This is a genomic window from Noviluteimonas gilva, from assembly GCF_009740395.1.
GTDB classification, from domain to species: Bacteria; Pseudomonadota; Gammaproteobacteria; order Xanthomonadales; family Xanthomonadaceae; genus Noviluteimonas; species Noviluteimonas gilva.
Map to the genome: position 1 here is coordinate 570820 of NZ_WOXT01000001.1, position 461373 is coordinate 1032192.

Sequence of the window (461373 nt, forward strand, 5' to 3'; positions counted from 1 at the left end):
CCGCTGCTCGCGAAGAAGGATGCCGAAGGCCGCCTGCTCAAGCGCGAATACGGCGCATGGATGTACACCGCATTCCAGCTGACCGCGAAGCTGCGCTTCCTGCGCGGCACGGCGCTCGACGTGTTCGGTTACACGGCCGAACGCAAGATGGAGCGTCGTTTGATCGCCGATTATTTCTCGACGGTCGCGATGCTGCTCGATGGCCTGAACGACGGAAACGTGGCGCTGGCCACCGAGATCGCCTCGGTGCCGGAACACATCCGCGGCTACGGGCACGTCAAGGATGCGCACCTGCATGAGGCGAAGGCGCGCGAGGCGGGGTTGTTGGCGAAGTGGAAAAACCCGTCCGCCTGATTCGCGTCACGAAACCGAGGCACAAAAAAAGCCGCCCTTCGCAGGGCGGCTTTTTTGTTTCCGCGGGATTACTTCTTCGGCGCGTAGATCGCCGACAGCAGATCCGCCTTGCCTTCGATGCGCTCCAGGTGCGGATAGCGCAGGCCGTCGTAATACGGCAGCTGGATCGTGCGATACAGGTCGAACTCCTTCACCAACAGTTCGATCGGCTTCTTGTCGGTCTTCGCCGCCTTGACCGCGTCTTCCAGCACTTCGCTGCTGTACTGCTTGCCGTTGACCGCCATCGCCGTCATGCCGGGGCCGATGCCGGCGTTGAACGCAGGGCTGTCCCAACGGACGTTGGAAATCACGCCGTCGCCGCCGACCGAGAGGCCGAGCGAGTACACGAAATCGGCGCCGCCACGGCCGTATTCGGCAGCCGCCGCCTTCGCGTAGGCATTGGGCTTGTCCTTGAAGACCAGGCGCCAGCCCGAGGCTTCGATGCCGCCGGTGAGCGGCACCTTGCCGTCGAGGCGATCGTGGAGGAACTTGCCCCAATCGTCCGCCACCAGGCTGTTGAGCGTGGCCGCGACGTCTTCGAACGTGTACGGATTGACCTTGAAGTCGCCGTCGTTCATGCCGAAGAACTTCTTCGCGAAGTCGTCCAGCGAGACCTTGTTGTTCGACTTCGCGCGCAGGCGCGCGTCCACTTCGAGCCAGATCATCTGGCCGCCGGAGTAGTAGTCCTCGCTCAGCTGCCAGCTGCCGTAGGCCTTCGACGTGCGCTTGGCGATGATCGGGTCGTTGGTCGTGTCCTGCAGCGCGCGCCACGACAGGCCGGCGCGGTTTTCGGCATACGTGGCGGCGACGAGCGCGAGCGCATCCTTGGCCGTGTCGAAGTTGCGCAGCCCCGCGCGCGCGGTGATCACGTTGCCCCAGTACTGCGTCTGGCCTTCGTACACCCACAGCAGGCTGCCCTGCATCGGCGTGTTGAAGCTCGGCGTGGTGAGGTCGGCGCCGCGGCGGTACTTGCCGTCCCACGAGTGGTTGTATTCGTGCGCGAGCAGGTCGGTGCTGCCGGACTTCGGATCCCACGACGTGAAGTACTTCACGCCGACGCCGTTCTCGCTGGAACGATGGTGTTCCAGGCCGATGCCCGACATCTGCCCGCTGAGCGCGAACAGGAAGTCGTAGTGATCGTAATGCTCGGCGCCGTACAGCTTGCGCATCTGCTGCACGAGGCGGCGGTGCGCGTCGATGTGATCGGGCTTGGCGTCCAGGTATTTCGCATCGTCGGCGACGACGTTCAGACGCACCGGCTTGCCGACGCCGTTGGAGAGGTCGATCGTCTTGAAGTAACGGCCGGCGAACATCGGCGAGTCGACGAGCGTGTCGAAGTCGACCGGCTTGTAGGTGACGACGTCGCCCGCGCGACCCTGCAATTCCAGCGCGGTGGCGGCCTGCCAGCCCGCGGGCAGCTTCACGCTCGGCGCGAAGGTGATCGCGCTCGCTGCGTAACCGGCCGGATACAGCGCGACGGTGTTCCACTGCAGGTTGAGCATGTTCGGCGTCATGACGACGCGGCCCTGTTCGCGATCGGTCGGCGAGATGAACTGGAACGCGACGTCCAGGTTGGTCGCGCCCTGCGGCACGTCCACCTTGAACGCGTAGACATCGAGCGGATCGCGCTTCCACGCGATCTTCTGCCCGTTCGCGGAGATCTGCAGGCCCGCGACCTTGTCGACGCGGCCGTAGTCGGCATGGTTGCCCGGCAACCACTTCGGGAACAGCAGCGTCACTTCACCGGCTTGCACCGGGATGCGCTGCTTCACGGTGAACACGCGCTGCGACAGGTTGGTCGCGTCGACTTCGAGCGTGATCGTGCCCGGGTACGGCGTGGTGCTGGTGGCGTAGACCGGTGCCTGCGGCGAGGTCTGCGCGACGGAAGCGGAAGAAACGGCGAGCGCGGGCAGCGCAAGCGTCAAGGCGAGGGCGAGCAACGTGTGACGGGGCATGCGGTGTCCTGGAAGCGCAACGGATGGAGGGGTCGCAAACATCCCATCGTGCAAATTCGGCGCGCCTGCGCCCCCTGCCATTCGGCATGGTCGAACGGGAACATTCCGCAGTCCCTTGCCTTGCCGCTCACGCGGGGCGGGCGTAGGGTGCGGCGCGACCCCCCATTGGACAGGAGTCCGACCATGCAACTCCGCCTTACGCTCGCCACCTGCGCGATCCTCGCCCTCGCCGCGTGCTCCTCATCGCCGGCCACCGAATCGGCCTCCTCCGACGCTGCGATGCCGCCCGCCTCGGCCGCGACCACCACCCCGCCGATGATGGCGCAGACCTGCAAGGCCGATGCCGCGAAGCAATTCGTCGGCCAGGCCCAGACACCCGAAGTCCTCGAACAGGCGCGCGCCGCCGCCGGCGCGAAGACGGTGCGCCTGCTCGCGCCGGACACGATGGCCACGATGGATTTCCGCGAAGACCGTTTGAACGTGCGCACCAACGCCGACAACATGATCGCCAGCGTCGACTGCGGCTAACCGGGTGATCCGTCGAGGATGATCCGCGCGAGCGCGGGTTCGCCCGACTGCAGGAGTTCGACCGGCGTCTTGAGGAAGCCGGTCAACACCATCGCCTCGTTGACGCACCACTCGCGTTCTTCGTGCGTCAGCGTGCGCGTTCCCTCGACCACCGCCTGCAGGATCTCGCGCGACGGCGCGACGAGCACTTCGACATCGAGCAGCTTGCGCACGCGCTCGGTCAATTGCGCATGCAACTCCGGATGCGAGAACCGCAAGTCGCGCGCCGCGGCCTGCCATGCATAGGCCACCTGCTGCGCGGCGTGCGTGGCGGGAATGGGCACTTCGGGCGTGGCGTCGTCCCGCGGCTTCATGCGGATGAGCTTAGCGGCCCCTCCGCCCCACGCTGTGACGCGCTCAGCGCTCCGGAGGTGCGGCCTCGTCGAACTCGGCGGCGGCCAGGGTCGGCGGCACGTAATCCTCGAGTTCGAGGTCTTTCGGCGTGCCCAGTTCTTCGTGATCGTCCAGGCGCGGCTGGTTCTGCCAGTAGCGGTTGTCGGCGATCTTCTCGATGTGGCGGTGCGGTTGCTTGTGCACGGCAACCTCCGGCGGCGGAACAGGCACCGAGCCTGTCACCGCCGGTGTTGCCACCCTGTCAACGCTGCGGCTGCAGCGTCCTGTCGAACAGTTCCAGGATGCGTCGGTATTCGTCGTACCAGCTGTCGGGATGCGTGAAGCCGTGGCGCTCCAGCGGATACGGCGCGAGTTCCCACTTGTCCTTGCGAAGTTCGATCAACTTCTGCGTGAGCACGATCGAATCGCGGAAGAAGACGTTGTCGTCGATCATGCCGTGCGCGATCAGCAGGTTGTCCTGCAAACCGGCGGCGTATTCGATCGGCGAGGACACCTTGTAGGCCTCGGGGTCGAGTTCGGGCGTGTTGAGGATGTTCGAGGTGTACTCGTGGTTGTACTGCGACCAGTCGGTCACCGGGCGCAACGCGGCGCCGGCCTTGAACACGCCCGGCTTCTTGAACAACGCCATGAACGCCATGAAGCCGCCATAGCTGCCGCCGTAGATGCCCACGCGCTCGCGATCGCCCTGCTTGTTGGCGACCATCCAGTCCAGGCCGTCCAGGTAATCCTCGAGTTCCGGCGTGCCCATGCGGCGATAGATGTCGGTGCGCCACTTGCGGCCGTAGCCTTCGGAGGCGCGGTAGTCGAGTTCCATCACGATGTAGCCGCGATCGACGAGCAGGTTATGGAACATCTGCTCGCGGAAATAATTCGGATAACGCTCGCTGACGTTCTGCAGGTAACCGGCACCGTGCACGAACATCACGATCGGATAGTGCTTACCCGGTTCGAGTTGCTTCGGGCCGTAATACTTGCCCCAGATCGTGCCCGCGCCGTGCTTCGACGGCACCTGCACGTATTCCGGCGCGACCCACGTGCGCGCCTTGAAGGCCGGCGTGCGCGTATCGGTGAGTTCGGTCGCACCGTCGCCGTTGCGATTGACCACCGCGAGTTGCGGCGGCACGTAGCTTTCCGAATGACGCACCAGCAACTTCGATTCGTCGGGCGAAACGACGAAATCCTCGACGCCATCCAGCGCCGTCACTTCACGCACCGCGCCACCCTTGCGGTCGACTTCGCAGACTTCGTAATCGCCCGGCCACTTGCGATTGCACAGGAACAGGAAGCGATTGCCGTCGTTCGACAATTGCGGCTGCGAGGTTTCCCAGTTGCCCGAGGTGATCGCGCGCGGCGCGCCGCCGTTCTCGCTCACGTACAGGTGCGAGTAGCCGCTCTCTTCGGAGAGGAACCACAACGCGCCGTCGGGCGCGAAACCGAAGTCGTTGAAGCCCCAGTTGATCCACGCCGGATCGGTGAGGCGATGGCGCGGCTGCAGCTTCGCATTCGCAAGATCGATCGACGCGAGCCAGCGATCCTTGTTGTCGATCGCACGCACCATCACCGCGACTTGGCGGCCGTCGTTGGCCCAGTGGATCGCGGAGGCGCCGCTGTTGTCGCCGGAGGTCAGCACCTGCACGTCGCGATTGCCCTTCAGCGCGTCCTTGCCGGCGGCCTTGCGCATCGCGGCGAGCGGATCGACCGTGATGCCGGGCAGCGCATCGAACTTCACTTCGCGCACCGAACCGTCGCCGACCTTCACCAGCCACAGTCGCTGCGGCACCGGCGCGTTGCGGCCCACGCGCGTGCGCACTTCCTCGAATTCCTCGTAACCCGATTCGGTCACGTACTTGGGCATCTTGCCTTCCTGCCCGACGTCCGCGCCTTTCGCCGTGGTGACGACGAGCAGCCAGTTGCCGTCGGGCGAGAGCGCGCTGTCGGCGATCTCGACATCCGCGCCGAGGTAGGCCGGGACCGGCGCGCGCGTCGGATCGGCGAGACGCCAGGCCTTGTCCTGCGCACGCGCGGCGTCGCGCTGCGCGCGATCGTTGCGGAGCGTGTCGATCAGACGCAGCTGGCGATCACGCAGGTCGTCGGCTTCGGGCTTGGTGTCGGGCGACTTCTCGGCGAGCGGCGTCGCGGCCTGGCGCACGCCGCCGGCGGTCGTCCAGCGATACCAATCGTTGCCCACGCGCCACGACAAACCGCCGTCGCTGCCCCACTGCGGTTGCGCTTCGTCGTCGTTGGTGCGCGTGAGTTGCTGCAATGCGCCGCTGCGCAGGTCGCGCACGAAGACGTCGCCGTTGCGCACGTAGGCCATGCGCGTGCGTTGCATGTCGTACACCGGTTCTTCGGCATCGGCCTCGGCGCGCGCGGCGCCATCGAGCATCGCGGCCGCGCCGCCCGAGATCGGCTGCACCCACGTGTCGCGGATCGTCGCGCCCGTGCGCTTGCGTTGCGTGTACGCGCGGTGGCCATCCCACGACCACCAGGCCGACTCGATCGGCGCGCCGATCCAATCCGGATCCGCCATCGTCTGCGCGAGGGTGATCGGTGCGTTCGGATCGGTCGCGGGCGCGGCCGCGTCCTGTGCGAAAGCGGCGGGCGCGAGGAACAGCAGCAGCGCGAGGGACGCGGGCGTGGGGCGCATGAGGGTCTGTGTGGGCGAAACGGAAGCGCGCAGGTTAACAGTCCCGGATTGACCGGCCGGGGGTCATAGGTCATGCGGAAAGGGCTGCCCCTGCCGCGGGTGAAGACCTCACATCCGGATCGCGGGGCGCGAGGTGGGCACGGCGCTCGGCGCCGGGGCTTCGAGGGGCGCCAGGCCATGCGCCGCCGGACCGTTGAGGCAACTGCCGTCGCGCGCATCGAAGCGCGAGCCATGGCACGGGCAATCCCAACTGCGTTCGGCGTCGTTCCAGTGCACCACGCACCCCAGGTGCGGGCATTTGGCCGAGTGCAGGTGCAACGCGTTGTCCTCGTCGCGGAAGGCGGCGATCTTGTGCAGCCCGCGTCGCAACACCGCGCCCTCGCCCGCCGGCAATTGATCGAGCCCTTCGATCTCGCCCGCGCTGACCCAATCGCTGTAATACGGCATGAAGTTGAGCGTCTCGCGCACGAATGCATCGGCCGCGCGCAAGGTGCGGCGATTCGGCGCATACAGCGCGCGCCACGGCGAATCGCCATCGACGATCAGGTCGGCGACGATCAGGCCCGCGAGCGTGCCGTGCGTCAGGCCATTGCCTGAATCGCCCGTCGCGACGTACACGTTGTCCGCAAGCCCCGGGTTGTGGCCGAGGAAACCGAGTCCGTCGATCGGTTCGATCACCTGCCCCGACCAGCGATAGCCGACATCGAGTGCCATCGGAAAGTGGCTGCGCGCCCAGGATTCGAGCACTTCGTAGTGCACGAGCGTGGAGTCGTCCTGCCCGGTCTTGCGATCCTCGCCGCCGACGAGCAACCACGTGCCGTTACGCGCCGGCGCGATGCGCACGTAGTGATAGGGATCGAGCGTGTCCCACAACAACGCATCGGGCAGGCTGCCGGGATCCAGCCGCAACGCAACCACGTAGGTGCGATACGCGGCCTGTTTGGTGTGGATCGTGACGCGATCGTTGAACGGCACGTTCGCGGCGACGACCACGTTCTCGCATTGCACGCGCGCGCCCGAATCGGTAGTCGCGCCGGCGTTGCCACCGCCGTCGACGTGCACGACGTGCGAATGCGTGTGGATGCGGCCGCCCATGCGCACGATCGCGCGCGCCAGGCCCGTGGTGTAGGCGAGTGCGTCGAAGCGCGCCTGTCGCGGGAATCGCAAGGCCGGGCCGAAACGTTCGAGCCCGCCCGGCGCCGAATCGAGCAGTTCGACATTCAGTCCCGCGCGGCGTGCAGCCTCGTACTCACGCTGCAACACGTCGGCATGCGGATCCCCTTCGCCACGCACCAGATATCCATCCACGCGTGCGAAGGCGCAATCGATGCCTTCTTCCTCGCAGATGTGTTCGATCGTGTCGATCGCGATGCCATGACTGTGCGCGGCCAGGTGCGCGCCGCGTTCGCCGTGCAGGTGTTCGAGTTCGAAGTAGCGATCATCGAGCGCATCGCACAGGTGGCCGGTCGTGCGCGCGGTCTGTCCGCCGTGCAGGTCGTGTTCTTCGAGGACGATGACGTCGTGGCCCGTGCGCGCCAGGCGCCATGCGGTGGTCAGGCCGGCGATGCCGGCCCCGATGACGCAGGTCCGTGCGTGCGCGTCGGCGGTCAAAGGTGCGAAAACGGGTGTGTCGTTCATCGCCATCCACAGCGAACGACTGGGACCGCACGCCTGGGAAGCTCCATTTCGCATTGCGCACCTGCCTTGCGCGTCGTTGCGAGTCTGGAACCACCGTGGTGAGCGGCCGGTGATGCAAACGCCGCTCGGCAGGCGCAGACTATGCAGCGCGGCGCCGCCCCCGCGTGCCGCGGAGCCACTGCGTGGATGCTCTGCTGCTCTCGCGGATCCAGTTCGGGTTCGTCATTTCGTTCCACATCCTTTTCCCTGCTTTCACCATTGGCCTCGCCAGTTGGCTCGCCTTCCTCGAATGGCGCTGGCTGCGCACGCGCGATGGGATGTGGCTGGAGCTGTACAAGTTCTGGTTGAAGATCTTCGCCGTCAGCTTCGGCATGGGCGTGGTGAGCGGCATCGTGATGAGTTTCCAGTTCGGCACGAACTGGGCGATCCTGAGCGAACGCGCCGGCAACATCCTCGGTCCGCTGCTCTCCTACGAGGTGCTCACCGCCTTCTTCCTGGAGGCGACGTTCCTCGGCGTGATGCTGTTCGGCATCAAGCGCGTCAAACCGTCGATGCATTTCTTCGCGACCTGCATGGTCGCGCTGGGCACGCTGATCTCGACGTTCTGGATCATCGCGGCCAACAGCTGGATGCAGACGCCGCAGGGGCATGTGATCGACGCGCAGGGCGTGTTCCAGCCCGCCAACTGGTGGGCGATCATTTTCAATCCGTCCTTCCCGTATCGCCTGCCGCACATGGTGCTCGCGGCGTTCATCACGACGTGTTTCGTGATCGGCGGCGTGTCGGCGTGGTACTTGCGGCGCGGTGTGCACGTGGAAGAAGCCAAACGGATGCTCAAGCTGGCGGTGGCCTTCGCGGCGATCGCGGTGCCGCTGCAGATCCTCGCCGGCGACCTGCACGGCCTGAACGTGCTCAAGCATCAGCCGGTGAAACTCGCGGCGATGGAAGCGCACTGGGAATCGCATCCGGGCGGGATGCCGCTGGTGCTGTTCGCGGTGCCGAACGAACGTGAAGAACGCAACGACTACGAGATCGCGGTGCCGAAGCTCGGCAGCGTGGTGCTCACCCACACCCTGACCGGTGAAGTCCAACCGCTGAAGGCCGTGCCGCGCGAAGACCGCCCGCCGGTGAAGCCGGTGTTCTACGCCTTCCGCGTGATGGTCGGCATCGGCACCTTGATGCTGCTGCTGGCGATGGCCTCCTTGTGGCAATGGCGGCGCGGGCGCCTGTTCGATTCGCCGCTGTTGCTGCGCGGATGGAATTACATGGTGCCTTCCGGCTTCATCGCGCTGCTCGCGGGTTGGTATGTCGTGGAGATCGGGCGGCAGCCGTGGGTGGTGCATGGCGCGTTGCGCACGGCGGATGCGGTTTCGCCGACGCTCGCGGCGGCCAGCGTTTGGACCTCGCTGATCACCTTCGCCGTCGTGTACGCGATCGTGTTCGGCGCGGGCATCTGGTACCTCTTCCGCCTGGTGCAGGCCGGCCCGTCGAAACACGAGCCCGCCCCCGACACAGAGGAAGGCGACAAGACGCCCGCGCGCCCGCTGTCGGTCGGCAACAAGGAGCCCGTGTGATGGAGTACTGGCTGCCCGTCGCCTGGTTCGGCGTGATCGGTTTCGGCGTGCTGATGTACGTGCTGCTCGATGGCTTCGTGCTCGGCCTGGGCATCCTGGCGCCCTTCGCCGAAGACGAGCACCAGCTCGACCACATGATGAACACGGCCGCGCCCATCTGGGACGGCAACGAAACCTGGCTGGTGCTCGGCGGCGCGGGCCTGCTCGCGGCCTTTCCGAAGGCCTACGCGACGGTGCTCTCCGCGCTCTACCTGCCGGTGCTGCTGATGCTGATCGCGCTGGTGTTCCGCGGCGTCGCCTTCGAATTCCGCTTCAAGGCCGTGCGTGGCAAGCCGTGGTGGGGCGCGGCGTTCGCGCTCGGGTCGATGTTCGCGGCCTTCGCGCAGGGCCTGATCCTCGGGGCGATCGTCGAAGGCATGCCGCTGCAGGAAGGCAAGTACGTCGGCGGTGCGTTCGGGTGGTTCAGCCCGTTCTCGATGCTGACGGGCGTGGCGGTGGTGTTCGGTTACGCGCTGCTCGGTTCGACCTGGCTCATCCTCAAGACCGAGGGGCGCCTGCAGCAAATCGCGCGCACGCTCACGCGGCCGCTGGTGCTGGTGGTGATCGCGTTCATGGGGCTGGTGAGTGCGTGGCTGCCCTTCCTCGACTCGCGGATCATGGATCGCTGGTTCGAGGGCGGGAATTTCTGGTGGCTCTCGCCGGTGCCGCTGCTCGCGCTGCTCAATGCGTGGTGGTTGTGGCGCGCGGTGATGCGTGAAGGGCGGGATGCCGCGCCATTCATCCTGGCGCTGTGCTTCTTCGGGCTCGGGTTCGCAGGACTGGTGCTGGGCCTGTGGCCGAACATCGTGCCGCCGTCAATGACGATCTGGGAGGCCGCTTCTTCGCCTTCGTCGCAAATGTTCGTGGGCGTGGGCCTCGTGATCCTGCTGCCGGCGATCCTCGGATACACGTACTGGTCGTACTCGGTGTTCCGCGGCAAGGTGGCGGCCGACTCGGGCTATCACTGAAATCCGCGTCTTCACAACGCGAATTGCGGGTTCCGTCACAACGCCGTTTCCGACACAATCATCGCGTCCCCCGCCCAAGGCCGCGATGCACGCTTTCGTCTACAAGAGCCTCCGGCAGGCCGACACCTACGTCTACCTGGCCAAGCGCGATGATTTCGCGAGCCTGCCGCCGCCGCTCGCGACCCAGCTGGGTTCGCTGCAATTCGTCCTCGAAGTCGCGTTGACGCCCGAGCGCAAACTCGCGCGCGCCGATGCGCAGGTCGTGCGCGCCAATCTCGAAGCGCGCGGCTTCCACGTGCAATTCCCGCCGACGATGCTCGATCCGATGACGGAGGACTGGGGCACCGATGCCTGAGTCGACGCGTTCCATCGGGTGGATCGCCGGCGCCGCACTCGCGGGCGTTGTGCTCACGCTGATGCTGGCGATCAACGCCTGGCCGCTTGCGGTGGCCGGCGCGCTCGCGCAACCGGCGTACGCGCTCGCGGTGTCCTGGTGGCGCGGCACGCGCACGTCGTCGAAGTGGCAGCGCGATGCGTTGGCGCTCGCGGGCACGTGGGTCGCGGGCATCGCAGCCGTGGCCGCGCTGGTCGTCTGGCCGTTGGCGGTCCTGCGCGAAAGCGGAAGTCTTTCTGCCGCGATCGGCCTGAGCGTCTGCGCGGGCGTGGCCTTGCTGCTGCTGTGGCGCACCTGGCCGATGTGGCATGCGCTCGAACGTGAAGGCGGCTCGGTCGCATCGATGTGGCGCAGCCTGTCGGAAGTCGAAATCGGCGCATGGCGCGGATTGGGCGTCGCGGCGATCGTCGCGGGGATCGCCGGCGCGGTGATTGCGCTTGCGTGGCCGGGCCTGGTCGCCGATTCGGCGCGTTGGCTGATGGCCGGTGCGCTCGCGCTGCTCGCGCCTGCGCTGCACTTCGTCCTCCAGACACTCCCGGCGCCCTCGCCGCTGCCGATCGAAACGCAGCTCGCCGCGATGGAAATGGACACCGACACCGGTGCCGTCGAATCGCTGGCGATGGAAGACAACCTCGAGAGCGCGCTCTACGCCGCCGCGCGCAGTGGCCGCGTCGATCGCGCGCTCACGCTGCTGGAATCGGGCGCCAATCCGCACGCATTGCCATTGGCCGACGAACGCGACCAGCGCACTTTGCCGATGCTCGCGGCCATCCTTCCCGATCTGCGCCTACTGCGCACGCTGATCCAGCACGGCGTCGACGTGAACGCCGAACACGGCGGAATGGCGCCGCTGCTCGCCGCCACGCGCGACAGCTGGCACGGTCGCCCCGAAGCGGTGATGACGCTGCTCGCCAACGGCGCCGACCCGCGCGTGGCCGACGCGGACGGCAACACGCCGCTGCATCACGCCGCGCGCAGTTCCGATCCGGGCGTCGCCGCGCTGCTGCGCGATGCGGCCGCCGACATCGACGCGATCAACCGCGACGGCATCACGCCGCTCGGCATCGCCTGCGCATCGGGCAACTGGCGCCTTGCGCGCTTCCTGCTCGAACGCGGCGCGAAGCCCGAACCGAAGGGCGCCTCGCCCGTGTTGCTCGCCGCCGCGGGCACCGAAGAAGACGATGTCGCCGGTGTGCAATTGCTCCTGCGCCACAAGGCGAAGGCCGACGCGCGCGACGCACGCGGCCGCAGCGCGTTGAACGAAGCCGCGCGTTGCGGACACGTGGAAATCGTCGAAGCCCTGCTCGCCACGGGCGCCGATCCGCATGCGCGCGACATCGATGGCCGCACGCCGTGGCTCGACGCCGCGCGCGGCGGTCATCTCGAAGTCCTCGAACGCCTGCTCCCGCATCACCCCGATGTCGCGATCGCCAACGCCGACGGCCGCGACGCGCTGATGCTCGCCGCCACCGCCGACAACGCATCGGCCGCGCTCGTGCGCCGACTGCTCGACCTCGGCCTGGATCCCGCGCGCCGCGACAACGACGGCCGCCGCGCCGCCGAACACGCCGCAGCCGCCGGGCGCTGGACGATCGTCGCCGTGCTCGATCCCGCGTATCCCTTGCCCGCGGCGGTCGCCGATGCGGGCGCGTCATCGGCGCAGATCGATCGCGCACCGGTAACCTTGCTGCGCGATGCGATTCGCGATGGCCGCCTGGACGACATGCACAGCGTCGTCGGCCTGCTCTCATCTCGCGAACTCGGTGCGCAACTGCGCGACATGCCGATCACCGGCCCCGGTGCGCCGGCGAATGTGGCATCGCGCATCGACTGGTTGCTCTCGCAGGGCGCCGATGCCGACCAGCGCGAAGGCCTCGAAGACAACACGATGTTCGCGCTGCTCGCGCAGGGTCCCGTCGCCGCTTCGGCCGTGCAGGCGCTGTTGCGTCGCGCGGTGTCGCCGGCGGGCAGCGGCGGCCTCGCGCGCTTCCTCGCTGCTTGCGTGCAAAGCGATCACGCCGGTCGCGGGCTCGAACAACTCGCGGTGGAGTTGCTCGAACGCGGCGCCGATGCGTGGGCGCCCTCGCCCGCCGGCGATCCGCCACTCGCGCTGTCGGTGCGCCTGGGTTGGTTGCGCGTCGTCGAACGTTTGGTCGCGCAGGGCGTCGATCTGAACGCGCGCGATTCGCACGGCATGACCGCGTTGCACCTGGCCGCGGCGCTCGGTCGCGAAGCCGCGCTGAAGGCGTTGATCGCGCAGGGCGCCGATCCGGACATGCGTGCGGCCGACGGGCAGACGCCGTTGGGCGTCGCGCTCTCGTCGGGCCGTCGCGATCTCGCCGATTGGCTCGACTGGCGCGGCTGGCCGTTGCCGGGTCGTCCGTTGCAGGCGTCGGACTTGCCGTCCGCGGCGATCGTCGGTGAAGCCGATGCGGTGCGTCGCCTGCTCGACCTCGGCCTGTCGGTCGACGCCACGGATTCGCAAGGTTGCACCGCGCTGTTGCGTGCGGCCGGTGGTGGACATCGCGCGGTCGTCGACCTGCTGCTTGCACGCGGCGCCGATCCACGCCTCGCCGCACGCTCCGGCGCGACGCCGTTGTCGGCGGCGGTGAGCATGCGCCAGGTCGACATCGTCGAACGCCTCCTCACCGCAGGCGCGCCGCTCGAACAACGCCTGCCGGGCGACGTCACCGTGTTGATGCTCGCGGCCGCGCTGGGTTTGCCTGACCTCGTCGCACGCCTGCTCACCGCGGGCGCCGATGTGCACGCCGGCGACGCGCAAGGCCTCGCGCCGCTGCATTGCGCCGCGCTTTACGGATTCACCGCGCGCGAACGCCCGCGGTTGGTCGCGTTGCTCGACACCTTGTTGCTCGCAGGCGCCGAAGCCGACCAACCGGCGGCCGGCGGGGTCACGCCCCTGCTGTTGCTGCTCGGCGCGCGTGCGGAACCGGGCACCGCATGCGACGAAGACGTCGTCCTCGCGGGTCTCGAACGCCTGCTCGACGAAACCGTTTCACTCGACGCCCGCGACCCGCGCGGCTTCGGCCCGCTGCACCTGGCCGCACTGCACGGCCTGCTGCAAGTGGTGCATCGCCTGCTGCGCGCCGGCGCCGACCCGGACCTGCGCGACGGCCTCAACCGCAGCGCGCGCGAGATCGCGGTGATGCGCGGCTTCGTCGACGTCGCGGCGGAATTCGCACCGGCGACGCCGGGTGGGGTTTCGATGGCGCGGTTCCTGCGCGAGCCGCGCTGACTGAAAGCGGGAAATGCCGCTGTTGACGGCGCCGGCGACAGGGAGGAGCATCCGCGCCGTCGCCACGAGCGACCAAGGACCCGACGAACCGGTTGAAGTTTGGTCTACCGCCCTGCAAGGGGTTCCACCCAGAGTGGAATAGCCAAGAGTCCCCGGCCCGCTGGACGAAAACCCGCCTCTTCGGCGGGTTTTCCATTTCCGGCGAAGGTCACGCTGGCGGAGGATGCGTCGCACGTCCATTCGCGGCGTTGATGAGCAATGTCGCCAGGCTCACCTTTTTCGCGCCTGACTTCGCCTGGGCAGCATCGTTGCGTGGATACGCGCTTTCGATCTCCATCTCGATGAAGGCCGTGCGGCGCACGAGCGTGAAGTAGACGAAGTATTCGCCCAGCGCGATGTCACTCGGATTGCGCCACACGAAGTAGTTGTGGTGTCGGGTGAAGTAGCAGTGCTTGATGCCCTTCACGATCGCGGGCAGTGAAAGGCTTTCGGTCCAGCGCACCTTGCAGAAGATGCGGCGGTCGGCGGGTCGACGCGTGCAGCCGTACGCGTGCTCCAGGTCGGCGCCCGGCACTTTCTCCGCCGCTTGTGTGAAGCAGTGGTGCGAATAGACCACTCGGAGCTTGAAGATCTTTGCGGCGCGGCCCGGCTTGCGCTGTGTCGCGACGACAGCCGGAATGGCGTAATCGACGAACACCGGATGGAGGTGTGCGACGGAATAGGTCAGGCCGTCCTGATGGTGGTCGCTCCAGTGCGGGCCTGTCGCAAGCGTCGCCAAGTCGCCTCCAACGCCTTGGCGCGCGTCGGAAGCGCTCGGGCTGGTTTCGTGGGATCAGCTCACGAAACTAGTTCCGGGCGCTTGGCGAATCGATCAGCGTCCGACGTTGTGTCGACAAGAAAACGCTACGCATCCCCCGGGCGCACCGACGCCTGGTCCGACGCGGTCATCTCCCCTTCCGCGCGCGGTTGTCCCAAGCCGCCCAGCGCACCTTCGCCGCGGTCGGCGCCGAAGAGTTGTTCGAGTTCGACGCGTGCCTGTTGCACGGTCTGCATGATCGCCTGTTCGTCGTCCTGCACGAGGTACTGCGTGCGCAGCAGGGCTTCATCGTGTTCGCGGAAGCGGCGTGCGCGATCGGCGGCGACGTCCGGGGGCAGGCCCATCTCGACGAGCACGCGTTCGCCCATCACCAAACTCGAATGGAAGGTTTCGCGCACGACCTGCGCGCCGAGGTCCATCAACTGCCACGCGTGGCGTCGGTTGCGGGCACGCGCGAAGACGGTGGCTTCCGGATACTGGCGGCGGATCGTGTTGACCGTGCGCAGGTTCGCTTCGACGTCGTCGATCGCGATGACGAACACCCTGACCTGCGCCGCGCCGGCCGAACGCAACAACTCGGAGTTCGCCGGATCGCCGTAGTAGATCGTGCTGCCGAAGCGGCGCATGAATTCCACCTGCTCCTGGCTGTGCTCGATCGCGATGAACGGGATGCGCTGCGCCGCGAGCAAGCGCGCAACGACCTGCCCGAATCGGCCGAAGCCCGCGATGAGCACCTGCGGTTCTTCTTCCTGCACGCCGATCTTGTCGAACTTCCTGGGCTTCGGCTTCGGCGCGACCAGCCAGCGCGACAGGAAGATGTACAGCGGCGGCGTCAACGCCATCGAAATACCGACGACGGCCACGAGGTGTCCCTGCAGGTCTTGCCCGATCAAGCCGGCGCGCGCGGCATCGCCGAACACCACGAACGCGAATTCACCACCGAGTGCGAGCACGCTGGCGAGCAGGAGCGAATCGCGATTGGGCAATCCGCCCGCGGTGCGCGAGACGGCGTACAGCAGCGCGAACTTCGTCGCCATCAGCAACACCACGCCGATGCCGATGAAATACGGATCGGCGATCACCGCAGGCACGTTGATCGTCATGCCCACCGCGATGAAGAACAGGCCGAGCAGCAAGCCTTCGAACGGTTTGATCTGCGCTTCGAGCTCGTGGCGGAATTCCGAATCGGCAAGCAGCACGCCGGCGAGGAACGCACCCAGGCCCATCGTCAGCCCGGCCAACTGCATGATCCACGCCGCACCGAGCACGGTCAGCAACGCGCTGGCGGTGAAGACTTCCGGCATGTCGATCCGCGCGACGATCCGGAACAATTGCCGCAACAACACGCGACCGCCGACCACCACGATTCCGATCGCACCGAACGCCTTGCCGACCGCGAGCCACGACACGCCTTCGCCCTGCGCGCCGCCGAGCAACGGAATCGCGGCGAGCAACGGGATCGCCGCGAGATCCTGGAACAGCAGGATCGCGAACGCGAGCCGCCCGTGCGCGGTCGTCAACGCCTTGCGTTCGGCCAGCAACTGCAGGCCGACGGCGGTCGAGGAAAACGCGAGGCCCAGGCCCACCACGATCGCCGCGGGGAACGTCACGCCGCGCAACTGCGTGAGCAACGCGAGCGCGATGCCGCAGGCGAGCATCTGCAAACCGCCCGCGCCGAACACCGGCTTGCGCATGACCGACAGGCGTGAAGGCGAGAGCTCCAGGCCGATGACGAACAGCAGCATCACCACGCCGATCTCGCTGGCGCCGAGCACGGGCTCGACATCGCGGATCACGCGGAAGCCGTAGGGCCCGAGCAGCACGCCCGCGACCAGGTAGCCCAGCACCGCCCCGAGCCCGAACTTGCGGAACACCGGGACCGCGATCACCGCGGCCAACAGGAAGACCAGGGCCAGTTCGAGTCCGCCGCCGTGCATGCGCCACCTCCGTTCACCCGATTATGCAGGGTGGCGGCGACGGGTCGGTTGCACCGGCCGTGGCGGCTGCCTAGCATCGGCGCGTGCGCGGGTCCCGCCGCGATCAGGGGAATCAGGGATGGCTCGTTCGAGACTCGCCGGCGCGATGCTGGCGGCGTGGATGTTCGTGTGCGCGCCTGCAATCGCGGGCGAGGCGCAACCTGCGCCGAAAGTGGAAGTCGATGTCGCCGGTCAGTTGTCGATCGACGAGCACGGTGCGGTCAGCGGCGTCGAGCTGACCTCGCAAGTGCCCGATGCGATCGCTGCGATCGTCAAGCACGCCGTGCAGGGGTGGAAGTTCGAGCCCATCGTGCACGACGGCAAGCCGGTGCCGACGAAGAGCAACATGCAGTTGTTCCTCGTGGGCGTGCCGCAGGACGGGGGATTCCGGCTGCGGGTGGAACGCGCGCAGTTCGGGTTTCCGCGGAACTACGACCAGAGCCGCCGCTTGCACAGCAACTTTTTCCCCAAGGAAGCGTTGCGTGGCGGCGTGCTGGGCGAGGTCGTCCTTGCGGTTCACGTCGATGCGGCAGGCAACGTGACCGATGTGTCGCCGCTGCGCTCACGCCTGGTCAAGCGGGGGATGTTGCCGCCCAATCTCATCAAGAAGTGGCGCTCGGACTTCGAGAAGTCCGCGGTGGCGGTGATGCGCGCATTGAAGTTCGAGGCGGCCGATCCCACGCTCCCGGGCGACGGCACCACGGCATTCGTCACCAACGTGAGCTTCGCCAACGACAGCGTCAATCCGGCGGCCTCGATCTGGACGCAGGAAGACACCGCGGTGACCTCCACCGGCATCCCGAACTGGCTCGGTGGCGGCAAGCTCGCCGATGGCGCGATCGATCGCGTGGCCGAAGGCCAGGTCATCGCCTTCGGCGCGGGCCCGGTCCTGCGCTCGGAAGTCGTCGGCACGTTGCTGTGAGGTCCACCATGCGCCGTCGAACACTCGCAGCGGCCGTCGTCCTCGTTGCTTGCTCGTTCGCATCGAACGCCGGCCAGCCCACGGCGCTGAAGCCGCTGTCATTCCGCGCCGAAGCACGCGTGGATGTCGCTGCCGACGGCAAGTTCGTGAAGGCGCAGGCGTCGAGCGACCTGCCCGAACCGGTGCGGCGTTACGTCGAGCAACAACTGGCGAAGTGGACGTACAAGCGTAACGATTCGGGCGGCGGCATCGCCTCGACTTGGGTCGATCTGCGCGCCTGCGCGATGCCGACGACCACCGGCGCGTACTCGATGGGGCTGGCCTACAACGGCAGCGGCCCGATGCTGATGGAGGCGGGACCGCCCCAGAGGCTCGCGTACGTGACCGGCCGAATGCAGCTCTCGGGCACGATCAACCTGCACATCGTGGTCGGCGAAAGCGCCGACGGGGCGACGCTCGAGTCGATCGAAGGCGGGTTCAAGGACCTCACCGCGAAGCAACGCTTCGCGGAGGCGGCGCGGACGTGGGTCGCGACGCTCCGCATGCAACCGGAGCTGATCGACGGCAAGCCGGTTCGCGCGCGCGGCACCATCCCGATCGAGTTGAAGCAGGGGAGTCGAAGCAAGAAACCGACGAAGGAAGAATTGCTCGCGCAGGCGCTCGAATCGCCGCAGTGCAAGCAGGCCGGACAAGCGGCGAACGCGCCGGCGATGACGGCGATGCAATCGAGCGAGGTGGAACGGGTGGTCTCGATCGAACCGGTGATCTGATTCGCATCGCGTCCAGCCGCCAATCCCCGGAAAACAAAAGGCCCCGGTGAGCGCACCGAGGCCGATCGCCGACCGGGATATCCCCAATCCGGAAGCGATTGTCCGGCGGGAAGCGAAGCCATGCAAGGGTTCATCGAAACGAAAACGCCCCGCATCGCGGGGCGTTTCGTCTTTCCTGCGGATGCCGCGCCTCAGCGCTTCATCGACCCGAAGAACTCGTCGTTGGACTTGGTGTTCTTCATCTTGTCGAGCAGGAATTCCATCGCGGCGATCTCGTCCATCGGATGGAGGAGCTTGCGCAGGATCCAGATCTTCTGGAGCATTTCCGGATCGATGAGCAGGTCTTCGCGGCGCGTGCCCGAGCGGTTGATGTCGATCGCCGGGTAAACGCGCTTTTCGGTGATGCGGCGGCTCAGGAGCACTTCGGAGTTGCCGGTGCCCTTGAACTCTTCGTAGATCACCTCGTCCATCTTGCTGCCCGTTTCGACCAGCGCGGTGGCGATGATCGTCAGCGAACCGCCTTCTTCCACGTTACGCGCGGCGCCGAAGAAACGCTTCGGGCGATGCAGCGCGTTGGCGTCGACGCCGCCGGTGAGCACCTTGCCGGAGCTCGGGACGACGTTGTTGTAGGCGCGGGCCAGGCGGGTGATCGAGTCGAGCAGGATGACGACATCCTTCTTGTGCTCGACCAGGCGCTTGGCGCGCTCGATCACCATTTCGGCGACCTGCACGTGGCGGGCGGCGGGCTCGTCGAAGGTCGACGAAATCACCTCGCCGCGCACGGTGCGCTGCATTTCGGTCACTTCTTCCGGGCGCTCGTCGATGAGCAGCACGATCAGGTGCACGTCCGGATGGTTGGTCGTGATGGCCGTGGCGACCTGCTGCAGCATCATCGTCTTGCCGGCCTTCGGCGGCGAAACGATCAGGGCGCGCTGGCCCTTCCCTTGCGGGGCCATCAGGTCGAGGATGCGGCCCGAGATGTCCTCGGTGCTGCCGTTGCCGCGCTCCAGCGTGAAGCGGCGACGCGGGAACAGCGGGGTGAGGTTCTCGAACAGGACCTTGTTCTTCGACGCTTCGAGCGGCTCGCCGTTGATCGTGTCGACCACCGACAGCGCGAAGTAGCGCTCGCCGTCCTTCGGGAAGCGGATGCGGCCGGAGAGATGGTCGCCGGTGCGCAGGTTGAAGCGGCGGATCTGGCTCGGAGAGATGTAGGTGTCGTCCGGGCCGGCGAGGTAGCTCGCCTCGGCCGCGCGGAGGAAACCGAAACCGTCGGGCAGGATTTCGAGCACGCCGTCGGCGGCGACGCCTTCACCGTGGCGGGTCAGCACCTTGAGCAGGGCGAAGATCACGTCCTGCTTGCGGGCGCGGGCCACGCCTTCGGAGATGTTCAGCTGCTCGGCGATCTCCAGCAGCTTCGGCGCCGGCATGCGCTTGAGGTCGCTGAGGGAGTACTGCGGGAAGCCTTCGGGCACGCTCGGCGGCGGCATGCGCTGCTGCTGCGGGAAGGACTGCTCGCCACCGTTGTCCTGGGGGATGCCTTCTTCGCGATAGCGGTCGCGCTGGCGGTCGCGGCGGTTGCGGAAGCGATCGCGGCGATTGTTGTTGTTGAAGCGTTGCTGGTCGCCCTGGCCTTCCTGGCCACCGCCCTGGTCGCCTGCATCGCCCTGCGATTGCTGGCCCTGCGACGGCTGGCCCTGCGATTGCTGCGGGGCCTGCGCTTGCGGCGCCTGCGGTTGCGGAGCCTGCGGCTGCGGCGTGGGGGCCGCGGGCGGCGGGGGCGCGGCTTGTGTGGCCGGCGCGGGCGGAGTGGCTACGGCGGTGTCGCCCGCTGCAGTGGCGCGCGGTTTGCGCACGCGCTTCGCGGCGACGTCGCCGGAGTCGGTGGTGTTGTCTGACAAGCTGGAATTCCTCGCTAAGCGGCGAGCGCTCGCGGTGCGCGAGCGGGGTTCTGGAAAGAGGGTTTCAGTAGGGTGCGGCGCGCGCATCGCGGCGCCGGGTAGCTGAAAACTAGCACTGCCCCGGCGCGGCGGCAAGCGTGCCGACGTCACCAGGGAGTGTGGGTCGCTGGAAGTCGCGGCCGCGCGAAGACCGGCCGCGAGGTCGAATGGCGCCTCAGAGCGCCTTGTCGAGCATCTGCGCGAGCTGCGCCTTGCCCACGGCGCCGATCTGGGTGGCCTGGACCTGGCCGTCCTTGAACAGGAGCAGCGTGGGGATCGAGCGCACGTGGTACTTCATGGCCGTGCTGCGATTGGCGTCGATATCGACCTTCACGATCTTGGCGCGGCCGGCGTAACCGGCGGCCAGCTCGTCGAGGGCCGGGGCGATCATCTTGCACGGGCCGCACCAGGTCGCCCAGAAATCCACGAGCACCGGCCCGGATGCGTTGAGCACCTGATTGTCGAAATCGGCGTCGCTGGCGTGGATGACGGTGTCGTTCATTGCGTCCTCGGGGTGGTTCTGCGGCGGCCTTGGCCGCGCGTGAAGTAAAGGAACCCGCGGGCATCCGCGGGCTGCTGCTAGACTTGGGCGCTCGACGCGGCGGCTTCAAGCCCCGCCCGCACCCGGATTCAGCGTCCCGGCAGTCTGCTTCGCAGCCGCCCCCCGACGCAAGGGCGACCCGGCGCCACCCACAGTATTGAGCGCATGAGCGACAAGCCCCTAACCGATATCGCCTTCTCCGAATTCGACCTCCATCCCGCGCTGCTGGCCGGGCTCGAGGCCGCCGGGTTCAACCGTTGCACGCCGATCCAGGCGCTGACGCTGCCGATCGCCCTTGCAGGGCGCGACGTCGCCGGCCAGGCCCAGACCGGCACGGGCAAGACCCTGGCCTTCCTGATCACGACGCTGAACCGCCTCCTGACGCGCCCGGCCCTGGCCGACCGCAAGCCGGAAGACCCGCGCGCGCTGATCCTCGCGCCCACCCGCGAACTCGCCATCCAGATCCACAAGGACGCGGTGAAGTTCGGCAGCGACCTGGGGCTCAAGTTCGCCCTCGTCTATGGCGGCGTGGACTACGACAAGCAACGCCAGCTGCTCCAGGCCGGCGCCGACGTGATCATCGCGACCCCGGGCCGCCTGATCGACTACGTCAAGCAACACAAGGTGGTCTCGCTGCACGCCTGCGAAATGTGCGTGCTCGACGAAGCCGACCGCATGTTCGACCTGGGCTTCATCAAGGACATCCGCTTCCTGCTGCGCCGCATGCCCGAGCGCACCACGCGGCAGACGATGTTGTTCTCCGCCACCCTCTCGCACCGCGTGCTGGAGCTGGCGTACGAACACATGAACGAGCCGGAGAAGATCGTCGTCGAGAGCGAGTTCGTGACCGCCGCTCGCGTGCGCCAGAAGATCTACTACCCGGCCGACGAAGAGAAGATCCCGCTCCTGCTCGGCCTGCTCTCGCGCAGCGAAGGCGCGCGCACGATGGTGTTCGTGAACACCAAGGCCTTCGTCGAACGCGTCGCCCGCTCGCTGGAGAAGGCCGGCTACCGCGTCGGCGTGCTCTCCGGCGACGTGCCGCAGAAGAAGCGCGAGTCGCTGCTCAAGAAATTCCAGGCCGGCCAGCTCGAGATCCTCGTGGCGACCGATGTCGCCGCGCGCGGCCTGCACATCGACGGCGTTTCGCACGTCTACAACTACGACCTGCCCTTCGATGCCGAGGACTACGTCCACCGCATCGGCCGCACCGCGCGCCTGGGCGCCGAGGGCGACGCGATCAGCTTCGCCTGCGAGCGCTACGGCATGTCGCTGCCCGACATCGAGGCCTACATCGACCAGAAGATCCCGGGCGAGCACGTGACGCCGGACATGCTGGTCGCGGTGCCGCGTGCGCCGCGCCCGGTGGTCGAAGGCGAAGTGGGTGGCGAAGACGACAGCATCCACACGATCTTCCGCGAAGCGCGCGAGCAGAAGGCGGCCGACGAGCAGCGTCGCGGCGGTGGCCGCGGCAAGCCGGGCGGTCCGCGTTCGGGCAGCGGTTCGCGTGCGGGCGGCCGTTCCGAGGGTGGCCGTTCTGAGGGCGGAAGCGGCGAGCGCCGCACCCCGCGTCCGCCGCGCAAGCGCGAAGGCGATGTCGTCGCGGCCGACGCCGCGCCGAAGGTCGAGGCCACGTCCAAGCCCGTCGCCGCGCCGGCGCCGAAGCCGCATGGCAACGGCGAAGCGGCGCATGCCGAAGGCGACCGCGCACCGCGCAAGCGCCGTCGCCGTCGTGGCGGCCGCCGCATCGAAGGCGCCGACACGTTGCAGGCCACGCCGGCCCCGGTCGCCGCGGCCAACAACGAGGGGCCGTCCGACACGCGTCCGTCGCTGCTGGCGCGCATCGGCAAGGGCTTGAAGTCGCTGGTCACGCGCGCGCCGCGTTCGCAGCACTGACGCCGCAAGGCGGGGATCGCGCAACTGTGAACCCCGCCTTCGCTGGAATGGCGAATCGCGCCATACTCCGCCCATGTCGGTCCTGCGCTTCGACAACGTCAGCAAGCAATACCCCGGCGGCCACGTTGCACTGACGGATGTCAGTTTCGCGGTGGCGCCGGGCGAAATGCTGTTCGTCACCGGTCACTCCGGTGCGGGCAAGAGCACGCTGCTCAAGTTGATCCAACTGGCCGAGCGTCCCTCGCGCGGCACGGTGCTCTTCGATGAGAAGAACCTGGCGAAGGTGCGCGGCGGCAAGGTTGCGTTGCATCGTCGTTCGGTCGGCGTCGTCTACCAGAACCATCAATTGCTCATGGATCGCACGGTCGGCGAGAACGTCTCGCTGCCGCTGATCCTGCGCGGCATGAAGCGCGGCGAGATCGGCAAGCGCGTGCGCTCGATGCTCGATCGCCTCGGCCTCGGCCCGCGCGAGAAGGCCCTGCCCTCGCAACTGTCGGCCGGCGAGCAGCAACGCGTCGGCATCGCGCGCGCGCTCGTCGCCGAACCGATGCTGCTGGTCGCGGACGAACCGACGGGCAACCTCGATCCCACGCTGTCGGCCGAAATCCTGGCCTTGTTCGCGGCCCTGCCCGAACAAGGCACCAGCGTGCTCGTCGCCAGCCACGACCTCGGCCTGATCAAGCGCATGCGCAAGCGCGTCCTCGTGCTCGACCAGGGCAAGCTCGCCGACGACATCGCGCCGGAGGAGCTTGCCGATGTCTGAGCAAGTGAGTGCGGGCAACGGACACATCGCAAGGAACGGTCGGGACCGCCGCGTGCATTCCAGCGGCCTGGGCGCATGGTTCGACCATCATCTCTACAGCTTCATGGCCAGCCTCGGCCGCGTGTTCCGCAAGCCGTGGGCCACGTTGCTGACGATCGGCGTGATGGCGGTGGCGCTCGCGCTGCCGCTCGGGTTGTGGATCGTGCTCGCGAACGTCGAACGCTTCGCCGGGCAAGTGCAGACCTCGCGCCAGATCGCCGTGTACCTGAAAGACGGCACGGATGCCGCGCGCGCGAATGCGATCGCCACCGATCTGCGCAAGCGCGCGGAAGTCGCATCCGTCGACGTGCGTTCGCCCGACCAGGGCCTGCAGACGCTGCGCGAACGCGATGGTCTTGGCGAAGCGATCGACGCCCTCGCCGCCACCGGCGATGCGAATCCGCTGCCGTGGCTGCTCGTGGTCGCGCCGCGCGGCGATGACCTGAATCTCGCCGAATCGCTGCGCCAATTGCCCGACGCCGATCTCGTGCAACACGACGCGCTGTGGCGTAAACGCCTCGACAACTGGCTGCGATTCGGCGGGCGCGTCGCGCTCGTGCTCGCGGGCCTGCTCGGTCTCGGCGCGTTGCTCGTCGTCGGCAACACGGTGCGCCTGGACATCCAATCGCGTCGCGAAGAGATCGGCGTGCTGCAGTTGCTCGGCGCCACCGACGGTTTCATTCGCCGCCCGTTCCTCTATTTGGGCGTGTGGTACGGCCTCGCCGCCGGTGCGCTTGCGCTCGCGTTGCTCACGGCCGCGTGGATCGCGTTGCGCGCGCCGCTCGCGGAACTCGCGGGCAGTTACGGCAGCGGATTCACGTTGCAGGGGGTCGATGCGGTGCAAGCCGCGATCGTCATCGGTGGTGCGACGCTGCTCGGTTGGATCGGCGCCGGCGTCGTGACCGGCCACTTCCTCCGCCAGACGCGGCCGACGCGATGAGCAAGGCCCCCGCCGATCTGCGCCATTTGATCAGCGACGCACCGCGCGTCATGGTCGTCGATGGATCGAAGCTCGTGCGCAAGTTGATCGGCGACGTGCTGATCAAGGAATTGCCGAACGTCGAAGTGATCGGCTGCGCCGGGCTGGAAGAAGCGAAGGCCGCGCTCGAAACCGGGCCGTTCCACCTCGTCACCACCGCATTGATCCTCCACGACGGCGACGGCCTCACGCTCGCCAAGGCCGTGCGCACCGCATCGGGCCAGGCGTACGTGCCGGTGATCGTCGTGTCGGGCGAAGCGCAGGCGCGCCTGGAAGATCGCAGCCTGAGCGAAGACGTCACCGATTATTTCGACAAGGGCCTGGGCCACACGGCGCTCGCGGCATTCATCCGCGGCTACGTGCAGCCCGAACCGGTCGCCGGCGCGCGCGTGCTGTATGTCGAAGACAGCCGCGTGGTCGCGCTCGCCACCAAGCGCATGCTCGAACGCCAGGGCCTGAGCGTCGTGCACACCATCAGCGCCGAAGACGCGTTGAAGTACCTGGAAGCCAATCGCGAAGGCGCGGATGCGCCGGGCGCGGATCTCGTGCTCAGCGACGTGTATCTGAAGGGCGAACTCAGCGGCCGCGATCTCCTGGCGCGCATCCGCAACGACTTCGGCTACAACAAGCGCCAGTTGCCCGTGTTGGTGATGACCGGCGACGAGAACAAGGACAACCAGTCCGGCCTGTTGCGCGAAGGCGCGAACGACCTGGTGCTCAAGCCGATCGAGGAGCGCCTGCTGGTGACCAAGACGCTCTTCCAGCTGCGCGTGGCGAAGCTGCCGGAGCAGCGCAGCATCGACGCATGAGCGAAGTGGCGGCCACGGGCGACGGCGACCGCATTCGCCTGGATCCCAGTTGGAAGCAGCGCATCGGCGAATACCTCACGCACGAAGACATGCAGTCGCTGCGCGCCTTCCTGCGCGAACGCATGCAGAAAGGTGCGCGCGTGTTTCCGCCGGCGCCGCAGATGTTCGCCGCACTCGACGCCACGCCCTTCGACAAGGTCAAAGTGGTCATCCTCGGCCAGGATCCGTACCACGGCTTCGGCCAGGCGCATGGCCTGTGCTTCTCCGTGCAACACGGGACCGCGGTACCGCCGTCGCTGGTGAACATCTTCAAGGAACTGCAGCGCGACCTCGGCATCCCGACGCCGACGCACGGCTGCCTCGATCACTGGGCCGAGCAAGGCGTGCTGCTGTTGAACGCCGTGCTGACGGTGGAGGAAGGCCGCGCCGGCGCACACCAGGGCAAGGGGTGGGAAGGTTTCACCGACCACATCGTCGAAACGCTCAACCGCGAACGCGAACACCTCGTCTTCCTGCTGTGGGGCGCGTACGCGCAGGCGAAAGGCAAGATGATCGATACGGCGAAGCATCGCGTGTTGAAGGCGCCGCATCCTTCCCCGCTGAGCGCGCATCGCGGGTTCATCGGATGCGGGCATTTTTCGAAGGCGAATGAGTATCTCGTTCGCCACGGAATGACGCCGATCGATTGGAGCTTGCCTTGATCGGCGGACGTCTGGGGTAATCACGCGCGGCAAAGCCTCCATCGGGAAAGATTTCCGTTTCGGAGGTCACCCCATGTCGCATACCGATGAGTTGCCGCCGGGTCCCGATTTCGCGCTGGGCGTTCCGCTCGCGAGCGTGCCGGCGGAAGGCGTGCTCGGTGGGCGCGTCGGCAAGGAGGCGGTGTTGATCGCGCGCCTGGATGATGGGCTGCACGCGGTCGGCGCGACCTGCACGCACTACAGCGGCCCACTCGCCGAGGGCCTGCGCGTCGGCGACGAGATTCGGTGCCCCTGGCATCACGCGTTTTTCAGCATTCGCGATGGGTTCGCGCGCAAGTCGCCGGCGTTCGGTCGCCTGCCGACGTGGCGCGTGGACATCGAAGGCGACACGGTGTTCGTGCGCGAGCAGACACATGCGAAGCCGCCGACGCCGCAGCCGCGCACACGACGCGAACGCATCGTCATCATCGGCGGTGGCGCTGCGGGATTCGCGGCGGCCGAACGCTTGCGCGACCTTGGGCACACGGGCGCGTTGACGATGCTGAGCGCCGATGCCGATGGGCCCTACGACCGTCCGAACCTGTCGAAGGATTACCTGGTCGGCAACATGCCGGAGGACTGGATTCCGCTGTCGTCGCAAGCGCATTACGACAGGCGCAAGATCGATCTGCGCGTCGGTACGAAGGTGGTTTCGATCGATCCGACCGCGCGCGAAGTCGTGTTGCGCGAAGGCGATCGCATCGGCTACGACGCGCTGTTGATCGCGACCGGCGCGGCGCCGAGGCCACTCCGCCTGCCCGGCTTCGATCTTCCGAACGTGTTCTCGCTGCGCTCGCTCACCGATGCGCGCGCGATCATCGCGGCGTGCGCGAACGCCAGGTCGGTCGCGTTCGTTGGCGCAGGCTTCATCGGCATGGAAGCCGCAGGTGCGTTGCGAGAGCGCGGGCTCGAAGTGCACGTGGTCGCACCCGATGCAGTGCCGATGGAACGCGCGCTCGGCGCCGACATCGGCGCGTGGATCCAATCGCTGCATGCCGCGAAAGGCGTGCAATTCCACCTGCGCGAGAAGCCGGCCAGTTTCGACGGCAAGGCGCTCGTCGTCGAAAGCGGCACGCGCATTCCGTGCGACGCGTTGGTGGTCGGCGTCGGCGTTGCGCCGCGCACATCGCTCGCCGAAGAGGCAGGACTGAAGGTGGACGACGGCATCGTCGTCGATGCGCAGCTGCAAACATCCCTGCCCGATCACTTCGCCGCGGGCGACGTCGCGCGTTTCCCGATCGGCGATCAGCTCGCGCGTGTCGAACACTGGGTACACGCCGAACGCATGGGCCAGGCTGCCGCCGCGAACATCCTCGGCGCGGCCGCCGCGTTCGACGACGTGCCGTTCTTCTGGACCTATCACCAGGGAATCGACGTGCGCTACTGCGGTTACGCGGGCAAGTGGGACCGCGTGGAGATCGACGGGGCGCTGGAGGCGCAGGACTTCACCGCGCGGTACTTCCGAGAGGGGGTGCTGGTCGCCGCGGCGTCCGTGGGCCGCGACCTCGAAAATCTCGCCATCGAGGCGTCGCTGCATCGTTGAGCCGCAGGGGCTTCCGCACTACATTGGTGCAATGGTGACCGCCCCTCCCGACCTCGATCTGCTCGCAACGCCCGTCGCCTGGACCGATGCCGACGGGCGGATCGCGGGCGCCAACGCGGCTTGCGCGCGGTGGCTCGGGGTCAGCGCCAAGCGATTGGCGGGGTTGCCGTTGGCCGCGCTGGAGTTCGAGGGCGATGCCTTCGTGCGCGCCATTTCGGGGCAGGGCGATGGCGCGCGGTTGCGCCGGATTCCCTTGGCCTTCCCGGGCACGGAGTTGCCGCGCTTCGCCGACGTGACCCTGACCGCACGCGAGGGCGGCGGCTGGTGGCTCGAAGCGCATCCGGTCGACGAGTTCCCCGGCGACGATCCGGCGCAACTGTTGCCGAGCGCGCTCTCCGCCGCATTGAAAGGACTCGCGCACGAGCTGCGCAATCCGCTCGCAGGGTTGAAGGGCGCCGCGCAGTTGTTGTCGCGCCGGGTCGCGAACGACGACACGGGGCGCGAACTCGTTTCGCTCATCGAATCGGAAGTCGATCGCCTCACCGGCCTGCTCGATCGCCTGCTTTCGCCCGCGCCGCCGCGTCCCTTCGAACCGGTGAACATCCACGCGGTGCTCGAACGCGTGCTGCGCCTGGCCGAAAGCGACGCAGGCTGGGCAGTGCGCCTGGTGCGCGATTACGATCCCTCGCTTCCCGACGTACTCGGCGATGGCGATCGGCTCACGCAAGCCGTCTGGAATCTCGTACGCAACGCGATCGATGCCGGCGCAGCCAACATCACCCTGCGCACGCGCGCCGAACACGGCGTGCGCATCGGCGACGTGCCGCATCCGCTCGCGTTGCGCCTGGAGATCGTCGACGACGGCCGCGGCGTGCCGGAAGAATTGGCCGAACGCATTTTTCTCCCGCTGGTGAGCGGACACGCGGCGGGTAGCGGATTGGGGCTCGCACTCGCGCAGCAGGTTGCGCGCGAACATCGTGGCTCGCTCGCGTATCGCTCGCGCCCGGGGCATACGGTGTTCACCTTGTTGTTGCCGTTGTGGCTGGAAGACGAAGCAGGGGAGGGCAGTGATGCCGGCTGATCCGCGCGCATCAGAGCCGCGCAATGCCGCGCGCGTGTGGATCGTCGATGACGATCGCGCGGTGCGTTTCGTCCTCGCCACCGCGTTGCGTGAAGCGGGCTATGCGGTCGATGGTTTCGAGAATGCACGCGATGCGCTCGAAGCCTTGCGTTCGCGTGGCGCGCCGGATCTGTTGTTCACCGACGTGCGCATGCCGGGCGAAGACGGCCTGGCCTTGCTTGAGAAGTTGAAGGTCGCCGCGCCGCAATTGCCGGTGATCGTGATGAGCGCCTACACCGACATCGCGAGCACCGCAGGCGCGTTCCGCGGCGGCGCCTATGAATTCCTGTCGAAGCCTTTCGACCTGGATGCCGCGGTGGAAATCGCGGGGCGTGCGTTGCCCGCGACCAATGGTCTCGCGGCCACGTCGGCGCCCACCAGCGCACCGAACCAGGAACTCATCGGCGACACGCCCGCGATGCGCGCGTTGTTCCGCAGCATCGGTCGTCTCGCACAAGCGCCGTTGTCGGTGCTCATCACCGGCGAAACGGGCACGGGCAAGGAGCTCGTCGCGCGCGCGTTGCATCGCGAATCGCCGCGCGCGCATCGGCCGTTCGTGGCCTTGAACACCGCGGCGATTCCTTCCGAGTTGCTCGAAAGCGAGCTGTTCGGCCACGAAGCCGGCGCCTTCACCGGCGCGCAGAAGCGCCACGTCGGCCGTTTCGAACAGGCCGATGGCGGCACGTTGTTCCTCGATGAAATCGGCGACATGCCCTTGCCGTTGCAGACGCGCCTGCTGCGCGTGCTCGCGGAAGGGGAGTTCTTCCGCGTGGGTGGGCGCGAGTTGATCCGCGTCGACGTGCGCGTGATCGCCGCCACGCACCAGCAGCTGGAACGACTAGTCGCCGAAGGCAAGTTCCGCGCGGACCTGTTGCATCGCCTCGACGTCGTGCGCCTGCATCTGCCGCCCTTGCGCGATCGCCGCGAGGATGTGCCCGCGCTCGCCGAGCGTTTCCTCGCAGCCGCCGCGCGCAAGCTGGGCGCACCGGCGAAGCGTTTCGCGAAGCCCGCGCTCGACCGCCTGCGCAAGTACGACTGGCCCGGCAACGTGCGCGAACTCGAGAACGTCTGCTGGCGCCTGGCCGCGCTCGCGCCGGGCGACACGATCGGCACGGCTGAGCTCGACATGGCCTTCGCGCATGCCACGCCGGCGATGGCGGGCGACGAGGATTGGGAAGCCGCGCTCGCACGCTGGGCGCGCGAACAACTGGCGGCCGGTGCGGCCGAGATTCACACCGATGCGCGCGAACGCTTCGATCGCATCCTGCTCGACGCGGCACTCGAACACACGCAAGGCCATCGCGGCGAAGCCGCGCAACGGCTTGGACTCGGTCGTAACACGCTCACCCGCAAGCTCGGACCTGGCCGCAAGCGCCACTGAACAAGGAGGATCTTCGAATGCGCCACGCAATCGCCATCGCCGCCACGCTCACGCTCGCCGCCTGCGCGACCGCGCCGAAGCCCGCACCACCGCCACCTTCGATGAGCACGGCGAAGGAAGGGCGCGCGAACCTTGCGTCGGCCTCGGGCAGCCTCGTCAGTGGCCGCGTCACCCTTCGACCGATGGGCGACGGCGTGCATCTCACCGGCACGGTCGGTGGCTTCCTGCCGAACAGCGTGCATGCGATCCACGTGCACGAGAAGGGTGATTGCACCGCGGCCGATGCGAGTTCGGCCGGTGGGCACTTCAATCCGATGGGACAACCGCACGGCCGCGCGAGTGCGCCTGCGCATCACGCCGGCGACATGGACAACATCACGGCGAACGCGCAGGGCCAGGTGAATCTCGATGTGCATCTCGCGGGCGTGACGCTCGGCGGTGGCGCACCGAACGACATCGCCGATCGCGCGCTCGTCGTGCACGCGGCGGCGGACGATTACATCTCGCAGCCTGCAGGCAATGCCGGCGCGCGCGTGGCATGCGCGGTCATCAAGATCATCCAATGACGCACGCTTTCCGCATTCGTCCCGCGCATGCCGCGGACGCCGGATTCATCGCCGACTGGAATGCGGCGATGGCGCTGGAGACCGAAGGCAAGACGCTCGATGCCGCGACGGTGCATGCGGGTGTCGCGGCCGGGATCGCCGATCCGCGCAAGTCGCGGTACTTCGTCGCGATGGAGGATGCGTCGTTCGCGGGGGCCGAAACCATCGGCGTGCCGGTCGGCACCCTGATGCTCACCACCGAATGGAGCGATTGGCGCAACGGCGACTGGTGGTGGATCCAGAGTGTGTACGTGCCGAAGGAACATCGTCGGAAAGGCGTGTTTTCAGCCTTGTATCGGCATGTCGAGGCCTTGGCGAAGCAGACCGATGGCGTCGTGGGGCTGCGCTTGTTCGTCGAACGCGAAAACACGAATGCGCAGGCGACCTACGAAGCGCTGGGCATGAAGGACGAGGGCTATCGATTGTTCTTCGCGCGCACGGACGGGCACGAGTGACGCGTTAAAGCTCGGCGTGCGCGTCCTGGTTCGCGTCGCAATACACGAACGTCACCGGGATGCCGTGCGCTTCCAGCACCGCGGCGAACTGTCGCTGCCGCGCCTGGAAGAATTCGAACGCGCGCTCGAGCTTCTCGCACTGGCCTTCCGTCGTATGCGCGGCCTGCGGTGCGTACCGTTCGCGCCAGGCTTGCGGCGTGAACATCGCGATGCGCGCTTCGCGATCGATGTAATGCACGACCGGTTCGGGGTCGGCGTCGAGCCATTCCTCGGCGTCGGGCGCGAGCAGGGCGGCTTCGAGGATGGGCCACAGCGGCGCCAGGCCCGCGTGTTCGTATTGCATCGCCATCATCGCGGCGAGGTCGTGCAGCGTCATGTAACGCGCGTGCTCGACCTTCAGGCCGAAGGCATCCTGCGCGAGCAGCGCGGTCGCCGCGCCCGCCATGCCGCGTTCCATCAGGTCGTGTTCGAACAGATCGCCGACGCGCGCGGCGATGTCCGCATCGCCCCCGAGGACGAAGGGGACGAGCCGCAAGGGCCCGCCTGCGTACTCGTCCTGCGGCGTGAGTGCGCCGGGGAGTTTGTCCTCGTGCCCGCCGAACGCGATGACGCGGCCACCGGCATCGCCGGGTGCGCGCGCGGCGAGCTGGTCGAGTTCGCGATGCAGGGGCCAACCCGGCCGCAGCAGCTCGACCACGTCGTAATGCGCACCCACGGTCACCAATTGCAGGGCATTCGCCTCGTCGGCGAAGCCCGACAGATCCTGCGCCATGCGCTGCGCGAGCGTCCCCGCGTCGGCCTGGGCCAGCGACGTGCGCTCGGCACCCGAGCCCGGCGCGAGTTCCAGCGCGAGGGCGCCGAGCAATTGCAGGTCCGGCGTAGGCTTGTTCATCTTGCGTCCGGGAACGTGGATTGGCCCCGCTGGTGGCGGGGTTTACACTTGATCGCATTATGCCCGCGCGCTTCGTGCGCTGGCTGCAATCGACGAGGTATCCGATGCTGCACGGCCGTCCCGTCGCCATCCTCGGCGGCGTCCGCATCCCCTTCTGCAAGCAGAACACGGCGTATGCCGACGTCGGCAACCTGGGCATGTCCGTTCGCACGCTCGGTGCCCTGGTCGAAAAGTTCGGCCTTCACGGGCAGCAACTGGGTGAAGTCGCGCTGGGCGCGGTCATCAAGCATTCGGGCGACTGGAACCTCGGCCGCGAAGCCGCGCTGTCCTCCGGCCTCTCGCCGCTGACGCCCGGCATCACGCTGCAGCGCGCGTGCGGCACGTCGCTCGACACGATCGTGCACATCGCCAACAAGATTTCGACCGGCCAGATCGAAGTGGGCATCGGTGGTGGTTCGGACACGACCTCCGACGTGCCGATCGTCTATGGCCAACGGTTGCGTCGCCGCATTCTCGCCGCCGCGATGGCGAAAACGACGAAGGACAAGCTCGCGGCGTTCAAGGGCTTCCACTTCCGCGAGCTCAAGCCCGACTTCCCCGGCGTTGCCGAGCCGCGCACCGGCAAGTCGATGGGCGAGCACACCGAGGACATGGCGAAGCAGTGGAACATCTCGCGCGACTCGCAGGACGAGCTCGCGGTCGCTTCGCACCACAAGCTCGCGGCGGCGTACGAGCGCGGGTTCTTCGACGATCTCGTCGTGAGCTTCCGCGGCGTGTCGCGCGACAACATCCTGCGCCCCGATACGTCGATCGAGAAGTTGGCGACGCTGAAGCCGGCGTTCGACAAGACCTCCGGTCGCGGCACGTTGACGGCCGGCAACTCCACGCCGCTCACCGATGGTGCCGCGGCGTGCCTGGTGGCCAGCGACGAATGGGCCGCCGCGCACAACCTCGAAGTGCTGTGCCATCTGCGCGACGCGCACGTGGCGGCGGTCGACTTCGTGCATGGCGAAGGCCTGCTGATGGCGCCGACGATCGCGGTGCCGGAGATGCTCAAGCGTAACGGCCTGACGTTGCAGGACTTCGACTTCTACGAGATCCACGAAGCCTTCGCCGCGCAGGTGTTGTGCACGCTGCGTGCGTGGGAGAGCGAGGAGTACTGCCGCACGCGGCTCGGGCTCGACGCACCGTTGGGCCGCATCGATCCGGCGAAGATCAATCCGAATGGATCGTCGCTGGCGGCGGGGCATCCGTTCGCGGCGACCGGCGCGCGCATCGTCGCGACCGCCGCGAAGGAATTGAAGGAACGCGGCGGTGGCCGGTGCCTGATTTCGATCTGCACCGCGGGCGGGATGGGCGTCGTCGCGATTTTGGAGCGCTGATCCTCGGGCGTCAGTCGCCCGTCGGCGCAGCTTCGGGCGCCGCGTCGGCGCGTGACGACGCATCGGTCGCATGCGTGCGCGTGTAACGCCACGCCACCATGCCCGCGCACGCAAGCAGCACACCGGCCAACAGGAACGGCGCGCCCGGCAATTTGCCCGGCGACTGCGGGCCGATGAACAACCCGAACACCGCGGTGTAGATCACCGGCGCGACGATGCCGGCCAAACTCGCCAGGCTCGTGAGCGCACCCTGCACGCGGCCCTGCACTTCGGGCCCCACTTCGCGCGTCACCATCGCTTGCGTCGACGGCATCGCCAGCGCCCACAGCGACATGATCGGCATGCCCATCAGGAAGATCGCACCGGTCGGCGCGAAGCCGTAGATCGTGAAGCCCACCACGCCGCACGCCAGACCGAGCATCAACGCGCGGCGTTCGCCGATCGCGCCGACGATCTTCTTCACCAGCACCGCGTTGACGATCACGCTCATCACGCCGACGGCGCCGAGCACCCAGCCCACGTCGCCCGAGCCCCAGCCGTACGCGTAATCCGCGAACAACACGAACACGCTCGGATACACGTAGTGCGCGAAGTTCACGAGGAACACCACGACGGCGAGCCCCCAGATCGCGCGGTACTCCCGGAGCAACTTGAGCGAACCGATCGGATTGGCGTGCGCCCAGTCGATGCGCTTGGTGCGGCGTTCGATCGGCAGCGATTCGGGCAGCACGAACAGTCCGTACACGAAGTTCACCAGCGCCAAACACGCGGCGAACCAGAAGGGCAGGCGCACGTTCACTTCGCCCAGGTGCCCGCCGATCGCCGGACCGATGATGAAGCCCAGGCCGAACGCAGCGCCGATCATGCCGTAGGCCTGCGCGCGCTTGGACGGTTCGGTGACGTCGGCGATGTACGCATTCGCGGTGGTGAAGCTCGCGGAGAACATCGCGGACACCACGCGACCGACCAGCAACCACGGCAACGTCTGCGCGACGGCCATGAAGATGAAATCCACGCCGAGCCCGAGGCACGAGAGCAGGATCACCGGACGGCGGCCGAAGCGATCGGACATCGCGCCCTGCACGGGTGCCGAGATGAACTGGATCGCCGAAAACAGGAAGGCGAACACGCCGACCCAATGCGCCGCGCGCACGGTGTCGCCGGCGACGAAATCCTTCAACAGGTGCGGCAGCACCGGAATGATGAGGCCGAAGGCGAGGATGTCGATCAGGACGGTGACGAAGATGAAGGCAAGCGCGGCCTTGCGCGCGCCGGGAGCGACGGTTTCGGTCACTGGGGTTCGCTGGGGGAACGATGGCGTGCAGTCTAGCCCGAGACCGTCCGTCGGCATCGTGTCCGAAAGTCACGGGTCCGGGCGTTCCCACAACGTCCCCTCATGCGCCCCGACTTCGGGGCAATCGCTCACGTGCGCTATCGCGCGTTCCTCAGCTACAGCCACAACGACGCCCATTGGGCGCGCTGGTTGCTGCGCCGGCTCGAGTCCTATCGCGTGCCAGGGCGACTGGTCGGCACGCATGGACGCGCCGGCGCAATCCCCGCGAAATTGGGGGCCGTGTTCCGCGATCGGGATGAATTGCCGACCGCGGGCGATCTCAGCAGTACGATCCGCGAAGCCTTGTCGGAGTCCGACGCGCTCATCGTGATCTGCTCGCCGGCGGCGGCGCGTTCGCAATGGGTGGACGCGGAAGTGCGCGCATTCATGGCGCAGGAACGAACAGACCGCATCTTCTGTTTCATCGTCGAAGGCGATCCCGCCGTCGACAACTGCTTTCCCCCCGCGACGATCGAAGACGGGCGCATTCCGCTCGCGGCCGATGCGCGGCCCGAAGGCGACGGCAAGGATCGCGCGTTCCTCAAGTTGGTCGCGGGCATCCTGGGCGTGGGCTACGACGCGCTCGTGCAACGCGAAGCGCAACGTCGCCATCGCCGGCTCGCGATCGTCACCGCCGCAGCGCTGGCGGGCATGACGGTCACGTCAGGCCTTGCGATCACCGCGCACGTCGCGCGCAACGATGCGCAGCGGAGACAGGGGCAGGCCGAAGATCTGCTCGGCTTCATGCTCGGCGACCTGCGCAAGAAGCTCACGACGGTGGGTCGTCTCGACCTGATGCGTACGGTCGACGACAAGGCGACGACGTACTTCGCCGAACTCGATCCGCGCGACCTCAACGACCGCGCGCTCGAAGAACAGGCGCGCTCGCTGACCGGCATCGGCCAGGTGCGCATGGAGGAAAACCGCTACGCCGAAGCGATGCGCGCGTTCCAGCAAGCCTATGCGCGCACGACCGCGCTCGCAGCGCGCGATCCTTCCAATGGCCAGCGTTTGTTCGATCGCGCGCAGGCCGAATATTGGATCGGCAACGTCGCGTGGCAACAGAACAAGTTCGACGAGGCCGAACGTTGGCTGGAGCGTTATCGCGCCAGCGCCGAGCAACTCGCATCGATGGATCGCAACAACTTCGACTGGCAGAAGGAAGTCGCGTACGCGCACCAGAACCTCGCGATCCTCGCCGACGCCCGCGGCGATCACGAAGGCGCCGAGCGCGCGATGAAGCGCGGACTCGAACTGTTCCGCGGCTGGGTGAAGCAACGTCCGAACGACACGCAGTTGCGCGCGGAGGAATCGACGATCGTTTCCTGGCTCGGCACCAACGCCGAAACCCAGAAGCGCTACGACGACTCCGAAACCTGGTTCACCACCTTGCTCGGCAACCTCGACACGCTGCGCAAGCAGGAGCCGGACAACGCGAACTGGCGCAAGGAGTGGATCGACGCGCAGTTACTGCTCGCGCAAACACGCTTCAAGCGTGGCGATCTCGCCGGTGCAAGCGTGGCATCGGAAGCCGCGAACCACGAAGCCGATGCCCTGGTGAAACACGATCCGACCAACCGCGTCTGGCTGAGCCAACAGGGCATCGCGCGCTTTTGGCGCGCGCAGCTGACCGGACTCGGTCAACCGCGCCAGGCGATGCCGATCGCACAGGAGGCAGAACGCATGCTCGCCTCCATCGTGGCGGCCGAGCCGACGAACAAGCGCGTCGTCAAATGGCTCAACGACACGCGCGTCCTGCAAACACAACTGTCGAAACCTTCGGTGGCCACGCGATGAAGATCATCCTCGATCAGGAATCCCGCCTCGCCGTGCGACGCGGCGATCCGCCCGATGGCGACTGGCATGCCACCCGGGGCGACAAGGACCAGATTTATTCCTACCGCTTCCTTGGTGGAAAGAAAGGGCGGGGGCACCTGAACACAATGGAGTGCTCCGGCGAGAAGTTCTACGTGGTGCGACTCAAGAGCAAGGAGTACGTCATCGACAGCGTGTCCTTCACCAGTCACTTCGAACAGTTGACCCACCTGGAGAAGGACTCTTGCGGGCACGAAGCGACCATCCACAACAAGAACACCCGCGCGATGCAGGCCTATTACCACGTCGTCGTTCGCAGCGCCGACGGCGAATTGATCGATTGCGACCCGATGATTTCCAACGACCCGAAACGCGGCTGAGGCGACATCCCCACGACGGAGCATCGACATGGCAACGAACGAAACGGTGCAATTGAAGTTGGCGCCGGGCACGAAGAAAGGCAACGGCTGGACCACGGTCGTCGCGCCCAATACACAGCAGACCTACAGCTTCAAATACACCGGTGGGTACAAGGATCGCGGGGGCCTGAAGACGCACGTCGGCGACGGGTCGGCCACTATCAACGTCAACCTGGATACGGACAATCGTTACAGCGTGAGCGACGTGACGTTCCGCGACGACGACACACCGCCGCAACTGAGCCGCTCGTTCACGCCAACGACCGCGGCGATCACCGACCTCAACACGATGCAGTTGGATGCCGACTACTGCGTCATGGTCCTCGACAGCACGAACGGATCGATGATTCCCTGCGACCCGATGATCGCGAACGATCCGAAGCATCCGGTGCCGCACCGCATCCACCAGCACTGAGTACGCCTTTTCAGGGGTCCACGCCTCACTCCAAACGACGGAGCCTCGAGATGTCCAACGAAAACGTGAACCTCAAAGTGCAGCCTGGCAGCAACAACGGCAATGGCTGGGTCAACGTCACCGCGCCGAACACCCAACAGCAGTACAGCTTCAAGTACACGGGGGGCGACCAGGACAACGGCGGCCTGAAGACGAAGATCGGCGATGGCACCGCGACGATCAACGTCAGCCTCAACGGCAACAATCGATACAGCGTCACGGGCGTGAACTTCGCCTCCGACACCACGCCGCCGCAGCTGAGCAGCACGCATTCGACGGACACCGCGGTCGTCACCGACCTCAACACCGCGCAGCTGAACTCCGACTATTGCGTCATGGTGCTCGACAGCACCAACGGTTCGCTGATTCCCTGCGACCCGATGATCCACAACGATCCCAAGAACCCGGTGATGCCGCGCATCAACCACAACTGACGATCAGGGCGACGGCAGGTCTGCTGCCGTCGCCGGCTGTGCTTCCGGATCCTCGCGGAAATTGCGCGGCAAGCGGTTGTGGATCGCCGTGGCCGCGATCGCGGCGTGGCCGACCGCAACGCTGATCTGGTTCAAGCCCGTGACGATGTCGCCGATGGCGTACAGACCGTCGATGTTGGTCTGCTGTTTCTCGTCGGCGAGGAGTTCTTGGTTCTCGTCGACTGCCGCGCCGAGCATCATCGCCACGTCCGATTGCGCATTGCAGCCGAGCACCGGATAGACGGTGTCGAAACGATGCACGCTGTCGTCTTCGAGCTTGAAGACGCAGCAGCGGCCATCGTGTTCGAGCGACGTGGCGACGGGCAGCACCGAAACACGCGCCTGTTTCGCAAGCGCCGCGTTCGCTTCGGTCGGTTCGCCGGGCTCCGAACGCACCGCGACCACGTTGCGCGAAAACGTGCGCAGGAACACGGCGTGCGAGATCGCGACGTCCACCGGTGCATAGACGGCGATGCGGTCGTCGCTGGCTTCGTACGCATCGCACACCGCGCACATGCGGATGACGTTGCGCGCGATCGCGTCTTCCAAGCCGGGCATCGACGGCATCGCATCGACGATGCCGGTCGCGATCAGCACGAACGTGGCGCGCCACCGCATGCCGTCCTGCGCGGTCGCGACGAAGACATCGCCGTCGCGTTCCAGCCTCGCGACGCAGCCGTCGACGATCTCCGCGCCGTAACCGGTCGCCTGTGCGCGCAGCTTGTCGAGCAGCTCCGTTCCCGACACGCCGAACGGAAAGCCCGGGCAGTTGTGGCTCTTCGGAATCCAGCGTGCGCGACTCTTGCCCGCATCGACCACCACCGCGCGCCGATGGAAGCGCGCGAGGTAGGTCGCTGCCGTCAGGCCGGCGGGGCCGGCACCGACGATCAGGCAATCGAGCGGCGGCTCAGCGGTGGGCGCTGCCGACGGAGATGAACTGGAGGAATTCGCCGCGGGTGCGTGCGTCTTCACGGAAGGTCCCGAGCATGGTCGATGTCACCATGCTGACACCGCGCTTGTGGACGCCGCGCGTGGTCATGCATTCATGCGCGGCCTCGACCACCACGCCCACGCCCAGCGGATGCAATGCGCGCTGGATGCAGCCGGCGATCTGCGCCGTCATCTTTTCCTGCACCTGGAAGCGACGCGCATAGGCTTCGACCACGCGCGCGAGCTTGCTGATGCCGACCACCTTGCCGGCGGGCAGGTAGCCCACGTGCGCGCGCCCGATGATCGGCGCCATGTGGTGTTCGCAATGGCTTTCGAACTGGATGTCGCGCAGCACGATGAGTTCGTCGTAACCCTCGACTTCCTCGAAGGTGCGGGCGAGATATTGCTCGGGATCCAGCGCATAACCGCTGAACCAATCCTCGTAGGCCTTGACCACGCGCTTGGGCGTATCGATCAGACCTTCGCGTTTGGGGTCCTCACCGGACCACTGCAGCAGCGTGCGCACGGCCTCTTCGGCCTGGGCGCGGGAAACATCGTTGCGGGTGTCGCTCATCGGGGGCGGCCCTGCGTGCCTGCGGGGGACGCCATGGTACCGGCTGTCTCAGCGCGGCGGCGGCATGTGCTCGGACTTGCCGAGGGCTTCGTCGAGCGAACGCCATGCATGCTCGACCGCGGGCCGGGCTTCGAGCCAGGCCATGCGCGATCCGAAGTGCGCGTTGGATTCCCAGGCGCCCTGCAGGATCGATTCGGCGCCCTGGAAGGTCTGTTCGCCGTATTGCTCGTAGGTTTCCAGGCCGTAGCGGTAGGCCGGCGCGTAGTCGTGCCACGTGTAGCCGGCGCGGTAGTAGGGCATCGACTGGTAGATCTGTTCGAAGTGGCCGAGGTTCTCACGACGGTCGCGCGCCTCGGCGATGCGGTCGCCCGCGGTCGCGCCCAGGGCCACGCCGACGATGCCGCCGACCGCCATGCCGGGCGGTCCCGCGACCGCGGCGCCCAACGCCGCGCCGGCCGCACCGCCCGCGAGGGCTGCGCCCGAGGTTCCGACGACGTGGTCCTTCTTCAAGATACTCATGGGCGCGGGCTCCCGGTCTCGAATTTCGAAGCTAGGGCGCGGCGCGTTTAATACTGGTGAAGTCAGGCTGGTGAAGTCGTGGAAAAAGCAAAGGCCGCGCGAGGCGGCCTTTGCGTCCGGGTTGCCCCGGCTCGTCTTGCGGCGCGTTCGCACCGCGAGTCCTTGCGATGCGATCAGCGACCGTCGCGGTCGGCGTCGCCCGGCATGGCGCGTTCGACGTAATGCCAACCGTCGCGCACCGCACCCTTGGCTTCCGTCCAGGCCAGGCGCGAGCTTGCCTTGCCCGATTCCCAGCCACGCTCGAGGTCGGATTCGACGTCGTCGAACTTCTGACCGCGATACTGGCCGTAGGTGTCGTAGCCGTACTTGTACGCCGGCTCGTAGTCCGACCAGTCGCGGCTGTTGTTGTAGTAAGCCGTGTCGCGGTAGGAGGTCTTCCAATGATCGTTGTATTCGGTCGGGTTGACGGCTTCGGCGATCGAACCGCCGGCCTTCGCACCGAGCACGCCACCGGCGATCGCGCCGACCACGGTTCCGACCGGGCCAGCCGCCGAACCAACCGCCGCACCAGTGACCGCACCCGTCACCGCACCCGTGCCTTCACCAATGCTGTGGTCCTTCTTGATATCGCTCATTCTGTCTTGCTCCTGTGTGGGGGACGTCGCGCCGTTCGACGCGAGGTGCGCAACTTAGGAACTGGCTGGTGTTGTAACAGTGAAGGCACGGCTTGTTTTGTTGAACGCACGGCAACGCGTGCGCACAGGCGTGTTCAGAAATTCGCGCGCAACGAAATCGTCACGCGTCGCGCAATCGTCGCGACAATCCGGAAACGCGTTGTGCACGCACGGAGAGCGCCTCGCGCAACACCGATTCGGATGCGCACAGGTGCAACGCATCGCGTGCGCGCGTGATCGCGGTGTAAACGAGTTCGCGCGAGAGCGTGCGCGCGAACTGCCGCGGCAACTGCAGCCACACCGTTTCGAACTCCGAGCCTTGCGCCTTGTGCACCGTCATCGCGAACGCGCCGGCGTGTGCCGGCAACGCAGCGGGATGGAACGGACGCAGGCCTGCTGCGGTGCGGAACCACACGACGCTGCCGTCCTCACCTCGCAAACACAGGCCGAGGTCGCCGTTGAACAGCCCGTGCCGGTAGCTGTTTTCCATGATCGCCACGAGCCGTCCGTGGAAGTACGGGTCACGCTGCGCACCGGCGAGCGCTTCCTCGATGCGCGCATTCAGTGCGATCGCACCCTGTGCGCCGTGGCGCAAGGCAGTGAGCAGGCGCGCGCGCTGGGCGAGGGCGAGCGCGTCTTCGATGGCGGCGGGCGCATCGGCATCGACGGTGCCGAGCGCGCGCCAGGGCGCGAGCAGTTCGTCGCGCAACTGCGACGCGAGCGGATCGACGGCATCTTCGTGGAAGTGCACGTTGCGCAAGGTGCCGCCGCGCAACAACGCGAGCGCGGTGTCCGCATCGCCTTCGCGCACGGCCGTGGCGAGCGGCGCGAGGTCGAAGACATCGGCTTGACGGTAGGTGCGTTGCAGCGCGACGCGCAGGCCTTTGAAACGCTGCGGCGTTGCGAGTGGCGCGGCGAGTGTTTCGAGCGCGGTGTCGGATGCGGGCTCGACGGTCACCGCGGCATCTGCGATTGCGGCGAGCACGTCGCCGGCTTCGACGGACGGCAACTGATCGCGATCGCCGAGCAACACGAGGCGCGCGCCGGCAGCCACGGCTTCGACGAGTTTGCACATCAGCGGCAGGTCGACCATCGATGCTTCGTCGACGACGATCAGGTCGTGCGGCAACGGAAGATCGATGCCGTGACGGAAGCGCGGGCGATCGGGAATTGCACCGAGCAGGCGATGCAAGGTCGACGCATCGGTGGGCAGGGCATCGCACAGGGCGGCATCGAGGCCAGCGCTGCGCAAATGGTCGACAGCGATGCGAAGGCTTTGCGCCATGCGATCCGCGGCGCGACCCGTGGGCGCGGCGAGCGCGATGCGCAAGGTGCGTCCCTCGGCGTGCGCCTGCGCGACGGCGAACAACAGCAGGCGCGTGATGGTCGTCGTCTTGCCGGTGCCCGGGCCGCCGGTGACGAGCAGCAAGGGATGGCGCAATGCGAGTGCGGCCGCGCGCGCCTGGTGTGCGTCGCGTGCATCGGAGGGAAACAGGCGTTCGAAGAGCGGTGCGAGCGGCGTGATGTCGTCGACGTCGATCGTCGCCGCGGCGATGCGACGCAAGCCGTCGGCGAGCCGGCGTTCGTATTCGCGATAACGGCGCAGGTAGAGCAGGTCGCCTTCGAGCACGAGCGGCATCGCGGGATCGGCCACCGCGTCGGCATCGGGTCGCGCGACCCAGCGCGATGTCGCGAGCATGTTGCGCAGCGCGTCATCGCCTTCGAGATCCAACGCCGCGTGCCCTTGCGCGATCGCGAACGACGCGCGCGCGGCGGCATCGATCACGCGCGGATCGGCATCGGGCTCGCGACGCGCGAGCGTTTGCGCGAACGCGAGGTCGAAGACACGCGGCAGGTCGTCGCGTTGCGCGCTCATGCGGTGCCTCCGAGCAGGTCGTCGACGGCGTGGATCAATGCGGGCGGCAAGTCGGGGACGGCGACGCCGCGTTGCGGATCGCTGGCGTCGAGACCGCGGCAGAAGAGATAGCGCACGCCGCCGAAGGCTGCAGTCGCCGCTTCGCGACTGCCCAGGCGCATGCACAACCAACGATGCACCGCGACCGAATACAGCAACGCCTGCAGATCGTATTCGCTTGCCGCCATCGCCTGCGCCACGGTCGCGGCATCCCAGGCGGGCAGGCGATTGGATTTGTAGTCGATGACGTACACGCGGCCGTCGACGCGATAGGTCAGGTCGATCTTGCCGGTCATCAGGCCGCTGAGTTTCGGCCATGCGCCGAAATCGCGACGACCCGCTGCGATGCCATGTCGCTGCAACAACGCCAGTAGCGCGGGCACTTCGGCATCGGCGAGCGTGAAGTGGAATTCCAGTTCTGCGATGCGTGATGCAACCGGCACGTCGCACAGGCGCACGCCTTCGGGCAGCGGCGCGATGAGGGTGTGCGCGACCAGCGGCGCGAGCTCGCGCACGCCGGCGTCGAAGTCGCTTTCCGGATAATCCTGCGAACGCAGGGCGTCGCGCAGGATCGTCAGTTGATCGGCGGGCACGTCGTCGGGATCGCGCCACGCGGCGAAATCGACGTTCTCCAAAGCGTGATGCAACGCGTTGCCGAAGCGCGTGCCGGAGAATCGCAGCAACGCCGGATCGATCGTTTCGAAAACGGCGAGCGGTCGTTCGTCGTCGGCCGGCGCTTCCTCGGCAAGCGCCTGCGCGCCGTGCGCGTGCTGGCGATGCAATTGCGAGAAGCTGTGGATCCACCAGTCGCGGCGCAGGCGGCGATGCGGCGTGCGGGGCGCGGGAATCGCGTCCGGCACGGCGGGCGGCAAGCGCGTGTCGTCGTTCGCGTTCTCGGGCGCGCGCAGTTGGATGTTGCCGCCGATGAGGTCCGCGCGCGGCAGCATGCCGCCGAACAAGCGATGCAAGGACGACTGCGCGTTGGATGCGAGCGGCCCGGTCGCGAGCCACATCGCATCGCGGGCGCGCGTCAGGCCGACGTACAGCAGGCGCATGTCTTCGGCGGCGTCTTCGCGCTTCGACGCCTGGGTCGCTTCGTCCCACGACGGCGCGCCCGCATGGCGCTCGCGCGTCTTCCATTGGCGCACGCGCTGGCCGTTCGCATCGTGGTATTGCACGACGCGCGTCTTGCCGCCATTCGTGCGGCCGATGCCGGCGAAGGGCAGGAAGACCAGCGGGAATTCCAGGCCCTTGCTCTTGTGCAGCGTGAGGATCTGCACGCGGCTCGCATCGGATTCCAGGTTCGGCCACTGCGTTTCGTCTTCGTGGTCGGCGTGCGCGATGGCGGCGCGCAACCAATCGACCTGGCCTTGCGGCCCGAGACGATGTGCGCGCGCTTCCTGCAATTGTTCCCCGAGTTGCAACAGGTGCGTGATGCGCCGCTCGCCATCGGCGAAGGCGAGCATGCGCGCTGCCTCTCGCGCAACGACATCGGCGAGCATCGGCTGCGGACCGTGCGATTCCCAACGCAGGCGCCAGTCGGCGAGATCCTGCTGCCAGCGGCGTCGTGCATCGCCATCGGCTTCCAGCGCCTGCAGCATCGCCGCGCCGTAACCGAACAACGGAGTTGCGAGCACGGCGCGCAGGCGACGTTCATCGCCGGGCGTCGACAACGCGAGCAACAATGCGAGCAGCTGCTGCGCTTCTTCGGTTTCGTAAAGGCTGCCGCGGCCGGCGCTGACGGCGGGGACGCCCAGATGCGTGAGCGCGTCGCGGATCGCGATGCCTTCGCGATGGCTGCGCACGAGGACGGCGCAATCGCGGGGTTCGATCGGACGTTGCGCGTCACCATCGCGACGCGTGGCGCGGCCCGCACGTGCGAGGACGAGCAAGTCGCGGATGGCGCGCGCACAACTGCTCGCGGCGAGGGCGATGGATTCCGGCGCGGTCCACGTGCCCTTGGCCTTCGCGGGCAATTCCTGCAACGCGATGGCGGGCGCGGGCGTTCCCTCGATCGACAGATCCGGATCGCACGCACGACCGCCGGGTTGCGTGGCCACGAAGGCGATGCCGTCGCCGAGCAAATCGACAGGCGCGGCATCGAACACGGCGTTCACCGCTTCGAGCACGCACGGTCGCGAGCGGAAGTTGCGATCGAGCGGCGCAGCGAGCGTCGCGGTCGAACGCGCGTCCAGGTAGGTCTGCACGTCACCACCGCGGAAGCGGTAGATCGCCTGCTTCGGATCGCCGACGAGCAACAGGCCGCCTTCGCCGAACAGGCGCGAGAAGATCGCCCACTGGCGCGCGTCGGTGTCCTGGAATTCGTCCACGAGGACGAGCGGGAACTGGGCGCGCAAGGCGTCGATCAACGCGGAGGCGACCGCGGGATCCTCGAGTGCGGCGAACACGGCGTCGACCAGATCGTCGAAATCGCGCACGTGGGCGTCGCGCTTGATGGCTTGGTCTTCGCGGCGGGCGTCGGCGCGCAACGTGTGCAGCAGATGCAGGTCGACGCCTTCACTCGCGCAGACGAAGGCCTGGACGGCGTCGCCAATCGCGAGTTGCGGGACAAGCGCCTGTTTGGTCGGCGGGCAACATTTCACCAGGCCGGTGGGCGTGAGCAGCGCCAGATCGTCGCGCGGTTGCGGCGCGGCATCGGATTGGGCGGCGAACCATTGCCAGATCGCTTCGTACTGCAGCGCCTTCGCGCCTTGAATCAGAATGCGTTTGCTCGATGCGACGCGCAGCGTTTCGAGGTCGTCTTCGCCGTGCGTGCGGAGCTGCTCGCGCAACGTACGCCATGCGGCATCGCGTCGCGCGATCGCATCGCCCGACGGCGGTGGCGGCAGCAGCGGTTCCAGCGGCAGCAAGTCGCGCAAGGCATTGGCCAAACTGTCGACATCGCCGAACGTGCGATGCAGGAAGTCCGCGCCTTCGACCGTGCGCGCATGCCTGCGCCACAGCACGACCGCCAGCCGATCGCGTTGCGCGGCGTTGCCCGGTTCGATGTCGGTGCGCAGCAAGGGTTGACCGGCGAGCAGCGCGTGTTCGGAGAGCAGGCGCTGGCAGAAGCCGTGGATGGTGGTGATCGCCGCGAGGTCGAGGTCGCGCACGGCGCGTTGCAGGCGCAGGCGGAGCGCGGGCAGCGGTTCGTCGCGCAGGGCCTCGCGCAGCAAGCGGCGCAGGAGCGTCGCCTCTGCATCGTCGTCGTCAACTACCGCGTCGTCGCGCCATTCGATTGCCAGCTGCGCGGCGCGTTGCAGTCGCAGGCGCACGCGTTCGTGCAGTTCCTGCGTCGCCGCCACCGTGTAGGTCACCGCGAGGATTTGCGGCACCTGCAGGCGTTGCGCAATCACCGCGCGTGCGAACAGCCCGGCGAGCGCATACGTCTTGCCCGTGCCCGCGCTGGCTTCGACCAGGCTGCGCGCATCGAGCGGCGTGTCGAAGACGGTCGCGCTCACGCGTACACCTCGGGATCGAGCGGCGAGGCCTCGCCGAGCGCACCGAAGAGCGCGACGGACAACAGCTGGAAGCGCGTCAGCGACTGTTCGTTCTCGTCGAAGAACGGGTCGCGGCCGCGCAAGGCGACACGCGTCGCGGGCGAGGCTTCCTCGCGTCCGGCGCCGTCGAACTGCGTGCCGGTCCAGGTCTCGCGCGCGGTCTTGGTCGCCGCGTTGATCGCGGCCTCGTCGAACTTGCCATCGAGCTTGCGCACGAAGGCGTACGCACTCTTGGGCAGGAAGACCTGCGGGGTGCGCAGCGCGGCGTCGTGCCAGCCGAAGAACGAATCGAGCGCCGCCGCGGCGCGCTTGGGCGTCGGCGGTTTGCGTTCGACCCAAGCGGGCGGCGCATTCTTCTCTTCGCGCGCGAGTTCGAAGAACTTGATCCCGGCCACGGCCGCGTAGAGTCGTTCAAGCCCGTGCCGCACCGCGTGGCCGCCGTGGATGCCGTCGGGACGCAAGACGACGCGCAAGACGCCTGGGCGATGCACGCCGTCGAGCGTGCCGCGCAACGCACCGGCCGCTGATTCATGCGCGAACGGCACGCGTTTGGCCGCATCGCCGAAGCCCTTGTCGAGCGCCATGTGCGCGAAGGGCGCGATCTCCTCGAGCAGATCGGCGACCTGCGCACGGCCATCCGCGCCCGGCGCGATCAGTGCGCGCGCCAGCAGTCGCGCGTGCAGGGCGTGCGCGTCGGGCCGACCGCTCGCACGCATCCATGCATCGAACACCGCATGCCGCAGCGTGTATTGACCCAGTGCATTGGGCGCGCCGAGCGGCTCGTGCTCGGCAAGCGGCGCTTCGTCTTCCGGCAAGCGCAAGCCAAGCCCTTCCTGCAGATACACCGCATGCGGGCGCATCATCGAGCGACGCAGGCGATCGAGCGACAACGCGCCACGCTCGGTGTCGGACGACGGCAACCATAACGTGGGCGGTGCGAACACAGGTGTGTCGTCGACGCCCGCGGTTTCTTCGGACGCTGCACGCCAGCGCGCGTCGTAGCTGAAGCGACGCGGTTCGATGTCGCCGCCGGCGTGCGCGGCACCGAACGCCGCGGGCGCGAAGGGTTGCAGCGCGTGGCGGACGATCAGCGATTCGCGCACTTGCTCCGCATCGCCAGCGTGGTACGCCGCCGCGGCGTCGAGCAATTCGGCGACCAGGGTCGAAGGCTCGCGCCGACTGTTGTCGCGCGGATCCATGCCGCACCAGCTCAGCGTCAGCACGCGCCCTGCGGACGCGAACAACTGCAGGAACAGATAGCGATCCGCGTCGCGGCGCGAGGGATCGCCCTTGCGGCGATCGGGCGTGCCGAGTGCGTTGGCGATGCGATTGATCGGATCGCGGCCTTCGCGCGCGGGGAACGCTTCGGCATCCATGCCGAGCAAACACGTCACGCGGAACGGGATCAGGCGCATCGGCACCATGCGGCCGAAGCAGATGCCACCGGAGAGGAACGGTGCGCGCGCATCGGCCTGGCCGAGCTCGTCGCGCAGTTGTTCGAGCACGATCGCGTGTTCGACCGGCGTGTCGTATTGCGCACGCGCCGCACCTTCGGCGAAGCGGCCGACGGCATCGCGCAGGCGGCGCAGGATCGCCGCGTCGCTGCTGTCGCGCGCGGGGGCGAAGGCTTCGTCGAGCAGGCGATGCAGCGCCGTCGCCCAGGCGGCAGGCGGATGCGGACCGGCGAGACGCGAGCGCATGTCGCGCAGCATCGCGACGCAACGCAACAACGCGTCGAGCGCTTCGGCGGCCTGGCCTTCGAGTTCGGGCCACGGCGCGACACCGGCGATGTCTTCGTCCTCGCCGCTCGCATAACCCAGCAGCAATCGATCGATCGCGAACTCGATGGTGAACGCGTCGCCGTCCGCGCCGTGGCGCGTGCGATCGGCGGCGTCCAGGCCCCACCGCGCGCCGGCGTTCTCGAGCCAGTCCTGCACGCGCATGCGATCGGCGTCTTCCAGGCCGAAGCGCGCGGCGATGGCGGGGACGGCGAGCAGGTCGAGCAAATCGGCGAGCGAAGGCGCATGCAGCGGAAGTTCGAGCAGGCGCAGGAAGGCTTCGGCGACCGGCGCGCTGGCGAGCGGGCTCGTGTCGGCGATCGTGTAGGGCAACTCGCGTTGCGTGCCGAGCGCGCCGCCGAAGACCGCTTCGATATGCGGCGCATACGCATCGATGTCGGGCGCGAGCACGGCGATGTCGCGCGGTTGCAGGTCCGGTTGCGATTCGAGCAGGGCGCGCAGTTGGTCGTGCAGCACCTGCACTTCGCGCAGGCGCGTGTGGCAGGCGTGGAATTGCAGGCTCGCGTCGCGCACATCGACTTGCGCGCGCGGCCATTCGGATTCGTTGCTGTCGTGCAGCGGCGCGCGGTTGTCGAGCAAGTCGGCCTGCATGCGGCCGAGCAGCGTGTCGCGCGCGGGCTCGACGAAGGGCGCGACATCGAACGACGGCGACGCGATTTCTCCGCCGACGAGCATCGCGACGAAATCGCGGCCCGCCTGGCCCCAGGCGGCGAGCAACGGATTGGGTGGCGTATCGCCGGCAGCGAGGTAGGCCTCGTCGGTGGTCGGCGTATACGCGGACCAGCGTTCGAGATCGCCCCAGAAGCCGCGCGCGGGCGCATGGAGGAAGAAGTGCTGCGTGCCCGCGCGCGCCTGGCTGGCGATCACCTGCAACACGTCGGGCGAGACGTTCTGGCACGCGAAGACGAACAGGCGCGGCGGAAGACCCTGCGGTGCTTCCGCGCCTTCGGGGCCGAAGCGTTCAAGGAAATCGCCGATGCGCCGCGCGCGATGCGCCTTGTCACGGGCGATGGCGCGCCACAGCGTCGCTTCCCAATCGTCCTTCGGCGCGCGGCGTTCCCAGGCGAGCAGCCAGTCGCGGCGCCAGGCCTGGTACTTCTCATAAGTGTCGGCGAGCGCATTGGCGAGCGACCAGGCCTTGCGCGGATCGGCTTCGGCGAGGAAGCGTTGCAGCGCGGGCGGTGGGTTGCGTTGCAGTTCGCGCAGGGCGTGCCAGCGCAGGGTGTCGGGTTCGAGGCGATCGGCCGCGGGCGCGGGACCGAGGTTGGCGTCGAGCGCGAGGTCGACGTATTCGCCGGGCGTGAGGAAGCGCAGGTTCGCGCAGATGCCGGTCTGTTCGGCCAGCGCCTGCTGCAACCAGCGGCGCATCGAGAACTGCGGGACCAGGACGATGTCGGGCCGCAGCCAGTCGCCGTCGGCGGGCATGCGCGCGACTTCGACAGCCAGCACCCCGGCGAGCACGTCGAGTGCGTTGCCGTGGTAGAGGCGGAAGTCGGGGCGTCCTTGCATGAGACGCCATGATGCCGGAGGGCGTCGCAATCTCCGAGATTGTTCCGATCGGCACTGCCGCTGGCCGCAAGCTTTGCGACAATGCGCGGCCGTGCCCCAGGCGCACGCGCAAGCCCGCTGGGCCGCCATTCAGCGCCCGATGGCGAAGCTGCGCCGCCTTTCGCCCATTTAGGCTGCAATCCGACCGCGTGAACACGACCCCCGACCAGCCCGCCGTACGCATGTCCGGCCTCCGCCTCGAACGCGGCGGGCGGGTGGTGCTGCGCGAGATCGACCTTTCGGTACCGCGCGGCAGCGTGACCGCCGTGCTCGGACCCTCGGGGAGCGGCAAATCCACGCTGCTGGCCGCGCTCACGGGCGAACTCGTGCCGGCCGCCGGTCGCGTCGAAGTCTTCGGCGAAGAAGTCCCGCGTTCGCAGAAAGCCCTGCTGACGATGCGCAAGCGCCTCGGCGTTCTGCTGCAGGGCAACGGCCTGCTGACCGATCTCACGGTGGCCGAGAACGTCGCGCTCCCGCTGCGCACGCATACCGATCTGCCGGACGCGGTGATCCGCCGCCTGGTCGAGATGAAGTTGCACGCCGTCGGCCTGCGCGTGGCGGGCGATCTGTTCCCGCGCGAACTCTCCGGCGGCATGGCGCGCCGCGTGGCATTGGCCCGCGCGCTCGCGCTCGATCCGCCGCTGATGATCTACGACGAACCGCTGACGGGCCTGGATCCCATCGCGAGCGGCGTGGTCATGAGCCTGGTGCGTCGCCTCAACGAAACGCTCGGCCTCACCAGCATCGTCGTCACGCACCACGTGCACGAAACGATGCCGATCGCCGACCACGCGATCGTGATCGCCAACGGCGCCATCGTGTTTTCCGGCACGCCGGCGGAACTGGATGCTTCGCGCGATTCGCTCGTGCGCCAGTTCCTCGAAGGCCAGCCCGACGGCCCGATTCCCTTCGACACCACGGCGCGCGCGCCGGAGGCTGCCTGATGCCCTTCGTCGCCGCCACGCGCTCGCTGGGCGCCGCGGGCCTGTTCGCACTGTCGGTGTTGCGCGCTTCCAAGCCGACACGCGATTTTTTCGCCGAGCTCACGCGCGAGATCTACAAGATCGGTGCGCGCTCGTTGCCGATCGTGGCGGCGGGCGGTGCCTTCGTGGGCCTGTCGGTGACGCTGCTCGGTTATCGCGCGCTGGAAACCTACGGCGCGACCGGCCAGGTGAGCGCGCTGTTGGGGCTCGGTCTGTATCGTGAGCTCGGGCCGGTGCTGACGGCGCTGTTGTTCGTCGGCCGCGCCGGTTCGTCGATCGCCGCCGAACTGGGTTTGATGCGCGCGACCGACCAGATCACCGCGCTCGGCCTGATGGCGATCGATCCGGTGGCCAAGACCGTCGCCCCGCGTTTCTGGGCCGCGGTGCTGACGGTGCCGCTGCTCACGGGCTTCTTCATCACCCTGGCGATCGCGGCCGGTTACTTCGAAGCCGTGCACGTGATCGGCATCGACGGCGGCACGTTCTGGCAGACGATGAAGGACAGCGTCGATTTCCACGACGACTTCCTCGTCGCCTTCATCAAGGCTGCGATCTTCGGCGGCGTGTCCGCGCTGGTGGCCTCGTACGTGGGCTTCCACGCCGAGCCGACCATCGAAGGCACCTCGGTCGCCACCACGCGCGCGGTGGTCAACGCCTCGCTGCTGGTGCTGATGTTCAATTTCGTCCTTTCCGCTTTGCTGTTCAGGAGTTGATGACCATGCGTGGTCCCCGTCTCGAATTCGCGGTCGGCGCGTTCCTGCTGCTTGCCCTGGCAAGCCTGCTGGTGCTCGCGATCGCCTCCACCAACAACAAGTGGGGCTTCGGCGGCGATTCCTATCCGCTCAAGGCGCGCTTCTCCACGATCGGCCAGCTGCGCGTCGCCGCGCCGGTGAAGATCGGCGGCGTGGTCGTCGGCTCGGTGTCGGACATCTCGCTGGATCCGCAGCGGTTCGATTCGATCGTCACGCTGTCGATCAACGGCCGCTACAAGGACCTGCCGGCCGATACGTCCGCGGGCATCTTCACCAGCGGCCTGCTGGGCGAGAGCTACGTCGGGCTGGCGCCGGGCGGAGATGTCGAGATCCTGAAGCCGGGCGACGAGATCACCTTGACGCAGTCGGCCGTCGACCTCATGCAGTTGGTCGGCAAGTACATGTTCTCCGGCGGCGCGCCTGCCGCCGGTACGGCGCCCGCCGCCGCCTCCACTTCCGCCACCCCCACGGAAACCACCCCATGAAGCGAAACCAGACCGCCGTCCGCGTGTCGCAGGCCGGCCTGCTCCGCCAGGCGCTCGCCGCCTCCGCCCTCGCCGTCGCGCTCGCCGCGGCCGCGCCGTCGATCGTTCACGCGCAGGCTGCCGCCAAGCCGGCCGCTGCCGCGCCGGCGACGCAGGGCCAGCCGAGCCAGCTCGTGCTCACCAACGCCACGCGCATCGTCTCCACGCTGGAGAAGCGCCGCGACGAGTTCACCAAGAATCGCGGCGCGCTCGACAAGTTCGTCGCGACCGAGTTCAACCAGATGTTCGACCGCGAATACGCCGGTCGCCTGGTGCTCGGCCGCCACGGTCGTGGCGCGTCGGATGCCGACGTCAAGCTGTTCTCCGATGCGCTGGCCGACAGTCTGATGTCGCGTTACGGCTCGGCGCTGCTGTCGTTCGACAAGGGCCTGAAGATCCGCGTCAAGAGCGAAGAGCCGCTGCGCAACGGTGCGATCGTGCGCGTGAAGAGCGACTTCGTGCGCGCGAACGGCCAGGCCACGCCGGTCGACTACCTGATGCGCAAGACCGGTGCGAACTGGCAGGTGTTCGACGTGCTGGTCGAAGGCGTGTCCTTCGTGCAGACCTTCCGCCAGCAGTTCGACGGTCCGCTGCAGGCCAAGGGCATCAAGCAGGTCGCCGCCGACCTGCGCGCCGGCAAGATGACGGCGCAGGCTTCGCAGTAATCCGATGAACGACGCCCGCGCTTCCGCGTCCCCGCTCACCGTCGCCCGCGACGGCGATGCCCTGGTGCTCACCGGCGCGCTGGTCCGCGCGTCGGTCGCCGGGGCGTGGGCGCAGGTGGGCAAGTCGCTCGCGGGCGTGCGCCGCATCGACCTGCGGGGCGTGACCCTCGTCGACAGCGCCGGCGTGGCGCTGCTCGCCGAACTCGCGGCCCGTGCCGGCAACGGCGTGACCCTCGACGGCAGCCCGGCGGGCCTGAACGAGCTGCGGGCCGCCTACCGTCTCGACGCGTCGCTCGCCTTCGCGAACGCCTGACGCGCATTCAGGACACTCCGTCCCGAACGGCCCCCGCCCTCGCCCTTTACACTTTCCGGCATGGATCGCCCCCTCGCTTCGAAATTCGCGCTGCTCGCCGGCGCCCTGATCGCGCTCAGCGCGCCGGTCGCGTTCGCCCAGAATGCGGCGGATTCCGCGCTGCCTGCATCGGAAACCACGGTCGTCGCACCGGTCGATGTCGCCGTGCCGTCGACGATCGCTGCGCCGGTCGCGGTCGAACCGTCGCCCGCCACGTCCGTCGCAGCACCCGCTGATGCGCCGGTCGCGGTCGACGCCGCCGTGCCGTCCGCATCGACGAGCGCGCAACCGCAGACCACCGAAGTCCCCACGGCCGCCGAAGAAGACTTCGTGTCGATCTACGGCGACGGCGCGCTCCCCACGCCCGCCGAACTCCCGCAGGCCTACGACCCGTGGGAGCCCTTCAACCGCCGGATGCACACGTTCAACAACGCGATCGACCGCATGATCGCGCGGCCGTTGGCGAAGGCCTACGTGAAAGTCGTGCCGCGCCCTGTGCGCCTGGGCGTCAGCAACTTCTTCTCGAATCTCTACCAGCCGCTCAGCGCGCTCAACAGCCTGCTGCAGGGCAAGCCGAAGCAGGCGGGCCAGGCGATGGGCCGCTTCGCACTGAACGTCACGCTGGGCCTGGGCGGCATCTTCGATCCGGCGTCCGACGCCAAGCTACCGCGCATCAGCGAAGACTTCGGCCAGACGCTCGGCGTGTGGGGCTGGAAGCAATCGCGCTTCATCGAGCTGCCGTTGTTCGGGCCGCGCACCGTGCGCGACGTGTTCGGCATGGCGGGCGATGCGCCGTTCGGGCTGCTGCGCAACGTGGAAGAGGACAAGGTCCGCATCTTCCTGCAGGGCCTGCAGTTGGTCGACGTGCGCACGCAGTTGCTGTCGGTCGATGCGATGCGCGAAGGCGCCGCGGACGACTACGCGCTCGTGCGCGATGCGTGGCTGCAGCGCCGCAACTACCAGATCTTCGGCGACCGCAACCTCGACGACGACGACACGCTGCCCGAATACCTGCGCGACGAAAACAACCCGACCGTGCCGCTCGACGCGATCCCGGTCACGCCGATGGATGGCGGCTGAGGGCCTGGTTCTAGAGGGCCCCGCAATCGAGGTCTTCCGGCTCCAGGTCGGCGGGTAGTTTCTTCTTTCCCTTGACGCCCAATTCCGCGAGCCGGCGCGCGCGCGGAATCACGGCCTGCGGCGATTCCTCCAGGCGGTTGCGCGCGGCGCGATAAGCCTTCTGCGCGTTCTCCAGCTCGGCGCCCACCGACGTGAAGTCGGCCAGGAACGCGATCACCGAGTCGAGCAGGTGCCCGCCGGTCTCGCTGATCTTCATCGCCTGCTTCTGCAACTTGTCGCGCGTCCACAAGCGATCGGCGACGCGGAGCATCGCCATCAGCGTGTTGGGCGAGGCGAACACGACGCCCTTTTCGAACGCGTCGGTCTGCAGGCGATCATCGAAGCCCAGCGCCGCCGAGAGCGCGCCTTCGATCGGCACGAACGCGATGGTGACGCCGAGGGCCGAGTCGCCCACCGCCGCCGGATAGTTGCGGTCGGCCAGGTCGCGCACGTGCCGGCGCAGCGCGGTGGCGTGGCGACGCATCGCTTCGGCCTGCGCCTCGGGCGCATCGGCGTTGACCGCTTCCTGCCACGCGATCAGGTTGACCTTGCTGTCGACGACGATGCGGCGATCGTCCGGCAACTTCACGATGACGTCGGGGCGCAGGCGGCGGCCCTGGTCGTCGGTGCTCGATTGCTGGCGGTCGAAGTGCACGCCTTCTTCCAGGCCGGAGGAGCGCAGCACGCTTTCGAGCATCAGCTCGCCCCAGTCGCCGCGGATCTTCGCATTGCCCTTCAGCGCGCGCGTGAGCGAGTCGGCCTTGGCGGCCATGTCCTGGTTGAGCGTCTTGAGTTCCTGCACGGCACCGAGCAGCGAGGCGCGTTCCTTCGCCTCGTCTCCGTAGACGGTGTCCACGCGCTTGCGGAATTCGCCGAGCTGGTCGGCGAAGGGCTTGAGCAGCAACTCGATGTCCGACTTCGATTGGCCGGTGGCCTGGCGCACGTTGTGTTCGAACTGCAGGCCGCGTTCCTGGAACGCCTTGCCGGCGAGTTCGGTGAAGCGCGCGGAGAGTTGTTCCTGCGCGGCGCGGACGAAGGCTTCGGTTTCAACGCGTGCGCGGCGGGCCTCGTCGGCTTCGGCGCGGGCGCGTTCGACGGCGATCGCGTCGTCGCGGCTGCGCTCGCGGAGACGATCGATCTCCGCGCGGCGAAGCAGGAATCCCGCCACGAGCCCCACTGCCAGCGCCAGGACGCAGCTCAGGATCAGGGTCGCGGTCATGGGCGTTCTCCGGTCGGGCGTGTGCAGTGTATGCGCTGCATCGTTCTCAGCGCCTGCGACAAGCTCAATCCAGCACGCGGCAGAAGGCGGCCTTCAGATAGCGCGACTCCTGCACCTGCGCCAGGAACGGATGATCGGGACCCGCGCCCGACACCTTCAGCACCTGCACCGTGCGATTGGCGTAGAACGCCGCGCGACGAATCATGTCGAGGAATTGTTCCTCGCTCACCAGGCCCGTGCAGGAGAAGGTCGCGAACAAGCCGCCCGGCTTCACCACGCTCAGCGCGAGCTTGTTCATGTCGAGGTACTTCTTGAGCGCCGGGATCACCTGCTCGCGGTCGCGCGTCATCTTCGCCGGATCGAGGATCACGACGTCGAATTGTTCGCCGTTGTTCGACGCATCGCGCAGCCACGGGAAGATGTCGGCCTGCACGAAGCGCGGGCGCACGTTGTTCAGTTTCGCGTTGCCCTTGGCGATCTCGATGACGTCGTTGTCGATGTCGATGCCGACGACTTCCGCCGCGCCGCGCGCGGCCGCATACACCGCAAAACCGCCGGTGTTGCAGCACAGATCGAGCACGCGCTGGCCTTCGCACAGGTGCGAGAGCCATTCGCGGTTGTCGCGCTGGTCGGCGAAGAAGCCGGTCTTGTGCGCGCCCGCGGGGTCGGCGCGGAACTTGATGCCGTGTTCGCTGATGATCGCCGGCTTCGCCGGTTCCGAGCCGCGGAAGTCGAAGGACTCCTGCTTCTGCACGTGTTCGTCGGCGGAGGCGTGGAAACGACAGCCGGGGAAGTGTTCGCGCAACGCGTCGTAGATCCACTCGCGATGGCGAAACATGCCGGCGCTGAAGAATTCGACGACGAGCAGGTCGGCGTAACGATCGACCACCAGGCCGCTCAGGCCATCGCCTTCCGAATGCACGACGCGCCAGGCGTCGCTCACTTTGTCGAGCTGCAGCACCTCGCGACGCAGACGCACCGCCTCGCCGATCTTGCGCGCGAACCAGCCGGCGTCGATTTCGACGTCGGGATTCGTTTCGAGGATGCGCACGGCGATGCGCGAGTGGCCGTTGTAGAAGCCGCGGCCGATCCAGTCGCCTTCCACGCCGACGACATCGACGATGCTCCCGGGCTTGGGGCGCACGGCGGGCTTTTCGACGAGTTTCTGGAAAATCCAGGGATGCGAGGACCGCCAGGCATTGCGCAGGCGGACGGTAGTGGGGGCGATGGCGTCCATCGGCGGCATTTTACGCGCCCGCGCCCTTGTACCGGGCGAATCAGGCGCCATCCCTCCTTCCATGCACCTGCCCACCGACGCGTATCCCGACGACCCCAAGGCCCAACGGCTCCACGACAAGCGCCGCGTGCAGCGCGCGGTGCTGTGGACCGTGGCCGCCGCGTTCGTGTTGTGCGTCATCTATGCCTGCCAGGGGTTCTTGCCGGTGGATGCGCTCACGGTGACGCCGGGCACCGCGGCCGGGTGGCTCGGCGTGCTCACCGCGCCCTTGCTGCACGGATCGCCCGATCACCTGCTGTCGAACGTGGCGGCGCTGCTGTTGCTCGGCACGCTCGCCGGCAGCGTGTATCCGCGCGCAACGGTGCGCACGGTGCCGATCGCGTGGATCGGCTCGGGGGTCATGGCCTGGTTTCTCGGCGATGCGGGGTCGCATCATCTCGGCGCGAGCGGCGTGTTGCAGGGGCTCGCGTATCTGGTCGCAACGCTCGGCCTGCTGCGGCGCGATCGTGCGTCGATCGCCGCGGCGATGATCGCGTTCGTCTTCTCCGGCGGCATGCTGGTGACGGTGTTGCCGTACGATCCGACGATCTCGTGGCAATCGCACCTGGGCGGCGCGCTCGGCGGCATCGCTTCGGCGATCGCGTTCCGCCACGCCGATCCGCCCGCGCCGCGTCAGCGCTACAGCTGGGAAGACGAACCCGAAGAGGTCGATTCCCCGAGTTCGATGTAACCCGACGGTACCAGCGCCGTGGCGAGCATCACCGCGTTGATGTCCTCGTGCGCGCGCCACTGCGGATCGTTGCTGCGTTCGACGTCGCACCACGTATCGGTGATCGCGCGCGCTAACGGCACCTGCGCGACGAGTTGATCCAGTGCGCGCCGCAAGGTTGGCTGCGCATCCAGCGACGCGGCGTCGCGTTCGAGCACGGTCCACAGTCGCGTGACAGCCTGCAGGCCGATCGCCAGCCCGAGCTCGCGAAATGCGAGTCGATTTTCCAGCGGCCGCGCGAAGGGTTGCGTTGCGAGGTAACGCGTCAATCCGTTCGCCGCCGCGCCGGTCACCAGGCCGAGCAGGGGGTTGTCGCCGGGCCGCACGCGCAGCAATTGCGCGAGGCGATACGCATCGACGAGCAAGCCGCCGATGCCGAGCGGATCATCGCTCAGCAGGTTCGTGCCGGCGACGATCGCGGCCATCTCGCGCAATTCGACATCCAGGTCCGGCCCGTGGCCCACGCGCGCGGCGGGGCGATGTGCGCGCAGTTGCAGCGTGGTGATCAAACCATCGAGTGGATCGTGCTGGCCCATCGCGGTGACCAGCGGCGCGGACAGATCGATGCGCATTTTCCAGTACATGCGCAGCGGTGCGCCGGGCGCGGGCGCGTAGGTGAAGGCGCGGTGCGCGGTCTGCGCGAGTTCGCGCGCCCAGCGCCCTGCATCGGCATGCCCGGTGTTGCGCGAGAACTGATCGAGCGCGTGCATCCAGCGCGTCAGGTAATGGAAATACTGGCCATCGCGTTCCCATTCCAGTTCCGCATCGAGCAGCGCGTCGGGCGCGCGCTCTTCCAGCGGCTTGCCGATGCGCAGGCCGCCGCGCGTGGGATGTTCGATCGCGGTCAACGCGTCCATGCCACCGATCCAACCGCTGCGCGTGTCGTCGGCGCGATGGCGGCCGAGGATGGCGTGGACTTGTTCGACCAGGCGCTCGGCGCACTCGGTCTCACCGAGCGCGAGGAAATTGCAGACGGCGAACGCATCGGTCCACAGATAACGCTGCGGTGGCGCGTGGCCGATCACGCCGGTGCGTTCGGCGAACTCGCGCATCAGCGCAGCGGCCGTGCGGTGCGCTTCTTCGGATCCGGGAAGTGCGGGTTTGCGTGCAGAAAGCGAGGCCATGGGGCGATGATCGCGTCGCGTTCGCTGCCGTTTCGTGAAAAGCGTCGTTCAGTTTCCGGAACGAGTCAGCGTCGGCTACAGTTGCTTGCCGGCTGGGGAGCCGGTGCAATCCGTTTCGGGGAATCTCGTGGAATCCAATCTCTATGCACCGCCCGTCGCGGTCGTGGCCGACGTGCCCGATGTCGTGGAAGGCAAGCCGTTTTTCGTGGTCGGCAAGGCGAAGTTTTTCCTGCTGTTCTTCCTGACCGCGGGCTTCTATCAGTTCGTGATGTATTACATCCACTGGGCGCGCTTCAAGCGTGCGACGAAGACGCCGATGTGGCCGATCGCGCGTGCGTTCTTCGCCATCTTCTTCATCCATTCGCTCGCCGAAGAAGTGGACCACCGGCTGCATCGGGAAAACATCCGGTACGACTGGTCGCCGAAACTCTCGGCGACGGTCGTGGTGGTGGCGTTGATCGCCGACCGCATCCTCGGGCGAATCGATGAGTCCATCGTGTCGGCAGAGACGTCGATCATCGCGATGTTCGCCCTCCTGCTCCCGACGGCCTGGTTCCTGTGGCAGATCCAGGCTGCGGCCAATCTCGCGGCGGGCGACCCCGATGGACAGGCCAATCGCCGCCTGACCTTGGCCAACTGGCTTTGGATCGTGCCCTTCGCGTTGCTCTGGCTGCTCGTGGCTGCCGGCCTGGCCATGCCGGACGCCTGAGAGCGCCGTCCACCCCGGTTTTCACCGGATTTTCGCGCCGGGATCATCCTCCCGGCCCGACGATCGGCCCAACATTGCAACCGCCTTGCGCCCTGCAGGGCTAGCATGGGGCCCATGAATACGACTGCCACACCCGCCAGCCCGAACCGCATCGAACACCAGCTCACCGACAAGGGCTACGTGCCGGTGTACACGACGGCGGTGGTCGAGCAGCCGTGGTCGAGCTACACCCCGAGCGACCACGAGGTGTGGGCGACGTTGTTCGCGCGCCAGCAGCAGGTGCTGGTGGGACGCGCGAGCGATGAGTTCCTGCGCAACCAGCGCGCAATGGGCATGACGCCCGATCGCATCCCGAAGTTCGACGACCTCAACGCGGTGCTGCGCAAGACGACCGGTTGGGAACTGATCGGCGTCGAAGGACTTCTGCCGGAACTCACCTTCTTCGAGCATCTGGCAAATCGCCGCTTCCCGGTGACGTGGTGGATCCGCAAGCCCGAGCAGCTGGACTACCTCAGCGAGCCCGACCTGTTCCATGACCTGTTCGGCCACGTGCCGCTGCTCATGAACCCGGTGTTCGCCGACTACATGGAAGCCTACGGCCGCGGCGGCGTGAAGGCGCACGGCATCGGCCCCGAGGCGCTGGTCAACCTCACGCGCCTGTACTGGTACACGGTGGAGTTCGGGCTGATCAAACAGGACGACGGCCTGCGCATCTACGGCAGCGGCATCGTCAGTTCCAAGGGCGAGTCGATCCATTGCCTGGAAAGCGCGGCGCCCAACCGCATCGGCTTCGATCTCGAGCGCATCATGCGCACGCGCTATCGCATCGATACGTACCAGAAGACGTACTTCGTCATCGACAGCTACGAGCAGTTGATGGAAGCCACGCGTCCGGACTTCACGCCGATCTACGAGCGCCTGTCGAAGGAAGACTCGTATGCGGCCGGCGATGTGCAGGACAGCGACGTCGTCTTCAACAAAGGCACCGGCGAAGGCTGGCTCAACGACGGCGACGTCTAAGCGCCGCCCACGCGGCGCAAATACGCTTCGAGCCCGCGCGCGGCATCGTCCGCGAAGATCTCCCCCGTTTCGGTGATTGCATCGATGCGGTCGGGACGGAAGCTGCGGAAATCCGCGCGCAACCGGCACCACGCACCGATCGTCCAACTGCCGCCCCAGAACGCAAGGCAGAGCGGTTCGATTTCGCGCGCACTCGTCTGCCCATCCTGGTCGCGATAGTCCACGCGCAGCACGTTGCGCGCTTCGATCGCCGCGTGCAGGCGATCGATCAAACCACTGGATTCCAGGCGCGCCACTTCCGGCGCGAAGATGCGGCTACGTTCGCTGCGCGCGTGCAATTCGGGCGGCAGCACCGCTTCGATCTTCAGCAACGCGGCTTTCGCAGACGCCCCGAGCCGCGCGCCACCGAACGCACGCACGAAACGCGTGCCCACCACCAATGCCTCGAGTTCGTCGGCGTTGAACATCAGCGGCGGAATGTCCGCGCCCTTGCGCAACACGTAACCGACGCCGGCCTCGCCTTCGATCGGCACGCCGGACAATTGCAGATCGGCGACATCGCGATACACGGTGCGCAGCGAAACGCCGAGCGACTCGGCGAGCACGTGCGCCGGCACCGCGGCGCGACGGCCGCGGAGGGCGTTGACCAGGAGGAAGAGGCGATCGGCGCGGCGCATGCGCGCATGATCGCCTCAGCGGAGGCGGGAACGCGAGGTCGGCGCCAGGCGCAGCACCTGCGGCGGGCCCAACAGGCGCCGCGCGAGCGACACCGCGATCGCGCGCCAGCCCGGCGCGGCGACGAGCGCCTCGCGATAGCGCGCGTAGGCCGCCGCATCGTCGAAGCGCGCGAACCAGGTGAACACGTGCTCGCCTTCGCGCACGGGCAAGCGCGGAAAGGTGTTGGGCGCCGACTCGGTGGCGAAGCTCGCGATGACACGCGCACCGGCGGCGGACACGGCCGGATGCAGGTCGGCGGCGAAGAATTCAAGGAAATCCATGTCGACCGGCGCGTCGAACGCGTAGGTCGTGGCGACGAGCAATCCACCGTGATCGGCCGCGTGCTGCACGTGCGGCATCGAGACATCGAGTGCGAATCCCGACGCGGGCGCCACGGGCTTGAGCAGCAGCACGTCGTCCGAATCGATCATCGTCGCGTTGGCCGCATCACGATGCGCGCGCCAGGCAGGGCCGGTGTAGAACGCTTCGAGTGAAGCGCGGCGCTGCAGCATGTCGGGGAAGCCGCGCAACCAGACGAAACGATCGGGCGCATCGAGATCGCGGAACTGGCCGAGCACGCGGATGCCCGTGGCTTCCTGCGTGTCGAGGAACTCGCGTTCGAACAACGCGATCAGCACGTCGCGCTGCCGGGGATGCAGCGTGTACTGCCGCAGCTCGACGATGGGCGAGCAGGTGGTTTCGATGCGCGGCGGCGCGGGACGGACGACAACAGGCAGATCGACGATCACGGCAGCGCTCCATGCGGGGAAGGCCGCCAGCGTGCGCTTGGGCTACTGACAGCCTGCTGTCAGCAGCGTTGCTGGTTCCTCACTCCGCCGGGGGCGGTTGGGGCCAATCGCCGGCTTCTTCGAGCGCGCGCAGATCGGCGGGATCGACACCGCTCGTGGTTTCACCGGCGCGCACGGTCACGACTTTCAGTTCGTGCGAACACACGGCATCGTCGTCGCGCGCGGCCTTGTTGCGCCCGGCATCGCCGCTTTCGCCGACGAACGGCGCATCGCATTCGGTGTAGCCCACGCGCGTGTCGTGCTGGTCGGCCGGGATCGCGAGCACGAGATAATCGCCGCGCTGCACGTCGATCTTGAAGGCGCGTTGGCCCGGCGCCGTCTGGATGCACATCGGCATGCCTTGCGCGAGTTCGAACGCGCAGACGCGCATCGCACTGTCCTTGTCGCCGCCGCGCAGCACGGTGCCGCTGATCGCGCCCTTGTCGAGCGCGCCGTCGCGCATCGCGCACTCGACGGTCGTGTCGCCGGCGTCGGTTCCCGGGGACAGCGCGCCGCTGCCGGCGGGCATCGCGTTGCGCAGCGCTTCGGGCGGTGCGGGCAGGACGATGGGCGTGAGGTCTTCGGTCGGCGATCCGATGACGAACCATGCGATGTCGGCGCCGCCGACCTTCAGCGACGGCAGGATCGCGCAGCGATTGGGTGCGCCCGGCGAGGCGGTGTCGCACGCGACGCCTTCGATCGAGACCAGCGCCGCGCGCTGTTCTTCACGCGAGCGGGCGAGGAACGCGCGGTCGCGGCAGGTGAGGATGTTCGCGAGGGCGGCGCGGCGCGGATCCACGTCCATCGCGGCCGACGCGCTGCGCGTGGCTTGCGGCGCGTTCGCGACCGGCGCCGACGGCGATCCGCCGCTGCAACCTGCCACCAATAGCGCGAGACCGGTGATCGCGAACGTCTTGCGCATGTTCCTGCCTGCTCCTGAGCCGCCCAACATTAACGGCAGCTTCGTGAACGGCGCCACCGCTCAGCGGGGACGGCGCCGCACGGGAATGGCGGAGACCGGCACCGTGGTGACTTCGAAGCCGCCCTCACGAATCGGCGCGCCGGGCGGGGGCGCCCAGGCCATCGACGTGATGACTTCCCACGTGGCCGGCAGGAGGCCGTCGGCCTGGCGGAAGGCGTCGTAGGCCTGCGCGGCGGCGGCGAATCGCGCGCGCCCGGTCAGCGTATGGCGGCGGGTTTGCAGGGCATTCGTCGCGCCGATCGCGCGCTGCTCGCGCATGAGCGAGGCCAGGTCGGCGTAGCGCGTGGTGTAGACATCGCGATCCAGCACGGGGTTCTTGAAGCCCGCATGCACGAGCGCATCGCCGAACTGCGCGATGGTCGCGAAGGGCGAGACATGCGGCGTGGCATCGGCGTGCGAGAAGGCATCGCGCAATTCGCCCAGGGTCTCCGGACCGAAGGTGGACACGAGCAGCAGGCCGCCCGGCTTCAACACGCGGCGGAATCCGGCGAAGGCCGCCGGCAGGTCCTCGACCCACTGCAGGCAGAGATTCGAGAACAACACATCCACGCTGCCTTCGGCGAAGGGCAGGGCGCGCACGTCGGCGTTCACGCGATCGAACGGCCGCCACCAACCGCTGCGTTTGCCCGCTTCGCGCAACATCGGCAACGCCAGATCGACCGCGACGATGCGCGCCTTCGGCCAGCGCTTGCGCATCGCGGCGCTCGCGCGGCCGGGGCCGGCGCCGAGATCGAGCACGACCTCGGGCTTGGGCAGGTCGAGCTTGGGGTCGTCGAGATAGTCGAGCGATTCGAGCAGGCGCGATTCCACTTCGTGCTGCAGGCCGGCGGCGGCGTCGTAGCTCGCGGCCGAACGCGAGAACGCGCGGCGGACGTGGCGGCTGTCAAACAGCGTGCGGTCGAACAGATTGCTCATGACCCGGCGAACTCGATCAGGTGCCCGGCGACGACGTCCGCATGCGTAAGGAACGGCGCGTGTCCGGCATGTTCGACGACGTGCACCTGCGTCGGCCCGCTGGCGAGCGCGGCGCTGTCGCGCATCGCGCGTGCATCGACGAGACGATCACGACGGCCGGCGAGCCAGAGGCTTTTCGACGTCAACCGCGGCATCGCGGCGCGCAGGTCGGCGGTCTTCAGCAGATCCAACCCATCGGCGAGCACGTACGCCGACGGCTCGCCGCGCGTGAACAGGTCGTTGCGCAACGCGCGCATTTCGTCCTTCGCGTGGTCCGAACCGAAGGCTTCGAGCGCGACGAAACGATCGAGCGTGCCGCGGTAATCGCTTCGCAGGCCGGTCGCGAAGTCGCGGAAGATTTCGGGCGACACGCCGTAACGCCAGTCGTCGTTGCGCACGAAGCGCGCGCTGGCGCAGATCAATGCGACGGCGGTGACATCGTTCGGCCGTTCGATCGCGGCATGCAGCGCAAACAATCCACCGAGCGACCAACCGCACCAAGGCGCGGCCGGGACGTGCGCGGCGATCGCGTCGACGCAGGCCTCCAGCGTCAGCGGAACTTCGCAATCGCGCGACAGGCCATGGCCCGGCAAGTCGACGACATGCAGCGTGAAGCGATCCCGCAGGCGCGCGACCAGCGGCGCGAACACCCCGCCGTGCATCGCCCATCCGTGCAGCAGCACGAGCGGCGGACCGTTGCCGACGACGTCGACATGCAAGCTCATGTGTGCGGCCCTTCGGGCAACACGATCGGCGGCGCCTTCGGCCGCGACACGAGCCACGCGAACAAGCCGATGCCCGCTATGACGAGGCACGCACCCCACAACGCGATGCCGCGCGGCCACGTTTCGCCGAGGAACAGCGCGCCGAGCGCAATGGCGAAAATCAGTTCCGCCGCTTGCATCGCTTCCGCGGCGCCGAGTGCCGCTGGCAGGTCGCGCACCATGCCGGTGGCCTTGAAGAACAGGATCGTCGCGATGATGCCCGCGCCCAGCGCAACGCCGGCGGCGAACGACACCTGGGACAGCGTCGGCGCGCCCACGTGCTGGTACGCGAGGATCGCCACGAGGATCCAGGCCGGCTGGCTGGCGAGCGTCATTCCGAACACGCGCTGCGTGGCGCTGAGATGTTCGCCGGTGCGCTCCAGGTGCAGCAGCAGCAGGCGATTGCCGATCGGATACAAGGTCGCGGACACGAGCACGCACACGAGCGCGATCCACGCCGCGCGATCGAGCCGGCCTTCCGCATAGCCGAACTGCAGCAACACCACGCCCGCGAGGATCACGCCGCCGACGCCGAGCGCGGCCATCGGCACCTTGCGCCGCGCATCGCGATACAACAGCGGCGCGCACAACATCCCGGCGACCACGGTGAACTGGAAACTGCCCGCGATCAGCCACGACGGCCCGCTCGATGCGGCGTACGACAAGCACAGATAGAACGCGACGAAACCGATCGTGCTGCACGTCAGCCACGCCACCGGATGCGCGCGCATCGCGCGCCACACCGGTGCGATGCCGCCCTGCCAGAACACGAGCGGCAGCAGCAGCGGCAAGGTGATCAGGTAACGCAACGCCGCGATCCACGCCCAATGCCCGCCGTCGTTCGCGGCCGCGCGGTTCAACACGTAGGTGAGGGTGAAGAACAGCGCCGACAGCAACGCGACGCCGATGGCCGCAAGTGCGCGGCGCCCGTCGTGCGCGCCGTGCGTCATGCGTGCGCGGCGATGGGTTCGGCGTGGGTTCCGAAGCCGTGGCCGACCGCTTCGCGCGACCAGGCGAGCGCATCGACCAGCGCGTCGACTTCCTGCAGCGAATGCAACGCGGAGAGCGTGACGCGCAGGCGCGACTTGCCGTCGGGCACGGTGGGCGGACGGATCGCGGAGACCCAGAAGCCCTGCGCTTCCAACGCCTGCGCGAAGGCGAGCGCGTGCGCTTCGTCGCCGCACAGCAAGGGTTGGATCGGCGAATGCGAGGGCAGCAGTTCGAACCCGTGCTTCGCCGCGCCTGCGCGGAAACGCGCGATCGAGGTGACGAGTTTTTCGCGGCGCCATTGTTCGCGGCGCGCGATCTTCACCGCGGCGAGCGACGCGGCGGCCTGTGCCGGCGGCAACGCGGTGGTGTAGATGTACGGGCGCGCGGTTTCTTCCAGGTGCGCGATCAAATCAGCATCGCCGACCACCGCCGCGCCGTAACTGCCGAGCGCCTTGCCGAGCGTGACCAGCTGCAGCGGCACTGCTTCAACACCCAGGCGTGCGGCAGCGACGGTGCCGCGGCCTTCTGGGCCGAGCACGCCGACGCCGTGCGCATCGTCGACATAGAAGAGCGCGTTCTGCACGCGCGCGATCACGGCGAGTTCGCGGATCGGTGCGACGTCGCCATCCATGCTGAAGACGCCGTCGGTGGCGAGCATCGCGGCGCCGTCGGGCATGCTGCGCAACTGGCGCAGCGCGCCTTCTGGATCCAGGTGCGGATAGCGGCGGAGCTTGCAGCCGGAGACGCGCGCGGCGTCGATCAGGCTCGCGTGGTTGAGGCGATCCTGCACGCAGACGTCGTCGTCGCCGAGGAAGGCCTGCACCACGGCGAGGTTCGCGAGATACCCGCTGCCGAACAGCAGCGCGCGCGGCATGCCCAACCATTGCGCGAGTTCACGTTCGAGCGCGTCGTGCGTGGCGTGGTGGCCGCAGACCAGGTGCGAGGCGACACCGCCCGCGCCATCGCGCGCCGCTGCGTCCTGCATCGCGTTGACGACGGCGAACTGTTGCGCGAGGCCGAGATAGTCGTTGCTGCAGAAGCCGGTGAGCCAATGGCCGTCGACCTCGAAGCGGACGCCGTCGCGCCGCGTGACGCTGCGACGCACGCGCGTGCGCGCATTCGCCTCGCGCTGGGCGCGAGCGGCGGCGACGCGATCGTGCAGGCGCGGGCGCATGGGTCAGGCGGCCTCGCCGGTAATGGCGGCGTGGACGGTGGTGCTGCAGTCTGACGCCACTTCGGCCGCCGCAACGTGCATGGGTCGCAGTCCGAGGCGTTCGAACAGCCGCTGGTCGTGTTCGGTATCCGGGTTGCCGGTGGTCAGCAGCTTCTCGCCGTGGAAGATCGAATTGGCGCCGGCCGCGAAGCACAGGGCCTGCAACTCGTCGCTCATCGTCTCGCGGCCGGCCGAGAGGCGGACCATCGAGCGCGGCATGAGCAGGCGAGCGACCGCGATCGTGCGGACGAATTCGAACGGATCCAGCAGCGCGGTGCCCGACAGCGGCGTGCCTTCGACCTGCACGAGGCGGTTGATCGGCACCGAATCCGGGTGCGCCGGGAGCGTGGCCAGCGTGTGCAGCAGGCCGGCGCGCTGTTCGCGCGATTCGCCCATGCCCACGATGCCGCCGCAGCAGGTCTTCATGCCCGCGTCGCGCACGTGCGACAGCGTGTCCAGGCGATCCTGGAGTTCGCGCGTGTGGATGATCTCGCCGTAGAAATCCGGCGCGGTGTCGATGTTGTGGTTGTAGTAGTCCAGGCCCGCGTCGCGCAGGGCGTTGGCCTGGTCGCCGGTGAGCATGCCGAGGGTGGCGCAGGTTTCCAGGCCGAGTGCCTTCACCTCGCGGATCATCGCGGCGACCTTCGGGATGTCGCGATCCTTCGGCGAGCGCCAGGCGGCGCCCATGCAGAAGCGGGAAGCGCCGGCGTCGCGTGCCTGGCGTGCCTTCGCCACGACGTCCTCGGTGCTCATCAGCTTCGTGGCCTGCACGCCCGTGTGGTAACGCGCGGCCTGCGGGCAGTAGCCGCAGTCTTCGGGGCAGCCGCCGGTCTTCACGGACAACAGGGTGGAGACCTGGACTTCGGTCGGGTCGAAGTGTTCGCGGTGAACGGTGGCGGCGCGATGCAGCAATTCGGTGAAGGGCAGCGCGAACAGCGCCAGCACTTCGTCGCGGGACCAGTCGTTGCGCACTTGGCTGACAGCAGGCATGGGAGTTTCCCGACAGCAATGGCGATACAGGCCGGGCAGTCTGGAAACCATGTCAGTCGCTGTCAACCAACGCTCGCTCCCGCAGGTTGACGGGCTCCGCGCCCGCCTCGGGTTCTGGCTGCGCAACGATGCCAGCCGCCTGCTCTGGCCCGGCCGGTGCCTGGCGTGCCGCGCGCCGGGGATCGCGGGGATGGACCTGTGCGCCGCCTGCGAACAAGCCTTGCCGCGAATGCCCAACGCTTGCCTGCGGTGCGCACTGCCGCTTCCGCAGTCCGGGACGTGCGGGATGTGCCGCCGCCGGCCGCCGCCGCTGCAGGAGGTCCACGCGGCCTGCCTGTATTCGGCACCGGTCGATCGGCTGCTGCCGCGCTTCAAGTTCCATGACGACCTCGCCGCGGGCCGGTTGCTGTCGCAATTGATGGCGGAATCCTTCGCGAGCCTGCCTTCACCCGATGCGCTGATCGCCGTGCCGCTGCACACCGGGCGATTGCGATCGCGTGGCTACGACCAGGCGTTGGAACTCGCGCGACCCCTGGCGCGCGCGTTGCGGGTGCCGCTGCTCACCGGCGTGCTGGAGCGCACGCGTGCGACCGCGCCGCAATCCGAACGCGCGGCGGCGGCGCGGCGGCGCAACGTGCGGCGCGCCTTCGCCGTGCGGCGCGATGCGGCGGTGCCCGCGCATGTGGTGCTCGTCGACGACGTCATGACCACCGGCGCGACCTTGCACTCGGCGGCGGAGGCGTTGCTGCGCGCAGGTGCGTCTCGCGTCGATGCGTGGGTGTGCGCACGCGTGCCATGACAGCGCGCGCCGAACCCTCAGGGCATCACGGGCGGCACGTAGGCCAGCGTGCTGCCGAGCAGCCACAACAATCCGAGCACGAGCGGCACGTGCACGAGGAACTGCACGAACGTGAAGCCCACGATGTCGCGCGCCTTCAATCCCAACACCCCGAGCAGCGGCAGCATCCAGAACGGGTTGATCAGGTTCGGCAGGGCTTCGGCGGCGTTGTAGATCTGCACCGACCAACCCAGGTGATAGCGCATCTCGTTGGCGGCCTGCATGACGTAGGGCGCTTCGATCAGCCACTTGCCGCCACCGGACGGCACGAAGAACCCGAGTACCGCCGAATACGTGCCCATGACCAGCGCGAAGGTGTCGTGGCTCGCCACCTGCACGAACACGTGCGACAAGCGATGCGCGAGCGTGGCGCCATCGCCGCCGGGCGCGGCGGTGAGCAACATCGCGATGCCGCCGTACAGCGGAAACTGGATCAGCACGCCCGCGGTGGACGGCACGGCCTTCGCGACGGCGTCGAGGAAACTCCTCGGCCGCCAGTGCAACAACAATCCCAGGGAGAGAAACACCAGGTTGTAGGTGTTGAGGTCGGCGATGGCGACGCTCGCCGGGCGCGAAGCGAATTCGCTCGCGAGCCAACCGAAGGCGAGCAGCGACAGTGCGATCGTGATCAGCGGGCTGAATTCCAGCCATTCGCCGGGGCGCGTGCGGCGCGTCGTGGTCTCCGATGTCGCAAGTTGCTGCACTTCCGGCGGCGCGCCACGCGCGGCCTCGCCCACGGGCGCGGTCCACCAGGCAATCGCGATCGACACCGCGATCAACACGGCCGTCAGCACGATCGATTGCCACAACAAGATCGTTTGCGAGAACGGGAGGATGCCGGTGATCGCGAGCAGGGCCGGCGGCATGCTCGCCGGATTCGCCTGCAACTGCGCGGCCGACGAACTCAAGCCCATCGCCCACACCGCACCGAGTCCGAGATACGCGGCGGCGCCGGCGGCGCGGTAATCCATGCCCAACTCGGTGCGCCTGGCGAGCGCACGCACGAGCAAGCCACCGAACACCAGCGAGAACCCCCAGCTCAACAAGGAGGTGAGCATCGAGACGGTCGCGACGAAGGCGACGGCGCCGCGTCCCGTGCGCGGCACGCGCGCCATGCGGTCGATCGCGCGCGAAACGATCGGCGCACTGGCGAGCACGTATCCGCCGATCACGACGAACACCATCTGCATCGTGAAGGGGATCAGGCTCCAGTAGCCCTTGCCGAAAGCTTCCGCGGTCGCGCGCGGCGTGGCGCCGAATCCGAGCGCGGCAAGCGCGACGATGGCGACGCCGAGCGCGGCGAACACGTACGCATCCGGGAACCATCGCTCCGCCCAATCGGCGCAGCGCAACGCGAGGCGCGAAGGCCAGGCCGCGCGTGTCGCGGGGTGCGTCGCCATCTAGTGCGACGCCTGCCAGTACGCAACCGCGATGCCGGCGAACACACTCATGCCGACCCACTGGTTGTGCAGGAACGCGCGGAAGCATGCGTCGCGTTCGCGATGGCGTGCGATCACGAATTCGTAAGCGACCAAAGCACCCGCAACGCCGAGCCCGATCCAGTACGCCATGCCCAAGCCCGCCTGCCGGCCGACCAGCCACAGCGCGAAGAACGTCGCCGCGTACAACACGCCCTGTGCGATCAGGTCCATGTCGCCGAACAGGATCGCGGTCGATTTCGCGCCTGCGCGCAGGTCGTCGTCGCGGTCGACCATCGCGTACCAGGTGTCGTATGCCGTGGCCCAAAGGATGTTGGCGCCGTAGAGCACCCAGGCGATCGGCGGCACTTCGCCGCGAATCGCCGCGAAGGCCATCGGGATGCCCCAGCCGAACGCGAGGCCCAGATACACCTGCGGCAGATATGTGTAGCGCTTGAGATACGGGTAGCTCGCGGCGAGCAGCACGCCGACGGCGCTCATCCACACGGTGAGGCGATTCATCGTCAGCACCAGGGCGAAGGCGGCCAGCATCAGCACCGCAAACACCATCAGCGCTTCGCGTCCACCGACCTTGCCCGACGCGATCGGGCGGTTCCGCGTGCGCTCGACCTGCGGATCCAGCCAGCGGTCGGCGTAGTCGTTGATGACGCACCCACCCGAGCGCGTGAGCCACACGCCCAGGGTGAAGACGATCAGCGTCCAAAGCGGCGGTATGCCTTCGGCGGCGACCCACAGGCCCCACCACGTCGGCCACAGCAGCAACAGCCAGCCGATCGGCCGGTCGCCGCGCACGAGCTGCCAGTACTGGCCGAGGCGTTCGCGCCAGAACGGCACCGGCGGAGGGATCGGCACGTAGTCGCGTTCGTAGCTCATGGTCCTCCCCCTCTGTGCGAGAATGCGCGCCCCGCGGCCTCCGTGGGGTGTGCCAACGCGATGCGCCCGTAGCTCAGCCGGATAGAGTAGTGGCTTCCGAAGCCATTGGTCGGGGGTTCGAATCCCTCCGGGCGCGCCATCGTCCCCGTCCCGTGGGGGCCTTCGCACCTGCGGCTCGCGCCAGACGTGCCCTTCTGGAATAATCCCCGGCTCTTTGTTGGCTCTGCGCGGCAACGCGCCCCTGGACGGATCGTGCGCAACTACGACCTCGACTTCCTCAAGAAATTCTCGATGGTGATCGGCATCCTGGCCGCGCTCACCCTCGCCCTGATCCTGTTCGCGCATCACCTGCAGGGCACGCTGGTGCCTGAGCAGGATCCGGCCGTCGCCAAGCGCACGCTGGATCGCATCGCCCCGGCCGGCGCGGTGTATGCCGGCCAGACCGGTGCCGCTGCCCAGGCTGCCGCGGTTGCGGCCGCTGCCACCAAGGCCGCCTCGCAGGTCGCCTACGGCGGCACGATGGATGGCGGCGCGATCTTCGGCAACCTCTGCACCGGCTGCCACACCTCCGGTGCGGGTGGCGCCCCGACGATGACGGTCGCCAGCTTCGGCGCGCGCGCATCCAAGGGCAAGGACACGCTGTACAAGCACGCCATCGAAGGTTTCACCGGTGAAGGCGGCCACATGCCCCCGAAGGGCGGCAACCCGGCGCTGACCGACGACCAGGTCAAGGCCACGGTCGACTGGATGCTCGCGAACGTGAAGTAAGCCGTGGCCCGCGCAGGCGGGAAACCACAGCAGCGAAGAACGCCGCCCCGAGCGGCGTTTTTCTTTTCCGGACTTCCCACGGCGCAAACCCGCCCTGCGGCATCATTCGCCCCATGACCGCCTCCACGCCCCCCGGCGTCGCACCCGCCGACCATGCCTTCACCATCGACGGCCCCGCAGGTCCGATCGAAGCCGCCTGCGATGACCCCGAAGGCGACGCGCTCCAGTTGCCGATCGTCGCCGTGCTCTGCCATCCGCTGCCCACCGAGGGCGGCACGATGCACAACAAGGTCGTGACGATGGCTGCGCGCGCGTTCCGAGAATGCGGTGCGAAGACGATCCGCTTCAACTTCCGCGGCACCGGCCAGTCGGCGGGCACCTTCGACGAAGGCCAGGGCGAGGCCGACGACCTGCGCACGGTCGTTGCGTATGCGCGCGAAAAATTCCCGGGACATGCGCTGTGGCTCGGCGGCTTCAGCTTCGGTGCGTACATCTCGTACAAGTGCGCGCACGAATTGAAACCGGGCCTGTTGTTGTCGATCGCGCCGCCTGTTGGCCGCACCTGGAACTTCGACGACATCCCGCATCCCAATTGCCCATGGATCGTGATCCAGGGCGAAGACGACGAGATCGTCGACGCGCAGGCGGTGAAGGCGTGGGTCGCGACGCTGCAACCGCAGCCCGAATTCATTTCGATGCCCGACACGAGCCACTTCTTCCACCGCAAGCTCATGGACCTGCGCGGCGCGATCAAGTCCGCCGTGCGCCCGTGGCTGCCGGATCCGGCGAACGGATGAGCACGCATTCGAATCCGTCGGCGGCCTACGCCGCCGGCGTCGCGCGCGGCGAATGGCAGGACGACGCGGCACAGCATCCGGCGCTGCGCGAACTCGACCGCCTGCACGATGCGCTCAGCGCACCGGCCGCCAACGTCGGTCTCTTCTCGCGCTGGTTCGGGAACGACGCACCGGACGCACCGCGCGGCCTCTACCTCTGGGGCGGCGTCGGTCGCGGCAAGACGTTCCTGATCGATCTGTTCTACGACGGGCTGCCGATCGCCGAAAAACGCCGCACGCATTTTCATCGCTTCATGCGCGAAGTCCACGAGGGCCTGCGCGCGCACACGGGCGAACGCGATCCGCTGTCCGCCATCGCGAAGCAATGGCGCGAAACCCTGCGCGTGATCGTGCTCGATGAATTCTTCGTCAGCGACATCGGCGATGCGATGCTGCTCGCGCGCCTGCTCGAGCGCCTGTTCGCCGAAGGCGTGGTCCTCGTGACCAGTTCGAACGCCGCGCCCGCCGACCTGTACAAGGACGGCCTGCAGCGCGCGCGTTTCCTGCCGGCGATCAAGCTGATCGAAACCCACTGCGCCGTCGTGTTCCTCGACAGCCCGCACGATTACCGGCTCCGCGCACTCACGCGTTCACCGGTGTATCGCGCGCCGCTGGATGCGGAGTCTGACGCGTGGCTGCACGAACGCTGGGACACGCTGAGCCACGCATGTCCGCGCGAAGAGGATCCCTTCGTCGTCGACGGCCGCACGATTGCGGCGCGTGGGCGGGCCGAAGGCATGGGGTGGTTCGATTTCGCCGCGCTGTGCGAAGGCCCGCGCGGCACGTCGGACTACATCGAACTCGCACGTGAATGCCACACGGTGCTGCTCGGCGGCATTCCGAAATTCTCGGTGCTCAACGACGACGCCGCGCGCCGCTTCGTCAATCTCATCGACGAGTTGTACGACCGGCACGTCAACCTGGTGTGCACCGCCGATGCGCTTCCGATGGGGCTGTATTCCGGCGATCGCCTGGTCGCCGCGTTCGAACGGACTGCATCACGTTTGGTCGAAATGCAGTCGTCCGACTACCTGGCGCTCGAACACCGCCCTTAAGGCGCGCGCTTGCGGTTGAGGTGCAGGCCGGCGTAGATCGCCACCAGCGCGGCGAGCGCGACGCCGATCGCGGTGAGCTCCTTCGACGTCAGCGTGAACACCACCAGCACCATCGAGGCGACGGCGATCAGCGGAATCACCGGGCCGCCGGGCAGCACGAACGGCGCGTCGCCGCGTTCGCGCAGATCCTTGCGCTGCGCCCACCACGCCGCAAAGCTGACCAGCCCGTACACCAGGCAGATCGCGCCGCCGGAAATCAGCGCGAGCGTGTCGAAGCTGCCGGCGATCGCGAGGATCCAGGCCGGCGTCGCGTGCGCGATCAGCGCGTTCATCGGCACGCGGTGCGTTTCGGTGACGCGACCGAAGACGCGCGGCAAATAACCATCGCGGCCGAGCGCATAGACCAGGCGCGAGGTGCCGAGCAGGTTGCCCATCATGAAGCCGGTCATCGAGATGCACGCGGTGATGAGCAGCAGGATGCGTCCCGGACCCCACAACGCGCCGGCGGTGTCGGCGACCGGCACCTTGCTCGTGCCCAGGCCCGCGCCGAGCACGCCCTGGCCGACGATCTGCAGGCCGAGATACAGCAGCACGACGAGCAGGATCGCGGCGACCGTCGCGCGCGGCACGTTGCGCGAGGGATCGCGCAATTCGCCGGACGGTACGAGCGCGGTTTCCATGCCCGAGTACGCGAACATCACCAGCGCCATCGACGCGCCGAGCGCGGTCCACGACGGCACGTCGCCGACCGAGAAGCTCACCAGGTTCCAGTCGACGAACCAGATGCCGATCGCGGCGAGCAGGAACAACGGCGTGAGCTTCAGCGTCGCCAGCGCGACGATCGCGCGCGCGCCGATTTTCACGCCGAAGGCATTGAGCGCGAACAACACCGCGTACACGCCCGTGATCAGCAACGCGCGCGGCACCGGGCCGGCGAGCGCCGGCACGAGGTTGGCGACCTGTTCCGACAACGCGGCGGCGACGCCTGCTGATGATGTGATGTTGCTGATCCACATCAACGCGCCCGCGATGAATCCGGCGAACTGCCCGAAGGCCGCGGTGAGATAGGTATACGGGCCGCCCGTGGCGGCCACGCGGCTGCCGACGGCGGCGAAGCACAGCGCGATGGGAATGATGGCGAGCGCGCCGGCGATCAGCGCGATGGGCGCTGCGATGCCGACCTGCGTCGACAACGCGGCCGGCATGCGGAAGATGCCGCCGCCGATGATCACGTTGATGACCGCCGCGGTCAGGGCGAAGGTGCCGACGGCGCGGATCAGTGCGGCTTCGCCATGGACGGCGCCGAGCGCGGGTTGCTGCGAACGCTGGTCCATCGTGTCCTCCCCGGTTGACGGCCGAGCGTCGCACAGGTGACGCACCGCGCGCGAGCCCCCTCGTAGAATGCGCGGATGACGTCCCATGAATTGCCGCTCGGCCGCCCGGTCGATTACCCGCGCCACTACGACCCCGGCCTGCTGTTCCCCATCGCGCGCGCCCTGGGCCGCACGGCGCTGTCCCTGCCGAGCGAAGGCGCGCTGCCCTTCGCCGGGCACGACCGCTGGCATGCCTATGAACTCTCGTGGCTCGATGCGCGGGGCAAGCCGGTCGCGCGCACCGCAACGTTCACCGTGCCGGCCGAATCGCCGAACCTGGTCGAATCCAAGTCGCTGAAGCTCTATCTGAATTCCTTCAACGCCACGCGCTTCGACAGCGATGCGCAGGTGCGCGCGCGGATCGCCGACGACCTCGCGCAAGCCGCGGGCGCGGCCGTCGACGTGCGCTTCGGTCTGCCGCCGATGGTCGGCGACGAGGACGATGTACTCGACCTCGACGCGCTCGAAGTCGACATCGACGACTACGGCCCGCCGAATGCCGCGTACCTGGCGTGCGTGGGCGAGATCGTCGAATCGCGCGTGCGCTCGGCCTTGCTGAAATCCAACTGCCCCGTCACCGGCCAGCCCGACTGGGCCGAAGTGCGCATCGACTACCGCGGCCCGCGCATCGAGGCCGAAGGTCTGCTGCGCTACCTCGTCAGCTTCCGCGACCACGCCGAATTCCACGAGCAGTGCGTCGAGCGGATCTTCACCGACCTCAGCACGCGTTGCCGCCCCGAGCGGCTCTCGGTCGAAGCGCTCTACACGCGTCGCGGCGGCCTGGACATCAATCCCTGGCGCGCCACGCCGGGCCTGTCGCCGCCTGCCCAGGTGCGTGCACTGCGCCAGTGAGGCCGGGAGGCCCCGATGTCATGAAGTGCGCTTAACGAGGGCCGTGCTTCCCTGCCACCGTCCCCGGCCGCCCCCGTCGCCGGGGGGAGCACTGTCCATGAGCAACGACAAGAAGCCCGACTTCAGCGGCGTGCAAGGCACCGTCCGCAGTACCGAAGGCGTGGTGCCGGAAAAGCCCGACTTCAGCGGCGTGAAAGGCACCGTGCGCGGCGAAGGCCTGGCGCCGGAGGGCACGAGTTACACCGTGCAGAAGGGCGATACGCTTTCGCACATCGCCAAGGCGCATTACGGGCGCGCGAGCAAATGGAAGGCGATCTTCGATGCCAATCGCGACCAGCTCGACGACCCCGACCGCATCCAGCCCGGCCAGGTCCTCCAGATTCCCGCGATCGACCTCGACGGCGACGGCCAGGCCGACGCGCCGCGTTGACACCTCATCCCGCAAGGAGCTCCCAATGAACCGCAATCGAATCCTGCTTCCGCTCGCCGCCGCCCTGCTCGCCACGCTCGCCGTGGCCGGCTGCAAGAAGAAGGAACCGGTCGAAACGCCGACCACCTCGCTGCCGCCGGCCGCCGCCACGTTGTCGACACCGGCGCCCGCACCCGCGCCGATGCCGACCGCCGCCTCGGCGACGGTCATGGCCGTCGACCTCGGCAATGCCGCCGGCGCCGACATGAAGATCACCTCGCCGACGAACAGCTTCGGCACGAAGGACAAGATCATCGCCGCGGTCGCCACGCACGTCAGCGATCCGGCCGCCACCGTGCCGGCGAAGATCGCCGCGAAGTGGTCGCACGTGGACAGCAGCCAGACCGTCAGGGAAGACGCCCGCGACGTCCAGCTCAAGGGCGATCAGGTCTGGGACTTCGAGATCACCAACAGCGACCCGTGGCCGACCGGCAAGTACCGCGTCGAAGTCATGCTCGACGGTGCCGTCGTGCAGTCGCGCGACTTCGAAGTGAAGTAAGCGGCCGCAGGCGAACTCATCGAGGGCGCGGCCTGTCGGTCGCGCCCTTTTTCATTGTGCAGTAGCCCCCGCCCGCCGGAACCGCGAAAATGGCGGACCCCGGCGCCGTCCGTCCGCGCCGCCTCCCCTTTTCCCGAGCGCGCGCATGTCGACTCCGCCGAAGATCCTCTACACCCTCACCGACGAAGCGCCGTTCCTGGCGACGCAATCGTTCCTGCCCATCGTCGCTGCTTACACCAAGCCCGCGGGTATCGCGGTGGAAACGCGCGACATCTCGCTGGCCGCGCGCATCGCGTCGCAGTTCAACGACATGCTCGATGCGGCGCACCAGATGCCCGACGATCTGTCCGAACTCGGCCAGCTCGCCACCACGCCCGAAGCCAACATCATCAAGCTGCCGAACGTCAGCGCCTCGGTGCCGCAGCTGAAGGCCGCGATCAAGGAACTGCAGCAGCAGGGCTACAAGCTGCCGAACTATCCCGACGAACCGAAGGACGAGCGCGAAGCCGACATCAAGTCGCGCTACGACCGCGCCAAGGGCAGCGCCGTGAATCCCGTGCTGCGCGAAGGCAATTCCGATCGCCGCGCGCCGCTGTCGGTGAAGCAGTACGCGCGCAAGCATCCGCATCGCATGGGCGCGTGGGCGAAGGATTCGAAGACGCACGTCGCGCACATGGACGGCGGCGATTTCTACGGCAGCGAGCGCTCGGCGACGATCGCCGAGGCCACGACGCTGAAGATCGAATTCATCGGCAAGGACGACACGACGCAAGTCCTCAAGCCCTCGGTGAAGGTGCAGGCCGGCGAAATCGTCGATGCCGCGGTGATGAACGTGAAGTCGCTGTCGCGCTTCGTCGACGCGCAGATCGAAGACGCGAAGGCGCAGGGCGTGCTGTTCTCGCTGCACCTGAAAGCCACGATGATGAAGGTCTCCGACCCCATCCTGTTCGGCGTGGTGGTCGAGCGTTTCTATCGCGACGTGCTCGCGCGCCATGAAGACGCGCTGCTGCAGGCCGGCTTCGAAGCGAACAACGGCATCGGCGATCTGTATGCGCGCCTGCCGTCCTTGCCCGAAGACCTGCGCGCGACGATCGAAGCCGACATCGCGGCCGAATACGCATCGCGCCCGGGCGTGGCGATGGTGAACTCCGACAAGGGCATCACCAACCTGCACGTGCCGAGCGACGTCATCGTCGACGCTTCGATGCCCGCGATGATCCGCGACTCCGGCCGAATGTGGAACGCCAAGGGCGAATTGCAGGACACCAAGGCGCTCATTCCCGACCGCTGCTACGCAGGCATCTACCAGGCGGTCATCGACGACTGCAAGGCCAACGGCGCGTTCGATCCGGCGACCATGGGCAGCGTGCCGAACGTCGGCCTGATGGCGCAGAAGGCCGAGGAATACGGTTCGCACGACAAGACCTTCCATCTCGAACACGACGGTGTCGTGCGCGTGACCGATGCGAAGGGCAACGTCGTGCTCGAACACACCGTCGAAGCCGGCGACATCTGGCGCATGTGCCAGACCAAGGACGCACCGATCCGCGATTGGGTGAAGCTCGCCGTGTCGCGCGCGCGCCTGTCGCACACGCCGGCGGTGTTCTGGCTCGACAAGGCGCGTGCGCACGACGCGCAGGTGTTGAAGAAGGTCGAGGCCTACCTGAAGGACCACGACACCAACGGCCTCGACATCCGCGTGCTCTCGCCGGTCGACGCGATGCTGTTCTCGCTCGCGCGCATCCGCCGCGGCGAAGACACGATCTCCGTCACCGGCAACGTGCTGCGCGATTACCTGACCGACCTGTTCCCGATCATGGAACTCGGCACGTCGGCGAAGATGCTTTCGATCGTGCCGCTGATGGCGGGCGGTGGCCTGTTCGAAACCGGCGCGGGTGGTTCGGCGCCCAAGCACGTGCAGCAGTTCGTCGCCGAGGATTACCTGCGTTGGGATTCGCTTGGCGAATTCCTGGCACTGGCCGCATCGCTCGAACATCTCGCCGAGCGCTACGGCAATCCGCAGGCGCAGGTGCTCGCCGATGCGCTGGATGCGGCGAACGCGAAGTTCCTCGATGAAAACAAGTCGCCGGGCCGCAAGCTCGGCACGCTCGACAATCGCGGCAGCCACTTCTACCTGGCGATGTACTGGGCGCAGGCGTTGGCGGCGCAGGACACCGATGCGGCGTTGAAGGCGAAGTTCGCGCCGGTGGCGAAGGCGCTGACGGACAACGAAGCGAAGATCGTCGAAGAGCTCAATGCGGTGCAGGGCAAGGCCGTCGACATCGGCGGGTATTACCACCCCGACATGGCAAAGCTCGCGAAGGCGATGCGGCCGAGCGCGACGTTGAACACCGCGCTGGCCTTGCTTGGCTGAGCGTTGAACTGAAACCCCCTCTCCCGATGGGAGAGGGGCGTTGCAGGATCAGCAGTGCGCGATCCCGATCTTCTCGGGCGAAACGATCGCGTCGTTCGCCTGGTGCGGGTCGATCGGGTCGTGTCCGCCCAGCAGCAGGAACGAATCGAACCAGCTCGAACGCTGCTCCTTGTTCGGACGCGGAGCCGGCGTCTGGCCGGTGGCCTCGTCCTCGATGCGGCCATCCACCAGATGGCCCTGCAGCGACAGCAGATCCTTGTACAGACGGGTGGTCTCGGTACGCATGGGCGTGCTCCGTTATTGAGTGAAATGAAAGATAGGCGCATGCTCGGGCCCTGAAAATCGCAAGTTCCGAGAGCTTGCCTTCGATTTCATTCAAGTCGGAGCCACCGTGAGCAAGCCGCCGCTACACGCCCTCCAGGGCTTCGTCGCCACCGCCCGCCTGCGCAATCTGTCGCGGGCGGCCGAGTCGATGCACCTCACCATCAGCGCGCTGAGCCACCAGATCCGCGGGCTGGAGGATCGGCTCGGGCAGCAGTTGTTCGTGCGCAATCCGCGCGGGGTGACGCTGACGATCGACGGCCAGCGATTGTTCGATCGCGTCGCCGATCACCTGGATGCGATCGAACTCGCATTGCGCCCCTTCGGCATGCGGCGCGACGATGTGCTGACGCTGACGCTGATGCCGTCCTTCGCGACCAGCTGGCTCGTGCCGCGCTTGCCGCGCTTCGTCGCCGCGCATCCGCAACTGGAGATCCACCTGCAGTCGACGATCAACGTCGTCGACTTCGAACGCGACGCCGAACTCGATGCCGGCCTGCGCTACGGCCCCGGGCATTGGCCGGGGCTGGAAGCGGTGCACCTGTTCGACGATTGGCTCACGCCGATGGCGAGCCCGGCGCTGATCGAACGCCTCGGGTGCCCGACACTCGAAACGCTCGGCGAATTCCCCTTGCTCGGCGCGCCTGGCGGGCGCTGGACCGAATGGTTCAAGCGCTTCGGCGGGCAGGCGCCCAAGCGCTACGTGGCGAACTTCGACGACTCCGAAACGCTGCACCGCGCGGCGGTCGAAGGCATGGGCATCGTGCTCGGGCGGCTGACGCTGGCCTGGCCGCTGATCGACGCCGGTCGCCTGACGCAGTTGTTCGACGAGCGGCTCAAGGCCGACTTCAGCCATTACCTCGTCTTCCCGCCGCGTTCGCGCTCGCATGGCGGGCTGGCGCAGTTCCGCGATTGGGTGCTCGACGAAGCGGCGCAGTACACCTCCGCCCAGACCGCCGCCGCGCAAACGTGAGGCGGGCGGCGTTACCCTGACGCCCCCTTCGACGGAGTCGCCCCGATGGATCGCAAGCTCGCCGTTCGTCCCCTGGTTGCCTGCCTGACGCTGTCCCTGCTCGCTGCGTGCGTGTCGACCGACCCGAGTGGCGACAACGCCGCGGCGACGGCCGACGCAGCCGCGGCCAGCGCATCCGCCGACAGTGGCTCGGCTTCGGCCAGCGCGTCTGCCAGCGCATCGTCCTCGATGGTCAGCAACGCGACCGGCGCGGCGCTCGACACCGTGCTCGCCGGCGATTGGCGCACGCCGAAGTGGGTCGCGCGCGATCAATACCGCCACCCGAAGGAAACGCTGTCCTTCTTCCTGCTCAAGCCCGACCAGACGGTCATCGAAATCACGCCCGGCGGCGGCTGGTACACCGAACTGCTCGCGCCCTATCTGCGCGACAGCGGCCACTACGTCGCCGCGGTGTGGGACGACAAGATCACCGGCCAGCCGAACTATCGGTACAACCTCAACAAGCAGTTGCGCGAAAAGATCGCCGGCAACGCCGACGTCTACGGCAAGACCGAAGTGCGCATCTTCGATGCGAAGAAGCCCGACTTCGGCCCGCCCAACTCGGCCGACGTCGTGCTGACCTTCCGCAACGCCCACAACTGGGTGGAAGACGGCAACGCCCAGGACTACTTCAATGCGTTCTTCGCCGTGCTCAAGCCGGGCGGCACGCTGGGCTTCGTCGACCATCGCGCGAAGGCGGGCACCGACCTGCCCACGCAGATCAAGAGCGGCTACCTCACCGAGGCATTGGTGAAGAAGTACGCGACGGACGCGGGCTTCGTGCTCGACGGCGAAAGCGAGGTCAATGCGAACGCGAAGGACACGACCGACCACCCGAACGGCGTGTGGACGCTGCCGCCCAGCAACCAGCACGACAAGGCGGACGACGCGAAGTACCAGGCGATCGGCGAAAGCGATCGCATGACGTTGCGCTTCAAGAAGCCCGCGGGTTGATTCCGATCGGCCGCGTCGAACTGCTCTTATCGGTATGACATTGATCGCGTTCAACAAGCCCTTCGGGGTCTTGTCGCAATTCACCGATCGCAGCGTGCCGCCGCGGCCGACGTTGGCCGGCTTCGGCCTGCCGCCGGATGTCTACGCGGCGGGCCGGCTCGACGCCGACTCCGAAGGGCTGTTGTTGCTGACCGACGACGGCCCGCTCGCGCATCGCCTCAGCGACCCGCGGCACAAGCAGGCCAAGACCTACTGGGTGCAGGTCGAAGGCCAGCCGACCGAGGAAGCGCTCGCGCGGTTGCGCGCGGGCGTCCTCTTGAACGACGGCATGACGCTCCCGGCGCTGGCGCAAGCCATCGCGCCGCCCCCGATCTGGCCCCGCGACCCGCCCGTGCGGTTCCGAAAGACGGTGCCCGACGCCTGGATCGAGCTGTCGATCACCGAGGGCCGCAATCGCCAGGTGCGGCGAATGACCGCCGCCGTAGGCCTTCCCACGTTGCGTCTGATCAGAGCGGGGATCGGCGCGCATCGGGTTGAAGGCCTCGAGCCGGGTGCCTGGCAAATTCTTGCGGGCTGAATTGTTCAGCCACATAGTGCGCTTTCGGGAGCTACTGCTCAGTCTTTCTGATACCGTCCCTCTCCCGTTCAGGTTCCGCAACGAGATGGATCTCGGCACGAACCTGGTTGAAGGAACCGCATGCCCGAGTCGTCCACCACAACCGCCGGCCGGATTCTGGTCGTCGACGACCAGCCGGCGAACCTGCGTGTCGTCAGCACCCTGCTGTCGCGCAACGGTTACGACGTGGTCCCCGCAGGCACGGGCGCCGAGGCGCTCGAGCAGGCGCTCGCGGCCACGCCCGACCTGTTGCTCCTCGACATGCTCATGCCGGGGATGGACGGCTTCCAGTTGCTGGGCGAGATGCGGCACCACCCCTCGCTGCAGGACATGCCGGTGATCTTCCTCACCGCCGCGCAGGATCGCGAGTTGTTGCTGCGCGCCTTCGACAGCGGCGCGGTCGACTACGTCACCAAGCCTTTCATTCCCGAAGAGTTGCTTGCACGCGTCGGTGCGCACGTCGCGCTGAAGCAGGCGCGCGACCGCCTCGAGCGTGTTGCGCGCGAGCGCCAGGAACTGGTGAACCTCGTCGCGCACGATTTGAAGAATCCGCTGAGCAGCGTGTTGTTCGCGAGCGACATCCTCATGCAGGACGGCTGCCGCCCCGAGCGCATTCCGCGCTACCTGCAGATGATCCACGAAAGCGCGCACGACGCGATCGGTTACATCCGCCGTTACCTCGAAGGCCAGGAACGCATCGCGGCCGCGGGCGGTGGCGAAGCGCACACGCATCCGGCGGCGTTGCAGGAAACCCTCGAGTGGTTGGCGCAGCGCTACGAATTGCAACTCGAAAGCCGCGGCATGCACCTGCGCCTGATGGTGCCCGACCCCTGCGGCACCGTTGCGATCGATCGCCGCGTGTTGCGCCAGGTGGCGGAAAACCTGATCACCAACGCGATGAAGTACGCCGCCGAGGGCAATGAACTCGCGCTGGAAGTCGCGCGTTCGAGCAACGCCGGCTACTGGCAGTTGCGCGTGCTCGATCGCGGCGCCGGCGTACCGCAGGACAAGCGTCGCGATCTGTTCAAGCCTTTCATGCGACTGAGCGGACGCGAAGACGGTTTGTCGAGCGGCCTGGGGTTGTCGCTCGCGCGGCAGATCATCGTCAATGCCGGCGGCGATCTCTGGTACGAAGATCGCGAGGGCGGCGGGGCGGTGTTCGTGATCGAACTGCCCGCCGCACTCGTCATCGACTGACGCTTATTCCGAAGCGGTCGTCGTTGCGCGCGTGGTCTTGCGCGCGGGGCGCTTGGTGGCCGATGCACGCTTGGCCGGCACGCGGCGCGCGCTGCCTTCGATCGCATCGCGGCCATCGCCGTTCTGCGCTTGCTTCGCCTTCCTGCGCGCCAGATACCAGAGCGCGCCTGCACCGACGACGGTGGCGACCGCGACCACCGGATATTTGCGCACGAACTTCATCGCGACCTTTCCGCCGGTCTTCACCGCGCCGATCTTGACGCCGGCATCCAGCCATTGGCCCGCGCGGGGCACGAGCTCCATCACGTCGCCGCCCCATTTGCCGGCGAGGTCCATCGCGCGTTCGGGCAAAGCGATCAGCTTGGTGTTCATCGTGCAGGCTCCCGTGGGATGGATCGTTGGCTCGGCAGTCTCAGGCTGGCGGCGTTGAGCGTATGTGATCGCGGCGAGGGCGTTCAGGTGCCGCGCGGTTTGGCGCGATGCGTCGCCGTCGCCGACCACGGATCGTCGGGCCACGGATGGCGCGGATAGCGGCCCTTCATTTCCTTGCGCACTTCGGGGTAGGTGCGTTCCCAGAAGCCCTTGAGGTCCTGCGTGACCTGCAGCGGGCGGCCGCCGGGGGAGAGGAGGTGCAAGGTCAGCGGCACGCGGCCTTCGACGATGCGCGGCGTATCGGCCAGGCCGAACAGTTCCTGCAGCTTCACCGCGAGCACGGGCGGGCGCACGCCGTCGTGGTCGTCGACTTCGTAATCGATGCGGCGCTCCATGCCCGAAGGAACGACGATGCGCGTCGGAGCGAGTGCATCGATGCGGCGGCGCAGGTTCCAGTCGACCGTTTCGTGCAATGCGTTGGAAAGCTCGGCGGCGTCGAGTGCATCCAGGCGCGTCTTGCCTTCGAATGCGGGGCGCAACCAGGTGTCGAGCGTGTCGAGCAGGGCTGCGTCGGACAGATCGGGGAAGCCTTCGTCCGGCGCCCATTCGCGCAACGCGCGGACGCGCGCGCGCCACTGTTGCAGAGTCTCGCTCCACGGCAGCGCATCCAGCCCGAGATCGCGTACGGCATCGGTGAGGGCGCGCGCGGCTTGCGCGGGATCGACGCGGCCGGCCGGTTTGGATTCGAGCACGATGCCGTCGAAGCGGCGTTCGCGCTGCGCGACGAGCGCGCGTCGTGCAGCGTCCCAACGCACGGTGTCTTCTTCGACGAAACGCTTGGGGAAGTCGCGGCGCAATGCAGCTTCGTCGACCGGTGCAGCGCGCAGCAGCAGCGCGTCCTTCGCCTCGTAACGCAATTCGCTTGCGACGAGCCACGGTTCGCCGAACAGAGCGCTGTCGTCGAATAGGGTCGCCATGCGGCCGTTCGCGAGCTGATAGCGACGCGGTTGTGTCGGATGTTGGTGCGCGATGCGATCGGGGTAGGCGTGCGCGAGCAGGTCGCCGAGGCGATGTGCGTCGATCGAACGCGGGGATTGTGCGTCGACTTTCAAGCGTCGTCGCCATTGTTTCGCGGCGGCGTCGAGGGCAGCGAATCCTGCACGGCTGCCGCCCGGGTCGTGGCCGCTGCGGAACGCGGCCAACGCGCGCCAGCGTTCGGCGAGGGCATCGCTGCGCGAACGCAATGGATCGCGCGCTTCGATCAATGCGGCGAGATCGCAGGCGAGCGCGCGGTCTTCATCGCGCGTCGGCGCGAGCAGCATCGCGGCCAGGCGCGGATGCGTGCCAAGCGCGAGCATGCGGCGACCCAGTGGCGTGATCGCATCGCCATCGAGCGCGCCCAGGCGCCGCAACAGATCGCGTGCGGCGCCGAGCGCGCCGGCCGGCGGCGCATCGACGAACGACAACGCGTCGCTGCCCCAGGCCGCGAGTTCGAGCGCGAGCGATGCGAGTTCGACCTGCGCAATTTCGGGGCGACGCTGCGGTTCGAGGCGCTGCGACTGCTGCCACAGGCGATACGTCCAACCTTCCGCGACACGGCCTGCGCGGCCCGCGCGCTGGTCGGCGGAGGCTTGCGCGATCGACACGATGTCCAGGCGCGCGAAGCCCGAGTTGGGGTCGTAACGTGGCTCGCGCGCCAGGCCGCTGTCGATCACGATGCGCACGCCGGGCAGCGTGACGCTGGATTCGGCGACGTTGGTGGACAACACGATGCGGCGGCGTTCGCCCGGCGCGAGTACGCGCGCCTGTTGTTCGACGGGCAGTTCGCCGTGCAGCGCGAGGACCTCGATGTCGCGCAGTGCGTCGCTTCCCGCGATCGCTGCGTCGACTTGCGCGATCTCGCGCTGGCCTGGCAGGAACACGAGGACATCGCCGGGATGCTGTGCGACGGCGTGTTCGATCGCGCGGCGCGTTTGCGGCACCAACGCTTCGTCGCGGCGCGCGGGGAAGTGCGCGATGTCGACGGCGTACGCGCGGCCCGCGCTCGTGAGGCGCGGCGCATCGAGGAAACGCGCGAGCCTTTCGCCGTCGAGCGTCGCCGACATCACGACGATGCGCAGGTCTTCGCGAAGCCCCGACTGCACGTCGAGCGCGAGCGCGAGGCCGAGGTCGCCGGCGAGGTGGCGTTCGTGGAATTCGTCGAACAGCAAGGCGCCGACGCCTTCGAGCATCGGATCGTCCTGCAACATGCGCGTGAGGATGCCTTCGGTGACGACCTCCACGCGCGTTCGCGCCGAAATCCTGCTCTCGAAGCGGATGCGGTAGCCGACCGTTTCGCCTGGCGCTTCGCCCAACTGCTTCGCCATGAACCCGGCGGCGGCGCGCGCGGCCACGCGGCGCGGTTCGAGCATCACGATCTTGCGGCCGCCGAGCCAGGCTTCGTCGAGCAAGGCCAGCGGCACCTGCGTGGTCTTGCCGGCGCCAGGCGGCGCTTCGAGCACGAGGCGCGGATGCACCGCGAGGCTCGCGCGGAGCTCCGGCAGCAACGGGGCGATGGGGAAGTCGGCGGCGCGCACGCGCGAAGTCTACGGTGCCGGCCCGGTAAACTGCCGCCCATGCTCATCGACATCGGCGCCAACCTCACCCACGACAGCTTCGACCACGACCGCGACGCCGTGCTGCAACGCGCACGCGACGCCGGCATCGGCCGCATGATCGTCACCGGCGCGAGCCGCGCGCATTCGCCCATGGCGGCCGACCTGGCGCGCGCGCATCCGGGCGAGTTGTTCGCCACCGCCGGCGTGCATCCGCATCACGCGACCGAGTACACGGCCGAGTGCGATGCGGAAATGCGCGCGCTGCAGGCGTTGCCCGAAGTGGTGGCCGTCGGTGAGTGCGGGCTGGATTACTTCCGCGATTTCTCGCCGCGCCCGGCGCAACGGCGCGCGTTCGAAATGCAGCTGCAGATCGCCGCCGATACCGGCAAGCCGGTGTTCCTGCACCAGCGCGACGCGCATGCGGACTTCATGGCGATCATGAAGCAGTTCGACGGCAAGCTCGGACCGTCGGTGGTGCATTGCTTCACGGGCACGCGCGAGGAGTTGTTCGATTACCTCGACCAGGATTGGTACGTCGGCATCACCGGCTGGCTGTGCGACGAACGCCGCGGCCTGCACCTGCGCGAGTTGGTGAAGCACATTCCCGCGAACCGGCTGATGATCGAAACCGACGCGCCTTACCTGCTGCCGCGCACGGTGAAACCGCAGCCTTCGCATCGGCGCAACGAGCCGATGTACCTCGCGCACATCGTGGAGGAACTCGCGCGCGATCGCGGTGAAGCGGTGTCGGATGTCGCGGCTGCCACGACTGCGGCGGCGAACACGTTCTTCCGGTTGCCGGCCTAGCTCCGCAAGCCAACGCCGCGCTTGAGCAACAACAGCCCGATCGCCGCGAGCACGACCACGAAGCCGAGCATCAACGCGTAGGCCACCCACATCGACACGTCGCTGACGCCGAGCAGGCCGTAGCGGAATGCGTTGACCATGTAGAAGATCGGGTTGAGGTGCGTGGCCGTCTCGGCCCAGCCGGGCAGCAACTTCACCGAATAGAACACGCCGCCCAGGTACGTGAGCGGGGTGAGGATGAAGGTGGGCACGATCGCGATGTCGTCGAACTTCTTCGCATACACCGCGTTGACGAACCCGGCGAGCGAGAAGATCGTCGCGCCGAGCAGCACGGTCGTGAGCGTGATGAAGGGATGGTGCATGCGCACGGGCGTGAAGAACATCGAGATGCAGAGCACGATCACGCCGACCATCAAACCACGCAGCACCGCGCCGGCGACGTAGCCGCCGAGGATCACGTAGCCGGGCATCGGGCTGACGAGCAATTCTTCGACGTGGCGGCCGAACTTCGCGCCGAAGAACGACGAGGAGATGTTGCCGTAGCTGTTCTGGATCACGCTCATCATGACCAGGCCCGGCACGATGAAGTCCATGTACTTCAGGCCATCCATCGGGCCCACGCGCGAACCGATCAGGCCGCCGAAGATCAGGAAGTACAGCGTCATCGTGATCGCGGGCGGCACGAGGGTCTGCGCCCAGATGCGCAGGATGCGCGTGACTTCGCGGCGGACGATGGTGCCCAGCGCGACCCAGTTGCGGCGTGCGTTGGAAGCGACCTGCGGCGTGGCGACGGTCGTATTCACGGGGTGTCCTTCGACGTCATGCGCACGAACAGTTCTTCCAGGCGGTTGGATTTGGTGCGCATCGAACGCACGCGGATGCCGGCATCGTTCAGCGCGGCGAAGACGCGGTTGAGGTCCATCGCGCGCGGCATTTCGAGATCGATCGTGTGGTCGTCCACGCGTTCCAGCGAGGTGCCCTCGATCTGGGGCAGCCCGCCCGGCACGCTGCCTTCGATGTCGAGCAGGAAGCCTTCGACATCGAGCTTTGCGAGCAGCGCTTTCATCGGGCCCTGCTGGACGATCGTGCCCTTGTCGATGATCGCGAGATGGCGGCAGAGATTCTCGGCTTCTTCCAGGTAGTGCGTGGTGAGGATGATCGTCGTGCCCGAGGCGTTGATCTCGCGCAGCGTCTTCCACATGCCGCGGCGGATCTCGATGTCCACGCCCGCGGTGGGCTCGTCGAGGATCAGCAGGCGCGGGCGCACCATCATCGCGCGCGAAATCATCAGGCGGCGCTTCATGCCGCCCGACAGCGTGCGCGACATGACGTGCGCTTTCTCCCACAGGTGCGCGCGCTTGAGTTCTTCCTCGGCGCGCACCATCGCCTCTTCGCGCGGCACCCCGTAGAAGCCTGCGTAGTTGCACAGGATGTCGAAGGGTTTTTCGAAGAGGTTGAAGTTGATTTCCTGCGGCACCAGGCCGATCAGGCGCATCGCTTCGCTGCGGTTGCGCGCGATGTCGACGCCGAAGACCTCGACCTCGCCCCCGGTCTTGTTCACCAGCGAGCTGACGATGCCGATCAGCGTGGACTTGCCGGCGCCGTTGGGGCCGAGCAGGGCGAAGAAATCGCCCGGGCGCACGTCGAGCGACACGCCCTTGAGCGCCTGCACGCCGTTGTCGTAGGTCTTGCGAAGGTCGCGGACGCTGAGCGCGGGCGCGTTGGCTTGGAGCGTTGCGTCGGGGGACATCGTGAAGGCCGCGGGGAGCTTGGGGAAAGGGGGCCGAACCGCTGGAATCGCGGCGAAGCCGGTAGTATAGGCGGCCCCGTGTCGCGCCCGGCGCCACGGTCTGTTGCACAAAGAATCCCACGCCTTGGCCATCATCCACTTCCCGCTCAAGCTCACCGCGCGCCGCATGATCGCGCCCACGGTCGCGCACCTGTCCTTCGTCCGCGAGGACGGGCAGGCCCTGGATTTCATCCCGGGCCAGTTCCTCCAGGTGCACTTCCATTACGCCGACGGCACGGGGACCAAGCGCAGCTACTCGCTGGCCACGATCCACGATCACGCGATCGGCGCGGGCGAGACGGTGGAGATCGCGGTCAGCTACGTGGCGGGTGGTGCGGCGACGGCCTTGTTCGAAGGCCTGGACATCGGCGGCACGGTCGACGCCAGCGGCCCCTATGGTCGCTTCTGCCTGATGCCGGCCGACGCCAACCAGCGTTACCTGCTGATCGGCACGGGCACGGGCGTCACGCCGTATCGCGCGATGCTGCCGCAGCTGGAACAACTGATCGCGCAGCGCGGCATCCAGGTGGTGCTGCTGTTCGGCGCGCGCACGCCGGTGGAGCTGCTGTACGGCGACGAGTTCCGCGCCTTCGCCAACAAGCATCCTGACAACTTCCGCTTCGTGCCGTGCTTCTCGCGCGAGTTGCCGGCCGCCGGTTCGCCGCAGGCGCATGCCGACGTGCGCCACGGTTACGTGCAGCAGTTCCTGCAGGAATTCGCACCCGACGCGGCCAGCGACATCGCCTACCTGTGCGGCAACCCGAACATGGTCGATGCGTGCTTCGAGGCGCTGAAGACCGCCGGCCTGCCGGTGCCGCAGATCCGCCGCGAGAAGTACGTCAGCAGCAAGTAGCGCCGACCTTCACGGCGATCGCCGTCGGTCACGTTCCGCCCCGGGCGGCGTCCTGTCACCATGGATGCCCATCGACCGGAGGGAAACGCGCCGATGTCACGCAAGACCCGATTCATGATCGCGCTGGCCCTGGTGGCCGGCTTCTTCGGCTACCGCGCATGGCAACAGCGCGCGCCCGACAAGCACGACGGACCGCGCAAGCCGGTCGTCGCCGAACCCGCGCCCGAACGCAAGCTGGGTCGCATCGCCTTCAAGCCGTGCACGCTCTCGCCGCCGATGGGCGCGCAAAGCCTGGAAGCGCAGTGCGGCACGTTGTCGGTGCCGGAGAATCCCGCGGAACCGAAGGGCCGCCAGATCGCGCTCAACATCGCGTGGATTCCCGCCGACGAATCGGGCAACCACGATCCGGATCCGGTGTTCCTGATCGCCGGCGGCCCCGGTCAATCGGCGACGGAAAGTTTCGCCGGCCTGATCCCGTCGTTCCGCGACGTGCGGAAGGACCGCGACATGCTCCTCGTCGACCAGCGCGGCACGGGCAAGTCCAACCCGTTGCAGTGCAAGTTCGACGATGAAGACAAGGCATCGCCCGATGCGGTCGATGCGAGCGCGGCGGATGCCGACGAATCGCCGGAAGCCTCGCGCGCGATGGCGATCAAGTGCCGCGATCAACTCGCGCGCAAGGCCGACCTGCGCTTCTACACGACGACCGATGCGGTGCGCGATCTCGACGCGGTGCGTGAAGCGATTGGCGCGCAGAAAATCAACCTGATGGGCGTGTCCTACGGCACGCGCGTCGCGCAGCAATACGCGATGCGTCATCCGCAGCACACGCGCACGATCGTGCTCGACTCGGTCGCGCCGAACGCGATCCACCTGGGCAACGACTTCGCGCGCAATCTCGAATCCGCGCTCGACCTGCAATTCGGCCAGTGCGCGAAGACACCGGGTTGCACCAAGGCGCTCGGCGATCCGCGCGAGCGGCTCAATGCGCTGATGGTCAAGCTGCGCGCCGAATCGCCGCTGGTGAAGTATCGCGACGCGGCGACGGGCGAGATGAAGGAAGAGCGCCTGCGTCCTGCGCACGTCGCGGGCCTGGCGCGCATGTATGCGTACGCGCCGCTCGCCGCGTCCATCCTGCCGCTGCTGTTGAACGAAGCCGACCAGGGCCGTTACGAAAACCTGATGTCGCTGTCGAAGATGCTCGGCGGTTCGATGTCCGACATGATGGCTTACGGCATGCAGCTGTCGGTGGTGTGTTCCGAGGATGCGGCGGGCCTGCACGCCGATGCGTCGATGGGCGCCTCGCTGCTCGGCAACTCGCTCGTCGACCTGATGCAGGCGCAATGTGCGGTGTGGCCGCGCGGCGAGATGCCGAAGGATTTCCACACGCCCTTGTCGACCGACGTGCCCGCGCTGTTGTTGTCGGGCGAACTCGATCCGGTCACGCCGCCGTCCTACGCCGCGCAAGTGCTGAAGACCTTGCGCAACGGTCGTGCGCTCGTGTTGCGCGGCCAGGGCCACAACGTCATCGCGGTGGGCTGCATGCCGAAGTTGTGGGCGCAGTTCCTCGAAACGGCGGATGCGAAGAAGCTCGACGCCACGTGCCTGGACACGCTCGCGTACACGCCGCCGTTCACCACGTTCAATGGATGGGAGCCGTAATGATCGTCGCCGAACATCTCCGCAAGACCTTCCCCGGCAAGGGCAAGGACAAGGCGCCGGTCGTCGCCGTCGACGACGTGGGCTTCGAAGCGCGCGACGGTGAAATCACCGGCCTGCTCGGCCCCAACGGCGCGGGCAAGACCACGACGCTGCGCATGCTCTACACGCTGATGCGTCCGGAAAGCGGGCGCGTGCTGATCGATGGCGAGGATGTCGCCGCCGATGCCGAAGCGGCGCGACGCGCACTCGGTGTGTTGCCGGATGCGCGTGGCGTGTACAAGCGCCTCACCGCGCGCGAGAACATCCGTTACTTCGGCGAGTTGCACGGCCTGGATGCAGCGACGATCGAAGCGCGCACGCGCGCGTTGTCGACGGCGTTGCAGATGGACGATTTCCTCGATCGCCAGACCGAAGGCTTCTCGCAAGGCCAGCGCACAAAGACCGCGATCGCGCGGGCGCTCGTGCACGATCCGCGCAACGTCATCCTCGATGAGCCGACCAACGGGCTCGACGTCATGACCACGCGCGGGTTGCGCGACTTCCTGCGGCAACTGCGCGGCGAAGGACGCTGCGTGATTTTCTCGAGCCACATCATGCAGGAGGTCGCCGCGCTGTGCGATCGCGTCGTCGTGATCGCGCACGGGCGCGTCGTGGCGCAAGGCACGGCGGATGAACTGCGCGCGCAGACCAACGAGTCGAACCTGGAGGATGCCTTCGTGCGACTGATCGGATCGGAAGAGGGGCTGCACGCATGAAAGCGATGCATTCGATCCGCACCATCCTCGTGAAGGAACTGCGTGAGTTCGTACGCGACAAACGCACGTTGTTGCTCGCGCTGGTGCTCGGTCCGCTGATCACGCCGGCGATCATGCTCGGCATCCTGACGCTCGCCGAATCGCGCGCGAAGAGTCAGATCGAGAAGCCGCTCGATGTCCCGATGGTGGGCATGGAGCACGCGCCCAACCTGGTGAAGTGGCTCGCGGGCCAGGGCATCCGGCGCAAGGCGTTCGATGGCGATCTCGACACGGCGATCCGTTCGCAGGCCGAAGACGTGTATCTACGCATCGGCGATGACTTCGAGAAGGATTGGCACGAAGGCGCGCCGGCGCTGGTGGAAATCGTGCACGACAGCACGCGCCAGGATTCGGACATTCCCGTGCGTCGCATCGAAGCTGCGCTCACGTTGTACGGGCAGCAGGTCGGTGCGTTGCGTTTGCTTGCACGCGGCATGAATCCGAGTGTCGCGGCACCGCTCGCGGTCGCGCACAAGGATCTGTCGACGCCCGAAGCGCGGCGCGGCATGGTGATGGCGTTCTTGCCGTATCTGCTGATCCTCAGTGCGTTCATCGGTGGTGCGTACCTGATCATCGATGCGACCGCGGGCGAGCGCGAACGGCAGTCGCTCGAACCCTTGCTCGCCACGCCCGCGCATCGCGGTGCGGTGGTCACGGGCAAGATCCTCGCGGCGTGCCTGGTCGGCGGTGTTTCGTTGTTGCTGACGCTCATCGCGTTCAAGATCGGCGCGGCGTTCTCGCCGGGCATCGGACGCAACATGGATGTCAGCATGCCGGCGATTGCGAAGATGCTGCTGATCCTCGTGCCGATGTTGTTCGTCGGCACGTCGCTGCTGACGTTCATCGCGGCGGGCGCGAAATCCGTGAAGGAAGCGCAGAGCTACATGAGCGTGCTGATGCTGCTGCCGATGATCCCGACCATCGCGTTGATGGTGAGCCCGGTGAAGAATCAGTTGTGGATGTTCGCCGTGCCGTTCCTCGCGCAGAACCAGGCGCTGATGAAGGTGGTGCGCGGAGAGACGATGGAGCCGATGCAGTGGGTCGTGTATCTCGTCGCGGGCTTCGGCCTGGCGCTGGTGTTGTGGCTGGCGGCGACGCAGCGATACAAGCAGGAAAGACTTGCCATCTCCGCCTAACCCCACCCCGGCCCTCCCCTGCAGTTGCAGGGGAGGGAGCAAGGCAAAAAAAAGCCCGGCGATTGCCGGGCTTTTTTCTTTTGCAGCGATGGTTCGCGATCAGCCGCCGGGGCGGAAGTTGATCGTGCGCGTCGTGGTGACCGGCGCATCGATCGGCGCGAACTTCCACTTCTTCACCGCAGCCAGCGCTTCGCGATCGAAGACGCGCGGCGGGTTGGCGTCGACGACGCGCGCGGCGGTGACCGTGCCGTCGGTGCCGACGGTGATCTCCATGCGGACTTCGCCGCTCTGGTTGCGACGCGCGGCTTCGGCGGGGTAACGCGGAGCCGGCGTCGACAGCGCGCGCAGGCCACCGGCGGAGGCCGCGGCGGACGCGGTCTGCGTCGGAGCCTGTGCCGGTGCGCTGGCGGCGGCTGCCTTCTGCTGCGCTTCACGCGCGGCGGCGGCTTCGCGATCGGCGGCGGCCTTCTTCTCGGCTTCGGCTTGCGCGGCCTGCTGGGCGGCGAGCTGCTGGGCAGCCTGCTGCTGCGCGGCCTGCTGCTGGGCGAGGCGGGTCTTCTCGAGTTCGACCTGGCGCTTGGCGTCTTCCTCGGTCTTGACCTTGTCCTGCTCGGCGCGCGTGGCGACGGCCTGCTGCTGCTGGGCGATGGTCTGCTTCAGGCGCGGCAGGGCCGGCGCGGTGGCGTCGGTCTTTTCCATCAGCGCGTAGAGGCGCTGGGATTCGGCGAAGTCTTCGCGCTGGATGCTCTGCTCGGTCGCGATGAGCGCGTAGGGCATCAGGTCGGTCAGCGCGCTGGCCACCGCCGGATCGCTCGGGGCCTTGTCGCGCAGCGCGAGGTAGTACTCCATCGCGTTGTTGCCGGCCGGCGCGTACAGACGCTGTTCGCGGAGCGCGGCGCTGGCCGATTCACGCAGCTGGTCGGCGCTCATCGCGGCGACGGCTTCGGAAACGGCGACGACCGGCTTCGCGGCGGCGGCCGCGGTGGCGGTGGTGGCGGTGCCCGCGGTCGTGGGACCCTCGGACTTGTTGCAGGCGGCGAGGGCGACGCCCATCGCGACCAGCACGAAAAGATGCATCCGCGTCACGCGCGGCTGCGGCTTGGAACTTGCGTACATAACGGAACCACTCCCCTGGTTGTGCCCCCTGGCGGGCACGTGTGCTAAGGACGCGACAGAGGCGGGCTTTTGTCAAGGTCCCGTGACGGAAATCGCACGCTTAACAGGCCATCGGCCTCATTTGCCGATGCAGAAGCTGCTGAAGATGTGGCCGAGCAGGGCATCGGGCGCCACGCGCCCGGTGATCTCGCCGAGGGCGTCGTGGGCGGCGCGAAGGGATTCGGCGGCCAGGTCGAGGGCTTCGTGGGCGAGCTGGCCGCGGGCCGCGTCCACGTGGAGCGAGGCGCGGTCGAGGGCATCGACGTGGCGGGCGCGCGCGGTGAAGGTGCCTTCGGCGGCATCCGCGGCATCGGCGCCGGAGAGGTGGCGCAGGCGCGCGTGCAGCGCATCGAGGCCATGCCCCGTGCGGGCAGAGACCAGGACGGTGTCGTCGGCGTTGTCGATCGCGGTGTCGAGCAGGTCGGCCTTGTTGTGGATCCACAGGCGCTGCGGGACATCGGCGATCGCGTCGGCGACGGCGGCGCGGCCCGCGTCGGGGTCGCGCGCATCGAGGACGACGATAGCCAGGTCCGCGCGACGCAACTCCTCGCGCGCACGGCGCATGCCTTCGCGCTCGATCGCGTCGCCGCCTTCGCGCAGGCCCGCGGTGTCGACGAGGGTGAGTTCGGCGCCGTCGAGGCGGACGGTTTCATGCAACAGATCGCGCGTGGTGCCGGCGATGTCGGTGACGATCGCGCGGTCGCTGCCGGCCAGTGCGTTGAGCAGCGAACTCTTGCCGGCATTCGGCGGGCCGACGATCACCGCATGCAATCCATCGCGCAACTTGCGGCCGCGTTCGGCGTCGGTGAGCAGTTGCGCGATTTGCGCGGCGGCGCGTTCGAGGCCCGCGCGCACTTGTTCGCCGCCGAGCGTGTCGAGCGATTCGTCGGCGAAGTCGATCGCTGCTTCGACATGCACGCGCAGATGGAGCAGTTCGGTGGCGACGGCATCGACGCGTTCGGAGAACACGCCATCGAGTGCGCGGCGCGCGGCGCGTGCGGCGCGCGTGTCGGCGGCGGCGATCAGGTCGGCGACGGCTTCGGCTTGCGCGAGATCAAGCTTGCCGTTGAGAAACGCGCGTTCGGAGAATTCGCCGGGGCGTGCGTCGCGCGCACCAAGCGCACGGCACGCAGCAACGATGCTCTGCAGGACGACCGGGCTGCCGTGCGCCTGCAGTTCGACGACGTGTTCACCGGTGAAGCTCGCCGGCGCGGCGAAGTACAAGGCGATGCCGTCGTCGAGCAGTTCATCGTTCGCGCGGATGCGCACGTAATGCGCGTGGCGCGGCACGAGTGCGCAAGCACTCAAGGTTTCCGCGATCGCCCGGCTACGTGGGCCCGACAACCGCACCATCCCGACGCCACCGGCACCGGGCGCGGTGGCGATGGCGACGATGGTGTCGGTGTCGTCGGCGGTCACGCCTTCGCGGGTTCCGTTTCGCCGTAGCGCTTGAGCATCGACCACTGCTGGAGCAGGCCGAGCGCGCCGTTGGTGACCCAGTACAACACCAGGCCGGCGGGGAAGAAGATCATCGTCACGCCGATCACCAGCGGCATGAGCTGCATCATCTTCTGCTGCGTGGGTTCCATGCCGGCCATCGGCGTCAGGCGCTGGGTGGCCCACATGATCGCGACGTTGATGATCGGCAGGATGAAGTAGGGATCGCGCGCGGAGAGGTTGTCGATCCACAACGCCCACGGTGCGTGGCGCAGTTCGACCGACTCCGACAGCATCCAGTAGAGCGCGAGGAAGATCGGCATCTGGATCAGCAGCGGCAAGCAGCCCGCGGCCGGATTGACCTTCTCCTTCTTGTACAACTCCATCGTCGCCATCTGCAGCTTCTGGCGGTCGTCGCCGTAGCGTTCCTTCAGCTGCTGCATGCGCGGCTGCAGCTTGCGCATCTTCGCCATCGACTGGAATTGCTTCGCGGCGATCGGATACAGCAGCAAGCGGATCAGGATCACCAGGCCGATGATCGACCAGCCCCAGTTACCGACGACCGAGTGGATCGCCGAGAGCACGACGAACAGCCAGCCCGCGATCGTGGCCATGATCGAGAAGCGCGAGAAGTCCACCGCGCGCGTCAGGCCCGGCACGTTCTGCGCTTCGATCGCGGCCACGAGCTTGGGACCGACCCAAAGGCGCGCATTCGTCTCGGCCTTCTGGCCCGGCGCAACGTCGACGCGGGGGCCGAACGCACGCGCGACATAACGCGTGACGCCGCCATCCTGCGTGGTGCTGAGCGTGAACGTCGACTTGTCCTGTTCGCCCGGGATCCACGCGGCGAAGAAGTAATGCTGCAGCAGCGCGATCCAGCCGCCGGTCGCATCCTTGTCGAGCGTGCCGTCGTCGACGAAGTCGTCGTACTTGCGTCGCTCGTACTTGTCGTTCGGCGTGTACCAGGCGGCGCCGTGGAACGCGAACGCTTCGGGATTGGTGTAACCGGTCTTCTGCGGCGGCGGGTTGCGCACCAACTGGCGATAGACGTAGCCCTGCCAGTTCGCGCTGCCCTGGTTGACGACTTCGTCGCGCACGCCGATCGCGTAACCGCCGCGCGGGAACGTGTAGGTGCGGCGGATGGTCACGCCGTTCGCGCCGGTCCAGATGAAGGGGACCTCGACCGAGTCCTGCCCCGCGGCGAGCGTCACCTTGCGCGCGCCACCTTCGGGGAGGAAGTTGGCGAGATGGTCGGGCGCAGCGCCCGTGCTGCTGACCCAACCGCTCTGCGCTTCGTAGAAGCCGGCGGGCGTGGGATCGAAGAGCGCCACGTTGCCGGTGTCGTTGGACTTGGCTTCGTTCGGGAACTTCAACAGTTCGGCGTTGCGCACACTGCCGCCGTCCAGCGTGATGCGCAGCGTGTCGGTGGTGACGACGACGGCGTTGTCCGCCTGCGCGGTCTTCGTGGTCGACGAAGACGGCACGCCCGCCTGCACGGGCGCTGCGGGAACGCCGGCCGCGGCCGCCGTCGGCGCGCTCGGCACGGCACCGGGAACGGCGCCGTTGCTCGACGCGGTTTGCGTCGCCACCGGCGGCGCCTGGAGCGCGGCCGTCTTTTCCTTGTTCCACTCCATCCAGAGCAGCGTCGCCACCAGAAGCCAGGCGATGAGGAGGAAGACGCGGGTCTGATTCATTCGGAATGGCTCGGGCGGCAGGACGCGCGCGGCAACAAATGCAGCGCGCGAAAGATCAAGGGGATGGGGGCGGATCGCCCGGCAGGCAAGCGGCGGGCATTGTGCCGCCCACGGACGGAGGCGGCAACGCGCCCGCGCGGCGGAAGAGCGAAGTCATGGCGACGCGCAGGGCGTTCCCGTCGCTTTCACGCGCGGCGGCGCGCAACACCAGCACGTAATCGCCATCGGCGAGCAGGAGGCGAAGCGTGCGGAATTCAGCGCGAAGCACGCGCTTGATGCGGTTGCGACCGACGGCGCGCGGATCGACTTTGCGCGACACGGCAAGCCCCAGGCGTGCGGGCTTGTCGCCGCGCAGCCAGTGCAGGCTCATCAGGGGATCTGCGTTGCGTCGACCCTCGGCGAACACACGATCGAACTCGGCCCGCTGACGGACGCGGGCACTGCGGGGCAGGCCGGCATCCATGGGGTCGGTAATCGCGTGATCGGTTGTCGCGAGGTCTGGCGTTGCCGCCAAGTCCGGCACGGCCACGAAGGCCGCGCGGGTCAGACCGTCAGGCGACGACGGCCCTTGGCGCGACGACGGGCGAGGACCTTGCGGCCGTCGGCGGTCTTCATGCGGGCACGGAAGCCGTGGTCGCGCTTGCGCTTCAGGTTGCTGGGCTGGTAGGTGCGCTTGGTGGCCATGGTGCGGCTCGCGTGCGGTTTTTGCGGACAAGACCCGAAAGTCTAGCGGGCAGATGCCTGCTCGGTCAACTCAAACTGGTATTGCGAACAGGGGGTCCGGTTTCCGTTGGCGCATCCGGGTGCCGGTGGTAGTCTGCCTTTCTCCCACTTATCCACAGCATCTTGCGGGCTCGCCCCCGCTCGCGTGCTGGTTGTCGACGGACACCGCAAAGCACGATGGAAGCCTGGCCCCGCTGTCTCGAGCGCCTCGAAGCCGAATATCCGGCCGAAGACGTCCATACCTGGCTCAAGCCCTTGCAGGCCCGCCTCCACGACGATGGCCTGGTGCTCTACGCGCCCAACGCCTTCGTGATGGAAGAAGTGCGCGCGCGCTATCTGGAACGCATTCGCGAATTGGTGGCGCATTACGCCGGCAATGCAGACGTGAGCCTGGAAATCGGATCGATGCGTCGGGATCCGCCGCCGTCGTCCGCAAGCACCGCGCCCGTGCGCAGCGCGCCGGTCGAACCGTTCCAGGGCAACCTCGACACGCATTACACGTTCGACAATTTCGTCGAAGGCCGCAGTAACCAGCTGGGTCGCGCCGCTGCTTGGCAAGCCGCACTCAAGCCCGGTGATCGCGGGCACAACCCGTTGCTGCTTTATGGCAGCACGGGTCTGGGCAAGACGCACCTGATGTTCGCCGCCGGCAATGCGATGCGCGCGGCCAATCCCGCGATGCGGGTGATGTACCTGCGCAGCGAGCAGTTCTTCAGCGCGATGATGAAAGCGCTGCAGGACAAGGCGATGGATGCGTTCAAGCGACAGTTCCAGCAAGTCGACGCGCTGCTGATCGACGACATCCAGTTTTTCGCCGGCAAGGACCGCACGCAGGAGGAGTTCTTCCACACCTTCAACGCGCTGTTCGACGGCAAGCAGCAGATCATCCTGACGTGCGATCGCTATCCGCGCGAAGTCGAAGGCCTCGAGCCGCGGCTGAAATCGCGCCTGGCGTGGGGACTGTCGGTGGCCATCGAGCCGCCGGATTTCGAAACGCGCGCGCAGATCGTGCTGTCGAAGGCGCGCGAGCGCGGGGCCAACCTGCCCGAGGACGTCGCGTTCCTGATCGCCAAGAAGATGCGGTCGAACGTGCGCGACCTGGAGGGTGCGCTCAACACGCTTTCGGCGCGCGCCAACTTCACCGGCCGGGCGATCACGTCGGAGTTCGCGCAGGAGACGCTGCGCGATCTGTTGCGCGCGCAGCAGCAGGCGATCGGCATCCCCAACATCCAGAAGACCGTGGCAGACTACTACGGCCTGCAGATCAAGGATTTGTTGTCGAAACGGCGGACGCGTTCGCTGGCCCGCCCGCGCCAGGTGGCAATGGCGCTGGCCAAGGAGCTGACCGAACACAGCCTGCCCGAGATCGGCGACGCGTTCGCCGGTCGCGACCACACGACCGTGCTGCACGCCTGCCGCCAGATCAAGGGGCTGATGGAGACCGACGGCAAGCTGCGGGAAGACTGGGACAAGCTGATCCGCAAACTCAGTGAATGAATGCGGGGAAAGCTGTGGATAAGACCTCACCCCACCAGGGGGTGGAATATTTATCCACAAGTTGCCCCGGGGCCGCAGCCCGGTTTGTACACGCTTTGCTCATGTCGATAAACGTTTCAGAATCAACACGTTAAGCCCGCAATACCCAGATTTTCGCGACACCAAGCACCACCACTCTTTTGATTTATCCATCCTTCCAGAGCTTGGACCCGGGGAACCTGACCGCATGCGTTTCAGCCTGCAACGCGAAGTCTTCCTGAAGCCGTTGGCGCAAGTCGTCAATGTCGTAGAACGCCGGCAGACCCTCCCGGTTCTCGCCAACCTGCTGGTGCAGGTGCGCGCAGGGCAGCTCTCGCTGACCGGCACGGACCTGGAAGTGGAGATGGTCGCCCGCCATTCCGTCGACGACGCGCAGGACGGCGAGACCACGATCCCGGCCCGCAAGCTGTTCGAAATCGTGCGTGCCCTGCCCGACGGCAGCAAGGTCACCGTCTCGCAGTCGGGCGACAAGGTCACGGTCTCGGCCGGCCGCAGTCGCTTCACCTTGGCGAGCCTGCCGGCCAACGACTTCCCGTCGGTCGACGAGGTCGAAGCCACCGAGCGCGTTCGCGTGCCGGAAGCGGGCCTGAAGGAACTGATCGAGCGCACCGCGTTCGCGATGGCGCAGCAGGACGTGCGGTATTACCTCAACGGCTTGCTGTTCGATCTGCGCGACAAGACGCTGCGGTGCGTGGCCACCGACGGCCATCGCCTGGCACTGTGCGAAGCGCCGTTGGACGGCAGCGCGCAGGCCAAGCGCCAGATCATCGTGCCGCGCAAGGGCGTGCAGGAGCTGCAACGCTTGCTCGAAGGCGGCGATCGCGAGCTCGAGCTCGAAGTCGGCCGCAACCACATCCGCGTCAAGCGCGACGATGTGACCTTCACCAGCAAGCTCATCGACGGGCGTTTCCCGGATTACGAGGCCGTGATTCCGATCGGCGCCGACCGCGAGGTCAAGGTCGACCGCGAAGTCCTGCGCGCCGCCCTGCAGCGCGCGGCGATCCTGTCGAACGAGAAGTACCGCGGCGTTCGCGTCGAGGTGTCGCCGGGCCAGTTGCGCATCAACGCGCACAACCCGGAGCAGGAAGAGGCGCAGGAAGAGATCGAAGCCGATACCCGCGTGGACGGCCTGGCAATCGGCTTCAACGTGAACTACCTGCTGGACGCCCTCTCCGCCCTGCGCGACGAGCACGTCATCCTCCAACTGCGCGATGCCAATTCCTCCGCGCTCGTTCGCGAGGCCGGCAGCGAGAAGTGCCGCCACGTGGTGATGCCGCTCCGCCTGTGACCGATCGCCGGTTCCACGTGGAACGCATGGGAACGCCCGGCCTGGTCCGGGCGTTCTGCTTTGAGGTTGGCTGATGCGGATCACCCGGCTCGATATTTCGGGTTTGCGGCGGTTCGACGCCGTCTCGCTGGCGCCCGGCCCTTCGCTGAACCTGCTGACGGGCGATAACGGCGCCGGCAAGACCTCGGTTCTCGAAGCCATGCACCTGATGGCCTACGGACGCAGCTTCCGGGGTCGCGTACGCGATGGGCTGATTCGCCAGGATGTTCCGGCCCTCGAGATCTTCGTCGAATGGGAGGAAGCCGGCGGCCGCATCCGCAAGGCCGGCCTCCGGCACACGGGCGCGGTGTGGCAGGGCCGGCTGGATGGCGCCGACGTCACCCAGCTGGGCGAACTCTGCGCTGCGCTGGCCGTCGTCACCTTCGAACCCGGCAGCCACGACCTGGTGACCGGCGGGGCCGAAAACCGCCGCCGCTTGCTCGATTGGGGCCTGTTCCACGTGGAACCCGACTTCCTGCGCGTCTGGCGGCGCTATGCCCGGGCCCTGAAGCAGCGGAATGCCCTCCTCAAGGCCGGTGGCCGTACTGCAGAGCTTGATGGCTGGGAACACGAGCTGGCCGAAAGCGGCGAAGCCATCACCCGCAGTCGCGAAACCTACCTCGCCCAGTGGCAGCCGCGCCTCACAGCCGAAGCCGGGACGCTCGCTCCCGCGCTGGGCATCGAGCAGCTCACGCTCCAGCCCGGCTGGCGGCGCGACGAGCTGAATCTCTCCGACGCCCTGCTGCTCGCCCGCCAGCGCGACCTCGCCACGGGTTTCACCAGCGTCGGCCCCCATCGCGCCGACTGGCGCATCGGATTCACCGGCATCCCTGGTCGCGATGCCCTCTCCCGCGGCCAGGCGAAGCTCACCGCGCTCGCGCTGCTGCTCTCGCAAGCACGGCTCCACGCAGGCCTCGCCGGCGAGTGGCCCGTCATCGCGCTCGACGACCTCGCCTCCGAGCTCGATCGCGCCCACCGGGCCCGCGTGGTCGACGATCTGGTCGCCACCGGGGCGCAGGTCTTCGTGACCGGCACGGACGCCCCTGAGGCCCTGCTGGCGCACACAGGCAGCCTCGTGCACATCCACGTCGAAGAAGGCCGGCTCCGCCCTGAAGGGCAGGCACGCTGACGTCCATTCGACGGCCGGCCGCTGCGTGCGTTTGATACACTGCGTGCATCCATAGCTAATGTGTCTCGACGCGCAACGCGTCGCGGGAGCCTCGAGCCGAATGTCGCAGCAAGAAACCGCCGCGGGCGATCAGCCCACCGTCCAGAACAGCACCTACGACTCCAGCAAGATCACCGTCCTGCGCGGCCTCGAAGCCGTCCGCAAACGTCCCGGCATGTACATCGGCGACGTGCATGACGGCACCGGCCTGCACCACATGGTGTTCGAGGTCGTCGACAACTCGATCGACGAAGCACTTGCCGGCCACGCAACGGAAGTCAACGTCACGCTGCACGAAGACAACTCGGTGTCGGTGTCGGACAACGGCCGCGGCATCCCCGTCGACATCCACAAGGAAGAGGGCATTTCCGCCGCGGAAGTGATCCTCACCGTGCTACACGCGGGCGGCAAGTTCGACGACAACAGCTACAAGGTGTCGGGCGGCTTGCACGGCGTGGGCGTGTCGGTGGTCAACGCGCTGTCCGAGCATCTTTGGCTCGACATCTGGCGCGACGGTCACCACTACCAGCAGGAGTACTCGCTCGGCGAATCGCTGTATCCGCTGAAGCAACTCGAGGCCTCGCAGAAGCGCGGCACGTTGCTGCGCTTCAAGCCGGCGCGCGAGATCTTCACCGACGTCGAATTCCACTACGACATCCTGGCCAAGCGCCTGCGCGAACTGTCGTTCCTCAACTCCGGCGTGCGCATCACGCTGACCGACCTGCGCGTGCGCGAGGACGGCAGCGAAGGCAAGCGCGACGTGTTCGAGTACGAGGGCGGCATCCGCTCCTTCGTCGAGCACCTGGCGCAGCTCAAGACGCCGCTGCACCCGAACGTCATCTCCGTGTCGGGCGAAATGAACGGCATCACGGTGGATGTCGCCCTGCAATGGACCGACTCCTACCAGGAAACGATGTTCTGCTTCACCAACAACATTCCGCAGAAGGATGGCGGCACGCACCTGATCGGCTTCCGTGCCGCGCTGACGCGCACGCTGTCGAACTACATCGAACAGAACGGCATCGCCAAGCAGGCCAAGATCACGCTGTCGGGTGACGACATGCGCGAAGGCATGATCGCCGTGCTGTCGGTGAAGGTGCCGGATCCCAGCTTCTCGTCGCAGACGAAGGAAAAGCTGGTCTCTTCCGAAGTTCGCCCGGTCGTTGAGAACACGTTCGGTACACGTTTGGAGGAGTTCCTGCAGGAACACCCCAACGAGGCCCGCGCGATCGCGTCCAAGATCGTCGACGCCGCCCGCGCTCGCGAAGCCGCCCGCAAGGCCCGCGACCTCACGCGACGCAAGGGTGCGCTCGACATCGCCGGCCTGCCGGGCAAGCTGGCCGACTGCCAGGAAAAGGATCCGGCGAAGTCCGAACTGTTCATCGTCGAGGGTGACTCGGCGGGTGGCTCGGCGAAGCAGGGCCGCAACCGCAAGACGCAGGCGATCCTCCCGCTCAAGGGCAAGATCCTCAACGTGGAACGCGCGCGCTTCGACCGCATGCTCGGCAGCGCCGAAGTTGGCACGCTGATCACCGCGCTCGGCACCGGCATCGGCAAGGACGAATACAACCCGGACAAGCTGCGCTACCACCGCATCATCCTGATGACCGACGCCGACGTCGACGGCTCGCACATCCGCACGCTGCTGCTCACGTTCTTCTATCGGCAGATGCCGGAGTTGATCGAGCGCGGGCACATCTACATCGGCCTGCCGCCGCTGTACAAGATCAAGCAGGGCAAGAACGAGTTGTACCTGAAGGACGACGCCGCGCTCGACGTGTACCTGGCGAACAACGCCGTCGAAGGCGCATCGCTGGTGCCCGCCAACGGCGAGCCTGCGATCGAGAGCGTGCATCTCGAGAAACTCTTGCTCGCTTACGCCTCGGCGCGCGATGCGATCGCACGCAACGCGCATCGCTACGATCCGGCGTTGCTCGAAGCGTTGGTCGACTTCGTTCCGCTCGATGCCGCGCACGCCAACGAGGCGACCGCGCAGCAATTCGGCGCGCTCGAAAAACGCCTCAACCAGGGCGGCCTCGGCCGGCCGCGCTATCGCCTCGAATTGCACACGGCCACCGAATCGCGCCCCGCCGCGATCGCCGTGCATCGCATGCACATGGGCGAGGAGATCGTGCAGATCCTGCCGATCGCCGCGTTCGAAAGCGGCGAGCTGCGCGCGGTGCGCGAAGTCGCGCAACTGCTGCACGGCCTGGTGCGCGAAGGCGCGCAGATCGTCCGCGGCAATCGCGCGCAGCCGATCGCGCGCTTCGCCGAAGCGCACGCCTGGCTGATGGAAGAAGCGAAGAAGGGTCGCCAGATCCAGCGCTTCAAGGGCCTGGGCGAAATGAACCCCGAGCAGCTGTGGGAAACCACGGTCAATCCGGAAACGCGCCGCCTGCTCCAGGTGCGCATCGAGGATGCGGTCGCCGCCGACCAGATTTTCTCGACGCTCATGGGCGATGTCGTCGAACCGCGCCGCGAGTTCATCGAAGAAAACGCGCTCAAGGTCGCCAACCTCGACGTCTGACGCGCGCGATTTCGCGCAAATCGACCCTTCGGCGGGCCCAACGCCCGCCGAAGATGACCGCCGGGCGAACGCCGGGTGTGACGCAGTCGACGGTTTGACACCGAATTCAGGACGCCTGTCCTATACGGTTCGGGAACCTGAATTCGGAAAAACGCCACTCATGCTTCGACGCCTCCGCCCTGCCGCCCTGGCAATCGCCATCGCGGCCATCGCCGCCAGTTGCGCAACGACGACCTCGCCGACCGGCCGCACGCAGGTGGTGGGAGGCGTCTCGCAACAGGAACTCAACCAACTCGGCGCGCAAGCGTTCGCCGAAGTGAAACAACAGAAACGGCTGAGTACCGACGCACGGCAGACGCGCGAAGTGCAGTGCATCGTCGGCGCGATCACGCGCCAGTTGCCGCCGAATTGGCAGAGCGGTTGGGAAAGCGCGGTGTTCGTCGATCCCGAACCCAATGCTTTCGCACTGCCTGGCGGGAAGGTCGGTGTGTACAGCGGCATTTTCAAAGTCGCCAACACGCAGGACGAACTCGCGGGCGTCATCGCGCACGAAATCGGCCACGTGATTTCGCGCCACCACGAAGAGCGCATCACGCGCCAGATGGGCGCGCAAGGCGCAGTCGAACTCATCGGTGCGCTGCTCGGTTCGCGCTACGGCGCAGGCGCGCAAACCGCGGCAGTGCAGGGCGGTGGCGTGCTCGCGCAGACCGGTTTTCTGCTGCCGGGTTCGCGCGAACAGGAAACCGAAGCCGACGTCGTCGGCCAGCAATTGATGGCGCAGGCAGGCTTCGATCCGCGCGGCGCCGTGCAGTTGTGGACCAATATGATTCAAGCCACCAGCAGCAGCGGCCGTCCGCCGCAATGGCTCTCCACGCACCCCAATCCCGAAAGTCGCATCCGCGAACTCCAGCAGCGCGCCGTTTCACTCATCCCGGTTTACGAGCAGGCGCGCGCCGCCGGCCGGCGACCGGCCTGCGGGTGAACCGGCCGACAATCCGACATTGGCCCCTTGCTACACCTAACGACCTTTCTGCTAGCGTGAGCGCCCCCCGGGCACCCCGCCCAACGACCTCCCGATCTCATTCGAGGCTTCCCCCCATGAACGCGTCCCCCAAGCTCCGCCCGCTCGCCCTCGCGCTGTGCACCATCGTCGCCGTCGCGGCTGTCGCACCGGCCTTCGCGCAGCAGCAAGCCGGTTCCACGTCGATGCGCGAAGCGCGCGAAAAGCGTCAGAAGGAACTGGGCAAGCAAAAGGACTCGGACAAGGGCAAGGCCGCCGACGCCGCGCTGTGGCCCAACGCAACGCGCCAGGAGCCGGCAGAGGAAGCCAAGGGCAAGAACCTCAAGACGCTGCAGGAAATCCAGGGCCTCTACGAGAAGCAGGACTACGCCGGCGCGATGGCGAAGGCCGAAGCGTTCGCCGCCACGAGCGGGCTGAATTCCTACGAGAAGTCGTTCGCCTACCAGCTCGCCGGCGCATCGGCTTCGGAGCTGCAGGACGACGCGAAGTCGGCCGACTATTTCAAGAAGGCCGTCGACGCCAACGGCCTCGACAACAACAACCACTACACGGCGATGTACAACCTCGTCGTGACGTACTACTCGACGGGCAAGAACGAAGAAGCGCTCGCGCTGCTCGACAAGTTCCTCGCCGAGACCAAGTCCGACAAGCCCGAATACCAGCAGTTGCGCGCGCAGTTGCTCGCCAACACCGGCCGTGGCGGTGAAGCGGCGAAGACCTTCGAAGCGCAGCTGGCGAAGAACCCGAACGACAAGAAGGCGCTGCTGAACGCGGTATCGGCCTACCAGGCCTCCGGCGACGACGCGAAGGCGACCAAGCTGCTCGAGGACGGTTACAACAAGGGCATGCTCACCGAAGCGAAGGAACTGCAGGTGCTGTACGCGAACTACCTCAACGCCGAGCGTTTCAAAGATGCACAGAAGGTGATCGAGGACGGCGCGGCGAAGGGTATCCTCAAGGAAGGCCCGGACCTCGCCACGGCGTATTCGCTGCTGGGCCAGAACGCGTACTACAACGGCAGCGATGCCGACGCACTGAATTTCTACGGTAAGGCCGCCCCGATGGCGAAGGACGGCGAGGCGTACCTCAACCAGGCCAAGATCCTGCGCGCGCAGGGCAAGACCGCCGATGCCAAGGCGGCTGCCCAGAAGGCGTTGGACAAGGGCTTGAAGAAGCCCGAGGAAGCGAAGGAAATCCTCGCCGACTGACGTCATCACATACCGAGCCCGCGGCATTGGTGTACCGCTGCGGAATTGATATATGCTTGGAAATTCCCGCGGCCGCTTCAGCTTCATTAGTGGCCAGCATTGCAATCCGGCGCGAAAAAGGCGTCGGGCCCTGACCCCAGAGCCTCGCGCATGACGGAAACACTGCCGCATCCCGACAGCCACGAACGCCAGTCGCTGAACTGGCCTCGCATCGTCGGCATCTCTTTCGTGATCGCCCTGCATGTCGCAGCGCTGATGCTGCTGCTCATGCCGGTGGCGCCTCCGGGCGCCCAGGTGGAAGAAGAGGAAGTGACCCTGGTCAACTTCATCAAGCCGCCGCCGCCCCCGCCGCCGCCGCCGCCCCCGCCGCCGGAACCGCCGAAGCAGATCGTGCTCAAGCCCCAGACGGTGCCGAAGCCGAGCCCGCTCCCGCCGCCGCCGGAAGAACCGCCGGTCGTGTTCGACGAGCCCTCGCCGGTCGACGTCCAGGCTCCGCCGCCGGCGCCGCCCGCACCGCCCGCCGCTCCGCAGGGTCCTGCGCGCGACATGAACGATTTGCGTGCCAGCATCTGTGCCATGCCGCCGCAGGGTCCGCTCCAGAGTGCCGTTGGTCGCGCCCGCATCTCGGGCACGATGAAACTGGCGCTGACGTTCACCGCGGACGGCTCGGTGACAGATGTCTCGGTCGCGCAATCCAGCCGCGATCGCAACGTGGATCGCGCAGCGCAGAGCTGGGCGCGCCGCATCAAGATGTGCGCCGGTCAGCCGGGCTCGGGCATCTTGCCGCTGGAACTCAAGCAATAACTTTTTCTTCCCTTTAGTACTCCATTCTTTCCAGACAGAAGGTAAGCGTCATGCTGCAGGAAACCACTAACGCCGTTGCCGCGACCGGGAGCAACGCCGACGCGCTCAAGCAGATGGGCGTCGACCACCTGGCGCGCGAAATGCTGAGCAACCCGGGCGAGTACGTCGTCCAGCTCGTTGTCGCAGCCACCCTGATCATCATGTCCGCGATGTCGTGGTACTGGATCGTGATCAACCTGATCAAGAACGTCCGCATCCGCGGCAGCGCCGACCGCGTCGTCTCCACGTTCTGGGAAACCCCGAACGCGCAGGACGCGATCCGCTTCATGGAAGAGCAGAACAAGTCCGAGCCGTTCTCCAAGATCGCGCTCGACGCTGCCCAGGCCGCCGCGCACCACCAGCGTCACGAAGGCTCGCGCCTGGTTGAATCGCTGAACCGCTCGGAGTTCGTGGACCGTGCCCTGCGCCAGGGCGTGACCCGCGAATCCTCGCGCCTCGAGAACGGCCTGACCGTGCTCGCCACCGTCGGTTCGACCGCGCCGTTCGTCGGCCTGCTCGGTACCGTGTGGGGCATCTACGGCGCGCTGATCAAGATCGGTGCCACCGGCCAGGCGTCGATCGACGCGGTCGCGGGTCCGGTGGGTGAAGCGCTGATCATGACCGCCGTCGGTCTGTTCGTCGCCATCCCGGCGGTGCTGGCGTACAACTTCTTCGTGCGCCTCAACCGCGTCACGAACAGCAAGTTCGACACCTTCGCGCACGACCTGCACGACTTCTTCGCCACGGGTGCGCGCGTCGGCGAAATGCCGGCCAAGCGCTGATCAGTCGAAACTTGACGGAGTTCCCCCATGGCCTTCAGTAGCGGAAACGAAAGCGGCGGCCCGATGGCCGAGATCAACGTGACGCCGCTCGTCGACGTCATGCTCGTCCTGCTGATCATCTTCATGATCACGGCGCCGCTCATGTCCCACAAGGTGAAGGTGGAGCTGCCGAAGGCGAACCTCGACAAGATCGACGAGAAGCCGATGGTGGTGCAGCCCATCACCATCACGGTGAGCGACGCAGGCAACCTGTACTGGAACGACCAGCCCATCACCAAGGACCAGATCGAGAGCCGTCTCTCGGTCGAAGCCCAGAAGACGCCGCAGCCGGCCATCAACGTGCGCGGCGACAAGACGACCAAGTACCGCGTCGTCCAGCAGGTGGTGCAGGTCGCCCAGAACCAGGGCATGCGCAAGGTCGGCTTCGTGGCCGAGAAAGAACGGCCCTGAGCCTTTAGGAGAACAGAACCATGGCTTTCAGTTCCGGTGGCGGTAGCGGCCCCATGGCCGACATCAACGTCACGCCGCTCGTCGACGTGATGCTGGTGCTCCTCATCATCTTCATGGTGACGGCGCCGACCCTCTCCTATCCGATCGACATCGACCTGCCGCAGAAGTCGCTCAATCCGCCGCCCCCGAGCGTCGACCCGCCGGAGCCGATCAAGCTCCGCATCGACGCTTCGGGCCAGGTGTTCTGGAACGAATCGCCGCAGCCGGTGACGGCGCTGCGCAGCCTGATGGAAGTCGAAGTCCAGCGCGATCCGAAGAACCAGCCCCAGCTTGAAATCGACACGAGCCCGGACGCCGATTACGGCGTGCTGGCCAAGGTCCTCGCCAGCGCAAAGAACGCCGGCATGATCAAGATCGGTTTCGTGCCGCCGCAGGGCTGACGTAACACACAGAATCAAGCACGACGCCTCTCTGTCGACGCCACCTCCGGGTGGCGTCTTTTTTTGTGCGTGATTCGTGATTGCAGCGCTGTTGCGAAACGCGAAACGCGAAGCGCGAAACGCGATCAACCCCCGCGCCCGATCGCATCGAGGTAACGCTTCACCGTCGCATCGAGCCCGCGATACAACGCATCGCCGATCAGCGCGTGCCCGATCGACACCTCGAGCACCTCCGGCACGCCGCGCAGGAACTGCGGCAGGTTCGCGTCATTCAAGTCATGGCCCGCATTGACACCCAGGCCCACCGCTTGCGCACGACGTGCAGTCTGCGCGCACAACGCAATCGTCGCACCCGCATCGCCTTGCGCGAACGCCTCCGCATACGGCCCGGTGTACAACTCGATGCGTTGCGCGCCGACCTCCGCCGCGCGCTCGACATCCGGACATCCCGCGTCGACGAACAAACTCACGCGACATCCGAGTGCACGCAGCTCCGCGATGCGTTCGCGCAGCTCGCCCAGGTCGCCGGCGAAATCGAACCCATGGTCCGACGTGATCTGCGCATCCGAATCCGGCACCAGCGTCGCCTGCGCCGGTCGCGTCTCCGCGCACAGTGCCGCGAACCCCGGATACCCCGCGCGTGGCGGTGCAAACGGATTGCCTTCGAGATTGAATTCGACACCGCGCGAGCGCGTCAGCACCGACAGCGCATACACATCTTCGGCGCGGATGTGCCGCGCATCGGGCCGCGGATGCACGGTGATGCCTTGCGCGCCCGCATCCAGGCACGTGCTTGCAGCCAGCACGACATCGGGCTCCGTGCCGCCGCGCGAATTGCGCAGCACGGCGATCTTGTTGACGTTGACGCTGAGGGCGGTGGCCATGCGCGGAGCTTAACGCGCGTGCCCTGCGCTCACGTGACCGGCGGTTCGCCGGATTGCTGCTGTTGCGCAGCGAGCTTGCGCGCCTCGGCCTGCTCGCGCAGGCGGCGCAACTCGACCGGATCGATCATCGCCGTCTCGTCGCGCGAACGTGCGCCGGCGCGCGCCGAATAAAGCCCGAGAATCCACCCCAGGCAGAACAGCAACGCAAGCAACAGGCACAAGGCCATCAACCACGACACCGTGGTGTTCAACGCAACTGCGAAGGCGGCGACCGCCAACCCGAGCAACAGCCAATGCATCGTCGACTCCCGCATTCCTGGATCCGGCTGCGCCGAAGTGTACGACGAACCCGGCCGGCGACAATCCCGCCCGGCGGGACGCAGCGCACGTTCGGGCAAATCTCCGCGCGCCCTCGCGCCGATCAAAGCAGGGGCGAGAGCAATCGCGCGACGGCCTCGGGCAGGCGGACCGTCCAGAGCGGTCGCGCCCGGTCCTCGCGGACGCGCGGCGAGTGGGCCAGGTCGCCCTCGATCACACGCTCGAGCTCGCCGGCCAGGCGTGCGTCATGGCACAGGATCGCCACTTCGAAATTCAGTCGGAAACTGCGGTAATCGAAGTTCGCGCTGCCGATGCTGACCAGGTGATCGTCGACGAGAAGCGCCTTGCTATGCAGCATCCGCGGCCCGTATTCGTAGATGCGAACGCCGGCTGCGAGCAGCTGGTCGAAGTACGACCGCGCCGCCAGCGTGACGATGCGCGAATCGCTGACCTTGGGCACGAGCAGCCGCACATCGAGCCCGCCGAGCGCGGCCGATGTCAGCGCCATCAACGCCGCTTCGCCGGGCACGAAGTAGGGCGTCGTCAACCACACGCGGCGTTGCGCGGAATGAATCGCCGAGACGAACATGCGGTGGATCGCCTCCCAATCCGAATCCGGGCCCGAGGCGATGGCTTGCACGGCATACGAACCCGGCTCCGTTTCTTCGGGCGCGGGCGGCAAGACCGGCGGATGCTCCGTCGCGTACGCCCAATCCTCGACGAACAACACCTGCAATGCGCGCGCGATGCGACCTTCCAGCCGCAGGTGCAGATCGCGATACGCATCGGGCCGCAGCGACTCGTCTTCCTCATCGGTGACATTGATGCCGCCGGTGTACGCGATGTGCCCGTCGATCACCGCGATCTTGCGGTGCGTGCGCAGGTTGAGCCACGGGCGCCGCCAGAAGCGCCCGAGGCGCATCGGATGGAACCACGCGACCAGGCCACCCGCTTCGACCAACGGTGCGAAGAACTTGCGCGGCGTCTTCGACGAACCGACCGCATCGACCAGCAGCCGCACACTTACACCGGCGCGCGCCCGTTCGATGAGCGCGTCGCGCACCGCCGTCCCTGTGGTATCGGCGAGGAAGATGTAGTACTCGACGTCGATCGAATCGCGGGCCTGCGCGATGTCGGCCAGCAACGCGGTGTACTTCGCATGGCCGTCGACGAGCATCCGCACTTCGCGCGCGGTGCCCGGCGGCAGCCCCGTGGTCGCGGTGCCCAAGCGCGACAGCTCGCGCGCGATGACGTCATCCGCCGCCGACGGCGCCAGCAACGGCGCCTTGCTGCGCGCGCGCCGGAGCCGGTGGCGCGTGATGCGCTGCGGCCCGAGGTAGTGATAGACGATGAAGCCGAGGTAGGGCAGCAACGCGAGGCAGAGCAACCAGCTGACCGTCGCGACCGGCTCGCGCTTCTGCAGCACGATCCAGCAACCAAGGCCGACCAGGTAGACCAGGTAGAGCGCCGACAGCCAGATCCGGACGTTGTGGATGTCCGACACGGCATGCCACGCGGATTGCAAGGCCTCGACCATCGAGTCTCCCGACGTCTGGATTCAGGTTACGTATCACGCCCTGCGACGGCGGAGCGTAACCTGTCGGCGTGGAAGACGCGCGCAAGGCAACACAACCGATCAAGGGACGCGGCGCCGCCTCGCGGGTGACGGGGCGGTTCGAAAAGACCGTGCGCCAGGGCGAGGACGATGGCTGGGGCTCGGTCTACGACACCAGCCTCGACGGCGACGATGCACCGCCGCCGCATCCCGACACGCACGTCACCGAAGAACGCGCGCGCAGCGTCCTGACGCGCAACCAGTCGCCCGATGTCGGCTTCAATCTTTCGCTCAATCCGTATCGCGGTTGCGAACACGGGTGCGTCTATTGTTTCGCGCGCCCCTCCCACGCGTATCTGGATCTCTCGCCCGGACTGGATTTCGAAACGCGCCTGTTCGCGAAAACCAACGCCGTCGAACGCCTGCGCGAAGAACTCGCCAAACCCGGTTACGTGCCCGAAACGATGGCGCTGGGCATCAACACCGACGCCTACCAGCCGATCGAACGCCGCTATCGCATCACGCGCGAGATCCTCGAGGTGCTTGCGGAAACCAAACACCCGGTGAGCTTCGTCACCAAGGGCGGGTTGATCGAGCGCGACGTCGACCTGCTCGCGCGCATGGCGCAGGACCGGCTCGTCAGCGTGCATTTTTCGATCACCACGCTCGACAACCGCCTGGCCTCGCGCATGGAACCGCGCGCGACCGCGCCGCACGGCAAGCTGCGCGCGATGCGCACGCTGGCCGATGCCGGCGTGCCGGTCGGCGTCATGGTCGCGCCGGTGATCCCGATGATCACCGACCACGAACTCGAACACATCCTCGAAGCCGCGAAGGACCACGGCGCGCGTTCAGCCGGCTACACCTTGTTGCGCCTGCCGCACGAACTGAAGGACGTGTGGCGCGAGTGGTTGGAACTGCACTACCCGGACCGCGCAAAGCACGTCATGAGCCTGATCCAGCAGATGCGCGGCGGCAAGGATTACGACAGCCGATTCGGCACGCGCATGCGCGGGGAAGGGCCGTTCGCGCAACTGCTGCAACAGCGGTTCAAGAAGGCGCACGCCCGCCTGGGCTTCGGGCACCTGCCTCCGCTCGATGCGAGCCGTTTCATCGCGCCGCGCAAACCGTCCCCGCAAGCGGAACTGTTCTGAAACATTTCCCCGCGTGAAGGTCGCGCAACCTGCGGCCGGTTGCGTACACTCAGGCCATCGTCGCCGCTGGTTCCCCCCGACCGTGCCCGACATCGACGCCCTCCAGGCGGAATGCTCCGCGCTGCGCAACGACCAGACCGTGCTCGCACTCGGCCTGTCGCACGACTTGCGTGCCCCGCTGCGCGCGATCGACAGCTTCGCCTACCTGCTCGAACAACGCAGCGCGCAGGCCCTCGACGACACCGGCCGCGACCATCTGCACCGCATCCGCGAAGCCAGCGCACGCATGGGCCGATTGCTCGCGCGGCTGCAGGTCTACCTGCACGCCGGAAGCGCGCCGCTGCACGTCGACGATCTCGACCTGACATTGCTCGCCGATTGGTGCGTCGCCGAACTGCGCGACGCAGCCCCCGATCGCGAAGCGCACATCGACATCGCGCCGAACCTGCGCGCACGCGGCGACGAACGCCTGCTCAAGACGGCCATCGCCGAACTGCTGCACAACGCATGGACGTACGCCGCCGCCGATCGTCCGGTGCACATCGTGGTCGATGCCGAACAGAGCGCACGCGGCACGACGTTGCGCATTCGCGATCACGGCGAAGGCTTCGATCCGGCACTCGCGACGCGACTCGGCGAACCGTTCCAACGCCTGTCGGCGCAAGCGCATCCCGAAGGTTGCGGCCTCGGCGTGGCCATCGCGCGTCGCATCGCGCAACGCCATGGCGGCACCGTGCAGGTCGAAGGTCGAATTGGCGAAGGCGCGACGGCAAGCTTGTTCATGCCGAACGCGGCGGAACCCGAATGATCCTCGCGCCCGTGCTGCTCATCGAGGACAACCTCGACGATGTCGAACTCACGCGCCTGGCGTTCGCCGAAGCCGGCATCGCGCATCCACTCGTCGTCGCGCACGACGGCGCGCTCGCGCTCGACTGGCTCGCCGCGAATCGCCACGCATTGCCTTCACTGATCCTGCTCGACCTCAACCTGCCGAAACTCGATGGCCGCGAAGTCGTGCAGGCGATCCGTGCAGACCCGATGCTGCGCCACCTGCCCGTCGTCGCGCTGAGCAGCAGCGGTGAACCGAACGACATCGACGCCACCTATGCCTGTGGCGCCGACAGTTACCTGCAGAAGCCCGTGGACTTCATGCGCTTCATCGACGACGTGCGCCGCCTGCGCGTGCAGTGGCTCGAACGCTGACGGCTTACGCCGCGGTCTTCGCCTTCGCGTCGTGGGCCAGGTGGTATTCGGTCGCCTTCGCGACTTCCTCGCGCGAACCGAGGAACACCGGCACGCGCTGGTGCAATTCCGTCGGTGCCAAATCGAGGATGCGCGTGCGCCCGTTGGTCGCGGCGCCGCCGGCCTGTTCGATGAGATAGCTCATCGGGTTGGCTTCGTACATCAGGCGCAGCTTGCCGACCTTCGTCGGGTCCTTCTTGTCCCACGGATAGATGAAGATGCCGCCGCGGGTGAGGATGCGATGCACGTCGGCCACCATGCTCGCGATCCAGCGCATGTTGAAGTTCTTGCCGCGCGGCCCGGTTTCGCCCGCGAGCAGGTCGCGCACGTAGTCCTGCATCGGCGCTTCCCAGTGGCGCTGGTTCGACATGTTGATCGCGAATTCCTTCGTCGCCGCGGGCACCGTCATGCTGCGCTGCGTGAGCACGAACGAACCCATCTCGCGATCGAGCGTGAACGCATGCGTGCCGTGGCCGATCGACAACACGAGCATCGTGCTCGGACCGTAGATGCAATAACCGGCGGCGACCTGCGTCGTGCCCGCCTGCAGGAAGTGCGCGTCTTCCGGATGCGTCACCCCCTCGGGGCAGCGCAGCACGGAGAAGATGGTGCCGACCGAAACATTGACGTCGATGTTGCTGCTGCCGTCGAGGGGATCGAACAACAACAGATAGTTGCCGCGCGGATACACGTCGGGAATCGGCTGGCAGTGGTCCATTTCTTCCGACGCGCACGCGGCCAGATGCCCGCCCCACGCGTTGGCTTCGAGCAATACGTCGTTGGCGATGACGTCGAGCTTCTTCTGCGCCTCGCCCTGGATGTTGCCGCTGCCCGCATCGCCGAGGACGCCACCGAGCGCGCCCTTGCCGACCGACACCGAGATCGACTTGCACGCGCGCGCGACGACTTCGATCAGCAGGCGCAGGTCCGCGCTGATCCGGTCGGCCCGCTGCTCTTCGATGAGATAGCGGGTGAGGGAGATGGAGCCGGTCTTTTCGAAGTCGGACATGGCGGGCGGCAGCAGGCGACGGGAAGACCCGTATTGTCGCCCACCCGGCGTCAGCGGCGAACCACGCGGAAGAACATCCGCCCCTGCCAGGGCGCACCCAGCGGCGTGGCCTCATAACCGGCCGCGTGGATCTGGGCGATGACCCGCGGCCAGGCGCTGGCCTTGGAGATCCAGAGCGCGTCGCCCTCGTGTTCGTCGAGCTCCTCCTGGAGCAGCTCGTCGTAGACGCGGTCGAACTTCGATTGCGGCAGCGGATACAGCGCGATCTTCTCGATGTGCGTCGACAGCCCGAGCTCCAGGTGCAGCCCGTAGCGCGTCATGTCCTCGACGAAGATCACTTCGGTCACCGGCTGACCGCCCGCGCGACGTCGGATCTCGTCCGCCCACTCCGACGCATCCTTGTGCGTGCGCCAGAACCCGGCGCCGATCTGCAGCGCGAGCACCAGCGCGACCCACGCCGCGATCCACGGCCAGCGCGGCAACGCGCGTCCTTCGCGCTGGCGCTGCATGCCCACGAGCAGGGCCAGTGGCGTGAACAGCGGCAGCAGATACAGCGGCATGCGCGAACGCGCGAGGCAGAACACCAGCAGCGGCAACACGATCCACAGCATCAACAGCACCCACGGAGCATCGGCCGCACGCTGCGCACCGTTGCCCCACCAGCGGCGTACATCGGCCGGCAGGCTTTTGCACCAACGCAGCAACGTCGGCGTCCATGGCAGCGTGCCGAGCAGCAGCGTCGGCACGTACACGACGAGGAAGCCGTACCACTCGCCATGGCGCGAGAAGTCGTCGCTCGCCACGCGCTTGATCACCTCGGCGCCGAGGAAGTGTTCGAGCAGCCCCGGATGGAGGCGCACGACCGCGAAATACCACGGCAGCGCGAGCACCGGAAACAACAACGCCGACCAACCGAACACGCGCGGACGTTGCTTGCCGGGAATCAACGCGTCGAACGTGATCACCGCGAGCAGCGGCAACAAGGTCGGCGGCCCCTTGGTCAGGAACGCCAGCGCGAACCCGATCCAGAGCGTCGCGATCCACCACCGTCGCCGCGAATCGCCGAAGCGCGCTTCGACGAAGCCGTGCATCGCGAAGGTCGAGAACGCGGTGAGGATGAAATCGGTCGTGATGTATTGCGATGCGCCGATCGTCAGCAGCATCGTCGCGTAGGCGAGCGATGCCGCCGCCTCGCTGCCCGGCGACAAGCGCCGCGCCATGCGCCACACCAGCCACACGCACAACAAATACGACAGTGCGGCGGGCAGGCGCGCGGCCCAGGTGTTCACCCCGAAGACGGCGACGCTCGACGCGATCGCCCAGTACGTCATCGGCGGCTTGGTCCAGTGGCCGACCTCTTCGTTGCGGCGCGGATTGAGCCAGTCGCCGCTGTCGAGCATGTTGAGCCCGACGTTGGTGTAGCGGCCTTCGTCCGGATCCCACGTGCCGCGATGGCCGAGGAACAGCAAGGAAACGCACACGGCAATGATCGCCACCCAGAAGGTGGGCTTCCGCAGCATGTCCATCAGGCCTGTGCGACTTGGGAGAACCATTCCTGCAGATTGTAGTGGTCGCTCACCCTGCAAATGCGACCCTCCCGGAGGGCGAAGAACGCGGCACCGGGCATGCGGTATTTCTGGTTCTGCGCAGGCGGCATGCCGATGTCGTCGGCGACGTATTCGCCGTCGACCACGTATTCGGCCGCGGCACGCAATCCGTCCTGCGATGCGAGCAGCACGAAGTCGTGCAGCCGTTCGCGATAACAGAACTCCATGCGCTGCAGGAATTCGCGGAACGCCGCCTTGCCCACTTCGCGCGGACCCTGGTTGAGGTCGTGCACGACGTCGTCGGTGAGCAGCGCGACGACGCCCGAGGGATCGTGGCGGTTGAGCGCTTCGTAATAGGCGCGCAGCGTGGCGAGCGCGCGCGCCTGCGGTGTCGCCGGCTCCTGCGCGCTCACGCGCGCGCCTTGGCGAACAGCGAGGCGATGTCGTCGAGGTCGACGTTGCCGCCCGAGAGGATCGCGCCCACGCGCAGGCCGGCGAAACGTTCGCGATGACGCAGCAGCGCGGCGAGCACGGTGGCCGACGAAGGCTCGACGACCTGCTTCATGCGCGACCAGAGCAGGCGCATCGCTTCGACCGTGTCGGCATCGTCGACGACCAGCGTTTCGACTGCGTGCGCGCGGAGCAGTTCGAAATTCGGTTCGCCGAGCGTGCCGCGCAGACCGTCGCAGATGGTGTCGGGCACGAAGTCCGTGACGCGCCGGCCCTGTGCGAGCGATGCGGCGGTTTCCGCGGCGCCCGCGGGTTCGGCGAGGAAGACGCGCGCGTTCGGCAACATCGCCGCGACGGCGAGCGCCGTCCCCGACGCCAGGCCGCCACCGCCGACCGGCACGATCACCGCGTCGAGCGCGCCGTCGCACTGGTTCATCAATTCGAGCGCCGCGGTGCCCTGGCCGGCGATCACGCGCGCATCGGTGTAGGGATGCACGAGCATCGCGCCGGTGTCTTGCTGCAGTTGCGCGCACGCGGCCTCGCGCGCGGCGATCGTCGCTGCGCAGTGGTGCAGGGTGGCGCCGTAGGCTTCGATCGCCGCGAGCTTGGACTTCACCGCGCCTTCGGGCACGACGACATGGCACGCGATGCCGCGCGTGCGCGCCGCCAGCGCGAGCGCCGCGCCGTGGTTGCCGGAGGAATGCGTGACCACGCCGCGCGCGGCCTGGTCGTCGGTCATCGACCACACCGCGTTGCAAGCGCCGCGGAACTTGAACGCGCCCGCGCGCTGCAGGTGCTCGGCCTTGAAGGCGATGGACGTGCCGACGAGCGCGTCGATCGCGCGGGAGCGGAGGACCGGGGTGGCGTGGGCGTGGGGCGCGATGCGCGCGGCGGCGGCGAGGACGTCGCCGAATGCCGGCAGGACTTGGGCGGGTGGATTCATGGCGGCATGCTAAACGTTGCGCTGACGCTTCAGGGAGTACAACGTGGGCCGGAAGAATTAAGCAGCAATTCAACGCCGCGGGCGGAATCTCGTGGCATCCACAGGGGATGACCATGGCCATGCAGCGCTTGATCCTGCTCGCCGCCGCCGCACTGCTCGGCGGTTGCGCGACGGGCTACACCTATCACCAGGGCGGCGGCGGCGATTACTACTCCGGCGAGCCCTACACCGACTACAACTACGTCCCGTCGGCCGGCTTCTGGTACGGCGGCTACCCGGGCGCGTACTACGGCCCTTATTCGGGCTGGGGTGGTGGCGTCAGTTACTGGGGCGGCGGTTACCCGGGCTATTACGGCGGCTACTACGGTGGTTATTACGGCGGCGGCTATCGCGGTCCGTATCGCCCGCACCATCCGCATCGCCCGCCGCCGCCGCCGAGCAACGGTGGCGGGGGCGGCGTCACCAATCCGGAAGACCTGCGCGACCACAGGCAGGTCGAACGCTTCGGCCCGCGCGGCGGCAACCCGCCGGTGATGCCGCGCGTGAACCGCCCCGAAGTCGTGAACGGTGGCATGCCGCGCGCGCCCGTCTCGCGACCCGTGCAGGTGCGCCCGCCGTCGCAGGTCGTTCGCCCGCCATCGCAGGTCGTGCGGCCGCCGCCGCCACCGCGTCCGGTGACGCCGTCGACGTCGCGACCTTCGGTCACACCGTCGGAGCGGCATGAGCGCGCGGTCGATCGCGGGCGCACGAAAAGTGGGTCCGGCGACACACCTTGAGGTGTTGCGCTCCGCCAACCGCGGGCGCACAGTAGGCCGCGAGTGACGAGTTGCGTCGCTTTGCGACACAACTCGCGGCAGGCCCGACCATGTCGACGCCCCTCGGGGAACCCACGGATCCCCCCTGTTCCGCACCTCGCGGGGCGTCGGCCACCCTTCCAGAGCGCCATCGCGTGACGCGCGGCGCTCCGCGGCCCGAAGCGCGGGCAACGATTCCCGAATCGCAGACATAAAAAAGGGGCCGAACGTCCCCCGACATTCGGCCCCTGCGCTCCCCCGGCGTGTACTCGCCAGCCCCTGTTCCAATCCGGCGGCGCTTGGTGCGCCTGCCACCCCGGGTGCAAGGTAGATATCGCAGGAAGCGTGCCAAGCATGCACGCGCGTCATTCAGGTCCCCGAACGACGCGCAAGTAAAATGCGCAGCCTCGACGCGACACCGATATTCACCATGTCCGATTTCTTCCGCCACGACGTCATCGTCATCGGCGGCGGCCACGCCGGCACCGAAGCCGCGCTGTCCGCCGCGCGCAGCGGTGCGCGCACGTTGTTGCTCACGCACAACGTCGAGACCGTCGGCGCGATGAGCTGCAATCCCGCGATCGGCGGGATCGGCAAGGGACACCTGGTCAAGGAAATCGATGCGCTCGGCGGTGCGATGGCACGCGCCGCCGATGCCGCCGGCATCCAGTGGCGCACGCTGAATGCGTCCAAGGGCCCGGCCGTGCGCGCGACGCGCTGCCAGGCCGATCGCGCGCTGTATCGCGCCGCGATCCGCAGCATCGTCGAAGCGCAGCCCAACCTGGTCGTCTTCCAGGCCGCCGTCGACGACCTGATCATCGAAGGCGACGCCGTGCGCGGCGCGATTACGCAAACGGGCCTGCGCTTCGAAGCGCCCTCGGTCGTGCTGACCGCCGGCACCTTCCTCGCCGGCAAGATCCACGTCGGCCAGACGCAGTACGCTGCCGGCCGCGCCGGTGATCCGCCCGCGACCACGCTCGCCGCGCGCCTGCGCGAACGCCCCTTCGTTGTCGATCGCCTGAAGACCGGCACGCCGCCGCGCATCGACGGCCGCACGCTCGACTACACCGTGATGGAAGAACAGCCCGGCGACGATCCGCGCCCGGTGATGTCCTTCGTCGGTTCGCGCGACGACCATCCGCGCCAGGTCTCGTGCTGGATCACGCACACCAGTGAGCGCACGCACGACATCATCCGCGGCGCGCTGGATCGCTCGCCGCTGTACACCGGCCAGATCGAAGGCATCGGCCCGCGCTACTGCCCGTCCATCGAAGACAAGGTGGTGCGCTTCGCCGAGAAGGCCTCGCACCAGATCTTCGTGGAACCCGAAGGGCTCGACGTCACCGAGATCTACCCCAACGGCATCTCGACTTCGCTGCCCTTCGACGTGCAGCTGGAACTCGTGCGTTCGATCCGCGGCTTCGAGCATGCGCACATCACGCGCGCCGGTTATGCCATCGAATACGACTTCTTCGATCCGCGCGGGTTGAAGGCCTCGCTCGAAACCAAGGCCGTCGCCGGCCTGTTCTTCGCCGGCCAGATCAACGGCACCACCGGTTACGAAGAGGCGGCCGCGCAAGGCTTGCTCGCAGGCCTCAACGCCGCGCGCTTCGTGCAGCAACGCGATGCCTGGTCGCCGCGCCGCGACGAGGCCTATCTCGGCGTGCTCGTCGACGACCTGATCACGCACGGCACCAACGAGCCGTATCGCATGTTTACCTCGCGCGCCGAATACCGCCTGCAGTTGCGCGAAGACAACGCGGACCTGCGTCTCACGCCCGTCGGCCGCGAACTCGGCCTGGTCGACGATGCGCGCTGGGCGCGCTTCGACGCCAAGCGCGAAGCGATCGCGAAGGAAGAAACACGCCTGCGCGCCGCATGGGCGACGCCGAACAACGCGCTCGGCCGCGAACTCGAAAGCACGCTGGGCGTCGCGCTCACGCGCGAAGCCAACGCACTCGACCTGATGAAGCGCCCCGAACTCGACTACGCCAAGCTCATGCAATTGCCGTCGCTCGCCCCGGGCGTGGACGATGCGAAGGTCGCCGAGCAGGTCGAGATCGGCGTGAAGTACGCCGGCTACCTCGATCGCCAGCGCGACGAGATCGCGCGCCAGCAGCGCCACGAAACCACGTCGATCCCGGGGGCCTTCGACTACGCCGCCGTGCGCGGGCTGTCGGCGGAAGTGCAGCAGAAGCTCGCGCGCGTGCGCCCGGAAACCATCGGCCAGGCCCAGCGCATCCCGGGCATGACGCCGGCCGCGATCTCGCTGCTGCTCGTGCACCTGGCGCGCTCCCGCGACACGCGCGTCGCCTGACGATCGGCGCCTGCAGGCACACGCGCTCGTGCGCGCGGCGGGAGTAATCTCCGCGCCATGAATACGACGACGCGCCCTCTTGCCCTTGGCCTGCTCCCCCTCGCCCTGATCGCCGTGCTCGCGGCCTGTTCGCGTTCGCCCGCACCCGACGCCGCACAAGCGCAGTCCGGCAAAACCGCCGCGAACGCCGACGCCGCGCTGATCGTCAACCAATGGGCGCTGCCCACGCCCGACGGCGCCGCGCAGCCGGATCTGTCGGTCGGTCCCGATGGCCGCCTGCTCCTGAGCTGGGTGCGCAAGCAGGGCGATCGCAACGCACTGCAATACGCCGCGTATCTCGGCGACGAGACATGGGAAACGGCGCCGAAGACCATCGTCGTCGGTCGCACGCTCACCGCGAACTGGGCCAACACGCCGCACATCGTGATGACCGAAGACCGCGCGCTGTGGGCCCACTGGCTGCAGACGCCGGCGGACGCGAAGTCGCCGCACGCCTCCGACATCATGCTCACGCGCTCGCCCGACAACGGCGTGCATTGGGCGCCGCCGGTCGCCGTCAACGACGATGCGACGGGGACCGAACACGGCTTCGTTTCGATGTGGCCCGCCGGCCAGGATGCGATCGGCATGGCGTGGCTCGACGGCCGCAAGACCGCGGGCGCGACGCACACGCACGATGCGAACGCGAAGGACCACAAGCACGACGAAGGCGCGGCCGGCGAAATGACCGTGCGTGGCGCGCGCTTCGACGGCGCGCTCCAGCGCAGCGGCGACGCGGAGATCGATGCGTCGACCTGCGATTGCTGCGGCACCGACGCCGCGCTCACCGACACCGGTCCGCTGCTCGTCTATCGCGATCGCACCAAGGAAGAAATCCGCGACATCTCCGCCACGCACCTGCGCGCGGGCAAGTGGGATGCGCCCGCGCCCGTGCACGCGGACGGCTGGAAGATGACGGGTTGCCCGCTCAACGGTCCGTCGGTGGGTGCGTGGGGTCCCGCGGTTGCGGTCGCCTGGTACACCGCGCCCAACGACAAGCCGGCCTTGCGCCTGGCGCTCAGCAAGGACAGCGGCAACACCTTCGATCCGCCCATCGACGTCGACCAGGGCGCCGCCCTCCAGGGCCGCGTCGATGTGGCGAAGGACGGCGACGCGACCTGGCTGGTCTGGCTCCGCGAGGACGGGAAGGGCCAGACGGTCCAACTCGCGCGCTATCCGAACAGCGGCGGCCAACCCGAGAAGATCGAGCTGGCCGCGCTCGCCGGACGCGGCCGCGGCACCGGGTTCCCGAAGATCGCCGTCCGCAACGGCGTGGCCTTCGTGGTGTGGACCGACATCGTCGATGGCCGCCCGCACCTGGCCGGCGCGAAGGTCGCACCGCGCGGTTGAGCGCTCTCCGGCGACACGCAAGAAAAGTGTGACCCGCACCCCACAGTGACACTTTTTGCGCATCGGCCTGCTGCAACGCACAAACACGGCCGTGGACGCCACGTGAAGGCGCAACCCGCGCTGTTGCGCCGCAGCGAGCAAAAAACCCTGAAAAAAGCGCGACCTAGCGGCTCCCTGCTGCCGCGTTGCGGAAAGGTTTCGTTCAGGTAGGCCTTTAACCGAAACCGTTTACGTTTTGACGTACCCGCGACAGACCCCTAGCGTCCGACGACCGCTCTGCGCACAACACACAAAAGCGACGGGTGGTGGTCCGAACGACGCAAGTCCACGGCAGGGGTGGATAGACGACGGGGACCGGATTGCAAGGCTGCAGGGATCGCAGGCCGCAGGAAACATCGCGGTCGTTAATTCAATCCACTTTCGGGGGTACCACTTCGTGAATCGTAATCACCGCCTGGCAGCACTCGCGGCTGCCACCACCCTCGCGCTCACCGCGCAGGGTGCGATCGCTGCACAACGCACCGACCTGCATCGCCTCAACGTCACCCAGGTCAACGCGCAGAACAAGGCTGTTGCCGCTCGCGCCGGGATTGCACTGCAAGCCCGCGAGCGCCACGCCGAAATGCTCAACATGGATGCCAGCTCGAACCTGCGCGAGTTGCGCACGAACATCGACAAGGACGGCACCCGCCACATCCGCTATCAGCAGACCTTCCGCGGCATCCCGGTGTTCGGCGAGCACGTGGTGGTCACCGAAGGCAAGGACGGCAACGTCCGCAACATCTTCGGCCGCATGGTCAACGGCCTCGCCGGTGAACTGCCTGCGGTCAGGGCGTCGCTCACGCCGGCCAACGCCCTGGCGCTCGGCAAGAGCGCGGGTCTCGGCAACCGCGTCGGCTTCATGCGCACGGAGAACGAGAAGTCCGAACTGACGATCTTCGTCGACGACAACGATCGCGCGCACCTTGCGTACGTCGTGTCGTACTTCGCCGACACCGCCGGCGGCGGTTCGCCGACGCGTCCGTTCGTGATCGTCGATGCGCGCAACGGCAAAGTCCTGAAGCAATGGGACGGACTGACGCACGCGCTCGTCGGCACGGGCCCCGGCGGCAACGCCAAGACCGGCCAGTACGAATACACCGGCACCACCGGCCTGCATCCGTACCTCGATGTCGCGCAAAGCGGCACGACGTGCACGATGAACAACGCGGCGGTCAAGACCGTGAACCTCAACGGCAGCACCGGCGCGAGCACCACCGCGTGGTCGTACACCTGCCCGCGCAACACGGTGAAGACCATCAACGGCGCGTACTCGCCGTTGAACGACGCCCACTTCTTCGGTGGCGTCATCCAGAACATGTACAACACCTACACCGGCACGAACGCGCTGACGTTCCAGCTGGTCATGCGCGTGCATTACGGCACCAACTACGAGAACGCCTTCTGGAACGGCTCGTACATGTCCTTCGGCGACGGCGCCAGCACGTTTTATCCGCTGGTCAACGCCGACGTCTCGGGCCACGAGGTCTCGCACGGTTACACCGAGCAGCACTCGAACCTGACGTACTCCGGCCAGTCGGGCGGCATGAACGAAGCCTTCTCCGACATGGGCGGCGAAGCGACCGAGTACTTCTGGAAGGGCACGAACGACTTCGACGTCGGCCGTGAAATCTTCAAGGCCGCCAACGGTGCGCTGCGCTACATGTGCAACCCGCCGCAGGACGGTGGCTCGATCGACAACGCTTCGCAGTACACCTCCGGCCTGGACGTGCATTACAGCTCGGGCGTGTACAACAAGGCGTTCTGTACGCTGGCCAAGACCTCGGGTTGGGACACGGTGAAGGCGTTCAAGACCTTCGCGCGCGCCAACGCCAACTACTGGACCCCGAGCAGCACCTTCAACTCGGGTGCGTGCGGCGTCGAAACCGCGGCGCAGGACCTCGGCTACAACAAGGCTGACGTCACCGCGGCGTTCACCGTCGTGGGCGTCTCGTGCGCGGGCGGTGGTGGCGGCGGTACGCCGGTGGCGATGACCAAGGGCGTGGCGATCACGGGCATCGGTGCCAGCACCGGTTCCGAGAAGCTCTTCACCCTGGTCGTGCCGGCCGGTGCGTCGAACCTGACCTTCACCACCTCCGGTGGCACGGGCGACGCGGACATGTACGTGCGCCTGGGCTCCGCGCCGACGGACACCACGTACAACTGCCGTCCGTACAAGTCGGGCAACGCCGAAACCTGCACGTTCGCAGCGCCGACCGCGGGCACGTACTACGTGCGCCTGAAGGCCTACTCGACGTTCTCGGGCGTCACGCTGCTCGGTGACTACTCGACCGGCGGCGGTGGTTCGACGCAGACCTACACCAACGATGCGGACTTCGCGATCGGCGACAACACGACGATCAACAGCCCGATCTCGGTGTCCGGCCGCAGCGGCAACGCTCCGTCCAACGCGCAGGTCGCCGTCAACATCACGCACACCTACAAGGGCGACCTGAAGGTGGACCTGGTGGCGCCGGACGGCACCGTGTACGTGCTGAGCAACCGTGCCGGCGGCAGCGCCGACAACATCATCCAGACCTTCACCGTGAACCTGTCTTCCGAAGCGCTGAACGGCACGTGGAACCTCCGCGTGAACGACAACGCCGCTGGCGACACGGGTACGCTGAACACCTGGAGCGTGACGTTCTGATCGAACGCACGTAAAAGCACCTGCGATCTTCCCCAAGGGGATCGCTTGAACCCCGGTCGGTAACGGCCGGGGTTTTTCTTTGTGCGGGTGGAACGTCAGGGGGCGGTGGTTGAAGCCGAAAACTCGACACGCAGCACGCCGCTGTAATAGCCGGCCTGCTTGTCCGCGTTCGCGAACTCGGGCGTGCGCAAGGTCAGTGGCCACGGTGTGCACACGACCGGAACAGGGATATTCGGCAGGAACACCTGGCGAACCTCGGCATCGGGAATGTTGGCGAAGACGCGATCCTGCCCGGATTGATACTGCGTCGATCCGAACGGCCGCGTCGTCGAGTGCACTTCGTACTCGATGCGATTCTGGCCGGCCGCACCTTGCGGCGCGGGATGTCGCACGAAGAAGCGACCGACTTCTTCGGCGCCGGTCGATGACGGATCGCTCATGCGAACCGTGTAGCGCTTGCTGTGAGCGTTGAAGCCGTCGTAGAGACAGGCATCGACCGTTCGTTCACCCGAAGCGCGCGCGCCGCCGGCGGAAGGGACGGAACGCAGATTCAAATCGACGCGCGGCGTGGCCGATCGGAACTCGGGCAGGAACACCTGCATGCTTTGGTTGTCGGTGACGGTGACGGTGAGCGCGGCGGTGAAGTTGGCGATCGGCCCGACGCCCCATTCGTTGAGTCGCAAATGCAAATTCGCTGTCCACACACCGCCAGTCGGCAAACGCGCAAGTTCTCTCGACAGCATGTAGGCCGTAATTCTCTTTCCGGTGCTAGGGGCACCATAGTGGGGGCCACTATTAGGGCAGGTGACAAAGACGCTGTCATTGATCAGCATCATGATGGCGCCGCTGTTGCACGGCGTCCCATTGGGATAAAAAGGCAAGGTGTAGGCATTCACCTCGAGTACTTGAGACATGCCTGAGTGCGCTTCGGTGAAACGCAAAGCGATTTTCGACTCACCATAGTTTCCGGACTCCACATCAGTGCTGGGGCAGGCGCCCTTCTCCGGATCCGACGTTGACCAGCACGTCCAATAGTTTCGTCCCCACCGAAGGGGGGCTCCAACATCGCTTCCGCCGACTGTCGGGAAGAAGACAGCTAGGTCCGACGTGAGAGATCCGCGTGTCATGGTCCTGGAGACGGCGACGTGATGGTCGGTGGGCGCGAGAACCTGGGCGAACGCCGAGCCACAACCGAGGATGGCGAGCAACAGCGCAAAAAGGTAACGACGCATCACGGTTCCCCTTGTTCAATGTTCGCCTGAAGATTCGCAACGCGGCGCAACGCCCACCGCTTGAATCGTTCGCCGTCGCGCAACTCGAGCGGTAACTCGTCGACGCTGCCCACGCGACACCGCGTCGTACCCAAACGCTGCACGGCCGCGACCGCATCCGGCGCCGCGACGTCGCAGACATGCAGCTGCAGCGGATCGAGCGCGAAGATGCGCGCGGGATGGCCGTCGAATTCCGCGATGAAGCTCCCGTCCTCGCCGGTCTGTCCGGTCGGCGACTCCAGCAGCAACACATGCGACAAGGGCTGCTCGCGCGCGTCGACCAGGCGGCCGACATACGTCATCGTCAGCGTCGCTTCGATCTGCTGCACGCCGAGCTTGCCCGGCTGCAGGAACCAGTCGCGACGCCCTGCACCGGAGACGACCGTGCCGAGGCTCTGACGCGAGCCGTCGCCGTCCGCAACGTGCGTGCGTGCGGCGGTGTAACCCTCCATCGGCACCAACATCGATTCGCCGAAGCCGAGTTGCACGTCGCCGGAAGATGCGCCCGCCACTTTCGCCGCGACGCTGCCCTTCGGATACGCGCGCGAAGAATTGTTGACGTGCACGACGACGCCCGCACCCGGATTGCCACCCGGCGCACCTGCGCCGAGGAACGCGCCATTGCGCGAGACGGCGAACGAACCGGTGTGATTCGCGGTCCAGGCGACGCTCGATCCCATCTGCGTGTCGTAATGGAACGCGGTCGCGCCCGCAGTACCGTAGCGCCCGTCGATGCGGCCGTCGATGCCGGCTTCCCACAACGAATCCGTATCCGCCGCAGCCGACACCGTCACCTCGCGCCGCGTCGCGCCTTCCCAACGATGCGTCTGCGAGCCGCGCAACTGTGCACCATCGTCGCCATTGCGCGAGGTCCGCGCATCCACCGAAGCCGTCTGATGCACCGACGCCCGCGTGGCTTGCGACGCATTGCGATGCCGCGAGAACGACACCGACGCATGCACGCCATCGTCGGTCACGTTACCCGCCTCGCGGCGATACGCACCCATGCGCAAGGACACGAAGCCACCCTGCACCGAAAACGCGCGCGCGAACGTCGCATCGTAGCCTTCGTTGCGCTGGCGACTCACGCCGTAATCCAGATGCGGCGACAGCGGGTCGTGCCAAGGCGCAGCAAATTGATCGGCGCCACCGTAGGTGTAGCCCGCCGTCAACGAACCACCGGCGAGCGGCAACGAAATCGTCGAAGTCAACGATGAGTGGCAGCCACGCGGTGCAGGCCAGTCCTCCACCACGCGGCAATCCTTCGCGCGCATCGCCTGTCGATACAGATTCCACGCGACCGTGCGCCCGATGCTCAACTGCTGCAGGTCGCCGCGCGTGCCGTCGCTGCCGATCAGCGCGCCGGCGGAAATCGTCCATGCCCCGAGCCCCGTCAACACGTGCCAATCCAGGCGCGTCTCGTTGTACGCGCGCCGCGAATCGAACACCGTCGTCGCATTGCTCAGGCTTGCACCGCGCATCGTGGGCAGTCGAACGCCGAACTGCGCGACATCACGCGACTTCGCATCGCCGGGCACGTCGACGACGCGACCGCCCTGCGCGAACCACTGCCATTGATCCGAACCCAGGCCTTCACCGCCCGAGCGACTGAACGCGACCGTCTCGCTGCGCGTTTCGCGGCCGTTCTCGATCACGCGCAAGGTGACCGGATAACTGCCGACCGGGAACATGCGCGTGTCGATCGACTGCATGCCCGCGTCGAGATAGGACGTCGACAGCAACTGCGATCCGCGGAACGCATCCACGCGCGCGCGCTGCGACAACACGACGGTGACCGGCGTGCCGTGTCCCGCCTGTTCCTGGTCGACCCACGCCAGCGTGGTGCCCGCGCGCACGCCGTCGATGCGTCCCAACGGCATCAGCGCAAGCTGGAAGCTCCCGCCCAACGGACTGGCGAGGCCATGCATGTCCATGCGACCGGCCTGCACGTAGTGCGTCCGATCCAGATCGTGGCGGTAATACGCATCGTCGAAGGCGAAGTGGCTTTCGCCGGCGCCTTCGCGACGGTTGTGGGAGTACTGCCATTCGAAACCGAAATGACCGCGCTCGCCGAGGCCCAGCGCACCAATGCCGTTCGCGCTGAAAGCGCGGTAGTCGGCATTGTCTGAATAATTGAAGCCGTGCCGATGCACGAGCGCGTTCACGGCGGGCGTCGGCGCCACCCAGCGCGAACGACGCGCGGCGGCGCTCGGCAACCAGGCGGGATTCGCGAAGAGTTCCACCACGCCTTTCGATTCATCGAAGATCGCGGCGACCTGCTCGGTCGTGACATAGCCGCATTGGGTCTCGATCACGGCGGCATCGCCGCAGGCGAGATGGCGATTCGCGGGCATCTGCCTGCCCAGTGCAACGAGCAGCGATTCGACGGACGCCGTGACGCCGGCATCGATCATGTTCTGCGCCAGGCGCGACGCGTCTTCGAAGTGCAGGCTGTCGGGCCGCACGAGCACCGGATGCAAGCCGAGCGACGTGCCCGCGATGCGGACTTCGACGCGTTCGACCTGCCCGTCGACCAGGCTTTCGAAACCGGCCGGCACGTCCGAATGCGTCAGCATGCCCGCCATCGCCTCTTCGGCGAGGCAGTACGAGATCGCGATTGATAGCAGGAGGCGACGAGGCACGGGCGGCTTCCGGTTGGGAATGAAAAAGACGCGGGGCACGCAGCTATGCGTGCCCCGTCGTCCATGGGCATTACGGGTTCGGCGTGACCACGACGCCGACGACGCCCTGGTACGTACCGGCGTGCGTGATGGCGCCCGGCGTGGCCTGCGAGATGCGCAGCATCTGCGCGACCGAACCGGAGGTGATGTCGCCGCCCGGGAACAGGTTGGCTTCGGTCAGCACGACGCCGGCGGTGGTCACGGCCGTGCCGCCGAACGTCACGCCCAGCGGAATCGCCGGCGCGGCGGCGTTGATGTTGTTGATCAGCGTCGGCGCGGTGGCCAGGCGGATCGTCATGTCGCTGGCGGCATTGGTGAAGATGCGCGTGTTCACTTCGGTCGGCTGCAGGCCGTTGCCCGGCAGGTACGCCATCGTCATGGTGGTCGGCAGCGCGGTGCCGTCGGCCTGCAGCAGTTCCACCGCCGGGTCGACGCTGGCGACGACGGTGATGTCCTTCTGCGTGGCGACGGCGGAGAACGAAACGAGGGCCAGCGCGAGGGCCGGCACGAGCTTGAGAAGCTTCATGCGTTGATTTCCTTTCTTGCTTGAGGGAGCCCGCGACGACGCGCTTCGAGCGGCCGGCATCGGGAAGGTTCGGGCGGGTGCCCGATTCGGTTGAGCGCGCGATGCGCGCCGTGCGTCAGGGCTGAAGCGCGAGCAACTTCGGCGTTTCGTCCTGACTGGTCTGGTAGCGCAGCACCAAGTGACCGGTGCCGGGGATGTCCGGCATCTCGATGTGGTGCGTTGGGTAGACGCTGCGGTTCACATCGGTCCAGCGGCAGTCACGCTCGTTGTCGACGGCGGGGCAGCGGCCGATCTTCAGCGCGCCGATGCGCAGCGTGCCGTTGTTCAACAGGCGCTTGCCGTCGTCGACCAGACGCGCACCGATGCGGCCGTTGTCCGGCAACACGCGGACGAGCGCGCCGAACACGAGGTTGACGCCCAGCTTCGTCGACACATCGGCGCTGACGGCTTCTTCGAACGTGGCGTCCGACGGCGCATCCACCGGCTCGAAATACACGCGATACGCCTTCTCTTCCTGCGGCGCGACGGGCGCGATGAGGCGGACGGTTCGCGAGGAGGCAGGCGACAACACCAGGCGCTGCGGCGACACGACGAGCGCATCGTCGGCGGAGAGCGTGTTCTCGCGCTCATCGCGCGTGGCCGGCGCGACGATCTCCGCGACGCGCACCTTCACGTACTGCACCTGATCGCTCTTCGAATGCAATTCGATCTGGCCGATGCCTTCGTGCTCCGGCGCGATGTGCGTCGTCATGGGATAGACGACGACGTTGGCCATGGCGCAAGCACTCCACGCGAGGAGCGTCGAGGCGACGATTGCCTGTCCGTAGCGCAGACGTTTGTAGGAGAAGCTGGGCGACATGGGAATGAGGCTCTGGGAAAGCGTCGCGCACTATCCGGCACAGCCCTGAATCGCATAATGAGACGCTGGCGGTCAGGCCCGGCGGATACGTCCCTCCGTCAAGCTGGAAACATCGCCGTACCAGCCTGCGGTTACTTCTCCTTGCGCCAGTTCACCGAGCCGCGGTTCTCGATGGTGCTCGACTCGATCTGGATGTCGAAGCCCTTGCGCAGTAAATACTTCAGCGTGAGCACCTGCCCGGTGCCGAGCAACGACACGCCGTAACCGACATACAACTTCGGCGAGAGGTACTTGCCGACACCGAACACGTTGCCGCCGAGCGCGCGCGAATCCATCACGCCCGCATCGTCGAAACCCAGGCGCGTGGCGAGTTGCGACGCGAGCAATCCACCGCCCGCGGACAGCGCTGCAGAGGCTGCATCGAGCTGGCGACCCTCGTCACTGCTGGCGGTGCTGAGCGGACGGCCGAGCACGAGATAGGAGAGCGCCTCGGATTCGTCCATCGCAGGTTCCGCCCAGACCTCGGCCTGCGGCGAGGTCGCATGCCCGCGCACCTGGATGCCCGCGGTGACATCGCCGACGACGCGTTCCGCGCGAATGTTGAGCAACGGATCGACGATCGCCGCGTTGCTCCAGATCAACTCGCCGCGCGAGACCGACAGCTTCTGCCCATACGCCTTGTACGTGCCTCCCACTTCCAGCGTGCCATCGCCGACCATCTCGCGGCCGGGACGTTGACGCACGCGCAGTTGGCCAGTGAGCGTGCCGTCGAGACCGAACCCGTTGAGCGCGACCGCGTCTTCGGGAAGCACGAGCGTGAGATCGAGCGACAGCGGCGAGGCAGCCGTGCGCTTCGGATCCACCGGATCGAGCACGACGACATCGGGCGAACGCGTCACGCCGCCTTCGAGACCTTCGAGTGCGATGCGCGCTTCCTGGACCGTCACCGTCCCGGTCACCTCGAGCGGTTGCTTCGCCGCGTAACGCACGGTGACATTCGGCGCGATCACCGCGTGCAGGTCGCGCGTGTCGGCGGCCAGCACCTTGTCGCCGGTGACGTTGAGCACGAGCGGCGTGTCGTCGCCGCGCCAACCGAGCGAACCGTTGACCTGGAGCGTGCCCTCACCGGAGCGGATCGAGCCCGCGATGCGCGCCGTACCGTCCTGCAACGCATCGAGGCGGACATCGCCATCGTGCAACTCGAGCGCGAGCGACGGCACGTCCGCCTGGAAGTTCGACAGATGCGCCTGGCCGCCGAGCGTCGGTTGCGCACGCGTGCCGCCGAGCGCGATGTTGCCTTCGATCAAGCCCGTGGGCTCGACGATGTCCGGCGACAACAGCTCCATCCACGTCAGCGAATCGGTGCGCAGCGTGACCTGGCCCGACAGCGGCGCGTACTCGTCCCAACCGGTGGCGATACGCGCATCGACGCGGCCGTCTTCGTTGAACGTCGTGCCCAGCGTTGCGGAGATGCGTTGCGGATCGAATTGCGCTTCGAACTGCAGCCCCGTGTAAGAGATCAGATCACGCCGCGAGCGCTCGCTGTTGCGCATGCCGCCATCGGCCGACGCCACGCGCACGTTGCCGCGCCACGCGTTACCGACCGGCCGCAACTGCCCGACCAACTGCAGGTCACCATGCAACAACCAAGGGCGGTCGTCATCACGCGGCGGCAACCAGGGCGTCGCGAGTTGAAGCGGCAGGCGATCGGCGCGCACATCGAGGCCACGTCGCGGCCAGTCGGCGCTCGCGCATAACGCGCCGCCGCCTTCCGTCGACAGGCATGCGTTCGACAACGCGCCATTGCGGCCGTCCCAACGCCACGTCGTCGGGCGATCCAACGCCCACGGCGATCCCTTCATCGGCGAGAGGCGCAGCGTCGACAAGGTACCGCCCCATTGCGCACCGCGCTTGACCGCGTCGCCCGACAGCGTCGCGCCGCCGTACGCCGTATCCGCGGTCGCATCGAGCGACAGTCGTTCCATCGCACCGCGCGCATCGACGACCAGATGCGAGACGGCCAGGCCGGCTTCGACATCACGCGCTTCCACGTGCAACACGCCACTGCCGTTGCGCCACGGCAACCTGCCGTTCGCACGCAGCGACGCAGCGCGGTAATCGCCCCAGTGCAAGGCTTCGCCGGTGAGGTCGGCCTGGATGTCGGGCGTCGCACGCGGCCCGCGCAACGACGCAGTCCCACGCAACACGCCGCCCGCGCCGGGCATCAGATCATCGAGTCGCAGCGGTTCGAAGCGCGCATCGACCGCGAGCGTCGCACCCACGCGCCCCTTTGCCGTCGCACGACTGCCGCCGAGCGACAACGCGACATCGCCTTCGACATCGCTGCCGTGCAACGCGACCTTCGCACGCGCATCGAGCGGGCGACCGCGCAAGGTGCCGCGCAGCGAAGGCGCATCGAGCGTCGCGTCGAAGCCTTGTCCATCGCTGCGCGCATTGCCGCGCGTCGTCAGCCTGCCCTGCACACGGCCGGGGAACGCCGGCACGAAATAACCGGGATCGAATCCCGCCAGCGTCGCATCGAGTTGCCATGCGAGCGCGGGCGACCAACGCACGTCGCCCTTCGCATCGAGCGTGCCGTTCGGCATGCGCGCCTGCAGCGCGTTGACGACCGCGTGCACCGTATCGCCGCGTGCATCGAAGATCAGCGTCGCGCGTTGGTTCTCGCGCAGGAAGCGGCCTTCGCCCTTCGCGGCCCACAGATCGGGCCTGCCCGCGATCCCGAAGTCCGCATCGGCGACCACCGCCGGCGCATCCGCCGTGCCGCCCCAACGCAAGCCGCGTGCATTGATCGCGAAGCGCAGCCGCTGGCGATTCGGATCGCGCAAGTCGGCGAAGCCTTGCAAGCGCGTGCGCCCGTCGAGCGCATCGATGATGAGCGGCTCGACGGTCAGCACCTTGTCGTCCAGCCGCACTTTCGATGGCTGGATCACCGCGCGCAGATCGCCTTGGCGCACGGAACCCTGGATCGTCGCGCTTCCACCGAGGCCATCGGCGCGCAACTCGACGGCGAGCGGCGTTTCGCTCGGCTCGCCGCCGCTGAGCAACGACAGATCCAGCACCGGCGCCTTCGCGCGCAGATGCCAACGCGGATCGGGTTCGCCGCGCAGCGTGAACGTCGCCTGCGCAGGTGCTGGCAAACGGCCCGCCACCGCGATGTCGAGCTTCGCGACATCGCCGCGCGCGACGATGCCGAAGCGCGGCGCGGTGCGCCCACCCTGCGTCGGCAACACGGCCGTCGCGACGAAATCGGTGCGATAGCGTTCGCGCGGCACGTAATCGCCATGCATCGCAAAGCGGCCGAGATCGCTGTCGACAGTGACGTGCTCGACATGCAGCAACCCGCGCGACGCGCGCAAGCCACCGCCGGCCTGGCGGATCGCGATCGTCGGAACGCCCGATTGCGTCAAGCGCAATCCGTCGATGCGGATCGTATCGGCCTCCAACGCGAGCGGCGGCTCGATCTTCGGCAACGATTCGGGCCATCGCGGGAACTCGAAGGGCTCATCGCTCTCGGGCAATTCGAGCGTCGCACCCCGCACATCGAGCGCATCCAGCCGCAACGTGCGCCCGAGCAAAGGGCGAATCGCCGGATCGACGAAGATCGTCTTCGCGGTGAACACGATGCGCTTGGTGGGCTGCGCAGGATCCGACGCGTAAACGAACCGCACGCCATGCATCGTCAACGGCCCCGACACCGGCCCTTCCGCGCTTTGCCAGGTCAAGCTCGCGCCCGCAGGTAATCGCGAGACAACCTGCGCGAGCAACACATCGCGCCCACCCACCGTCGTGAGCAGCCAATACACCAGCGCAATCGCGAGGACGACGAGCGCAAACGCACCCAGCAGTGAACGGAACGCGACTTTCCGCGCCAACGCACGCCGCGCCGCTGCGCGTTCGGCGCGCTGCTCCGGCGTGAGCGGCACGCCCCTCACAGGTCCGCCCCGATGTTGAGCGACACGGTCCAGCCCGCTTCATCGCCCGTCAGACCACGCGCGACATCCACGCGCACGGGCCCGACCGGCGAGCGCCATCGCGCGCCGATGCCGACACCGTAATGCAGGTTCGGCGTGGTGCCGTCGTAGGCATCGCCGAAATCCACGAAGGCCGCGCCGCCCCATTCTGGCAGGAAGTAGCGTTCGAATTCGACACTGCCAGTCACGACGTTCTTCGCGCCTTCGGCGTAATCGCCGTTGCGGGGACCGATTTCGCGCCACCCGTACCCGCGCACGCTGCGATCGCCACCCGCGAAGTAGCGCAGGCTCAACGGAATCTGAAACAACTCGTTGGTGAACGTGTGCCCGTATTCGCCGCGCAGCAACAAGCGATTGTCGGGCCCGAGGCCGCGGATCCAGCGCGCGGTCGTGTGCAACTGCAGGAACGTCGCATCCGAACCCACGCCCTGGATGCCGCCGCGCACGGTCGCCGTTCCCGCGAGCGCGCGCCGCGGATACAGGCGATCGTCGGCATCGATGTATTCGGCGGTGAGTGCCGGATACAACAGCGAGGCGTATTGATACGGCACTTCGGGATCGAGCGGATTGCCGGACGGGAAGCGCCAGCGTTCGCGCAAGGCGTGCAGCGACACGATGGCCGTCAGGTTGCGATTGATCTCACCGCTTCGGCTGCCGACCAATTCGAGGCGTCGCGTATCCGCGAACTGGCTTTGTTCGTCGGCCAGCTGCAGGCTCGCCGTGTACCAACCATCGAGCCAAAGGAACGCCGGCACGCGGTACTGCAACGTCGCGGTCTTCCTGCGCTGCGCGTAATCGATCTGCGCCAGCGCCTTGTGCCCGCGATCGTTGACGTAACGCCGTTCGAGCCCGAAGCGCACGCCCGCGCCGCTGTCGGTGCCGTAGCTCACGCCGGCGGTGTACACATCGCGCTTGGCGGGCGTGAGCGTGACGACGACCGGGACCTGCCCATCGACGGCCTTCTCCGGCTGCGGCTCGATGTCGATGCGCGAGAAGTAATCGAGCGACGTCAGCGATTTACGCAGGCGATCCAGACGGCCCTGGTGGTAGTACTCGCCTTCGTTCCAGTAGACCAACTTGCCGAGCAGGGCATCGCGCACGATGCGCTTGGGCGTCTGCGCGAACGTGACCTTGCCCATGTCGTAGCGCATGCCGCTGTTCCAGCGCAGCGAGACATCGGCCGCCTTGTCCGCGCGCGTGACTTCCACCCGGCGCGCGGTGAAATCGGCATCGAAGTACCCACGCTCCGCGAGACGCCGCGTGACCTGCGCCTTCGACGACTCATAGATCGCGTGGTCGAACACCTGGCCTATCGTGGGCTTGAACGCGGTGATCTCCTGCTGGAGATACCGATCGCCCGCGCCTTCGCCATCGATGCCCACATCGAAGTTGCGCACGCGCACCGGATCGCCCAGCACCACGCTGATGGTGACAGTGACCGGCGCATCGGGCACGCGCGTGCGGTCGATGGTGATCGTCGGCGAGTAGTAACCGAAAGGCTCCAGCGCTTCGCGCGTCTGCGCTTCGGCTTCGCGCACCAGGTAACCCATGCGGCGACCCGAGACGTCGCGGCCGATCGAATCGACCAGCGACAGCGAGCGCTTCACGTTTTCGGTCATCACCGGATCGAGGCCGCGCACCTGCACGTCCGCGACCTTGGCGGCGAACGCGGGCGCCGCGCTCAAAACGAGCGCGGTCAGCAGCAGAGCTTGTGAGACCGGGCGGGGGGAGACCGGGACCATACGGCCGAGCATACCCGGCCGGGGGATAGCTCAGGTCGAGAGATGCTCGATCGCGGCCACGCTGCCCAGGCGATCGGCGAGCCGCTTCAGCAACGCGAGGCGGTTGTTGCGCACCGCGGCATCGTCGACATTCACCATCACCTGGTCGAAGAACGCGTCCACCTGCGGGCGCAGGCGCGCGAGGCGGCCGAGCACGGCCACGTAGTCGCGGGCCTTCAGCGAAGCGTCGGTTTCGCCCACGGCCGCATCGACCGCTTCGCCCAGCTCGCGCTCGGCGCCGTCGGTGAAGCGCGCGGCGTCGACGGCCGAAGCCACGTCGCCCTCGGCCTTCTTCAGGATGTTGCGGATGCGCTTGTTCGCGGCGGCCAGCGCTTCGGCCTCCGGCAACACGGCGAACGCGCCGATCGCCTGCAGGCGGCGGTCGAAGTCGAGCAGCGACACGGGACGCAGCGCAGCGACGGCTTCGAACTGCTGCGGCGGCACGCCCTTGTCGGCGTAGTACGCGCGCAGGCGGTCGATGATGAAGTCGTAGAGCTCGTCGTTCGTGGTCTGCGCACCGATCGCGCCGAGTTGGCCGCGCGCGGCTTCGATCAAACGCGGCAGATCCAGGTCGATGCCGCGCTCGATGATCGTGCGCGCCAGGCCCAGGGCATTGCGACGCAGCGCGAAGGCGTCCTTGTTGCCCGTCGGCTTCAAACCCGCGGCGAAACCGCCCGTCAGCGTGTCGAGGCGTTCTGCAATGGCGAGCACCTGGCCGATCGGCGAGGGCGCGACCGCATCGCCAGCGAAACGCGGCATGTACGACTCGTCGATCGCGTTCGCGACGTCGGTCGGTTCGCCTTCGACGGCGGCGTAATAGCGGCCCGCGATGCCCTGCAGTTCGGGGAATTCGTTCACCAGGCGCGATTGCAGGTCCGCCTTCGACAGCTCGGCGGCGCGACGTGCGGGTTCCGGTTCGAGGAACATCTCGCGCGCGATGGTTTCGGCGAGCTGCGCCACGCGACGGCCCTTGTCGGCGAGCGTGCCGAGCTTGGCCTGGTAGGTGACGTTCGCCAGGCCCTCGCGCATCGACGACAGGCCTTGCTTCATGTCCTCGACGAAGAAGAACTTCGCGTCGGCGAAACGCGGACGGATCACGCGCTCGTAGCCCTTGCGGACTTCGGCGACGTCCTTCGACACGATGTTCGCGATACCGACGAAGGCGGGCGTCAACTTGCCCTGCGCATCGAGCACCGGGAAGAACTTCTGGTTGTCTTCCATCGTCGCGATGAGCGCTTCCTGCGGCACGGCCAGGAAGTCGGCTTCGAACCCGCACAGCACCGCGCTCGGCCATTCGACCAGGCACGCGACCTGCGCAAGATTGTCAGCGGACACGCGCGCGGTGCCGCCGGCCTGCGTGGCTGCGGCTTCGACTTCGCGCACGATGTTTTCGCGGCGCTCGTCGGGATCGACGAGCACCTTCGCGCCACGCAGCGCATCGACGTAATCGCCCGGCGCGTTGATCCACACCGGCTTGTCGTGCATGAAACGATGGCCGCGCGAATTGCGCCCGGCGCGCACGCCGAGCACCTCGCCTTCGACGACTTCCCCGCCGAGCAGCAGCACCAGCCAATGCACCGGCCGCGCGAATGCGTGTTCGTGCGCGCCCCAGCGCATCGGCTTCGGGATCGGCATCGCGGCGATCGCTTCGCGCACCAGTTCGGGCAGCAGCGTGGCGGTCTTCGCGCCCGGCTTCACCGAACGATGGACGAAACGCTCGCCCTTCGCGTCGCTCGTGCGTTCCAGCGCGGTCCATTCGACGCCGGCCTTCTGCGCGAACCCTTGCAGCGCGCGCGTGGGCTGGCCATCGGTGTCGAGCGCGACGTTGAGATACGGGCCGAGGACTTCGCTGCGCTGCTCGTCCTGTTCGACGGCCACGCCCGGCAACAGCACGGCGAGGCGGCGCGGGGAATAGAGCGGCTTGGCATCGCCGCGATCCAGCGCGATCCCGCGGCGCACGAAGCCTTCGATCATGTTGTCGAAGAACGCCTGCGCCAGGCCGGGCAGCGCCTTGACCGGCAATTCCTCGGTGCCGAGTTCGACCAGCAGCGGTTCCATCGCGGCCATCAAACGGTTTCCTTCTTTTTCAGGCCGGGGAAGCCCAGCTTCTCGCGCTGCGCGAAATACGCTTCGGCCACCGCCTGCGCGAGCTTGCGTACGCGGAGGATGTAACGCTGGCGTTCGGTCACGCCGATCGCGCGGCGCGCATCGAGCAGGTTGAACGAATGCGACGCCTTGCAGACCTGGTCGTAGGCCGGCAGCGGTAGATTGAGTTCGACGAGCTTCATCGCTTCGCTCTCGCAGGCGTCGAAGCGATGGAACAGCTCGGCGACGTCCGCATGCTCGAAGTTGTAGGCCGACTGTTCGACTTCGTTCTGGTGGTAGACGTCGCGGTAATACACCGTGCCCTGCGGGCCGGTCGTCCACACCAGGTCGAACACGTTGTCGACGTTCTGCAGGTACATCGCCAGGCGCTCGAGGCCGTAGGTGATCTCGCCGAGCACCGGGCGGCATTCGATGCCGCCGGCCTGCTGGAAGTAGGTGAACTGCGTGACTTCCATGCCGTTGAGCCAGACCTCCCAGCCCAGGCCCCAGGCGCCGAGCGTCGGCGATTCCCAGTTGTCCTCGACGAAGCGCAGGTCGTGCACCAGCGGGTCCAGCCCGAGCGCCACCAGCGAGCCGAGATACAGCTCCTGGATGTTGTCGGGGTTGGGCTTCATCACCACCTGGTATTGGTAGTAACGCTGCAGCCGGTTGGGGTTTTCGCCATAGCGGCCGTCGGCGGGGCGACGACACGGCTGCACGTACGCGGCGTTCCACGGCTCGGGGCCGAGCGCGCGCAGGAAGGTGGCCGGGTGGAACGTGCCGGCGCCGACTTCGAGGTCGAGCGGCTGGATCAGCACGCAACCCTGCGCCGCCCAATACGTGTTGAGGCGCTGGATCAATTCCTGGAACGTGATCGGTGCCGGCTTGCCGTTCTGCTGCATGGTGCGCGGACGTGGTGGCGTAAAAGCGGGCTAGTATAGGTGCGCGCGCCGATGCCCCGGCGCAATGCCTGCATTTTCCGGCCGTTTTGCCCCAATAGCCCCGCCTTGAACAGCCCCTTCCTGATCCTCGAAACCGGCCAGCCCGTCGCCTCGATGCGCCGGCACGGCACCTTCCCCCATTGGATCCGCGTCGCCGCCGGCCTGGCCCGCGACGAGGCGGTCGTGGCGAACGTGGAGGCGGGCGATCCGCTGCCCTCGACCGAAGGCTTCGCGGGGGTGATCGTCACCGGGTCGGGCGCGATGGTCACCGACAAGCACGACTGGAGCGAGCGCAGCGCCGCGTGGTTGCGCGAAGCCGCGCACGAAGGCGTGCCGCTGTTCGGCATCTGCTACGGCCACCAGCTGATCGCGCACGCGCTCGGCGGCGAGGTCGGCTACAACCCCTCCGGTCGCGAGATGGGGACCATCGGGCTCGAGCTGCACCCGCCGGCCGACGAAGACCCCTTGTTCCGCGGCCTGCCGGCGCAATTCCCCGCGCAGGCCACGCACTTGCAGACCGTGCTGCGCGCGCCGGCCGATGCGCTGGTGCTCGCGCGCTCGCCGCTGGACGATTGCCACGCCTTCCGCTGGCGCGGGCATGTCTGGGGCGTGCAGTTCCATCCCGAATTCAGCGGCACGCACATGCGCGGTTACGTGCGCGCCCGGCACGACGCGCTCGCGCGCGAAGGCCATTGCGCGAAGCAGGTGAGCCGCAACGTCACGGCCGCGCCGCACGCGCGCCGGGTGCTGCGGCGCTTCGTGCGCCACGCGCGGCACCTGCGGCACGTGCCCTGATCCATCCCCCCATCTGCTGCGGCCCCCACCGCGACGGAGCATCGATGCAAGTCCGCAAGATCCCGGTTTCCCAGGGCCTGGCGTGGTTTCGCGCCGCGATCGACCTTGGTGCGCGCAACCCGAAGGCCGTGTTCGGCGCCGCGCTGTTGTTCATGGCGACGCTCTATCTGTTCGCGTTGGTGATGGTCGCCGTCGTCGTCGCCGTGCGCGGCGAAGCGAACGCCGCGCCGAACCTGATGCTGGTGGCCATCGCGTTCGTGCCCTTGTTCATCGGCCTGATGGTGCTGGTGCCGATCCTGCTCGGCGGAATGATGCACGTGATCCGCGAAGCCGAAGCCGGCCGGCCGGTGCGCGCGCGCGATCTGTTCGCGCCGTTCCGTTCGCCGCGCTTGCCGGCGCTTGCGTTGCTCGGGCTGTTCCAGATCGTTCTGGCGATCCTGGGCGGCATGGTCTTCATCGCGCTCGCCGGGCCGACGTATTGGCAGGAGTACCTCGGCGCCATTCGCGGTGCGATGGGCGGCGCCACGCCGGTGATGCCGCAGCCGGCGCACCCGGGCCTGCTCGCGATCGCGCAGCTCACGTTCAATTACTTCACCTACGCGGTGATGTTGTTCGCCGTGCCGCTGGTGTTGTTCTCCAACCTCGGCATCGTCGAAGCGGTGCGCGATGCGCTGCGCGCCTCGGTGCGCAATGTCGGCGCCAACCTCGTCGCCGCCGCGTTGTTCGTCGCCGGCACGCTGGTCGCGGCGATCGTGGTGCTGCTGATCTCGCAGTTGTTCGCCTGGATCGGCGGCCTGGTGCATCCGGCGGTGGGCGCGCTGTTGATGATGCTGCCCTTGCTCGCCTTCGCCGCGGCGATGCTGGTCATGCTCGCGGGCGGCGCGTACATCGCGTGGCGCGACATCTTCGACGACCCGCAGGCGCCGACGCAGCCCTTCAACGGCATCGAAGCCTGAGGATCAGGCCTCGGGCGTTTCGGTTTCTTCTTCGACTTTCTTCGGCGCGACGAAGCGCGAGGCGAGGATGCCCGCTTCGTACAGCAGCATCATCGGGATCGCGAGCATCAACTGCGAAATGACGTCCGGCGGCGTGATCACCGCCGCGACCACGAAGATGCCGACGATCGCGTAGCCGCGCCACGCAGTCAGCTGCTTCGGCGTCACCCAGCCGAGCAGCACGAGGATGACCAGCGCGACGGGCAGCTCGAAGCTCGCGCCGAAGGCCAGGAACAACACGAGCACGAAGTCGATGTACTTGCCCAGGTCCGGTGCCATCTGCACCGACTCGGGCGTGAACTTCGTCAGGAAGTGGAACACCGAGGGCAGCACGAGGAAGTACGCGAACGCGCAGCCGGCGTAGAACAACAGCACCGACGAGGCGAGCAGGGGCGCGGCGAGCCGCTTTTCGCGCTTGTACAACCCCGGCGCCACGAACGACCACGCCTGGTAGAGCAACCACGGCGCGGAAATGAAGACCGCGGTGAAGAACGCGAGCTTCACGGGGACGAAGAAGCCGCCCGCCGGATCGATCGCGATCATGCGCTGGCCCGAAGGCAGCTGGCTGATCAGCGGGTAGGCGATCCGGTCGTAGAGCTGCGCGGCGAACGGCATCAACGCGCCGAACACCAACAACAGGCCCGCCAGCGCCCACATCAGGCGCGAACGGAGTTCGATCAGGTGATCGACGAGGCGCGAGGGTGCGGAAGAATCAGCGTCCTGCATGGGTGTCGTCGGTGTGCTTCGGGTGCGGAGGTGCGACCTCGTCTTCGTCGTCTTCGTCGGCGGGGATCGGCGGTTCCCAATCCATGTGGCTGGCCGATTCCATCGAACGCTCTTCTTCTTCGTCTTCCTTGCGTTCCGGCAGCAGCGACTGTTGCTCGCCTTCCGACGCCGTGCCCGCGCCCGGCTCGACGCCCGCGACCGCCGCGGCGGCCACGTCGTCGAATTCCTGCTTCATGCGGTCCTGGATCGAGTTGGCGCCCGCGCGCAATTGCTCTTCCGCCTCGCGCAGCGACGCACGTGTTTCGGCCAGGCTGCGCTTGAGTTCGTCGGCGGCGAGGTCCTGTTCGAACTCCTGCTTCACCGAATGCCACTGCGCGCGCGCCTTGCTCACCCAGAAGCCGGCGAACCGCGCGGCCTTGGGCAGTTTTTCAGGGCCGAGCACGATCAGCGCGATGACCGCGATCAGGAAAATCTCGCTGAAGCCGATGTCGAACATCGCGCGCCTCAGCGCGGCGGATCGTTACGCTGCTCTTGCTCGCGGCGCTCGCGGTCGCGCAGGTCCTGCTCTTCGCGAGTGGCGTCGGGCAGGCGTGCGGCGGGCTTGTCGTCGTCGCTCATGCCCTTCTTGAAGCCCTTCACCGCTTCACCGACGTCCTTGCCGACGTTGCCGAGCCGCTTGGTACCGAACACCAGGACCACGATCACCAGCACGATCAGCCAATGCCAGATGCTGAAACCGCCCATGTGGAGTGCCTTTCTGGGGGAAAGAGACCGACAGGATAACGCAGCCGATGTTAGAACCGCCCGAAGATGAACGGGCGGTCCGGGCGTTCCGACGCGCGGGTGCGGCGGATCAGGGGGTCGGCGGCAAGGACTCGGTGCGCGCGGGCGCATCCTCATCCGGCACGACGGGCGTGGTGCCGCCGGTGACCGTCGTCGTCTCGATGACGGTCGGCGCGGGCGTCGCCGTCGCGCCCACCGGTGCCGCGCTCGCGACCGGCGTACCGGTGCCGCGATTGCTGCGTGCGAGCGCGGTGGCTTCTTCCAGTTGGTCGCGCACCTTGACCAGGTCCGCCGACGGGAGTTGCGTCGCGCGGTTCTCGAAGATCATGCGCGGCGTGCTGCCGCTGCCGTACGCGGCCTCGTTGGCGCCATCGTCGATCGAGAGCACCGCGCCATCCAGCGCGACGCCGGCGAACAACCCGCGCGCACGCGACCACGACCAGATCTCCGCCTTGAACTGCCCGTCGGTGGCCGTCGCCGCATTGCGGCCCACCGGACCTGCGGCCACGGCCGCGTCGGCGCCGAGGGTGAACTTGCCGTTGACGATCGAATCCACGCCGCGCTCGCTGCGGAAGACCAGCACGACGTCGGAGGATTGCACGCCCGCCTGGAAGCCGATGCTCCCGCCGGTGAGCGTGATGAAGCTGGGGTTGGACCACGTGCCGTCGGGCAGCTTCACCGCCATCACGCCGTGGCCGCGGCGCCCGCCGATGACCAGGCCGGCCTTGATGGTGTCGGGGACGATCACGATCGCCTTGGCTTCGTCGAGCAGCTTGTCGGGGATCGCGTTCTCGGGGATGGCCTGGATGTCGGTGATCACGCGCAACGCGTTGCGGGCGCGCTCGTCCTCGCGCACGCCGGCGAAGGCGGACTGCAGGCTCGAGGCTAGCAGCAGCGAAGCCACTGCGACGGTGAGGGCACGGCGGGTCTTGCGAGGCATGGGGAACTCCACGATCGGGGCGGGGGCAACGCAATGACGACCAATGACCACAACGGCCAGCGACGGTTCAGTCTCCGCGCGCGGCGATGAATCGCGAGCGAACCGACGCGCGCGCATGACATCCTATGCGCATGTCCGACGTCCGTCCCCCCAGCGCGGCCGACACCGCCATCGTCCTGGTCAACCTCGGTACGCCCGACGCGCCGACGCCCGTCGCGGTGCGTCGCTACCTCTCGCAGTTCCTGATGGACCCGCGCGTGGTGCAGATCCCGCGGGTGATGTGGTGGCCGTTGCTGCACTTCGTGATCCTGCCCCTGCGGAGTCGTCGCGTCGCGCACAAGTACGCGGAAATCTGGATGGCCGATGGCTCGCCGCTCGCGGTGTTCACGCGTCGGCTGGCCGCCGCGGTGCAGGCGCGCCTGCCGGAATCGCGCGTGGTGCATGCGATGCGCTACGGCCAGCCCGCGGTCGACGAGGTGCTCGCGGCTTTGCAACGCGACGGCGTGAAGCGCGCGGTGGTGCTTCCGCTGTATCCGCAGTATTCGACGACGACCACCGCGTCGGTCGACGATGCCGTCCGCCAATCCGGCGCGCTGCCCGCGCACGTGATCCGCGAATACCACCTCGATGCCGGGTGGTTGCAGGCCGCGGCCGATTCGATCCAGGCGCACTGGGACGCCAACGGTCGCGGCGATCGCCTCGTGTTCTCCTTCCACGGCTTGCCGCAACGCGTCGTCGACAACGGCGATCCGTATGCAGTGCAATGCGCGGCCAGCGTCGCGGCGATCGCGGGCCTGCTCGGCCTGCACGAGAACGACTACGTGCTCACGTTCCAGTCGCGCTTCGGCAAGGAGCGCTGGCTGGAGCCGGCGACGATCACGACGCTCGAATCGCTCGCGCGCAGCGGCGTGCGTCGCGTCGACGTCGTGTGTCCGGGGTTCGCGGTCGATTGCCTGGAGACGTTGGAAGAGATCGCGCAAACCAATGCCGACGCCTTCCGCGCCGCCGGCGGGCAGCGGTTCCAGTACATCCCCTGCCTCAACGATGCACCGGCGCACGCCGACGCACTCGCCGTGCTCGCTTCGAAGGCGCTGCGCGCATGAGCACCGCCGCGCCCTTGCGCGAGATCGTCCTCGAAACCCCATACGGGCGATTGACCGCATTGCGCGGCGGCACCGGCACGCCGGTGCTCGCGTTGCATGGCTGGCTCGACAACGCGGCGACCTTCGTCCCGCTGGCCGCGCATCTGCACGACATCGACCTCGTCGCGCTCGACCTGCCGGGCCACGGCACGAGCCCGCATCTTCCCGCGGGTTCGGACTACTCGCTCTCCGGCACCGTTCAAACGGTGCTCGATGCCGCCGACGCGCTGGGTTGGGAGCGCTTCGCCGTCCTCGGGCATTCGATGGGTGGCGCGATCGGCACGATCCTCGCGGCCGCCGCCCCCGAACGGGTGACGCGTTTCCTCGCGATCGAAGCCCTCGGCGCACTCGCCGATCGCGAAGACCGCACCGCGCAGCGCCTGCGCGAATCGATCGCCGCGCGTCGCGCGCTGGGGGGCAAATCGCTGCGCGTGTTTCCCGATCGCGAGACCGCGATCCGCGCACGCATGCAGGCCAACGATCTCAGCGAGCCGGTCGCGCGCCTGCTCGTCGAACGCGGCACGCGCGCGGTGGACGGTGGCTGGGTCTGGAGCAGCGATCCGCGTCTGACGGTCGCCACCGCCGTGCGCATGACCGAAGGCCAGGTGCGCGACCTCATCGCGCACATCGAATGTCCGGTGCGCGTGCTCTACGCCGATCCGGCGCCGCCGTATTTCCCCGAAGGCATGCGTCGCGAACGCGCCGCCGTGCTGCGCAACGGTGAAGCGGTGGTGCTGTCCGGCACGCACCACCTGCACATGGAAGATCCGCGCGGCATCGCCGATGCGATCGGCGGCTTTTTTACTGCTGCTTCCCCAACTGCAGGTTGAGCTTCACGCCCGGCTCGCCGTCATCGGCGAACGACACCGTGGCCTGGCGCTTGTCCTTCTCGTACATCGTGACGTGCTGGCCTTCGGCGGCCTGCATCGACAGCGTCTGCTTCCAGCCTTCGGTCGCCATCTTCTTCCCGCTCGCATCCGTGAGCGCAGCCAAGTCACCGGGCACGTCGAGCTGCACGACCATCACGTCCTGCATCTGCATGACGCTGAGGACCTTGAACTTCGACGGCAGGTAGACGTCTTTCGGGAACTCGACCGGAAGCGTGGCCGCATCGCCGCCGGCGATCCGCATCTTCTGGCCGTCCTTGGACTCGATGGTGACTTCGCCGGATTTGGCGTCGACATTGGCCTTCTGGCCCGTCGCGCGTTCGATCGCAGCCTCGGCCGCGCGCTCGCTCGGCGACTTGCCGCAGGCGACGAGCGCGAGCGACACCAGGCCCACGGAGAGGATCAGGGAGGCGTTGCGCATGCCGGCGATTCCAGTGTTCGGAGACTTCGGAAAACGGTGCGAACGCGATCAACCGGCCAGCAGCGAACGCAGCGTGGCCTTCAGGCGCCGCCCGTCGGCGTGGAAGTAATCGCGTTCTTCGCGCCATGCGGGGAAGCGCATTTCGACCTCGTGCCAGAACGCACGCGAGTGATCGGCGCGCAGCAGATGGCAGAGCTCATGCACGAGCACGTACTCGAACGCCGAAGGCCGCGCGAGCACGAGGGCGAGATCGAGCGCGACCACGCCGTTCGGCGCGAGCGAACCCCACTGCGACGACATCACCTTGAACTGCACGCGACGCGGCGGACGCGGCAACGACGGCAAGTATTTCGGCAACCAGCGCCCGATGTCCGTGCGCGCCTGGCCTTCGTAGAAATCGCGCAGCGCGCGGCGCATCGCGGTTTCGGTCGCGCGCGATGTCGTGCGGAAAACCGCTTCGCCGGCGAGCGCGTCGAATTCCAGCGACGTGAAGCGCCCTTCGGCCCAACGCAACGGAATCTCCGCACCGCGCAAGGGCAGCGACGTGGTGATGTCGCGCTGCAGCGCCGGCAGGCCTTGCAATGTGTAGCGTTCGAGTTGCTCGGCGAGCCACGTGCGATGTTCGGCGAGGAAGCGTTCGCCCGACACCAGGCTCGCGCGCTGCGGCAGCGTCAGGCGCGCACCGCGTTCGTCGACCGAGAGGCGAAGGCGGCGCGCGCGCGGATTGCGCACGCGCTGGATTTCGATTCGTCGTCCGTCCTCGAGCTCGAGCGACGTGACGTCGCGTTCGATGACGGGGGGACGCGGCGCCAGCAGGCGACGGAGATGGGGCATCAGTTCGTGCGCGGAAGACGTCGGGGGACGCGGCGATTGTAGGGTCGCGCGCAGGGAAAGTGTGTCGATGGCGCCGCACGGATTGCGTGCGGCGCACGTTCCACGCGAGGATCAGTCTTCGACGCGCGAGATCTTCAGCGCAGGCTCGAGCACGTTGAACAGCCGCTTGGCTTCGGCGGCCATGAGCGCGAAGCGCGCATCGAGTTCGGCGCGGACGTCGTCGCGTTCGGTGGATTCCAGCGCATCGACCGCGCCGTCGAGCAGCTTGAACTTGCGCACCACGAGGTCTTCGCCGAGGACGAAGGAGACGTGGTCGTCCAGCGTGAGCGCCAGGCGCGTGACCTGCTTGCCCGATTCCAGGTGCTTTGCGATCTCGTCGCCCTGCAGTTCCTGCCGCTGGCACTTCACGACCGCGCCCTTGTCGGCGGCGTCCTTGAGCTCGCATTCGTCGCCGATGGACAGGCCTTCGGGCAGCGGTTCGCCGGCGACCCACCCGGTCAGGATGCTGCGCGGCGCGACTTCTGCATTGACCGGCAGCGCGGGGAAGCTGCCCAGCGCGTGACGGATTTCGCTGACGACGTTCTCGGCCGACTTGCGTGAAGACGAATCGACGATGCACAGACCGTGCCCGAGATCGAGCAGCGCGTCCGTGCGACCGGGGCGCACGAAGGCGCGCGGCAACAACTCGTGGACGAGGTCTTCCTTCAGCCGCTTGCGCGCGCGTCCGCCGGGCTTGCGGCCCTCCTTCTTCTCGATTTCCTCGAGCTTGCGCGAGAGCAGGTCGTTCACGACCGCGCCCGGCAGCAGTTTGTCCTCGGTGCCCACGCTCAGCCAGATCGCATCGGAAATGCGATGCGACAGCGCTTCGCCATCGCGCCCGAAGGGCGAGACGAAGCCGCGCGAGGACAACTCCAGCGCGCCGACGGGCTTGAGCGCGCATTCGCCCAGGCGGGCTTCGAGTTCGGAAAAGTCGAGGGAAGTGGGGAAGCGGAACAGCGTCAGGTTGCGAAAGAACATCGAGATCCTAGAAAAGCGTCATTCCCGCAAGCGCGGAAATGGAGAACAAGGGAAAGGAGTTTACGCGTCGAGATCGACGCCGTCGCCGGCGACATCATCCTCGCGCCCGTCGCCCGACAACCACGCGTGCGCATCCGGCAGCGGCGCATCGCCCCGCGCGCCGAGCGCCAGGAAGTCGAACAACTTCGGATCGCTCAATTGCGAGGGTCGCACGTCGCCGAGCGCGCGCGCGATGGTTTCGATGCGGCCGGGAGATTCCTTCTCCCATTGCGCCATCATCTTCTGCACCTGCTTGCGCTGCAGGTTTTCCTGCGATCCGCACAAATTGCACGGGATGATCGGGAAGCCGCGCGATTGAGCATAGGTCGCGATATCCGCCTCGCGCACATAGGCCATCGGGCGGATGACGATGTGTTTTGCGTCGTCGGAGCGCAACTTGGGCGGCATGCCGGCCAACTTCGCGTGGAAGAACATGTTCAGGAAGAACGTGGCGACCAGGTCGTCGCGATGGTGGCCGAGCGCGATCTTCGTGAAGCCTTCGGCCTCCGCATGCGCATACAACGCACCGCGGCGCAGGCGCGAACACAGCGAGCACATCGTCCTGCCCTCGGGCACGACGCGCTTGACCACCGAGTACGTGTCCTGCTCGAGGATCGTGTAGGGCACGCCGATCGACTCGAGGTATTCCGGCAACACGTGCGCGGGGAAGTCGGGCTGCTTCTGATCCAGGTTGACCGCGTGCAGGTCGAAGCGCACCGGCGCCTTCTCGCGCAGCTGCAGCAGGAGGTCGAGCATCGTGTAGCTGTCCTTGCCGCCGGACAGGCACACCATCACCTTGTCGCCCTCCTCGATCATCCCGAAATCCGCGATCGCCCGGCCCACCTGATGCCGCAGGCGCTTGGCCAGCCGCACCCGCTCGTGCGCGATGCGACGCACGCGAGGCTGGGGTTCGATCAGGGGCAGCGGGATCGTGGACATGGGGGCGGAGCGGCGAGCGATTCCGCATTCTACCAAGCAGCTTTCAGCGTTCCCGCTACCAGTGCGCGGGTCGGCGGATCGGTTTGCGGACGGTCGCGACAACGGGTGGAAGCTGCGATCGCGCGAGCTCGTCATCCAGCAGGTGATGCCGGGTCCAATGGGCGAAGCTCGCGAGCTCGCGCGCAGCGCTGCGGATTTCCCCGGCCCGGGACGGGGACCGCGGCGCCACCACGCCGAGCCGGATGTGCGGGAAATCCTCGCGGATCGCCCTCAGGACGGGCGCGGCATCGCGGTCGTTGGAACACAAAACCTGCTGCTGCAACGCGCCCTTCGAAGCGTCGCGGTACATCGCCAGTGCGATGTTGACCTCGGTCTGCTTCTCTTCGATTTTCCAGACACGCACGCGGTCCTGGCGGTCGAATTGCACGCCCGGGATGCAGCGCGGAAGCATCACCCCCGCACGATTGAAGTGATGCGCGCCGAGCTCAATCGCCACGCGTGCGGCATGGCGCCGCTCGAGCGCGCGATGGTAGTCCTGCTGCGCAAGGACTGCCGCGTCGCCATTCGTGGCGAATCTGGCGAGCGCCGGGGCGGAGAAGTAGCGCACGAACGACAGGAGCGCTTGCGGCTCCTGCTCATGCAACAAGGCTTCGAAAAGCGCCACTAGATCCAACCACTTGTATGGCGTACCGCGCAGGCGCCCGTAGTAGAGGTTGTAGCCGTCGACATAGACGGCCGTGGCGAGCGTTGCATCCATGCGGGAACTCCCAAATGAAAAAACCGCCCGAAGGCGGTTTTTTCGTCCCAGGGCGGGGTGCCGGTGGATTGGCAGCGCCTAGGGAGGAGTTGTGAAAAGCATGCTAGGCCTCTCGCGAACACGCTGCAAGCGGCGCCCGCCTATGATCAGGGCGCGATTCGTCGCCAGCGACCGCCGACTGGGATTACAGTCGCACCCGTGACCCAACAGAACGACCCCGGGGAACTCGCCCGCATGGCCCAGCGCGTGATCGAGCTCAAGCTCGAGCACCGCGACCTCGACGCCGCGATCCTGCGGCTCCAGGCCGATGCGGACGCCGACGAACTCACGGTCAAGCGCCTGAAGAAACGCAAGCTGCAGTTGAAGGACTGCATCGCGAAGCTGGAATCGGCGCTGATCCCCGACGAACCGGCGTAAGGCCTACTGCGGTGCGTCGGGCGTGTTCGTGGCCGGCGGCGCAGCTTCCGTCGCAACCGGTGCGGCCTTCGACGCGGCTTCAGGACTGATCTTCTCGATCGTGTGGCGCAATTCGCGGCCCAGGATGATGCGCGCGTCCTTCGCCCAGGCGTCCAGGCGTTCGTCGAACATCAGCTTGCCCGCTTCGTTCGGCCACACCATGCGCAGCTCGCGCATCTTCTGGATGAAGCTGCGGAACAGCGTGCGGTCGAAGAATTCCGGCGCCGCCGGTGCGTACAACAGCGACAGGCGTTGCGCGGCGAGTTGGCACAGGCCTTCGAGTTCGCCCGCCGACACGGTGCCCGCGCCGTTCTTCACCAGCACCGAGATCGCGATGTAATAGCGCTCGAAGGCCTGTTGCAGCGAGTGGCCGATCGCGCGGATGCGGAAGACTTCGTCGGTCTGCCCGGCGCTGCGCGAGAGGATGCCGCCTTCGTCTTCGCTCACGTGCTTGAGCAGGCCTTCGCGCACGAAGACATCGATCGTGCGATCGATGCGTTCTGCGAATTCGTCCTCGTCCCACGGCAGGAACAACTCCGCCTTGAGGAACGGGTACACCGTGCGGCCCAGGCGCTGCACCATCGTGCGCGACAGGCGACGGTTGTTGAGGAAGCACACCGCGATCCACGCCGATGCCGTGAACAGGTGCAGCACGTTGTTGCGGTAATAACTCATCAAGCCCGCGGTGTCGCCGTCCACGCTCAGCACGTCGCCGAGCGGATGCGCGGTGCGCGAGAGCATGTTGATTTCTTCGCCGTGCGCGATGATCTGCTCGGGCGTGTGCGGCGTGACCGTCACCAACGACGAATACGGCACGTCGCTCAGCAGCGTCTTGGACAGCGCGATCTGCGCGAGCAGGTCGGACTCGCCCATCGCGTGCTTGGGCGTGGACAGCAGCGCCATCGCGAGCAGGTTGATCGGGTTCACGTCCGCGGCGCGGTTGATGTTGACCTGGATCTTCACCGCGGTCGCATCGACCGTGTCCGACAACCAATCCGGACGATCGTCTTCGTCCAGCGGCGAGCCATCCCACGCGGGCGCGTGTTCGGCCAGCATGTCGTTGAGGCGAATCGGCTCGCCGAAATTCACCACGACCTGCCCGTAGTTGCTGCGCAGCACGCCAGGGATGCTCATGAGCAACTGCCAGATCGATTCCTTCTGCTTGGGCTTGCCGATCAACTCGTCGAGATAGCTGTCGCCTTCGAGCAGTTTTTCGTAGCCGATGTACACCGGCTGGAACAGCACCGGGCGCGTGGGCTGGCGCACGAAGGCGCGCACCGTCATCGCGACCATGCCACCCTTCGGCGGCAACAGGCGGCCCGTGCGCGAGCGCCCGCCTTCGATGAAGTATTCGATCGAATAACCGCCCGCGACCAGCTGCGAGACGTACTCGGTGAACACCGCCGAATACAGCGCGTTGCCGCGGAAACTGCGGCGCAGGAAGAACGCGCCGCCGCGACGCAGGATCGGCCCGATCACCGGCAGGTTGAGGTTGATGCCCGCGGCGATGTGCGGCGGCACGATGCCCTTGGTGTAGAGCAGGTAGCTCAACAACAGGTAGTCCATGTGGCTGCGATGGCAGGGCACGTAGACGACTTCGTGGCCAGGCGCGTTCTGCTTCACCGCTTCGAGGTGATGCACGAGTACGCCGCGGTAGATGCGGTTCCACACCGTCGCGAGCAGGAAGCTCGCCGAGCGCACCACCGGATGCGAGTAGTCGGCGGCGATCTCGTAGATGTAGGCGTGCGCCTTCTTCCAGGCTTCGGCCTTGCCCTTCTCGGGGTTCGACGGATTCTCGCGGCGCGCCTGGTCGGCGATGGCTTCCTTCACCGAATCGGCGGACAGCACCTGGTCGGCGAGCAGGCGGCGCGTCGAAAGATCGGGACCGATGATCGCCGAACGAATGCGGCGGAAATGCGCGCGCAACACGCGCGAGAGCTTGCGCACCGTGCGTTCGGGATCCAGGCCTTCTTCGACCGCCGCGCGCACGGGCACGGGCGGCGCGAATTGCACCGTCGTCGAGCGCCCGTTGAGCAGGATCGCGAGCAGCCGGCGGAAACGGCCGACGATCGTCCAGTTTTCGGAGAACAGCACCGAGAACCAGCCACTGTGTTTGTCCGGTGCGCGGCCGACGAAGATCGAGACCGGCACGAGTTGCACGTCGAGCGCGGCGTCGTCGCGATGCGCCTGCAACAGGCGCGCGAGCGAACCGGAGTGCGTCTTGTGTTCGGGGCCCGGCGACAGGCCGAGCACCTTCAGCGGATTGGCGTTGCGGCGGCGCGAGAGCGCGACGTACGCGCGCTTGCGTCCGAGCGGATCGCCCGGCATCGGCTGCAACGGCGACGGCAGGCCGGCTTCGCGGCACGCGCGTTCGAGGATCAGCGCGTTCGACAGGCCGTAGTCTTCGAGCACATAGCAGATCGGGCGGCCGTCGGCCCAGTCGCCGGGAACGCGCGGTTCGAGTTCCAGGCCGATCCAGGGTTCGAGCAGCTTGCCCATCAGGCGCGCCCAGAGCGGCGGGCGGGCACCGACGGGATTGGACGAGCCGTCGCGCGGCGGAATCGGCGCGGCCGCGGCCGTGTCATCGGCCGGCGGTGGCGGCGTGTCGAGGGGCAACTCCGGCGCGTCGTGCGCGGCCGTGGCGTCCTCGGGAACCGGGTTGGAAGGCAGGTCGCGCGCGGGCGCTTCCGCTTCCGGCGACGGCGTTGCGGCCGGCGGCGGGGTGGGCGGATCGTCGAAGAGCGGGAGGTTGGGCTGGTTCGGCATCGCCGCCATTATGGCGAAGGCGCCGTCGAGGGGGTCGAGGCGGCCGCAGGGAGCCCCGGCGCGCGGACCGCGGGGCCTTCCAGCGACGCCTCTGCATTGCGCAGGTAGTCGGCCAGGTACCAGCGGCCGCCGATGCGTTGCACGTCGAGCACCGTGTCGACCTGTTCGCCCGCGAGCAGATAGCGCACGCGCACGCGGGCGGTGTCGCCGGTCTGCTGGACGAGCGTGGCTTCCAGACCGTCGAAGGTCGCGTCGAGGTTCAGTCCATAGCTGCCGAAGACCTGCTTGGTCGCGGCGAGGAACGGCCCGAGGCGTTCGAGCGATTCATCCATGCCGTGGTTGGCGAAGTCTTCCGGCGCCGCGATCCCGGTCTCCGCCGCGGCCGTCGAGAGGATTGCGATCGCGCGGCGTGCGCGCTTGGTGTCCGACAACGGCGCCTGCCCCGCCCAGCGGCTCAACGCGGTGATCGTTTGCGTGTAGTGGTCGCGTTCGGCGGCGCTGTAGTCGCCTTCGTTGCGGAAGTACTGCACGCCGAACACGCCGAGCGAAGTCGCGGTCGAGCGCAGTTCGTCGGCGGAATTCGCGAACTGGCCATCGAACGTGCGCTGCAGGTCGGTGCGTGCATTCGGCTGCGACAACGCGGCGAGCATCGCGGGCAGGCGATCGTCGAGCGGCAACTCGTCGAGCGGCCAGCGGCTGCGGCCGGTGCGCCACGCGGTTTCCAGGCGCGCGTGCAGCGGCGGCGGAACCGCGACCGTCGCGAAGCCCGCGAGATCGTTCGCGCGCAGGCGATCGACGAGCGCGCGCACCGCCTGCGCGGGACGCTCGGCACCGGGTTGTGGCGGCGGCGCCTTCGCGCACGCCGCAAGCAAGGCGGCGGCGACGACGGAGGCGGCGAGACGGGGGACGAGCTTCGAACTGATCTGCATGGCGCGGATCATCCCCCATCTTTCCAAAGAAAAAGGAGGCCGAAGCCTCCTTCAAAAATCCGGACGAGCCGGAAGACATCGGTTGTGGCATGGCGCCGGGCAAGCCCGGATGGACGCAGGCTAGCCCAGCGGCCGTACCTGATGCAATACCTGAATTATGGTGGCGCAAGCCATTGATTCAATTGGCCGGATCGAGCGCGGCTTCCTTCTTCGCGCGGCGTTCGATGGCCGGCTGGCGCCAGTCGTTGTCGAACAGCGCCGGCTCCCAGGACCCGTACATCGGGTTGGGCAGCACGAACCAGCGCTCGCCGATCCAGTCCGCGTACGGCGCCACAGCCGCGCGGCGGCCGTCGGGCGTGTTGGCGACGATCTGCACCAGATCGCCGACCTGGTCGCCGAACTGCATCAGCACGCGATACGCGCGACCCACGAGCTGGCGACGGCACGATTTCTCCGATCCTTCCTGCTCGCAACCGTCGACGACGGTGCCCAGACCCAGCACCTGATCGTCGCTCGCGACCGGGAATCCTGCGCTGCGCAGATTCGCGATCGTCGCTTCGGTCAGGCTCGCATCGCGATTGGTGATGTAGAAAACGGTGACGCCCTGCTTCGCCGCCGCGCCGAGGAATTCCGCCGCGCCGGGCAAGGCCTTCGCCTTGCGCTCCTCGACCCACTTGCCCCACTGCGCTTCGTTGAAGCCGCGGTGTTCGAGGATCTGCCGCACCGAAGCCGGCGCGTTGTCGAGCACGGTCTCGTCGACGTCCACGATGATCGCGGGCTTGAGCCCCTTCACCGGCGTCGTGCGGTCTTCCTTCGGCAGCGCATCCCACGTCTTGTCGGCGAGCGCGGCCTTCAACTGCTGGCCGGCCGCGCGATACACGGTGCGATAGACGAGGTCGCGTTCGGCGGAGGTCTGGTACCACGCGACGGCGTTGAGCGCGTCGTCGGCCGGCGGCGTGTCCTGCGCCGCGACGGGGGTCGCGACGGGCGTCGGCGCCGTCGTGTCGGCGGTGGTCGCGCAACCCGCGAGCGCGAGCGTCAGGGCGGTGGCGAGGACGGCAAAACGCATGCGGCGGGCCTGGCGGCGAAAGGGGCGGCGAGTGTAGCCGAGCGCCCGCGACGAACGAATGTCAGCCAGGCGCGCGCTGCAACGACACGCGCTTGCCGCCCGGCAAGGCTTGCGTGCCGACTTCGGCGAACCCGTAGCGCGCGTGGAATCGACGCGAGGCTTCGTTCGGTGGATCGATGTCGAACTCGCAGGTCACGCTCGACACATGCGCGTCGCGCGCGAAGGCGAACAGATCGTCGTACAGCCGCGCACCGAACCCGCGACCCTGGTGCGCCTGCGCAACGACGACGCGATCGACATAGAGAAACGCTTCGTACCGCGCATCGAACCACCGGTAGTTGACGCTGTCGTAGTCGGCACCCTCACGGAATGCGAGCAGGAAGGCGACCACCACGCCGTCTTCGTCCACCACGCGCCCGTAGGCCGATTGCGCGAGCAGATGCGCGTAACGCGCCGCATCCATCGGGCTGAGCACGGCTTCCGATTCGAGATTGAGCGCCAGGATCGCAGGCGTATCGGCAGCGACGATGTTGCGCACGCGCAGGCTCATGCGTCGAGCAACGCGCGAATGGCGGCGAAGCCCGCGCTCGCGCGTTCCTTCTTCTGCGACGCATCGGCTTCCGGATCGGCGCCGTCGCGCTGCACTTCGGCGGCGGGCAGCTCGTCGATGAAGCGGCTCGGCAGCAAGCGCTGCTTCTCGCCCCATCGCTGCGCCTCGCGCGAATGCGAGAGCCACAACTGCTCCTTCGCGCGCGTGATGCCGACGTACATCAGGCGGCGTTCTTCGTCGATGCGGCCCTCTTCGATCGACGCGTCGTGCGGCAAGTTGCCGTCTTCGACGCCGACGATGAAGACGTAGCGGAATTCCAGGCCCTTCGCCGCATGCAGCGACATCAGGCGCACCTGGTTGCCCGCGTCTCCCTTGTCGGCGTGCGAGAGCAGCGCGAGCGCGGCCGCGAGTTCACCGGGACCCGAGGTCTTCGGCCCATCGAACCAATCGGCGAGTTCGTCGAGGTTCTGGCGGCGACGCAGGAACGTCGCTTCATCCTTGCACTGCGCGCGCACCATCGCGAGCAGGCCGGACTTCTCGTTGAGCTTGCGCACGAGTTCGGCCGGCGGCATGCGCGCCGCATCGCTGCGCAAACCCTTCAGCAAATCCGCGAGCGCCTGCAGCGAGTTCGCCGCGCGCGGCTGGAGTTGCTTCAAAAGACCGACCGATTCGGACGCGCGCGACAAAGGCAGATGCGCCTGGTGCGCCATTTCGGCGAGCTTGGCGAGTGTCGTCGCGCCAACGCCGCGATTGGGCGACTGCACCGCGCGCAGGAACGCCGCGTCGTCTTCGGGATTGGCGATACAACGCAGCCACGCCATCGCATCCTTCACTTCACCGCGGTCGAGGAACGCCGTGCCGCCGGTCAGGTGATAGGGCACGCGCAACAACTGCATCGCCTTTTCCAACGCACGCGACTGATGATTGCCGCGGAACAGGACGCAGAAATCGCTCCACGGCGCACCACGCGATTGGTTGAAGAAGTGGATCTGGTCGGCGACCTTCTCCGCTTCATGCGCGCTGTCGCGGCATTCCCACACGCGGATGCGCTCGCCGTCGGCCTGGTCGCTCCACAGCGTCTTGGGATGCTCGTGCGGATTGTTGGCGATCAGCGCGTTCGCCGCGCGCAGCACGCGATTGCTGCAGCGGTAGTTCTGTTCGAGCTTGACGATCTTCAGCGCGGGATAGTCGCGTCCGAGTTCAAGCAGGTTGTCCGGATTGGCGCCGCGCCAGGCGTAGATCGACTGGTCGTCGTCGCCCACGCAGGTGAAATCGCCGCGCGGGCCGGCGATCGCCTTGAGCAGGCGGTACTGCGCGTCGTTGGTGTCCTGGCATTCGTCGACGAGCAGGTAGCCGATGCGTTCGCGCCACGCGAGCACGGCTTCTTCGTCGGATTCCAGCAACTGCACGGGCAGGCGGATGAGGTCGTCGAAGTCGACGGCGTTGAACGCGGTCAAACGTTGCTGGTAGCGCGCGTAAAGCGCGGCGGCTTCGCGTTCGCGAACGCTCTGCGCGGCTTCGGCGGCCTGCTCGGGCGAAAGGCCGGCGTTCTTCGCGCGCGAGATCAGGTTCTTCGCGGCTTCGAGCACGTCGGGCTTGCTGCCGGGCGGCAACAGGTCCTTCAACTGCGCCGTGCTGTCGTCGGCATCGAAGATCGAAAACCCGCGACGCAGGCCGAGCTTGACGTGCTCGATCTGCAACAGCTTCAGCCCGAGCGCATGGAAGGTGCAGATCGTAAGGCCTTCGGCCGCGTCGCCCTTGATCCGCTTGGCCACGCGCTCCTTCATCTCGCGCGCGGACTTGTTGGTGAAGGTGATCGCCGCGATACGGCGCGCCGGCATGCGCCCGGAGGTGATGAGGTGCGCGATCTTCTCCACGATCACGCGCGTCTTGCCGCTGCCTGCACCCGCCAGCACCAAGAGCGGACCGTCGACGTGCGCGACAGCCTGGCGTTGGGGAGGATTGAGGCCGTGCAAGGGAGCTCCGTGGTCGGGCGCGGGGCGGCGCAGTTTAGCCGGTCTGGTCCCGCATAATTGCGTCCATGGCCAAGCTCTATTTCTACTACTCCGCGATGAATGCGGGGAAGACCACGACCCTGCTGCAGTCCGCGCACAACTACCGCGAACGCGGCATGCGCGTGCTCATCTTCACGCCCGCGCTGGACGACCGCGCCGGCAAGGCGGGCCTGGTCGCCTCGCGCATCGGGTTGCAGTCCGAAGGCGTCGCATTCGGTCGCGGCGACGACCTGCAGGCCCGCGTGGAGGCGGACATCACCGCGCACGGCAAGCTCGATTGCGTACTGGTGGACGAAGCGCAGTTCCTCACCAAGCCGCAGGTGTGGCAATTGAGCGAAGTCGTCGACCAATTGCGCATCCCCGTGCTCTGTTACGGCTTGCGCACGGATTTCCGCGGCGAGTTGTTCGAAGGCAGCCAGTACCTGCTCGCCTGGGCGGACGAACTCACCGAAATCAAGACGATCTGCCACACCGGCAAGAAGGCGACGATGACCGTGCGCATCGACGGGCAGGGCCACGCGGTCTCGGCCGGCCCGCAGGTGGAGATCGGCGGCAACGATCGCTACGTGTCGGTCTCGCGCGCGGAGTTCAAGAAGGTGATGCGCGGGGAAGGCACGATCGATCCGATGCAGCCTTCGCTGCTGGACTGAGCGCCTACTGCATCGACGGCGGTGCGCACGCCGTGCGGATCGCCGCCACTTCGCGCGGCAGGCGTCCGCCTTGCGGCAGGCTCGCGTGCAATTCGTTCGCCAGCGCGTCGAGATTCGCGCGCGCTTGCGCGGCGTCGGCGCCGCGGCACTCCGCTTCACCCAGGTAGGCGCGCGCGCGCCAGCGCAGATTGCGCGGTTCGCTGCCGCCCGTCGGGGCCGCGGTGGCCATGCGTTGCAGGGTTGCGATGGCCTTGGCGTCGCCGTCGCGCGCCTGTTCGCGCGCCAGCGACAGTTCCATCGCCTGCGTGTCCATCGCGGGCTGCCCTTCGGCATTGCGCGACAACGTGGCCGCGCGCGACAGGCGCGCCTTCGCACCGGCGTGGTCGCCTTCGGTGGCGAGGATCAGACCGTGCGCATATTCGACGTCCGCCACGAACGGATGCTTCAACCCGAGCTGCGCGACCGCCAGTTGCGCGGCCTGCGCGACTTCGGCGCGCGCTTCATCCACGCGTCCGAGCGCCTGCAACACCTGCGCATGTTCGGCCATCGCGCGCACCATGCGCGTGCGCGCCGACGACGTGCGCCAGATCGCGACCGCCTGCCCGAGATCGCGTTCGGCTTCCTCCAGTCGACCCTGCTCCCACGCCAGCATGCCCAGCGTGTAGAAACTCGCGCCGACATCGACGTGTCGCTCGCCCACGCGTTCGATCAGCAGCGGCGTGGTGTCGCGCAGATCGCGCTCGGCGACGTCGAGCCAGCCTTGCTCCATGTACACCGACGCGCGCTGGCGATGCAGTGCGAGCGTCGTCGGGTGGCGTTCGCCGAGCAGTTCGGCCGACAGCGCGAGTGCGGCGTCGACCGATTTCGCGGCTTCGCCCGGCAGGCCCTTTTCGCGCAGCAGGATCGCGATGCGGCGATGGATCTGGATCGCGAGCGGATGCCGTTCGCCCACGCGTTGCTGCAGGAAGGCCAATGCGTTGCGCAGGCTTGCGAGCGCGACGTCGGACTTGCCCGCGTCGGCGTCGACGTTGGCCAGGTCGAACAGGTTTTCCGCAACCCCCGCTTCGTCGTCGAGCGTTTCGCGACGGATCGTCATCGAGTACTCGAGCAACTGCCGCGCACCATTGAACTCGCCCACGGTGCTGCGGCAGCGCGCGAGTTGCGAATAGAACTCGGCGACCTGCGCGGGCAATTGCGATTGCTCGCGGCGCGCGCGTTCCATCCACGGCTGCATCGCATCGATGCACTTGCGCGGGTCGTCCAACTGCCGATGCGCGAGGCCCTGCTGCGTGGCCGCTTCGATCTGCAGGCTTGCCGGCGCGTCGTCGCCGACGGACTTGAGGATCTCCGCCTGGCGATTGAGCAACGACATCGCTTCGGGATAATCGCCCAGGCCCAACCGCAGGCGCGCGATGATGCCGAACACTTCGGCGCGCGCGAGCGGTTGCCGCGCGAGTTCGCTGTTGGCGCGCACGATGCCGTTGTCGAGCAGCGAGCGCATGTCGATCGCATCGTCGCGCGGCGCCGCGCCGGCGCCTTCGAACAGGCCGATGACGAAATCCTGCAATGCCTGCGCGCGTGCGGTTTCCTGCACCGCCTGTTGTCCCTGCCACGCGACGATGGTGAGCGCCGCGCCGAGCACGCCGGTCACGACGATGCCGGTCGCCAGCGCCCAGCGATGGCGGATGACGTACTTGCGCAGGCGATAGCCGACGCTCTGCGGACGCGCGAGCACCGGCTTGCCGGCGAGATAACGCTCCAGGTCCAGCGACATCGCTTCGACCGACGGATAACGCTGCTCCGGCTTCTTCGCCAGCGCCTTGAGCACGATGTTGTCGAGATCGCCGGTGACGTTGCGCGCGCGACGCCGCAGCATCGGCGTGTCGCCATCGCCCGCGTCGGCCTGGCGTTGCAGCGCGGACGACGGTTTGGTCGGATCGCCCTGCAGGATCGCTTCTTCCCACTCGGCGTCGGTCTGGCGCTTGAGGCGATAGGGTTTGGCGTCGGCGAGCAATTCGTAGAGCACGACGCCGAGCGAATACACGTCGGTCATCGTCGACACGGGTTCGCCGCGCACCTGCTCGGGCGCTGCATAGTGCAGCGTGAACGCGCGCACGCCGGTGCGCGTCTGCTCCGGCGCGGCGAGGTCGGTGTCGATGAGTTTTGCGATGCCGAAGTCGAGCAGGCGCACGTCGCCGGCGGGCGTGACGAGGATGTTCGACGGTTTGAGGTCGCGGTGGACGATCAGGTTCGCGTGCGCGTGCGAGACCGCGTCGCACACCTGGTGGAACAGGTCGAGCCGCGATTCCAGCGAGAGGCGATGCGCGCGGCAGTAATCGGTGATCGGCTCGCCTTCGATGTATTCGAGCGCGAGATACGGCTGATGATCGTGGCTCATGCCCGCGTCGAGCAGGCGCGCGATGTGCGGATGCGCCAGGCGCGCGAGGATCTGTCGTTCGCGGGTGAAGCGCAGGCGCAGGTTCGGATCGACCAGGCCCGGGCGCAACAGCTTGAGCGCGACGCGACGCTGATACAGGCCGTCGGCGCGCGCGGCCAGCCACACCTGGCCCATGCCGCCTTCGCCGAGCATGCGTTCGAGGCGATACGGGCCGACTTCCACGCCGGGGCGCGGGCCGGGCAAGGGCGCGACGAGCGGCTCGGAGAGGAAGTCCTCGCGATCGGTTTCGAGCTTGAGCAGTTCTTCGAGGTCGTCCGCGGTCTGCGGATCCTCTTCGCGCATCAGGCGCAGGCTGCGTTCGCGTTCGTCGTCGTCCAGCTCGAACAGCGCATCGAGCAGCGGAGACAACCGTTGCCAGCGCTCGGGGTCCATCACCGTCCCCGTCAACTGTCCTTCAAGGACGCGAGCAGGAACAGGCGCGCCTTCTGCCAATCGCGCCGGATGCTGCGTTCGGACCGCTTGAGCAGCGCGGCGATCTCCAGTTCCGAGAGGCCGGCGAAGTAACGCAGCTCGACCACCTGCGCCAGGCGCGCATCGACCGCGGCCAAACGCGTCAGGGCGGTATCGAGGCCCAGGGTTTCTTCATCCAGGCGCAGGCCGCCTTCGACTTCCTCGGGCAGCTCGGTCACGCGATGCAGGTCGCCGCCGCGTTTCTGCGCCAGGCGCTGGCGCGCGTAGTCGACGACCACGCTGCGCATCGCGGAGGCGGCATAGGCGAAAAAGTGCGCGCGATCGTCGAACTGCGCCGAATTGCGGCCAACGAGCTTGAGGTAGGCCTCGTGCACCAGCGCGGTCGCATCGAGCGTGTGCCCGTGCTGGCCGGCGAGTTGGCGGCGGGCCATCGAGTGCAGTTCCTGGTAAAGGGTGGCCAGGACACGGTCCAGCGCGCCACGGTCTCCGTCGCGTGCAGCGTCCAGCAACTCCGTAATGTCTGCCGTCTCGGACATTTTTCCCCTCAGGCGCCGGAATATACCCGCGTTGGGCGATGCCTGCCTCGGTAGATCGTGGGTGGCAGGCGGTTTCAGCGCTGGCAGCGGGGGCACCAGACGGTGGTCCGCTGGCCGATCGTGCCTTCCTTCATCGCTTTTCCGCACCGCGGGCAGGGCTCCCCGCCGCGCCCGTAGGCGGCCAATTCGAGCTCGAAATACCCCGGCAGGCCATCGGGGCTGATGAAGTCCCGCAGCGTGGTGCCGCCCCGCTCGATCGCGTAAGCCAGGATCCGCTTCACCGCGTCGGACAGGGCGTGGTAGCGCTCGCGCGAGACCTTCCCGGCCTCGCGCAGGGGTGAGATCCCCGCCTCGAACAGGGCCTCGGCCGCATAGATGTTGCCCACCCCGACCACGATCCCCTGGTCCATCAGGAAGGTCTTGACCGGCGCCTTCCGGCCCCGGCTGCGGGCGAAGAGGTAGTCCCCGTCGAAGGCGTCGGACAGCGGCTCGGGGCCCAGGCCGCGCAGGAGCTCGTGGACCTCGCCCGGCGGCTGCCAGAGCAGGCAGCCGAAGCGCCGGGGATCGTTGAAGCGCAGGACGCGGCCCTTCGTGCGCCCACGGTCGGCGAGCTTGAGGTCGACGTGGTCGTGCGCTTCCACGGGTGTGTCGGCCGGTAGCACGCGCAGGCTTCCCGACATTCCGAGGTGCAGCAGCGCGCTGCCGACCTCGGTGTCGAGCAGCAGGTATTTCGCGCGCCGACGAACGGAATCGATCCGCCGACCGGGGAGCAAGGCCGCAATCTCTGGCGGAATCGGCCAGCGCAGATCCGGACGACGCAACACGACGTCTGCGACGACGCGCCCTTCAACGTGCGGCGCCAGGCCGCGCCGGGTGGTTTCGACTTCAGGCAATTCGGGCATGGAGGCGAGTTTGCAGCGATTCGCGTGGACTCATGAGATGGGGCGTGAAAGCGGCCGAAGCAACGTGAACGTTGTTATCCGGTCTGAACACCCCCATCACGAATCTGCGCCGTACGCGGGCGCATGGGTAATCGCTGGTGGCATGATGCCTTCGGGATGAAATGCCCTGTTTTTTTCATGCGGAGTCACGATGCAAGCTCTACTCGATTTCCTCGGCGGCGGCCTGCTGCAATTCGGCTGGGTCGGCCTGTTGGTCTACCTGCTGGTCGCCACGCAGCTGACGATCTTCTCGGTCACGCTGTACCTGCACCGCAGCCAGGCGCATCGCGGCGTCGACTTCCATCCGGTGCTCGCGCACTTCTTCCGTTTCTGGACGTGGATCACCACGTCGATGATCACGAAGGAATGGGCGGCGATCCATCGCAAGCACCACGCCAAGTGCGAGACCGAAGAAGATCCGCACAGCCCGATGCACAAGGGCATCAAGACCGTCTTCTGGCGCGGCGTTGAACTGTACCGCGAAGCGCGCGGCGATCGCGAGTCGATCGAGAAGTACGGCAAGGGCTGCCCGGAAGACTGGATCGAGCGCAAGGTCTACACGCCGCACGCGACGATGGGCCCGACGCTGTTGCTCTTCATCAGCTTCGCGCTGTTCGGCATCCCGGGCGTGGCCGTGTGGGCGATCCAGATGCTGTGGATCCCGTTCTGGGCCGCGGGCGTCGTCAACGGCCTCGGCCATTGGTGGGGCTACCGCAACTTCGAGACCACCGACACCGCGACCAACCTCACCCCGTGGGGCGTGTGGATCGGCGGCGAGGAGCTACACAACAACCACCACGCCTTCCCGAGCTCGGCGAAGTTCGCGCTGCGCAAGTTCGAAGTCGACATCGGCTGGGGCGTCATCAAGATGTTCGAATCGATCGGCATGGCCAAGGTGCTGCGCGTTGCGCCGACCCTCGACGTGCGCCCGAACATCAACGTGCCCGATACCGAGACGATCAAGGCGTTGCTCGCGCATCGCTTCCAGGCGATGACCGACTTCCAGCGCAACGTGCTCAAGCCGGCGTTGAAGGAAGAAGCGCAGGCCACCGGCGGCAAGCTGCGCGCCATGCTCCCGCGCCAGCTGCGCAAGGGCCTGAGCGACGACGGCCGTTGGCTGCAGCCCGATGCACGCCAGCAGATGCAGGAATGGGTGGCGGCGCGTCCGCGCATCCGTGCGCTGGTCGAACATCGCGCCCGCCTGGCCGCCGTGCTCGAAGCGCGTGGCAACGACGCCGCGGCCACGCTGCAGAACCTGCAGCAGTGGTGCAAGGACGCCGAAGCCAGCGGTATCCGCGCGCTGCAGGACTTCTCGGCGCGCCTGAAGGGCTACCAGCTCCAGGCCTGATGCGCGCAACGCTGCACTGTTCAAGAAACCCCGCACGTTCGCGTGCGGGGTTTTTCTTTGCCTGTTTACTGGCGATAGCGCCCGCCTTCGCACAGGTCACCGCCAGCAGCGAGTACCTGGCGCGCATGGACACCGACCACGACGCCCGCGTCTCGCTGCTCGAATACCAGGATTGGCTGAGCTACGCGTTCGATGCGATGGACGCCGACCACGACGGCACGCTCTCGCCCGCCGAGCAACCGGGCGGCCGTGGCAAGCCGCTCACGCGCGAAGCGCACCGCACGCGCCTGGCCGACGCTTTCGGTCGGCAGGACGCCAACAAGGACGGCGTGCTGAGCGCCGCCGAACTCGCCGCCCCGCCGCGTTGAGGGCAAACTGTCGGCCCACGTCGCTAGGTGGTGCCGCATGACCGGATCGACCGACTACGCGCGCGAATACGCGCAATCGCTCAGCGATCCCGACGGCTATTGGAAGTCGGTCGCGCAGCGCATCGAGTGGATCGCGCCGCCCACCCAAATCCGCGACGTCAGCTTCGACACCAAGGACTTCCACATCCGCTGGTACGCCGACGGCGTGCTCAACGCGAGCGTCAATTGCCTCGATCGCCACCTGGCGACGCGCGGCGACCGCACCGCGCTGATCTTCGAACCCGACGATCCGAACGCCGAAGCGCAACGCATCACCTATCGCGAACTGCACGCGCGTACGTGTCGCCTCGCCAATGCGCTGCGCAACCTCGGCGTGCGCAAGGGCGATCGCATCACGATCTACCTGCCGATGATTCCCGACGCCGTCGTCGCGATGCTCGCCTGCGCGCGCATCGGCGCGATCCATTCGGTGGTGTTCGGCGGATTCGCGCCGCAATCGATCGCCGACCGCGTCGCCGATTGCCGCAGCAAGCTGATCATCACCGCCGACGAAGGCCTGCGCGGCGGCAAGCGCATCGCGTTGAAGGCCAACGTCGACGCCGCGCTCGCGCTGCCGGGCACGAACTCCGTCGAAACCGTGCTCGTCGTGCGCCACACCGGCGCCGCGGTCGCGATGCAGATGCCGCGCGACCGTTGGGTGGATGTCGTCGTCGACGGCCAGCCCGACACCTGCGAACCCGAGCCGATGAACGCGGAAGATCCGCTCTTCATCCTCTACACCTCCGGCTCGACGGGCAAACCGAAAGGCGTGCTGCACACGACCGGCGGATACCTGGTGTATGCGAGCTTCACGCACGAACGCGTGTTCGGCCTGCGCGACGACGATGTCTTCTGGTGCACGGCCGACGTCGGCTGGATCACCGGCCACACGTACATCGTGTACGGGCCGTTGGCGAACGGCGCGACCGTGGTCGTGTTCGAAGGCGTGCCGAACCATCCGGATCATTCGCGCTTCTGGCGCGTGATCGACAAACACCAGGTCACGATCTTCTACACCGCACCCACCGCGATCCGCGCGCTGATGCGCGAAGGCGATGCGCCGGTCAAAGCGGCCTCGCGCAAATCGCTGCGCTTGCTCGGCACGGTCGGCGAGCCGATCAATCCCGAAGCTTGGCGCTGGTATCACGACGTTGTCGGCGATGCGCGTTGCCCCGTCGTCGATACGTGGTGGCAGACGGAAACCGGCGGCGCCCTGATCACGCCGCCGATCGGCATCGACGCCAAGCCCGGCAGCGCGATGAAGCCCTTCTTCGGCGTGCAGCCCGCATTGGTCGACGCCGAAGGCCGCCTGCTCGAAGGCGAAGCCACCGGCAACCTCGTGCTGCTGGATTCCTGGCCCGGGCAGATGCGCACGGTGTACGGCGACCACCAGCGCTTCATCGACACCTACTTCCGCGCGTATCCCGGGATGTACTTCACCGGCGACGGTTGTCGGCGCGATGCCGATGGCGACTACTGGATCACCGGCCGCGTGGACGACGTGATCAACGTCAGCGGCCATCGCATCGGCACGGCGGAAGTGGAAAGCGCGCTGGTCTCGCATGCGAAGGTCGCCGAAGCCGCGGTCGTCGGCTTCCCGCACGACATCAAGGGCCAGGGCATCTACGCGTACGTGACCCTGATCGCGGGCGAGACCGAAAGCGACGCGCTGCGTGCGGAACTGATCGCGCACGTGCGCCACGAAATCGGGCCGATCGCGACGCCCGACCATCTGCAGTGGGCGCCGGGCCTGCCGAAGACGCGCTCGGGGAAGATCATGCGGCGCATCCTGCGGAAGATCGCGGAGGACGTGCCGGACCAGCTGGGCGATACGTCGACGCTGGCCGATCCGTCGGTGGTCGATTCGCTCGTGCGCAATCGTCGCGGCGCGTAAACGGCAGGCAAAAAGAAACCCGCCTTCCGGCGGGTTCTTCGTGTGCTTCGAACATCCTGCTCAGGGCAGGCGAAGGCTTACTTGATCTTGCCTTCCTTGTAGATCACGTGCTTCCGGACGACGGGGTCGTACTTCTTGACCTCCATCTTGTTCGGCGTGTTCTTCTTGTTCTTGTCGGTCGTGTAGAAGTGGCCGGTGTTGGCCGAGGAGATCAGGCGAATCTTGTCGCGCTTGCTTGCCATGGTCGTTTACTCCTCAGACCTTCTCGCCACGGGCGCGAAGCTGCGCCAGGACCGAGTCGATACCGTTCTTGTCGATGGTGCGCAGCGCGTGCGCGGAAACCTTCAGCTTCACCCAGCGGTTTTCGCTGGCGACCCAGAAACGACGCTCATGCAGGTTGGGCAGGAAACGACGACGGGTCTTGTTGTTCGCATGCGAGACGTTGTTACCCGTCTGCACGCTCTTGCCGGAAACTTGGCAAACGCGGGACATAGCGCACCTCGATTGGTGTCTGTGATGCACCCCATGGCCTGGGGTACGACGGCCACGCTGCAATAGGGCCTGGGACCCCGGGACTGCCGCAGCGAGCCGCGCATTATGCCCGCCCGAACCCCTTCGGGCTACCCCTGCGAAGCCAAAACCCCTTGATTTGCCTGAATTCCCCCTCGAATCGGGGTCAGTGCGAGGCCTTGTCCCGGTGCCAGCCGCGGTGGCGAATGTCCAGATACAGGCTGTAGCCGGCCGTGAAGGCGGGGAAGAGGTTCTGGATCACGCCCACCGAGTCCTGCTTGGCCGAGAACACGAAGTAGGCCAGGGTCATGACCGACCCCACCAGGCTCATGTACCAGAACACCCGCGGGATCACGGGTTTGCCGTGGCGGCGCGAGGCGAGGAACTGCACCACCCAGCGGCCGCCGAACATCAGCGCGCCGGTCAGGCCGATCAGCTTCCACGGGGACATGTGCAGGCCGGTCCACGCGAGCCAATCGATCGGCGAGTTCATGAAATCCTGCGCGACGGGTGCTGCGTCCAGCATCCTCAGGATTCCTCGACGCCCGTGCGCTTGCTGCGCACGATCAGCCAGGCCACGCCCATCAGGTCGCGGATGCCGACCAGCGCGCGATTGAGGTTGTTGTACTTCGACACGCCGGTCGAACGCGCGCGGTGGTTCACCGGCACGCTCACCGTCTGCCAGCCCGCGCGCTGCATCAGCGCGGGTAGGTAGCGATGCATGTGGTCGAAGTAGGGCAGGTCGAGGAAAGCGTCGCGCTCGAACAGCTTGATGCCGCAGCCGGTGTCGGGCGTGTCGTCGCGGAGCACGCGGGCGCGGATCGCGTTCGCCCATTTCGACGCCCAGCGCTTGCTGCCCGAATCCTGGCGATTGACGCGCCAGCCGGCGAACAAGCGGATCTGCGGCGCGGCGGTATCGCGCGCTGCGAGGAGCTTGGGAATATCGGCCGGATCGTTCTGCCCGTCGCCATCCAGCGTGGCCACCCACGGCGCGCGCGCGTGGCGCACGCCGGTGCGGATCGCGGTGCTCTGGCCGCTCTGCTTCACGTGATGCAACACGCGCAGCTCCGGCACTTCGGACTTCAGCGCGCGCAACGCGGCGAGCGTGCCGTCCTTCGAGTTGTCGTCGACGAAGATCGCTTCGAATTCCACGTGGCCGCGCAACGCGGCCACGACTTCCCGCAGCAAGGGACCGACATTGTCCTGCTCGTTGAACACCGGCACGACGACGGACAGCTGCGGGGCGTGGGTCAAGCCTTGTCTCCGAAATAATCGCGGCACCAGCGCACGACGGGCGGCAGGCCGGTGTCGATGGGGGTCGCGGGTTCGAAACCGAAGTCCGCCTGGGCGCGCGCAGTATCGGCCATGGTTTCGACCATGTCGCCTGGTTGCATGGGCAGATAGTTCTTTTCCGCCGGGCGGCCCGCCGCCTGCTCGATCACCGCGATGAAGCGCTCCAGCTCCACCGGCGTGTGGTTGCCGAGGTTGTAGACGCGATGCGGCCCGCCTTCGGCCGCGTTCTCGCCCGCGGGACGCGCGGGGGCATCCATCGCGCCGAGCACGCCGGCGACGATGTCGTCGATATGGGTGAAGTCGCGGCGCATGCGGCCGTGGTTGAACACCTGGATCGGCCGGCCGGCGAGCACCGCGCGCGAGAACAGCAGCGGCGCCATGTCGGGGCGGCCCCACGGGCCGTAGACGGTGAAGAACCGCAGCCCGGTCGCGCGCAAACCGTAGAGGTGCGCGTAGGTGTGGGCCATCAATTCATTCGCGGCCTTCGTCGCGGCGTAAAGCGAGCGCGGGCGGTCGATGCGCTGCGCTTCGGAAAACGGCGGCGTCGCCGAATCGCCGTAGACCGACGACGAGCTCGCGTAGACCAGGTGTTCGACGCCACGATGCCGGCACAGCTCCAGCATGTTGACGAAGCCGATCAGGTTGCTGTCGACGTAGGCGTGCGGATTCTCGAGCGAGTAGCGCACGCCCGCCTGCGCGGCGAGATGGATCACGCGGCCGAAGCGGTGCTTGTCGAACAGCGCTTCGAGCGCCACGCGATCGGTCAGGTCGATCTGCGCGATCTCGACATCCGGGCACAGCGCGGCGACGCGATCGCGCTTGAGTTGCGGATCGTAGTAATCGTTGTAGTTGTCGAGGCCGACGACGTTGGCGCCGCGCGCACGCAATTCGCGGCAGGTGTAGGCGCCGATGAAACCGGCGGCGCCCGTGACAAGGATCGTGTCCGTCGTATCGGTCATGGCGTGGGAAGCTCCGCTTCTCAAAAATTGCCGCAGCCTAGCCGCGCGGCCGTGCACGCAGCCTCACGCGCGTGCGACAACCTTACTCGGACTTGCCGCGCAGCCGTTCCAGCACGCCGTCCAGCGAATCCAGGTCGGAATAGTGGATCACCAGGCGGCCCTTGCCGGCGCGCCCGTGCAGCACGTTGACGCGGGTGCCCAGGGATTCGGACAGCTCGCGCTCCAGCGTGGCGATATCGGCCTGCGGCTTGGCTTTCGCCGGCTTGGCCTTGCGCGTGGAGGTACCGTTGGCGACTTGGCCGGCCATCAGTTGCTGCACGCGATGCTCGACCTCGCGCACCGACCATTCGTGTTCGGCGGCCTGGCGCGCGAGTGAGACCGCGGCCTGCGGCGCCAGCGTCAGCAGCGCGCGCGCGTGGCCCATTTCGATCGCCTTGGTTTCCACGAGCACGCGGATTTCCGGCGGCAGTTCGAGCAAACGCAGCAGGTTGGACACCGCGGCGCGCGAACGGCCCACCGCATCGGCGGCCTGCGCGTGGGTGAGGTCGAATTCGTCGATCAGCCGCTGCAGCGCAAGCGCTTCTTCCAGCGGATTGAGGTCTTCGCGCTGGATGTTCTCGATCAGCGCCATCGCGATGACGGCGTGGTCGTCGACCACGCGCACGACCGCCGGGATCTGCGCCAGGCCCGCGAGTTGCGAGGCGCGCCAGCGGCGTTCGCCGGCGATGATTTCGTAACGCGCGCCCTTGCCGGCGTTGTCGATCTCGCGCACGACGATCGGCTGGATCACGCCCTGCGCGCGGATCGACTCGGCCAGCTCGGCGAGCTTGCCCTGGTCCATGCCGCTGCGCGGCTGGTAACGGCCGGGTTGCAACTGACCGAGCGGCAGCTGGCGCAGCGCTTCGCCGGGCTGGGCTTCCAGCGGCGCGGTTTCGGCGGCGGCCTTCGGCCCGAGCAGGGCTTCGAGGCCCCTTCCGAGGCCGCGCTTCTTCGCGACGGTCATGCTTGCACTTCCTTCTTCGGTTCCTGTGCCGCGGACTTCGCGGTCTGCTCGCGTTCGCGCTGGCGGCGCATCACTTCGCCGGCCAGCCCAAGGTACGCGACGCTGCCGCGCGAGGCCTTGTCGTAGGCGACGATGCTCTGCCCGTGGCTCGGCGCCTCGGCCAGGCGCACGTTGCGCGGCACGATGGTACGGAACACGCGGTCGCCGAAATGTTGCGTCAGTTCGGCCGACACCGCGTTGGCGAGATTGTTGCGCACGTCGAACATCGTACGCAGCACGCCTTCGATTTCCAGCGCGGGATTGAGCCTGCGCTTGAGCGCGTCGATCGTGTCGATCAGCGCGGACAGGCCTTCCAGCGCGTAGTACTCGCACTGCATCGGCACCAGCACCGAGTCGGCTGCCGTCAACGCGTTGAGCGTGAGCAGCGACAGCGCGGGCGGGCAGTCGATGATGATGAAGTCGTATTGGTCGCGGATCGGTTCGAGCGCGCGCTTGAGGCGCTGCTCGCGGCCTTCCTCGTCCATCAATTCGATTTCGGCGGCGGTGAGATCGATGTTGCCGGGAAGGATGTCGAAGCCTTCGGGCGTTTTCACGATCGCCGAGGGCGCGTGCATTTCTTCCAGCAGCACGTCGGTGATGGAGGCGCGCAGTTCGCGCTTCTCCACGCCGCTGCCCATCGTCGCGTTGCCCTGCGGATCCAGGTCCACGAGCAACACGCGTTTTGGCGTGCGCGCCAGGGCCGCCGCGAGATTCACGGAGGTGGTGGTCTTGCCGACGCCGCCTTTCTGGTTGGCAACAGCGATGATGCGGGCCGTCACGGCGCGATGTCCCCCGGTGGTTCGGCGCTGCTCGGTAGAGACGGCCGGATCCCGATTATGCCGCAGCCACGACGATGAGGTGCCGCTCGGCATCGAGACCGGGCACACGCATCGGATGCAACTCACGAACGCGCCATCCCGGCGGCAGCGCGGCGATCTCCTCGCTGGGCACCACGCCCTTCATTGCGAGCAGTACGCCACCGGGTCGCAGGAGATGGCCGCCGGATTCCAGGATCAGCGGCAGGGTCGCGAGCGCGCGCGCCGTGATCGCGTCGAACCGGCCGGGGGCATCGAAGGCCTCGATCCGCGATTCGACCGCTTCGGCGTTGGTCAGCCCGAGCTTGCGGATCGCTTCCCGCATGAAGCGCACCTTCTTGCCGTTGCTCTCCACCAGCGACACCTGCAGCACCGGCTTGGCGATCGCCAGCGGGATGCCGGGCAGGCCGGCGCCAGTGCCCAGGTCGGCCAGGCGCCCGATGCCTTCCACATACGGGTGCATCGCCAGCGAATCGAGCAGGTGCTTGGCGATCATCTCGCGCGGGTCGCGGATGGCGGTGAGGTTGTAGGTGGCGTTCCAGCGCACGAGCAGCGCGACGTAGTCGAGCAGGGGCGTGGCGAGCGCGACATCGAGGTCGAGTGCGCGCAGGCCCGCCTCGAGTTCGGGGCGCAGGGCGGACAGGTCGGGGGCGGTGGGCGACGTCATGGGGCGCGCATCTTAGCGGCCACGCCACGCGAGTGCCGCGCGATAGCCCGGCCGCGGTGCCCATTCATGCACCGACCACGGGCCGCCGAGGCCGGCGTGCGGATGCGTCATCGCCAGGCTGCCGTCGAGATCGGCGAGCCCGAATTTGTCCAGGCCATAGGCGATCCCGCGCCCATGTGCCTTCAGCACGGCCTCTTTCGCGCACCACAGGCGGAGGAAGGCTTCGTTGCGGTCGGGTTCGGGCAAGCCGCGCAGCCAGTCGTGTTCGGTCGCGTGGAAGAAGCGCTGCGCAAGTTCCAGCGCGCGCGGGCGCGGGCGGGCGCGTTCCAGGTCCACGCCGACGTCCACGCTGTCGCCCAGCGCGATCAGCAAACCGTCGCCGCTGTGGCTCCAGCTCACGTCGAATCCCTGCAGCGCGCCCGCCAGGCGCGGCCGCCCCAGCACATCGCGGTGCAATTCGATCGCCGCCGCCGGCAGTTCGAGCACCGCCCCCAACCAATCGCGCACCAGCGGCTCGGCGGGCGTGCCGCGGGCGTGGTCGCGCCAGGTCCAGCGCGGAAGCCGGGCCGCATCGGTCGGTGTGAAGGCGGGTTCCATTGAGTGGGGGAACAATCCCGATACCAGGCAAGCCAGCGTAAAGTACGCGAAGGGGGGCGGCTCAGGCCGCCAAGGGAAAAGCAGGTCCAATGTCCGCAGTCATCGAACCCGGCGCATCCGCGCCGCAAACATTCATTGCCGCGGGCGATCCGTCGCGCGCGGTGGTGTTCGACGCACGTGGGGACGTGCCGCTCGACACCTTCCTGGCGCAGGTGCGCGGCGTGGCCGCGATGCTGCCGCCGGGCATGCACGCCATCAACCTGTGCGAAGACCGCTACCGCTTCCTCGTCGCCTTTTGCGCGATCGCGATGCGCGGACAGACCAACCTGCTGCCGCCTTCGCGCGCACCGGGCATGGTCGACGAAGCGATGGCGCAGCATCCCGACAGTTACTGCATCGGCGATGGCGAACTCATCCCGGCGCCCGCGCGTTACCTGCGGCTGCCCGACGTGCTGCCCGAACGCGTCGGCGAAACACCGACGCTCGACGACGATGCACTGGTCGCGATCGGCTACACCTCCGGCAGCACCGGCCGCCCGCACGCGAATCCGAAAACCTGGGGCAGCTTCCGCCGCAGCACCGCGCAGAACCTCGCCGCGCTCGCCGATCTCTGGCAGCCCGAAGGCGACGCGCACATCGTCGCCACCGTGCCGCCGCAGCACATGTACGGCATGGAGATGTCGGTGTTGCTGCCGTTGCTCGGGCCCGTCGCCGTGCACGCGGCGCGTCCGTTCTTCCCGGAAGACGTCGCGCAGGCCCTGTCGCATGCACGCGCGCCGCGCATCCTGGTGACCACGCCCGTGCACCTGCGCGCGCTGCTGGTCTCGGGCTGCAAGTTGCCGCCGTTGCGCGCGATCGTTTCCGCGACTGCGCCCCTGTCCGCCGAACTCGCCGCCGAAGCCGAAGCCCGCTTCAGCTGCGAAGTGCGCGAAGTCTTCGGTTCGACCGAAACCTGCGTCATCGCCCGCCGCCGCACCGCGTGCGAAACCGCGTGGACGCCGTTGCCGGGCGTGCGTGTCGTTCCGCAGCCCGACGGCACCGCGGTGCATGCGCCGCACCTGGAAACACCCGTCGTGCTCGCCGACCTGGTCGAAGTGCAACCCGACGGTGGATTCCTGCTGCGCGGCCGCAACGCCGACCTGCTCGAAATCGCCGGCAAGCGCGCCTCGCTCGGCGACATGACGCGCAAGCTGCTCGCGATCCCGGGCGTCGAAGACGGCATCGTGTTCCAGCTCGACGAACCCGGCGAGGGCGGTGTCCGTCGCATCGCCGCGCTCGCCGTCGCACCGATGCTCGACGAAGCGCAGATCCTGTCCGCGTTGCGCCGCGCGCTGGATCCGGTGTTCCTCCCGCGTCCCCTGCGTTGCGTGCCCATGTTGCCGCGCAACGAAACCGGAAAGTTGCCGCGCGAAACCCTCGCGGCGTTGCTGACGGGCGCGTGACGCGCCCTTCACGGCTCGCACAAACCGCTGAAAACAAGCGGTTTTTTGGCGCTCCAGAGTTCTGACTCCACCTTCACGCCTGCCCGAAGAGACTGCCGCCGAACCCCCTTCCCCTGAGGGGGTCGATCGGAATTCGCTGTTCAATTCAAAGGAGTGGGTGCATGAACATCATCATCTGGTTGATCGTTGGCGGCATCGTCGGTTGGCTGGCCAGTCTCATCATGCGGACCGATGCGCAGCAGGGCATCATCCTCAACGTGATCGTCGGCATCATCGGCGCGTTCCTGGGCGGCTGGTTGGGCGGGATGCTCGGCATCAGCGGCGCCAACATCAACGACGGCTTCAGTGTCACGGGCTTCATCATTTCGCTGATCGGCGCGGTGATCCTGCTCGCCATCGTCAATCTGTTCCGCCGCGGTCGCGTGCGCTAAGCACGACGTTCAACGGCATGCGAAGCCCGGTCATGGATGGCCGGGACTTCGCGACGCAAAACAAGCCCGGCCTCGTGCCGGGCTTTGTTTTTTGCGACTCAGTCGATCTGCACCCACACCGGCGTGTGATCGCTCGGCCGTTCCCAGGTGCGCGGCGTGGTGTCGATGCCCGCTGCCGTCGCGCGTGCTTTCAACGCCTCGCTGATCAGGACCAGGTCGATGCGCAGGCCCCAGCCGCGCTGGAACGCGGCGAGCCGGTAATCCCACCAGCTGAAATGGCCGCCGTCTTCGTTGAACAGGCGGAAGCTGTCGTGCAGGCCGAGATCGAGCAGCGAACGGTAGGCTTCGCGCTCGGGCGTGGAGCACAGGATCTTTTCGCGCCAGCGCTTGGGGTCGTGCACGTCGCGGTCGTCGGGCGCGATGTTGAAGTCGCCCAGCACGATGAGGTTGGGATGCGCGATGAGTTCTTCGCGCAGCCATTCACGCACGGCGGCGAGCCAGCGCAGCTTGTACTCGAACTTCGCGCTGCCCACGCTCTCGCCGTTCACCACGTACAGATCCACGATGCGCAGGTCGCCGACGGTGGCCGCCAGCACGCGCTTTTGCGGGTCGTCGAAATTGGGGATGGCGGTGATGCATTTGCTGCTGAACGGCAGGCGGCTCAGCAGTGCCACGCCGTTGTAGGTCTTCTGCCCGCAGAACACGCTGCGGTAGCCGAGCGCGGCGAGGTCCGAGTCGGGGAAGCGCTCGTCCTCCAGCTTGGTTTCCTGCAGCGCGACGATGTCCGGCTGCGCCTCGCGCAGCCATTGCGACAGGTGCGGCATGCGCACGTTGAGCGAATTGACGTTCCAGCTGGCGATCTTCAAGCAGTCGGTCCTTTTGGCGCGCGCGATCACGTTGATCCCTGATGCCGGGGCATTCCCGGCCAGGGCGTGACGGAGACGGCATGGCGCGGTACGACACGATACTCGACACGATCGGCAACACGCCCCTGGTGCGGCTGGGCAAGCTCGCGCCGCCGGGCGTCAACGTCTACGCCAAGCTCGAATCCTTCAACCCGCTCGGCTCGGTCAAGGACCGCATGGCGCGCGCGGTGATCGAAGCCGCCGAACGCGCCGGCACGCTCGTGCCTGGCCAGACCGTGGTCGAAGCGACCAGCGGCAACACCGGCATCGGCCTTGCGATGGTGTGCGCGCAGAAGGGCTATCCGCTCGTCGTGGTGATGGCGGAGAACTTCAGCATCGAGCGGCGGAAGTTGTTGCGTTTCCTCGGCGCGAAGGTCGTGCTGACGCCCGCCGCGGAGAAAGGCTCTGGCATGTTGGCCAAGGCGGTCGAACTCGCCCAAGCGCACGGTTGGTTCCTGTGCCGCCAGTTCGAGAATCCCGCCAACGCCGAGGTCCATATGCGCACGACGGCGAAGGAAATCCTCGCCGATTTCGCCGGCGACACCTTGCATTGCTTCGTGACGGGGACGGGCACGGGCGGCACGCTGCTCGGCGTCGGTCGCGTGTTGCGGCAAACCGATCCGAACATCCGCATCGTCGTCGCCGAACCGGACAACGCGCCGATCCTCGCCAGCGGCATTCCGCAGCCGCGCGATGCGAGCGGCAAGCCCAGCCGCAGCCACCCGCATTTCCAGCCGCACCTCATCCAGGGATGGACGCCCGATTTCATTCCGCGCCTGACCGAAACCGCGCGCGACGAACACCTCGTCGACGAAATCGTCCCCATCGCCGGCCTCGAAGCGCTGCGCCTGGCGCGCGAACTGGCGACGGTCGAAGGCATTCTCGTCGGCCCGTCGAGCGGCGCGACGCTCGTCGCCGCGCTCGATGTCGCGCGACGCAGCGCCCCCGGCACCAACATCGTCTGCATGCTGCCCGACACGGGCGAGCGCTACATGTCGACACCGTTGTTCGAACACATCCGCGAAACGATGGACGAGGACGAAGTCGCGCTGTCGCGTTCGACGCCGGGCTATCGCTTCGACCAGCCGACGCCGCCGCCGGTTTGCGCGGTGCCCGCACCGTCGCAGGCGCCGGCCGAAGAAACACTCGACGCGCGCGCCGAAGCCTTCGTCGCCGATGTCGTGCGCGACAAACCCGTCGTCCTGTTCGCGCTGGAGTGGTGCGAATTCTGCTGGGCGGTGCGCAAGTTGTTCGCGCGCTTGGGCATCGCGTACGAAAGCGTCGACCTGGATTCGGTCGCGTTCCAGCAAAACGATCTGGGCGTGAACATCCGTGCGGTGCTGCGCGCGAAGTTCGCGCCGACCATCCCGCAGATCTTCATCGGCGGGGAACGCATCGGCGGTTGCACCGATCTGTTCGATGCGATGCGCAATGGGCAGATGCAACGACGGCTCGACGCCGCGGGCGTGCGCTACAACAAGCAAATCGCCCTCGACCCTTACACCCTGCTACCGAACTGGGTGCATCCGCGCGAACCGGCCTAGCGCGCGAGGAAGCGCACCAGTCGATCGACGAATCCCTTGTACGGCGGCCGCAACAAATCGGTCGCCGCAAACCGCGACTGGCGAAGCACCGGCAGCAACTTGCTGAAGGCATCGAAGCCCGACTTGCCGTGGATCGCGCCCATGCCGCTCGGGCCGACGCCACCGAAAGGCAGCGTATCGACCGCGAAATGCACCAGCGTGTCGTTCACGGTGACGCCGCCGGCCAGCGTCGCATCGACGATGCGCTCGACCGTCGCGCGCTCATTGGAGAACGGATACAACGCCAACGGCCGATCATGCGTGCCGATGTACGACAACGCATCGTCCAGGCGCGCATACGTCTTCACCGGAAGAATCGGGCCGAAGATCTCATGGCGCATCAGGTCGCTGTCGTCCGGCGCATCGAGCACGATGGTCGGCGGCATCAGGCGCTCGGCCTGCATGCGCTCGGGTGCGATGTCGATGAGCGGCAGCACCGTCGCGCCGCGCGCACGCGCATCGGCGAGCAAGCCCTGCAACCGGTCGAACTGCGCGGTGTTGATGATGCGCGTGTAGTTCGATGCATCCGACAGATCGCCGAAGCGCGCCGTCACTTGCGAACGTATCGCTTCGACGAAGGCATCGCGTCGCGCGGCATCCACCAGCGCGTAATCCACGCCGATGCACGTCTGCCCCGCGTTGAACCACTTTCCGCTCGCGATGCGCGCGGCGGCGAGTTCCAGCGGGAAATCCGCCGCGACCACCGCCGGCGCCTTGCCGCCGAGTTCGAGCGTGACGGGCGTGAGGTTGGGCGCGGCGGCGGCCATCACCTTGCGGCCGACCGCGGTCGAACCGGTGAACAACAGATGGTCGAAGGGCAGCGCGGAAAACGCGGCGCCGACATCCGCACCGCCCACCGCGACCGACACGCGATCGGCGGGAAACACTTCGGCCAGCAATTCGCGCAGGAATTCGCTCGTGCGCGGCGTGTGTTCCGACGGCTTGAGATACACGTGGTTGCCCGCCGCGATCGCCGATACCAGCGGCACGAGCGCGAGGTTCACCGGGTAATTCCACGGACTGATGATGCCGACGACACCCACGGGCATCGGCCGCAACTCCGCACGCGCGGGCCAGAATTTCCAGCCGACGCCCACGCGCCGCGGCTTCGCCCAGCGGCGCAGCTTGCGGCGCGCCAGGTCGATTTCCGCGAGCGTCACCATCGCCTCGGAGATGAGGTTCTCGTGCGGCGAGCGATGCCCGAAGTCGGCGCGGATCGCGGCGTCCATCGCCTCCAGCCGCCGTGCGAACACGTGCCGCAGGCGGCCGAGATCGGCGTGGCGCTGGTCCGGGCTGGGCTTGTTCGCGCGCCAGGCCGTGCGCAGCCGCTCCAGCGTGGGGCCGAGCTCCGCCAGTGCGGGCGACGGGGCATTCATTTCGTTCATGCGGGCAGTGTATGCGCAGCAGTCCTTACAATGGCCGCATGTCCATTCGTCCCTATTCCAGCCACCTGCCCGTCCTCGGCGAGCGCGTCTACGTCGATCCCGCGGCCACCGTCATCGGCGATGTCGTGCTGGGCGACGATGTCTCGCTCTGGCCCGGCACGGTCGTGCGCGGAGACGTGAACTTCATCCGCATCGGCGCGCGCACCAACGTGCAGGACGGCACGATCATCCACGTGAGCCACGACGGGCCGCACGCGAAGCTCGGTGGATTCGCGACCGTTATCGGGAGCGACGTGACCATTGGTCACAAAGCGATCGTGCATGCGTGCCGCATCGAAGATGCCGCGCTGATCGGCATGGGCGCGATCGTGCTGGATGGCGCCATCATCGAGAAACACGGCTTCGTCGGCGCAGGCGCGCTGGTGGCGCCGGGCAAGGTGGTCGGCACCGGCGAGTTGTGGCTGGGCAATCCGGCCAAGCGCGTGCGGATGCTGTCGGATGCGGAAATCGAGGCGCTTTATTACTCCGCCGGCCACTACATCCGCCTGAAGGATCAGTACCTCGCCACGCCCGCGCCTTGAGTTGCGGCTCGCCCCGCGGCAGTCCAAAGTAGCGGCGGGGAAAGATCGAACATCAGGGGAAACACCATGCAGGACACCAACGGCGTCAATCCGTACGCCGCGCCGGGCGCGCGCATCGAACAAACGTATTACGCCACCGAAGAATTCGTGCTTGCGGGGCGGGGCAAGCGCCTGGCCGCGCAGTTCCTCGACGTCCTGATCTACGCCGTGGCCATCGGCCTCGCCGCCGTACCGACCGCAATGATTTCCGATGCGACCGGTTCCAAGTCGTCCGTTCCGTTCATCGCCATTGCGGTGGTACTGGGCTTGATCATCGGTATCGTCAACCTGGTGCAGTTGTACAAGACCGGCCAGACGATCGCGAAGCGTTGGCTGGGCATCCGCATTGTTCGCAGCGACGGCAGCCGCGCCGGCCTCGGCCGCATCGTCGCGCTGCGCAGCCTGGTGCCGGGCCTGATCGGTGCGATTCCCCTCGTCGGCCCGCTCTTCAGCATCGCCGATCCGCTCTTCATCTTCGCCGACGACCGCCGTACGCTGCACGACAAGATCGCAGACACGATCGTCGTCGACGTCTGATCGCGTCGTCGTAGTCCCGCGGCATGCTCGACACCGTTCGCGAAGTCCACACGCCCGAAGGCGTCGCGCTGCGCCTGCCCACCGCCGGGCCGGTGCCGCGCGCGCTCGCCTGGGCGCTCGACATGGCAATCCGCACGTCGCTTGCAATTGCGGCGGCCACGATCCTCGCCGCGTTGGAGGCGGTCGGTTCGGGGTTGTACGCGATCGTGCTCTTCGGGCTGATGTGGGCGTATCCCATCGTGTGCGAAGGCGCCTTCAACGGGCAGACGCCCGGCAAGCGCGTGATGGAATTGCGCGTGGTCTCCGCCGACGGCGCGCCCGTCGGTTGGATTGCGGCGATCGTGCGCAACCTGCTGCGCACCGTCGACATGCTGCCCTTCGGTTACACCGTCGGTTTGATTTCGACGCTCGCCGATCCGCACGGCCGTCGCCTCGGCGACATGGTCGCGCACACGGTGGTCGTGCATGTGGCGAACGAACGCACGCGACCGCCGCTGGTTGAAGTCGAAGCGCACGGACCCACGGTGCCGCTGCGTCCGGCGGAGCAGGCGGCGGTCATCGCCTTCGCCGAACGCGCACCGCGCCTGACGCCCGAACGCCAGCGCGAACTGGCCGACATCGCGGAAGTCGCGACCGGCGCGCGCGGCGATCTCGGCGTGCGTCGCCTGGCGGGCATCGCCAACTGGTTGTTGGGCCGCCGATGAGACAGGAACAGTTCGTCGCGCGCTTCGGCGCGGAGTGGAACGACTTCGAAGCGTGGCTCGAAGCGCGTGCGAAAAGCCCGCGCATGGCGCGCAACGACCGCACGTGGCGCGGATTGCCCGACGAAGACGTGCCGCACGCGTATCGCCGCCTGTGCCAGCAGCTCGGTCTTGCGCGTCGCCGCAACTACAGCCCGGCGGTCGTGGATCGCCTGCAACACCTGATGCAACGCGGGCACACCGCGCTGTATCGCGCCGCGCCGCCGCGCTGGTCGCGCATCCCGCGTTTCTTCCTCGCCGAGTTTCCGCGCCTGGTGCGCGCGCAATGGGCGTGCATGCTGGTCGCGCTCGTGTGTTTCGTGGTGCCGCTCGTCGGCATCTTCGTGCTCGTGCGCGTGCATCCCGAACTTGCGTCGAGCGTGCTCGGGCACGAGCAACTCGCCGAAGTCGAAACGATGTATTCGTCGGCCGAAGCCACCGGCAAGATCGGGCGCGAAACCGGCACCGACGTCGGCATGTTCGGCCTGTACATCTTCAACAACGTGACGATCGGCCTGCGCACCTTCGCCGCGGGCTTGCTGGCCGGCATCGGCAGCATCTTCATGATGGTGTTCAACGGCGTGTTCTTCGGCGCGATCGCGGGGCACCTGCAGAACGTGGGCCTCGGCCCGTATCTGTGGCGCTTCGTCGTCGGGCACGGCAGCTTCGAACTCACCGCGATCGTGATCGCCGGCGGCGCGGGCCTGCGGCTCGGGCTGGACGTCATCGCGCCGGGGCAGCGCAGCCGCGTCGATGCGCTCATCGCGGGTGGCAAGCGGGGTGCGCTGTTGTGCCTGGGCGTCGCACTGATGTTGTTGATCGCCGCGTTCATCGAAGCCTTCTGGTCGTCGATGGCGACCTTGCCCGCGACGTTGATGTACTCGGTCGCGGGCGTGTTGTGGACGCTGGTGTTCGCGTGGCTCGCCTTCGGCGGCCGGGGCTTGCCCGATGCGGATTGACCAGATCTCCGTCGAATTGCGCCCGCGTTCGTCGTGGGAAGCCGTCGAACTCGGCACCGCGCTCGTGCGCACGCATGCACGCGCGATCTGGATTCCGTACGTGCTGCTCACGTTGCCGGTGTTCGTCGCGTTGTGCGCGGTGCTCCTCTGGCTCGACCAATTGCAGTGGGTCGGCATCGCGTACTGGTGGTTGAAGCCGATCTTCGATCGCGTGCCGCTGTTCGTCGTCTCGCGCGCCGTCTTCGGTGCGGTGCCGAGCGTGCGCGAAACACTCGCCGCGCAGCGCACCTGGGGTTGGCGCTGGATGTGGCACTACCTGACATGGCGCCGGCTGAGCCCGTATCGCGCGTTGTACATGCCGGTCGACCTGCTCGAAGGCGGCACGCAGAAGCGCGAACGACGCAATGTCATCGGCGGCTCGGCGCGCGGCGTGGCGGCCTGGCTGACCGTCGCATTTGTGCATTTCGAGACGGCCTTCCTCCTCGGCATGATCGCGCTCGTGCCGATGTTCATGCCGGTCGAAGCCTGGGGCGAATTGGCCGAGCAGTTCGGCGTCTCGGCGCTCCTGCAGTCCACGTGGCTCCAGCTGGCGATGGCGTCGCTCTATTACATTCCGTCGCTGTTGCTCGAGCCCTTCTACATCGGCGCCGGTTTCGGCCTGTATCTCAATCGCCGCACGCAGTTGGAAGCGTGGGACGTCGAGCTCGCGTTCCGTCGCCTGCGCGAACGCCTCGGCGGTACGTTGCTCATCGCCTGCATCGCGTTGGGCCTGGCGATCTCGCCCGAGCGCCCGGCGATGGCCGCGCCGGCGAAGCGCGATGCGCCGACCTTGCCCGAAGCGCTGGGCGATCAGTACGTCGCGCCGTCCGGCTTCGAGAAATCCGTCAAGGCGGTCAAGAAGGACCCGCTGCTGCATCCGGTCGAACGCCGCACGATGTGGGTGCCGCGCGACAAGCAGCGCAAGAAGATCGACGCCGACGCAAGCCCGATCGCGATGTTCATCGCCAGCGTGATCGGCGGGATCGTGAAGTACGCGTTGTGGATCGTCGCGGGCCTGCTGATCGCGCTGCTGGCCTGGACGTTCCGCACCTGGTGGCCGTGGTTGCGATCGATGGCCCCGCAGCACCACGCGCAACCCTCGGCGATCGACACCGCGCCGATCGACCACGACGAAGCCTTGCCCGACGACGTTCCCACCGCCGCGCGCGCCCTGTGGACGCAGGGCCTCGCGCGTCGCGCGCTCGCGTTGCTGTATCGCGCGAGCGTGGAGAGCATGGTCGCCCGCACCGGCGCGACGCTCGTCCCCGGCGCGACCGAAGCCGAGTGCCTGCGTGCCTCACGTGCATTCAACGCGTCGGAAGACCGCGACGCCTTCGCGCGCGTCGTGCGCACTTGGCAATACGCTGCTTACGCCGATCGCATGCCGGCGCATTACGAATTCGAATCGCTGTTGTCGCTGGCCTCCACGCGCTTCGGGTGGGCGGCATGACGCGCGGCAGGCAGATCATCTTCGGCCTGGTCGCCGTCGCTGCCATCGGCTTGGTCGCCGCGTGGTTCCTGCAGTCGTTCGAACGCAAGGCCATCGATCTCCCGCTTCCGCCCAAGGGCGAGGCCGTCTACAACCCGCTGTATGCGCTCAAGGTCGCGTTGCAGCGCGAGCGGCAACGCGTGCACTCGCGGCCGCATCTGTTCGACGACAAACATCCGCTGCAGGCGGGCGACACGGTCCTGATCCTCGCCGATCCCGCGCGCCTGTCGCGCCGCGAATCCGATGCCTTGCGTGCGCACGTCGCGCGCGGCGGTCATCTGGTTGTGCAGGTGCCGATGACGATGCTCGATGAAGAACGCCGCGTGCCGTTGCTCGATGGCTTCGGCGTCGGCATGCATACGTTCGTCGATGATGTGTGCCTGCGCGTGCGCACGGTGCTGAAGGCCAAGAAGGACCACGAGAAGAAGAACGCCGAGAACGTGATGTGCATGGACCGGTTCGCGCTCGCGAAGGCGTCCACGCCCACGCTCGTCTGGGGCGATGCGGAGGGCGTCGCGTTCGCACGCTTCGCGCATGGCCAGGGCACGCTCGATGTCGTCGCGTCGCTCGACGGCGCACGGACGCCGCAGCTGACCCGCGCCAACGCCGACGCCAACGCCAACGCCAACGCCAACGCCAACGCCAACGCCGCGTTCGTCCGCCAATGGCTCCAGCCCAACTGGGGCCGCGGCACGTTCCACCTCATCTACGCCTCCGACATGCCGTCGTTGTGGCGCCTGCTCGCCGAAAACGCGTGGCGCGTCCTCGTCGCACTGGCGCTGTGCATCGCGGCGTGGCTGTGGATGCGCATGCAACGCTTCGGCCCGCGCCTGCCCTCGCCGCCGGATGCGCGCCGCTCGCTGCTCGAACACGTGCAGGCCACCGGCGACCATCTTTATCGCTACGGTCGCGCGCACCTGCTGCATTCGGCCCTGCGCGCACACGTGCTCGCGCGCCTGCGCCGCAAGGACGCGATCGCCGCCGCGCTCGAAGGCCAGGCGCAGGCCGACCTGCTCGCACAACGCACCGGTTTGCCCGCCGCCGACATCGCCGACGCGCTGCGCTCGCCGCGCCCGTTCGACGCCAAGGATTTCCGTTACCGCATCGCCCGCCTCATTGCCCTGGGACGACACACATGAACGACATCGCCACGCCGGCCGCGCCGGTTGTTCCTTCCACTGCGATCACCGGCGATGCGCTCGTCGCGCAGGCCGCCGCGATCCGCGATGAAGTCGCCAAGGCCTTCATCGGCCAGGACGCCGTGCTCGACCAGGTGATCGTCGCGCTGCTCGCCGGCGGCCACGTGCTGCTCGAAGGCGTGCCCGGCCTGGGCAAGACCTTGCTCGTGCGCGCACTGGCGCAGGCGCTGGGCTGCAACCATGCGCGCGTGCAGTTCACGCCCGACCTGATGCCGAGCGACATCAGCGGCCACGCGGTCTTTGATCCGAAGACCGAACGCTTCCAGGTGCGCCGCGGCCCGGTGTTCACCAACCTGCTGCTCGCCGACGAAATCAACCGCGCACCGGCGAAGACGCAATCGGCGTTGCTCGAAGCGATGCAGGAACAGCAGGTCACCATCGAAGGGCAGAGCTTCCCGCTCGCGCCGCCGTTCATGACGCTCGCCACGCAGAACCCGCTCGAGCTCGAAGGCACGTATCCGCTGCCCGAAGCGCAGCTCGACCGCTTCCTGCTCAAGCTGCTGATCGGCTATCCGAGCCTTGTCGACGAAAAGCGCATGGTCGCCGCGGTGAGTGAAGGACGCATGGCGTCGGACTTCGACCTGGCGAGCGTGCATCGCGTCGTCGCCGACGGCGACATCGTGCGCCTGCAACTGGGCACCGCTGCGGTGCGCGTGGATCCGACGGTCATCGACTACGCCGTGCGCGTGGTCGCCGCGACGCGCAAGTGGCCGGGCATCGCGCTCGGCGCGGGCCCGCGCGGCAGCATCGCGCTGGTGCGCACCGCACGCGCGCAGGCGGTGATCGCCAGCCGCGACTTCGTCACGCCCGACGACATCCGCGAAATCGCGAAGCCGGCCCTGCGCCATCGCATCGCGCTCGCGCCGGAACTGCAAATCGAAGGGCAGTCGTCGGACGACGTGCTGCACGCGCTGCTCGCCAAGGTGGAAGCGCCGCGCCAGTGAGACCCGCACTGCCCCTGCTGTGGGCGTTGTTCGCGTGGGCGCTGGTGGGCGCACTCGCGAGCGCGTCGCTCGTGCCGTCGCTGGCATGGACGCTCGTTGGCGGCGCGTTGCTGTGCGTGTTGCTCGTCGACGGGTGGCGTCTGCATCGTCGCGCGGTGCCGGACATCGCGCGCCACGTGCCCGACGCGCTCGCGCTCGGCGTCGAACGCGAAGTGCAATTGCAGATCGACAACGGCGGCGCGCCGCTGCGCATGGACGTGCACGATCTGCATCCCGGTGCGTGGGCCGCGCAGGGATTGCCGCGTTCGCTGACGCTGCAGCCCGGCACAAGCGCGACCTTCGCCTACACACTCAAGCCGATCGAACGCGGCGACCACGTGTTCGAAGGCGTGCACGTGCGCCTGCATTCGCCGTGGCGTTTGTGGCGTCGCGCACTCGTCGCAGGCACCGCGCGCTCGGTGCGCGTGTTCCCGAACTTCGCGCCGCTCACGCGGTTGGCGATGCTCAGCGCCGACCAGGCCTCGCGCTTGGTCGGTGCGCATCTCAAGCGCCGCCGCGGCGAAGGCACCGATTTCCACCAGATGCGCGATTACCGCGTCGGCGACAGCCTGCGCCAGGTGGATTGGAAAGCGACTTCGCGCATGCGCCGCCTGATCTCGCGCGAGTACCAGGAGGAACGCAACCAGCAACTCATCGTCGTGATGGACACCGGCCGCCGCATGCTGGCGCGCGACGGCGAGCTCACGCATTTCGATCGCGTCCTCGATGCCGCGCTCGTGGTGTCCTACGTCGCGCTGCGCCAGGGCGATGCGGTCGGTTTGCTCGCGACGGGGGGCGACCAGCGTTGGGTCGCGCCGCAACGCGGCATGGCCGCGATCGACACGCTGCTGCAGGCGAGCTACGACGTGCAGCCGCGCGCGGTGGCCACCGACTATCTCGCCGCCGCGTCCGAACTCGCGACGCGCCAGACGCGCCGCGGGCTGATCATGCTCGTGACCAACCTGCGCGACGAAGACATCGACGACCTGCTGGCCGCGGTGCGCATGTTGCAGCGCCGGCATCGCGTCGTCGTCGCGAGCCTGCGCGAGGAAGCGCTCGACGCCGCGCTCGAAAGCGCGACCGACGATCTGCCCGGCGCCTTGCGTGCGGCGGCGGCTGCGCGTTATCTCGACCAGCGCAAGGCCGCGCACGATGCGCTGCGCAGCCAGCATGTCCAGGTGCTCGACGTGACGTGCGACCAGCTCCCCGCCGCGCTCGTCGAACGTTACCTCGCGATCAAGCGCGACGGCGCGCTCTAGGCTTCAGTCCGCCGTCACCAACGCATCGTGGTGCGACAACAACATCGCATACACCGCATCGGTTTCCGGCCGCACGCCATGCCAGCGCGCGAAACTTTCCGCCGCCTGTTCGACCAGCATGCCCAGGCCATCGACGACATCGTGGCAGCCTGCGGCGCGTGCCCAGGCGAGGAACGGAATCGCGGCCTCTCCGTAATTGAGATCGACGGCCGCACAACGGCGACCGACGATGCTGCGCGGAAGCGCCGGGATCTGCCCGTCGCGCGCGGCCGAGGTCGCATTGATGATCAGGTCGAACTCGCCGTAGGACGCGATGTCGTTGAGATAACGCGGATGCACGCGGCCCGGTTCGCCGAGCGCATCGGCGAGCGCGTCGCTGCGCTGCGGCGTGCGATTGACGATATACAGATCGCCGATGCCCGCATCGAGCAACGCGGGTGCGACACCGCGCGCGGCGCCGCCGGCGCCGAGCAGCAAGGTGCGGCGCGCGCGCAGGTCGAGCGCGTGGCGATCGGTGAGGTCGCGGACCAGGCCCGCGCCGTCGGTGTTGTCGCCGTGCCAGGTATCCCCGTTGCGAACGAGCGTGTTCACCGCGCCCGCGCGGCGCGCGCGTTCGGTGAGGTCATCGCAGAGGGTGAAGGCGACCTGTTTCAACGGCAGTGTCACATTCGCGCCGACGCCGCCCATGGCGATGAAGTCGGACAGCGCGTGCACGAATTGGCCGGGCTCGGCGTCGATCGCGCGGTAGTCGATCGGAATGCCGGTTTGCTTGCCGAAGGCGGCGTGGATCTTCGGCGAGAGCGAGTGCGCGACCGGGTGGCCGAACACCGCGAAATGCTTGCTCATCACGGATTCCCTCGAAAGGCGCCCCGCCTTTTCCCGGGTGGGCTGTCCCGACCAACGGGAGCCCCACCGGCGCGCGGCCAACCTTGGCCGAGTGCGCCGAATGTCGCACAGCCGGCGTCTTGGCGGCGTCGACGGAGGGGCCGGGCCCCGGCGCCGGTCAGGCCTCGCGCAACCAGCGCGCCGCGTCGAGCGCGAAGTAGGTCAGGACACCGTCCGCACCGGCGCGCTTGATCGAGGTGAGCGCTTCGAGCACGCAACCGCGCTCGTCCAACCAGCCGTTGGCGATCGCCGCGCGCAACATCGCGTACTCGCCGCTCACCTGGTAGACGAAGGTCGGCGCGCCGAATGCGTCCTTCACCCGGCGCACGATGTCGAGGTAGGGCAGGCCGGGCTTCACCATGATCATGTCGGCGCCTTCCTCGAGGTCGAGCGCGACTTCGCGCAGCGCCTCGTCGCTGTTCGCCGGGTCCATCTGGTAGGTGAACTTGTTGCCCTTGCCGAGCGCGCCGGCCGAGCCGACGGCGTCGCGGAACGGGCCGTAGAAACTCGATGCGTACTTCGCGCTGTAGGCGAGGATGCGCGTGTGGATGTGTCCGTCCATTTCCAGCGCACCGCGGATGGCGCCGATGCGGCCGTCCATCATGTCCGACGGCGCGACCACGTCCGCACCCGCGCGTGCATGCGACAGCGCCTGCTTCACCAGCGCTTCGACGGTGTCGTCGTTGACGACATACCCGTTTTCGTCGACCAGGCCGTCCTGCCCGTGCGAGGTGTAGGGATCGAGCGCGACGTCGGTGATGACGCCCAGTTCCGGGAAACGATCCTTCAGCGCGCGGATCGAACGCTGCACCAGGCCATCGTCGTACCACGCCGCTTCGGCGGTGAGCGACTTGGCATCGGGTGCGGTCACGGGGAACAAGGCGAGCGCGGGAACGCGCAGGTTGCTCGCCTCTTCGGCCACGCGCAGCAGTTCGTCGATCGACACGCGTTCGATGCCGGGCATCGACGCGACCGCGGCGCGGCCCTTCAGCTCATGCACGAAGACCGGGTAGATCAGGTCGTTCGTGGACAGGACATGCTCGCGCATCAGGCGGCGCGAGAACTCGTCGCGACGCATGCGCCGCGGGCGGACGAAGGGGTAGGTCATGGGGGCGCATGATACCCCCCCGAAAAAAAGACCGGCGCCCGAAGGCGCCGGTCTGGTTGGAACAACGCGTCGTGCCGATTACTTCTTCGGCAGGCCCGCGACCTTCGCGGCGCAGGACATGATCTTGCCGCCCTGGCGACCGGACACGAGCCCCGCGGCGACGAGGCCGTCGCGATAGGTCTCCATGCGGGCCATGTACTGGTCCTTGTTGGCCGAGGTCCGCGCGATCAGCTTGCTGGTCGCCACGACGTTCGCGCCGGTGATGACGCCCGCGTCGGTGATGACCTTCACCTCGGTGTTGCACCCGTTGATCTGCGCGGTGCCGGTGTTGATGCGCCAGCCGGTGTCCTTCAGCAGGTTGGCCGAGTTGTCGATCAACAGCGCGGCGTTCAGCGAATCGTTGATGGCAGGTTCCATCAGCGCATTCGGCGAGAGCGCCGTGTCGTAGTGCGAACCCGACGAGCCCGGCGCGACCGGGTTGGGCATGTACAGGCGCGGGCGACCCGCGTTGTCCGCACCCTGGCGGAACGCAGGATCGACGGCGAAGCCCACCGTCAGCGGCGCGTTGGCTTTCAGGAGCGTGCCGTCGGGCTGCGTGACGCTGATCGCGGGGATCGTGACCGTCGGATCGACACCGCCCATGCCCGGCGGCGGATTGCCCGGGGCATTGTTGGCGACGATCATGCCGGTCGCACCCGCGGCCTGCACGATCGCGGCTTTGATCGCGAAGCCGCAACCGCCGCGATCGACGATGGCGATGTTGCCCGCGATCGCCGAAGCGTTGGTGATCGCCGTGCAACCATCGGTCGTCGACGGCCCCGCCGCATTCGCATCATCGGTGGCGACGATCGCCGTGCCGTTGAAGTTCGCTGGCGTGGGCGCCGCGCCGAAGCTCGCGGTCCCGTACTCGTAGAAGCCGGCGACACCCGCGGGCGCCGTGACGCGGAAGCCCGTGCGCGGACCGAGGGTGAGGGCCGCGCCGTTGACCGCCGCCGCGCCGGTGAACACCACGTTGCCGTAGTTGAGCGCCGAGGCCTGGCGTTGCGCGACCGTCATCTGCGGCCAGAACAGGTTCTGCGTGTTGTCGTAGGTGAAGCGCGAATAGATGTCCGGAATGCCCGACTGGAACTGGCCCGTCGCTTCGCTTTCGAAGTTCTGGAAGCCCAGGCCGTGGCCGAACTCGTGCATCACCACGTCGAGGAAGCTGAGCTGCCCGGCGGGCGTGTTGCCGTCCAGGCCGTAGTAGAACGCGAAGTTCGAGCTGAACTGCGAAATGATGTCGATGTCGCCTTCGGTGAGGTCTTCGCCCACCAGCGATTCGGCGAGCGCCGCGCTGTACCACGTGTTGGGCACCGCGCCCGGGAAGTCGCTGAAGATGTAGGTCGCGCCGGCCGAGCCGAGCACGTTCGGTGCGAGCGGATTGAACTGCGCGCCGACGTAGACCGGCACGTCGCTGACCAGGATCGTGCCCCACAGATCGGCCGCGAATTGCGCGACGATCTGGCGCTGCTGGCCGAGCGAGGTGCCCGGGTTGCCGGCGACGGGGGCCGCGGCGGTGGTGTCGTTGTAACCCTCGTTGGGGTCGTCGAAGTTCACCGGGACGATGTCGCCGGCGTGGGCCATGCCGGTCAGCGCGATGCCGATGGCGACGGCGAGGGAGAGGACGGACTTATTCATTCGGCAGTCCCTCCGTCGTGGCGGCGGGGGCTTGCGTGCCGTCGGTTTCGATCACGCGCAACTGGCCGTTCGCATCGCGTTGCACGGCCATGGTCGACCAGAGTTCTTCGGGGACGCGCACCTTGAGCGTGCCGCCGGCCTTGCGCACTTTCGTCGCGTCGGCCTGGGACATCGTGCGCGGCTGCGTGGCCTTGAACGAATGCCGCTTCTGCTTCATCGATTCGGCTTTCGCGTTCCGTTGCTCGAGCGTGGAATCGGGTTTTGCCGCGTGCGCCGCGGCGGTTGCGCCGACCAGCACCATGCTGGCCAACACGATGGTTGCCTTACCTTTCATGTGGGTGACCCCTTTCGTCCTGAAATTGCGACAGGCGCGCCGCCGGCGGAACGGGATGCCGGTAGGCGAAATCCGAAAACTCGGAGACCAGTCGGTGCTGTCGCTGGATCGACTGGCCGGGACCGAGAATGCGCGCGGGCGCAGATCGGCCACAAACCGCGTTGCAGCACAGCAGTAAGGCCTTCACATGGACGAGTTGAGACGCCGCGCGGTTCGCAGACCGCACATCACGCGCCCTTAATGCTTTTCGGCCGACGAGTGGTCGATAACGGAAGACAGACGGACGAATCGAAACGAGAGAATCCCCCGTTCAGGGCATTCATCCGCATGAATCAAATGATTCCGCCGCCCATTTGCAGGCGAATCACCGCGACCACGACCACGATGCCGTTGAGGATCAGGCCGGCCTTGGCGCGTCCATTGCCGCCCTTGCTGCTGAGCATCACGCCGATCGCGCCGATGACCGCACCGATGGCGGCGAAGGGAATCACGAGCCAGTTGGCCCAACCGACCAACGGGATGAGCGCGATGCACATGAACAGCGCCGCCACGATTCCCCAAATCAAGCTGATCAAACCCATCGTTCCGCTCCGTGGCGTCAGAGGACGCCGTCGATTTCCACGCGCAATTCCCGCCGGCACACCGCCGCGTGCAACAGCACGCGCGGCACCGACGGATCCAGGTGTGCGGCCAGCGCCTGCTCGATGCGCGGCAGGGCGGCGCTGTCGCGCACGTACACCTTCAAACGCGAATCGGGGCCGAAGCGCGCCGGCAACTCCGGCCGCACCGCGCGTGCGGCGGCGATGAGGCTTTCGAAGTTGGCGAAGGTTTCCGACAGCTGCGATTCGATGCAATCGTGGTGGCGCGATTCGTGGCCGACCACGCTCGCCGTGCCCGACAGCAACAAGGGCATGGCGGAAGACGGCGGCACCATCGCACGCGCGAAACTCGGCGGCTGCGGGCCGTACTGGCGCGGGTAGCGATACGCGCTCACCTGGCGCGGATTCTCGACCGGCGTCCCCGGCACGCGCCCGGCGAGCCAGTACACCTGCAGCGTGCGCACGCCGTCGCAACGGCCGATCGCGGTCGCGGCAGGCAAGGTGCCCGTCGTGACTTCGCCCAGGCCCGCCGCGCGGCCCACGCAGAAACGCCGATACCGTTCCTGGTCGCCTTCGCCTTCGGTGATCGCGTCGAGGTAGTTCCAGCTGCGCAGCAGATGCGGAAAACCGCGCGTGCGCACGAACGCGGACAGGTTCGCGTACGCGCGTGCGCTCGCCGCTTCCAGCCCGGTGTCGGCTTCGGGAATCTCGATCCAGCCGAACTGCAGGGTGTCCGATTCGGCGAAGCGCAGCACGCCCTGTTGTCCGACCTGCACCGGGCCCGGCGTGCGCCACACTTCCAGCGGCGCGGCGCCATGCGGTTGCAGCGGCACGCGCAGGTAACGCGGATCGTCGCCGGCCGGCGCATCGCTGCCGAAACCGAACACGGCCAGCGTGTCGTCCTGCGCGAGCAAGGCTTCGAGCGACGCGGCGCTCGCGTCGTCCACGTAATCCACGCGCATTTGCGGCGCGTGCGCGAGCGGTCGGACTGCGCTCACGGGTTACCCGGCTGCAGCGTGTCGCCGCTGACCGTGACGCGCACCTGGCGGCGGCGATTCAACCAGCCACGGAACGCCTGCGGCGCGAGCTGCAGCGCCGTCAGCGCGTAGATCGCACGGAACAGGCGCAAGCGCCGAAGCACCTTCTTGTTGTCGAACACGTCGCCGGCCAGCATCGAAATCACCGCTTGCTCCACCTGCCACACATTGCGCGGATTGTTGAACAGGTGTCGCATGACCGGCGTGTTGAAGCGGTAGATGAACCACTGGAAGTGCTTCAGGCCACGCTTGAGGCGCTGGACCATGGCGTCCTGCAGCGCCGTCTCGCGCGAGGGATCGCGCAGCGCGCCATCGACCACGTCGGCGGCCTGCTCGCCGCTGTTCATGCCCAGGTACACGCCCGAGGAGAACACCGGATCCACGAACGCGTACGCATCGCCGACCATCACCCAACCCGGGCCGGTCATGCGCGTGCACGTGTACGAGTAGTTGCCGGTGACATGCACGGGCGCGACGCGTTGCGCGTTGTCCATGCGATTCCACGCGGACGGTTCGGACTCGAGCGTGCGCATGAGGAAGTCTTCGTTCTGGCCGCGGCGCGTCTTGAGGTATTCGGGGAAACACACCGCACCGATGCTCATCACATCGCCCTGCAGCGGGATCAGCCACATCCAGCCGTGTTCGAAGCGCTGCACCGTGATGTTGCCGGCGTCCTCGCCCGGGCGGCGCGCGACGCCGGTGAAGTGGCTGAAGATCGCCGCCGACTGGTGCAGCGGGTTCTTCTTTTTCAGTTTGAGTTGCGCGCCGATCAGCGTGTCGCGGCCGCTCGCGTCGACGAGGTAACGCATGCGCACGCGCAGCGCGTTGCCGTCGGCGTCGGTCGCGAAGGCTTCGTTCGGACGGCCGTCGTCGCCGAAGCCGATGCGTTCGACCTTCACCATTTCACGCGCGTCCACGCCGTTGGCCTTCGCGTGTTCGAACAGCAACTGGTCGAACTCTTCGCGCTTGACCTGGTAGGCGTAACCGAACTTCGCGTCGATCGCGCGTTCGAAGCGGAAGGTGTTGAAGTTGACGTCGTCGACCGGGAATTCGGCGCCCGGCTTGAACGTGCCGATCGCGCGCACCTGGTCGAGCACGCCGAGGCGTTCGAGGATCGGCAGGTTCATCGGCAGCAGCGATTCGCCGATGTGGAAGCGCGGATGGCGCGACTTCTCCAGCAGCAACACGCGGTGGCCGCGGCGCGCGAGCAGCGTGGCCGCCGTGGTACCCGCCGGCCCGCCGCCCACCACCAGCACGTCGACGTCGATCGTCTTCACGGGGGCATCGGGCGCTGCGGGTGTGTCCGGGGTCATGCAATCGGTCGGCGTGAAGAGTGCGGGCCGCATCATAACGCGGCGTGCAACCGCGAAAGCCGCGCCCCGCACGGCTAGAATGCAGCTATCCCAGAATCCCGGAACGCCCGATGTCCCTGCAGAGCCCCGCCGAAGCCGACCTCGCCAAGTTGCTGGTCGAAAGCCTGAACCTGGAAGGCGTGCAGGCCGCGCAGATCGACCCGGACGCGCCGCTGTTCAACGAGGGCCTGGGCCTGGATTCGATCGACGCGCTGGAGCTCTCGCTCGCGATTTCCAAGCAATACGGCTTCCAGCTGCGTTCCGACAACGACGCCAACCGCCGCATCTTCGCGTCCCTGCGCGCGCTGTCGGCGCACGTCGAACAACATCGCACCACCGCTTGAACGCAACCCCGCTGGCGCGGCTGGCGCTGGCGCTGGCCTATCCCGTGCTCGCCCACGTGGCGAGCCTGCGCGACGACCCCGTGCTCGCCGCCATCGCGCTCGGCGATTTGACCGTTTTCGTGCTGCTCGATCCATTGCTGCATCGGCGCGCGTGGGCGTGGCTGGTGTTGCTCGCCACCATTGTTGGCCTGGTGACCGTTGCACACTCGCCGCACCTGCACCTGGTGTTGCTGCTCGTGCCGGCCGCGTTCGTCGCGCTGGTCGCATGGACGTTCGGCCGCACCTTGCGCGACGGGCACGTGCCGCTGATCACGCGCATGGTCTGCGCGATCGATGGCGTGCCGCTCGCGGAGCTGGCGCCCGACCTGCGGGGGTATTCGCGCACGCTCACCGCCACGTGGGCCGCGATGCTTGCGGGCCTGGCCGTGTGCAACTTCCTGCTCGCGCTGATCGCCGTGCCCGGCGGCCTGCTGCACAGCCTGGGCGTCGATTCGCCGATCACCGTTTCCGAGCATGCCTGGTCCTGGTTCGCAAACCTCCTGAATTACGGGCTGGTCGGCGGGCTCTTCGTAGGCGAATATTTCTACCGCGTGCGGCGCTTCCCTGGGCGCTACACGAGCTTCTTCGATTTCGTGCGCAAGATGGCCGGGTTGGGGCCCACCGTCTGGCGCGGGCTGCTGCGGGACGAGCCGGGTCGAAGCTGAACACGTCAGGGACCGCCGCGGCAGGGGGCCGCGTTGCATAATCCGCGCGCGCAGCAGGCGTTCGCGGATGTTGAATGAATTCGCCATGCAGTTCTTCGTACCGTCCGATCATCCCAGCCTGCCCGGGCATTTCCCGGGCCGACCCGTCGTTCCCGGCGTTGTCGTCCTCGACCATGTGCTCGACGCGATCGAAGCGCTGCACGGTCCGCTCGGCCACATCCGCCTGCCGCAGGTGAAGTTCGTGCAGCCCTTGTTGCCGGAGGAGCGCGCCGACGTGCTGCTCGAAGGCGACGAAGGGCGCTGGCGCTTCCGCGTGATGCGCGACGGACAACCGATCGCCGCCGGCGAAGTGGTGCGCGCATGAACCAGCCCTCGCACTGGAAGCAGCGCCCCGAAGGCGGCAACCGTTTCGCGATCCTGTTGATCCGCTGGATCGCGCGACGCGGCGGGCGGGCCATCGCACGCGTGTGCCTGTATCCGATCGTCCTGTACTTCTTCGCAATGCGCGGGCCGGAGCGCCGCGCTTCGCGGACATACCTGACGCGCGTGCTGCGCAAGCCGGCGACGCTGCTCGACATGTGGCGCCACATCCATACCTTCGCGGCCACGATCCTGGATCGCGTGTTCCTGCTCGGCGAAGACCTGCGGCGCTTCGATGTGCGCGTGCACGGGCTCGAAGGCCTGCATTCGACCGTCGATGCGCACGGCGGCGTGCTGCTGTTCGGCTCGCACCTGGGCAGCTTCGAAGTGTTGCGCGTGCTTGCGCAGGAACGCCCCGACATTCCCGTGCGCGTGGTGCTCGACAAGGCGCACAACGCGGCGATGACGCAATTGCTCGACGCGCTCAATCCCGGCGTCGCTGCGACGGTGATCGATGCCGGGCAGGACGGTCCGTCGGTCGTGCTCGCGATCCAGCACGCCATCGCCGAGGGCGCGGTCGTCGCGCTGCTCGTCGACCGCACGCAGCCGGGCGAGCCGGGCCATCCGGTCGAATTCCTCGGCGCGCCGACGCAACTGCCGGGCGCGCCCTGGTTGATCGCCGCCGTGCTGCACGCGCCGGTGGTGTTGGCCTTCGGCCTGTACCGTGGCGGCAATCGCTACGACCTGATGTTCGAACCGTTCAGCGGCCCTATCAAGGTCGCGCGCAAGGATCGCAGCCACGTGCTGGCCGACATGGCCCGCCGCTACGCCGCACGACTGGAACACCATGCACGCAGCGCTCCGTACAACTGGTTCAACTTCTACGATTTCTGGCAATCGCCCCCCGGAGCCCCCGCCGATGACAAGCCGCAAACACGGTCGCAGGAAGACGGCAGCGCTCTGCCTCGCGCTGCTGGCGGCGACGTGGGCGACGGCATCGGCCGCGCCGCCTGAGCCTGCGCCGGCATCGGTCGATGCCGGCTGGATCCTGTCGAAACTCGCGCGCCCCGCGCCCACGCAGACCGATTTCGTCGAAGTGCGCGGCTCGGCGTTGCTGAAAACGCCGCTGCGCATCGAAGGCCAGTACAAGCGACCGACGAACGACACGCTCGTGCGTGCCGTGCGCGCGCCGTATGCGGAGACGACGACGATCCGCAACGGGCAGGCCACCATCGAACGCAACGGCAAGGCGCGCAGCTTCTCGCTGGCGCGCGCGCCGGAGTTGCAGGGCCTGCAGGCGAGTTTCGGCGCGATGCTCGCGGGCGATCGCACGCAACTCGAACGCTATTACACGATCGATGCGAGCGGCACGCGCCAGGCGTGGACGCTGCGCTTGTCGCCGCGCGATCGCGCACTCGCCGCCAAGGTGCGGGACATCGTCCTGCGCGGCCGTGGCGCGGAACTGCGTTGCATCGAAACGCGTCCGGTGAAGGGCGACCTGCAACGCACGCTGCTCGCCAGCGCCGCACGCAGCGCGCATGGCACGACCGACGCCGCGGCCCTCGCCGCACTGTGCACCGCGCAATGAGCGACGCCCCGCTGCGGCCGGGCGCGCGCATCGCGCTCGCCGCACTCTGGCTCGCGGTGCTGCTCGTCGCCGGCTGGGCGATCGCGCAACACCTCCAACTCAGCGGCGACCTGCGCAAGTTCATGCCGAGCGCGCGCACGCCCGAGCAGAAGCTGCTGATCGACGAACTCGGCGAAGGCCCGGGCTCGCGTTTGTTGCTCGTGACATTGTCCGGCGCGCCCGATGCGGAAACGCTCGCCGCGCAATCGCGTGCCTTGCGCGCGACGCTGTCGAAGGACGCGCGCTTCACGTTGGTCGCCAATGGTGAAGGCGGCCTCGAAGCCTTCCCCGAACGCCTGCGTCCGTATCGTTATCTGCTCTCGCCGACGCTCGATACGCAGCGTTTCGACGCGGCGTTCCTGACCGAACAAGTGCAATCGCGCGTCGCCGATCTCGGTTCGCCCGCTGCGAGTCTCGTCGAACCGCTGGTGCCGAGCGATCCGACGCTCGAAACGCTCGTGCTCGCCGAAACCTGGGAGCCGGCGACCGCGCCGCAACGCATCGAAGGCGTGTGGTTCGACCGCGCCGGCAAGCAGGCCTTGCTCGCGGTGCAAACGCGCGCGGCAGGTTTCGATCCGACGGGCCAGCGTGAAGCCGTCGATGCGATCCAGTCGGCGTACACCGCCGCAAAACAAGGCAAACCCGGCACGCTGTCGATGACCGGCCCGGGTGCGTTCTCCGTCGAAATCGGGGGACGCACGCAGGACGAAGCGAGCTGGATCGGCATGGTCGACACGATCGGCCTGCTCGTGCTGCTGTTCGTTGCGTATCGCAATTGGAAGATCCCGGTGCTCGGCGCGCTGCCGCTCGCGAGTGCGGGCCTCGCGGGCCTGGGCGCGGTCGCGTTGTTGTTCGATGGCGTGCACGGGATCACCGTCGCGTTCGGCTTCACGCTGATCGGTGTCGCGCAGGATTATCCGATCCACTTCTTCAGCCACCAGCGCACGGGCGTGCGGCCGTATGCGAGCGTGCGCGCGCTGTGGCCGACGCTGGCGACGGGCGTGGTGTCCACCTGCATCGCGTATGCGACGTTCTTCGTCTCCGGTGTCGACGGGCTGGAGCAACTCGCGGTGTTCACCATCGTCGGGCTCGGCACTGCGGCGCTCACGACGCGCGTGTTGTTGCCGGCACTCGTCGATCCCGACCTGCGCGATCCCGCGCAGTCGGCGCTGCTCGAACGCCTGCGCGCCTGGGTCGCGCGCCTGCCGCAGCCGCGCATCGCGATCTTCGTGCTCGCGCTCGTCGCCGCGGGCATCGCCGCGTTCGCGCCCGGCGCGTTCTGGCAGAACGATCTCTCGCGCCTGACGCCGGTGCCGGTCGACGCCCTCGCGCGCGATGCAAAGCTGCGACAGGAACTCGGCGCGCCCGACGTGCGTTACGTCATCGCGATCGAAGGCCGCGACGTCGAAGACGCCTTGCAACGCAGCGAACGTCTCGGCGCCGCGCTCGAACACGCCCGGGCGCAACACTGGCTCGCGGGCTTCGAACACGCCGCGCAATACCTGCCGAGCGCGCGCACGCAACGCGCGCGCCAGTCGAAACTGCCGGCGCCGCAGGACTTGCGCGCCGCACTCGATACGGCGGTCGCCGCTTCGCCGTTCCGCGCCGACGTGTTCGAACCCTTCCTGGCCGATGTCGAAACCGCGCGCCGCGCCGCACCGCTCGTGCCTGCCGATCTCGCCGGCACGCCGCTGCAGGTGCGCGTCGATGGCCTGTTGCGCGAACGCGATGGCCACGCGACCGCGCTGGTGTCGCTGATCGGGCTCGACGCGCCCGGCAAGGTCGCCGCACTCGCGCAACGCGAAGGCGCACGCCTCGTCGATCTCAAGGCCGCATCCGAATCGCTGGTCGTCGCCTATCGCGAACGCGTGCTGTGGGCGCTGGGCCTCGCGGCGTTGCTGTTGATCGTCGCCGTGCGCGTCGCACTCGGTTCGTGGCATCGCGCGTGGCGCGTGCTCGCGCCGATGGCGGTGACGACGCTGGTGATCCTTGCCGCGCTGCGCATTGCGGGCGTCGAGCTCACGCTGTTCCATCTGGTCGCGTTGATCCTCGCCGCGGGCCTGGGCCTGGACTACGCGCTGTTCTTCGAACACGCGGGCGACGATCGCGAAGAGCAATTGCGCACCCTGCACGCGTTGCTCGTCTGCAGCGCGATGACGTTGTTGGTGTTCGCGCTGCTCGGGCTCTCGTCGATCCCGGTGCTGCGCGCGATCGGCGTGACGGTGACACTCGGCGTCGTCTCGAACTTCATACTCGGGTTGCTGATCGCACGCCACCCGCACAGGGAAGACGCATGATCGACCGCGCCGTCATCGAATCGCTCGTGCCGCACGCCGGCGCGATGTGCCTGTGGGACGAAGTCGTCGCGTGGGATGCGCAACGCATCCGCTTGCGCAGCAACGGTCATCGCGATCCCGCGCATCCGCTGCGCAGCCACGGCCAATTGCGCGCGATCCACCTCTGCGAATACGGCGCGCAGGCGATGGCCGTGCATGGCGGCCTGATCGCGCGCGAAGCAGGCGCGACGGCGCCTCCCGGCATGCTCGTCGCGCTCCGCGGCGTCGACCTCCAATGCACGCGCATCGACGATCTCCCCGGCCAACTCGAATGCGAGGCCGAGGTCCTGGTCGCAGGCGAAGGCGCGCAGCAGTATCGTTTCACTCTTCGCCACGACGGCACGGTGCTGGCCGAAGGCCGCGCGGCCGTGATGCTGCAGCCACAGGAGAAACCGGCATGACCCAGCGACGCGCGCTCGTGACCGGCGGCAGCGGCGACATCGGCGGCGCGATCTGCCGCCAGCTCGCGGCCGATGGCCTGCATGTCATCGTGCATGCGAATGGCAACCTCGCGCGCGCGCAGAGCGTCGTCGCCGACATCCAGAAGGACGGCGGCAGCGCGCAGGCGATCGCCTTCGACGTCGCCGATGGTGAGGCGACGCGCACCGCCATCGATACGTTGCTCGCCGACGGTCCGATCCAGGTCATCGTCAACAACGCCGGCATCCACGACGACGCGCCGATGGCCGGCATGTCGGCCGAACAATGGAAGCGCGTCGTCGACGTCTCGCTGCACGGGTTCTTCCACGTGACCCAACCGCTGCTGCTGCCGATGGCGCGCACGCGCTGGGGCCGCGTGGTGAGCGTGTCCTCCGTCGCCGCCGTGCTCGGCAACCGTGGCCAGACCAATTACGCCGCGGCGAAGGCCGCGCTGCACGGCGCGAGCAAGTCGCTGGCGCGCGAGATGGCGAGCCGTGGTATCACCGTGAATGTTGTTGCCCCCGGCGTCGTGCAGGGCGCGATGGCCGATGCGAGCTTCCCGCCCGAGTTGGTGAAGCAGATGGTGCCCGCGGGCCGCGCTGCGCGACCCGAGGAAGTGGCGGCGCTCGTGCGCTTCTTGTGTACGGACGCGGCGAGTTACGTCAACGGCCAGGTGATCGGCGTCGACGGCGGAATGACCTGACGGTTATCCTGCGCGCGCCGACAGGGGTGTCGGCACTCAACTCAGCCAGGGGAATTCACCGCATGATCCGCAAGTTGCGCCTGTTCGCGCTGCTGTCGCTGTTGTTCGCGTCCACGTTCGCGTTCGCAGCCGAAACCGGCAAGCACGCCGAAAACCAATCGCCCGTTCCCGCCGAAGGCAAGGCGCTCGTCGTCTTCGTGCGTTCTTCGTTCGTCGGCAACAACATCAGCGCGTCGGTCTACGAAGCGCCCGATGGCGAGACGAAGTTCATCGGCATCGTCCAGAACAAGCAGAAGGTGGCCTACCAGGCCGAGCCGGGCGTCCACCGTTTCATGGTGATCGCCGAGAACGCCGACTTCGTCGACGCCACGCTCGAAGCCGGCAAGACCTACTACATCCTCGTCAGCCCGCGCATGGGCGCGTGGAAGGCGCGTTTCTCGCTGCTGCCGATCCACCCGGACGCGAAGGCCGAATACAGCACGCAGAGCGCCGACTTCAAGAAGTGGATGGAGAAGACGAACTTCGTGGAAGTCACGCCGTCGAACCAGGCCTGGTACGAAAAGCACAAGGCCGACATCGAAGAGAAGAAGGCCGACTACCTGAAGAAGTGGACCGTCATGCTGCCGCAGGACAAGGCGGTGCTCACGATCAAGCCCGAAGACGGCGTTTGATCTAAGCGCGCGACGACGCCGGATCGACCAGATCCGGCGATCGTCCCGCGAACCACGTCAGCAGCGGGCTCGTCATCACCGTGGTCACCAGCGCCATCACGAGCAGCATGGTGAACAGCGACGGCCCGATCAGGCCGGCATCCAGGCCGACCTTCATCACGATCAGTTCCATCAGGCCGCGCGCGTTCATCAGCGCGCCCGTCGCGAAACTCTCGCGCCAGCCGTAACCCGCCACGCGCGCACCCGCCGCGCCACCGGCCATCTTTCCCGCGATCGCGGCGAACAACACCAGCAGCAACGCGCCCAGGCCCGTGCCGACGAACGCATCGGGCGTCGTGTTCAATCCCGCCAGCGCGAAGAAGATCGGCATCAGCAACACGATGGCGATGTATTCCAGGCGTTCGACGAGGCAACGCAGCAGGCGATCGTCGCGCGGCAGGCACGCGCCGAACAGGAACGCACCGAACACCGCGTGCAGGCCCAACCATTCGGTGAGCCCTGCGCAGCCGAGCGCGCCGAGCAACAGCGCCGCGAGCAACATCTGCGACGGCTCGCCGGACGGCGCGAAGCGCCGCATCAGCCACGCATACAACGGACGCAGCACGCCGAACACGAGCGCCAACAACGCGACGGTGCCGATGGTCGTGCGCAGCAGCCCCGACGTGCCGTCGCCGACGCCCGCAAGCGCGACGACCACGGCCAGCATCACCCACGCGAACACATCCGCGATCGCCGCCGAACTCAGCGCGAGCCGCCCGATGCGCGTCTGCGTCAATCCGCGATCCTTGAGGATGCGCGCCATCACCGGGAAGGCGGTGATCGACAGCGCCGCCGCCATGAACAACGCGAACGGCCAGAACGCCACGCCCGCGGGTGCGAGCGGATACACCACCGGCGAGATCGCCAGGCCCGCGCCCATCGGCAGCAATACGCCGAGCACGCCGACCCAACCGGCAGCCTTCACCTGCGCGCGCACGCCGTCGGGTGCGCGCAACTCGGCGCCGACGATGAACATGAAGAGCACCAGGCCCACCGTCGACAACGCGGACAGGCCACCGAGCGAGTCCTTCGCGAACAGTTGCGCATGCAGGTCGGGCGCGACCGCACCGAACACGATCGGCCCGAGCAGCAGGCCCGCCGCCATTTCGCCGATCACCGCCGGCTGGCCAAAATACTTCAGCAACAGCCCGCATCCGCGCGCTGCCGCCAGGATGATCACGAGCTGCAACATCAGGATCGAATGGCTCACGGTGCGAGCGCCTCGGCGGGTTGGTGGATGTCGGACGTGGTGGCCATGCGCGCATACCACGCGTCATCGAGGCACGGCATCGGCGGGCCATCGTCGCGGAACGCGGCAAGCTGCGCATCGAGCCCATGATCGTCGATGTCCGGATGCGTGCGACGCGCTTCGTCGAGCATCTCCGCGGCGAGCCAGCGCATGCGCACGACGTTCGCACGCAGGCGCGCGTCGAACTGCGCATCGTCGAGCGGGTCGTTGAGCGCGCGATTCATCTCGTGGAACCAGTCGATGTTCCACTGATTGAGGAAGCGACGGTCGGGCACCAGCGGCCCGGTGTTGCGCTCGCCCCATTCGCGCAGCAAGGCCTGCATCGACAGGTTCAGATCGCGGCCCTGGGTGAACGCATCGCGCAAACGCCCGAGCAGCGGGATCGCCGTGAGCCGCTGGTTGAAGAACACCGGCGCCAGCAACGCCCAGTAATACGTGTAATCCCAGATCACCTTGAGCGGCATGACCTGCGCATCGCCGAACAAGGGGTACTGATCCTGGTAGAGCGTCAGCGTGTTTTCGTAGAACGAGACATACAGCTGCTCGTAGATCGACGCATACGGCGCGACCGGTTGGCCCGCGCGGTCCTTCTCGATGAGATCGACGATGAAGGTGTTGCTCATCGCGATGAAGTCGCTGCCCGGCGAATAGAACGGATCGAGGAACAGGCCGGCTTCGCCCGTGAGCGCCCAGCGATCGCCCGAGAACACCTGCTTGCAGCCGTAGGAGAAGTGGCGGAAGAACAGGAAGTCCTGCAACGCGTGCTCGGGCTTGTCGACCGATTGCGCGACGCCCGGCTGATGCGTGCGCAACCAGTCCATCGCCTTGGCGTGCGTGTTCATCGTGTCGAGCGGATGCATCTTCGCGTCGCACACGATGCCCAGCGAATGCGAATTCGACGCCAACGGGATCAGCCAGAACCAATAGCCCGGGCCGCACATGTGGTTGGTCGAGCGCCAGCGCGCCGGCGGATTGCAGCGACCGAGCCACGCCGGATCGTCGGACCATTGCTGCGGTTCGATGTAACCGTCCACGCGCCACCACACCGCATTCGCGTCGTGGTCGTTCGGCTGCGCGAGATCGAGCTTGCGCTTGATCAGGCCGGCGCGGCCCGCGGCGTCGACCACCCAGCGCGAAGACATCGTGTGCGACGCACCGCCGCGATCGAAACCGACGGTGTGCGGCGCATCGTCCTTCGACAGCTCGATCGTGCGCACCGTCGAACCATCCAGGAATTTCACGCCGAGCGCGCGGGCCTGTTCGCCGAGGAAATTTTCGAAACGCCCGCGGTCGAGCTGCCACGACGGCGTCGGCAACAACTCGCTGACGCCGAGCTCGGTGCACTGGTCGAGGTCTTCGCGGCCTTCGCTGAAGAAGAAGCGGAAGCCGAACTTGCGCAGTTGCTGCGTTTCCAGGTGGTCGCGGAATCCCAGGACGTCGGCGAAGTAATGCGCGCCGATCTCCACCGTCGATTCGCCGACCTTGAACGCCGCCTCTCGCACCGGATGCGTGCGTCGTTCGAGCACGGTCACCGTGAGCGAGGGGTCGCGTTGCCGCAACTGGATCGCGAGGGTCAGGCCGGCGAGGCCACCTCCAAGGATGACGACGTCGGCCTGCGCGCTCATGGGCGTTCCTGCAAGGATTGCAATGGAGAACCGGGTGCAGCGAACTCGCCCGTCGGATCATGGATGACCGGCGGATGGGCGCGCGTGCGGCGATATTCGGTGATGACGTTGCCGTACCGCACGATCTGCGCGGTGACGTGCGAGGTGATGCGCCACAGATCGCGCAAGGGGCGGAAGTGGCTCTTGCGGAATTGCGCCGCGGCGCCCGGGCCCTGGTAGCGCGATTCGATCGGTACCGACACCACGCGCACGCCGAGGGCGCGCGCGGCGGAAATCAGGATCTGCGCTTCGAACACGAAGTCTTCGCCCGGCACGTCGTCGAGCGCGCAGACGTTCGCCGGATAGAACCGCTGGCCGCTCTGCGTATCGCAGATGCGATAGCCGCAGCCCCAGGAGATGCCCCAGTCGCCGAAGTCGTTCGCCAGGTGGCGATGCGCCGGCTGCTGCGCGCGCTTGCGCAGGCGCGAGCCGATGATCAGCGCGCCCGGATGCAGGTGCGCGGCTTCGAGCAGACGCGGAATGTCGTCGGCGTGGTGTTGCCCGTCGCCATCCATCGTGAGCACGCCGTCGAAACCGCGACGCAGGGCTTCGGCGAACCCTTCGCGCAAGGACGCGCCCTTGCCCTGGCGTTGTTCGTGGCGCAGCAGGACGATCGGCAGGTCGCGCACGCAATCGGACGTGCCGTCGTCGGAGCCATCGTCGATCACGAGCACGTTCGGGCAATGCGCGAGCGCGCCTTCGACGACTTCGCGGATGCGCAGCGATTCGTTGAGCGCCGGAATGACGACGCAGGTGCGGCGGGCGAGGTCGGTCATGTCAGCCATGCGCGATGCCCACCTGCAGCGTGCGGCCGCGTCCGGCGAACAGGTGCGCCTCCGAACGCGCACCGGCCAAGGCGTCGAACAAAGGGAGCATCTGCGCCATCGCGTTACCGCCGGCGATGCCGGACAGTCGCGCGTCGTTGGCGGGCGTGGCGCCCGTTCGCATCGTGACTTCGATGCGCGGCGCATCCGCCCTGGGCGTGCGCGACAACACGAGCGCACCACCAAGCAGGCCGGTGCTGTTGCAGATCGACAGCAAGGGGCCCGCGGCGCCGCCGTCGTAACCGACCAGCAGCACGGCTTCTTCGCCGGCGGCCAATTGCACCAGCGCTTCGACCAGGCCTTCGGCGAAGCTCGCCTCGTGCGCGCTGATCGCCGTCGTCGCTTCGGTGCAGCCCGCGCCGATGGTCCAGTAACCGGCGGCCGCGTTGTGCACCGAGTTGTGGAAGCGCGTGGGCGAGATCGAACGCGGATCGGCAGCGAGCGTCGTACACATGTAATCGGTGATGCCCAGGTCGCCGTGCGTGGAGGCGAACACCGAGGGCAACGCGCGCGGATCACGGCCGGCGTCGGTGCAGGCCGCAAGCGCGACTTCCAGCGCGACCGCGACCGTCTCCGGCGCGCGGCGCCGCTCGTTGGGCGCGAGCAATTGCGGCGAAGGACGCGCAGGCGCGCCTTCGGGCAGGGCGCCGTCGCGCACGAACGCGCGTGCAGCGGCCCAATCCGGCAGGCCGTTGCTCCAGAAGCCGATGCCCTCGACGGTGGCCGACAGCGTGGTCATGCGGCGAACACCAGCGAACAGTTGTTGCCGCCGAATCCGAAAGAGTTGTTCATGGCGTAGCGGATGGTGCGTTGCTGGTTTTCGAAACGGATCTGCGCGCCGCACGCGGGATCGTGCTGCGCGCTGTTGAGGATGCCGGGGAGCACGCCGTGTTCCAGCGCGAGCAACGCGCACACCGATTCGACGATGCCGGCCGCGCCGAGCGTGTGCCCGGTCCAACCCTTGGTCGAACTCGCATGCAGCGTTTCGGGGAACATCGCGGCGATGGCCTGCGCTTCGATCGTGTCGTTGGCGGGCGTCGCGGTGCCGTGCAGATTCAGGTAACCGATGTCGTCCGGCTGCACGCCGGCGCGCGCGAGCGCATCGCCCATCGCCAGGCGCGCGCCCAAACCTTCCGGATGCGGCGCGGACATGTGGTGCGCATCGCTCGATTCACCGTAGCCACGCAGCGACAGGCCGGGCGCCGCGCCGTCTTCGACGCGTTCGAGCAGCGCGAAACCGCCGGCTTCGCCGAGCGACAGGCCATTGCGCGTGGCGTCGAAGGGCTTGCACTTGTCCTGCGAGACCAGGCCCAGCGAGTTGAAGCCGTACAGCACGCTGCCGCACAGGGTATCGACGCCGCCGACGAGCGCGGCATCGGCCAGGCCCGCCTGGATCAGGCGCGCGGCCTGCGCGAAGACCTTCGCGCTCGACGAGCACGCGGTCGCGACGGTGATGCACGGGCCGGTGAGGTCGGTGGCGTGCGCGAGGAAATCGCCGAGCGAATGCGGCGTGTGCACGATCGGGCGCTGCATGTCGGCCGGGAAGACGGGACCGGCGTCGGTCGATTCCAGGCGCGCGTAGGCTTCCTCGCTCGCGCCGATGCTCGAGGTCGACGTGCCGACGACGATCGCCACGCGATCGGCGCCGAAGCGATCGCGCGCTTCACGCACCGCATCGAACATCCCGTCCTGCTGCAGCGCGAGCCACGCGAGGCGGTTGTTGCGACATTCCCAAGCGCCGAGCGCATCGGGCAGGGCTTCGGTTTCCAGTCCGTCGACGCGGCCGATCCAGCAATCCAGGCGGTCGTCGCCGCCGAAATCGTTCGGGCGCAGGCCACCGCGGCGTTCCCTGAACGCGTTCAGTTGTGCATCGCGCCCGCGGCCGAGCGCGGTGGTCGCGGTATAGCGACGGATCGCCAGCGGCGGAATGGGCGAATCGTTCGAGCCTGGCGTCGGGAAAGCAAAGTGCACACGCGGCTCCGGAATGCGGTTTTTCGATAGGGCCGGTCGAGTATAGCCATCGACCCGTCGGCGGCCAGCGTGGCGCATCGGTTGCGGAAAACGGATGATGGTGCCTGCCATGGGGGCCGGCCTCACGAACCGGGACGTGGCATCAGAACCGTCACCAAGGGGAATCTCCGCATGAAGTTGCACCGTCGCGCGCTCGTCGCGTGTTTCGCGCTGCTGTCCTTGTTCTTCGTCGCCACCAACGTCCAGGCGCGCCAGAGCCGCCTGATCGATCCGGCCGCCGTGCCGATTCCCGCCGGGATGACCGACGAGCAGGTCGTCAAGGACATCAAGCGCGCCCTCACCGGCCGCGGGTGGATGATCGAGGAAGAAAAGCCGGGCGACATCGTGGCCGAGCTCAACCTGCGCGAGCATTGGGCGAAGATCCACGTCACCTACGACGGCAAGGTCGTCCAGTACACCTATGTCGACAGCCGCAACCTCGAGTTCGAAACCCGTCGCGGCCAGAAGTGGATCCACCGCAATTACCTGGGCTGGATGAACTACCTCGCCACCGACACGCGCACCAACTTCCAGCTGACCACCGGCCAGCTGTAAGGGCCGCAACGCACGTAAACTGCAAGGCGCCGCGCTCGCGGCGCTTTGTTTTCGCCTCCAAGCCCCCATCAAGCGGCCATGCCGTCCCTCGTCGCCCATCGTTTGCGCCTTGCCGTCGATCGCGATGTCCTCCACACGGGGCTCGTGACGCTGCTCGCCTGCACGCTGAGCGCCGGCGTGGTCTACCTCGCCTACTTCTGGCATGTGCTGCGCGTGGCGCGGCGCGCGCCGACGACGCCCGCGCACGGCGACACCGTCCTGGTGTTCGGCAAACACGCGCCGCAGGGCCGCATCGACGCGGATTTCGCCGCGCGCCTCGAACGCGCGGCCACCCTTTGGCGCGAACACCCGCCGCGCGAAGTGATCCTCCTCGGCGGCGGCGCACCCAACGAACCCACCGAAGCCGAAGTCGCGCGGCAATCCTTGCTGTCGCGCAATCTCGACGCCGGCCCGGCGCTGCGCCTGGAAGCGCAATCGCGCGACACGCTGCAGAACCTGCGCAACGCCCGCGACCTGATGGTCGGGCAAACCGCGCGCCGCGTGACCCTGCTCAGCAACCGCTATCACCTCGCGCGCTGCGCCCTGTTCGCCCGCCAACTGGGTTACGACTGGGAACTGTGCGCCGCCGAACCGCGCCTGCCGCTGCGCCCCTCGACGTTGCTGCACCTCGCCACGGAAGCCTATTTCGTGTGCTGGAGCGACCTCGGCACGCGCTGGGCGCGCTTCATTCGCTCCGAGCGGATGCTCGCCCGCGTGACCTGACGGCGCTGGGGGCCAACCCCATTCACCTTGCGCGTTCGTTCCCACCGGCCGGACACTGACCGGATCGGGGATCACATGGATGGGAAGGGGCGCATGCAGCGTTGGGGATGGAGCGTGCTCGCGTTGTGCCTGGCGGGCACCGCGATGGCGGAAGAACCGATCGAGGTGAAGCTGACGAGCGGCAACAACATCACCTTCCGCTTCCCCGAAGCGATGCAGACGCTGTCAACGCAGGAGGGCACGCCGGCGGCGCGCTTCGTTCCCGCGTTGAAGGTCACCGGCTGCAACTGGACCAACGACACGGCGCTGACCTGCAGGTTGGCCGAAGCGCCGCCGCGGGCGACGACCTTCAGCGCGACCCTGCCGCCGAAGCTGCGCACCGTCTCCGGCGCGCCGCTGCCGGCGGGGCCGCTCACGTTCGAAACCGAGCGTCCGCTGCTGTTCGTCACGCACGAATGGAAGGCGGGGCGCCTGTCCTTCGTCGTCCGCGCATGGAAGAACTCACCGCAGGCGTCGATCGCTTCCGCGCTGCGAATGACGGTCGATGGCAAGCCCGTGCCGGTGACACTGCGCAAGCTCGACTCCAGCGAAGGGGGCTATGGTTTCGACGTACCGGACGTCGCGACCGAATCGACGCTCGAACTGTCCATCGTCCCGGGTCTTGCGAGTTCGGAAGGTCCGCTGCGTGGCGCGCAGAACCAGATCGTCTTGCGCGCGACGATCGGAGAACCCTTCCAGGTGCGTGGCGCCGTGTGCGCAGGCGGGAATGCACCCGTCATCGCGCCGGTGAAGGACGGTCGCATCGACCTGGCGGGCTGCGTCCCGGGCGAACAGGTGCGCGTGATGTTCTCGCGGGCGCTCGACAAGGCGGCGCTCGAAGCGTGGCGCGCCACGTGGCCCGCCGATCTGCGCAGGCTCGAGGACAGCACCGAAACCCACTACCGGTCCTATTCGAGCAAGGACAGTCCGCCCGAACGCGCGCCGGCCACGTCGATCTCCTTTTCGGTCGACGCGATGCTTGCGAAGCGGACCGTCGCGATTCCCGCATTGCCGTCGAAAGAAGGCGGTTTGAAGCTCGCACCCGTCGAGCTGCACGTGCAAACGACCGCGCCGCGCCCGTCGTTCTCCGCGCCGTTCGAACGCGCGCTGCTCGAACGCGGTGGCGATCCGAACCTGCAATCCATCAATGCGCCGCCGATCAAGGTCGAAACCTTCGCGCTGGGCCGCGAAGCCGTGCGCGGAACGACGAAGACGCCGCGCTCGCCGGACACCGGCACGCGCGTGCGATTGCCGGACGTGCGCCGCGCGCTGGACGAAGGCGGTTACGCGACCATCCGCACCGAGCACGAAGGTGTCGAGATCGCGCGGCTCGGCCAGTTGGAAGTGGCCGCGCCCGACTTCGACGTCCATGCCAGCGCCGGCCAGCGCAGCGTGGCCGCGTGGGTGAATGCCTGGGAGGGCGACGCGCCGATCGCCGATGCAGAAGCGACCTTGTTGTTCGACGATGGGGTGTCGGCTGGCCCGCGCGTCGTCGCGACCGGCAGGACCGATGCGCAGGGCCTGGTGTTGCTGCGCCTGTCCGATACGTTTGTGTTGCCGAAGACGAAGGACGCGGACCGGAAAGCCGATCGGCAGTGGTTCGTCCGTGTCGAACGGGGTCGCGGCCGTGATGCGCAGGGCGCCGTGCTGCCGCTGCCCATGAGTCGTTGGGGCGGCGCGCTCGGCGAAGAAACGAAGACGGAGCTGTGGGGCGTGGCCGATCGCCCGCTGTATCGCGCCGGCGAGACCATTCATTGGACGGTGTGGACGCGCAAGGACAACGGCGCGCGTTACGTCGCGCCGGGCGCCGCGCAGACGCAAACGTTGCGCTTGTCGCAACAATGGCGGGGCAGCACGCTCGTCTCGTGGCAGTCGACGTTCGACGAACAGGGCCGCGCGACGGGCGAGACTCGCATTCCGATCCACGTGCGCGACGGCGAATACTGCATCGGCACCGAGGACGACGAAGCGGTGTGTTTCCATGTCGGCACCTTCCGCCCGCAGGATCTGTGGGCGCGCGTGTCGAGCCAGCAGCAGCAGGTGCGCCCGGGCGATACGCTCGCGTTCGACATCGAATCCGGCTTCTATTCCGGTGGCTCCGGCGCGCAGATCGAAATCGCGAACATCGAAGCGCAGCTCCAGGCCGCTTCCCCGGGTGAGGCGTGGCCGCAATGGCGCGAATACGCCTTCAACAAAGGCGAAGACGACTTCGAGTCGATCGAGGATGTCGATGAGATCACCGCACGCACGGACGCCAAAGGCCGCGCGGCGCTGAAGCTGCCGATCGATGCGCGCTTCAAGGACGTCGATATTCCCTTCGGCCTGTTGCTCGTCTCGGCCGAAGCGCGTCCGGCCGATCGCGAGTCCACGACGACCAACCTGCTGAAGGTGCGCTACGCGGCCCATGCGCGCTACGTCGGCCTGAAGGCCGACATGGAAGACCCGTACGGCGGGACGGGCGCCGTGAAGTTGACCGGCATCGTGATCGATTCCAACGGCCGCGAGATCACGGGGCAGCGCGTCGATGTCGATGTGGCCTTCGCCACGTTCGACGAAGACGAAGACGTCGAACTGGTCCACTCGTGCGCGCTCACCTCGGGCGTCGCCACGGATTGCACGTTCCCGCGCGAGAAAAGCGGCCTCTACTATTTCCTGGCGCGCAGCGGGGACGCCGCGCCGGCGAAGCTCGAACGCAGCGTGTGGGTCTCCGGCGCCGGTCGCGGCGCGGATGAATCCGCGGAACTGGAAATGACGCTGCTCGATGAGGAGACGGTGACCGCGGGCGCGCCGATGCGCTTCGAGGTCCACGCTCCGCAGGTTCCGGCGCGTGCGCTCGTGCGGGTTTCGCGCGGCGCGGACGTGATCGACCAGCGCGTGGTGATGCTGCATTCGACCTCGCAGATCGTCGAGATCCCGACGCAGGCCAGTTGGCCGCATCGCCTGCAAGTGACCATGCTGGTGCGTCTGACGGATGCGCCGCCGCCGGCCGTCGCGCTGCCTGCGGGATTCCGCCAGCCGATCGCCGTGGACTCCGAGAGCGAGTACGTGGAGTTGAAGCAGTCCGTCGCCGCCTCGCCGGTGTCCGTCGCGTTCGAACGCGCGCAAGCCGCGCCTTCGGAGACCGTGCGCCTGACCCTCCGCAACGACCGCGCCACGCCGCGCGGCGTGACGCTTGCGGTGACCGACGATGCGCTGCGCGCGCTGGGTGCGGAGTGGCTCAGGCCGATGGATCCCGCGCACGCGGGCTTCCGTGAAGCGGTTCCCTACGGTTACGCGAGCCAGGCGGGCTTCGATGGCTGGAACGGGGCGCGCTTGCGCTGGGTCCTCGCGCGCAGGGCGAAGAACGCAAGCTGCATCGACGTGCCGCTGGAGGACTGCGTCATCACGGTCGTCGGCGCGGGCGCGATCAACCCGATCGATGTCTCGTCGGTCGAATCCAGCACGGTGATGACCGCCGAGCAGATCGCCAGCATTCCCGTGTCGCGCGACGTGACCAACGTTGCGTTGCTTGCGCCGGGGACCGTGCGGGAGCGCGGGGGAGAACTCTCTTCGGTGAGTGTCGACGGGTACGCCGCGCCGGCGCCCGCACCGTCGTTCGGCAACGAATTCGGCCGGACCGGACGCCAGCCCCCGTCCAACCAGATCGACCCGGACGCGCCTCGCGCGCCGCGACCCGATCGCACGAAGCCGGCCGACTACGGCGCCTCGCTCGCGCGCATCCGCACCGATTTCGCGGAGACCGCGTTGTGGCGCAGCGACATCGTCCTCGCGCCGGGAGAGTCGAAGACGATCGAAGTGATCGTGCCCGACAACCTCACGCGCTGGCGTGCGGTGGCGTGGAGCCATGACGACGCCGACGATTTCGCGATGGCGGACGCCACGCTCGAAGCCGGCCTGCCGGTCGAAGCGCGCCTGCAGACACCGGTGCGCATCTATCCGGGCGACTCGACGCGCCTGGCGTTGAACGTGCGCCAGATCGCCGGGCACGCGTCGAAGGCCGAAGCGCGCATCAGCCTGGTGCAGGACGCGCTCGAATCGCAGCAGGCGACGACGCTGAAGCTGCCGGCGAACGGGCAGGCGAGCTTCGGCCTGTCGATCGCGCCGAACACCGTCGGCACCGCGCTCGTGACCGGCGCGGCCGCGACGCCCGATGGGCGCGACGCCGTCGCCGCACCGATCGAGATCGCCTCGACGTCGATCCTCGCCACGCGCACGCAGGCCGGGTGGGTCGGCACGTCGCCGATGTCGCTGGAACTTCCGACGCTGCCGCACGGTGCGCACCAAGCGCACGTCGACGTCAGCGTGTGGCGCGGCGCGAGTGCCCTGGTCGATGGCTGGACCGAAGACATGCGCGTGTATCCGCATCGCTGCTGGGAGCAGATCCTCAGCCGCGCGGTGGCCGCGGCGCTCGCGATCGAACGCAAGGATCCATCGTGGCCCGAGGCGAAGGCCGTCGTGCAGGAGGCGCTCGACAACGCCGGCGCGTTCCAGACCGACTCGGGCGGCATGCGTTACTTCAATGGCGCGGCGAACTTCGACGACGACGCATACGACGACGATTACGTGCCGTTGACGGCCTACACCGTCGACGCGCTCGCGTTGCTGCGCTCGCTGGGATATGCGTTCGACGAGGACGTCGAAACGCGCGCGCGCGAGTTCCTCGAGGAGGCCAACTGGGACAACAAGGCCAAGCCCGACAAGCGGAACGCGCGCGCCATCGCCGCCGGGACCGTCGACCTCGAGCCCGACCTGATGCAGAGGGTGGCCGATGAATTCGACGAGGTCGCGCTGCCCGCGCAGGTGGCGGCGGCGCGCGCATTGGCCCGCACCGAAGCGCCCGAAGCGGCAGGCGCCTTCAAGACGCTGCTCGACCTCGCGCCGCAACGCGGCGAAGTGCGCTCGCTCCGTCGCGGCACGCGGTTCGATCGTTGGATGAGCTCGGCGATGCGCGAGCAGTGCGAGTTGATCCGCCTGCTCGAGGACTACCCGCGCTTCGCCCCCGAAGGCGCGCGCCGATCGCTGATCGCGGGCCTGACCGATCTGTATTCGGGCGGCGTCGCCGACGTCGATACGCAAACCGCTGCGTCGTGCCTGCGTGCGCTGCGCACGGAAGGAACGTCCGGAGCCGCCGAACGCATCGTCGTCGATGCGACGCTCGGCGCGAAGACAGGCCGCCTCGCGGTCGAAGCCGGCGAAAAACGCGCCGCGCAGCGGTTCGAAATGGCGCAAGGCGAATTGGCGATCGCGCCCGTCGAACATCCCGATGCACCGGTGGCATTCCTGGCGCGCGTCGAATACCAGGAAGATGCGCGACAGGCGCAACCCTCGGCGATGGGCTTCTCGATCACGCGCCGCTACGACGTCAAGCGCGGCACCGAATGGGTGCCGCTGGGCAAGGGCGCGCTGCGTTCGGACGATTGGGTGCGCATCACGCTGACCATCGACAACGCCGACGCGCGTTACTTCGTCGCCGTCACCGACGATCTGCCCGGTGGTTTGCGTCCCGTGGACATGGAACTGAAGGGCGTCTCCGGCGCAGCCGGCACCCGCGACGGCAACGGCAGTTACGCCTTCGACGAGCGCAAGCTCGATTCGCGCAAGCCGAAGTTCTACGCCCAGCGCCTGCCGATCGGCCGCCACGAGATCCAGTACTACGCGCGCGTGGGCAACGCCGGCGAGTACCTGGCCGCGCCCGCGGTGGTCGAATTGATGTACGGGGAAGCCTCGCGCGCCCGCACGGCGGCCGATCGCATCCGCATCGCCAACCCGAAATCCCCGCCGGCGCCCTGAGGCGGGCGCCAAACCGAGACCTCCGTCCCCTGCACAGGACCACCGGCAGGGGCCGGAGACGGGGGTGGTTGCGCTAGCATCGGGCGCTTGTGATCCGTATCTGGAGCAGGGGACATGGGTTTGAAGTTGGATCGCAGCGCGTTCGCGCTGGCCATTGGCGCGGGTCTCGCGCTGTCGTCGGGCGCCTTCGCCCAATCGCCTGCGAAGGTCACGGCCGCGGATTACGACCGCGCGGTGAAGATGCTTTCGCAGAACACGAATCCGCTGATCGACCATGACGCCAAGGGCGTCACCTGGCTCGACGACACCTCGTTCGTCTGGTTCGACAACGATGCCAACGGCGTGCGCGTGATGCGCACCGATGCGACGACGGGCAAGTCGGTCGCCGCCTTCGACGTCGCACGCATGGCCAAGGCCCTGTCGACCGCGACGGGCAAGCCGGTCGATGCCAAGCGCATCGACAAGTCGCTTTACGGCGTCGGCCTCAACGCCGATGGCCGCTACGATTTCTCGGTGAAGGGCACGCACTACCTGTGCGAAGTCGCCAAGCCCAAGTGCGTCGCCAAGCCGACCACGAAGGGCAAGGCCGGCGACGGCCCGGGCAATGTTTCGCCCGACGGCAAGCGCGAAGCCTTCATCCGCGACTGGAACCTGTGGGTGCGCGATGTCGCCACCGGCAAGGAAACGCAGCTCACCACCGACGGCGTCGAGAACTTCGGCTACGCCACCAACAACGCCGGCTGGGTGCACGACGACAGCGCGATCCTGGTGTGGTCGCCGGATTCGTCGAAGATCGCGACCTTCCAGCAGGACCAGCGCAAGACCAGCACGATGGCGCTGGTAGGCACCAACGTCGGCGCGCCGAAGATCGAAACGTGGAAGTACCCGTTCGTCGGCGACAAGGACGTGACCATGATCGAGCGCGTCGTGATCGACGTGCCGACGCAGAAGGTCGTGCGCCTGAAGATGCCGCAGGACCAGCATCGTTCGACGCAGTGCGACGACGTCAGCTGCTTCGGCGGCTGGGAAGACGTGCAGTGGGCGAAGGACGGCAAGTCGATCGCCTTCGTGTCCACCTCGCGCGACCACACCAAGACCTCGGTCCGCACGGCGGATGTCGCGACCGGCGCGGTGCGCGACGTCTTCGACGAAAGCGCGAAGAACTGGTTCGAATCCGGCATCAACGCCATCAACTGGCGTTACCTGCCGGAGAGCAACGAACTGTTGTGGTGGAGCCAGCGCAGCAACTGGGGCCACCTGTACCTGTACGACCTCAACACCGGCAAGGTGAAGCGCCAGGTGACCGAAGGCGACTGGAACGTCGCTGAAGTCGTGCGCCTGGATCCCGCGTCGCGCACGGTGTGGTTCACCGGCGTGAATCGCGAAGCCGGCCACCACCCGTACCACCAGCACCTGTACAAGGTGAACCTCGATGACGGCGCACCGGTGCTGCTCTCGCCGGAAGACGCGCAGCACACGTTCAAGCTGTCGAGCGACGGCAAGTACGTCGTGGATTCGTACTCGACCACCGCCGTGCCGCCGGTCACCGTGCTGCGCGATGCCAACGACGGCAAGGTGCTCGCCGAAGTCGCGAAGGCCGACATCACGCGCCTGAAGGCCGCCGGTTGGGTGGCGCCCGAAGCGATCGTCGTCAAGGCGCGCGACGGCAAGACCGATCTGTACGGCCAGATGTTCAAGCCGTCCAACTTCGATCCGAACAAGAAGTACCCGATCGTCAACTACGTCTACCCGGGTCCGCAGGTCGGTTCGGTGCGCACGTATGGGTTCGCCGCTTCGCACGGCGACAACCAGGCGCTGGCCGAGCTGGGCTTCGTCGTCGTCGCCATCGACGGCATGGGCACGCCGTATCGCTCCAAGGCCTTCCACGACGCCTACGCCAAGAACATCGGCGACAACACGCTGCCCGACCAGATCACCGGCATGAAGCAGCTGGCCTCGCGTTATCCGTGGATCGATCTGTCGCGCGTGGGCATCTGGGGCCATTCCGGCGGCGGCAACGCCACGGGCACGGCGATGTTCCGTTACCCGGAGTTCTTCAAGGTCGGCATCGCCGAGAGCGGCAACCACGACAACCGCAACTACGAAGACGACTGGGCGGAGAAGTGGCAGGGCCTGCTGGTCACCGGCAAGGACGGCAAGTCGAATTACGACGACCAGGCCAACCAGAACCACGCCGCCAAGTTCAAGGGCAAGCTGCTGCTCATGCACGGCCTGATGGACGACAACGTGCCGCCGCAGAGCACGCTGCTCGTCGTCGACGCGCTGATCAAGGCCAACAAGGACTTCGACCTGCTGCTCCTGCCGAACGCGCGCCACGGTTACGGCGAGTACTCGCCGTACGTGATGCGCAAGCGCTGGGACTACTTCGTCGAAAACCTGCTGGGCGCCGAGCACCCCGACGCCTACGAAGTGAAGCTGCCGAAGTAGGCAAACCCAGCTGCGACGCGCTTTTCATCGCGCGTGAAGACGGGGCCTTCAGGCCCCGTCTTTGTTGGTGAAATCTGTGTGGAAGCGATGTTGTATCGTCTTTCACATGACTGCAGCCGCCGACAATGGATATCGCGATCGCCTGCGTGGTGCCACCGGCACCGCGCATGTGCGGCTCGACGCGCGCTTCGCGCAGGGGCTCCGCACGGCGGCGCAGTACCGCACCTATGTGCTGGGCATGCAGGCCTTCATCGCGAATGCCGAACGCGCGCTCGCGCTGGCCAACCTGCGCCCCGCGTGGAAGGCATGGCGCGATCCCGCGCGCACGGCCTGGCTCGACGAGGATCTCGCCGCCATGGGCATTCCCGCGATGGCCGAAGGCCCGCGCATGGCGATCAACGGCGACGCGGATGCCGCCGGCCTGTTCTACGTGATCGAAGGCTCCGCGCTCGGTGCCACCCAGTTGTTGGGCGATGCGCAGGCACTCGGCCACGGGCCGGGCACCGGCGCGACCTTCCTGTGTCGCCACGGCGGCTTCGGTGCCGGCAAGCGTTGGCGCGCCTTCGTCGCCGACCTCGAACGTGCGGATTTCGACACGGTGAGCGAACGCACGATGCTCGAATCCGCGGCGCGCGCTTTCGCCAGTGCCGAGCACGAGTTCCATCGCGCCGAGCTCGCACACCAAAACTTTACCGCAGGACGCTGAATTCGATGGACCCCAACACGCCGAGCGCCGCGAGCGCCGACGCCGATTGCGCGCGCGAACCGATCCACCTCAGTGGTGCGATCCAGCCGCACGGTTACCTGATCAGCTGCTCGTTGCCGGACTGGACGGTGCGCCACACCTCGGCCAACGTCGCCGAGTTGCTGGACATGCCGCCCGACGAGGTGATCGGCCGCAGCCTGCGCGAGCACGTCGCCGACGAAGTGCTGCAGCCGCTGCTCGAAGTGCTCGACATGATGGAATCGGGCGCGCCGCCGCAGCGCGCGGCGATCGGCAACATCGGCGCGATGGCGCACCTGTGCGATTTCGTCGTGCATGTGTCCGGCGACCTGGTGCACGTCGAACTCGAACCGCGCGCCAACAACCCGCAACGCCAGACACCGACCGTGGTCGCGCAACGCATGATCGCGCGCGCCAGCGGCAGCGCGGACATGCGCGGCTTCCACCAGCGCACGGCCGACGAAATCCGCCAGCTCACCGGCTACGACCGCGTGATGATCTACCGCTTCCGCCACGACGACGCGGGCGAAGTGATCGCCGAATCGCGCGCGGAGGACATGGAACCCTTCCTCGGCCTGCGGTTTCCCGCATCCGATATCCCCGCGCAGGCGCGCGCGCTGTACGTGCGCAATCGCATCCGCGTGATCCCCGATGTCGCCTATGCGCCGGTGCCGATCGTGCCGGACCGCGATGCGAAGGGTGCGCCGCTCGACCTGAGCCAGCACATCCTGCGCAGCGTGTCGCCGGTGCACATCGAATACCTGAAGAACATGGGCCTGGCCGCGTCGATGTCGATTTCGATCGTCAGCGGCGGCCGCCTGTGGGGCCTGATCGCCTGCCACCATCGCGAACCGCGCCTGGTGCCGCCGTCGATCCGCGCCGCGGCCGACATGTTCAGCCTGTTCGTGTCGATGCGCGTGAGCGCCTCCGAACTGGAAATCGGATCGAAGCAGGACGATCGCGCACGCGATGCCCGCGAACGCCTCGCGCTGCGCCTCACCGGCCAGGACAGCCTGCCGGCCGCGCTCGCCGAAACGATGCCGATCCTCGCGGACATGGTGCCCGCCGACGGCATCGCGCTGCGCAGCGATGGGCAGTGGACGACGCATGGCCGCGTGCCGTCGCTCGAAGGTTTGTCGCGCGCGCTGGATTGGGCGCACACGCAGGGTGTCGATCGTCTTCCCGCCATCGACCATGCGACGCCCTGGGCTGCGCCCGAAGCGAACGACGGCCTCGCCGGCGTGCTCGCCGTGCCCTTCGGCCGACGCGACGACTGGTTGCTGTTCTTCCGCTGCGAGCAGGTGGAAGACGTCGTGTGGGCCGGCGATCCGCACAAACCGATGGTGCCGACCGACGACGGCGTGCGCATCGCACCGCGCAAGAGCTTCGCGAGTTGGCGCGAAACCGTGCGGGGCCACGCCTCGCCGTGGACCGACGCCGATCGCGCCGCCGCCGAACGCCTGCGCTGGCTGCTGCAGGAACGCCCGTGGCAGCCGCTGCCCAACGAATCCGAGGCGGGCAACGTCAGCGACATGCGCCTGTTCCGCCGCCGTCACGTGATCGCCGAACAGAAGTCGCGCCTCGACCAGTTGGGCGCCCTGCTGGACGGCCTGGGCCACCTCGAAGACGCCGAAACCGCGCGCATCGGCGCGCGCATCGCCGAACTGGAAGCCGAATTGCGCCAGTTGATGCATCGCAGTCCCATCGACTGAACGCACCCGGATTGGCAAACGCGCGCAGCCGCCGGTAACCTCGGCGGCTACTTCGCCCGCGAAAACGCCCCCATGTCCGACGTCGCTCCGCGCACGCGCGCGCTCAATCCGCTGCCCTCGCTGATCTTCTCCTCGCGCTGGCTGCAGTTGCCGCTGTACCTCGGGCTGATCGTCGCGCAGGGCGTCTACGTCTACCTGTTCGTCAAGGAACTGCTGCACCTCATCGCGGCGACGCCGCACCTGGGCGAACAGGAAATCATGCTGATCGTGCTGGGCCTGATCGACGTGGTGATGATCAGCAACCTGCTCGTGATGGTGATCGTGGGCGGCTACGAAACCTTCGTCTCGCGCCTGCGACTGGAAGACCACCCCGACCAGCCCGAGTGGCTGAGCCACGTCAACGCGAGCGTGCTGAAGGTCAAGCTGGCGATGGCGATCATCGGCATCTCGTCGATCCACCTGCTCAAGAGCTTCATCGAAGTCGGCATGGTCGGCGGCCTGCCGCTGTGCAGCTCGCTCGACGGCATCGCCGCCGTCCGCGCGATGAGCGAAGCCGGCCTCACCATGAAGGCCTGCACGACCATCACCAAGGATGGCGTGTTGTGGCAGACCATCATCCACAGCGTCTTCATCATCTCGGCCCTCGGCATCGCGTGGACCGACAAGCTGATGACGGGCGCGGCGAGCAAGCGCGAGCACGCGCACGCGCATTGATTCGCACCACGTGATCCCCCTCGAGCGCGCTGCGCGCGCTCGATCCCCCTTGGGAAGGGGGATGGACCGTAAAATGCGCGGATGGATGTCTCCCACCTGCTAGACGCGCTGAATCCGGCCCAGCGCGAAGCCGTTACCGCCCCTTCCGGTCATTACCTCGTCCTCGCCGGCGCCGGCAGCGGCAAGACGCGCGTGCTGATGCATCGCATCGCCTGGCTCAACGAAGTGATGGGCGTGCCGCCGCACGGCATCCTTGCGGTGACCTTCACCAACAAGGCCGCCGGCGAACTGCGCCACCGCGCCGAACATTTGCTGCGCTACGGCGCGCGCGGCATGTGGATCGGCACCTTCCACGGCCTGGCGCACCGCCTGCTGCGCCTGCATTGGGCGGACGCGGGGCTGCCCGAAGGCTTCCAGGTCCTCGACTCCGACGACCAGCTGCGCCTCGTCAAACGCGTCGTGCAGCAACTCGAGCTCGACGACACGCGCTTCCCGCCGCGCCAGATCGTCTGGTGGATCAACGCGCAGAAAGACGAAGGCCGCCGCCCGCAGCACATCCAGCCGGGCAGCGACTGGTTCATGGACACGATGCGCAAGGCCTACGAGGCCTACCAGGAACGCTGCGACCGCGCGGGCCTGGTGGATTTCGCCGAACTGCTGCTGCGCGCGCACGAACTGCTGCGCGACAACGCCGGCCTGCTCGCGCATTACCGCCATCGCTTCGGCGAATTGCTCGTCGACGAATTCCAGGACACCAACGCGATCCAGTACGGCTTCGTGCGCCTGCTCGCGGGCGATACCGGCCGCGTGTTCGTGGTCGGCGACGACGACCAGGCGATCTACGGCTGGCGCGGCGCGAAAGTGGAGAACGTGCAGCGCTTCCTGCGCGACTATCCCGGCGCCAGCACGCTGCGCCTGGAACAGAACTATCGATCCACGTCGAACATCCTCAACGCCGCGAATGCCGTCATCGCGCACAACCCCGATCGCCTCGGCAAACAGCTGTGGACCGATGCCGGCGCCGGCGATCCGATCGACCTGTACGCGGCGTACAACGAAATCGACGAATCGCGCTACGTGATCGAACGCATCCGCCAATGGGTGCGCGACGGCGGCAGCAACGGCGATTGCGCGATCCTGTATCGCAGCAACGCGCAGTCGCGTGCCTTCGAAGAAGCGCTTCTCGGCGAACAGATCCCGTACCGCGTCTACGGCGGACAACGCTTCTTCGAACGCGCGGAAATCAAGGACACGCTCGCCTATCTGCGCCTGGTGACCAATCGCGCCGACGATGCCGCGTTCGAACGCGCCGTCAACACACCCACGCGCGGCATCGGCGAACGCACGCTCGACGAAGTGCGCCGCACCGCGCGCGCGAACAGCCAGTCGCTGTGGGACGCCGCGCGCGCGACCAGCGAAGGCAACGTCATCGCCGCGCGCTCACGCAACGCCATCGCCGGGTTCCTGCTGCTGATCGAAGGCTTGCAGGTCGAAACCGACGCGCTGCCGCTGCAGGAGAAGATCGACCATGTGCTGATGCGCAGCGGCCTGCGCGAGCATTACGCGAACGAATCCAAGGGCCAGCTCGATTCGCGCACCGACAACCTCGACGAACTGGTGTCGGTCGCTTCGCGCTTCGTGCACGGCGACGACGAGGAATCGGCCGCGCTCAGCGAGCTCGTCGCCTTCCTCAGCTACGCCGCGCTCGAAGCGGGCGAAGGCCAGGCGCAATCGGGCGAAGACGGCGTGCAGTTGATGACGCTGCACAGCGCGAAGGGCCTGGAATTCCCGCTCGTGTTCCTCGCGGGCCTGGAGGAAGGCCTGTTCCCGAACACCAAGTCGCAGGAAGAACCGGGCCGCCTGGAAGAAGAGCGTCGCCTGGCTTACGTCGGCATCACGCGTGCGCGCCAGAAGCTGGTGCTGACGTATGCCGAAGCGCGCCGCATCCACGGATCGGACATGTACGGCATTCCTTCGCGCTTCCTGCGCGAGATTCCCGCGGCGTTGATCAACGAAGTGCGCCCGCGCGTGAAGGTGTCGAGCACGTACACGCCGCATTCGGGTCGTCGTGAATACGCGATGGCGGCCGTCGAAGTCCCACCCGTGAAGTTGGGCGCCAACGTGCGGCATCCGACCTTCGGCACCGGCGTGGTCACCGATTACGAAGGCAGCGGCCCGCACGCGCGCGTGCAGGTGAACTTCGACGATGTGGGCTCGAAGTGGTTGGTGCTGGCGTACGCGAATTTGACGCCTGCGTAGTTACGAGAACTTCGGAAGGACGGCGCGCCACGTGACGTGGTGTGGTTCCCCTGCCGCTCCCGGAAGCGCCATCCATGGCCACCGAGTCGCGGGCGCAAGGCCATCCATGGCCTTGCTCTGGGAAACCACACCACGCCACGCGTCACGCCTCACCGCATGTGATGCATCGACGCGTTGGATGCACAGAGCAACCGCGTATCGCCCCCGCTGCCACCGGGAGAGGGTTGGGGAGAGGGTCGCCGAAGGGGAGAGAAACAAACCCAGGTGAGACTCGACGTGCGGCGTGGTGTGGTTCACCAGAGCGCGGCCATGGATGGCTGCGCGTTCGCGCGTCGGTGGGCAGGATGCCGCGTCCGCCGCGCGACAGGGGAACTACACCACGTCGCGCGGCGAGTCGTCAGTCCGAAGACGGCTGTTCGCGAATGCGCTTCAGCGCGCGTCAGCCACCGACGCCTGCAACGCACTCGCCAGCGCGGCATCGCCGCTGACCAGGTCGGTCCAGGCGAGTTCCAGGCCCTTGCGGCGGCCTTTCTCGACGAGCTTGAGGCCATCCGGGCCGATCGTCAGCGTGTACACCTGGTCGCCGATCTGCACTTCGCGGCGCATGGGCTTGTCGAGCTTGGTCATCGCGTGCTCCCCGGAAGAGAATTACCAGCCATAGAGCTTGAAATAGACGGGCACGTTGCGCGTGCCGTCGCTGTTGCGGTCCAGGCGGCCGTCGCCGTCGGAGTCGGTCACGTAGTAGGTCGGGCCGTTCTTCGGCACGACGCGCACCATCGCGATGGCGCCGGCGACGCGGTACTCGGTGACGACGTCGCCGTTGGACTCCGTGCGCGTGGCCTGCTCCGATCCTTCGGGGATCGGCGGCTGTGTCGGATCCTGCGGGGCGGTGGCGCAGCCTGCCGCGAGCGCCAGGACGGCGAGTGCGGTGAAGACGTGCGCGGGACGTGTGCGGGTCATGACAGCCCTCCTCCCTGCGGGATACGGAAGGGGAGCTTACGTCCGGCCGCCGTAAAGCCGTGGTGTGCGCCGCGAGACATTAGAATCACGGGATGCCAAGACTGGTCCTGATCGACGGGTCCTCGTACCTGTACCGCGCGTTCCACGCGCTTCCGCCCCTCACCAACAGTGCCGGCGAGCCCACCGGGGCCCTGTTCGGCGTGGTGAACATGCTGCGGGCCACGCTCGCCGAGCAGCCCGACTGCGCGGCCTTCGTCGTCGACGCACCGGGCAAGACCTTCCGCGACGATCTGTATCCGGAGTACAAGGCCAACCGTTCGGCCATGCCCGACGACCTGCGCGCGCAGGTGCAGCCGATGTGCGAGATCGTGCAGGCGCTCGGTTTCCCGATCCTGCGCATCGACGGCGTGGAAGCCGATGATGTCATCGGCACGCTCGCGCTCGAAGCCGCGCGCACGGGCACGGACGTGACGATCAGCACCGGCGACAAGGACTTCGCGCAGTTGCTGCAACCCTTCGAGAGTGGCGGCAGCATCCGGCTGATCAACACGATGAGCGGCAGCGTGTTGGACACCGATGACAGCGTGATGGCGAAGTTCGGCGTCCATGCGCACCAGATCGTCGACATGCTGGCCCTGATGGGCGACACGGTCGACAACGTGAAGGGCGTGGACAAGTGCGGCCCGAAGACCGCCGCCAAGTGGCTGGCCGAGTACGGTTCGCTCGACGGCGTGATCACCAACGTCGAGAAGATCGGCGGCAAGATCGGCGAGAACCTGCGCGCCGCGCTGCCGCGCCTGCCGCTCAATCGCGAGCTGGTGACGATCAAGACCGACGTCGCCCTGGATTCGGCCGCGCACGAGTTGAATCTGCGCCCGCGTGACGTCGACACGCTGAAGATCCTCTACGCGCGTTACGGCTTCAATGCGGCGCTGAAGGAACTCGGCGGTACGCCGCCGCCGTCGGCGAGCGAGCGCAAGGTGTCGATGCGCGGCACCGAAGCGGGCTGGGCGCGCACGGGCGCGGCGCCGGTCGAGCCGCCCGACGAGAAGCTCGGCCAAAAGGGCACCTACGAAACGATCCTCACGCGCGAGCAGTTCGCCCCGTGGCTCGCGAAGTTGCAGGCGGCTGGTGCCTTCGCGTTCGACACGGAAACCGATTCGCTCGACGCGCTGTGCGCGAACCTGGTCGGCCTGAGCATCGCGACCGAAGCGCACGCGGGCGCCTACATTCCCTTCGGCCACGATTACCCCGGCGCGCCGGCGCAATTGCCGCGCGACGAAGTGCTCGACGCGCTGCGCCCGCTCTTCGCCGATGCCTCGAAGAAGAAGATCGGGCAGCACGGCAAGTACGACCTGCACGTCCTGCGCTGCCACGGCGTGACCGTGCATGGCTACGACGAAGACACGATGCTCGAAAGCTTCGTCTTCAACGCCGGCGCGAGCCGGCACGACATGGATTCGCTCGCCAAGCGGTACCTCGGCTACGACACCGTTCGCTACGAAGACGTCGCGGGCAAGGGCGCCAAGCAGATTCCGTTCTCGCACGTGTCGGTCGAGGACGCGACGCGTTACGCGGCCGAAGACGCCGACGTCGTGCTGCGCCTGCATTCGGTGCTGCGTCCCAAGCTCGCGGCCGAACCGTCATTGGATGCGGTGTACCGCGACATCGAAATCCCGCTGGTGCCCGTGCTCGAGCGCATCGAAGCCAACGGCATCCTGGTCGATGCGGCCGAGTTGCGTCGCCAGTCCGCCGATCTCGGCAAGCGCATGCTCGAAGCGCAGCAGCAGGCCATCGCGCTGGCGGGCCGCACTTTCAGCCTGGACTCGCCGAAGCAGGTGGGCCAGTTGTTGTTCGACGAACTCAAGCTGCCCGTGCAGGTGAAAACCTCCACCGGGCAGCCGAGCGTGAACGAGGAAGCGCTCGAAGCGCTCGCCGATCTGCACGAGCTGCCGAAGATCATCCTCGAATATCGCGGCCTGGCGAAGTTGCGCAGCACCTACACCGACAAGCTGCCGGACATGGTCAATCCCAACACCGGCCGCGTGCACACCAGCTATCACCAGGCGGGCGCGGCGACGGGGCGCCTGGCCTCGTCGGATCCGAACCTGCAGAACATCCCGATCCGCACCGACGACGGCCGCCGCATCCGCAAGGCGTTCATCGCACCGGAAGGCCGGCGCATCGTCGCGCTCGACTATTCGCAGATCGAGTTGCGGATCATGGCGCACCTGTCGGAAGACCCGAACCTGCTGAAGGCCTTCGGCAGCGGCGCGGACATCCATCGCGCGACGGCGGCGGAAGTCTTCGGCAAGGCGATGGACGATGTGTCGAACAACGAGCGCCGCGCGGCGAAGGCGATCAACTTCGGCCTGATGTACGGCATGAGCGCCTTCGGCCTGGCGAAGCAGCTCGGCATCGGCCGCGGCGAGGCGCAGGATTACATCGCGCTGTACTTCTCGCGCTACCCGGGCGTGCGCGACTACATGGAGCGCACGCGGCAGGACGCGCGCGACAAGGGCTTTGTTGAAACCGTCTTCGGGCGCCGCCTGCACCTGGAGAACATCCACGCGCGCAACCAGGGCCTGCGCGCGGGCGCCGAGCGCGCCGCGATCAACGCGCCGATGCAGGGCACGGCGGCGGATATCGTGAAACGCGCGATGATCCAGATCGATCGCTGGCTGGCCGATGTCGGCGGCCGCGCGCTGATGCTGCTGCAGGTGCACGACGAACTCGTTTTCGAGGCCGACACCGCATTCGTGGACGATCTCATCGCCGGCGCGACCCAGCGAATGGCCGCTGCGGCCGAGTTGCGCGTCCCCCTGTTGGTGGATGCCGGCACGGGCGCCAACTGGGACGAGGCGCATTGACGAGCTTGTCGCAGAGATTTGGTTTGTGAGGCCTCTCCGAAAGCAATGAATTAAAACTGAATCCAACGGTTCCTTAACCTGAATCTTCACGAACCATCCATGTATGGGATGGTCATATAGCTCGCGTCAGATGCAAGGTCTGACGCAGATCTCTCCCTCCCCTGGAGTGATCCCCGGAGCGGTGACTCCTCCCCAAGTCCCGTTCCCCAGCCCCGCCGGTCTCCCCCTGGCCAGCGGGGCTTTTTATTGCCTGTCGAAAAGCAGGCCTGCGATAAAGTCGGGCCAAGCCGCCGAAGGGGAATCCGATGTTCGAGCTGTCGATGCCCGTCTGGGAGTACGTGCTGCGGGCCGTCGTGGTCTACGTCGTGCTGCTCGGCATGATCCGGATCTCGGGCAAACGCACGATGGGCCAGTTCACGCCCTTCGACGTGTTGCTGATCGTGCTCCTCGGCAACGCGGTGCAGAACGCGCTGCTTGGAAAAGACACCTCGTTGGTCGGCGGCCTGCTGCTCGCGGCGGTGCTGATCACGCTGAACTGGTCGACCGGGTTTCTTGCCGCGCGCAGCCGCAAGGCGGAGAAACTGATCGAAGGCGCGCCGGTCATCCTCGCGTGCGACGGCGAGTTGTACGCGGACGTGCTGCGCCGCGAATTGGTGAGCAAGAACGACTTCGACGAAGCGCTGCGCCAGGCCGGTGAACTCACGATGGAGGACGTGCGCTACGCGATCCTGGAAACCGATGGGCGGATCAGCGTGGTGCCGAGGAAGAAGGACTGAGTTCGGCCAGCCAATCGCGCGGGCGCAGATAGTCCGCCAGGCGCGCTTCCGCGCTGCCGGCTTCCGGCGTGAACCCGTACTCCCAACGCACCAGCGGCGGCAGGCTCATCAGGATCGACTCCGTGCGCCCGCCGCTCTGCAGCCCGAACAGCGTGCCGCGGTCGAACACCAGGTTGAACTCGACATAGCGCCCGCGGCGATAGAGCTGGAAGTCGCGCTCGCGTTCGCCGAAGGGCATGTCGCGGCGTCGTTCGACGATCGGCAGGTAGGCTTCGAGGAACCCGTCGCCCACCGCGCGCTGGTACGCGAAGTCGCGTTCGAAATCGTCATGCAGGTCGTCGAAGAACAAACCGCCGACGCCGCGCGTCTCATTGCGGTGCTTGAGGAAGAAGTACTCGTCGCACCAGCGCTTGTGCGCGTCGTAACGCGCCTGTCCGCCGAAGGGCTCGCACAACGCGCGCGCCGTGCGATGCCAGTGCAGCACGTCTTCGTCGATCGGGTAATACGGCGTGAGATCGAAGCCGCCCCCGAACCACCACGCCACGGTCTTGCCGTCGCGCATCGCGCGGAAGTGGCGCACGTTGGCGTGCGTCGTGGGGATGTACGGGTTGTTGGGATGGAAGACGAGCGAGACGCCGACGGCGCGCCATGTCGCGCCCGCGAGTTCCGGTCGCGCGGCCGTCGCTGAAGGCGGCAGCTTCGAACCGGAGACATCGGAGAAGCCGATGCCCGCCTGCTCGAACACCGCGCCGTCGCGCAGGATGCGCGTGCGCCCGCCGCCGCCTTCGGCGCGCGTCCACGTGTCTTCGCGGAAACGCGCGACGCCATCCACGCCTTCGACGGCCGCGCAGATGCGGTCCTGCAGGTCGGTCAGATAGCTGCGGACGCGGGCGAAACCGGCGTCGTCTTCCTGTTCGGCGGGCGTGGACATGCGCGGCATTCTAGGCGACGCCGCGTGCCCGCCTTCATTCGCGCAGGCGGGGGACGCCGTGCGCGTCGCGGACCTCGATCGCGGCCTCGTCGGCGATGCGGTCGCGCAGGCCGCGGCCGGGCAGGGCGAGCGTCGGTTCGCCGCGCACCGCGCGCAACGCGTTGGCGTAGGACAGGCGCGCGGATTCGGCATCGCCCGCCGCCGTGTAGCCCTCGGCCAGCGCTTCCCACGCCGCCGCGCCGCCGCCTTGGGCGACCGCGCGGTGCAGCGAGCTCTCGGCGATCGGCCAGGGCTGCAGGCGCGCGAGGGCGCGCAGCGTCGCCGGGCTTTCGGGATGCGCGGCGAGCCAGGTTTCGAGCTGCGTGCGGCGCGCTTCGGGCGAGGCGATGGGCAGTGCGCCGTAACGGTCGACCAGCGCTTCGTCCCATTGGGTCGCCAGCGCCTGTTCGATGTTGCGCGCGGCCGCCACGTCCCAGCGCATGCCCGAGGCGCGCGCGGCGTAGGCGCCGACGACCGCCGGATCGGACTGCAGCGGCTTGGGCAACGCATCCCAACGATCGGCCAACGCATTGGCGTCGGGCGCTTCGGCGAGCGAAGCGGCGGCCCAGCGCGCCTGCAGTGCATCCAGGCGCGCGGCCGGCATCGCTTGTTGCTGGCGAAGCGCGCCGAGCATGCCGTAGGCCTCGTGCGCGCGGCCGAGCGCGGCGAGCGCGTCGGCGCGCAGGATCAGGCCGCGCGGCGGCAAGGGTTGCGCGGCGGGCGCATCGAGGATCGCGAGCGCGGTTGAAGGATCGCCGCCGGCGATCGCGCGTTCTGCGCGCGCGATGGCGCTCGCGAGCGGTGCGCGTTCGGCGAGCGCATCGAGATGACGTTGCGCCGCGGCCGCATCGCCCCGCGCATCGGCGGCCTGTGCGGCGGCGACGCGCGCGACACCCGCGGCTTCGTCGCGCTCGGACGCGAGTTCGAGTTGCTTCTCCGCGCGCGCCCAGTGGCCGAGCTGCAACGCGCCCAGGCCGTCGGTCAAACGCAGGCGCGCCTGGCGATTGCGGAAGCCGCGCCAGCCACGGAACGGCAGCGCGAGCACGGTCCACAGCAGCCACAACGCGAAGACCGCGAGCACCAGCAACAAGGCCGCGCCGACCACCGTGCTGCGGTAGTCGTGGCCGCGGAAACGCACCAGCACTTCGCCCGGATCCTGCACCAGCACCTGCGCGACGAGCGCGCCGACCAGCGCCAGCGCGATCCAGAACAACAGGTTGCGGAACAGGTTCATGCGAACTCCTTTTGCTTGCGATCGGCTGTGATCAGCGCGCCCGCATCGAGCGCAGCTGCGCGAGCGTCGTGCCCACGACCGGCGAGGCGACCGCGAGCTTCTGCGTGCGCAGCCCCTGCAGCATCGTCCTTTGCGCGCGCAGCGCCGGTGAATCCGGCCACAGGCGCGGCAGCCATGCGTCGGCGCGGGCGAGCGCCGCGGCCCAGGCGACGGCATCGCGGCGTTCGAGCGCGGCGCGCGCGAGGGTGAGTTCGATGCCGAGCGCTTCCATCGCCGCGGAGCGATCGCTCGCCGCCTGCAACTGCACGCGATCGCTCGGCTGCACGTCGACCAGGCGCGAGGCGACGCGCTGCCACCAGGGCTTGTCCCCGGCGTCGCCGACCGATTTGGTCGAAGGCAGGCGCGCGAGTTCGGTTTCGATGTTGGTGAGTTTCGTCGACGCATCGCGCACCGGATCGACGCCCTTGGCGTCGAGCGTGGCGCGTTCCTGCGCGAGCGTCTGGCGCAGGCTCAGGTAAGCGGGATCGTCGATGCCGTCGAGCATGCCCGCGGCGAGCGCGTAAGCGCGCCGCGCGCCGTCGAGATCCGACGCGAGTTGCAAGCGTTGCTGCGCCATTCCGAGCAGCATCTCGACTTCGTCCAGACGGATCGCCTGCGCGCCATGGCGATCGGGATCGACGAGCTTGGACACGCTGTCTTCCAGCAAGGCCGCGCGCTGGCCGACGCCGAGCAATTCGTCGCGCAACACGCGGTTCGTCGCCTCGGCTTGCTGCAGGCGTTGTTGCTGCGCGCGTTGTTCGCTGCGCAGCGTGGCGATGCGGTCTTCGAGCGCGGTCAGGCGCTGCGAGGCATCGTCGGCGGCCGCGCGTTCGTGCTTCGCACGCGTGTTCCAGGCGTGCCATGCCCATGCGCCGCCGAGGACAAGCAGCAGCACCACGAGCCACGCCAGGGGCGCGCGGGAACGACGGACCTGCGGTTCGGGCAAGGGATCGGTGTCGAGCACGGTCGGGTGGTGTCGCGAAGGGTGCCGACGATGCTACCGGATGCCGCGTCGTTGACGGCCATCACGCTCCGCGAGCGTCCCGCGCGGCGACCAGGTCGGCGGGCCGGGCGCCTTCGGCCAGCCGCAGGTCGCGGAAGCCGAGGGCGCGCGCTTCGTCGGCGAGGCGTGGACTTCCGGCGAGGACCCGCGCGGCGCGCAGCTTCGCCACCAGGTCGGCGGGCGCGTGTTCGACCAGCGTGCGCAACGCTTCACCGCTGCTCAATGCGATGGCCCACCGGCCGCGCGCGGCACGCAGGGCGGCGAAGGCGCGCGGCGACGGCGCCTGGGCTTCGCGTGCGTAGACATCGGCGCGCAGGACGCTCGCGCCGCGCGCGCGCAATCCCGGTTCGAGGCGATCGCGTCCGCCCGGTGCGGTGACCAGGCCCACGCGCATGCCGGCGATGTCCTGCAGCGCATCCATCGCGAGCAACGCGTCGCTGTCGGCGCGTGCGGGAACGTGCACATCGTCCACGCCCGCGCGACGCAGGGCCGCAGCCGTGCCCGCACCGATCGCGAAGAACTGTTGCGCGCGCTTGCGTTTCAGCGAACCCATCGACGCCGCCGCACGCACGGCATTCGGGCTGGTGAACACCACGCGCGGCGCCGCCAGTGCATCGCGCAATCGCCGCTGTGTCTTCGCGTCACCGCACACCACGATCCGCATCGTCGACAACGCAACGCATCCCATGCCCGCGCGCGCGGCGGCGCGGCGCACGGCGTCATGCTGTCCCAGCGGGCGCAGGGAGATGACGTACCATGCCGGCGATCGTGGACTCGCAGTCTCGCGCATGGCGTGCAGCTTGCGGCGTGCCGCTCCGCCCCGCAATCGCAGGTTCGTTTCCGATGTCGCACGAATACCTCCTGGCCCACCTCGACGCCCACTACCGCGGCATGCCGCCGGTCGCCGCGATGGAGGTGGCGATCGTCGGTTACGACGGACACGCGCTGCGCCTGCGCGCGCCGCTGTCGCGCAACATCAACGACAAGGGTTGCGCGTTTGGCGGCAGCCTCGCCTCGCTGATGACGCTCGCGGCGTGGGGCGTGGTGTCGCTCCACATCCAGGCCGCGGGCATGGAAGCCGAGGTCTACGTCGCCGACAGCCAGATCCGTTACCTCGCCCCGCTGTGGGGCGACCTGGAAGCGCAAGCGCAGGCCGCGCCCGATGTCGACTGGCACGCCTTCCTCGCCACGCTGGCCGAACGCGGCCGCGCGCGCACCGAACTCGTGGCCCGCGTCGCGCTTCCCGAAGGCGGCGATGCGGCGACCTTCGCGGCCCGTTTCGTCGCCTTCCGGAAAGGCTAGGATGCGGGTGTCGAGAACGGGGAAACACGACATGCGGAAGACGCTCCTGCAGTCCATGTGGATGGCGCTGTGCCTGTGCGTGCTCGCACTCGCCGGTTGCGCGACCTCCGAAGGCGCCGCCAGCCAGTTCGATCGCAAGGTCTACGAGTACTCCGCCGCCATCCGCTGGGGCGACTTCGAAGGCGCCTGGACGCTGGTGGATCCGGAATATCGCAAGGCGCATCCGCTCAGCGACATGGAAATGGAGCGCTACAAGCAGGTCCAGATCGCCGGCTATCGCGATCTCGCCACGCAGACGCTGCCCGATGGCGACGTGGTCCGCGAAGTCGAGATCGAGGTGGTGAATCGCCACAGCCTCGCGCAGCGGCAGACGCGCTACACCGAGCACTGGCACTACGATCCGGTCGCCAAGCAGTGGTGGCTGATGGTGGGCCTGCCGGATCTCTGGGAAGACTGAACCTCCCGCTTTTGCGTGCAGGGGCGGGGCGGGCGACAATCGCGGCCCGCTCGCCAACCCCCGGCCGTCACCCTGTGAATTACGACGAACTGCTGGCATTCGCCAGCCGCCACATCTTTTACGTGATCGCCCTGGTGGGCATCACGCTTGCGCTGGGCTACACCGAGATCGTGCGGTTGTTCCGCCCGTTCAAGGCGCTGCGCCCGGCCGCGCTGACCGCGCTGATCAATCGCGAGAACGCGCTGGTGGTCGATTTCTCGGCGATCAACGACTTCGAGAAGGGCCACATCCCCGGCAGCAAGAACGTGGTGTTCAGCCAGTTCGACCCGGACAACAAGGTGCTGGCCAACGCCAAGGCGCTGCCGGTGGTGGCCGTGTGCCGCAACGGCCAGGCCTCCGAAGGCGCGGCCAAGCGCCTGAAGGCGGCCGGCTTCGAACACGTGTACTGGCTCGACGGCGGCATCGCCGCCTGGCAGCAGGCCGAGCTGCCGCTGGTAAAGGGCCGCTGAGCCCCCATTCCTCAGATGGCGGCGCGCGGAACGACCGCGGGCCGCGTGCCATAATCGCCCTCTTTTTCGCAGTATTCCCGGAGCAACAACGATGTCCGAAGAGATCAATCAGCAGCAGCCGGCAGGCGCTTCCTTCACGGTCGAGAAGATCTACGTCAAGGACGTCTCGTTCGAAGCGCCCGGCGCCCCCGGTGTGTTCAACGAAGCCGGCGCGCCCGAGCTGCAGATGAACCTCAACCAGAAGGTGCAGCGCCTGAGCGAGACCGCGTTCGAAGTGGTCCTCGGCATCACGCTGACCTGCAACATCGCCGGCAAGACCGCCTACCTGGCCGAAGTGCAGCAGGCCGGCGTGTTCACGCTGGCGGGCTTCGAAGACGCCGGCATCGACGCGATGCTCGGCACGCAGTGCCCGAACCTGCTCTATCCCTACGCCGCGGCGAGCGTGAGCCACCTGATCCAGTCCGGCGGCTTCCCGCCCTTCTTCATGCAGCCGATCAACTTCGAAGGCCTGTATGCGGAAAACCTGCGCCAGCGCGCGGCCCAGATCGGTTCGGGAACCGACCTCGGCGGCACGGAGACGGTCGGCAACGCCTGACCGCCCATGGCGACGGACCCATCTGACATTCGATTGTCGGTCGCCGTCCTCGGCGCGGGCTCGTGGGGCACCGCGCTCGCTGCGCTGATCGCGCGCCACGGGCACGACACCGTGCTCTGGGGCCGCGACGGCGCCGCGATCGAGGCGATGAACGCATCGCACGAGAACGCCCGCTATCTGCCGGGCGTCAAACTCCCCGAATCGCTTCGCTACACGCACGACATGGCCGCATCCCTCGCGGGATGCGACCTGGTGCTCGTCGTCGTGCCGTCGCACGCGTTCGCCGAAACGTTGCGCTCGCTCGCGCCGCATCGTCCCACGCATGCGGGCGTGGCGTGGGCGACGAAGGGATTCGAACCGGGCTCCGGGCGTTTCCTGCACGAAGTCGCGGGCGACGTGCTTGGTAACAGCGCGCTCGGCGACGACGTGCCGCTCGCCGTCGTCACTGGCCCGTCGTTCGCGAAGGAAGTCGCGCAAGGGTTGCCGACCGCGCTGACGGTGCACGGCGACGCGCCGATGTTCACGCAGCAGGTCGCCGACGTGCTGCACGGTCCCGCGTTCCGCGCCTACACCGGCGACGACATGCTCGGTGCCGAACTCGGTGGCGCGATGAAGAACGTCCTCGCGGTCGCGACGGGCGTGGCCGACGGCATGCAGCTCGGCCTCAACGCGCGCGCCGGCATGATCACGCGCGGCCTCAACGAAATGCTGCGCCTCAACGCGGCGATCGGCGGCAAGGCCGAAACGCTGATGGGCCTGGCGGGCCTCGGCGACCTGGTGCTCACGTGTACCGGCGATCTCTCGCGCAATCGGCGCCTGGGCCTCGCACTCGGTCGCGGGCACAAGCTCGAGGATGCGGTGCGCGAAATCGGGCAGGTCGTCGAATCGATCCAGACCGCCGACGAAGTGATGCGCCAAGCCGATCGCAATGGGATCGAACTGCCGATCTCCGCAGCGGTGCAGGCCGTCCTGCATGGCGACATCACGCCGGCAGAAGGCTTGCAGCGCCTGCTCGCGCGCGACCAGAAACCCGAGTATCCCGAAGCGCTCTTCCGCTGAGCCCATGCGAAAAAAAGCCCGGCGGATCCGGGCTTTTTTCCTCCTGCAGATGCGTTGCGATCAGAACGACGCGCGCACACCCACCGAATAGTGATCCTGGTGCTCGGCGATGTCGGCCTCGCCCACGAGCGACCACGTGCGATTGAAGCGCACTTCCGCGCCCACGGTGCCGCCGAACTCGCCGTCGCTGGACCAATCGTTGGAGTCGGTGTAATTGGCCTTCAGGGTGCCGACGAAGTGTTCGCCGAGCGCGCCACGCACGCCGGCCGACACGCGATACAGGTTGTCCTGTTCGTCGTCGATGTCCTGGCCGAACAGGTCGGCCGACAGATCCTGGCGGATCCAGCTCAATTCGACCACGGCGTTGGCATTGGCCGAGATCTTCGGATGCCAGCCGAAACCGAGCTGCGCTTCCTTCAGGTCGAAGTCGACGAAGTCGTTGTTGCTCGTGTTCTGGAATGCGCCGAACACGTGGTACTCATCGGCGACGTCGACCGAACCGCTCACGTTCCAACCGTCGAAATCGATCGAGAAATCGGCGTCGTCGAGCGACGTGCGGGCCGCGGATGCCTGCACCCAGGTCCACGAAACCGACGTCAGGTTGTTCGAGGTGATGTCCTGCGCGCACGCGCCGAACGATGCGAAGGCCAGTGCGGCCGCCGCGAGAAGCTGCTTCTTCATTTGTTCCCCAAGCCAGATTGAAAAAAAAGCCGCCTCCCCGGCGGCCGCGCGCACCGTAACAAAACAGCCACGATTGCCGAACATGACTCTTGGGGGAGTGACCGGAAGCGGACGCGCAAAAAAGAAGCCCGGCTTTCGCCGGGCTTCGCATCACGCTGCGGGGGGAGGAGGGGGAACGCAGCGCGAATTCGGTGGTGCGTGTTACCAGGTGCGCATTACCAAGTGAATCGCGGGCCGATGAAGTACTGCTTGTCGCCGCCCTGGATGAACTTGATGTCGCCGGCCACGCCCCAGTTCTTGTTGAACTTCACCTGCGCGCCGACCTTGCCGTAGAAATCGCCGTCGACGCGTTCGAAGTCTTCCCAGCCGGCCATCGCGTAGCCCTCGAACATGTCGTTCGCCGCGCCGCGCACGCCGACTTCGGTGCTGTAACCGTCGACGTCGAGGTTCGGGCCCGCATCGAGCTTCTCGTACGCCACGCGCGTGACCAGGTCGATCTTCGGCGCGATCGTGTGGTTGTAGCCGACACCGAAGCGGTACTGGTCGAAGTCGAAGTTCGTGTCGTCGAACTCCTGGTTCTGCCAGCCGCCGAACAGGTGGAAGTTGTCGTGGATCGCGACCGAGCCGTCGAGGCCGAAGCCGTCGGCGTCGAGGCCGGAGTGATTCGGGTCCGTGGCGACGTAGCCGCCCTGGACGTAATTCCAGGAAATGCCGTCGGCGGCCGAGGCAGCGAACGGCGTGGCCGCGAGGACGGCCAGGAGGAGCAAGGAACGCTTCATGCGAAAACTCCAACGATCATGGGGGAAGTGCCGGCTTCCCTTGTGGTCGGGAAGCTCAGCGGTGGCGATCCTTACAATTTCGTTACGAACCGATCCTGAATACAGAACTCGCGAGTTCAGGAACTTTTCCCGATGCATCCGGTCCACGCGGGTGCCCGTAACTTTCTTTGTGACCACCCCCTTGTGGCCTGCGCAGGCGGTCCCCAATCCCTGTGAAGGGGAAATTCCGGGCGATTCAACGGCCTGCCGGCCTGACGCATCGCCCACACCCGGTGTGGCATACGAAGGCCCCGCGATCGATTGGCGCCCAGGGCCGGCGTTTGTTGCATAAATGAAACACTGCGAACTTTTCCTACCCCGTTGTATCCAAGAAGGCCATTGCTAGAATCCCTGCCATGACCCAGAACTCGCTCTCCACCGCCCTCGTCGCGAACAACCTCCCGATCCCCAGTGCCCTGGGTTCGCTGGACGCGTACATCGGTGCGGTGCACCAGATCCCCGTGCTTACCGTCGAAGAAGAGCAGGCGCTCGCGCGCCGCTTCCGCGACGGTGAAGACCTCGATGCGGCCAAGCAGCTCGTGCTCTCGCACCTGCGCTTCGTCGTGCACGTCGCGCGTGGCTACAACGGTTACGGCCTGCAGATCGGCGACTTGATCCAGGAAGGCAACATCGGCCTGATGAAGGCGGTGAAGCGTTTCGACCCGACGGTCGGCGTGCGCCTGGTGAGCTTCGCGGTGCATTGGATCCGCGCCGAGATGCACGAGTACATCCTGAAGAACTGGCGCATCGTCAAGGTCGCCACGACCAAGGCGCAGCGCAAGTTGTTCTTCAACCTGCGCAAGAGCAAGACGCGCCTGGGCTGGATGAATGCCGAAGAAGTGCGCGCCGTCGCCGCGGATCTCAAAGTCTCCGAACGCGAAGTGATGGAGATGGAGTCGCGCCTGTCCGGTCGCGACATCGGCTTCGATGCACCGAGCGACAGCGGCGACGAAGACCACATGCCGCCCGCGCCGGTCTCGTACCTGATGGCGAACGACGAAGACCCGTCGATGGCCTACGAGCGCGCCGACAGCGAAGACAACCAGCTCGAACTGTTGCGCGAAGGCCTCGCGCGCCTGGATGCGCGCTCGCGCGACATCGTCAAGCGCCGCTGGCTGGACCCCGACAGCAAGGTGACGCTGCAGGAACTGGCCGACGAATACGGCGTGTCTGCCGAACGCATCCGCCAGGTCGAAGCGAACGCGCTGAAGAAGATGCGGGCCTTGTTCTCGGCGTAACGCCGGCCGCATCGCTGCACGAAGGAAAACGGCGCCGAAAGGCGCCGTTTTTCATTTCTGCTCGCGCCCCAGCACGATCCGCGCGTTGCGCTGGTAGGTCCAGTACGCCACCGCCCAATCGAGCAGCACGACGATGCGGTTGCGGAAGCCGATCAGGAAGAACACGTGCGCGATCAGCCAGAACGCCCACGCGAAGTAACCCGAGAAACGGAACCCGTGCAGATCCACGACCGCGGCGCGTCGGCCGATCGTCGCGAGGTTGCCGAAATCCTTGTAGCCGAACGGCGGCGGCGCGGCTTGGTTCGTGAGCCGCGCGCGAATCACACGCGCGACGTAGCTGCCCATCTGCTTGGCCGCGGGTGCGACGCCGGGCACCAGACGTTCGCCCCACTTCACCGTCGCCAGATCGCCGGCGACGAAGATCTCCGGATGACCCGGCAGCGTGAGATCCGGTTCGACCGCCACGCGCCCCGCGCGATCCAGCGGCACGTCGAGCGTGCGCGCGAGCGGCGAGGCCGCGACACCCGCGGCCCACAGCACGGTGTGCGCGTCGATGCGCTCCTCGCCCAGCATCAGCCCCGAGGCATCGATGCGCGAGACGGGCACGCCGGTGCGCACGTCGACGCCCAGCCGCGCGAGCGAACGCATCGCCTTCGCCGAGAGTGCCTCGGGGAACGTCGAGAGCACGCGCGGCCCGGCTTCGAGCAACAACACGCGCGTGTTGTCCGGATCGATGTTGCGGAATTCCTTGCGCAGCGTGTGGTGCGCGATCTCCGCGAGCGTGCCCGCGAGTTCGACGCCCGTCGGGCCACCGCCGACGACGGCGAAGGTGAGCAGCGCGGCGCGGCGCGCGGGGTCGGTTTCGGCCTCGGCGCGTTCGAAGGCGGTGAGGATGCGGCGGCGGATCGCGAGCGCATCGTCGAGCGTCTTCAGGCCGGGGGCGTGCGGCGCCCATTCGTCGTGACCGAAATACGCGTGCGTCGCGCCCGTGCATACCAGCAGCGTGTCGTAGGCGATCGACGTGCCGTTGGCCAGCTGCACGTTGCGCGCGGCCTTGTCGACCGCGACGGCCTCGCCCATCAACACCGTGACGTTGGGCTGCCCGCGCAGGATGTGGCGCAGCGGGGCGGCGATGTCGGGCGCGGACAGGCCCGCGGTCGCCACCTGGTACAGCAAGGGTTGGAACAGGTGGTGGTTGCCGCGATCCAGCAGCGTGATGCGGACCGGCGCGCTTGCGAGCGCGCGCGTCGCCCACAAGCCGGCGAAGCCCCCTCCCACGACCACGACATGCGGCACGTCGGCCATCGCGTCCTGCTGTTTCCGTCGTTGACGGACATTCTGGCGCAAGCGCGCGCGGATCAGTAGAGGTCGACGGGGTCCACGTCGAGCGACCAGCGCACGCGCTTGCCTTCGGGCGCGTCGCGCAATGCGGGCAGCGCGGCTTCGAGCGCCGCGTGCAGGGCGCGCCGCTGCGGCGCCGACACGAGCAACTGCGCGCGCTGGAAACCGGCCCGCCGTGGCATCGGCGCCGGCAGGGGGCCGAAGACTTCGACATCGGCGATGCGTGCGTCGTCGATGCAAGCCTTCGCCAGGGCGAGAAACCGCGTATTCGGTTCGGCGGACTTCGCTTCGGCGCGCAACAAGGCCAGGTGCGCGAACGGCGGAAAACCCGCGGCCTCGCGCTCGACAAGTTCCTGCTCGGCGAACGCGCGATAGCCGCCCGCGATCAAGGTCTGCAGCAACGGATGCGTCGGATGGTGCGTCTGCAACCACACCTCGCCCGCGCGCCGCGCTCGCCCCGCGCGCCCGGCGACCTGGATCAGCAACTGCGCGAGCTTTTCGCCCGCGCGAAAATCCGCGGAGAACAAGCCTTCGTCGATGCCGACCACCGCGACGAGCGTGAGGTTCGGCAGATCGTGGCCCTTCGCGAGCATCTGCGTGCCGACGAGGATGCCCGCCCGATCGCCGAGTTCAGCCAACAACGATTCCAGCGCGTCGCGCCGCCGCGTGCTGCCGCGATCCACGCGCAGCACGGGCACGTCGGGAAACAACTCGATCAGGCGCTCTTCCAATCGCTCCGTGCCCACGCCCTGCGGTTGCAATGCGAGGCCGCCGCAATCGGGACACGCCATCGGTGCTGCCTGTCGTGCGCCGCAGTGATGGCACTGCAGGCGACGTCCGCCGGCATGCACCGTCATCGGATGCGGGTGATCGGGCGTGCTGCAGCGCTTGCACGCCGCGCTCCAGCCGCAGTCGTGGCACAACAGCACCGGCGCGTAGCCGCGGCGATTGCGGAAGACGAGCACCTGTCCGCCGGATTCGACGGTCGCGCGCACTTTCGCGATCAACTCCGTCGACAAGCCCGCATCGAGCGCGCGTTTGCGGATGTCGAGCACGCGCACGCTTGGCGGCTTCGCATCGCCGGCGCGCTTCGAAAGCCGCACGTGCGTGAATCGACCGGCCTGCGCGTTGTGCAGCGTCTCCAGCGACGGCGTCGCGCTGCCGAGAACGACGGGAATGCCCAGCGCCTTGCCGCGCACCAGCGCGAAGTCGCGCGCGTGGTAGCGGATGCCGTCCTGTTGTTTGTAGCTGCCGTCGTGCTCTTCGTCGACGACGATCAAACCCGCTTCGGGCAACGGCGTGAACACCGCCGAACGCGTCCCCACGATCACGCGTGCCTCGCCGCGTGCGGCCGCGGCCCAGACGCGGGCGCGCGCGGTGTCGTTGAGCCCCGAATGCAGCGCATGCACTTCGATGCCGAGCCGCGTGCGAAACCGCGCGAGCGTCTGCGGCGTCAATCCGATTTCCGGCACGAGCACGAGCGCCTGCTTCCCGCGCGCGAGGCAGTCGGCGATCGCCTGCAGATACACCTCGGTCTTGCCGCTGCCGGTGACGCCTTCGAGCAGCACGGCGCCGAAACCGTCGTGCGCGACGATCGCTTCGACCGCCGCGCGTTGTTCGTCGTTGAGCGCCGGCCCGGGCGTGCCGTTGCCCGCGACGCGCGCGGGCGTGGTGCGGATCGATTCGGCCAGGCCTTTCGTCGACAGCGCGCGCGCGGCGGTGCGCCAGCCGGGCAGGGTGTCGTCGAGTTCGTCCTCGCTGCGGGCGCGCTGCGCGAGGAGCGTCGCCAATCGATGCGGCATCGCGTCGCGCTTGAGCTTGTCGAGCGACGCGCCTTCGACCAGGCGCCACACGACCTCATCGGTTTCGGGCAACGGCCCGCCCTGGCGCAGGGCCGCGGGCAACGCCGTCGTCAGCACCTCGCCGAGCGGCGCATGCGCGTAGCGCGCCAGCCAACGCAGGGATTCCAGGAGCTCGCCGTGCAACAGCGGTTCGGTGTCGAGAATCGCGACCGCCGACTTCGTTTCGCGCGCACCCGCATCGAGCGGACCGACGGCCGCGACCACACCGATGAGTTCGCGCGGACCGAACGGCACGCGCACGCGCGCGCCCACTTGCACGCTGTCGACCTGCACGCCATCGGGCGCGCGATAGTCGAACAGTCGAGCCAGCGGCAACGGCAAAGCCACACGCAGGACGGTGTCGTCGGAGGACATCGCGTGCAGTCTAAGCGCGCGATGCAACGGACATGAATGCGATCTGCGCATCGCGCCGCAGACGCACCATCGAGTTGCCGGAAATTGTTTCCTAGTTCGTGACGTAAGTCATGCAAGTCGTTGCCACGTAACACCTTTCGTCCTTATCCACACGATCTGTGGATAAATCTGTGCATGACGCGATTCCAGAGCACTCCGCAAGGCAAAAAATGCGAATTAACTCTTCGTTGGTGAAAAAAGTGCCATTGCGTCAGAAGCTTTTCGAATCAAGGCGTTAGGCGTGAAACCAACTTGTAACGCGGCCGCGATCCCTCCCGCGGCGCGGCAATGTGACGGTCCTGTTATCGCTGTGCACAACCGTTTTCGACGAAACCCGCGCGGGGCTTGGAGGAGCGGGCGCAGCGAGGTTCGTCAAGACTTTTTTTAACATGTCGATTTGGTCGCCATCGGGCGGGGCGCGTGGCTATCATCGAAGCCGATGAGTACGCCGCACGCATGACAAGCACGCCGTCTTCCGGCATCGCCGCGACGGGTGCGCCGGCGGCATTCCTGCGTGGCGTCGAACGGCGCGCCGCGGTGTTCGCTTCCCTGCAATGTGGTTCGGTCGATCGCGGCGACGCGGCAGTGGCCGCCGCGCTGCGCGCATTCACGCGGATCGCGCCCGACTCGCCGATGGCGAGCTGGCCGGTCCGCTTCTGGTCCCTGCTGCTCGCCGCCCCCGACCTGCGCCGCAGTGCGGACGACGCGCAATGGCCCGCGACCTGGGCGTCGCTGGCGTCGCTCGGCAACGGACCGCGCGCGGCTTTGCTGCTGCGCCTGGTCGCCGCGCTCGAGATGGACGATGCGGCCGCCGCGTTGGGCGTGACGGCCGAGGCGTATCGCAATGCGCTGCAGCGCGCGATTCCGTATCGCGAGGACGGCACGGCCGATCGCGAGGCCTGGCAGGCGTGGGTCGCCGACGTGCGTGCATCGACCGAAGGCATGCCGGCCGATCGCCTCGCGCGCCTGCATGCGCCGCCGCAGGTGGCCCGCGCGACGCCTGCGCCTGCAACCCCACCACCGCAAACTGCACGCGCGCCTGCGCGCCGCCGGCTCGCGATCGGCGTGGGCGCGATCGTCGCGCTTGCCGCGGGCATCGGCGCGGTCGCGTTGTTGCGTCCGCATTGGTTCGACGCGCTGCCGTTCCGCGGTGAGCTCGTCCGGAGCACGTCGCTGCCGCCGGCCGACGAACCCGTCGCACGCTACGACGCCGACCTGGCCGCGTGGACGCATCGCGACTTCCTCGCCATCGCCGATCCCGATGGCCTGCATCGCGCCGACGAGTTCCCGTTCTTCGCCTGGTATGCGGCGACGCTCGCGGTGCAACCGGCCGCCGATGCCTCGGCGCCGGCGACGCCGGCGAAGGCCGTCGTGCCTGCCGCCGTGCTCGCCGAACCGGCGCCCGCCTTCGTCGCGCCGCCGCGCGCGACGCCGTTGCCCATCCCGCGCAGCATCACGCTGCCGGCCGCGACCGCATCGGCCATCGCAACGGTCCCCGCGCCGTGGCAACAGGAACTGCGCGAGCAGGCCGCGCTATGGCAGGCCTATTCGCCGACGCAACGCCGCGACTTCACGCAACGCGCAGCGCAGTGGGATGCGCAGCCGCGCGAGGTCCGCACGCGCCTGCGCGAACGCTACGCCGCGTGGCGCACGCTGGATCCAGTGTCGTTGGAAGCGATCGAAAGCGCCGTGCAGGCCTTCGCGCACCGCACGCCGCAAGAACAAACGGCGTTGCGTGCGCAGTTCGACGCACTCGACCCGATCGCGCAACGCGGCTGGCTGCTCGGCCCGGCGATCGGCGGCGACTATCCGAAACTGCACGCGCTGCTTGCGCAACTGCCGGAAGCGCAGCACGCGCCGATGCTGCGCGTGCTGCGTCGCATGAACAACGCCGAGCGCGCCGACCTGACGGTGCTCGCGCAACGCGTGCCACCGCAGGACCGCCCCGCGCTGGTGCAAGCCTTGTTGTCGACCGCCGATGCGCAACGCACCGCGTGGTTGCAGGTGCGTTTGGCGCAGTGACTGCGCGTTAGAGCGTCACGTCCCGCAGGATGCGGCGGCGATAGCGCACGCCTTCCTCGCCGAAGCGCGACAGGCCGTCGGCGCGCAGGCGCGGCGCGTGTTCGCGCTGGTAGGTTTCGAGCGCGCCCAGGTCGCTCACGATGTAACGCACGCACAGGCCCTGGCGGCCGGCGGTGGGCAAGGGATCCACGACATCGTGCACCTGCGCCGAGATGAAGCCCGGCAGCGCAAGCAATTCCTGCACGTGCGCGGCGAGCCACTCGCGGTAGGGCGCGGCGATGGCCACGTCGAATTCCAGGTTGACTTCGTAAACGACCATCTTCACATCCAGACTAAGCCCGCCAGCATGGTGAACGCGGCACCGATGCTGAGCAGGACGGAATAACAGACGCCCAGCACGCAGTATTTCAGCAGGGTCATGATCCAGCCTTGACCGTAGACACGTTTCTGCATGATGAGCAGGTACAGCGGCATCCAGATCCCCAGTGCCACCTCACCCAGCTTGATGAGGGAGTGCAGCGGGGAAGCGATGGCACCGAGCGAATCCTGCAACGCCATCAACCCGAACAGCACCAGCAGCGCCAGGCACAGGAACGCATGGCTGTGCAGGGCGACGATCAGGTGTTCCATGTAGAGCCTGCGCTTGAAGGCGTAGGCGATCTTCAGCATCAGCGCGAACAACGGCAGCATCAGGATCAGCGCCGTGGGCACGGTGCTCAGCACCGCGTCCTTGATGAGGTTCGGATCCTTTTCGCCGCGGCGCACATTGTCGCGGAAATGGCCGGCCATATCGTTGAGTTTCCGATTGCCGGCGTCGGGCAGCCACGAGACGTTCACCGGATTCTTCACCGGATCCCACGGTTTGCCGTTGAAGGAGATGTCCTGGTCGCCTTCCTCCTCCTCGGAGGTAACGCCGGGCGGCGGCGGGGCGCGGCCTGCCCTGGAGGCCTCTTCCAGCATCTTGATCCGCCGGTCGGCCTGCGTGTTGATCGCCGCCATGGCCGCGTCCAGGCCCACGCTCACGCCGGGGGTGTCCTCGGTCTCGCGCTTGGCCTTCTCCAGCTCCTTCACCGCCACGCCGCGGCGCGCGTTGACCTCCGCCACGGTGGTCGCCTTCGCGATCGCCTCGTCCCCGGCGCCGTTGAAGCCGACCTTCATGCCGCTGAAGTCGACCGACAACTGCGCCACGAAGAACGTCACGATGCTCAGGAACACGAACAGGCGCACCGGGCTGACATAGCGGATGCGATGGCCGGCGAAATACTCCAGCGACAGATAGCCGGGCTTGGCGAACAACGGCCACAGCGTGCGGAACACGCGCGCGTCGATGTTGAAGACGCTATCCAGGAAGTCGCCGATGATGCTGCTGAAATGGCGCACCAGCCCCTTCACGGGCTGGCCGCAGGCGTGGCAGTGCTCGCCGAGCAAGGGCACGCCGCAGTTCTGGCACGTCGGCCTGGGCGCGGCGGCGCTGTTGTTCGTCATCTCGCTGCCCATGAGGCTCCCCCGTCTGGCCGCTAAGATAGTACGCGGCGCTCGAAAAACCCCGCGCCCCCTTCACGATCAAGCCCTTGCGATGTCCCCCCAGCCCCCGTTCGCGCGGGAACTGCGCACCAGCGCAACCCTCGCCGCGCCCCTCGTCCTCGGCCATCTGTCGACCGGCCTGATCGGTTTCGTCGACAGCGTGATCGCCGGCCACCACGGCACGCGCACGCTCGCGGCCGTCGCCGTGGGCACCGCTTTGTTCTGGCTGCCGATGATGGTGCCGATGGGCACGTTGATGGCCTTCCCGCCCGCGGTCTCGCAACTGGACGGCGCGGGGCGGCGCGGCGAGATCGCGCCGCTGTTCCGCCAGGCGCTGTGGTTGGCGGCGATGTTGGGCGTGGTGTTGTTCGGCTTCCTCAGCGTGGTGACCGTCGCGCTGGAACCGATGGGCATCGCGCCGGAAATCCGGCCGGGCGCGGTCGCGTTCCTGCACGGCATCCGATGGGGCGTGCCGGCGCTGACGCTGTACCTGTGCATGCGCTATCTCAGCGACGGCCTGCATTGGACATTGCCGACGATGGTGCTCGGCTTCGGTGGCCTGGTCGTGCTCGTGCCGATGGGTTACGCGCTCACATGGGGCATCGGCGGATTGCCCGAACTCGGCGCGGGCGGGCTCGGGATCGCGTCGGCGGCGATGATGTGGGCGCAGGCGATCGCGTTCTTCGTCTATCTGTGGCGATCGAAGCGCTTCGCATCGCTGGGCTTGTTCTCGCATTACGAAGGACCGCGCTGGCCCCTGCTGCGCAACCTGCTCGCCACCGGCCTGCCGATCGGCGTGACGGTGATGATGGAAGGCAGCTTGTTCATCGTGACGGCGCTGCTCATCGGGCGACTCGGGGGACTGGAAGCCGCCGCGCACCAGATCGCGATCAACGTGGCGAGCCTGTGTTTCATGATTCCCTTCGGCCTGGCCGAAGCGACGACGGTCCGCGTCGGCCACGCGCTCGGGCGCGGCGATCGCGAAGGCCTGCGACGCGCGGCGTTCGCCGGCTTCGTGCTGATGTTCGCCACGCAGGCGGTGTCGGGCGTGCTGCTGTTGTTCGGCAACCACGCGCTCGCCGGGCTCTACACGGCCGATGCCGCCGTGGCTGCGCTGGCGGCGACCTTGTTGCTGTACGCGGCCGCGTTCCAGTTTCCCGACGGCGTGCAGGTCCTCTCCGCCGGCGCCCTGCGCGGGCTGCGCGACACGCGCCGCCCGATGCTGCTCGCCGGGCTCGCCTACTGGGGCGTCGGCATGCCGCTCGGCGCGGGGCTGGGCCTCGGCCTGGGCTGGGGACCGCAGGGCATGTGGGTCGGTTTGATCGTCGGCCTCACAACCGCGGCCGTCCTGCTGTCGATGCGCTTCTTGCGCTCGTCGCGCCGTGTCCCCATGAACGCAGGCAGTGACAGCGAATCGTCGCCATGACCGACGGCGCATGAATCCCTTACGCGCCTGCCGCTAACCTGTCGATCTCCCGGGGACCACCCCGGCGCACACCTTGTCCAGGAGTTTCACCGCAATGAACGAACCCAGCCGTCGTGGCCCCATCGCCCGCGCCATCGTGGGCATCTGGGATGCCATGAACTTCACGCGGCGCCTGGTGTTCAACCTGGTGTTCTTCGCGCTGCTGATCCTGTTCCTGATGTTCGCGTTCTCGGGCGGTTCGCTTGCGCCCTTGAACGACCGCACCACGCTCGTGATCGCGCCCGAAGGCCGCCTGGTCGAGCAGTACAGCAGCGATGTCGCCAGCCGCGCGTTGTCGAAGGTGATGGGCGATGGCGGCAACGAAGAAGTGCAGTTGCGCGATTTGCTGCGCGCGCTCGACGCCGCGGTGAAGGACAAGCGCATCGAACGCGTCTACGTGCGTTTCGATCGCCTGCAGCCCACCGGTTACGCCTCGCTGCGCGAAGTCGCCGCGGCGCTGGGCAAGGTGCGCGCGTCGGGCAAGCAGGTCGTCGCGTTCGGCGACAGCTACATGCAGGAGCAGTACCTGCTCGCCGCGCAGGCCAACGAGGTGTACCTGGATCCGATGGGCGGCCTGGTGCTCGAAGGCCTCGACCGTTATCGCCAGTACTACCGCGAAGGTTTGCAGGACAAGCTCGGCGTCGACGTGCACCTGTTCAAGGTCGGCGAATACAAGTCGGCCGCCGAGCCGTACGTGCTCGACGCCGCCTCGCCGCAGGCGAAGGAAGCCGACCTGTTCTGGATGAACGATGTGTGGCAGCGCTTCCTCGGCGACATCGCCAAGGCGCGCGACCTGTCCGCGCAGCAGCTCGCCGCCGGCATCGACACCTTGCCCGAAGGCCTCGCCGCCGCGCGCGGCGATCTGGGCCGCTATGCATTGCAGCAGAAGCTCGTCGATGGCTTGAAGACCGAAGAAGAAGTCGATCGCCTGCTCGCCGAACGCGGCGTCGCCGACGCCGATGCCGAAGGCGGTTTCCGCCAGGTCTCGCTCGATACCTACCTGCGCCACATCGACACCACGTTGCCCGCGACCGACATGCGTCCGCAGGTCGCCGTCGTCGTGGCGGAAGGCGAGATCGAAGGCGGCGAGAAGCCGCCGGGCCACATCGGTGGCGTCTCCACCGCCGCGTTGCTGCGCGAAGCGCGCGACGACGAACACGTCAAGGCCGTCGTGCTGCGCGTGGATTCGCCCGGTGGCGAAGTCTTCGCCTCCGAGCAGATCCGCCGCGAAGTCGTCGCGCTGAAAGCCGCCGGCAAGCCGGTCGTCGTTTCGATGGGCGACCTCGCTGCGTCGGGCGGTTACTGGATCTCGATGAACGCCGATCGCATCTACGCCGATCCCTCGACCATCACCGGTTCGATCGGCATCTTCGGCGTGATCCCGACCCTGCCGCGCGCGCTGGGCAAGATCGGCGTGCGCACCGATGGCGTGGGCACGACGCGGTTCGCGGGTGCGTTCGACATCACGCGCCCGCTCGATCCGGCGGTCGGCGACATCGTGCAGTCGGTGATCGACAAGGGCTATCGCGATTTCACCGGGCGCGTGGCGCAGGCGCGCAAGCGTTCGGTCGACGAGATCGATGCCATCGCACGCGGCCGCGTCTGGACCGGCGCGCAGGCGCGCGAACGCGGCCTGGTCGACGACTTCGGTGGCCTGCAGACGGCGATCGCCGACGCGGCGGCGCGCGCGAAGCTCGGCAAGCCCGACGCCTTCAACGTGCATTACATCGAGCGCGAAGCCACGCCGTTCGAACGCTTCTTCGCCGGCTTCGTGTCGAGCCGCGCGGGTGCGGCGATGATGCGCGACTCGGGTTTCGCGCAGGGCGTGGCACGCACGCTCGTCGCGCGCAGCGTGCCGCAGATGGATGCGGACCTGCGCTTCCTCGATGCAGCGCTGCAGCGCAAGCCCGGTGCGCCGGTCAAGGCGCTGGCTTACTGCTTCTGCGAGTTCTGACGAGCGCGGACGTCATGAGCAGACGCACGCTGACGCGTGCGTCACTGCGCCGGCGCAGCCCCTGAATTCCCCGAGGTCTGCGCATCGATGGCCGCGCGCTGCTGCGCGGCCGCATCGAGCGTCGTGTCTTCCACCGAGCGCGCCTTGTTCAGCGGTGCCTGGATCGCGTCGTTGAGCTCCGTCGCGGGCTTCTCGCGCTTGCTCGCGTCGTTCCAGGTGTCCGCAGCGGGCTGGGTCGCCGCCACGGCCTGCGGTGCGGGCGGGCGCTCGGTCTCGGGCTTCTCCGGCTTGGAGCAGGCCGACAGGGCCAGCACGCAAAGCACTGCAACCAGGATTCGCGACATCGCGGCGGCGTCCGTTGGAAGGCAGCGGCTATCCTACGCCGACCCGACGGGAGCAACGAGGCAGGCATGGACCCCAAACGCTGGCGCCTGGATGGACAACTCGCCCTGGTGACCGGAGGCAGCGCGGGCATCGGCCGCGCGATCGCCCGCGAGCTGCTCGGCTTCGGTGCCGACGTCATGCTCGCCGCGCGCGACGCCGCCGCGCTGGAATCGGCGCGCGCAGAACTCGCCGAAGACTTCCCCGATCGCGACGTGCACGTGTTCGTCGCCGACGTCGCCGAAGACGATCAACGCCGCGAGTTGCTCGACTGGGTCGAGGACTTCGGCGAAGGCCTGCACATCCTGGTCAACAACGCCGGCGGCAACCTCACGCGCGCCGCGGTGGAATACAGCGAAGACGAATGGCGGAAGATCTTCGAGATCAACCTGTTCTCCGCGTTCGAACTCTCGCGTTATGCCTATCCGTTGCTCACCAAGCACGCGGCCTCGAGCATCGTGAATGTCGGCAGCGTGTCCGGCCTGACGCACGTGCGCAGCGGCGCGCCCTACGGCATGAGCAAGGCCGCGATGCACCAGATGACGAAGAACCTCGCCGTCGAATGGGCCGAGGACGGCATCCGCGTCAACGCGGTCGCGCCCTGGTACATCCGCACGCGGCGCACGCACGACAAGCTCGCCGATCCCGATTACCTGGATGAAGTGCTGCTGCGCACGCCGCTGGGCCGCATCGGCGAACCCGAGGAAGTCGCCGCGGCGGTCGCGTTCCTGTGCCTGCCGGCGGCCTCGTATGTCACGGGCGAATGCATTTCCGTGGATGGCGGATTCCTGCGCTACGGTTTCTGACGAACGGCGCGTCGCTTCACCCGCCGGTTAAGCGACGGGAGGCATCCTGCGCGAACGTCGCCGGAGGTCAGGCCCATGACGTTGCGCAGAGCCAGGACGCTCGTTTCGGGAGCGCTGTTCGCAGCCGCCCTCGCCGCGTGCGGCGGTAGCGGGACCAGCGGGTCGATTTCCTGGGGCAACACGCCGCCCAGCTTCACTTCGCCCAGTTCGGTGTCCGTGCAGGAAGACACCACGGGCGCGTTCTACAACGCGACCGCCACCGACATCGACGGGCAATCGATCAGCTTCGCGATCGACGGCGGCGAGGATGCCGCAGCGTTCCGCATCACGTCGGCCGGTGCGTTGTCGTTCGCGGCGCCGCCGGATTTCGAAGCGCCGATCGACGTCGGCGGCGACAACCTCTACCGCGTGACGCTGCGCGCAAGCGACGGCTATGCCTCGACCGCGATGGCGCTGTCGGTGACCGTCACCGATCGCAGCAGCATCGCCTTCCGCGTGCGGCGCGTGGCCTCGGCCGTCGCCTCGCCCGTGTTCGTCGCGCCCGTGCCCGATGGCACCGGGCGCGTGTACGTCGGCGAACTCGCGGGCCGCATCGACATCCTCTCGCCGGGCACCGGCACGATCGCGCCGACGCCGCTGCTCGATCTGCGCGGGGAGTTGTCGACCAACGGCGAACGCGGATTGCTGGGCTTCGCGACCTCGCCGGATTTCACGAGCTCCGGGCAATTCTTCGTGTTCGTCACCGATCCGGTCGGCACGATCGAAGTGCGGCGCTACACGTTGAGTGCGAGCAATCGCGACATCGCCGACCCGTCGACGATGCGCGTGATCCTGCGCCAGCCGCATCCGCGCACCAACCACAACGGCGGATGGATCGGGTTCGATCGCGCGGGCTTTTTGTACATCGCGATCGGCGATGGCGGCGGCTCGGGCGATCCGGACAACAACGGGCAGAACCCCGATACGTGGCTCGGCAAGATCCTGCGCATCGACATCACGCGCGACGACTTCCTGGCCGACGACACGCGCAATTACGCGATCCCGGCCGACAACCCGTTCCGCACCGCGGGCGGTGCGCCGGAAGTGTGGGCGCTGGGCCTGCGCAATCCGTTCCGCGCGAGCTTCGACTTCGGGCCCTTCGGGACCGGCGAAGGCGGCTTGATCATCGGCGACGTCGGCGAAGACGCGATCGAGGAAATCGACGTGATGGTCGGCCCCGACGACAACCAGGGCGTGAACTTCGGTTGGTCGGTGCGTGAGGGATCGCAGCCGTTCAAAGGCCCCGACAGTCCGGCCTATCGTTTGCCGGCGGCCGAATACCCGCACGGCACCGGCACGCGCGCGGGCAGCACGGTGATCGGCGGCGTGGTGTATCGCGGCCCGGTGGAATCGTTGCGCGGGCAATACCTGTTCGCCGATTTCATCGAGGGCAACGTGTGGTCGCTGCCGGTCGACGAGCTCTACGGCACCGTGCCGGTGACGAGCGCTCGATTCGTCGTGCGCAATACGTCGTTCGCGCCGGATGTCGGTGCGATCAACAACCCGGTCGCGTTCGGCACGGACCAGGTGGGCAACGTCTACATCGCCGACCTGGATGGCGAGATCTTCGTGATCGAAGGCAGGCCGGGGCCCGTGGGCCCGTCGCGGCCCGTGCCGATGCAATCGCGCGCGCAGCGCGAAGCGGCCGCACCCAAGCGCCACTGGTGCGCCGAAGCGTGGGATGGACACACCGTGCGGTGGATCGATGGCCGGATGGTCATCGGCGGGCAAGGCTTCGTGTGCGTGCGCAAGTACTACGAGCGCCTGGCCGCGCAGCGCAACGCAGCTGAGCAGCGCTGACGAAAACGCCCGCATGCGCGGGCGTCTTCGTTTCGTCGGTCGAACCGTGGCTTAGTGGTTGCTGCCGGGTTCGTTGCCGCCGAATTGGGTGGTGGGGGGCGTGTTCTGCGCGGGGGCGTTGGTGGGGTGAGTGCGGTTGCCGCCGGAGGCTTCTCCGCCTTTCCGGCCGATCATCGACATGTGTTCGCGATCGCGGCTCACCGCTTCGCCGCCTTTCTGCGCGATCTTGCGCTGCGTTTCCGGATCCATGCTTGCGAATCCGCGATTGCTGGTGCCGCGGGTCTGGTTCGCCATGCTGAACGCCTCGTGCTTTGGGGGAGGGAACAGCGACCATAGGCAAGCAACGGTTAGGAAGTTGCGTGGTGCAAGTCAAGAATTAGTAAGTCGCCGCAATTCATCCGCGCATTGCGCGCGAATCGTCACCAAGCTCACCGAATGTTGCAGTGATGCGTCAGCGACACGAGGTGTCGATGAATGCAGCGAGCTGGCGTTCGTACTCCGCCTCGCGATCGGCCTTGTCGGCCTTCGCGGCGTATTTCATGCGGAAATTGGCTTCGTCGATGCGGCGCTGCCATGCGGTGCAAAGCGCTTTGTCGGTGAGCGCGGTGCAGGTGTCGCGCTTGATCTCGCAAGCCTCTCCTGCGCCCATTCCTCCATTCAGGCCCACGGTATTCAGGTACGCGCAGCGTTCTTCCGGTGTTTCGGTTTCGCTGAGATAGGTTTCCGCTTCCCAGGTCTTGCATTCGAACAACGGCGGCGGTGGCTTGCGATCGGCGAGCGGGATCGCGGATGCGGGCAACTCGTCGGTCGCGGGCCCGCGGACGAGTTCGAACGCCGCGCCCGCCGGCGGACCAGTCGGCGCTTCGACTTTTTCCGCGCGCGGTGCAGGCGCGGGCGCGGTGGGAAGTTCGCCGATCGTGCGCACTTCCTGCTTCTCGCCGGGCGCGCAGGGCTTGTCGTTCTGCATCGTCACCGTGCCCTTGGCATCGGTGCATTTGTAGATCGTGGTCGCGTGCGCCCCGAAAGGCGACAGCGCGAGGAGCAGCGTGATCAGGGCGAAGGTGGCGGGGCGCGTCATGCGGCAAGCCTGCCATACCGCACGCGTCATTGGCCGCCGCAATCGTTGTCCAGGCGCGCGTTGAGGCTGCGTTCCTCGACGCGCAGCACATCCCGTTCGCTGGGTTGCGCGTTGAAGAAGCGTTTTCGGATTTCGTCGCGGCGATCGCGCGTGCGCGCGCACACGTCGGCGGGCGGCAGCATGTAGCAGGTGTCGCGCACGTAGGTGCCGGCGCCGTAGGTGTTTGGGCCGATGAAGGTCGGGCCGGAGAAATTCGAGCCGATCAGGCCGCGCGAGGGGTAACCCAACGTCCACAACGGCACCCAGCGCGGATTCCCGTCGCTGGTGTCGCTCGTGTAAGCCATGCCGTCGGGCGTGATGCATTCGTACAACGGGCGCGGCGGCGCGAGGTAGGTCTCGCGCGAGGCGACCTGCGTGTCGGCCACGTCGCGCGTCGGCGGTGCTTCCGTGGCGGCAGGCCTCGTCGATTTGCGCGGCGCATCCTGCGGGCGCGTCATCGTGCGCGCTTCCTGCTTCTGGTCTTTCGCGCACGGCGTGTCGCGCAGCGTGAGGTGGCCCTTGGCGTCGACGCAGCGGTAGATCGTCACGTCCTGCGCGTGCGTGAGGCGTTGCGTGCCCAGCGCCGCCAGGCCGGCGATCAGGAGGACGGCGATGCGCGATGAACGGGCCATGCGCGCATCTTGCGCCGATTGCCCGCGGCCGCAACGGCGCGGCCGACCGGCGGTTCAGCCTGCGCGCAGTTCGGCGCCGGTGGCGGCGTCGCGGATGGCGGTGGGCGCGCGCAGGCCGCCGGTCTCGCCTTCGCCGACACCGTCGACGTCCGCCAGCACTGCCGGCGAAAGCGCGTCGAACGTAAAGGCCGGCGGCTCGCCCGCGAGGTTCGCGCTGGTCGACACGATCGGCCCGCCGAACGCGCGGCAAATCGCGACGACATCCGGGTGATCGCTCACGCGCACCGCGACGCCGGTGTGCGTGCCGGTGATCCAGCGCGGCACGCGCGCGGTGGCCGGCACGATCCACGTGCGAGGGCCCGGCCATTGCGCGCGCACGGCGTCGGCGCGTTCGCGCGGAAGTTGATCCCACGCCAGCAGGTCATCGAATTGCGCGAGATCGGACGCGACCAGGATCACGCCCTTGTCGACCGGGCGTTGCTTGATCGCGAGAAGCCGCAAGACCGCGGCTTCGTCGAAGGGATTGCAGCCCAGGCCCCACACCGCTTCGGTGGGATAGGCGAGCACGCCGCCGCTGCGCAGCAAGCTTGCGGCAGCGGTGGGCGCGAGGCGTTGCATCAGGCCCGGCTCTTAAACAGTACGTTTGGCGACGGCCTTCTTGACGGCCTTCTTCGCAGCGGTTTTCTTGGTCGCCTTCTTCACGGCTTTCTTCGCGGTCTTCTTCGCCGCTTTCTTCACCGTCTTCTTCGCGACCTTCTCGACCGGTTCCTTCTTCGCCGTCACCTTCTTGGCGGCGACCTTCTTCCCGAAGCGCCCGCGCATCGGCTTGCCGGTTTCTTCCATCAACTTCTGCACTTCCTCCAGCGTCAGCGAGGCGGGCTCGCGATCCTTGGGAATGCGGCCGTTGAGCTTGCCGTCGCTGATGTACGGGCCGTAGCGCCCGTTGAGCACCTGGATGTCGCTGCCGTCGAAGGACTTGATGATGCGGTTGCGCGCGATCTCTTCCTTCTCTTCGATGAGGAAGACGGCGTGCGCCAACTCGATCGTGTACGGGTCGTCTTCCTTCTTCAGCGAGGCGTAGGTGCTGCCGCGCTTGGCGAACGGACCGAAGCGCCCAATGCCGACGCTGACTTCATGGCCTTCGCTCTGCCCGAGCTTGCGCGGCAGCTTGAACAGCTCCAGCGCATTCTCCAGCGAGATGGTGTGCATCGACTGGCCGGGACGCAGCGAGGCGAACGTCGGCTTGTCTTCGTCTTCGGCCGTGCCGATGGCTGCATACGGCCCGTAACGGCCGAGGCGCACGCTGACCGGCTTGCCGGACTTGGGATCGATGCCGAGTTCGCGCGCACCGGTGGCTTCGGAACGATCGACGCTTTCGGTCTTGTCCTCGACCAGTTCCTTGAACGGGCCCCAGAACTTCTCCATCAGCGGCACCCAATCTTCCTCGCCGCGCGAGACTGCATCGAGTTCGTCCTCGAGCTTCGCGGTGAAGTCGTAGTCCACGTAGCGCGTGAAGTGGCTGCTGAGGAAGTTCGACACCGCGCGGCCGACATCGGTCGGACGGAAGCTGCGGCTTTCCATCTCCACGTACTTGCGGAACAGCAGCGTCTGGATGATCGAGGCGTAGGTCGACGGACGGCCGATGCCGTATTCCTCGAGCGCCTTGACCAGCGCGGCTTCGGTGAAGCGCGGCGGTGGCTGCGTGAAATGCTGGTCGGCGTGCACGCGGTCGAGCGGAATGCGTTCGCCCGGCTTCATCGCGGGCAGCTTGCGGCCTTCGTCTTCATCGTCGGCCGTCTTGGTGTCCTTGCCTTCTTCGTACACGGCGAGGAAGCCAGGATCCACGACCGTCGTGCCGCTGGCGCGGAAGTTGTGCTCGCTGCCCGCGGCGAGGTCGACGCTCACGGTGTTGAGCGTGGCCGGCACCATCTGCGAGGCGAGCGCGCGCTTCCAGATCAACTCGTAGAGGCGGCGCTCGTCGTCGTTGAGGTAACGCGACACCTGCGAGGGCGTGCGCAACGCGGAGGTCGGACGCACGGCTTCGTGCGCTTCCTGCGCGTTCTTCGATTTGGTCTGGTAGAAGTTGGGCTTGTCGGGCAGGGCGCGCGTGCCGAAATCGCGCGCGATGACGTCGCGCATTTCGCTCAGCGCTTCGGCCGACAGATGCACCGAGTCGGTACGCATGTAGCTGATCAGGCCGACGGTGCCTTCATCGCCGATCGCCACGCCTTCGTACAACTTCTGCGCCACCTGCATCGTGCGCTTGGTGGTGAAGCCGAGCTTGCGCGCGGCTTCCTGCTGCAGCGTGGAGGTGGTGAAGGGCGGCGCGGGGCGGCGCTTGCGTTCCTTGCTCGCGACGTCGGTGACATGCAGCGCGCCGCCGGCGGCCTTGAGGATGCGTTGGCGCGCGGCTTCGGCGGTGTCGCCGTCGGTGACGGTGAACTGTTCGAACTTCTTGCCGTCGAGCTTCGTCAGCTTGGCGGTGAAATTTTGCGAGGGATGCGCGAGCTCGGCTTCGATGCTCCAGTACTCGCGGGCGACGAAGGCTTCGATCTCTTCCTCGCGCTCCACGATCATGCGCAGCGCCGGCGACTGCACGCGCCCGGCGGACAGGCCGCGCTGCACCTTGCGCCACAATACCGGCGAAAGATTGAAGCCGACCAGATAGTCCAGCGCGCGGCGCGCCTGCTGCGCATCGACCAGGTCGGTTGCGATCGCGCGGGGATGGGTCATCGCCTCGCGGATGGCGCGCGGCGTGATTTCGGTGAACACCACGCGCTGCAGCGTCTTGTCCTTCAGCAGGCCGCGTTCCTTGAGGATCTCGGCGATGTGCCAGGAGATCGCCTCGCCTTCGCGGTCAGGGTCGGTCGCGAGGAACAGCGCGGTGGCGCCCTTGGCGGCCTTGGCGATCGCGTCGACGTGCTTCTCGTTCTTGTCGATCAGGTCGTAGCGCATGGCGAACCCGTTGTCGGGATCCACCGCGCCTTCCTTCGGCACCAGGTCGCGCACATGGCCGTAGGAGGCCAGGACGGTGAAGTCCGGGCCGAGGTACTTGTTGATCGTCTTGGCCTTGGCGGGCGATTCGACGATGAGGAGGTTCTTTGCCATGGGGGCGGATGGGTCCGGCGGCGTCGGGAATTCCCAACGCGAAGAAGGCGACGCCCGGGGCCATCTGGCCACGGGCGTGAAGAGAGTTCCTTTTTTAGTGGTGTCACGCGGCCGGCGGGTGTGTCAAGCCGAACCGCGCCCCGTCCCCCCGAATGGCGACGCCCATCGAAGCCCGGGCCGCCCCGTCAGTGCACGGGTTCGGGCTCGTCCAGGAACATCTGGGTCTCCATCCAGGCATAGGCCGCCTCGGACCCGGGCTGGTTGAACAGGACCATCAGGACCACCCATTTGAGGTCGTCCAGGTCCAGTTCGTCCTGGTCCAGCGCCATCGCACGGTCGAGGACGAGTTCGCGCTGGCCGGGGTCGAGGACGCCGTGCTGTTCCAGGAACAGCAGGAATCCGCGGCATTCGACGTCGAGCTTGTCGAGTTCGGGGCCGTGGAAGATGCGGGTGGGACCACCGGTGCGGGGCGTCGACGATTCCGGGCGCTGCTCGGCGAGCGCGTCCAGCCAGTCGAAGGCCTTGAGGATTTCCGCCGGGCTGAAGCCCGCTTCGGTGAGTTCGGAGAACAGCGGGCTGCTTTGAAGGGTGTCGCGGTCGCCCACCGGTGGTGCGGTGTCGTTGGTGAAGTAGTGCTCGAACAGGTACAGCAGGACGTCCAGGATGCTTTCTTTCATTTCCCTCTCGGCCTGCGCCATGGGCGCTGTGGAGGTTCAGGATGCCTTGCGGGTGTAGCGGCCGTGTTCGGAAACCACGCGCCCTTCCAGCTCCATGACCAGCAGCATGGAGACAAGTTCGGCACTCGTCAATCCAGTTCTGGAGACAAGCGCGTCCATAGGGGTTGGGTCGTATCCGAGCGCGTCCCACAAGCGCTGGGTATTGGCATCCGTGCTCGGTGAATGATGTTGCAGTGCCGCGACCGATGAGTTGGGGACGCACAGCCGTTCGCGCAAGTCGCCTGCATACGCGGACAGCAGAGGGTTCAGCGCGGCGATGACTTCGTCGGGGGATTCGACGAGCTGCACGCCGTCGCGGATGAGCCTGTGGCAGCCGCGGGCCATCGGGTTGTGGATCGATCCGGGGATGGCGAACACCTCGCGCCCGGCGTCGGCCGCGAGCCGCGCGGTGATGAGGGCGCCCGATCGCATCTGGGCTTCCACGACCAGGGTGCCCAGGCTGAGCCCGGCGACGATGCGGTTGCGCTTCGGGAACTGCCCGGGGCGACCCGGCGCGCCCGGCGGGTATTCGCTGACGACCACGCCGCGTTCGGCGATCTGTTCCATCAGCCCGCGATTGCTCGGGGGATAGGCATTGTCGATGCCCGTGCCGAGTACTGCGACCGTGGGCGCTTCGACATCCAGCGCGCCGCGATGCGCCGCGGTGTCGATGCCCGCCGCCATGCCGCTCACCACGCACCAACCCGCGCGTGCGAAGGCGCGCGCGAAGCTGCGTGCGATGTCGAATCCGTTGGGCGTCGCGGTGCGACTGCCGACGATGGCGATCGCCGGATGCCACAGGCACGCGAGGTCGCCGCGGACGTACAGCAGCGTCGGCGCGTCGGGCAGGCGACGCAGCAGGGCGGGATAGTCGGGATCGTCGATCGTCAGGCGCGAATGCATCGCGCAAGCGTGCGTCGCAAACGACGACGGCGCCCTCGGGCGCCGTCGCGTTGTTGCGTCAGGGAATCCTGATTTGGTTCGACTTACTGCATCGCGTCCGGATGCTTGAGCTCGTAACCGATCGCGGTCGGCTTGATGCCGTCCATGAGCAGGCCGTAGCTCATCTTGTCGAAGGTGCGGAACACCATGACGTGGCCGACGAATTCGTCAGGCAGGCGCACGCGGCTGGCATCGCCGAACAGGTCTTCGCTGCGGTTGTTGGAGTACTTCACGCGATCGGGCACGTTGCTGCCCACGCGCCACACCGAGAACACCGTGCCGTTGTCGACGCCCTCGCGGGAACCGACCGACAGCGCGATGACGTCGCGCGTACCGCCGTGATACAGCAGGTCCGGCACGCCGATGACCTGCGCGCGACCGTATTCGAACTGCTGCTTCGGCGGGTGCGGGAAGAACTGCAGGTCGTAGGGCTGTGCGTCCACCGGGATCAGGCGATCGCCGACGCGCACTTCGTTGCCGCCCTGGTCGATGACGACCGTCGCGGCTTCGACGCCGCCACCTGCCACCTGCGTGAGCGCGCCGGTGTTCATCTGACGGAGTTCATAGCCCAGCTGCTCGTACCCCTTGTCCGGGGTGACGGCCGTGGTCCAGTACTCCTGGTAGTCCGCGAAGATGCGAACGCCGCGGAAATCCAGGTCCGTCTTGAAGCCGATGTCGCAGCACTGCGTGCGGTCCAGCCACGTGAAGCGCACCGTGGGACGCACGATCGCGTAACGCGTTCCCGGCTGGGCGCCTTCCAGGCCGACCACGTAGGCCGACATGCCGGACACGCCGTGGTTGCGGTCTTCCTCGAGGGAGACCACGTACGGCAGGTGCTCGAACTCCTGGACGACGCGCAGGTCCTTCAGGAACGGCTCGACCTGCGACAGCGGCACGCCGGTGACCGGCGCCTCGCCGCGCGGGCCTTCCTGCACCGCGACGCGGTCCAGGTACGCCAGCGACAGCACGTCGCCCGGGTAGATGAGGTGTGGGTTCTGGACCTGCGGGTTGGCCTGCCAGATTTCCGGCCAAAGCCACGGGCGCTTGAGGAACTTGCCCGCGATGTCCCACAACGTGTCGCCTTTCTTGACGACGTAGGTGTCCGGATGGTCGCCGCGCGTTTCGACAGCGGCGGCATAACTGCCGACCGTCAGCAACGCGACCGCACAAACCGGAAGAAGCCGTTTAAGCATGGCGGCCATGTGCCCGCTCCCCTTGAGTTTTTCCCCTTGTAGCCGGGCCACTATAGCCCACATTCCTCGGGCCTTTGCAAGCGCGCGGCGCTACAATCGCGACCCTAGGACACCCCATCGCTTGCGCCTGTGACCGGCGCCCCCATTTCGACACCATGGCCCTTCTCCCCATCCTCGAGTTCCCCGATCCGCGCCTTCGCACGAAGGCCGCCACCCTGACGCCGGAACAAGTGGCGGACCCGGCGTTCCAGCGCCTGGTCGACGACATGTTCGAAACCATGTACGAAGCGCCGGGCATCGGGCTGGCCGCGAGCCAGGTCGACGTCCACCAGCGCTTCATGGTGATTGACGTGTCGGAAGAGAAGAACCGGCCGCTGGTGTTCGTCAATCCGGAGATCCTCGAACGCGCGGGCGAACAGGTCTACCAGGAAGGTTGCCTGTCGGTGCCGAACATCTTCGCCGACGTCACGCGCGCCAACGAGATCCTCGTCAAGGCGCTCGACCGCAACGGCCAGCCGTTCGAAATGCGCGTCGACGGCTTGCTTGCCGTGTGCATCCAGCACGAGATGGATCACCTGGAAGGCAAGTTGTTCGTGGATTACCTCTCGCCGCTCAAGCGCGAGATGGTCCGCAAGAAACTCGCGAAAGCGCGCCGCACCGCGGCCGCCTGACGCACGCATGCCCTTGCGCATCGTCTTTGCCGGCACGCCGGAGTTCGCCGTGCCGTCGCTCGTCGCGGCCGCGCAGCGCAACGAAGTCGTCGCCGTCTACACGCAGCCCGATCGCCCCGCCGGGCGCGGTCGCGCGCTGACGCCTTCGCCGGTCAAACTCGAAGCGATCAAGCGCGGCCTGCCCGTGCTGCAACCCGAATCGCTGAAGACCGAGTTGTCGCGCGATGCCCTGCGCGCGCTGAAGCCCGACCTGCTGGTGGTCGTCGCGTACGGTTTGTTGCTGCCGCAATCGATCCTCGACATCCCGAAGTTCGGTTGCTGGAACGTGCACGCCTCGTTGTTGCCGCGCTGGCGCGGCGCCGCGCCGATCCAGCGCGCGATAGAAGCCGGCGACACGCAGACCGGCGCGTGCCTGATGCAGATGGAGAAGGGCCTGGACACCGGCCCGGTGCTGTTGCACCAGACGCTCGACATCGCGCCGGACGAAACCGCCGGCCAGTTGCACGATCGCCTGTCGACGCTGGGCGCGCAGGTGCTCGCCGACGGTCTCGGGCTTTTGCGCGCGAACATGCGCCCGGTGCAGCGCCCGCAGCCCGAGCAGGGCGCGACGTACGCGCGCAAGCTCGATAAAGCCGAAGCGCGCCTGGACTGGACGCAGCCGGCCGACGTGCTCGCCCGCAAGGTGCGTGCGTTCGATCCGTGGCCGATCGCCGAGGGCGAGATCGCGGGCGACACGGTCCGCATCCATCGTGCGATTGCGATCGAAGGCCGCGGCACGCCGGGCACCGTGCTCGCCGCGGGCCGCGACGGCATCGATGTCGCCTGCGGCGAAGGCGCGCTGCGCATCCGCGTGCTGCAACGTGCGGGCGGCAAGCTGATCACCGCCGCCGATTACCTCAACGCGCGCCGCGACCTGCGCGTCGGCGCATGAAACCGGCGCCCGGCGTCGCGCTGCGCATCGCGGCCACGCAGACGCTGGGCGTGGTGTTGCAGCGGCAGCGTTCGCTCAAGGCCGAACTCGCGCAGCGCTTGCCGACCTTGCGCGACACGCGCGATCGCGCGCTGCTCGAAGCCATCGTGTTCACCGCGATCCGCGGGCAGGCGCAGTACGACGCAGCGCTGAAGGCCTGGGTCGCAAAACCGCTGGGCCGCAGCGACGACGAGTTGCGCACGCTGCTGTACGTCGGCCTGGCACAGATCCAGATGGGCCTTCCCGCGCATGCGGCCGTCGATGCGACGGTCGAAGCCACGCGCGCGATGGGCCGCACGCACCAGGCCGGCATGGTCAACGCCATCCTCCGACGCGCATTGCGTGAAGGCTTGCCGGAAGTCGCACCCGAAGCAACGTGGCCCGAATGGCTACGCAAACGCGTGCAGCGCGATTGGGGCGATGCGGCGCAGGCCGTGTTCGCCGCGAGCGCGATTCCCGCGCCGATGTGGTTGCGCGTGAATCGCACGCGCATCGATCGCGCGGCGTATCGCGCGCGACTGGAAAAGGCCGGCATCGAAGCCACGATGCCCGCGTTTCCCGAAGACGCGCTCGTGCTTGCGACGCCCGTCGCCGTGAGCGAACTGCCGGGTTTCGACGAAGGCCTCGTATCCGTACAGGACGGCAGCGCGCAATGCGTCGCCGATGCGCTGGCGCCGAAGCCGGGTGCGCGCGTGCTCGATGCGTGCGCGGCGCCGGGCGGCAAGTCGGCGCATCTGCTCGAACGCGATCCGACCTTGCAACTGTTCGCGCTCGACATCGATGCGCAACGCCTGCGCCGCGTGCACGAAACACACGCGCGTCTGGGTGTCGGCGCGAACGCGCATTTGCTCGCCGCCGATGCCGCCGCACCCGACACGTGGTGGGACGGCGTGCCGTTCGACGCGATCCTGCTCGACGCACCGTGTTCGGCCACCGGCATCGTGCGTCGCCAACCCGACGTGCTGCTGCATCGCCGCGACACCGATGTCGAATCGCTGTGCGACATCCAGGCGCGCTTGCTCGACGCCGCGTGGACGATGCTCGCGCCCGGCGGCACGGTGTTGTATGCCACGTGCTCGATCCTGGCGGAAGAGAACGCGGGGCAGATCGACGCGTTCGTGCAACGCACGCCCGGCGCTGTTGTCGAGCCGCTCGATGCTCGCTTCGGTCGCGAATCCGGCGCGGGACGCCAGCGATTGCCCGGCGAAGATGGCATGGACGGCTTTTTTTACGGACGCCTGAGCAAGCGCTGAGGTAAGGTGCGCCGGCCATGATGACCGACGTCCGCCGCCGCGAGCTGTTCTGGTTTTTCGCCATTGCCTTGATCGTGCTCGGCGCGGGCATCGGCCTGCGCGCACCGTGGCCCGCGGACGAACCGCGCTTCGTCCTCGTCGCCAAGCAGATGTGGGACAGCGGCGACTGGTTGTTCCCGCATCGCGGCCACGAGTTGTACGCCGACAAGCCGCCGCTCTATTTCTGGTTGCTCGGTGCCGCTTATGCCGTCGTGCGCGATTGGACATGGGCCTTCCTGTTGCCTTCGCTCGTCGCCGCGATGGCGACCTTGTGGTTGACCTACGACCTGACACGCCGCCTGTGGTCGCATCGCGCGGGTCTGTGGTCGGCGATCGCGGTTCTCGCTTGCGTGCAGTTCCTGTACCAGGCAAAGCGCGCGCAGATCGATCCGACCGTGGTGTGCTTCATCACGCTCGGCGTGTACGGCATCGCACGACACGTGCTGCTCGGGCCTGCGTGGAAATGGTTCTGGATCGGGTGCTTCGCCGCCGGTCTCGGCGTGATCAGCAAGGGCGTGGGCTTCCTCGCGCTGCTGGCATTGATTCCGTATGCGCTGATGCGCTGGCGCGGATGGAATGGCCTCGCCGACCTCGGCCGCGGCAACGCGTTGCGCTGGAGCGGCGGCGCGCTCGCGTTCCTCGCGGCGATCGCGGTGTGGTTCGTGCCGATGATCGTCACCGCGACGACGAGCGGCGATCCCGAGCACCAGGCCTACGTCAATGAACTGCTCTACAAGCAGACCGCGACGCGCTACACGAGCGCGTGGCATCACACGCAGCCTTTCTGGTATTTCCTCGAAGTCATCGCCGCGTACTGGCTGCCATTCTCGCTCGCGTTGCCGTGGTTGTTCCCGCGCTGGCGCGATGCGTTCCGCGCAGGCGATGCGCGCGTGTGGCTGCCGCTCGGTTGGGCGTTGCTGGTGCTGGTGTTCTTCAGCGCGAGCCCGGGTAAGCGCGACATGTACATCCTGCCGATGCTGCCGATGGTGGCCGTCGCCGCGGGGCCTTATCTCGAAGGCGTGACGGCATCGAAATGGTTTCGCCGCATCCTGCTCGCACTCGTCGTCGTCCTCGGCATCGCGTTCTTCGGTGCAGGCGTTGCGGCGCTGCAAGGCGATCCCTCGTTCGAAGTGAAGATCGAAGCCGAACGCGGTCTCGCACCCACGAGCGACACCTTGTGGTGGCTGCTCGCGATCACGGGCGCGGCGATGCTCGCCGTGTGCGTGTGGTGGCGGCGCGATGCGTTGAGGGCTTCGGCTGTCGCGCTGTCGCTGTTGGTCGTCGTGTTGTTCTCGGGCACCGCCGTCCTGCTCGACGCGGAGAATTCCGCGCGCGCGGTGATGGCGCGCGGCCACGCGCTGGCCGGAGACGCGACGCTCGGCCTGGTCGCGTGGAAGGAACAGAACCTGTTGCAGGCGCAGGGGCCGGTGGAAGAGTTCGGTTTCCGCAAGCCGGTCGACCAGCAACTGCGCGCGGGCATCGCCTGGATGGAAGCCGCGCCGGAGAAGCGCCGCCTGTTCGTGCAGCAGGATGCGTTGGACCATTGCCTCGTGCGCGAGCGCGGACAAGCCGTCGGCACCGCCAATCGCCGCACGTGGTGGTTGTTCGGCGCCGATGCGATCGCGCCGGAGTGCCGCGTCTCAGGCCACTGACGCGCGCGCGAGCAGGTCGTACTTGCGCTTGGCGTAGCGGGCGTGCAGCCAGTGGAAGCGCCAACCGGCCGCGCCATCGACGATGCCGCCGCGCAGCAACAGGTTCTTGAGCAGGTAGGCCGTCGCCGCGAACCAACCGCGCAGCGGCCCCGCGGTCTTGCCCTTCGCATGTTGCTCGCCGGCCCACAGGGCGGCGTAGCGCTGCAACTTCGACCAGTAATCCTCGGCGCTGCGCGCGGTGTCATGTTCGAGCACGATGCGCGAGGGGCGCACGGTGCGGCCTTCGACATCGAGGTATTCGTGCACGGCGCGCAGGCCGTGGCGGATGTTGGAACGGAACAGGCGATGCACGGGTTCGCGCGCGAAGCTCCCGCCGCGCAGCGCATGGCCGAGGAAGTGCGTGCGGCGCATCAGCAGCCAGACGTCGGACTGTTCGATGTCGCCGGCGAAGAGCTTGCGCACATCTTCCTGCGCGCGTGGCTCCAGCCATTCGTCGGCATCGAGCAACAACACCCAACGCTCGCGCGCCATGGCGATCGCCGCGTTCTTCTGCAACGCGAAGCCCTGCCACTCGAGCTGTTCGACGCGCGCGCCGAGCTCGGTGGCGATGCGCACGGTGTCGTCGGTCGAACCGGAGTCGAGCACGATCACCTCGCTGCACAGCGGGGTCATCGATGCGACGCACCGCGCGATGCGGTCCGCCTCGTTCTTCGTGATCACGACACCGGACAGGGGCAGGGGCTGCGACATGCGTGGGATTATGCCCGCCGCGGCCGTTAGACTGCGCGCCATGCACGCCCCCGTCGATGCCCGTTCGCCCGAAGCGAGGCCCGTCCGCGTCCTGCACTTCGTCACCGGAGGCTTCTCCGGCGGCGCGACGCAGATCGCCATCGCTTTGACGCAGGCCGGCGTCGAGAGCCCGGAGATCGAGCCGCTGCTCGTGCTGCGCCGCAAGCGCCGCACCGATCCGCGCCGCATCGCCGAACTCGAACAGGCCGGCGTGCCGTTGCGCGTCGTCCCCGGTTGGTCGCATGCCGCGACGATCTGGTCGTTGGTGCAGGTCTGCCGCGAGTTCAAGCCCGACGTTTTGATCGCGCATGGCTTCAGCGAACACCTGTGGGGCCGCTATGCCGGCCTGCTCGCGAAGGTGCCGCACCTGGTGCACGTCGAACACAACACGCGCGAGCGTTACACCGCGTGGCGGCTCAAGCAGTCGCGCTGGCTCGCGCAACGCACCGATCGCATCGTCGGTTGCTCGGAAGGCGTGAAGGACGAACTGCTCGCGCAGGGCATGCCGCCGGAACGCACGATCGCGATTCCGAATGGCGTCCGACTGGCGCCGTTCGAAAACGCCGACGCGCATCCGCTCGCGCAGCGCATCCCCGGCATCGTGATGGTCGCGCGCCTTTCGAAGCAGAAGGACCACGCGACCTTGATTCGCGCCGTCGCGCATCTGCGCGATCGCGGGCACGTCGTGCCGGTGTTGTTCGCGGGCGGCGGCAAGAAGCGCCATCTCGCGCCGCTGGAACAACTCGTGCGTTTGCTTGGCCTGCAAGACCAAGTGCGTTTTCTCGGCGTCGCGCGCAACGTGCCGGAGCTGTTGCTGACGCATCGGATCGCAGTGCTGAGTACGCACTGGGAGGGCATGCCGCTCGCGTTGATCGAAGGCATGGCGGCGGGTTGCGCGGTCGTTGGCACTGCGGTGCCGGGTGTGCGCGAAGTGATCGACGACGGTGTCGATGGTCGCCTCGTTCCCGAGAACGACGATGTCGCGTTGGCCGATGTGCTGCAGGACTTGCTCACGAACGATGCGGAGGCCGCGCGCCTCGGCGCCGGTGCGCGTCGTTCCGCGCGGGAGAAGTACGGCCGTGAGCTGATGCACCAGCGCTACGAAGCGCTGTGTCTCGAACTCGCGCGTTGATTCACCAGCGCAGTTTGCGCGCCGCGACCATTCGCGCGAGGCGATCGCACAAGGCGCGCGCTTCCGCTTCCGGCAGGTGCGCGATGCGCAACGGGCCGGTCATCGCGCCCGCGCCTGCGGTGTCGAGCCACAACGTCGCCATGCCCCATCGCCGATCGAGCGGGCCGGTGGCGATGCGCAATGCCTGCAACTTGTCGATCTCCGCGAACCGCCACTGTCGCGACCACCAGCCCGTGCGCACGGCGACGATCTCGGCGTTCACCGCGTAGCCCGCACGCTGCGCATGGTGCCGCGCGACGAACCACGTCCACGCCGGCCACGCGAGCGCGATCAGCCCGATCCAGCCGAACCGCCAGCACAGCGCGATCACGACGAGCGTCGGGAACCACGCATTCGCCAGGAAAATGCGGATCGCCGACTTCGGATGCAGGCGCTGCCACTCCAGCGACGGCCAACCGGCCTCGGGCAGCAGGTGTTCGATCAGCGCGTCGCATTGCGCGGGCGTCGCGATCGGCGCGAGTTCGCGCAGCGCGCGCGGCGTTTGTCCTTCGCGTGTCTGCCCGCCTGCGGTGTCGACCTGCAGGCTGCGGCGCTTGAACAGGCGATGCAGCACGCCTTCCTGCAAGGTCCACGCCTGCAAGCGGCGCTTCGACGCGGAGTTGCGCGAACGCGCAAGCAACCCGCGCTCCACCGTGAGCCGCGGCCCGTCTTCGCTCAGCACGAAGCCGTAGTACTGCAATAGCGCCAGTACGAGTGAAAGCAATCGCATGAACGCCAGCAGCGCGAGCACGAGCGTGGCACCCGCGATCGCGTATTCCTGCACGCCGAAATGATGCGACTCGGCCCAGCCGAACATCGACTTCGCCCAGGATTCGAACAGGTTCTCCGCCAGGCGAGGCGCGAACTGCACCGACGCGGCGTAACCGCCGAGCAAGACGAGCAGGCCGCGGTTGGAGATGAAGCCCAGGCGCATGACTTCGCCCGGCGACATCGCGAGCAGCACGTTCGCGGCAGGGGCTTCACCGTCGGCCGTCGCTTCGACAGTCGCGCCGCGATGCCGGATCAGGCGTTCCAGCGCGAGCGCATCGTCCATGCGCAACACGCGCATCGTCGCCTCGGGTTTCTCGCCGCCCGCCGAATCCAGCCGCAACTCGGCCACGCCGAACATGCGATGCAACACCGTCTGGTTCACCGAGACGTTGTGGATGCGCGCGTAGGGAATCTCGCGACGTTGGCGATGGAGCCAGCCGCTGCGGATCGAAAGGCCATCGCGGCCGACGGTGTAACGATAGGTGAGGTATTGCAGCACCGAGGTCAGCGTCAGCACGCCGACGCCGATCAGCGGCCACAACTCGTTGCGGTCGCCGCCGAAGAAGAACGCCGCGACGATCGGGATGATGAACTGCCGCAGTTGCTGCAGCAGCACGAACAACCACGACCACGGATGCAGCCGTCGCTCGGACGGCGCCGCGTCAGCCGGCGTCATCGTCGTCGAGCTGGCGCGCGAGGCGGTCGCGCAGGACTTCGGCATCCTCGGCGTCCAGGCCCGTCACCGACACCGCGCTCATCTTGCTGCCCGCGGTGTGGATCACGAGCGTGGCGAGTTTCCAGCGGCGCTCGAGTGGGCCGTGCTTGAGGTCGAGATGCTGCACGCGCGAGGCGGGCACACGCGTTTCGCGAAAGAAGATGCGGCCACGGCGATAGGCAAAACCATCGTCGTCGAGCCGCCACGCGCTCGATCGATAGCGTTTGATGCCCACCCAGATGAAGAACGCGAGCACGCACGCCCACAGCAAGAGCGGAAGCGCGATCGACGCCACGGGACCGAAGCGATCGGCGAACGCATACGACAGCACCGCGACCGGAACGCCGGCGGCCAGGCCGAACGCGCCGTGGCTCAGCGCGAACAGGGACTTCGCGCGCGGCGGCAGCGGACGCCAGTCGGCGTCGATCGGCATGGCATCGGTCGTTGCGGCTTCGCTCACTGCGGATCCCCATCCCCTGCGCGCGCCAGTGCGGCGCGCTGCGCGCTCGCAGGGTAGCAGTCCGGCCAGTAGGGATTGCCGAGCGTGCTGCCGGGCGCGGGGATCGAGAAGCGCTTGTAGGTCCACTGGTATTGCGCGGGGTCGCGGCGTGCGACGCGTTCGATCGCGGCGTTGAGTGCGGCGACATCTTTCGCCGCGTCGGGCACCGCTTCGAAGCGCAACGCGAACGCCGGCCCATCGGGTGTCTCGCCGACGCGCTCGCAGTAACCGACCAACACCGTCGCCCCCGTGCGCTGCGCCAGGCGCGTGAGCAGCGTCATCGTCAGCGCGGGAATGCCGAAGAAGGGCGCGAACTCGCCGTCGCCGGCCTTCGGCTGCTGGTCCGGCAGGATCCCGGCGACCCCGCCGCCCTGCAGCAGCTTGAACAAGCCGCGGATCGCCGGCCCTTCGGCGCGCACCTGCGTCACGCGGTCGGCGTCGCCGTGCGCGGCGCGCACGCGACGCAGGAAGGCTTCGCCGATCTTCGAATCGGGCGGGGCGTAGAGGATCGCGAGCTGCGTGCGCGACGCGAGCCACTGGTTCAACAACTCCCAGTTGCCGTAATGCGGCGCGGCGACGATCAATCCCTTGCCGGCTGCCAGCGCTGCATCGAACAGGTCGACCCCCTGCGATTCGCGGATCAGCGCGAGGTTGCTTGCGTGGGGGCGCGTCCAGAAGCGCAGGGTTTCCAGCGCCTGGCGCGCGGTGGTGCGCAACACGTCGGCCGTGCGTTGCGCGCGTTGCCCGGGGAGCCATTCGGGATAGGCCAGCTCCAGGTTCCGCCGCACGACCCTGACGCCGCGCGTATCGCGGGACACCAAAGCACGGGCGAACACATCCGCCATCCCCCGCAGCCACGGCCAGGGCAGGCGGGCGAACCAGGTGGCGAGGCGGTGGAGGAGGCCAGCGGCGAAGTCGGTCACGGCGGGCAGTCTAGCGGGCGCGGTCTGCTAACTTTTCGCATCCGCCCCGATGACCCCGCCATGCTCGCCCTGATCCAGCGCGTCACCGAAGCCAGCGTGGTGGTCGACGGCGAAACCGTCGGCGCCATCGACGCCGGCCTGCTCGCCTTCGTCGGCATGGAGCCGGGGGACACCGATGCACAGATCGCGCGGATGGCCGAACGCCTCCTGGGGTACCGGGTCTTCGAGGACGCGCAGGGCAAGATGAACCTCGGGCTCTCGCAAACCGGGGGCGGCCTGCTCCTGGTCAGCCAGTTCACGCTGGCCGCGGACACGCAATCGGGCATGCGCCCCAGCTTCAGCACCGCCGCGCCGCCGGAAGTCGCTGAACCCGGCTTCAACAAATTGGTCGAAGTTTGTCGCCAGCGGCATGCGGGAAGGGTGGAATCCGGCCGGTTCCGGGCCCATATGATCGTTCGTCTGGTCAATGACGGGCCGGTCACCTTCCTTCTCCGACCCTGACCTCCACCCCGGCAGGTATAATGCTGGGTTCCCTCCGACCCTTACATACGGTGGCGCACCACATGGCAACCGAACGCCAGGCCCCCCAGTCCGACATCAAGCAGCTGATCAGCAAGGGCCTGGAACAGGGTTACCTGACCTACGCCGAAGTCAACGATCACCTGCCCGACGACGTCGTCGATCCCGAACAGATCGAAGACATCATCGGCATGATCAACGGAATGGGAATCGAGGTGCACGAAGTTGCACCCGACGCCGAAACCCTCCTCCTCGCCGGCGCCTCCGGCGGCGGGCGTGAAGTCGACGACACCGCAGCCGAAGAAGCCGCCGCGGCGCTGACCGCGCTCGACTCCGAAGGCGGCCGCACGACCGACCCCGTCCGCATGTACATGCGCGAGATGGGCACGGTCGAACTGCTGACGCGCGAAGGCGAAATCGCCATCGCCAAGCGCATCGAGGAAGGCCTCAACCAGATGCTCTCGGCACTGGCGAGCTTCCCGTGGTCGATCCAGCTGTTGCTGGAGGAATACGACCTGCACAAGGCCGGCAAGAAGCGCCTTGCGGAAATCGTCGCGGGCTTCAACGACATCGAAGAGCCGGTCGCCGAAATCCCGGTCGCCGCCGAAGTCGACGACACCGCCGCCGAAGCCGAAGAAGAAGTCGAAGCCGACGGCGACGACGCGGCCGAGGAAACCGGCCCCACCGGTCCGGATCCGGCTGAAGTGCTGCGCCGCATGGAAGCGATGGGCGCGCTGTACCAGAAGTTCCAGAAGTCGTACCAGAAGAACGGCCCGACCGCGAAGCCGGTCGCCAAGCTCCGCGAGGAGATGGCCGAGATCTTCATGACGCTCAAGCTGCCGCTGCCGCTGACCGACACGCTGGTCCGCAAGCTGCGCGACGTCGTGGGCGAGATCAAGGACCACGAGCGCCGCATCCTCGACCTGGCCACGCGTGTCGCACGCATGCCGCGCAAGGATTTCCTGCGCGCCTGGGAAGGCAACCAGACCAACCTGGGTTGGGTGGATGACGTCCTCAAGCGCAAGCAGAAGTGGTCCTCGGGCCTGCGCGACGTCAAGGAACAGATCATCGCCGAGCAGGAAGCCACGATCGCCGTGGAGCAGGCGTTGTACCTGCAGCTGCCCGACATCAAGGAAATCTCGCGCGCGATGGCCTACGGCGAGGCGAAGGCCCGCAAGGCCAAGAAGGAGATGGTCGAGGCCAACCTGCGCCTGGTGATCTCCATCGCCAAGAAGTACACCAACCGCGGCCTGCAGTTCCTCGACCTCATCCAGGAAGGCAACATCGGCCTGATGAAGGCGGTCGACAAGTTCGAATACCGCCGCGGCTACAAGTTCTCGACCTACGCCACGTGGTGGATCCGCCAGGCCATCACGCGCTCGATCGCCGACCAGGCGCGCACCATCCGTATCCCGGTGCACATGATCGAGACGATCAACAAGCTCAATCGCATCTCCCGCCAGATGCTCCAGCAGTTCGGCCGCGAGGCCACGCCGGAAGAGTTGGCGAAAGAGATGGACATGCCCGAGGACAAGATCCGCAAGGTCATGAAGATCGCGAAGGAACCGATCTCCATGGAGACGCCGATCGGCGACGACGAGGATTCGCACCTGGGCGACTTCATCGAGGACACCAACGTGGAGTCCCCGATCGAGAGCACCACCAACATCAACCTGTCGGAAACGGTGCGCGACGTGCTCGCGGGCCTGACGCCGCGGGAAGCGAAGGTGTTGCGCATGCGCTTCGGCATCGACATGAATACCGACCACACGCTCGAAGAGGTCGGCAAGCAGTTCGACGTCACGCGCGAACGCATCCGCCAGATCGAAGCCAAGGCGCTGCGCAAGCTGCGGCATCCGAGCCGGAGCGAACAGCTCCGCAGCTTCCTCGACATCGATTGATCGCAATAGACGAAGCCCCGCGAAAGCGGGGCTTCTGCTTTAGGGCGTCAGGCTATGCTCCGCGCATGAAAACGCGCACCGTCTTCGTCGACGTCGACGACACCCTGATTCGATCGATCGGCACCAGGCGCATTCCGATGCCCGCGGTCGTCGAGTCCGTGCGTGCCCTGCATCGCGCAGGCGTGACGCTGTACCTGTGGAGCACCGGCGGCGCCGACTACGCGCGCGCATCGGCGGTCGAACTCGGCATCGAGCAGTGCTTCGTGGCCTTTCTGCCCAAGCCCGACGCCTACTTGGACGATCAGTCCGTCGCCGACTGGCGCGATTGCCGACATGTCCTGCCGGGCAACGCGGAGGCGCTTCTGTAAGATGCCCCCGCGACGGGCCTATAGCTCAATGGTTAGAGCAGAGGACTCATAATCCTTTGGTTCCAGGTTCGAGTCCTGGTGGGCCCACCACATAGGCGTCCAAGGTTGTCCGGGACAGTCCATGAAACAGCATACAACCCCGCAAATCGCGGGGTTTTTTGTGCGCTCGGGTCCAGGCGTGTCCGCTTGAATCCGGAAAAAAAGTGAGTCAGGCTGTGAGTCAGGCGGCCGGCAAGGGGGCGCTGACTCACAATTGGTTGACTCACACATGCTCACCGACACGAAGCTGCGCACACTCAAGCCACGAACGAGTGCCTACCGCCTCGCCGATACCAATGGCCTGTGCATCGAAGTGCGCCCGAGCGGCGCCAAGGTCTGGCGATATCGATATCGCTACGCCGGCAAGCCGAGCATCATCACGATGGCGGAGTACCCGGCCATGGGCTTGGCGGAGGCGCGCGCCGAGCGGGACCGCCTGCGCGCTCTGGTAAAGGGCGGGGGTAATCCCGCGAACGCCGCCAGGATCGAGCGGGCCGCAAAGATCGAGCAGGCGGACACGACGTTCGGCGCCGTCGCAGCCGAGCTCTTGGCCAAGCGCGCGAAGGAAGGGCTGAGTCCTGGATCGGTGAAGCGCGAACGTCGGCTGATTGAGAAGGACATGGCAGCAATCAGCGGCATCCCGATTACCGACGTGACTGCTCCTCTGCTACTCACTTCGTTACGGAAACTTGAAAAGCGCGGTGTTGTCGAGACGGCTCATCGGGCCCGATCGTTCGCAGGCCGTGTCTTTCGATATGCCATCGCAACGGGCCGGGCGGTGAACAATCCGGCCGACGATCTCGCGGGTGCGCTCGAACAGCCGCAGACTAAGCACTTCGCCAGCGTGACCGATCCCGCGAAAATCGGTGACCTGCTCCGAGCCATGTACTCCTACCGAGGGTCGCCGGTGACCGTTGCGGCCTTGAAGCTGGCACCCATGCTCTTCGTGCGACCAGGAGAATTGCGGAAGGCGCGTTGGGCTGAAATTGATCTAGACGCGGCAGAGTGGCGCTTCACCGCCAGCAAGACCGGGACGCCGCATATCGTGCCGCTTCCATCTCAAGCAATAGATATCTTGGAGGATCTACACCCGCTCACGAGACGGAGTGAATATGCCTTCCCCGGGGTTCGGAGTGCAAAGCGGCCCATGAGCGAAAACACCATCAATGCCGCATTGCGCTACCTCGGCTTCAATGGGGACACCATCACCGGGCACGGATTTCGCGCTATGGCGCGGACCGTCTTGGATGAAGTGTTGGGGTTCCGGCCAGACTTCATAGAGCATCAGCTGGCCCATGCAGTTCGAGATCCGCTTGGACGCGCATATAACAGAACTGCACATTTGGGGGAGCGTAAGAAGATGATGCAGGCGTGGGCCAACTATCTTGATCGACTGCGCGAAGAGGCGAAGAAGGTCGTCCCTATCCGGCGAGCTGGATAGGGGGCCCTCGTTATGAGAATCGAGGCATCTGTGGTGCAGGGGCTCGTCGATCAGGCGAACCGTTTGCAGCTTGCCGCCGTGGTGCCGGCGGATTGCGGGCGTGTCGACGTTGCGGCGGAACTGCAGGCCACACGCGAACGCTTAGCCCGGCGCATTGACGCACACCTGCAACCCTGGTTTGTCCTGCTTGACGAAGGCATTCAGTTCTTCGTGCAGTTCGAGCGATATCTGTACGAGTTTCCGGTTAGCAGCAACCGCGCAAGTTTCGCGGTGACCATTTCGAAACTCAAACGCGACGTCATCTCGATACGCGACCTGCTAGCCATCGGCCAGGATATGACCGCGCGAGTTCTGGCACGCACATTCATTGAGAACATCGAAATCGCCATGGCGCTGGCGTTGAGTGCTGAAACATGCGAGGCCTTTGCCGCGACGCACGACACGAACGAGTTCTGGAACAGACACATTGGGTACGGAAAGGTGTACGACAAAGTGCATCAGTATCTCTTGGCCTGTGGCATCCAGGAAGAACGGTCCAAGCCACTCGTCGACAGGCACCGCGAAGCAAAGAAGATGTTCTCCGAGAGCACGCATGGTGGACGCCAGTCCTCGCTCATGAGTGCATTTGCGCCGTCACTTACCGATAAGGACGAAGTGCACTTCTTGTCCCTTGGTGCGCTTACCTACGTCACGGCGCAACTGGCACTGTTCATTGCACAGGAGACGCATGCGCTTGCGGGCTCCATCATAAAGGGAAGGATGGCTGCTGACCCGTTGCATCTCTTTAGGGACTTTCTCATCACCGGTCGGTATATGAATGCCGTCGGCTCCGCCTATGTTCTTCAAGAGCTGCTGATGCGCTATGAAGGTGAGCTGGAGCATCAAGAGGCGAATTTCGCATGCGGCATCGAACGGTAAGCAGCTAACTCCATAGCGGACATGGCGCGTCGGCTGCTTATGGACGAGGCCTGTACGTGCACAGGGGCATGCGCGATTCGGATTTGCCAACATCTCATCGCAGCTGAGTCCTTCGCCGACGAGGCCACGGGTGGCTAGGCAAGAACTGGAAGCTGCGTGGTCAGCAGCTTTGACCAACGCCGTTATTGATCGCTGCCGTTTTCCAGGCCTGGATGTAGCGTATTAAGAGCCTTTCCGCGCAGATCGGGAACGAGCATTGGCAAGCGGCGTACCGCGGCGCGGTTACGGGTCAGAACTTGCCGGGCCAACTAGAAGATCCTCAGCTCCACGGGAACGATACTGCGAGGCAGGAGGCTGCGCGTGGCGCCAAGCGTGAATACTTGCGTGCCCCATCTGTGTCCGCTTCCGGCGAATAGCACCATCAGCGGATCGGGACAGCGCGCTTCTGGAGCATTGGCTATGCGGCGCAACGTGCGCTTGTCTAACGGACTCAGCCGCGCAGTCCCTGAGGGATGGGTATGCCAATCACCAAGATAGGTCGTCGCTCCATTTGATTCACGGTAAAGACGCGCGATCTCATCCACGTGGTACTCGTCGTCAGGAACGAATGTGTAGCGGTGATGCTGGGCGTCATTCCCGGGGCCGACAAAATCGGTGACGATGGCGGCTTGGCCGTTCCAGTACCCGGCGAGCACTCCGCCAACTTCCAACGGTTCCCAATCCCTTGCGAGTTCTTCAAGGTCCTGCTGAATGCCGCGAGGCATCCAGCAGACCTCAATGGTTGGTGCACTTCGCATGACGCGGCAGCTTGTAAGGGGTCCACTTGGGCAGTTGGGGGCGGCCTGCCTCGTCGCGCAGGTCTACCACGGCGACGTTCCAGTCGTATTGCGTGGCCGGTTGGGCGCCGACGTGCACCAGGACTTCGTCCATGACCACGCGCACGCCCATGAGGCTAACTTCGCTCAGGTCCACCTGCGCACCAACAAACGTAGGATCCAGGCAGCCCGCGGGCTGCACCTCGGCGCTTTCCGGGGCGCTGCGCAGCTTCGGAATCTTTACTTCGGCGTCCTGGTCGTCGAGGTAGTAGAGGTGGCACATCCAGCAGAAATCCTCCGGTTTTCCGCTCGCGCGTCCAACCAGTCCCGCCCAGCCTCCATTGCTCGCATGCATCCACACATGCGGAATCCCTTGGTGGCGGGCAAAGGCCGAAAGATAGTTGCTGACGCCTATGGATGCGGAGGCATCGAACAGACACGTGACGCCGTTCACCAAGCCTTCGTAAGCCTTATCCAGCCACGCCATGTCATCAGACGATGCATCGCCGATCCGAAGCGTGGTGGGAACCACGGTCGTATACGGGAAGTTTTCACTCAGCACGGCGTGGAGCACCGTGACCTTGTGATGTCCGGCGTAATCGCGACCAAGCTCCCACCGAATGGCGTTGCCGGCATCGAGCACGTCATGGTCGAACAGCCGCAGCTCCCCGATGCCAGCCTGGGCGAGCCACTTGGCCGCGGGAGATCCGATACTGCCCGTGCCGACCAGTGAGACGCATCCCTTCTGCAATCCCTCGGCTGTGGGATCGCGTCGGAAGTAGTTGGTCCGACTTTCCAATTCCACGCGATGCAGCGCCCGGTCCGTCGAGCCGACGGTCTTGGTCTTGTTGCCGATGGACCTGCTCACCACGATGGCGTTGCCTTCGGCTCCCTTCCAAGTCAGTTCATCCGCGAAGAGAAGGGCAAGCAGATCGATGCGAACGTCGGTGTTGGGAAGTGGCTTCCAGGCAGGGCGGGAAAGGTTTGCATCACTTTCAGCCGCTAGCTTCAAGAAGTCGTTGGCGTCCCCGACCTTCGGGCGCTCCGCCAACTTGACCCATCGGCCCTCGACGATTGGGCGTTTTGTGAAGTTTTCACGACTCCGCGCTTCCGAGGAGAACAACACCCTGCCCTGCTGATCGAGGACCTCAATGACGGTGCCGCGCAGGGGGTTGAGCTGGACCAGGCCGATCTTGAACGTGCCTTTGTCCGGCAGCGTGGAAATGTCGAACGCGGGAAATCCAACAAACGATCCCTGCTGGGGATGCAGGAACGCCGTTACGGGTTCAGCCTCCTTGCCGTTGAGGTCCTCCTCAGGCTGACCAGGCTGGCCGGCGAATACACGCGGCAGCTGCTGGTCGATCAAGGACGACAGCGTGTCGGTAGCAGGCTTCCAATCCTCTCCGTTGCGCCTGAGCATGCACAGTTGCTTCGAGCCCGGCGTCTGATGTCGTGCCAAATCCAACGTTGGTGCCACGACCATCGGATTGGCGAAGGGGTAGTTGAACGGATAGTGGGCGACCAGTCGCAATGGCTGGCCGTCCCACAGTTTGGTGAGGTTCAACGTCAGCCGTCCCTTGCTTCGAGCGCCTTCGTCGACTTCAAACGTGATGCCGGCAGCTTCCAGCGCCTGCTGCTCCCGTTCCCAGCGCGCCGGGTCGAGTTCCCACCACTTAGTCATGATCAACCCACCGGACGGTGGCCCGGGGGGCGGGGCGGGTTCTGCGGGTTGCCGGGGTGCGGGTTGGGCGGGCCCGGCGGGACGTTCGGATGCCCCGGGTGTTCGGGATGCTGCGGATGGTCCGGGTGATCAGGGTGGTTGGGCATGGGGGTAGCCTTTAAGATGCGAACCTACGACAGGTCCGGCTACAAACTATACGGATAGTTTTATGACGGGTCAAGTAACTATTCTGACCAGAAGGGGCGGCCCATGAGCGACACCGAAAACGCGCCAGTACGTTGGAGCGTTGAGCAGCGCCTCGCATTCATAGAGCGCAGGCTGTTCTGGGACGGCAAGATCAACCGATCCGATCTCGTCGACCACTTCTCCATCTCCACCCCGCAGGCGTCGTCAGATCTATCGCAATACGACGAAGTGGCGCGGGGCAATATGGCGTACGACAAGCATGCCAAGGCCTACCTGGTAACGGAGGAATTCCATCCCCGCGCCGAACCCAACGCCCGGGAATACCTAGCTCAGCTGCAACTGATTGCAGACGGCGTGCTGCGACAGCAGGAGTCGTGGCTGGGCTGGGTTCCTCCCTTCGGCCTCGTGCCACGTGTAAGACGGAAGTTAGGCGCCGATGTGTTGCAAAGCATCTTGGGTGCCATACGCAGCGGCTTGGCCTTGAACATCGAATACCAGTCGATGAGTGCGCAAAGGCCATCACTTCGATGGATCGTGCCGCATGCGTTGAGCTTCGACGGCTATCGCTGGCATGTGCGAGCGTGGTGTCATCGACGAAACAAGTTTCTGGATTTCGTGCTTGCGCGAATCTTGGTTGTTGAGTCCACACGCGAAGAGAAAATCGACCCAGCGACGGATCGCGCATGGAATGAAACAACTGTATTGCGTCTAGGTCCAAATCCCCTTCTTCCGCCTGCGCAGCAGAAGGCAATCGCCTTGGACTTCGGAATGCAGGGAGACTCCGTACCTGTTGAGGTAAGGAGAAGCCTGGTCTATTACTTGGCGCGCCAGCTGCTTCTTGACGTAAGCAACACCCTGCCTCCGGAAAGAGTGCAAGTTATCTTGTTGAATTTGGACGAAGTGAACGAAGATCTGGAGTCGGTAGGTGAGGCCAAAATTGGAGCGTGAGTGACGTCTTCCAGCGTCCAGATTGACAAGTATCCGCTAAAATATTTGACGCAATCTGCTATGCGATAAGTTCATTCAAGCCTTCCCACGCAAAGACCATCGCTAACGTGTCGAGCTCGCAATAGCGCAAAAGCTGGACACGCAAGCGTTGAACTGCCGCCTCATCCAACAGGCCGCTCTGGAGGAGGCCGTAGGCCACCATCGCGGCGCCGCCATCGGCGATAGCCTGTTCCTCATCCTCGAGTCGCTCAAGGCCAACCAGGTCTGGATCTTCGCATCGCTCACCAAGAAGTAGGTATGGATCAATGACCGAGCCTGCCTCGTTGCGCTGCACCCAAACGTGGTTTTCGAAGTTCATGCTCCGAATGCCGTCGTCGCGGCCGTAGATAGGTTCGGCGTACCGCTGTTGCAGGCGAGCTGACGATGCAAGGAGTGCCGGTAGCACCTTCTTAAGCGAACTGCTTCCGCGCGTCCCCGGGAAGAAGATTGTGCGATGCACTAGGCGGCCCAAATCAAACAAGCGCCCGGGCACACCCTTGTCGCCGAGCAGATCATCGATGAATGCCACGAGTTCGTCGCGATCGGCAACTTGTTCGATGGGGCTTGCCAGCAGCTGCCTACGCACTTCACTGAGGACGGTGCGCTCGTGATCCCACCAGTGCAATACGGTGCCGCCGTCTCCGGCCAAGGCCGTCTTCAAGGCGCGAACGGTTTCAAAGTTCGGTAGGTCGGCCAAGGACTCCGACAAGTGCTGTGTTTCGTGCGCGAGTGCCCCATCGGCATTCAATCGATGGTGTGAGAACTGAAAGAGCAGCTGCTCGTATGGGCGACGTCCAGCGTGGAAGGGGAGCGCTGGGCGCGAGGTTTCAAAGTCGATGAAATGCAGCGGATACGTCAATGCCTCGATCTGCGCGCGGAGTGGATCCGAACGGACGAACGGACCATTCAATGCGCCACGCGCTTCCTCGGACTGCAGCCACTGCCGATGGGAAAGGGCAATCTCGTCTTCCTTCGGGTCGAACTTGACGTTCTCTGGTTCGATATCGACCAAGAGCAGCTTGCGCTCGGCTAGCAAGGCATCGGTCTGCCGAGAGGAATACAGGTCAAACACGGTTCCCATCGATGTTTGGTGCGGCTCGACCTGGTAGGCCGCCGAAATGCAGCGTCCGCGGCCATCCAGCTTGCCTTGTGTCAACGCTTCGGTGGTCGCACGGTATTGGCAGGACTTGCAGTGACTTCCGAGCCTAGGTGGGTAGGGTTCGGTGTCGAGGCGACGTGCCAACTCCTCAATGCCCTCGCCAAATCCAGCTCCCCATCCCCCCATCTCCAGGGGGAGGGTTTCTAGCTGGTCGAGATACTCGTCGACGGGCAGGGTGTGGAGCACCTGGCGTGCCAAGTTGCCATCCTGCAAAGAGGGGTCGATTTCAATGCGGACTCGTCCGCCGTCCCGCCGAACTTGCAGCCGTTGCGCCAAGTTGCCTTCGTCGCAGAGGCTTGCTTTGTTGGGCATTACCAAATGACTTCGAACTGTCGCTTGCGGATAAGCCTTCTTCAAGACGTAACGCTGAAACGCGACATCGTAGAGGTAGGGCTTCATGCCGCTCAGGAACCCACCTCGCTTTCCGAGGATCTGCGGATCGGCAGGGTCGATGCCCTTTGCCTTGACCTCAAACAGATCCAGCACATCGCCTGACTTGCGCAGTAGGTCTGTGCGCACAAACAGGCGTCCGACGCGAATGGCGGCCTCAAACAAGGTGATATCGCCCTGTTTGAGCATCTCCTCGGTCAGGTCAGCCTGCGCGTCGTGTCCGATGGCTTCTATTTCGATGCCATCGGGAAAGAGGCATTTTGCCAAGGCACCGACCTGATGCCCTCCCTCCGCCAGAGCGATTAGGAACTCGTTGTCGAGATCCGCGTTCGCAAACGCCGGCGCATCGCTGTATTCGAGCTTGGTTGGGCATTCGAGCGCGAGCGCGAAACGACTCTTTGTCAGATACCTCATGGCTCCCCCGGAGATCTCGCTGTTCCTCAGTTCTACACTTATAGCAGTGCTCCTGGTGGAAGTTCGCTTGGCTTATGCACTGCCAGAATGAAGTCTGGTGGGAGCTGCCTGCTGGTATCAACCGCCGCCCTGTACGCTTGGACAAGGTACTTAGACACGGGAAGGCGGACTTCGAAAACCCGCGCAACGGTGCCCGCCATGTACTCATCGCGAACGAGTTGGGCCTGGGCAGCACTCAAGTGTGGGTGCGGGATCAATCGAAGCGTTATCAGCGTGTCCCACGCCTGGTCTTCCTCTGCTCCTGGCAGCAGCGAATGCGCCGGATCGTCTACTCGGCTTATCCGGCCGAGGTTGAAGTCACGAAACTCCTTGGCCCTGTCGCAGTACGCGCGAACGTGCCAGCGCGGTCCGGCTTGGATGAGGGCGTGGGGCCGGATCGTACGCTCGTGTGCTTCTGGATTGTTGAGCGATCGATACTCGATCTGGATCTGCTTGCCCTCGCGAATCGCGGTGTGGATTCGAGAGAACGGTCCGTGCTGGATATGCGTGGCGTGCTGTTGGGCCGAGATGAGCTCGACGCCCGCGCGCAGTCCACGTAGGGCGAGCGTGCCGATTAGGGCTTCGTACTCACTGAATCGACCATCCGTGAGCTGTGGGCGCGCGTATGGCGTAACGACGTAGGCTCGGGCGCCGGTGTCGTACTGGCAGTTGTCGGGCACCAGGTGGGCGTAGGCGGCCATGTCGCGACTGAGGACGGTGCCGTGGACGTCGAAGATCTCCGCCAGCCGCGGGCGGGAGACCCGGCCCTCCCACAGCAGCAGAATCTCTACTGCTTTCACGCGTTCTTGGTGGCCGCGGGGGGTCTTTGCCATGGCGCCGACGTGGGCTGGGTTGCCGGTAGCATAAAAGTATCGGACGTTTTATGCTACCGATGCCGTGGCCGGGGACCCGAGGCTCCAAATTGGACCAGGAAGCTGTCGCACCGCTGTTCGATCGACTGCCGGAAGGCATCTTCCGGCCCTTGGGCGTGGCTAACAGCCGCCACTACTGGGACGTTCTATCGAGGGTGATGTCGACGCTCTGGGGCGACGACGGTCGCGCCCCGGGCGAGGAGGTGTCCAAGACCGTGGTGGTTCGGGTCATCGAGTCGTGCATCGTGGCGAATGATCCCTGGGACGGCGAGCTGCAGACCCCAGTGGGCGTGCTCAGCCACATGATCTTCAAGACGCTTTCCGAAGCGGGATGGTTCTCGGTGCGGCGCCGCGGCTTGGTCGATATGGTCACAGTGAAGCCGCGGATCGGCATGCTGTTCACGATGCTCAACGAGTTCGCCCGGCAGGAACCCGAGTACATCGGCGGCCAGGTGCGATCGATTCTGCTCAACCTGCGCTCGGTCACCGAGGACAGCAGCGATCCCAATGCCTGCAGCGCCTACCAGACCGCGGCCAAGCAGGCCCGGCAGTGCATGGCGCACATCATCAATACCGGGTGTCGGGTGCAAGACTTGATGGACGGCCTGGTGGAGTTGGAGTCCGCACGCGACTTCGTCCATGGCTTCTTCACCGACTTCGTTGAGCGGGTGTACATCGCCGACTACAGCGAGCTACGGACCCGCAACCATCCCCTGCAGTACCGCGGCCAGATCATCGAGAAGACTTATGCGCTGCAGGATGACGAGGCTTCGCGTGAGCGACTGGTCAGCTGGTACGTCGAGCACATCGGCAAGGGTGACCGGGAGCGTGGGGAGGCTGTCTATCGGCGTGATACCCACCAACTGCTGCGCCTGAACAACATTGAGGATCACCTCGCCCGGTTGGACGAGGAGATCAACATCGCTAACCAGCGGGCGCTGGCGTTGATCGAGTACAAGCTGCGCGCCCCGAAACACCTGGACAAGCTGATCAGCCGGGCTTGCGCCTCGTTGGCGGGGATGGAAGAGGGTCACCCTGCGTTGCCCGGCGACGCCGGCGGCGTGCACTGGTCGGCGCTCGCGCTGGCCAAGCCCCGCAGACCCTTCAGGGAGCAGGTGGCCACCGCCGTCGAGGCGATCGAGTTATCGGATGAGGAGCTGGCGATGGAGTGGCTGCGCCGGCGCATGGTCGAGAACCGGAAGGTCACCGCCGTGCAGCTGGCCAACTATGTCGCGCGGATGCTCGACGACAAGCAGCGGGTGGACTCGGACGCGCTCGAGATCGAGTCAATCAACGACCTGTGCTGCTACCAACGCCTGCTGCTGATCGCTTCGCGCGACGACGCGCCTCTGCAGTTGCGTCGGCACGACCCCGTCATGCAGATGCTGCGCGGGATCCGGGTGAGATTCGAGGACGAGCGCATGACGAACAACGTTTACATGACCCATCGACGCTTTGTCGTCGAACGTGAGGGAGCGTGATGGCCAACTGGGAGCGACTGGCGGCACAGAGCAACGGCGTCTACGAGGAGCAGGATTACCAGCAAGCGGCCTATCGCCTGATGATGGAGCAGGTGATCTACGCCGGCGACCGCGGCGGACGCGTGCCCTATGAACTGGTGACTCGCCACCTGGGGCCTTTCCGCGACGTGTTCGAGCATTTCGGGATGACGATTACCCATAACCCGCACCATGGCTACGTCGTCGTCATCCCACGCCACGCCTTCGGTGCCCGGATGCGGCTGGAGGAGACGCGGCTGGCGCTGCTGCTGCGACGGGTCTACGACGACCGGATCAACGCGGTCGACATCGTGGACGGGGAGGCCTTCGTCACCCTGGAGGAGCTTGAGCAGCTCTACAAGGATCTGCTGGGCAGGCAGTTGCCTGATCGCGGCGAGATGCGCGAACTGGTGCGCTCGCTCAAGCGCAACGGCATGGCCCGCGAGATCGAAGCGGCAGACGACCAACCCTTCCAGATCGCGATCCGCCCGGCGATCACCGACATCCTGGGCCAGACCGCGTTGCTGCAGCTAGCGGCCTACGGCGTCGACTCCGAAGTGGTCGAAGAGGAGGCCGACGATGAAGCAGCTTGAGTCGATTGGTCTGGTCCAGTACTTCCTCTACACCCGGCAAGATCTTGATGTCGGTTGGAACACGGCCTTCCTCGGGCCCAACGGTACCGGGAAGACGGCACTGCTCGATGCATTGCAGATTGTGCTGCTGGGCGCCGATCGCAACCGGATCCACTTCAACGCCTCGAGCGAAGGAAAGCGCCGGGCCCGCAGCCTCCGCGACTACTGCCTCGGCGTGTATGGGCAACGGCCGAGCGACGTGTGCCGGGACTCGGCCAACACCTATATCAACTTGGTGTTCCGCGATCCCGATACCGGTGTGGCGGTGACCGCCGGCGCCGCCCTATCCGCGACCCTGGACAGCCAGGATCACATCTTCCACAGCCTCTACATCCTCCCCGGCGTCGCGCTACGCACCGAGCAGATGATCGAGATGCAGGGTGGAAAGGAGATGGTGCTGCCCTGGCGACGGATGCAGCACGAACTTGCCGATCGCTGCAGGGCGGTTGGTACCACGCCGGTGTTCACCATCAACGGCGAGGAGTTCTCCCGCCAGTTGTTCGGCGCGCATCTGGCCGAGCGCGGCGAGTCGCCGAACTATCGGGCGATCCGCACGGCTTTCGCCCGATCGCTCAAGCTCAACCGCGACGTCGACGACCTCAACGAGACCCTCCGCAGCCACCTGATCGAGGCGCGACCGACCAACGTCACTCAGTTCCGCGCCAGGCTGGACCAGTTCCGAGAGATCCAGCGCACCATCCAGGAGCTGGCCGAACGCTTGGCCGAGGCCGAGGCCGTCGAAAAGCAGTACCGCACAGTCAGGCAGCACTTCGTCAAGGCGGCCAACTACGGTTATTTGAAGGCCGTGTACTCGTCCGAACGGCTCGGCGAACAGGTAGGCGAAGCCGCGGACATGATCGAACATCTCACGCTGCAGGAGACTTCGGCGAAAGTGGCGCTGAGCAAGGCGGAGGCCGATGCCGCGGCGGCACACAAGCGACTAGTGACGGCGGAGGTCGCGCTGAACCAGGATCCGGAATACCTGAGTCAGTTGGGCAGCAGGAAGGAACTGGACAAGAGTCGAGAGGATCTGGGCGGGTTGCGGGTCGGGTTCAAGGACGAGCTGGCCCGGCTGGGCGGCACAGTGCGCCGCTTAGTGGGCAACAAGGACCTAGCCGATATGCAAGGTAGCGGTGCGAAGGCGCTTGAGTACCTGTCCGCACTGACCCAACACGTGGGGCGGGAAGAGGAGATCCAGCCAGAGGACACTCTAGTGTTGGCCAACGCCATCGGTGCGCTGCACAAAGCTGTCGACGATGTGCGGATGGAGCTCGCCCAACAGTCGGTCGAGGCGAACCAGGCGCTGGCCTTGGCCAAGGGCGACATCGCTCGGGCCGGCTCCGGTCGGGCGCCGCTTAGGCGCGAAGTGGCAGGTCTGCAGGCCCTGCTTGAGGAGGCCGACATCCGCACCACGCCCGTGTGCGATCTGGTCGAAGTCAAGGATCCGGAATGGCAGCCGGCCATCGAGGCCTACCTTGGGCGAAATGTCGACGCTTTGTTGGTTCACGATCCGGCGCAGGAAACGGCCGCGGTAGATCTCTACCGACGCAATCGTCGGGATATCTACGGCGCCAAACTCGCTCTGAGCACGCGTACCCGCCCGTGGCAGGCCCCCGGTGGGGGCAAATATGCTGCCCAGCTGATCGCCGGCGACGACAAGGGCGCCGTGCGCTTCCTGCAGGGCGAGCTAGGCAAAGTAGCGCTGGTGGACAGCAGTGAGCAGCTGCGCGTGGGCCATAAGGCGCTCTCGCGTGATGGCATGGTCAGCTCTGGCGGCGGCATCGATCGCCTGCGCCTGTTGACGACGGCCGGCCTGCGCATCGGTGGGCTCAGCAATGATGAGCAATTGCGGGCGGCGCGCGAGGCGCTGCGGAAGGCGGATGAGCATTACGAGGCGGTCAAGCATCGGCTGCAGTTGGTGGTGGACATCGGTCAGGCGCTCGCGTCGGCTGGCGACAGCGACACTATCCAGAAGCGTCTCCAGGCGACCGTCAGCCAGATCGTGAACCAGCAAGCCGCGATCACCCAAGTGGAGACAATCGTCGAAGCGGGTGCCTCCGGTGGCGTCGCCGCGCTTAAGGCTGCGGCAGCGGACGCAGCGAAGGAACACGAGGCGAAGGACACGGCCAAGATCGCCGCCTCGAACGAATTGACGCGGATTGGATCGGCCTTGGGTGGCATGCGCGGACAGCTCGAACGGCTTGAGCGCGAACAAATCGACGCCCAGGTGGCTGAGTCGGCCGCACGCCAGAACCCACTGTGCGACCTCAATGCGGCCGAGGAGCTTCGGCAGGCAGTGGACGCCAAGACTGAGGAAGATGCGGCGGCGGCAATCGCCGAGTGCACCAAACAGCACGAGGACAGCGCCCGACACGGCAACACCGCCAACATCAAGGCGTGGGGCCTCATGACCACGTACTTGGCCAATTACCAGCTCGAGAACCACGAGATCCGCGACCAGGACTGGCGGCAGGCCCAGGTCATGATCCAAGGCGAGATCAAGCGGATGTCCGAACTGGAGCTCGTCGAGAAGAAGGACGAGGCCGACCGCGCGTACGCCGCCGCCGTCGACGTCTTCCGGTCGGACGTTGCGCATACCTTGCTCAACGGCTTCGATGCGATCGAGGAGCAGATCAAGGGGCTGAACCGGATACTCGACAAGGCGCCGGAGTTCACCAACGGCGAGCGGTACCAGTTCAAGGCCACCAAGGTCGACCAGCACCGGAAGCTATACGAGTTCCTGCAACGCGTGCGGGAGATGGGTGAGAGCGAGGCCACGCTGTTTGGCGGCTCCGGTCCCATCCCGGAGGAATTTCGGCTGCTGGTGGAAGGCGATGGCAAGGGCTCGCCGCTGCAGCTGGAGAACAGTCCGCTCAACGACCATCGGTTGTTCTTCAGCTACGACGTCGACATCTATGCCGGCGGCGAGTTGAAGGGGAGGCTCAGCAAGCGGTTCGGGCCCGGCTCCGGTGGCGAGCACCGCACGCCGCTCTACGTCATCTTCGGTGCCGCGCTGGCTGCCGCGTTTGGCAAACCGGCGGGCACGCCAGGGTGCGGCGGGTTGATCATGTTGGACGAGGCGTTCGAGAAGATGGATGCCCAGAACGTGCGTGCGACTGCCGAGTACCTCAATGCCCTCGGATTGCAGATGGTCATCGCCGGCCCCGAATCCGACCAGGCAAAGATGTCGTCGTTCCTCGACGTGTATTGGGACATGGCGCGGTTCGGATCGAAGCGGATCCAGTTGTTCCGCAACGAGGTGAAGCCGGCTGCCCGGGAGTTGCTGGCCAGCGACATCGTCGCCGTGCATCCGGAACTGATGGAGGAGGCCTTGGCCGAGGTTGCGGAGCCCGCAGGTGGCTGAGGGGCGTCGGCCGGTGCTATGTGTGTGGGTGGAGGCCGTCTTGCGCGAGCAGATGCAGCGCGGCGAACGGAAGCGGGTAACCGGGTCTACGGCTGCCCCGCAGAAATCAAACCTCAAGCCCACCAACTCGATCTACTGGCGGCAGGGCTTTGACGAGCGCATGCGCGGCCACGAGCAGATCCGGAGTGCGGTCACGCGCGGCGCAGTGGAGGCGGGGTGGGGCGACCAAGGCGGCGAGGATCGACCGCTGGAGTGGGTGCGCGTGCGCGACGTGGATGTGCTGGCCGACCTGCTTGGCCTGAGCACGAACGTGGGTCAGCTGCAGGCCGCCAAGGAGGAGCTGAAGCCATGGCTGGAGCGCTATCCGCGCCTGAGCGAGATATTGCAGACGTGGGCGGCGCTGCGCCGCGTGCGTGCAATGGGACCAGACTCCTGGCGCTCGTGGCGAGATGCTCTGCACGTGCTCGATGCCTTAGCAGCTAGGCCCGGGGAGGATCAGGTCATCCGTGTCCTCAGTGGACGCCTGTTCTCGGATACGAAGCGGATCGAACAACTGCTACCGCAACTCGACGTGCTGTCCGGAGGAGGGCTGGCAAGCCGACCACGTGGCAAGTGGGAGGTGCTCAAGACGCTCGGCTTGGTCAAGCAGCCGCTGCCGCTGATGGTCGCTGGGGCAGGCACCATCCTGATGCAGCAGGGGCCTGATTGCACAATCGCGCGGCCCTACGTTGGCGTGGCGCCGCGGAACGTGCGTGGCCTGGCGGCTACGCCGGCGTGGGTACTGACGATCGAGAACCTGACAACGTTCCACATGGCCGCTGAAGCGATGACGGGCAGAACGGATGGACTGGTCGTGTTCACCGGTGGCATGCCATCACCGGCATGGGTTGCTGGTTTCCGTCGCCTAACCGAGCAGCTTTCACAATCAGCGACGTTCTACCACTGGGGAGACATCGACGTCGGTGGCTTTCGGATTGCGGCTCGATTGCAGGAGGTGGCGCTGCCGGCAGGCGTGTCGCTGCAACCATGGCTCATGGACGCAACAGCACATGGCTGTGGGAAAAAGGTGTCAGATTCGATGCGCGATGCAATGAGAGCGACGGCGATCCATGCTGGATGGTCAATGCTCGAGGAATTGCCAGCATTGACGTTGGAGCAAGAGCTGGTCGAAGTGAAGTTGCCGGACACCGCAAGAAAGCAAGGAAAGTCACCTGATGGCGAGTAATTCGCTGGATTCCCGTGATCGAGCAACGACAGCAGAGCGTAAGGCGGAAATCGAACGCCAACTAACTGCTTATTGTGCGCTGGATACGTTGGCACTGGTTGGACTGTGGTCCGCCTTTAGCGGCTCGAAACTGAAGGTGGCGTAGATGGAGAAGGATGCCAAAAAGGGGTCCATGACCACTCAAGCGTTTTCCAGTGAGTATCTGGACGAGCTGCGCGACGACATCGAGCGATGTGCCGCGCAACTTGCCGCGCCATCCCCGCCACCCGTCGCGGAAGGATTTGATGCCGAGCTCCTGGCGGAGCTAGATAGCAAGCTCGCCACCGCACTGCAAACAGCGCGCGAGAACGCGAAACGTCTCGTCGAAGAGCACCAGGCGCAGTTTCCGGACAGTCCACTCTTTTGCTCATGCTCTCTCTTGCGCCCGCTGGGCCAAAGCCGGCGCGAACTGTCGGTCACCCAGGTGTTGGGGTGGCTTTTCGATCCCAGTGCCGAGCACGGGTTCGGAGGACGCCTGCTTCGCGCATTCCTTTCGATGCTGTTGGATGATTCCGAAGCGGCGCGGATAATCAATCAGGCCGACGATCGCGATATCTCGGTCTACACCGAGTTCGCCATCAACGAAACGAGTCGCGCCGACATCGTGATCGCAAGCCACGACCACGCCGTAGTTATCGAGGCCAAGGTCGACTCCCGCGAGGGTATCACGCAGACGGAACGGTATAGCCGGGACTTCGGAAGAGCGTTTCCGGTGTGCACGTACGTCTACTTGACTCCTCACGGCACGAAAGCCTTGGCCGCCGGATTCCGAGCCGTGCGCTACTTGGAAGCTGCGCGGGCGATGATGCAGGCGCTGCCAGACGCCCGCACGGCAGAGGGATTCCATTACGCACGATACTTCGTGGCAGGGATGCTCAACGACCTTTGCAGCGTCCGCACCTCGAACGTCATCGACGAGGTATTGCAAGGTAACAGCTTCGAACTCGAAACCCTTTTGGAGAATCAATCGCATGGTTGACGAATTTCCGACCCAGTCGCCGGCCCTTGGGTTCTGGGTCAAGCACCAGGACGCCATGCTCGCGTTCGAGTACGAAAGCGATGACGACGATCCGATCTCTGACGAGCTCCAGAAATTGTTCGAGGTCCAACGCTACCGGGAACTGCTAGATCGGATCCTCGAAGTGAGTGGCGAAGAGGGCAACGCCCTCGTCCACGCCATCGCGAACGTGACGGCCGGTGCCTGGGCAAGGCACCCCAAGCTCGTCATAGAACGCAAGAGGAAGGCGACCGCCTGGGCGGAGAAATTCTTTGTAAGGCGAGAAAGGGCGCGCAGCGGAGATTCGATAGAAGTGGGGTTCTACCTCGAAACCAATGCTCAGCTCGGAATAACGTTGTACACCTACCTCTGGACGAAGGGAGGGAAGGCTGCCGCGGAGTTCAATGCCCAGTGCATCCGTGATTTCTCCAAAGGCAACGTGTTGAAGGGTGCTGACGACAAGACACGGTACTGGAGCAACGGCGTACTCCTCCTTGCCAGAGTTCCATTGCGAGACTTCATGTCTGCGGCCGGCGAGCTAGAGGCCATGCGCTTCTTTGAGCATGCGACCGCCCAAATCACCAAGTGCACGGGGGATGCCGTGGCCAGGATTCTCGAGCCTAGGGGATGAGCTGCGCAAAGCTTCGCTGTAGCCGCCGCCACTACGTCGCGGCGCGGCTTAACTGAGGCATCAAATGCACACGCAGATTATCGCCGGTGTTGATCTTGCCTGGATGGGCGCCCGAAATCCGACTGCCATTGCCGTTGGAAAGATTGAATGTGGCGTGATCGAACTCTCATCCGTCTTCGTGGGTCTCTACGGAACGCAGTCTGTTATCGAAGCCCTGGATGGCATCGTAGATCTGCAAGGCGTCGCGATTGATGGGCCGTTGATCATCAGGAATCAAATTGGTCAACGGGAGTGCGAACGAGAGGTCGGCGTTTTTTACGGCAGCAGGAAGGCCTCTTGTCACACTTCAAATCTACGCAGATTCCCAGACGCCGCTGGAGTGAAGCTGTCATCGCATTTGGTAAGCGCTGGATTTCGGCACCTTGCACCAACGAATCACAAGTGGCAGCTGGAGTGCTACCCGCACCCTGCACTAATCGAGATATTCGGGCTTTCGGAAAGGTTGGCGTACAAAAAGGGGACGATCCTTCAAAAGCGCCATGGCCAAATCGAGCTGAGTAAGCTCATTATGGCGCTCGAAGAGTCGGCCACGTTACCTCTTCGTGTTCCTGGCGCTTTTCACATGTACATAGATGCAGATCGCATTAGCGCATTACGAGGTGATCAGCTGAAGCACAACGAGGATGTGCTGGATGCAATTGTTTGCATGTACATAGGGGCTCTGTATCAATCGGGGCAAGAGCAGTCCATTTTTGGTACGCCAGTGGATGGCTATATCTATGTCCCCGCAAAGAGGTGCGTCTAACGATTGATTCAAGCCGAAGCCCGCTTCGCGGCCTCAACATGCGAATGGCCTGACATTCATCACGCCGCAGCGCCATTGAAAAGATTCTCAAGCCTATATCACCCACTCGAAGCTGGTGGATAGCCGCTTCGCGCTTAGACGCACCGCTCGATGCGTCCTAACCGGGTGACCTGATGTGATGAGAGGCAAGTTCGACGCGATCTACTGCGTTCTGGTGGTGGCCGCCGCTGTTCTTGTCGGCATTGTCAAATGCACGACATGCGGTCCACGCGGCCCCTGATCCAATCCACTTCTGGCATCTCCCACAAGGCCCGGCATTGCGCCCGGGCCTTGTGCGTTTATGCCCACAACGCATGAGGAACAGCAATGCACTTGGTTGAAACCATGGCTTACGCCGGCGAACGCCCGTGGCACGGGCTGGGCAACAAGCTGGCCCAACAGCAGCCTATCGAGGTCTGGAAGAGGCAAGCCGGGATGGACTGGACTGTAGAGGAATCAGAGGTTCGCTACATCACTGGCGGCAACGGCGTTGGCGTCATCAATGCCTTCCCGGAACAGAAGGTGCTTTACCGGTCTGATACCAAGGCGCCGCTCGCCGTGGTCTCCCGGCGGTTCCAGGTGGTGCAGCCGGGCGAAGTACTGGAGTTCTACCGCGACCTGACCGCCAACAACGGATTTGAGCTGGATACCGCCGGTGTGCTCCGCGAAGGCCGCAAGTTCTGGGCGCTGGCGCGTACCGGCCAGAGCACGACCCTCAGGGGCCGGGACAAGGTCGACGGCTACCTACTGCTGGCCACCGCCTGTGACGGCACGCTGGCAACCACCGCACAGTTCACATCCGTACGGGTGGTCTGCAACAACACCCTGCAGATTGCGCTTGGCGATCGCAGTGGCGCGATCAAGGTGCCCCACCGCAGCCTCTTCGATGCGGATGCCGTGAAGCGCCAGTTGGGCATCACGGTGTCGTCCTGGGATGGCTTCGTCGCCAGGATGAAGGCACTGTGCGAAAGACCGGTGGATCCGGATTCCGCCGAAGGTCTGCTGCGTCGAGTGCTCACCTACGCAGGCCCGGAGGGCAAGCCGGCAGTGGTCAACGAGCAGGCGTTGGCCAACGTCCGCTCCCTGTACGACGGCGGCGGTCGAGGTGCGCTGATGGCATCCAGCCGAGGTACGGCCTGGGGCCTGCTCAACAGCGTCACCGAGTACGTCGACCACCATCGCAGGGCTCGCAGCGAAGACCACCGCCGGGACGCGGCCTGGTTCGGGCAGGGCGCCCAGATCAAGCAGCGGGCGTGGGACGAGGTCATGAAGTTGGTGGCGTGAGCCGATGGACGCTATGCCCATCGACCCGCTCGATATCGCCTACATCGCCATCGGTGCCCAGAAGGCGCTCGCAGACTGCGACGCCCTATCTGATGCCCTGCCGGCATTCGAGGGGGAGCTCGGTTACATCCTGGCCTGCATTGACCACGCAGGCATGCTGGATCGGGTATGGAGGGAGTCCGCGGAGACATTCCCGGGCGTCTGGTGCTACGCGGTGGCCGAGCCATTTGGCCACGCCTTTGGTAAGCATCTGCTGGATGGCGGCAGGTCGACGGATGCGGAGCGCATCCTTCGCGCCATCGTTGCCGGATGCATGGAGCACGCGATCACGGAGTGCGGTGGAACTGCGCAACGACACAAAGCCCGGCCACTTGGCCGGGCTTTTTCACTTCTGGAGGATCCATGAAAGAACGACACACGGCCCTGCGTCTGGTCGAGACGAAGGGTCTCGACCGGGAGGACTGGCTGGAAGTGCGCAAGGGCGGCATCGGCAGTTCGGATGCTTCCGCCGCGATCGGCCTTAACCCCTACAAGAGCCCGCTTGAACTGTGGATGGAGAAGACCGGGCGCGCGATTGCCAACGAGGAGCACGCTGGCTTTGACGACCCCAGGTATTGGGGCACGTTGCTGGAGCCCTTCGTCGCCGTTGCCTACCAGCAGAAGACCGAGCGGCGGGTCCGCAAGGTCAACGCGGTGCTTCAGCACCCGACCTTCCCCTTCATGCTGGCCAATATCGATCGGGAAGTGGTCGGCTGCCCCGACGTCCAGATTCTGGAGTGCAAGACTGCCGGGGAGTTCGGCTCCCGCCTGTGGCGGGACGGCGTGCCGGAATACGTGCAGATTCAGGTCCAACACCAGCTGGCGGTGACCGGCAAGGCCGCTGCCGATGTCGCGGTTCTGCGATGCGGCCAGCAACTGGAGGTATTCCGTATCCGCCGGGACGAGGACGTGATCGGCCGGCTGATCGTTCTGGAAGCGCGGTTCTGGGAGCACGTCGAGGCCGACACCCCGCCCCCCGCCGATGGCAGCGAGTCCTCGGCTCGAGCCCTGCGGCAGTTGTATCCGGGCGGTGGCGACACCCTGGACTTCTCGCAGAACCAGCACTTGTCCCAGGTGCTCACGGACCTGCGCGCGCTCCGGAATGAGCTCGACGCCAAAGGCCAGCACGCCGAAGCGCTCAAGCAGACGTTGCAGGAAGCCATGGGCGATGCCTCGCGTGCGGTGTTTGCCACCGGCGAAGTCACGTTCAAGCGGTCCAAAGACGGCAGCGCGCTTGACGCGAAGCGCTTGGCGCAGGACTACCCCGACATTGCGGCTCGCTACACGGTGCCACGCCCCGGCAGTCGCCGGTTCGTGATCGTGGAGGACGCCGCCTGACTCATTGGAGAGCCACATGCTGAAAGGTCTTGCGATTACCCCGCCTGTGGTCGGGCGGATCTCGATCGGCCGCGTGATTGAGCGCAACGGCAAGCGGCTGCCGGAAAAGGACGACCAGTTCACCCTGACCAGCCAGGTGCAGAACCGGGACGGCTGGGTGCTGCATCCGCTGGACGAGCTGTTGCGCCGGGATGGCGGGGGCAAACTCCGGTCGATCCCGGTCCGATTGCTGTTCAACGATCCGTCGCTGAACCTGCGGGCCGACTACACCCTGTTCGACCGCAGTACTGGTCGCCCGGTGTGCGTCGGCAACGGCGAGAGCTGCCGACGGCGCGGCGGGGAGGAGGGCATCGAGACCCTGCCCTGCGTCGGGCCGGACCTGTGCCGATTCGCCGAAGGCGAGTGCAAGGCCTACGCCCGCTTCAACGTGGTGATTGGCGACGGCGAGGAGGATGCCCTGGGCAGCTTCGTGCTGCGGACGACCTCGTTCAACACGATCCGTACGCTTGCAGCCAGGTTGCAGTACTTCAGCGCGGTCTCGGGCGGGCGACTGGCCTGCATGCCACTGGAACTGAGGCTGCGGGGCAAGAGCACGACGATGAGCTATCGGGCGGCGATCTATTACGTCGACCTGGTCGCACGCACGGGGATGACGCTCGAGCAGGCGATTGCCGAGGCGCAGGTAAAGGACGCGCAACGCAAGGACAGTGGGTTTGACCAGGATGCGCTGGATGAAGCCGCCCGGCGCGGTTTCGCCAACGGCGCGTTCGAGGAGCTGGACGAGGACGTGCCGGCGGTGGCCGAGGAGTTCTACTCCGAGGCCGGCGGCGCGGGTCCAGTGACGGAGGCAGCGGAGGACCGGCCTGCCAGGCTCAGTGATCGGCTGCAGGACAAGGTCGCCCGCATCAGCAGTGGATGATCAACAACGAGGAGAAAGATGATGTTCAAGCTAATTGGTGGTGCGGTCGTGTGCGGCTTTGCGCTGTATGGGTTGGCGATATACCTGGACCGGACAAACGTGAAAGTGGTGTTCAACTTGGGTGATGCTCGGCAGGCGGCCAAGGCGGCAGACAGTGCTGCCGATGCGGATGCAGCGGATGCCAGCGATCCGACAGCGGTAGTCGGGTCGGATGCTGTGCCCACTGCTTTCTGACAGCTGCGGAACGACAACGTGGGAGGTTCGCCGAAGGGACGCGCTAGCGTCCCTTCGGCGTTTTGGAATGCGCAAGGGGAGTAATGACCATGCAATCGAATCCGGCCTTGTACGTGCGCAGCCGGACCCGCCGCTATGAACCGGCCACGACGGAACAGGTGCTGCAGGCCGCGCAACTGATCGTGGATGCACGCATGCAACGCGGCATGTCGTTCAGCGATCCGAACGCGGCCTGCGACTTCTTTCGGGACAAGCTGGGCGGCCGGGAACGCGAGGTATTCGCCGCCGTCTTTCTAGACACTCGTCATCGACTGATCGAGTTCGTCGAGCTGTTCCATGGAACCATTGGCGGTACCGAAGTCCACCCACGTGAAGTGGTACGCAGCGCGCTCCGATGCAATGCCGCCGCGGTCATCGTTGCGCACAATCATCCATCAGGCGACGTCGAGCCTTCTGCAGCTGACCGGGCCCTAACCGTGCGCTTGAAACAGGCCTTGGCTCTGGTGGACGTGCGACTGCTGGATCACGTCATCGTCGGTGGTCAACAGACTTTGGCTATGGCTGCGCATGGCTGGGTATAGATAGCGGAGTCGCAGCCGGTCTTGCCCTGGAAATAGTGACAAACGGGAAGGAGGAGCCATGCGGCTCCTCCTTCCTTGCTCGCGATCACTTTTTCATTTGCCGTGATAGACACTCTGACTGAAGCCCTGCGCGATACCTAGAAAGCGGGGTTGGGTTAGACGAACACTCGCGTGCTCGCCGTTACCTTCCATCTCCACGTAGCCGCCGGTGATTAGCCAACCCAGGGTCTTGAGGAAGCGTGTCTGATGAAAACCTGAGAGCAACATGACTTCGCCAACGAGGACTCTTTCGCGCTGGTAGTAGGCGGCACGGGCGCAGATAGCGTCGAGCATGAACTGCATATCCGCGTTCAATCTCTGTTGGTGCTCCGGTGGCTTTGGCGCCTTCATCAGCCTCACCAGTACGGGTTTCGGCGGCGGTCGATTGGCCTCAACAAAGATCAGGCGATGCTGGGTGAGAGACCACTCGACGATAATCCAGGCACGCTCGACCATCTCCAAGCTAATCTCGCCCTTGCCAACGCAGACTATGTGGAAAACTGCCGCCACTCGGAGTGTGTTCTCCCACGCGCGCGCCGCTGCCTCGTCGATGTCGGCATACTCGGTATGACGCCACTGCTTCATGCGGAACTTGAGTTCATGCATGAACGTAGCCGCTTCCTTGCCGAGTACCACGATCATTCGGTCCGTCAGGCCTGCCGCATGGCGCTCGTCCGCTTGGGCCAGCAACTCCTCCAGTCGCGCTGTCAGGTCCGCCATTCCTCCAGTTGAGCGTGGTACTGGCATGTAGGTTATGGGGGTCTGAAAGCGTTCGGGGTCGTAACAGGCTGCGATTGCCCGGGGCCAGAGCCCTTGGTGGAAGCTAGCGTTACTCGTCTTCTTGAGAACCGGGTAGTACAGCTTGGGCTGTATCCGGAACCCGAAGGAACACCGGCCGCCTACGGCTATCAGATCTGTTCGGTAAACCTTGTGCTTAAGAGGTGGATTGCCGCTCCAGGTCTGCGTCAGCTTGTCAATGTATTTCCGGACCAGGTCGCTTTCCAGAAAGCTCGATCCGTCTTCGTGTTGAATGGTCGTATTGCGGTTGATGCCATGCAGACATTCCATCAAGGCGCGGTAGCTGACTTCCTGCAGGATCAACCCGTCCTGTTCACGGGCCTTGCCCTTCCCCTTTTCCTGTACTTGCCCGTCCTGGGCTTCGATAGCCTGAAGGTGATTCTCCGTTGCGTGTGCGTTGAAGGCCTGGAAGAAGCAAGAAAACGATGTGCCCTTGCCAAGACCGCTCGGCACGAGGGCTAGGGTGTTAACCGTGGACGGCATGGTGCGGGCGTCGAGTCCCCGCACGTCATGGCAGCGATGCACAGCTGCAGCGCAGGCTGCAATGGCATCAGTCAGCAAGCATTCGGCCGGGACGTCATCCTCAAGAGTCCGGACGTCGTAGGCGGCGCTGTAGAGCAGGTCAGGTAGTGCCTCGATTGGGCACGCGAAATATTGCCGAGGATACATGCGGGTTCCTACCGGCAAAGCGATGCGTTGGGTGGGTGGTGGCGACTACACGGCGGGCCGCTACCTGGTGGCGATCTGTTGTGGCGCCCGGCCAGCGCTTGCGAGAGCACGCCCTGCTTCGACTCTTCGTCATCCTCGTCAACTCGCTCCAGCAGGCGAGCGAACTGCTCGGCTGACAGGATGATGCCTGCGGACCGGCTGATCTCCTGGCGAATGGCCGCGCTGGTCACGCCGCGCTTGATGGCGTTACGGATGGCCGGTTTCGCGGCGTACAACAAGGCCGTACTTTCCGGGCCGAGGTTGTCCAAGCCCTTCACCAGCGCAGATAGGACGTCAGGGCTGTAATTGTCGTTGGGCGGCATAGCGACTCCCGTTCTTGTGAGGAGCCGTCTTATATCGCCTGGAGATGCGCCGTCGCCAACTATCCTCGGAAAGTTTCGAACTGTTCGCGGGGGTAAGCGATTTGCGCCGTCCACGTCGAAACGCGATTTCCGGGCGCATGGACGTTATCGGACTGTGTCGAGTTACCCCGTAGAGGTTCCATAACGAAGAAGTCGGCAGCTATCCGAATTTGGAAACGGACCAGAAGCCTTGTAGCTACCCGAAGCTCCCAGGCTCGGGGCGACATCATGCCGTCCTGACTGCAAAAACCGGAAAGTTGGGAACTTTCCGGGGAAACAATGCAGGTGCCCATGCGTCGCTGGCAGAGTGCGCGCCGCCACGGTGTTGTGGCATCACAAAGGAAGGCTGCGATGAATGTTCAGTCAACGAACACCATTTTGCGTCTCAAGCAGGTCAAAGAAATTACTGGCTTGGGCCGATCGACGATCTACCTCTACATGAAGGAAGGGAAGTTTCCCAAGCAGCGTGAGCTGGGCGAGCGTGCCGTCGGCTGGCATTCCGTTGCCGTGTTCCAGTGGGTGGCCGAACGCCAGGTTGCGCGCTAATGGGTATGCATCGCTGCGCTATCTCGACACGCCATTAGACGGGATCAAGACCCTGCTTTTCTTGGGCAATCGAGGCTGCCAAGGCGGGACTGTGCCCATGATTTAGTCGTTCCTCAATTCCGGCTTGTATGTAATGCAAATGGAAATACACGAGACACGAAATAGAGATGCCAGATGCATAAGCAGAAACGAATGTTAGACAGCAGTGAGCATGACGTCGATGAAGACGGCAGCTACCTAGGTCAGACCATTGCCGAGATCATCCGGCGTGACTCGCGGCATGAACTTGCGACAACGCTCCTGTGTGAGCAAACGCCTCTGGCGCAGGTGTTTGGCTACAACACCGACGACGAGCACTTGCTGAACTTCATGCCGAAACTGCGGCGGCTTTACACCTGGATCATGGCGGGAGATAACCCGCCAGTCGAACCCGTGTTCGATGGTTGGGCTAACCGGCCCGGGTACAAGCTCACCAGGCTGGGCAGGCAGGCTCTAGATGCGTGCAATTACTACGCCTCCCAGGAGGAGGACGGGCGCAATTGGCAAGAAGCGTATTCCCACCACCGGTTCCATCCGATCGTCGCGGTAATGCTGCGCGCGGTGATGCGCTGGGGGCTGACAATCACTCGCTGGTCGAACCCAGAGCACGCAATGCTTGACGGTGGGCGGGACGCAGAGGCCGTAGAGAAGCTACGCCAGTTGGTGGCATTCGTCCGGCGCACGTGCCGTTCGCAGGCTTTTCAGAACCTCCTGCACGACCATGAGCGCAAAGCGGAAGACAACTTCCGGAGTGGTTGCGACTATCTGTCTGCGCTGTTCGAGCGTCACTCGCGCTTGCTTATTCTGCGCATTGACCTGTACTTCCGTCCCGATGCCAAAGGGTGGGGCTATAGCAAAGCGGCGGATAGGGCCGTCTCGAACTACCTCCGCGGGTTGCGCATGTGTCGCATCGTACCCGGCTATCGCGGCTTCCTCATCAAGCGTGAGAACGGCATCAGCCGCGGGATGCACTACCACCTGATGGTCGTCCTGGACGGGCATATGCATCGCAGCGCCTATTACCTGACACGGGTTATGGGGGAGGCATGGATCAAGCGGGTGGGGGCGGACAAGGGCAGCTACTTCAACTGCTACGCAAACAGGAACCGGTACTGCTACAACGGCTTGGGTCTGGTACACGTCAGCGATACGGAGAAGCTGCTGGGTCTCCGAATCGCGCTCTGGTACATGAGTAAGCAGGATTCCGAATTGAAGGTGGACGAAGCGAAGGTCAAGAACTTCTGGCGTGGCCTGATGCCGGGGGAGGCCGATCGCCGGGGCGCGACCCGCAAGGGCGGGGACGGCATGCCGCTGGTGCGGCGCCTGCTGGGCGGGGCGCGTAGCAAGTACCCACTGGGCTTCGAGCCACCGAAAGGGAGCGTCTCCCCCCGGCGCCGGCAACCGAGCTGCGCCAGGATCAATCGGATGTCGCAGGGATCGGGACAGGCTGTCCCTACCCTGTCAGCTCACGCAGAATAGGTACTTAGGGGGCGGGTCCGGGAATCGTGGCTCATAGGCCCCTAAAGCCTAAGTCCGCAAAGCCCGCCCGATGCCCCATACCCTGCTAACCCCCTACCAAAGCCAGTACGTAGCATGGCTGCTGACTCGCAAGGCCCCGGGCGACACTGTCGAGTCCCTGGCGTCCACGCTGGTGGACTCGCAGGTCGACCTCAACCCCCATCAGGTGGATGCCGCACTGTTCGCCTGTCGCAACCCCCTGTCGCGGGGCGTGCTCCTCGCTGACGAGGTCGGTCTGGGCAAGACCATCGAAGCAGGCTTGGTCATCTCACAACGCTGGGCCGAGCGGCGGCGCAGGATCCTGATCGTCGTACCGGCCAACCTGCGCAAGCAGTGGCACCAGGAATTGCAGGACAAGTTCGGCCTGCAGGGCCTGATCCTGGAAGCTAAAAGTTACAACGCCATCCGCAAGCAGGGACGGATTCCCTTCCAGACGATTACCGGGCCGGTGATCTGCTCCTACCAGTTCGCCAAGTCCAAGTCCAAGGACGTCAAGGACATCGCCTGGGACCTGGTTGTGCTAGACGAAGCGCACCGCCTGCGAAACGTCTACAAGAAGGGAAACGTCATCGCTGCGACCTTGAAGGACGCGTTCGATCACGTTCATTCGAAGGTGCTGCTGACGGCGACGCCGCTGCAGAATTCGCTGCTGGAGCTCTATGGCCTCGTCAGCATCATCGATGACCGCGTCTTCGGCGACCTGGACAGCTTCCGAACCCAGTACACCGGAACCGGTAGGGAACAGGGCTTTGGCGCATTGCGTGAGCGCCTGTCGTCCATCTGCAAGCGCACCCTGCGCAAGCAGGTGCAGGCCTACGTCTCCTACACGGCGCGCAAGGCCATCGTGCAGGAGTTCACGCCGTCGGCAGAAGAGCAGGAGCTGAGAAGGCTCGTTGCCGAGTACCTGCGCAGGCCTAATCTTCAGGCGTTGCCCCAAAGCCAGCGCCAGCTGATCTCGCTGGTTCTGTGGAAACTGTTGGCTTCCAGCACGCATGCCATCGCGGGCGCATTGGCAACGATGAGTAATCGCCTGCAGGGCGTACTGGACGAGGCCCCCGTAGTCGACCTGACTGAAGCACTGGACGAGGACTACGAGGCGCTCGACGAGCTGGCCGATGAGGGCGGTGACGAGGATGCGGCCGGCGAATCCGAGAAGCCCCTGGCCCTGTCCCAGGAAGAGCGGGACGCGCTTTCTTCGGAGATCGACGAACTTCGCCACTTCAAGAATCTGGCGACCAACATTCGCGAGAACGCCAAGGGCAAAGCGCTGTTGACCGCGCTAGATCGGGCCTTCTCCGAACTGGACCGGCTGGGGGCGGAGAAGAAGGCCATCATCTTCACCGAATCCAAGCGGACCCAGGAATACCTGCTCGGGTTGCTGGCCGATACGCCCTACGGCGACGGCATCGTCCTGTTCAACGGCACCAACAATGATGCGCGGGCGCAGGCCATCTACAAGGAGTGGTTGAAGCGCCACGAAGGCACTGACCGCATTTCAGGATCCAAGACCGCCGACACCCGCGCTGCCCTGGTCGAGCATTTCAAGGAGCGTGGCACGATCATGATCGCCACCGAGGCAGGCGCGGAAGGCATCAATCTGCAGTTCTGCTCGCTAGCCATCAATTACGACCTGCCTTGGAACCCGCAACGTATCGAGCAACGCATCGGTCGCTGCCACCGCTACGGACAGAAGTTCGACGTGGTGGTGGTCAACTTTGTCGATCGCAGCAACGAGGCCGACCGCCGCGTATACGAGCTGCTAGAGCAGAAGTTCCAACTATTCGACGGCGTGTTCGGTGCCAGCGACGAGGTGCTGGGTGCCATCGGCTCGGGCGTGGATTTCGAACGCCGAATTGCCGACATCTACCAGAACTGCCGGGATACGAACGAGATCAGGGCGAGCTTCGAGCAATTGCAGCTCGACCTTTCCAGCGAGATCAGCGAGGCGATGGTCAAGACGCGTCAGGCGCTGCTGGAAAACTTCGACGAGCAGGTGCAGGAGAAACTACGCGTCAGTGCCGAGGACAGCAAGAGCGCCCGTAGTCGCTACGAGCGGATGCTGATGGACCTGACGCGTGCTGAGCTTGGCGACCTGGCCAGCTTCGACGATGAAGGGTTCAGCCTGCATCGCATCCCCGATGGTCTTGCGCCTGAAAGCGTCAGTCCGGGGCGTTACGAGCTGCCACGACGTACCGGGGAGGCGCATCTATATCGCATTGGCCATCCGCTGGCGGTGTTGCTCGCGGAACAGGCCAAGGCTCGAAAGCTGGATGGCGCGAAGCTTGTTTTCGATTATGCAGCTCACGGCCAGAAGATCAGTACGGTGGAGACCTATCGGGGCAAGGCGGGCTGGCTAACGGTCAAGCTGATCGAGGTCAAATCACTGAGCGAAAGCGAGCAGCATCTGATGGTGGCAGCAAGCACTGCCGATGGCGCGGTTCTGGAAGAAGACGACCCGGTCAAGCTACTCCGCATGCCTGCCTCGCAGACGCAAGGCGGAATCTCTGCTCCGGAAAGTGCGTTGTTAGCCGATGTCGAGACTCGAAAGACCGAGCTTCTGCGAGAAATCAATCAGCGCAACCTTGGCTATTTCGAGCAGGAGGTCCAAAAGCTGGATGCCTGGGCGGACGATCTCAAGCTCGGCCTGGAGCAGGAGATCAAGGAGATCGACCGCGAAATCAAGGATGTGCGCCGCACCGCCGCAACCTCACCCACGCTTGAAGAAAAGCTGGCGCACCAGAAACATCAGCGCGAACTGGAAGCCAAGCGCAGCAAGTTGCGTCGTGAACTATTTGCGCGCCAGGACGAAGTGGAGGAACAGCGCAATGGGCTAATCAGCCAACTGGAAGAACAACTCCAGCAGCAAGTTGAGGAGCGCACGCTGTTTACAGTTGAGTGGGAACTGATCTAAGGGAGATGTATGGGGGCGCCATCAGAAGATGTAGTCAAGGAAGTTGTCCGGGTACTGACAGAGGAAAACTTGTTGTTGCCGAATGATGGCGAAAAGCTGAAGTCCAAGATTGCAACTGGAACCATAAAGGCGGAGGACTGGCTTCTCGCTGCCCAGAAGGCGGTCGACAAGGAGGCCGACCAGTGACCGCTCCTGCAATCGTCAGCTTGTCCATTGAGAACCTTCGGGGCTCAGTGACTCCTTTTACCCTGGCTTTTGAGAAGAACAAGAAACTTACGATCGTCTACGGTGAGAACGGAACGGGAAAATCCACCATTTCCGATGCGCTCGACCTGCTCGGGAACGAAAAGGTTGGCTCGTTAGAAAACAGAGGCGTGGGCGCTGCGACGCGGCCATACTGGCCCTCTGTTGGTAAAGCACATGCCGATGTCAAGGTAGCGCTCACGACGCTGGCAGGCACATGCACCCTATCGCTCGGCAAGATGGCTGCGGTTGTCGATAACCCGTCCCTGAAGCCGCAGGTGGCCGTGTTGCGGCGCAGTCAGATACTGAACTTGATCGCCGCGCAACCGGCTGATCGCTACAAGGCAATTAGTCGATTTGTTGATGTCTCAGGAGTGGAAGCGTCCGAGAGCACTCTGCGCAAGCTAATCAACGACAAAAACAAAGATTTCGATAACGCGACGGCGCGCGTGGGTGCCAATCGGACTTCCATCGAGAACTTCTGGGAACAGGCGGGAAAGGCTCCGCCTGATGCGTTTTCATGGGCAAAGTCCGAAGTACAGAAAGATCAAAAGGAGCTTGATCAAAAGAAGGCTGCAATTGACGAGTTGGTCTCCCGCTGGGACAAGGTCATCCCACATCAGAATAGGCTTATCGAACTTAGCGGCCAATTAAAGACGGCTGAAGCTGCTTTGGAAAAGGCCGAAGTCGACCTGGAGGCGATCACGAGCGATGCGGCTGATGGCTATGTGGAAGTTCTGGAGATTCTGAAGGCCGCGCAAAAGCACTTCACCACGCATCCCCATCCATCGGTATGCCCGCTGTGCGAAAGCAACGAAAAGGCTGGAGAGCTCGTTACTGAAGTCAATCGGCGGATCGAGGCCCAAGGTTTACATTCCAAGCTGGATGCCGCCAAAAAGGCCGTAGCAGCCCAGCGCGGCGTTGTCCAAGCGGCGACGCAACGGCTCGAAGATTTCAAGAAGGATGCCGCAAATGACTTTGCAGCATTGGAATCCTATTGTACGGATGGAAGCAGGCTGGCCGAGCTGGAACTTCCCGCCTTTCCTGTCCCGAGCCAGCCAGAGCAATGGGCAGATTGGATAGACGGAAACAAGGATAAGCGTGACGAATGGAAGCGGACCTCTGATGCATGCGTGGACGCCAAGATGTTCGTTGAAACCCTGCGTCTTTCCTTGAAGAATCTTGAAGAGAGTGAGGCGGCGGCCAAAGAGCTGGAGGTGGTTCTCCCGCGTCTTCGAGAAATTCTGAAAATCGTAGAACGCGAACGCAAGAAGTACACCGACTCGGTGCTGGATGCCATATCCACTCGGGTTGGTGAGCTATACGAGGCAATTCATCCAGGCGAAGGGTTGAACAAGATTGTTCTGGCGCTGGATGCAGCCAAGCGCGGCTCTTTGGACATCGCAACGGAGTTTGCAGGCAGGCAAGACAGTCCGCCGCAGGCGTACCTAAGCGATTCCCATCTGGATACGTTGGGCCTGTGTGTTTTCCTGGCACTGGCCGAGCACGAAGTCCCAGAACAAAAGATCCTGGTTCTGGATGACGTGCTGGGTAGCGTTGATGAACCCCACGTGGAGAGGGTGATTGGCCTGATTTACGAAGTTAGCCAGAAATTCCGGCATGCCCTCATTACGACGCACTACCGCCCCTGGCGGGAGAAGTTCCGTTGGGGAATCCTGAAGCCTGACCAGGTTTGTCAGTTCGTCGAGCTAAGGGGCTGGTCTCTTAGCGACGGAATGGCGTTGAGTGGATCGATACCGGAGATCGCGCGGCTAAAGGTTCTGTTGGATGACCAGAATCCAGATATTCAAGCTATCACTGGAAAGGCGGGGGTCATTCTGGAGGCTTTGCTGGACTTCATCACTCTCAAGTACGGGTGCGCAGTGCCTAGGCGAGCGGGTAATGCTTACGTACTTAGCGATCTGCTCGACGCGGTGAACGGGAAGTTGATGGCCGCCTTGACCGGTGAGTTGGTGGTCGTGGACGACACCGGTTCTCAGGCCGTCACACCTGTGCCGATCAAGCCAATTTTAGAAGAGATCAAGACAATCGCCCAAGCAAGAAATGTGTTGGGAGCGCACTTCAATGCGCTAGCGTTTGATCTGTATCCGAGCGAAGGAATTAGGTTCGCGCGGCTAGTCGAGCAACTCTGTGACGCATTGATTTGTCCGGATCACGGCTGGCCTACCAAAGACACGGGCAGCTATTGGAAGAACGGCGGCGACACGCGCCGCCTTCACCCATTGAAGAAGCCGAGTTAATCGCACATGGCAAAGCTAGAAGCTCACTACATGACGATTCTGAAGAAGGTTCTGGCTGAACGTTTCGTCCCGTTCTTGCCGCCACTCTTGGACACTAGCAAACCTGCCAGCGATCAGGAGGCCAAGCAACTATCTAGGGGCTTCAGCGCCTTTGTGCTTCACAAGCTACTCGGCATCTCTCCGCAAGATGCCGCAGCTTCGGTCGTAGATGACTTCAACGACAAGGGACTCGACGCAGTCCACTATGACGAGGGCTCGGAAACGCTGTATTTGCTGCAGACCAAGCTCAAGGAGTCAGAGCAGTTCAAGCAGGAGGACGCCCTTCCATTCTGCGAAGGAATCCGTCTCATGCTCAAGCAGGACTTTGCTGCTTTCAACGCCAACGTCCAAAGCCGCAAGGTTGAGATCGAGGCGGCGCTAGATGCGTGTAGTCAAATCAAGCTCGTCGCCACGTATACGGGCGACGGTATCTCTCAGACCGCAAGCGATGCGCTGCAGTCGCTCCTTGACGATGAGAGTCTCGACGAGGAGCGCCTTGTAAAGCAGGTGACGCACTACACAGCCACTGAGGTTGCAAGGGACCTTTTGGCAGAGCAAGCCTATCAGCCCGTTCACACGGAAATCGGCCTTCAAAAGCATTCTAAGGTCGAGGAGCCGAGGGCAACGTACTACGGCATCGCTAGGCTTACCGATCTGGTGACGCTGCACCTCGAAAAAGGCAGGGCGCTGTACGAACGCAACATCCGCTATTTCTTGGGCAGTCGCTCCGATGTTAACAAGGCCATAAAGAATACGTTGCGAGATGACCCCGGGAGCTTTTTCTACCTCAATAATGGCGTGACCGCCGTTTGCGACAGTATTGAGGTAAAGGGAAACAACCCCAATAGTGGCTTTAGGAAGTTCAAGGTTCGCGGCCTGTCCATCATCAACGGTGCGCAGACTGTGGCCTCGGCGGCTGAGTTTGTGTCGCAAAACGCGAGCAGTGACATTAGCGACGCTAAGGTAATGCTCACTCTCATCAAAGCTCCGACCGACAGCCAGTTCGGTAGACGTGTCACCAAAGCACGCAATCATCAAAACCCCGTCCAGACTGCAAACTTCGCGTCATTGGACGAGAACCAAGAGCGCTTGCGGCAAGAGATCAGCTATCTTGGATACACGTATCACTACCGGCCGGAAGCCAGCGTCGCCGGAGCGAATTCAATTACGTTGGACGAAGGCATTCGCGCATTGGCGCTACAGCAGAAGGATGCCCGCTATCCAGCCTGGATAAAGACCGAGTTCGGTCGCCTTTCCGATCCTGAAGGGGTTGAGTATCAGGCTCTGTTTCCGTCAACGCTGACCAGCTTTAGCCTGGTCAACAGCGTTTTGCTCTATCGGGTCATACGTGACCTTGTTGCGGACTATGATGCGCGCGCCGCGGCAGGAAGCCAGGAACGACTGATTTACAGGCATGGGAACCATGTGATTGCGTCGGTTATGATGAAACGGCTGCGCAACCGCATCGCCAAAGCGGAGCTAGCTGATGGCGCTGCCATCAACGGATTGATTGGTCCATCCCTCGATCAGCTTCGTCAGGAGACGGCCAACTTGGGGGCTTCCCAGTTGGGGCTAAGTGGGCCGTTGTCCTTCTTCAGAAGCCAAGGAAATGTTGTTTCCTTCATGGCATCGCTGATGGAAACACATTATGGGTTGGTCGCCGATCCAACTGTGATTCATTTGCGCAGTGTCGCAAACGCAGCGGACGAATATCCGCGCAAGAGCTTGGTCAATTACCTTTCTGATCGCGCTCCTCAGATTTGAGAGCAATACGCATGAGCAAGCAAAAACTAGAGCTGACCTGGATTGGGAAAGAGAAGCGGCCCAGGCTGGAGCCACGCATCCTGCTCGAAGATCCAGAAAGGTCCTACCACGCCAAGCATCGCGTGACGGACAGCGACGTCTTCGACAACAAGCTGATCTTTGGTGACAACCTGCTTGCGCTGAAGGCGCTAGAGCATGAGTTCGCTGGCAAGGTGAAATGTGTCTACATCGACCCACCTTTTAACACGCAGCAGGCTTTTGACCACTACGACGACGGATACGAACATTCCATATGGCTCGGACTCATTCGTGATCGCGTCGAATCAATTCGCCGATTGCTGTCAGACGACGGGACGCTTTTCGTTCACATCGATGACAATGAGCTTGGCTACTTGATCGTGCTGCTTGACGAAATATTTGGCCGTCGTAACCGCATCGGAGTAATAACCTTTAAGCAGAGTTCCGCTTCTGGTCCGAAGGCCATCAATCCTGGGCTCGTCACGACGAACAACTACATTTTGTACTACGCAAAGAACAAGGACGCATGGTCTCCGAATCGCGTCTTCGTTCCGGGGCCGCGTGATGATAGGTACTCCAAGTACATCGAGAACTACGATCATGATTTCCGAGACTGGCATCTTACCGGTCTGCGCGAGGCGTTTCTTCGGAGCAACAGGCTGCATGCATGGGACGAGGCCAAGGCGAAGTTCGCTGATAAGCTCGAAGCCAAGCTCACCGAATTCGTAGTTGCCAATGCGCACCGAGTTGTTCGCACTGCACGAGTGGCGCCCAAAGATGTTAATGAGTCAGCACGGGAGGCCCTTAGTCAGTCAACCGCTGATCGAACAAAGGTCTATCGGTCGAAACGGGAAGATAGAGATGATTACTACTTCCTTGGCGGTGAGCAGTTGGTTTTCTACAAGGCTAAGACTCGGATAATTGACGGGGAAGCAACGACCGCATCGCCACTGACAAATCTTTGGGATGATTTGCTGTCGAACAACTTGCATAACGAGGGCGGCGTTTCATTTCCTAACGGGAAAAAGCCTGAAGGATTGATCAAGAGATGCCTCGAGCTCGCGACGAAACCAGGGGATATCGTTCTTGATTCGTTTGCGGGCTCCGGTACTACCGGTGCTGTTGCGCACAAGATGGGGCGCCGCTGGATCATGTTGGAGTTGGGCGAACATTGCGATACCCACATCATCCCTCGACTTCGGAAGGTCATCGATGGAGAAGATTTGTCTGGAGTAACAAAGGCAGTTGGCTGGCCGGGAGGCGGGGGTTTCCGCTACTACAGGCTCGCGCCTAGCCTCATCGTGGACGACCGCTGGGGCAATCCAGTCATTAACCCGGAGTACAACTCCGCGATGCTGACCGAGGCGCTGACTAAGCTGGAGGGCTTTTCCTACGCGCCATCGGAGGCGATCTGGTGGCGGCACGGTCATTCCAGTGAGCGGGACTTTATCTACGTCACTACCCAGAATCTATCCGCAGACCAGTTGCAGGCACTGTCCGAGGAGGTAGGCTCAGACAAGAGCCTGCTTGTTTGTTGCTCAGCCTTCCATGCTGTTACGGCGGCTCAGGCTGCAACGCGCTGGCCGAACCTGACGCTGAAGAAGATCCCGAAGATGGTGCTGGCCCGCTGCGAGTGGGGCCACGACGACTACAGCCTCAACGTGACAAACCTGCCGGTGGCGACACCTGATCCTGTCGTACCTACGGTTCCGGCTACTGGTAGCAGGAGCCGCAGGACGCCTGCAAATGAGGACCAGGGCGACATCTTTGGCCAGAACGTCGGGGAGGATGCATGATGAATCCCCGCGTTCTGCATGCCATCACTGGCCGCCTGTCCCTTCGCCCGCCGCAAGAGGAATCCCTCAAGCGGCTGGCTCGAGCGATAGAGATCTCGCCAGACCTCCTGCAGCATGAGCGAGAGGTCTTAGCCATTTTATCCACGCTGAAGGCCGAGTTCAGCACGCTGGAAGATTTTGAACGCGAATTCCCCTCGCTGTGTTTCGCGCTGGCTACGGGAGTGGGCAAGACACGTCTGATGGGTGCGTTCATCGCCTATATGCACTTGGCGCACGGCATCAATAACTTCTTCGTGCTCGCCCCGAACCTGACCATTTACAACAAGCTGATCGCGGACTTCACGCGTAACACGCCCAAGTACGTGTTCAAGGGGATCGCCGAGTTTGCGCAGCAGCCACCCCTGATCATCACCGGTGACAACTATGACCAGACCGGCGCTGCGGTGGAGGACCAGCCTAGGGGTTTTGCTCACGACGTTCGCATCAACATCTTCAACATCTCCAAGATCAATTCTGAAGTGCGCGGCGGCAAAGAGCCGCGCATTAAGCGGATGCGGGAAGTGCTGGGCGACAGTTATTTCAACCACCTGGCGAACCTGTCCGACCTCGTGTTGCTGATGGACGAATCGCACCGCTACCGTGCCCAGGCCGGTATGCGGGCAATCAACGAGCTGAAACCGTTGTTCGGACTAGAGGTCACGGCGACGCCGTTCGTCGAATCCAGTAGGGGGCCGGTGCCGTTCAAAAACGTGGTAATGGACTATCCGCTGGCGCAGGCGATGGAGGACGGCTTCGTCAAGGAGCCCGCCGCCGTCACCCAGCGCAACTTCGACGCCAAGGCCCACACGTCGGAGGAGATCGAAAAAACCAAGCTGGAGGACGGAGTTCGTCTTCACGAGACAACAAAGGTGGAGCTGGTGACCTACGCTCGTGAGAGCGGCGTCAAAGCGGTCAAGCCCTTCATGCTCGTCATTGCGCGCGATACCACGCACGCAGCGCAACTACTGGATCTGCTGGAATCCGACGCGTTCTACGAGGGGCGATACAGGGGCAAGGTGATCCAGGTCGATTCCAGCCGTACCGGTGCGGAAGAGGAAGAGATGATCACCCGCCTGCTGGCCGTGGAGAGCGTCGACGAGCCAACCGAGATTGTCATCCACGTCAACATGCTCAAGGAAGGCTGGGACGTAACTAACCTGTACACGATCGTTCCGCTGCGCGCTGCTAATGCACGTACACTGATCGAGCAGAGCATCGGCCGCGGCCTGCGCCTGCCCTATGGCAAGCGCACAGGCGTGGCGGCGGTAGATCGGCTGAACATCGTCGCCCACGACAAGTTCCAGGAGATCGTCGATGAGGCCAACCGCGGCGACTCCCCGATTCGCCTGAAGCAGGTCATCCTCGATGCGCCGAGCGCAGACGACAAGAAGGTCAGCGTACAGATTGAGTCGGGAGCGGCTGCCCGCATGGGGCTTGCGTCCAATCCCGCGATCGGTCCGGCGATAGGTGTCATTGGTACCGACGCCGCGTCTGCGCCAGTGCCCGTGTTCAACACCGAAGTGGAGAGGCAGGTTGCTCGCGCGGTCATGGAGGTAATCGGTACGTACGAGGTCAAGCCCGACCTGGTGCCTACAAGCGACACATTGCTCAACGCGGGCATCCAGAAGGACATACAGGAGAAGGTCGCCGAACTGCTGAAGCCGAAGCAGGGCGAGCTGCTGAAGGGCGTGGACGATCAAGCGCTGACTATCGATCTGCCCGCTTTGGTTGCGAAGGCCACCGAAGTGGTGGTTCAGCAGACCATCGACATCCCACGTATCGCGGTAGTGCCGAAGGGCGAGGTCACGACCGGCTTCCGACCATTCACGCTGGATGTCAGCCGGCTTCACCTGCAGCCAGGCGAACGAGAGATCGTCGGACAAAACCTGCGTACCAATGAACAATTCACCTTGGCCGCCGAGATCGGCTTGAAGGAGCAGCGGCCGGAGGACTACATCGTCCACGCCCTGATCGACTTCGATGATGTCGACTACTTCACACATGCTGACCTGCTGTACGAGCTCGCGAGCCAGATGGTCCAGCATTTGAATGGCTACCTTTCGGACACCGAAGTCGTCAGCGTGCTGGATCGGGACCGACGACTGATCGCCAAGGAGATCCACGCGCAGATGATGTTGCACTTCTTTGAGGATGCGGCTGAGTTCGAGGTGCAAGTCAGTCGTGGGTTCACCGAACTCAAGCCATGCAACTACACGGTGACAGCGGGGCAGCCGCCGCGCCACTATCGCGAGACCGTCGACGATGTAGGTCGCATCAAGCAGATGCTGTTCGGTGGTTTCAAGAAATGTCTCTATCAGCTGCAGAAGTTCGACTCGGACACGGAACGTCGCTTCGCGGTCATCCTGGAAAGGGACGCCATCAAATGGTTCAAGCCTGCGAAGGGGCAGTTCCAGATCTACTACAAGTTAGGCACAGAGCAACCGGAGTATGTGCCCGACTTCGTTGTCGAGACCGCTGCGGCAATCCTCATGGTTGAAACCAAGAGGCGGGACGACTTGCAGACTCCCGAGGTGAAGGCTAAGGCCGAGGCGGCGGCACGTTGGTGCAAGCATGCCTCCGACTATGCCGCGACCGTCGGCGGAAAGCCTTGGAAGTATCTGCTGATCCCGCACGATGAGGTTGCCGAGAACAAGACGTTGGCCGACTACATGCGGTTCGAGCAGAAGGCCTAGAGCTGACGGGAGTGAAGTGTGTCGGGAAGAATGTTGCCCGTGTCGGTTGCTGATTGGTCCCAAGTAATCCTCTCAGCCGAGAAGCCGCTCGACTTTCTGCTAAGAAAGGGTGTTGCCGTGTATATCAAGGTTCGGCGAGATAGCGAGATCGTGTATCGCCATTACAAGGTACCTTTAGCTCAATGGGAGCGGAGCACGCTCCCCTTCCCAGCATTCCAGAACACGAGAGCTCCAATGTCGCCTGGAGATCTGGCGCCGGCGGAACTTTCTGAGTCTCATCCTCTGTTTGGTCTGGAGAAGGTCGACTCTCTTCCCCGTGTGGGGTTCCTTGAGGAGGCGGCTTTTCTGCGCCTGGACGATGGGGCGCTCGCAGAGATTGCCGTGTCTCGGTCCTGCTTTGTCTCAAGCTTTTCGGGTGAAGGGTTTTTGACTCCACGCCCTTGCGAGGTCACCGATCAAACGCTCGGTGGATACTCCATCAAGAAGCCGCTGCGAATCGAGGCTGCTGACTTGGCGAGATTCGAGTTCGATCGCGCCATCATCGTCGACAAGAGAAGACTAGATTGGGTGTTGGCAAGGATCTCCCCAATGGAGGCGCCTCCCCCTGAGCAATTCGCTATCCAGATCGAGGTGGGTGAGAGCGACTTGTATGTGACTTCAGTCGACTTCGAGGCGCTGAGACACGAAGAACGGCTGGACCGCCAGCTGATCGAATATCCCTTCTTGCACAAAGAGCAAATGCCAGGAATCTATTGGATGTTCCAGGCTGCGTACGCGCATAATCACCTAGAGTCGGTGCCTAGAGATAAAGTTGGTGAGTGGCTGAAGGAAAATGCGCCGAAAGGCACCTACCGCTACAAGAGTATCCGAACGGCAACGAAGTTTGTCTGGCCTGAAGTCGATAGAGCTAGTGGCGGCAAAGGTCGCGGAGAGTTCGTCCTTGAGGATCTCGATGACTGGACGGTTGCAGATGATTACAAGTTTCCCTTTATCAGCAAAGGACTCTCGTTCGTTCTTGCCATTGCAGACTGGTGGGTAAAAGTCCTACGCAAAAATCCGGATACAGCCGCGGTGACTCTTGCCGAGAAGCTCGTGGAGAACAAATTCGCTGGCTTGGAAGTAGGCGACCTCGTGTATCTCATCAGCGGGGCACAGATCACGGAGGAAGAGGCTGCGTCCTTTGGGTCGTATCTGAAGGAGATGGGCAAAAGAGTGCGGCCTATTATTAGTAAATAGGCCGAGTAGAAGTCTCTCAGCTGCCCCCGAAACAGGAGGTCGGCTTCGCCAAGCTCCAATTGGGGCACGATCATCCTGCCTTGCGATTAATTGTCACTACATTGCCGCCGCTATCAGCCCGCAAGGCATCCAGATAGTCAGCCCATTTCTGCACGGCCTTTCGGCACTCGTCCAGAGTCCCGGTGAGTCAAACACAACTCTCGCCAGGAAGCTGATTGAGAACAAGTTTGGGGGCTTGGAAGTGGATGACCTCGTATATCTCATTAGCGGATCCAGCCTCGCGAACCAATAAGCTTTGTCAGTCCAGAAGAATCTAAGCGCGCCACCTAACCGCTTTGATTGCTCCTGGCGTCAGTTGGAGGGCAATCTGTAGAACGTGGGCCGTCAGTGAAATCACTGCTGAATTCGCTGGCCACAGAGCTTCAGGCGCTGAGCGGCGCAAGTCCCCCAGGCCCGGCGCATCGGATCCCGAACTTGATAGGCGTCCTGAGCCCGTCGGGCCGTCAAATGGCTTCGGGCAGGACTCGGACACCGCCAGCACTTCAATGTACTTCCGATGCTCTCTTCATATCGGCAGGATCAGGTGTCGCGCCCGAGCTGGAATGTCAAATGTGAGTCAGATTGGGAGTCATTACTAAGCGGTGGCTTGCAGATAGATCATTGAAAGCAATGGGTTGCGACTACCCAACGGCTACAACGAGGGCGAACGACGATCCTGTGCCTTGGATGCGGCCGTATCGGCCGGTTGGCGCAAGGCGCCGAGGATCGCGCAATGATCGCGTTCGCCGCCGGCGCACTGGGTGATGACTCGTTCCAACTCGGCGGCCATGTTGCTCAACTCACGGATGCGGTTACGGATATCGGTTAGGTGTTCGCGCGCAATGACGTCCACGTCGCAGCAGGACATCGTCGGATCGTCATCGAGGCTGAGCAGGCTGCGGATCTCCTCCAGGCTGAAGCCGAGCTCGCGCCCGCGGCTAATGAAACGCAGCCGGTCGACTTCGGCCGTGCTGTATTCGCGGTAGCCACTCGCGGTGCGGGCGGGCGAGGGCATGAGGCCCGAGCGTTCGTAGTAGCGGATGGTCTCCAGGTGGCAGCCGCTGGCGGCCGCCGCTTCACTGATTTTCATTCGCATTGGCTCTTGACCCTGTAGTAGCTACGGACTTTACGCTGGGCTCCTGCGTGGTGCCAGCCCGGCATCCCCTCGATGGGGTTTGAGCCTGTGCGTTGCTTGATTCGATTCGCTTTGCTCGCCTGGCTGGCCCTGGCTGTTGGCCTCGGGACGGTCCAGGCGGCGGAAACCCCTGGCGCGAACCCACGCCAAACCTGGCAGCTCTTGGACTACGTGGCCGTGGACTACGCCGGCGCGGTTCAAGCCGGGCAGGTGGTCGCGCCGGCGGAATACGCCGAGATGCGCGAGTTTGCAGGCACGGTGCGGATTCAGCTGGCGGCGTTGCCCACGACGCCGGCCCAGCCGGCCTTGCTGGCGCAGGCTGACCGTCTCATCGCAGCCGTCGAGGCCAAAGCTGAGGCACGAGACGTGGCCACCTTGGCGCATCAGCTGGCCGACGCGCTGCTGAAGAGCTACCCCATCGCTGCGGCGCCCACGATGCCGCCCGACCTGGCACGGGCCGCTCCGCTGTACGCACAGCAGTGCGCAGGCTGCCACGGCGCCTCGGGGCGGGGTGACGGACCGGTCGCGGCCAGCCTTAACCCGCCGCCGATCAATTTCACCGATGCCGAACGCGCGGCGCGACGTAGCCCCCTGGCGCTGTATCAGGCGATCTCGCAGGGCATCCAAGGCACGGCGATGACCGGCTTTACCGGATTGTCCGATGCCGATCGCTGGGCGCTGGCGTTCTACGTCGGCGGCTTGGCGTATCCCCAAGAAGCGCGAGCGAAGGGCGAAGCCTTGTGGCGCGACAACGCCGCGTTGCACCGCCAACTCCCGACCCTCGAGTCGCTTACCCGAACCAGCGAAGCGGATCTCGCCTCCTCGCTCGGGCAAGCGCAGCAAGCCCAGGCAATCGTGGCGTACCTGCGCTCGCAGCCTCAGGCTGTCACCGCTCACGCCCCGGGCCCAACTGGCGGCCCGTTCGCGCTGGCGCGGCAGCGTCTGGCCGACAGCGTGCAAGCCTTCGCCGCAGGCGATGCCACGCAGGCCAAGGCCTTGGCCCTCTCGTCTTATCTGGACGGCGTCGAGCCCGTCGAGCCCACGCTCGCCGCCCGCGATCGTGCCCGGATGCGCCAAATCGAAACCGCCATGAGTGCGTACCGCGCGCAACTCGGCCGAAATACCCCAGCGACCGAAGTGACGCGGCAAGCAGACCAGATCACAGTCCTGTTCGATCGCGCAGAGAAGGTGTTGCAGGACAGTCACACCGACAGCACCACCGCGTTCCTCGGCAGCTTCACCATCCTGCTCCGCGAAGGCCTAGAGGCGTTGCTGATCGTGATCGGCATGATCGCCTTCCTGCGCAAGGCTGAGCGGCGCGAGGTGCTGCCTTACGTGCACGCAGGCTGGGTGGGTGCCTTGCTGGCAGGGGTAGTGACCTGGGCGATTGCCACCTATCTGGTCGGCGTCAGCGGCGCCAATCGTGAAGTTACTGAAGGACTGTCAGCGCTGTTCGCCGCCGTTGTACTGCTCATCGTCGGCATCTGGATGCACCAGAAGAGTCTCGCCGGCCGTTGGCAGCAGTACCTGCACGCCAAGATGTCGGCCGCGCTGACACGGCGCTCGGCGATCTTTTTGTTCTCGCTCGCGTTCATTGCGGTCTACCGCGAAGTGTTCGAGACAATCCTGTTCTTCATCGCGATGTGGAGCGAGCACAACGGCGGCGCGATTGTCGCCGGGCTGGTCGCCGGCAGCGCGGCGCTGGCGGCGATCGCGTACTGGATGCTGCGCGTGAGCAAGCGCTTGCCGATCGGCCAGTTCTTCTCGATCAGTTCGCTCCTGATCGCCGTGCTCGCGGTCGTGCTGGTGGGCAAGGGCATCGCCGCCTTGCAGGAGGCCGGTTGGGTCGGGCAAGCGCTGGTGGCCGTGCCGCGCATCGACTGGCTCGGCGTGTATCCATCCTGGCAATCGCTGCTGGCCCAGCTTGCCGTCGCGGTGATCGCCGCCGGTGGTTTCTATTTCAACGCCCGTTCTTCACGCGCTATGGCGCGCGTCAGCAAATGAGGTTCATCCGATGAGCGATTGTGGTTGCCACGACACTGCCACCACGCTGAGCAAGAACACCGATCACGCTCGTCGCCGGGTTCTGTGGGTCGTGCTGGCGATCAATGTGCTGCTGTTCGTCGGCGAGTTCAGTGCCGGCTGGTGGGCAGACTCCAGCGCATTGCAGGCTGATTCTCTCGACAGTCTGGGCGATGCGTTGGTCTACATCCTGAGCCTGTGGGTGATCGGCGGCACGCTGCGGCAACGGACCAAGGCGGTGTTTCTCAAAGGTGGAATCCAGGCTCTGTTCGGAGTGGCCGTGCTGGTCGAAGTCGCTCGCCGCGCCTGGTTAGGTGCCGAACCCGTCGCGCCGATCATGGCCGTCGCTGCCGGCATTGCCCTCGTTGGCAACCTGATCTGTTTCGGATTGCTGACGCGCTTTCGCAGCGACGACATGAACATGCGCTCGGTCTGGCTGTGTTCGCGCAACGACTTGGTAAACAACGTCGGCGTGATCGCCGCCGCCGGGCTAGTGGCGTGGATCGAGAGTCCATGGCCCGACCTCGTGATCGGCACACTGGTCGCGTTGCTGTTTCTGCGCACAGCCGCACATGTGTTGTCCGGGGCCCTTAAGGATTGGCGGCAAGGCGACGTTTCCGTGCCGTCGGCGACGAAGGAGTCGACATGCACCTCCGGCTGCTGAAATTTCATAACGTACCGAGCGGTGTGTATGGTGCGCGGATGTCCGCGCGCACCTTCCCTCCAATGCTGGCTCGTCTACGCGCATCGGCGGGTCTGGGAGTGCTCGTGTTGCTGGTGTTCGTGATGAAGATTGACATGGCGACCGCCTGCCAGGCCAACGATGCGCGCCAGGCGCTTGGCGGTGACGCGCCGGTTGCTTTCGTCGATGCCGCGGCAGCATATGACAAGGGTTGTTGTTTGTTGTCTGGGTGCGGCGACTGTTGTGCCCACACACTGGCCCTGGTTCCGCAGTCTCGCGTCCTGCCACCACTGGTGGCGACTGCGGCATTGCCGCAATGGGCGATTGGTTGGGCGCCCACCACCTATCCGGTAGCGATGCGACCTCCGATCGCCGTGTGACGTCGTCTGCCGGCTTGGCTGGTTGATCGTTACCTCTTTCGGAGAAAGCCTATGTGGTTGCGTCTGGCGGCGATTGCCGTCGTGGCGTTGGCGTGGTGCAGTGGAACTGCCGCGCAGACGCGTTCTGTGTTGTCCCTCGACGACGCCTTTGCGCGCGTCGCCGAATCTCACCCGGAGTTGCGCCTGCTGGGCGCTCGTCGCGATGTGCTCAGCGCCGAACGCGATCGTGCAGGGCTGCGCTCCCCGTTGATTGCCGGTGCGAGCATTGAGAATGCGTTCGGCACGGGTGAGGCCAGCGGCCTGCAAAGCGCGGAGCTGACGCTTTCTTTGGCGTCGGTGCTCGAACGCGGTGGCAAGCTCGATGCGCGCCGCACGCTGGCGCAAAGCCGGATCGATGCCCTGGCAGTGGAACGGGAGTCGCGCCGTCTGGACCTGCTAGCCGAGGTGGCGCGTCGCTACCTGGCCATGGTGGCCGCAAAGCGCCAGGGCGAGATTGCCCAACTCGACATCGCTCAGCGCCAACGCACGGTTGCCGGCGCCCGCCAGCGTCTGCAGGCCGGCGCCTCGCCGGAGTCGGTAGTGCTGACCGCACAAGCGGCGTTGGCCCGCGCAGAGTTGGAGCGCGCACGCGCAGAACAAGCCTACGCCGCAGCGCGTCAACATCTGGCGGCGCTGTGGGGCGAGCGTGCGCCGACTTTCGACATCGTCGGTGCTGATCCTTTGGTGCTGCCGCCCGTCGCGGACTTCGCCACGCTGACGACCTTGCTGGATCACACGCCGGAACTCGCGCAGTTCGCCGACGAGCGTCGTATTCGCGAAGCCCGCCTGCAACTGGCGCGCAGCGAGGTCTCTGCTGATCTCGACTGGCAGGTAGGCGTGCGTCGCCTGCAGGCCACCGATGACGTGGCGCTGATCGGCAGTGTGTCGATGCCACTGGGCGCGCGTCGCCGCGCAGAACCCGAGATCCGAGCCGCAGACGCCGAGCTGGCATCGCTCGAAATCGAGCGCGAGGCCAAAGGTTTGTCGTTGTACTCGACGCTGGCCGACGCACACGGCAGCTACCGCACTGCACAGCTTGAGGTCGAGCGCCTGCAGAAGGACGTGCTGCCAAGACTCGCGAAGGCCGAAGCCGCCGCGGAGCGCGCCTATCGCGCTGGCGCCATCAGCTATCTCGAATGGGCGCAGTTGCAGTCCGAGCGGACCAGCGCCAGTAAACAGCAATTGGATGCCGCGCTGGAAGCCCAGCGCGCCCTGATCGAAATCCAGCGATTGACCGGCGAGCCCTTCGTGGCCACTCCCGCCGCACCCGCTGCCACCGGAGAGTCACCGTGATGCTTCATCGATGGATTGCCGCAATGACCTTGGCTGCGATGCTGGTGGCCTGCACTGGCGCGAAGGAAGACACCGAGCGGGGTGAAACCGCCGCGGCGCACGAGGACGAGGAACACGAAGGCCCGTCCGATCGCACCGCGATTCCCGCCAAGACCGCGATGGAGGCTGGCATCCGGGTCGCGCCGGCGGGTCGTGGCGAAATTGCCGACGAGCACGAAGTGCAAGGCTTGCTGACGCCCGTGGAAGGACGCATCGCCCAGGTGATGGCGCGCTTTCCCGGCCCAATCCGGGCGCTGGGGGTCAACGTCGGCGATCGCGTGCGTGCGGGCCAACCGCTGGCGACGATCGAAAGCAATCTGAGTCTGACCACCTATACCGTGACCGCCCCGATCTCGGGGGTCGTGCTCAGCCGTAACGCGGCACTCGGGGCAGTGACGGGCGAGGGTACCGCGCTGTTCGAGATCGCCGATCTGTCGCAAGTCTGGGTCGATCTCCACGTGTTCGGGGCCGACGCGCAACACATCCGTGCCGGCGTACCGGTCACGGTGACGCGCCTGAGCGATGGTGTCACTGCGGAAACGACCTTGGAACGCGTGCTGCCGGGCACGGCAACCGCCAGTCAGAGCACCGTTGCTCGCGCCACGATCGAGAATGCGGATGGCCTGTGGCGGCCCGGTTCGGCCGTGAAGGCGCGGGTCACTGTCGACCGTCAGCCGGTCGCGCTGGTGGTGCCGTTGACCGCCCTGCAGAGCGCGGACGAACAGGACGTGGTGTACGTGCGCGAAGGTAGCGACACCTATCGGGTACGGCCGGTGAAAGTCGGTCGTCGCGATGCCCTGCGGGCGGAGATTCTCGCGGGGCTCAAGCCGGGCGAACAGGTCGTAGTTGAGCAGAGCTTCCTGGTGAAGGCGGATATCGAGAAATCGACCGTCGAAGAAGAGTGAGACCAGGACGATGCTCGAAAAAATCATTCGCTTCTCGATCGCGCATCGCTGGCTGATGCTCGCGCTGACCGGTGCCTTGCTGGCGCTGGGCATCTGGAGCTACGGCAAGCTGCCGATCGACGCCACGCCGGACATCACCAACGTCCAGGTACAGATCAACACGCAAGCCCCGGGCTATTCACCACTGGAGGCCGAGCAACGCGTTACGTTCCCGATTGAGACAGCGCTCGCCGGGCTGCCGCGGCTCGACTACACCCGATCGCTGTCGCGCTACGGTCTCTCGCAAGTCACCGTGGTGTTCGAGGACGGCACGGACCTGTACTTCGCCCGCCAGCAAGTCGCCGAGCGTCTGCAACAAGTTTCCTCGCAATTGCCGGAAGGGCTGGAGCCGGAGCTGGGTCCGATCTCGACTGGACTCGGCGAAATCTTCATGTACACGGTGGAAGCCGACCCGTCGGCACGTAAGCCGGACGGTACGACTTACACCGCGACGGATCTGCGCACGTTGCAGGACTGGGTGTTGCGGCCGCAGTTGCGCAACACGAAGGGGGTGACCGAGGTCAATACCATAGGCGGCTACGAACGGCAGATCCACATCACGCCGGATCCCGCGCAACTGGTGGCGCTCGGCTTTACCTTGCGCGATGTCGTCGAGGCCGTCGCCCGCAACAATCAGAACATCGGGGCCGGCTACATCGAGCGAAACGGGCAACAGTTCCTGGTGCGTGTGCCAGGACAAGTCGCGGATCTCGATGCCATCGGCAACATCGTCTTGGACCGGCGCGAAGGCGTGCCGATCCGTGTGCGCGATGTGGCCGCTGTAGGCGAGGGCCGCGAGCTGCGCACGGGTGCCGCCACCCAGAACGGCCACGAAGTGGTCATCGGCACCACCTTCATGCTGTTCGGCGCGAACAGTCGCGAAGTCTCGCGGGCCGCCGCTACCAAGCTCGATGCCGCCGCGGCCAGTCTGCCCCAAGGCGTGCACGCCAAGCCGGTCTACGACCGTACCGCTTTGGTTGATCGCACCATCCACACCGTCGCCAAGAACCTGATCGAAGGCGCGCTGCTGGTAATCATCGTGTTGTTCCTGCTACTGGGGAATGCACGCGCCTCGTTGATCACCGCCGCGGTCATTCCTCTGGCCATGCTGTTCACGATCATCGGCATGGTCCGAGGCGGCGTGTCGGGCAACCTAATGAGTTTGGGTGCGCTCGACTTCGGTCTGATCGTCGATGGCGCAGTGATCATCATCGAAAACTGCCTGCGTCGCTTCGGCGATGCCCAGCACCACTGGGGGCGGGTGATGACGCGCGAGGAACGCTTCGATCTCACCGCCAGCGCTGCCGCCGAGGTCATCCGTCCCAGCCTGTTCGGCCTGGGCATCATCACGGCGGTGTACTTGCCGATCTTTGCGCTCACCGGCGTCGAAGGAAAAATGTTCCACCCGATGGCGATCACTGTGGTGCTGGCCCTCACGGGCGCCATGGTGCTGTCGCTGACCTTCGTCCCCGCGGCGGTCGCGGTGTTCCTCGGAGGCCGCGTTGCCGAGAAGGACAACCGGTTGATGCAGTGGGCGCGACAATGCTACACGCCGGTGCTGTCCTGGTCGGTGGCGCACCGCAAGGCGGTGCTGGCGTCGGCGCTGGCGCTGGTCGTCGTGTGCACGCTGTTGGCCACCCGGCTGGGGTCGGAGTTCATCCCCAGCCTCGACGAAGGCGATATCACGCTGCAGCCGATGCGGATTCCGGGCACTAGCCTGGAACAGTCAGTGGTCATGCAGAAGACGCTGGAAACGCGGATGAAGCGGTTCCCCGAGGTTGCAAACGTATTCTCCAAGATCGGCACGGCGGAAGTCGCCACCGATCCGATGCCACCCTCGATGGCGGACACCTTCTTGATGCTCAAGCCGCGCGAGCAGTGGCCGGATCCACGCAAGCCCAAAGCCGAACTCATGGAGGAAATGGAACAGGCGGCGCGGCAAATCCCGGGTAGCAACTACGAGTTCACCCAGCCGATTCAGATGCGCACCAATGAACTGATCTCGGGCGTGCGTTCGGACGTCGCGGTGAAAGTTTTTGGCGACGATCTGGAGCGGCTGGTGCAAGTAGCCGGGCAGGTGGAGCGTGTGCTGCGCAAGGTGCCGGGCGCGGAAGACGTCAAAACCGAGCAAGTCACCGGCTTGCCGCTACTCACGGTCGTCCCGGATCGTGAGGCGTTAGTGCGTTACGGCCTGAACCCCGGTGACGTGCAGGCGACCGTGGCCACGGCCATCGGTGGTGACGTCGCCGGCCAGTTCTTCGATGGCGACCGCCGTTTCGATCTGGTCGTGCGGTTGCCGGAGCGGCTGCGCGGCGATCCGGCCGCGTTGGCTGATCTGCCGATTCCGTTGCGCGGCGATGGCCAAGCGGATGAATCCAGTCGCGGAGCGAGCGGGCGGGTCGGGGCACCGAGCACGGTGCCACTGCGCGAAGTTGCCCAGATCCGCGTGCAACTGGGGCCCAATCAGATCAACCGGGAGAACGGCAAGCGGCGGGTCGTCGTCACGGCCAACGTGCGCGATCGAGACCTGGGCGGTTTCGTCAACGAGGTGCGCGAGCGGGTCGAACTCGACGTGCGCATGCCGGAGGGCTATTGGATCACTTATGGCGGCACGTTTGAGCAGCTGATCTCGGCGAGCAAGCGCCTGTCCGTCGTGGTTCCTGTGACACTGATGATCATCTTCGCGCTGTTGTTCTGGGCGTTCGGTTCGGTCAAGGACGCGCTGATCGTGTTCAGTGGCGTGCCATTGGCGCTGACCGGTGGCGTGATCGCGCTGGCGCTACGCGGCATCCCGCTGTCGATTTCGGCTGGGGTGGGCTTCATTGCGCTCTCGGGTGTCGCGGTGCTCAACGGCCTGGTCATGATCGCTTTCATCCGCAAGTTGCGCGAGCAAGGCGATCCGCTCGACAACGCGATCATCGATGGCGCGCTTGGTCGCCTGCGCCCGGTGCTAATGACCGCGCTGGTCGCCTCGCTCGGCTTCCTGCCGATGGCGCTCAACGTCGGCGCGGGCTCGGAAGTGCAACGGCCGTTGGCGACCGTGGTCATCGGCGGCATCGTCTCGTCGACGCTGCTGACCTTGCTGGTACTGCCGGCGTTGTACCGCTGGTTGCACCAACCATCCGAATCGAAGGAAGAAATGTTGACCGGTACTCATTTGCCGGATCACCACTGAGGGAGACGCAGGCATGACCCGCATCCATAACGCTGTGCGCGAGTTCGTCGTTCCGGTCGCTGTGGCTGTGGCCGCGGTAGTCCCGGCGGTCTATTTGCGCCTGACCTCGGGCAGCGCGGGTCCGTTGGGCGATGCGGCATTGTTCGGCGTCGCCATCTTGGCGTCGGGCTTTCTGTTGTCATGGGGCGCCGAAGCGGCGGAGAAGTACATCGCCACCGGCTTCGTGCTGGCGGTGGTAGCACTGATCACCGTGCTCCCGGAGTATGCAGTCGACTTCTACTACGCGTATCGCGCGGGCCAGGATCCGGCGTCTGGCTATGTCGCGTATGCCGCCGCCAACATGACCGGCGCCAATCGCCTGTTGATCGGCTTGGCCTGGCCACTGCTGGTGGGGTTGCACTGGTGGCACTCGCGGCAGCGCGGCATCGCCCTGCAACGCGAGAACGCTGTGGAGATTGTTTTCCTGGCGTTGGCCAGCGCGTACGCGTTTGTCATCGTGCTCAAGGATCGCATCGGGGTGATCGACTTCATGATCCTTGGATCGTTGTTCTGCATCTACCTGTGGCGTGTGTCGCAGGCAGAGAATGAGGAGGAAGAGGAGGACGAGGAACCGGGCCCCGGGGCCGTGATTGCGCTGTGGTCGCCTGCCAGGCGCTGGACTGCGATGGCGGTAATGAGCGTGGTGGCAGCCGGCGTCATCCTGCTGGCTGCCGAACCGTTCGCCGAATCGTTGGTTTCTACGGGCCGTCAGCTAGGCATGGACGAATTCCTGCTAATCCAGTGGCTAGCGCCGCTGGCCAGTGAGGCGCCGGCCGTGACGATCACCATCCTGTTCGTCCTCGACGGCCGTGCTCGCGCCGGCCTGACCACGATGATCAGCGACAAGATCAACCAATGGACGCTGCTGGTGGGCATGCTGCCGATCGCGATGAGCGTCGGTGCCGGTTCACTGACCTCGTTGCCGTTGGATGCCCGGCAGCATGAGGAGTTCTTTCTGACCGCAGCGCAATCATTGTTTGCGCTGGCGCTCCTGCTGCAATGGCGTCTGAGTCTTTTGGGTGCAGCTGCCTTGGCGGTGCTCTTCATGACTCAGCTTGGATTGGCCTTCTTCTATCAGGCCACGCCGGCACGAGAGATCGAGGTGCTCACCACGATGGCCTGGATTTATTTGGCGCTGGCTGCGCTGCTGTTGGTGCGTCATGGAGGCCAGGTCCCAAGCATCGCGCGAGCCGTATGGTCTACGCGGAGTGACGCCACCAATGCGCGGGCAAGCGACTGACGAGATGATGCCAATCAGTCTGTAGGTATGGGGGAAGGGATTAGCTCTGCGTTTTCCGTCCGGTCACGCATCCGCATGTTCTAGACGGCCGAGGGTCGGACACGACTCGCCGGTAGGTGCTTGACTGCATTCGGCGATGAGGTTCATCAGATCGCCTTCCAATCGATGTAACGCATCGAGTCGTTGGCGAACATCGGCCAGTTTGAGCTCGGTCAGCTGACGCGTTTGTTCGCAGGCTCGCTTGCCCTTGAGGTCTAGCAGTCCGGCAATTTCATCCAGGGTGAACCCCATCGTCTGGGCGCGCCGAATGAACTGCAGGCGGGTGACATCGGCCGGTCCGTAGTGGCGAAAGCCGCCCAAGGGCCGCTGGGGTTCCGGCAATAATCGGCGGCGCTGGTAATAGCGCACGGTTTCGACATTCACGCCGGCCGATGCCGCCAGTTTGCTGATGGTGAGGGCGCCCGCGGCCATGGCTTGACTCCGTACCCAGGTACGGACCGTAGTATGCGCCCATGGCCAGTCTCCCCGCAAAATCCTCCCTTCCAGCCATCGTTGCAGCGAGTCTTGCCGCCATCGCGGCCTCCGTGTGCTGCGTGGTGCCCCTGGTCCTGGTCCTGCTGGGCATCAGTGGCGCGTGGATCGCCAACCTCACCGCGCTGGATGCCTGGCGCCCCTGGTTCAGTGCAGCCACGCTGGTGTGCCTGGGCCTGGCTTTCTGGAACCTCTATGGGCCGGCGTCCCGCTGCCGTACCGACGGGGAGTGCGTGGACCCTCTGGCCCTGCGCCGCCGCAGACGGTGGCTATGGCTCGCCACGGTACTGATTAGCCTGCTGCTGCTCTTTCCTTATTACGTGGGCTGGTTTCTGTAGGAGATGATCGATGCGTAAATCCATATTGAGCTTGGTGATGTTGACTTGGGTCGGCGCGGCGACTGCGGCGACGCCCAAGCAGGTCGTGCTTAACGTCGAAAACATGACCTGCCCCGCTTGCAGCATCACGATCGAGAAGGCCCTGGACCAAGTGCCGGGCGTAACGGGCAAGCAGGTCAATACCCAGGCGGCCACGGTGGTGGTGACGTTTGACGCCGAACGTACGAGCTTGCCTGTCGTAACACGTGCCATTACGGACGCCGGCTTTCCTGCCAGCCTGAGAGCGAAGGGTGACTGAGCTGCAACTGCAGAGCACGCTGACGTGTCCGCAATGCGGGCACCAAGCCGTCGAGACAATGCCGACGACGGCGTGCCAGTTCTTCTACGAGTGCACGGCCTGTGGCGAGCTGCTGCGGCCAGCACCGGGCGACTGCTGTGTTTTCTGCTCCTACGGCACGGTGCCATGTCCGCCCATCCAGCAGCAAAAGCCCTGTTGCGGATAGCCGGCTGGCCACCGGGGGTAGGCGCGGGGAACTCGCCGCGCTAAACCACGTCTATGGCTAACCGGCTTGCCCACCGCCAGAGGAGTACCATCCTGCCCATGACCCGGCGCGCCCGCCACCGCTTACGGATTGCCCTGACGGTGATCTTCTGCCTGCTGTTCCAGCAGGCGGCGCTGGCTGCGTACCTGTGCCCGATGGAGCAGATGCCTGCTGAAGCATCGGCGATGGCCGAGCATTGCGCCGAGATGGGTATGGAGCAGGCCCGGGATAACCCGGGCTTGTGCGAGAAGCACTGCAATCCGGACCACTCCGTCGCGGCTGACGCCGCCAAGCTGTCGGTGCCACCCTTGGCCCTGCCACCGCTGGTCATGTCGCCGGTGTATGTGCAGCCCATCTCCCACGGTGCCGTCCATGCCGACGTACCGATCGCCCGATCGGATCCGCCGCCTCGACTGCGTTTCTGCAGTCTTCTGATTTAGCCCCCGAAACGACGTAGCGAATCCGCGCCGGCGCCGATGCGCCGTGCGTGTTGCCATGTCCGTTTCGGAGGTGTCATGAACTCCCGTTTTGATCGTTGTCGGTCCTGGGGCGCACTTGAGCGTACGCTGATCCGGACCGTGTGCGTCGCCGTGCTGGTGACGCCATTTGCGGCCTTGGCCGCATCCCACGCGCTCACGCTGCCGGAGGCTGTCCGTCTGGCCAGCGAGCGTGCGCCCATGCTCGATGCCCGTCGAGCCGGTGTCTCGGCTGCACAAGAAGAGGCCGCCCGAGCCGGCGCGTTGCCCGATCCGATATTGACGGTGGGCATCGACAACCTGCCGGTCACCGGAAGCGACGCCTTCGACGCAAGCGCCGATGACATGACCATGAAAGAGATCGGGCTGCGGCAAGAGATTCCGTCGCGCGCGAAACGCTCGGTGCGTCAGTCTTTCGCCGCGCGCCAGATCGACGAGGCCCAGGCGCAAGCAGAAGCCGAGGTACTGGCCGTGCGCCGTGCCACGGCCGAAGCCTGGATCGCGGTTTGGGCGGCGCAACGTCAGTTGGCAGCGCTGCAGAAGCTGCGGGAGCAAGCGGCTCTGGCGGCGAAAGTGTCAAAGGCGCGAGTGGCCAGCGGCAGCGAACCGGTGAGCGATGCACTCGCCACCGAAGCGGCACTGCTGGAACTCGACAACCGCATCGAAGCCGCGCGTGCCGAGGAGATGGCGGCGCAGGCCGGACTGGCGCGCTGGCTGGGCGATGCGACGGTCGAAGCGGCCGACCAAGCCCCGGACTTCGACTCTCTGCCGATGCCGGAAGCGCGATTGCTCGCAGAGGCGGATCGGGTCGGACCGTTGCTCCCCGTCACGGCCCAAGTCGAAACCGCCGCGGCCGCGATCGATGTTGCCCGCGCCGACAAACGACCGGACTGGAGCGTGGGTGCTTCCTATGGCCAGCGTGCCGGCGGCCGGAGCGACATGATCATGTTCGAGGTAGGCATCGGCCTGCCGCTGTTCTCGCGCAACCGGCAGGATCGCGGCATTGCCGCTCGCGAAGCGGACTATCAGGCCGCCCTTGCCACGCGGGAAGACTTGCGCCGCCAGGAAACTGCGCGCATTCGTGCCGACCTCGCCCGTTGGGAAGGGTTGAAGCGCCAGGTCGCCTTGCACGAGGACTCCCTATTGCCGCTCGCGCAGGACCGCAGCGCAACGACGCTCGCCGCGTACCGCGCTGGCGGCGACCTGCAGCCATGGCTCAACGCCCGCCGTGATGAACTCGATGTCCACCTGGCGCACGCCGAACACCTCGGTGAACTCGGACGTGCCTGGGCCGCGTTGGCCTTCCTGCTGCCATCGGAGAGGCAGCCATGAACACCATTCATCGCAGCGCGGTGATTGCTGCTGTTTCCCTTGCGCTGCTGGCAGCGGTCGGTATCGGTTACTGGTGGGGGCGCTCCGGCGAAAGTGTGTCCGCCACCGGCACATCGAGCACGCAGCCCGAACGCAAAGCCCTCTACTGGTACGACCCGATGGTGCCCGACCAGCACTTCGACAAACCCGGCAAGTCGCCCTTCATGGACATGCAGATGGTGCCGAAGTACGCCGACGAGGCGACGGCCGGCGGCATTGCCGTTGCGCCGGGCGTGCGCCAGAACCTCGGCATCCGCACGGTGGTGGTCAAGCGCGGCCAGCTAGCGGCAGCTATCCGCGTGCCCGGCACCATCGGTTGGGATCTGCGGCAGGAACGCATCGTCAGTGCGCGGGTCGACGCCATCGTCGAACGCTTGCACGTGCGCGCCCCGTTTGAGCCGGTGCGCGCCGGACAACCCTTGGCCAGCATCATCGCGCCCAGCTGGAACACAGCGATAGCCGAAGCACGGGCACTGGGTGGCGCTCGTTCGGCCGCAGCACGGGGGTTGCAGTCCGCCGCCCACGAACGGCTGCGTGCGTTGGGATTGCCCGCGGGCAGTGGCGCCGGGCAGGGCGGGCGCCTCACGTTGACCTCGCCCGTGACTGGCGTCGTCAGCGAAATCGGCGTGCGCGAAGGTCAGTCCGCACCGATGGGTACGCTGTTGTTCCGCGTCAACGGCACGCAGACGGTCTGGCTCGAGGCGTCGATTCCGCAAGCGGGCAGCGCGGGTATCGCGACAGGCACGTCGGTGGAGGCGGCCGTCGACGCCTTGCCAGGCGAGACCTTCCACGGCCGCGTGGAAACGTTGTTGCCGCAGGTGGACGTGAGCAGCCGCACGCAGCGGGCTCGCATCGTCCTGGACAACCCGGACGGTCTGCTCGCGCCGGGCATGTTCGCGCAGATCGCCCTACAGCCAACCTCGGGCGCCGAACGGCCGCTGGTGCCGACGGATGCGTTGATCGGAACGGGGGCGCAGGCCCGCGTGATCGTGCTCGGCGCCGACGACTCGTTTCATCCGGTGCGCGTGCAGACCGGTCGCAGTAGCGACGGCATGACCGAAATTCTCGCCGGCCTCAATGGCGGCGAAAAAGTGGTGGCCTCGGGGCAGTTCCTGATCGATTCGGAAGCGAACCTGTCAGGCGCACTCGAACGCCTCAATGCCGACGCAGGCGATGAAGAAGCGAACATGCCGAGTGATGTCATGCCCGGTATGCCGGACACGGCGATACCGGCTCCGCCGCAGACCGCGCCCATGCGCACGACGCCATCCGAGACGCTGCCCAAGAAGCAGACGCCCCCGGCCGTTGCAAAGCCAGCGGTCAGCGCGCCAACCAAGGCGCGGCAATGCCCGGTGGCCTATTGGTACGACCCGATGGTGCCGGACAAGCATTTCGACCAGCCTGGCAAGTCGCCCTTCATGGATATGCAACTGGTGCCGAAGTTCGCGCCGGAGGCGAGCCCGGATTGCACCATTCGGGATGTGCCTGCTGTGGAGCGACAGCCATGATCGCCCGCATCATTCGCGCTTCGATCGCCAACCGGCTGTTCGTGCTGGTAGCCGCCATCGCGCTGGCGGTGGCCGGCATCTGGTCCGTGCTGCACACACCGCTCGATGCCTTGCCGGACCTGTCCGATACGCAGGTCATCATTCGCACCGAGTGGCCGGGGCAGACGCCGCGCATCGTTGAAGATCAGGTCACATACCCGCTGACGACGACGCTGCTGTCCGTCCCCGGCGTCAAGGCGGTGCGCGGTTTCTCGTTTTTTGGCGATTCGTTCGTCTACGTGCTGTTCGACGACAAGACCGACTTGTACTGGGCTCGCTCGCGCGTGCTCGAGTATTTGAGCCAGGTCCGCGATCGCTTGCCGGAACAGGTCAATCCGGCGATAGGACCGGATGCCACGGGGTTGGGCTGGATCTACGAGTACGCACTCGTCGACCGCACCGGTCGTCACGACCTGGGACAGCTGCGGGCGTTGCAGGACTGGTTCCTGCGCTACGACCTCAAGACCGTGCCCGACGTGGCCGAAGTCGCGAGCGTCGGCGGCATGGTGCAAGCCTGGCAGATCACCCCCGACCCACAGGCGCTGGCCGCCCGCGGGATCACGATCAACCAGCTGACGGACGCCATCCAGGCCGCCAACGGCGCCACCGGCGGTTCGGTGATCGAACAGGGCGAAGCCGAGTTCATTGTCCGCAGCGAAGGCTACCTGCGCTCTCGCGCCGACTTCGAACGCGTGCCGGTGACGACAGGCACCGATGGCGTGCCGGTCTTGCTGCAGGACGTGGCGACGGTGCAACGCGGCCCGACCTTGCGGCGCGGTATCACCGAGCTCGACGGGGAAGGGGAGGTCGCCGGTGGTGTGATCATCCTGCGTTCGGGCAAGAACGCGCTCGCGGCAATCGAAGCCGTCAAGGCCAGGCTGCAGGATTTGAAAACAAGCCTTCCGCCTGGCGTCGAGATCGTCCCGACCTACGACCGCTCCGAGCTGATCCTCGAGGCCGTGCGCAATCTCACTCGCAAGCTCGGTGAGGAATTTCTCGTCGTGGCGCTGGTGTGTGCGTTGTTCTTGTGGCACATACGCTCCTCGCTGGTGGCGGTAATTACCTTGCCGCTGGGCGTGCTCGCGGCATTCATCGTGATGCACTATCAGGGCATCACCGCAAATCTGCTGTCGCTGGGTGGCATTGCGATCGCGATCGGCGCGATGGTCGATGCGGCGGTCGTGATGATCGAGAACGCGCACAAGCACCTTGAACATTTCCGCGAGGCTCGGGGCCGCGAACCGGAGGGCGCCGAACGCTGGGAGCTGATGGCGGAATCCGCCAGCGAGGTCGGTCCGGCGCTGTTCGTCAGTCTGTTGGTGATCACGCTGTCATTCGTGCCTGTGTTCGCTTTGCAGGCGCAGGAAGGTCGGCTGTTCTCGCCGCTGGCCTATACCAAGACCTACGCCATGGCTGCAGCGGCGGGCCTGTCCATCACGTTGATCCCGGTGCTGATGGGATACCTGATCCGTGGTCATATCCGATCTGAGAAGGACAACCCACTCAATCGCGCCTTGATCGCGCTGTATCGGCCGGCGCTGGACGCGGTGCTGCGCTTTCCGAAACTGACGTTGGCGCTGGCGGGCGCTGTGCTGCTGCTGAGCCTGATTCCGTTCCTGCGTCTGGGCAGCGAGTTCATGCCGCCGCTGGAGGAGGGCACCTTGCTGTACATGCCATCGGCGCTGCCGGGATTGTCCGCCGGCAAGGCCGGTCAACTGCTGCAACTGACCGATCGCATGCTCAAAACCGTGCCCGAAGTGGACCACGTGTTCGGCAAGGCAGGCAGGGCAGAGAGCGCCACCGACCCGGCACCACTGGAGATGTTCGAGACCACGATCACCTTCAAGCCGCGCAACCAGTGGCGGCCCGGCATGACGCCGGAGAAGCTGCGCGAGGAACTCGACCGCGCAGTCAAGGTGCCGGGCCTGACGAACCTGTTCGTGCCGCCGATCCGCAACCGCATCGACATGCTGGCCACCGGCATCAAGAGCCCAATCGGCATCAAAGTCTCCGGCCCAGACGTCGCCGTGCTGGCGCAGGTAAGCGATCGCATCGAGCGGGTAGCACGCACCGTACCCGGCGTGAGTTCGGCGCTGGCCGAACGCATCGCGGATGGTCGCTACATCGACGTGAAGGTGCGGCCCGACGCGGCCGCCCGGTACGGTTTGAGTCAGGCCGACGTGCAGCGTTTGATTGCGACCGTAGTGGGTGGCGAACCGGTCGCGGAGACCATCCAGGGCCGCGAACGCTACCCCGTGGTGGTGCGCTATCCGCGCACGATCCGCGACTCGCCGGCCGCGCTCGCGCAGCTGCCGTTGCTCGCGCCAGGTGGTGTGCAGCTGACGTTGGGACAGGTGGCCGAGCTGAGCTACAGCGAAGGCCCGCCGATGCTGCGCAGCGAAAACGCCCGCCTAGCCAACTATGTATACGTCGACGTGGCCGGACGCGACCTCGGTTCGGTGGTTGCCGATCTGCAACGTGCCGTCGCCAAGCAGGTGCCGATGCCGGCCGGTTACGCCGTGGGCTGGTCCGGCCAGTACGAGTACCTCAAGCGCGCCGGCGAACGCTTGCGCGTGGTGGTGCCCGCGACGCTGGTGATCATCTTCGGGCTGATCTACCTGGTGTTCCGCCGGGCGTCGGAAGCCGCGATCATCATGCTCAGCCTTCCGTTGGCCTTGGTCGGCGGCCTCTGGCTGATCTGGGCCATGGGCCACGCGGTCTCGGTCGCAACCTTGATCGGCTTCATCGCCCTGGCCGGCGTGGCGGCGGAGTTCGGCATCATCATGCTGCTGTACCTACGCCATGCCTGGGAGCGGCAACTCGCTGCCAACCCGGCCTCCGGCGAGGCCGAGCTTGACGCTGCCATTCGCGAAGGCGCCGTGCAACGCGTGCGCCCGAAGGCGATGACCGTTGCCGTGATCCTCGCGGGTCTGCTCCCGATCCTGATCGGTAGTGGTGCCGGCTCCGAAGTCATGCAGCGCATCGCTGCGCCCATGGTCGGCGGCATGCTCAGTGCACCGCTGCTCTCCATGGTCGTGATCCCGGCCGCCTACCGGCTGCTGCAGCGTCATCGCCTGGCGCGATCACGGTGGACTCGTGACCCACTTCCTTCGTCGGCGTTGCCGACATGACGGACCACGGCGAGCGACGCGCTTGGCGCTCGCCGTGCCACTCCCTCTGGCTTATCAGGAGGTTTCCATGAAATTGCATCTGACATCGCTCGCCATCAGCCTGCTGCTCCCGATCGCCGCTGCGGCCGCGCCGCGTGAGCGAGCCCCAGTCGGCTCGGTCCATCAGGTCGGCGATCATCAGCTCCAAGTGTGCTTCAAGCACACGCCGCGACCGGACGTCGGCATGTCACTGGCGATTCAACGCGGCTCCATCCCCTTCAAGAGCAGCGGTGCGACGCTGTTCAAAACCATCGGGCACGCGCGCGTCACCGCCACCGAGGCCTCGTGTGTGACCGCCGAGTTGGTGGATGGCGTCGCGAAGCGCTACGACCGCGTCATCATGACGGACGCGACCGCTGCTACCGAAAAGGGCGATTGCCGTTGCCCTTGCTGACGAAGCCTGACCACCTGCGCATTGCTAGCTGCACGTGGATGGTCTCTTTTTTCACCAATCACCTCGACCAAGGAGTTCCCATGAAAACGCCCACCCTGGTGCTCACGCTTGCCCTGCTGACCGCCTTTCGTCGCCGTCGTATGACGCGAATGCCCCAGTGACCGCCGCCACTCCGGAAACGCCCGCAGAATCGAAGGCGCCCGCGCCAGCTCCGGCCGAATCGATGTCCATGCCAGAAACGGCACAAGCAGCCGCCACGGCCTCAGCCAGTGGCACGGTCGAGGCGGTCGACGCCGCCGCCAAGACGATCACGATCGCGCACGGACCTGTCGAGGCACTGAAATGGCCGGCGATGACCATGACCTTCAAGGCACCCGATGTGGATCTGGCGTCGGTCAAGCAAGGCGATCAAGTCGAGTTCGAGTTCACCTCGAGCGGTATGGACGGCACGATCACCAAGATCACGCACAAATAGTTCGGCTCCTCGACCTATAAGTCCGAGGCGTCAAACCTGGGGCTTCTGGCCCCAGCACTCGGGGAAGTGGGCTTGTTCGGTACCCTAGTAGGGGAATAGGCTCGCCAACCACAGGCAACGCATATGCGCGTCCGCAGTCTTTGGCGGAGACTTCGCGGAAGTGAGTCAGATCGTGAGTCAGGATCTGGGGCGCTTCGGGTGGTTTGTATTATTCATCAGGTGGTTACGCAATCTTTTCGGTTGCTGGTGGGCCCACCACGATCCAGTCGCGCGGCCCTACACTGGCCGGCATGGCCGCCCCCGACCCCACCACGATCGTCTTGCACAAGCCGGTCGGCTACGACGCGATCGAGGGCCGCAAACTCGCGCGCACGCTGATCACGCCGGAATCGCGCTGGACCGAATTCGCCACGCGCATCGAATCGATCGACGACCACTTCGTGCGACTGACGCCGCTGGTGCCGCTCGATCGCGAAGACAGTGGGATGATGGTGTTCTCGCAGGACGGCCGCATCTGGCGTCGCCTCACGGAAGACGCGGACAGCATCGAGCACGAGTACATCGTCGAGGTGTCCGGTGAGATCGCGCCGTGGGGACTGCGGCGACTCAACCATGGGTTGTTCTACCGCCGACGTGAGCTGCCGCCGTGCAAGGTGAGCTGGCAGAACGAGATCCGCCTGCGCTTCGCGATCAAGGGCGCGGAGCCGGGGCAACTGCGCGACATGTGCAAGCAAGTCGGCTTGGACGTTGTGGCGATCAAGCGCATCCGCATCGGCAAGGTGTCGCTGGGCAAGATGCCGGTGGGGACGTGGCGCTATTTCCCGGTGGGTGAAAAATTCTGACGAGGTGCCGTGCATGGCCATGAAGAAGTCCATTCCGGCTGCATCCCCAGACGCGTATCTCGCCGCGCTCGACGGCTGGCGCAAACCGCTCGTCGAGCGCCTGCGCAAGGCCACGCTGTCGGCGGGCGCGCTCGAAGAACGCATCAAGTGGGGCCACCTCGTTTACTTCCACAACGGCCCGGTGTTGTTGATTCGCGCCGAAGACGAGCGCGTGCTGTTCGGCTTCTGGCGCGGCAAGCGCTTGCGCGACCTGGATGACCGGCTCAAGGGCAACGGCAAGTACGAACTCGCGACGATCGAATTGAGGGAAGGCGACGCACTCACTGCCACCAAGGCGAAGCAGATGGTCGTCGCCGCGATCGCGTTGAACGACACGCTGGGCGATCCCACCGCGAAAACATGACCAACGTTCTTTTTCTCTGCAGCCAGAATCGACTGCGCAGTCCCACCGCCGAGCAGGTCTTCGCCAATTGGCCCGGCATCGAAACCTCGTCGGCCGGCCTCAACCACGACGCCGAGAATCCGCTCACGCCCGAGCTGTTGCAGTGGGCGGACCTGGTGTTCGTCATGGAGCGCGCGCATCGCAACAAGCTGTCGACGCGCTTCCGCGCGCACATCGGCGGCAAACGCATCGTGGTGCTGGGGATCCCGGACGATTACGCGTACATGGATCCCGCGCTCGTGACGCTGTTGAAGGCGAAGGTGCCGAAACACCTTCGCGCTTGATTCAATGCATCGCGCGTAGGGGCGCCTGCGTCGTCGTCGCTTCCACCACGCCGATGCGCGATCCCCGCAGCCCGTACCAGGCGATGTACGCGTAGCACAGCAGCGGCAGCACGAAGGCCGGCTGGATGCCGATGCGATCGGCCAGCATGCCCTGCAGCAGCGGCACGATCGCGCCGCCCACGATCGCCATCACCAGCAGGCTCGACGCCTTGCCGGTCAGCGAGCCCATGCCTTCGATCGCCGAAGTGAAGATCGTCGGGAACATGATCGAGTTGAACAGGCCGATCGCGAGCACGCTGTACATCGCGACGTTGCCCTTCGTGCCCATCGTGATGGCCAGCAACACCGCGGCGACGACCGCGCACAGCGCGAGCAACTTGCGTGCATCGACGACGGTCATCAACGCGGCGCCGATGAAGCGGCCCACCATCGCGCCGCCCCAGTAGTAGACGAGATAGCGGCTCGCGGTGGCTTCGCTCAGGCCGCCGATTTCCGGGCGCGCCATGTAGTTGATCAGGAAGCTGCCGATCGCGACTTCCGCGCCCACGTACAGGAAGATCGCGATCACGCCCCAACGCAAGTGCGCGCGTTGCAACGCATGGCGATAGCTGTGGTGGCGTTCTTCGCCCGCGTCGACGCCCTGCTTCAGCGAGGGAATGCGCAGCACCAGCACGAGGATCGCCATCGCGACCAGGCCGCCGGCGAGCAACAGGTACGGCACCTGCACCGAACGCGCCTGCGTCGTGCGATAGGCCTCCAGCGCATCGGGCGAGAGCGCGGCGAGTTGATCGGCGCCGAGCACTGCGGCAGACAGGATCAGCGGGCCGATGAAGAACGGGAACACCGTCGTGCCCAGCGAGTTGAGTGCCTGCGCGAGATTGAGGCGGCTGTGCGACGTCGCCGCCGGGCCGAGCAGGCTGATGTAGGGATTGGCGGCCACCTGCAGCAAGGTGATGCCGCTCGCCAGCACGAAGAGCGCCAGCAGGAAGACGTTGTAGGACGGCAGGCGTGCCGCGGGGTAGAACAGTGCCGCGCCGATGGCCGCCGTGATCAGCCCGACGACGATGCTGGGCTTGTAGCCGATGCGCGAAACGATCGCGCCAGACGGCAGCGACATCAGGAAATACGCACCGAAGAAGGTGAACTGGATCAGCATCGTCTGCGCGTAGTTCATCGAGAACACGGCTTTCAGATGCGGGATCAGCACGTCGTTGAGGCTCGTCATGCCGCCCCATGCGAAGAAGATGAGGCTGACGATCGCGATGGCGACGGGACTGGAGAGTTCGCGTGTCTTCATTTGGGTTCCCGTCGTGAGCGAATGTAGGTGGCGATGTCGTCGAAGGTCGCGACCCAAAGGGTATCGCGATGCGCGGCCAGGTAATCGAGCAATGCGTCGTGCGCCTGCGCGGAGGTGGTGAGGTAATCGCCACCCACGCCATGGAAGGTGAAGCTGACCATCGTTCCCTTGCGCGCGGCGTCTTCGACGAGGGCGATCAGTTGCGCGCCTGTCAGGCCGACCGGCGCCATGACGGGCACGGCGTTCGGATCGAGCGCCGCCATTTCGGACACCACCGCATCGCCGGGGACGCGCAGACCGTCGAACAGGGGCGATACGCCGTCGACGTAATCCTTGCCGCCCGCAAGCCGATCACCGCAGGGCGGCGTGAACGTGCGGCGATCCCGTCCGTCGATCGCGTGCAACATCGCATTCGCGAGGCGCACCTCCTCATGCATCTGCGGCGGCGTCATCGTGTCGAGATTGCGATACGGCACGACCCACTCGCGACCTTCCTGCGATGCCGAGCACGGGTGAAACAGCGTGTGGTTGCCGAGCTCGTTGCCGTCGGCGGCCACGGCGCGCCAATCGTCGAGTCGCTTCGCCACGGTGTCGTTCGCCAGCGTCAGGTAGAACGATGCCTTCAACCCGCGCTTCTTCAACGCGGGGACGGCGATATCCAACTGCGAGGGCAACGCATCATCGTAGGCCAGGCTCACCGCGGCCCTGCGTCCATCGGGCCATGCGAAGCCTTGCGCATGCGCCGATGCGGCGCATGCGAGCAACAAGAGACCGAGCGCGCTCCGCACCGAAGGCTCAGGGCGTGCCGCAGTCGATCGCATCGGCAGCGCGCGCCGCGCCCGCGACGACCGCGATGCGCGTGAATGAGGCCGAGAACGGCGCGGTCACCGACACACTGAACGGCTCGACCACCGCACCGACATCGACCTTGCGCTGCGAGAAGCACTTCAACGGCACCTTGAGCGTCGCCTTCGTACCGATCGCGAGCTTCGACAGGGCAGGCGCGATATCGACGCCGTCGCAGGTCTTGCCGCAATTCATCGCCAGCACGACCGGCGAAGTCGGCGCCGCATGCACGATGACATCGAACTGCAGCGCGCCGTCGGCGAACGCGATGTTGTTGAGATTGACGGGGCCCGCGCTGCGCGCGAACACGCGCGCAGGCGCATGCCACGTCACGCGCTTGGCGTCCTGCTGCGTGTTGACCTGGCTGGTCGCGACTTCGATCGCGGGCTTGGCCGTCGGGAAGCGCAGCGTGTCGTTGAGCGATGCACCGATGGCCTGCGTCGCGCCGTTCGCTTCGACCTGCAGCGCGAAGGGCGCGGCCGCGGCGGTGTTGAACACCGGCACCGAGGTCGCTTCACCGCAGCTCGTCACCGTCGATTCGTCGAGATGCGCGACCGGCGCGGGCTTCGCGTAGGTCAGCCCGTACATGCGTGCGAACAGCGGCGGGTTCTTCGGGTCGGGCCGGTTCTCCGGCGCCGGGCAGGGCGTGCCCGGCCACGAAAACGGCAGGCGCCCCTGGAAATCGAAGCGCGGCTTGCCATCCTTCGATGCGACGAGCACATCGGTGATGCCGCCGCCTTCCGAACCCGGCCACCACGCGGCGACGAACGCGTTGGACAGATTCAACAAATCGTTGGTGTACAGCGGACGGCCCGACAACAGCACCGTGACCACCGGCTTGCCCGTCGCCGCCGCGGCGCGCACCGCGGCAAGGTCCGCGGGAAAACGACGGCTATGCGACATCGTTTCGGACGCGATGATGTCGCCATTGGTTTCGGCGTACGGCGTTTCGCCGATCACCGCGACGACCGCATCGAACTTGCTCGCGTCGACGTTCTCGCCGCGCGCATCGAATGTCACGTGATCCGCACCGAGCGCTTCGCGCATCGCGGCCAACACCGTATCGGCGTTGCGATAGTCCGCGTTCGTGTTGTCCGTGCCCTGCCAGGTGAGCGACCAGCCACCGGCCTGGCGCGGCATGTCGTCGGCGCCCGGGCCCACCACCAGCACGCGCATGCCCGGCTTCAGCGGCAACGCGCCGTTCTCGTTCTTCAGCAGCACCAGCGATTTGCGCACGGCTTCGCGCGCGAGCTCGCGGTGCACGACGGCCGATTCCTTGCCGGCGTAACGCCCATCGGACGGCTTGCGGTCGAACAACCCCGCGCGCAGCTTCACCCGCAGGATGCGCGTCACCGCATCGTCGATGCGCGACATCGGGATTTCGCCCGCCTCCACTTGTTTCGTCGTGTTGGCGATGAAGGCCTTCCAGTCCTCGGGCACCATCACCATGTCCATGCCCGCGTTGATCGACTGCGGGCAGCTCGCGTTCGAACAACCGGGCACCTGCGCGATGCCGTTCCAGTCGGAGACGAGCAGGCCGTCGAAGCCCATCTTCTGCTTGAGCGCGACGGTCAGCAGTTCGTGCGTGCCGTGCATCTTGCCGTAGTCGACGCCGGCTTCGACGTCGTGCCAACTGTTGAACGACGCCATCACCGTCTGCACGCCTTCTCCGAGCGCGCCGTAATAGCCCTGGCCGTGCACGTTGATCATTTCGCGCAGGGGAATGACCGCGTTGCCCTGGTCGTGGCCCTGGTCGGTCGCGCCATCGCCGATGTAGTGCTTCGCGGTCGCGACCACCGTGCCGTCGCCGCGCAAATCGCCCTGGAAGCCGCGGATGTAGTCGGCCGCGTACGCACGCACGAGCGCGGGATCGGAGGAGAAGCTTTCGTAACTGCGGCCCCAGCGCACGTTCTGCGCGACGGCCAGCGTCGGCGCGAACACCCAGTCGATGCCGGTGGCGCGCGTGGCTTGCGCGGTCGCCTGCCCGATGCGCTCGACGAGGGCCGGCTCATGGGCCGCGCCCAGGCCGATGTTGTGCGGGAACAGCGTCGCGCCGAAGACGTTGCTGTGGCCATGCACGGCGTCGGTGCCCCAGATCACGGGGATCGGCGTCTTCGCGTCGCTGCGCATCGAGGCATCGTGGTACGCATCGGCCAGCCGCAGCCAATCGGTGACGGTCGCGTGCTTGTTCATCGACGGCCAGGAGCCACCGCCGTTCAACACCGAGCCGATGTGGTAGCGGCGCACTTCGTCCGGCGTGATCGCCTTGATCTCCGGCTGCGTCATCTGGCCGATCTTCTCGGCCAGCGTCATGTCCGAAAGGATGCGCGCGATGCGCGCTTCCAGCACCGCGTCGGTTTTCACCGGGCTTTCGATGCGCGGCCAATCCGCGAGCGGCGCGGCCGTCGTGGATGCGGGCTGCGCCGCGTCGCTGCTTGCGGTCATTGCGAGGCCCATGGCCAACGCGCCTGCTCCCACGAAGACGTTCGCCTGCACGCTCGCGCTCCTGTTGCATCCAATGCGGGGGGAACCGCGCGGGCGCGAGCCCGCCGGTTTGCTGACAGCGCTGTCAATACAGGCGCCCAAGGGGGTTGTCAATTCGTGCGGCGCAGCATTTCGCGCGCGACTGCAGACCGACCGGGCATACCGGCAGGTATGGGAACCACGCGCGTGCTCGTGCATCCATTCTGGCAAGATGCGCCGCGCCCACGACCCCATTCACGCCACGTGATGCGAAACCGAATCGAAGATGTCGCAGCCGCCGCGGGCGTGTCGATGAAGACCGTCTCGCGCGTGCTCAACAACGAGCCGAACGTGCGCGCCGAAATGCGCGAGCGCGTGATGCGCGCTGTCGAGAAGCTGCAGTACAAGCCCAATCCGTCGGCGCGCAGCCTCGCGGGGCATCGTTCGTACAGCGTCGCGCTGGTCTACAACAATCCATCGCGCAACTACCTGATGGAGATCCAGGGCGGCATGCTCGAAGCGTGCCACGACAGCGGCTACAACCTGTTCCTCTCGCCGCTGAGCACGGGCAAGGAAAAAGTCGCGGAGATCCAGACGCTGTTCCGCAACTTCGGTCCCGATGGCGTGGTGCTGATTCCGCCGCTGACCGACGACAAGGTCGTGCTCGATTTCCTCGAACAACGCGGCGTGCCGTTCGCATGCATCGCGCCGAAACACGCAGCCGACCGCATCGGCGTGGGAATGGACGAAACCACGGCCGTGCTCGATCTGATGGCGCAATTGATCAAGCTCGGGCATCGCCGCATCGGGCACATCAAGGGCCCGAGCGCGCACGGCGCCAGCCAGTGGCGTTACTCGGGTTACAAGCAGGCCTTGCAACGCGCGGGCATCGAATACGATCCCGCGCTCGTCGTGCCAGGCGCATTCTCGTTCGATTCGGGCGAGCAGGGTGCGAACGCATTGCTCGCACTCAAGCATCCGCCGACCGCGATTTTCGCGGCCAACGACGACATGGCCGCGGGCGTGATTCGTGCCGCAGCGTTGCGCGGTTTGTCCGTGCCGCGCGATCTCTCTGTTTGCGGTTTCGACGACACGCCCATCTCGCGACACATCCATCCGGCACTCACGACGATCCGCCAGCCCACGTCCGAAATGGGGCGCATGGCCACGCTCGAGTTGCTTGCACGCATCAAGTCGCCCGAAGCCGGGCGCATGTTGCGCGTCGACCACGCGGTGCTCATCCGCGAATCCACCGCGGCACCCCGTCGCCGGTGAGCGATCGCCGCGCTGGATTTCGCTGCGCCGCAACATCAATCGCGTCGATTCCCCCGGTTTCGGACCGATTGCCGCCCCTTTGACCGCGACCTGTTGACAGCGCTGTCAACGTCGCTGTAATCATCGCCCCGCTATCGCCGTGCACCCCGCCCGGACGACTGCCCGCATCACCGTCGTGAATTTCCTGGGAGAAGTTCTGATGAAGCACCGGCACGTCGTTCCGCAGCGCACCTTGCTCGCTTCGGCCCTGCTCCTGGCCCTCGGCCAACCCGTGTACGCGCAATCGACCGACGCGCAGACCCCCGCGCAATCGACTGATGCAGCGCAACAATCCGGGCAGGCCACCGTCAGCGGCGACGAGGAAGCCAGGACGCTCGACACGGTGACCATCCAGGGCATCAAGGGCAGCCTGACGTCCTCGATGAACATGAAGCGCGACGCGCAGGGTGTCGTCGACGGCATCGTCGCCGAGGACATCGGCAAGTTCCCCGACACCAACCTCGCCGAATCGCTGCAACGCATCAGCGGCGTGTCGATCGACCGTTCGTTGGGCGAAGGCTCGCGCGTCACGGTGCGCGGCGTCGGCCCCGACTACAACCTCGTGCTGCTCAACGGGCGCCAGATGCCCGCATCGAGCAACGCCAACGGCGCGGGCATTTCCAACTCGCGCGCCTTCGACTTCGCCAACCTCGCCTCCGAAGCGATTTCGGCGGTGGAGGTCTACAAGACCAGCCGCGCGAACACGCCACCCGGCGGCATCGGCGCGACGATCAACATCAAGACCGCGCGTCCGCTGGAGAGCGATCCGGTCGCGAACATCGGCATCAAGGCCGTCAACGATTCGTCCAACGGCAACCTGCCCGACTCGTTGCAGGGCGATGACTTCACGCCCGAAATCTCGGGCATCTGGAGCCAGACCTTCGCCGATGGGCGCTTCGGCGTCGCGGTGTCGGGCAGCTACCAGGAGCGCGATTTCGGTTACAGCCAGGTCTCGGTGCCCAATGGCTGGCGCCCGTTCCGTGGCGACGAAAACAACTGGGGCACGATTCCGCAGCCGGGCTCGCCCGGTTCGGAGAACATCATCAATCGCCCCGAGGCCACCGACATCTATTCGGTGCCGCAGAACCTGAATTTCAGCATCAACGGCGTGCAGCGCAAGCGCACCAACGGCCAGGTCGCCTTCCAGTGGGCGCCGACCGATGCCATCACCACGACGCTCGACTACACGTACTCCGAAAACAAGATCCAGCAGCAACGCAACGAGTTGTCGGTGTGGTTCAACTTCGGTCCGTCGGTGACCTCGTGGACCGATGGTCCGGTGGCCGCGCCGATCATCTACTCCGAAATCATCAACCCGGCGACCAGCGACTTGTCGATGGGCGGCATGCAGCTGGCCAACGTCAACGAGAACAAGTCGCTCGGCTTCAACGTGGCGTGGGAAGTGAGCGACGGCCTCGACCTGGCGCTCGACTACCACGACTCCTCCGCCGAAACGCGTCCCGACAGCCCGTGGGGTTCGGCGGGCGTGCTCGGTGTCGCCGCATTCGTGCGCGGCACGACGACCGCCGATTTCAGCGGCGACTTCCCCGTGCTCACCGTCGCGTTGCCGCCGGGTGTGGCGGCGGTCGCGCCCTCGCAGGCACTGGTCACCGGTTCGGTGTTCCAGAACGCGTACACGCGTGCGGACATCAAGCAGTTGCAACTCAGTGGCCGCGCCGAATTCGGCGAGGCCTCGGGCCTGGACTTCGGCGTTTCGCGGACCGAAGTGGAAAACCGCACCGCCTACGGCTTCATGCAGCGCGATACGTGGGGCGGCGTCGGTACGCCGGCCGACTACGACGACAGCATCTGGTTCGCGGACAACATGGGGAACTACTTCGATTCGTTCTCCGGTTCGAACGACCCGCGATTCACCGACCAGTTCCTGCTGTTCGACTTCGAACGCCTGCGCAACCGCGCCGTCGAACTCACCGGACGTCCGGACTGGTACCAGGCGCCGGGCAGGTTCGAGCGCGACCTGCGCACGCAGGAGAACTCCACCGGCGCGTACGCGCAGTACACGACGACCTTCGATTGGCAGATGCCGCTCGACGTCGCGATCGGCGCGCGCTGGGAAAGCACCCGCATCACCGCATCGGCGCTGGTTCCGGTTGCGACCGGCATCGCGTGGGGCTCGGCGAACGAGCTCAACCTGGTCTTCGCCGATCCGGCCTTCGCCACGATCCAGGGCAAATACGATTACCTGCTGCCCAACGTGGACCTGACGTGGCACGTCCGCGACGACATGATCCTGCGCGGCAGCTACAGCGAGACCATCGGTCGGCCGGGCTGGGCGGACATGCAGGGCGGTCGCACGCTCGACCGTATCGTCCGCGTCGACGGCGGTACCGGTTCGCAGGGTGATCCGAACCTCAAGCCGTTGCAGTCGGAGAACTTCGACCTTTCGGCCGAGTGGTACTTCGCCGAGTCGAGCTACGCGTCGGTCGGCTATTTCCGCAAGAACATCAAGAATTACATCGGCACCGAACAGATCCTCGACGTGGGCGGCAGCGACGGCCAGACGCCGTTCAACCTGCACACCCCGGTCGGCGGCGCGTACTGGAACGCCGCGATCGGCAGTGGCTGCGCGACCACCGATGTCGTCTGTATCCGCAACTTCATTTTCGCCAACTTCGACGGTCAGCCCGGCGTGGATGCCGATGGCACGCCCGAAAACGGCAACACGCCGACGATCACCGGACTGCCGACCGATCCCCTGGCGACCTTCCGCATCACGACGCCCGCGAACACCGAAGACTCGACGCTCGATGGTTGGGAACTCAACCTGCAGTACGTCTTCGGCGACTCGGGTTTCGGCGTGGCCACCAACTACACGATCGTCGACAGCCCCAACCTCAACTACAACAACTACCAGTTGGGTGGGCAGTTCGCGCTGGTCGGCCTGAGCGATTCGGCCAACCTGGTCGTGTTCTACGAGAACTACGACTGGTCGGTGCGTGCGGCGTACAACTGGCGCGACGAATTCCTGTCCGGCCTGTTCGATGGATCGGGCATTCCGAACCCGAATTACACCGAGGCCTACGGGCAACTCGATCTGAGCATCGGCTACAAGCTAAACGAGCACCTGTCGTTCCAGTTCGAGGCCATCAATCTCACCGACGAGACCATCCGCATCCATGGCCGCAACGAGCATCAACTGCTCTACGCGACCCAGAACGGCCCGCGCTACATGTTCGGCGTGCGCTACAACTTCTGATTGGGCGAAGTCCGGAATATCGTCATCCTGGGGGGCGGATCAGCCGGTTGGCTGACCGCCGCCGTGCTGGCCGCCGACCACGACGCGGCCAGCGGCAGCGGCGTTCGCATCACGCTGATCGAATCGCCCGACGTCGCAACCATCGGCGTCGGCGAAGGCACGTGGCCGACGATGCGCGACACGTTGCGCCGCACGGGCGTCACCGAAACCGACTTCATCCGCAACTGCGACGCGGCCTTCAAGCAAGGCTCGAAATTCGCACGCTGGCGGCGCGACCACGACGACGATTACTACTACCACCCGTTCGTGCTGCCGCAGGGTTACCTGGACACGAACATCGTCGCGGGCTGGATGCAACACAGCCAGGTGCCGTTCGGCAAGCTCGTGAGCTTCCAGCCGCACCTGTGCGAAGCGGGCAAGGCGCCGAAGCAATTCTCGACACCGGAGTGGGCAGGCGTCGCGAACTACGCCTACCACCTCGACGCCGGCAAGCTCGGCGTGTTCATGCGCAAGCATTGCATCGAGCGCCTCGGCGTTCGCCACGTCTCCGACCACATGACGGGCGTCAACGCGCACGACAACGGCGACATCGCGTCGTTGCAGACGCGCGAGCACGGTGCGATCGAGGGCGATCTGTTCATCGACTGCTCCGGCATGCGCGCGCTGCTGATCGGCCAGCACTACGGCATCGACATCGCCTCGCAGAAGCATGTGCTCTTCAACGATCGCGCGATCGCCCTGCAGGTGCCCTACACCGATCCGGAATGGCCGATCGCGTGCCAGACCATTTCGACCGCGCAGAGCGCCGGCTGGGTCTGGGACATCGGCCTGCAAACCCGGCGCGGCGTGGGCCACGTGTTTTCGAGCACGCACACGACCGACGAAGCGGCCGAGCGCGAGTTGATGCAGTACGTCGTCGCGACCGGCGGCCGCGAGCAGGACATCACGACGCTGCCTCGCATCACCATTCGCCCCGGCTACCGCCCGAAGTCCTGGCATCGCAACTGCGTCGCCATCGGTCTGTCGAGCGGCTTCATGGAACCGCTGGAAGCCTCGTCGCTGGTGCTGGTCGAACTCGCGGCCTCGATGCTCAGCGATCAATTGCCCGCCACGCGCGCGGCGATGGACATCGTCGCCGGCCGCTACAACGACGCGTTCCAGTACCGCTGGGAGCGTGTCGTCGACTTCCTCAAGCTGCATTACGTGCTCACGCAACGCACCGACACCGACTACTGGCGCGACAACCTGCGCCCCGAATCGATCCCGCAGCGGCTGCAGGACCTGCTCGAGCTCTGGCGACACCAGCCGCCGTCGAAGTACGACCTGTATCGCGTCGAGGAAGTGTTCCCCTCCGCCAGTTACCAATACATCCTCTACGGCATGAACTTCATGCCCGACGCACGGCCGGCGACACGACGGATGGACGACGTGGCGCGCGCGGAAGGCTATTTCCGCGAAGCCGCCGACCTCACCCGCAAGATGCTCGCGGCCCTGCCGGGCCATCGCGAGATGCTCGACCACGTGATGTCGCGCGGCATGCCCCGCATTTAGCGCGAGGCATGTTCCCCGCGCACGCGAAACCCGCATAGGATGGGACCCAGCGCCGCATCGCACGACACGACCATGGCCAACCACGCACTGCTGAACAACATCGAGCATCGCCACCTGCGGATCGACAGCCGCCACGCGGCCGCGCTCGGCGACGACGTGATGTCGGCGCCCACGTTCCCCGCCGAATTCCGCAACGTGCAGGCGCACTACCCGATCGTCTTCCACAAGGCGGCCGATGGTGCGATGCAGCCGCTGGCGCTGTTCGGCTTCCAGCAGGGCGAGAATCTCTTTCTGGATGGCGAGCGTTGGGATGCGACGTACGTGCCGCTCGCGATCGAACGCCAGCCCTTCCTCATCGGCCGCGACGGCGATGCGCTGATGGTGCACGTGGATCTCGATCATCCACGCGTGCGCAACGGCGGCGACGAAGCGCTGTTCCGCGAACAAGGCGGCACCACCGAATACCTGGATCGCATCAGCTCGGTGCTGCGTGCGCTGCACGAAGGCCTGGAGACCGTGCCGGACTTCATGGCCGCGATGCTCGACAACGACCTGATCGAATCCTTCGCGCTCGATGTCGAACTTGACGACGGCACCGTCAATCGCCTCGTCGGCTTCTACATCGTCAACGAAGAACGCTTGCGCGCGCTGTCCGGCCCCGCGCTGGAAGCCTTGCATCGCGCGGGCCACCTTGAAGCGGCGTACATGGTGGTCGCCTCCGTCGCGCGGTTCCGCGACCTCATCGAGCGGATGAATCGCCGCCATGTGGCCCGACGCTAAGCCGATCCCCGAGCTTTCCAACGTCGATCCGCACGCCTTGCCGGATGCGACGTTGCACGGCGGCCAGCCGGTCGTGCTGCGTGGCGTGGTGTCGGACTGGCCGATCGTGCGCGCCGCGCGCACGTCCGCGAAGACGGCCGTCGACTATCTCAAGCAGTTCGATCGACGCGAGTCGCCGCCGGTCGTCGCGACGGTCGGCCCTCCGGAAATCGGCGGGCGCTTCTTCTACAACGACGATCTGAGCGGCTTCAATTTCCGGCAGGAGCAAGTGCCGCTCGGCGTCGCGCTGGACACATTGCTCAAGTACGAAAGCGATGCAGCGCCGCCGGCGATCTACGTCGCATCGACGACGATCGACACGTGGCTGCCGGGCTTTCGCAACGAAAACGATTTGGGCCTGCGCGATCGCGATCCGCTCGCGAGCATCTGGATCGGCAATCGCACGCGCATCGCCGCGCACCAGGATGTGCCGGACAATCTCGCGTGCGTCGTCGCGGGACGCCGCCGCGTCACCCTGTTTCCGCCCGACCAGTTGTCGAATCTCTACATCGGTCCGCTCGACTACACGCCGGCCGGCCAGGCGATCAGCCTCGTGGATTTCGCCGCACCCGACGAAGCGCGCTTCCCGCGTTTCGCCGAAGCACGCAGGCACGCGCTGACGGCCGAACTCGAACCCGGCGACGCGGTGCTGATCCCGAGCATGTGGTGGCATCACATGGAAGGCCTCGAGACCTTCAACGTGCTCGTGAACTATTGGTGGCGGCAGACACCGGCGTGGATGGACACGCCGATGAACGCGCTGATGCTCGCGATGATGACCGTGCGCGATTTGCCGGCGGACCAACGCGCGATCTGGGAAGACGTCTTCCGCCATTACGTGTTCCAACCCGGCGACGACACCGCCGGACACATCCCCGAACCGGCGCGCCGCGTACTGGCGCCGCTCGACGAAACACGCGCACGCAACCTGCGCGCCCGACTGCTGCAACGACTCAATCGCTGAGGTCAGATGCCGTGAACGACTCCGCCGCCGACATCCGCAACAAGCCCATTCGCCGCGTCGTGATCGCCGGTGGCGGCACCGCGGGGTGGATGGCGGCGGCCGCGTTATCGCGCACGCTGGGCAAGGTGCTCGACATCACGTTGGTCGAATCCGAAGAGATCGGCACCGTCGGCGTTGGTGAAGCGACGATCCCCACGCTGGTCACCTTCCATCGCCTGCTCGACATCAAGGAGCAGGAATACATGTCGGCGGTGAAGGGCACGATCAAGCTCGGCATCTCGTTCGAAAACTGGCTGCAGAAGGGGCATCGCTACATCCATTCCTTTGGCATGAGCGGCAAGGATCATTGGTCCGCGGGCTTCCAGCATTTCTGGCAGCGCGGACGCGAGCTCGGCATCGCAGGCGGATACGAGGATTACTGCTTCGAGCTCAAGGCCGCGTTGCAGGACAAGTTCGCGCATCTGCCGCGTGGCGGCATCAACTACGCGTACCACATGGATGCGAGTCTCTATGCCCGCTTCCTGCGGACGCTGAGCCAGAACGCCGGAGCCAAGCGCGTCGAAGGCAAGATCGTCGAGGTCGAGACCGACCTCGAATCGGGCTACATCACAGCGCTGAAACTGGCCGATGGCTCGCTGATCGAAGGCGACCTGTTCATCGATTGCACGGGCTTCCGTGCGTTGCTGATCGGCAAGACGCTCAACGTGGGTTTCGAAGATTGGTCGCACTGGCTGTTCAACGACAGCGCGCTGGCGACGCAAACCACCGCCGTGCGCGACGCCGTGCCGTACACGCGCGCGATCGCCGGCACCGCGGGTTGGCAATGGCGCATTCCGCTGCAGCATCGCGTCGGCAACGGCATCGTGTACTCGAGCCGCTACATCAGCGACGACGAAGCGCGGCAGGAATTCCTGTCGAGCCTCGAAGGCGAAATGATCAAGGAACCGTGGCCCGTGCGCTTCCGCCCCGGCCAGCGCCTGAAGTCCTGGTACAAGAACTGCGTCGCGCTCGGTCTGGCCGGCAGTTTCATCGAGCCGCTGGAATCGACCACAATTCACCTCATCCAGCGCGGCATTGTGCATCTGTTGCGCATGTTCCCGCAGGTGATCAGTGAGCCCGAAGTCGATCAGTACAACGCGCAGCTCGCTTCCGAGTTGGAGCACGTGCGCGATTTCGTCGTGCTGCATTACACCTTGACGGAGCGACGCGACACGCCGTACTGGCGCGCGATCGCGCAGATGGACATCCCGCCGTCGCTGCGCCATCGCATCGAGTTGTTCCGCGAAACCGGCAGCGTGTATCGCGTGCCCGACGAGTTGTTCGCCGAGAACTCCTGGATCCAGGTGATGATGGGCCAGGGCGTGATGCCCAAGCGCCACCATCCGACGGCCGACGTGATGAGTCGCGAGGATCTCGTGCGCTTCCTCGACGAGATCAAGCGCACCGTCGACTCGCAGGTCAACGGCTTGCCGTCGCACCAGGCCTACATCGACCAGTATTGCCCCGGCCCGCGCGAACCCGCGCCCGCGGGCGCTGCGTGATGCGCGCGAGGGCCGTGCGCGCGTTGGCCGCGTGCGTCCTCGTCGCGTGCGCGCCGTTGGCGCATGCGCAATCGCAGGGCTTCCTGCGCGCGAAAGACGGCCAGATCGTCGGCGAAACCGGGCAGCCGGTGTTGTTGCGCGGCGTTGGCCTCGGTGGCTGGATGCTGCAGGAAGGCTACATGCTCGAAGTGCCCGGCGAGGGCACCCAACACTCGATTGAAGCGCGCATCACCGATCTGATCGGCGACGAAAAGATGCGCGCGTTCCAGCAGGCCTGGCGCGACAACTACGTCACCAAGGCGGACATCGACGCGATGGCCGCGTGGGGTTTCAACTCCGTGCGCCTGCCGATGCATTACGCGTTGTTCACCGCGCCGATCGAAGGCGAACCGATCGCCGGGAAACAGACCTGGCGCGAAGAAGGCTTCCAACGCACCGATGCGCTGTTGTCGTGGGTGAAAGCCAACGGCATGTACCTCGTGCTCGACCTGCACGCCGCGCCCGGCGGACAAGGCAACGACAACAACATCGCCGATCGCGATCCGTCGAAGCCTTCGCTGTGGGACGCCCAGGCGAACCAGGACAAGATGGTCGCGCTCTGGCAGAAGCTTGCCGAGCGTTACAAGGACGAGCCGGCGATCGCGGCCTACGACATCATCAACGAGCCGAACTGGGGCTTTGCCGACCGCAACGACAAACATGGTTGCAACGAAACCGGCAACGCGCCGCTGCGGGCCTTGCTCGAACGCACGACGCGCGCGATCCGCGAAATCGACAAGCGCCACATGATCGTCATCGAAGGCAACTGCTGGGGCAACAATTATCGCGGCGTGCTCGATGCGGGCCTGTGGGACGACAACCTCGTCCTGAGCTTCCACAAATACTGGAACGGCACGACGCGCGAGACGATCGCCGATCAACTCGCCTTGCGTGCGAAATGGAAGCTCCCGTTGTGGCTCGGCGAGACGGGCGAGAACTCCAACGACTGGTTCGCACGCACGGTGCAGACGGTGGAGGCCGAAGGGATCGGTTGGGCGGCGTGGCCGTTGAAGAAGATCCGCTACAACAATCCGCTGCAAATCGTGCCGAATCCAGGGTATGCGCGCGTGCTGGCGTACTGGAAAGGCGAGGGCCCCAAGCCTTCCGCCGCGCAGGCCGAGGACGCGTTGATGCGCCTGGCCACGCACGACATTCGTTTCGAGAACAACGTCCAGCACCCCGACGTCGTCGATGCCTGGCTGCTTGCGCCCACGCGCGAATCCGGGATGCCGTTCAAACCGCATCGCGTCGCCTCCGCAGGCACGGACATCGACGCGCTCGATTTCGACATGGGCCGCAACGGCATCGCGTATTTCGATACCACCGCCGCGAACGAAAGCGGCAAGCCCAACACCGACTGGAATCCGTCGGCCGCGTATCGCAACGACGGGATGGAGCTGACCGGCGATGGCGTCGCGATGCAGGTGGGCGAATGGATCCAATACACCGTCGAAGTCGAGCGCGCGGGCCCTTATCGGCTGCAGATCGTCGGCGACGGGACATTCCGTGCCCGGGTGAATGGCGCCATCGTCCAAGCAGGCGATGTCGCGCTGTCCGAAGGACGCAACACGCTCCGGATCGAAGCGCTGGCAGTGGGCACCCTTCAGTCGCTGGCGGTCGACCCCGTGCGCGACTGACGCCTCACTTCACCGCGACGAGCTTCCCCGACATCTCGTCGTGCATGTGCATCATCGATTCCATCATCTGCTCGTCCGCGCTCGAACACACACCCAGCAGCAGCACTTCCTCGCAGCCTTCGGCGGCGATGTACGCGTGGCCCATGTTCGAATCGATGTACACCGATTCGCCCGCTTCGAGCACGATCGGGTCGTAGAACTCGGTGTGCACTTCGGCGCGGCCTTCGATGACGTGGATGTATTCCTCGCCGGGGTGGCGCACGAGTTCGCCGAACTCGGCGATGCTCTTCGCACGCACGCGCGTGAGCACCGGAATCATGCGTTTACGGCGCAATTCCGGGCACAAATAGAAATAGTCGTAGTTCGGCGTGGTGACGCGCACGGCGTCGTCGATGCGGCCGATGCTGCGGCGCGCGGTGATCGCCGGTTCCGGCGTCGCGTCTTCTTCGGCGAACAATTCCGACATGCGCAGGTTCAAGCGCTGGCTGATCTGCAGCAACTTGTCGTAAGTGAGACTGAGGCGGTCGTGTTCGACCTTCGACAGCGTGGAGAGCGGAATCCCGCAACGCTGGCTCATTTCCTTCAGGGTCCAGTCGTTGCGCGTGCGCAGTCCGCGAAGGAGGGCGCCGATCGTCGGGTGTTGCCTTGTCATGCCGGTTCCATGCCTCTTGGGCCTTGTGCCGCCCCACCCAGGGGCGCCCTGACTACGTTACTGGAGAGGATTCTAGGCCGGAATGACCAAAGTAGGTTGACAATTCTCCGATCAGGACGGTTATTCTCACCAGCGGCCAAAACGCGTGGGGCGCGGCGGCCTTCGAGATCACCCTGGGGAGAGGAAGATGCGATTGATCCAACGTCCGTTGTTCACCGCTTTGCTGGCGCTCGGCGTCGCGTTCACCGCGGCCGCACAGCAACCGCCGGTGACGGCGCCGCCCATCGAGCAAGCGCCCGCGACGTCCGCCGCGCCCCCGCCGTCCGATGCGATGCCGGGTCCGACCGACCGCATGACCGCCACCGATGTCGAAGCCTGGCTCGACGGCTTCATGCCGTATGCGCTCGAGCAGACCGACGTCGCCGGTTCGGTCGTGGTCGTGGTGAAGGACGGCAAGGTGTTGCTGAAGAAGGGCTACGGGTTCTCGGACCTGGCCAAGCGCACGCCGGTCGACCCGGACAAGACGCTGTTCCGCCCGGGTTCGATCTCCAAGCTGTTCACCTGGACGGCGGTGATGCAGCTGGTCGAGCAGGGCAAGCTGGACCTCGACGCCGACGTCAACCAGTACATCGACTTCAAGATTCCGCCGTACGAAGGCAAGCCGGTCACGTTGCGCAACATCATGACGCACACCACCGGCATGGAAGAGGTGATCCGCGGCCTGATCGCGAACAACGAGAGCGAGATCCTGCCGCTCGACGCGACGCTCAAGCATTGGATCCCCGAGCGCATCTACGCGCCGGGCACCACGCCGGCGTATTCCAACTACGCCACCGCGCTCGCCGGCTACATCGTGCAGCGCGTGTCGGGCCAGCCGTTCGACCAGTACATCGCGCAGCACATCTTCTCGCCGCTGGGCATGAAGCATTCCTCGTTCAGCCAGCCGGTCCAGAAGGACCTGCTCGCGATGACGTCGAAGGGCTACGAGTCCGCGTCCGACGGCAAGGAGAAGCCCTACGAGTACATCAACCTCGCACCGGCCGGCAGCCTGACGGCGAGCGGCGCGGACATGGGCAACTTCATGATCGCGCACCTGCAGAACGGCGCGTTCGACGGCCAGCGCATCCTGCGCGAAGAAACCGCGCACGAAATGCACGAGACCGGGCAGACCTCGGTCGGTCCGCTCAACAAGATGATGCTCGGCTTCTACGAAACCACCGCCAACGGCCATCGCGCGATCGCGCACGGCGGCGATACGCAGTGGTTCCATAGCGACCTGCAGCTGTTCCCGGACGACAACGTCGGCATCTACGTGTCGACCAATAGCTCGGGCAAGGAAGGCAGTGCGCGCCTGATCCGCGATGGCCTGGTCACCGCGTTCGTCAATCGCTACCTGCCGCCGAAGGCCCCGGCCGCCGAAGCCGCCGGTGTCGACGAAGCCACCGCGAAGCAGCACGCGCAGATGATCGCCGGCACGTACAACAGCAGCCGCCGCGCCGATTCGAACTTCATGAACCTGGTCTACGTGCTGGGCCAGACCAAGGTCATCGCCAACGAAGACGGCACCATCAGCGTGCCGATGCTCGCCGCCTACAGCGGCGCGCCGAAGAAGTGGCGCGAAGTCAGCCCGTTCGTGTGGAAGGACACCAACAGCGGCGACCGCCTCGCGGCCGACGTCGTCGACGGCAAGGTCACGCGCTTCAGCGCCGAACCGATCGCCTCGATCATGGTGTTCCAGCGCGCCGCGTTCTGGCAGACGCCGGCGGTCTTCCTGCCGATGTTGTTCGGCAGCCTGATCGTGCTCCTGCTGACCGTGCTCGCCTGGCCGGTGTCGGCGATGGTGCGCCGCCACTACGGCACGAAGTACGCGCTGGCGGGCCAGGATGCGCGCGCGCATCGCTGGATCCGCATCGCCTCGCTCGCCGTGCTCGTCGCCTTCGGCGGGATGCTGGCCTTCGTGGTGTCGATGTTGTCGAACTTCGACCTCATGACGCCCGCGCAGGACGGCATGATCATCGCGATTCGTTCGCTGGTCTCGATCCTGTTGCCGCTCGGCGCGATCGTCGCGGTGTGGAACGCCTGGAAAGTGCTGACCAGCAACCGCCGCAAGTGGGCGAAGGTGTGGGCGATCGTGATCGCCGCCGCTTTCCTCTCGCTGCTGTTCATCGGCTTCGCTACTCACGTCATCGGCTTCTCGGCCGACTATTGACGGACCCCCGCGCGGCGGCCAAAAGCCGCCGCGCCTTTTTTCGGGAATTCCTGTGATCCAGACCGACCGCGTCGAGCTCGTGCTGCGGAATGAACTGCTGCGCCTGTCCGAACCCTTCCGCATCTCCGGCCACGTGTTCGAAGCCTCGCCGGTGACCGTCGTCAACCTGCGCCAGGGCCAGATCATCGGCCGCGGCGAAGCCTCCGGCGTGTACTACCTGCGCGACGAACCGAGCGACATGCTGCGCACGCTCGATTCGATGCGCGACCGCATCCAGGCCGGCATCACACGCGACGAACTGCGCGACCTCCTGCCGCCCGGCGGCGCACGCAATGCACTGGACTGCGCGTTGTGGGAACTCGAAGCGCGCATCGCCGGCATCCCCGCGTGGCAACTCGCGGGCATGGAAAAGCCCAAGCCGCTGACGACGACGTTCACCGTCGGCGCCGACGATCCGGACGTGATGGCCGAGAAAGCCCTGGCCTACACGCACGCTCGCGCGATCAAGCTCAAGCTCACCGGCGACGTCGAACTCGACATCGCGCGATTGAACGCCGTGCGCGCCGTGCGTCCCGATGCGTGGATCGGCGTCGATGCGAACCAGGGCTACATCCCCGGCACGCTGCAGCGCCTGCTGCCCGCGCTCGTCGATGCGAAGGTCTCCCTGCTCGAACAGCCGTGCCGCCGCGGCCACGAACGCGAGCTCGATGGCGTCGACCGCACCGTGCCGATCGCAGCCGACGAAAGCATCCTGTCGCTGATCGAACTCGAAGAGCGCGCGCACTGGTTCGACGTCGTCAACATCAAGCTCGACAAGTGCGGCGGCCTCACCGAAGGCCTGTTGATGGCCACGCGCGCACGCGAGCTGGGCAAGAAGGTGATGGTCGGCAACATGGTCGGCACGAGCCTGGCGATGGCGCCGGCGTTCCTGCTCGGCCAGTTCTGCGACATCGTCGACCTCGACGGCCCGATCTTCCTCCAGCGCGATCGCACGCCGGGCGTGGTGTATTACGACGGGCTCGTCGATTGCCCCGCATCGGTGTGGGGTTCGCCGGACGCCGTGTTGTGAACGCAGTGACGCAGTCCATCGCCAAACCTGGCTGGCTGCGTCAGCCGCCGGGCCTGGCGATCCTGTTCTTCACCCAGATGTGGGAGATCTTCTCCTACTACGGAATGCGCACGCTGCTCGTCTACTACATGACGAAGCAGTTGCTGTTCTCGCAACAGCACGCGTCGATGGTGTACGGCGTTTACATCGCGACGTTCTACTTCACGCCGATCCTCGGCGGCATCGTGTCGGACCGTTGGCTCGGGCGGAAACGCTCGGTGATCATCGGCGCGGTCATCATGTCCTTCGGCCATTTCCTGATGGCGTCGGAGTCGATGCTGTACTTCGCGCTCGCGGCGATCGCGATCGGCAACGGCCTGTTCCTGCCGAGCCTGCCGAGCCAGATCGACGATCTGTACGCGAAGGACGATCCGCGCCGCGGCTCGGCTTACAACTTCTATTACGTCGGCATCAATGTCGGCGGATTGCTCGCACCGCTCGTGTGCGGCACGCTGGGCGAGTTGTACGGATGGCATTACGGCTTCGGCGCGGCGGGCGTCGGCATGTTGGCCGGCCTTGCGATCTACACGCTGGGCGGACGGTGGTTGCCGCCGGAACGACCCAAGGTCAAAGATCTCGCGCCCGCGCAACGCATGCCGTTCGCGGCGATGAAGCAACGCATCCTCACCCTGGCCGCCGTCGCCGTCTGCGTGATGGTGTTCCGCGGCGCTTACGAACAAACGGGCAACACGATCGCGTTGTGGGCGGATGTCGGGCTCGATCGCAACGCGGGCGACTTCGTCATTCCGATGACGTGGTTCCAGTCGCTCAATCCGTTCCTCGTGATCTTCATGACGCCGGTGCTCGTCGCGATGTGGACGAAGCAGGCCAGCCGCGGCCGCGAACCCGCACCGGCGAAAAAGATGGCGCTGGGTGCGTTCGGTGTGTCGCTCGCGTTCCTGCTGCTCGCGTTGGTCGATGCGAGCGCGCAAGGGCACGCGCATTGGGTGTGGCTCGCCGCGTTCTTCGTGCTGTTCACCGCGGGCGAGCTTTTCATTCTTCCGATCGGGTTGAGCCTGTTCGCGCGCCTCGCGCCGGCGGGTTACGCGGCGACGTCGATCGCGGCCTGGTACTTCGCCTCGTTCGGCGGAAATCTTCTGGCCGGCGCGCTCGGCACCTTGTGGAGCGCGATGGGGCACGCGGCGTTCTTCGCCGTGATGGCCGGCGTCGCGGCACTCGCGGGGACCTTGTTGCGACTGCTCGACCCGGCCGTTACGCGCGCAGAAACCATGAATGGGCAGGCCTCCGACGAGCGGTCCCGGATTCCGTCCTATACCGATTGACAGTTTTCCAATCAGGATGCTTACATCCTGATAAGGCCACAGCAAACCTTCTGGGGAGAAAGGCATGCAACAGAAACACCGCAACACGGCGATGCGCCGTCATTCGCTGACGTCGGCGATCACGATCACCCTCGCGCTCGGCCTCGCAGGCCCGGCCCTGGCGCAGCAGGCCGCGCCGGCGGACCCGCAGCAGGCAGCGACCGCGCAGGAACTCGACGTCGTCACCGTCACCGCGAACAAGCGCACGGAGAACATCCGCGAAGTCGCCACCGCGGTGACCAAGCTGAGCGCGGAGCAGCTGGAAAACATCAACGCCACGCAGATGTCCGACTACGCGAACTACGTGCCGGGCCTGCAGATCCAGGATTCGGGTTCGCCGGGCCAGACGCAGGTGTCGATGCGCGGCATCGCGGCGCTTTCGCCGGGATCGACCGTCGGCACGTATGTCGATGAAGCGCCGCTGGGTTCCAACAGCCTTTACCAGCAGGCCACGCTGTTCACGCTCGACCTGCTGCCCTACGACATCGACAGCATCGAAGTGCTGCGCGGCCCGCAGGGCACGCTGTACGGCGCCGGCGCGATGGGCGGCCTGATCAAGTACGTGATGAAGAAGCCCGACACCACGCAGAACGAATTCCGCGTCGGCATGGGCATCGCCGATACGCAGGGCGCCGGTGGCAACTCGTTCAACTACCGCGCCGGCGGCAACCTCGTGCTTGCGCAGGATGAAGTCGCGCTGCGCGCGAGCTTCGCGAGCAACGAGCCCAACGGCTACGTCGACAACCTCGTCAACGGCCGCGAAGACATCAACGATGCGTCGCAGTTCAGCGGCCGTGCGTCGATCCTGTTCAAGAACGACAAGGCGAGCGTGCAGTTCGCCCTGATGAAGCAGAAGATCGACAGCCCGAACAATTCGACGATCGCGCTCGACCCGACCACGCACGACGACATCTACGGCCTGGCCAACTTCGTCGTCGTCGACGAAGCGTTCAAGAAGGACATCGAGAACTACGCGCTCACCGTCGACTACGACCTGGGTTGGGCCAACCTGGTTTCGGCGACGAGCTACTCCGACGTCTTCACCTCGATCACGACCGACCAGACCTACACCTACGGCGACTACACCACGCTGTTCGGCCTGCCCGGCGGCAGCGCGTACCTCACCAACGACCTGCGCCTGAAGCAGTTCACGCAGGAAGTGCGCCTGAGCTCGAAGGCCGACGCGCCGTTCGAATGGCTGCTCGGCGCGTTCTACGACGACGAGCGCGGCGACAACCACCAGTTCGTGCCGCTCACGCAGTTCGACGGCAGCCCGCTGCCCGAACCGTTCAACTCGATCGTGGGTTCGCTGGGCGATCTGTACCTGCCGAGCACGTACGAAGAAACGGCGGTGTTCGGCAACGCGGCCTACAAGTTCAACGATTGGTTCAAGCTCGGCGCCGGCTTGCGCTGGGCGCAGAACAAGCAGGAGTTCACGCAGGATGTCGTCGCCGGCCTGCTCGCGCCGATCGGCACGGAGTTCAACACGTCCGAAGAAGACGTCGTGACGTGGAGCGTGACGCCGCAGTTCCAGGTGACCAAGGACGTGATGGTGTACGGCAAGGTGTCGACCGGCTACCAGCCCGGCGGCCCGAACATCGTCGCCGTCGGTCTTCCGCGCCAGGTCGATTCCTCCACGCTCACCAGCTACGAAATCGGCATGAAGTCCGCGTTCGCCGACAGCCGCGTGCTGCTCGACGTCGTCGGCTACCAGATCCATTGGGAAGACATCCAGGTCGCCTCGCTCGTCAACGGTGTCAGCGGCCTGGTCAATGGCGGCGAAGCCACGAGCCAGGGCCTCGAAATCGCGGCGAACTTCCGTCCGATCGACGGTTTGACGCTCGGCCTCAACGCGGCGTTCAACGATTCGAACATCGACGAAGACTTCCCGACGATCGTCGTGCCCGATGGCGCGGGTCCCGGCGCCGACGTGCTGATCAACACCGGCCTGAAGGGCGATCGCATGCCCTACGTGCCGGACCTGACGTGGTCGGCCACCGCCGATTACTACCTGCCGCTCACGGGCGATTGGGGCCTGAACGTCGGTGGCGGCTATCGCTTCGTCGACGACCGCATCACGGCGACGACGCAGCGCCAGGCCGTCGCGGTCGGCGGCACGGTGGTCTTCGAAGAGTTCACGCCCGGCCTGAACATCGACAGCTACCAGGCGCTCGACCTGTACCTGTCGGTCTCCAACGCGCACTGGTCGGTCCGCGGCTACATGAAGAACGCGTTCGACGAACGCGCCTATTCGACGATGTCCGACATCACCAACCAGGTCACCGGCGTGACGCACCACACCGCGGCGACGCCGATCATGCCGCGCACCTTCGGGCTCGAGGTCGACTACCGCTTCTGATCCATCCGACCTCGACGAACCTGGTGAATACCGCCGCGATGAACACCATTGCGTTGCCTCAGCCTTACTTGTTGTTCCTTGGCGATACCACCGAGCCGGGCTATGCGAAGACGGCGTTCGGGTTGCGCGATTGGGCGCCCGAACGCTGCATCGGCGAGTTCTCGGTGCCTGGCGCAACGGTCACGACGGGCCTGCCTTTCCTGACACCCGCGCAGGCCGCCAGCGCAGGCGCGAAAGCGATGGTGATCGGCGTTGCCAACGCAGGCGGATTCATTCCGCCTGCTTGGCTCGACGCACTCGTGGAAGCGATGGAAGCCGGGCTCGACCTGATCGGCGGCATGCATGCGCGCCTTCGTGATTTCCCGCGACTGCGCGAAACCGCCGAACGACTCGGTCGGCGGCTGATCGACATCCGCATTCCACCCGAGCGCATTCCGGTCGCGACGGGTAAAGCGCGCACTGGTCGTCGATTGCTCACCATCGGCACCGACTGCGCACTCGGCAAGAAATACACCGCGCTCTCGCTCGCGCGTGCGTTCCAGTCCCGGGGCGTCGATGCGACGTTCCGCGCGACGGGACAGACCGGCATATTGATTGCCGGCGGCGGGATCCCGATGGACGCAGTCGTGGCCGACTTCGCCGCCGGGGCCGCCGAGCTCCTCACGCCCGATGCGGCGCCGTCGCATTGGGACGTGATAGAAGGCCAGGGGTCGCTGCACCATCCGGCGTATGCGGGCGTGTCGCTCGCGTTGCTGCATGGCAGCCAGCCCGACGTGATCGTCGTGTGCCACGAACCCGGACGCGATCGCGTGCTCGGCCATCCGGATTATCCGGTGCCGGGGTTGCGCGAAACGATCGAACTCGCGTTGCGTCTTGGTGCGCGCACGTCGCCGCGCATTCGCTGCGCGGGCATCAGCCTCAACACCGGCAAGCTCGACGCCGACGAGGCCGCACGCGTGATCGCGGCGGAAAGCGAGCGCATCGGCTTGCCCGTCGCCGATCCGATCCGCGGCGGCGATGCGTTCGACCGCCTCGTGGCATCCTGCCTGGCATGAGCGCGCCCGCAAGCAGCAGCCGCTTCCAACGCTGGATCCTGCCGGGCCTGGCGTTCAAGGCCGCCGTCATCGGCGGCGGTTATGCGACGGGGCGCGAACTCGCGGAGTACTTCATCCCGAGCGGCCCGCAGGGCGGCGTGATGGCGATCCTCGTGGCGATGTTCGCGTGGAGCGCGTTGTGCGCGCTGACCTTCGCGCTCGCGCACGCCACGCGCAGTTACGACTATCGAAGCTTCTTCGCCAACTTGCTCGGTCCGTTCGCGATCGTGTTCGAGCTCGCGTACCTGGTGTTCATGGTCTTGATTCTCGCCGTGTTCGGCGCGGCCGCGGGTGCGATCGGGCAGGCGGTGTTCGGATGGCCGACGCTGGTCGGCACCTTGCTGCTGATGCTGGCGATCGGTGCGTTCACCGCGTTCGGCAATCATTCGGTCGAACGCTTGTTCAAGTACGTCTCGTTCCTGCTGTACGGCGTGTACGTGCTGCTGTTCGTGTTCGTGCTCACGCAATTCGGCAACCAGGCCATGCAGCAGTTCGCCACGCCCGTGCCGACCGATGGCTGGCTTTCGGGGGGGTTGACCTACGCCGGTTACAACATCGTCGGCGCGGTGATGGTGCTGCCGCTCGCGCGCCACTTCCTCACCAAGCGCGATGCCGTCGTCGCGGGCGTGATCGCAGGGCCGCTCGCGATGCTGCCGGGCCTGTTGTTCTTCGTGTGCATGATCGCGTGGTACCCGTCGATCGGCGCCGAAGCCTTGCCGTCCGATTTCATGCTGCGCCAATTGAACATGCCGGTCTTCCACGTGCTGTTCCAGGCGATGATCTTCAGCGCGCTGCTCGAAAGCGGCGCGGCCTGCGTGCATGCGGCGAACGAGCGCATCGCGGCGACGTGGCGCACGCAGCGCGGCGTCGAGTTGTCGAACGTCGCGCGTTTCTCCATCGCCACCGTGCTGCTCGTCGGCTCGATCTTCATCGCGGCGCGCTTCGGCCTGGTCGAGTTGATCGCAAGCGGTTATCGCGGCCTGGCGTGGCTGTTCCTCGTCGTCTACGTGCTTCCTCTCTTGACCGTCGGCGTTTGGCGCCTGCGGAATCGCGCGCCGCGACCCATCGCCGCGCCGCAATCCTGAATTTCCAACCTTTCGTGAAAGGAAACCGATCGATGGCTCGATCTCTCGTTCGTTCCGCGCTCGCCATGGCGACGCTGCTGGTCATCGCCGACACCGCCTTCGCCGCAGTGCCCACCGATCTCGACGCGCGCGTGGAAGCCGCGATGCGCGAAAACGGCGTGCCCGGCATGGCGATCGCGATCGTCGAAGACGGCAAGCCGGTGCTCGCGAAGGGCTACGGCGTGCGCAAGCTCGGTGCGCCCGAGCGCGTGGATGCCGACACGATCTTCCCGACCGGTTCGACCGGCAAGGCGATCACCACCGCGGCGCTCGCGGTGCTCGTCGACGACGGCAAGCTGAAGTGGGACGACAAGATCATCGACCACATGCCGTGGTTCCGCATGTACGACCCGTGGGTCACGAACGAGATGACGGTGCGCGACCTGCTCACGCACCGCAGCGGCCTGGGCCTGGGCGCGGGCGACCTGATGTTCGTTCCGAGTTCCTCGCGCAGCCGCGCCGACACGGTGCGCGCGCTGCGTTACATCAAGCCCGCGACGAGTTTCCGCAGCGGCTATGCGTACGACAATCTGTTGTACGCCGTCGCCGGCCAGTTGATCGAAGAGATCAGCGGGCAAACGTGGGAAGTGTTCGTGCGCGAGCGCGTGCTGAAGCCCGCGGGCATGACGAGCTCGGTGACCGAGCAGTCCGCGCGCTTCGCCAATCCGAATCGCGCGTGGCCGCATGCGCGCCTCGGCGGACGCGTGCGTGGCCTGGGCGAACAGGGCGTGCTCGACGAACGCAAGACGCTCGGCGACAACGCCGCGCCGGCGGGTGGTCTGTCGTCGAGCGCGAACGACATGGCGCACTGGATGCAGGTGCAGCTCGGCCACGGCACGTGGAAGAACGCCGACGGCAAGCAGGTCAAGGTCTTCAGCGAAGAACAGTCGAAGCAGATGTGGACGCCCGCGATCCTCACGCCCACCGCGAAGTACCCGGGCAAGCTGGCGCCGTTCTCGCCGAACTTCTCCGCCTACGCGCTCGGCTGGAGCGTGCGCGACTATCGCGGCGTGAAGGTGATCGACCACGGCGGCGCGGTCTTCGGCGTGCAGACCTACGTCGCGCTCGTGCCGGAAAAGAACATCGGCATCGCGGTGCAGATCAATTCGGAAGACTTCCAGGCGATGCGTGGCGTCGCGATGGAGTTGCTCGACCATTACCTCGGCGCGCCGGACACCGATTGGCTGGCCGCGTTCGATGAGTTCGCCGACAACCGCATCGCGGGCGGCGTCGCTGCGCTCGATGAAGCGGCGAAGGCGCGCGGCCCGTCGCCGGGCAAGGCCTCGCTCGCGACAGCCGACTACGCGGGCCGTTACAACGACCCGTGGTACGGCCCGATCGAGATCAAGAACGAAAAGGGCGGGCTGCGCATCGACTTCACGCGCACGCCCGGCATGGTCGGCCGCCTGGAACACGCGCACCACGACACCTTCCGCGCCGTGTGGGACGACCCGAACATCGAACCGGCCTACGTGACCTACGCCCTCGACGCGGAAGGCAAGATCGACCACGTGACGATGAAGGCCGTCTCGCCGATCGCCGACTTCAGCTTCGACTACCAGGACCTGATGTTCACCCCGGTCAAGAAGCAGTAACGCCGCCGCGAAGTGGGGCTATGATCGGCCCCACGACGGGGAGGGGCATCGATGCGTGCGAGCCGATGGTGGTTGTCCGGTCTGATCGTTGTCGCCGGCCCTGCGTTCGCGGGGGATCCGCCGCCGCCCATGAGCCCGCAGCAGTTGGAAGCGGAGTTGTGCGGCAATCCGCAGCGCCCCTGCCAACGCGATGTGCACATCGTGCTGAAGCAGGCCGATGGCACGACGTTCGACCGGACCTACCCGGTCTTCCAGCCGATCCTGCACGACACGTTCTTTACCGTCGTGCCCGGGCAGACGGTCTACATCGAAGCCGAGCTCGTCGACGGAAAGGTGCGCGCGACGTCCAGTTGCCCGATGACGGGTGGCAGTTACGAGCTGTGGAGCGAAGCGCTTTTCCAGGTCTTGATCGGCAGCGGCCGCGTAGTTGAAGGGGACGACGCGACCGTGTGTTCCTGAGCCGCCGCGCCAGCGGCATCGCAACAACACGAGGAGAGCGCGGATGCGCCGGATCGTCGGAATCGCTTGCCTGACCGCAATCGCGGGATTCGCTGCATTCGCCGGCAACGCGCAGACGCCTGCGCCGGACGCCAAACCCATCGTGCTGCAAGCCGCGCACCTGTTCGACGGCGCCAGCGGGAAGCTCGTCTCGCCCGGCCGCATCCTCGTGCGCGGCAAGACCATCGAAGCGATCGGCGATGCCCCCGCGCCCGCCGGCGCGCAGGTCATCGATCTCGGTGATGCGACGCTGGTACCCGGCTACATCGACGCGCACACGCACATGACCAGCGACTACGACGAATCGTGGACGCGCGGTTTCTACAACTCGATGATGCGATTGCCCGTCGAGCAGGCCTACCACGCCGAGCGCAACGCACACATCACGCTGCAGGCGGGCGTCACGACGATCCGTGAAGTCGGCGCCGGCGATTACATCGACGTCGCGCTGCGCAACGCGATCGAACAAGGCCTCGCCGAAGGCCCGCGCATGCTGGTGTCGGTGCATGCGATCGGCTCGACCGGCGGGCATTGCGACGCGCCCAACTTCCCGGTGGGCCTGGTGCGCGAGTTCGGCGAGAAGGACGGCGTGTGCAACGGCGCCGATTCCTGCCGCCGCGCGGTGCGCGAGCAACTCAAGTACGGCGCCGACAACATCAAGATCTGTGCGTCGGGTGGCGTGTTGTCGGAAACCGATCCGGTCGACGTGCCGCAGCTCACGCCCGAGGAATTGAACGCCATCGTCGACGAAGCGCATGCGTGGCGGCGCAAGGTCGCGGCGCACGCGCACGGAGACCGCGCGGCGCGCATGGCCGTCGACGCGGGCGTGGATTCGATCGAGCACGGCAGCTTCCTGACGCCCGAAACGCTGCAGCGCATGAAGGAGAAGGGCGTCTACCTCGTGCCCACGCGCATGACGGTGAAGTTCGTGGAGAAGCAGGCGAACACCTATCCGCCGCAGGTCGCGAAGAAGGCGCGCGAAGCGGCGGCCTCGCACGGCGGCATGATGAAGAACGCGCTGCGCATCGGCGTGCCGATCGCGTACGGTACCGATGCGGTGGTCTATCCGCATGGCATCAACGCGCAGGAGTTCGGCGATTACGTGGAACTCGGAATGGCGCCTGCGCAGGCGCTGATGACGAGCAGCCTGGGTTCCGCGCGCCTGCTCGGCATCGACAAGGAGACGGGCACGCTGGAGGCGGGAAAATTCGCCGACATCGTCGCCGTGCCGGGTGATGTGTTGCAGGACATTCGCGCGACAGAGCGCCCGGTGTTCGTCATGAAGCAAGGGACAGTCGTTCGCAACGACCGCGCGGGGAACTGACGTGCGCGTGTTGCGGCTCTTGGGTCGGACGCTGATCGGGCTTGCGGCGCTTGTCGCGATCACGTTGACGGGCATCTACATCGAGACCGCCAGGCGGCTCGACGTGGCACCTTGGACGCCGACCGCGCCGCTGCAACAAGGCGACGTCGCGGAAGGCGCGCGCCTGGCCAAGGTGATGGGGTGCCGCGGTTGCCACACCGACACCTTGCGCGGCGAGGACTTCGTCGAAGAGCCGCACGTGTTCAAGCTCGTCGCGCCGAACCTCACGCAGGCGCGCGCCAAGTACGACGATGCGGCGTGGCAGCGCTTGTTCCGCACGGGCGCGAAGGCGAACGGCGCGCTCGCCGTTGGCATGCCGGTGAAGGCGTTCCAGCGTTTGACCGATCGCGAAGTCGCCGACCTCGTCGCCTACGTGCGCAGCGTGCCTGAAGTCGACCATCCGGGCCTCGGGAGCACGACGCTGTATCCGCTCGCGCGTATCGGCCTGCTCACGGGCAAGTTCAAACTCGAAGACATCGCGGGCGATCCACCGGAGAGCGCGACGATCCTCGCGCAACGCGCGACGCCCGTGCGCGGCGAACACATCGCGCGTACAGCGTGCGGCGAATGCCACGGGATGAACTTCGAAGGCGGCGATCGACCGGCCGCACCGCCGTTGATCGTCGCGAAGGGCTACGACGCAGAAAAGTTCACGCGCCTGATGCGCACCGGCATCACCGCGGCGGGCACCGAGAGCGCATCAGGTTTGATGACGGAAGTCGCACGCGGCCGCTTCGTCGCGCTGACCGATGCGGAAATCAGCGAACTCCACGCCTATCTGCATTCGCGCTGATCAAACGATCCGCGACAGCAACGCCTGGAACCGCGGATTGCCGTGCAGCGGATCCAGGTCGCTGTCGTGTTCCATCCACGCGCGATCGCCCCAGCCAAGACTGACCGCGCGCTCCAACAGATCGATCGCGCGCTCGTTGTCTTCCTGCTCGACGTAGAAGCACGCCAGGTTGTACAGCACGACCGGTTCGTCCTGCGCCTGTTTCAAGGCCTGCTCGGCCATCGCGATCGCGCGGTCCTTCTCGCCGACGCGATACAGGTCCTGGGCGGCGAAATACAACGCGCGCGTGTCGTGCGGGTTGAGTTTGATGTGGCGCTCCAGCGTGCTGAGCGCGCCGAGGCGGACGCGCATTTCGTCCTGCTTGCGGCCCAGCGAGGCGAAGGTCTGCGCGAGGAACATCGGGACCTGGAAGTCGGCGGGATTCACTTCGGAGGCGCGCTGGTATTTCTGGGCCGCGTTTTCGTAGTCGCCGCGCGAGGAACACGCCAGGCCGTAGTAATACCAGGCGTCGAACAGGTTCGGGTTCTTCGCGACCGCGGTTTCGAACTCCTGCTCGGCGGCGTCGTATTTCTCTCCGATCAGCAGCGCCAGGCCGCGCGAGGCGTGCGCTTCGGCCGATTCGGGATCCAGCACGACCGCCTGCTCGCTCGCGCGATTGGCGCGCGTGGCGTTCTCCGTCGTGGCTTCCGCATAGCGATACAGGTGCGAGTACGCATCGGCCATGCCTGCGTAGGCGAGTGCGTATTTCGAGTCCACCGCGATGGCCTGCTCGAACATGCGGATCGCGTGTTCGTAATCGCGGCGCGCCATCGAATACATGTAGCTGCGGCCGCGAAGATAGTAGTCGTAGGCTTCCGGATCGGACGTCGCCACCGACACCAGCGCGCGGCGTTCCTGCGGCGTCAGCGTCACCTGCAGCGCCTTGACGATGCTGTGCGCGATGTCGTCCTGGATGGTGAACACGTCCTTCATTTCGCGGTCGTAGGTTTCCGACCACAGGTGCGAGTCGCTGCCGGTGTCGATCAACTGCGCGGTGATGCGCACGCGTTCGCCGGCCTTGCGCACGCTGCCTTCGAGCAAGGTGCTGACGCCGAGTTCGCGCGCGACGTCGGGGATCGTGAAGTCCTTGCCCTTGTAGGCGAACGCGGACGTGCGCGAGGCCACTTTCAACTGCGGCAGTTGCGTGAGCAGGTTGAGGATTTCCTCGGCGATGCCGTCGCTGAAGTATTCGTTCTCCGCATCGCCGCTCATGTTCACGAAGGGCAGCACGGCGATCGTGCGGCGGCCATCGGCGCTCGGCGTGGCGCGTGGCGCAGGCGCGGACGGCGGTTCGTCGGTCGGCGGCGATGTCGGTGAAAGCGTCGGCGCGGGCGTCGGCGGCAGCGGTGCAACGACGGGCGCGGGATCGGCCGACATCGGCGGCGTGCGTTCCAGCCCGCGCGGGCCGGCATCGAACATCCACGCCATTGCGAGTGCGATCGGCAACCCCAGCACGACCAGCGCGACGACCAGGGTGACCGCCCACTCGGGCAGGTGCAGGCTCGGCAGCACGGTGGCGGCGACCTGGATCACCAACCAGCCCGCGATGCCGTAGACGATCAGCACGCGCCAGACGCGCCGCCGGCGCAGTTCCGCGAAAAGCCGCCCCAGCGAACCCGCCATGCGTCCTCCCTCAGGGAACGCGGGATACGCGCCCCCATCGTCAAGCCAACGGGGCACGCGGCCCGCGTCGGACAGCCGTTTGCGCCGCTTGCTGCCCCGTGCTTGCACTAGACTGCGGCCGAGAGGAAGGCTGAGTACAGCCGCGGGAGGCTTCATGGACGCCATCGATCTGCTCGAGACCATCGAGGAAGAGACCGGACCCGATCCGCGCTGGGCCGTGCTCTGGCTGCATGGCCTCGGCGCCGACGGGCACGACTTCGTCCCGCTGGTACCCGAGCTCGCGCGCCCCGAATGGCCCGCGGTGCGCTTCGTCTTCCCGCATGCGCCCGTGCGTGCGGTGACGATCAACGCCGGCATGCGCATGCGCGCGTGGTACGACATCCGCGACTTCGACCTGGCCAATCGCGCCGATGCCGAAGGCGTCGCGGTGTCGACGGCGCAGGTCGGTGCGCTGCTCGACCGCGAACAGGCCCGCGGCATCCCGCCCGAACGCACCTTCCTGGCCGGCTTCTCGCAGGGCGGCGCGATCGCGCTCGCCGCGATGCTCACGCGCAAGACGCCGTTGGCCGGCGTGGTCGCGCTGTCGACCTACCTGCCGATGTCGCACGACCTCGCGGGCGAAAAGGCGACGGCCGAAGCCCGGCAGCAACCCATCTTCCTCGCGCATGGCGAGGCCGATCCGGTGATTCCGATCCAGGCCGGCGTTGCGACCAGCAAGATGCTGGGCGATCTCGGGTTCGACGTGACCTGGCGTTCCTATGCCATGCCGCACGCCGTGTGCCCGGAGGAAGTGCGCGACCTGCGCGATTGGTTCGACCGCAGGTTCGCCGGCTGACCATGGAGTCAACGCCCGGCGAGCCTTGGTTGCCGGACCTGTGCCGCCTCGGGCGGCTGGCGATCATGCTCGGCGTGGCCGAACTGGTCGTGTGCATCATCGCGCTCGCGCCGGCCTCGGAAGCCGAATGGACCGCGGCGCGCTTCGCTTCGGCCAGTGCGTTCGCCCTGTGGTTGTCGCTCACCGTCTCGGTGGTGTTGTGCGTCTCGCGCCGGTCGTTTTCGCGGATGAAGCCCGGGCTCGGCGGGACCGTCGCGGTGCTCGTCGCCGCGTTGATCGCCGCGACCGGCGCGGCGCTCGTGCATGCGGTCGATCGTGGCCTGGCGCTCGGGCTGGTGCCCGAAACGGTGCGCATCCATCGCTTCATCGGCGGCAGCGCGGCGATCGCGACGCTGATCGTCAGCGTGGTGCTGCGTTACCTCTACGCCGTCGATGGCTGGCAGAAGCAGGTGCGCGCGAGCGCGCGCGCCGAAGCCGATGCGCTGCAGGCACGCATCAAGCCCCATTTCCTCTTCAACAGCATGAACACCATCGCCGGCCTCGTCCGCCGCGACCCCGACGTGGCCGAGCGCGCGGTGCTGGACCTGTCCGACCTGTTCCGCGCGGCGCTGGGCGCCGGCGAGGGCGATTCGAGCCTGGCCGAGGAAGTCGAACTGGCCGAGCGCTATCTGTCGATCGAGCAGCTCCGCCTCGGCGAGCGCCTGCAGGTGCGCTGGCGCGGGCGGCATGAGACGCTGCCCTGGCAGCTCCGGCTCCCGCGCCTGGTGCTGCAGCCCCTGGTCGAAAACGCCGTCCTGCATGGCATTTCGCGGCTTCCGGCGGGCGGCACGATCGACATCGAACTCGCCCTGCGGCCGGATGGGCTGCATATCAGCGTTCATAACCCCGCACCCCCGCCGAGGGAACGGGACGCGAGCGCTGACGACGGACCCACCCCGGGGCGGGGTGGGAGTGGCCATGCGCAACGTTCCATCGCCCATCGGCTGGCTTATGCGTTCGGCCCGAAGGCCCGCGTGACCGGACACTGGCACGAGGGCTACTATCTGGCTGAGCTTCGGGTCCCGCTCTAGCAGGAGATCGCTCGTGAGAGTGTTGATCGCCGACGACGAACCCCTTGCGCGCGAACGCCTGCGCGACTTGCTTGCGGAACAGCCCGGGATCGAGCTGGTCGCGGAAGCAGGCGATGGGCGCGAGGCGCTGCATGCGTGCGCCACGCACCACCCCGACCTCGTGCTGCTCGACATCGCGATGCCGGGCATCGATGGCCTGGAAACCGCGCGCCACCTCGCCGCATTCGAACCACGCCCCGCCGTGGTGTTCTGCACCGCGTACGACGCGCATGCGCTGTCGGCCTTCGAAGCCGCGGCGATCGACTACCTCGTCAAACCCGTGCGACCCGAGCGCCTGGCCGCCGCGCTGGAACGCGCGCGCACCTTCGCCGCGGGCCGCAACGGCAACGGCGCCGCCACCGATGGCGAGATCCGGCACGAACAACACCGCACGCACCTGTGCGCGCGTTTGCGCGGCAGCCTGCGCCTGATTCCCATCGAAGACGTGCATTACCTCCAGGCGGAGGAGAAGTACGTCGTCGTGCACCACGCGCGCGGCGAAGACCTGATCGAGGAATCGCTGAAGTCGCTGGAAGAGGAATTCGGCGACCGCTTCGTGCGCATCCACCGCAATTGCCTGGTGGCGCGCCACGAGATCGTCGAACTCAAGCGCGCCCCCGACGGCCACGTGCAGGCCGTGCTGCGGCATGGCGAGCATCCGCTGGAAGTGAGCCGGCGCTGCGTGGCGCACCTGCGCGAGACGGTGAAGCACCTCTGAGCGGGGAATAGGGAATGGGGAATAGGGAATAGTTGATTCGCAGCGGCGTCAGTGCCTGCGCAATTACAATTCCCTATTCCCCATTCCCCGTTCCCGCCCCATGCAACTCCGCATCGCCACCCGCAAATCCCCGCTCGCCCTCTGGCAGACCGAACACGTCGCCGACCGCCTGCGCGCCGCGCATCCGGGGCTCGACGTCGTGCTCGTGCCGATGAGCACGCGCGGCGACGAAGTCCTCGATCGCTCGCTCGCGGCGATCGGCGGAAAGGGCCTGTTCCTCAAGGAACTCGAAATCGCGATGCAGCGCGGCGAAGCGGATTGCGCGGTGCATTCGCTGAAGGACGTGCCGATGGTGCTGGAGCCGGGCTTCGCGATGCCGGCGATCCTGGTGCGTGCGGATTACGCAGATGCCTTCGTCAGCAATCGCTTCGAGAACATCGAAGACCTTCCGCATGGCGCGGTGGTCGGCACGTCATCGTTGCGGCGTCAGGCGCAATTGCGCGCGCGTCGCCCGGATCTCGATCTGCGTGACCTGCGCGGCAACGTCAACACGCGCTTGGCGAAACTCGATGCGGGCGACTACGACGCCATCGTGCTCGCGTGCGCGGGGCTTGCGCGCCTGGGTTTCGAATCGCGCATCCGCACGCGCCTGGATGCGCCCGAATGGTTGCCTGCGCCGGCGCAGGGCGCGATCGCGATCGAATGTCGCGACGACACGCCGGAGACCTTCGCGTTGCTCGCCGCGCTCGATGATGCGGCCACGCGCGAATGCGTCGAAGCCGAGCGCGCGATGAACCGCGCGCTGCACGGCAGTTGCCATGTGCCGGTGGCGGCGTTCGCGCGCCGCGCGGGCGCGACGCTGCATCTGCAGGGCCTGGTGGGATCGGCGCACGACGGGCGCGTCGTGCGCGCGGAGTCGACGGGATCGGATCGCGAGGCGCTCGGCCTCGAAGTCGCGCAGCACCTGCTTTCGCTCGGCGCGCGCGACTTCATCGACGCTCAGTAATAGAGCGTCACCATGTGCTTGGCTTCGGCGAAGAACAACCAGCGTTCGACGAACGCGCCGGCGAGTGCGCACAGCGCCGCGGCGGCGTACCAAGGCGCCGCATCCATGTGGACGAACAGCCACGTCGGCAGCAGGAACAGGATCGGCAGCGCCGCGAACAGCACGAGCGCGATGCGCCGCAACGTGCGCGCGTGCCGACGGGCGACCACGAAGCCCATTTCCTTCGTCAGGTAATTGGCTTCGGTGTGCGGACGTTCGAACACGGTCGCCGTGCGTTGCGGCAGCCCGATCGCGTCGCCGCGCGTGGCGGGCAGCGGCACATCGACATCGCGCCAGTACTTCACCTTCATCACCAGCAGTGCGATCGCGGCCGCGAAGCCGGCGAGGGCGATCATGTTCGACACCGGCCGTCCGAGCGCGGTGGCGATGGCGCAGAAGAGCAAGCCACCGGTGAACAGCGAAAACAGCAGGTACACCGTCGGCACGAGGCGGTGCCCCCAGGCCGGGATCGGCTTGAGCGAGGCGTAGATCATCGCGGTGCAGTAGACGGTGATGAGGGCGGCTAGCATGGACAGGAGCGCAATGGCTTTACCTGGCGCGCCTAGAGCGACCCCTCCCCAGCCCTCCCCTGCGAGCAGGGGAGGGAGACAGGCGGTGGCGAGGATGGCAGCGATGACGAACGTCGCCATCGCCGCAACGCCTTCGCGCGACAACCACGACGTGCGCCATTGCGAGAACGCGCGCCACGCGCGCTGCGGCTTGCCCAGGTGCATCAGCGAGCTGAGCAAGCCGATCGTCGACAGCGCGATCGCCAGCGCGATGGACACCAGCAGGGTGCGCGCCGCGCTTTGCCCTGTCAGCGCATGCCAGCCCGCCCAGAACAACAAGCCATAACCCGCGCCCGACAGCGTGGTGAAGAAGATGACCGAAAGCGCGGGATGCATTTAGCGGATCACTCCAACACGACCGCCGTGCCCGACGCCGAGACCATCAGCATCGAACCGCCTTCCTGGATCTGGATGGTCTCGTAATCCAGGTCGACGCCGACGACCGCATTCGCGCCGAACTCGCGCGCCTGCTCGATCATGTCGTCGATCGCTTCCTGCTTGGCCTTGCGCAACACCTTCTCGTAGGAACCCGAGCGGCCGCCCAGGATGTCGCGGATGCCGGCGAAGAAATCGCGGAACATGTTCGCGCCGAGGATCGCGTCGCCGCCGACGAGCCCCTTGTAGGCGACGATGCGGCGGCCTTCGATGGAATGCGTGGTGGTGACGAGCACCGGCGTGGGATCGGCCATGGTGGAACTCCTCAGCGGCGGAAGATGCGATCGAGCCAACGCTTGGGCGTGACGTCGACAGGGGGTTCAGCGACAGCGACTTCGTCGCCACCGCCCGCGCGACGCGGCCGCGGCGGGAGATAGCGATTGACGGGCGCGTAGCCGAGTTCGGGCAGCAGCGGCAGCCCGCCGCGCTCGGCGACGAGCTTGGACACCTTGGATTCCGGATCGCCGAGATCGCCGAAGTGGCGCGCGCGCGTCGGGCACACCTGCACGCACGCGGGCTCGCGTTCGGATTCGGGGAGATTCTCGTTGTAGATGCGGTCGACGCACAGCGTGCATTTCTTCATCACGCCTTCGACTTCGCTGTACTCGCGCGCGCCGTACGGGCAGGCCCACGAACACAGCTTGCAGCCGATGCACTTGTCTTCATCGACGAGCACGATGCCGTCCGACGCGCGCTTGTAGCTCGCGCCGGTCGGGCACACAGTGACGCACGCGGGCGTTTCGCAATGCAGGCACGAGCGCGGGAAGTGCAGCGTCATCGCCGGTTGCGCGGGCGCTTCGTTCGTCGCCGGCACTTGTTCGAGTTCGTAACTGTGGATGCGGTTGAACCACACGCCCGACGGATCCTTGCCGTAGGGCTTCTCGTCGGTCACGGGGCCTGCCATGCCACCGCTGTTCCACTGTTTGCACCCGGTGGCGCACGCGTGGCAGCCCACGCAGGTGTCGAGGTCGATGACGAGCCCGAGTTTCTTTTTCGACGGCGGCGGCAAATCGGTCATGGCAGCGTGTCGTCCGTCGAGGTCTTGCTCGGGTGTTCGAGATTGCGCGATTGCGCGCCGTAACGCAGCGGATGTTCGGGCGCTTCGGGGAACGGCAGCGGCGCGAATTGCGGCGCGCTCTCGCCGGCCGTCTCCGACTTCGCGATGCGCACGCGCAGGTCGAACCACGCCGCCTGGCCCGTCACCGGATCGGCGTTGGCGTAATCGCCCTTCGGCGTGACATCGGAAATCAGATGATTGAGGAGGAAGCCGCGCTTGCTCTCCGGCGCATCCTTCGACAACCGCCACGCACCGCGACGCTTGCCGATCGCATTCCAGCTCCACACGGTGTCGGGCTGCACGTTGCCGGCGAACCGCACCTGCACGGTGATCGTGCCGTTGTGCGATGTCACGTCGGCCCAGTCGCCTTCTTCGAGCCCGTACTGCACGCCGGTGGCCGGATGCACGTACAGCGCGTTGCGCGTCTGGATCTGCCGCAGCCACGCATTCTGCGAACCCCACGCGTGATACATGTACATGGGGCGCTGCGTGATCGCGCTCAGCGGATACGTGTCGCGCGATGTCTCGTCGTGTTCGAAGGGTTCGTACCAGATCGGCAGCGGATCGAAGTAGGTCGCCACGCGCGTGCGGTGTTCGTCCGGCGGTTGATGCGCGCCGTGGCCCTGCGCCGCAAGCCGGAACTTCTGCAACGTTTCCGAATACAGCTGCATCACGATCGGCTGTTCGTTGGGCACGAAGCCGAAGCCGTGCGCCCAGCGCAGGTAATCGCGATTCGCCATCTTGTAATAGCGCGCGGATTCGGGAATCGGCGCGTGCCAGAACCCGCCGTGCTCGATGTACTTCTGCAACTGGTTGGGATTCGGCGGGCCCTTGCCTTCGAGCGACCCATCGGCGCCGCGCCAGCCGGCGAGCAGGCCGACGCCCGGCATGCGTTCGTGGTTGACGATGTAGTCGGCGTAGTCGCGGTATTTCGGCGCGCCATCGGGTCCGACCATGCCGGGCAAGCCCAGGCGCGTGCCGAGTTCGAGCAGCACGGTCTGGAACCCGCGCACGTCGCGCGCGCGACCGTCATCGGTGGGTTGCGTGGCCGAATCGAAGATCGGGTGGCGGATCGCGTCGCCCGCGCCGTCGGCATCGGAGATCGGGCGATCGAGCAGCGAAATCGCGTCGTGCCGTTCGAGGTACGTCGTATCCGGGAGCACGAGGTCCGCGTACGCCACCATCTCCGATGCATACGCATCGCTGTAGATGATGTGCGGGATGCGGTACTCGCCATCCTCGAACTTGTCGGTGAGCCAATGCATCGTCTCGCCGGTGTTCATCGCCGAGTTCCAGCTCATGTTCGCCATGAACATCAGCAGCGTGTCGATGCGATAGGGATCGCCCGCCCACGCGTTGCGGATCATCGTGTGCATCATGCCGTGCGCGGCGAGCGGATACGCCCACGAATACGCGTGGTCGATGCGGCGCGGCTGGCCGTCTTCATCGACGACCAGATCTTCGGGCGCGTGCACGAAGCCGAGCGGGGCGGCGTCGAGGCCGCCGTCGTCGCGGCGCTTCTTGCCGGGGCGATTCGCCGGCGGAATGGGTTTCGGGAACGGCGGTTGGAAGCGGAACGAGCCCGGCGCATCCACGGCGCCGAGCAGCAACTGCAATACATGCAGTGCGCGGCAGGTGTGGAAGCCGTTGCTGTGCGCGCTGATGCCGCGCATCGCATGCATCGACACGGGACGGCCTTCCATCTGCGCGTGTTCGCGACCCCAGCTGTCGGTCCAGGCGATCGGCAGCGTGAGCTTCGAATCGAAGGCCGCGCTCGCAAGCTCGCGTGCGATGCGGCGGATGGTGTCGGCCGGGATGCCGCAACGTTCGCTGACGGCGTCGGGGGAATATTGCGGATCGAGGTAGCGTTCGACGAGCAGCTGGAAGGCGGGGATGGCGGTGCGGCCGTCTTCGAGCGTGTATTCGCCGACGACGGCGGGGCTGATGTCGATGGCGTTCGCCAACTGCACCCCTCCCCGGCTTTCCGCCAGCGATGCTGGCGGGCTCACCGACGCACCTGCTGCTGTGGCAGCAGGTGAGCGCGTCGGCTCGCTCCCTGCATTCGCAGGGGAGGGAGTCCAGCAAAGTGGCTCGCCCTTCGCATCGCGCGCGAACAGCCCGTCGTCCGCGCCACCCGGATTGCGGATCACCAGCCAATGCGCATTGGCGTAACGCACCAGGTAATCCAGGTCGATGCGATCGCTGCGCAGCAATTCATGGATCAGCGCGAAGGCGAACAACCCGTCGGTGCCCGGGCGGATGCCGATCCACTCATCCGCGATCGCGCCGTAGCCGGTGCGCACCGGGTTGACCGCGACGATCTTCGCGCCGCGCGCCTTGAGCTTGCCCAGGCCGAGCTTGATCGGATTGGAGTCGTGGTCTTCGGCCACGCCCCACAACATCAGGTATTGCGTGTGGTCCCAGTCGGGTTCGCCGAATTCCCAGAACGAGCCGCCCAGCGTGTACAGCCCGCCGGCGGCCATGTTCACCGAGCAGAACCCGCCGTGCGCGGCGTAATTGATCGTGCCGAACTGCTGCGCCCACCAGCCGGTGAGCGCCTGCGACTGGTCGCGGCCCGTGAAGAAGGCGAGTTCATCGGGATTGCGCGCGCGGATCGGCGCGAGCCAGGACGTGGCGATCTCCATCGCTTCGTCCCAGCCGATTTCCTTGAACTCACCCTTGCCACGTTCGCCCACGCGCAGCAGCGGGCGCGTCAGGCGCGCGGGCGAGTAATGCTGCATCAGCCCGGCCGAGCCCTTGGCGCACAGCACGCCGCGGTTCACCGGGTGATCCGGATTGCCCTGGATGTAGCGGATGCGCCCGTCGAGCGTCCACACCCTGATGCCGCAGCGGCACGCGCACATGTAGCAGGTGGTCGAATGAACGGCGTCGCCCGGTGAAGGGGACGGATTGAGCTGGGGCTCGCGCATGCCGGGATTGTAGAAGAAGCGGGAATAGGGAATGGGGAATGGGGAATAGTTGTCTCGCCGTAGGTCGCCTTCGCCCCAGGTCGCGTCGTTCCAACCATTCCCTATTCCCCATTCCCCATTCCCTGCTCTAATCCGCACATGGACCGCTACGAACGCATCAACGCCCTCCACCGCCTCCTCAAGGCCGCACGCTATCCGGTGACGGTCGCGCGGTTGCAGGACGAACTGGGCTGCTCGCGCGCCACCGTCTATCGCGACCTCGCCTTCCTGCGCGATGGGCTGATGGCGCCGGTGGTCGGCGACGGCGAGGCCGGCTTCAAGTACGACGCCACCGAAAGCGATCGCTTCGAACTGCCGGGCCTGTGGCTCAACTCCGAAGAGCTGCACGCGCTGCTCGCCGCGCAGCAGTTGCTTTCGCGCAGCGGCGGCGGCTTGCTGTCGACCGCGCTCGCGCCCTTGCAGTCGCGCGTGGAGAAGCTGCTGGAAGAGCAGGCTGGCGGCAAGCGCTGGCCGGTGGAACGCGTGCGCGTGATCGCCAGCCGCCCGCGCCGCCTGGACGAGCATTCGTTCCGCATCGTCGCCTCGGCCGTGCTCAGCCGACACAAGCTGACGTTCGACTATCGCGCGCGTTCGACGGATGAGAAGACCCGCCGCACCGTGTCGCCGCAGCGGGTCACGCACTATCGCGACAACTGGTACCTGGATGCGTGGGACGAGGATCGCGAAGGGCTGCGCAGCTTCGCCGTCGACCGCATCGCCTCGGCGAAGATGCTGGATGGTGAGGCGCGCGACATCGAGGACGCGCAGCTCGACGAACACCTGGCGTCGAGCTACGGCATCTTCTCCGGCCCGCCGAAGAACTGGGCCACGATCGTCTTCAGCCCGAAAGCGGCGCGCTGGGTAGCCGACGAGCGCTGGCATTCGCAGCAGCAGGGCCGCTTCCTGCCCGACGGGCGCTATGAACTCAAGCTGCCCTACAGCAACTCGCGCGAATTGCTGATGGACGTGCTGCATTACGGCAGCGATGCGGAGATCGTCGATCCGCCGGCGCTGCGCGAACAGGCGCGCTCGCTGCTCTCGCTCGCCATTTCCAACTACGAGCGCTGATGTCGCCGGCCGATCCTCCGAAGATCCGCAGCGGGGAAAAGGTCGCGCTGGTCCTCGGCGCGGGCGGCGCGCGCGGGCTTGCGCAGATCGGCGTGATCGAAGCGCTGCAGGCGCGCGGCATGGACATCGTCGCGATCGCCGGGTCTTCCAGCGGCGCGCTGGTCGGTGGGTTGCATGCGTCGGGCAAGTTGCCCGAGTATCGCGATTGGTTGCTGTCGATGGATCGCCGCACGATGTTGCGGTTGCTCGATCCGGGCTTCGGGCGTTCGGCCCTGTTCGAAGGCACGCGTCTGATCGCCGCGCTGCGCGAAATCGCCGGCTCGCCGAAGATCGAAGACCTCTCGATCGATTTCACCGCGGTGGCGGTCGACGTGCTGCGCCAGCGCGAAGTGTGGCTGCGCGAAGGCGACATGTGGGATGCGATCCGGGCGTCGTTCGCGATCCCGGGCTTGTTCACGCCGCACATGATCCATGGGCGCGCGCTGGTCGATGGCGGCTTGCTCGCGCCCTTGCCGATCGCGGCGACGCGCTTGTCGGATGCGCATCGCCTGATCGCGGTCGACATGCACGGATGGCCGCAACGGCCGCCTGGCGAACCGGCGGAAGCGAGCGCGCCGTCGGGCCCGACGCCGAACCATCGCAGCTGGCTCACCGCGTGGATGCACACGCGCGCGACCGATGCGTCGGCGGACAGGGCGCGCGTCCGCCTGGGCTTCACCGATCTCATGGCGCGTTCGCTCGACACCATGCAGGCGCAGATCGCGCGCGTGCAGCTCGCCCTCGACCCGCCCGAGCTGGTCATCCGCATCCCGCGCGATGCGTGCCAGTTCTATGAGTTCTGGCGGGCGAAGGGGTTGATCGACGTCGGCCGCAGGGAAGCCGACAAGGCGCTCGACGTGGCGGGCTATTGACCTCCCTCCCCTTCAAGGGGAGGGCCGGGGTGGGGTTGAGCGAAGCGACGAACGTTCTCAGACATTCGCAATCCGTGAGATGCCGCGCATCAAAGCTCCGCTCCAACAACACCGGAGCGAACGCCATGCACCCCGCCCAAACCACCCGCCTCGCCAGCCTCCTGCGCATCGTCCTCACGTTCGGCGTCCTCGCTGTCGTCCTGCTGCCCGCCGCACGCACCAACACGCCGGTCGGCTTCCTGCCGTTGTGGCTGATCGTGATGCCCGCCAGCGCGCTGTGGGCCCTGCGCCGGGTCCACGCACGGTGGGCGCACGCCCGCTGAGCGGCCCGTGATAGCGTGACGGCCCGCCCATCGCCGCCGGAGCCGTCATGCCCCAAGGGTCGTCTTTCCGCCTAATCGCAGGAATCGCCTTCGGGCTTGCCGCAGCCAGCGGCGCCGCTGCCGTCGCCAACGCACAAACCGCCGATGGGCCCCCCGCGAAGCAGGAGCCCGCCGTGGCAGACGATCCGTATCAATGGCTCGAGGACGTGAAGGGCGACAAGGCGATCGCCTGGGTCCGCGAGCAGAATGCAAAGAGCGAAGCCGAACTCGCCACGACGCCGCAGTTCCGCAAACTCGAAACCGACATCCGCGCCATCCTGGATTCGACCGCCAAGATCCCCGGCGTCGAGAAGATCGGCCCGTATTACTACAACTTCTGGAAGGACAAGGACCATGAGCGCGGCCTTTGGCGTCGCACCACGCTCGAGGAATACCGCAAGGCCGATCCGAAGTGGGAAACCGTGCTCGACCTCGACGCGCTCAATCGCGCCGAGAAGGAAAACTGGGTCTGGCACGGCGCCGATTGCCTCAAGCCCGATTACACGCGCTGCCTGCTCGCGCTTTCGCGCGGCGGCTCGGATGCTGACGTCACGCGCGAATTCGACCTCACCACGAAGGAGTGGGTGAAGGACGGCTTCTTCCGCCCCGAAGCCAAGGGCGGCATGGGCTGGATCGACAAGGACACCACCTACGTCTACACCGACTTCGGCCCGGGCTCGATGACGCCCTCGGGCTATCCGCGCATCGTGAAGCAATGGCAGCGCGGCACGCCGCTCGCGCAGGCCACGCAGGTGTACGAAGGCCAGGCGCAGGACATGTACATCGCCGCGGCGCGCGACCTCACGCCCGGGTTCAAGCGTGATTTCGTGTATCGCACGATCGCGTTCTACAACGACGAGCTGTATCTGCGCGGCGACGACGGCAAGCTGACGAAGGTCGATGCGCCGAATTCGGCGAACAAGTCAGTACATGGCCCGTGGCTGGCGCTCGAACTGCGCGAGCCTTACACAGCGCAAGGACAGACGTTCCCGGCCGGCTCCCTGCTTGTCACCGAGTTCGACAGGTTCATGGCCGGTGATCGAAGCTTCTTCGCGCTGTTCACGCCCGACGAACACACTTCGCTCGCGGGATTCTCCTGGACAAAGAACGCAATCGTGCTCAACGTGATGCGCGATGTGCGCAGCGAGCTCACGTCGTGGCGCTACTCGCCGTCGACCGGGCCGGGCGTGGATTCGGGTTGGGTTGGTAAGCCGCTGACCGGTGTTCCGTCGATGGGTGCGCTGTCCGTCGGCGCCGTCGACGCGGATGAAAGCGATGCGGTTTGGGTGAGTGCCACCGACTACCTGACGCCGACCAGCCTGATGCTGGCCGACGTGTCGAAGGACGCCGCGCCCGAAGCCCTCAAGTCGAACCCGCAGTTCTTCAACGCCACCACGCACGTCATCGAGCAACACTTCGCCACCTCGAAGGACGGCACGCGCATCCCGTACTTCCTCGTGAAGCCGAAGGATGCGAAGAACGACGGTTCGACGCCGACGCTGCTTTACGGTTACGGCGGTTTCGAAGTGTCGATGACGCCCGCGTATTCCGGCGGCGTCGGCAAGGGCTGGCTGGAGAAGGGCGGCGCGTATGCGGTCGCCAACATCCGCGGCGGCGGCGAATACGGACCGCGCTGGCACCAGGCCGCGCTGAAGGCCAATCGCCACAAGGCGTACGAAGACTTCGCGGCGGTCGCCAACGATCTCGTTGCTTCCAAGCTCACTACTCACCAGCGCCTGGGCATCATGGGCGGCAGCAACGGTGGCCTGCTGATGGGCAACATGCTCACGCAGTATCCGGAGTTGTTCGGCGCGATCGTCGTGCAGGTGCCGCTGCTCGACATGAAGCGTTACAGCCACCTGCTTGCCGGTGCGTCGTGGATGGCCGAATACGGCGATCCGGATACGGCCGACTGGGAATACATCAAGACTTTCTCGCCGTACCACCTGTTCGACGCGACGAAGACCTACCCGCCGGTGTTGTTCGCCACGTCCACCGCGGACGATCGCGTGCACCCCGGCCACGCCCGCAAGATGATGGCCAAGATGCTCGCCGCGAACAAAGACGTCCGCTATTACGAAAACATCGAAGGCGGCCACGGCGGCGCGGCGAACAACGCGCAGTCGGCGCACATGAACGCGCTCGCGTACACCTTCCTGTGGAATGAACTGTCGAAGTAACCCGCCGCTAACGGACCCGACATGAAACTCACCCCTTGCCTTCTCGCCGTGACGCTGATGACTTCAACCACTTTCGCCGCCGACCTTCCGCAACCGCCTGACGTCGCCAAGAAGCCCTACGTCGTCAAGGCGCCTTTCGGCGCCGAACGCAACGACGAGTACTACTGGCTGCGCGACGACACGCGCAAGAACCCGGAGATGCTCGCGTACCTCAACGCCGAGAATGCGTACACCGACGCCGTGATGGCGCCGCTGAAGCCGCTGCAGGAAGCGCTGTACGAGGAAATCGTCGGCCGCATCAAGCAGGACGACAGCTCGGTGCCGTACCACGAGCGCGGCTACTGGTATTACTCGCGCTTCGAAACCGGCAAGGACTATCCGGTCTACGCGCGCCGCAAGGGTGCCATGGACGCGGCCGAAGAAGTGCTGCTCGACGTCAACGCGATGGCGGCGGGCAAGGATTACTTCAGCGTCGGCGATTGGGAAGTCAGCCAGGACAACAATCTGCTCGCGTGGGCTGAAGACGCCGTTGGCCGTCGCCAGTACACGATCAAGATCAAGAACCTCGCCACGGGCGAGATCTATTCGGATGAAGTGACGGGCGTCTCACCGAACCTGGTGTGGGCCGACGACAACAAGACGCTCTTTTACGTCTGGAACGATCCGAAGACGCTGCTCACCACGCGCATCCAGAAGCACGTGCTGGGCACGCCGGCGAACAAGGATGAAATCGTCTACACGGAAAAAGACGACAGCTTCTACATGGGCGTGGGCCGCACCCGCGACGACAAGTTCATCTGCATCCAGGTGGACAGCACGGTGTCGAGCGAATTCCGCTGCGCGCCCGCCGCCGATCCGAAGGCCTTCGCCGTGCTCGCGCCGCGCGAACGCGACGTCGAATACGAAGCCGACCATCACGGCGGTCGCTGGGTCATTCGCACGAACGCCGACGGCGCGAAGAACTACAAGGTCGTCACCGCGCCCGATGGCTCGGCGTCGCGCAAGGCGTGGAAGGATTGGATTCCGCACAGCGAGGACGTCTTCATCGACGGCTTCGAACTGTTCGACGGCTTCACCGCCATCGCCGAACGCAGCGAAGGCCTCGAACGCCTGCGCCTGATGCGCGCCGACGGCAAGTCCGAATACGTCAAGGCCGACGAACCGGCCTACGGCATGGGCCTGTCGGTCAACGCCGAACCGGACACCGACTGGCTGCGCTACACCTACACGTCGATGACGACGCCGGCCACGGTGTACGAACTCAACACCAAGACCGGCGAGCGCAAGCTGATGAAGCGCGATCCGGTCATCGGTTACGACCCGTCGAAGTACACGACCGAGCGCTTGTGGGCGACCGCACGCGACGGCACGAAGATCCCGGTGTCCGTCGTCTACAAGAAGGGCTTCAAGAAGGACGGCACGGCCGCGCTGCTGCAGTACGCCTACGGCAGCTATGGCTCGTCGACCGACCCGGGCTTCAACCTGCCGGCGGTGAGCCTGCTCGATCGCGGCATGGTCTACGTGCTCGCGCACATCCGCGGCGGCCAGGAGATGGGCCGCAAGTGGTACGACGACGGCAAGTTGTTCCACAAGAAGAACACCTTCACCGACTTCATCGACGTCACCGATTTCCTGGTGAAGGAAGGCTATGCGTCGAAGGATCGCGTCGCCGCGTACGGCGGCAGCGCCGGCGGCCTGCTGATGGGTGCGATCTCCAACATGGCGCCGGAGAAGTACCGCGTGATCCTTTCGCAGGTGCCCTTCGTCGATGTCGTGACCACGATGCTCGATCCCTCGATCCCGCTGACCACCAACGAGTACGACGAGTGGGGCAATCCGGAGAAGAAGGACTACTACGACTACATGCTGTCGTACTCGCCCTACGACAACCTCAAGGCGCAGGCCTACCCGGCGATGTTCGTCGGCACGGGGCTGTGGGATTCGCAGGTGCAGTACTTCGAGCCGGCCAAGTACGTCGCGCGCCTGCGCGACCTCGACACGGCCGGCCCGGATCGCCCGGTGCTTTTCCGCATCAACATGGATGCGGGGCATGGCGGCAAGTCGGGTCGCTTCCGCCGCTATCGCGAGTTGTCGGAGATGTACGCGTTCCTGCTCTCGCAATTGGGCGCCGCCGGCGCGGACAGCGTGCAAACCGCCGCCGCGAAGTGACACACTGGCGCCCATGACCCGAGCCCGCCTCATCGCCGTCGCCTTGTTCGCCGCCTTGCCGCTCGCCGGCTGCGGCAACAAGGGGCCGCTGATCCTCAATCCCGAACCGCAGGAGATGCCGGAAGGCATGGCGGCATCGACGGCATCGGTCGCACCGTCGTCCTCGGCGACGGTGATGCCGGCGCCTGCCGCGACGGTCGCGCCGCCCTCCGCAACGACGACCGCTCCGCCGGCCGACACCGATGGGACGCCCGGTACGCCGCGCTGAAACCGATCCGATGAACCAGCCGCACGCGGCCGGCGGCCGCTTCCTGCGCTTCACCAAAATGCACGGCGCAGGCAACGACTTCGTCATGGTCGACCTCCGGCACGGACAACCCGCGCCCGATGCGTCGCTGTGTCGCGCGCTCGCTGATCGCCACGCAGGCGTCGGCTGCGATCAGATCATCACGATCGAAGCGCCGCGCAACGCCTCGTCCGTCGCGAGCTATCGCATCTGGAACGCCGACGGCTCGCAGGCGCAGCAATGCGGCAATGGTGCGCGCTGCGTCGCCGCGTTCGTCGTGCGCGACGGTGCGGCGCAAGGTGCGCGCTTCGAGCTCGACAGCCCGGCCGGCACGCATGCGGTCGACGTGTTGCCCGGAAGCTGCTATCGCATCGCGATGGGCGTGCCCGACTTCCTGCCGGCGCACGTGCCGCTCGCGAAACAAGGCGATGAGGCACGCGATACCTACGACATCGACGTCGAAGGCACGACGCTGCACGTCGGCGCCGCTTCGATGGGCAACCCGCACGCGCTGATCGAAGTCGACGACATCGCCACCGCGCGGGTCGGATTGCAGGGCCCGGCCTTGCAGCGCAGCCCGGCGTTTCCCGAATCGGTGAATGTCGGCTTCGCGCAAGTGGTCGCGCGCGATCGCATCCGCCTGCGCGTGTTCGAACGTGGTGTCGGCGAAACGCTCGCCTGCGGCAGCGGCGCGTGCGCGGCCGCCGCGATCCTGATGCGGCGTGGCCGCGTCGACCGCGACGTCATCGTCGCCCTCCCGGGCGGCGAACTCCGGATCGCCTGGCCCGACGACGCCAGCCCGATCACCATGGCCGGTCCGGCCGCATTCGTGTTCGAAGGGGAATGGTTGCCATGAGCGAGACGACCGAAAAACTCGGTGCCCACGAAGTCGCCGCCTGGTTGCGCCGGCATCCCACGTTCCTCAAACAATTCCCCGACCTGGCGATCAGCCTGGTCGTGCCGCGCGAGGACGGGCCCGCCGCATCGCTGGCGAGCTATCAGCTCGAAGTGTTGCGCGACAAGAACCGCGAACTCGCGCGCCGCCTGCAGGAGTTGTTCGCCAACGCGCAGGAAAACGAACGCCTCGCGGTGCGCACGCACCAACTCGCGTTGAACCTGATGCGCCAGGACACGCCGGCGACCACGCTGCGCGCGATGGCGGCGACGCTCGAAGAGGATTTCCAGGGCGACCTCGTGCGCATCCTGACCTTCGCGCCGGTCGCGGGTCTCGACGATGCCGACTGGTGGCAATCGATTCCCGCCGGCGATCCGCGCCTGGCGCCGTTCCGCGATGCGATCGCCGACGGCGAACCGATCTGCGGCCGCCTCCATCCGGACAAGCACGCCTTGCTCTACGGCGTGCGCGCCGACGACGTGCAATCCACCGCGCTGCTTTCGATTCCGGGCATCGGCCTGATCGGCGTCGGCAGCCGTGATCCCAATCGCTTCTTCCCCGGCATGGGCACGCTGTTCCTGCGGATGATGGGCGAAGCGCTTTCGGTCGCCTTGCAGCGTTTCCCGGGCTGACACCGGCGCCGACGCGCATGGGCGCCATCGCCGATTACCTGGCGCACCTGGAAGTGGAGCGGCGCATGTCGCCGCACACGCTGGATGGCTATCGGCGCGACCTCGACGGATTGCAGGCCTACGCGACGGCGCAGAGTCTCGAAGTCGATACGTTGCACACCGAACAACTGCGCGCGTTCATCGCGAGCGAACATCGCCGCGGGTTGTCGCCGAAGAGCCTGCAACGCCGCCTGTCCGCGTGCCGCAGTTTCTATCGCTGGTTGTTGCGGCACGGGCGGATCGCCGCCAATCCCGCGCAACCGATCCGTGCGCCGAAAGCGCCGCGCAAGTTGCCGCAGATCCTCGATCCCGATGAGGCGAAGGTGTTGGTCGAAGTCTCGACCGACGTCCCGCTCGGCCTGCGCGACCGGGCGCTGCTCGAACTGTTCTATTCGTCGGGCCTGCGCTTGTCGGAAGTGTGTGCGCTGCGCTGGCGCGACCTCGACCTCACCGGCGGCATGGTCACGGTGCTCGGCAAGGGCAGCAAGCAGCGCACGGTGCCGGTCGGTTCGTATGCGCGCGCGGCGCTCACCGAATGGAAGGCCGACCAGCGGCCTTCCGTCGACGATGCGTTCGTCTTCCCCGGCCGCAACGGGCCGCTGACCTCGCGCGCCGTGCAGTTGCGGCTGCGCACGCTTGCGCAGCGCCAAGGTTTGTTCAAGCGCGTGCATCCGCACTTGTTGCGCCACAGCTTCGCCAGCCATGTGCTGGAGTCTTCGGGCGATTTGCGGGGCGTGCAGGAACTGCTTGGTCACGCGGACATCTCGACGACGCAGATCTACACCCACCTGGATTTCGGACACCTGTCGAAGGTGTACGACGCCGCGCACCCGCGCGCGCGGCGCAAGAAATAATCAGCGCGAAGCGGCCTGCGCGCCGCACGCCTGGATGCGGAACTCCACGCGCCTGTCCAGCACATCGATCGCGTCATCCGAGCCGGTGCCGATGATGTTCTCGCGGAAGCCCATGCCGAGGGCTTGCGTGCGCGACGCCAGTTCGGGCACTTCGCGCACGAGCCGGCGCTGGATGTCGGTCGCGCGACGCAGCGACAGGGCATCGTTCGCCGCGACGCGGCCGGTGCGGCTGGTGTGGCCCACGATGTCCATGCACGTCTTCGCCGCCTGCGCCTCGCGCGCGATCTGCCGCAGCCACATCGGATAGGGCGTGCTGATGCGCGGATCGACGAAGAACGCGACGGTGCCCGGGTTGTAGAGGAACTTCACGCTCAGCTGGCGATACGCGATGCCCATCGCCACCACGCGACCGAAGGCTTCTTCAGCTTCCTTCGCCTGGTCGAGCTTGACGTTCGCCAGATAGATGCCGTTGAGCACGCGCATCTGCTCGCCCGCCGGAACAGCCAGCGCGCTGCGATACTCGCCGAGCGCCTCGCGATAACGCGCCTGGTTGTAGAGCTCGGTGGCTTCGTTCACTGCCGTCGCCACCGCGATGCGCTCCAGATAGAACGCATCGCCGCGCTGCCCGCGCGCCGTCGCCGCGGTGCGGATGTAGCCTTCGACCACGCGATCCTTCACCAGCACGGGGCTGTCGCGGTAGTACGGCAGCGGCGCGTGGTCGAGGCCTTCGTTGCTGGCGAGCGCGGAGGCTTGCGCAACCACGTTGCCGCTCTCGCGTTCGACGAGCGCCATTTCGATGCGCAACGCGCCGGCGTGTTGGCCGGCCTCGCGCGCCATCGTGCTGGCAAGCAGATAGCGCGCGTTCGCCAGATGGCTGGATTGGAACGGCAGCAACGTGAGTTTCGAATGGCGCTCGGCGATGTTCCGCGCGATCGCACTGTCGAGCGTGCGCGTCGCGCCGGTCTGTTGCCCGGTTTCGACATCGAGCGACGGGTCGTGCGTGATATTGCGCGCCGCGAGCAAAGGCAGCGCGGAGAAGGCCGGCAGTTGCGCGACGAGGCGATCGGTCGCCTTCGCGACGGCTTCGTCGAAGGGCAACGGCGCATCGGGCGCCGGCGGTTGCGTGGCGCACCCGGCCAGGGACAACACGAGGGCGAGGAGGGCGCAGCGGCCCACGGAGAAAGTTTTCATCGGAGGCACCCTTGTCTCAACAGTTCGACTTCAACGGAATCCAGCGTTTCGAGCGAGGCTTTCTGCAGCAGGTCGATGCAGGGCACGGCAGGCGTGTTGGCGGCGACGACTTTCGCCGCATCGACCGACGCCGAAGCCGTCTGCGCGGCGCTTCGATCGACGACATCGCGAAAGGCCAGCGACATCGGATCGATCGGCTTGCCGCCTTGGTGGACTTCGAAATGCAGGTGCGGTCCTGAGGCCAGGCCGGTTTTCCCGACCGTGCCGATCACTTCGCCTTGCAGCACGTGTTCGCCCTTGCGCACGTCGATGCGCTGCAGGTGTGCGTACAGCGTCGTGCGATCGTGGCCGGGGTGTTCGATGTAGATGACGTTGCCGTAGCCGTTCTGCGTGCCGGCGAACGTGACGACACCGGCGTCGACCGAACGCACCGGCGTGCCGAGCGGCGCGGCGAAGTCCACGCCCTCATGGTGCTGGCGCCGCTTCTTGATCGGATGCTTGCGCACCGCGAAACCGGAGGTGACGCGAGCCACCAGCAACGGGCTCGCCAGCGCGGGCTCGGGGCGTACCTGATCGATATCGTCGGGTGCGCGATGCGTCGCGCTGTCGCCGGGCGCAGCGGCCGCACCCGTGCCGAAGCACAGGAACACGGCCGTCGCTGCGATGCGGCGGGCGAGGCGTCGCCGGGAGTGGGAGGAGGTCATCGAAAAAGTGTGCGGGGCGGCGGCGTAGCACACGGAAGGGAAAACGCGTCGAGCGACGGAGGCTTTTTCCCAGAAACCTCCTGCCCGGAACCGTGCCTATATCAGGGGCGACCGTCCCGATCCGCGCACGCTTGATCCCCGGATGACCACCCCCACCTCGGTTGGACACCCACTGGAACCCCCTCCATGGATCCCAACCGCTTCCACGCCACCACCATCGTGTCCGTCCGCCGTGACGGCAAGATCGCGGTCGGTGGCGACGGCCAGGTCACGCTCGGCAACACCGTGATGAAGGCCAACGCGCGCAAGGTGCGCCGACTCGGGCGCGATGGCCAGGTGCTCGCCGGCTTCGCCGGTGCGGCGGCCGACGCGTTCACGTTGTTCGAACTGTTCGAAGCAAAACTCGAAAAACACGGCCAACTCACCCGCGCCGCGGTGGAATTGGCGAAGGATTGGCGCACCGAGCGTCGCCTCGGGAAACTCGAGGCCCTGCTCGCGGTCGCTGACAAGGAGACCTCGCTCATCATCTCCGGCACCGGCGACGTGATCGAACCCGAAGACGGGATCATCGCCATCGGCTCCGGCGGCCCCTACGCACTGTCGGCGGCGCGCGCGCTGCTCGCGCACACCGCGCTCGACGCGAGGACCATCGTCGCCGAATCGCTGAACATCGCCGGCGATGTCTGCATCTACACGAACCGCAACATCGTGGTGGAAGAGCTCTGATGAACAACTACGCCGTGCAAACCTCCTCCACCATGACGCCGCGCGAGATCGTGCAGGAACTCGACAAGCACATCGTCGGCCAGCAGGCGGCCAAGCGCGCAGTGGCCATCGCGCTGCGCAACCGCTGGCGCCGCATGCAGCTCGAACCCGACCTGCGCGACGAGGTGATGCCCAAGAACATCCTGATGATCGGCCCCACGGGCGTGGGCAAGACCGAAATCGCGCGCCGCCTGGCAACGCTCGCCAACGCGCCCTTCGTGAAAGTGGAAGCCACGCGCTTCACCGAAGTCGGCTACGTGGGCAAGGACGTCGAGCAGATCGTGCGCGACCTCGCCGACACCGCGGTCAAGATGTATCGCGAACAGGCCAAGCTGCGCGTGCGCACGCAGGCCGAGGATCGCGCGGAAGAACGCATCCTTTCCGCGCTGCTGCCCAAGCGGCAGGTGGCGACCGTGTTCGGCTTCACCAGCGAAGAACCGCAGGAAGAAGTCTCGCCGGAAGAAACCGCCACGCGCACCAAGCTGCGCAAGCAACTGCGCGCGGGCACGCTGGACGAGCGCGAAATTGAACTGGAAGTCGCGATGAACGTCGGCGTCGACATCATGGCGCCGCCCGGCATGGAAGAGATGGGCCAGCAGCTGCGGCAGATGTTCTCGCAGGTCGCGGGCGGCAAGACGCACACCAAGCGCATGACCATCAAGGCCGCGCGCCCGCTGCTGATCGAAGAGGAAGCCGGCAAGCTCGTCAATGAAGACGACGTCCGCGCGGCCGCGATCGAAGCGTGCGAACAACACGGCATCGTCTTCATCGACGAGATCGACAAGGTCGCCAAGCGCTCGGAAGGCTACGGTGCCGACGTCTCCCGCGAAGGCGTGCAGCGCGACCTGCTGCCGCTGGTGGAAGGCTCGACGGTGAGCACGAAGTACGGCCCGGTGAAGACCGACCACATCCTGTTCATCGCTTCGGGCGCGTTCCACCTGGCCAAGCCCAGCGACCTGATCCCCGAAATGCAGGGCCGCTTCCCGATCCGCGTCGAACTCTCGGCGCTGAGCAAGGCCGACTTCGTCCGCATCCTCACCGAACCGCGCGCCGCGCTCACGCGCCAGTACGTCGAGTTGCTGAAGACCGAAGGCGTGGGCCTGACGTTCAACGACGACGCGATCGAGCGCCTGGCCGACATCGCCGAGCAGGTGAACGACCGCCAGGAAAACATCGGCGCACGCCGCCTGCATACGGTGATGGAACGCCTGCTCGACACGCTGAGTTTCGAAGCGCCGGACAAGGACGGGACGTCGCTGACGATCGACCGGGCTTACGTGGACGTGCACCTGGGCGAACTGGTCAAGGATCCCGACCTGTCGCGCTACATCCTCTGACCGGAGACAACCTGCGCACACGCTGCTAGCGTGTGCGCATGGGGATGATCGACGAAGCGCGCCGCACGGTCCTGGTCGTCGGCGCGAACGGATTCATCGGTGGGTATATCGCGGCCGCGCTGCAACGCGCGGGATTCCGCGTGTTGCGTGGCGTGCGCGGCAGCGGTGAACCGCACGCGGACGAACGCTTCATCGACCTCGCGCGAATGACCACGCCCGCCGATTGGCGCTCCACGCTCGCGGGCGTGCACATCGTGGTCAACGCCGCCGGCATCCTGCGCGAAACCGGCGCCAAAACCTTTGACGCGATCCACATGCGCGGGCCATTGGCGCTTGCGCAGGCCTGCGTGGATGTCGGCGTGTCGCGATTCGTGCAGGTCTCCGCGCTCGGCGCACCGGAGGACGGCGGCTTCATCGCATCGAAGCATCGTTTCGACGACGCACTGCTGGCCTTGCCGCTCGACGCCGTCGTCCTGCGTCCCTCGGTCGTGTACGCGACCGGCGGCTCGTACGGCGGAACGTCCCTGTTGCGCGCATTGGCCGCGCTTCCCGGTGCGCAGTGGTTGCCGGGCGACGGCGCGTGGCCCATCCAGCCGATCGCGATCGACGATATCGCCGAGGTCGTCGTCGCCGCATGTGTCGCAGACGCGCGCGGTGTATTCGAAATCCGCGGTCCCGCGCCGATGCCCTTGTCCGAATACCAGGCGCGCTGGCGCCGATGGCTGCGGATTCCCGGCACGCGCGCGATCCACGTCCCCGCATCGTGGATCTCCGCGCAGGTCCGCTTGGGGGAATGGCTCGGCAACGGGCCCGTCGGCGAAACCACGTGGCGCATGCTGCGTCGCGGGAATGTGCCGCGCGAAGATGCACATGCCGAATTGCATCGCGCATTCGGCGTCGCACCGCGATCGCTGGACGCCGTGCTCGCCGCCACGCCGAGCCAGGTGCAGGATCGCTGGCACGCGCAGTTGTATTTCCTTGCGCCCGCGTTGCGTTGGATGATCGTCCTGCTCTGGGTGTTGTCGGGCATCGCCGGACTGGTCGCGAGCGACACCGACCTCCGCGCGTTGGCCGGCCCCTCGGCACTGGGCGATGCGCTGCCGCTCGCGCGCGCTGCGGGCGTCGTCGATCTCGCACTCGCCGCCTTGCTCGCAATCGGATGGAAGCCGCGCTGGATCCTCGGCCTGATGTTCGCAAGCGTGCTCGCCTACACGCTGGTGTTCGGCATCGCATTGCCTGCGCTCTGGCTGGAGCCACTGGGCGGATTGGCGAAAAACCTGCTCGTCTTGCCCGCACTCGCCGTCGCGTGGGTGCTGGTGGATCGGAGATGACGTGAACGCTTACCTGATCGTGAAGTGGATCCACGTGCTGTCGTCGACGCTGTTGTTCGGCACGGGCCTGGGCATCGCGTTCTTCCTGTGGATGGCGCACCGCAGGGGCGATGCGAAATCCATCGCCGACACCGCGCGCACCGTGGTGATCGCCGATGCGTGTTTCACCGCGCCCGCCGTCGTCGTGCAACTGGCGAGCGGCCTGTGGCTCGCGCAGGCGGCGGGCTGGCCATATTCGCTGCTGTGGTTGCGGATGGCGCTGGTGTTGTTCTTCGTCGTCGGCGTGTGTTGGCTGCCGGTGCTCTGGTTGCAGGTACGCGCGCGCAATCTCGCGCGCGATGCCGCGCAGGCCGGCACGCCGCTATCGCCGGCCTACCACCGCGCGATGCGGTGGTGGTTCTGGCTCGGTTGGCCCGCGTTCCTCTCGGTCCTGGCGATCTTCTGGTTGATGATCGCCAAGCCCGCCTGACTTACTTGCCTGCGTTCCGCGGATCATCCTTCGGATCGACATAGTTGATCTCGAACGGCCCCATCGCATTGACCTGCACGACCGCGCCGTTCTTCGTCGACGCTTCGTGCTGCATCTTCGCGGGCAGGTTGACGTAATCGCCGGGCGCGAAATCCGATTCGTGCGCGTTGGCCGCGTCCCCCATCGACAGATGGAAGTCGCCTTCGATGATCGTCACCTGCTCATCGGTGGGATGCCAATGCCGCGGGATCTTGCCGCCCGCCGGCGCCTTGAGACGGAGCGTGAACGGCCCGGCCTTCGACGGGTCGCCGTACAGCACGGCGGCCTGCACGCCCTTGGGCAGGAATGCGGGGCCTTCGCCCCATTTGGTATCGGCGGCCTTGACCATCACGTGGCTCGACGATGCGGATTGGGCCAGCGCCAGCGCGGGCACGAGGGCGAGGGCGAACAGGTCGGTGATCTTCACGGGGCTCTCCCGTCTTGGGGGTGTGCCCCCGCCAACGCACCACGCGCGAGGAACCGGCCTTGGCGATGTGAGCGATAATCCAACGCATGAGCCAGCCCAACGACCGCGACACCACCCATTTCGGCTTCCGCGACGTGCCCGTGCGCGAGAAACAGAAGCTCGTCGGCGAAGTCTTCTCCTCGGTCGCCGGCAAGTACGACCTGATGAACGACCTGATGTCGCTCGGCATCCATCGCGTGTGGAAGCGCTACTTCGTCGCGACCGCGCAAGCCAAGCACGGCGATCGCGTGCTCGACCTCGCGGGCGGCACCGGCGACATCGCAGCGCTGCTGCGCGATCGCGTGGGCGAGCTGGGCGAAGTGGTCATCGGCGACATCAACGGCGCGATGCTGCGCGTGGGCCGCGATCGCATGACCGACCGCGGCAACGTGCGTGGCCTGTCGTACGTGCAGATGAATGCCGAAGCCCTGCCGTTCCCCGATGCGAGCTTCGACCTGGTGACCATCGCCTTCGGCCTGCGCAACGTGACCGACAAGGACGCCGCGCTCCGCGAAATGCATCGCGTGCTGAAAGTCGGCGGGCAGATGCGCGTGCTCGAATTCTCGGAAGTGAAGGCCGAGTGGTTCAAGCCGATCTACGACTTCCATTCCTTCAAGGTGCTGCCGCAACTGGGCAAGCTGTTCGCGCACGATGCCGGCAGCTACCAGTACCTGGCCGAATCGATCCGCAAGCACCCGCCGCAGGAACAGTTGAAGGGCATGATGGAAGCCGCGGGTTTCGCGCGGTGTTCCTTCAAGAACCTCAACGCCGGCATCGTCGCGGTGCACACCGGCTACAAGGTGTGAGCCTCAGCCTGGTTGCCAGGCGTAGCTGATCTTCAGGAACAGGCTGCGCGTGTTGGTGAACATCTCGCGCACTTCGTCGTCCTCGAAGCCGCCTTCCGAATAACCGGCGTACAGCGCACTGCGCGGGTTGAGCTTGTACGAATACAACAGCTGCGCGGCCACGTCGCTGGAATGGCGCAGCACCGGCACGTCGTACAGCGCCGCATCGCGATCGATGTCGCTGCTCTGCACCGACAGGCGCACGCGCTGGCGCGGATCGAACTGCCAGCTCAGGCGGCCGTCCAACACGCGTGCGTCGAATGCCGTGCCGCCGTCGCGACGCAAACGCTGCAGCGTGTAATTCACGTTGAGGTTGATGCCGCGACCGATGTCGAGTTCGACGAACGGCTCGACGTCGAACAGATCGCCCGTCTTCGAAGCGAGCAGGTCGAGCGCTTGCCCGTCCTTGAAGAAGCTGCCGACCTTGATCGCCGAGACCGGCACGACTTCGAAATAGAACGTGCCCCACTTCTCGTCGAACATCTGGCCGTTCCAGAAGCGCGAGCGCGTGAGGCCGCCGAGTTCGTAATAGCCCTGGTGCGATGCGCGCGCCGACAGGTAACCCTCGATTTCCCGTTCCAGCAACTGTCCGTCGAAACGGTGCGTGATATCCCAGTCGCCATTGAATTCGATGCGGCTGACCGTCGATCCCTTCGGCAGGAACCACGTCCGGCCACCGCCGAGCAGCTGCTTGTCGTAACCGACCTGTGTGATGAAGCCCAGGTCCGCGCGGAAGCCGTCGTCGACGTCGTAATGCTGCGCGTTGAAGCGCCAATTGCGGCTGCTGTAGTTGTACTTGAGGAAGAGCGCGTCGCCCTTGGGCGCGGTGTCGCGCAACGCCAGGCCATCGGGATACACCGAATCGCTGCCCAGCCATTGGCCGATCAGCGTGTGCTCGTCCTTCTGGTAACGCGCGTCGACGCCGCCGACCGAATTGCGATAGCCCTCGCCCGAGCGATACGTCGCGATCGCGCCGACGCTGGTGTACGCATCGAGGTCATAGCGATAGCGCCCGACGAAATCGTCCGCGGATTGCTCGAGGAAGCGGAATGACGAACCCAGCGGACCCGGCACGAGCAACTGCGTCGTCGCATCGCGCGCGAGGATCGCGCCGTAGGCCTGCCCACCGTTGCGGCCCGTGACGCGCAAGCCGCCATCGGGATCGGCGATTTGGCGCGTGTAGAGCACCTGCAGGGGCGTGGTGAAGTAATCCGCGCCTTCCAGGAAGAACGGGCGCTTCTCGGGGAAGAACAGCGCGAAGCTCGTGTTGAGGTCGAGCTGCGCCTGGTCGGTTTCGACCTGCGAGAAATCGGGGTTGAGCGTCGCGTTGAGCGTGAGGTTCGGGCTCGGTGCCCAAGCCACGTCGACGCCGGGTTCGAAATCCGTGCCCTCGTTGGTCCAAGGGGCGCGGGGGCCGGCGCGCTCTTCGGCGTGGAGCATCGTGAGCGTCGGCGTGATCTCCAGGTTCTTGCCCTGCTTCACGCCGACGAAGCCATCGACCTTGTCGAACGTGCACGTCAGGCACTTCGAACCACGCTCGACGCGGTTGCTGAAGTATTGGTAGCGGAAATCGCGCGGACGGATGCGCAGGAACGTCGCGCCCCAGCGGCGCGTGCCATCGGTGTCGCGGAAGCGCAGCGTTGCGAACGGGATGCGGATCTCCACGTCGTAACTGTGTTCGGTCACCTTCGCGGCGCTCTCCCACAAACCATCCCAGCTGTCGTCCTCGGTGTTGGTCGACTCTTCCTTGATCAGGTCGGCCTGCACGCCGAAGGGATTGACGAAGAATTCGTACGCGCGGCGCTGGTCGTCGAACGTGTCGAGCATCACGCCGACGAAGTCGTCGCTGTACAACGCATCGCGGTCGCGCAGGAATGCGCGCAGCTTCGACGGATCGGGATCCTCGGCGTGGAAGGCGATGAGCAGCGCATCGTCGGTGTAGGCCATGCGCGCGGTCGTCTTCACCGGCGCGGGCGTGTTGTCGTTCGGCGTGACTTCGAATGCGAGGTCGATCGGCGTCGCCGTGGTCCATGCCGCGTCATCGAGCACGCCGTCGACGACGATCTCCGAGGTCGCGCGCGGAATGTCGCGCACGACCGTTTGCGTCGCGGGCGCGGCGGGAGACGCGGTTTGCGCAAAGGTGGGCGTGGCCGCGACAAGCACGGCAAGGGACAGCAGGGCGCGCCGGAGCGGGCCGCACGAAGGCATCACAGGCATGGGCGCGGAGCATGGCGATTCGCGTCGAGAAGCGACCGTGCCGGAAGTCGGGGCGCGAAGGCGTTGCGTCCCGCTGCGCACCGTGCCTCACCAAAGGCCGATGGAGCGTGCGCGGGTGCGGCGTGCAGCATCGCCCGCACATCCCCATGAGGTTCAACGCAATGCATCGCTCCTGGTTCGCCTTCGTCCTGCTCGCCGTAGCGCCTTTCGCCGCCAGCGCCAGGGACATGCTGTCCTACGACTACGTCGAGGCCGGCTACGTGCGCTCCGATTCCCGCGCCGATGCCGATGGTTGGGGCGTGACCGGATCGGTGTCGGTCGACACGCGCTTCAACCTGTTCGCCAGCTACGTCGACCAGAACTCCGACCGTTTCCAGAGCGCCGACCTGCGCCAATGGTCGATCGGCGCCGGGTTCCACCACTCGGTGCGCGACCACGTGGACCTCGTCGCGCGCCTGGCCTGGAACTCGGTCGACACCCCGCAGGTGAAGGAACGCAACGGCATCTCCGCCGAAGGCGGCGTGCGCGCCGCGATGGGCGAACGCTTCGAGACCTGGGCGCTCGCCGGCTATGGCGACGTTGATGCGGGCAACGGCGAGTTCTACGGCCGGGTGGGCGCCCAGGCGAAGTTCGGCGACCGCATGGGCCTGGCCGGCGACGTGAAGTTCATCAGCGGCGACACCCAATGGTTCGTGGGGCCACGCTTCAGCTGGTAACCCAACCGTCGCTGTCTCCCCCGTGAAGCCCGGCACTTGCCGGGCTTCCGCGTTTCCGGAACCTTTGCGCGCTCGTACGCCGCCGCGGCTAATATCGGCCGCCTTGCGCCCCATTTCGGTCCACGGAGAACGCCTTTCCCATGCGCCACACCCCGCTGATGCTGTCCCTGGCTGCCGCGCTCGCGGTTTCGGCCTGCGCGAAGAACGAAACCCCCGCGACCCCGGCCACGCCCGCCGCGTCCTCGACCGCCGCCGCCGCCCCCGCAACGCAGGCCGCCGCCGTGACCGATGAACACTCCTTCTCGCAGCCCGGCAAGGTCCGCACGACCGACCTCGCGCTCGACCTCGCGCTCGACTTCGCCAAGAAGACGCTTTCGGGCACCGCGACGTACACGCTCGACTGGCTCGATCCGACCGCCACGCAGCTCGTGCTCGACACGCGCGACCTCACGATCGCCAAGGCCGAAGGCCTGGGCGCCGACGGCAAGTGGGCGCCGCTGCAGTTCAAGCTCGCCGACACCGCCGACAAGGTGCTCGGCACGAAGCTGACGATCGAAACGCCGGAGCGCCCCAAGCAGGTGCGCGTGACGTACACGACGTCGCCGAACGCTTCGGGCCTGCAGTGGCTCGAGCCGTCGATGACGGCGGGCAAGAAGCAGCCCTTCATGTTCAGCCAGTCGCAGCAGATCCACGCGCGTTCGTGGGTGCCGTTGCAGGACACGCCGATCGTGCGTTTCTCCTACACCGCGCACGTGACCGCGCCGAAGGATGCGATGGTGCTGATGAGCGCCGACAACGATCCCAAGGCCGCGCGCGACGGCGACTACAGCTTCAAGATGCCGCAGAAGATCCCGTCGTACCTGCTCGCGATCGCGGCGGGCGACCTGGTCTTCCAGCCGATCACCGACAAGGCCGGCGTGTGGGCGGAACCGGGCACGGTGAAGCCGGCCGCGACCGAATTCGCCGACACCGGCAAGATGATCGACACCGCCGAGAAGCTGTACGGCCCCTATCGTTGGGACCGTTACGACATCCTCGTGCTGCCGCCGTCCTTCCCGTATGGCGGCATGGAAAATCCGCGCCTGACCTTCGCCACGCCGACCGTGATCGTCGGCGACAAGTCGCTCGTCTCGCTGATCGCGCATGAGCTCGCGCACAGCTGGTCGGGCAACCTGGTGACGTTCTCGACCGCGAAGGACGCCTGGCTCAACGAAGGCGTGACCAGCTACGTCGAGAACCGCATCGTCGAAGCGCTCTATGGCAAGCCGCGCTCGGACATGGAGCTGGTGATCAACCGCAACGAGTTGAAGGCCGAGTACAACGAAGAAAACACGCCGCTGCAGAAGCTGGCCGGCAAGCCGGGCGAGCTGAAGGATCCGGACGACAACCTCAGCTCGACGGTCTACACCAAGGGCGCGTGGTTCATGCAGTTCCTCGAACAGCGCTTCGGCCGCGAAAACTTCGACGCGTTCCTGCGCGGTTACTTCGACCACTTCGCGTTCCAGTCGATCTCCTCGCAGCAGTTCGCCGATTACGCGAAGGCCAACCTGCTCGACAAGTACCCGGGCAAGGTGACGCAGGAGGAGTTCGACCAGTGGCTGTACGAGCCGGGCGTTCCGTCCGATGCGCCGCAGATCGCTTCGCCGACGTTCGATGCGATCGACGCCGCGCGCAAGGCCTTCCTGGAAGACGGCACGCTGCCGTCGTCCGACGCAACCGGCAAGTGGACGACGCAGGAGTGGGTGCACTTCATCGAAGGCATGCCCACCACGCTCAACCTCAAGCAGATGGAAGCGCTGGACGCGGCCTACAAGTTCACCGGCACGCCGAACGGCGAGATCGCGCAGCGCTGGTATCCGCTCGCGGTGCGCAGCGGTTACACGCAGGCCAACGAAGCGATCTCCGCGTTCCTGCAGAAGATCGGCCGTCGCAAGCTGATCATGCCGACGTACAACGAGCTGGTGAAAACGCCGGAAGGTTTGAAGCTCGCCGAAGCGACCTTCGCGAAGGCCAAGCCGGGCTACCACCCGATCACGACGGGCTCGGTGCAGGCGGCGATCGACGGCGCGAAGTCGAAGCCCGCCCAGTAAAACGATGACGCGACGTCGCCAAGTCGCCCTCGCGGCCGCCCTCGTGGCGGCCGCGTTGCTTGCGTTCTTCGCGTACGTGATCGTCGCGCCGGATGCGTTGATCCGCATGGAGTTCGCGCGCCAGCGCCACGACGCGACGCTCTCCCGCGAAACGCGCGAAGTCGCGGGCCATCGCTGGGTCTACGCGTATCGCGAAGCGAAGACACCCGACGCGCCGACGATCGTGATGGTGCACGGCTTCGTCGGCGGCAAGGAAAACTTCTATCCCCTCGCGCGCGCGCTCGCCGGCAAATATCGGCTGGTGATTCCCGATCTTCCGGGGTGGGGCGAAAGCCAGCGCGTGCCGAACGAAAACTACGGTTTTCTCGCGCAAAGCGAGCGCCTCGCCGCCTTCATTCGCAACGTCTCGCCCGGCGAGCCTGTCGTGCTCGTCGGGCATTCGATGGGCGGCGGCATCGCGGCGCTGGTTGCTGCGGGCCATCCGGAGCTGGTGTCGCGTGTTGCGTTGATCGACGCGGCCGGCGTGCGCTTCGACGACAACGTCTTCGGCGCGGACGTCATCGCCGGTCGCAACCCTTACGCGGTGAACGATCGCGCGAGCCTGGATCGTTTCCTCGCCACCGTCTTCCATGTCGAAGACGCCAAGCCGTGGTTGCCTTGGCCCGCCGACAAGGCCTACATCGCGCGGCGCACGCGCGATGCGGCGTTCGAACAACAGGTACTCGGCGCGATCGGCCGCGGCCCCGAACGCTTCTTGCCGGGCAATGAAGCCGCGCGCATCCAACAGCCCACGTTGCTGCTGTGGTGCCGCCAGGACACGGTGATCGATCCGAGCGCGCTCGCGCTGTACGCTGCGCGCATCCCGCAGGCGAAGGGCGTGTTGCTCGACGATTGCGGCCACATGTCGATCATGGAGCGGCCCGAAGACGTGGCCATCGCCATCGACCAACTCATCGAACGAGGCCTGCCCCGATGAACGCCCGCATTGGCTCCACGCTCGCCGTCGCCCTGTTGCTCGCCGCCTGCGGCCCGAAGGACGATCCGCAGGCCGCCGCGAAGGCCGCGGCCGCCGAGTCGGCGCGCGTCGAACAACTCGCGGTCGGCAAGGAAAAGGAATTCGAGGATGCGTTCGCGCGCAGCGATTGGAAACTCGCGCGCGGCTACGGCGATTCGCTGCAGATGGACTATCCGAATTCCGCAGCGGCCAAGCGCATCCAACCGAAGCTCGACGTCGCGCGCGGGCATATTCGCGATGAAGAAAACACGCGTCGCCTCGCGGCCTTGTGGGCCTATCAAACGCAACCGGCGAAGGGCGGCACGCAGATCTCCGCGGCGATCTATTCGAAACAGGAAGTCGACACCGGCGGCGGCAAGCGCCCCGTGCGCCTGATCTTCCGCGACCACCCGGAATGGGGGAAGAGTGCGTATCTCGTGCTCGAGAAAGGCGATTTCGATTGCTACGCCGGTTGCAAGGTGAAGGTGACGATCGACGACGGCAAGCCCAAGTCGATGGCGGCCTCGCGCCCGAAGACCGACGAGGCGATCGCGATGTTCATCGAGGACGAGGGCGCGCTGTGGCGCATGGCGCAGCAGGCGAAGACGGGCCTGTCGATCGACTTTCCCGTGAAGGCCGGCGGCCTGCGCACGGCGGTGTTCGAAACCGGTGGCGCGGACAAGAGTCGCCTGCCGAAGTGGCGTTGATGCGCTATCCGACGAACGCTCACGCCGCTTAACGCCGCCGGGATTAAGCTTTCGGAAACGCGCGACGCAGGATGCGCGCGCAGTCCACCCAAAGCGGCGCCGCCGCGGAGCGGTGCGCCGGAGCGGAGGCGACCATGCTGTCACCGCGCCTGCACAATTATCTCGACCAGCAACACTCCAACTATTCGACGATGGTGCACGACCGCACCGTCACCGCGCACGAGACGGCAAGCGCGGCGCACGTCAGCCGCCAGTTGTTCGCCAAGACGGTGATGCTGAAAGTCGACGGCACGCTTGCGATGATCGTGATGCCCGCGGCGTATCGCGTGGACCTGACGCGCCTGTCGCGCGCGATGGGCGGCCGCCTGGCGGAGCTCGCCGAGGAAACCGAATTCAAGGACGCGTTCCCCGATTGCGAAGTCGGGGCGATGCCGCCGTTCGGGAATCTTTACGGCATGCCGGTGTTCGTCGATTCGCGCCTGGCCTCGCAGCACGAGATCGCGTTCAACGCGGGCACGCACACCGATGCGGTGCGCATGCCGTACAAGGAATTCGAGCGGTTGGCGCAACCGGAATTGCTGTGGCTTGCGCACGTGATGTAGTGCGCCGCCGTTTTATCCCCCTCAATCGCGCTTTGCGCGATTGATCCCCCTTGGAAAGGGGGATGGTTACAGGGCGTAGCCGAATTGCTGGCGGAATTGCTCGCTGAAGTCGGCGTAGTCGAAGCGCTGGTTCTGCGTGCCCGGGTGTTCGACCTTGAGCGCGCCCATCAAATTGCCGATGCGACCGATCGTCATCCAGTCCGCGCCCTTCTCGATGCCGAAGATCAGGCCCGCGCGGAACGCGTCGCCGCAACCGGTCGGATCGGTGACGCGGCGCTCGTGCGCCGGCGGCACGTCGAAGGATTTGCCCGGCGTGTGGATCTGCGCGCCCTGCGGGCCGCGCGTCACGATGTAGGCCTTCACGCGCGAGACGATGTCCTTCTCGTTCCAACCCGTGCGCTCCTGCAGCAGGTTGGATTCGTAATCGTTGACGGTGACGTAGTCGGCGAGCTCGATGAAGTCGCGCAACTCCTGGCCGTTGAACAACGGCATCGCCTGGCCCGGATCGAAGATGAAGGGGATATTGCCTTCGGCGAATTCCTTCGCGTTCTGCAACATGCCTTCGCGGCCGTCGGGGCTCACGATCCCGAACGTCACGCCCGGCACGTCCTTCACGTGGTTCTCGTAGCTGCGCATCATCGCGCCCGGATGGAACGCGGTGATCTGGTTGTTGTCGTGGTCGGTGGTGATGAACGCCTGCGGGGTGAACAGCTCGTCGATCACCTTGACCTGGTCCAGGCGGATGTCCTGCTCGATGAACCACTCGCGGTACGGGCCGAAGTCCTGGCCGACGGTGGCCATCGGGATCGGATCGCCGCCCAGCAGCTTGAGGTTGTAGGCGATGTTGCCCGCGCAACCGCCGAACTCGCGGCGCATCCGCGGCACCAGGAACGAGACATTCAGGATGTGCACCTTGTCCGGCAGGATGTGGTTCTTGAACTGGTCGGGGAACACCATGATGGTGTCGTAGGCCAGGGAACCGCAGATCAGGGCGGACATCGGGAAACCTTCTTTGGGGCTGGGCGGGGCTCGCAGGGCGCACAGGGTAGCGGCAGCTTGCCCCCAAGGCCATCGCGCGGTTTTGCGGACCCCGTCGAATTGCCTGAAATCCCCGGAAAAAACGCGCACTCCGCGCTTGCTGGGGGGCAGGGGGAAGGATAGTCTAGCGACCCTTCGCGGCACGATTCGTGTGCCGCCCGCACGCAGGCGATTCCCCCGAATGTTCAAGTTCCTCGGCCGCTACTTCTCCAGCGACCTGTCCATCGATCTGGGCACGGCCAACACGCTCATCTACGTTCGTGGGCAGGGCATCGTGCTCAACGAGCCCTCCGTCGTCGCGGTGCGACAGGATCGGATGGGCGGCGGCACCAAGACGGTGGCCGCGGTCGGCACGGAGGCCAAGCAGATGCTGGGCCGCACCCCGGGCCACATCACCACGATCCGCCCGATGAAGGACGGCGTCATCGCCGACTTCACCTACACCGAAGAAATGCTCAAGCACTTCATCCGCAAGGTGCACAAGTCGCGCCTGCTGCGCCCCAGCCCGCGCGTGCTGGTGTGCGTGCCCTGCGGTTCGACCCAGGTCGAGCGCCGCGCGATCAAGGAATCGGCCGAAGAAGCCGGTGCCCGCGAGGTCCACCTGGTCGAAGAACCCATGGCCGCCGCCATCGGCGCCGGCATGCCGGTGACCGAAGCCTGCGGCTCGATGGTCGTGGACATCGGCGGCGGCACGACGGAAGTCGCGGTGATCGCCCTGAACGGCATCGTGTACTCGCAGTCGGCCCGCATCGGCGGCGACCGCTTCGACGAGGCGATCATCGCCTACGTGCGCCGCACGCAGGGCATGTTGATCGGCGACGCGACGGCCGAGCGCATCAAGCTCGAGCTGGGTTGCGCCTACCCGCCGAAGGACGTGCGCACGATGGAGATCTCGGGCCGCCACCTCGCCGAGGGCGTGCCGAAGATGATCACCATCACCTCCAACGAAGTCCTGGAAGCCCTGCGCGAGCCGCTCGCCGGCATCGTCGCGGCGGTGAAGCAGGCGCTGGAGCAGACCCCGCCGGAACTGTGCGCCGACGTCGCCGAGCGTGGCATCGTGCTCACCGGTGGTGGCGCGCTGCTGCGCGACCTGGATCGCCTGCTGACCGAAGAAACCGGCCTGCACGTGCAGGTGGCCGACGATCCGCTGACGTGCGTGGCACGCGGCGGTGGCCGCGCGCTCGAAATGCTCGACATGCACGGCAACGAGTTCTTCGCGCCGGAATAAGCGCCAACCGAACACACCACACCGCCATCGTGCCGTCCTACGCCGGTCCTGCAGCTGCCCGCCCCGGCGAGATCGTCGGCACGCTTCGGCTGCTGGCGTATCTGGCCGCGGCCTTCGCGTTGATCCTGCTGGATCATCGCGGCGGCTGGCTGTCGCAGGTGCGCCAACAGGCGCAGGCCTTCGTGCAACCGATGTGGGCCGTGGCCGGCTGGCCGGGCGCGGTGATCGATTCGATCAGCGACGACGCCGGCACGCGTAGTTCGCTCATCGAGGAAAACCGTCGCCTGCGCAACCAGATGCTCGTCGACAGCGCGCGCATGGCACGCCTGCAGGCCGCCTCCGCCGACAACGATCGCCTGCGCCGCATGCTCGGCGTCGTGCAACGCGGCGGCCTGGACGTGCAACTCGCGCCGATCCTCGACATCGACCTCGACCCCACGCGCCAGCGCCTCGTGCTCGATGCCGGTAGCGGCGACGGCGTGCGCATCGGCCAGGTCGTCATCGATGCCGGCGGCGTCGTCGGACAGGTCATCGCCACCACCGCCATGCATTCCACCGCCTTGTTGCTCACCGATCCCGACCACGCCGTGCCCGTCGCCGTGATGCGCAACGGCGTGCGCCTGGTCGCGTACGGCACCGGGCGCAGCGATCGCCTCGCGCTGGCGAGCATTCCCTTGTCGAGCGACGTGAAAGTCGGCGATGTCGTCGTCACCTCGGGCCTGGGCAAGCGGTTCCCGGCGGGCTTCCCCGTCGGCACGATCTCCGCGCTGCGGCCCGACGACAGCCGCGCGTTCCTCGTCGGCGACGTCACGCCCGCCGCGCAACTCGATCGCGGCCGCGACGTGCTGCTGCTGCGTAGCGCACCCGAACGCCCGGTGATCGGCCCCGCATCGGCGAGCACCGCACCCGCGAATCCGGCGAGCGTCGCCACGCCCGCATCGGTCGTCGTTCCCGCGAAGACGGGCACGCAGGCGCGCGCATCCGCCGCGCCGACGCAACCCGCTCCCGCCACCACGCAGGCCCGCCGCCCATGAGTCGCGAACGCGCCGCCTGGGTCCTGCCCGTCAGCATCGTCGTCGCGCTGGTGCTCGGGCTGCTGCCGCTGCCGCCGGCGATCGCGCCGCTGCGGCCGTACTGGCTCGCGCTCGCGCTCGCTTACTGGGTGCTCGAAGAACCCGATCGCGTGGGCCTGGGTTTCGCATTCGTCGTCGGCCTGATCGCGGACCTGTGTTTCGGCAACCTGCTCGGCGAACAGGCGCTGCGCCTGACGATCCTCGCGTTCATCCTGCAGCGCTTCCGCGCGCGCCTGCGGTTCTTCCCGTTGTCGCAGCAGGCACTGGCGATCGGCGCGCTGTTGCTCAACGATCGCATCGTGACCACCGCGCTCCACCTCGCGCTGGGCGAAGCGTTGCTGCCGCCGCTGTCGTGGGTGGCGCCGGCGATCGGGATGGTGCTGTGGGCACCGTTGTTCCTCTTGTTCGACACGCTGCGCCTGCGGGCGTGGCGCAACCGCTGAAGGCCGTCGCATGCGCCGCCGCCAGCTGAAGAATGCATTCGCCGAGGCGATGCAGTTCCGCACCCGCGCGCTGGTCGCGTTCGCGGCGGTCACGCTTGCGTTGCTCGGCCTGGGCGGCTGGTACTTCCGACTGCAGGTGCTCGAACACGACGAATACGCCACGCGCTCGGAAGCCAACCGCATCAAGCCGCGCCCGGTCGTGCCGGGCCGCGGGCTGATCCTCGATCGCAAGGGCCGCGTGCTCGCGGAAAACGTGCCGGCCTTCCGCCTCGACGTGGTGCCCGACGAAGCGGGCGACACCAAGCAACTGATCGCCAATCTTTCGAAGATCGTCGCGCTCGATCCCGAAGACATCGAACGCTTCGACGTCGAACGCAAGGCCCGCCACGGCTGGCGCGCGATCACGCTGAAGATGCGCGTGGGCGAAGAGGAAGCCGCGCGCTTCGCTGTCGACCGCTGGCGCTTCCCGGGTGTCGAACTCGTCCCCTATCTCAACCGCCGCTATCCCTACGGCCCCGAGCTCGCGCACATCATCGGGTACGTCGGCCGCATCGACCAGGCGGACCTGGCGAAGATGGGCGAGGTGGACGCCGCGCTCACGCACACCGGCAAGACCGGGCTGGAGCGCTATTACGAGGAGGCGCTGCGCGGCAAGGTCGGCTACGAAAAGATCGAAACCAACGTCGAAGGCCGCGCGCTACGCCGCCTCGGCCAGGTGCCCGCGGTGCCGGGCGCGGACCTGCGCCTGTCGATCGACTTGGATCTGCAGACGGCGATGGTCGCCGCGTTCGAGGACCACGACGGTTCGGCGGTGGCGATCGACCCGCGCACGGGCGAAATCCTCGCGATGGTGAGCCTGCCGTCGTACGACCCGAACCTGTTCGTCAACGGCATCTCGCACGCCGACTACAAGTCGCTGATGGACGATCCGTCGCGGCCCTTGTTCAACCGCAACGTGCTCGGTGGTGGGCCGCCGGGGTCGACGGTGAAGCCGCTGATCGCGCTCGCGGGCCTGGACAGCGGCCTGCGCCGTCCGGAAGACGCGGTGTTTTCCACCGGCGAATTCCACATCCCGGGCCAGCGCCGCGGGTATCGCGATGCGCACGGCGGCGCGGGGTGGACCGACCTGCGCAAGTCGATCGCCGCGTCGGTGAATTTCTACTACTACAAGCTCGCGTACGACATGGGCATCGATCGCTTCTCGATGTACATGCACAAGTACGGCTTCGGCGCGCCGTCGGGCATCGACCTGGCCGGCGAGACCAGCGGCATCGTGCCGTCGCAAGAGTGGAAGCAGAAGAATTCGAAAGAGAAGTGGTATCCCGGCGAGACGGTGATCGCGGGCATCGGGCAGGGCTACTGGGTGGCGACGACGTTGCAGCTCGCGCGCGGTGTCGCGGCGATCGCGAACGGCGGACGCCTCGTGCGCCCGCACCTGGCCGCCGCGCGTCGCGATGGTTACGACACGCCGTGGCTGCCGATCGTGCAGCCCGAAGCGCCGCGCATCACCGACAATCCCGCCAACCTGCGCGCCGTGCAGGAAGGCATGATGGGGACGATGCAGCCGGGCGGCACGGGCTTCAGCCTCGTGCGCGGCGCGCCGTACCTGATGGCGGGCAAGACCGGCACCGCGCAGAAGATCAGCCGTCGCGGCGGCGCGAGCGTCGATCCGCACCAGTTGCCGTTCCATCTGCGCCACCAGGCCTTGTTCGTCGGTTACGCGCCGGCGGACAACCCGACGATCGCCGTGGCGGTCGCGGTCGAGCACGGTGGCTTCGGCGCGAGTACCGCGGGCCCGATCGCGCGCAAGATCTTCGACGCCTACCTGCTCGGCAAGCAGCCCGAAGTCGCGCCGACCACGCAGGTTCCGGTCGCCGCCGCGGCGACGCCGGCGCCGACCTCGACGCCGCCTCCGGCACCGGCGCGATGAACGCGATCCTCCGCATCGGCGTGGATCTCACCGGGCGCGTCCTGCGCACGGTCGATCTGTGGCTGCTCGGCGCGCTGCTCGCGTTGATGGGCATCGGTCTGGCGGTGCTGTACAGCGCGGGCGCCGAAACACCGAGGCTCGTCCTCGCGCAGGCTGCGCGCTTCGCCGTGGGCCTGGCCGCGATGTGGGGCCTGTCGCGCATTCCACCCACGCGCCTGCGGCACTGGTCGCCGATGGTGTACGGCATCTCGCTGCTGCCGCTGTTGCTCGTGCTCGCCATCGGGCAGGGCAAGCACGGTAACCACTGGATCAACCTGGGCTTCTTCTATTTCCAGCCCTCGGAAGTGATCAAGCTCAGTCTCCCGATGATGGTCGCCTGGTTCCTGCAGCGCGAACCGTTGCCGCCGAATGTCCGCGTCGTGCTCATCTCCGGCGTGCTGATCGCGGTGCCGCTGGGATTGATCCTGATGCAGCCGGACTTCGGCACCGGGATGCTCGTTGCGTCGAGCGGCGTGTTCGCGCTTTTCCTCGCGGGCCTGTCGTGGTGGTGGTTCGTCGCCGCGGGTGTGGGCGCCGCCGCGGTCGCACCGGTCGCGTGGTTCTTCATGCTTCGCGAGTACCAGAAGGAACGCATCCTCACCTTCCTCAACCCCGAATCCGATCCGCTCGGCGCAGGCTGGAACATCATCCAGTCGAAGATCGCCATCGGCGCGGGCGGCATGACGGGCAAGGGTTGGGGGCAGGGCTCGCAATCGCACCTGGACTATCTGCCCGAGCACACCACCGACTTCATCTTCGCGGTGCTGAGCGAAGAGTTCGGCTGGATCGGCGTGGCGACGGTGCTCGCGCTGTATCTGTTCGTGATCGGGCGCTGCCTGTGGATCGCGGCCGAAGCGCGCGATGGATATTCACGCTTGCTCGCCGGCGCGCTGGGCCTGTCCTTCTTCGTCTACGTGATCGTCAATGGCGGCATGATCTCCGGCATGTTGCCGGTGGTCGGCGTGCCGATGCCGCTCCTGAGTTACGGCGGCACCTCGGCGGTCTCGCTGCTGGCCGGATTGGGCCTGGTGATGGCGGTCGGCGCGCATCGTCCGCGCCACACGACGTGAAGCAAAGCGGGGAATAGGGAATAGGGAACAGGGAACACGGACAACGTTGATGTACGACGCATCAACTATTCCCCATTCCCCATTCCCTATTCCCCGCGCACGCGCTAACCTCCGGCGCAATGACGTTCCGTGCCGCACTGCTCATTCCGCTGGCCGCGCTGTCCGCGTGCGCGACCCAGGCCCCGCCTTCGCCGCAAACCGCGCCGCCGCCCGCCGCCACGCAGGTCACGCCGGCCCCGACACCAACGCCCGTCGCCCCGATTCCGCCGCAGTTGCGCGACATCAGCGCCGCGCGCGCCGACTTCGTGCGCCTGACCGCGGCGAAGTACGACATCGACCCGGCGTACATCGAATCGGTGCTCGCCAAAGCGCAGACGCGCGACGGCATCATCGCCGCGATGTCGCGTCCCGCCGAAGCCAAGCCGTGGCGCGATTACCGCCCGATCTTCATCACGCAGGGGCGCATCGACGGCGGCAAGGCCTTCATGGCCAAGAACCGCGATGCGCTCGCGCGCGCCGAAGCCCGCTTCGGCGTGCCCGCGGAAATCATCACCGCGATCATCGGCGTGGAAACCAGCTACGGAGGCAACAAGGGCAGCTATCCGGTCATCGATGCGCTGTACACGCTGGCGTTCAACTATCCGCGCACCGGCGATCCGGCGAAGGTCGCGCGCGAGAACCAGCGCGAAGCCTTCTTCCGCGACGAGCTCGGCCAGTTCTTTGCCCTCGGCAAGGAAACGGGCATGGACATCACGCAGCTCAAGGGCAGCTATGCCGGCGCGATGGGCTGGGGCCAGTTCATGCCTTCCAGCTACCGCCAGTACGCGGTGGACGGCAACGACGACGGAAAGCGCGATTTGTTCGACAACATCGACGATGTCACCGAGTCGGTCGCCAATTACTTCTCGAAGAAGGGCGGCTGGAAACGTGGCGGCCCGGTGATGGCGCCTGCGTTGCGCGATCCGTCGGCCGCCGATTACAACGCCAAAGACATCGACGTGATGCAGCCCTTCGAGAGTTTCGCGCCGATGGGCTATCGCGCCAGCGTTCCGCTGGTCGCCGCCACGCCCGCGCAAATCATGCGCCTGGATGGCGCCGGCGGCACCGAATACTGGATGGTGTTCGACAACTTCCGCGCGATCACGAAATACAACACGTCGCGTTTGTATGCGACGGCGGTGTACCAGCTCGCCGAGTCGATCGCCGGCCGCGATGCGCAGGTGGCGCAGCAGACGCAGCAGGCCACGGTCCCGCTGCCGCCCGTCCAAGCCGAAGCCACGCCGCCATGAAGCGCGCGCTGCCGGCGTTGTGCCTGTTGCTCGCCGCATGCGGCGGCGCACCGACCACCAAAGCGCCGGCGCCTTCGCAGTCTTCGACCACCGTTTCGAAGGCGCCCACGACGACATCGGGCACGCGCCGCTCGCCTTACGCGGCCGCGCAGGAAGACCTGTCCAAGCGCGGCGATTACACCGCCGGCGGCCTGTACGCGCCGAACGTGAAGGACACCGCGCCGCCGCCGATCGACGACGTGCACCTGATCCCCGAACCCGACGTCGTCGCCGAACCGCGTTCGCGCTACGGCAATCGCGACTACGCGGTGCTGGGCAAGAAATACCACGTGCTCGACGATCCTTCGGGCTACGTCGAGAGCGGCACGGCTTCGTTCTACGGTCAGAAGTTCCACGGCCGCCGCACCTCGTCGCTCGAGGTGTACGACATGTACGCCTTCAGCGCCGCGCACAAGACGTTGCCGTTGCCGTCCTTCGCGCGCGTCACCAACCTGGCGAACGGCAAGTCGGTGATCGTGCGCGTGAACGATCGCGGGCCCTTCCACGACGGGCGCGTGATCGACCTGAGTTACGCCGCCGCGGTGAAGCTCGGTGTGTATCCCTCCGGCACCGCGCGCGTCGAAGTGCGCGCGCTCACCGTCAACGATCGCGGCCCCGACATGCGCGTGGCCGCGCCCGATCCCGTGCCGCCGCCGGTCGCGCCGAGCGCGATGGACCGCATGGTCGCCGCGTTGCCGATCGCAAGCGCGGAAGCGGGCGAACGCAAGCCGACGCCCGCGTACGCCGAACCCGAACCGAGTCCGCCCGGCCCCTGGCGCTTCGACATGCGGCAGGACGGCAAGGCGATGACGGCCGACGAATTCGACAAGTGGATGAAGGAGCGGCAGGTGCGCGTGGCGACCGGCAAGTCGGGAACGCCGAACAAGTCCGCACCCGTCGAACCGGTGAAGGCGCCCGCGCGCGTCGAAACAGCCGCTTCAAACGAGTCGCCGCCACCGCCCGCGCCGAAGCCTGCGCCTGCCGTGAAGGGCGACCGCGTCGTGCTGCAGATCGCCAGCTTCGCCGCGCGCGCCAATGCCGAGCGCGCGCTGGCCATGCTCGAAGGCGCCGGCATTCGCGATGCACGCCTGCTCGACGCCACCGCGGCGGGCCAGAAAGTGTGGCGCTTGCGCGTCGGCCCCGTGTCGGGCGAGCAGGTCGCGGAACTCAGCGCCACCGTCGCGGGTCTCGGTTTCGGCCGCCCAAACATCGTGCGCGATTAAATTCAGCGCACCGCCCGAAGCGGGCCCTTAGAATCCCCAGTCTTTCCCCCTTTCGCTCGCATTTCCGGAGCCCGCCGTCCTGATGAACGTTCGTCCCCTCGCCGCCCTTGCCCTCGCGGCCGTCACCACATCCATCATCGGCCTTGCGCTCGCGCAGGTGCCGGCTCCCGCAGCGAAGCCCGCCGCGCCCGCCGCGCTGAGCGATTCGCTGCCCGTGCCGCCGCCCCCGCAGATCCAGGGCAAGGCCTGGGTGCTGATGGACTTCGCGACCGGCCAGGTCATCGCGGGCGACAACGGCGAGATGCAGGTCGAACCGGCGAGCATCACCAAGGTGATGACCAGCTACGTCGTCGCCGCCGAAATGAAGTCCGGCAAGGTCAAGGGCACCGACCAGGTGATGATGAGCGAGCACGCGTGGCGCGAAGGCGGCGCGGGCACCGAAGGCAGCTACAGCGGCTTCGAAGTGAACAAGACCGCGCCGCTGGTCGAGATGGAAAAGGGCATGGTCGTGCAGTCGGGCAACGACGCGGCGATCGCGCTCGCCGAACACGTCGCCGGCAGCGAAGACGCGTTCGCCTCGCTGATGAACGCCTATGCCGCACGCATCGGCATGCAGCACTCGCACTTCGTCAATCCGCACGGCCTCTCGGCGCCGGGCCATGTCTCGACCTCGCGCGACCTCGCGACCCTCGGCCGCGCGCTGATCCGCGATTTCCCCGAAGCGTATTCGTACAACAAGATCAAGGAATACACGGTCGGCCCGATCACGCAGCGCAACCGCAACCTGTTGCTGTGGCGCGACCCGTCGGTCGACGGCATCAAGACCGGCCACCACAGCGGCGCCGGTTACTGCCTGATGGCCTCGGCCAAGCGCGGCGACCAGCGCCTGATTTCGGTGGTCATGGGTTCGACCAGCGAAAACCAGCGCGCGGTGGATTCGCAGGCGCTGCTCAACTGGGGCTTCCGCTTCTTCGAAACGCACCGCCTGTACGAAGCCAACAAGGCGATCTCGAAGCAGAAGGTGTGGAAGGGCGCGGCCGACGAAGTGCAGCTCGGCGTCGACGCGCCGATGCTGGTGAGCACGCCGCGCGGCAAGTACGCGCAGCTCAAGCCGAGCATGGAAATTCCGAAGACGCTCGTCGCGCCGATCGCGAAGGGTCAGAAGATCGGCAGCGTGAAGGTGACGCTCGACGGCAAGGTGATCGCGCAGCGTCCGCTGGTTGCGCTCAATGCGGTGGAAGAAGGTGGGTTCTTCAAGCGCATGTGGGATGAGCTGATGATGTGGTGGGATTCCTGAGGCCGCTCACGCGGCACTGCCGCGTGGCCTCAGGAATGCCCGCGCGAGCAGCGCGGGCCGGGAGGCGATGGAACGCGGCGACAGCGCATGCACGCGCCCTCGCCGCGTTTTGCTATCTGCCGTACGCGCCGTACAGATACCGCCCCGTGCCATCGGGCCGCGGAACGTCGTTGTAATCCACAGCCGGCGGCTGCAACACCACCGGCAACGCGATCGCCGGAACGAACTGCTGATCCATCCGATACGGATGCAGCGGGTTGTCCGGATCGGTGAGGCGGTAATCCTTGTTCGCCAGGGAGCGCAGCAGGTTCGAAATGCCTTCGCCACTCACCGAGTGGGTCAGCAGCGGGAAGCTCGCCGGATTGATGTCGATGATGTTGTAAGCACCGCGAATGCGGTTGTCCGCACCTGGCGATCCGCCCATCGACGCGATGTCGCCATCGACATCGGCATCGCGATTGCGCCAGAAGAGGTTGAAGTACACGTGCGCCGTGCTGTCCTGCACCGCGAGCCCGGCCCCGTCGTTGTCCGCGATCGTGTTGTTCAGGATCGTCACGAAGTTGCGGCCGTGGTTGCCGTTGGGTCCTGCGCACGTGTCGCCGCAATTGCCGTCGACGAGGATCGCGCCCGTGCCGAAGTTGCGCACCACGACGTTGTTGTAGACGTAGCCGACGGTGTACTGGTCGAGGAAGATCGCCGAGCCGGCCTTGGTCGTGCGATTGGCTTCGAACCAGTTGTTGCGCACGGTGAGCAACGCGACCGACGCGCTTCCGCCGCGATCGTGCTGGCCGATCAGGCCCGCGCCGACGCCGTAATGGTCGCCATCGGACACCGTGTCGTTGCCGAAGAACAGGTTGTGGTGCACATCGCCGTTCATGCCGATGGCCATGCCCGCGCCGTGCGGCAACGACTCCTCGTACAGACGGTTGTTGCGGATGATGTTGTGGTGCACCTTCGCGACCGCGCCGGTCATGCTGACGACCGTGCCGAACCCATCGTTGGCGCTGGTGGTTTGATCCAGCGTGCCGATGTTCTCGGTGCCGCCGCCGACGTTGATGCCGCCGCCGTGGTGGCCGCCGCCGTTCTCTTCGATCAGGTTGTTGGCGATTTCCACCACGACCGTCCGGCCGCCGCCGACATCCACGCCGCCGCAATCCGTGCGCGCCGTCGGCGTCGTGCAACCGTTGTGGTGCACGTGGTTGTTGCGCAGGGTGATGCGCTCGTTCGCATCCCACGCGGTCGCTTCGATGCCGCGATTGTTGCTGCCCGTGATCACGAACCCATCGATCGTCAGATCGATGGGCGCCTCCGCGTGCATGACGTGTTGGTTCGCGTTGGCGGCGGTGACGGTCGTGGGTGTGGCGAGCGCATTGCGCGCGGTGAATGTCGTGTTCAATCCACCGACGAGGATCTGCCGGCGCTGCATGCCGAGGTCGATGTTCTCGGAGTAAGCGCCGCTCGCAACGCAGATGACCGTGCGATTGCTGCCCGCGGCGACGACGGCTTGCGTGATCGTTCCGTAGGGATTGGCGCGCGTGCCGTTCCCCGTCGCGCCTGCGCGAACGAAAAGGCTGCCGTAGCCCGAAGGTCGCTGTGCATCGTTGATGCACCCGTAATCGAGATAGCCACTGCCGCCGATGCCCATCGTTGAAATCCGGATGGGGCGATGCGGGCCACCGGTCCTGACCGGATTCGGCCATAACGCGGCGAGGTTGGGAGCCGCCGTCGGTTCGACGGGCGTCGCGCGCGGCGCCGTCGCATTCGCGATGCGCGACGCCGCGACGCCTTTAGTCGCGACACGTGCGCTGTTGTTCGCGTTGCCACCCACGCCGCCACACGCTGCGAGGGTGCCCAACGCGCTCGTGTACAGCGCAATCCGCAACGCAGCCATCAGTTGCATTGGCTCGCCCCCAGCGTCGTGTGCGCGGTGCGTGCGCTGACCAACAACACGCCAGGCGTCCAACCACTGCCGTTGGCCTGCAATCGGATCTGATAGTTCGGACGCGCGGCGACGGGAATCTCCGGCGTCCACGCAACCGCCTGCGTGCAGATCGCGTTGCCGTTCACCGGCGCGGTCGTGCCCGGATTGAGCGGAAACGTTCCGGATGTCGTCAGGTTGGCGACACCGGTGACGTGGTGGTGGTCATGCGCGCCGGGATAACTGAACTCTTCGAGCGCGACTTCGTTGTCGCCGTAACCCGGCGTCGGATAGCCGGTCCACAAAGGTTGGTTCCAGTTGCTGGTGACGAAGTTGCGGCGCAACTCGATCTGCTCGCCCTTGTAGGTATTCCAGTGGAAAGGCTGTGCGTTCGAAAGCCCGTTACTGGCGCTCATCACCTGCACCGCATTGTTGACGGCGACGTAGCGACCCCAGAACTCTTCCGGCGTGCGACGACGAATCACGCCGTAGTCCTTCCCGTTGACGACCATGCGGAAGTCGACGTTGTTGGGGTCGAGCACGAGGTTGCCGTCATAGAAGTCCCACGAGCTCGCGTTGTCCAGGCAGCAGCTGAACAAGGTCGCAGCCCCTTGGCTGCTGTTCTTGTTCAAGCTCGTCACGACGGTGTTGAAGTAGAACCACAGCTTGCCGCGGCGGCCGTCGATCGGGCTGTTGTCCGAACCGAAGTGCACCATCGAGGCGCCCATCGTCTGCACGTGCACCTTCTGGTCGCGACGGAAGATGTTGCCGTACATGAAGCTGCCGAACTGGTACTTCGCCCAGTCGCGCTGCATCGTGATGCGCGCCGCCGGCGTGGCCGCGCTCGGATCCTGGTCGGCCAGCAGGTTGAAGAACCACGGGAACACCGAGGGACGGAAGTCCTCGATGTCGATCAGGTCGATCGAATGCGCGCCGTTCTCGAAATAGTTGTAGCGCACCAACTCACCGACCGTGCGCATCTTCAGGTCGTTGCCGTTGGAGGCTTCGTCGTTGTCGATGGTGCCGTTGTTGTCGATGTCCCAACGGATCGGATTGCCGAAGTAGTTGTACTGGACGACGAAGTTGACGCCCTGGATGTAGGCCTGGTGCACGTTGTAGTCGTCGACCAGGCCGTTGTCGTGGAAGTAGTTGCCTTCCAGCAGGAAGTTGCGCGTGAGGTAGTGGTCGCCGCCGTAATCCAGGCCGCGGCTGATGACGTAGACGCCGACCGGGCAGAACGAGAACTCGTTGTCGCGCAGCGTGACGTCCTGCGCGCGCGAGACGTACAGGCAGCCGGTGTGCGAGTTGTACAGGTGCGACTGGTTGTCCATGCCGATGTAGCTGGCTTCGTGGTCGTCGCCGGCGTAGGGCGGCGTCATCGTGGCGGTCAGGTTCAAGCCTTCGACCGCGATGTTCCTGATGCCGCTGTCGCGCGCGATGGCCACGATGCCGCGATTGACCGTCGAATACTCCTCGCCCGGCGTGCCGATCTCGTTCTGCAACGCGCTGCTGTTGCGCACGCGTGCGTTCAGGCCGGAGATCTTCGGGCGAGCGCCGTTGCCGTCGCGAATGCCGCACACCTTGACGTCGCTGGTGACGATGAAGATGCGTTCGTTGTACGGCGTCGACTTCGGGTGGATGCGCACCATCGTGTGCGGCGGCAAGGATTCCCAAGCCACCTGCGCCAGGTTGGTGAGCGGCGCGGACGGGCCGACGTCGATCACGTTGGCCGCGAAGTTGGCGTTGTCGGGATGGGCCGGATCGCAGTTCGCCGACGTGCGCGCTTCGCGCAGGTTCGGGAAGTCCTGGCCGGTGAAGCCGGTGTACTTGGCGATCGGTTGCGGGCCGCCGGTGCGGATGCGCGGGAACCCGTTGACGGGTGCCGGCGCCGGGCGTTTTTCCGCCACGACCTTCGGCGCGACGGCGTGATTGCTTCCGCCGCTACAGGCGGCGAGGAGTCCAAGCGTGGTGATGCACAGTGTTGTCTTCAGCCAGTTCACAACAGCCCCCTGTTGATGGATTGAATCGTGCGTCCTGCAAAGCAACGCCCGACGGAACGCGGTGCGTTCCGTCGGGCGCGCCGGTGTCCGCGCGCGCATCCGTGCGCAACGCAGCCACCACTCCCAGCGTGAATCAGTTGTGGCGCGCTTCCAGCGTCACCGCGGTGAAGGCCTTCGCTCCGACGACCTTCACGTAGTACAGGCCGCCGCGCGTCACCGGCACGCGGATGGTTTCGTTGTTGCCCGCGTGCACCGACGACAGGTCGTACGCGGTCGTCGTCGGCACCTGCGCGTAACGCACGAGCAACGTGACGTCGCCGGTGCCGCCGTAGGTCATGAAGCTCAGCGCGCTCGCACCGATCGGCACGTCGATCACGTACGACAGTTGCGCGTTCGCGGCGCCCGACAGGCCCTTGGCCGGCGTCTTGTTCACGAGCGGGCGCGCGGCGGTTTCGCAATCCGGGCCCTGGCAGGGCGGCAACACCGTCGCCACCGCAGCCTTCGCATCGAGGATGCCGGTGCCCATCGGTTGGTTGGTCGGAATCGTGACGGGGAAGCGGCGCGCGGTCGCCTTCAACATCGTTTCCATCTGCGCCGGCGTGAGCGGCGTGCTCGCCTTGCCCTGCACGAGCGCGGCGACCGCCGCGACGTGCGGCGCGGCCATCGACGTACCCGCCATGCCGCCGTACGCGGGACTGCCCAGTTCCGGCGCGGTCGCGCTGTCGTTGAGCGTCTGCCACACGTAACCGGCGGCGCCGCCGTCCTGGCCACCACCGCCGCCCGGCGCGGACAGGTCCACCTTCTTGCCGAAGTTGGAATAGAACGCCTTGCCGCCGGTGATGCGCGACGCGCCGACGGTGATGACGTTGTTGCAGCTGGCCGGCGAGAACTCCGATGCATTCGCGTTGCTGTTGCCGGCCGATACGACGACGGTCGTGCCGTTGGCCACGGCGGTGTCGATCGCGCTCTGCATCGACTCTTCGCACAGGAACTGGCCGCCAAGGCTCATGTTGATCACTTCGGCGGGATTCGCATTCGCCGGAACACCGGGCACCGTGCCGCCCGAGGCCCACACGATCGCGTCGGCGATGTCGGAGGTGTAACCGCCGCAACGACCGAGCACGCGCACCGGCAACACCTTCGCGCCGTGCGCGACGCCGGCCAGGCCGATGCCGTTGTTCGAGACTTCGGCCACCGTGCCCGCCGTGTGCGTGCCGTGGAAGCTGCTGTTGCTCATCTCGCACTGGGTGAAGTCGTCGTTCCAGTCGCCGTAGTCGTGCGCGCCGGGCACGCGTTCGTCGGTCGCGCGGCGCGAGATGAAGGCATCGGAAATGAAGTCGTAACCCTGCAACAGGTTCGGCGAGAGATCGGGGTGATCGGTGACGCCGGTGTCGAGCACCGCGACGACGACGCCCGTACCGGTCGCGCTGTCCCACGCCGCCGGCGCCTTGATGCCGCCGACGGAGTTGTAGAAGTGCCACTGATACTGCTGGCTGAGCGGATCGTTCGGCAGCATCGTCGGCGCGGCGATGCCGGTGTGGTACAGACGACGATCCGGCGTGACGGACGCGACGTTCGGATCCGACGCGAGTGCGGAGAGCAGCGATGCGGTCGCGGCCGAATCCAGCGAACGCGACAACGCGATCACGTCGGCGCCCGAGCCCATGCGGCGCACGTGGCGAACGGTGAGGCCGGGAATCGACGCGGCGATGCCCGAACGCACGACGGCGGCGCGCGCTGCATCGAGTGCAGCCGTGGTGCTCGAACGCTGCAACGTGCCCGTGCGATAGCGCACGATGAAACGACGCTGCGGGGCCTGCTGCGTGGGCGCGGGCTTGGCGTCCTGGACGCGCACGGCGACGCCGGCGGCGGTCGCGCGCATGCCGACGAAGGAAAGCGAAACGGCCGCGGCGAGCGCGCATGCGCCAAGGCACGTGGAAAGACGAAGGGTCATGTGAGTTCCAAAAAGATCGGGGCCGGTCCCTGGCCCCAGAGGGAAAGGGGAGGGATTACCAACCGAAGCCGACGCCGGCGCCGGCCGAGGCTTCGTCGTCGCTGAACGCGCCGCCGAGCGTGACCGTCATCTTTTCGCCGATCGCGCGCTGGTAACCGATCGACAGCGCCTGCGAGCTGCCGCTGAAACCGACGCCCACGCCGACGCGATTGGTCTGGTGCACGCCTGCCGCGCTCGTCGCCATGTTGAGCATCGCGGCGTTCATCGCGCCCATCTGGTCGATGCGTTCGTCGGTTTTGTCGAAGCGCTTGTTCACCTGGCTGCGCAGATCGTCGACGGCCTGCAACGGCGCGGCGACGAGATCGGCGAAGACCGCGTCGGTGTACGCACGCGACTCGTTGAGCGTGCGCGCGTCGCCTTCGTTCATCTGGCCGACGTTGGCCGCATCGGTATCGGCCGTGCCCGCCGCGACGTTGGTCACCTGGCGCTCGTGGCCCTGCGAACCGACGGAAACGGTGTTCGCGCGATCGGCGACCGAACCTTGGCCGAGCGCGACGGAATTCGTCGCCGCGGCGGTGACCGTTGCGCCTGCACCGATCGCCGTGCCACCGCTCGCCTGCACCGACGTGTTCTGACCGACGGCGACGGAGTTCGCCGACGTCGCTGCGGCATTGCTGCCGACCGCGACGCCACCGGTGCCGGTGGACTGCGCGTTCGAACCGATCGCGACGCCGCCGGTGCCCGTGCCCGCATTCGCATCGTCGGAACCCGGCAGGCCGCCGTCGACGTCGACATGGCTGTCGTCGCCGCCGGTGCCGCCGGGCGCCGCGTTTTCGAGATCCGTCACGCGATCGTCGAGCGCGGTGAGCTGCGCGAGGTAGGTCTGGCCAAACGCGTACAGCTGCGCGCCGTTGATCGCATCCAGGCTGGTCGCGCTGATCATGCCGGCGCGCACGTTGGTCAGCGTCGTGCCGCCGAAGCCGCCGAAGCTCACGCGATCGGCGGTCATCGAGTCGTACGTCACCGCGTGCAGCGTGCTGCCGTCGGTGTCGACCAGGCCCGCCGCGCGCAACTGGCGCACGTTCACCGCGTCGAAATCTTCCGTGCCGTCGGCGACGTGCGTGAGCTGGCGTTCGAAGCCGTCGCTGCCGATCGACACCGAGTTCGCACGATCGGCGACCGAGTTCGAACCCAGCGCGACCGCGTTGTCGGCCGACGCGCTGGCGTGCGCACCGAGCGCGACGCTCGCCGCGCCGCTGGCATCGCTGCCGAAGCCCATCGCGGCGCTTTCGTCGCCGATCGCGGCGGCGTTGTAACCGTTCGCCGTCGCGTATTCGCCGCGCGCCATCGCGCCATTGCCGACGGCCGTCGAAGCGGTGCCGAGCGCGTTGCTGTAGTTGCCCACGGCGGTCGACTGATCGGACTCGGCCATCGACATCGCGCCGACCGCGAGGCTGTCCAAACCGATCGCCTGGCTCAGCGTGCCCATCGCGGTGGCCTGGTCGGCCATCGCCTGCGCGCCGGCGCCGACCGCGGTTGCGCCCTGGCCATCGGCGAAGGAACGCACGAGATCGCCGTCCCACACGCTGCCGTCGTCGGACGCGCCGACGAAATACGCGCCGCCGAGCACGGTGCTGTTCGCGCTGAGCGCGACCGCGCCGACGCCGACCGCCGTCGACGCGAAGCCGTCGGCTTCGGCGAAGGAACCGATCGCGTTGGCGTAGTCGTACTGCGCGTACGCGCCGGTGCCGATCGCGCTGCTCCAGAAGCCTTCGGCCTGGGTGAACGAACCGATCGCCGTCGCGCTTTCGCCCGCGGCGTAGCTGCCCACGCCGATCGCGGTGGACGCCATGCCGTACGCGTACGAGGCCAGGCCCATCGCGGTGGCCTGCTCGCCGCGCGCGACGGCCGCTTCGCCGACCGCGACCGCGTCGTCGCCATCGGCGACCGCGCCGGTGCCGAGCGCCGTGCTGAAGTTGCCGGACGCCACCGAACCAGTGCCGACCGCAACGGACAGCGCGCCGGTCGCCTGCGTGTTGTGCCAGCCGGCGATCCAGTTGGTCGCGCCGCCGATGGCGACCGCGCCGTTGCCCGAGGCGATCGACATCGTGCCGATCGCGATGTCCTGCGAGGTCAGCGCCTGCGCGCTGTAACCCAGCGCGACGGTCCATTCGCCGGTGGCCATCGCGCCCCAGCCGAAGCCGATGGACTGGTTGCCCAGCGCCTTGGTGTACGGGCCGGCGGCGACCGAACCCCAACCCGCTTCGGTCGCGTCGTTGTCGGCCGAACCGTTGGAGGAGAAGTAATCCAGGCCGTCGTTGTCCGGCACCGGCGGCGGGCCTTCCTCGCCCGGCGCCGGCTTCAGTGCGACGACCGGCTGCGCGCCGGTCGCCAGCATGGCGTTGGGCGTGGCGACCACGGGCGCACGCGTGCATTCCAACACTGCGCGATAAAGGCCATTGGCGTCGGGTTCTGCGGACTCGACGACGCGACAATCGTCGCGCGTGGAGGTGGGTTCGACGTCCTGTCGGGCGGCCTGCTGCGCGAGCGCGGCGGGCGGCGTGGCGATCATCAACAGCAGTGCGGCATACAACTTCGTGCGTGGCATCGGGCGTCTCGCGACAGGGGTGGGTGAGCCCCCGACGCTGGCACGCACCCCGGCGCGCGCCATTCCAAACGCATGACGATCGCTTTACAGGCGCGTTACCACGGGCCTTTCGCCGGCCAGGCGGCGCGCGACGGCGAGTGCGGCCTGCTGTTGGCCGGCCTGTTGCAGGTGCGTGTAGAGGGCGACCTGCAACAACGCGAGTTCGAAATCGCGATCGGCCCAGGGCGCGACGCGACCGACGAGCGCCGTCGCCTCGTCCAGTCGTCCCTGCGAAAGCAGCCAACGCGCGCGTGCGGCGACCGCGTTGGCGATCATCCCGGGCACGCCGCTCGCCTCGGCGATGTCGATGGCGGATTTGTACGCGGCATCGGCGGCGCGTTCGTCGCCTCCCCGACGGTGGCGTACGGCGACGGCGAGTTGTTTGGTCAGCGGATCGTTGTCGGCGGCCGAGTCGTTCGGCGGTGTCGGCAAGTCCGCATCGAGCGCCGCTTCCTGCACGCGCCAGGCGACCCACGCGCGCAAGCGGCCGTTGCGTTCGGCCGGCCAGTCGCGCAATGCCTGCGTGCCGATCCGCGCGGCCGTCGCCAGCTCGCCGCGTTGGCGCGCCAGTTCCATCTCCAGGTATTCGTGGCGATGGAAATCGCCGTGCGAGGCGGCGCGCGACTGCGGCAGGCGCAGCAACTTGTCCGCTTCCTGCAGGCGGCCGATGGCGATCAGGGTTTCGGCGCGGCCGAGCAACGCATCGGCGACATGCGCCGGATCGCGAAGGCGATCGCGCACGGCCCACGCGCGGTCGCTCACGGCCAGCGCCTGGTCGGGTTGCAGCAGCAGCAAATGCATCGCGACGAGCATGTTGCGCACGCCGGACAACTCCACCGTCGCATCGAGCGCCTTGAAGTCGCGCTCGGCTTTTTCGAAGGATTGCGCGGCCTGCTGCGGATGGTCGCGTTGCATTTCGAGCACGCCGAGATTGCCGTCGACCTTCGCGACCGACAGCCGATCGCCCGCGCGCAGCAGTTGCACGCGCGCGCTGCCGAGGTCGGCGAGCGCGTCGTCGAAGCGGCCCTGCGCCATGCGCGCGGTGCCGCGTCCGATCAGTGCGCGGCCTAGCTCACTTGCGTTGGGCGTCGGTGCGAACGCGGCGATCGCGCGATCGAAACTGCGTTCGGCTTCGGCGTAGCGATCCAGGCGCATCAACAAGCGACCTTGCAAGGCTTCCAGTTGCGCGCGCAGCGTGGCGTCGGCCTGCACGTCGGGCAGTTGCAGCAGGCGCGTGGTTTTCTCGAGGCCGTCCACGTGCCGGCCATCGGCGAAATCGACCTGCGCGAGGCGGTATTGCAGTTGCGGCGTCAGGCGTTGCGCGAGCGGCGCGTCGAGCAGCAGGCGGCGTGCGGTTTCGGGATCGTTCGCGAGCAAGGCCGATTGCGCGCGCTGCAGGCGTTCGTCGAAATCCCGCGCGCCAAGCGCTCGCGTGCCCTGCGCGCTGTCGGGCGAGCCGCCGCCGATCGCGGCGAGCAACAGATCGGTCGCCTGCCGCGTCGCGCCGACGAGATCGGTGGCCGTCGCGCGGCCGGCAATGGTGTGTCCGTTCGCATCGCGCGCCGTCAGCGACACATCCCAACGCTGCCGCACGTTGCGCGCACGCGATTCGACGATCCACGCCGCCGGCGAATCCTGCCGCATGCGCTGCGCATCCATTGTCGGGCCGTGCGCGCGCAACAGGGCGAGCGTCGCTTCGCTCGACCACACGGGTTGATTCGCGCGGCGCAAGCGATCGACGACGAAATCCATCATGCCCAGGCGCGCCCACGCGGCGGTGTCGTCGCCTTCCACCTGCATCGGCAAGATGATGATGGCGTCGCGCGATTGGGTGGCGACGGCGTTGGCCTTCGACCACGGCAGATGCGGCCATGCGACATACGTGGCGATCGAGAACAAAGCGATGAATGCGAGTGCGAGCGGGAGCCAGCGGCGTGGTTTTGGCGGGACGACGACGGCAGCGTGTTCGGGCGCGCGATCATCGTTCGCTGCACGATGCGGCGGTGGTTCTTCGGTGCGTGGTTCGACGATGGGAGGCGCGACGACAGCAGACGCAACGATGGCCGGCGCAACAACCACGGGTTCGACGACGGCCGGCTCCGCAACAACCTCTTCGCCGAGCACCTCGACGTCCATCGCCCAACGGAACCCGAAGCGCGGCACGGTGCGAATCGCACGCTGCTCCTGCCCGTCATCGCCGACCGCGCGCCGCGCGCGCAACACAACCTGCGCCAGCTGCGCATCGGAGACATCGGGCCGGCCGAAGACCGCGCGCACCAGTTCATCGCGGCCGACGGCGCGGTCGCGATGTTCGATCAGGGTCTGCAGGCATTCGAAAACGCGCGCAGGAAGCGGCTGCGGCACGCCGTCCAGGCGGAGCTCGCGTCGCGCGAGGTCGAGCACGCGCGCACCGAAACGGTAGCGGGCGGAAGTCGGCTCGGGGCGGTGTCGCATGCGGTCGAAGGCCAGCGGGAGCCGCCGCGCCGGGAACCACGTCCAGTGGAACGCGAGGCGGGGGCCGTGCAAAGGAGCGCCCGATCCTAGGGGCTGCGTGCTGCGAACGCCCGCGAAATAATTAAATGGAGCGTCGTACTGTCGGGGTTGGGTTCGCCGGATCACGGTCCCATAATCCGGCGATGGAGATCAAGTCCGACAACCCCGAGCACGGCTTCCAGTTTCCCGGCACCTTCGAGCTCTCCGCCATGGGCTCGGCCGACAAGGACCTGCAGGCCGAACTCCCGCGGCTGCTGATGGACGCGGGCATCGACGTGGTGAGCGAATCGGTCAGCTGGAAGCACTCTTCCAACGGCAAGTACGTCTCGGTGCGCATCGCCTTCAAAGCCGACTCACGCGAGCAGTACGACGCCGCGCACGCGGCCCTGCGCGCGCATCCCGAGGTGAAGTGGACGCTGTGAGCGTCGCCGCCGCGCCGGATGTGGCCGTTGCGCGCGCGATCGCCGCGCCCCCGGCGCACGTGCGCGACCTCGGCCGCATGGCCTACGAACCGGTTTGGCGCGCGATGCAGGCCTTCACCGATGCGCGCACCGAACAAACGCCCGACGAAATCTGGCTGGTCGAGCACGATCCGGTGTTCACGCTGGGCCAGGCCGGCAAGCCTGAACACGTGCTGATGCCGGGAGATATCCCCGTGATCCACGTCGATCGCGGCGGGCAGGTCACGTACCACGGCCCGGGCCAGATCGTCGCCTACCCCTTGCTCGACCTCAAACGGCTGAAGGTGGGCGTGCGCGAGTACGTCCACCGCATCGAACAGGCCGTCATCGACACCCTGGGCGACTGGAACATCGTGGCGCAGCGCCGCGACGGCGCGCCCGGTGTCTATGTGAACGATGCGAAGGTCGCCGCCCTGGGCATCCGCGTGCGCCGCGGCTGCACCTTCCACGGCCTCGCATTCAACATCGCGATGGACCTGGAGCCCTTCCGCCGGATCAATCCGTGCGGTTATGCGGGCCTGCAGGTGGTCGCGATGGACGACCTGGGCGGCCCGAACGACCTCGACGCCGTCAAACCCAAGCTGCTGGAGCACCTCGCCGTACAATTCGGCCTGCGGCTCCAGCCCGCGCCCCCCGAATTGTTCGCGACACCTTCCCCATGAGCGAAACCGAGTCCAAGGCCATCCCGCTGACCATCGTCGGCGATGCCGCACCGTCGCTCGTGCCGGGCGCGAAGCAAATCGCGGGCGACAAGATCGCGCGCTCGCCGGTGCAGTTCGCCGACACGCCGGTGTTGCGCAAGCCGTCCTGGATCCGCGTGCGCATCCCGTCGGGCAACTCGGTGGCCAACCTCAAGGCCAAGCTGCGCGAGAACCGCCTGGTCACGGTGTGCGAGGAAGCCAGCTGCCCGAACATCCACGAGTGCTTCAGCCACGGCACCGCGACTTTCATGATCCTCGGCGAGGTGTGCACGCGCCGCTGCTCGTTCTGCGACGTCGCCCACGGCCGCCCGAAACCGCCGGATGCCGGCGAGCCCCTGCACCTGGCGACGACCATCGCCGACATGGGCCTGAAGTACGTCGTGATCACCTCCGTCGACCGCGACGACCTGCGCGACGGTGGTGCCCAGCACTTCGTCGACTGCATCAGCGCGGTGCGCCACCACAGCCCGCGCACGAAGATCGAGATCCTCACGCCCGACTTCCGCGGCAAGGGCCGCATGGACCGCGCGCTGGAAATCCTCGCGAACAACCCGCCGGATGTGTTCAACCATAATGTCGAGACGGTGCCGGATCTTTATTCGAACGTCCGCCCCGGCGCCGACTACACCTGGTCGCTGACGCTGCTGAAGAAGTTCAAGGCGCAGCATCCCGACGTCGCCACCAAGTCCGGGATCATGCTCGGGCTGGGCGAGACGATGGAGCAGGTGCAGGCGACGCTGCGCAACCTGCGCGCGCACGACGTCGACATGATCACCATCGGCCAGTACCTCCAGCCCAGCCCGCACCACCATCCGGTGCTGCGTTACTGGACGCCCGACGAGTTCAAGGCGCTCGAGGTGTACGGCATGTCGCTCGGCTTCACCCACGTGGCCTCGGGGCCGTTGGTGCGCTCGTCGTACCACGCCGACCGGCAGGCGATAGACGCGGGCTTCGTCGCGGCGTAAAGGCCCGGTTCGGATTCGTCTTCGGATTCCGTTAAAGCGGCGCGAAAGCGGGTGTGCGGACTGAACCGTACCCACCGTCTGAACGCTCAGTCTCACCTTTTGCCGCTGGCGCAGCGCCGAAACTTTCGGCACTGTCGAACCATCGGTGCCGGTCGCAGTCTGACTGCCGTCGCACCTGCCTCACCCCGTTGTTCCCCTTGTCGGCCCGCCCCACCGGGCCCGGAAGCGCCCATGAAGCTCAGCAAGACCCTCCCCGTCCTCACCATCGCGCTTGCGCTGTCCGCACCGATCGCGTTGCTCGCGCGCGCCGACGACGACGCCAAGCTGCCAGGCGGCCCCAGCGCCGCGCAGACGAAGACCGCCGAACTGGTCTACGGCTTGCTGTCGGACAGCCGCTTCGCCTATCGGCCGCGCACGCTCGACGACGCGCTGTCGAAGGACATCTACAAGCGGTACCTGGAGGCGATGGATCCCGGGAAGCTGTTCTTCACCGCGCAGGACGTCGCGAAGTTCTCGCCGTACCAGACGCAGCTCGACGATGCGATCAAGAGCGGCGCGATGGACGCGCCGTACGCGATGTTCGCCATCTACAAGCAGCGCGTGGCCGAGCGCACCGCGTTCGCGCGCAAGGTGTTGAAGAACGACAAGTTCGATTTCAGCGGCACCGACCGCTACGACTACGATCGCGAAGACGCGCCGTGGACCGATACGGCCACGCTCGATCGCATCTGGACGCAGTCGGTGCGCAACGATTGGCTGCGCCTGAAGCTCGCCGGCAAGTCGCCGGAGGAAATCCGCAAGACGCTCGACAAGCGTTACGCCAACCTGCTCAAGGGCGTCGACGATCTCAACGGCGAGGATGTCTTCCAGACCTTCCTCACCTCGTATGCCAATTCGATCGATCCGCACACCGATTACTTCAACCCGCGCACCGCGGCCAACTTCAACCTGACGATGTCGCTGTCGCTGGAAGGCATCGGCGCGGTGCTGCAGAAGCAGGACGAAGTGGTCGTGATCCGCGAGATCATCGCGGGCGGCCCTGCTTCGCGCAGCGGCAAGCTCAAGCCGGGCGACCGCATCGTCGCCGTCGGGCAGGGCACGTCGGGCGAGATGAAGGACGTGGTCGGCTGGCGCATCGATGATGTCGTCGAACAGATCCGCGGCAACAAGGGCACGCCCGTGCGCCTCGACGTGGTGCCGGCCGAATCGCCCGCCGATTCCAAGCCCACGCGCCTGGTGCTCACGCGCGACAAGGTGCGCCTGGAAGAACAGGCCGCCAAGGCGCAGACGATCACCGTGCCGGGCGTCGATGGTGGCGCGCCGCGCAAGATCGGCGTGATCAAGCTGCCGGCGTTCTACCAGGACTTCGAAGGCCGTCGGAAGAATGCCAACGACTACGCGTCGGCCACGCGCGATGTCTCCAAGCTGCTCGCGCAGTTGAAGGTGCAGAAGGTCGACGGCGTCGTGCTCGACCTGCGCAACAACGGCGGTGGTTCGCTGACCGAAGCGGTCGAGTTGACCGGCTTGTTCGTCGATCGCGGCCCGGTGGTGCAGGTGGTCGAATCCGGCGGACGCGTGAGCGTCGAGGACGACACGCGCGCCGGCGTTGCGTGGGACGGCCCGCTCGCGGTGCTGATCAATCGTGGTTCGGCGTCGGCGTCGGAAATCTTCGCCGGTGCGATCCAGGATTACGGCCGCGGCCTGGTCATCGGCGAGACGACCTTCGGCAAGGGCACGGTGCAGAACCTGATCGACCTCGACCGCTGGCCGCAGAACGACGGCGACAAGTACGGGCAGGTGAAGCTCACCATCGCGCAGTTCTTCCGCATCAGCGGCGGCAGCACGCAGCACAAGGGCGTGGTGCCGGACATCCGCTTCCCGGTGACGGTGGATGCCAGCGAGTTCGGCGAGAGCACCTACGACAACGCGCTGCCGTGGTCGCGCATCCAGGCGGTCGACCACACGCAGTACGGCAACTTCGCGCCGATCATCCCGCGCCTCGATGCGCTGCACGCCGCGCGCGTGGCGAAGGACAAGGAATTCCAGTGGTGGTCCGACGACGTGGCGCAGTTCCGCGAGGAATCGGCGAAGAAGTCGGTCTCGCTCAACGAAGCCGACCGCCGCGCCGAGCGCGACAAGTTCGAAGCCAAGCGCAAGCAGCGCCAGGCCGAACGCAAGGCGCTGGGCCTGCCGCTGGATCCGTTCTCCGACGACAAGGACGACGGCCTGCAGGCCAACGAGCGCAACATCGCCGAAGACGCCAAGCGCGAGAAGCTGGAAGAGAAGCGCCCGGATCCGCTGCTGCGCGAATCCGCCGCGATCCTCGCCGATGCGCTCACCCTGCTGACCAACGACCAGAAGCTCTCGCAGCAGGTGCTGCCGGCTTCGCGGACGATGGGGCACTGGTCGGAGTGACCGTCGGCTGGCGCCTGGATTCGGGGTTTCCCGACAAGGCGCTGGGCAAGAATCGGATATCGGGCGCCTTCGGGCGCCCGTATCGTTTGTCCCCATGGACATGATCGCAACCAAGGCCAGCGAAACGACCATCCGCAAGCTCGAGCACGCCCGCCGCGTGCTGGAGACGGACGAGCCCACGCTGGAGGTGCTCGCCGAGATCGTGGGCCTGAGTGCCTCGCATCTGCAGCGCAGCTTCACCGCGCGCTTCGGGCTCAGCCCGGCGCAGTTCCTCGCGCAACGCAAGCTCGGCGCATTGAAGTCCGCGCTGCGCGATGGCGACGACGTGAGCGGCGCGCTGTACGACGCCGGTTATGGCTCTCCTTCGCGTGTTTATGAAGACGGCGCCGCGCGCCTGGGCATGACGCCCGCGCGTTATCGCGCAGGCGGTCAGGGCGAACGCATTCGCTGGAGCATCGTCGACACCGCACTCGGCGACGCGCTGGTCGCGACCACCGAGCGCGGCATCTGCATGGTGGAACTCGGCCGCGATCCTGCGGGCCTGGAGCGCAGCCTGCACATGGAATTCCCGCAGGCGCAGCTCGAACGCGTCGACGCCGGCCGCGACGAATTCCTCGCGCCGCGCGTGCGCGCCGTGGCCGATGTCCTCGCAGGCAAGCAGGCGCATGTCGATCTCGACCTGCTCGGCACCGCATTCCAGAAAAAAGTGTGGGACGCGTTGATGCGCATCCCGCGCGGCGAAACGCGCAGCTATTCGGCGCTGGCCGCCGACGTGGGCGCACCGCAGGGCGCGCGCGCGATCGCGAATGCCTGCGCGCACAACCGCGTCGCGATCCTCGTGCCGTGCCATCGCGTCGTGCGCAACGACGGCACCCTGGGCGGCTACCGCTGGGGCCTCCCGCTCAAGGCGCAACTGCTGCATCGCGAACAAGCCGCCGCCGCGTAGTACTCCCTCCCCTGCGAGCAGGGGAGGGCTGGGGAGGGGTTGCGGCGTTTCGCGCGTTACTTCTTCCGCTTCACCGGCGGCCGCGTAGGCAAATGCAACCCCAACTTGATCGGCTCGAACACCATGCGCGTCTCGTAACGCTTGAGCGTCTCGTCGTTACCGAACAAGCGCTCCGCCACTTCGCGCGTGTGCGGCAAGCCGGTGGTCGCGAGGATCACCAGGTAATCCCATTCCCCCGCGAGCACGTAACACTGCTGCACTTCCGTCGAACTGCGCATGCGCGCATAAAACGCCGCGTGGTGGCGCGCCGATTCGCGCTCCAGCGCCACCAGCACCGTCGCCAGCGTGATGTTGCCGAGCATCGCCGGATTCAGCACGGCGACCTGGCGCATCAGGCCCGATTCGCGATAGCGCTTGATGCGGCGTTGCACTGCGCTGGCCGACAGGCCCACCTCGTCGCCGAGCGCGGACAACGTGGCGTCGGCGTCGCGTTGCAGCAGCTCGAGCAGCCGGTGGTCGAATTCGTCCAGCGCGAGGGGCGTTGTCGACATCGTGTGCTCGCCAAGGGTGATGCGCGTTCTCGCGCCATGCAAGATTCTTGCGCGCAAGCGCACGAATTTTCAAGCGCGATTCCGGGGGCCTCGCTAGAGTGGCGGCTTCCGACTTCCCCCTCGTCGGGAGCCCAGATGCAGGATCCGATCCTCGCTTCCCTCGCGCTTTTCCCACAGGCACTGCGCGCGCATTACGCCGCGATTCCGCCCCGCCACGCCCGGTTCCGGCCGCAGGCCTGGGAGGGCTGCCCAAGCGAACACTTCGACCCGCTGCACCAGCTCTGGCACCTGCGCGACATCGAGCGCGAGGGCTACCACGTGCGCTTCCGCCGCACGCTGGAAGAAGACGCTCCGGTGCTCGCCGATATCGACAGCTACGTGCTGACCGAGTCGAAGGGTGATCGTGGCAGCGCGGAACAAGCGCTCGATGAATTCGAAGCTGCGCGTGCGGAAACCATCGCGCTGCTCGCATCGCTGACGCCCGCGCAACTGGAACGCCCCGCGACCTTCGACGGCTTTGGCCCGGTCAGCGTGCGCGGCTTGATGCACCTGTTGTGCAGCCACGACCACCAGCATCTGTCCGGCCTGCAATGGCTCGCCTGCCGAATCGACGCGAGCGACCCCCATCCGTTCCCCCACGCCTTCTTCGCCCAAGCCCCCGCATGAGCACGCCCATCAAAGCCGCCTCCCCGCTCGCGATCGGATTGGCGCTCGCGTCGGTCTACATCCTGTGGGGCTCGACCTACCTTGCGATCCGTTTCGCGCTGCACGGCTATCCGCCGTTCCTGCTGGCCGCGATCCGCATGGCGATCGCCGGTTCGATCATGTACGCGGTGCTGCGCATGCGCGGCGCGGCGCCGCCGACGAAGAAGCAATGGATCACGCTCGCCAAGCTGTCGATCTTCATGGTCGTGTTGTCCAACGCGCTGGTGAACAAGGCCGAGACGGAAGTCGGCTCGGGCCTGGCGGCGATCGCGGTCGCGTCGATGCCGCTGTTCGCCGGCGTGTTCGCGATGCTCAAGGGCCGCCATCCCTCGCCAATGGAATGGAGCGGCCTGATCGTCGGTTTCCTCGGCGTGATCTGGCTGAGTGTCGGCGGTGAGTTGTCGGGCTCGAAGGTCGGGCTGATCTGTTTGATCATCGCGCCGCTTGCGTGGGCGTGGGGGTCGATCTGGTCGCGCGACCAGGACTTGCCGGAGCCGTTCATGGCCGCCGCGGGGCAGATGCTCGTCGGCACCTTGTGGCTGATCGTCGTCGCGCTGGTCGCGGGCGAACGCATCACGACGATGCCGAGTTTCGAATCCACCGCCGCGCTGTTGTATCTCGTCGTGGCCGGTTCGATCTTCGGCTTCACCGCCTACATCTGGTTGCTGCACCACGTGCGGCCGGCACTCGCGACCAGCTATGCCTACGTCAACCCGCCGCTCGCGGTGTTGATCGGCGCGTTGATCGGCGGTGAATCCTTCACCTCGCACGACCTCGGTGCGATGGCGGTGATCCTCGCAGGTGTCGTGCTGATCACGCTCGCGAAGGCGCGCGCCGGATCGCCCGCACCGACGAAGGCCGACCTGCGCGAAGCCGCCGAGGAGCCCGCGGCGTGAGCGGACAGACGCTCGACCGTCGCGGTCTGTGGATCGCGATCGCCTCGTTCCTCCTGTGGGGCGTCATGCCGCTGTGGTGGCACCTGATGAAGTCGGTGCCTTCGCTGCAGATCGTGCTGCATCGCATCGCGTGGAGCGCGGTGATCGTGGGCGCGTTCCTGTTCTGGCGCGACGGGCGCGGTTGGTTGAAGCGCGCGCTGTCCAAACCGAACACGTGGTGGATGCTCGCGCTCTCAGGCGTGCTGATCGGCTTCAACTGGGGCCTGTACATCTGGGCGGTGAATGCCGGCCACGTCGTCGAATCGAGCCTGGGTTACTTCATCAATCCGTTGCTCAATGTGTTGCTGGGCGTCGTGTTCCTCCGCGAACGCCTCGGGCGCGTGCAGTGGATGTCGGTCGCGATCGCGACGCTGGGCGTGGCGTGGCTGACGTTCCGCTTCGGCCAGTTGCCGTGGATCGCACTCGCGCTCGCCGCGTCGTTCGCGTTGTACGGGTTGATCCGCAAGCTCGCGGCGGTCGACTCGATCGACGGCCTCGGCGTCGAAGGCGCGTATCTGTTCCTCCCGGTCGTCGCGATGCTCGTGTGGAGCGAAACGCACGGGCAGGGCGGTTTCTTCGACGGTTACGGCGTCGCGATGAGCGTGATGCTGGTCGTCAGCGGCGCGCTCACGGCGCTTCCGCTGGTGGGCTTCGCCTACGCCGTGCGTCGCGTGCCCTTGTCGATCATCGGCTTGCTGCAGTACGTCGCGCCGACGATGCAATTCCTGATCGGCGTGTTCGTCTTCCACGAAGCCTTCGACCGCGACCGCGCCGTCGGTTTCGCCTTCATCTGGATCGCGCTGGCGATCTTCGCGATCGATGGCGCACTGCGTGCGCGCCGTGCGAATGCGCGCGCGCCGCTCGTTCCCGCTGCCTCCCCCCGCTGAGGTTCGACCATGCTGCAGATGCGCCCCAACTGCGAATGCTGCGACAAGGATTTGCCGCCCGATGCGCACGACGCGCTGATCTGTTCCTTCGAATGCACGTTCTGCGCCGATTGCGCGACCGGCGTGCTGAAGGGGCGTTGCCCGAATTGCGGCGGGACGTTCGCGCCGCGGCCGACGCGTGCGGCGCATTTGTTGGCGAAGAACCCTGCATCGACCGAGCGTGTGTTGAACCGAACGGTTGCGTGGCGTAAACCCCTCTCCCGGCGGGAGAGGGGCTTGTTGCGTTACGGCGTCATCGCAAGGAAGCGCTGTTCCACCTTGTTTGCGCAGGCCTGCAAGGTCGGACGCAGCTCACCCGCGGCGACCGTGATGCACATCTGCGTGCCGTCCGCGCGCAGGCGGCCATGCGTGTCGCGCACCCATTCCTGGCGCGCGGTGCCATTGCAGGTTGCGGCGACGAGCTGCCACGAGGGCGGGCCGAGCGCTTCGAGGCACTTGCCGCCGACCTCGAGCTGCCTGCCGGCGCGACGGAACACCTGGCCCTTCGCACCGCTGCACGCGCGGACGCCGACCGGGCGCGACGCACCGCTTCCGGCCTGCGCTTCGAGGCAACGGTTGTCGAGGTCGCTGACCAGCAACGTATCCTGCGTTACGCGCACGTTGCGCACTTCGTGCGCGCTCCCGCTGTTGTCGATGAAAGAGAAGATCCCGAAACGCAGTCGATCCGGCGCCGCGATGGCAACGTCCTGCGCGTCATGGACCGAGTGCCCGTCGAGGGAGAGATCGAGCAGGAACCCGCCGTTGTTCGACTTCGGCGTCAGGGTGGCTTCCATGCGACGGACGAACCCCTTGGTGATGGCTTCCTCGCGCGAGAGGCATTCGAATTCCGGAACGCGCTCGCTGGGCATCATCTTGTAATTCATGCAGGCCAGAGGAACCGGGGAAGGACGCTTGTCGAGCAACAGGTTTCCCGCGCCGCGTAGCGCAACGAAGTTCTTTTCGAGCGTGAGCGGACCACCACATGCCGCGGAGAACTGGCCTCGCCACTGGAAGCCAACGCTGAGGTAATCCCCTTCCATCGCGCAGCCGCGACCATCGCGGTGGAGCGACGTGTTCACCACGCGCGCATCCATCAGCTGGAAACCGAACAGGCGTGCATCGGCCTTGCGGGGGCTGTGCGACAGGAACTCGTACCTGATGCGGATGGGGAACAGCGGGTCGAGTGTCTCGCCCGACGTGGCGTAGCTCACCTGCTCGGTCGCTTGGTTGCTGTGCAGCATCTTCCAGCCGGAGCCGTCCACCGAGGGTTGCTCGACGACTGCATCGGCGCCGGGATACAGGTTGGCCTTCGCGTCGAGGGTCCAGGTGGATTTCGCCACCGCCGTGCCGGACGCGATGGCGCAGAGCAGCGCAAGCGTCGTGACGACGGTGCGTTTGTTGCAAATTGGATTCACGAAAATTCCATATCGAGGGCGCCGATTGCGCCGCGCGGAATGGTGTCGAACTCCCTTGGAGGCGTCAGCGCGAATCGTCCCGGCTCGCCTGCGCAAGAAAACGGGCGGCTTTTCGCCGCCCGTTTGCAGAAGATTACGGCGCGCGCACGGTGAACCGCTGCGTGGCCAATGTCGAATCGCAGGGTTGCAACGACAGGTGGATGCCGTTCGCCGCGAGCGTGACGCAACGCTGGTCACCTGCCATCTTGCTGCGCAACTGGCCGGTCTGCATCAGCGCCCAGCGCTGGTTTTCCTGGCCGGAGCACGTTTGCGAGATGACGCGCGTGCCGTCCCTGTAATGGCCGAACTCGGCGTCCATGCACAGGTCACCGACTTCGATCGCGTCATTCGCGAACCGGAAGACCTGGTTCGCGCCGCCGTGGCAGGCATGCAGATAGATCAGATGCCCCTTGGCGATGCCACGTTCAACGTCGACGCAACGGCCGTTGACGTCGCTCACGAGCAGCGTGTCCTGCGTGACGCGCACGTTGCGGACTTCATGGTGGGGCCGCCCATGGTGTTCTGCCCAGAGGCCGAACTGCACGAACTCCGGTATCGTCTTGGTGATCGGGAGCTGGTGGTAGATCGGTTGCCCGTCGATGGTGACGTCGAGCGTGTAGCCGGCACCATTGCGGTTCGGCGTCACCAGCGCATCAACCGCGCGGACGAAGCCGGTCGCAACGGCTTCCTCGCGGGTGGTGCAATGCCGTGCATCGATGCGCTCCCCGTGCCAGGTGTTGTAGTTGCCGCAGGTCAGCCACATCGGGGCTTGGTCGCGCGCAACCACCGTGTTGTCGGCGCGCACGATGACGCGATTGAACTTGCTCCAGAATTCGCGGGGACCGGTGCACCCGTCGTAGTACATCCCTTCGTGGCCCATGCTCACCATGAGCGTCGACGAAGCGCAGTTATAGGACTTGTCCTTCTTGTGCAGCTCCGGTCCCTTCGTCGCGTCGATGAGATGGAACCCGGCAGTGGCGCCGATATTCTTTCTCGTGTCGTACGACAGGAACTCGTACTGGATGCGAATCGGCAGTTGCGTATCCAGGAGCGTGGAAGATGTCGCATAAGACATCTGATCCTGGTGTGGCGAGAGCGCCATCAAGCTCACCCAGCCCGTACCGTTCGTCGATGGCGGCGTGGGCACGGCCCCCGACGGGGCCGTCCAGATGAGTTCAGAGGACAGTGCCCAACCTTGCGCCGTCGTCGCGTCGGTGAAATCGCCGACGATTTCCTCGGCGGCGGCGGAATTTGCGTACATGGAGAGGAGGAGCGCGCTCAGGGCGAGCGAACGTTTACAACGCTGCATTCGGAAAAATCCTTCAATGACGCGGAGTGCGTCGCGCGGCACGATGTCGGACCCGTCGCCTCCGGCCTACGCGAAGCCTCTACATCCCATGCCGAGCGCAGCGCTTCCGGCAAAAAAGAGGCCGCGCAGTGCGCGGCCTCTCATGGCATTCGTCAGCACGAACCGTACCTGCCCGACCTCAGGGCGCCATCGTCAGGAACTGCTGCTGCACATGGCCACCCGGGAAGCACGGCTCGATCTTGACGCCGTCCTCGCTCACGTCGTCGTACACGGTCAGACACCCACCCATCCCGCTGTTTCTGCGAATCGCGCCGTCGCCCTCGCGCACCCAGCGTTGATTCTCTCCACCGTTGCATGCCGCCGCCATGACATGCGGGCCACCCGCGACGCGCGTGGCATCGAGGCAGCGACCGTCGATTTCCAGGCGCTCGCCTGCGCGGCGAAATACCTGGCTTCCATCGTCGCGACACGTCTCGATCACCAGCGCGTCGTACCCGCCTTCCTTCTTGAGACCAAGGCAGCGCTGGTCGCCGACATTGATCAGCAAGCTGTCCTGCGTCACGTAAGTGGCACGAACGACATTGCTGCCGCTCGGGTCCAGCTCGTGCTGCACCTGCACCGGGAAGCGGGGGTCGAGCGTGCCGCCCGTCGTGGAGTAGGTCACCTGCTGCGTCGCCTGGTTGCCATGCAGCGTGAGGACCTGCGCCGTCGCATGGCCGCTCAATAGGGCGGTCGTCATTGCGAGAGACGCGATGACGGTGGACTTCTTTGTCGAATTCATCAGTAGCTCCTGTCCTTGGGGGCGCGCATTGCGCCGCCAAAAATGTTGGAGAGGTCCGATGCGTTCGTCAGCGCGAAGCGTCCCGCAGTCGCGTGCGCAGGAAAGAAAACGGGCGGCTTTCGCCGCCCGTTCGCCTGCAGAGAAATCAGTAGGCGCTCAAGCCGCGCGCAACGCCTCCGTCACCGGCAAGCGCGCCGCACGCAGCGCCGGGAACAAGCCGCCGACCAGGCCGATGCCCAGCGCCCACTTCAACCCCGTCCACAACAACTCCGGCGTGACGCGGAACTGGAAGACGACCTGGCTGAAGTTGTTGCCCAACGTCGACACCGTGTGGCCGTTGAACAACAGCCACGCGACCGCCGCGCCGAGCAGGCCGCCGATCAGCGCCAGCAACATCGTCTCCAGCATCACCGCCACCACCACCGGCAAGCCGCGGAAGCCGATCGCGCGCATCGTTGCGATCTCGCGTGCACGTCCCGCAACCGCCGCGTACATGGAGTTGAGCGCACCGAAGATCGCGCCGACCGCCATGATCGTGCCGATCACGACGCCGAGCGCGGTCAGGAACTTCGTCAGGTTCTCCGATTGCTTGGCGTAGTAGTCGTGCGTCGTCGACACGTCGAGCTTCAGGCGCGGATCGGCGGCGAGCGCGCCGCTCAATTGCTTGAAGCCGTCCTTGCCGTCGAGTTTCACCGTCACCGACTGGAACGCCTGGCGCTGGTACGCCGGGCCCAGCACGTCGGCGTCGGCCCACAACTCCGATTCGTTCGAATCGCCCGATTCGAACACGCCCACGACCGTCCAGATCTGGTTGGCGAGATTGAGTTGCTTGCCGACTTCCAGGCCACGGAACTGTTTCTGCGCACCGCGCCCGACGACCATTTCGCGCAGGCCGCCGTTGAACTTGCGGCCTTCGATGATCTTGAGCTTCGGGCGAATCGCCCATGCATCCGGACCCACGCCGCGGAACTGCACGTTGGTGTCGGTGCCGTCGGCCATGCTCTGCAGGTTGACGACCTGCGAGAGCTCCGGGGATACGATCGGACGATTGTCGGGGCCGCGTGCGATGCCGGCCAGCGCGGAAATCAGCGGCACCTGGTCGCGTGTGATCACCGAATTGGTTTCCGCCTGCGAACCACCGCGCAGGATGATCGCGGTGTCGGTGCCGCCGGTGTTCGACAACGTGGCCTTGAAGCCTTCGCCCATCGCGAGCATCGCCACCAACACGCCGACCACACCGGCGATGCCGACGACGATCACGGCCGACGCGCCCCAGCGTTGCGGCAAGCCCGCGATGCCGATTCCCGTGGCCGCGCGTGCGAGCGCACCGCTGCGCGTGGTGAACAGCCAGATCGCGACCAGCGCGGCGAGTCCGAGGACGCCATACGGCAGGAAGGCCGCCGCGCCCAATACCGCAGCCAGCAGGAGCAGGAGGAGCAGGTTCACAAAGACTTTCATGTGGGTCTCCTCAGCGGCCCGCGAGGGCGTCGACGATGTTCAGGCGCATCGCGCGCAACGCCGGCAACAAACCGGACAGCACGCCGAACACCAGCATGAGCACCAGGCCCGTGATCCAGCTTTCGGCCGGCAGCGACTGCGGCAACTGGATGAAGCCACCGCTGCCCTTCGTCGTCGCGATCATCGCCAGCGGCGCGAGCGCCAGGCCGATCACCGCACCGATGGCGACGAGCAACACAGACTCGCCCAGCACCAGCATCAGCACGCTGCGGTTGGTGAAGCCGATCGTCTTGAGCACCGCGAGTTCCGGGATGCGTTCGCGCACCGCCTGCGCCATCGTGTTGCCGGTCAGCAGCAACAGCGTGAAGAACACCGCGCCCATGATGCCGCTGACGATCATGCCGATGTCGGCGATCTGCTTGATGAAGGCCTGGTTGAACGCTTCCTCGGTTTGCGTCTTCGTCTCGTGATCGGAGTTGGCCGAGAGTTTGTCGATCGCCTTGGAGACGCGGTCGGCGCTCTTCGCATCGTCGAGTTGCACGATGTACCAGCCCACGCGGCCCTTGACGTAATCGTTGGACTCGTCGAAGTAGTTCCAGTGGAACAACATCACCGCTTCTTCGCCCTTTCGCTTTTCATCGGCGACGCGGAAGATGCCGTCGAGCTTGAAGGTCCAGTCGTTGCTGCCCTTGGTCGGGAAGATCGTCGCCTGCAGCGGAATCGTGTCGCCGACCTTCCAGCCGAATTTCTTCGCGAGCGATTCGCCCACGACCGCGCCGACGCGATCGGCTTCCCACGCCTTGCGCTGGTCGGCCGGAAGCACGTACTCGGGATACAGATCGAGATAACCCGGGCCCACCGAGAAGTTCGGGAAGAAGTTCTCCGGCTTCTGGTAGATGCCGCCGAACCACGCCGCGTACGAGGATTGCTTCACCCCGTCGATGGAGCGGATCTGCGAATCCAGGCTGTACGGCAGCATCTGCGTCAGCGACAGGCGCGAGGACGCGATCATGCGGTTGGCACCGCTGACGCTGCCGCCGGAATTGAAGGCGACGCGCACCGAATCCAACATGCCGAACAGGAAGAACGCCGTCATCACCGAGAACAGGGTGAGGAACGTGCGTGTCTTGGAGCGGAACAAGGCCGCCCAGATCAGGTGGAAATATTTCATCGCTGGCCTCCGGCGATCAAGCGTGGACGGCTTGTTCGACGAGGTTGCCCTTGTCGAGGTGCAGCGTGTGCGTGGCGTATTCGGCCGCCTTGGGATCGTGCGTCACCATCACGATCGTCTTGTTGTGATCGCGATTGAGCATCTGCAGCAAGCCGAGGATTTCTTCGGCCGATGCGCGGTCCAGGTCGCCGGTGGGTTCGTCGCAGATCAGCAGCGTGGGGTCGGACACGATCGCGCGTGCGATCGCGACGCGCTGCTGCTGGCCGCCGGAGAGTTCGGACGGACGATGCTTGCCGCGATCCTTCAGCCCGACCAGTTCCAGCGCGATCTCTGCGTTGCGCTTGCGCTGCGCGGACGACAACTTCGTCAGCAACAGCGGCAGTTCGACATTCTTCTGCGCGGTGAGCGTCGGCATCAGGTTGTAGAACTGGAAGACGAAGCCGACGTGGTTGCTGCGCCAGTTCGACAACTGCCCGGAGGCGAGTTGGTCGATGCGCTGATCGCCCACCTTGATTTCGCCGCCCGACGGCGTGTCGAGCCCGCCGATGAGATTCAGCAGCGTGGTCTTGCCCGAGCCCGACGGCCCCATCAGCGCGACGAAATCGCCCTCGTCGATATCCAGGTTCAGGCCATGCAGGACGTCGACGGTCTCCGGACCGCGGCGGTACTTCTTGTGCAGGTTGCGGATGCTGACGAGGGTGGACATGCGAACTCCGGGGGGTGTGTGCGGATGGGGAGTTACTGCGCTTGAGATTGCTTCTGCTTGATGCGGCCGCCATCGACGAGCGATTCGGGCGGCGCGAGCACGATGGTGTCGCCGCCGCTCAAGCCATCGACGATCTCGCGATCATCGCCGAGCGTGCGGCCGAGTTTGACCGCGCGCTGTTGCACCTTGTCCTCGGCGACGACGAACACGACGTCGTTGCCGCCGCGATCGACGATCGCGCTCGACGGCGCGAGCACCGTCGGCTTGCGCGGCGCGGCGTCCTTGGGCGGCGCGGTTTCCAGGAAGCTCACGCGCGCGCCCATGTCGGGCACGATGCGCGCGTCCTTCTGGTCCATGCCCACGCGCACCTTCACCGTGGCCTTGCCGCGGTCGGCGGCGGGGATGATCGCGATGACCTTGCCGGGGATCTTCCAATCCGGATACGCGTTGAGCATCGTCTGCGTGGGCATGCCCGGCTTCACGCGGCCGATGAAGGCTTCGCCGACTTCGACTTCCACTTCCAGCGAATCCATGTCGACGATCGTGCCGATGCCCGTGCGCGTGTAACCACCGCCGGCCGAGAGCGGCGACACGATTTCGCCCGGCTGCGCGGCCTTGGCGATCACGATGCCCGCGAACGGCGCGCGCACGATGGTGTTGTCGACGCTCAGGTCGGCGATGCGCAGGCGATCGCCCGCCACGCGCGCATTGCGCTGCGCGGTCGTCAGCTGCGCCCGCAAGGCATCGCGCTCGGCGACGGCCTGGTCGAACTGCGATTTCGCGACGAGCTGTTGCGTCACCAATCCGTTGAGACGCACGACGTTGGCTTCGGCTTCCTTGAGCTGCGCCTGCACCATGCCGATCTGGCTTTGCGCGGCGCCGACCTGCGAGGACATGAGCGTGCGTTCGGCGTCGGCGTCGATCGGATCGAGCGTCGCCATGACCTGGCCGGCCTCGACGTGCATACCTTCTTCGATCTTGATCTCGCGCACCTTGCCGGTGATCTTCGCCGACACCGTCGCCATGCGACGCGCGACGATGTAACCGGTCGCATCGAGCACCGTGGCGGCGCCGCTGCCGTTCGCGCCGCCGACGGACGTGACCTGCGCGGTTTCCACTTCCGTCGCCTTGTCGCGGCCGAGTACGACCCACGCGCCGAGGATGACGGCGAGCAGGCCCGCGCCGATCGCGATGAACACCCACCGCTTGTTCCCGTCGCGTGCAGGCGGCGGTGCGCTGCGGTCGATGCGCAATTCCTTCAACAGGTCGGCAGAAGCGGGCATGGTGGACCTTGGACGGGGGGAGGCGCCTAGTGTGACCAAGCGGGCAGGCGGATGCCATTCAACGGGGCGCAGCGTACGAAAGGCCGACCCCGGGCGCACCTGACGCCTGTCATGTGCTTTCCATGAAGGTCCGGACTACGACGCGGGCCGGTGCGGGCGCAGCATCCTGCCCACAACCACCCGGAGCTTCGACATGTCCAGCTTTGAGGCCGCCCTCGCGCGCCTGCACCAGGCAAGCAAGTCCTACGGCAAGGTGCGCGCGCTGGACGGCGTGGACCTGACGCTGCGCGGCGGCGAACTGCTTGCGCTGCTTGGCCCCAACGGCGCGGGCAAAACCACCGCGATTGGCCTCCTCCTGGGATTGCTGCGCGCCGACAGCGGCACGGTCGAACTGTTCGGCCAGGATCCGCAGGACATCGCCGCGCGCCGCCACATCGGCGTGATGCTGCAGGACGCGCAACTGCCGGCGACCCTGCGCGTGGGCGAACTCATTCGCCTGGCCGCCAGCTATTACCCGACGCCGCGCAGTGTGCAGGAAAGCGCGGACCTCGCGGGCGTCGCCGATCTGTTGAAGCGACCGTACGGCAAGTTGTCCGGTGGCCAGCAGCGTCGCGTGCAATTTGCGCTCGCGCTGTGCGGCCGACCGAAGCTGCTGTTCCTCGACGAACCGACCGTCGGCATGGACATCGAAGCGCGCCAGAAACTGTGGTCCGCGATCCGCCATCTCGTCGCCGAAGGCAACGGCGTGGTCCTCACGACGCATTACCTCGAAGAAGCCGAAGCGCTCGCCGACCGCGTGTGCGTGATGGCGAAGGGCCGCGTGATCAGCGAGGGCAGCGTCGATGCCCTGCGCGCGCGCGTGTCGATGAAGCGCGTGCGTTGCGCCACGCAACTGCCGATCGAAATCATCCAAGCCTGGCCGGGCGTCGTGGAGATCGAACGCGAAGGCGATCGCCTGTGTATCAGCACCGAGCACGCCGAGGGCGTCGTGCGTCGCCTGCTCGCACTCGATGCCGAACTCAGTGGCCTGGAAGTGCGCGCCGCCGGCTTGGCCGAAGCGTTCACCGAACTCACCCGCGACGATGCCGCCTTGAAGGAGGCTGCGTGATGACTGACCTGTCGATCCTCGCCGAACGCCCGCGCATCGCGCCGATGCCGCGCGCCCGCGTGTTCAACGCCTACCTGCAGGAGATGCGCGCCGAATGCCTGCGCTACCTGCGCAACCCGGGATTCATGTTGCCCACGCTGTTGTTTCCGACGGTGTTTTACCTGATGTTCGGCGTGTTCCTCGCGCGCCCCGGCAGCGAAGCCGGGCGTTACCTGCTCGCCGCGTACGGCACGTTCGGCGTGATGGCGCCGGGCCTGTTCGGTTTCGGTGTATCGCTGGCGATGGAGCGCGAGAACGGCCTGCTTACGCTCAAGCGCGCGATGCCGATGCCGCAGTACGCGTATCTGGTCGGCAAGATGGTCATGGCCATGGGTGTCGCGGCGGGTGTGCTGACGCTGCTGGTGTTGCTGGCGGTGTTCGTCGCGCACGTGCCGGTCACCGGCGCGCAGATCGCCGCGCTGTATTTGTCGAACGTGCCGGGTGTGTTGCCGTTCTGTGCGTTGGGCCTGCTGCTCGGCACGCTGGTGAAGGGGCAGGGCGCGCCTGCGGTCATCAACATGTTGTACCTGCCGATGGCGTTCCTCTCGGGCCTGTGGTTCCCGGTGACGAGCCTGCCGAAGGCGATGCAGTCGATCGCGCCCGCGCTTCCGAGCTTCCACCTCAACGCGCTCGCGCTGGACGCGGTCGACATCGTGCAGGTCAATCCCTGGCCGCACATCGCGATCCTGGCCGCCTTCACCGTCGGCGTGCTGTGGCTCGCGGCGCGGCGCCTGCGCAAGGTCGGCTAGCATTCGCGCAATGAACACTGCCGCCGCCGCGCCCATCCCGCCCCGCATCGCGCGCCTGCTCGCGCGCTGCGGGTTCGCGCCCGCGCCGGACTCGGCGATCGCCGATCTCATCCGCCAGGGCAAGTCGCCGTGGACCGACGCCGTCCACCTGCTCTGGTCGATGTGGGTGTTCGTCACGCCGATGTTCGGTGGGGGCTACACGTGGACGTGGGTCGCGCTGACGGTGGTGTCGTACCCGGTGTTCATCGCGTTGTATGCGAAGACGCTGCTGTCCTCGCGTCGCGTGTCGGATTGCTACGCCTACGGCATGGCGGTGCTGTGTTTCGTGTTGCTGCCCTGGTATCCCTCGGGCATCAGCTACTTCGTCTTCGGTTGCGTGATGCTGCACGCGGGCAAGCGGCATCGTGCGATCCCGATCTACCTGCTGCAGTGGTTCGTGCTCAACCTGCTGTACGCAGGGATCTCGACGGCAATCGGCCGTCCCTGGCAGATGATCGTCTGGATGCCGGTGATGACGCTGATCATCGGTCTGATCATCAACGTCGAACGCGCGAGTGCGGACAAGGACATCGCGCTGAAGCTCTCGCACGACGAAGTGCGCCGTCTCGCCGCCACCGCCGAGCGCGAACGCATCGGACGCGATTTGCACGATCTGCTCGGCCACACGCTTTCGCTGATCACGCTGAAACTCGAACTCGCGCGCAAGCTCAGCGAACGCGACCCGCCCGGATCGCGCCGCGAACTGGAAGAAGCCGAACGCGTCGCGCGCCACGCGCTGGCCGAAGTGCGCAGCGCGGTGACAGGCATTCGCTCCGCCGATCTCGCCGCCGAACTTGCATCCGCGCGCCTGCTGCTGGAATCGTCGAACGTGCATCTGGAGTACGACGCACCACCCGAAGTGTTGCCGCCGGATGTCGAGCGCGGCCTGTCGCTCGTCCTGCGCGAAGCGGCGACCAACATCGCACGCCATGCGCAGGCGACGACCGCGCGCATCGCGTTCGACACCGACGTGCGCAGCGTCCACATGTGCGTGGAGGACAACGGGCGCGGTGGGGTCGTGGATGATGGAAACGGCCTGGCCGGCATGCGCGATCGCGTGCGCTGCATGGGCGGCACGCTGAGCATCGAGTCGACGAAGAACCGCGGGACCAAGGTCCTCGTGCGCGTCGGGTTGCCGGCATGATTCGCATCCTGTTGGCCGAAGACCAAGCGCTCGTGCGCGGCGCGTTGTCGGCGCTGCTCTCGCTGGAAAGCGACCTGGAAGTCGTCGGCACCGCGGCCGATGGCGAAATCGCATGGCGCGAAGTGCAGCGCCTGAAACCCGATGTGCTCGTCACCGATATCGAGATGCCTGGAATGTCTGGCCTCGAGCTTGCACAACGCATCCAGCGTCACGAGTTGCCGATGAAAGTCGTGATCGTCACGACCTTCGGCCGCGCGGGGTTCCTGCGGCGCGCGCTGGATGCAGGTGTGTCGGGTTATCTGTTGAAGGACGCGCCGGCCGAAGATCTCGCCGAAGCGCTGCGCAAAGTGCATCGCGGCGGGCGCGCAATCGATCCGCAACTGGCGATCGATGCGTGGACCGATGCCGATCCACTCAACGATCGCGAACGCCAGGTGTTGCGACTTGCCGGTGATGGGATGTCGGCATCGGAAATCGCGGCGCAGTTGAATCTGTCGAGCGGCACCGTGCGCAATTATCTTTCCGAAGCGATCGGGAAGTTGGGCGTCGGAAATCGCATCGAGGCGTATCGCCTCGCGCGGCAGAAGGGCTGGCTCTAGCTCCCTCCCCTGCGAAAGCAGGGGAGGGCTGGGGTGGGGTTGCTTGGGGACGCAGCGATCTTCGACCCCCCCGATTCGCTTCGCGAATCGACCCCCCTGGAACGGGGGTAAACGGCTACGCGAAGCGCTGCTTCAACATCGCCCACGCCGCACGCAATCCCTGCGCTTCACCACCCGCGGGCTTGCCCGGCCGATCCGTGTCGTTCCACGAATACACGTCCAGGTGCGCCCACGGCTGCGTCGTCGGCACGAAGCGCTCCAGGTACAAGGCCGCGGTGATGCTGCCCGCCATGCGCGAGGGCCCGCCATTCGCGATGTCCGCGACATTGCTGACCAAGTAACGCAGATACGGCCGCCACAGCGGCATGCGCCACACCGGGTCGCGTTGCTCGCCGGAGGCTTCGAGCCAATCGGCGGCGACCGATTCGTCGTTCGAATACAGCGCCGGCAAATCGGGGCCCAGCGCGATGCGTGCAGCGCCGGTCAGCGTCGCGAAGTCCACCAGCAACGCCGGCTTGTCTTCCGCGCCGCGCGCGAGCGCATCGCACAACACCACGCGCCCTTCGGCATCGGTGTTGTCGATTTCGACCGACACGCCGAGCCGCGTGTTCACCACGTCGCCGGGGCGATAGCTCATCGGCCCGATCGCGTTTTCGACCGCCGCGACCAACAACGTCAGCCGCACCGGCAACTTGCGCGCCATGACCAGGCCCGCGAGCGCGATCGCATGCGCGGCGCCGCCCATGTCTTTCTTCATGTTGCGCATGCCGTCGGCGGCCTTGATGTCCAGGCCGCCGGTGTCGAAGCACACGCCCTTGCCGACGAGCGTCAGCTTCGGCGCATCGGCATCGCCCCAATGCACGGTAATCAGGCGCGGCGCGCGATGCGATGCGCGGCCGACGGCGTAGATCGCCGGATAGTTCTGGCCGAGCAGATCTTCGCCGCTGACCACTTCGATGCGCGCACCGTGCGCTTCGGCGAGTTCGCAGCAGGCCTGTTCGAGTTGATCCGGGCCCATGTCTTCGGCGGGCGTGTTGACCAGGTCGCGCACGCGCGTACAGGCGGCCATGACCTCGAGCGTTTCGGCATCGATCGATCCGGCGACCAGGCGCGCCGGCGCACGCAGCGGCACCTTGTAGCGCGTGAACTTGTACGCGCCCAGGCCCCAGCCCAGGTGCAGCGCGTTGAGCGCGCCCTCGTCGAGTTCCGTCGCCAGCGCCCAATCCCCCGGCGGCAACGCGAACGGCGCGTGCGCATAGGAGAACGGATCCAGCGGATCGCCGATGCCGAGCACCGCGCCCGCGATGCCGCCATTGCCCGGCAGCAGCAACACGCTGCCCGAAACGGCGGTGAACGCATGCGCGTCGACCCAGCTTCCCAGTTCGGACACCTGCAACTGCCGCCATGCGTCGAAGCCGGTGCGTTCGACGCAATACAGCGGCAAACCGGTCGTCCCTTGCGGCGCGAATCCGTGCGAATCGGTCATGCGACGTCGTCCTGGAGGTGCGCGTCCAGCCAGTCGGCCAACGCATCGAGAGTGGGAAAGGCGAGATCGGGACGCACGTGCGCGTGCGGCCAGTGCGGTTCGGGATGCAGGTCGTCGCGATGGATCCAGCACGTGCGCAGGCCGGCGCGCGCGGCGCCGACGACGTCGAGTTCGATGTCGTCGCCCACGTGCAGCACGTGCTGCGGGGCTTCGCCCAAACGTTCGCACGCGGCGCGATAGATCGACGGATCCGGCTTCGGCGCGCCGTGCTGGCTGGCGCCGAGTTGGAATGCGAAGTGGTGTCTCAGGCCGATGCGCGCCAGGTCCGCATTGCCGTTGGTCACCGCGGCGACGGGCACGCGCGCGGCGATGCGCTCGAGCGCGGCGACCGCATCGGGGTAGCACTCCACGCGATTGCGTTCGGCGAAGAAGGCTTCGAACGCCGGCCCGACGTGCGCCGGGTCGTCGCCCGCCAGTTCCATCGCCCGCGCCAGCGTGAGCTTGCGCAGCGTGCTGAAGTCGTGGGCCAGGTGCGGATGTTCGGCGTTGATGACATCGCGCAGGCGGCGCATCTCGTCGACCGGGAAGCGTTCGGCCGTCCGCGGGCAGTTGGCTCGCAGCCAATCGTGCTGCACGTGGTCCACGCGCGCGCCGATGGGCGCGAACGGCCACAGCGTGTCGTCGAGGTCGAGGGTGATGGCGCGGATGCGGAGGGTCACCCCGCCATTCTAAGGGCCGCGCCCGGTCGCTGCCGTCACTCCAACAGCTTCGCCCACCCGTCCAGGCCGTCGATCTTCGCCAGCACCAGCTTCACGCACACCAGCAGCGGCACCGCCAGCAGCAGGCCGATGATCCCCCACAGCCAGCCGAAGACCATCAGCGACAGGATCAGCACCAGCGGCGAGAGCGCCATGCGGCGGCCCAGCACGATCGGCGTGACGATCTGCCCTTCCAGCGTATGCAGGCCCAGATACAGCGCCGCCGGCCCCAGCGACTGGAGCGTTTCGCCGTAGCTGACGAAGCCCATCACCAGCATCACGCAGATGCCGATCAGCGGGCCGACATAGGGCGCGAAATTCAGCAGGCCCGCCATCGTGCCCCACAGCAGCGCTTCGTCGGCGGGCACGTCGAGCAGCGCGTACAGCAGCCCCGCGAACACCAGGCCGACGATCACGTTGATGATGCTGATGGTCAGCACGTAGCGCGAGATTTCGATCTCGATCGCGTGCAGGATTTCGACGGTGAGTTTCTTCTGTTGTCGCGATGGCAGCAACGCGATCGCGTTGCGTTGCAAATCGCCGCCGTAGACCATGAAGAAGAACGTCAGCAACACGACCGCGAGGAAGGATGCGACGCGACGCGGCGTCGAGGTCAGCACGCGATAGGGATCGTTGACCTCGGTTTTGACGACCTGGACCTTCGTGCCCGTTTCGCCGCCCGCCGCGCGCGCGATGTTTTCGGCGGCGCGATTGGCCTCCGTCACCGGCTTGGTCAGCGAACGCAGTTTGGGCGCGAGGCTGCGCATTTCCTTCGGCACTTCGCGGATCCACTCGGCGCCCGGCGTCACCAGTTCGCGCGCCAGCGTATAGGTGGCGAACATGCCGAGCCCGAGCACGAGGATGGCGCCGATGAAGCGCGGGATCCACAACTTGCGCAGCAGGCGGATGATCGGATTGCCCACCAGCGCGAAGAACGCGGCGAGCAGCACCGGCAGCAGCAGGTCCTGCGCCATGTACAGCGTGTAGGCGACCGCCAGGACCGCGAGCACGATCGCCGCGTTGGACGAACGCGGGCGCGGCGGGGTCGGCGGTGGTTCGCTGTTGTCGGTTTCGAATGCGTAGCTCATGCATCCACCGGCGGCGACTGCGCCACTTCTTCGGCGGACTGCGCGGCATCTTCGGCCTTGACCGCGGCGGCTTGCGCGCCGGTGCCCGCGACCATGCCCGCCACCGCGGTGAGCATCTGCAGCAGCGTGTTGCCCTTCGCGACGCTCTTGCCCGGTTCGAGCTTGCCGACCATGAAGCCCGCGGCGAGGCCGGCGACCACGATGCGTCCCGGCGTCCACGACTTGAGCCACGTCGATTTGACTTGGCGCCAATCGGCGGAGGCCTGGCGCTCCTTCGCCTCGAGCGCGACTTCGGCTTGTCGAACTTTGCGCTGGAGCGATTCGAAGTTCACGCGCGACTCTGCTGTTTGGATGTGGCGATGCTGGGGGACAGCCGGCTGACGGCCGCGTGATTCATGGCGGTGTGACGTCGACACCCAGGCCTTTCTTGACGCCGCCCTCGGTGGCGTCGGCCACTTTCTCGGCACTCGCCTTCGCGGACTTGGCCGAATCCACGTCCGGCATGAAGTCGCCCAACTCGCCGATGCCCATGCGTGCGAGCTGGCGGCGCGTGGCTTTCATGCGCGTGTGTTCGAAGTAGTGCAGCGCCAACCAACCGGCGCCGAGCGTGAGCAGGAGACTGGCCGAACCGCAGACCAGCAACGAGATGCCCCACGCCCAACCGACGTTGAGCGACAGCCACGCGATCAACGCGGCCATCAACAACAACCACGCCGACGCGCCGAAGATGATCGCGACCGCGGTCAGCGCCAGCGTGCGCCCGGCGGCGCTGCGCGCGAGCGCGAAGTCGGCGGTGATGAGGATGCGGAAGGCGGTGGCGGCTTCGCGGCCCGCGGCCCACGTGGCCTTGCCGGTGTCGCCGAGTTCCTTCAGCGCATCGGCGATGCCGGGGGCGTCGGCACGCTTTTGCGTACCGTCGTCCGTTCCATCCCCGTTGCCTTCGCTCCCCATCGCGATCGCTTACTTGTCGCCGCTGCGACCGAGCTTGGCGATGATCCAACCCGCGGCGAATGCAACGCCGAAGGAAGCGAGCGGGCGCTCGCGGATCAGCTCGGCGGCGCTGTCGATCAGGTCGCGGCCCTTGTCCATGATCGCGTCGACCTGTTCGCGCGAGGCCGCACCGAGGTTTTCGGCGGCGGAGATGGAGGAGAGCGTGCCGTCGGCGAGTTCGGCCTTCATCTGCGCCTTGCCCAGGCGCATCTCGTCGCCCGCGGCGGTGGCGGCACCCTTGATCGCATCGCCCGCGGCGACCGCGGCGCCCTTGAAGTGCTGGCCCGCTTCGCCGAGATCGGCTTTCACATTTTCAGTCGCACGACCGTTGTTGTCCGGGGACATCGCGTTCTCCTTACACCTCGTGGGGGGATTACTGCATGGCCAGGTCGCCGCGCGCATTCCCGCGCAATACACGCAGCACCAGGCGCTGCGGGGATTGCGAGAAACTGGCGCGGAAGCCGCCAAGATCGCTGAACTCGCCGCTGGTGGCGGCGAGCACGACGTCGTCCTTCTGCAAGCCATTCTGCGCCGCGCGGCTACGCGGTGCGACCGCACTGACCAGCACGCCGTCCAGGCCCGCCTGGCGCAGGCGCTCGGGCAGGTCGGCGAAGGTGGCGCCGGTCAGGCGCGCATCGAGCACGCTGCCATCGTAGGCGCGCGGTTGTTCGCGCAGCGTGGCCTTGAGGCTGAGCGGCGCCTTGTCGCGGCGCACGTCGAGCGTGACCTCGCTGCCGACGGCCTGCAGGCCTTCGAAGTTGTGCAGCGCCTCGCGCGTGTCCATGCGCTGGCCGTTGGCCGACAGCACGACGTCGCCCACGCGCACGCCGGCGGCGGACGCGGCGGAGTTCGGGAACACGCGCGTGACCACCGCGCCGCGCGGCGTGTCGAGCCCCAGGCCCCTGGCGAGCTGGTCGTCGACCGTCTGCGTCTCCAGGCCCAGCGTGCCGCGCCGCACTTCGCCCGTGCTCGCGAGCTGGCGCATCACGTTGCCGGCGAGGTTGGCGGGAATCGCGAAGCCCAGCCCGATGTCGCCCGCGCGGCTGCCCTGCGGATTGAACGTGGCGGTGTTGATGCCGACCAGTTCGCCGCGCAGGTTCACCAACGCACCGCCCGAGTTGCCCGGGTTGATCGACGCATCGGTCTGGATGAAGTTCTGGAAGCCCAGCCCCGGCAAACCGCTGCGGCCGACCGCCGAGACGATGCCCGAGGTCACCGTCTGGCTGAAGCCGAAGGGATTGCCGACCGCGACGACGAAATCGCCGACGCGCATCTGGTCGGAATTGGCGAGCGGCAGGGCCGTGAGCTTGTCGGCCTGGATCTTCATCAGCGCGACATCGGTATCCGGATCGGAGCCGACGAACGTCGCCGGGAACGTACGCCCGTCCGACAACGTCACCGACACCTCGTCCGCGCCTTCGATCACGTGGTGGTTGGTCAGCACCAGGCCCTTGGCGGCATCGACGATCACGCCCGAGCCCAGCGACTGGTTGATCCGCTCCTGCGGCACCTGCGGGAACAGGCGGCGGAACATCGGATCGTCGGCGAACGGATTGCGGATGCGCACCTTCTGCTTGGTGTGCACGCTGACCACCGCCGGCGTGACCTTCTCCAGCATCGGCGCCAGGGACGGCATGGGTTGCCCGTTGACGGCCGCCGGGAGCGCGCCCGCGGCCATCGGCACGGCGGGTGCCGGCTCGGCCAGTGCGGGCGTCTGGAGGCCGTCGCGCATCGCGGTCGCGGCGAATCCGCCGAAACCGGCGGCGACCGTCAACGCGGCGAGCGTCTTGAGGGGAGCGTGGCGCATGAGTTCATTGTCCAAGGGGCAAGTGAGTCAGCGATGTGAAATCGCGGCAGGCCGCCATCGAATCAAGTCGACGCTGAACGAGGGCGTATTCATTTGAGAGTGTGCAGCGGATTGGAAGTTCGCTGGCCGGATGCATGCGTCGACCGCGTTTCTGCGCCTCCGTGCCGTGCATCCAAATGCGCACAAATATTTTCGCCAGCCCGTTGACACAGCTCGTGACCGGGGCGTAGTTTCGCCTTCCGTTGCCACAACATGTAGTGGTGGTAGCGCAGGACGGACCTGAATGTTGTGTTCCACGAATATTCGCGTACTGTCCGGGGACACAGGCGATAACGTGACCGGAATCCCGGTTACGTCAGGGGAAAACGAGCGTTCGAAGGTGGCGAGGGATGCGCCCGCAGTTGGCGTTTCCGGCTTGCTTCCGTGGAACCCGACGCACCCGATGCCCAGCGGAACAAAACGATGAGAACCGGGCACGACCCGGCCACGACGAGGAGAAGGAGCAGCATGAGCACGGTGCGCCTCGAGGCGGTGAAGATGGACGACGCAGCGCAAGAGATCCCGATGCAGCCGGCGTCGGCGGACATCTGGGACAAGAAGTACCGCCTGAAGACGAAGTCGGGCGAGGCGATCGATGCCGACATCGACGGCACCTACCAGCGCGTGGCCAAGGCACTCGCCGAAGCCGAAGGCGCGCCGGAGAAGCAGAAGTACTGGCACGAGCGTTTCGTGTGGGCGCTGCGCCGCGGGGCGATTCCCGCCGGCCGCATCACGTCCAACGCGGGCGCGCTGGAACACAAGCCGGCGACCTCGACGATCAACTGCACCGTCTCGGGCACGATCGAAGACTCGATGGACGGCATCCTGGAGAAGGTCCACGAAGCGGGCCTGACGCTGAAGGCCGGCTGCGGCATCGGCTACGAATTCTCGACGCTGCGCCCGCGCGGCGCGTTCGTCGCCGGCGCCGGTGCGTACACGTCGGGCCCGATGTCCTTCATGGATATCTACGACAAGATGTGTTTCACCGTCTCCTCGGCCGGTGGCCGCCGCGGCGCGCAGATGGGCACCTTCGACGTCTCGCACCCCGACGTGAAGGACTTCATCCGCGCCAAGCGCGAAGACGGCCGCCTGCGCCAGTTCAACCTCTCGCTGCTGATCACCGACGGCTTCATGGAAGCGGTGGCCGACGACAGCGACTGGCCGCTCGTGTTCCCGATCAACATCAAGGAACAGGCCGACATCGACCTGGACGACGCCGGCACGGTCGTCTGGCGCGACTGGCCGACGCACAAGAACTACATCGTGCGCGACGACGGCCTGGTGGCTTGCCGCATCTACGGCCACATCCGCGCGCGGCACCTGTGGGACATGATCATGGTCTCGACGTACGACTACGCCGAGCCGGGCTTCATCCTGATCGACCGCGTCAACGAGATGAACAACAACTGGTGGTGCGAGAACATCCGCGCGACCAACCCCTGCGGCGAGCAGCCGCTGCCGGCCTACGGCGCGTGCCTGCTGGGCTCGGTCAACCTCACCAAGTTCGTGCGCAACCCCTTCACCGACCAGGCGCAGTTCGACTGGGAGGAATACAAGGAAGTGGTGCGCGTGTTCACTCGCATGCTCGACAACGTGGTCGAAGTGAACGGCCTGCCGCTCCAGCAGCAGCGCGACGAGATCATGCGCAAGCGCCGCCACGGCATGGGCTTTCTGGGCCTGGGCAGCACGATGACGATGCTGCGCATGAAGTACGGCTCGAAGGAGTCGTGCGAGTTCACCGACCGCATCGCCCGCGACATGGCGGTGGCCGGCTGGGAAATGGGCCTGACCCTCGCGAAGGAAAAGGGCGCCGCGCCGATCATGGAAGAGCGCTTCCCCGTCACCGCCGAGATGCTGCGCAAGCGCCCGGAAATGGTGGTCGATGGTTGGAAGATCGGCCAGGAAATCGAAGGCAAGGTGCTGCACGCCAAGTACTCGCGCTACATGCAGCGCGTGGCCGAAGTGGCGCCGGAGCTGGTCGAGGAACTCGCCGAAGTCGGCGCGCGCTTCACGCACCATTCGTCGATCGCCCCGACCGGCACGATCTCGCTGTCGCTGGCCAACAACGCCTCCAACGGCATCGAGCCGTCGTTCGCGCACCACTACAGCCGCAACGTGATCCGCGAAGGCAAGAAGACCAAGGAGAAGGTGGACGTCTACTCCTTCGAGCTGCTGGCCTACCGCGAACTCGTGAACGCCAAGGCCATGCCCTTCTCGGACGAAGCCGGCGCCAAGCTGCCTGACTACTTCATCTCGGCCGACGACATCTCGCCGAAGGAACACGTCGACGTGCAGGCCGCCGCCCAGAAGTGGGTCGACTCCTCGATCTCCAAGACGGCCAACGTCCCCACGGACTACCCGTACGAAGACTTCAAGGACATCTACCGCTACGCCCACGAGCAGGGCTTGAAGGGCTGCACCACGTTCCGCTTCAACCCCGCCGCCTTCCAGGGCGTGCTGGTCAAGGAAGCGGACCTGGAGAACACGACCTACCGTTTCGAGCTGGAAGACGGCTCGGTCCTGGAGGTCAAGGGCAACGAGCAGATCGAGTACGACGGCGAGATGCACACCGCCGCCAACCTGTTCGACGCGCTGAAGGAAGGCTACTACGGGAAGTTTTGAGGAACGTCTCGACTACTTGTTCACGCACGTGACGGGTATAGGATCGCGTTGTTCCACAAACCTGGCCAACGAGGAGCACCAATGAGCAACGGCAACGGGGTCACGGCGACCCTTTCCAACGCCGCCGATACGGTGGTCGAGACCGCGAAGTCCGTCGCCAAGCGCGCGGGCAAGGCGGTGTCGGGCGCGAAGAAGACGGCATCCAACGCGGCCAAGTCCGCGAAGAAGGCCGTGACCAAGGCGAAGAAGAAGCTCACCGCGGCCAGCGCCGCGGCGAAGAAGGAAGCGGCGACGCTCAAGCGCAAGGTGGCCGGCAAGAAGGCCGCCAAGAAGCGCGTCGCGAAGAAGACCACGCGCAAGACGGCCGCCAAGAAGGCGACGACCAAGCGCACGGTCAAGAAGGCCGCGAAGAAGGTCGGGCGGAAGGTTGCCGCGACCAAGCGCACGGTCAAGAAGGCGGCGAAGAAGGTCGGCCGCAAGGTCGCCGCCAAGAAGACGGCGACCAAGCGCGCGGTGAAGAAGACCGCACGCAAGGCGCCCGCCCGCAAGACCGCCGCCAAGAAGACCGGCGCTCGCAAGACCGCCCGCAAGACGGCGCGCAAGAGCGCGTAAGCGACACGTCCCCTCCCGATTGCGGGAGGGGACTTTTTCGAATCAATTTTAGAGAACGCACATGGCCGTCAAAATCGACAAGAAGATCAAGGGCTACGCCGTCATCACCGCCGACGACAAGGCACGCGAGGCGAAAGCCGAAGCCGTCGCCCGCGCCGCGGTGGAAGCGCAGCTCCCGACGGCCGACGTGATCCAGATGCACGAGCGCATCGAGCGCCCGGAAGTGCTGATCGGCAGCACCTACAAGATAAAGTCGCCGCTGGTCGAACACGCCATGTACGTGACGCTCAACGACATCGTGCTCAACGCCGGCACCGAACACGAACTGCGCCGCCCCTTCGAGATCTTCATCAACTCCAAGTCGATGGAGCACTTCCAGTGGATCGTCGCGCTCACGCGCATCATGTCGGCCGTGTTCCGCAAGGGCGGCGACGTGACGTTCCTGGTGGAAGAAATGAAAGCGGTGTTCGACCCGCGCGGTGGCTACTTCAAGGCCGGCGGCGTGTACATGCCGTCCCTGGTGGCCGAACTCGGCGCGATCGTCGAAGACCACATGAAGTCGATCGGCCTGATCCACGACCCCGAGATGAGCCCGGCGCAGCGCGCCCTCATCGCGGAAAAGCGCGCGGCTTACGAGAACCGCGGCTCAAAAAAAAACAATGAAGTGAGCCTGGGGCTTGCGACGGGTAGCGACGCACGCACCGAAGAAGTGATCGAAGTGACGGGCGATGGCGCGAGCTTTCCGCCTAGCGCGACGATGTGCCACAAGTGCAGTGCGAAGGCTGTGGTGATCATGGATGGGTGTGCGACTTGTCTCAACTGCGGCTATAGCAAGTGCGGGTGAGGAAAACGCTATCGCGCCCCAGGTGCGGAACGGATTAAGGGGCGCCGAATGAGCGAAGTAGAAGGAACCCTTCAAAGCCTTCTGGGCTCACTGCAATCGCATTTTACTGACCGATTAAAAAGCCCCTTTGGTGGGGCTTTTATCGTTGCGTGGCTCGCCGTGAACTGGAAAGCCATCCTTATTCTCGCGTTCTCAGATACCTCAATCGAAGCGAGAACATTTCTTACGTCGTCGTTTTATCTAACCCAAAGCAACGTGCTGTGGAAGCCGCTGGCCTACGCATGCTTGGGCGTTCTCGGGTACTACGCTATTGCCACTGTTTTCGTCGCGTTCTACGAAGTCTATGGCTTGATGAGGCGTTGGGTGGAGCGCAAGTTTGACAGCTACCGGTGGGTTGACCCCACGACATACATAGCGACAAAGAAGGCGACAAATAAGCAGATTTCCGAGTTGTCGGAACTCGCGTCGGATCGAATGGATCGCGTCGAAGAACTACAGGCCGCCGCAAGTCTTGCGGAGGCCGGCCGCAAGGAAGCTGAGGGAAAGCTTCAGCTATCCGTTGCGGAAGTTGCTGAACTAGCAGATCGGTATGCCGGCGCTCAAGACTCAGTTATCAGCCTGAGGTCGAGCCTAGCCAAAGCAGAGAAAAACGAGAGTATTGCCGATCAAAAGGCAGCAGCTGCAAAAACTCTTGCCCTTCAGCTTGAAGAGATCGCGCAAAGACTGTCGCATCTACTTGAGACGCAGCTTGAGCCCCCGTTGGTGTCGATAGCCACGCTCAAGAGGCCAGACCAAGCCAGCGATAAGCTGCGTCAGGTTGAAGAATTGAAGGCGATTAGGGAAAAGGTAAGCAAAAGCTTGGCCAACCTTTAACTCGCACAGGTCGCTGGCGGTCACTGAATCGGCAGACCCCAAGAAAGTATCCAGGGTGATCGCTGCATTCTCTAGAGGCAATCGACCACTTCTCCGAGGTCATCGACACAGTCTCCGGAGTCACTCGATTACGTGTCCGGAGTTGTCGCCAGAGTTTCCGAAGATGCTCGACCATGTGTTCGGAGGAGTCGCCAAGTCTCCGAAGGCACTCAACCAGGTATCCAGAGTCATCGACGCAGGCTCCGGAGACACTCGACCACGTGTTCGAAGTCGCCGCCGACGTCTCCGAAGACACTCGACCACGCCTCCGGAATCATCGCCAACGTCTCGGCATACGTCGTCGAAGTGTTTCCAGGCCTCGCAGTCCCGTCGCAAACACCACACATCCCCTCACAAGATCCCAAACACCTTGCCCCCAGGAACAATTACGTCCCTTCGCCCCTGAGCGAAGACTCCGTCCTACGCCACAGACGGAGATTTCCCATGTCGCAGCAACAAAACCTCGCGTCCATGACGGTCACGAAGGAAACGCAGGCCACGATCCTCGCGTTGATCGCGCAGATCCGACAGCTGCTTCCGGGGCTGTTGTCGCTCTCGGTCGACCAGCGGCGTTCGCTTCAGCTGTTCGGGCCGGCCAGCCAGAACTACGGGCGCCTGGCGCTGGTGACGATCGCGCAGAACCTGCACCTTCTGCCGCGGGGCATCGACATCGATGCGGCGTTCGCCGACCTGGAGGCGCGCGACAACCTGGTGCCTATCCTCACGGCGGTGCAGCAGCTCGTCGAAGAGCTCGACGACACGATCGCCGCGCTCGGCAGCGATGTCATGGTGGTCGCCAATCAGTCGTATGGCGTGATGAATGCCGCCGGCGGCGACGCGGGGCTCGACGAAGCGCTCAAGGAGCTGCGGTTGCGCCATCGCAAGACGCGCAAGAAGTCAGAAAAACCTGAAGGCGAATCCGAAGCGTGAAGTGATCGGTCTGTTGGATCGTGCGTCTGTGTCTAGTTCCGCGTTGAAGGTAGCAGGCGCACGATCCACTTCGGAGTTTCAAATCTCCTCAGCTCGCGATTGCTTCAACGCATGCCCTCTGCGTCGGGAGGGGGCGAATACAAGACCTCGCAAGAGGGAATCAGTCCACCGGATCGCGTGCTGCCGGATTTGAACCTCCCGACACCTTGCGTCGCTTCGACGCAAGGTTCACTTCACTGGAGGAGGTTGCCATGTCGCTTGCCACGGCTGCGCCGCAGCGCGCGCCCACCGTTTACGCCCTTCCCGAGTCCGCGCACATCGAGTTGGTGCAGATGCGCAATCATTTGCAGCTGATGGCGCAGCTCACCGAACTTGGTTCCGGCGCGATCGGCCCGGATGCACGGCTGCGACCCGAGGCGCTCGGGTGGTGGTTCTCGCGGTTGCAGCGGGATATCGATGCGGTCATTTCGGCGAGTTCGTTCTGCATTGAACTCGCGAACGCGCATGCTGCTTCGTGCAGCCACGACACCTGAAGGTTGCAACGCGCGCTTTCGTCTCGCCCGTCATCTGATCGCGCTCACGCGCGCATTTCCCGACAGAGTGAGCAACGCGTAGGCGATTGGCTTTGATAGCGTAAGTCACAGGCTGCGGGGGCAGGCCTGTCGGCATCCCACAGTCAGAAATGAGGAACGCCTAATGGTCTTGCTCGATGCAAGCGCCGCGCTCCATCGCAATGGAGACATCGTGCCCCCACCGGAACGCGCCATGCCTTCAGCCCGCGAAGTCGCGAAGTATTTCCTGCTCCTCGCCGAAGAAGAGGATCTGGTTTCCAACCACAAGCTGCAGAAGCTCTTGTATTACGCGCAGGGTTTTCACCTGGCGATGTATAGGACCCCGCTCTTTCGAGAGGCGCTGATCGCATGGAACTCCGGTCCCGCGGTGCCCGAGGTGTGGAAGGAGTACGAGGAGTACGGTTTGGGTGCCCTTCCGCGCAGTTGGGTGGATCTCGACGCGTTTACGACGCGCGAAGCCGGTGTCATCAAGGATGTCTATACGGCCTACGGCCAGTTCGCCGCATGGGTACTGCGAGACCTTGTCCATGGCGAATCGCCGTTCACCAGCACGCCGCACCATGGCGTTATCTCCCACAAGAAGCTGGCGGCCTACTTTGTCCATCACCTGTTGGACGATCCCGATGACGCTCCGCCCGCCTAAGGCCCGACGGGGTGGGCGATTGGACGCAAGGGACCCCAAAGCGAAGGTGCCTGCACTGGGATATCCCGTGTTCTGCCTGCGGCACTTGCAGGCGGGTTACGACATCGAGGACCTCCAATCCGAAGACCAATGCCTCCTCATCAAACGATTGCGGCACCTGAGCAAGATGGAATGGGGCTCGGTGGTCAATGCGCCCAGGCATGGTGCCGGCAAGGAGAACATCCACCGCAATTCGATTCGCGTGGCATTTCCATCGGCCGTCGACGTCGACGAAACGCTTTGGGCGCTGCGCTATGCACGAAGAAAGGCGATGGTGGGCTGGCGCCGCGGTGATGTCTTCCACGTCGTGTGGATCGATCACGACTTCAGCGTCTATCGCCATGGGTAGTCGGTAGGATGCGCGACATGCACTTCACCCGCGTCCATCACCATGCCCAATAGTGTCGTCATCCTGATCGCCATCGTCTGGATCGCCCTGATGGTGGTCGTCGGAACCAGGCAGCGGCGTATCGACATGGCCCGCTTGCGTGCGTCGTTCGATGCCTTGCGCTTCGAAACTGCGGAAGGCGTGGTCGCTGGCGACAAGCTGCTGGTGGTGAAGGAGGTAGCGTTCGAGAAGAGCCGCGAAGGCAGCATGTCGCTGCGTTCGCGCATGGGCGAGACGTTCTGGTACTGCGTCGGCCCCGGCCAGAGCTACTGGGTCGCGATGCCCATGCGCATGCCGCGCAAGGGTCCGATCGAGTGGGTCGTGCACCCGCTCAGCGAAGAGCGCATGCGGGCTGCGCTCTCGGGGGATCGCCAGGCTTCGGCCATGGCGTTCGGCGCCTGACGACTTCGCAACGGACCTACTTCCCCAGCCCGATCTGCTTCATCAACTCACCGTTGTCCAGGAACAAATACTCCTCGGACATCGCCCCCGCCTTGTTCCAATGCCCGATCGTGGCCATCGGAATGCGGAAGGCCTTGCCCGTCGGTTGCACCGTCGAGCCGTCGGGTAGCGTCATCGGTTTGGAGAACGTGCCTTCGACCCTCGCGGTCACGACGGTCCACTCGGCGTCGTTCGTGCCGAAGCGGACCGGGTGTTCAGTCACTCGTGCGTCGGGGGCGAAGGTGAACATCCATTGCACGTCCTGGAGGTGCTTCTCCAATCCTTTCGTCGAATGACCGTCGGGCCAATACGCGACGACGTCCTGCGCGTGCGACTTGTGCATGTCCTGCCATTGCTGCCTGGAGTAGACGCGGAAGTCGAGATCGTCGGCGGTGGCCAGGTTGCGCGCGAGTTCGGGCGGCATGCCGGGGACCTTCGGCGCGGGCTGGCCGGCGCGCGTGGCGGGCCATGCGTTGCCAGGCTCTGCAGCGTGGGCGCTCGCAATCGCGACGAGAAATGCGGCGGAGAGGAGAAGGGGCATGGGCTTCATCGGGGAGTCTCGGGGGGAATCGCGAGACGCACGCTACGCCGATCTTTGGTGCGTGCCCGGAAACAGTGCGGCGCCTGCGCGGCGACGGCGCTAGACTCCGATCCCATGGCGAAAACCGTCCCTACCGAAGCGAGCGTCGAGGCCTACATGGCCGCGCTTCCCGACGCCGAGCGTCGCGCCGATTGCGCGGCGTTGGTTGCGATGATGGAACGCGCGACGGGGCATCCCGCACGCATGTGGGGCCCGGGCATCGTCGGGTTCGATCGCTACGCCTACAAGTACGACAGCGGGCATTCCGGCGAGTCATGCGTCGTGGGTTTCTCATCGCGCAAGCCGGATCTGAGCATCTACCTGGTCCCGGCCGCACCCGGGCAGGACGCGCTGCTCGCGAAGCTCGGCAAGCACAAGATGGGCAAGTCGTGTTTGTCGGTGCGGCGGTTGGCGGATGTCGATCTCGACGTTTTGCAACAACTCGTCGCCGACTCGGTGACCGAAACCCGGAAACGCCACGCATGAGCGCCATCGAAGATCGTTACGCAGGCAGGCCGTTCCTTCGTTTGTTGGAGTGTCTTGCACTCGATGCCATCGGGGCGCTCGACGACGAGCAGCGTGCAGCGCTTGAGGAGATGGCGCCGAAGCTCGGGGAGTCGCTGAACTTCGACGGCACGTGGCAGCAGATCGTCGCCGCGCAGATGAACTGGGGCGAGGGGATCGAGGAGGCGATTCGCGAAGTCTGGGATCGCAATCGTGAAACTGCGAAGGAACAGGGCATTGAGCTCACGACCGACGAGTTTGCGATGTTGTTTGCGGATGCAAATAGCGCTGAAGGCGAGGCGTAGGGATTGCTGATAGCGGTTCGATCTTGCGTCGAAGGCGAATCCGCTGCGAATGCGAGATTGCCGAGGAGTTCTGATTCGCAGGTGTCCTTGTTTCGATAGCGTCCATGGGTCCCCAAGCCTTGGAGCGTCGAATGAAACAGGAATTGATCGCCACGTTGCATCGCTCGTTCGAAGGCGCGGTTCATGTGGAAGATGGCGTCGAATTCTGGCTGGCGCGCGAGTTGCAGGTCCTCCTCGGCTACGGAACCTGGCAGCGCTTCGAGGGCGTCGTCGCGGAGGCGCAGATTGCGTGCGAGCGCGCTGGCGGTTGCGTCGAGGACCATTTTAGCGGCGCCGCTAAAATGGTCGGCCTGGGCAGCGGTGCACGGCGTAGCGTCAAGGACATCGCCCTCACGCGCTACGCCTGCTACCTCATCGCGCAGAACGGCGACCCGCGAAAGCCCGAGATCGCCTTCGCGATGAACTACTTCGCGGTGCAGACGCGCAAGCAGGAGCTCGTTGAGAAGCGCATCGCGGAATTCGAGCGCGTGCAGGCGCGCGGCAAGTTGTCGAACTCGCAGAAGGCGCTCTCGAGCGTGCTGTTCGAACGTGGAATCGATGCCGCGGGGTTCAGCCGCATCGTCAGTCGTGGTGACGAAGCCTTGTTCGGCGGCCTCGATACACAGGGCATGAAGGACAAGCTCGGCGTGCCTGAGCACCGCCCGCTCGCCGACTTCCTGCCGACGATCACCATCAAGGCGAAGGACTTCGCCAACGAAGTAACGCACATGCAGGTGAAGCAGCAGGACCTGCACGCCGAACCCGCGATCACCTCCGAACACGTGCGCAACAACGCCGACGTGCGCAAGATCCTGACGGACCGCAACATTCACCCGGAAGCGTTGCCTCCTGCCGAGGATGTGCGGCGCGTCCAGCGGCGCCTGAAGGCCGAGGAAAAGAAGCTGCCTCGCACCGCAAAGGCGACGACATAGCCGACCAGCCCGATCATTTTACCGACGCCGGTAAAATGATCCGGACCGCGCTGAGGAGGACGTCCGATGCCGACAAGCTTCGACCTGTTGTACGTCGCCTTGTTCGCCGTCGGGTTCCCCCTGTACGACGCCCTGTTCGGCTGGCCCGCCTATGCGCGCCGCGCGCAGGCCGATCCAGCGCTTGCACGCACATGGTTGTGGTCGACCAGCATGGTCCAGGCGTGGTGCTTCGTCGGGCTCGGTGTCGGCTATTGGCTCTACGCGGGGCGCCCGTGGTCGGCGTTGAAGCTCACGCTGCCCGAAGGCTGGCGTCTCGCCGTGGCCCTCGCGCTCATCGCGGCGTACTCGGCCTATCAGCTCTACTCGATCGCACAGCTCCGGCGCGACCCCGCGCTGCGCGAATCCGTTCGCCCGCAAGTCGCCGCGGTGGCGGACGTCGTGCCGCACACGCGCTCCGAAGTATCGAAGTTCACCGCCGTCTCCTTCACCGCAGGCGTCTGCGAAGAGTTCCTCTATCGCGGTTACTTCCTGTGGGCGCTGGCGCCCTGGCTCGGGTGGTGGGGTGCGGCGGCGTTGTCGACGGTGTGCTTCGCGCTCGGACATGCCTACCAGGGGTGGATGGGTGTCCTGCGCACGGGGATCGTCGGTGCCCTCTACGCGCTCACCGTGTGGCTGCTCGATTCGCTGTGGCCGGCGATCGTGTTGCACGTGCTGGTCGATGTGTTCGGCGGGTTCATGGCGTGGCTCGTGTTGCGCGACGACCCGCCCGCGCCCGCACTGCACAACGGACGCTAGACTCGGCCGCACGCCCTTGCCGCGGAGACCCCCATGCTTCGGTTCCTGGTCGCGCTGTCGTTCGGTCTGCTGTTCGCGTCCCCGGTCTTCGCATCGGAGCCCACGCTCCGCGACTACCACGCCAACGCCAACCACCCCGACGCCTGGCAAGGCGGCGTGCGCATGATCCCGATCCACACCCCCGCGGGCGACTTCCGCGTGTGGACCAGGCGCGTCGGCAACAACCCGCGCATCAAGGTGTTGCTGTTGCACGGCGGGCCGGGCGCGACGCACGAACCGTTCGAAGTGTTCGACAGTTTCCTGCCGGCCGATGGCGTGGAGTACTACTACTACGACCAGCTCGGCTCCTACTACAGCGACCAGCCCGACGATCCGAAGCTGCTCAACATCGATCGCTTCGTCGACGAAGTGGAGCAGGTGCGGGTGGCTCTCGGCCTGGACAAGGACAACTTCTACCTGCTCGGGCATTCGTGGGGCGGGATGCTCGCGATCGAATACGCGCTCAAGCACCAGGACCATCTGAAGGGCCTGATCATCTCGAACATGGTGTCGAGCATCCCCGCGTACAACAAATACGCGAACGATGTGTTGATGCCGGAGCTCGGCGCGGCGAATCTCGCGGAGTTGCGCAAGCTCGACGCGGCGAAGGATTACGCGAATCCGCGCTTCGAGGAATTGCTCGTGCCGCATTACGAACACCACGTGCTGCGTCGCCCGATGGCCGAATGGCCGGAGCCGGTCGTGCGTGGTTTCGTGCGCCACCTCAACAAGAAGGTCTACGTGCCGATGCAGGGCCCGAGCGAATTGGGCGCGAGCGGCATCCTCGTCGATTGGGACCGCACCGAAGACCTGAAGAACATCACCGTGCCCACGCTCGTCATCGGCGCGCGTTACGACACGATGGACCCGAAGTACATGGAGATGATGAGCAAGCGCCTGCCGCGCGGCGAGTATCTGTATCTGCCCAATGGCAGTCATTGCAGCTACTACGACGACCAGGACGCCTACTTCGCCGGGTTGCTGAAGTTCCTGCATACGACCGACGATGCGAAGCAAGGTGGGTAAGCGCGTGCGTTTCCTTCTGCTGGCCGTCGCAGTGCTGTGCATCGGCGCCGCGCAGGCCAAGGCCACGTACGCGGACAAGATCCTCGTCGACAAGTCGGAGCGTCGCCTCTGGGTGATCGTCGATGGCAAGACCGTGGCGACGTACCGCATCGGCCTGGGCCTGTCGCCCGCCGGCCACAAGCAGCGCGAAGGCGACAAGAAAACACCGGAAGGGCACTACGTCCTCGACTACAAGAACGCGACCAGCGCCTTCTACCGCTCGATCCACATTTCGTATCCGAACGCCGAGGACCGCGCGCGTGCGAAACGCCAGGGCGTCCCGCCCGGCGGCGCGATCATGATCCACGGCGAAGCGAACGACCCGCGAATCCGCGCGGCCGTGGCCGCTTACCCGTCGCGCGACTGGACCGACGGCTGCATCTCCCTGTCGAACGCGGACATGCTGGCGCTCTGGAATCAAGTGCGGGTTCCGATTCCGGTCGAGATCCGGCCCTGAGCTTGTCTTAGAATTCGCGGGTCCGGCGGCGTTCGCCGGCATTCGCATCAGGGGAAATCCATGCCGTTCCGTCGCACCCTCGTGGTGGCGTTGCTTTGCGCGCTGCCCATGCTGTCCGCTGCCGCCGCAGAAGAAGCCGCCAAGGCGCCCGAGACGATCAAGTGGATCCTGCCGTGGAAGGACGGCGTGTCGCTGACTTACGCGGTGGAGTCCACCAGCAACGACGGCACGACCGACACGCCCCAAAGCACGCGAATGACGGGCACCGATGTCGTGCGGATCACCGAATCCTCGCCGGAAGGCTTCTTGCAGACGTGGACCTCCTCGGGCGGCAAGTTCGAGATCCAGGCGAGCAACCAGGTCGCCCAGGCGCAGATGCAAGCCTTCGCCGATGCGCTCAAGGACCTGCCGGTCGCGGCCCAGCTGGATGCCGCCGGCAACTTCATGAAGCTGCGCAACATGGACGTCATCGTGCCGCGCTTCCAGTCCGCGCTCCGCCCGTTGTTCAAGAACATGCTCGACGCCGAGCTGGCGAAGATCACCGATGAGAAGGCGCGCGCGAAGAAGCAAGCCGAGGCGATGCCGCTCCTCGATCGCATCACGGACACCATCACCTCGCCGGCAATGATCGAGGGACTCATCGCGGGCAACATCTCCTGGTACAACGGATTCGTTGGCATCGACGTGGAGCCCGACGCCGAATACGGCCTGGACGTCGAGCTGCCGAACGCGGCCGGCGGGCCGCCGATTCCTGCGCGCCTGACGTATTCGCTGTCGGTCTCCCCGGACGACCCGGACGACCTGTATGTCGTCTTCCTCCAGGCGGCCGATTCGGAAAAGGCGCAGGACGCGTTGCGGGAAAGCGCGAATCGCCTCGTCGACGGCAAAATCTCGAAGGAAGCGCTGGCGGAAGTCGATGTCGGCATCAAGGACGAGGGCCTGTTCGTGGTCCATCGCCCCACCGGTGTGGTGGAAATGTTCGAAACCACGCGCACGACGACCGTGCACGGCAAGGAAAAGACCCAGCGCACCCGCATGCGCCTGCTCGACGGCGACCACGACCACGTGTGGAAGGACGAAGACACCGACGCTCCGCAGGCCGCGTCGAAGGACGCCTGACGCGATGCGCTTCGCCGGTCGGCTCACCGAGTGGCACGACGAAAAGGGCTACGGCTTTGTCGTGCCCAACGGTGGTGGCGAGCGCGTGTTCGTGCACGTGAAGAAGTTCGAGCGTCTGCGGCGGCGGCCCATCGAGGGTGAGCTGTTGTCGTATGAGGTCGCGCGCGACGACAAGGGGCGGCTTGCGGCAATGCGTGTGCGCATGGCGGGGCAGACGGCTGCGACGGAGCAAAAGCACGGAGCGCGCCGTATCCCGCACACGCTCCTCGGACTGGTGGCCATCACAGCGATCGCATTCGCTGCGTGGCGTGGATGGCTACCGAAACCGGCCGTCATCGTCTACGGCTTCATGAGCGTGGTCACGTTCGTTCTCTACTGGCGCGACAAGGGCGCTGCGCAGGAAAACGCACGACGCACGCCGGAGAGCGAACTCCATTTTGTGTCCCTTGTCGGCGGTTGGCCCGGCGCGCTGCTCGCGCAGGGGCTGCTGCGACACAAGTCGAAGAAGGCCTCGTTCCAGGCCACGTTCTGGCTGACGGTGATCGCCAACGTTGGCCTGATGACCTGGTGGTTGTCGTCCAGGGGATAGACTCGGCGTCACTCGCCGTCCGGAGATCCCCCATGCGTCACTTCGTGCTGTTGGCACTGCTCGCGCCCTTGGCCGCTTTCGCGCAAGCCAAGCCCGAAGCGGAAATCCACCTCACGCCCGGCGCGCCGCCTGCGTCACCTGAAGTCGTCGCCGCGCTCGCGGAGAAGGACCAGCAGCTCTTCGATGCCGCCTTCAACTGCAAGATCGATGTGCTGAAGACGCTCGTCGCCGACGATTTCGAGTTCTTCCACGACAAGGGCGGCCTGACGGCGACCAGCGGGAAGCAGTTCATCGACAACGTTGCTGACGGCTGCAAGCGCGAGGAAGCCGGCACGAACTTCCATGCGCGGCGCGAGTTGGTCGAGGGCACGATGACGGTGCACCTGATCGGCGATTACGGCGCGATGCAGATGGGCACGCATCGGTTCTTTGCGTTGCGCAAAGGGGAGCCGGATCGGCTGACCGAAACCGGCAAGTTCATCGATCTGTGGAAGAAGGACGGCGACACCTGGAAGCTCGCGCGCGTGATCAGCTACGACCACGTGCTGGCACCGCAGCCGAAGTAATCAGATCCCTTCGGCGCGAAAGCGTGCCTGCACGTCGATGATGGCGGCCGGCAGTTGTGCTTCCAACAGGGCGAGCAACTCCGCGCTGGCGTCGGTGTCGATCGGTTTGCCGGCAGGCGTGGCTGCGGTCACGCGCGTGGTCGTGGTGCGGATCGAATCCGAGAGCACCAGCGCCTTGGTCATCACCAGGAACTCGACGCCGCGGTAGTGCAGCGAGTACAGGTCGAGCATCTGCGCGCGTCCGTCCAGCCGGACACCGGGCGTGTTGACGACGATCTGGCCGATCGCATTCCACGTATCGTTCTTGTCGGCCTGGATGTGGAATTCGCCGCGCGTGGTGGTGATTGGCGTTGGCGCTGCAGGCGCCGCAACGGCGGGCGTTTGAGGGCTTTGCGGAAACACGCGCACTTGCTGCAGTGGTGCGCAGGCGGTGAGCGTCAGGACGGAGAGCAGGCAAACGGCGGACTTGTGCATCGGCGCAGGCTCGGCGGGGAGGGCGCGCGATGGTAAGGAGGCACGGCGGCGTTGCCTCGCGGAAAGCTCTGCATTCGCTGAACACTTGCCGCGTCGCGCGGCTCAGGCCTTCTTCTTTTTCTTCTTCGCTTTCGACTTGGACTTGCTCTTGGCCTTCGCTTTCGCCTCTGCGGCGAAGCGAGCCTGCACGTCGATGATCGCGGCCGGCAGCTTTTCCTGCAGCAGCGCAAGCAAGTCAGCGCTCGCGTTGGTATCGATCGGTTTGCCATCCGGTGTCGTCGCCGTCACGCGCGTCGTGGTCTTGCGGATCGTCTCGGACAGCAGCATCGCTTTGGTCAGCACGAGAAACTCCACGCCGCGATAACGCACGGTGTACATGTCGAGCATCTGCGAGCGTCCTTCGAACTCGGCGCCCGGCGTATTGACGACGATCTGCCCGACCGCGTTCCAGGTTTCGTTCTTGTCGGCCTCGATGGTGAACTCGCCGCGCGTGGTGGTCGGCGCGACGGGCATTTCGGGCGTAGGCAGCGGCTCCGGCGCAGGCTTCGGCTTCGTCGCGCAGCCCGCCATGAGCAGCATCGCCGCCACGATCGCCCAACGGTTGCCTTGCACGCGCATTCGACCTCCGAGGTGTACGCTCCGCCCGATGCGCGCGCCCATCGCCACACTTTGCCTGCTCGCGGCCTGCGCCGCATGGCCTGCGCATGCACGCACGGTGTACCGCTGCGTGCGCGACGGCACCGTCAGTTTGTCCACCGCGCCTGAACCTGGTTCGAAGTGCGTCGCCAAACAGATCGACGACAACGCCGCGAAGGTGCCGAATCTCTGGGGCAATCTCGGCGTGGTGAAAGGTACGTTGTATGAGCGCCAGCAAGACGGAAAGACGGTGTACGGCACGCGCAAGTTGCCGGGGTCGACACCGGTGCTCGCCTTCACCGTGCAAACGCCGCCGGGTTCTCCCGCGCATGTCGGCCTGGGCGCGCTCGGTCCGCCGCAGCTCAAGCGCTTCAATGCCGAATTCCGCGCCGCCGCGAAGAAGACCGGCGTGGAGGACGCGATGCTGCGCGCCTTCGCGCACGCCGAAAGCGGATTCGATCCGAAGGCGACCTCGAGCAAGGGCGCGCAGGGCGTGATGCAACTGATGCCCGAGGTCGCGCGCGAATACGCGGTGGCCGATCCGTATTCGGCCGCGCAATCCATCGACGGCGGCGCGCGGCACCTCAAGCAACTGCTGAGGCGCTACAAGGGCGACCTGGACCTCGTCGCTGCGGCCTACAACGCCGGCATCGGCACGGTGACGCAGTACAAGGGCGTGCCGCCGTATCGCGAGACGATCGAGTACGTCGCGAAGGTGCAGGCCTTGTACGAGCGCTATCGCGACGCGATGACCAAACCGGTCAAAGCGCGCCGTTAAGCCGCCATTGCTGCGGCGCATACACGGTCTTCACGCAGTACTGAACAGTCGGCGCGTTTCATGGCGCCCGATGTATCTCCGATTCGCCATCGCCGGTTTGCTCTGCCTGCTGCCTTTCGCGGGCGCGCAGGCACGCACCGTGTACGAATGTCTCAAGGACGATCGGTTGAGTCTGTCGACCGCGCCCGAGCCCGGTTCGAAGTGCAAGCCCAAGCGCGTCAACGACCGCAAGGCCAAGGTGAAGAACTTCTGGGGCGACCAGGGCCCTGTGCGCGGCAACCTGTATACGACGCGCATGAACGGCAAGGTCGTTTACAGCACGCGGCCGATCAAGGGATGGAAGGAAGTGGCCGAGCCCGTGCGCGTTCGCGCGCCGCGCGATTCGTGGGCGCATGAAGGCTACGGTGAAGTCGGCAAGCCACGCTTGGACGTGTTCGCTGCGCAGTTTCTCGCGGCGGCGAAGAAGACCGGCGTCGAAGATGCGTGGCTGCGCGCCATCGCGCATGCCGAAAGCGACTTCAACGCACGCGCGCTGTCGCCGAAAGGTGCGCGCGGCGTGATGCAACTGATGCCGGCGCTCGCGCGCGCCTATGGCGTGTCGGATCCGTATCAATCGGCGCAATGCATCGACGGCGCCGCGCGCCACATCCGCGATCTCATGCGTCGCTACAAGGGCGACCTGGTTCTCGTCGCCGCTGCCTACAACGCAGGCACCGGCGCGGTCGATCGTTACGGCGGCGTGCCGCCGTACGCCGAAACCGAGGACTACGTGGAAAAGGTGCAGGCCCTCTATGAGCGCTACCGCACCGCGCTGAAGAAGCCGGCAACCCGCAAAAGCTGAGCCTGCGGACGCAACGCTCACCGCGCGCGGGGTAGTGTCCCCGGTTGTCGCCTGACGCCGCACGGAAGCACGATGTCGCTCGCTCATCGTTACGAACCCAAGGAGCCCGAGCGGGCGAGCGTGGATGCGCGCGCCGGTCCCGCGGTCCTGGAGTTCGGCGCGCCGTGGTGCGGGCACTGCATCGCCGCGCAGCCGGCGATCGAAGCGGCCTTCGCCGAACACACCGACGTGCATCACCTGAAGATCGAAGACGGTCGCGGCTTGCCGCTCGGACGTTCGTTTCGCGTGAAGCTGTGGCCGACGCTGGTGTTCCTGCGCGATGGCGAAGAAGTCGCGCGTCTCGTGCGCCCGACGACCCCCGGACCGATCGCCGAAGCCCTGGCCCGCATCGATCCCCCGGCATCGCCATGATCGAAGACCCCGCGCCGCCGGCCATGCATCCGCGCGCGGGCGAAGGGCCGCAGGCCTCCGCGCGCTGGCTGGAGATCGCCGACCGCGCGGATGTCGGCTTGCTGCGCGTGGATGCGGGCGGACATCTGATCGACGTGAACCCGGCGGCCGCGCGCATGCTCGGGCGCGGCATCGATGTCCTGCGCGGCATGGCCTTCGATTCGCTGGGCGATCTCGCCGATCGCGAAGCGATGCAACGTGCGATGGGTGCGCTGCATGCCGGGAAGCGGCCCTCGACCGTCGCGATCCAGATCGCACGCCCCGATGGCGGATCGCTCGCGGCGATGGCGCGCTTCACGGCGGTGCGCGATTTCACCGGCGTGTTGCGCGCGGCGACCATCACCTTGCTCGAACTGGACGAAGGCGAACTGCCCACGCTCATCGAACCGCAGCGCCCGCGCGAGCCCATCGCCTCGGACATGAGCTATCGCGCGCTGTTCGAGGACATCGACCAGGGCTTCTGCGTGATCGACGTGCTGTTCGAGGGCGAGGAGCCCGTCGACTATCGCTTCATCGAAACCAATCGCGAGTTCGAGCGCTACACCGGTTTGGTCGACGTGGTCGGCAAGACGATGCGCGAGCTCGTGCCCGACCTCGAGCCGCACTGGTATCAGTTCTACGGCGATGTCGCGCGCAGCCAGCGGCCTGCGCGCACGATGTTGCAAGCGCAGGCGCTCGGCCGCTGGTATGAAGCGCATGCGTTTCCGTTCGGCTCGGCCAGGAGCGGTCGCGTCGCGGTGCTCTTCGAAGACATCTCCACGCGCACGCGCACCGAAGTTGCATTGCGCGACAGCGAAGAGCGCTTCCGGTGTCTGGCGAACGCCTCGCCCTCGATCCTGTGGAGCGCGACGTCCGACGGCGCGATGACCTGGCTCAGCGATCGCTGGACCGAATACACCGGCCAGGGGCTGGACGTGAGTCGCGAAGAGCGCAACAGCCTGATCCATTCCGGCGATCGCGAATCCGTCACGACCGCCTGGCATCGCGCCTTCCAGGGCGAGCCGTTCGAAACCGAGTTGCGCCTGCGTCGCCGCGATGGTGTCTATCGGTGGTTCCTCGTGCGCGCGAATCCATCGCACGACGATGCAGGCCAACTGACGGGTTGGTACGGCGCGACCACCGACATCCACGATCACAAGCTGGCCGAACACGCGCTGCGCGAAGTGGATCAACGCAAGGACGAGTTCCTCGCCACGCTCGCGCACGAATTGCGTAATCCGCTCGCGCCGCTGCGCAACTGCCTGCACATCCTGCGCATGGCCGAGCAGGGCG

The 461373-nt window shown here is 66.4% G+C and carries 414 protein-coding genes, 2 tRNA genes and 4 pseudogenes (2 of these 420 cut by a window edge); 253 read left to right on the plus strand and 167 right to left on the minus strand.

Annotated features, from left to right (window positions below; translation table 11 throughout):
- Positions 1-354 carry the end of an indolepyruvate ferredoxin oxidoreductase family protein gene (locus GN331_RS02625; protein ID WP_156640064.1) on the plus strand. Its footprint begins 3330 nt before the window's first position, so only the last 354 of its 3684 coding nucleotides appear in the window; its start codon lies off the left edge, out of view; its stop codon occupies positions 352-354.
- Between the two features lie 68 nt (positions 355-422).
- Here GN331_RS02625 and GN331_RS02630 read toward each other — a convergent pair whose 3' ends face one another.
- Entirely contained in the window at positions 423-2348 is a 1926-nt protein-coding gene (locus tag GN331_RS02630; RefSeq protein ID WP_156640066.1) for a M61 family metallopeptidase, read from the minus strand.
- A gap of 183 nt (positions 2349-2531) precedes the next feature.
- On the opposite strand from GN331_RS02630, the gene GN331_RS16650 reads away from it, so the two are divergent.
- Positions 2532-2876 carry an I78 family peptidase inhibitor gene (locus GN331_RS16650; protein ID WP_156640068.1) on the plus strand — a complete coding sequence of 115 codons (345 nt, stop codon included), beginning with the start codon at positions 2532-2534 and terminating at the stop codon, positions 2874-2876.
- Here the strand turns inward: GN331_RS16650 and GN331_RS02640 are convergent.
- From GN331_RS02640 to GN331_RS02655, 4 genes are all read right to left on the minus strand, one after another.
- Complete coding sequence (locus tag GN331_RS02640) at positions 2873-3229, minus strand: hypothetical protein (protein WP_156640071.1); 357 nt, start codon at positions 3227-3229, stop codon at positions 2873-2875. The genes GN331_RS16650 and GN331_RS02640 overlap by 4 nt on opposite strands.
- Positions 3230-3272: 43 nt before the next feature.
- On the minus strand, positions 3273-3452 hold the full coding sequence (locus GN331_RS02645) for a hypothetical protein (protein ID WP_156640073.1): 180 nt from the start codon (positions 3450-3452) through the stop codon (positions 3273-3275).
- Between the two features lie 58 nt (positions 3453-3510).
- Entirely contained in the window at positions 3511-5916 is a 2406-nt protein-coding gene (locus GN331_RS02650) for a S9 family peptidase (RefSeq protein WP_156640075.1), read from the minus strand.
- 108 nt (positions 5917-6024) lie between these two features.
- The gene (locus GN331_RS02655) at positions 6025-7554 is read right to left on the minus strand and encodes an FAD-dependent oxidoreductase (protein WP_197426976.1); all 1530 of its coding nucleotides are present in this window, start codon (positions 7552-7554) and stop codon (positions 6025-6027) included.
- Between the two features lie 182 nt (positions 7555-7736).
- Here GN331_RS02655 and GN331_RS02660 point away from each other — a divergent pair, with 182 nt between their 5' ends.
- The 4 genes from GN331_RS02660 (at position 7737) to GN331_RS02675 (ending at position 13782) form a co-directional block, all read left to right on the plus strand.
- Positions 7737-9128, plus strand: a complete 1392-nt coding sequence (locus GN331_RS02660; protein ID WP_331713339.1) for a cytochrome ubiquinol oxidase subunit I — start codon at positions 7737-7739, stop codon at positions 9126-9128.
- On the plus strand, positions 9128-10135 hold the full coding sequence (gene cydB, locus GN331_RS02665) for a cytochrome d ubiquinol oxidase subunit II (protein WP_156640079.1): 1008 nt from the start codon (positions 9128-9130) through the stop codon (positions 10133-10135). The genes GN331_RS02660 and cydB overlap by 1 nt, the downstream gene beginning before the upstream one ends.
- Before the next feature lie 85 nt (positions 10136-10220).
- Positions 10221-10490, plus strand: coding sequence for a YcgL domain-containing protein (locus GN331_RS02670; RefSeq protein ID WP_156640081.1), 270 nt, complete (start codon positions 10221-10223; stop codon positions 10488-10490).
- Positions 10483-13782: an ankyrin repeat domain-containing protein gene (locus GN331_RS02675; protein ID WP_156640083.1), complete on the plus strand. Its 3300-nt coding sequence runs from the start codon at positions 10483-10485 to the stop codon at positions 13780-13782. Before GN331_RS02670 ends, GN331_RS02675 begins: the two co-directional genes overlap by 8 nt.
- Positions 13783-13990: 208 nt before the next feature.
- On the opposite strand, the gene GN331_RS02680 is transcribed toward GN331_RS02675, so the two are convergent.
- Together GN331_RS02680 and GN331_RS02685 are read right to left on the minus strand one after the other, a co-directional pair.
- Complete coding sequence (locus tag GN331_RS02680) at positions 13991-14560, minus strand: hypothetical protein (RefSeq protein ID WP_156640085.1); 570 nt, start codon at positions 14558-14560, stop codon at positions 13991-13993.
- Between the two features lie 125 nt (positions 14561-14685).
- On the minus strand, positions 14686-16536 hold the full coding sequence (locus GN331_RS02685) for a monovalent cation:proton antiporter-2 (CPA2) family protein (RefSeq protein ID WP_156640087.1): 1851 nt from the start codon (positions 16534-16536) through the stop codon (positions 14686-14688).
- A 118-nt stretch (positions 16537-16654) separates the two neighbouring features.
- Here GN331_RS02685 and GN331_RS02690 point away from each other — a divergent pair, with 118 nt between their 5' ends.
- A complete protein-coding gene (locus tag GN331_RS02690) occupies positions 16655-17497 on the plus strand; it encodes an energy transducer TonB (RefSeq protein WP_156640089.1) in 843 nt (280 codons plus the stop codon).
- An 8-nt stretch (positions 17498-17505) separates the two neighbouring features.
- Positions 17506-18267, plus strand: a complete 762-nt coding sequence (locus tag GN331_RS02695; protein WP_156640091.1) for an energy transducer TonB — start codon at positions 17506-17508, stop codon at positions 18265-18267.
- Positions 18268-18458: 191 nt separating this feature from the next.
- On the opposite strand, the gene rho is transcribed toward GN331_RS02695, so the two are convergent.
- Complete coding sequence (gene rho, locus GN331_RS02700; protein WP_156640093.1) at positions 18459-20165, minus strand: transcription termination factor Rho; 1707 nt, start codon at positions 20163-20165, stop codon at positions 18459-18461.
- Between the two features lie 214 nt (positions 20166-20379).
- Positions 20380-20706 (minus strand): thioredoxin TrxA, encoded by a 327-nt coding sequence (gene trxA / locus GN331_RS02705; protein WP_156640095.1) that lies wholly within the window; start codon positions 20704-20706, stop codon positions 20380-20382.
- Between the two features lie 204 nt (positions 20707-20910).
- On the opposite strand from trxA, the gene rhlB reads away from it, so the two are divergent.
- The 10 genes from rhlB to GN331_RS02755 all read left to right on the plus strand — a co-directional run bounded on the left by rhlB (position 20911) and on the right by GN331_RS02755 (position 31072).
- Positions 20911-22638 carry an ATP-dependent RNA helicase RhlB gene (gene rhlB / locus GN331_RS02710; protein WP_156640097.1) on the plus strand — a complete coding sequence of 576 codons (1728 nt, stop codon included), beginning with the start codon at positions 20911-20913 and terminating at the stop codon, positions 22636-22638.
- Positions 22639-22711: 73 nt separating this feature from the next.
- Positions 22712-23401: a cell division ATP-binding protein FtsE gene (gene ftsE, locus GN331_RS02715; RefSeq protein ID WP_156640099.1), complete on the plus strand. Its 690-nt coding sequence runs from the start codon at positions 22712-22714 to the stop codon at positions 23399-23401.
- 25 nt (positions 23402-23426) lie between these two features.
- Complete coding sequence (gene ftsX, locus GN331_RS02720) at positions 23427-24380, plus strand: permease-like cell division protein FtsX (RefSeq protein ID WP_425489273.1); 954 nt, start codon at positions 23427-23429, stop codon at positions 24378-24380.
- Positions 24377-25228 carry a response regulator gene (locus GN331_RS02725; RefSeq protein WP_156640103.1) on the plus strand — a complete coding sequence of 284 codons (852 nt, stop codon included), beginning with the start codon at positions 24377-24379 and terminating at the stop codon, positions 25226-25228. Before ftsX ends, GN331_RS02725 begins: the two co-directional genes overlap by 4 nt.
- Positions 25225-25929 carry a uracil-DNA glycosylase gene (ung, locus tag GN331_RS02730; RefSeq protein WP_156640105.1) on the plus strand — a complete coding sequence of 235 codons (705 nt, stop codon included), beginning with the start codon at positions 25225-25227 and terminating at the stop codon, positions 25927-25929. Before GN331_RS02725 ends, ung begins: the two co-directional genes overlap by 4 nt.
- 73 nt (positions 25930-26002) lie before the next feature.
- Positions 26003-27511: an FAD-dependent oxidoreductase gene (locus GN331_RS02735; RefSeq protein WP_156640107.1), complete on the plus strand. Its 1509-nt coding sequence runs from the start codon at positions 26003-26005 to the stop codon at positions 27509-27511.
- 31 nt (positions 27512-27542) lie between these two features.
- Positions 27543-28592: a two-component system sensor histidine kinase NtrB gene (locus GN331_RS02740; protein WP_156640108.1), complete on the plus strand. Its 1050-nt coding sequence runs from the start codon at positions 27543-27545 to the stop codon at positions 28590-28592.
- On the plus strand, positions 28582-30012 hold the full coding sequence (gene ntrC / locus GN331_RS02745; protein ID WP_156640110.1) for a nitrogen regulation protein NR(I): 1431 nt from the start codon (positions 28582-28584) through the stop codon (positions 30010-30012). Before GN331_RS02740 ends, ntrC begins: the two co-directional genes overlap by 11 nt.
- A gap of 17 nt (positions 30013-30029) precedes the next feature.
- Positions 30030-30578 (plus strand): superoxide dismutase family protein, encoded by a 549-nt coding sequence (locus tag GN331_RS02750; RefSeq protein WP_156640112.1) that lies wholly within the window; start codon positions 30030-30032, stop codon positions 30576-30578.
- Positions 30575-31072, plus strand: coding sequence for a GNAT family N-acetyltransferase (locus tag GN331_RS02755; protein WP_156640114.1), 498 nt, complete (start codon positions 30575-30577; stop codon positions 31070-31072). The genes GN331_RS02750 and GN331_RS02755 overlap by 4 nt, the downstream gene beginning before the upstream one ends.
- A 4-nt stretch (positions 31073-31076) precedes the next feature.
- On the opposite strand, the gene GN331_RS02760 is transcribed toward GN331_RS02755, so the two are convergent.
- On the minus strand, positions 31077-31964 hold the full coding sequence (locus GN331_RS02760) for a glycosyltransferase family protein (protein WP_156640115.1): 888 nt from the start codon (positions 31962-31964) through the stop codon (positions 31077-31079).
- 104 nt (positions 31965-32068) lie between these two features.
- Between GN331_RS02760 and GN331_RS02765 the strand changes: the two genes are divergently transcribed.
- Positions 32069-33346, plus strand: a complete 1278-nt coding sequence (locus GN331_RS02765) for an acetyl-CoA C-acetyltransferase (RefSeq protein ID WP_156641201.1) — start codon at positions 32069-32071, stop codon at positions 33344-33346.
- A gap of 10 nt (positions 33347-33356) precedes the next feature.
- Here GN331_RS02765 and GN331_RS02770 read toward each other — a convergent pair whose 3' ends face one another.
- Positions 33357-34640, minus strand: coding sequence for a TCR/Tet family MFS transporter (locus GN331_RS02770; protein WP_425489258.1), 1284 nt, complete (start codon positions 34638-34640; stop codon positions 33357-33359).
- A gap of 102 nt (positions 34641-34742) precedes the next feature.
- Between GN331_RS02770 and GN331_RS02775 the strand changes: the two genes are divergently transcribed.
- From GN331_RS02775 to GN331_RS02790, 4 genes are read left to right on the plus strand one after another with little or no spacing between them, the layout of a single operon-like run.
- On the plus strand, positions 34743-36476 hold the full coding sequence (locus tag GN331_RS02775) for a toll/interleukin-1 receptor domain-containing protein (RefSeq protein ID WP_156640119.1): 1734 nt from the start codon (positions 34743-34745) through the stop codon (positions 36474-36476).
- Positions 36473-36874, plus strand: coding sequence for a hypothetical protein (locus GN331_RS02780; RefSeq protein ID WP_156640120.1), 402 nt, complete (start codon positions 36473-36475; stop codon positions 36872-36874). Before GN331_RS02775 ends, GN331_RS02780 begins: the two co-directional genes overlap by 4 nt.
- A 28-nt stretch (positions 36875-36902) precedes the next feature.
- Positions 36903-37328, plus strand: coding sequence for a hypothetical protein (locus GN331_RS02785; protein WP_156640122.1), 426 nt, complete (start codon positions 36903-36905; stop codon positions 37326-37328).
- Between the two features lie 50 nt (positions 37329-37378).
- Positions 37379-37801, plus strand: a complete 423-nt coding sequence (locus GN331_RS02790) for a hypothetical protein (protein WP_156640124.1) — start codon at positions 37379-37381, stop codon at positions 37799-37801.
- 3 nt (positions 37802-37804) lie between these two features.
- On the opposite strand, the gene GN331_RS02795 is transcribed toward GN331_RS02790, so the two are convergent.
- The 7 genes from GN331_RS02795 to recC all read right to left on the minus strand — a co-directional run bounded on the left by GN331_RS02795 (position 37805) and on the right by recC (position 49260).
- Positions 37805-38812: an NAD(P)/FAD-dependent oxidoreductase gene (locus GN331_RS02795; RefSeq protein ID WP_331713340.1), complete on the minus strand. Its 1008-nt coding sequence runs from the start codon at positions 38810-38812 to the stop codon at positions 37805-37807.
- Positions 38748-39344 (minus strand): GTP cyclohydrolase I FolE, encoded by a 597-nt coding sequence (gene folE, locus GN331_RS02800; protein ID WP_156640126.1) that lies wholly within the window; start codon positions 39342-39344, stop codon positions 38748-38750. Before folE ends, GN331_RS02795 begins: the two co-directional genes overlap by 65 nt.
- A gap of 48 nt (positions 39345-39392) precedes the next feature.
- Positions 39393-39863 (minus strand): hypothetical protein, encoded by a 471-nt coding sequence (locus tag GN331_RS02805; RefSeq protein WP_156640127.1) that lies wholly within the window; start codon positions 39861-39863, stop codon positions 39393-39395.
- Between the two features lie 173 nt (positions 39864-40036).
- Positions 40037-40498: a glycine zipper domain-containing protein gene (locus GN331_RS02810; RefSeq protein WP_156640129.1), complete on the minus strand. Its 462-nt coding sequence runs from the start codon at positions 40496-40498 to the stop codon at positions 40037-40039.
- Positions 40499-40658: 160 nt separating this feature from the next.
- On the minus strand, positions 40659-42413 hold the full coding sequence (recD, locus tag GN331_RS02815; RefSeq protein ID WP_156640131.1) for an exodeoxyribonuclease V subunit alpha: 1755 nt from the start codon (positions 42411-42413) through the stop codon (positions 40659-40661).
- Positions 42410-45913, minus strand: coding sequence for a UvrD-helicase domain-containing protein (locus tag GN331_RS02820; RefSeq protein WP_197426977.1), 3504 nt, complete (start codon positions 45911-45913; stop codon positions 42410-42412). The genes recD and GN331_RS02820 overlap by 4 nt, the downstream gene beginning before the upstream one ends.
- On the minus strand, positions 45910-49260 hold the full coding sequence (recC, locus tag GN331_RS02825) for an exodeoxyribonuclease V subunit gamma (RefSeq protein WP_197426978.1): 3351 nt from the start codon (positions 49258-49260) through the stop codon (positions 45910-45912). Before recC ends, GN331_RS02820 begins: the two co-directional genes overlap by 4 nt.
- Before the next feature lie 221 nt (positions 49261-49481).
- Between recC and GN331_RS02830 the strand changes: the two genes are divergently transcribed.
- From GN331_RS02830 to GN331_RS02855, 6 genes are read left to right on the plus strand one after another with little or no spacing between them, the layout of a single operon-like run.
- Positions 49482-50243, plus strand: coding sequence for an ABC transporter ATP-binding protein (locus GN331_RS02830; protein ID WP_156641203.1), 762 nt, complete (start codon positions 49482-49484; stop codon positions 50241-50243).
- A complete protein-coding gene (locus tag GN331_RS02835; protein WP_156640137.1) occupies positions 50243-50995 on the plus strand; it encodes an MlaE family lipid ABC transporter permease subunit in 753 nt (250 codons plus the stop codon). Before GN331_RS02830 ends, GN331_RS02835 begins: the two co-directional genes overlap by 1 nt.
- Positions 50995-51519, plus strand: coding sequence for an outer membrane lipid asymmetry maintenance protein MlaD (gene mlaD, locus GN331_RS02840; protein WP_156640139.1), 525 nt, complete (start codon positions 50995-50997; stop codon positions 51517-51519). The genes GN331_RS02835 and mlaD overlap by 1 nt, the downstream gene beginning before the upstream one ends.
- Positions 51516-52223, plus strand: a complete 708-nt coding sequence (locus GN331_RS02845) for an MlaC/ttg2D family ABC transporter substrate-binding protein (RefSeq protein WP_156640141.1) — start codon at positions 51516-51518, stop codon at positions 52221-52223. The genes mlaD and GN331_RS02845 overlap by 4 nt, the downstream gene beginning before the upstream one ends.
- 4 nt (positions 52224-52227) lie before the next feature.
- Positions 52228-52536 carry an STAS domain-containing protein gene (locus GN331_RS02850; RefSeq protein ID WP_156640143.1) on the plus strand — a complete coding sequence of 103 codons (309 nt, stop codon included), beginning with the start codon at positions 52228-52230 and terminating at the stop codon, positions 52534-52536.
- Between the two features lie 60 nt (positions 52537-52596).
- On the plus strand, positions 52597-53655 hold the full coding sequence (locus GN331_RS02855; RefSeq protein WP_156640145.1) for an MlaA family lipoprotein: 1059 nt from the start codon (positions 52597-52599) through the stop codon (positions 53653-53655).
- 10 nt (positions 53656-53665) lie between these two features.
- Here the strand turns inward: GN331_RS02855 and GN331_RS02860 are convergent, their stop codons facing one another.
- Positions 53666-54913 carry a DNA recombination protein RmuC gene (locus tag GN331_RS02860; protein WP_156640147.1) on the minus strand — a complete coding sequence of 416 codons (1248 nt, stop codon included), beginning with the start codon at positions 54911-54913 and terminating at the stop codon, positions 53666-53668.
- Positions 54914-54977: 64 nt separating this feature from the next.
- Positions 54978-56150: a class I SAM-dependent rRNA methyltransferase gene (locus GN331_RS02865; protein WP_156640149.1), complete on the minus strand. Its 1173-nt coding sequence runs from the start codon at positions 56148-56150 to the stop codon at positions 54978-54980.
- 61 nt (positions 56151-56211) lie between these two features.
- Between GN331_RS02865 and GN331_RS02870 the strand changes: the two genes are divergently transcribed.
- Complete coding sequence (locus GN331_RS02870; RefSeq protein ID WP_156640156.1) at positions 56212-56880, plus strand: rhomboid family intramembrane serine protease; 669 nt, start codon at positions 56212-56214, stop codon at positions 56878-56880.
- Here the strand turns inward: GN331_RS02870 and GN331_RS02875 are convergent.
- Complete coding sequence (locus GN331_RS02875) at positions 56829-58043, minus strand: hypothetical protein (RefSeq protein ID WP_197426979.1); 1215 nt, start codon at positions 58041-58043, stop codon at positions 56829-56831. The two genes, GN331_RS02870 and GN331_RS02875, sit on opposite strands and share 52 nt — an antisense overlap.
- 127 nt (positions 58044-58170) lie before the next feature.
- Between GN331_RS02875 and GN331_RS02880 the strand changes: the two genes are divergently transcribed.
- Both GN331_RS02880 and phhA read left to right on the plus strand, forming a co-directional pair.
- The gene (locus GN331_RS02880; RefSeq protein WP_156640158.1) at positions 58171-58752 is read left to right on the plus strand and encodes a hypothetical protein; all 582 of its coding nucleotides are present in this window, start codon (positions 58171-58173) and stop codon (positions 58750-58752) included.
- A gap of 114 nt (positions 58753-58866) precedes the next feature.
- On the plus strand, positions 58867-59772 hold the full coding sequence (phhA, locus tag GN331_RS02885) for a phenylalanine 4-monooxygenase (protein WP_156640160.1): 906 nt from the start codon (positions 58867-58869) through the stop codon (positions 59770-59772).
- Here phhA and GN331_RS02890 read toward each other — a convergent pair.
- The 8 genes from GN331_RS02890 to bioB all read right to left on the minus strand — a co-directional run bounded on the left by GN331_RS02890 (position 59769) and on the right by bioB (position 67170).
- The gene (locus GN331_RS02890; RefSeq protein WP_156640162.1) at positions 59769-60449 is read right to left on the minus strand and encodes a helix-turn-helix transcriptional regulator; all 681 of its coding nucleotides are present in this window, start codon (positions 60447-60449) and stop codon (positions 59769-59771) included. The two genes, phhA and GN331_RS02890, sit on opposite strands and share 4 nt — an antisense overlap.
- 15 nt (positions 60450-60464) lie before the next feature.
- Positions 60465-61238 carry an NIPSNAP family protein gene (locus GN331_RS02895; RefSeq protein WP_197426980.1) on the minus strand — a complete coding sequence of 258 codons (774 nt, stop codon included), beginning with the start codon at positions 61236-61238 and terminating at the stop codon, positions 60465-60467.
- 79 nt (positions 61239-61317) lie between these two features.
- A complete protein-coding gene (locus GN331_RS02900) occupies positions 61318-62199 on the minus strand; it encodes a hypothetical protein (protein ID WP_156640164.1) in 882 nt (293 codons plus the stop codon).
- 60 nt (positions 62200-62259) lie between these two features.
- Positions 62260-63174, minus strand: coding sequence for a malonyl-ACP O-methyltransferase BioC (gene bioC, locus GN331_RS02905; RefSeq protein ID WP_156640166.1), 915 nt, complete (start codon positions 63172-63174; stop codon positions 62260-62262).
- Positions 63171-63932, minus strand: coding sequence for a pimeloyl-ACP methyl ester esterase BioH (bioH, locus tag GN331_RS02910; RefSeq protein WP_156641206.1), 762 nt, complete (start codon positions 63930-63932; stop codon positions 63171-63173). The genes bioC and bioH overlap by 4 nt, the downstream gene beginning before the upstream one ends.
- A 2-nt stretch (positions 63933-63934) precedes the next feature.
- Positions 63935-64927 carry a multidrug resistance efflux transporter family protein gene (locus GN331_RS02915; protein ID WP_156640168.1) on the minus strand — a complete coding sequence of 331 codons (993 nt, stop codon included), beginning with the start codon at positions 64925-64927 and terminating at the stop codon, positions 63935-63937.
- Entirely contained in the window at positions 64924-66141 is a 1218-nt protein-coding gene (bioF, locus tag GN331_RS02920) for an 8-amino-7-oxononanoate synthase (protein WP_156640170.1), read from the minus strand. Before bioF ends, GN331_RS02915 begins: the two co-directional genes overlap by 4 nt.
- 3 nt (positions 66142-66144) lie before the next feature.
- Complete coding sequence (bioB, locus tag GN331_RS02925; protein ID WP_156640172.1) at positions 66145-67170, minus strand: biotin synthase BioB; 1026 nt, start codon at positions 67168-67170, stop codon at positions 66145-66147.
- Between the two features lie 49 nt (positions 67171-67219).
- On the opposite strand from bioB, the gene GN331_RS02930 reads away from it, so the two are divergent.
- The gene (locus GN331_RS02930; protein ID WP_156640174.1) at positions 67220-67969 is read left to right on the plus strand and encodes a ComF family protein; all 750 of its coding nucleotides are present in this window, start codon (positions 67220-67222) and stop codon (positions 67967-67969) included.
- 17 nt (positions 67970-67986) lie between these two features.
- Here the strand turns inward: GN331_RS02930 and GN331_RS02935 are convergent, their stop codons facing one another.
- Entirely contained in the window at positions 67987-69408 is a 1422-nt protein-coding gene (locus tag GN331_RS02935; protein ID WP_156640176.1) for a short-chain fatty acid transporter, read from the minus strand.
- Positions 69409-70320, minus strand: a complete 912-nt coding sequence (gene ubiA / locus GN331_RS02940; RefSeq protein ID WP_156640178.1) for a 4-hydroxybenzoate octaprenyltransferase — start codon at positions 70318-70320, stop codon at positions 69409-69411.
- Between the two features lie 62 nt (positions 70321-70382).
- Here ubiA and GN331_RS02945 point away from each other — a divergent pair.
- The 4 genes from GN331_RS02945 to zapE all read left to right on the plus strand — a co-directional run bounded on the left by GN331_RS02945 (position 70383) and on the right by zapE (position 72979).
- A tRNA-Arg gene (locus tag GN331_RS02945) sits at positions 70383-70459 on the plus strand.
- A 113-nt stretch (positions 70460-70572) separates the two neighbouring features.
- The gene (locus tag GN331_RS02950; protein ID WP_331713341.1) at positions 70573-71088 is read left to right on the plus strand and encodes a c-type cytochrome; all 516 of its coding nucleotides are present in this window, start codon (positions 70573-70575) and stop codon (positions 71086-71088) included.
- 113 nt (positions 71089-71201) lie between these two features.
- Positions 71202-71885, plus strand: coding sequence for an alpha/beta hydrolase (locus GN331_RS02955; protein WP_156640180.1), 684 nt, complete (start codon positions 71202-71204; stop codon positions 71883-71885).
- On the plus strand, positions 71882-72979 hold the full coding sequence (zapE, locus tag GN331_RS02960; protein WP_156640182.1) for a cell division protein ZapE: 1098 nt from the start codon (positions 71882-71884) through the stop codon (positions 72977-72979). The genes GN331_RS02955 and zapE overlap by 4 nt, the downstream gene beginning before the upstream one ends.
- Here the strand turns inward: zapE and GN331_RS02965 are convergent.
- Positions 72976-74313 (minus strand): APC family permease, encoded by a 1338-nt coding sequence (locus GN331_RS02965; RefSeq protein WP_197426981.1) that lies wholly within the window; start codon positions 74311-74313, stop codon positions 72976-72978. The two genes, zapE and GN331_RS02965, sit on opposite strands and share 4 nt — an antisense overlap.
- Positions 74314-74388: 75 nt before the next feature.
- Here GN331_RS02965 and queF point away from each other — a divergent pair, with 75 nt between their 5' ends.
- The 4 genes from queF to GN331_RS02985 all read left to right on the plus strand — a co-directional run bounded on the left by queF (position 74389) and on the right by GN331_RS02985 (position 78546).
- Entirely contained in the window at positions 74389-75204 is an 816-nt protein-coding gene (gene queF, locus GN331_RS02970) for an NADPH-dependent 7-cyano-7-deazaguanine reductase QueF (RefSeq protein WP_156640186.1), read from the plus strand.
- A 97-nt stretch (positions 75205-75301) separates the two neighbouring features.
- Positions 75302-75634, plus strand: a complete 333-nt coding sequence (locus tag GN331_RS02975) for a LysM peptidoglycan-binding domain-containing protein (RefSeq protein ID WP_156640187.1) — start codon at positions 75302-75304, stop codon at positions 75632-75634.
- 25 nt (positions 75635-75659) lie between these two features.
- Positions 75660-76172 carry a hypothetical protein gene (locus GN331_RS02980; RefSeq protein WP_156640188.1) on the plus strand — a complete coding sequence of 171 codons (513 nt, stop codon included), beginning with the start codon at positions 75660-75662 and terminating at the stop codon, positions 76170-76172.
- A gap of 145 nt (positions 76173-76317) precedes the next feature.
- Positions 76318-78546 carry an NADP-dependent isocitrate dehydrogenase gene (locus GN331_RS02985; RefSeq protein WP_156640189.1) on the plus strand — a complete coding sequence of 743 codons (2229 nt, stop codon included), beginning with the start codon at positions 76318-76320 and terminating at the stop codon, positions 78544-78546.
- A gap of 48 nt (positions 78547-78594) precedes the next feature.
- On the opposite strand, the gene GN331_RS02990 is transcribed toward GN331_RS02985, so the two are convergent.
- Positions 78595-78831 carry a hypothetical protein gene (locus GN331_RS02990; RefSeq protein ID WP_156640190.1) on the minus strand — a complete coding sequence of 79 codons (237 nt, stop codon included), beginning with the start codon at positions 78829-78831 and terminating at the stop codon, positions 78595-78597.
- A 106-nt stretch (positions 78832-78937) separates the two neighbouring features.
- On the opposite strand from GN331_RS02990, the gene GN331_RS02995 reads away from it, so the two are divergent.
- The 4 genes from GN331_RS02995 to GN331_RS03010 all read left to right on the plus strand — a co-directional run bounded on the left by GN331_RS02995 (position 78938) and on the right by GN331_RS03010 (position 82646).
- Positions 78938-79840, plus strand: a complete 903-nt coding sequence (locus GN331_RS02995) for a LysR substrate-binding domain-containing protein (RefSeq protein WP_331713342.1) — start codon at positions 78938-78940, stop codon at positions 79838-79840.
- Between the two features lie 228 nt (positions 79841-80068).
- Positions 80069-80833 (plus strand): class I SAM-dependent methyltransferase, encoded by a 765-nt coding sequence (locus GN331_RS03000; RefSeq protein ID WP_156641208.1) that lies wholly within the window; start codon positions 80069-80071, stop codon positions 80831-80833.
- Between the two features lie 34 nt (positions 80834-80867).
- On the plus strand, positions 80868-81410 hold the full coding sequence (locus tag GN331_RS03005) for a pseudouridine synthase (protein WP_156640191.1): 543 nt from the start codon (positions 80868-80870) through the stop codon (positions 81408-81410).
- Between the two features lie 120 nt (positions 81411-81530).
- Positions 81531-82646, plus strand: coding sequence for a hybrid sensor histidine kinase/response regulator (locus GN331_RS03010; RefSeq protein WP_156640192.1), 1116 nt, complete (start codon positions 81531-81533; stop codon positions 82644-82646).
- 3 nt (positions 82647-82649) lie between these two features.
- On the opposite strand, the gene GN331_RS03015 is transcribed toward GN331_RS03010, so the two are convergent.
- The gene (locus GN331_RS03015) at positions 82650-83018 is read right to left on the minus strand and encodes a hypothetical protein (protein ID WP_156640194.1); all 369 of its coding nucleotides are present in this window, start codon (positions 83016-83018) and stop codon (positions 82650-82652) included.
- Positions 83019-83101: 83 nt separating this feature from the next.
- Positions 83102-85594, minus strand: coding sequence for an ATP-dependent helicase HrpB (hrpB, locus tag GN331_RS03020; RefSeq protein ID WP_331713343.1), 2493 nt, complete (start codon positions 85592-85594; stop codon positions 83102-83104).
- 39 nt (positions 85595-85633) lie between these two features.
- Here hrpB and GN331_RS03025 point away from each other — a divergent pair, with 39 nt between their 5' ends.
- The gene (locus GN331_RS03025; protein ID WP_156640196.1) at positions 85634-86422 is read left to right on the plus strand and encodes a TatD family hydrolase; all 789 of its coding nucleotides are present in this window, start codon (positions 85634-85636) and stop codon (positions 86420-86422) included.
- Here GN331_RS03025 and GN331_RS03030 read toward each other — a convergent pair.
- Positions 86419-87225 carry an ABC transporter permease gene (locus GN331_RS03030; protein WP_331713344.1) on the minus strand — a complete coding sequence of 269 codons (807 nt, stop codon included), beginning with the start codon at positions 87223-87225 and terminating at the stop codon, positions 86419-86421. The two genes, GN331_RS03025 and GN331_RS03030, sit on opposite strands and share 4 nt — an antisense overlap.
- The gene (locus GN331_RS03035; protein ID WP_156640198.1) at positions 87222-88172 is read right to left on the minus strand and encodes an ABC transporter ATP-binding protein; all 951 of its coding nucleotides are present in this window, start codon (positions 88170-88172) and stop codon (positions 87222-87224) included. Before GN331_RS03035 ends, GN331_RS03030 begins: the two co-directional genes overlap by 4 nt.
- 124 nt (positions 88173-88296) lie before the next feature.
- On the opposite strand from GN331_RS03035, the gene GN331_RS03040 reads away from it, so the two are divergent.
- From GN331_RS03040 to GN331_RS03055, 4 genes are all read left to right on the plus strand, one after another.
- The gene (locus GN331_RS03040; RefSeq protein ID WP_269448185.1) at positions 88297-89064 is read left to right on the plus strand and encodes a ferredoxin--NADP reductase; all 768 of its coding nucleotides are present in this window, start codon (positions 88297-88299) and stop codon (positions 89062-89064) included.
- 93 nt (positions 89065-89157) lie between these two features.
- Positions 89158-90726 (plus strand): alpha/beta hydrolase, encoded by a 1569-nt coding sequence (locus GN331_RS03045; protein ID WP_231734317.1) that lies wholly within the window; start codon positions 89158-89160, stop codon positions 90724-90726.
- Positions 90726-91481 (plus strand): ABC transporter ATP-binding protein, encoded by a 756-nt coding sequence (locus tag GN331_RS03050; protein ID WP_156640200.1) that lies wholly within the window; start codon positions 90726-90728, stop codon positions 91479-91481. Before GN331_RS03045 ends, GN331_RS03050 begins: the two co-directional genes overlap by 1 nt.
- The gene (locus GN331_RS03055) at positions 91478-92656 is read left to right on the plus strand and encodes an ABC transporter permease (RefSeq protein ID WP_156640202.1); all 1179 of its coding nucleotides are present in this window, start codon (positions 91478-91480) and stop codon (positions 92654-92656) included. The genes GN331_RS03050 and GN331_RS03055 overlap by 4 nt, the downstream gene beginning before the upstream one ends.
- A 99-nt stretch (positions 92657-92755) precedes the next feature.
- Here GN331_RS03055 and GN331_RS03060 read toward each other — a convergent pair whose 3' ends face one another.
- The 5 genes from GN331_RS03060 to rpmH all read right to left on the minus strand — a co-directional run bounded on the left by GN331_RS03060 (position 92756) and on the right by rpmH (position 97626).
- Positions 92756-93772: an energy transducer TonB gene (locus tag GN331_RS03060; protein WP_231734318.1), complete on the minus strand. Its 1017-nt coding sequence runs from the start codon at positions 93770-93772 to the stop codon at positions 92756-92758.
- A gap of 117 nt (positions 93773-93889) precedes the next feature.
- Positions 93890-95230, minus strand: a complete 1341-nt coding sequence (mnmE, locus tag GN331_RS03065) for a tRNA uridine-5-carboxymethylaminomethyl(34) synthesis GTPase MnmE (RefSeq protein ID WP_331713345.1) — start codon at positions 95228-95230, stop codon at positions 93890-93892.
- Complete coding sequence (yidC, locus tag GN331_RS03070; protein ID WP_156640204.1) at positions 95227-96942, minus strand: membrane protein insertase YidC; 1716 nt, start codon at positions 96940-96942, stop codon at positions 95227-95229. Before yidC ends, mnmE begins: the two co-directional genes overlap by 4 nt.
- 55 nt (positions 96943-96997) lie before the next feature.
- A complete protein-coding gene (gene rnpA, locus GN331_RS03075; RefSeq protein WP_156640206.1) occupies positions 96998-97405 on the minus strand; it encodes a ribonuclease P protein component in 408 nt (135 codons plus the stop codon).
- Positions 97406-97485: 80 nt separating this feature from the next.
- A complete protein-coding gene (gene rpmH / locus GN331_RS03080) occupies positions 97486-97626 on the minus strand; it encodes a 50S ribosomal protein L34 (RefSeq protein ID WP_156640208.1) in 141 nt (46 codons plus the stop codon).
- A gap of 216 nt (positions 97627-97842) precedes the next feature.
- Between rpmH and dnaA the strand changes: the two genes are divergently transcribed.
- The 10 genes from dnaA (at position 97843) to GN331_RS03130 (ending at position 108967) form a co-directional block, all read left to right on the plus strand.
- Positions 97843-99162, plus strand: a complete 1320-nt coding sequence (gene dnaA, locus GN331_RS03085; RefSeq protein ID WP_156640210.1) for a chromosomal replication initiator protein DnaA — start codon at positions 97843-97845, stop codon at positions 99160-99162.
- A gap of 226 nt (positions 99163-99388) precedes the next feature.
- A complete protein-coding gene (gene dnaN / locus GN331_RS03090; protein ID WP_156640212.1) occupies positions 99389-100489 on the plus strand; it encodes a DNA polymerase III subunit beta in 1101 nt (366 codons plus the stop codon).
- Positions 100490-100562: 73 nt separating this feature from the next.
- Entirely contained in the window at positions 100563-101657 is a 1095-nt protein-coding gene (gene recF, locus GN331_RS03095) for a DNA replication/repair protein RecF (RefSeq protein ID WP_156640214.1), read from the plus strand.
- A gap of 100 nt (positions 101658-101757) precedes the next feature.
- Positions 101758-104223, plus strand: coding sequence for a DNA topoisomerase (ATP-hydrolyzing) subunit B (gene gyrB, locus GN331_RS03100; protein WP_156640216.1), 2466 nt, complete (start codon positions 101758-101760; stop codon positions 104221-104223).
- Positions 104224-104383: 160 nt separating this feature from the next.
- Positions 104384-105205 carry a M48 family metallopeptidase gene (locus tag GN331_RS03105; RefSeq protein ID WP_156640218.1) on the plus strand — a complete coding sequence of 274 codons (822 nt, stop codon included), beginning with the start codon at positions 104384-104386 and terminating at the stop codon, positions 105203-105205.
- A 116-nt stretch (positions 105206-105321) separates the two neighbouring features.
- The gene (locus tag GN331_RS03110; protein WP_197426983.1) at positions 105322-106452 is read left to right on the plus strand and encodes a tetratricopeptide repeat protein; all 1131 of its coding nucleotides are present in this window, start codon (positions 105322-105324) and stop codon (positions 106450-106452) included.
- A 150-nt stretch (positions 106453-106602) separates the two neighbouring features.
- Positions 106603-107256, plus strand: coding sequence for an energy transducer TonB family protein (locus GN331_RS16875; protein WP_156640222.1), 654 nt, complete (start codon positions 106603-106605; stop codon positions 107254-107256).
- A gap of 50 nt (positions 107257-107306) precedes the next feature.
- Positions 107307-108077 (plus strand): MotA/TolQ/ExbB proton channel family protein, encoded by a 771-nt coding sequence (locus GN331_RS03120; RefSeq protein WP_156640223.1) that lies wholly within the window; start codon positions 107307-107309, stop codon positions 108075-108077.
- A 27-nt stretch (positions 108078-108104) separates the two neighbouring features.
- Entirely contained in the window at positions 108105-108527 is a 423-nt protein-coding gene (locus tag GN331_RS03125) for an ExbD/TolR family protein (protein ID WP_156640225.1), read from the plus strand.
- A gap of 20 nt (positions 108528-108547) precedes the next feature.
- On the plus strand, positions 108548-108967 hold the full coding sequence (locus GN331_RS03130; protein WP_156640227.1) for an ExbD/TolR family protein: 420 nt from the start codon (positions 108548-108550) through the stop codon (positions 108965-108967).
- Between the two features lie 125 nt (positions 108968-109092).
- Here GN331_RS03130 and GN331_RS03135 read toward each other — a convergent pair whose 3' ends face one another.
- From GN331_RS03135 to cls, 3 genes are all read right to left on the minus strand, one after another.
- A complete protein-coding gene (locus GN331_RS03135) occupies positions 109093-109851 on the minus strand; it encodes a pyridoxine 5'-phosphate synthase (protein WP_156640229.1) in 759 nt (252 codons plus the stop codon).
- Positions 109852-109880: 29 nt separating this feature from the next.
- Positions 109881-110150 (minus strand): hypothetical protein, encoded by a 270-nt coding sequence (locus GN331_RS03140; RefSeq protein WP_156640231.1) that lies wholly within the window; start codon positions 110148-110150, stop codon positions 109881-109883.
- Positions 110151-110272: 122 nt separating this feature from the next.
- Positions 110273-111706: a cardiolipin synthase gene (gene cls / locus GN331_RS03145; protein WP_156640232.1), complete on the minus strand. Its 1434-nt coding sequence runs from the start codon at positions 111704-111706 to the stop codon at positions 110273-110275.
- A 68-nt stretch (positions 111707-111774) separates the two neighbouring features.
- Here cls and GN331_RS03150 point away from each other — a divergent pair, with 68 nt between their 5' ends.
- The 3 genes from GN331_RS03150 to GN331_RS03160 all read left to right on the plus strand — a co-directional run bounded on the left by GN331_RS03150 (position 111775) and on the right by GN331_RS03160 (position 114081).
- Positions 111775-112878 carry a PA0069 family radical SAM protein gene (locus tag GN331_RS03150; RefSeq protein ID WP_331713346.1) on the plus strand — a complete coding sequence of 368 codons (1104 nt, stop codon included), beginning with the start codon at positions 111775-111777 and terminating at the stop codon, positions 112876-112878.
- A gap of 82 nt (positions 112879-112960) precedes the next feature.
- On the plus strand, positions 112961-113686 hold the full coding sequence (locus tag GN331_RS03155) for an ATP-binding protein (protein WP_197426984.1): 726 nt from the start codon (positions 112961-112963) through the stop codon (positions 113684-113686).
- Positions 113683-114081, plus strand: a complete 399-nt coding sequence (locus GN331_RS03160) for a response regulator (protein ID WP_156640236.1) — start codon at positions 113683-113685, stop codon at positions 114079-114081. The genes GN331_RS03155 and GN331_RS03160 overlap by 4 nt, the downstream gene beginning before the upstream one ends.
- Before the next feature lie 4 nt (positions 114082-114085).
- Here GN331_RS03160 and GN331_RS03165 read toward each other — a convergent pair whose 3' ends face one another.
- Genes GN331_RS03165 through GN331_RS03180 form a run of 4 tightly spaced genes read right to left on the minus strand, consistent with a single transcriptional unit; the run spans position 114086 to position 118069 of the window.
- Positions 114086-115129, minus strand: a complete 1044-nt coding sequence (locus GN331_RS03165) for a class 1 fructose-bisphosphatase (protein ID WP_156640238.1) — start codon at positions 115127-115129, stop codon at positions 114086-114088.
- Positions 115130-115179: 50 nt separating this feature from the next.
- On the minus strand, positions 115180-116655 hold the full coding sequence (locus GN331_RS03170; RefSeq protein WP_231734319.1) for a glycosyltransferase family 39 protein: 1476 nt from the start codon (positions 116653-116655) through the stop codon (positions 115180-115182).
- On the minus strand, positions 116655-117089 hold the full coding sequence (locus GN331_RS03175) for a ketosteroid isomerase-related protein (protein WP_331713347.1): 435 nt from the start codon (positions 117087-117089) through the stop codon (positions 116655-116657). The genes GN331_RS03170 and GN331_RS03175 overlap by 1 nt, the downstream gene beginning before the upstream one ends.
- Positions 117086-118069, minus strand: a complete 984-nt coding sequence (locus tag GN331_RS03180; RefSeq protein ID WP_156640240.1) for a pyridoxal-phosphate dependent enzyme — start codon at positions 118067-118069, stop codon at positions 117086-117088. The genes GN331_RS03175 and GN331_RS03180 overlap by 4 nt, the downstream gene beginning before the upstream one ends.
- A gap of 113 nt (positions 118070-118182) precedes the next feature.
- Here GN331_RS03180 and GN331_RS03185 point away from each other — a divergent pair, with 113 nt between their 5' ends.
- The 4 genes from GN331_RS03185 (at position 118183) to GN331_RS03200 (ending at position 125258) form a co-directional block, all read left to right on the plus strand.
- Positions 118183-118845, plus strand: coding sequence for a hypothetical protein (locus GN331_RS03185; protein WP_197426985.1), 663 nt, complete (start codon positions 118183-118185; stop codon positions 118843-118845).
- A 448-nt stretch (positions 118846-119293) separates the two neighbouring features.
- Positions 119294-121180 carry a tRNA uridine-5-carboxymethylaminomethyl(34) synthesis enzyme MnmG gene (gene mnmG / locus GN331_RS03190; RefSeq protein WP_156640242.1) on the plus strand — a complete coding sequence of 629 codons (1887 nt, stop codon included), beginning with the start codon at positions 119294-119296 and terminating at the stop codon, positions 121178-121180.
- Positions 121181-121237: 57 nt separating this feature from the next.
- Positions 121238-122569, plus strand: coding sequence for a hypothetical protein (locus GN331_RS03195; protein WP_156640244.1), 1332 nt, complete (start codon positions 121238-121240; stop codon positions 122567-122569).
- A 436-nt stretch (positions 122570-123005) separates the two neighbouring features.
- Positions 123006-125258 (plus strand): M4 family metallopeptidase, encoded by a 2253-nt coding sequence (locus tag GN331_RS03200; RefSeq protein WP_331713348.1) that lies wholly within the window; start codon positions 123006-123008, stop codon positions 125256-125258.
- A gap of 95 nt (positions 125259-125353) precedes the next feature.
- Here GN331_RS03200 and GN331_RS03205 read toward each other — a convergent pair whose 3' ends face one another.
- From GN331_RS03205 to glyQ, 8 genes are all read right to left on the minus strand, one after another.
- Positions 125354-126490, minus strand: coding sequence for a CfaE/CblD family pilus tip adhesin (locus GN331_RS03205; protein WP_156640246.1), 1137 nt, complete (start codon positions 126488-126490; stop codon positions 125354-125356).
- Positions 126490-129171 (minus strand): TcfC E-set like domain-containing protein, encoded by a 2682-nt coding sequence (locus GN331_RS03210; protein WP_156640248.1) that lies wholly within the window; start codon positions 129169-129171, stop codon positions 126490-126492. Before GN331_RS03210 ends, GN331_RS03205 begins: the two co-directional genes overlap by 1 nt.
- A gap of 70 nt (positions 129172-129241) precedes the next feature.
- Positions 129242-129736, minus strand: a complete 495-nt coding sequence (locus GN331_RS03215; RefSeq protein WP_156640250.1) for a CS1 type fimbrial major subunit — start codon at positions 129734-129736, stop codon at positions 129242-129244.
- 115 nt (positions 129737-129851) lie between these two features.
- A complete protein-coding gene (locus GN331_RS03220; protein WP_156640252.1) occupies positions 129852-130595 on the minus strand; it encodes a fimbrial protein TcfA in 744 nt (247 codons plus the stop codon).
- A 131-nt stretch (positions 130596-130726) separates the two neighbouring features.
- Complete coding sequence (locus GN331_RS16945) at positions 130727-134539, minus strand: translocation/assembly module TamB domain-containing protein (RefSeq protein ID WP_156640254.1); 3813 nt, start codon at positions 134537-134539, stop codon at positions 130727-130729.
- A gap of 5 nt (positions 134540-134544) precedes the next feature.
- The gene (locus GN331_RS03230; RefSeq protein WP_156640256.1) at positions 134545-136329 is read right to left on the minus strand and encodes an autotransporter assembly complex protein TamA; all 1785 of its coding nucleotides are present in this window, start codon (positions 136327-136329) and stop codon (positions 134545-134547) included.
- Between the two features lie 30 nt (positions 136330-136359).
- Positions 136360-138435 (minus strand): glycine--tRNA ligase subunit beta, encoded by a 2076-nt coding sequence (gene glyS / locus GN331_RS03235; protein ID WP_156640258.1) that lies wholly within the window; start codon positions 138433-138435, stop codon positions 136360-136362.
- Entirely contained in the window at positions 138435-139355 is a 921-nt protein-coding gene (gene glyQ, locus GN331_RS03240) for a glycine--tRNA ligase subunit alpha (protein ID WP_156640260.1), read from the minus strand. The genes glyS and glyQ overlap by 1 nt, the downstream gene beginning before the upstream one ends.
- A gap of 105 nt (positions 139356-139460) precedes the next feature.
- On the opposite strand from glyQ, the gene GN331_RS03245 reads away from it, so the two are divergent.
- The gene (locus tag GN331_RS03245) at positions 139461-140189 is read left to right on the plus strand and encodes a glutamine amidotransferase (RefSeq protein WP_331713349.1); all 729 of its coding nucleotides are present in this window, start codon (positions 139461-139463) and stop codon (positions 140187-140189) included.
- A 44-nt stretch (positions 140190-140233) separates the two neighbouring features.
- Positions 140234-141145 carry a BPSS1780 family membrane protein gene (locus GN331_RS03250; RefSeq protein ID WP_156640265.1) on the plus strand — a complete coding sequence of 304 codons (912 nt, stop codon included), beginning with the start codon at positions 140234-140236 and terminating at the stop codon, positions 141143-141145.
- A 3-nt stretch (positions 141146-141148) separates the two neighbouring features.
- On the opposite strand, the gene tatC is transcribed toward GN331_RS03250, so the two are convergent.
- The 4 genes from tatC to GN331_RS03270 form a co-directional block, all read right to left on the minus strand.
- A complete protein-coding gene (tatC, locus tag GN331_RS03255) occupies positions 141149-141910 on the minus strand; it encodes a twin-arginine translocase subunit TatC (protein ID WP_156640267.1) in 762 nt (253 codons plus the stop codon).
- Positions 141897-142406, minus strand: coding sequence for a Sec-independent protein translocase protein TatB (tatB, locus tag GN331_RS17015; RefSeq protein ID WP_156640269.1), 510 nt, complete (start codon positions 142404-142406; stop codon positions 141897-141899). The genes tatC and tatB overlap by 14 nt, the downstream gene beginning before the upstream one ends.
- Positions 142407-142414: 8 nt before the next feature.
- A complete protein-coding gene (gene tatA / locus GN331_RS03265; RefSeq protein WP_156640271.1) occupies positions 142415-142654 on the minus strand; it encodes a Sec-independent protein translocase subunit TatA in 240 nt (79 codons plus the stop codon).
- Between the two features lie 109 nt (positions 142655-142763).
- On the minus strand, positions 142764-143633 hold the full coding sequence (locus GN331_RS03270) for a lipid-binding SYLF domain-containing protein (protein WP_156640273.1): 870 nt from the start codon (positions 143631-143633) through the stop codon (positions 142764-142766).
- A 131-nt stretch (positions 143634-143764) separates the two neighbouring features.
- On the opposite strand from GN331_RS03270, the gene hemH reads away from it, so the two are divergent.
- Both hemH and GN331_RS03280 read left to right on the plus strand, forming a co-directional pair.
- Entirely contained in the window at positions 143765-144736 is a 972-nt protein-coding gene (gene hemH / locus GN331_RS03275) for a ferrochelatase (RefSeq protein ID WP_156640275.1), read from the plus strand.
- Positions 144733-145605, plus strand: a complete 873-nt coding sequence (locus GN331_RS03280; RefSeq protein WP_156640277.1) for an alpha/beta fold hydrolase — start codon at positions 144733-144735, stop codon at positions 145603-145605. Before hemH ends, GN331_RS03280 begins: the two co-directional genes overlap by 4 nt.
- Here GN331_RS03280 and GN331_RS03285 read toward each other — a convergent pair.
- From GN331_RS03285 to GN331_RS03305, 5 genes are all read right to left on the minus strand, one after another.
- Positions 145577-146083 (minus strand): hypothetical protein, encoded by a 507-nt coding sequence (locus tag GN331_RS03285; RefSeq protein ID WP_156640279.1) that lies wholly within the window; start codon positions 146081-146083, stop codon positions 145577-145579. The genes GN331_RS03280 and GN331_RS03285 overlap by 29 nt on opposite strands.
- A 48-nt stretch (positions 146084-146131) precedes the next feature.
- Complete coding sequence (locus tag GN331_RS03290) at positions 146132-146917, minus strand: M48 family metallopeptidase (protein ID WP_156640280.1); 786 nt, start codon at positions 146915-146917, stop codon at positions 146132-146134.
- Positions 146918-147028: 111 nt separating this feature from the next.
- A complete protein-coding gene (locus GN331_RS03295; protein WP_156640282.1) occupies positions 147029-147934 on the minus strand; it encodes a recombination-associated protein RdgC in 906 nt (301 codons plus the stop codon).
- Positions 147935-147994: 60 nt separating this feature from the next.
- Positions 147995-148912: a tRNA 2-thiocytidine(32) synthetase TtcA gene (ttcA, locus tag GN331_RS03300; protein WP_156640284.1), complete on the minus strand. Its 918-nt coding sequence runs from the start codon at positions 148910-148912 to the stop codon at positions 147995-147997.
- 55 nt (positions 148913-148967) lie between these two features.
- Positions 148968-149669 (minus strand): NYN domain-containing protein, encoded by a 702-nt coding sequence (locus tag GN331_RS03305; RefSeq protein WP_156640286.1) that lies wholly within the window; start codon positions 149667-149669, stop codon positions 148968-148970.
- Between the two features lie 234 nt (positions 149670-149903).
- Here GN331_RS03305 and GN331_RS03310 point away from each other — a divergent pair, with 234 nt between their 5' ends.
- Positions 149904-150086, plus strand: a complete 183-nt coding sequence (locus tag GN331_RS03310) for a YdcH family protein (RefSeq protein WP_156641218.1) — start codon at positions 149904-149906, stop codon at positions 150084-150086.
- 3 nt (positions 150087-150089) lie between these two features.
- Here GN331_RS03310 and plsB read toward each other — a convergent pair whose 3' ends face one another.
- From plsB to GN331_RS03335, 5 genes are all read right to left on the minus strand, one after another.
- Positions 150090-152900, minus strand: coding sequence for a glycerol-3-phosphate 1-O-acyltransferase PlsB (gene plsB / locus GN331_RS03315; protein WP_156640288.1), 2811 nt, complete (start codon positions 152898-152900; stop codon positions 150090-150092).
- Positions 152900-153820, minus strand: coding sequence for a hypothetical protein (locus tag GN331_RS03320; protein WP_156640290.1), 921 nt, complete (start codon positions 153818-153820; stop codon positions 152900-152902). The genes plsB and GN331_RS03320 overlap by 1 nt, the downstream gene beginning before the upstream one ends.
- A 178-nt stretch (positions 153821-153998) precedes the next feature.
- On the minus strand, positions 153999-154889 hold the full coding sequence (locus GN331_RS03325; RefSeq protein WP_156640292.1) for a 5'-nucleotidase, lipoprotein e(P4) family: 891 nt from the start codon (positions 154887-154889) through the stop codon (positions 153999-154001).
- A gap of 61 nt (positions 154890-154950) precedes the next feature.
- A complete protein-coding gene (locus GN331_RS03330; protein ID WP_156640294.1) occupies positions 154951-155439 on the minus strand; it encodes a GNAT family N-acetyltransferase in 489 nt (162 codons plus the stop codon).
- Entirely contained in the window at positions 155436-157415 is a 1980-nt protein-coding gene (locus GN331_RS03335; RefSeq protein ID WP_156640296.1) for a UvrD-helicase domain-containing protein, read from the minus strand. The genes GN331_RS03330 and GN331_RS03335 overlap by 4 nt, the downstream gene beginning before the upstream one ends.
- A gap of 65 nt (positions 157416-157480) precedes the next feature.
- Here GN331_RS03335 and GN331_RS03340 point away from each other — a divergent pair, with 65 nt between their 5' ends.
- Positions 157481-158104, plus strand: a complete 624-nt coding sequence (locus GN331_RS03340) for a thymidine kinase (protein WP_156640298.1) — start codon at positions 157481-157483, stop codon at positions 158102-158104.
- 4 nt (positions 158105-158108) lie between these two features.
- Here the strand turns inward: GN331_RS03340 and GN331_RS03345 are convergent, their stop codons facing one another.
- From GN331_RS03345 to mutM, 3 genes are all read right to left on the minus strand, one after another.
- Positions 158109-160934, minus strand: coding sequence for a serine/threonine-protein kinase (locus GN331_RS03345; protein WP_156640300.1), 2826 nt, complete (start codon positions 160932-160934; stop codon positions 158109-158111).
- 11 nt (positions 160935-160945) lie between these two features.
- Positions 160946-161509: an ECF-type sigma factor gene (locus GN331_RS03350; RefSeq protein WP_156640302.1), complete on the minus strand. Its 564-nt coding sequence runs from the start codon at positions 161507-161509 to the stop codon at positions 160946-160948.
- 74 nt (positions 161510-161583) lie between these two features.
- Positions 161584-162411 (minus strand): bifunctional DNA-formamidopyrimidine glycosylase/DNA-(apurinic or apyrimidinic site) lyase, encoded by an 828-nt coding sequence (mutM, locus tag GN331_RS03355; protein WP_156640304.1) that lies wholly within the window; start codon positions 162409-162411, stop codon positions 161584-161586.
- A gap of 190 nt (positions 162412-162601) precedes the next feature.
- Between mutM and GN331_RS03360 the strand changes: the two genes are divergently transcribed.
- From GN331_RS03360 to acs, 3 genes are all read left to right on the plus strand, one after another.
- Entirely contained in the window at positions 162602-163798 is a 1197-nt protein-coding gene (locus GN331_RS03360) for a DesA family fatty acid desaturase (protein WP_156640305.1), read from the plus strand.
- Positions 163799-163923: 125 nt separating this feature from the next.
- The gene (locus GN331_RS03365; protein ID WP_425489259.1) at positions 163924-164166 is read left to right on the plus strand and encodes an EF-hand domain-containing protein; all 243 of its coding nucleotides are present in this window, start codon (positions 163924-163926) and stop codon (positions 164164-164166) included.
- Between the two features lie 37 nt (positions 164167-164203).
- On the plus strand, positions 164204-166099 hold the full coding sequence (acs, locus tag GN331_RS03370) for an acetate--CoA ligase (RefSeq protein ID WP_156640309.1): 1896 nt from the start codon (positions 164204-164206) through the stop codon (positions 166097-166099).
- Between the two features lie 77 nt (positions 166100-166176).
- Here the strand turns inward: acs and rpmG are convergent, their stop codons facing one another.
- The 9 genes from rpmG to GN331_RS03415 form a co-directional block, all read right to left on the minus strand.
- Positions 166177-166341, minus strand: a complete 165-nt coding sequence (gene rpmG, locus GN331_RS03375) for a 50S ribosomal protein L33 (RefSeq protein WP_036168663.1) — start codon at positions 166339-166341, stop codon at positions 166177-166179.
- Positions 166342-166354: 13 nt separating this feature from the next.
- Positions 166355-166591 carry a 50S ribosomal protein L28 gene (rpmB, locus tag GN331_RS03380; RefSeq protein WP_036168661.1) on the minus strand — a complete coding sequence of 79 codons (237 nt, stop codon included), beginning with the start codon at positions 166589-166591 and terminating at the stop codon, positions 166355-166357.
- 184 nt (positions 166592-166775) lie between these two features.
- Positions 166776-167135 (minus strand): lipid-A-disaccharide synthase N-terminal domain-containing protein, encoded by a 360-nt coding sequence (locus GN331_RS03385; RefSeq protein WP_156640311.1) that lies wholly within the window; start codon positions 167133-167135, stop codon positions 166776-166778.
- A gap of 2 nt (positions 167136-167137) precedes the next feature.
- Complete coding sequence (locus GN331_RS03390; RefSeq protein WP_156640312.1) at positions 167138-167863, minus strand: glycosyltransferase family 2 protein; 726 nt, start codon at positions 167861-167863, stop codon at positions 167138-167140.
- Positions 167860-168861 carry an SDR family NAD(P)-dependent oxidoreductase gene (locus GN331_RS03395; protein WP_156640314.1) on the minus strand — a complete coding sequence of 334 codons (1002 nt, stop codon included), beginning with the start codon at positions 168859-168861 and terminating at the stop codon, positions 167860-167862. Before GN331_RS03395 ends, GN331_RS03390 begins: the two co-directional genes overlap by 4 nt.
- Before the next feature lie 82 nt (positions 168862-168943).
- On the minus strand, positions 168944-169864 hold the full coding sequence (locus GN331_RS03400) for a ParB/RepB/Spo0J family partition protein (protein WP_156640315.1): 921 nt from the start codon (positions 169862-169864) through the stop codon (positions 168944-168946).
- Entirely contained in the window at positions 169861-170682 is an 822-nt protein-coding gene (locus tag GN331_RS03405; protein WP_331713350.1) for a ParA family protein, read from the minus strand. Before GN331_RS03405 ends, GN331_RS03400 begins: the two co-directional genes overlap by 4 nt.
- 55 nt (positions 170683-170737) lie before the next feature.
- Positions 170738-171385, minus strand: coding sequence for a 16S rRNA (guanine(527)-N(7))-methyltransferase RsmG (gene rsmG, locus GN331_RS03410; protein WP_156640319.1), 648 nt, complete (start codon positions 171383-171385; stop codon positions 170738-170740).
- A 12-nt stretch (positions 171386-171397) separates the two neighbouring features.
- Positions 171398-171982 carry a 4'-phosphopantetheinyl transferase family protein gene (locus GN331_RS03415; protein WP_156640321.1) on the minus strand — a complete coding sequence of 195 codons (585 nt, stop codon included), beginning with the start codon at positions 171980-171982 and terminating at the stop codon, positions 171398-171400.
- Between the two features lie 89 nt (positions 171983-172071).
- Between GN331_RS03415 and GN331_RS03420 the strand changes: the two genes are divergently transcribed.
- The gene (locus tag GN331_RS03420; RefSeq protein WP_156640322.1) at positions 172072-173424 is read left to right on the plus strand and encodes an AMP-binding protein; all 1353 of its coding nucleotides are present in this window, start codon (positions 172072-172074) and stop codon (positions 173422-173424) included.
- A 161-nt stretch (positions 173425-173585) separates the two neighbouring features.
- Entirely contained in the window at positions 173586-173855 is a 270-nt protein-coding gene (locus tag GN331_RS03425) for a GlsB/YeaQ/YmgE family stress response membrane protein (protein WP_156640324.1), read from the plus strand.
- Positions 173856-173953: 98 nt separating this feature from the next.
- On the opposite strand, the gene xth is transcribed toward GN331_RS03425, so the two are convergent.
- A complete protein-coding gene (gene xth / locus GN331_RS03430) occupies positions 173954-174721 on the minus strand; it encodes an exodeoxyribonuclease III (protein ID WP_156640325.1) in 768 nt (255 codons plus the stop codon).
- Between the two features lie 80 nt (positions 174722-174801).
- Between xth and cysK the strand changes: the two are divergent.
- Together cysK and GN331_RS16665 are read left to right on the plus strand one after the other, a co-directional pair.
- Positions 174802-175809 (plus strand): annotated as a pseudogene (gene cysK, locus GN331_RS03435) (cysteine synthase A); the annotation flags it as partial.
- The gene (locus GN331_RS16665) at positions 175789-176304 is read left to right on the plus strand and encodes a glutaredoxin (RefSeq protein ID WP_231734382.1); all 516 of its coding nucleotides are present in this window, start codon (positions 175789-175791) and stop codon (positions 176302-176304) included. The pseudogene cysK and the gene GN331_RS16665, both read left to right, overlap by 21 nt.
- On the opposite strand, the gene GN331_RS03440 is transcribed toward GN331_RS16665, so the two are convergent.
- Positions 176301-177728 carry a coniferyl aldehyde dehydrogenase gene (locus GN331_RS03440; protein ID WP_425489260.1) on the minus strand — a complete coding sequence of 476 codons (1428 nt, stop codon included), beginning with the start codon at positions 177726-177728 and terminating at the stop codon, positions 176301-176303. The genes GN331_RS16665 and GN331_RS03440 overlap by 4 nt on opposite strands.
- A gap of 38 nt (positions 177729-177766) precedes the next feature.
- Between GN331_RS03440 and GN331_RS03445 the strand changes: the two genes are divergently transcribed.
- The 8 genes from GN331_RS03445 to GN331_RS03480 all read left to right on the plus strand — a co-directional run bounded on the left by GN331_RS03445 (position 177767) and on the right by GN331_RS03480 (position 185553).
- A complete protein-coding gene (locus tag GN331_RS03445) occupies positions 177767-178309 on the plus strand; it encodes a gamma carbonic anhydrase family protein (RefSeq protein WP_156640329.1) in 543 nt (180 codons plus the stop codon).
- 66 nt (positions 178310-178375) lie between these two features.
- Complete coding sequence (locus tag GN331_RS03450; RefSeq protein ID WP_156640331.1) at positions 178376-178885, plus strand: RDD family protein; 510 nt, start codon at positions 178376-178378, stop codon at positions 178883-178885.
- Positions 178886-178908: 23 nt separating this feature from the next.
- Positions 178909-179589 carry an RDD family protein gene (locus tag GN331_RS03455; protein WP_156640333.1) on the plus strand — a complete coding sequence of 227 codons (681 nt, stop codon included), beginning with the start codon at positions 178909-178911 and terminating at the stop codon, positions 179587-179589.
- On the plus strand, positions 179586-180584 hold the full coding sequence (locus GN331_RS03460) for a stage II sporulation protein M (protein WP_156640334.1): 999 nt from the start codon (positions 179586-179588) through the stop codon (positions 180582-180584). The genes GN331_RS03455 and GN331_RS03460 overlap by 4 nt, the downstream gene beginning before the upstream one ends.
- Complete coding sequence (locus tag GN331_RS03465) at positions 180574-182073, plus strand: DUF4129 domain-containing protein (RefSeq protein WP_156640336.1); 1500 nt, start codon at positions 180574-180576, stop codon at positions 182071-182073. Before GN331_RS03460 ends, GN331_RS03465 begins: the two co-directional genes overlap by 11 nt.
- Positions 182070-183251 (plus strand): DUF4350 domain-containing protein, encoded by a 1182-nt coding sequence (locus GN331_RS16880; RefSeq protein ID WP_156640338.1) that lies wholly within the window; start codon positions 182070-182072, stop codon positions 183249-183251. Before GN331_RS03465 ends, GN331_RS16880 begins: the two co-directional genes overlap by 4 nt.
- Positions 183248-184255, plus strand: a complete 1008-nt coding sequence (locus GN331_RS03475; protein ID WP_156640340.1) for an AAA family ATPase — start codon at positions 183248-183250, stop codon at positions 184253-184255. Before GN331_RS16880 ends, GN331_RS03475 begins: the two co-directional genes overlap by 4 nt.
- On the plus strand, positions 184252-185553 hold the full coding sequence (locus GN331_RS03480; protein ID WP_331713351.1) for a DUF58 domain-containing protein: 1302 nt from the start codon (positions 184252-184254) through the stop codon (positions 185551-185553). The genes GN331_RS03475 and GN331_RS03480 overlap by 4 nt, the downstream gene beginning before the upstream one ends.
- Before the next feature lie 3 nt (positions 185554-185556).
- Here GN331_RS03480 and aroE read toward each other — a convergent pair whose 3' ends face one another.
- The 7 genes from aroE to GN331_RS03515 form a co-directional block, all read right to left on the minus strand.
- Entirely contained in the window at positions 185557-186402 is an 846-nt protein-coding gene (gene aroE / locus GN331_RS03485) for a shikimate dehydrogenase (protein ID WP_425489261.1), read from the minus strand.
- Positions 186403-186556: 154 nt separating this feature from the next.
- Complete coding sequence (gene hemB, locus GN331_RS03490) at positions 186557-187546, minus strand: porphobilinogen synthase (protein ID WP_156640343.1); 990 nt, start codon at positions 187544-187546, stop codon at positions 186557-186559.
- 78 nt (positions 187547-187624) lie between these two features.
- Positions 187625-189223 carry a PA domain-containing protein gene (locus GN331_RS03495; protein ID WP_156640344.1) on the minus strand — a complete coding sequence of 533 codons (1599 nt, stop codon included), beginning with the start codon at positions 189221-189223 and terminating at the stop codon, positions 187625-187627.
- Complete coding sequence (locus GN331_RS03500; protein WP_156640346.1) at positions 189216-189557, minus strand: hypothetical protein; 342 nt, start codon at positions 189555-189557, stop codon at positions 189216-189218. Before GN331_RS03500 ends, GN331_RS03495 begins: the two co-directional genes overlap by 8 nt.
- Before the next feature lie 332 nt (positions 189558-189889).
- Positions 189890-190138 carry a hypothetical protein gene (locus GN331_RS03505; RefSeq protein WP_156640348.1) on the minus strand — a complete coding sequence of 83 codons (249 nt, stop codon included), beginning with the start codon at positions 190136-190138 and terminating at the stop codon, positions 189890-189892.
- A gap of 17 nt (positions 190139-190155) precedes the next feature.
- Positions 190156-191118, minus strand: a complete 963-nt coding sequence (locus tag GN331_RS03510) for a chorismate transformation FkbO/Hyg5 family protein (protein ID WP_156641221.1) — start codon at positions 191116-191118, stop codon at positions 190156-190158.
- A gap of 32 nt (positions 191119-191150) precedes the next feature.
- Positions 191151-192506 (minus strand): NAD(P)/FAD-dependent oxidoreductase, encoded by a 1356-nt coding sequence (locus GN331_RS03515; protein ID WP_156640350.1) that lies wholly within the window; start codon positions 192504-192506, stop codon positions 191151-191153.
- Between the two features lie 110 nt (positions 192507-192616).
- On the opposite strand from GN331_RS03515, the gene GN331_RS03520 reads away from it, so the two are divergent.
- The 9 genes from GN331_RS03520 to GN331_RS03560 all read left to right on the plus strand — a co-directional run bounded on the left by GN331_RS03520 (position 192617) and on the right by GN331_RS03560 (position 199710).
- Positions 192617-192889 carry a phosphopantetheine-binding protein gene (locus tag GN331_RS03520; RefSeq protein WP_156640352.1) on the plus strand — a complete coding sequence of 91 codons (273 nt, stop codon included), beginning with the start codon at positions 192617-192619 and terminating at the stop codon, positions 192887-192889.
- The gene (locus tag GN331_RS03525) at positions 192886-193593 is read left to right on the plus strand and encodes a COG4648 family protein (RefSeq protein ID WP_156640354.1); all 708 of its coding nucleotides are present in this window, start codon (positions 192886-192888) and stop codon (positions 193591-193593) included. The genes GN331_RS03520 and GN331_RS03525 overlap by 4 nt, the downstream gene beginning before the upstream one ends.
- A gap of 85 nt (positions 193594-193678) precedes the next feature.
- Positions 193679-193957 carry an ApeI family dehydratase gene (locus GN331_RS03530; protein WP_156640356.1) on the plus strand — a complete coding sequence of 93 codons (279 nt, stop codon included), beginning with the start codon at positions 193679-193681 and terminating at the stop codon, positions 193955-193957.
- Positions 193954-194967 (plus strand): lysophospholipid acyltransferase family protein, encoded by a 1014-nt coding sequence (locus GN331_RS03535; protein ID WP_156640358.1) that lies wholly within the window; start codon positions 193954-193956, stop codon positions 194965-194967. Before GN331_RS03530 ends, GN331_RS03535 begins: the two co-directional genes overlap by 4 nt.
- Entirely contained in the window at positions 194873-195541 is a 669-nt protein-coding gene (locus tag GN331_RS03540; RefSeq protein WP_231734320.1) for a LolA-related protein, read from the plus strand. The genes GN331_RS03535 and GN331_RS03540 overlap by 95 nt, the downstream gene beginning before the upstream one ends.
- Positions 195538-197877: an MMPL family transporter gene (locus tag GN331_RS03545; protein ID WP_156640360.1), complete on the plus strand. Its 2340-nt coding sequence runs from the start codon at positions 195538-195540 to the stop codon at positions 197875-197877. The genes GN331_RS03540 and GN331_RS03545 overlap by 4 nt, the downstream gene beginning before the upstream one ends.
- Entirely contained in the window at positions 197874-198317 is a 444-nt protein-coding gene (locus GN331_RS03550) for a hotdog family protein (protein ID WP_156640362.1), read from the plus strand. Before GN331_RS03545 ends, GN331_RS03550 begins: the two co-directional genes overlap by 4 nt.
- Positions 198314-199039, plus strand: coding sequence for a 3-oxoacyl-ACP reductase FabG (gene fabG / locus GN331_RS03555; protein WP_156640364.1), 726 nt, complete (start codon positions 198314-198316; stop codon positions 199037-199039). The genes GN331_RS03550 and fabG overlap by 4 nt, the downstream gene beginning before the upstream one ends.
- 62 nt (positions 199040-199101) lie before the next feature.
- Entirely contained in the window at positions 199102-199710 is a 609-nt protein-coding gene (locus GN331_RS03560) for a hypothetical protein (RefSeq protein ID WP_156640366.1), read from the plus strand.
- A 1-nt stretch (position 199711) separates the two neighbouring features.
- On the opposite strand, the gene GN331_RS03565 is transcribed toward GN331_RS03560, so the two are convergent.
- From GN331_RS03565 to GN331_RS03585, 5 genes are read right to left on the minus strand one after another with little or no spacing between them, the layout of a single operon-like run.
- A complete protein-coding gene (locus GN331_RS03565) occupies positions 199712-200941 on the minus strand; it encodes a cation:proton antiporter domain-containing protein (protein WP_156641223.1) in 1230 nt (409 codons plus the stop codon).
- 14 nt (positions 200942-200955) lie between these two features.
- Positions 200956-202623, minus strand: coding sequence for an NAD(P)/FAD-dependent oxidoreductase (locus GN331_RS03570; RefSeq protein WP_156640367.1), 1668 nt, complete (start codon positions 202621-202623; stop codon positions 200956-200958).
- Positions 202620-203447, minus strand: a complete 828-nt coding sequence (locus GN331_RS03575) for a glycosyltransferase family 2 protein (protein WP_156640369.1) — start codon at positions 203445-203447, stop codon at positions 202620-202622. Before GN331_RS03575 ends, GN331_RS03570 begins: the two co-directional genes overlap by 4 nt.
- Positions 203440-204225: a beta-ketoacyl synthase chain length factor gene (locus GN331_RS03580; RefSeq protein WP_156640371.1), complete on the minus strand. Its 786-nt coding sequence runs from the start codon at positions 204223-204225 to the stop codon at positions 203440-203442. Before GN331_RS03580 ends, GN331_RS03575 begins: the two co-directional genes overlap by 8 nt.
- Positions 204222-205415 (minus strand): beta-ketoacyl-[acyl-carrier-protein] synthase family protein, encoded by a 1194-nt coding sequence (locus tag GN331_RS03585; RefSeq protein WP_331713397.1) that lies wholly within the window; start codon positions 205413-205415, stop codon positions 204222-204224. Before GN331_RS03585 ends, GN331_RS03580 begins: the two co-directional genes overlap by 4 nt.
- 213 nt (positions 205416-205628) lie before the next feature.
- On the opposite strand from GN331_RS03585, the gene GN331_RS03590 reads away from it, so the two are divergent.
- The 8 genes from GN331_RS03590 to uvrD all read left to right on the plus strand — a co-directional run bounded on the left by GN331_RS03590 (position 205629) and on the right by uvrD (position 220499).
- Entirely contained in the window at positions 205629-206051 is a 423-nt protein-coding gene (locus tag GN331_RS03590) for a hypothetical protein (protein ID WP_156640373.1), read from the plus strand.
- Between the two features lie 78 nt (positions 206052-206129).
- Positions 206130-206813, plus strand: coding sequence for a YdcF family protein (locus GN331_RS03595; RefSeq protein WP_156640375.1), 684 nt, complete (start codon positions 206130-206132; stop codon positions 206811-206813).
- A 93-nt stretch (positions 206814-206906) separates the two neighbouring features.
- Positions 206907-212642, plus strand: coding sequence for an alpha-2-macroglobulin family protein (locus GN331_RS03600; protein ID WP_156640377.1), 5736 nt, complete (start codon positions 206907-206909; stop codon positions 212640-212642).
- A 114-nt stretch (positions 212643-212756) separates the two neighbouring features.
- Positions 212757-215090 (plus strand): S9 family peptidase, encoded by a 2334-nt coding sequence (locus GN331_RS03605; protein ID WP_156640379.1) that lies wholly within the window; start codon positions 212757-212759, stop codon positions 215088-215090.
- A 106-nt stretch (positions 215091-215196) separates the two neighbouring features.
- Complete coding sequence (locus GN331_RS03610) at positions 215197-215796, plus strand: biliverdin-producing heme oxygenase (RefSeq protein ID WP_156640381.1); 600 nt, start codon at positions 215197-215199, stop codon at positions 215794-215796.
- 5 nt (positions 215797-215801) lie between these two features.
- Positions 215802-217526 (plus strand): GAF domain-containing protein, encoded by a 1725-nt coding sequence (locus tag GN331_RS03615; RefSeq protein ID WP_156640383.1) that lies wholly within the window; start codon positions 215802-215804, stop codon positions 217524-217526.
- A gap of 72 nt (positions 217527-217598) precedes the next feature.
- Complete coding sequence (locus GN331_RS03620; protein WP_156640384.1) at positions 217599-218240, plus strand: TIGR00645 family protein; 642 nt, start codon at positions 217599-217601, stop codon at positions 218238-218240.
- Between the two features lie 81 nt (positions 218241-218321).
- Positions 218322-220499 (plus strand): DNA helicase II, encoded by a 2178-nt coding sequence (gene uvrD, locus GN331_RS03625; RefSeq protein ID WP_156640386.1) that lies wholly within the window; start codon positions 218322-218324, stop codon positions 220497-220499.
- Between the two features lie 429 nt (positions 220500-220928).
- Here uvrD and GN331_RS03630 read toward each other — a convergent pair whose 3' ends face one another.
- Positions 220929-221126, minus strand: a complete 198-nt coding sequence (locus tag GN331_RS03630) for a hypothetical protein (RefSeq protein WP_156640388.1) — start codon at positions 221124-221126, stop codon at positions 220929-220931.
- Between the two features lie 21 nt (positions 221127-221147).
- Positions 221148-221459: a DUF2782 domain-containing protein gene (locus tag GN331_RS03635; RefSeq protein WP_156640390.1), complete on the minus strand. Its 312-nt coding sequence runs from the start codon at positions 221457-221459 to the stop codon at positions 221148-221150.
- A 92-nt stretch (positions 221460-221551) separates the two neighbouring features.
- Between GN331_RS03635 and polA the strand changes: the two genes are divergently transcribed.
- Together polA and GN331_RS03645 are read left to right on the plus strand one after the other, a co-directional pair.
- Positions 221552-224329, plus strand: coding sequence for a DNA polymerase I (polA, locus tag GN331_RS03640; RefSeq protein WP_156640392.1), 2778 nt, complete (start codon positions 221552-221554; stop codon positions 224327-224329).
- A gap of 305 nt (positions 224330-224634) precedes the next feature.
- Entirely contained in the window at positions 224635-225105 is a 471-nt protein-coding gene (locus tag GN331_RS03645) for a DUF421 domain-containing protein (RefSeq protein ID WP_156640394.1), read from the plus strand.
- Here GN331_RS03645 and hemF read toward each other — a convergent pair.
- The 4 genes from hemF to GN331_RS03665 all read right to left on the minus strand — a co-directional run bounded on the left by hemF (position 225077) and on the right by GN331_RS03665 (position 229066).
- Entirely contained in the window at positions 225077-226036 is a 960-nt protein-coding gene (hemF, locus tag GN331_RS03650; RefSeq protein WP_156640396.1) for an oxygen-dependent coproporphyrinogen oxidase, read from the minus strand. The two genes, GN331_RS03645 and hemF, sit on opposite strands and share 29 nt — an antisense overlap.
- A 34-nt stretch (positions 226037-226070) precedes the next feature.
- The gene (locus tag GN331_RS03655; protein ID WP_156640398.1) at positions 226071-227309 is read right to left on the minus strand and encodes a heme biosynthesis protein HemY; all 1239 of its coding nucleotides are present in this window, start codon (positions 227307-227309) and stop codon (positions 226071-226073) included.
- A gap of 31 nt (positions 227310-227340) precedes the next feature.
- Entirely contained in the window at positions 227341-228312 is a 972-nt protein-coding gene (locus GN331_RS03660; RefSeq protein WP_331713353.1) for a uroporphyrinogen-III C-methyltransferase, read from the minus strand.
- A 61-nt stretch (positions 228313-228373) separates the two neighbouring features.
- Positions 228374-229066 (minus strand): uroporphyrinogen-III synthase, encoded by a 693-nt coding sequence (locus GN331_RS03665; RefSeq protein WP_331713354.1) that lies wholly within the window; start codon positions 229064-229066, stop codon positions 228374-228376.
- Between the two features lie 128 nt (positions 229067-229194).
- Here GN331_RS03665 and GN331_RS03670 point away from each other — a divergent pair, with 128 nt between their 5' ends.
- The 5 genes from GN331_RS03670 (at position 229195) to GN331_RS03690 (ending at position 232273) form a co-directional block, all read left to right on the plus strand.
- Positions 229195-229653 carry a YiiD C-terminal domain-containing protein gene (locus tag GN331_RS03670; RefSeq protein WP_156640402.1) on the plus strand — a complete coding sequence of 153 codons (459 nt, stop codon included), beginning with the start codon at positions 229195-229197 and terminating at the stop codon, positions 229651-229653.
- A 31-nt stretch (positions 229654-229684) separates the two neighbouring features.
- Positions 229685-230110, plus strand: a complete 426-nt coding sequence (locus GN331_RS03675; protein ID WP_156640404.1) for a hypothetical protein — start codon at positions 229685-229687, stop codon at positions 230108-230110.
- Positions 230111-230184: 74 nt separating this feature from the next.
- A complete protein-coding gene (locus tag GN331_RS03680) occupies positions 230185-230619 on the plus strand; it encodes a rhodanese-like domain-containing protein (protein ID WP_331713355.1) in 435 nt (144 codons plus the stop codon).
- A 91-nt stretch (positions 230620-230710) separates the two neighbouring features.
- Positions 230711-231214 carry a protein-export chaperone SecB gene (gene secB / locus GN331_RS03685; protein ID WP_156640406.1) on the plus strand — a complete coding sequence of 168 codons (504 nt, stop codon included), beginning with the start codon at positions 230711-230713 and terminating at the stop codon, positions 231212-231214.
- Between the two features lie 6 nt (positions 231215-231220).
- Positions 231221-232273 (plus strand): NAD(P)H-dependent glycerol-3-phosphate dehydrogenase, encoded by a 1053-nt coding sequence (locus GN331_RS03690; protein ID WP_156640407.1) that lies wholly within the window; start codon positions 231221-231223, stop codon positions 232271-232273.
- Between the two features lie 60 nt (positions 232274-232333).
- Here the strand turns inward: GN331_RS03690 and GN331_RS03695 are convergent, their stop codons facing one another.
- Together GN331_RS03695 and GN331_RS03700 are read right to left on the minus strand one after the other, a co-directional pair.
- Positions 232334-232954 carry a hypothetical protein gene (locus tag GN331_RS03695; protein WP_156640409.1) on the minus strand — a complete coding sequence of 207 codons (621 nt, stop codon included), beginning with the start codon at positions 232952-232954 and terminating at the stop codon, positions 232334-232336.
- Positions 232955-233169: 215 nt separating this feature from the next.
- Positions 233170-233733 (minus strand): outer membrane beta-barrel protein, encoded by a 564-nt coding sequence (locus tag GN331_RS03700; protein ID WP_156640411.1) that lies wholly within the window; start codon positions 233731-233733, stop codon positions 233170-233172.
- Between the two features lie 395 nt (positions 233734-234128).
- Between GN331_RS03700 and rpoH the strand changes: the two genes are divergently transcribed.
- Entirely contained in the window at positions 234129-235010 is an 882-nt protein-coding gene (gene rpoH, locus GN331_RS03705) for an RNA polymerase sigma factor RpoH (protein WP_156640413.1), read from the plus strand.
- Between the two features lie 51 nt (positions 235011-235061).
- Here the strand turns inward: rpoH and GN331_RS03710 are convergent, their stop codons facing one another.
- Together GN331_RS03710 and GN331_RS03715 are read right to left on the minus strand one after the other, a co-directional pair.
- Positions 235062-236315, minus strand: coding sequence for an NAD(P)/FAD-dependent oxidoreductase (locus tag GN331_RS03710; protein ID WP_156640415.1), 1254 nt, complete (start codon positions 236313-236315; stop codon positions 235062-235064).
- Between the two features lie 53 nt (positions 236316-236368).
- Positions 236369-238546, minus strand: a complete 2178-nt coding sequence (locus GN331_RS03715; protein WP_484549311.1) for a primosomal protein N' — start codon at positions 238544-238546, stop codon at positions 236369-236371.
- Positions 238547-239026: 480 nt separating this feature from the next.
- On the opposite strand from GN331_RS03715, the gene GN331_RS03720 reads away from it, so the two are divergent.
- On the plus strand, positions 239027-240628 hold the full coding sequence (locus tag GN331_RS03720; protein ID WP_156640419.1) for a DUF3106 domain-containing protein: 1602 nt from the start codon (positions 239027-239029) through the stop codon (positions 240626-240628).
- Between the two features lie 7 nt (positions 240629-240635).
- Here GN331_RS03720 and GN331_RS03725 read toward each other — a convergent pair whose 3' ends face one another.
- Both GN331_RS03725 and GN331_RS03730 read right to left on the minus strand, forming a co-directional pair.
- Positions 240636-240947: a DUF4286 family protein gene (locus tag GN331_RS03725; RefSeq protein WP_156640421.1), complete on the minus strand. Its 312-nt coding sequence runs from the start codon at positions 240945-240947 to the stop codon at positions 240636-240638.
- A 2-nt stretch (positions 240948-240949) separates the two neighbouring features.
- Positions 240950-242125 (minus strand): DUF3667 domain-containing protein, encoded by a 1176-nt coding sequence (locus GN331_RS03730; protein ID WP_156640423.1) that lies wholly within the window; start codon positions 242123-242125, stop codon positions 240950-240952.
- Between the two features lie 79 nt (positions 242126-242204).
- Between GN331_RS03730 and GN331_RS03735 the strand changes: the two genes are divergently transcribed.
- Positions 242205-243578 (plus strand): MATE family efflux transporter, encoded by a 1374-nt coding sequence (locus tag GN331_RS03735; protein WP_156640425.1) that lies wholly within the window; start codon positions 242205-242207, stop codon positions 243576-243578.
- A gap of 94 nt (positions 243579-243672) precedes the next feature.
- The gene (sppA, locus tag GN331_RS03740; protein ID WP_156640426.1) at positions 243673-245571 is read left to right on the plus strand and encodes a signal peptide peptidase SppA; all 1899 of its coding nucleotides are present in this window, start codon (positions 243673-243675) and stop codon (positions 245569-245571) included.
- A 41-nt stretch (positions 245572-245612) separates the two neighbouring features.
- On the opposite strand, the gene GN331_RS03745 is transcribed toward sppA, so the two are convergent.
- Positions 245613-245915 carry a hypothetical protein gene (locus GN331_RS03745; protein WP_156640428.1) on the minus strand — a complete coding sequence of 101 codons (303 nt, stop codon included), beginning with the start codon at positions 245913-245915 and terminating at the stop codon, positions 245613-245615.
- A gap of 66 nt (positions 245916-245981) precedes the next feature.
- Between GN331_RS03745 and GN331_RS03750 the strand changes: the two genes are divergently transcribed.
- Positions 245982-246758, plus strand: coding sequence for an SDR family oxidoreductase (locus GN331_RS03750; RefSeq protein ID WP_156640430.1), 777 nt, complete (start codon positions 245982-245984; stop codon positions 246756-246758).
- 75 nt (positions 246759-246833) lie between these two features.
- Positions 246834-248597: a PQQ-dependent sugar dehydrogenase gene (locus tag GN331_RS03755; RefSeq protein WP_156640432.1), complete on the plus strand. Its 1764-nt coding sequence runs from the start codon at positions 246834-246836 to the stop codon at positions 248595-248597.
- Between the two features lie 51 nt (positions 248598-248648).
- On the opposite strand, the gene GN331_RS03760 is transcribed toward GN331_RS03755, so the two are convergent.
- From GN331_RS03760 to GN331_RS03795, 8 genes are all read right to left on the minus strand, one after another.
- Positions 248649-248891 (minus strand): con-10 family general stress protein, encoded by a 243-nt coding sequence (locus GN331_RS03760; protein ID WP_156640435.1) that lies wholly within the window; start codon positions 248889-248891, stop codon positions 248649-248651.
- A gap of 157 nt (positions 248892-249048) precedes the next feature.
- A complete protein-coding gene (locus tag GN331_RS16490) occupies positions 249049-249675 on the minus strand; it encodes a DUF4124 domain-containing protein (RefSeq protein WP_197426986.1) in 627 nt (208 codons plus the stop codon).
- 26 nt (positions 249676-249701) lie between these two features.
- A complete protein-coding gene (locus tag GN331_RS03770) occupies positions 249702-250346 on the minus strand; it encodes a DUF4124 domain-containing protein (RefSeq protein ID WP_156640439.1) in 645 nt (214 codons plus the stop codon).
- A gap of 54 nt (positions 250347-250400) precedes the next feature.
- On the minus strand, positions 250401-250964 hold the full coding sequence (tsaC, locus tag GN331_RS03775; RefSeq protein WP_156640441.1) for an L-threonylcarbamoyladenylate synthase type 1 TsaC: 564 nt from the start codon (positions 250962-250964) through the stop codon (positions 250401-250403).
- A gap of 12 nt (positions 250965-250976) precedes the next feature.
- On the minus strand, positions 250977-253454 hold the full coding sequence (locus tag GN331_RS03780; RefSeq protein WP_156640443.1) for a DNA topoisomerase I: 2478 nt from the start codon (positions 253452-253454) through the stop codon (positions 250977-250979).
- A gap of 185 nt (positions 253455-253639) precedes the next feature.
- Positions 253640-254131: a DUF494 family protein gene (locus tag GN331_RS03785; protein WP_156640445.1), complete on the minus strand. Its 492-nt coding sequence runs from the start codon at positions 254129-254131 to the stop codon at positions 253640-253642.
- A gap of 36 nt (positions 254132-254167) precedes the next feature.
- A complete protein-coding gene (dprA, locus tag GN331_RS03790; RefSeq protein ID WP_156640447.1) occupies positions 254168-255073 on the minus strand; it encodes a DNA-processing protein DprA in 906 nt (301 codons plus the stop codon).
- An 83-nt stretch (positions 255074-255156) separates the two neighbouring features.
- Positions 255157-256305, minus strand: coding sequence for a LysM peptidoglycan-binding domain-containing protein (locus GN331_RS03795; protein ID WP_156641227.1), 1149 nt, complete (start codon positions 256303-256305; stop codon positions 255157-255159).
- 155 nt (positions 256306-256460) lie between these two features.
- Between GN331_RS03795 and def the strand changes: the two genes are divergently transcribed.
- The 4 genes from def to GN331_RS03815 are packed head-to-tail and all read left to right on the plus strand — an operon-like array spanning position 256461 to position 260890.
- Positions 256461-256976: a peptide deformylase gene (gene def, locus GN331_RS03800; RefSeq protein ID WP_156640449.1), complete on the plus strand. Its 516-nt coding sequence runs from the start codon at positions 256461-256463 to the stop codon at positions 256974-256976.
- Positions 256977-256989: 13 nt separating this feature from the next.
- The gene (fmt, locus tag GN331_RS03805) at positions 256990-257907 is read left to right on the plus strand and encodes a methionyl-tRNA formyltransferase (RefSeq protein WP_156641228.1); all 918 of its coding nucleotides are present in this window, start codon (positions 256990-256992) and stop codon (positions 257905-257907) included.
- The gene (rsmB, locus tag GN331_RS03810; protein WP_156640451.1) at positions 257904-259199 is read left to right on the plus strand and encodes a 16S rRNA (cytosine(967)-C(5))-methyltransferase RsmB; all 1296 of its coding nucleotides are present in this window, start codon (positions 257904-257906) and stop codon (positions 259197-259199) included. The genes fmt and rsmB overlap by 4 nt, the downstream gene beginning before the upstream one ends.
- A gap of 17 nt (positions 259200-259216) precedes the next feature.
- Positions 259217-260890 (plus strand): ArnT family glycosyltransferase, encoded by a 1674-nt coding sequence (locus GN331_RS03815; protein ID WP_156640453.1) that lies wholly within the window; start codon positions 259217-259219, stop codon positions 260888-260890.
- Here GN331_RS03815 and GN331_RS03820 read toward each other — a convergent pair.
- Positions 260879-261640 carry a glycosyltransferase family 2 protein gene (locus GN331_RS03820; RefSeq protein ID WP_197426987.1) on the minus strand — a complete coding sequence of 254 codons (762 nt, stop codon included), beginning with the start codon at positions 261638-261640 and terminating at the stop codon, positions 260879-260881. The genes GN331_RS03815 and GN331_RS03820 overlap by 12 nt on opposite strands.
- Positions 261641-261680: 40 nt before the next feature.
- Here GN331_RS03820 and GN331_RS03825 point away from each other — a divergent pair, with 40 nt between their 5' ends.
- The gene (locus tag GN331_RS03825; protein ID WP_156640456.1) at positions 261681-262811 is read left to right on the plus strand and encodes a glycosyltransferase; all 1131 of its coding nucleotides are present in this window, start codon (positions 261681-261683) and stop codon (positions 262809-262811) included.
- Position 262812: 1 nt separating this feature from the next.
- Here the strand turns inward: GN331_RS03825 and GN331_RS03830 are convergent, their stop codons facing one another.
- From GN331_RS03830 to GN331_RS03840, 3 genes are read right to left on the minus strand one after another with little or no spacing between them, the layout of a single operon-like run.
- Positions 262813-264297, minus strand: coding sequence for a PH domain-containing protein (locus GN331_RS03830; protein WP_156641230.1), 1485 nt, complete (start codon positions 264295-264297; stop codon positions 262813-262815).
- Positions 264284-264796: a PH domain-containing protein gene (locus tag GN331_RS03835; RefSeq protein ID WP_331713356.1), complete on the minus strand. Its 513-nt coding sequence runs from the start codon at positions 264794-264796 to the stop codon at positions 264284-264286. Before GN331_RS03835 ends, GN331_RS03830 begins: the two co-directional genes overlap by 14 nt.
- Positions 264793-265767: a lauroyl acyltransferase gene (locus tag GN331_RS03840; RefSeq protein ID WP_156640458.1), complete on the minus strand. Its 975-nt coding sequence runs from the start codon at positions 265765-265767 to the stop codon at positions 264793-264795. The genes GN331_RS03835 and GN331_RS03840 overlap by 4 nt, the downstream gene beginning before the upstream one ends.
- 51 nt (positions 265768-265818) lie before the next feature.
- Between GN331_RS03840 and dtd the strand changes: the two genes are divergently transcribed.
- From dtd to GN331_RS03870, 6 genes are all read left to right on the plus strand, one after another.
- Positions 265819-266259, plus strand: coding sequence for a D-aminoacyl-tRNA deacylase (gene dtd / locus GN331_RS03845; RefSeq protein WP_156640459.1), 441 nt, complete (start codon positions 265819-265821; stop codon positions 266257-266259).
- A 62-nt stretch (positions 266260-266321) separates the two neighbouring features.
- On the plus strand, positions 266322-268178 hold the full coding sequence (gene rpoD, locus GN331_RS03850; RefSeq protein WP_156640461.1) for an RNA polymerase sigma factor RpoD: 1857 nt from the start codon (positions 266322-266324) through the stop codon (positions 268176-268178).
- A gap of 65 nt (positions 268179-268243) precedes the next feature.
- Entirely contained in the window at positions 268244-268546 is a 303-nt protein-coding gene (locus tag GN331_RS03855) for a DUF705 domain-containing protein (RefSeq protein ID WP_156640463.1), read from the plus strand.
- Positions 268547-268560: 14 nt separating this feature from the next.
- Positions 268561-268636 (plus strand) — tRNA-Ile (locus GN331_RS03860).
- 178 nt (positions 268637-268814) lie between these two features.
- Positions 268815-270026: a tyrosine-type recombinase/integrase gene (locus tag GN331_RS03865; protein ID WP_156640465.1), complete on the plus strand. Its 1212-nt coding sequence runs from the start codon at positions 268815-268817 to the stop codon at positions 270024-270026.
- Between the two features lie 12 nt (positions 270027-270038).
- A complete protein-coding gene (locus GN331_RS03870; RefSeq protein ID WP_156640466.1) occupies positions 270039-270944 on the plus strand; it encodes a hypothetical protein in 906 nt (301 codons plus the stop codon).
- A 308-nt stretch (positions 270945-271252) separates the two neighbouring features.
- On the opposite strand, the gene GN331_RS03875 is transcribed toward GN331_RS03870, so the two are convergent.
- Positions 271253-271708, minus strand: a complete 456-nt coding sequence (locus tag GN331_RS03875) for a Mov34/MPN/PAD-1 family protein (RefSeq protein ID WP_197426988.1) — start codon at positions 271706-271708, stop codon at positions 271253-271255.
- Between the two features lie 10 nt (positions 271709-271718).
- Complete coding sequence (locus tag GN331_RS03880; protein ID WP_156640470.1) at positions 271719-273440, minus strand: ThiF family adenylyltransferase; 1722 nt, start codon at positions 273438-273440, stop codon at positions 271719-271721.
- Positions 273441-273689: 249 nt separating this feature from the next.
- On the opposite strand from GN331_RS03880, the gene GN331_RS03885 reads away from it, so the two are divergent.
- Positions 273690-274574 (plus strand): helix-turn-helix transcriptional regulator, encoded by an 885-nt coding sequence (locus tag GN331_RS03885; RefSeq protein ID WP_156640472.1) that lies wholly within the window; start codon positions 273690-273692, stop codon positions 274572-274574.
- A 58-nt stretch (positions 274575-274632) separates the two neighbouring features.
- Here GN331_RS03885 and GN331_RS03890 read toward each other — a convergent pair whose 3' ends face one another.
- A complete protein-coding gene (locus GN331_RS03890; protein WP_156640474.1) occupies positions 274633-276576 on the minus strand; it encodes a DUF2779 domain-containing protein in 1944 nt (647 codons plus the stop codon).
- A gap of 38 nt (positions 276577-276614) precedes the next feature.
- Entirely contained in the window at positions 276615-277448 is an 834-nt protein-coding gene (locus GN331_RS03895; protein ID WP_156640476.1) for a helix-turn-helix transcriptional regulator, read from the minus strand.
- An 89-nt stretch (positions 277449-277537) separates the two neighbouring features.
- Between GN331_RS03895 and GN331_RS03900 the strand changes: the two genes are divergently transcribed.
- From GN331_RS03900 to radC, 13 genes are all read left to right on the plus strand, one after another.
- On the plus strand, positions 277538-278968 hold the full coding sequence (locus GN331_RS03900; RefSeq protein WP_197426989.1) for a Wadjet anti-phage system protein JetA family protein: 1431 nt from the start codon (positions 277538-277540) through the stop codon (positions 278966-278968).
- Complete coding sequence (locus tag GN331_RS03905) at positions 278968-279579, plus strand: DUF4194 domain-containing protein (protein WP_156640480.1); 612 nt, start codon at positions 278968-278970, stop codon at positions 279577-279579. The genes GN331_RS03900 and GN331_RS03905 overlap by 1 nt, the downstream gene beginning before the upstream one ends.
- Complete coding sequence (locus GN331_RS03910) at positions 279566-282982, plus strand: SbcC/MukB-like Walker B domain-containing protein (protein ID WP_156640482.1); 3417 nt, start codon at positions 279566-279568, stop codon at positions 282980-282982. The genes GN331_RS03905 and GN331_RS03910 overlap by 14 nt, the downstream gene beginning before the upstream one ends.
- A 40-nt stretch (positions 282983-283022) precedes the next feature.
- A complete protein-coding gene (locus GN331_RS03915) occupies positions 283023-284207 on the plus strand; it encodes a Wadjet anti-phage system protein JetD domain-containing protein (RefSeq protein WP_156640484.1) in 1185 nt (394 codons plus the stop codon).
- A gap of 145 nt (positions 284208-284352) precedes the next feature.
- Complete coding sequence (locus GN331_RS03920; RefSeq protein ID WP_156640486.1) at positions 284353-285225, plus strand: PD-(D/E)XK nuclease family protein; 873 nt, start codon at positions 284353-284355, stop codon at positions 285223-285225.
- Positions 285218-285874 (plus strand): hypothetical protein, encoded by a 657-nt coding sequence (locus GN331_RS03925; RefSeq protein WP_156640488.1) that lies wholly within the window; start codon positions 285218-285220, stop codon positions 285872-285874. Before GN331_RS03920 ends, GN331_RS03925 begins: the two co-directional genes overlap by 8 nt.
- A 64-nt stretch (positions 285875-285938) precedes the next feature.
- Positions 285939-286679 carry a DUF429 domain-containing protein gene (locus GN331_RS03930; protein WP_156640490.1) on the plus strand — a complete coding sequence of 247 codons (741 nt, stop codon included), beginning with the start codon at positions 285939-285941 and terminating at the stop codon, positions 286677-286679.
- A 366-nt stretch (positions 286680-287045) separates the two neighbouring features.
- Complete coding sequence (locus GN331_RS03935; RefSeq protein WP_156640492.1) at positions 287046-288002, plus strand: DUF932 domain-containing protein; 957 nt, start codon at positions 287046-287048, stop codon at positions 288000-288002.
- Positions 288003-288015: 13 nt separating this feature from the next.
- Positions 288016-288408 (plus strand): hypothetical protein, encoded by a 393-nt coding sequence (locus GN331_RS03940; RefSeq protein WP_231734321.1) that lies wholly within the window; start codon positions 288016-288018, stop codon positions 288406-288408.
- The gene (locus GN331_RS03945; RefSeq protein WP_156640499.1) at positions 288405-289379 is read left to right on the plus strand and encodes a YqaJ viral recombinase family nuclease; all 975 of its coding nucleotides are present in this window, start codon (positions 288405-288407) and stop codon (positions 289377-289379) included. The genes GN331_RS03940 and GN331_RS03945 overlap by 4 nt, the downstream gene beginning before the upstream one ends.
- Positions 289380-289395: 16 nt before the next feature.
- Complete coding sequence (locus GN331_RS03950) at positions 289396-290298, plus strand: recombination directionality factor (protein ID WP_156640501.1); 903 nt, start codon at positions 289396-289398, stop codon at positions 290296-290298.
- A gap of 18 nt (positions 290299-290316) precedes the next feature.
- The gene (locus tag GN331_RS03955) at positions 290317-290532 is read left to right on the plus strand and encodes a hypothetical protein (protein ID WP_231734322.1); all 216 of its coding nucleotides are present in this window, start codon (positions 290317-290319) and stop codon (positions 290530-290532) included.
- Between the two features lie 83 nt (positions 290533-290615).
- Entirely contained in the window at positions 290616-291113 is a 498-nt protein-coding gene (gene radC / locus GN331_RS03960) for a RadC family protein (RefSeq protein ID WP_156640504.1), read from the plus strand.
- 93 nt (positions 291114-291206) lie between these two features.
- Here radC and GN331_RS03965 read toward each other — a convergent pair whose 3' ends face one another.
- Positions 291207-292619, minus strand: a complete 1413-nt coding sequence (locus GN331_RS03965; RefSeq protein ID WP_156640506.1) for a DUF3987 domain-containing protein — start codon at positions 292617-292619, stop codon at positions 291207-291209.
- 8 nt (positions 292620-292627) lie between these two features.
- Positions 292628-292981: a hypothetical protein gene (locus tag GN331_RS03970; protein WP_156640508.1), complete on the minus strand. Its 354-nt coding sequence runs from the start codon at positions 292979-292981 to the stop codon at positions 292628-292630.
- A gap of 330 nt (positions 292982-293311) precedes the next feature.
- Between GN331_RS03970 and GN331_RS03975 the strand changes: the two genes are divergently transcribed.
- From GN331_RS03975 to GN331_RS04010, 8 genes are all read left to right on the plus strand, one after another.
- Positions 293312-293566: a helix-turn-helix transcriptional regulator gene (locus GN331_RS03975; RefSeq protein WP_425489262.1), complete on the plus strand. Its 255-nt coding sequence runs from the start codon at positions 293312-293314 to the stop codon at positions 293564-293566.
- 174 nt (positions 293567-293740) lie between these two features.
- Positions 293741-295084 (plus strand): YagK/YfjJ domain-containing protein, encoded by a 1344-nt coding sequence (locus GN331_RS03980; RefSeq protein WP_156640510.1) that lies wholly within the window; start codon positions 293741-293743, stop codon positions 295082-295084.
- Positions 295085-295154: 70 nt separating this feature from the next.
- On the plus strand, positions 295155-298034 hold the full coding sequence (locus tag GN331_RS03985; RefSeq protein WP_156640512.1) for an SNF2-related protein: 2880 nt from the start codon (positions 295155-295157) through the stop codon (positions 298032-298034).
- Between the two features lie 182 nt (positions 298035-298216).
- The gene (locus tag GN331_RS03990) at positions 298217-300538 is read left to right on the plus strand and encodes an AAA family ATPase (RefSeq protein WP_197426990.1); all 2322 of its coding nucleotides are present in this window, start codon (positions 298217-298219) and stop codon (positions 300536-300538) included.
- A 30-nt stretch (positions 300539-300568) separates the two neighbouring features.
- Positions 300569-302341, plus strand: a complete 1773-nt coding sequence (locus GN331_RS03995; RefSeq protein WP_231734323.1) for an AIPR family protein — start codon at positions 300569-300571, stop codon at positions 302339-302341.
- Positions 302342-302352: 11 nt separating this feature from the next.
- Positions 302353-304155, plus strand: coding sequence for a site-specific DNA-methyltransferase (locus GN331_RS04000; protein ID WP_156640517.1), 1803 nt, complete (start codon positions 302353-302355; stop codon positions 304153-304155).
- Positions 304152-306887 carry a DEAD/DEAH box helicase family protein gene (locus GN331_RS04005; RefSeq protein ID WP_231734324.1) on the plus strand — a complete coding sequence of 912 codons (2736 nt, stop codon included), beginning with the start codon at positions 304152-304154 and terminating at the stop codon, positions 306885-306887. The genes GN331_RS04000 and GN331_RS04005 overlap by 4 nt, the downstream gene beginning before the upstream one ends.
- 39 nt (positions 306888-306926) lie before the next feature.
- The gene (locus GN331_RS04010; protein WP_156640519.1) at positions 306927-308123 is read left to right on the plus strand and encodes a hypothetical protein; all 1197 of its coding nucleotides are present in this window, start codon (positions 306927-306929) and stop codon (positions 308121-308123) included.
- Positions 308124-308814: 691 nt separating this feature from the next.
- Here GN331_RS04010 and GN331_RS04015 read toward each other — a convergent pair.
- Complete coding sequence (locus GN331_RS04015) at positions 308815-309252, minus strand: MerR family transcriptional regulator (protein WP_156640521.1); 438 nt, start codon at positions 309250-309252, stop codon at positions 308815-308817.
- A gap of 102 nt (positions 309253-309354) precedes the next feature.
- On the opposite strand from GN331_RS04015, the gene GN331_RS04020 reads away from it, so the two are divergent.
- The 7 genes from GN331_RS04020 to GN331_RS04050 are packed head-to-tail and all read left to right on the plus strand — an operon-like array spanning position 309355 to position 319150.
- The gene (locus tag GN331_RS04020; RefSeq protein WP_231734325.1) at positions 309355-311301 is read left to right on the plus strand and encodes an FTR1 family protein; all 1947 of its coding nucleotides are present in this window, start codon (positions 309355-309357) and stop codon (positions 311299-311301) included.
- 10 nt (positions 311302-311311) lie between these two features.
- On the plus strand, positions 311312-311983 hold the full coding sequence (locus tag GN331_RS04025; RefSeq protein WP_156640525.1) for a cation efflux transmembrane domain-containing protein: 672 nt from the start codon (positions 311312-311314) through the stop codon (positions 311981-311983).
- Positions 311965-312381, plus strand: a complete 417-nt coding sequence (locus GN331_RS04030) for a hypothetical protein (protein ID WP_156640527.1) — start codon at positions 311965-311967, stop codon at positions 312379-312381. The genes GN331_RS04025 and GN331_RS04030 overlap by 19 nt, the downstream gene beginning before the upstream one ends.
- Before the next feature lie 51 nt (positions 312382-312432).
- The gene (locus GN331_RS04035; RefSeq protein ID WP_156640529.1) at positions 312433-313713 is read left to right on the plus strand and encodes a TolC family protein; all 1281 of its coding nucleotides are present in this window, start codon (positions 312433-312435) and stop codon (positions 313711-313713) included.
- 23 nt (positions 313714-313736) lie between these two features.
- Positions 313737-314657 (plus strand): efflux RND transporter periplasmic adaptor subunit, encoded by a 921-nt coding sequence (locus GN331_RS04040; RefSeq protein WP_231734326.1) that lies wholly within the window; start codon positions 313737-313739, stop codon positions 314655-314657.
- 10 nt (positions 314658-314667) lie between these two features.
- Entirely contained in the window at positions 314668-317871 is a 3204-nt protein-coding gene (locus GN331_RS04045; RefSeq protein WP_156640530.1) for an efflux RND transporter permease subunit, read from the plus strand.
- 13 nt (positions 317872-317884) lie between these two features.
- Positions 317885-319150 carry a sodium/calcium exchanger protein gene (locus tag GN331_RS04050; RefSeq protein ID WP_156640532.1) on the plus strand — a complete coding sequence of 422 codons (1266 nt, stop codon included), beginning with the start codon at positions 317885-317887 and terminating at the stop codon, positions 319148-319150.
- A gap of 63 nt (positions 319151-319213) precedes the next feature.
- On the opposite strand, the gene GN331_RS04055 is transcribed toward GN331_RS04050, so the two are convergent.
- Entirely contained in the window at positions 319214-319621 is a 408-nt protein-coding gene (locus GN331_RS04055) for a MerR family transcriptional regulator (protein ID WP_156640534.1), read from the minus strand.
- Between the two features lie 41 nt (positions 319622-319662).
- On the opposite strand from GN331_RS04055, the gene GN331_RS04060 reads away from it, so the two are divergent.
- From GN331_RS04060 to GN331_RS04115, 12 genes are all read left to right on the plus strand, one after another.
- On the plus strand, positions 319663-320019 hold the full coding sequence (locus tag GN331_RS04060; protein WP_156640536.1) for a mercuric transporter MerT family protein: 357 nt from the start codon (positions 319663-319665) through the stop codon (positions 320017-320019).
- 10 nt (positions 320020-320029) lie between these two features.
- Positions 320030-320317 carry a heavy-metal-associated domain-containing protein gene (locus GN331_RS04065; RefSeq protein ID WP_156640538.1) on the plus strand — a complete coding sequence of 96 codons (288 nt, stop codon included), beginning with the start codon at positions 320030-320032 and terminating at the stop codon, positions 320315-320317.
- Entirely contained in the window at positions 320310-320522 is a 213-nt protein-coding gene (locus GN331_RS16675; protein ID WP_331713358.1) for a GDCCVxC domain-containing (seleno)protein, read from the plus strand. Before GN331_RS04065 ends, GN331_RS16675 begins: the two co-directional genes overlap by 8 nt.
- 98 nt (positions 320523-320620) lie before the next feature.
- The gene (locus tag GN331_RS04075) at positions 320621-321001 is read left to right on the plus strand and encodes a hypothetical protein (RefSeq protein WP_156640540.1); all 381 of its coding nucleotides are present in this window, start codon (positions 320621-320623) and stop codon (positions 320999-321001) included.
- A gap of 75 nt (positions 321002-321076) precedes the next feature.
- A complete protein-coding gene (locus tag GN331_RS04080) occupies positions 321077-322369 on the plus strand; it encodes a TolC family protein (RefSeq protein ID WP_156640542.1) in 1293 nt (430 codons plus the stop codon).
- Entirely contained in the window at positions 322366-323916 is a 1551-nt protein-coding gene (locus tag GN331_RS16680; RefSeq protein WP_156640543.1) for an efflux RND transporter periplasmic adaptor subunit, read from the plus strand. Before GN331_RS04080 ends, GN331_RS16680 begins: the two co-directional genes overlap by 4 nt.
- Positions 323913-327086 carry an efflux RND transporter permease subunit gene (locus GN331_RS04090; protein ID WP_156640545.1) on the plus strand — a complete coding sequence of 1058 codons (3174 nt, stop codon included), beginning with the start codon at positions 323913-323915 and terminating at the stop codon, positions 327084-327086. Before GN331_RS16680 ends, GN331_RS04090 begins: the two co-directional genes overlap by 4 nt.
- 67 nt (positions 327087-327153) lie before the next feature.
- Positions 327154-327519 carry a hypothetical protein gene (locus tag GN331_RS04095; RefSeq protein ID WP_156640547.1) on the plus strand — a complete coding sequence of 122 codons (366 nt, stop codon included), beginning with the start codon at positions 327154-327156 and terminating at the stop codon, positions 327517-327519.
- 157 nt (positions 327520-327676) lie between these two features.
- Positions 327677-327994: a copper-binding protein gene (locus GN331_RS04100; protein WP_331713359.1), complete on the plus strand. Its 318-nt coding sequence runs from the start codon at positions 327677-327679 to the stop codon at positions 327992-327994.
- Between the two features lie 290 nt (positions 327995-328284).
- On the plus strand, positions 328285-328836 hold the full coding sequence (locus tag GN331_RS04105; protein ID WP_156640549.1) for a pseudouridine synthase family protein: 552 nt from the start codon (positions 328285-328287) through the stop codon (positions 328834-328836).
- 13 nt (positions 328837-328849) lie between these two features.
- Positions 328850-329239: a DUF1801 domain-containing protein gene (locus GN331_RS04110; RefSeq protein WP_156640550.1), complete on the plus strand. Its 390-nt coding sequence runs from the start codon at positions 328850-328852 to the stop codon at positions 329237-329239.
- A complete protein-coding gene (locus tag GN331_RS04115; RefSeq protein ID WP_156640552.1) occupies positions 329236-329562 on the plus strand; it encodes a low molecular weight protein tyrosine phosphatase family protein in 327 nt (108 codons plus the stop codon). The genes GN331_RS04110 and GN331_RS04115 overlap by 4 nt, the downstream gene beginning before the upstream one ends.
- A 1-nt stretch (position 329563) precedes the next feature.
- Here GN331_RS04115 and fucP read toward each other — a convergent pair whose 3' ends face one another.
- From fucP to GN331_RS04130, 3 genes are read right to left on the minus strand one after another with little or no spacing between them, the layout of a single operon-like run.
- Entirely contained in the window at positions 329564-330859 is a 1296-nt protein-coding gene (gene fucP / locus GN331_RS04120; RefSeq protein ID WP_156640553.1) for an L-fucose:H+ symporter permease, read from the minus strand.
- Positions 330856-331647 (minus strand): polysaccharide deacetylase family protein, encoded by a 792-nt coding sequence (locus GN331_RS04125; protein ID WP_331713360.1) that lies wholly within the window; start codon positions 331645-331647, stop codon positions 330856-330858. The genes fucP and GN331_RS04125 overlap by 4 nt, the downstream gene beginning before the upstream one ends.
- 7 nt (positions 331648-331654) lie before the next feature.
- Entirely contained in the window at positions 331655-334150 is a 2496-nt protein-coding gene (locus GN331_RS04130; protein ID WP_231734327.1) for a glycoside hydrolase family 3 protein, read from the minus strand.
- Between the two features lie 285 nt (positions 334151-334435).
- On the opposite strand from GN331_RS04130, the gene GN331_RS04135 reads away from it, so the two are divergent.
- From GN331_RS04135 to GN331_RS04165, 7 genes are all read left to right on the plus strand, one after another.
- Entirely contained in the window at positions 334436-335443 is a 1008-nt protein-coding gene (locus GN331_RS04135; RefSeq protein ID WP_156641237.1) for a LacI family DNA-binding transcriptional regulator, read from the plus strand.
- Between the two features lie 199 nt (positions 335444-335642).
- On the plus strand, positions 335643-338699 hold the full coding sequence (locus GN331_RS04140) for a TonB-dependent receptor (RefSeq protein WP_156640557.1): 3057 nt from the start codon (positions 335643-335645) through the stop codon (positions 338697-338699).
- Positions 338700-340250, plus strand: coding sequence for a tryptophan halogenase family protein (locus GN331_RS04145; RefSeq protein WP_156640559.1), 1551 nt, complete (start codon positions 338700-338702; stop codon positions 340248-340250).
- A 72-nt stretch (positions 340251-340322) separates the two neighbouring features.
- The gene (locus GN331_RS04150; RefSeq protein WP_156640560.1) at positions 340323-341030 is read left to right on the plus strand and encodes a SapC family protein; all 708 of its coding nucleotides are present in this window, start codon (positions 340323-340325) and stop codon (positions 341028-341030) included.
- Positions 341014-342033 carry a cupin-like domain-containing protein gene (locus GN331_RS04155; RefSeq protein WP_156640562.1) on the plus strand — a complete coding sequence of 340 codons (1020 nt, stop codon included), beginning with the start codon at positions 341014-341016 and terminating at the stop codon, positions 342031-342033. The genes GN331_RS04150 and GN331_RS04155 overlap by 17 nt, the downstream gene beginning before the upstream one ends.
- A gap of 11 nt (positions 342034-342044) precedes the next feature.
- Complete coding sequence (locus tag GN331_RS04160; RefSeq protein ID WP_331713361.1) at positions 342045-343574, plus strand: tryptophan halogenase family protein; 1530 nt, start codon at positions 342045-342047, stop codon at positions 343572-343574.
- Positions 343574-345250, plus strand: a complete 1677-nt coding sequence (locus GN331_RS04165) for a cellulase family glycosylhydrolase (protein WP_156640563.1) — start codon at positions 343574-343576, stop codon at positions 345248-345250. Before GN331_RS04160 ends, GN331_RS04165 begins: the two co-directional genes overlap by 1 nt.
- Before the next feature lie 4 nt (positions 345251-345254).
- On the opposite strand, the gene GN331_RS04170 is transcribed toward GN331_RS04165, so the two are convergent.
- Positions 345255-345902 carry a helix-turn-helix domain-containing protein gene (locus GN331_RS04170; protein WP_156640565.1) on the minus strand — a complete coding sequence of 216 codons (648 nt, stop codon included), beginning with the start codon at positions 345900-345902 and terminating at the stop codon, positions 345255-345257.
- 187 nt (positions 345903-346089) lie between these two features.
- Between GN331_RS04170 and GN331_RS04175 the strand changes: the two genes are divergently transcribed.
- The 10 genes from GN331_RS04175 (at position 346090) to GN331_RS04220 (ending at position 359367) form a co-directional block, all read left to right on the plus strand.
- On the plus strand, positions 346090-348111 hold the full coding sequence (locus GN331_RS04175; RefSeq protein ID WP_156640566.1) for a serine hydrolase: 2022 nt from the start codon (positions 346090-346092) through the stop codon (positions 348109-348111).
- A gap of 52 nt (positions 348112-348163) precedes the next feature.
- Positions 348164-349180 carry a dipeptide epimerase gene (locus GN331_RS04180; protein ID WP_331713362.1) on the plus strand — a complete coding sequence of 339 codons (1017 nt, stop codon included), beginning with the start codon at positions 348164-348166 and terminating at the stop codon, positions 349178-349180.
- On the plus strand, positions 349177-350502 hold the full coding sequence (locus tag GN331_RS04185) for a peptide MFS transporter (protein ID WP_331713363.1): 1326 nt from the start codon (positions 349177-349179) through the stop codon (positions 350500-350502). Before GN331_RS04180 ends, GN331_RS04185 begins: the two co-directional genes overlap by 4 nt.
- 64 nt (positions 350503-350566) lie before the next feature.
- The gene (locus GN331_RS04190) at positions 350567-352900 is read left to right on the plus strand and encodes a TonB-dependent receptor (RefSeq protein ID WP_156640568.1); all 2334 of its coding nucleotides are present in this window, start codon (positions 350567-350569) and stop codon (positions 352898-352900) included.
- Between the two features lie 38 nt (positions 352901-352938).
- Entirely contained in the window at positions 352939-353955 is a 1017-nt protein-coding gene (locus tag GN331_RS04195; protein WP_156640570.1) for an N-acetyltransferase DgcN family protein, read from the plus strand.
- Positions 353952-355079 (plus strand): YkvI family membrane protein, encoded by a 1128-nt coding sequence (locus GN331_RS04200; protein ID WP_156640571.1) that lies wholly within the window; start codon positions 353952-353954, stop codon positions 355077-355079. Before GN331_RS04195 ends, GN331_RS04200 begins: the two co-directional genes overlap by 4 nt.
- A 32-nt stretch (positions 355080-355111) precedes the next feature.
- Positions 355112-356713, plus strand: a complete 1602-nt coding sequence (locus GN331_RS04205) for a serine hydrolase (RefSeq protein WP_156640573.1) — start codon at positions 355112-355114, stop codon at positions 356711-356713.
- A gap of 51 nt (positions 356714-356764) precedes the next feature.
- The gene (locus GN331_RS04210) at positions 356765-357172 is read left to right on the plus strand and encodes a hypothetical protein (protein WP_156640575.1); all 408 of its coding nucleotides are present in this window, start codon (positions 356765-356767) and stop codon (positions 357170-357172) included.
- Between the two features lie 43 nt (positions 357173-357215).
- The gene (locus GN331_RS04215) at positions 357216-358535 is read left to right on the plus strand and encodes a metal-dependent hydrolase family protein (RefSeq protein ID WP_156640577.1); all 1320 of its coding nucleotides are present in this window, start codon (positions 357216-357218) and stop codon (positions 358533-358535) included.
- A gap of 7 nt (positions 358536-358542) precedes the next feature.
- Complete coding sequence (locus GN331_RS04220) at positions 358543-359367, plus strand: c-type cytochrome (protein WP_156640579.1); 825 nt, start codon at positions 358543-358545, stop codon at positions 359365-359367.
- Here GN331_RS04220 and GN331_RS04225 read toward each other — a convergent pair whose 3' ends face one another.
- The gene (locus GN331_RS04225; protein WP_156640581.1) at positions 359368-361029 is read right to left on the minus strand and encodes a TPR end-of-group domain-containing protein; all 1662 of its coding nucleotides are present in this window, start codon (positions 361027-361029) and stop codon (positions 359368-359370) included.
- Between the two features lie 154 nt (positions 361030-361183).
- On the opposite strand from GN331_RS04225, the gene GN331_RS04230 reads away from it, so the two are divergent.
- From GN331_RS04230 to hemC, 4 genes are all read left to right on the plus strand, one after another.
- Positions 361184-361864, plus strand: coding sequence for an alpha/beta hydrolase (locus GN331_RS04230; RefSeq protein WP_156640583.1), 681 nt, complete (start codon positions 361184-361186; stop codon positions 361862-361864).
- Positions 361865-361866: 2 nt separating this feature from the next.
- Entirely contained in the window at positions 361867-362934 is a 1068-nt protein-coding gene (locus GN331_RS04235) for a sensor histidine kinase (protein WP_156640585.1), read from the plus strand.
- Positions 362935-362947: 13 nt separating this feature from the next.
- Positions 362948-363691, plus strand: a complete 744-nt coding sequence (locus tag GN331_RS04240) for a LytR/AlgR family response regulator transcription factor (protein WP_331713364.1) — start codon at positions 362948-362950, stop codon at positions 363689-363691.
- Between the two features lie 100 nt (positions 363692-363791).
- A complete protein-coding gene (gene hemC / locus GN331_RS04245) occupies positions 363792-364697 on the plus strand; it encodes a hydroxymethylbilane synthase (protein ID WP_156640589.1) in 906 nt (301 codons plus the stop codon).
- On the opposite strand, the gene GN331_RS04250 is transcribed toward hemC, so the two are convergent.
- The 4 genes from GN331_RS04250 to GN331_RS04265 are packed head-to-tail and all read right to left on the minus strand — an operon-like array spanning position 364691 to position 369727.
- On the minus strand, positions 364691-365641 hold the full coding sequence (locus tag GN331_RS04250; RefSeq protein WP_156640591.1) for a dimethyl sulfoxide reductase anchor subunit family protein: 951 nt from the start codon (positions 365639-365641) through the stop codon (positions 364691-364693). The two genes, hemC and GN331_RS04250, sit on opposite strands and share 7 nt — an antisense overlap.
- An 8-nt stretch (positions 365642-365649) precedes the next feature.
- Positions 365650-365994: a heavy metal-binding domain-containing protein gene (locus tag GN331_RS04255; RefSeq protein ID WP_156640593.1), complete on the minus strand. Its 345-nt coding sequence runs from the start codon at positions 365992-365994 to the stop codon at positions 365650-365652.
- Between the two features lie 11 nt (positions 365995-366005).
- A complete protein-coding gene (locus tag GN331_RS04260) occupies positions 366006-366758 on the minus strand; it encodes a 4Fe-4S dicluster domain-containing protein (RefSeq protein WP_156640595.1) in 753 nt (250 codons plus the stop codon).
- A complete protein-coding gene (locus tag GN331_RS04265) occupies positions 366755-369727 on the minus strand; it encodes a molybdopterin oxidoreductase family protein (protein ID WP_156640597.1) in 2973 nt (990 codons plus the stop codon). The genes GN331_RS04260 and GN331_RS04265 overlap by 4 nt, the downstream gene beginning before the upstream one ends.
- Positions 369728-369865: 138 nt before the next feature.
- Between GN331_RS04265 and GN331_RS04270 the strand changes: the two genes are divergently transcribed.
- The 9 genes from GN331_RS04270 (at position 369866) to xerC (ending at position 379162) form a co-directional block, all read left to right on the plus strand.
- A complete protein-coding gene (locus tag GN331_RS04270; protein ID WP_156640599.1) occupies positions 369866-370834 on the plus strand; it encodes a helix-turn-helix transcriptional regulator in 969 nt (322 codons plus the stop codon).
- On the plus strand, positions 370834-371745 hold the full coding sequence (locus GN331_RS04275; protein ID WP_156640601.1) for a patatin-like phospholipase family protein: 912 nt from the start codon (positions 370834-370836) through the stop codon (positions 371743-371745). The genes GN331_RS04270 and GN331_RS04275 overlap by 1 nt, the downstream gene beginning before the upstream one ends.
- Positions 371746-371870: 125 nt before the next feature.
- Positions 371871-372068: a hypothetical protein gene (locus GN331_RS04280; RefSeq protein WP_156640603.1), complete on the plus strand. Its 198-nt coding sequence runs from the start codon at positions 371871-371873 to the stop codon at positions 372066-372068.
- A 47-nt stretch (positions 372069-372115) separates the two neighbouring features.
- Positions 372116-374287: a prolyl oligopeptidase family serine peptidase gene (locus GN331_RS04285; protein WP_156640605.1), complete on the plus strand. Its 2172-nt coding sequence runs from the start codon at positions 372116-372118 to the stop codon at positions 374285-374287.
- Between the two features lie 57 nt (positions 374288-374344).
- The gene (locus tag GN331_RS04290) at positions 374345-376456 is read left to right on the plus strand and encodes a S9 family peptidase (RefSeq protein ID WP_231734329.1); all 2112 of its coding nucleotides are present in this window, start codon (positions 374345-374347) and stop codon (positions 376454-376456) included.
- Positions 376457-376469: 13 nt separating this feature from the next.
- Positions 376470-376724, plus strand: a complete 255-nt coding sequence (lptM, locus tag GN331_RS04295; RefSeq protein WP_156640609.1) for an LPS translocon maturation chaperone LptM — start codon at positions 376470-376472, stop codon at positions 376722-376724.
- Between the two features lie 10 nt (positions 376725-376734).
- Positions 376735-377598, plus strand: coding sequence for a diaminopimelate epimerase (gene dapF / locus GN331_RS04300; protein WP_231734330.1), 864 nt, complete (start codon positions 376735-376737; stop codon positions 377596-377598).
- A complete protein-coding gene (locus GN331_RS04305; protein ID WP_156640611.1) occupies positions 377595-378269 on the plus strand; it encodes a DUF484 family protein in 675 nt (224 codons plus the stop codon). The genes dapF and GN331_RS04305 overlap by 4 nt, the downstream gene beginning before the upstream one ends.
- Positions 378270-378286: 17 nt before the next feature.
- Positions 378287-379162: a tyrosine recombinase XerC gene (xerC, locus tag GN331_RS04310; RefSeq protein ID WP_156640613.1), complete on the plus strand. Its 876-nt coding sequence runs from the start codon at positions 378287-378289 to the stop codon at positions 379160-379162.
- Here xerC and GN331_RS04315 read toward each other — a convergent pair whose 3' ends face one another.
- Together GN331_RS04315 and GN331_RS04320 are read right to left on the minus strand one after the other, a co-directional pair.
- A complete protein-coding gene (locus GN331_RS04315) occupies positions 379163-380353 on the minus strand; it encodes an OmpA family protein (protein ID WP_156640614.1) in 1191 nt (396 codons plus the stop codon).
- Complete coding sequence (locus GN331_RS04320) at positions 380350-381057, minus strand: M23 family metallopeptidase (protein WP_156640615.1); 708 nt, start codon at positions 381055-381057, stop codon at positions 380350-380352. The genes GN331_RS04315 and GN331_RS04320 overlap by 4 nt, the downstream gene beginning before the upstream one ends.
- 186 nt (positions 381058-381243) lie before the next feature.
- On the opposite strand from GN331_RS04320, the gene hslV reads away from it, so the two are divergent.
- Genes hslV through GN331_RS04340 form a run of 4 tightly spaced genes read left to right on the plus strand, consistent with a single transcriptional unit; the run spans position 381244 to position 384959 of the window.
- Entirely contained in the window at positions 381244-381783 is a 540-nt protein-coding gene (gene hslV, locus GN331_RS04325; RefSeq protein WP_156640617.1) for an ATP-dependent protease subunit HslV, read from the plus strand.
- A gap of 32 nt (positions 381784-381815) precedes the next feature.
- On the plus strand, positions 381816-383159 hold the full coding sequence (hslU, locus tag GN331_RS04330) for an ATP-dependent protease ATPase subunit HslU (RefSeq protein ID WP_197427037.1): 1344 nt from the start codon (positions 381816-381818) through the stop codon (positions 383157-383159).
- 38 nt (positions 383160-383197) lie between these two features.
- Positions 383198-384490 carry an SDR family oxidoreductase gene (locus GN331_RS04335; protein WP_231734331.1) on the plus strand — a complete coding sequence of 431 codons (1293 nt, stop codon included), beginning with the start codon at positions 383198-383200 and terminating at the stop codon, positions 384488-384490.
- Position 384491: 1 nt separating this feature from the next.
- Complete coding sequence (locus GN331_RS04340) at positions 384492-384959, plus strand: DUF2269 family protein (protein ID WP_331713365.1); 468 nt, start codon at positions 384492-384494, stop codon at positions 384957-384959.
- 1 nt (position 384960) lies between these two features.
- On the opposite strand, the gene GN331_RS04345 is transcribed toward GN331_RS04340, so the two are convergent.
- On the minus strand, positions 384961-385425 hold the full coding sequence (locus GN331_RS04345) for a cupin domain-containing protein (protein WP_156640622.1): 465 nt from the start codon (positions 385423-385425) through the stop codon (positions 384961-384963).
- 86 nt (positions 385426-385511) lie between these two features.
- Here GN331_RS04345 and ubiE point away from each other — a divergent pair, with 86 nt between their 5' ends.
- Positions 385512-386270 (plus strand): bifunctional demethylmenaquinone methyltransferase/2-methoxy-6-polyprenyl-1,4-benzoquinol methylase UbiE, encoded by a 759-nt coding sequence (gene ubiE / locus GN331_RS04350; protein ID WP_156640623.1) that lies wholly within the window; start codon positions 385512-385514, stop codon positions 386268-386270.
- A gap of 3 nt (positions 386271-386273) precedes the next feature.
- On the opposite strand, the gene GN331_RS04355 is transcribed toward ubiE, so the two are convergent.
- On the minus strand, positions 386274-388526 hold the full coding sequence (locus GN331_RS04355; RefSeq protein WP_156640624.1) for a carbohydrate binding family 9 domain-containing protein: 2253 nt from the start codon (positions 388524-388526) through the stop codon (positions 386274-386276).
- A 161-nt stretch (positions 388527-388687) separates the two neighbouring features.
- On the opposite strand from GN331_RS04355, the gene GN331_RS04360 reads away from it, so the two are divergent.
- The 5 genes from GN331_RS04360 to GN331_RS04380 all read left to right on the plus strand — a co-directional run bounded on the left by GN331_RS04360 (position 388688) and on the right by GN331_RS04380 (position 393635).
- Positions 388688-389242 carry a porin family protein gene (locus GN331_RS04360; RefSeq protein ID WP_156640625.1) on the plus strand — a complete coding sequence of 185 codons (555 nt, stop codon included), beginning with the start codon at positions 388688-388690 and terminating at the stop codon, positions 389240-389242.
- A gap of 140 nt (positions 389243-389382) precedes the next feature.
- Entirely contained in the window at positions 389383-391332 is a 1950-nt protein-coding gene (locus GN331_RS04365; RefSeq protein ID WP_156640626.1) for a M1 family metallopeptidase, read from the plus strand.
- Positions 391333-391336: 4 nt separating this feature from the next.
- Complete coding sequence (locus tag GN331_RS04370; protein WP_156640627.1) at positions 391337-392308, plus strand: alpha/beta fold hydrolase; 972 nt, start codon at positions 391337-391339, stop codon at positions 392306-392308.
- Complete coding sequence (locus tag GN331_RS04375) at positions 392305-393033, plus strand: hypothetical protein (RefSeq protein ID WP_156640628.1); 729 nt, start codon at positions 392305-392307, stop codon at positions 393031-393033. The genes GN331_RS04370 and GN331_RS04375 overlap by 4 nt, the downstream gene beginning before the upstream one ends.
- Positions 393034-393167: 134 nt before the next feature.
- On the plus strand, positions 393168-393635 hold the full coding sequence (locus GN331_RS04380; protein ID WP_156640629.1) for an aminoacyl-tRNA deacylase: 468 nt from the start codon (positions 393168-393170) through the stop codon (positions 393633-393635).
- A gap of 66 nt (positions 393636-393701) precedes the next feature.
- Here GN331_RS04380 and GN331_RS04385 read toward each other — a convergent pair whose 3' ends face one another.
- Positions 393702-394634 carry a carbohydrate kinase family protein gene (locus tag GN331_RS04385; RefSeq protein ID WP_156640630.1) on the minus strand — a complete coding sequence of 311 codons (933 nt, stop codon included), beginning with the start codon at positions 394632-394634 and terminating at the stop codon, positions 393702-393704.
- A gap of 220 nt (positions 394635-394854) precedes the next feature.
- Here GN331_RS04385 and GN331_RS04390 point away from each other — a divergent pair, with 220 nt between their 5' ends.
- The 8 genes and pseudogenes from GN331_RS04390 to GN331_RS04425 all read left to right on the plus strand — a co-directional run bounded on the left by GN331_RS04390 (position 394855) and on the right by GN331_RS04425 (position 404304).
- Positions 394855-395901 (plus strand): rod shape-determining protein, encoded by a 1047-nt coding sequence (locus tag GN331_RS04390; RefSeq protein WP_156640631.1) that lies wholly within the window; start codon positions 394855-394857, stop codon positions 395899-395901.
- 29 nt (positions 395902-395930) lie between these two features.
- Positions 395931-396932, plus strand: a pseudogene (mreC, locus tag GN331_RS04395) (rod shape-determining protein MreC); the annotation flags it as partial.
- Positions 396932-397417, plus strand: coding sequence for a rod shape-determining protein MreD (mreD, locus tag GN331_RS04400; protein ID WP_156640632.1), 486 nt, complete (start codon positions 396932-396934; stop codon positions 397415-397417). The pseudogene mreC and the gene mreD, both read left to right, overlap by 1 nt.
- 10 nt (positions 397418-397427) lie before the next feature.
- Complete coding sequence (mrdA, locus tag GN331_RS04405) at positions 397428-399347, plus strand: penicillin-binding protein 2 (protein ID WP_156640633.1); 1920 nt, start codon at positions 397428-397430, stop codon at positions 399345-399347.
- Positions 399344-400456 (plus strand): rod shape-determining protein RodA, encoded by a 1113-nt coding sequence (gene rodA, locus GN331_RS04410; protein WP_156640634.1) that lies wholly within the window; start codon positions 399344-399346, stop codon positions 400454-400456. Before mrdA ends, rodA begins: the two co-directional genes overlap by 4 nt.
- Positions 400457-400575: 119 nt before the next feature.
- Positions 400576-401670, plus strand: a pseudogene (gene mltB, locus GN331_RS04415) (lytic murein transglycosylase B); the annotation flags it as partial.
- 71 nt (positions 401671-401741) lie between these two features.
- Positions 401742-403007: a septal ring lytic transglycosylase RlpA family protein gene (locus tag GN331_RS04420; protein ID WP_156640636.1), complete on the plus strand. Its 1266-nt coding sequence runs from the start codon at positions 401742-401744 to the stop codon at positions 403005-403007.
- An 82-nt stretch (positions 403008-403089) separates the two neighbouring features.
- On the plus strand, positions 403090-404304 hold the full coding sequence (locus GN331_RS04425) for a D-alanyl-D-alanine carboxypeptidase family protein (protein WP_156640637.1): 1215 nt from the start codon (positions 403090-403092) through the stop codon (positions 404302-404304).
- 112 nt (positions 404305-404416) lie between these two features.
- Here GN331_RS04425 and GN331_RS04430 read toward each other — a convergent pair whose 3' ends face one another.
- From GN331_RS04430 to GN331_RS04450, 5 genes are all read right to left on the minus strand, one after another.
- Positions 404417-406204, minus strand: a complete 1788-nt coding sequence (locus GN331_RS04430) for a DUF1565 domain-containing protein (RefSeq protein ID WP_156640638.1) — start codon at positions 406202-406204, stop codon at positions 404417-404419.
- Complete coding sequence (locus GN331_RS04435) at positions 406195-408222, minus strand: hypothetical protein (protein WP_156640639.1); 2028 nt, start codon at positions 408220-408222, stop codon at positions 406195-406197. Before GN331_RS04435 ends, GN331_RS04430 begins: the two co-directional genes overlap by 10 nt.
- Before the next feature lie 133 nt (positions 408223-408355).
- Entirely contained in the window at positions 408356-410176 is a 1821-nt protein-coding gene (locus GN331_RS04440) for a S8 family serine peptidase (RefSeq protein WP_156640640.1), read from the minus strand.
- A 55-nt stretch (positions 410177-410231) separates the two neighbouring features.
- Entirely contained in the window at positions 410232-412784 is a 2553-nt protein-coding gene (locus tag GN331_RS04445; protein WP_197426991.1) for a YadA-like family protein, read from the minus strand.
- An 84-nt stretch (positions 412785-412868) separates the two neighbouring features.
- A complete protein-coding gene (locus GN331_RS04450; protein ID WP_156640642.1) occupies positions 412869-415277 on the minus strand; it encodes a winged helix-turn-helix domain-containing protein in 2409 nt (802 codons plus the stop codon).
- A 182-nt stretch (positions 415278-415459) separates the two neighbouring features.
- On the opposite strand from GN331_RS04450, the gene GN331_RS16690 reads away from it, so the two are divergent.
- The 5 genes from GN331_RS16690 to GN331_RS04475 all read left to right on the plus strand — a co-directional run bounded on the left by GN331_RS16690 (position 415460) and on the right by GN331_RS04475 (position 420804).
- On the plus strand, positions 415460-415738 hold the full coding sequence (locus GN331_RS16690) for a DUF493 family protein (RefSeq protein WP_231734332.1): 279 nt from the start codon (positions 415460-415462) through the stop codon (positions 415736-415738).
- A complete protein-coding gene (gene lipB, locus GN331_RS04460; protein ID WP_425489263.1) occupies positions 415726-416439 on the plus strand; it encodes a lipoyl(octanoyl) transferase LipB in 714 nt (237 codons plus the stop codon). Before GN331_RS16690 ends, lipB begins: the two co-directional genes overlap by 13 nt.
- On the plus strand, positions 416436-417443 hold the full coding sequence (lipA, locus tag GN331_RS04465; RefSeq protein ID WP_156640645.1) for a lipoyl synthase: 1008 nt from the start codon (positions 416436-416438) through the stop codon (positions 417441-417443). Before lipB ends, lipA begins: the two co-directional genes overlap by 4 nt.
- Positions 417444-417674: 231 nt before the next feature.
- A complete protein-coding gene (locus tag GN331_RS04470) occupies positions 417675-419858 on the plus strand; it encodes a carboxy terminal-processing peptidase (RefSeq protein WP_156640646.1) in 2184 nt (727 codons plus the stop codon).
- Between the two features lie 94 nt (positions 419859-419952).
- Positions 419953-420804, plus strand: a complete 852-nt coding sequence (locus GN331_RS04475; RefSeq protein ID WP_156640647.1) for a methylated-DNA--[protein]-cysteine S-methyltransferase — start codon at positions 419953-419955, stop codon at positions 420802-420804.
- Positions 420805-420860: 56 nt separating this feature from the next.
- On the opposite strand, the gene GN331_RS04480 is transcribed toward GN331_RS04475, so the two are convergent.
- Positions 420861-421355, minus strand: coding sequence for an Lrp/AsnC family transcriptional regulator (locus GN331_RS04480; RefSeq protein WP_156640648.1), 495 nt, complete (start codon positions 421353-421355; stop codon positions 420861-420863).
- Between the two features lie 135 nt (positions 421356-421490).
- Between GN331_RS04480 and GN331_RS04485 the strand changes: the two genes are divergently transcribed.
- From GN331_RS04485 to GN331_RS16695, 4 genes and pseudogenes are all read left to right on the plus strand, one after another.
- On the plus strand, positions 421491-422021 hold the full coding sequence (locus tag GN331_RS04485; RefSeq protein WP_156640649.1) for a DinB family protein: 531 nt from the start codon (positions 421491-421493) through the stop codon (positions 422019-422021).
- The gene (yedA, locus tag GN331_RS04490) at positions 422018-422956 is read left to right on the plus strand and encodes a drug/metabolite exporter YedA (RefSeq protein ID WP_156640650.1); all 939 of its coding nucleotides are present in this window, start codon (positions 422018-422020) and stop codon (positions 422954-422956) included. The genes GN331_RS04485 and yedA overlap by 4 nt, the downstream gene beginning before the upstream one ends.
- Positions 422953-423882, plus strand: coding sequence for an EamA family transporter RarD (gene rarD / locus GN331_RS04495; RefSeq protein WP_331713367.1), 930 nt, complete (start codon positions 422953-422955; stop codon positions 423880-423882). Before yedA ends, rarD begins: the two co-directional genes overlap by 4 nt.
- A gap of 18 nt (positions 423883-423900) precedes the next feature.
- Positions 423901-424002: pseudogene (locus GN331_RS16695) on the plus strand (DUF1272 domain-containing protein); the annotation flags it as partial.
- Between the two features lie 164 nt (positions 424003-424166).
- Here GN331_RS16695 and GN331_RS16955 read toward each other — a convergent pair.
- The 7 genes from GN331_RS16955 to GN331_RS04535 all read right to left on the minus strand — a co-directional run bounded on the left by GN331_RS16955 (position 424167) and on the right by GN331_RS04535 (position 432083).
- Complete coding sequence (locus GN331_RS16955; protein WP_156640651.1) at positions 424167-425336, minus strand: ricin-type beta-trefoil lectin domain protein; 1170 nt, start codon at positions 425334-425336, stop codon at positions 424167-424169.
- 133 nt (positions 425337-425469) lie between these two features.
- On the minus strand, positions 425470-426726 hold the full coding sequence (locus GN331_RS16960) for a ricin-type beta-trefoil lectin domain protein (protein WP_156640652.1): 1257 nt from the start codon (positions 426724-426726) through the stop codon (positions 425470-425472).
- A 136-nt stretch (positions 426727-426862) separates the two neighbouring features.
- The gene (locus tag GN331_RS04515) at positions 426863-427465 is read right to left on the minus strand and encodes a ricin-type beta-trefoil lectin domain protein (RefSeq protein WP_156640653.1); all 603 of its coding nucleotides are present in this window, start codon (positions 427463-427465) and stop codon (positions 426863-426865) included.
- 156 nt (positions 427466-427621) lie between these two features.
- Positions 427622-428923 (minus strand): ABC transporter permease, encoded by a 1302-nt coding sequence (locus tag GN331_RS04520; protein WP_156640654.1) that lies wholly within the window; start codon positions 428921-428923, stop codon positions 427622-427624.
- Between the two features lie 10 nt (positions 428924-428933).
- Entirely contained in the window at positions 428934-430094 is a 1161-nt protein-coding gene (locus GN331_RS04525; protein ID WP_156640655.1) for an ABC transporter permease, read from the minus strand.
- 16 nt (positions 430095-430110) lie between these two features.
- Positions 430111-430800 (minus strand): ABC transporter ATP-binding protein, encoded by a 690-nt coding sequence (locus GN331_RS04530; RefSeq protein WP_156640656.1) that lies wholly within the window; start codon positions 430798-430800, stop codon positions 430111-430113.
- A gap of 32 nt (positions 430801-430832) precedes the next feature.
- Positions 430833-432083, minus strand: a complete 1251-nt coding sequence (locus tag GN331_RS04535; RefSeq protein WP_156640657.1) for an efflux RND transporter periplasmic adaptor subunit — start codon at positions 432081-432083, stop codon at positions 430833-430835.
- A gap of 193 nt (positions 432084-432276) precedes the next feature.
- On the opposite strand from GN331_RS04535, the gene GN331_RS04540 reads away from it, so the two are divergent.
- The 4 genes from GN331_RS04540 to GN331_RS04555 are packed head-to-tail and all read left to right on the plus strand — an operon-like array spanning position 432277 to position 435761.
- On the plus strand, positions 432277-433191 hold the full coding sequence (locus tag GN331_RS04540; protein WP_156640658.1) for an ABC transporter ATP-binding protein: 915 nt from the start codon (positions 432277-432279) through the stop codon (positions 433189-433191).
- Positions 433191-433979 carry an ABC transporter permease gene (locus tag GN331_RS04545; RefSeq protein ID WP_156640659.1) on the plus strand — a complete coding sequence of 263 codons (789 nt, stop codon included), beginning with the start codon at positions 433191-433193 and terminating at the stop codon, positions 433977-433979. The genes GN331_RS04540 and GN331_RS04545 overlap by 1 nt, the downstream gene beginning before the upstream one ends.
- Before the next feature lie 10 nt (positions 433980-433989).
- A complete protein-coding gene (locus tag GN331_RS04550; protein WP_156640660.1) occupies positions 433990-435162 on the plus strand; it encodes a sensor histidine kinase in 1173 nt (390 codons plus the stop codon).
- Positions 435159-435761 carry a response regulator transcription factor gene (locus tag GN331_RS04555; RefSeq protein WP_156640661.1) on the plus strand — a complete coding sequence of 201 codons (603 nt, stop codon included), beginning with the start codon at positions 435159-435161 and terminating at the stop codon, positions 435759-435761. Before GN331_RS04550 ends, GN331_RS04555 begins: the two co-directional genes overlap by 4 nt.
- 115 nt (positions 435762-435876) lie before the next feature.
- On the opposite strand, the gene GN331_RS04560 is transcribed toward GN331_RS04555, so the two are convergent.
- The 7 genes from GN331_RS04560 to GN331_RS04590 all read right to left on the minus strand — a co-directional run bounded on the left by GN331_RS04560 (position 435877) and on the right by GN331_RS04590 (position 441890).
- A complete protein-coding gene (locus GN331_RS04560) occupies positions 435877-437247 on the minus strand; it encodes a leucyl aminopeptidase family protein (protein ID WP_156640662.1) in 1371 nt (456 codons plus the stop codon).
- The gene (locus tag GN331_RS04565) at positions 437244-437966 is read right to left on the minus strand and encodes an HAD family hydrolase (RefSeq protein WP_331713368.1); all 723 of its coding nucleotides are present in this window, start codon (positions 437964-437966) and stop codon (positions 437244-437246) included. Before GN331_RS04565 ends, GN331_RS04560 begins: the two co-directional genes overlap by 4 nt.
- A 35-nt stretch (positions 437967-438001) precedes the next feature.
- The gene (locus GN331_RS04570; protein WP_156640663.1) at positions 438002-439093 is read right to left on the minus strand and encodes an AI-2E family transporter; all 1092 of its coding nucleotides are present in this window, start codon (positions 439091-439093) and stop codon (positions 438002-438004) included.
- Positions 439090-439425 carry a hypothetical protein gene (locus GN331_RS04575; RefSeq protein WP_156640664.1) on the minus strand — a complete coding sequence of 112 codons (336 nt, stop codon included), beginning with the start codon at positions 439423-439425 and terminating at the stop codon, positions 439090-439092. Before GN331_RS04575 ends, GN331_RS04570 begins: the two co-directional genes overlap by 4 nt.
- A 61-nt stretch (positions 439426-439486) precedes the next feature.
- Positions 439487-440044, minus strand: a complete 558-nt coding sequence (locus GN331_RS04580; RefSeq protein WP_156640665.1) for a phage holin family protein — start codon at positions 440042-440044, stop codon at positions 439487-439489.
- 9 nt (positions 440045-440053) lie between these two features.
- The gene (locus GN331_RS04585) at positions 440054-440428 is read right to left on the minus strand and encodes a hypothetical protein (RefSeq protein ID WP_156640666.1); all 375 of its coding nucleotides are present in this window, start codon (positions 440426-440428) and stop codon (positions 440054-440056) included.
- A gap of 28 nt (positions 440429-440456) precedes the next feature.
- Positions 440457-441890 (minus strand): Do family serine endopeptidase, encoded by a 1434-nt coding sequence (locus tag GN331_RS04590; RefSeq protein ID WP_156640667.1) that lies wholly within the window; start codon positions 441888-441890, stop codon positions 440457-440459.
- A gap of 507 nt (positions 441891-442397) precedes the next feature.
- Between GN331_RS04590 and GN331_RS04595 the strand changes: the two genes are divergently transcribed.
- From GN331_RS04595 to GN331_RS04635, 9 genes are all read left to right on the plus strand, one after another.
- On the plus strand, positions 442398-444551 hold the full coding sequence (locus GN331_RS04595) for an adenosylcobalamin-dependent ribonucleoside-diphosphate reductase (protein WP_156640668.1): 2154 nt from the start codon (positions 442398-442400) through the stop codon (positions 444549-444551).
- Between the two features lie 81 nt (positions 444552-444632).
- Positions 444633-445163, plus strand: coding sequence for a histidine biosynthesis protein HisIE (locus GN331_RS04600; protein WP_156640669.1), 531 nt, complete (start codon positions 444633-444635; stop codon positions 445161-445163).
- A 61-nt stretch (positions 445164-445224) separates the two neighbouring features.
- Positions 445225-446007, plus strand: a complete 783-nt coding sequence (locus GN331_RS04605; protein ID WP_156640670.1) for a TSCPD domain-containing protein — start codon at positions 445225-445227, stop codon at positions 446005-446007.
- A 48-nt stretch (positions 446008-446055) separates the two neighbouring features.
- A complete protein-coding gene (locus GN331_RS04610; protein ID WP_156640671.1) occupies positions 446056-446880 on the plus strand; it encodes a hypothetical protein in 825 nt (274 codons plus the stop codon).
- Between the two features lie 483 nt (positions 446881-447363).
- The gene (locus GN331_RS04615; protein WP_156640672.1) at positions 447364-447849 is read left to right on the plus strand and encodes a hypothetical protein; all 486 of its coding nucleotides are present in this window, start codon (positions 447364-447366) and stop codon (positions 447847-447849) included.
- A 251-nt stretch (positions 447850-448100) separates the two neighbouring features.
- Positions 448101-448382: an XAC0095 family protein gene (locus tag GN331_RS04620; RefSeq protein ID WP_156640673.1), complete on the plus strand. Its 282-nt coding sequence runs from the start codon at positions 448101-448103 to the stop codon at positions 448380-448382.
- A gap of 163 nt (positions 448383-448545) precedes the next feature.
- Positions 448546-449064 (plus strand): Panacea domain-containing protein, encoded by a 519-nt coding sequence (locus GN331_RS04625; protein WP_156640674.1) that lies wholly within the window; start codon positions 448546-448548, stop codon positions 449062-449064.
- Between the two features lie 46 nt (positions 449065-449110).
- The gene (locus tag GN331_RS04630) at positions 449111-449452 is read left to right on the plus strand and encodes a hypothetical protein (protein WP_156640675.1); all 342 of its coding nucleotides are present in this window, start codon (positions 449111-449113) and stop codon (positions 449450-449452) included.
- Between the two features lie 42 nt (positions 449453-449494).
- Entirely contained in the window at positions 449495-449893 is a 399-nt protein-coding gene (locus GN331_RS04635; RefSeq protein ID WP_156640676.1) for a hypothetical protein, read from the plus strand.
- 16 nt (positions 449894-449909) lie between these two features.
- On the opposite strand, the gene GN331_RS04640 is transcribed toward GN331_RS04635, so the two are convergent.
- On the minus strand, positions 449910-450473 hold the full coding sequence (locus GN331_RS04640; RefSeq protein ID WP_197426993.1) for an ester cyclase: 564 nt from the start codon (positions 450471-450473) through the stop codon (positions 449910-449912).
- A 114-nt stretch (positions 450474-450587) separates the two neighbouring features.
- Here GN331_RS04640 and GN331_RS04645 point away from each other — a divergent pair, with 114 nt between their 5' ends.
- The 9 genes from GN331_RS04645 to GN331_RS04680 all read left to right on the plus strand — a co-directional run bounded on the left by GN331_RS04645 (position 450588) and on the right by GN331_RS04680 (position 456922).
- Positions 450588-450998 carry a DUF1801 domain-containing protein gene (locus tag GN331_RS04645; protein WP_156640678.1) on the plus strand — a complete coding sequence of 137 codons (411 nt, stop codon included), beginning with the start codon at positions 450588-450590 and terminating at the stop codon, positions 450996-450998.
- Positions 450995-451321: a hypothetical protein gene (locus tag GN331_RS04650; RefSeq protein ID WP_156640679.1), complete on the plus strand. Its 327-nt coding sequence runs from the start codon at positions 450995-450997 to the stop codon at positions 451319-451321. The genes GN331_RS04645 and GN331_RS04650 overlap by 4 nt, the downstream gene beginning before the upstream one ends.
- A gap of 131 nt (positions 451322-451452) precedes the next feature.
- Positions 451453-452292: a DNA damage-inducible protein D gene (dinD, locus tag GN331_RS04655; protein ID WP_156640680.1), complete on the plus strand. Its 840-nt coding sequence runs from the start codon at positions 451453-451455 to the stop codon at positions 452290-452292.
- A 66-nt stretch (positions 452293-452358) separates the two neighbouring features.
- The gene (locus GN331_RS04660; protein ID WP_156640681.1) at positions 452359-453087 is read left to right on the plus strand and encodes a CPBP family intramembrane glutamic endopeptidase; all 729 of its coding nucleotides are present in this window, start codon (positions 452359-452361) and stop codon (positions 453085-453087) included.
- A gap of 33 nt (positions 453088-453120) precedes the next feature.
- Positions 453121-454152, plus strand: a complete 1032-nt coding sequence (locus tag GN331_RS04665) for a proline iminopeptidase-family hydrolase (protein ID WP_156640682.1) — start codon at positions 453121-453123, stop codon at positions 454150-454152.
- 4 nt (positions 454153-454156) lie between these two features.
- Entirely contained in the window at positions 454157-454648 is a 492-nt protein-coding gene (locus GN331_RS04670; RefSeq protein ID WP_197426994.1) for a L,D-transpeptidase family protein, read from the plus strand.
- A 60-nt stretch (positions 454649-454708) separates the two neighbouring features.
- Entirely contained in the window at positions 454709-455767 is a 1059-nt protein-coding gene (locus GN331_RS16495; RefSeq protein WP_197426995.1) for a hypothetical protein, read from the plus strand.
- Positions 455768-455771: 4 nt separating this feature from the next.
- On the plus strand, positions 455772-456356 hold the full coding sequence (locus GN331_RS16500; RefSeq protein WP_197426996.1) for a DUF1294 domain-containing protein: 585 nt from the start codon (positions 455772-455774) through the stop codon (positions 456354-456356).
- Between the two features lie 32 nt (positions 456357-456388).
- Positions 456389-456922 (plus strand): nuclear transport factor 2 family protein, encoded by a 534-nt coding sequence (locus GN331_RS04680; protein ID WP_156640685.1) that lies wholly within the window; start codon positions 456389-456391, stop codon positions 456920-456922.
- Here GN331_RS04680 and GN331_RS04685 read toward each other — a convergent pair whose 3' ends face one another.
- Together GN331_RS04685 and GN331_RS04690 are read right to left on the minus strand one after the other, a co-directional pair.
- Complete coding sequence (locus tag GN331_RS04685; RefSeq protein ID WP_156640686.1) at positions 456923-457396, minus strand: hypothetical protein; 474 nt, start codon at positions 457394-457396, stop codon at positions 456923-456925.
- A 102-nt stretch (positions 457397-457498) separates the two neighbouring features.
- Complete coding sequence (locus tag GN331_RS04690) at positions 457499-458014, minus strand: hypothetical protein (RefSeq protein WP_156640687.1); 516 nt, start codon at positions 458012-458014, stop codon at positions 457499-457501.
- Between the two features lie 28 nt (positions 458015-458042).
- On the opposite strand from GN331_RS04690, the gene GN331_RS04695 reads away from it, so the two are divergent.
- The 4 genes from GN331_RS04695 to GN331_RS04710 all read left to right on the plus strand — a co-directional run.
- Positions 458043-458810 carry a lytic transglycosylase domain-containing protein gene (locus tag GN331_RS04695; RefSeq protein ID WP_156640688.1) on the plus strand — a complete coding sequence of 256 codons (768 nt, stop codon included), beginning with the start codon at positions 458043-458045 and terminating at the stop codon, positions 458808-458810.
- A 70-nt stretch (positions 458811-458880) separates the two neighbouring features.
- Complete coding sequence (locus GN331_RS04700) at positions 458881-459651, plus strand: lytic transglycosylase domain-containing protein (protein ID WP_156640689.1); 771 nt, start codon at positions 458881-458883, stop codon at positions 459649-459651.
- A 72-nt stretch (positions 459652-459723) separates the two neighbouring features.
- On the plus strand, positions 459724-460062 hold the full coding sequence (locus GN331_RS04705; protein WP_156640690.1) for a thioredoxin family protein: 339 nt from the start codon (positions 459724-459726) through the stop codon (positions 460060-460062).
- Positions 460059-461373: the 5' portion of a hybrid sensor histidine kinase/response regulator gene (locus GN331_RS04710; protein ID WP_156640691.1), read on the plus strand. It continues 1019 nt past the right edge of the window; only the first 1315 of its 2334 coding nucleotides appear in the window; the start codon lies at positions 460059-460061; its stop codon lies beyond the right edge, outside the window. The genes GN331_RS04705 and GN331_RS04710 overlap by 4 nt, the downstream gene beginning before the upstream one ends.

Excerpts from the sequence above, each read along its gene's own strand:
- GN331_RS02630 (WP_156640066.1), bottom strand. The coding sequence starts at position 2,348 with ATGCCCCGTCACACGTTGCTCGCCCTCGCCTTGACGCTTGCGCTGCCC.
- GN331_RS16650 (WP_156640068.1), top strand. The coding sequence starts at position 2,532 with ATGCAACTCCGCCTTACGCTCGCCACCTGCGCGATCCTCGCCCTCGCC.
- GN331_RS02640 (WP_156640071.1), bottom strand. The coding sequence starts at position 3,229 with ATGAAGCCGCGGGACGACGCCACGCCCGAAGTGCCCATTCCCGCCACG.
- GN331_RS02650 (WP_156640075.1), bottom strand. The coding sequence starts at position 5,916 with ATGCGCCCCACGCCCGCGTCCCTCGCGCTGCTGCTGTTCCTCGCGCCC.
- GN331_RS02655 (WP_197426976.1), bottom strand. The coding sequence starts at position 7,554 with ATGAACGACACACCCGTTTTCGCACCTTTGACCGCCGACGCGCACGCA.
- cydB (WP_156640079.1), top strand. The coding sequence starts at position 9,128 with ATGGAGTACTGGCTGCCCGTCGCCTGGTTCGGCGTGATCGGTTTCGGC.
- GN331_RS02670 (WP_156640081.1), top strand. The coding sequence starts at position 10,221 with ATGCACGCTTTCGTCTACAAGAGCCTCCGGCAGGCCGACACCTACGTC.
- GN331_RS02675 (WP_156640083.1), top strand. The coding sequence starts at position 10,483 with ATGCCTGAGTCGACGCGTTCCATCGGGTGGATCGCCGGCGCCGCACTC.
- GN331_RS02685 (WP_156640087.1), bottom strand. The coding sequence starts at position 16,536 with ATGCACGGCGGCGGACTCGAACTGGCCCTGGTCTTCCTGTTGGCCGCG.
- GN331_RS02690 (WP_156640089.1), top strand. The coding sequence starts at position 16,655 with ATGGCTCGTTCGAGACTCGCCGGCGCGATGCTGGCGGCGTGGATGTTC.
- GN331_RS02695 (WP_156640091.1), top strand. The coding sequence starts at position 17,506 with ATGCGCCGTCGAACACTCGCAGCGGCCGTCGTCCTCGTTGCTTGCTCG.
- trxA (WP_156640095.1), bottom strand. The coding sequence starts at position 20,706 with ATGAACGACACCGTCATCCACGCCAGCGACGCCGATTTCGACAATCAG.
- rhlB (WP_156640097.1), top strand. The coding sequence starts at position 20,911 with ATGAGCGACAAGCCCCTAACCGATATCGCCTTCTCCGAATTCGACCTC.
- ftsE (WP_156640099.1), top strand. The coding sequence starts at position 22,712 with ATGTCGGTCCTGCGCTTCGACAACGTCAGCAAGCAATACCCCGGCGGC.
- GN331_RS02725 (WP_156640103.1), top strand. The coding sequence starts at position 24,377 with ATGAGCAAGGCCCCCGCCGATCTGCGCCATTTGATCAGCGACGCACCG.
- ung (WP_156640105.1), top strand. The coding sequence starts at position 25,225 with ATGAGCGAAGTGGCGGCCACGGGCGACGGCGACCGCATTCGCCTGGAT.
- GN331_RS02735 (WP_156640107.1), top strand. The coding sequence starts at position 26,003 with ATGTCGCATACCGATGAGTTGCCGCCGGGTCCCGATTTCGCGCTGGGC.
- GN331_RS02740 (WP_156640108.1), top strand. The coding sequence starts at position 27,543 with ATGGTGACCGCCCCTCCCGACCTCGATCTGCTCGCAACGCCCGTCGCC.
- ntrC (WP_156640110.1), top strand. The coding sequence starts at position 28,582 with ATGCCGGCTGATCCGCGCGCATCAGAGCCGCGCAATGCCGCGCGCGTG.
- GN331_RS02750 (WP_156640112.1), top strand. The coding sequence starts at position 30,030 with ATGCGCCACGCAATCGCCATCGCCGCCACGCTCACGCTCGCCGCCTGC.
- GN331_RS02755 (WP_156640114.1), top strand. The coding sequence starts at position 30,575 with ATGACGCACGCTTTCCGCATTCGTCCCGCGCATGCCGCGGACGCCGGA.
- GN331_RS02760 (WP_156640115.1), bottom strand. The coding sequence starts at position 31,964 with ATGAACAAGCCTACGCCGGACCTGCAATTGCTCGGCGCCCTCGCGCTG.
- GN331_RS02765 (WP_156641201.1), top strand. The coding sequence starts at position 32,069 with ATGCTGCACGGCCGTCCCGTCGCCATCCTCGGCGGCGTCCGCATCCCC.
- GN331_RS02775 (WP_156640119.1), top strand. The coding sequence starts at position 34,743 with ATGCGCCCCGACTTCGGGGCAATCGCTCACGTGCGCTATCGCGCGTTC.
- GN331_RS02780 (WP_156640120.1), top strand. The coding sequence starts at position 36,473 with ATGAAGATCATCCTCGATCAGGAATCCCGCCTCGCCGTGCGACGCGGC.
- GN331_RS02785 (WP_156640122.1), top strand. The coding sequence starts at position 36,903 with ATGGCAACGAACGAAACGGTGCAATTGAAGTTGGCGCCGGGCACGAAG.
- GN331_RS02790 (WP_156640124.1), top strand. The coding sequence starts at position 37,379 with ATGTCCAACGAAAACGTGAACCTCAAAGTGCAGCCTGGCAGCAACAAC.
- folE (WP_156640126.1), bottom strand. The coding sequence starts at position 39,344 with ATGAGCGACACCCGCAACGATGTTTCCCGCGCCCAGGCCGAAGAGGCC.
- GN331_RS02805 (WP_156640127.1), bottom strand. The coding sequence starts at position 39,863 with ATGAGTATCTTGAAGAAGGACCACGTCGTCGGAACCTCGGGCGCAGCC.
- GN331_RS02810 (WP_156640129.1), bottom strand. The coding sequence starts at position 40,498 with ATGAGCGATATCAAGAAGGACCACAGCATTGGTGAAGGCACGGGTGCG.
- recD (WP_156640131.1), bottom strand. The coding sequence starts at position 42,413 with ATGAGCGCGCAACGCGACGACCTGCCGCGTGTCTTCGACCTCGCGTTC.
- recC (WP_197426978.1), bottom strand. The coding sequence starts at position 49,260 with ATGCAAGGACGCCCCGACTTCCGCCTCTACCACGGCAACGCACTCGAC.
- GN331_RS02830 (WP_156641203.1), top strand. The coding sequence starts at position 49,482 with ATGTCCGGCCTCCGCCTCGAACGCGGCGGGCGGGTGGTGCTGCGCGAG.
- GN331_RS02835 (WP_156640137.1), top strand. The coding sequence starts at position 50,243 with ATGCCCTTCGTCGCCGCCACGCGCTCGCTGGGCGCCGCGGGCCTGTTC.
- mlaD (WP_156640139.1), top strand. The coding sequence starts at position 50,995 with ATGACCATGCGTGGTCCCCGTCTCGAATTCGCGGTCGGCGCGTTCCTG.
- GN331_RS02845 (WP_156640141.1), top strand. The coding sequence starts at position 51,516 with ATGAAGCGAAACCAGACCGCCGTCCGCGTGTCGCAGGCCGGCCTGCTC.
- GN331_RS02850 (WP_156640143.1), top strand. The coding sequence starts at position 52,228 with ATGAACGACGCCCGCGCTTCCGCGTCCCCGCTCACCGTCGCCCGCGAC.
- GN331_RS02855 (WP_156640145.1), top strand. The coding sequence starts at position 52,597 with ATGGATCGCCCCCTCGCTTCGAAATTCGCGCTGCTCGCCGGCGCCCTG.
- GN331_RS02860 (WP_156640147.1), bottom strand. The coding sequence starts at position 54,913 with ATGACCGCGACCCTGATCCTGAGCTGCGTCCTGGCGCTGGCAGTGGGG.
- GN331_RS02865 (WP_156640149.1), bottom strand. The coding sequence starts at position 56,150 with ATGGACGCCATCGCCCCCACTACCGTCCGCCTGCGCAATGCCTGGCGG.
- GN331_RS02870 (WP_156640156.1), top strand. The coding sequence starts at position 56,212 with ATGCACCTGCCCACCGACGCGTATCCCGACGACCCCAAGGCCCAACGG.
- GN331_RS02875 (WP_197426979.1), bottom strand. The coding sequence starts at position 58,043 with ATGGCCTCGCTTTCTGCACGCAAACCCGCACTTCCCGGATCCGAAGAA.
- phhA (WP_156640160.1), top strand. The coding sequence starts at position 58,867 with ATGAATACGACTGCCACACCCGCCAGCCCGAACCGCATCGAACACCAG.
- GN331_RS02890 (WP_156640162.1), bottom strand. The coding sequence starts at position 60,449 with ATGCGCCGCGCCGATCGCCTCTTCCTCCTGGTCAACGCCCTCCGCGGC.
- GN331_RS02900 (WP_156640164.1), bottom strand. The coding sequence starts at position 62,199 with ATGCGCAAGACGTTCGCGATCACCGGTCTCGCGCTATTGGTGGCAGGT.
- bioC (WP_156640166.1), bottom strand. The coding sequence starts at position 63,174 with ATGAGCAATCTGTTCGACCGCACGCTGTTTGACAGCCGCCACGTCCGC.
- GN331_RS02915 (WP_156640168.1), bottom strand. The coding sequence starts at position 64,927 with ATGACGCACGGCGCGCACGACGGGCGCCGCGCACTTGCGGCCATCGGC.
- bioF (WP_156640170.1), bottom strand. The coding sequence starts at position 66,141 with ATGCGCCCGCGCCTGCACGATCGCGTCGCCGCCGCTCGCGCCCAGCGC.
- bioB (WP_156640172.1), bottom strand. The coding sequence starts at position 67,170 with ATGCCTGCTGTCAGCCAAGTGCGCAACGACTGGTCCCGCGACGAAGTG.
- GN331_RS02930 (WP_156640174.1), top strand. The coding sequence starts at position 67,220 with ATGTCAGTCGCTGTCAACCAACGCTCGCTCCCGCAGGTTGACGGGCTC.
- GN331_RS02935 (WP_156640176.1), bottom strand. The coding sequence starts at position 69,408 with ATGGCGACGCACCCCGCGACACGCGCGGCCTGGCCTTCGCGCCTCGCG.
- ubiA (WP_156640178.1), bottom strand. The coding sequence starts at position 70,320 with ATGAGCTACGAACGCGACTACGTGCCGATCCCTCCGCCGGTGCCGTTC.
- GN331_RS02955 (WP_156640180.1), top strand. The coding sequence starts at position 71,202 with ATGACCGCCTCCACGCCCCCCGGCGTCGCACCCGCCGACCATGCCTTC.
- zapE (WP_156640182.1), top strand. The coding sequence starts at position 71,882 with ATGAGCACGCATTCGAATCCGTCGGCGGCCTACGCCGCCGGCGTCGCG.
- GN331_RS02965 (WP_197426981.1), bottom strand. The coding sequence starts at position 74,313 with ATGGACCAGCGTTCGCAGCAACCCGCGCTCGGCGCCGTCCATGGCGAA.
- queF (WP_156640186.1), top strand. The coding sequence starts at position 74,389 with ATGACGTCCCATGAATTGCCGCTCGGCCGCCCGGTCGATTACCCGCGC.
- GN331_RS02975 (WP_156640187.1), top strand. The coding sequence starts at position 75,302 with ATGAGCAACGACAAGAAGCCCGACTTCAGCGGCGTGCAAGGCACCGTC.
- GN331_RS02980 (WP_156640188.1), top strand. The coding sequence starts at position 75,660 with ATGAACCGCAATCGAATCCTGCTTCCGCTCGCCGCCGCCCTGCTCGCC.
- GN331_RS02985 (WP_156640189.1), top strand. The coding sequence starts at position 76,318 with ATGTCGACTCCGCCGAAGATCCTCTACACCCTCACCGACGAAGCGCCG.
- GN331_RS02990 (WP_156640190.1), bottom strand. The coding sequence starts at position 78,831 with ATGCGTACCGAGACCACCCGTCTGTACAAGGATCTGCTGTCGCTGCAG.
- GN331_RS03000 (WP_156641208.1), top strand. The coding sequence starts at position 80,069 with ATGGTCAGCAACGCGACCGGCGCGGCGCTCGACACCGTGCTCGCCGGC.
- GN331_RS03005 (WP_156640191.1), top strand. The coding sequence starts at position 80,868 with ATGACATTGATCGCGTTCAACAAGCCCTTCGGGGTCTTGTCGCAATTC.
- GN331_RS03010 (WP_156640192.1), top strand. The coding sequence starts at position 81,531 with ATGCCCGAGTCGTCCACCACAACCGCCGGCCGGATTCTGGTCGTCGAC.
- GN331_RS03015 (WP_156640194.1), bottom strand. The coding sequence starts at position 83,018 with ATGAACACCAAGCTGATCGCTTTGCCCGAACGCGCGATGGACCTCGCC.
- GN331_RS03025 (WP_156640196.1), top strand. The coding sequence starts at position 85,634 with ATGCTCATCGACATCGGCGCCAACCTCACCCACGACAGCTTCGACCAC.
- GN331_RS03035 (WP_156640198.1), bottom strand. The coding sequence starts at position 88,172 with ATGTCCCCCGACGCAACGCTCCAAGCCAACGCGCCCGCGCTCAGCGTC.
- GN331_RS03045 (WP_231734317.1), top strand. The coding sequence starts at position 89,158 with ATGTCACGCAAGACCCGATTCATGATCGCGCTGGCCCTGGTGGCCGGC.
- GN331_RS03050 (WP_156640200.1), top strand. The coding sequence starts at position 90,726 with ATGATCGTCGCCGAACATCTCCGCAAGACCTTCCCCGGCAAGGGCAAG.
- GN331_RS03055 (WP_156640202.1), top strand. The coding sequence starts at position 91,478 with ATGAAAGCGATGCATTCGATCCGCACCATCCTCGTGAAGGAACTGCGT.
- GN331_RS03060 (WP_231734318.1), bottom strand. The coding sequence starts at position 93,772 with ATGTACGCAAGTTCCAAGCCGCAGCCGCGCGTGACGCGGATGCATCTT.
- yidC (WP_156640204.1), bottom strand. The coding sequence starts at position 96,942 with ATGAATCAGACCCGCGTCTTCCTCCTCATCGCCTGGCTTCTGGTGGCG.
- rnpA (WP_156640206.1), bottom strand. The coding sequence starts at position 97,405 with ATGGATGCCGGCCTGCCCCGCAGTGCCCGCGTCCGTCAGCGGGCCGAG.
- rpmH (WP_156640208.1), bottom strand. The coding sequence starts at position 97,626 with ATGGCCACCAAGCGCACCTACCAGCCCAGCAACCTGAAGCGCAAGCGC.
- dnaA (WP_156640210.1), top strand. The coding sequence starts at position 97,843 with ATGGAAGCCTGGCCCCGCTGTCTCGAGCGCCTCGAAGCCGAATATCCG.
- dnaN (WP_156640212.1), top strand. The coding sequence starts at position 99,389 with ATGCGTTTCAGCCTGCAACGCGAAGTCTTCCTGAAGCCGTTGGCGCAA.
- recF (WP_156640214.1), top strand. The coding sequence starts at position 100,563 with ATGCGGATCACCCGGCTCGATATTTCGGGTTTGCGGCGGTTCGACGCC.
- gyrB (WP_156640216.1), top strand. The coding sequence starts at position 101,758 with ATGTCGCAGCAAGAAACCGCCGCGGGCGATCAGCCCACCGTCCAGAAC.
- GN331_RS03105 (WP_156640218.1), top strand. The coding sequence starts at position 104,384 with ATGCTTCGACGCCTCCGCCCTGCCGCCCTGGCAATCGCCATCGCGGCC.
- GN331_RS03110 (WP_197426983.1), top strand. The coding sequence starts at position 105,322 with ATGAACGCGTCCCCCAAGCTCCGCCCGCTCGCCCTCGCGCTGTGCACC.
- GN331_RS16875 (WP_156640222.1), top strand. The coding sequence starts at position 106,603 with ATGACGGAAACACTGCCGCATCCCGACAGCCACGAACGCCAGTCGCTG.
- GN331_RS03120 (WP_156640223.1), top strand. The coding sequence starts at position 107,307 with ATGCTGCAGGAAACCACTAACGCCGTTGCCGCGACCGGGAGCAACGCC.
- GN331_RS03125 (WP_156640225.1), top strand. The coding sequence starts at position 108,105 with ATGGCCTTCAGTAGCGGAAACGAAAGCGGCGGCCCGATGGCCGAGATC.
- GN331_RS03130 (WP_156640227.1), top strand. The coding sequence starts at position 108,548 with ATGGCTTTCAGTTCCGGTGGCGGTAGCGGCCCCATGGCCGACATCAAC.
- GN331_RS03135 (WP_156640229.1), bottom strand. The coding sequence starts at position 109,851 with ATGGCCACCGCCCTCAGCGTCAACGTCAACAAGATCGCCGTGCTGCGC.
- GN331_RS03140 (WP_156640231.1), bottom strand. The coding sequence starts at position 110,150 with ATGCATTGGCTGTTGCTCGGGTTGGCGGTCGCCGCCTTCGCAGTTGCG.
- cls (WP_156640232.1), bottom strand. The coding sequence starts at position 111,706 with ATGGTCGAGGCCTTGCAATCCGCGTGGCATGCCGTGTCGGACATCCAC.
- GN331_RS03160 (WP_156640236.1), top strand. The coding sequence starts at position 113,683 with ATGATCCTCGCGCCCGTGCTGCTCATCGAGGACAACCTCGACGATGTC.
- GN331_RS03165 (WP_156640238.1), bottom strand. The coding sequence starts at position 115,129 with ATGTCCGACTTCGAAAAGACCGGCTCCATCTCCCTCACCCGCTATCTC.
- GN331_RS03170 (WP_231734319.1), bottom strand. The coding sequence starts at position 116,655 with ATGGACATGCTGCGGAAGCCCACCTTCTGGGTGGCGATCATTGCCGTG.
- GN331_RS03180 (WP_156640240.1), bottom strand. The coding sequence starts at position 118,069 with ATGAATCCACCCGCCCAAGTCCTGCCGGCATTCGGCGACGTCCTCGCC.
- GN331_RS03185 (WP_197426985.1), top strand. The coding sequence starts at position 118,183 with ATGGCCATGCAGCGCTTGATCCTGCTCGCCGCCGCCGCACTGCTCGGC.
- mnmG (WP_156640242.1), top strand. The coding sequence starts at position 119,294 with ATGTCCGATTTCTTCCGCCACGACGTCATCGTCATCGGCGGCGGCCAC.
- GN331_RS03195 (WP_156640244.1), top strand. The coding sequence starts at position 121,238 with ATGAATACGACGACGCGCCCTCTTGCCCTTGGCCTGCTCCCCCTCGCC.
- GN331_RS03205 (WP_156640246.1), bottom strand. The coding sequence starts at position 126,490 with ATGCGTCGTTACCTTTTTGCGCTGTTGCTCGCCATCCTCGGTTGTGGC.
- GN331_RS03215 (WP_156640250.1), bottom strand. The coding sequence starts at position 129,736 with ATGAAGCTTCTCAAGCTCGTGCCGGCCCTCGCGCTGGCCCTCGTTTCG.
- GN331_RS03220 (WP_156640252.1), bottom strand. The coding sequence starts at position 130,595 with ATGTCGCCCAGCTTCTCCTACAAACGTCTGCGCTACGGACAGGCAATC.
- GN331_RS03230 (WP_156640256.1), bottom strand. The coding sequence starts at position 136,329 with ATGGTCCCGGTCTCCCCCCGCCCGGTCTCACAAGCTCTGCTGCTGACC.
- glyS (WP_156640258.1), bottom strand. The coding sequence starts at position 138,435 with ATGGCCGCGATGGAACCGCTGCTGGTCGAACTCGGCACCGAGGAATTG.
- glyQ (WP_156640260.1), bottom strand. The coding sequence starts at position 139,355 with ATGCAGCAGAACGGCAAGCCGGCACCGATCACGTTCCAGGAATTGATC.
- GN331_RS03250 (WP_156640265.1), top strand. The coding sequence starts at position 140,234 with ATGCAAGTCCGCAAGATCCCGGTTTCCCAGGGCCTGGCGTGGTTTCGC.
- tatC (WP_156640267.1), bottom strand. The coding sequence starts at position 141,910 with ATGCAGGACGCTGATTCTTCCGCACCCTCGCGCCTCGTCGATCACCTG.
- tatB (WP_156640269.1), bottom strand. The coding sequence starts at position 142,406 with ATGTTCGACATCGGCTTCAGCGAGATTTTCCTGATCGCGGTCATCGCG.
- tatA (WP_156640271.1), bottom strand. The coding sequence starts at position 142,654 with ATGGGCGGTTTCAGCATCTGGCATTGGCTGATCGTGCTGGTGATCGTG.
- GN331_RS03270 (WP_156640273.1), bottom strand. The coding sequence starts at position 143,633 with ATGCCTCGCAAGACCCGCCGTGCCCTCACCGTCGCAGTGGCTTCGCTG.
- hemH (WP_156640275.1), top strand. The coding sequence starts at position 143,765 with ATGTCCGACGTCCGTCCCCCCAGCGCGGCCGACACCGCCATCGTCCTG.
- GN331_RS03280 (WP_156640277.1), top strand. The coding sequence starts at position 144,733 with ATGAGCACCGCCGCGCCCTTGCGCGAGATCGTCCTCGAAACCCCATAC.
- GN331_RS03285 (WP_156640279.1), bottom strand. The coding sequence starts at position 146,083 with ATGCGCAACGCCTCCCTGATCCTCTCCGTGGGCCTGGTGTCGCTCGCG.
- GN331_RS03290 (WP_156640280.1), bottom strand. The coding sequence starts at position 146,917 with ATGCCCCATCTCCGTCGCCTGCTGGCGCCGCGTCCCCCCGTCATCGAA.
- GN331_RS03295 (WP_156640282.1), bottom strand. The coding sequence starts at position 147,934 with ATGTTCTTTCGCAACCTGACGCTGTTCCGCTTCCCCACTTCCCTCGAC.
- ttcA (WP_156640284.1), bottom strand. The coding sequence starts at position 148,912 with ATGTCCACGATCCCGCTGCCCCTGATCGAACCCCAGCCTCGCGTGCGT.
- GN331_RS03305 (WP_156640286.1), bottom strand. The coding sequence starts at position 149,669 with ATGGATGCAACGCTCGCCACGGCCGTCTATGTCGACGGCTACAACCTC.
- GN331_RS03310 (WP_156641218.1), top strand. The coding sequence starts at position 149,904 with ATGGCCCAGCGCGTGATCGAGCTCAAGCTCGAGCACCGCGACCTCGAC.
- plsB (WP_156640288.1), bottom strand. The coding sequence starts at position 152,900 with ATGGCGGCGATGCCGAACCAGCCCAACCTCCCGCTCTTCGACGATCCG.
- GN331_RS03320 (WP_156640290.1), bottom strand. The coding sequence starts at position 153,820 with ATGCAGATCAGTTCGAAGCTCGTCCCCCGTCTCGCCGCCTCCGTCGTC.
- GN331_RS03325 (WP_156640292.1), bottom strand. The coding sequence starts at position 154,889 with ATGCGTTTTGCCGTCCTCGCCACCGCCCTGACGCTCGCGCTCGCGGGT.
- GN331_RS03330 (WP_156640294.1), bottom strand. The coding sequence starts at position 155,439 with ATGAGCCTGCGCGTGCGCAACATCGTCGCTGCCGATACGCCTGCGATC.
- GN331_RS03340 (WP_156640298.1), top strand. The coding sequence starts at position 157,481 with ATGGCCAAGCTCTATTTCTACTACTCCGCGATGAATGCGGGGAAGACC.
- GN331_RS03345 (WP_156640300.1), bottom strand. The coding sequence starts at position 160,934 with ATGGACCCCGAGCGCTGGCAACGGTTGTCTCCGCTGCTCGATGCGCTG.
- GN331_RS03350 (WP_156640302.1), bottom strand. The coding sequence starts at position 161,509 with ATGTCCGAGACGGCAGACATTACGGAGTTGCTGGACGCTGCACGCGAC.
- mutM (WP_156640304.1), bottom strand. The coding sequence starts at position 162,411 with ATGCCCGAATTGCCTGAAGTCGAAACCACCCGGCGCGGCCTGGCGCCG.
- GN331_RS03360 (WP_156640305.1), top strand. The coding sequence starts at position 162,602 with ATGCAAGCTCTACTCGATTTCCTCGGCGGCGGCCTGCTGCAATTCGGC.
- GN331_RS03365 (WP_425489259.1), top strand. The coding sequence starts at position 163,924 with ATGGACACCGACCACGACGCCCGCGTCTCGCTGCTCGAATACCAGGAT.
- acs (WP_156640309.1), top strand. The coding sequence starts at position 164,204 with ATGACCGGATCGACCGACTACGCGCGCGAATACGCGCAATCGCTCAGC.
- rpmG (WP_036168663.1), bottom strand. The coding sequence starts at position 166,341 with ATGGCAAGCAAGCGCGACAAGATTCGCCTGATCTCCTCGGCCAACACC.
- rpmB (WP_036168661.1), bottom strand. The coding sequence starts at position 166,591 with ATGTCCCGCGTTTGCCAAGTTTCCGGCAAGAGCGTGCAGACGGGTAAC.
- GN331_RS03385 (WP_156640311.1), bottom strand. The coding sequence starts at position 167,135 with ATGCTGGACGCAGCACCCGTCGCGCAGGATTTCATGAACTCGCCGATC.
- GN331_RS03395 (WP_156640314.1), bottom strand. The coding sequence starts at position 168,861 with ATGACCGATACGACGGACACGATCCTTGTCACGGGCGCCGCCGGTTTC.
- GN331_RS03400 (WP_156640315.1), bottom strand. The coding sequence starts at position 169,864 with ATGACCGTCGCGAAGAAGCGCGGCCTCGGAAGGGGCCTCGAAGCCCTG.
- rsmG (WP_156640319.1), bottom strand. The coding sequence starts at position 171,385 with ATGACGTCGCCCACCGCCCCCGACCTGTCCGCCCTGCGCCCCGAACTC.
- GN331_RS03415 (WP_156640321.1), bottom strand. The coding sequence starts at position 171,982 with ATGGAACCCGCCTTCACACCGACCGATGCGGCCCGGCTTCCGCGCTGG.
- GN331_RS03420 (WP_156640322.1), top strand. The coding sequence starts at position 172,072 with ATGTCCGCAGTCATCGAACCCGGCGCATCCGCGCCGCAAACATTCATT.
- GN331_RS03425 (WP_156640324.1), top strand. The coding sequence starts at position 173,586 with ATGAACATCATCATCTGGTTGATCGTTGGCGGCATCGTCGGTTGGCTG.
- GN331_RS16665 (WP_231734382.1), top strand. The coding sequence starts at position 175,789 with ATGGACGAGGACGAAGTCGCGCTGTCGCGTTCGACGCCGGGCTATCGC.
- GN331_RS03440 (WP_425489260.1), bottom strand. The coding sequence starts at position 177,728 with ATGAACGAAATGAATGCCCCGTCGCCCGCACTGGCGGAGCTCGGCCCC.
- GN331_RS03445 (WP_156640329.1), top strand. The coding sequence starts at position 177,767 with ATGTCCATTCGTCCCTATTCCAGCCACCTGCCCGTCCTCGGCGAGCGC.
- GN331_RS03450 (WP_156640331.1), top strand. The coding sequence starts at position 178,376 with ATGCAGGACACCAACGGCGTCAATCCGTACGCCGCGCCGGGCGCGCGC.
- GN331_RS03455 (WP_156640333.1), top strand. The coding sequence starts at position 178,909 with ATGCTCGACACCGTTCGCGAAGTCCACACGCCCGAAGGCGTCGCGCTG.
- GN331_RS03460 (WP_156640334.1), top strand. The coding sequence starts at position 179,586 with ATGAGACAGGAACAGTTCGTCGCGCGCTTCGGCGCGGAGTGGAACGAC.
- GN331_RS03465 (WP_156640336.1), top strand. The coding sequence starts at position 180,574 with ATGCGGATTGACCAGATCTCCGTCGAATTGCGCCCGCGTTCGTCGTGG.
- GN331_RS16880 (WP_156640338.1), top strand. The coding sequence starts at position 182,070 with ATGACGCGCGGCAGGCAGATCATCTTCGGCCTGGTCGCCGTCGCTGCC.
- GN331_RS03475 (WP_156640340.1), top strand. The coding sequence starts at position 183,248 with ATGAACGACATCGCCACGCCGGCCGCGCCGGTTGTTCCTTCCACTGCG.
- hemB (WP_156640343.1), bottom strand. The coding sequence starts at position 187,546 with ATGACCTACCCCTTCGTCCGCCCGCGGCGCATGCGTCGCGACGAGTTC.
- GN331_RS03495 (WP_156640344.1), bottom strand. The coding sequence starts at position 189,223 with ATGAATAAGTCCGTCCTCTCCCTCGCCGTCGCCATCGGCATCGCGCTG.
- GN331_RS03500 (WP_156640346.1), bottom strand. The coding sequence starts at position 189,557 with ATGAAAGGTAAGGCAACCATCGTGTTGGCCAGCATGGTGCTGGTCGGC.
- GN331_RS03505 (WP_156640348.1), bottom strand. The coding sequence starts at position 190,138 with ATGGGTTTGATCAGCTTGATTTGGGGAATCGTGGCGGCGCTGTTCATG.
- GN331_RS03510 (WP_156641221.1), bottom strand. The coding sequence starts at position 191,118 with ATGCGCGTGGATTACGTGGACGACGCGAGCGCCGCGTCGCTCGAAGCC.
- GN331_RS03515 (WP_156640350.1), bottom strand. The coding sequence starts at position 192,506 with ATGACCCCGGACACACCCGCAGCGCCCGATGCCCCCGTGAAGACGATC.
- GN331_RS03520 (WP_156640352.1), top strand. The coding sequence starts at position 192,617 with ATGTCCCTGCAGAGCCCCGCCGAAGCCGACCTCGCCAAGTTGCTGGTC.
- GN331_RS03530 (WP_156640356.1), top strand. The coding sequence starts at position 193,679 with ATGCAGTTCTTCGTACCGTCCGATCATCCCAGCCTGCCCGGGCATTTC.
- GN331_RS03535 (WP_156640358.1), top strand. The coding sequence starts at position 193,954 with ATGAACCAGCCCTCGCACTGGAAGCAGCGCCCCGAAGGCGGCAACCGT.
- GN331_RS03540 (WP_231734320.1), top strand. The coding sequence starts at position 194,873 with ATGACAAGCCGCAAACACGGTCGCAGGAAGACGGCAGCGCTCTGCCTC.
- GN331_RS03545 (WP_156640360.1), top strand. The coding sequence starts at position 195,538 with ATGAGCGACGCCCCGCTGCGGCCGGGCGCGCGCATCGCGCTCGCCGCA.
- GN331_RS03550 (WP_156640362.1), top strand. The coding sequence starts at position 197,874 with ATGATCGACCGCGCCGTCATCGAATCGCTCGTGCCGCACGCCGGCGCG.
- fabG (WP_156640364.1), top strand. The coding sequence starts at position 198,314 with ATGACCCAGCGACGCGCGCTCGTGACCGGCGGCAGCGGCGACATCGGC.
- GN331_RS03560 (WP_156640366.1), top strand. The coding sequence starts at position 199,102 with ATGATCCGCAAGTTGCGCCTGTTCGCGCTGCTGTCGCTGTTGTTCGCG.
- GN331_RS03565 (WP_156641223.1), bottom strand. The coding sequence starts at position 200,941 with ATGTTGCAGCTCGTGATCATCCTGGCGGCAGCGCGCGGATGCGGGCTG.
- GN331_RS03570 (WP_156640367.1), bottom strand. The coding sequence starts at position 202,623 with ATGAGCGCGCAGGCCGACGTCGTCATCCTTGGAGGTGGCCTCGCCGGC.
- GN331_RS03575 (WP_156640369.1), bottom strand. The coding sequence starts at position 203,447 with ATGGCTGACATGACCGACCTCGCCCGCCGCACCTGCGTCGTCATTCCG.
- GN331_RS03580 (WP_156640371.1), bottom strand. The coding sequence starts at position 204,225 with ATGACCACGCTGTCGGCCACCGTCGAGGGCATCGGCTTCTGGAGCAAC.
- GN331_RS03590 (WP_156640373.1), top strand. The coding sequence starts at position 205,629 with ATGAAGTTGCACCGTCGCGCGCTCGTCGCGTGTTTCGCGCTGCTGTCC.
- GN331_RS03595 (WP_156640375.1), top strand. The coding sequence starts at position 206,130 with ATGCCGTCCCTCGTCGCCCATCGTTTGCGCCTTGCCGTCGATCGCGAT.
- GN331_RS03600 (WP_156640377.1), top strand. The coding sequence starts at position 206,907 with ATGCAGCGTTGGGGATGGAGCGTGCTCGCGTTGTGCCTGGCGGGCACC.
- GN331_RS03605 (WP_156640379.1), top strand. The coding sequence starts at position 212,757 with ATGGGTTTGAAGTTGGATCGCAGCGCGTTCGCGCTGGCCATTGGCGCG.
- GN331_RS03610 (WP_156640381.1), top strand. The coding sequence starts at position 215,197 with ATGACTGCAGCCGCCGACAATGGATATCGCGATCGCCTGCGTGGTGCC.
- GN331_RS03615 (WP_156640383.1), top strand. The coding sequence starts at position 215,802 with ATGGACCCCAACACGCCGAGCGCCGCGAGCGCCGACGCCGATTGCGCG.
- GN331_RS03620 (WP_156640384.1), top strand. The coding sequence starts at position 217,599 with ATGTCCGACGTCGCTCCGCGCACGCGCGCGCTCAATCCGCTGCCCTCG.
- uvrD (WP_156640386.1), top strand. The coding sequence starts at position 218,322 with ATGGATGTCTCCCACCTGCTAGACGCGCTGAATCCGGCCCAGCGCGAA.
- GN331_RS03630 (WP_156640388.1), bottom strand. The coding sequence starts at position 221,126 with ATGACCAAGCTCGACAAGCCCATGCGCCGCGAAGTGCAGATCGGCGAC.
- GN331_RS03635 (WP_156640390.1), bottom strand. The coding sequence starts at position 221,459 with ATGACCCGCACACGTCCCGCGCACGTCTTCACCGCACTCGCCGTCCTG.
- polA (WP_156640392.1), top strand. The coding sequence starts at position 221,552 with ATGCCAAGACTGGTCCTGATCGACGGGTCCTCGTACCTGTACCGCGCG.
- GN331_RS03645 (WP_156640394.1), top strand. The coding sequence starts at position 224,635 with ATGTTCGAGCTGTCGATGCCCGTCTGGGAGTACGTGCTGCGGGCCGTC.
- hemF (WP_156640396.1), bottom strand. The coding sequence starts at position 226,036 with ATGTCCACGCCCGCCGAACAGGAAGACGACGCCGGTTTCGCCCGCGTC.
- GN331_RS03655 (WP_156640398.1), bottom strand. The coding sequence starts at position 227,309 with ATGAACCTGTTCCGCAACCTGTTGTTCTGGATCGCGCTGGCGCTGGTC.
- GN331_RS03670 (WP_156640402.1), top strand. The coding sequence starts at position 229,195 with ATGTCGCACGAATACCTCCTGGCCCACCTCGACGCCCACTACCGCGGC.
- GN331_RS03675 (WP_156640404.1), top strand. The coding sequence starts at position 229,685 with ATGCGGAAGACGCTCCTGCAGTCCATGTGGATGGCGCTGTGCCTGTGC.
- secB (WP_156640406.1), top strand. The coding sequence starts at position 230,711 with ATGTCCGAAGAGATCAATCAGCAGCAGCCGGCAGGCGCTTCCTTCACG.
- GN331_RS03690 (WP_156640407.1), top strand. The coding sequence starts at position 231,221 with ATGGCGACGGACCCATCTGACATTCGATTGTCGGTCGCCGTCCTCGGC.
- GN331_RS03695 (WP_156640409.1), bottom strand. The coding sequence starts at position 232,954 with ATGAAGAAGCAGCTTCTCGCGGCGGCCGCACTGGCCTTCGCATCGTTC.
- GN331_RS03700 (WP_156640411.1), bottom strand. The coding sequence starts at position 233,733 with ATGAAGCGTTCCTTGCTCCTCCTGGCCGTCCTCGCGGCCACGCCGTTC.
- rpoH (WP_156640413.1), top strand. The coding sequence starts at position 234,129 with ATGACCCAGAACTCGCTCTCCACCGCCCTCGTCGCGAACAACCTCCCG.
- GN331_RS03710 (WP_156640415.1), bottom strand. The coding sequence starts at position 236,315 with ATGGCCGACGTGCCGCATGTCGTGGTCGTGGGAGGGGGCTTCGCCGGC.
- GN331_RS03725 (WP_156640421.1), bottom strand. The coding sequence starts at position 240,947 with ATGGTCGTTTACGAAGTCAACCTGGAATTCGACGTGGCCATCGCCGCG.
- GN331_RS03730 (WP_156640423.1), bottom strand. The coding sequence starts at position 242,125 with ATGGGCAGCGAGATGACGAACAACAGCGCCGCCGCGCCCAGGCCGACG.
- GN331_RS03735 (WP_156640425.1), top strand. The coding sequence starts at position 242,205 with ATGTCCCCCCAGCCCCCGTTCGCGCGGGAACTGCGCACCAGCGCAACC.
- sppA (WP_156640426.1), top strand. The coding sequence starts at position 243,673 with ATGAACGAACCCAGCCGTCGTGGCCCCATCGCCCGCGCCATCGTGGGC.
- GN331_RS03745 (WP_156640428.1), bottom strand. The coding sequence starts at position 245,915 with ATGTCGCGAATCCTGGTTGCAGTGCTTTGCGTGCTGGCCCTGTCGGCC.
- GN331_RS03750 (WP_156640430.1), top strand. The coding sequence starts at position 245,982 with ATGGACCCCAAACGCTGGCGCCTGGATGGACAACTCGCCCTGGTGACC.
- GN331_RS03755 (WP_156640432.1), top strand. The coding sequence starts at position 246,834 with ATGACGTTGCGCAGAGCCAGGACGCTCGTTTCGGGAGCGCTGTTCGCA.
- GN331_RS03760 (WP_156640435.1), bottom strand. The coding sequence starts at position 248,891 with ATGGCGAACCAGACCCGCGGCACCAGCAATCGCGGATTCGCAAGCATG.
- GN331_RS16490 (WP_197426986.1), bottom strand. The coding sequence starts at position 249,675 with ATGACGCGCCCCGCCACCTTCGCCCTGATCACGCTGCTCCTCGCGCTG.
- GN331_RS03770 (WP_156640439.1), bottom strand. The coding sequence starts at position 250,346 with ATGGCCCGTTCATCGCGCATCGCCGTCCTCCTGATCGCCGGCCTGGCG.
- tsaC (WP_156640441.1), bottom strand. The coding sequence starts at position 250,964 with ATGCAACGCCTCGCGCCCACCGCTGCCGCAAGCTTGCTGCGCAGCGGC.
- GN331_RS03780 (WP_156640443.1), bottom strand. The coding sequence starts at position 253,454 with ATGGCAAAGAACCTCCTCATCGTCGAATCGCCCGCCAAGGCCAAGACG.
- GN331_RS03785 (WP_156640445.1), bottom strand. The coding sequence starts at position 254,131 with ATGAAAGAAAGCATCCTGGACGTCCTGCTGTACCTGTTCGAGCACTAC.
- dprA (WP_156640447.1), bottom strand. The coding sequence starts at position 255,073 with ATGCATTCGCGCCTGACGATCGACGATCCCGACTATCCCGCCCTGCTG.
- GN331_RS03795 (WP_156641227.1), bottom strand. The coding sequence starts at position 256,305 with ATGCTTAAACGGCTTCTTCCGGTTTGTGCGGTCGCGTTGCTGACGGTC.
- def (WP_156640449.1), top strand. The coding sequence starts at position 256,461 with ATGGCCCTTCTCCCCATCCTCGAGTTCCCCGATCCGCGCCTTCGCACG.
- rsmB (WP_156640451.1), top strand. The coding sequence starts at position 257,904 with ATGAAACCGGCGCCCGGCGTCGCGCTGCGCATCGCGGCCACGCAGACG.
- GN331_RS03815 (WP_156640453.1), top strand. The coding sequence starts at position 259,217 with ATGATGACCGACGTCCGCCGCCGCGAGCTGTTCTGGTTTTTCGCCATT.
- GN331_RS03820 (WP_197426987.1), bottom strand. The coding sequence starts at position 261,640 with ATGTCGCAGCCCCTGCCCCTGTCCGGTGTCGTGATCACGAAGAACGAG.
- GN331_RS03825 (WP_156640456.1), top strand. The coding sequence starts at position 261,681 with ATGCACGCCCCCGTCGATGCCCGTTCGCCCGAAGCGAGGCCCGTCCGC.
- GN331_RS03830 (WP_156641230.1), bottom strand. The coding sequence starts at position 264,297 with ATGACGCCGGCTGACGCGGCGCCGTCCGAGCGACGGCTGCATCCGTGG.
- dtd (WP_156640459.1), top strand. The coding sequence starts at position 265,819 with ATGCTCGCCCTGATCCAGCGCGTCACCGAAGCCAGCGTGGTGGTCGAC.
- rpoD (WP_156640461.1), top strand. The coding sequence starts at position 266,322 with ATGGCAACCGAACGCCAGGCCCCCCAGTCCGACATCAAGCAGCTGATC.
- GN331_RS03855 (WP_156640463.1), top strand. The coding sequence starts at position 268,244 with ATGAAAACGCGCACCGTCTTCGTCGACGTCGACGACACCCTGATTCGA.
- GN331_RS03865 (WP_156640465.1), top strand. The coding sequence starts at position 268,815 with ATGCTCACCGACACGAAGCTGCGCACACTCAAGCCACGAACGAGTGCC.
- GN331_RS03870 (WP_156640466.1), top strand. The coding sequence starts at position 270,039 with ATGAGAATCGAGGCATCTGTGGTGCAGGGGCTCGTCGATCAGGCGAAC.
- GN331_RS03875 (WP_197426988.1), bottom strand. The coding sequence starts at position 271,708 with ATGCCTCGCGGCATTCAGCAGGACCTTGAAGAACTCGCAAGGGATTGG.
- GN331_RS03880 (WP_156640470.1), bottom strand. The coding sequence starts at position 273,440 with ATGACTAAGTGGTGGGAACTCGACCCGGCGCGCTGGGAACGGGAGCAG.
- GN331_RS03885 (WP_156640472.1), top strand. The coding sequence starts at position 273,690 with ATGAGCGACACCGAAAACGCGCCAGTACGTTGGAGCGTTGAGCAGCGC.
- GN331_RS03890 (WP_156640474.1), bottom strand. The coding sequence starts at position 276,576 with ATGAGGTATCTGACAAAGAGTCGTTTCGCGCTCGCGCTCGAATGCCCA.
- GN331_RS03895 (WP_156640476.1), bottom strand. The coding sequence starts at position 277,448 with ATGGCAAAGACCCCCCGCGGCCACCAAGAACGCGTGAAAGCAGTAGAG.
- GN331_RS03905 (WP_156640480.1), top strand. The coding sequence starts at position 278,968 with ATGGCCAACTGGGAGCGACTGGCGGCACAGAGCAACGGCGTCTACGAG.
- GN331_RS03910 (WP_156640482.1), top strand. The coding sequence starts at position 279,566 with ATGAAGCAGCTTGAGTCGATTGGTCTGGTCCAGTACTTCCTCTACACC.
- GN331_RS03920 (WP_156640486.1), top strand. The coding sequence starts at position 284,353 with ATGGAGAAGGATGCCAAAAAGGGGTCCATGACCACTCAAGCGTTTTCC.
- GN331_RS03925 (WP_156640488.1), top strand. The coding sequence starts at position 285,218 with ATGGTTGACGAATTTCCGACCCAGTCGCCGGCCCTTGGGTTCTGGGTC.
- GN331_RS03930 (WP_156640490.1), top strand. The coding sequence starts at position 285,939 with ATGCACACGCAGATTATCGCCGGTGTTGATCTTGCCTGGATGGGCGCC.
- GN331_RS03935 (WP_156640492.1), top strand. The coding sequence starts at position 287,046 with ATGCACTTGGTTGAAACCATGGCTTACGCCGGCGAACGCCCGTGGCAC.
- GN331_RS03940 (WP_231734321.1), top strand. The coding sequence starts at position 288,016 with ATGCCCATCGACCCGCTCGATATCGCCTACATCGCCATCGGTGCCCAG.
- GN331_RS03945 (WP_156640499.1), top strand. The coding sequence starts at position 288,405 with ATGAAAGAACGACACACGGCCCTGCGTCTGGTCGAGACGAAGGGTCTC.
- GN331_RS03950 (WP_156640501.1), top strand. The coding sequence starts at position 289,396 with ATGCTGAAAGGTCTTGCGATTACCCCGCCTGTGGTCGGGCGGATCTCG.
- GN331_RS03955 (WP_231734322.1), top strand. The coding sequence starts at position 290,317 with ATGATGTTCAAGCTAATTGGTGGTGCGGTCGTGTGCGGCTTTGCGCTG.
- radC (WP_156640504.1), top strand. The coding sequence starts at position 290,616 with ATGACCATGCAATCGAATCCGGCCTTGTACGTGCGCAGCCGGACCCGC.
- GN331_RS03965 (WP_156640506.1), bottom strand. The coding sequence starts at position 292,619 with ATGTATCCTCGGCAATATTTCGCGTGCCCAATCGAGGCACTACCTGAC.
- GN331_RS03970 (WP_156640508.1), bottom strand. The coding sequence starts at position 292,981 with ATGCCGCCCAACGACAATTACAGCCCTGACGTCCTATCTGCGCTGGTG.
- GN331_RS03975 (WP_425489262.1), top strand. The coding sequence starts at position 293,312 with ATGCGTCGCTGGCAGAGTGCGCGCCGCCACGGTGTTGTGGCATCACAA.
- GN331_RS03980 (WP_156640510.1), top strand. The coding sequence starts at position 293,741 with ATGCATAAGCAGAAACGAATGTTAGACAGCAGTGAGCATGACGTCGAT.
- GN331_RS03985 (WP_156640512.1), top strand. The coding sequence starts at position 295,155 with ATGCCCCATACCCTGCTAACCCCCTACCAAAGCCAGTACGTAGCATGG.
- GN331_RS03995 (WP_231734323.1), top strand. The coding sequence starts at position 300,569 with ATGACGATTCTGAAGAAGGTTCTGGCTGAACGTTTCGTCCCGTTCTTG.
- GN331_RS04000 (WP_156640517.1), top strand. The coding sequence starts at position 302,353 with ATGAGCAAGCAAAAACTAGAGCTGACCTGGATTGGGAAAGAGAAGCGG.
- GN331_RS04005 (WP_231734324.1), top strand. The coding sequence starts at position 304,152 with ATGATGAATCCCCGCGTTCTGCATGCCATCACTGGCCGCCTGTCCCTT.
- GN331_RS04015 (WP_156640521.1), bottom strand. The coding sequence starts at position 309,252 with ATGAAAATCAGTGAAGCGGCGGCCGCCAGCGGCTGCCACCTGGAGACC.
- GN331_RS04025 (WP_156640525.1), top strand. The coding sequence starts at position 311,312 with ATGAGCGATTGTGGTTGCCACGACACTGCCACCACGCTGAGCAAGAAC.
- GN331_RS04030 (WP_156640527.1), top strand. The coding sequence starts at position 311,965 with ATGCACCTCCGGCTGCTGAAATTTCATAACGTACCGAGCGGTGTGTAT.
- GN331_RS04035 (WP_156640529.1), top strand. The coding sequence starts at position 312,433 with ATGTGGTTGCGTCTGGCGGCGATTGCCGTCGTGGCGTTGGCGTGGTGC.
- GN331_RS04040 (WP_231734326.1), top strand. The coding sequence starts at position 313,737 with ATGACCTTGGCTGCGATGCTGGTGGCCTGCACTGGCGCGAAGGAAGAC.
- GN331_RS04045 (WP_156640530.1), top strand. The coding sequence starts at position 314,668 with ATGCTCGAAAAAATCATTCGCTTCTCGATCGCGCATCGCTGGCTGATG.
- GN331_RS04050 (WP_156640532.1), top strand. The coding sequence starts at position 317,885 with ATGACCCGCATCCATAACGCTGTGCGCGAGTTCGTCGTTCCGGTCGCT.
- GN331_RS04055 (WP_156640534.1), bottom strand. The coding sequence starts at position 319,621 with ATGGCCGCGGGCGCCCTCACCATCAGCAAACTGGCGGCATCGGCCGGC.
- GN331_RS04060 (WP_156640536.1), top strand. The coding sequence starts at position 319,663 with ATGGCCAGTCTCCCCGCAAAATCCTCCCTTCCAGCCATCGTTGCAGCG.
- GN331_RS04065 (WP_156640538.1), top strand. The coding sequence starts at position 320,030 with ATGCGTAAATCCATATTGAGCTTGGTGATGTTGACTTGGGTCGGCGCG.
- GN331_RS04075 (WP_156640540.1), top strand. The coding sequence starts at position 320,621 with ATGACCCGGCGCGCCCGCCACCGCTTACGGATTGCCCTGACGGTGATC.
- GN331_RS04080 (WP_156640542.1), top strand. The coding sequence starts at position 321,077 with ATGAACTCCCGTTTTGATCGTTGTCGGTCCTGGGGCGCACTTGAGCGT.
- GN331_RS16680 (WP_156640543.1), top strand. The coding sequence starts at position 322,366 with ATGAACACCATTCATCGCAGCGCGGTGATTGCTGCTGTTTCCCTTGCG.
- GN331_RS04090 (WP_156640545.1), top strand. The coding sequence starts at position 323,913 with ATGATCGCCCGCATCATTCGCGCTTCGATCGCCAACCGGCTGTTCGTG.
- GN331_RS04095 (WP_156640547.1), top strand. The coding sequence starts at position 327,154 with ATGAAATTGCATCTGACATCGCTCGCCATCAGCCTGCTGCTCCCGATC.
- GN331_RS04105 (WP_156640549.1), top strand. The coding sequence starts at position 328,285 with ATGGCCGCCCCCGACCCCACCACGATCGTCTTGCACAAGCCGGTCGGC.
- GN331_RS04110 (WP_156640550.1), top strand. The coding sequence starts at position 328,850 with ATGGCCATGAAGAAGTCCATTCCGGCTGCATCCCCAGACGCGTATCTC.
- GN331_RS04115 (WP_156640552.1), top strand. The coding sequence starts at position 329,236 with ATGACCAACGTTCTTTTTCTCTGCAGCCAGAATCGACTGCGCAGTCCC.
- fucP (WP_156640553.1), bottom strand. The coding sequence starts at position 330,859 with ATGAAGACACGCGAACTCTCCAGTCCCGTCGCCATCGCGATCGTCAGC.
- GN331_RS04130 (WP_231734327.1), bottom strand. The coding sequence starts at position 334,150 with ATGACCGCAAGCAGCGACGCGGCGCAGCCCGCATCCACGACGGCCGCG.
- GN331_RS04135 (WP_156641237.1), top strand. The coding sequence starts at position 334,436 with ATGCGAAACCGAATCGAAGATGTCGCAGCCGCCGCGGGCGTGTCGATG.
- GN331_RS04140 (WP_156640557.1), top strand. The coding sequence starts at position 335,643 with ATGAAGCACCGGCACGTCGTTCCGCAGCGCACCTTGCTCGCTTCGGCC.
- GN331_RS04150 (WP_156640560.1), top strand. The coding sequence starts at position 340,323 with ATGGCCAACCACGCACTGCTGAACAACATCGAGCATCGCCACCTGCGG.
- GN331_RS04155 (WP_156640562.1), top strand. The coding sequence starts at position 341,014 with ATGTGGCCCGACGCTAAGCCGATCCCCGAGCTTTCCAACGTCGATCCG.
- GN331_RS04165 (WP_156640563.1), top strand. The coding sequence starts at position 343,574 with ATGCGCGCGAGGGCCGTGCGCGCGTTGGCCGCGTGCGTCCTCGTCGCG.
- GN331_RS04170 (WP_156640565.1), bottom strand. The coding sequence starts at position 345,902 with ATGACAAGGCAACACCCGACGATCGGCGCCCTCCTTCGCGGACTGCGC.
- GN331_RS04175 (WP_156640566.1), top strand. The coding sequence starts at position 346,090 with ATGCGATTGATCCAACGTCCGTTGTTCACCGCTTTGCTGGCGCTCGGC.
- GN331_RS04190 (WP_156640568.1), top strand. The coding sequence starts at position 350,567 with ATGCAACAGAAACACCGCAACACGGCGATGCGCCGTCATTCGCTGACG.
- GN331_RS04195 (WP_156640570.1), top strand. The coding sequence starts at position 352,939 with ATGAACACCATTGCGTTGCCTCAGCCTTACTTGTTGTTCCTTGGCGAT.
- GN331_RS04200 (WP_156640571.1), top strand. The coding sequence starts at position 353,952 with ATGAGCGCGCCCGCAAGCAGCAGCCGCTTCCAACGCTGGATCCTGCCG.
- GN331_RS04205 (WP_156640573.1), top strand. The coding sequence starts at position 355,112 with ATGGCTCGATCTCTCGTTCGTTCCGCGCTCGCCATGGCGACGCTGCTG.
- GN331_RS04210 (WP_156640575.1), top strand. The coding sequence starts at position 356,765 with ATGCGTGCGAGCCGATGGTGGTTGTCCGGTCTGATCGTTGTCGCCGGC.
- GN331_RS04215 (WP_156640577.1), top strand. The coding sequence starts at position 357,216 with ATGCGCCGGATCGTCGGAATCGCTTGCCTGACCGCAATCGCGGGATTC.
- GN331_RS04225 (WP_156640581.1), bottom strand. The coding sequence starts at position 361,029 with ATGGCGGGTTCGCTGGGGCGGCTTTTCGCGGAACTGCGCCGGCGGCGC.
- GN331_RS04230 (WP_156640583.1), top strand. The coding sequence starts at position 361,184 with ATGGACGCCATCGATCTGCTCGAGACCATCGAGGAAGAGACCGGACCC.
- GN331_RS04235 (WP_156640585.1), top strand. The coding sequence starts at position 361,867 with ATGGAGTCAACGCCCGGCGAGCCTTGGTTGCCGGACCTGTGCCGCCTC.
- hemC (WP_156640589.1), top strand. The coding sequence starts at position 363,792 with ATGCAACTCCGCATCGCCACCCGCAAATCCCCGCTCGCCCTCTGGCAG.
- GN331_RS04250 (WP_156640591.1), bottom strand. The coding sequence starts at position 365,641 with ATGCATCCCGCGCTTTCGGTCATCTTCTTCACCACGCTGTCGGGCGCG.
- GN331_RS04255 (WP_156640593.1), bottom strand. The coding sequence starts at position 365,994 with ATGGCCGATCCCACGCCGGTGCTCGTCACCACCACGCATTCCATCGAA.
- GN331_RS04260 (WP_156640595.1), bottom strand. The coding sequence starts at position 366,758 with ATGACCGATTTGCCGCCGCCGTCGAAAAAGAAACTCGGGCTCGTCATC.
- GN331_RS04265 (WP_156640597.1), bottom strand. The coding sequence starts at position 369,727 with ATGCGCGAGCCCCAGCTCAATCCGTCCCCTTCACCGGGCGACGCCGTT.
- GN331_RS04270 (WP_156640599.1), top strand. The coding sequence starts at position 369,866 with ATGGACCGCTACGAACGCATCAACGCCCTCCACCGCCTCCTCAAGGCC.
- GN331_RS04275 (WP_156640601.1), top strand. The coding sequence starts at position 370,834 with ATGTCGCCGGCCGATCCTCCGAAGATCCGCAGCGGGGAAAAGGTCGCG.
- GN331_RS04280 (WP_156640603.1), top strand. The coding sequence starts at position 371,871 with ATGCACCCCGCCCAAACCACCCGCCTCGCCAGCCTCCTGCGCATCGTC.
- GN331_RS04285 (WP_156640605.1), top strand. The coding sequence starts at position 372,116 with ATGCCCCAAGGGTCGTCTTTCCGCCTAATCGCAGGAATCGCCTTCGGG.
- GN331_RS04290 (WP_231734329.1), top strand. The coding sequence starts at position 374,345 with ATGACTTCAACCACTTTCGCCGCCGACCTTCCGCAACCGCCTGACGTC.
- lptM (WP_156640609.1), top strand. The coding sequence starts at position 376,470 with ATGACCCGAGCCCGCCTCATCGCCGTCGCCTTGTTCGCCGCCTTGCCG.
- dapF (WP_231734330.1), top strand. The coding sequence starts at position 376,735 with ATGAACCAGCCGCACGCGGCCGGCGGCCGCTTCCTGCGCTTCACCAAA.
- GN331_RS04305 (WP_156640611.1), top strand. The coding sequence starts at position 377,595 with ATGAGCGAGACGACCGAAAAACTCGGTGCCCACGAAGTCGCCGCCTGG.
- xerC (WP_156640613.1), top strand. The coding sequence starts at position 378,287 with ATGGGCGCCATCGCCGATTACCTGGCGCACCTGGAAGTGGAGCGGCGC.
- GN331_RS04315 (WP_156640614.1), bottom strand. The coding sequence starts at position 380,353 with ATGAAAACTTTCTCCGTGGGCCGCTGCGCCCTCCTCGCCCTCGTGTTG.
- GN331_RS04320 (WP_156640615.1), bottom strand. The coding sequence starts at position 381,057 with ATGACCTCCTCCCACTCCCGGCGACGCCTCGCCCGCCGCATCGCAGCG.
- hslV (WP_156640617.1), top strand. The coding sequence starts at position 381,244 with ATGGATCCCAACCGCTTCCACGCCACCACCATCGTGTCCGTCCGCCGT.
- hslU (WP_197427037.1), top strand. The coding sequence starts at position 381,816 with ATGACGCCGCGCGAGATCGTGCAGGAACTCGACAAGCACATCGTCGGC.
- GN331_RS04335 (WP_231734331.1), top strand. The coding sequence starts at position 383,198 with ATGGGGATGATCGACGAAGCGCGCCGCACGGTCCTGGTCGTCGGCGCG.
- ubiE (WP_156640623.1), top strand. The coding sequence starts at position 385,512 with ATGAGCCAGCCCAACGACCGCGACACCACCCATTTCGGCTTCCGCGAC.
- GN331_RS04355 (WP_156640624.1), bottom strand. The coding sequence starts at position 388,526 with ATGCCTGTGATGCCTTCGTGCGGCCCGCTCCGGCGCGCCCTGCTGTCC.
- GN331_RS04360 (WP_156640625.1), top strand. The coding sequence starts at position 388,688 with ATGCATCGCTCCTGGTTCGCCTTCGTCCTGCTCGCCGTAGCGCCTTTC.
- GN331_RS04365 (WP_156640626.1), top strand. The coding sequence starts at position 389,383 with ATGCGCCACACCCCGCTGATGCTGTCCCTGGCTGCCGCGCTCGCGGTT.
- GN331_RS04370 (WP_156640627.1), top strand. The coding sequence starts at position 391,337 with ATGACGCGACGTCGCCAAGTCGCCCTCGCGGCCGCCCTCGTGGCGGCC.
- GN331_RS04375 (WP_156640628.1), top strand. The coding sequence starts at position 392,305 with ATGAACGCCCGCATTGGCTCCACGCTCGCCGTCGCCCTGTTGCTCGCC.
- GN331_RS04380 (WP_156640629.1), top strand. The coding sequence starts at position 393,168 with ATGCTGTCACCGCGCCTGCACAATTATCTCGACCAGCAACACTCCAAC.
- GN331_RS04385 (WP_156640630.1), bottom strand. The coding sequence starts at position 394,634 with ATGTCCGCCCTGATCTGCGGTTCCCTGGCCTACGACACCATCATGGTG.
- GN331_RS04390 (WP_156640631.1), top strand. The coding sequence starts at position 394,855 with ATGTTCAAGTTCCTCGGCCGCTACTTCTCCAGCGACCTGTCCATCGAT.
- mreD (WP_156640632.1), top strand. The coding sequence starts at position 396,932 with ATGAGTCGCGAACGCGCCGCCTGGGTCCTGCCCGTCAGCATCGTCGTC.
- mrdA (WP_156640633.1), top strand. The coding sequence starts at position 397,428 with ATGCGCCGCCGCCAGCTGAAGAATGCATTCGCCGAGGCGATGCAGTTC.
- rodA (WP_156640634.1), top strand. The coding sequence starts at position 399,344 with ATGAACGCGATCCTCCGCATCGGCGTGGATCTCACCGGGCGCGTCCTG.
- GN331_RS04420 (WP_156640636.1), top strand. The coding sequence starts at position 401,742 with ATGAAGCGCGCGCTGCCGGCGTTGTGCCTGTTGCTCGCCGCATGCGGC.
- GN331_RS04425 (WP_156640637.1), top strand. The coding sequence starts at position 403,090 with ATGAACGTTCGTCCCCTCGCCGCCCTTGCCCTCGCGGCCGTCACCACA.
- GN331_RS04430 (WP_156640638.1), bottom strand. The coding sequence starts at position 406,204 with ATGCAACTGATGGCTGCGTTGCGGATTGCGCTGTACACGAGCGCGTTG.
- GN331_RS04440 (WP_156640640.1), bottom strand. The coding sequence starts at position 410,176 with ATGACCCTTCGTCTTTCCACGTGCCTTGGCGCATGCGCGCTCGCCGCG.
- GN331_RS04445 (WP_197426991.1), bottom strand. The coding sequence starts at position 412,784 with ATGCCACGCACGAAGTTGTATGCCGCACTGCTGTTGATGATCGCCACG.
- GN331_RS04450 (WP_156640642.1), bottom strand. The coding sequence starts at position 415,277 with ATGCGACACCGCCCCGAGCCGACTTCCGCCCGCTACCGTTTCGGTGCG.
- GN331_RS16690 (WP_231734332.1), top strand. The coding sequence starts at position 415,460 with ATGGAGATCAAGTCCGACAACCCCGAGCACGGCTTCCAGTTTCCCGGC.
- lipA (WP_156640645.1), top strand. The coding sequence starts at position 416,436 with ATGAGCGAAACCGAGTCCAAGGCCATCCCGCTGACCATCGTCGGCGAT.
- GN331_RS04470 (WP_156640646.1), top strand. The coding sequence starts at position 417,675 with ATGAAGCTCAGCAAGACCCTCCCCGTCCTCACCATCGCGCTTGCGCTG.
- GN331_RS04475 (WP_156640647.1), top strand. The coding sequence starts at position 419,953 with ATGGACATGATCGCAACCAAGGCCAGCGAAACGACCATCCGCAAGCTC.
- GN331_RS04480 (WP_156640648.1), bottom strand. The coding sequence starts at position 421,355 with ATGTCGACAACGCCCCTCGCGCTGGACGAATTCGACCACCGGCTGCTC.
- GN331_RS04485 (WP_156640649.1), top strand. The coding sequence starts at position 421,491 with ATGCAGGATCCGATCCTCGCTTCCCTCGCGCTTTTCCCACAGGCACTG.
- yedA (WP_156640650.1), top strand. The coding sequence starts at position 422,018 with ATGAGCACGCCCATCAAAGCCGCCTCCCCGCTCGCGATCGGATTGGCG.
- GN331_RS04515 (WP_156640653.1), bottom strand. The coding sequence starts at position 427,465 with ATGAATTCGACAAAGAAGTCCACCGTCATCGCGTCTCTCGCAATGACG.
- GN331_RS04520 (WP_156640654.1), bottom strand. The coding sequence starts at position 428,923 with ATGAAAGTCTTTGTGAACCTGCTCCTCCTGCTCCTGCTGGCTGCGGTA.
- GN331_RS04525 (WP_156640655.1), bottom strand. The coding sequence starts at position 430,094 with ATGAAATATTTCCACCTGATCTGGGCGGCCTTGTTCCGCTCCAAGACA.
- GN331_RS04530 (WP_156640656.1), bottom strand. The coding sequence starts at position 430,800 with ATGTCCACCCTCGTCAGCATCCGCAACCTGCACAAGAAGTACCGCCGC.
- GN331_RS04535 (WP_156640657.1), bottom strand. The coding sequence starts at position 432,083 with ATGCCCGCTTCTGCCGACCTGTTGAAGGAATTGCGCATCGACCGCAGC.
- GN331_RS04540 (WP_156640658.1), top strand. The coding sequence starts at position 432,277 with ATGTCCAGCTTTGAGGCCGCCCTCGCGCGCCTGCACCAGGCAAGCAAG.
- GN331_RS04545 (WP_156640659.1), top strand. The coding sequence starts at position 433,191 with ATGACTGACCTGTCGATCCTCGCCGAACGCCCGCGCATCGCGCCGATG.
- GN331_RS04550 (WP_156640660.1), top strand. The coding sequence starts at position 433,990 with ATGAACACTGCCGCCGCCGCGCCCATCCCGCCCCGCATCGCGCGCCTG.
- GN331_RS04555 (WP_156640661.1), top strand. The coding sequence starts at position 435,159 with ATGATTCGCATCCTGTTGGCCGAAGACCAAGCGCTCGTGCGCGGCGCG.
- GN331_RS04560 (WP_156640662.1), bottom strand. The coding sequence starts at position 437,247 with ATGACCGATTCGCACGGATTCGCGCCGCAAGGGACGACCGGTTTGCCG.
- GN331_RS04570 (WP_156640663.1), bottom strand. The coding sequence starts at position 439,093 with ATGAGCTACGCATTCGAAACCGACAACAGCGAACCACCGCCGACCCCG.
- GN331_RS04580 (WP_156640665.1), bottom strand. The coding sequence starts at position 440,044 with ATGGGGAGCGAAGGCAACGGGGATGGAACGGACGACGGTACGCAAAAG.
- GN331_RS04585 (WP_156640666.1), bottom strand. The coding sequence starts at position 440,428 with ATGTCCCCGGACAACAACGGTCGTGCGACTGAAAATGTGAAAGCCGAT.
- GN331_RS04590 (WP_156640667.1), bottom strand. The coding sequence starts at position 441,890 with ATGCGCCACGCTCCCCTCAAGACGCTCGCCGCGTTGACGGTCGCCGCC.
- GN331_RS04595 (WP_156640668.1), top strand. The coding sequence starts at position 442,398 with ATGAGCACGGTGCGCCTCGAGGCGGTGAAGATGGACGACGCAGCGCAA.
- GN331_RS04600 (WP_156640669.1), top strand. The coding sequence starts at position 444,633 with ATGAGCAACGGCAACGGGGTCACGGCGACCCTTTCCAACGCCGCCGAT.
- GN331_RS04605 (WP_156640670.1), top strand. The coding sequence starts at position 445,225 with ATGGCCGTCAAAATCGACAAGAAGATCAAGGGCTACGCCGTCATCACC.
- GN331_RS04610 (WP_156640671.1), top strand. The coding sequence starts at position 446,056 with ATGAGCGAAGTAGAAGGAACCCTTCAAAGCCTTCTGGGCTCACTGCAA.
- GN331_RS04615 (WP_156640672.1), top strand. The coding sequence starts at position 447,364 with ATGTCGCAGCAACAAAACCTCGCGTCCATGACGGTCACGAAGGAAACG.
- GN331_RS04620 (WP_156640673.1), top strand. The coding sequence starts at position 448,101 with ATGTCGCTTGCCACGGCTGCGCCGCAGCGCGCGCCCACCGTTTACGCC.
- GN331_RS04625 (WP_156640674.1), top strand. The coding sequence starts at position 448,546 with ATGGTCTTGCTCGATGCAAGCGCCGCGCTCCATCGCAATGGAGACATC.
- GN331_RS04635 (WP_156640676.1), top strand. The coding sequence starts at position 449,495 with ATGCCCAATAGTGTCGTCATCCTGATCGCCATCGTCTGGATCGCCCTG.
- GN331_RS04640 (WP_197426993.1), bottom strand. The coding sequence starts at position 450,473 with ATGCCCCTTCTCCTCTCCGCCGCATTTCTCGTCGCGATTGCGAGCGCC.
- GN331_RS04645 (WP_156640678.1), top strand. The coding sequence starts at position 450,588 with ATGGCGAAAACCGTCCCTACCGAAGCGAGCGTCGAGGCCTACATGGCC.
- GN331_RS04650 (WP_156640679.1), top strand. The coding sequence starts at position 450,995 with ATGAGCGCCATCGAAGATCGTTACGCAGGCAGGCCGTTCCTTCGTTTG.
- dinD (WP_156640680.1), top strand. The coding sequence starts at position 451,453 with ATGAAACAGGAATTGATCGCCACGTTGCATCGCTCGTTCGAAGGCGCG.
- GN331_RS04660 (WP_156640681.1), top strand. The coding sequence starts at position 452,359 with ATGCCGACAAGCTTCGACCTGTTGTACGTCGCCTTGTTCGCCGTCGGG.
- GN331_RS04665 (WP_156640682.1), top strand. The coding sequence starts at position 453,121 with ATGCTTCGGTTCCTGGTCGCGCTGTCGTTCGGTCTGCTGTTCGCGTCC.
- GN331_RS16495 (WP_197426995.1), top strand. The coding sequence starts at position 454,709 with ATGCCGTTCCGTCGCACCCTCGTGGTGGCGTTGCTTTGCGCGCTGCCC.
- GN331_RS16500 (WP_197426996.1), top strand. The coding sequence starts at position 455,772 with ATGCGCTTCGCCGGTCGGCTCACCGAGTGGCACGACGAAAAGGGCTAC.
- GN331_RS04680 (WP_156640685.1), top strand. The coding sequence starts at position 456,389 with ATGCGTCACTTCGTGCTGTTGGCACTGCTCGCGCCCTTGGCCGCTTTC.
- GN331_RS04685 (WP_156640686.1), bottom strand. The coding sequence starts at position 457,396 with ATGCACAAGTCCGCCGTTTGCCTGCTCTCCGTCCTGACGCTCACCGCC.
- GN331_RS04690 (WP_156640687.1), bottom strand. The coding sequence starts at position 458,014 with ATGCGCGTGCAAGGCAACCGTTGGGCGATCGTGGCGGCGATGCTGCTC.
- GN331_RS04695 (WP_156640688.1), top strand. The coding sequence starts at position 458,043 with ATGCGCGCGCCCATCGCCACACTTTGCCTGCTCGCGGCCTGCGCCGCA.
- GN331_RS04700 (WP_156640689.1), top strand. The coding sequence starts at position 458,881 with ATGTATCTCCGATTCGCCATCGCCGGTTTGCTCTGCCTGCTGCCTTTC.
- GN331_RS04705 (WP_156640690.1), top strand. The coding sequence starts at position 459,724 with ATGTCGCTCGCTCATCGTTACGAACCCAAGGAGCCCGAGCGGGCGAGC.